The sequence below is a fragment of the Lichenicoccus roseus genome (assembly GCF_005844085.1).
Classification (GTDB): Bacteria; Pseudomonadota; Alphaproteobacteria; order Acetobacterales; family Acetobacteraceae; genus Lichenicoccus; species Lichenicoccus roseus.
The window spans coordinates 229,089-685,044 of record NZ_VCDI01000001.1; the positions used below are offsets into that span (position 1 = coordinate 229,089).

The 455,956-nt window shown below is 69.0% G+C and carries 415 protein-coding genes, 1 tRNA gene and 2 pseudogenes (2 of these 418 only partly in view); 159 read left to right on the forward strand and 259 right to left on the reverse strand.

All coding sequences use genetic code 11. The features are described 5' to 3' along the window. The 3 genes in view from FE263_RS00980 to dapD are tightly spaced (each overlapping or abutting the next) and all read right to left on the reverse strand, a layout consistent with a single transcriptional unit that may run on beyond the window. Window positions 1–321, reverse strand: partial view of a hypothetical protein gene (locus FE263_RS00980; RefSeq protein ID WP_138324095.1) — the 5' portion only. 339 nt of this gene lie to the left of the window's left edge; only the first 321 of its 660 coding nucleotides appear in the window; it begins with the start codon at window positions 319–321; its stop codon lies off the left edge, out of view. Then, window positions 318–1,496: a succinyl-diaminopimelate desuccinylase gene (dapE, locus tag FE263_RS00985; protein ID WP_138324096.1), complete on the reverse strand. Its 1,179-nt coding sequence runs from the start codon at window positions 1,494–1,496 to the stop codon at window positions 318–320. Before dapE ends, FE263_RS00980 begins: the two co-directional genes overlap by 4 nt. Continuing rightward, a complete protein-coding gene (dapD, locus tag FE263_RS00990; protein WP_138324097.1) occupies window positions 1,493–2,389 on the reverse strand; it encodes a 2,3,4,5-tetrahydropyridine-2,6-dicarboxylate N-succinyltransferase in 897 nt (298 codons plus the stop codon). The genes dapE and dapD overlap by 4 nt, the downstream gene beginning before the upstream one ends. 179 nt (window positions 2,390–2,568) lie before the next feature. Here dapD and FE263_RS00995 point away from each other — a divergent pair, with 179 nt between their 5' ends. Beyond that, window positions 2,569–4,131 (forward strand): sensor domain-containing diguanylate cyclase, encoded by a 1,563-nt coding sequence (locus FE263_RS00995; protein WP_171033872.1) that lies wholly within the window; start codon window positions 2,569–2,571, stop codon window positions 4,129–4,131. Continuing rightward, complete coding sequence (locus FE263_RS01000; RefSeq protein WP_138324099.1) at window positions 4,128–4,874, forward strand: hypothetical protein; 747 nt, start codon at window positions 4,128–4,130, stop codon at window positions 4,872–4,874. The genes FE263_RS00995 and FE263_RS01000 overlap by 4 nt, the downstream gene beginning before the upstream one ends. A gap of 24 nt (window positions 4,875–4,898) precedes the next feature. Here FE263_RS01000 and argB read toward each other — a convergent pair whose 3' ends face one another. From argB to rpmH, 6 genes are read right to left on the reverse strand one after another with little or no spacing between them, the layout of a single operon-like run. Then, complete coding sequence (gene argB, locus FE263_RS01005; protein ID WP_138324100.1) at window positions 4,899–5,804, reverse strand: acetylglutamate kinase; 906 nt, start codon at window positions 5,802–5,804, stop codon at window positions 4,899–4,901. A gap of 30 nt (window positions 5,805–5,834) precedes the next feature. Continuing rightward, window positions 5,835–6,572 carry a ribosome biogenesis GTP-binding protein YihA/YsxC gene (yihA, locus tag FE263_RS01010; RefSeq protein ID WP_138324101.1) on the reverse strand — a complete coding sequence of 246 codons (738 nt, stop codon included), beginning with the start codon at window positions 6,570–6,572 and terminating at the stop codon, window positions 5,835–5,837. Continuing rightward, window positions 6,500–8,308 (reverse strand): membrane protein insertase YidC, encoded by a 1,809-nt coding sequence (gene yidC / locus FE263_RS01015; protein WP_138324102.1) that lies wholly within the window; start codon window positions 8,306–8,308, stop codon window positions 6,500–6,502. Before yidC ends, yihA begins: the two co-directional genes overlap by 73 nt. Further along, entirely contained in the window at window positions 8,308–8,565 is a 258-nt protein-coding gene (yidD, locus tag FE263_RS01020) for a membrane protein insertion efficiency factor YidD (protein ID WP_240758925.1), read from the reverse strand. Before yidD ends, yidC begins: the two co-directional genes overlap by 1 nt. Then, window positions 8,562–8,900 carry a ribonuclease P protein component gene (rnpA, locus tag FE263_RS01025; protein WP_138324103.1) on the reverse strand — a complete coding sequence of 113 codons (339 nt, stop codon included), beginning with the start codon at window positions 8,898–8,900 and terminating at the stop codon, window positions 8,562–8,564. Before rnpA ends, yidD begins: the two co-directional genes overlap by 4 nt. 32 nt (window positions 8,901–8,932) lie before the next feature. Continuing rightward, on the reverse strand, window positions 8,933–9,067 hold the full coding sequence (gene rpmH / locus FE263_RS01030; protein WP_138324104.1) for a 50S ribosomal protein L34: 135 nt from the start codon (window positions 9,065–9,067) through the stop codon (window positions 8,933–8,935). Between the two features lie 231 nt (window positions 9,068–9,298). Here rpmH and FE263_RS01035 point away from each other — a divergent pair, with 231 nt between their 5' ends. Next, window positions 9,299–9,562 carry an ATP-binding protein gene (locus tag FE263_RS01035; protein WP_138324105.1) on the forward strand — a complete coding sequence of 88 codons (264 nt, stop codon included), beginning with the start codon at window positions 9,299–9,301 and terminating at the stop codon, window positions 9,560–9,562. Window positions 9,563–9,591: 29 nt separating this feature from the next. On the opposite strand, the gene FE263_RS01040 is transcribed toward FE263_RS01035, so the two are convergent. Together FE263_RS01040 and FE263_RS01045 are read right to left on the reverse strand one after the other, a co-directional pair. Then, window positions 9,592–9,861 (reverse strand): hypothetical protein, encoded by a 270-nt coding sequence (locus FE263_RS01040; RefSeq protein WP_138324106.1) that lies wholly within the window; start codon window positions 9,859–9,861, stop codon window positions 9,592–9,594. After that, entirely contained in the window at window positions 9,858–10,079 is a 222-nt protein-coding gene (locus FE263_RS01045; RefSeq protein WP_138324107.1) for a hypothetical protein, read from the reverse strand. The genes FE263_RS01040 and FE263_RS01045 overlap by 4 nt, the downstream gene beginning before the upstream one ends. A 314-nt stretch (window positions 10,080–10,393) precedes the next feature. Between FE263_RS01045 and FE263_RS01050 the strand changes: the two genes are divergently transcribed. From FE263_RS01050 to FE263_RS01060, 3 genes are read left to right on the forward strand one after another with little or no spacing between them, the layout of a single operon-like run. Further along, window positions 10,394–12,892 carry a glycosyltransferase family 2 protein gene (locus FE263_RS01050; protein WP_171033873.1) on the forward strand — a complete coding sequence of 833 codons (2,499 nt, stop codon included), beginning with the start codon at window positions 10,394–10,396 and terminating at the stop codon, window positions 12,890–12,892. A gap of 7 nt (window positions 12,893–12,899) precedes the next feature. Further along, on the forward strand, window positions 12,900–13,832 hold the full coding sequence (locus FE263_RS01055; RefSeq protein WP_138324109.1) for a glycosyltransferase family 2 protein: 933 nt from the start codon (window positions 12,900–12,902) through the stop codon (window positions 13,830–13,832). Window positions 13,833–13,840: 8 nt separating this feature from the next. Then, entirely contained in the window at window positions 13,841–15,052 is a 1,212-nt protein-coding gene (locus tag FE263_RS01060) for a hypothetical protein (protein WP_138324110.1), read from the forward strand. Between the two features lie 4 nt (window positions 15,053–15,056). On the opposite strand, the gene gloA is transcribed toward FE263_RS01060, so the two are convergent. From gloA to folK, 21 genes are all read right to left on the reverse strand, one after another. After that, the gene (gene gloA, locus FE263_RS01065; RefSeq protein WP_171033874.1) at window positions 15,057–15,446 is read right to left on the reverse strand and encodes a lactoylglutathione lyase; all 390 of its coding nucleotides are present in this window, start codon (window positions 15,444–15,446) and stop codon (window positions 15,057–15,059) included. Beyond that, window positions 15,443–16,303, reverse strand: coding sequence for an LpxI family protein (locus tag FE263_RS01070; protein WP_138324111.1), 861 nt, complete (start codon window positions 16,301–16,303; stop codon window positions 15,443–15,445). Before FE263_RS01070 ends, gloA begins: the two co-directional genes overlap by 4 nt. A 5-nt stretch (window positions 16,304–16,308) precedes the next feature. Then, on the reverse strand, window positions 16,309–17,148 hold the full coding sequence (gene lpxA / locus FE263_RS01075; protein WP_240758926.1) for an acyl-ACP--UDP-N-acetylglucosamine O-acyltransferase: 840 nt from the start codon (window positions 17,146–17,148) through the stop codon (window positions 16,309–16,311). A gap of 213 nt (window positions 17,149–17,361) precedes the next feature. Next, a complete protein-coding gene (gene fabZ, locus FE263_RS01080) occupies window positions 17,362–17,934 on the reverse strand; it encodes a 3-hydroxyacyl-ACP dehydratase FabZ (RefSeq protein ID WP_138324113.1) in 573 nt (190 codons plus the stop codon). 53 nt (window positions 17,935–17,987) lie between these two features. Beyond that, window positions 17,988–19,082: a UDP-3-O-(3-hydroxymyristoyl)glucosamine N-acyltransferase gene (lpxD, locus tag FE263_RS01085; RefSeq protein WP_138324114.1), complete on the reverse strand. Its 1,095-nt coding sequence runs from the start codon at window positions 19,080–19,082 to the stop codon at window positions 17,988–17,990. A 6-nt stretch (window positions 19,083–19,088) separates the two neighbouring features. Further along, window positions 19,089–20,027, reverse strand: a complete 939-nt coding sequence (locus FE263_RS01090) for an OmpH family outer membrane protein (RefSeq protein WP_240758927.1) — start codon at window positions 20,025–20,027, stop codon at window positions 19,089–19,091. 79 nt (window positions 20,028–20,106) lie between these two features. After that, the gene (gene bamA / locus FE263_RS01095) at window positions 20,107–22,641 is read right to left on the reverse strand and encodes an outer membrane protein assembly factor BamA (RefSeq protein ID WP_408886144.1); all 2,535 of its coding nucleotides are present in this window, start codon (window positions 22,639–22,641) and stop codon (window positions 20,107–20,109) included. 148 nt (window positions 22,642–22,789) lie between these two features. Further along, complete coding sequence (gene rseP / locus FE263_RS01100) at window positions 22,790–23,899, reverse strand: RIP metalloprotease RseP (RefSeq protein ID WP_138324860.1); 1,110 nt, start codon at window positions 23,897–23,899, stop codon at window positions 22,790–22,792. A gap of 81 nt (window positions 23,900–23,980) precedes the next feature. Further along, a complete protein-coding gene (gene dxr, locus FE263_RS01105; RefSeq protein WP_138324115.1) occupies window positions 23,981–25,153 on the reverse strand; it encodes a 1-deoxy-D-xylulose-5-phosphate reductoisomerase in 1,173 nt (390 codons plus the stop codon). After that, on the reverse strand, window positions 25,150–26,184 hold the full coding sequence (locus tag FE263_RS01110) for a phosphatidate cytidylyltransferase (RefSeq protein WP_138324116.1): 1,035 nt from the start codon (window positions 26,182–26,184) through the stop codon (window positions 25,150–25,152). The genes dxr and FE263_RS01110 overlap by 4 nt, the downstream gene beginning before the upstream one ends. Further along, window positions 26,144–26,905, reverse strand: a complete 762-nt coding sequence (locus tag FE263_RS01115; RefSeq protein WP_138324117.1) for an isoprenyl transferase — start codon at window positions 26,903–26,905, stop codon at window positions 26,144–26,146. Before FE263_RS01115 ends, FE263_RS01110 begins: the two co-directional genes overlap by 41 nt. 23 nt (window positions 26,906–26,928) lie before the next feature. Beyond that, window positions 26,929–27,495 (reverse strand): ribosome recycling factor, encoded by a 567-nt coding sequence (frr, locus tag FE263_RS01120; RefSeq protein ID WP_138324118.1) that lies wholly within the window; start codon window positions 27,493–27,495, stop codon window positions 26,929–26,931. A gap of 178 nt (window positions 27,496–27,673) precedes the next feature. Next, window positions 27,674–28,408: a UMP kinase gene (gene pyrH, locus FE263_RS01125; protein WP_138324119.1), complete on the reverse strand. Its 735-nt coding sequence runs from the start codon at window positions 28,406–28,408 to the stop codon at window positions 27,674–27,676. A gap of 147 nt (window positions 28,409–28,555) precedes the next feature. Beyond that, window positions 28,556–31,915, reverse strand: coding sequence for a S41 family peptidase (locus FE263_RS01130; RefSeq protein ID WP_138324120.1), 3,360 nt, complete (start codon window positions 31,913–31,915; stop codon window positions 28,556–28,558). A gap of 39 nt (window positions 31,916–31,954) precedes the next feature. Beyond that, on the reverse strand, window positions 31,955–32,908 hold the full coding sequence (gene era, locus FE263_RS01135; RefSeq protein WP_138324121.1) for a GTPase Era: 954 nt from the start codon (window positions 32,906–32,908) through the stop codon (window positions 31,955–31,957). Next, window positions 32,905–33,654 carry a ribonuclease III gene (rnc, locus tag FE263_RS01140; RefSeq protein ID WP_138324861.1) on the reverse strand — a complete coding sequence of 250 codons (750 nt, stop codon included), beginning with the start codon at window positions 33,652–33,654 and terminating at the stop codon, window positions 32,905–32,907. The genes era and rnc overlap by 4 nt, the downstream gene beginning before the upstream one ends. A gap of 71 nt (window positions 33,655–33,725) precedes the next feature. Beyond that, complete coding sequence (gene lepB, locus FE263_RS01145) at window positions 33,726–34,535, reverse strand: signal peptidase I (RefSeq protein ID WP_138324122.1); 810 nt, start codon at window positions 34,533–34,535, stop codon at window positions 33,726–33,728. Between the two features lie 108 nt (window positions 34,536–34,643). Then, complete coding sequence (acpS, locus tag FE263_RS01150; protein WP_138324862.1) at window positions 34,644–35,048, reverse strand: holo-ACP synthase; 405 nt, start codon at window positions 35,046–35,048, stop codon at window positions 34,644–34,646. Window positions 35,049–35,095: 47 nt separating this feature from the next. Further along, complete coding sequence (locus tag FE263_RS01155) at window positions 35,096–37,324, reverse strand: RelA/SpoT family protein (RefSeq protein WP_138324863.1); 2,229 nt, start codon at window positions 37,322–37,324, stop codon at window positions 35,096–35,098. Window positions 37,325–37,587: 263 nt separating this feature from the next. Continuing rightward, a complete protein-coding gene (rpoZ, locus tag FE263_RS01160; protein WP_138324123.1) occupies window positions 37,588–37,986 on the reverse strand; it encodes a DNA-directed RNA polymerase subunit omega in 399 nt (132 codons plus the stop codon). Window positions 37,987–38,001: 15 nt separating this feature from the next. Further along, complete coding sequence (gene folK, locus FE263_RS01165) at window positions 38,002–38,616, reverse strand: 2-amino-4-hydroxy-6-hydroxymethyldihydropteridine diphosphokinase (protein WP_240758929.1); 615 nt, start codon at window positions 38,614–38,616, stop codon at window positions 38,002–38,004. 96 nt (window positions 38,617–38,712) lie between these two features. Between folK and FE263_RS01170 the strand changes: the two genes are divergently transcribed. The 5 genes from FE263_RS01170 (at window position 38,713) to FE263_RS01190 (ending at window position 43,464) form a co-directional block, all read left to right on the forward strand. Beyond that, on the forward strand, window positions 38,713–39,315 hold the full coding sequence (locus FE263_RS01170) for a LabA-like NYN domain-containing protein (RefSeq protein ID WP_138324124.1): 603 nt from the start codon (window positions 38,713–38,715) through the stop codon (window positions 39,313–39,315). Next, complete coding sequence (locus FE263_RS01175; protein ID WP_138324125.1) at window positions 39,312–40,052, forward strand: uracil-DNA glycosylase; 741 nt, start codon at window positions 39,312–39,314, stop codon at window positions 40,050–40,052. The genes FE263_RS01170 and FE263_RS01175 overlap by 4 nt, the downstream gene beginning before the upstream one ends. Window positions 40,053–40,162: 110 nt before the next feature. Beyond that, window positions 40,163–42,334 carry a glycogen debranching protein GlgX gene (gene glgX, locus FE263_RS01180; protein ID WP_138324126.1) on the forward strand — a complete coding sequence of 724 codons (2,172 nt, stop codon included), beginning with the start codon at window positions 40,163–40,165 and terminating at the stop codon, window positions 42,332–42,334. Next, window positions 42,331–42,771: a CBS domain-containing protein gene (locus FE263_RS01185; protein ID WP_240758930.1), complete on the forward strand. Its 441-nt coding sequence runs from the start codon at window positions 42,331–42,333 to the stop codon at window positions 42,769–42,771. Before glgX (FE263_RS01180) ends, FE263_RS01185 begins: the two co-directional genes overlap by 4 nt. Before the next feature lie 54 nt (window positions 42,772–42,825). Beyond that, window positions 42,826–43,464, forward strand: coding sequence for a hypothetical protein (locus FE263_RS01190; protein WP_138324127.1), 639 nt, complete (start codon window positions 42,826–42,828; stop codon window positions 43,462–43,464). Between the two features lie 83 nt (window positions 43,465–43,547). On the opposite strand, the gene FE263_RS01195 is transcribed toward FE263_RS01190, so the two are convergent. From FE263_RS01195 to FE263_RS01205, 3 genes are read right to left on the reverse strand one after another with little or no spacing between them, the layout of a single operon-like run. Next, on the reverse strand, window positions 43,548–44,168 hold the full coding sequence (locus FE263_RS01195; RefSeq protein WP_138324128.1) for a DUF533 domain-containing protein: 621 nt from the start codon (window positions 44,166–44,168) through the stop codon (window positions 43,548–43,550). After that, complete coding sequence (locus tag FE263_RS01200) at window positions 44,165–44,536, reverse strand: response regulator (RefSeq protein ID WP_138324129.1); 372 nt, start codon at window positions 44,534–44,536, stop codon at window positions 44,165–44,167. The genes FE263_RS01195 and FE263_RS01200 overlap by 4 nt, the downstream gene beginning before the upstream one ends. Before the next feature lie 12 nt (window positions 44,537–44,548). Beyond that, window positions 44,549–46,903, reverse strand: a complete 2,355-nt coding sequence (locus FE263_RS01205; RefSeq protein WP_171033876.1) for a response regulator — start codon at window positions 46,901–46,903, stop codon at window positions 44,549–44,551. Window positions 46,904–47,051: 148 nt separating this feature from the next. Between FE263_RS01205 and FE263_RS01210 the strand changes: the two genes are divergently transcribed. Next, the gene (locus FE263_RS01210; protein WP_138324131.1) at window positions 47,052–48,833 is read left to right on the forward strand and encodes an SLC13 family permease; all 1,782 of its coding nucleotides are present in this window, start codon (window positions 47,052–47,054) and stop codon (window positions 48,831–48,833) included. Between the two features lie 3 nt (window positions 48,834–48,836). Here the strand turns inward: FE263_RS01210 and FE263_RS01215 are convergent, their stop codons facing one another. The 5 genes from FE263_RS01215 to dapA form a co-directional block, all read right to left on the reverse strand. Beyond that, window positions 48,837–49,568, reverse strand: coding sequence for a molybdopterin-dependent oxidoreductase (locus tag FE263_RS01215; protein ID WP_138324132.1), 732 nt, complete (start codon window positions 49,566–49,568; stop codon window positions 48,837–48,839). After that, window positions 49,565–50,212 carry a cytochrome b/b6 domain-containing protein gene (locus tag FE263_RS01220; protein WP_138324133.1) on the reverse strand — a complete coding sequence of 216 codons (648 nt, stop codon included), beginning with the start codon at window positions 50,210–50,212 and terminating at the stop codon, window positions 49,565–49,567. The genes FE263_RS01215 and FE263_RS01220 overlap by 4 nt, the downstream gene beginning before the upstream one ends. Before the next feature lie 18 nt (window positions 50,213–50,230). Further along, window positions 50,231–50,854, reverse strand: a complete 624-nt coding sequence (locus FE263_RS01225; protein WP_138324134.1) for a DUF5666 domain-containing protein — start codon at window positions 50,852–50,854, stop codon at window positions 50,231–50,233. Window positions 50,855–50,939: 85 nt separating this feature from the next. Beyond that, a complete protein-coding gene (smpB, locus tag FE263_RS01230; RefSeq protein WP_138324135.1) occupies window positions 50,940–51,422 on the reverse strand; it encodes an SsrA-binding protein SmpB in 483 nt (160 codons plus the stop codon). 8 nt (window positions 51,423–51,430) lie between these two features. Then, a complete protein-coding gene (gene dapA, locus FE263_RS01235; RefSeq protein WP_138324866.1) occupies window positions 51,431–52,321 on the reverse strand; it encodes a 4-hydroxy-tetrahydrodipicolinate synthase in 891 nt (296 codons plus the stop codon). A gap of 191 nt (window positions 52,322–52,512) precedes the next feature. Here dapA and FE263_RS22440 point away from each other — a divergent pair, with 191 nt between their 5' ends. From FE263_RS22440 to FE263_RS01250, 3 genes are read left to right on the forward strand one after another with little or no spacing between them, the layout of a single operon-like run. After that, the gene (locus tag FE263_RS22440; protein WP_138324136.1) at window positions 52,513–54,594 is read left to right on the forward strand and encodes a lytic transglycosylase domain-containing protein; all 2,082 of its coding nucleotides are present in this window, start codon (window positions 52,513–52,515) and stop codon (window positions 54,592–54,594) included. Beyond that, window positions 54,591–55,091, forward strand: a complete 501-nt coding sequence (locus tag FE263_RS01245) for a phosphatidylglycerophosphatase A family protein (RefSeq protein WP_240758931.1) — start codon at window positions 54,591–54,593, stop codon at window positions 55,089–55,091. The genes FE263_RS22440 and FE263_RS01245 overlap by 4 nt, the downstream gene beginning before the upstream one ends. Before the next feature lie 22 nt (window positions 55,092–55,113). After that, window positions 55,114–55,617, forward strand: a complete 504-nt coding sequence (locus tag FE263_RS01250) for a CinA family protein (RefSeq protein WP_138324138.1) — start codon at window positions 55,114–55,116, stop codon at window positions 55,615–55,617. An 88-nt stretch (window positions 55,618–55,705) separates the two neighbouring features. On the opposite strand, the gene FE263_RS01255 is transcribed toward FE263_RS01250, so the two are convergent. The 13 genes from FE263_RS01255 to FE263_RS01315 form a co-directional block, all read right to left on the reverse strand. Then, window positions 55,706–56,143 (reverse strand): hypothetical protein, encoded by a 438-nt coding sequence (locus FE263_RS01255; RefSeq protein WP_138324139.1) that lies wholly within the window; start codon window positions 56,141–56,143, stop codon window positions 55,706–55,708. Window positions 56,144–56,270: 127 nt separating this feature from the next. Continuing rightward, window positions 56,271–56,753, reverse strand: coding sequence for a type II toxin-antitoxin system RatA family toxin (locus tag FE263_RS01260; protein WP_138324140.1), 483 nt, complete (start codon window positions 56,751–56,753; stop codon window positions 56,271–56,273). After that, on the reverse strand, window positions 56,753–57,727 hold the full coding sequence (gene lipA / locus FE263_RS01265) for a lipoyl synthase (protein ID WP_138324141.1): 975 nt from the start codon (window positions 57,725–57,727) through the stop codon (window positions 56,753–56,755). Before lipA ends, FE263_RS01260 begins: the two co-directional genes overlap by 1 nt. Window positions 57,728–57,756: 29 nt before the next feature. Next, window positions 57,757–59,166, reverse strand: coding sequence for a dihydrolipoyl dehydrogenase (gene lpdA / locus FE263_RS01270; protein WP_138324142.1), 1,410 nt, complete (start codon window positions 59,164–59,166; stop codon window positions 57,757–57,759). 4 nt (window positions 59,167–59,170) lie between these two features. After that, window positions 59,171–60,502 carry a pyruvate dehydrogenase complex dihydrolipoamide acetyltransferase gene (locus tag FE263_RS01275; RefSeq protein WP_138324143.1) on the reverse strand — a complete coding sequence of 444 codons (1,332 nt, stop codon included), beginning with the start codon at window positions 60,500–60,502 and terminating at the stop codon, window positions 59,171–59,173. Window positions 60,503–60,515: 13 nt separating this feature from the next. Further along, entirely contained in the window at window positions 60,516–61,901 is a 1,386-nt protein-coding gene (locus tag FE263_RS01280) for a pyruvate dehydrogenase complex E1 component subunit beta (RefSeq protein WP_138324144.1), read from the reverse strand. A gap of 3 nt (window positions 61,902–61,904) precedes the next feature. Continuing rightward, window positions 61,905–62,864 (reverse strand): pyruvate dehydrogenase (acetyl-transferring) E1 component subunit alpha, encoded by a 960-nt coding sequence (gene pdhA, locus FE263_RS01285; RefSeq protein ID WP_138324867.1) that lies wholly within the window; start codon window positions 62,862–62,864, stop codon window positions 61,905–61,907. A gap of 98 nt (window positions 62,865–62,962) precedes the next feature. Next, window positions 62,963–63,490 (reverse strand): cyclic pyranopterin monophosphate synthase MoaC, encoded by a 528-nt coding sequence (moaC, locus tag FE263_RS01290; protein WP_138324145.1) that lies wholly within the window; start codon window positions 63,488–63,490, stop codon window positions 62,963–62,965. A 3-nt stretch (window positions 63,491–63,493) separates the two neighbouring features. Beyond that, the gene (trpC, locus tag FE263_RS01295; RefSeq protein WP_138324146.1) at window positions 63,494–64,333 is read right to left on the reverse strand and encodes an indole-3-glycerol phosphate synthase TrpC; all 840 of its coding nucleotides are present in this window, start codon (window positions 64,331–64,333) and stop codon (window positions 63,494–63,496) included. After that, the gene (gene trpD, locus FE263_RS01300) at window positions 64,300–65,415 is read right to left on the reverse strand and encodes an anthranilate phosphoribosyltransferase (RefSeq protein WP_138324868.1); all 1,116 of its coding nucleotides are present in this window, start codon (window positions 65,413–65,415) and stop codon (window positions 64,300–64,302) included. The genes trpC and trpD overlap by 34 nt, the downstream gene beginning before the upstream one ends. Before the next feature lie 49 nt (window positions 65,416–65,464). Beyond that, entirely contained in the window at window positions 65,465–66,076 is a 612-nt protein-coding gene (locus FE263_RS01305; protein WP_138324147.1) for an anthranilate synthase component II, read from the reverse strand. After that, a complete protein-coding gene (gene trpE / locus FE263_RS01310) occupies window positions 66,073–67,548 on the reverse strand; it encodes an anthranilate synthase component I (protein ID WP_138324148.1) in 1,476 nt (491 codons plus the stop codon). The genes FE263_RS01305 and trpE overlap by 4 nt, the downstream gene beginning before the upstream one ends. After that, window positions 67,548–69,467 carry a peptidylprolyl isomerase gene (locus tag FE263_RS01315; RefSeq protein WP_138324149.1) on the reverse strand — a complete coding sequence of 640 codons (1,920 nt, stop codon included), beginning with the start codon at window positions 69,465–69,467 and terminating at the stop codon, window positions 67,548–67,550. Before FE263_RS01315 ends, trpE begins: the two co-directional genes overlap by 1 nt. A 187-nt stretch (window positions 69,468–69,654) precedes the next feature. Between FE263_RS01315 and tpiA the strand changes: the two genes are divergently transcribed. From tpiA to FE263_RS01360, 9 genes are all read left to right on the forward strand, one after another. After that, window positions 69,655–70,428: a triose-phosphate isomerase gene (tpiA, locus tag FE263_RS01320; RefSeq protein WP_138324869.1), complete on the forward strand. Its 774-nt coding sequence runs from the start codon at window positions 69,655–69,657 to the stop codon at window positions 70,426–70,428. 16 nt (window positions 70,429–70,444) lie between these two features. Further along, window positions 70,445–70,792, forward strand: coding sequence for a preprotein translocase subunit SecG (gene secG, locus FE263_RS01325; RefSeq protein ID WP_138324150.1), 348 nt, complete (start codon window positions 70,445–70,447; stop codon window positions 70,790–70,792). Between the two features lie 4 nt (window positions 70,793–70,796). Further along, window positions 70,797–72,110 (forward strand): flavin monoamine oxidase family protein, encoded by a 1,314-nt coding sequence (locus tag FE263_RS01330; RefSeq protein WP_171033877.1) that lies wholly within the window; start codon window positions 70,797–70,799, stop codon window positions 72,108–72,110. A gap of 45 nt (window positions 72,111–72,155) precedes the next feature. Continuing rightward, window positions 72,156–73,784, forward strand: coding sequence for a CTP synthase (locus FE263_RS01335; protein ID WP_138324152.1), 1,629 nt, complete (start codon window positions 72,156–72,158; stop codon window positions 73,782–73,784). 10 nt (window positions 73,785–73,794) lie between these two features. Then, entirely contained in the window at window positions 73,795–74,613 is an 819-nt protein-coding gene (kdsA, locus tag FE263_RS01340) for a 3-deoxy-8-phosphooctulonate synthase (protein WP_138324153.1), read from the forward strand. A gap of 29 nt (window positions 74,614–74,642) precedes the next feature. Then, entirely contained in the window at window positions 74,643–75,089 is a 447-nt protein-coding gene (locus FE263_RS01345) for a YidB family protein (RefSeq protein WP_138324154.1), read from the forward strand. A gap of 108 nt (window positions 75,090–75,197) precedes the next feature. Continuing rightward, window positions 75,198–75,671 carry a hypothetical protein gene (locus FE263_RS01350; RefSeq protein ID WP_408886125.1) on the forward strand — a complete coding sequence of 158 codons (474 nt, stop codon included), beginning with the start codon at window positions 75,198–75,200 and terminating at the stop codon, window positions 75,669–75,671. Window positions 75,672–75,864: 193 nt separating this feature from the next. Beyond that, entirely contained in the window at window positions 75,865–76,560 is a 696-nt protein-coding gene (gene gntA, locus FE263_RS01355; protein ID WP_138324155.1) for a guanitoxin biosynthesis heme-dependent pre-guanitoxin N-hydroxylase GntA, read from the forward strand. After that, window positions 76,550–77,155 (forward strand): DUF1989 domain-containing protein, encoded by a 606-nt coding sequence (locus FE263_RS01360; RefSeq protein WP_138324156.1) that lies wholly within the window; start codon window positions 76,550–76,552, stop codon window positions 77,153–77,155. Before gntA ends, FE263_RS01360 begins: the two co-directional genes overlap by 11 nt. 2 nt (window positions 77,156–77,157) lie before the next feature. Here the strand turns inward: FE263_RS01360 and FE263_RS01365 are convergent, their stop codons facing one another. Then, window positions 77,158–77,637 (reverse strand): DUF3429 domain-containing protein, encoded by a 480-nt coding sequence (locus FE263_RS01365; RefSeq protein WP_171033878.1) that lies wholly within the window; start codon window positions 77,635–77,637, stop codon window positions 77,158–77,160. 146 nt (window positions 77,638–77,783) lie between these two features. On the opposite strand from FE263_RS01365, the gene eno reads away from it, so the two are divergent. Further along, on the forward strand, window positions 77,784–79,061 hold the full coding sequence (gene eno / locus FE263_RS01370; protein WP_138324158.1) for a phosphopyruvate hydratase: 1,278 nt from the start codon (window positions 77,784–77,786) through the stop codon (window positions 79,059–79,061). A gap of 17 nt (window positions 79,062–79,078) precedes the next feature. Here the strand turns inward: eno and FE263_RS01375 are convergent, their stop codons facing one another. After that, the gene (locus FE263_RS01375; protein ID WP_138324159.1) at window positions 79,079–79,966 is read right to left on the reverse strand and encodes a dimethylarginine dimethylaminohydrolase family protein; all 888 of its coding nucleotides are present in this window, start codon (window positions 79,964–79,966) and stop codon (window positions 79,079–79,081) included. A gap of 171 nt (window positions 79,967–80,137) precedes the next feature. Between FE263_RS01375 and FE263_RS01380 the strand changes: the two genes are divergently transcribed. Further along, the gene (locus FE263_RS01380) at window positions 80,138–80,467 is read left to right on the forward strand and encodes an FtsB family cell division protein (protein WP_138324160.1); all 330 of its coding nucleotides are present in this window, start codon (window positions 80,138–80,140) and stop codon (window positions 80,465–80,467) included. 42 nt (window positions 80,468–80,509) lie between these two features. Here FE263_RS01380 and rpmG read toward each other — a convergent pair whose 3' ends face one another. Next, the gene (gene rpmG / locus FE263_RS01385; protein ID WP_138324871.1) at window positions 80,510–80,677 is read right to left on the reverse strand and encodes a 50S ribosomal protein L33; all 168 of its coding nucleotides are present in this window, start codon (window positions 80,675–80,677) and stop codon (window positions 80,510–80,512) included. A 141-nt stretch (window positions 80,678–80,818) separates the two neighbouring features. Between rpmG and FE263_RS01390 the strand changes: the two genes are divergently transcribed. Beyond that, window positions 80,819–82,021 (forward strand): molybdopterin molybdotransferase MoeA, encoded by a 1,203-nt coding sequence (locus FE263_RS01390; RefSeq protein ID WP_138324161.1) that lies wholly within the window; start codon window positions 80,819–80,821, stop codon window positions 82,019–82,021. 165 nt (window positions 82,022–82,186) lie between these two features. Continuing rightward, window positions 82,187–82,966, forward strand: coding sequence for a transcriptional repressor LexA (gene lexA / locus FE263_RS01395; protein WP_138324162.1), 780 nt, complete (start codon window positions 82,187–82,189; stop codon window positions 82,964–82,966). On the opposite strand, the gene bioD is transcribed toward lexA, so the two are convergent. The 12 genes from bioD to FE263_RS01455 all read right to left on the reverse strand — a co-directional run bounded on the left by bioD (window position 82,960) and on the right by FE263_RS01455 (window position 95,345). After that, window positions 82,960–84,405 (reverse strand): dethiobiotin synthase, encoded by a 1,446-nt coding sequence (gene bioD, locus FE263_RS01400; RefSeq protein WP_138324163.1) that lies wholly within the window; start codon window positions 84,403–84,405, stop codon window positions 82,960–82,962. The genes lexA and bioD overlap by 7 nt on opposite strands. Further along, a complete protein-coding gene (locus tag FE263_RS01405) occupies window positions 84,402–85,025 on the reverse strand; it encodes an alpha/beta fold hydrolase (RefSeq protein ID WP_205880227.1) in 624 nt (207 codons plus the stop codon). The genes bioD and FE263_RS01405 overlap by 4 nt, the downstream gene beginning before the upstream one ends. After that, window positions 85,022–86,224 (reverse strand): aminotransferase class I/II-fold pyridoxal phosphate-dependent enzyme, encoded by a 1,203-nt coding sequence (locus tag FE263_RS01410; RefSeq protein WP_205880228.1) that lies wholly within the window; start codon window positions 86,222–86,224, stop codon window positions 85,022–85,024. Before FE263_RS01410 ends, FE263_RS01405 begins: the two co-directional genes overlap by 4 nt. Before the next feature lie 121 nt (window positions 86,225–86,345). Continuing rightward, window positions 86,346–86,810, reverse strand: a complete 465-nt coding sequence (locus FE263_RS01415) for a molybdenum cofactor biosynthesis protein MoaE (RefSeq protein WP_240759006.1) — start codon at window positions 86,808–86,810, stop codon at window positions 86,346–86,348. Next, window positions 86,807–87,079, reverse strand: a complete 273-nt coding sequence (gene moaD, locus FE263_RS01420; RefSeq protein WP_138324165.1) for a molybdopterin converting factor subunit 1 — start codon at window positions 87,077–87,079, stop codon at window positions 86,807–86,809. Before moaD ends, FE263_RS01415 begins: the two co-directional genes overlap by 4 nt. Window positions 87,080–87,106: 27 nt before the next feature. Further along, complete coding sequence (locus FE263_RS01425) at window positions 87,107–87,694, reverse strand: hypothetical protein (protein ID WP_240758933.1); 588 nt, start codon at window positions 87,692–87,694, stop codon at window positions 87,107–87,109. A 121-nt stretch (window positions 87,695–87,815) separates the two neighbouring features. Continuing rightward, complete coding sequence (mobB, locus tag FE263_RS01430) at window positions 87,816–88,382, reverse strand: molybdopterin-guanine dinucleotide biosynthesis protein B (RefSeq protein ID WP_240758934.1); 567 nt, start codon at window positions 88,380–88,382, stop codon at window positions 87,816–87,818. Between the two features lie 32 nt (window positions 88,383–88,414). Further along, window positions 88,415–89,005 (reverse strand): CDP-diacylglycerol--glycerol-3-phosphate 3-phosphatidyltransferase, encoded by a 591-nt coding sequence (pgsA, locus tag FE263_RS01435; RefSeq protein WP_138324167.1) that lies wholly within the window; start codon window positions 89,003–89,005, stop codon window positions 88,415–88,417. 82 nt (window positions 89,006–89,087) lie between these two features. Further along, window positions 89,088–91,031 (reverse strand): excinuclease ABC subunit UvrC, encoded by a 1,944-nt coding sequence (uvrC, locus tag FE263_RS01440; RefSeq protein ID WP_138324168.1) that lies wholly within the window; start codon window positions 91,029–91,031, stop codon window positions 89,088–89,090. A gap of 678 nt (window positions 91,032–91,709) precedes the next feature. After that, a complete protein-coding gene (locus FE263_RS01445) occupies window positions 91,710–93,029 on the reverse strand; it encodes a glycosyltransferase family 4 protein (RefSeq protein ID WP_138324169.1) in 1,320 nt (439 codons plus the stop codon). 64 nt (window positions 93,030–93,093) lie between these two features. Then, window positions 93,094–94,041, reverse strand: a complete 948-nt coding sequence (locus FE263_RS01450) for a 2OG-Fe(II) oxygenase (RefSeq protein WP_138324170.1) — start codon at window positions 94,039–94,041, stop codon at window positions 93,094–93,096. A 275-nt stretch (window positions 94,042–94,316) separates the two neighbouring features. Further along, entirely contained in the window at window positions 94,317–95,345 is a 1,029-nt protein-coding gene (locus FE263_RS01455) for a dipeptidase (protein WP_138324171.1), read from the reverse strand. 118 nt (window positions 95,346–95,463) lie between these two features. Between FE263_RS01455 and FE263_RS01460 the strand changes: the two genes are divergently transcribed. Both FE263_RS01460 and FE263_RS01465 read left to right on the forward strand, forming a co-directional pair. Further along, entirely contained in the window at window positions 95,464–96,258 is a 795-nt protein-coding gene (locus tag FE263_RS01460; RefSeq protein WP_138324875.1) for an exodeoxyribonuclease III, read from the forward strand. A 16-nt stretch (window positions 96,259–96,274) separates the two neighbouring features. After that, the gene (locus FE263_RS01465) at window positions 96,275–97,072 is read left to right on the forward strand and encodes an MOSC domain-containing protein (RefSeq protein ID WP_138324172.1); all 798 of its coding nucleotides are present in this window, start codon (window positions 96,275–96,277) and stop codon (window positions 97,070–97,072) included. An 86-nt stretch (window positions 97,073–97,158) separates the two neighbouring features. On the opposite strand, the gene FE263_RS01470 is transcribed toward FE263_RS01465, so the two are convergent. Next, a complete protein-coding gene (locus FE263_RS01470) occupies window positions 97,159–97,887 on the reverse strand; it encodes an MgtC/SapB family protein (protein ID WP_138324173.1) in 729 nt (242 codons plus the stop codon). A 16-nt stretch (window positions 97,888–97,903) separates the two neighbouring features. Next, window positions 97,904–99,130, reverse strand: a complete 1,227-nt coding sequence (locus FE263_RS01475) for a phospholipase D-like domain-containing protein (RefSeq protein WP_138324174.1) — start codon at window positions 99,128–99,130, stop codon at window positions 97,904–97,906. A 111-nt stretch (window positions 99,131–99,241) separates the two neighbouring features. Between FE263_RS01475 and lptF the strand changes: the two genes are divergently transcribed. The 7 genes from lptF to FE263_RS01510 all read left to right on the forward strand — a co-directional run bounded on the left by lptF (window position 99,242) and on the right by FE263_RS01510 (window position 108,620). After that, window positions 99,242–100,405 (forward strand): LPS export ABC transporter permease LptF, encoded by a 1,164-nt coding sequence (gene lptF / locus FE263_RS01480; RefSeq protein ID WP_138324175.1) that lies wholly within the window; start codon window positions 99,242–99,244, stop codon window positions 100,403–100,405. 3 nt (window positions 100,406–100,408) lie between these two features. Beyond that, window positions 100,409–101,527, forward strand: a complete 1,119-nt coding sequence (gene lptG, locus FE263_RS01485; RefSeq protein WP_138324176.1) for an LPS export ABC transporter permease LptG — start codon at window positions 100,409–100,411, stop codon at window positions 101,525–101,527. Continuing rightward, on the forward strand, window positions 101,527–103,830 hold the full coding sequence (locus tag FE263_RS01490) for an LPS-assembly protein LptD (RefSeq protein WP_138324177.1): 2,304 nt from the start codon (window positions 101,527–101,529) through the stop codon (window positions 103,828–103,830). Before lptG ends, FE263_RS01490 begins: the two co-directional genes overlap by 1 nt. A gap of 47 nt (window positions 103,831–103,877) precedes the next feature. Then, window positions 103,878–105,248: a peptidylprolyl isomerase gene (locus FE263_RS01495; protein ID WP_171033880.1), complete on the forward strand. Its 1,371-nt coding sequence runs from the start codon at window positions 103,878–103,880 to the stop codon at window positions 105,246–105,248. Window positions 105,249–105,284: 36 nt separating this feature from the next. Further along, window positions 105,285–106,091, forward strand: coding sequence for a 16S rRNA (adenine(1518)-N(6)/adenine(1519)-N(6))-dimethyltransferase RsmA (gene rsmA, locus FE263_RS01500; protein WP_138324179.1), 807 nt, complete (start codon window positions 105,285–105,287; stop codon window positions 106,089–106,091). Window positions 106,092–106,168: 77 nt separating this feature from the next. After that, window positions 106,169–108,199 (forward strand): methyl-accepting chemotaxis protein, encoded by a 2,031-nt coding sequence (locus FE263_RS01505; RefSeq protein WP_138324180.1) that lies wholly within the window; start codon window positions 106,169–106,171, stop codon window positions 108,197–108,199. Window positions 108,200–108,257: 58 nt separating this feature from the next. Then, complete coding sequence (locus tag FE263_RS01510; RefSeq protein ID WP_138324181.1) at window positions 108,258–108,620, forward strand: hypothetical protein; 363 nt, start codon at window positions 108,258–108,260, stop codon at window positions 108,618–108,620. A 33-nt stretch (window positions 108,621–108,653) separates the two neighbouring features. On the opposite strand, the gene FE263_RS01515 is transcribed toward FE263_RS01510, so the two are convergent. Genes FE263_RS01515 through FE263_RS01525 form a run of 3 tightly spaced genes read right to left on the reverse strand, consistent with a single transcriptional unit; the run spans window position 108,654 to window position 112,245 of the window. After that, window positions 108,654–109,946 carry an MFS transporter gene (locus tag FE263_RS01515; RefSeq protein WP_138324182.1) on the reverse strand — a complete coding sequence of 431 codons (1,293 nt, stop codon included), beginning with the start codon at window positions 109,944–109,946 and terminating at the stop codon, window positions 108,654–108,656. 11 nt (window positions 109,947–109,957) lie between these two features. Beyond that, window positions 109,958–111,004, reverse strand: a complete 1,047-nt coding sequence (locus tag FE263_RS01520; RefSeq protein WP_138324183.1) for an NAD(P)H-dependent flavin oxidoreductase — start codon at window positions 111,002–111,004, stop codon at window positions 109,958–109,960. Beyond that, window positions 111,004–112,245: an aspartate kinase gene (locus tag FE263_RS01525; protein WP_138324184.1), complete on the reverse strand. Its 1,242-nt coding sequence runs from the start codon at window positions 112,243–112,245 to the stop codon at window positions 111,004–111,006. The genes FE263_RS01520 and FE263_RS01525 overlap by 1 nt, the downstream gene beginning before the upstream one ends. A gap of 159 nt (window positions 112,246–112,404) precedes the next feature. Here FE263_RS01525 and ubiG point away from each other — a divergent pair, with 159 nt between their 5' ends. Continuing rightward, window positions 112,405–113,172 (forward strand): bifunctional 2-polyprenyl-6-hydroxyphenol methylase/3-demethylubiquinol 3-O-methyltransferase UbiG, encoded by a 768-nt coding sequence (ubiG, locus tag FE263_RS01530; protein WP_408886128.1) that lies wholly within the window; start codon window positions 112,405–112,407, stop codon window positions 113,170–113,172. 19 nt (window positions 113,173–113,191) lie between these two features. On the opposite strand, the gene FE263_RS01535 is transcribed toward ubiG, so the two are convergent. The 4 genes from FE263_RS01535 to FE263_RS01550 all read right to left on the reverse strand — a co-directional run bounded on the left by FE263_RS01535 (window position 113,192) and on the right by FE263_RS01550 (window position 115,410). Further along, on the reverse strand, window positions 113,192–113,674 hold the full coding sequence (locus FE263_RS01535; protein ID WP_240758935.1) for a DUF2147 domain-containing protein: 483 nt from the start codon (window positions 113,672–113,674) through the stop codon (window positions 113,192–113,194). Beyond that, window positions 113,661–114,185: a DUF1178 family protein gene (locus FE263_RS01540; RefSeq protein ID WP_138324186.1), complete on the reverse strand. Its 525-nt coding sequence runs from the start codon at window positions 114,183–114,185 to the stop codon at window positions 113,661–113,663. The genes FE263_RS01535 and FE263_RS01540 overlap by 14 nt, the downstream gene beginning before the upstream one ends. Window positions 114,186–114,196: 11 nt before the next feature. Next, on the reverse strand, window positions 114,197–114,457 hold the full coding sequence (gene grxC / locus FE263_RS01545; protein WP_138324877.1) for a glutaredoxin 3: 261 nt from the start codon (window positions 114,455–114,457) through the stop codon (window positions 114,197–114,199). A 158-nt stretch (window positions 114,458–114,615) separates the two neighbouring features. Further along, complete coding sequence (locus tag FE263_RS01550; RefSeq protein ID WP_138324187.1) at window positions 114,616–115,410, reverse strand: ComF family protein; 795 nt, start codon at window positions 115,408–115,410, stop codon at window positions 114,616–114,618. Between the two features lie 111 nt (window positions 115,411–115,521). Here FE263_RS01550 and FE263_RS01555 point away from each other — a divergent pair, with 111 nt between their 5' ends. Both FE263_RS01555 and FE263_RS21965 read left to right on the forward strand, forming a co-directional pair. Further along, window positions 115,522–116,403 (forward strand): methyltransferase domain-containing protein, encoded by an 882-nt coding sequence (locus FE263_RS01555; RefSeq protein ID WP_138324188.1) that lies wholly within the window; start codon window positions 115,522–115,524, stop codon window positions 116,401–116,403. A 51-nt stretch (window positions 116,404–116,454) separates the two neighbouring features. Next, on the forward strand, window positions 116,455–116,592 hold the full coding sequence (locus tag FE263_RS21965) for a hypothetical protein (protein ID WP_171033881.1): 138 nt from the start codon (window positions 116,455–116,457) through the stop codon (window positions 116,590–116,592). A 50-nt stretch (window positions 116,593–116,642) separates the two neighbouring features. Here the strand turns inward: FE263_RS21965 and moaA are convergent, their stop codons facing one another. Together moaA and FE263_RS01565 are read right to left on the reverse strand one after the other, a co-directional pair. Next, complete coding sequence (gene moaA / locus FE263_RS01560; RefSeq protein WP_138324189.1) at window positions 116,643–117,698, reverse strand: GTP 3',8-cyclase MoaA; 1,056 nt, start codon at window positions 117,696–117,698, stop codon at window positions 116,643–116,645. Continuing rightward, on the reverse strand, window positions 117,695–117,919 hold the full coding sequence (locus FE263_RS01565) for a DUF3553 domain-containing protein (RefSeq protein ID WP_240758936.1): 225 nt from the start codon (window positions 117,917–117,919) through the stop codon (window positions 117,695–117,697). The genes moaA and FE263_RS01565 overlap by 4 nt, the downstream gene beginning before the upstream one ends. A 98-nt stretch (window positions 117,920–118,017) precedes the next feature. Here FE263_RS01565 and FE263_RS01570 point away from each other — a divergent pair, with 98 nt between their 5' ends. Genes FE263_RS01570 through FE263_RS01590 form a run of 5 tightly spaced genes read left to right on the forward strand, consistent with a single transcriptional unit; the run spans window position 118,018 to window position 123,504 of the window. After that, window positions 118,018–120,627, forward strand: a complete 2,610-nt coding sequence (locus FE263_RS01570; protein WP_138324190.1) for a hybrid sensor histidine kinase/response regulator — start codon at window positions 118,018–118,020, stop codon at window positions 120,625–120,627. 15 nt (window positions 120,628–120,642) lie between these two features. Then, the gene (locus tag FE263_RS01575; protein ID WP_138324191.1) at window positions 120,643–121,152 is read left to right on the forward strand and encodes a chemotaxis protein CheW; all 510 of its coding nucleotides are present in this window, start codon (window positions 120,643–120,645) and stop codon (window positions 121,150–121,152) included. Continuing rightward, the gene (locus tag FE263_RS01580; RefSeq protein WP_240759007.1) at window positions 121,152–121,565 is read left to right on the forward strand and encodes a response regulator; all 414 of its coding nucleotides are present in this window, start codon (window positions 121,152–121,154) and stop codon (window positions 121,563–121,565) included. Before FE263_RS01575 ends, FE263_RS01580 begins: the two co-directional genes overlap by 1 nt. Next, entirely contained in the window at window positions 121,562–122,689 is a 1,128-nt protein-coding gene (locus FE263_RS01585; protein WP_240758937.1) for a protein-glutamate methylesterase/protein-glutamine glutaminase, read from the forward strand. The genes FE263_RS01580 and FE263_RS01585 overlap by 4 nt, the downstream gene beginning before the upstream one ends. Next, window positions 122,686–123,504 (forward strand): CheR family methyltransferase, encoded by an 819-nt coding sequence (locus tag FE263_RS01590; protein WP_138324192.1) that lies wholly within the window; start codon window positions 122,686–122,688, stop codon window positions 123,502–123,504. The genes FE263_RS01585 and FE263_RS01590 overlap by 4 nt, the downstream gene beginning before the upstream one ends. Before the next feature lie 26 nt (window positions 123,505–123,530). Here FE263_RS01590 and pgmG read toward each other — a convergent pair whose 3' ends face one another. The 4 genes from pgmG to FE263_RS01610 all read right to left on the reverse strand — a co-directional run bounded on the left by pgmG (window position 123,531) and on the right by FE263_RS01610 (window position 128,411). Then, a complete protein-coding gene (gene pgmG, locus FE263_RS01595; protein WP_138324193.1) occupies window positions 123,531–124,940 on the reverse strand; it encodes a phosphoglucomutase/phosphomannomutase PgmG in 1,410 nt (469 codons plus the stop codon). Then, on the reverse strand, window positions 124,940–125,818 hold the full coding sequence (gene galU / locus FE263_RS01600) for a UTP--glucose-1-phosphate uridylyltransferase GalU (protein ID WP_138324194.1): 879 nt from the start codon (window positions 125,816–125,818) through the stop codon (window positions 124,940–124,942). Before galU ends, pgmG begins: the two co-directional genes overlap by 1 nt. Window positions 125,819–125,957: 139 nt before the next feature. Then, entirely contained in the window at window positions 125,958–128,234 is a 2,277-nt protein-coding gene (locus FE263_RS01605) for an NADP-dependent malic enzyme (protein WP_138324195.1), read from the reverse strand. 91 nt (window positions 128,235–128,325) lie between these two features. Next, a tRNA-Leu gene (locus tag FE263_RS01610) sits at window positions 128,326–128,411 on the reverse strand. Between the two features lie 56 nt (window positions 128,412–128,467). Between FE263_RS01610 and lipB the strand changes: the two genes are divergently transcribed. Beyond that, a complete protein-coding gene (gene lipB, locus FE263_RS01615; RefSeq protein WP_408886130.1) occupies window positions 128,468–129,154 on the forward strand; it encodes a lipoyl(octanoyl) transferase LipB in 687 nt (228 codons plus the stop codon). 61 nt (window positions 129,155–129,215) lie between these two features. Here lipB and FE263_RS01620 read toward each other — a convergent pair whose 3' ends face one another. Beyond that, on the reverse strand, window positions 129,216–129,797 hold the full coding sequence (locus FE263_RS01620; RefSeq protein WP_138324196.1) for a LolA family protein: 582 nt from the start codon (window positions 129,795–129,797) through the stop codon (window positions 129,216–129,218). A gap of 26 nt (window positions 129,798–129,823) precedes the next feature. Continuing rightward, window positions 129,824–132,397, reverse strand: coding sequence for a glycosyltransferase family 2 protein (locus FE263_RS01625; RefSeq protein ID WP_171033882.1), 2,574 nt, complete (start codon window positions 132,395–132,397; stop codon window positions 129,824–129,826). 515 nt (window positions 132,398–132,912) lie between these two features. On the opposite strand from FE263_RS01625, the gene FE263_RS01630 reads away from it, so the two are divergent. Beyond that, entirely contained in the window at window positions 132,913–144,303 is an 11,391-nt protein-coding gene (locus tag FE263_RS01630) for an Ig-like domain-containing protein (RefSeq protein ID WP_138324198.1), read from the forward strand. Between the two features lie 7 nt (window positions 144,304–144,310). After that, window positions 144,311–144,739 (forward strand): response regulator, encoded by a 429-nt coding sequence (locus FE263_RS01635; protein ID WP_138324199.1) that lies wholly within the window; start codon window positions 144,311–144,313, stop codon window positions 144,737–144,739. A 50-nt stretch (window positions 144,740–144,789) separates the two neighbouring features. Here FE263_RS01635 and FE263_RS21970 read toward each other — a convergent pair whose 3' ends face one another. Next, entirely contained in the window at window positions 144,790–144,957 is a 168-nt protein-coding gene (locus FE263_RS21970; RefSeq protein WP_171033883.1) for a hypothetical protein, read from the reverse strand. Window positions 144,958–145,142: 185 nt separating this feature from the next. Between FE263_RS21970 and FE263_RS01640 the strand changes: the two genes are divergently transcribed. From FE263_RS01640 to FE263_RS01650, 3 genes are all read left to right on the forward strand, one after another. Continuing rightward, the gene (locus tag FE263_RS01640; protein WP_138324200.1) at window positions 145,143–145,421 is read left to right on the forward strand and encodes a hypothetical protein; all 279 of its coding nucleotides are present in this window, start codon (window positions 145,143–145,145) and stop codon (window positions 145,419–145,421) included. Window positions 145,422–145,477: 56 nt separating this feature from the next. Next, window positions 145,478–146,047 (forward strand): pyridoxamine 5'-phosphate oxidase family protein, encoded by a 570-nt coding sequence (locus FE263_RS01645; RefSeq protein ID WP_138324201.1) that lies wholly within the window; start codon window positions 145,478–145,480, stop codon window positions 146,045–146,047. A gap of 130 nt (window positions 146,048–146,177) precedes the next feature. Then, complete coding sequence (locus FE263_RS01650) at window positions 146,178–146,648, forward strand: DUF892 family protein (protein ID WP_171033885.1); 471 nt, start codon at window positions 146,178–146,180, stop codon at window positions 146,646–146,648. A 225-nt stretch (window positions 146,649–146,873) separates the two neighbouring features. Here FE263_RS01650 and gyrB read toward each other — a convergent pair whose 3' ends face one another. The 6 genes from gyrB to mutM form a co-directional block, all read right to left on the reverse strand. Next, window positions 146,874–149,306, reverse strand: coding sequence for a DNA topoisomerase (ATP-hydrolyzing) subunit B (gene gyrB, locus FE263_RS01655; RefSeq protein ID WP_138324203.1), 2,433 nt, complete (start codon window positions 149,304–149,306; stop codon window positions 146,874–146,876). 148 nt (window positions 149,307–149,454) lie between these two features. After that, window positions 149,455–150,666, reverse strand: a complete 1,212-nt coding sequence (recF, locus tag FE263_RS01660; protein WP_138324204.1) for a DNA replication/repair protein RecF — start codon at window positions 150,664–150,666, stop codon at window positions 149,455–149,457. Between the two features lie 51 nt (window positions 150,667–150,717). Beyond that, entirely contained in the window at window positions 150,718–151,851 is a 1,134-nt protein-coding gene (gene dnaN / locus FE263_RS01665) for a DNA polymerase III subunit beta (RefSeq protein WP_138324205.1), read from the reverse strand. Window positions 151,852–151,959: 108 nt separating this feature from the next. Then, window positions 151,960–153,330, reverse strand: a complete 1,371-nt coding sequence (dnaA, locus tag FE263_RS01670; protein WP_408886146.1) for a chromosomal replication initiator protein DnaA — start codon at window positions 153,328–153,330, stop codon at window positions 151,960–151,962. A 735-nt stretch (window positions 153,331–154,065) separates the two neighbouring features. Then, entirely contained in the window at window positions 154,066–154,335 is a 270-nt protein-coding gene (gene rpsT, locus FE263_RS01675; RefSeq protein ID WP_138324207.1) for a 30S ribosomal protein S20, read from the reverse strand. 118 nt (window positions 154,336–154,453) lie between these two features. Beyond that, on the reverse strand, window positions 154,454–155,302 hold the full coding sequence (gene mutM, locus FE263_RS01680; RefSeq protein ID WP_138324208.1) for a bifunctional DNA-formamidopyrimidine glycosylase/DNA-(apurinic or apyrimidinic site) lyase: 849 nt from the start codon (window positions 155,300–155,302) through the stop codon (window positions 154,454–154,456). Between the two features lie 29 nt (window positions 155,303–155,331). Between mutM and FE263_RS01685 the strand changes: the two genes are divergently transcribed. From FE263_RS01685 to FE263_RS01705, 5 genes are all read left to right on the forward strand, one after another. Beyond that, on the forward strand, window positions 155,332–156,132 hold the full coding sequence (locus FE263_RS01685; RefSeq protein ID WP_138324209.1) for a class I SAM-dependent methyltransferase: 801 nt from the start codon (window positions 155,332–155,334) through the stop codon (window positions 156,130–156,132). Between the two features lie 2 nt (window positions 156,133–156,134). Next, entirely contained in the window at window positions 156,135–157,406 is a 1,272-nt protein-coding gene (coaBC, locus tag FE263_RS01690) for a bifunctional phosphopantothenoylcysteine decarboxylase/phosphopantothenate--cysteine ligase CoaBC (protein WP_138324210.1), read from the forward strand. After that, on the forward strand, window positions 157,403–157,861 hold the full coding sequence (gene dut / locus FE263_RS01695) for a dUTP diphosphatase (protein WP_138324211.1): 459 nt from the start codon (window positions 157,403–157,405) through the stop codon (window positions 157,859–157,861). The genes coaBC and dut overlap by 4 nt, the downstream gene beginning before the upstream one ends. A 157-nt stretch (window positions 157,862–158,018) precedes the next feature. Then, window positions 158,019–159,743: an ABC transporter permease gene (locus tag FE263_RS01700; RefSeq protein WP_138324212.1), complete on the forward strand. Its 1,725-nt coding sequence runs from the start codon at window positions 158,019–158,021 to the stop codon at window positions 159,741–159,743. A 54-nt stretch (window positions 159,744–159,797) separates the two neighbouring features. After that, entirely contained in the window at window positions 159,798–161,156 is a 1,359-nt protein-coding gene (locus FE263_RS01705) for an ABC transporter ATP-binding protein (RefSeq protein ID WP_138324213.1), read from the forward strand. A gap of 8 nt (window positions 161,157–161,164) precedes the next feature. Here the strand turns inward: FE263_RS01705 and FE263_RS01710 are convergent, their stop codons facing one another. Then, complete coding sequence (locus tag FE263_RS01710) at window positions 161,165–162,205, reverse strand: glycosyltransferase family 2 protein (RefSeq protein WP_138324214.1); 1,041 nt, start codon at window positions 162,203–162,205, stop codon at window positions 161,165–161,167. Window positions 162,206–162,532: 327 nt separating this feature from the next. Here FE263_RS01710 and FE263_RS01715 point away from each other — a divergent pair, with 327 nt between their 5' ends. Beyond that, complete coding sequence (locus FE263_RS01715; protein WP_138324215.1) at window positions 162,533–163,402, forward strand: oxidoreductase; 870 nt, start codon at window positions 162,533–162,535, stop codon at window positions 163,400–163,402. A 6-nt stretch (window positions 163,403–163,408) separates the two neighbouring features. Here the strand turns inward: FE263_RS01715 and FE263_RS01720 are convergent, their stop codons facing one another. The 21 genes from FE263_RS01720 to FE263_RS01820 form a co-directional block, all read right to left on the reverse strand. Then, entirely contained in the window at window positions 163,409–164,128 is a 720-nt protein-coding gene (locus FE263_RS01720; RefSeq protein ID WP_138324216.1) for a response regulator, read from the reverse strand. Next, window positions 164,125–166,866 carry a sensor histidine kinase gene (locus tag FE263_RS01725; RefSeq protein ID WP_138324217.1) on the reverse strand — a complete coding sequence of 914 codons (2,742 nt, stop codon included), beginning with the start codon at window positions 166,864–166,866 and terminating at the stop codon, window positions 164,125–164,127. Before FE263_RS01725 ends, FE263_RS01720 begins: the two co-directional genes overlap by 4 nt. A 27-nt stretch (window positions 166,867–166,893) precedes the next feature. Then, complete coding sequence (gene kdpC / locus FE263_RS01730) at window positions 166,894–167,550, reverse strand: potassium-transporting ATPase subunit KdpC (RefSeq protein WP_138324218.1); 657 nt, start codon at window positions 167,548–167,550, stop codon at window positions 166,894–166,896. A 70-nt stretch (window positions 167,551–167,620) separates the two neighbouring features. Beyond that, the gene (gene kdpB / locus FE263_RS01735) at window positions 167,621–169,696 is read right to left on the reverse strand and encodes a potassium-transporting ATPase subunit KdpB (RefSeq protein ID WP_138324219.1); all 2,076 of its coding nucleotides are present in this window, start codon (window positions 169,694–169,696) and stop codon (window positions 167,621–167,623) included. A gap of 11 nt (window positions 169,697–169,707) precedes the next feature. Beyond that, a complete protein-coding gene (gene kdpA, locus FE263_RS01740; RefSeq protein WP_138324220.1) occupies window positions 169,708–171,417 on the reverse strand; it encodes a potassium-transporting ATPase subunit KdpA in 1,710 nt (569 codons plus the stop codon). 12 nt (window positions 171,418–171,429) lie between these two features. Further along, window positions 171,430–171,519: a K(+)-transporting ATPase subunit F gene (gene kdpF, locus FE263_RS01745; protein ID WP_138324221.1), complete on the reverse strand. Its 90-nt coding sequence runs from the start codon at window positions 171,517–171,519 to the stop codon at window positions 171,430–171,432. A gap of 206 nt (window positions 171,520–171,725) precedes the next feature. Further along, complete coding sequence (locus tag FE263_RS01750) at window positions 171,726–172,970, reverse strand: SAM-dependent methyltransferase (RefSeq protein ID WP_138324222.1); 1,245 nt, start codon at window positions 172,968–172,970, stop codon at window positions 171,726–171,728. A 165-nt stretch (window positions 172,971–173,135) separates the two neighbouring features. Beyond that, complete coding sequence (rplI, locus tag FE263_RS01755; protein ID WP_138324223.1) at window positions 173,136–173,702, reverse strand: 50S ribosomal protein L9; 567 nt, start codon at window positions 173,700–173,702, stop codon at window positions 173,136–173,138. Window positions 173,703–173,714: 12 nt separating this feature from the next. Then, window positions 173,715–173,990 carry a 30S ribosomal protein S18 gene (gene rpsR, locus FE263_RS01760; protein ID WP_138324224.1) on the reverse strand — a complete coding sequence of 92 codons (276 nt, stop codon included), beginning with the start codon at window positions 173,988–173,990 and terminating at the stop codon, window positions 173,715–173,717. Between the two features lie 6 nt (window positions 173,991–173,996). Next, a complete protein-coding gene (rpsF, locus tag FE263_RS01765) occupies window positions 173,997–174,464 on the reverse strand; it encodes a 30S ribosomal protein S6 (protein ID WP_138324225.1) in 468 nt (155 codons plus the stop codon). 116 nt (window positions 174,465–174,580) lie between these two features. Next, window positions 174,581–177,202 (reverse strand): CPBP family intramembrane glutamic endopeptidase, encoded by a 2,622-nt coding sequence (locus tag FE263_RS01770; protein WP_138324226.1) that lies wholly within the window; start codon window positions 177,200–177,202, stop codon window positions 174,581–174,583. Then, window positions 177,199–177,990: an ABC transporter ATP-binding protein gene (locus FE263_RS01775; protein WP_138324227.1), complete on the reverse strand. Its 792-nt coding sequence runs from the start codon at window positions 177,988–177,990 to the stop codon at window positions 177,199–177,201. The genes FE263_RS01770 and FE263_RS01775 overlap by 4 nt, the downstream gene beginning before the upstream one ends. Before the next feature lie 23 nt (window positions 177,991–178,013). After that, window positions 178,014–178,847, reverse strand: coding sequence for a sugar phosphate isomerase/epimerase family protein (locus FE263_RS01780; RefSeq protein WP_138324228.1), 834 nt, complete (start codon window positions 178,845–178,847; stop codon window positions 178,014–178,016). Continuing rightward, window positions 178,838–179,617, reverse strand: coding sequence for an NAD-dependent epimerase/dehydratase family protein (locus tag FE263_RS01785; RefSeq protein ID WP_138324229.1), 780 nt, complete (start codon window positions 179,615–179,617; stop codon window positions 178,838–178,840). The genes FE263_RS01780 and FE263_RS01785 overlap by 10 nt, the downstream gene beginning before the upstream one ends. Then, the gene (locus FE263_RS01790; RefSeq protein ID WP_138324230.1) at window positions 179,607–180,710 is read right to left on the reverse strand and encodes an FAD-dependent oxidoreductase; all 1,104 of its coding nucleotides are present in this window, start codon (window positions 180,708–180,710) and stop codon (window positions 179,607–179,609) included. The genes FE263_RS01785 and FE263_RS01790 overlap by 11 nt, the downstream gene beginning before the upstream one ends. Before the next feature lie 35 nt (window positions 180,711–180,745). Further along, a complete protein-coding gene (locus FE263_RS01795) occupies window positions 180,746–182,701 on the reverse strand; it encodes a hypothetical protein (protein WP_138324231.1) in 1,956 nt (651 codons plus the stop codon). Window positions 182,702–182,782: 81 nt separating this feature from the next. Continuing rightward, a complete protein-coding gene (locus tag FE263_RS01800; protein WP_171033886.1) occupies window positions 182,783–183,601 on the reverse strand; it encodes an energy transducer TonB in 819 nt (272 codons plus the stop codon). A gap of 115 nt (window positions 183,602–183,716) precedes the next feature. Beyond that, a complete protein-coding gene (locus FE263_RS01805; RefSeq protein WP_138324233.1) occupies window positions 183,717–184,328 on the reverse strand; it encodes a GNAT family N-acetyltransferase in 612 nt (203 codons plus the stop codon). Between the two features lie 84 nt (window positions 184,329–184,412). Then, on the reverse strand, window positions 184,413–186,353 hold the full coding sequence (gene rpoD, locus FE263_RS01810; RefSeq protein WP_138324234.1) for an RNA polymerase sigma factor RpoD: 1,941 nt from the start codon (window positions 186,351–186,353) through the stop codon (window positions 184,413–184,415). Window positions 186,354–186,461: 108 nt separating this feature from the next. Further along, complete coding sequence (dnaG, locus tag FE263_RS01815; protein ID WP_138324235.1) at window positions 186,462–188,408, reverse strand: DNA primase; 1,947 nt, start codon at window positions 188,406–188,408, stop codon at window positions 186,462–186,464. Window positions 188,409–188,433: 25 nt separating this feature from the next. Next, complete coding sequence (locus FE263_RS01820) at window positions 188,434–188,889, reverse strand: GatB/YqeY domain-containing protein (RefSeq protein ID WP_138324236.1); 456 nt, start codon at window positions 188,887–188,889, stop codon at window positions 188,434–188,436. 157 nt (window positions 188,890–189,046) lie between these two features. On the opposite strand from FE263_RS01820, the gene carA reads away from it, so the two are divergent. The 4 genes from carA to FE263_RS01840 all read left to right on the forward strand — a co-directional run bounded on the left by carA (window position 189,047) and on the right by FE263_RS01840 (window position 195,459). Beyond that, on the forward strand, window positions 189,047–190,423 hold the full coding sequence (carA, locus tag FE263_RS01825) for a glutamine-hydrolyzing carbamoyl-phosphate synthase small subunit (protein WP_138324237.1): 1,377 nt from the start codon (window positions 189,047–189,049) through the stop codon (window positions 190,421–190,423). Window positions 190,424–190,433: 10 nt separating this feature from the next. Beyond that, window positions 190,434–193,691 carry a carbamoyl-phosphate synthase large subunit gene (gene carB / locus FE263_RS01830; protein ID WP_138324238.1) on the forward strand — a complete coding sequence of 1,086 codons (3,258 nt, stop codon included), beginning with the start codon at window positions 190,434–190,436 and terminating at the stop codon, window positions 193,689–193,691. A gap of 98 nt (window positions 193,692–193,789) precedes the next feature. Then, a complete protein-coding gene (gene greA, locus FE263_RS01835) occupies window positions 193,790–194,263 on the forward strand; it encodes a transcription elongation factor GreA (RefSeq protein ID WP_138324239.1) in 474 nt (157 codons plus the stop codon). Beyond that, window positions 194,263–195,459, forward strand: coding sequence for a threonine ammonia-lyase (locus FE263_RS01840; protein ID WP_138324240.1), 1,197 nt, complete (start codon window positions 194,263–194,265; stop codon window positions 195,457–195,459). Before greA ends, FE263_RS01840 begins: the two co-directional genes overlap by 1 nt. An 18-nt stretch (window positions 195,460–195,477) precedes the next feature. On the opposite strand, the gene FE263_RS01845 is transcribed toward FE263_RS01840, so the two are convergent. From FE263_RS01845 to msrB, 4 genes are all read right to left on the reverse strand, one after another. Beyond that, entirely contained in the window at window positions 195,478–195,708 is a 231-nt protein-coding gene (locus FE263_RS01845) for a dodecin (RefSeq protein WP_138324241.1), read from the reverse strand. Between the two features lie 73 nt (window positions 195,709–195,781). Further along, window positions 195,782–196,018, reverse strand: a complete 237-nt coding sequence (locus tag FE263_RS01850) for a hypothetical protein (protein WP_138324242.1) — start codon at window positions 196,016–196,018, stop codon at window positions 195,782–195,784. A gap of 104 nt (window positions 196,019–196,122) precedes the next feature. Next, window positions 196,123–196,773, reverse strand: a complete 651-nt coding sequence (gene upp / locus FE263_RS01855) for a uracil phosphoribosyltransferase (RefSeq protein WP_138324243.1) — start codon at window positions 196,771–196,773, stop codon at window positions 196,123–196,125. 9 nt (window positions 196,774–196,782) lie between these two features. After that, window positions 196,783–197,196: a peptide-methionine (R)-S-oxide reductase MsrB gene (gene msrB, locus FE263_RS01860; protein ID WP_138324244.1), complete on the reverse strand. Its 414-nt coding sequence runs from the start codon at window positions 197,194–197,196 to the stop codon at window positions 196,783–196,785. Between the two features lie 107 nt (window positions 197,197–197,303). Here msrB and FE263_RS21975 point away from each other — a divergent pair, with 107 nt between their 5' ends. The 7 genes from FE263_RS21975 to FE263_RS01890 all read left to right on the forward strand — a co-directional run bounded on the left by FE263_RS21975 (window position 197,304) and on the right by FE263_RS01890 (window position 204,728). Next, window positions 197,304–197,453, forward strand: a complete 150-nt coding sequence (locus FE263_RS21975) for a hypothetical protein (protein ID WP_171033887.1) — start codon at window positions 197,304–197,306, stop codon at window positions 197,451–197,453. A 165-nt stretch (window positions 197,454–197,618) separates the two neighbouring features. Continuing rightward, entirely contained in the window at window positions 197,619–199,166 is a 1,548-nt protein-coding gene (gpmI, locus tag FE263_RS01865; RefSeq protein ID WP_138324245.1) for a 2,3-bisphosphoglycerate-independent phosphoglycerate mutase, read from the forward strand. Between the two features lie 140 nt (window positions 199,167–199,306). Beyond that, the gene (locus FE263_RS01870) at window positions 199,307–200,539 is read left to right on the forward strand and encodes a murein hydrolase activator EnvC family protein (protein WP_138324246.1); all 1,233 of its coding nucleotides are present in this window, start codon (window positions 199,307–199,309) and stop codon (window positions 200,537–200,539) included. Between the two features lie 116 nt (window positions 200,540–200,655). Continuing rightward, window positions 200,656–202,068: a S41 family peptidase gene (locus tag FE263_RS01875; protein WP_138324247.1), complete on the forward strand. Its 1,413-nt coding sequence runs from the start codon at window positions 200,656–200,658 to the stop codon at window positions 202,066–202,068. A 24-nt stretch (window positions 202,069–202,092) separates the two neighbouring features. Further along, complete coding sequence (locus FE263_RS01880) at window positions 202,093–203,199, forward strand: divergent polysaccharide deacetylase family protein (RefSeq protein WP_138324248.1); 1,107 nt, start codon at window positions 202,093–202,095, stop codon at window positions 203,197–203,199. Between the two features lie 45 nt (window positions 203,200–203,244). Then, the gene (locus FE263_RS01885; RefSeq protein WP_138324249.1) at window positions 203,245–203,754 is read left to right on the forward strand and encodes an RNA pyrophosphohydrolase; all 510 of its coding nucleotides are present in this window, start codon (window positions 203,245–203,247) and stop codon (window positions 203,752–203,754) included. A gap of 35 nt (window positions 203,755–203,789) precedes the next feature. Next, window positions 203,790–204,728: an EamA family transporter gene (locus tag FE263_RS01890; RefSeq protein ID WP_240758939.1), complete on the forward strand. Its 939-nt coding sequence runs from the start codon at window positions 203,790–203,792 to the stop codon at window positions 204,726–204,728. A 10-nt stretch (window positions 204,729–204,738) separates the two neighbouring features. Here the strand turns inward: FE263_RS01890 and mntR are convergent, their stop codons facing one another. After that, window positions 204,739–205,155, reverse strand: a complete 417-nt coding sequence (gene mntR / locus FE263_RS01895) for a manganese-binding transcriptional regulator MntR (protein WP_138324883.1) — start codon at window positions 205,153–205,155, stop codon at window positions 204,739–204,741. A 277-nt stretch (window positions 205,156–205,432) separates the two neighbouring features. On the opposite strand from mntR, the gene FE263_RS01900 reads away from it, so the two are divergent. Next, window positions 205,433–206,743, forward strand: coding sequence for an Nramp family divalent metal transporter (locus FE263_RS01900; RefSeq protein WP_138324250.1), 1,311 nt, complete (start codon window positions 205,433–205,435; stop codon window positions 206,741–206,743). A gap of 91 nt (window positions 206,744–206,834) precedes the next feature. Then, entirely contained in the window at window positions 206,835–207,155 is a 321-nt protein-coding gene (locus tag FE263_RS01905; RefSeq protein ID WP_138324251.1) for a DoxX family protein, read from the forward strand. A 17-nt stretch (window positions 207,156–207,172) separates the two neighbouring features. On the opposite strand, the gene FE263_RS01910 is transcribed toward FE263_RS01905, so the two are convergent. Continuing rightward, window positions 207,173–208,978 carry an ABC transporter ATP-binding protein gene (locus FE263_RS01910; protein WP_240758940.1) on the reverse strand — a complete coding sequence of 602 codons (1,806 nt, stop codon included), beginning with the start codon at window positions 208,976–208,978 and terminating at the stop codon, window positions 207,173–207,175. Between the two features lie 299 nt (window positions 208,979–209,277). Between FE263_RS01910 and FE263_RS01915 the strand changes: the two genes are divergently transcribed. Beyond that, window positions 209,278–209,652, forward strand: a complete 375-nt coding sequence (locus tag FE263_RS01915; protein WP_138324252.1) for a tautomerase family protein — start codon at window positions 209,278–209,280, stop codon at window positions 209,650–209,652. Between the two features lie 73 nt (window positions 209,653–209,725). Continuing rightward, the gene (locus FE263_RS01920) at window positions 209,726–210,097 is read left to right on the forward strand and encodes a nuclear transport factor 2 family protein (RefSeq protein ID WP_138324253.1); all 372 of its coding nucleotides are present in this window, start codon (window positions 209,726–209,728) and stop codon (window positions 210,095–210,097) included. A 107-nt stretch (window positions 210,098–210,204) separates the two neighbouring features. Here FE263_RS01920 and FE263_RS01925 read toward each other — a convergent pair whose 3' ends face one another. Together FE263_RS01925 and FE263_RS01930 are read right to left on the reverse strand one after the other, a co-directional pair. After that, window positions 210,205–211,260 carry an HD-GYP domain-containing protein gene (locus FE263_RS01925; RefSeq protein WP_138324254.1) on the reverse strand — a complete coding sequence of 352 codons (1,056 nt, stop codon included), beginning with the start codon at window positions 211,258–211,260 and terminating at the stop codon, window positions 210,205–210,207. Between the two features lie 104 nt (window positions 211,261–211,364). Next, window positions 211,365–211,877: a DUF2244 domain-containing protein gene (locus tag FE263_RS01930; protein ID WP_171033888.1), complete on the reverse strand. Its 513-nt coding sequence runs from the start codon at window positions 211,875–211,877 to the stop codon at window positions 211,365–211,367. A gap of 176 nt (window positions 211,878–212,053) precedes the next feature. On the opposite strand from FE263_RS01930, the gene nth reads away from it, so the two are divergent. Continuing rightward, window positions 212,054–212,734, forward strand: a complete 681-nt coding sequence (nth, locus tag FE263_RS01935) for an endonuclease III (RefSeq protein ID WP_138324885.1) — start codon at window positions 212,054–212,056, stop codon at window positions 212,732–212,734. Window positions 212,735–212,738: 4 nt separating this feature from the next. Here the strand turns inward: nth and FE263_RS01940 are convergent, their stop codons facing one another. Continuing rightward, the gene (locus FE263_RS01940) at window positions 212,739–215,000 is read right to left on the reverse strand and encodes a ComEC/Rec2 family competence protein (RefSeq protein ID WP_171033889.1); all 2,262 of its coding nucleotides are present in this window, start codon (window positions 214,998–215,000) and stop codon (window positions 212,739–212,741) included. A 106-nt stretch (window positions 215,001–215,106) separates the two neighbouring features. Between FE263_RS01940 and gltX the strand changes: the two genes are divergently transcribed. The 9 genes from gltX to FE263_RS01985 all read left to right on the forward strand — a co-directional run bounded on the left by gltX (window position 215,107) and on the right by FE263_RS01985 (window position 227,732). Beyond that, a complete protein-coding gene (gltX, locus tag FE263_RS01945) occupies window positions 215,107–216,528 on the forward strand; it encodes a glutamate--tRNA ligase (RefSeq protein WP_138324257.1) in 1,422 nt (473 codons plus the stop codon). Between the two features lie 8 nt (window positions 216,529–216,536). After that, window positions 216,537–217,502 (forward strand): aspartate carbamoyltransferase catalytic subunit, encoded by a 966-nt coding sequence (locus FE263_RS01950; protein WP_138324258.1) that lies wholly within the window; start codon window positions 216,537–216,539, stop codon window positions 217,500–217,502. After that, on the forward strand, window positions 217,502–218,803 hold the full coding sequence (locus tag FE263_RS01955) for a dihydroorotase (RefSeq protein WP_138324259.1): 1,302 nt from the start codon (window positions 217,502–217,504) through the stop codon (window positions 218,801–218,803). Before FE263_RS01950 ends, FE263_RS01955 begins: the two co-directional genes overlap by 1 nt. Continuing rightward, the gene (gene plsY, locus FE263_RS01960; protein WP_138324260.1) at window positions 218,800–219,429 is read left to right on the forward strand and encodes a glycerol-3-phosphate 1-O-acyltransferase PlsY; all 630 of its coding nucleotides are present in this window, start codon (window positions 218,800–218,802) and stop codon (window positions 219,427–219,429) included. The genes FE263_RS01955 and plsY overlap by 4 nt, the downstream gene beginning before the upstream one ends. After that, complete coding sequence (dprA, locus tag FE263_RS01965) at window positions 219,426–220,571, forward strand: DNA-processing protein DprA (RefSeq protein ID WP_338086636.1); 1,146 nt, start codon at window positions 219,426–219,428, stop codon at window positions 220,569–220,571. The genes plsY and dprA overlap by 4 nt, the downstream gene beginning before the upstream one ends. Before the next feature lie 115 nt (window positions 220,572–220,686). After that, the gene (gene topA, locus FE263_RS01970) at window positions 220,687–223,398 is read left to right on the forward strand and encodes a type I DNA topoisomerase (RefSeq protein ID WP_138324261.1); all 2,712 of its coding nucleotides are present in this window, start codon (window positions 220,687–220,689) and stop codon (window positions 223,396–223,398) included. A gap of 46 nt (window positions 223,399–223,444) precedes the next feature. Further along, entirely contained in the window at window positions 223,445–225,712 is a 2,268-nt protein-coding gene (rnr, locus tag FE263_RS01975; RefSeq protein WP_171033951.1) for a ribonuclease R, read from the forward strand. Further along, complete coding sequence (locus FE263_RS01980; RefSeq protein WP_240758941.1) at window positions 225,709–227,382, forward strand: S41 family peptidase; 1,674 nt, start codon at window positions 225,709–225,711, stop codon at window positions 227,380–227,382. Before rnr ends, FE263_RS01980 begins: the two co-directional genes overlap by 4 nt. Before the next feature lie 11 nt (window positions 227,383–227,393). Continuing rightward, window positions 227,394–227,732: a DUF1491 family protein gene (locus tag FE263_RS01985; RefSeq protein WP_138324263.1), complete on the forward strand. Its 339-nt coding sequence runs from the start codon at window positions 227,394–227,396 to the stop codon at window positions 227,730–227,732. Window positions 227,733–227,739: 7 nt separating this feature from the next. On the opposite strand, the gene FE263_RS01990 is transcribed toward FE263_RS01985, so the two are convergent. After that, window positions 227,740–228,678, reverse strand: coding sequence for a DMT family transporter (locus tag FE263_RS01990; protein ID WP_240758942.1), 939 nt, complete (start codon window positions 228,676–228,678; stop codon window positions 227,740–227,742). 11 nt (window positions 228,679–228,689) lie between these two features. Continuing rightward, a complete protein-coding gene (locus FE263_RS01995) occupies window positions 228,690–228,902 on the reverse strand; it encodes a hypothetical protein (protein WP_138324264.1) in 213 nt (70 codons plus the stop codon). 56 nt (window positions 228,903–228,958) lie between these two features. Between FE263_RS01995 and FE263_RS02000 the strand changes: the two genes are divergently transcribed. Next, window positions 228,959–230,935, forward strand: a complete 1,977-nt coding sequence (locus FE263_RS02000) for a tetratricopeptide repeat-containing sulfotransferase family protein (protein WP_138324265.1) — start codon at window positions 228,959–228,961, stop codon at window positions 230,933–230,935. Window positions 230,936–231,013: 78 nt separating this feature from the next. Here FE263_RS02000 and FE263_RS02005 read toward each other — a convergent pair whose 3' ends face one another. Continuing rightward, window positions 231,014–233,839: a TonB-dependent receptor domain-containing protein gene (locus FE263_RS02005; protein WP_171033890.1), complete on the reverse strand. Its 2,826-nt coding sequence runs from the start codon at window positions 233,837–233,839 to the stop codon at window positions 231,014–231,016. A gap of 622 nt (window positions 233,840–234,461) precedes the next feature. Here FE263_RS02005 and FE263_RS02010 point away from each other — a divergent pair. Then, window positions 234,462–235,619 (forward strand): OmpA family protein, encoded by a 1,158-nt coding sequence (locus tag FE263_RS02010; protein ID WP_138324267.1) that lies wholly within the window; start codon window positions 234,462–234,464, stop codon window positions 235,617–235,619. A gap of 53 nt (window positions 235,620–235,672) precedes the next feature. Here FE263_RS02010 and cysK read toward each other — a convergent pair whose 3' ends face one another. Then, complete coding sequence (cysK, locus tag FE263_RS02015) at window positions 235,673–236,635, reverse strand: cysteine synthase A (protein ID WP_138324889.1); 963 nt, start codon at window positions 236,633–236,635, stop codon at window positions 235,673–235,675. A 322-nt stretch (window positions 236,636–236,957) separates the two neighbouring features. On the opposite strand from cysK, the gene FE263_RS02020 reads away from it, so the two are divergent. From FE263_RS02020 to FE263_RS02045, 6 genes are all read left to right on the forward strand, one after another. Then, window positions 236,958–237,407, forward strand: a complete 450-nt coding sequence (locus FE263_RS02020; protein WP_138324268.1) for an RrF2 family transcriptional regulator — start codon at window positions 236,958–236,960, stop codon at window positions 237,405–237,407. A gap of 121 nt (window positions 237,408–237,528) precedes the next feature. Beyond that, complete coding sequence (locus FE263_RS02025; RefSeq protein ID WP_138324269.1) at window positions 237,529–238,164, forward strand: peroxiredoxin; 636 nt, start codon at window positions 237,529–237,531, stop codon at window positions 238,162–238,164. A 39-nt stretch (window positions 238,165–238,203) separates the two neighbouring features. After that, complete coding sequence (locus FE263_RS02030; RefSeq protein ID WP_240758943.1) at window positions 238,204–239,916, forward strand: NADPH-dependent assimilatory sulfite reductase hemoprotein subunit; 1,713 nt, start codon at window positions 238,204–238,206, stop codon at window positions 239,914–239,916. Window positions 239,917–240,007: 91 nt separating this feature from the next. Then, window positions 240,008–243,940 (forward strand): PAS domain S-box protein, encoded by a 3,933-nt coding sequence (locus FE263_RS02035; protein ID WP_138324270.1) that lies wholly within the window; start codon window positions 240,008–240,010, stop codon window positions 243,938–243,940. A gap of 103 nt (window positions 243,941–244,043) precedes the next feature. After that, complete coding sequence (locus tag FE263_RS02040; protein WP_138324271.1) at window positions 244,044–244,904, forward strand: class I SAM-dependent methyltransferase; 861 nt, start codon at window positions 244,044–244,046, stop codon at window positions 244,902–244,904. Next, window positions 244,901–245,059, forward strand: a complete 159-nt coding sequence (locus FE263_RS02045) for a DUF1674 domain-containing protein (protein WP_138324272.1) — start codon at window positions 244,901–244,903, stop codon at window positions 245,057–245,059. Before FE263_RS02040 ends, FE263_RS02045 begins: the two co-directional genes overlap by 4 nt. A gap of 16 nt (window positions 245,060–245,075) precedes the next feature. On the opposite strand, the gene FE263_RS02050 is transcribed toward FE263_RS02045, so the two are convergent. The 3 genes from FE263_RS02050 to cmk form a co-directional block, all read right to left on the reverse strand. Then, on the reverse strand, window positions 245,076–245,591 hold the full coding sequence (locus FE263_RS02050; RefSeq protein ID WP_138324273.1) for a hypothetical protein: 516 nt from the start codon (window positions 245,589–245,591) through the stop codon (window positions 245,076–245,078). Window positions 245,592–245,686: 95 nt separating this feature from the next. Next, entirely contained in the window at window positions 245,687–247,408 is a 1,722-nt protein-coding gene (rpsA, locus tag FE263_RS02055) for a 30S ribosomal protein S1 (protein ID WP_138324274.1), read from the reverse strand. A 187-nt stretch (window positions 247,409–247,595) separates the two neighbouring features. Then, complete coding sequence (gene cmk / locus FE263_RS02060) at window positions 247,596–248,288, reverse strand: (d)CMP kinase (protein WP_138324275.1); 693 nt, start codon at window positions 248,286–248,288, stop codon at window positions 247,596–247,598. 169 nt (window positions 248,289–248,457) lie between these two features. Here cmk and FE263_RS02065 point away from each other — a divergent pair, with 169 nt between their 5' ends. Both FE263_RS02065 and FE263_RS02070 read left to right on the forward strand, forming a co-directional pair. Further along, window positions 248,458–248,793 carry a TIGR02300 family protein gene (locus FE263_RS02065; protein WP_138324276.1) on the forward strand — a complete coding sequence of 112 codons (336 nt, stop codon included), beginning with the start codon at window positions 248,458–248,460 and terminating at the stop codon, window positions 248,791–248,793. Between the two features lie 138 nt (window positions 248,794–248,931). Next, on the forward strand, window positions 248,932–249,429 hold the full coding sequence (locus FE263_RS02070; RefSeq protein WP_138324277.1) for a GFA family protein: 498 nt from the start codon (window positions 248,932–248,934) through the stop codon (window positions 249,427–249,429). 25 nt (window positions 249,430–249,454) lie between these two features. Here the strand turns inward: FE263_RS02070 and glgX (FE263_RS02075) are convergent, their stop codons facing one another. Together glgX (FE263_RS02075) and FE263_RS02080 are read right to left on the reverse strand one after the other, a co-directional pair. Further along, window positions 249,455–251,605, reverse strand: coding sequence for a glycogen debranching protein GlgX (gene glgX, locus FE263_RS02075; RefSeq protein ID WP_138324278.1), 2,151 nt, complete (start codon window positions 251,603–251,605; stop codon window positions 249,455–249,457). Window positions 251,606–251,686: 81 nt separating this feature from the next. Beyond that, entirely contained in the window at window positions 251,687–254,935 is a 3,249-nt protein-coding gene (locus FE263_RS02080; protein WP_138324279.1) for an AsmA-like C-terminal region-containing protein, read from the reverse strand. Between the two features lie 50 nt (window positions 254,936–254,985). Between FE263_RS02080 and FE263_RS02085 the strand changes: the two genes are divergently transcribed. Together FE263_RS02085 and FE263_RS02090 are read left to right on the forward strand one after the other, a co-directional pair. Beyond that, a complete protein-coding gene (locus tag FE263_RS02085; RefSeq protein ID WP_171033891.1) occupies window positions 254,986–257,985 on the forward strand; it encodes a bifunctional [glutamine synthetase] adenylyltransferase/[glutamine synthetase]-adenylyl-L-tyrosine phosphorylase in 3,000 nt (999 codons plus the stop codon). A gap of 165 nt (window positions 257,986–258,150) precedes the next feature. Further along, on the forward strand, window positions 258,151–258,654 hold the full coding sequence (locus tag FE263_RS02090) for a peroxiredoxin (RefSeq protein WP_138324281.1): 504 nt from the start codon (window positions 258,151–258,153) through the stop codon (window positions 258,652–258,654). Window positions 258,655–258,681: 27 nt separating this feature from the next. On the opposite strand, the gene FE263_RS02095 is transcribed toward FE263_RS02090, so the two are convergent. From FE263_RS02095 to aat, 4 genes are all read right to left on the reverse strand, one after another. Next, window positions 258,682–259,008, reverse strand: coding sequence for a hypothetical protein (locus FE263_RS02095; RefSeq protein WP_138324282.1), 327 nt, complete (start codon window positions 259,006–259,008; stop codon window positions 258,682–258,684). 189 nt (window positions 259,009–259,197) lie between these two features. Then, window positions 259,198–259,833 carry a hypothetical protein gene (locus tag FE263_RS02100; protein WP_138324283.1) on the reverse strand — a complete coding sequence of 212 codons (636 nt, stop codon included), beginning with the start codon at window positions 259,831–259,833 and terminating at the stop codon, window positions 259,198–259,200. A 5-nt stretch (window positions 259,834–259,838) separates the two neighbouring features. Continuing rightward, window positions 259,839–260,558 (reverse strand): DUF4412 domain-containing protein, encoded by a 720-nt coding sequence (locus tag FE263_RS02105; protein WP_138324284.1) that lies wholly within the window; start codon window positions 260,556–260,558, stop codon window positions 259,839–259,841. A 91-nt stretch (window positions 260,559–260,649) separates the two neighbouring features. Then, window positions 260,650–261,333: a leucyl/phenylalanyl-tRNA--protein transferase gene (aat, locus tag FE263_RS02110; RefSeq protein ID WP_138324285.1), complete on the reverse strand. Its 684-nt coding sequence runs from the start codon at window positions 261,331–261,333 to the stop codon at window positions 260,650–260,652. A gap of 85 nt (window positions 261,334–261,418) precedes the next feature. Between aat and FE263_RS02115 the strand changes: the two genes are divergently transcribed. Then, window positions 261,419–261,766 carry a hypothetical protein gene (locus FE263_RS02115; RefSeq protein ID WP_138324286.1) on the forward strand — a complete coding sequence of 116 codons (348 nt, stop codon included), beginning with the start codon at window positions 261,419–261,421 and terminating at the stop codon, window positions 261,764–261,766. Continuing rightward, entirely contained in the window at window positions 261,766–261,942 is a 177-nt protein-coding gene (locus FE263_RS21980; RefSeq protein ID WP_171033892.1) for a hypothetical protein, read from the forward strand. Before FE263_RS02115 ends, FE263_RS21980 begins: the two co-directional genes overlap by 1 nt. A 91-nt stretch (window positions 261,943–262,033) precedes the next feature. On the opposite strand, the gene FE263_RS02120 is transcribed toward FE263_RS21980, so the two are convergent. Together FE263_RS02120 and FE263_RS02125 are read right to left on the reverse strand one after the other, a co-directional pair. Then, the gene (locus FE263_RS02120; RefSeq protein ID WP_138324287.1) at window positions 262,034–262,891 is read right to left on the reverse strand and encodes an EcsC family protein; all 858 of its coding nucleotides are present in this window, start codon (window positions 262,889–262,891) and stop codon (window positions 262,034–262,036) included. 87 nt (window positions 262,892–262,978) lie between these two features. Continuing rightward, entirely contained in the window at window positions 262,979–263,398 is a 420-nt protein-coding gene (locus tag FE263_RS02125; protein WP_138324288.1) for a helix-turn-helix domain-containing protein, read from the reverse strand. Window positions 263,399–263,686: 288 nt separating this feature from the next. Here FE263_RS02125 and FE263_RS02130 point away from each other — a divergent pair, with 288 nt between their 5' ends. Then, a complete protein-coding gene (locus tag FE263_RS02130) occupies window positions 263,687–264,091 on the forward strand; it encodes a hypothetical protein (RefSeq protein WP_138324289.1) in 405 nt (134 codons plus the stop codon). 7 nt (window positions 264,092–264,098) lie between these two features. Here the strand turns inward: FE263_RS02130 and FE263_RS02135 are convergent, their stop codons facing one another. Together FE263_RS02135 and FE263_RS02140 are read right to left on the reverse strand one after the other, a co-directional pair. Continuing rightward, window positions 264,099–264,512 (reverse strand): EVE domain-containing protein, encoded by a 414-nt coding sequence (locus tag FE263_RS02135; protein WP_138324290.1) that lies wholly within the window; start codon window positions 264,510–264,512, stop codon window positions 264,099–264,101. Window positions 264,513–264,522: 10 nt separating this feature from the next. Further along, a complete protein-coding gene (locus FE263_RS02140) occupies window positions 264,523–264,816 on the reverse strand; it encodes a YciI family protein (protein WP_138324291.1) in 294 nt (97 codons plus the stop codon). A 196-nt stretch (window positions 264,817–265,012) separates the two neighbouring features. On the opposite strand from FE263_RS02140, the gene FE263_RS02145 reads away from it, so the two are divergent. The 7 genes from FE263_RS02145 to ccmI all read left to right on the forward strand — a co-directional run bounded on the left by FE263_RS02145 (window position 265,013) and on the right by ccmI (window position 270,270). Continuing rightward, window positions 265,013–265,759, forward strand: coding sequence for a heme ABC transporter permease (locus FE263_RS02145; RefSeq protein ID WP_138324292.1), 747 nt, complete (start codon window positions 265,013–265,015; stop codon window positions 265,757–265,759). Next, window positions 265,756–265,911 (forward strand): heme exporter protein CcmD, encoded by a 156-nt coding sequence (gene ccmD, locus FE263_RS02150; protein WP_138324293.1) that lies wholly within the window; start codon window positions 265,756–265,758, stop codon window positions 265,909–265,911. The genes FE263_RS02145 and ccmD overlap by 4 nt, the downstream gene beginning before the upstream one ends. Then, complete coding sequence (gene ccmE, locus FE263_RS02155; protein ID WP_138324294.1) at window positions 265,908–266,417, forward strand: cytochrome c maturation protein CcmE; 510 nt, start codon at window positions 265,908–265,910, stop codon at window positions 266,415–266,417. The genes ccmD and ccmE overlap by 4 nt, the downstream gene beginning before the upstream one ends. Window positions 266,418–266,439: 22 nt before the next feature. Next, window positions 266,440–268,434, forward strand: coding sequence for a heme lyase CcmF/NrfE family subunit (locus FE263_RS02160; RefSeq protein ID WP_138324295.1), 1,995 nt, complete (start codon window positions 266,440–266,442; stop codon window positions 268,432–268,434). A gap of 43 nt (window positions 268,435–268,477) precedes the next feature. After that, the gene (locus FE263_RS02165) at window positions 268,478–269,008 is read left to right on the forward strand and encodes a redoxin domain-containing protein (RefSeq protein ID WP_171033952.1); all 531 of its coding nucleotides are present in this window, start codon (window positions 268,478–268,480) and stop codon (window positions 269,006–269,008) included. After that, a complete protein-coding gene (locus tag FE263_RS02170; protein WP_138324297.1) occupies window positions 269,005–269,481 on the forward strand; it encodes a cytochrome c-type biogenesis protein in 477 nt (158 codons plus the stop codon). The genes FE263_RS02165 and FE263_RS02170 overlap by 4 nt, the downstream gene beginning before the upstream one ends. Window positions 269,482–269,550: 69 nt before the next feature. Next, complete coding sequence (gene ccmI, locus FE263_RS02175; RefSeq protein ID WP_138324298.1) at window positions 269,551–270,270, forward strand: c-type cytochrome biogenesis protein CcmI; 720 nt, start codon at window positions 269,551–269,553, stop codon at window positions 270,268–270,270. On the opposite strand, the pseudogene FE263_RS02180 reads toward ccmI, so the two are convergent. From FE263_RS02180 to FE263_RS02250, 15 genes and pseudogenes are all read right to left on the reverse strand, one after another. Further along, a pseudogene (locus FE263_RS02180) lies at window positions 270,220–270,916 on the reverse strand (nitronate monooxygenase). The gene ccmI and the pseudogene FE263_RS02180 overlap by 51 nt on opposite strands. A 21-nt stretch (window positions 270,917–270,937) precedes the next feature. Further along, window positions 270,938–271,885: an alpha/beta fold hydrolase gene (locus FE263_RS02185; protein WP_138324299.1), complete on the reverse strand. Its 948-nt coding sequence runs from the start codon at window positions 271,883–271,885 to the stop codon at window positions 270,938–270,940. Between the two features lie 14 nt (window positions 271,886–271,899). After that, window positions 271,900–272,103: a hypothetical protein gene (locus FE263_RS02190; RefSeq protein WP_138324300.1), complete on the reverse strand. Its 204-nt coding sequence runs from the start codon at window positions 272,101–272,103 to the stop codon at window positions 271,900–271,902. A 23-nt stretch (window positions 272,104–272,126) separates the two neighbouring features. Next, entirely contained in the window at window positions 272,127–273,701 is a 1,575-nt protein-coding gene (locus FE263_RS02195) for a c-type cytochrome (RefSeq protein ID WP_138324301.1), read from the reverse strand. Then, window positions 273,698–274,792 carry a photosynthetic reaction center cytochrome PufC gene (gene pufC / locus FE263_RS02200; protein WP_138324302.1) on the reverse strand — a complete coding sequence of 365 codons (1,095 nt, stop codon included), beginning with the start codon at window positions 274,790–274,792 and terminating at the stop codon, window positions 273,698–273,700. Before pufC ends, FE263_RS02195 begins: the two co-directional genes overlap by 4 nt. Next, complete coding sequence (gene pufM / locus FE263_RS02205) at window positions 274,792–275,793, reverse strand: photosynthetic reaction center subunit M (protein WP_138324303.1); 1,002 nt, start codon at window positions 275,791–275,793, stop codon at window positions 274,792–274,794. The genes pufC and pufM overlap by 1 nt, the downstream gene beginning before the upstream one ends. 5 nt (window positions 275,794–275,798) lie before the next feature. Then, a complete protein-coding gene (pufL, locus tag FE263_RS02210) occupies window positions 275,799–276,623 on the reverse strand; it encodes a photosynthetic reaction center subunit L (RefSeq protein WP_138324304.1) in 825 nt (274 codons plus the stop codon). A gap of 46 nt (window positions 276,624–276,669) precedes the next feature. Then, window positions 276,670–276,867: a light-harvesting antenna LH1, alpha subunit gene (gene pufA / locus FE263_RS02215; protein WP_138324305.1), complete on the reverse strand. Its 198-nt coding sequence runs from the start codon at window positions 276,865–276,867 to the stop codon at window positions 276,670–276,672. A 12-nt stretch (window positions 276,868–276,879) separates the two neighbouring features. After that, the gene (gene pufB, locus FE263_RS02220) at window positions 276,880–277,143 is read right to left on the reverse strand and encodes a light-harvesting antenna LH1, beta subunit (RefSeq protein WP_138324306.1); all 264 of its coding nucleotides are present in this window, start codon (window positions 277,141–277,143) and stop codon (window positions 276,880–276,882) included. A 33-nt stretch (window positions 277,144–277,176) separates the two neighbouring features. Beyond that, on the reverse strand, window positions 277,177–278,682 hold the full coding sequence (gene bchZ, locus FE263_RS02225) for a chlorophyllide a reductase subunit Z (protein ID WP_138324307.1): 1,506 nt from the start codon (window positions 278,680–278,682) through the stop codon (window positions 277,177–277,179). 3 nt (window positions 278,683–278,685) lie between these two features. Next, complete coding sequence (bchY, locus tag FE263_RS02230; RefSeq protein WP_138324308.1) at window positions 278,686–280,122, reverse strand: chlorophyllide a reductase subunit Y; 1,437 nt, start codon at window positions 280,120–280,122, stop codon at window positions 278,686–278,688. A 2-nt stretch (window positions 280,123–280,124) separates the two neighbouring features. Next, window positions 280,125–281,087: a chlorophyllide a reductase iron protein subunit X gene (locus FE263_RS02235; RefSeq protein WP_138324309.1), complete on the reverse strand. Its 963-nt coding sequence runs from the start codon at window positions 281,085–281,087 to the stop codon at window positions 280,125–280,127. After that, entirely contained in the window at window positions 281,084–282,016 is a 933-nt protein-coding gene (gene bchC, locus FE263_RS02240; protein ID WP_138324310.1) for a chlorophyll synthesis pathway protein BchC, read from the reverse strand. The genes FE263_RS02235 and bchC overlap by 4 nt, the downstream gene beginning before the upstream one ends. Before the next feature lie 88 nt (window positions 282,017–282,104). Continuing rightward, window positions 282,105–283,196, reverse strand: a complete 1,092-nt coding sequence (locus FE263_RS02245) for a methyltransferase (RefSeq protein ID WP_138324311.1) — start codon at window positions 283,194–283,196, stop codon at window positions 282,105–282,107. Between the two features lie 38 nt (window positions 283,197–283,234). Continuing rightward, a complete protein-coding gene (locus FE263_RS02250; RefSeq protein ID WP_138324312.1) occupies window positions 283,235–284,110 on the reverse strand; it encodes a polyprenyl synthetase family protein in 876 nt (291 codons plus the stop codon). A gap of 97 nt (window positions 284,111–284,207) precedes the next feature. On the opposite strand from FE263_RS02250, the gene crtD reads away from it, so the two are divergent. Both crtD and FE263_RS02260 read left to right on the forward strand, forming a co-directional pair. Then, on the forward strand, window positions 284,208–285,785 hold the full coding sequence (gene crtD, locus FE263_RS02255) for a 1-hydroxycarotenoid 3,4-desaturase CrtD (protein ID WP_276611156.1): 1,578 nt from the start codon (window positions 284,208–284,210) through the stop codon (window positions 285,783–285,785). A gap of 98 nt (window positions 285,786–285,883) precedes the next feature. After that, window positions 285,884–286,633 (forward strand): carotenoid 1,2-hydratase, encoded by a 750-nt coding sequence (locus FE263_RS02260; RefSeq protein ID WP_240758945.1) that lies wholly within the window; start codon window positions 285,884–285,886, stop codon window positions 286,631–286,633. On the opposite strand, the gene FE263_RS02265 is transcribed toward FE263_RS02260, so the two are convergent. From FE263_RS02265 to bchF, 18 genes are read right to left on the reverse strand one after another with little or no spacing between them, the layout of a single operon-like run. Then, the gene (locus FE263_RS02265) at window positions 286,608–286,904 is read right to left on the reverse strand and encodes a hypothetical protein (protein ID WP_205880231.1); all 297 of its coding nucleotides are present in this window, start codon (window positions 286,902–286,904) and stop codon (window positions 286,608–286,610) included. The genes FE263_RS02260 and FE263_RS02265 overlap by 26 nt on opposite strands. Then, window positions 286,898–287,806: an alpha/beta fold hydrolase BchO gene (gene bchO, locus FE263_RS02270; protein ID WP_138324313.1), complete on the reverse strand. Its 909-nt coding sequence runs from the start codon at window positions 287,804–287,806 to the stop codon at window positions 286,898–286,900. Before bchO ends, FE263_RS02265 begins: the two co-directional genes overlap by 7 nt. Before the next feature lie 13 nt (window positions 287,807–287,819). Continuing rightward, window positions 287,820–289,595, reverse strand: a complete 1,776-nt coding sequence (locus FE263_RS02275) for a magnesium chelatase subunit D (protein WP_240758946.1) — start codon at window positions 289,593–289,595, stop codon at window positions 287,820–287,822. After that, on the reverse strand, window positions 289,592–290,677 hold the full coding sequence (gene bchI, locus FE263_RS02280; protein WP_138324314.1) for a magnesium chelatase ATPase subunit I: 1,086 nt from the start codon (window positions 290,675–290,677) through the stop codon (window positions 289,592–289,594). Before bchI ends, FE263_RS02275 begins: the two co-directional genes overlap by 4 nt. Window positions 290,678–290,684: 7 nt before the next feature. After that, entirely contained in the window at window positions 290,685–291,920 is a 1,236-nt protein-coding gene (gene hemA / locus FE263_RS02285) for a 5-aminolevulinate synthase (protein WP_138324315.1), read from the reverse strand. Between the two features lie 12 nt (window positions 291,921–291,932). Further along, window positions 291,933–293,771 carry a putative photosynthetic complex assembly protein PuhE gene (gene puhE, locus FE263_RS02290; RefSeq protein ID WP_138324316.1) on the reverse strand — a complete coding sequence of 613 codons (1,839 nt, stop codon included), beginning with the start codon at window positions 293,769–293,771 and terminating at the stop codon, window positions 291,933–291,935. 10 nt (window positions 293,772–293,781) lie between these two features. Then, window positions 293,782–294,894 (reverse strand): magnesium-protoporphyrin IX monomethyl ester (oxidative) cyclase, encoded by a 1,113-nt coding sequence (gene acsF, locus FE263_RS02295; RefSeq protein WP_138324317.1) that lies wholly within the window; start codon window positions 294,892–294,894, stop codon window positions 293,782–293,784. Further along, complete coding sequence (locus FE263_RS02300; RefSeq protein ID WP_138324318.1) at window positions 294,891–295,196, reverse strand: hypothetical protein; 306 nt, start codon at window positions 295,194–295,196, stop codon at window positions 294,891–294,893. The genes acsF and FE263_RS02300 overlap by 4 nt, the downstream gene beginning before the upstream one ends. After that, a complete protein-coding gene (gene puhC / locus FE263_RS02305) occupies window positions 295,193–295,600 on the reverse strand; it encodes a photosynthetic complex assembly protein PuhC (RefSeq protein WP_138324319.1) in 408 nt (135 codons plus the stop codon). Before puhC ends, FE263_RS02300 begins: the two co-directional genes overlap by 4 nt. A 44-nt stretch (window positions 295,601–295,644) precedes the next feature. Further along, the gene (puhB, locus tag FE263_RS02310) at window positions 295,645–296,352 is read right to left on the reverse strand and encodes a photosynthetic complex putative assembly protein PuhB (RefSeq protein ID WP_138324320.1); all 708 of its coding nucleotides are present in this window, start codon (window positions 296,350–296,352) and stop codon (window positions 295,645–295,647) included. Further along, the gene (gene puhA / locus FE263_RS02315) at window positions 296,349–297,158 is read right to left on the reverse strand and encodes a photosynthetic reaction center subunit H (RefSeq protein ID WP_138324321.1); all 810 of its coding nucleotides are present in this window, start codon (window positions 297,156–297,158) and stop codon (window positions 296,349–296,351) included. The genes puhB and puhA overlap by 4 nt, the downstream gene beginning before the upstream one ends. Then, window positions 297,152–298,570: a BCD family MFS transporter gene (locus FE263_RS02320; RefSeq protein ID WP_138324322.1), complete on the reverse strand. Its 1,419-nt coding sequence runs from the start codon at window positions 298,568–298,570 to the stop codon at window positions 297,152–297,154. The genes puhA and FE263_RS02320 overlap by 7 nt, the downstream gene beginning before the upstream one ends. Beyond that, window positions 298,567–299,265 carry a magnesium protoporphyrin IX methyltransferase gene (bchM, locus tag FE263_RS02325; protein WP_138324323.1) on the reverse strand — a complete coding sequence of 233 codons (699 nt, stop codon included), beginning with the start codon at window positions 299,263–299,265 and terminating at the stop codon, window positions 298,567–298,569. The genes FE263_RS02320 and bchM overlap by 4 nt, the downstream gene beginning before the upstream one ends. Continuing rightward, entirely contained in the window at window positions 299,265–300,224 is a 960-nt protein-coding gene (gene bchL, locus FE263_RS02330) for a ferredoxin:protochlorophyllide reductase (ATP-dependent) iron-sulfur ATP-binding protein (RefSeq protein WP_138324324.1), read from the reverse strand. Before bchL ends, bchM begins: the two co-directional genes overlap by 1 nt. A 2-nt stretch (window positions 300,225–300,226) precedes the next feature. Next, entirely contained in the window at window positions 300,227–303,826 is a 3,600-nt protein-coding gene (locus FE263_RS02335; RefSeq protein WP_456306560.1) for a magnesium chelatase subunit H, read from the reverse strand. 10 nt (window positions 303,827–303,836) lie between these two features. Next, complete coding sequence (bchB, locus tag FE263_RS02340) at window positions 303,837–305,384, reverse strand: ferredoxin:protochlorophyllide reductase (ATP-dependent) subunit B (RefSeq protein WP_138324326.1); 1,548 nt, start codon at window positions 305,382–305,384, stop codon at window positions 303,837–303,839. A 3-nt stretch (window positions 305,385–305,387) separates the two neighbouring features. Next, a complete protein-coding gene (locus FE263_RS02345) occupies window positions 305,388–306,656 on the reverse strand; it encodes a ferredoxin:protochlorophyllide reductase (ATP-dependent) subunit N (protein ID WP_138324327.1) in 1,269 nt (422 codons plus the stop codon). After that, window positions 306,653–307,198 carry a 2-vinyl bacteriochlorophyllide hydratase gene (bchF, locus tag FE263_RS02350; protein WP_408886133.1) on the reverse strand — a complete coding sequence of 182 codons (546 nt, stop codon included), beginning with the start codon at window positions 307,196–307,198 and terminating at the stop codon, window positions 306,653–306,655. Before bchF ends, FE263_RS02345 begins: the two co-directional genes overlap by 4 nt. A gap of 198 nt (window positions 307,199–307,396) precedes the next feature. On the opposite strand from bchF, the gene FE263_RS02355 reads away from it, so the two are divergent. Genes FE263_RS02355 through hemC form a run of 6 tightly spaced genes read left to right on the forward strand, consistent with a single transcriptional unit; the run spans window position 307,397 to window position 313,462 of the window. Continuing rightward, the gene (locus tag FE263_RS02355) at window positions 307,397–308,311 is read left to right on the forward strand and encodes a cobalamin B12-binding domain-containing protein (protein WP_138324328.1); all 915 of its coding nucleotides are present in this window, start codon (window positions 307,397–307,399) and stop codon (window positions 308,309–308,311) included. Beyond that, the gene (gene ppsR / locus FE263_RS02360; protein ID WP_240758947.1) at window positions 308,308–309,735 is read left to right on the forward strand and encodes a transcriptional regulator PpsR; all 1,428 of its coding nucleotides are present in this window, start codon (window positions 308,308–308,310) and stop codon (window positions 309,733–309,735) included. The genes FE263_RS02355 and ppsR overlap by 4 nt, the downstream gene beginning before the upstream one ends. Continuing rightward, window positions 309,732–310,631 (forward strand): chlorophyll synthase ChlG, encoded by a 900-nt coding sequence (chlG, locus tag FE263_RS02365; protein ID WP_138324330.1) that lies wholly within the window; start codon window positions 309,732–309,734, stop codon window positions 310,629–310,631. Before ppsR ends, chlG begins: the two co-directional genes overlap by 4 nt. A 31-nt stretch (window positions 310,632–310,662) precedes the next feature. Continuing rightward, a complete protein-coding gene (locus tag FE263_RS02370) occupies window positions 310,663–311,871 on the forward strand; it encodes a geranylgeranyl diphosphate reductase (RefSeq protein ID WP_138324331.1) in 1,209 nt (402 codons plus the stop codon). A gap of 23 nt (window positions 311,872–311,894) precedes the next feature. After that, the gene (locus tag FE263_RS02375; RefSeq protein WP_240758948.1) at window positions 311,895–312,425 is read left to right on the forward strand and encodes a TspO/MBR family protein; all 531 of its coding nucleotides are present in this window, start codon (window positions 311,895–311,897) and stop codon (window positions 312,423–312,425) included. After that, window positions 312,422–313,462: a hydroxymethylbilane synthase gene (gene hemC / locus FE263_RS02380; RefSeq protein ID WP_138324333.1), complete on the forward strand. Its 1,041-nt coding sequence runs from the start codon at window positions 312,422–312,424 to the stop codon at window positions 313,460–313,462. The genes FE263_RS02375 and hemC overlap by 4 nt, the downstream gene beginning before the upstream one ends. Before the next feature lie 28 nt (window positions 313,463–313,490). On the opposite strand, the gene FE263_RS02385 is transcribed toward hemC, so the two are convergent. From FE263_RS02385 to FE263_RS02395, 3 genes are all read right to left on the reverse strand, one after another. Next, window positions 313,491–313,805 carry a hypothetical protein gene (locus FE263_RS02385; protein ID WP_138324334.1) on the reverse strand — a complete coding sequence of 105 codons (315 nt, stop codon included), beginning with the start codon at window positions 313,803–313,805 and terminating at the stop codon, window positions 313,491–313,493. Between the two features lie 313 nt (window positions 313,806–314,118). Next, window positions 314,119–316,548, reverse strand: coding sequence for a phytoene desaturase family protein (crtI, locus tag FE263_RS02390; protein WP_138324335.1), 2,430 nt, complete (start codon window positions 316,546–316,548; stop codon window positions 314,119–314,121). Window positions 316,549–316,693: 145 nt separating this feature from the next. Further along, complete coding sequence (locus FE263_RS02395; RefSeq protein ID WP_171033893.1) at window positions 316,694–317,476, reverse strand: formate/nitrite transporter family protein; 783 nt, start codon at window positions 317,474–317,476, stop codon at window positions 316,694–316,696. A 159-nt stretch (window positions 317,477–317,635) separates the two neighbouring features. On the opposite strand from FE263_RS02395, the gene FE263_RS02400 reads away from it, so the two are divergent. Next, window positions 317,636–318,619: an aldo/keto reductase gene (locus FE263_RS02400; protein ID WP_138324337.1), complete on the forward strand. Its 984-nt coding sequence runs from the start codon at window positions 317,636–317,638 to the stop codon at window positions 318,617–318,619. Window positions 318,620–318,727: 108 nt separating this feature from the next. Then, window positions 318,728–319,375 (forward strand): TetR/AcrR family transcriptional regulator, encoded by a 648-nt coding sequence (locus FE263_RS02405; RefSeq protein WP_138324338.1) that lies wholly within the window; start codon window positions 318,728–318,730, stop codon window positions 319,373–319,375. Here the strand turns inward: FE263_RS02405 and FE263_RS02410 are convergent. Next, a complete protein-coding gene (locus tag FE263_RS02410; RefSeq protein ID WP_138324339.1) occupies window positions 319,343–320,665 on the reverse strand; it encodes an LLM class flavin-dependent oxidoreductase in 1,323 nt (440 codons plus the stop codon). The genes FE263_RS02405 and FE263_RS02410 overlap by 33 nt on opposite strands. Window positions 320,666–320,777: 112 nt before the next feature. Here FE263_RS02410 and FE263_RS02415 point away from each other — a divergent pair, with 112 nt between their 5' ends. The 3 genes from FE263_RS02415 to FE263_RS02425 are packed head-to-tail and all read left to right on the forward strand — an operon-like array spanning window position 320,778 to window position 322,650. After that, complete coding sequence (locus tag FE263_RS02415) at window positions 320,778–321,482, forward strand: glutathione binding-like protein (RefSeq protein ID WP_138324340.1); 705 nt, start codon at window positions 320,778–320,780, stop codon at window positions 321,480–321,482. Then, window positions 321,479–322,177, forward strand: a complete 699-nt coding sequence (locus FE263_RS02420) for an SDR family NAD(P)-dependent oxidoreductase (protein WP_138324341.1) — start codon at window positions 321,479–321,481, stop codon at window positions 322,175–322,177. The genes FE263_RS02415 and FE263_RS02420 overlap by 4 nt, the downstream gene beginning before the upstream one ends. Next, window positions 322,177–322,650 carry a nuclear transport factor 2 family protein gene (locus FE263_RS02425; protein ID WP_138324342.1) on the forward strand — a complete coding sequence of 158 codons (474 nt, stop codon included), beginning with the start codon at window positions 322,177–322,179 and terminating at the stop codon, window positions 322,648–322,650. The genes FE263_RS02420 and FE263_RS02425 overlap by 1 nt, the downstream gene beginning before the upstream one ends. Here the strand turns inward: FE263_RS02425 and FE263_RS02430 are convergent. The 8 genes from FE263_RS02430 to FE263_RS02465 all read right to left on the reverse strand — a co-directional run bounded on the left by FE263_RS02430 (window position 322,620) and on the right by FE263_RS02465 (window position 334,597). Next, on the reverse strand, window positions 322,620–323,708 hold the full coding sequence (locus FE263_RS02430; protein WP_138324343.1) for a CgeB family protein: 1,089 nt from the start codon (window positions 323,706–323,708) through the stop codon (window positions 322,620–322,622). The two genes, FE263_RS02425 and FE263_RS02430, sit on opposite strands and share 31 nt — an antisense overlap. Further along, window positions 323,705–324,799 carry a CgeB family protein gene (locus tag FE263_RS02435; protein ID WP_138324344.1) on the reverse strand — a complete coding sequence of 365 codons (1,095 nt, stop codon included), beginning with the start codon at window positions 324,797–324,799 and terminating at the stop codon, window positions 323,705–323,707. The genes FE263_RS02430 and FE263_RS02435 overlap by 4 nt, the downstream gene beginning before the upstream one ends. Continuing rightward, window positions 324,796–325,926: a CgeB family protein gene (locus tag FE263_RS02440; protein WP_138324345.1), complete on the reverse strand. Its 1,131-nt coding sequence runs from the start codon at window positions 325,924–325,926 to the stop codon at window positions 324,796–324,798. The genes FE263_RS02435 and FE263_RS02440 overlap by 4 nt, the downstream gene beginning before the upstream one ends. A gap of 1 nt (window position 325,927) precedes the next feature. Further along, window positions 325,928–327,013, reverse strand: coding sequence for a glycosyltransferase family 4 protein (locus tag FE263_RS02445; protein WP_205880233.1), 1,086 nt, complete (start codon window positions 327,011–327,013; stop codon window positions 325,928–325,930). Window positions 327,014–327,038: 25 nt separating this feature from the next. Continuing rightward, the gene (locus tag FE263_RS02450; protein WP_240758949.1) at window positions 327,039–329,054 is read right to left on the reverse strand and encodes an NAD-dependent epimerase/dehydratase family protein; all 2,016 of its coding nucleotides are present in this window, start codon (window positions 329,052–329,054) and stop codon (window positions 327,039–327,041) included. Continuing rightward, window positions 329,051–330,157, reverse strand: coding sequence for an NAD-dependent epimerase/dehydratase family protein (locus tag FE263_RS02455; protein ID WP_138324347.1), 1,107 nt, complete (start codon window positions 330,155–330,157; stop codon window positions 329,051–329,053). The genes FE263_RS02450 and FE263_RS02455 overlap by 4 nt, the downstream gene beginning before the upstream one ends. 146 nt (window positions 330,158–330,303) lie before the next feature. Continuing rightward, complete coding sequence (gene putA / locus FE263_RS02460; RefSeq protein WP_138324348.1) at window positions 330,304–334,140, reverse strand: trifunctional transcriptional regulator/proline dehydrogenase/L-glutamate gamma-semialdehyde dehydrogenase; 3,837 nt, start codon at window positions 334,138–334,140, stop codon at window positions 330,304–330,306. A gap of 133 nt (window positions 334,141–334,273) precedes the next feature. Further along, entirely contained in the window at window positions 334,274–334,597 is a 324-nt protein-coding gene (locus tag FE263_RS02465) for a SemiSWEET family sugar transporter (RefSeq protein ID WP_171033894.1), read from the reverse strand. 76 nt (window positions 334,598–334,673) lie between these two features. Here FE263_RS02465 and FE263_RS02470 point away from each other — a divergent pair, with 76 nt between their 5' ends. Beyond that, window positions 334,674–335,147, forward strand: a complete 474-nt coding sequence (locus FE263_RS02470; RefSeq protein ID WP_138324350.1) for a DUF4126 family protein — start codon at window positions 334,674–334,676, stop codon at window positions 335,145–335,147. Here the strand turns inward: FE263_RS02470 and FE263_RS02475 are convergent. From FE263_RS02475 to FE263_RS02530, 12 genes are read right to left on the reverse strand one after another with little or no spacing between them, the layout of a single operon-like run. After that, window positions 335,134–337,017, reverse strand: coding sequence for a hypothetical protein (locus tag FE263_RS02475; protein WP_138324351.1), 1,884 nt, complete (start codon window positions 337,015–337,017; stop codon window positions 335,134–335,136). The genes FE263_RS02470 and FE263_RS02475 overlap by 14 nt on opposite strands. Then, window positions 337,014–338,330: an NAD(P)/FAD-dependent oxidoreductase gene (locus FE263_RS02480; protein WP_138324352.1), complete on the reverse strand. Its 1,317-nt coding sequence runs from the start codon at window positions 338,328–338,330 to the stop codon at window positions 337,014–337,016. The genes FE263_RS02475 and FE263_RS02480 overlap by 4 nt, the downstream gene beginning before the upstream one ends. Window position 338,331: 1 nt before the next feature. After that, window positions 338,332–339,054 carry a 3-oxoacyl-ACP reductase FabG gene (gene fabG, locus FE263_RS02485; RefSeq protein ID WP_138324353.1) on the reverse strand — a complete coding sequence of 241 codons (723 nt, stop codon included), beginning with the start codon at window positions 339,052–339,054 and terminating at the stop codon, window positions 338,332–338,334. 10 nt (window positions 339,055–339,064) lie between these two features. Further along, window positions 339,065–339,490, reverse strand: coding sequence for a hotdog family protein (locus tag FE263_RS02490; protein WP_138324354.1), 426 nt, complete (start codon window positions 339,488–339,490; stop codon window positions 339,065–339,067). Further along, window positions 339,487–340,281, reverse strand: coding sequence for a beta-ketoacyl synthase chain length factor (locus FE263_RS02495; RefSeq protein ID WP_138324355.1), 795 nt, complete (start codon window positions 340,279–340,281; stop codon window positions 339,487–339,489). Before FE263_RS02495 ends, FE263_RS02490 begins: the two co-directional genes overlap by 4 nt. Beyond that, entirely contained in the window at window positions 340,278–341,468 is a 1,191-nt protein-coding gene (locus FE263_RS02500; RefSeq protein ID WP_138324356.1) for a beta-ketoacyl-[acyl-carrier-protein] synthase family protein, read from the reverse strand. The genes FE263_RS02495 and FE263_RS02500 overlap by 4 nt, the downstream gene beginning before the upstream one ends. After that, complete coding sequence (locus FE263_RS02505) at window positions 341,465–343,825, reverse strand: MMPL family transporter (RefSeq protein ID WP_138324357.1); 2,361 nt, start codon at window positions 343,823–343,825, stop codon at window positions 341,465–341,467. Before FE263_RS02505 ends, FE263_RS02500 begins: the two co-directional genes overlap by 4 nt. Beyond that, a complete protein-coding gene (locus FE263_RS02510; RefSeq protein ID WP_171033895.1) occupies window positions 343,822–344,391 on the reverse strand; it encodes a LolA family protein in 570 nt (189 codons plus the stop codon). The genes FE263_RS02505 and FE263_RS02510 overlap by 4 nt, the downstream gene beginning before the upstream one ends. Beyond that, on the reverse strand, window positions 344,384–345,292 hold the full coding sequence (locus FE263_RS02515; protein ID WP_138324359.1) for an LpxL/LpxP family acyltransferase: 909 nt from the start codon (window positions 345,290–345,292) through the stop codon (window positions 344,384–344,386). The genes FE263_RS02510 and FE263_RS02515 overlap by 8 nt, the downstream gene beginning before the upstream one ends. A 13-nt stretch (window positions 345,293–345,305) precedes the next feature. Then, window positions 345,306–345,605: a 3-hydroxyacyl-ACP dehydratase FabZ family protein gene (locus FE263_RS02520; RefSeq protein ID WP_138324360.1), complete on the reverse strand. Its 300-nt coding sequence runs from the start codon at window positions 345,603–345,605 to the stop codon at window positions 345,306–345,308. After that, window positions 345,598–346,983 carry an AMP-binding protein gene (locus FE263_RS02525; protein ID WP_138324361.1) on the reverse strand — a complete coding sequence of 462 codons (1,386 nt, stop codon included), beginning with the start codon at window positions 346,981–346,983 and terminating at the stop codon, window positions 345,598–345,600. Before FE263_RS02525 ends, FE263_RS02520 begins: the two co-directional genes overlap by 8 nt. Window positions 346,984–347,031: 48 nt before the next feature. Next, complete coding sequence (locus FE263_RS02530) at window positions 347,032–347,373, reverse strand: phosphopantetheine-binding protein (protein ID WP_138324362.1); 342 nt, start codon at window positions 347,371–347,373, stop codon at window positions 347,032–347,034. Window positions 347,374–347,485: 112 nt separating this feature from the next. On the opposite strand from FE263_RS02530, the gene FE263_RS02535 reads away from it, so the two are divergent. Continuing rightward, a complete protein-coding gene (locus FE263_RS02535; protein ID WP_138324363.1) occupies window positions 347,486–348,097 on the forward strand; it encodes a COG4648 family protein in 612 nt (203 codons plus the stop codon). After that, window positions 348,094–348,963 (forward strand): polysaccharide deacetylase family protein, encoded by an 870-nt coding sequence (locus FE263_RS02540; RefSeq protein WP_205880234.1) that lies wholly within the window; start codon window positions 348,094–348,096, stop codon window positions 348,961–348,963. The genes FE263_RS02535 and FE263_RS02540 overlap by 4 nt, the downstream gene beginning before the upstream one ends. Here the strand turns inward: FE263_RS02540 and FE263_RS02545 are convergent. Beyond that, complete coding sequence (locus FE263_RS02545; protein WP_205880235.1) at window positions 348,845–349,672, reverse strand: glycosyltransferase family 2 protein; 828 nt, start codon at window positions 349,670–349,672, stop codon at window positions 348,845–348,847. The genes FE263_RS02540 and FE263_RS02545 overlap by 119 nt on opposite strands. Further along, window positions 349,669–350,535: a lysophospholipid acyltransferase family protein gene (locus tag FE263_RS02550; protein WP_138324364.1), complete on the reverse strand. Its 867-nt coding sequence runs from the start codon at window positions 350,533–350,535 to the stop codon at window positions 349,669–349,671. The genes FE263_RS02545 and FE263_RS02550 overlap by 4 nt, the downstream gene beginning before the upstream one ends. Window positions 350,536–350,680: 145 nt before the next feature. Between FE263_RS02550 and FE263_RS02555 the strand changes: the two genes are divergently transcribed. The 4 genes from FE263_RS02555 (at window position 350,681) to FE263_RS02570 (ending at window position 353,724) form a co-directional block, all read left to right on the forward strand. Beyond that, window positions 350,681–351,487: a class I SAM-dependent methyltransferase gene (locus tag FE263_RS02555; protein ID WP_138324365.1), complete on the forward strand. Its 807-nt coding sequence runs from the start codon at window positions 350,681–350,683 to the stop codon at window positions 351,485–351,487. Continuing rightward, window positions 351,484–352,161, forward strand: a complete 678-nt coding sequence (locus FE263_RS21985) for an MlaC/ttg2D family ABC transporter substrate-binding protein (RefSeq protein ID WP_171033896.1) — start codon at window positions 351,484–351,486, stop codon at window positions 352,159–352,161. Before FE263_RS02555 ends, FE263_RS21985 begins: the two co-directional genes overlap by 4 nt. Next, a complete protein-coding gene (locus FE263_RS02565; RefSeq protein WP_138324367.1) occupies window positions 352,158–353,147 on the forward strand; it encodes a chorismate transformation enzyme, FkbO/Hyg5 family in 990 nt (329 codons plus the stop codon). Before FE263_RS21985 ends, FE263_RS02565 begins: the two co-directional genes overlap by 4 nt. A gap of 196 nt (window positions 353,148–353,343) precedes the next feature. Beyond that, window positions 353,344–353,724 carry an SWIB/MDM2 domain-containing protein gene (locus FE263_RS02570; protein WP_138324368.1) on the forward strand — a complete coding sequence of 127 codons (381 nt, stop codon included), beginning with the start codon at window positions 353,344–353,346 and terminating at the stop codon, window positions 353,722–353,724. 52 nt (window positions 353,725–353,776) lie between these two features. Here the strand turns inward: FE263_RS02570 and FE263_RS02575 are convergent, their stop codons facing one another. The 3 genes from FE263_RS02575 to FE263_RS02585 all read right to left on the reverse strand — a co-directional run bounded on the left by FE263_RS02575 (window position 353,777) and on the right by FE263_RS02585 (window position 355,937). Continuing rightward, the gene (locus FE263_RS02575; protein WP_138324898.1) at window positions 353,777–354,799 is read right to left on the reverse strand and encodes a site-specific DNA-methyltransferase; all 1,023 of its coding nucleotides are present in this window, start codon (window positions 354,797–354,799) and stop codon (window positions 353,777–353,779) included. A gap of 59 nt (window positions 354,800–354,858) precedes the next feature. Beyond that, complete coding sequence (locus tag FE263_RS02580; protein WP_138324369.1) at window positions 354,859–355,536, reverse strand: ribonuclease HII; 678 nt, start codon at window positions 355,534–355,536, stop codon at window positions 354,859–354,861. A gap of 116 nt (window positions 355,537–355,652) precedes the next feature. Continuing rightward, entirely contained in the window at window positions 355,653–355,937 is a 285-nt protein-coding gene (locus tag FE263_RS02585) for a CsbD family protein (protein ID WP_138324370.1), read from the reverse strand. 156 nt (window positions 355,938–356,093) lie between these two features. Between FE263_RS02585 and FE263_RS02590 the strand changes: the two genes are divergently transcribed. Continuing rightward, window positions 356,094–357,533, forward strand: coding sequence for an MFS transporter (locus FE263_RS02590; protein WP_138324371.1), 1,440 nt, complete (start codon window positions 356,094–356,096; stop codon window positions 357,531–357,533). Window positions 357,534–357,610: 77 nt separating this feature from the next. Here the strand turns inward: FE263_RS02590 and FE263_RS21990 are convergent, their stop codons facing one another. Then, window positions 357,611–357,778, reverse strand: coding sequence for a hypothetical protein (locus FE263_RS21990; RefSeq protein WP_171033897.1), 168 nt, complete (start codon window positions 357,776–357,778; stop codon window positions 357,611–357,613). A gap of 526 nt (window positions 357,779–358,304) precedes the next feature. On the opposite strand from FE263_RS21990, the gene FE263_RS02595 reads away from it, so the two are divergent. The 6 genes from FE263_RS02595 (at window position 358,305) to FE263_RS02620 (ending at window position 372,063) form a co-directional block, all read left to right on the forward strand. Further along, window positions 358,305–359,597, forward strand: coding sequence for an efflux RND transporter periplasmic adaptor subunit (locus FE263_RS02595; protein ID WP_138324899.1), 1,293 nt, complete (start codon window positions 358,305–358,307; stop codon window positions 359,595–359,597). A 61-nt stretch (window positions 359,598–359,658) separates the two neighbouring features. Continuing rightward, window positions 359,659–362,880 carry an efflux RND transporter permease subunit gene (locus FE263_RS02600; protein ID WP_138324372.1) on the forward strand — a complete coding sequence of 1,074 codons (3,222 nt, stop codon included), beginning with the start codon at window positions 359,659–359,661 and terminating at the stop codon, window positions 362,878–362,880. Then, the gene (locus FE263_RS02605; RefSeq protein WP_138324373.1) at window positions 362,877–366,335 is read left to right on the forward strand and encodes an efflux RND transporter permease subunit; all 3,459 of its coding nucleotides are present in this window, start codon (window positions 362,877–362,879) and stop codon (window positions 366,333–366,335) included. The genes FE263_RS02600 and FE263_RS02605 overlap by 4 nt, the downstream gene beginning before the upstream one ends. A gap of 11 nt (window positions 366,336–366,346) precedes the next feature. Then, window positions 366,347–367,852, forward strand: a complete 1,506-nt coding sequence (locus FE263_RS02610) for an efflux transporter outer membrane subunit (RefSeq protein WP_240758951.1) — start codon at window positions 366,347–366,349, stop codon at window positions 367,850–367,852. A 198-nt stretch (window positions 367,853–368,050) separates the two neighbouring features. Further along, window positions 368,051–369,361: a carbohydrate porin gene (locus FE263_RS02615; RefSeq protein ID WP_138324374.1), complete on the forward strand. Its 1,311-nt coding sequence runs from the start codon at window positions 368,051–368,053 to the stop codon at window positions 369,359–369,361. A gap of 389 nt (window positions 369,362–369,750) precedes the next feature. Then, entirely contained in the window at window positions 369,751–372,063 is a 2,313-nt protein-coding gene (locus FE263_RS02620) for a methyl-accepting chemotaxis protein (protein ID WP_138324375.1), read from the forward strand. Window positions 372,064–372,105: 42 nt separating this feature from the next. On the opposite strand, the gene FE263_RS02625 is transcribed toward FE263_RS02620, so the two are convergent. Further along, the gene (locus FE263_RS02625) at window positions 372,106–373,545 is read right to left on the reverse strand and encodes an undecaprenyl-phosphate glucose phosphotransferase (protein ID WP_138324376.1); all 1,440 of its coding nucleotides are present in this window, start codon (window positions 373,543–373,545) and stop codon (window positions 372,106–372,108) included. A gap of 185 nt (window positions 373,546–373,730) precedes the next feature. Between FE263_RS02625 and FE263_RS02630 the strand changes: the two genes are divergently transcribed. After that, window positions 373,731–374,033 carry a phosphopantetheine-binding protein gene (locus FE263_RS02630; protein WP_171033898.1) on the forward strand — a complete coding sequence of 101 codons (303 nt, stop codon included), beginning with the start codon at window positions 373,731–373,733 and terminating at the stop codon, window positions 374,031–374,033. Between the two features lie 8 nt (window positions 374,034–374,041). On the opposite strand, the gene FE263_RS02635 is transcribed toward FE263_RS02630, so the two are convergent. The 3 genes from FE263_RS02635 to FE263_RS02645 are packed head-to-tail and all read right to left on the reverse strand — an operon-like array spanning window position 374,042 to window position 376,411. Then, window positions 374,042–374,689: an SGNH/GDSL hydrolase family protein gene (locus tag FE263_RS02635; RefSeq protein ID WP_138324378.1), complete on the reverse strand. Its 648-nt coding sequence runs from the start codon at window positions 374,687–374,689 to the stop codon at window positions 374,042–374,044. Next, window positions 374,689–375,624, reverse strand: a complete 936-nt coding sequence (locus FE263_RS02640) for a 2-hydroxyacid dehydrogenase (RefSeq protein ID WP_138324379.1) — start codon at window positions 375,622–375,624, stop codon at window positions 374,689–374,691. The genes FE263_RS02635 and FE263_RS02640 overlap by 1 nt, the downstream gene beginning before the upstream one ends. 13 nt (window positions 375,625–375,637) lie before the next feature. Then, entirely contained in the window at window positions 375,638–376,411 is a 774-nt protein-coding gene (locus tag FE263_RS02645; RefSeq protein WP_138324380.1) for an SDR family oxidoreductase, read from the reverse strand. A 303-nt stretch (window positions 376,412–376,714) separates the two neighbouring features. Between FE263_RS02645 and FE263_RS02650 the strand changes: the two genes are divergently transcribed. The 7 genes from FE263_RS02650 to FE263_RS02680 are packed head-to-tail and all read left to right on the forward strand — an operon-like array spanning window position 376,715 to window position 384,391. Then, a complete protein-coding gene (locus FE263_RS02650) occupies window positions 376,715–377,770 on the forward strand; it encodes an L-idonate 5-dehydrogenase (protein ID WP_138324381.1) in 1,056 nt (351 codons plus the stop codon). 24 nt (window positions 377,771–377,794) lie between these two features. After that, the gene (locus tag FE263_RS02655; RefSeq protein ID WP_138324382.1) at window positions 377,795–379,360 is read left to right on the forward strand and encodes a sugar ABC transporter ATP-binding protein; all 1,566 of its coding nucleotides are present in this window, start codon (window positions 377,795–377,797) and stop codon (window positions 379,358–379,360) included. Continuing rightward, on the forward strand, window positions 379,357–380,394 hold the full coding sequence (locus tag FE263_RS02660) for an ABC transporter permease (RefSeq protein ID WP_138324383.1): 1,038 nt from the start codon (window positions 379,357–379,359) through the stop codon (window positions 380,392–380,394). Before FE263_RS02655 ends, FE263_RS02660 begins: the two co-directional genes overlap by 4 nt. A gap of 56 nt (window positions 380,395–380,450) precedes the next feature. Continuing rightward, window positions 380,451–381,590: an ABC transporter substrate-binding protein gene (locus FE263_RS02665; RefSeq protein WP_138324384.1), complete on the forward strand. Its 1,140-nt coding sequence runs from the start codon at window positions 380,451–380,453 to the stop codon at window positions 381,588–381,590. A gap of 3 nt (window positions 381,591–381,593) precedes the next feature. Then, entirely contained in the window at window positions 381,594–382,529 is a 936-nt protein-coding gene (locus tag FE263_RS02670) for an SMP-30/gluconolactonase/LRE family protein (RefSeq protein WP_138324385.1), read from the forward strand. Between the two features lie 4 nt (window positions 382,530–382,533). Then, window positions 382,534–383,625: a LacI family DNA-binding transcriptional regulator gene (locus tag FE263_RS02675; protein WP_240758952.1), complete on the forward strand. Its 1,092-nt coding sequence runs from the start codon at window positions 382,534–382,536 to the stop codon at window positions 383,623–383,625. Next, entirely contained in the window at window positions 383,618–384,391 is a 774-nt protein-coding gene (locus FE263_RS02680) for an SDR family oxidoreductase (protein ID WP_138324386.1), read from the forward strand. The genes FE263_RS02675 and FE263_RS02680 overlap by 8 nt, the downstream gene beginning before the upstream one ends. Before the next feature lie 79 nt (window positions 384,392–384,470). Here FE263_RS02680 and FE263_RS02685 read toward each other — a convergent pair whose 3' ends face one another. Beyond that, window positions 384,471–384,644 (reverse strand): DUF1328 domain-containing protein, encoded by a 174-nt coding sequence (locus tag FE263_RS02685; protein ID WP_138324387.1) that lies wholly within the window; start codon window positions 384,642–384,644, stop codon window positions 384,471–384,473. Window positions 384,645–384,690: 46 nt separating this feature from the next. Continuing rightward, window positions 384,691–384,945, reverse strand: coding sequence for a CsbD family protein (locus FE263_RS02690; RefSeq protein WP_138324388.1), 255 nt, complete (start codon window positions 384,943–384,945; stop codon window positions 384,691–384,693). A gap of 240 nt (window positions 384,946–385,185) precedes the next feature. Between FE263_RS02690 and FE263_RS02695 the strand changes: the two genes are divergently transcribed. Then, window positions 385,186–386,289: a zinc-binding metallopeptidase family protein gene (locus FE263_RS02695; protein WP_138324389.1), complete on the forward strand. Its 1,104-nt coding sequence runs from the start codon at window positions 385,186–385,188 to the stop codon at window positions 386,287–386,289. Between the two features lie 130 nt (window positions 386,290–386,419). After that, window positions 386,420–388,867, forward strand: a complete 2,448-nt coding sequence (locus tag FE263_RS02700; RefSeq protein ID WP_138324390.1) for a TonB-dependent receptor plug domain-containing protein — start codon at window positions 386,420–386,422, stop codon at window positions 388,865–388,867. A gap of 15 nt (window positions 388,868–388,882) precedes the next feature. Here FE263_RS02700 and FE263_RS02705 read toward each other — a convergent pair whose 3' ends face one another. Then, on the reverse strand, window positions 388,883–392,389 hold the full coding sequence (locus FE263_RS02705) for a transglutaminase family protein (protein ID WP_138324391.1): 3,507 nt from the start codon (window positions 392,387–392,389) through the stop codon (window positions 388,883–388,885). Between the two features lie 299 nt (window positions 392,390–392,688). Here FE263_RS02705 and FE263_RS21995 point away from each other — a divergent pair, with 299 nt between their 5' ends. From FE263_RS21995 to FE263_RS02715, 3 genes are all read left to right on the forward strand, one after another. After that, window positions 392,689–392,862 (forward strand): hypothetical protein, encoded by a 174-nt coding sequence (locus tag FE263_RS21995; RefSeq protein WP_171033899.1) that lies wholly within the window; start codon window positions 392,689–392,691, stop codon window positions 392,860–392,862. Window positions 392,863–392,982: 120 nt separating this feature from the next. Then, entirely contained in the window at window positions 392,983–394,278 is a 1,296-nt protein-coding gene (locus tag FE263_RS02710) for an HlyD family secretion protein (protein ID WP_138324392.1), read from the forward strand. Next, window positions 394,275–396,407: a peptidase domain-containing ABC transporter gene (locus FE263_RS02715; RefSeq protein ID WP_138324393.1), complete on the forward strand. Its 2,133-nt coding sequence runs from the start codon at window positions 394,275–394,277 to the stop codon at window positions 396,405–396,407. The genes FE263_RS02710 and FE263_RS02715 overlap by 4 nt, the downstream gene beginning before the upstream one ends. Here FE263_RS02715 and FE263_RS02720 read toward each other — a convergent pair. The 37 genes from FE263_RS02720 to rplK all read right to left on the reverse strand — a co-directional run bounded on the left by FE263_RS02720 (window position 396,404) and on the right by rplK (window position 425,349). Continuing rightward, on the reverse strand, window positions 396,404–396,949 hold the full coding sequence (locus FE263_RS02720) for a cupin domain-containing protein (protein ID WP_138324394.1): 546 nt from the start codon (window positions 396,947–396,949) through the stop codon (window positions 396,404–396,406). The genes FE263_RS02715 and FE263_RS02720 overlap by 4 nt on opposite strands. 107 nt (window positions 396,950–397,056) lie before the next feature. Beyond that, entirely contained in the window at window positions 397,057–397,485 is a 429-nt protein-coding gene (gene rplQ / locus FE263_RS02725) for a 50S ribosomal protein L17 (RefSeq protein ID WP_138324395.1), read from the reverse strand. Between the two features lie 70 nt (window positions 397,486–397,555). Continuing rightward, a complete protein-coding gene (locus FE263_RS02730; protein ID WP_138324396.1) occupies window positions 397,556–398,575 on the reverse strand; it encodes a DNA-directed RNA polymerase subunit alpha in 1,020 nt (339 codons plus the stop codon). A 118-nt stretch (window positions 398,576–398,693) separates the two neighbouring features. Beyond that, window positions 398,694–399,086 carry a 30S ribosomal protein S11 gene (rpsK, locus tag FE263_RS02735; protein WP_138324397.1) on the reverse strand — a complete coding sequence of 131 codons (393 nt, stop codon included), beginning with the start codon at window positions 399,084–399,086 and terminating at the stop codon, window positions 398,694–398,696. A 98-nt stretch (window positions 399,087–399,184) separates the two neighbouring features. Then, on the reverse strand, window positions 399,185–399,562 hold the full coding sequence (gene rpsM / locus FE263_RS02740) for a 30S ribosomal protein S13 (protein ID WP_138324398.1): 378 nt from the start codon (window positions 399,560–399,562) through the stop codon (window positions 399,185–399,187). A gap of 217 nt (window positions 399,563–399,779) precedes the next feature. Next, window positions 399,780–400,442 (reverse strand): adenylate kinase, encoded by a 663-nt coding sequence (locus FE263_RS02745; protein WP_138324399.1) that lies wholly within the window; start codon window positions 400,440–400,442, stop codon window positions 399,780–399,782. Continuing rightward, window positions 400,439–401,788, reverse strand: coding sequence for a preprotein translocase subunit SecY (gene secY / locus FE263_RS02750; protein ID WP_138324400.1), 1,350 nt, complete (start codon window positions 401,786–401,788; stop codon window positions 400,439–400,441). The genes FE263_RS02745 and secY overlap by 4 nt, the downstream gene beginning before the upstream one ends. Window positions 401,789–401,887: 99 nt before the next feature. Continuing rightward, a complete protein-coding gene (gene rplO, locus FE263_RS02755) occupies window positions 401,888–402,376 on the reverse strand; it encodes a 50S ribosomal protein L15 (RefSeq protein ID WP_138324401.1) in 489 nt (162 codons plus the stop codon). A 2-nt stretch (window positions 402,377–402,378) separates the two neighbouring features. After that, window positions 402,379–402,609, reverse strand: a complete 231-nt coding sequence (gene rpmD, locus FE263_RS02760; RefSeq protein WP_138324402.1) for a 50S ribosomal protein L30 — start codon at window positions 402,607–402,609, stop codon at window positions 402,379–402,381. Continuing rightward, window positions 402,602–403,189, reverse strand: coding sequence for a 30S ribosomal protein S5 (rpsE, locus tag FE263_RS02765; protein ID WP_138324403.1), 588 nt, complete (start codon window positions 403,187–403,189; stop codon window positions 402,602–402,604). Before rpsE ends, rpmD begins: the two co-directional genes overlap by 8 nt. Before the next feature lie 14 nt (window positions 403,190–403,203). After that, window positions 403,204–403,566: a 50S ribosomal protein L18 gene (gene rplR / locus FE263_RS02770; RefSeq protein WP_138324404.1), complete on the reverse strand. Its 363-nt coding sequence runs from the start codon at window positions 403,564–403,566 to the stop codon at window positions 403,204–403,206. Next, entirely contained in the window at window positions 403,566–404,099 is a 534-nt protein-coding gene (rplF, locus tag FE263_RS02775) for a 50S ribosomal protein L6 (protein ID WP_138324405.1), read from the reverse strand. Before rplF ends, rplR begins: the two co-directional genes overlap by 1 nt. 10 nt (window positions 404,100–404,109) lie before the next feature. Continuing rightward, a complete protein-coding gene (gene rpsH, locus FE263_RS02780) occupies window positions 404,110–404,508 on the reverse strand; it encodes a 30S ribosomal protein S8 (RefSeq protein ID WP_138324406.1) in 399 nt (132 codons plus the stop codon). A 12-nt stretch (window positions 404,509–404,520) separates the two neighbouring features. Next, complete coding sequence (gene rpsN, locus FE263_RS02785; protein ID WP_138324407.1) at window positions 404,521–404,826, reverse strand: 30S ribosomal protein S14; 306 nt, start codon at window positions 404,824–404,826, stop codon at window positions 404,521–404,523. 91 nt (window positions 404,827–404,917) lie between these two features. After that, window positions 404,918–405,487 carry a 50S ribosomal protein L5 gene (gene rplE / locus FE263_RS02790; RefSeq protein WP_138324408.1) on the reverse strand — a complete coding sequence of 190 codons (570 nt, stop codon included), beginning with the start codon at window positions 405,485–405,487 and terminating at the stop codon, window positions 404,918–404,920. Window positions 405,488–405,497: 10 nt separating this feature from the next. Further along, complete coding sequence (gene rplX, locus FE263_RS02795; protein WP_138324409.1) at window positions 405,498–405,818, reverse strand: 50S ribosomal protein L24; 321 nt, start codon at window positions 405,816–405,818, stop codon at window positions 405,498–405,500. Then, window positions 405,818–406,186 carry a 50S ribosomal protein L14 gene (gene rplN, locus FE263_RS02800; RefSeq protein WP_138324410.1) on the reverse strand — a complete coding sequence of 123 codons (369 nt, stop codon included), beginning with the start codon at window positions 406,184–406,186 and terminating at the stop codon, window positions 405,818–405,820. Before rplN ends, rplX begins: the two co-directional genes overlap by 1 nt. Then, window positions 406,183–406,488: a 30S ribosomal protein S17 gene (gene rpsQ / locus FE263_RS02805; RefSeq protein WP_138324411.1), complete on the reverse strand. Its 306-nt coding sequence runs from the start codon at window positions 406,486–406,488 to the stop codon at window positions 406,183–406,185. Before rpsQ ends, rplN begins: the two co-directional genes overlap by 4 nt. 13 nt (window positions 406,489–406,501) lie before the next feature. Next, on the reverse strand, window positions 406,502–406,732 hold the full coding sequence (rpmC, locus tag FE263_RS02810; protein WP_138324412.1) for a 50S ribosomal protein L29: 231 nt from the start codon (window positions 406,730–406,732) through the stop codon (window positions 406,502–406,504). Window position 406,733: 1 nt separating this feature from the next. Then, the gene (gene rplP, locus FE263_RS02815) at window positions 406,734–407,150 is read right to left on the reverse strand and encodes a 50S ribosomal protein L16 (RefSeq protein ID WP_138324413.1); all 417 of its coding nucleotides are present in this window, start codon (window positions 407,148–407,150) and stop codon (window positions 406,734–406,736) included. Window positions 407,151–407,173: 23 nt separating this feature from the next. Then, on the reverse strand, window positions 407,174–407,851 hold the full coding sequence (gene rpsC / locus FE263_RS02820) for a 30S ribosomal protein S3 (RefSeq protein WP_138324414.1): 678 nt from the start codon (window positions 407,849–407,851) through the stop codon (window positions 407,174–407,176). A gap of 3 nt (window positions 407,852–407,854) precedes the next feature. After that, window positions 407,855–408,289: a 50S ribosomal protein L22 gene (gene rplV / locus FE263_RS02825; RefSeq protein ID WP_138324415.1), complete on the reverse strand. Its 435-nt coding sequence runs from the start codon at window positions 408,287–408,289 to the stop codon at window positions 407,855–407,857. A 1-nt stretch (window position 408,290) separates the two neighbouring features. Then, window positions 408,291–408,569, reverse strand: a complete 279-nt coding sequence (rpsS, locus tag FE263_RS02830; protein WP_138324416.1) for a 30S ribosomal protein S19 — start codon at window positions 408,567–408,569, stop codon at window positions 408,291–408,293. A gap of 14 nt (window positions 408,570–408,583) precedes the next feature. Continuing rightward, window positions 408,584–409,414: a 50S ribosomal protein L2 gene (gene rplB, locus FE263_RS02835; RefSeq protein WP_138324417.1), complete on the reverse strand. Its 831-nt coding sequence runs from the start codon at window positions 409,412–409,414 to the stop codon at window positions 408,584–408,586. 17 nt (window positions 409,415–409,431) lie between these two features. Further along, complete coding sequence (locus FE263_RS02840) at window positions 409,432–409,728, reverse strand: 50S ribosomal protein L23 (protein ID WP_171033955.1); 297 nt, start codon at window positions 409,726–409,728, stop codon at window positions 409,432–409,434. Window positions 409,729–409,763: 35 nt separating this feature from the next. After that, a complete protein-coding gene (gene rplD, locus FE263_RS02845) occupies window positions 409,764–410,426 on the reverse strand; it encodes a 50S ribosomal protein L4 (RefSeq protein WP_138324419.1) in 663 nt (220 codons plus the stop codon). An 11-nt stretch (window positions 410,427–410,437) separates the two neighbouring features. After that, window positions 410,438–411,136 carry a 50S ribosomal protein L3 gene (rplC, locus tag FE263_RS02850; protein WP_138324420.1) on the reverse strand — a complete coding sequence of 233 codons (699 nt, stop codon included), beginning with the start codon at window positions 411,134–411,136 and terminating at the stop codon, window positions 410,438–410,440. A gap of 10 nt (window positions 411,137–411,146) precedes the next feature. Further along, window positions 411,147–411,455 (reverse strand): 30S ribosomal protein S10, encoded by a 309-nt coding sequence (rpsJ, locus tag FE263_RS02855; RefSeq protein WP_138324421.1) that lies wholly within the window; start codon window positions 411,453–411,455, stop codon window positions 411,147–411,149. A gap of 60 nt (window positions 411,456–411,515) precedes the next feature. Then, complete coding sequence (gene tuf, locus FE263_RS02860) at window positions 411,516–412,706, reverse strand: elongation factor Tu (RefSeq protein ID WP_138324422.1); 1,191 nt, start codon at window positions 412,704–412,706, stop codon at window positions 411,516–411,518. A gap of 65 nt (window positions 412,707–412,771) precedes the next feature. After that, window positions 412,772–413,248 carry a 30S ribosomal protein S7 gene (rpsG, locus tag FE263_RS02865; protein ID WP_138324423.1) on the reverse strand — a complete coding sequence of 159 codons (477 nt, stop codon included), beginning with the start codon at window positions 413,246–413,248 and terminating at the stop codon, window positions 412,772–412,774. Window positions 413,249–413,262: 14 nt separating this feature from the next. Further along, complete coding sequence (gene rpsL, locus FE263_RS02870) at window positions 413,263–413,634, reverse strand: 30S ribosomal protein S12 (protein ID WP_003621118.1); 372 nt, start codon at window positions 413,632–413,634, stop codon at window positions 413,263–413,265. Window positions 413,635–414,158: 524 nt separating this feature from the next. After that, window positions 414,159–418,352, reverse strand: a complete 4,194-nt coding sequence (gene rpoC, locus FE263_RS02875) for a DNA-directed RNA polymerase subunit beta' (RefSeq protein ID WP_138324424.1) — start codon at window positions 418,350–418,352, stop codon at window positions 414,159–414,161. Window positions 418,353–418,415: 63 nt separating this feature from the next. Next, window positions 418,416–422,615: a DNA-directed RNA polymerase subunit beta gene (gene rpoB / locus FE263_RS02880; RefSeq protein ID WP_138324425.1), complete on the reverse strand. Its 4,200-nt coding sequence runs from the start codon at window positions 422,613–422,615 to the stop codon at window positions 418,416–418,418. 279 nt (window positions 422,616–422,894) lie between these two features. Beyond that, window positions 422,895–423,272: a 50S ribosomal protein L7/L12 gene (gene rplL / locus FE263_RS02885; RefSeq protein ID WP_138324426.1), complete on the reverse strand. Its 378-nt coding sequence runs from the start codon at window positions 423,270–423,272 to the stop codon at window positions 422,895–422,897. Between the two features lie 78 nt (window positions 423,273–423,350). Beyond that, the gene (gene rplJ / locus FE263_RS02890; protein WP_138324427.1) at window positions 423,351–423,881 is read right to left on the reverse strand and encodes a 50S ribosomal protein L10; all 531 of its coding nucleotides are present in this window, start codon (window positions 423,879–423,881) and stop codon (window positions 423,351–423,353) included. Between the two features lie 337 nt (window positions 423,882–424,218). Then, on the reverse strand, window positions 424,219–424,911 hold the full coding sequence (rplA, locus tag FE263_RS02895; protein WP_138324428.1) for a 50S ribosomal protein L1: 693 nt from the start codon (window positions 424,909–424,911) through the stop codon (window positions 424,219–424,221). 3 nt (window positions 424,912–424,914) lie between these two features. Further along, entirely contained in the window at window positions 424,915–425,349 is a 435-nt protein-coding gene (rplK, locus tag FE263_RS02900; protein WP_138324429.1) for a 50S ribosomal protein L11, read from the reverse strand. A 214-nt stretch (window positions 425,350–425,563) separates the two neighbouring features. Here rplK and FE263_RS02905 point away from each other — a divergent pair, with 214 nt between their 5' ends. After that, a complete protein-coding gene (locus tag FE263_RS02905) occupies window positions 425,564–426,226 on the forward strand; it encodes a PadR family transcriptional regulator (protein ID WP_138324430.1) in 663 nt (220 codons plus the stop codon). Window positions 426,227–426,307: 81 nt separating this feature from the next. Here the strand turns inward: FE263_RS02905 and FE263_RS02910 are convergent, their stop codons facing one another. The 6 genes from FE263_RS02910 to FE263_RS22000 all read right to left on the reverse strand — a co-directional run bounded on the left by FE263_RS02910 (window position 426,308) and on the right by FE263_RS22000 (window position 434,914). Continuing rightward, window positions 426,308–427,822 (reverse strand): efflux transporter outer membrane subunit, encoded by a 1,515-nt coding sequence (locus FE263_RS02910; protein ID WP_138324431.1) that lies wholly within the window; start codon window positions 427,820–427,822, stop codon window positions 426,308–426,310. Beyond that, window positions 427,819–429,138, reverse strand: a complete 1,320-nt coding sequence (locus tag FE263_RS02915) for an efflux RND transporter periplasmic adaptor subunit (protein WP_138324432.1) — start codon at window positions 429,136–429,138, stop codon at window positions 427,819–427,821. Before FE263_RS02915 ends, FE263_RS02910 begins: the two co-directional genes overlap by 4 nt. After that, window positions 429,135–432,362 carry an efflux RND transporter permease subunit gene (locus FE263_RS02920; protein ID WP_138324433.1) on the reverse strand — a complete coding sequence of 1,076 codons (3,228 nt, stop codon included), beginning with the start codon at window positions 432,360–432,362 and terminating at the stop codon, window positions 429,135–429,137. Before FE263_RS02920 ends, FE263_RS02915 begins: the two co-directional genes overlap by 4 nt. A 157-nt stretch (window positions 432,363–432,519) precedes the next feature. After that, a complete protein-coding gene (locus FE263_RS02925; protein ID WP_240758953.1) occupies window positions 432,520–433,968 on the reverse strand; it encodes a sensor histidine kinase in 1,449 nt (482 codons plus the stop codon). A gap of 9 nt (window positions 433,969–433,977) precedes the next feature. Next, window positions 433,978–434,700, reverse strand: coding sequence for a response regulator transcription factor (locus FE263_RS02930; RefSeq protein WP_240758954.1), 723 nt, complete (start codon window positions 434,698–434,700; stop codon window positions 433,978–433,980). A 73-nt stretch (window positions 434,701–434,773) separates the two neighbouring features. Next, window positions 434,774–434,914 carry a hypothetical protein gene (locus tag FE263_RS22000; protein WP_171033900.1) on the reverse strand — a complete coding sequence of 47 codons (141 nt, stop codon included), beginning with the start codon at window positions 434,912–434,914 and terminating at the stop codon, window positions 434,774–434,776. 190 nt (window positions 434,915–435,104) lie between these two features. On the opposite strand from FE263_RS22000, the gene FE263_RS02935 reads away from it, so the two are divergent. The 7 genes and pseudogenes from FE263_RS02935 to FE263_RS02965 all read left to right on the forward strand — a co-directional run bounded on the left by FE263_RS02935 (window position 435,105) and on the right by FE263_RS02965 (window position 441,839). Continuing rightward, window positions 435,105–437,540, forward strand: a complete 2,436-nt coding sequence (locus FE263_RS02935) for a cache domain-containing protein (RefSeq protein WP_138324434.1) — start codon at window positions 435,105–435,107, stop codon at window positions 437,538–437,540. Window positions 437,541–437,641: 101 nt separating this feature from the next. Further along, window positions 437,642–438,514 (forward strand): MlaE family ABC transporter permease, encoded by an 873-nt coding sequence (locus FE263_RS02940; RefSeq protein WP_240758955.1) that lies wholly within the window; start codon window positions 437,642–437,644, stop codon window positions 438,512–438,514. A 61-nt stretch (window positions 438,515–438,575) separates the two neighbouring features. Then, window positions 438,576–439,319, forward strand: coding sequence for a P-loop NTPase family protein (locus tag FE263_RS02945; RefSeq protein ID WP_138324435.1), 744 nt, complete (start codon window positions 438,576–438,578; stop codon window positions 439,317–439,319). Further along, window positions 439,320–440,282: an MlaD family protein gene (locus tag FE263_RS02950; RefSeq protein WP_138324436.1), complete on the forward strand. Its 963-nt coding sequence runs from the start codon at window positions 439,320–439,322 to the stop codon at window positions 440,280–440,282. A gap of 8 nt (window positions 440,283–440,290) precedes the next feature. After that, the gene (locus tag FE263_RS02955; protein WP_138324437.1) at window positions 440,291–441,205 is read left to right on the forward strand and encodes a hypothetical protein; all 915 of its coding nucleotides are present in this window, start codon (window positions 440,291–440,293) and stop codon (window positions 441,203–441,205) included. An 84-nt stretch (window positions 441,206–441,289) separates the two neighbouring features. After that, complete coding sequence (locus FE263_RS02960; RefSeq protein ID WP_138324438.1) at window positions 441,290–441,535, forward strand: type II toxin-antitoxin system CcdA family antitoxin; 246 nt, start codon at window positions 441,290–441,292, stop codon at window positions 441,533–441,535. Further along, window positions 441,535–441,839: pseudogene (locus FE263_RS02965) on the forward strand (CcdB family protein). The gene FE263_RS02960 and the pseudogene FE263_RS02965 overlap by 1 nt, the downstream one beginning before the upstream one ends. Here the strand turns inward: FE263_RS02965 and FE263_RS02970 are convergent. The 4 genes from FE263_RS02970 to FE263_RS02985 form a co-directional block, all read right to left on the reverse strand. Beyond that, window positions 441,840–442,151: a hypothetical protein gene (locus tag FE263_RS02970; protein ID WP_138324439.1), complete on the reverse strand. Its 312-nt coding sequence runs from the start codon at window positions 442,149–442,151 to the stop codon at window positions 441,840–441,842. It lies immediately after the preceding pseudogene. 14 nt (window positions 442,152–442,165) lie between these two features. Further along, on the reverse strand, window positions 442,166–443,593 hold the full coding sequence (locus FE263_RS02975) for a carbohydrate porin (protein ID WP_138324440.1): 1,428 nt from the start codon (window positions 443,591–443,593) through the stop codon (window positions 442,166–442,168). Window positions 443,594–443,781: 188 nt separating this feature from the next. Continuing rightward, entirely contained in the window at window positions 443,782–445,854 is a 2,073-nt protein-coding gene (locus tag FE263_RS02980) for a M3 family metallopeptidase (protein WP_138324441.1), read from the reverse strand. 32 nt (window positions 445,855–445,886) lie between these two features. Further along, entirely contained in the window at window positions 445,887–446,873 is a 987-nt protein-coding gene (locus FE263_RS02985) for a LysR substrate-binding domain-containing protein (protein ID WP_240758956.1), read from the reverse strand. Between the two features lie 134 nt (window positions 446,874–447,007). Here FE263_RS02985 and FE263_RS02990 point away from each other — a divergent pair, with 134 nt between their 5' ends. From FE263_RS02990 to rocD, 7 genes are all read left to right on the forward strand, one after another. Then, window positions 447,008–448,018 (forward strand): substrate-binding domain-containing protein, encoded by a 1,011-nt coding sequence (locus FE263_RS02990; RefSeq protein ID WP_138324442.1) that lies wholly within the window; start codon window positions 447,008–447,010, stop codon window positions 448,016–448,018. Then, window positions 448,015–449,571, forward strand: a complete 1,557-nt coding sequence (gene araG, locus FE263_RS02995) for an L-arabinose ABC transporter ATP-binding protein AraG (protein WP_138324443.1) — start codon at window positions 448,015–448,017, stop codon at window positions 449,569–449,571. Before FE263_RS02990 ends, araG begins: the two co-directional genes overlap by 4 nt. A 29-nt stretch (window positions 449,572–449,600) precedes the next feature. Continuing rightward, window positions 449,601–450,614 carry an L-arabinose ABC transporter permease AraH gene (araH, locus tag FE263_RS03000; RefSeq protein ID WP_138324444.1) on the forward strand — a complete coding sequence of 338 codons (1,014 nt, stop codon included), beginning with the start codon at window positions 449,601–449,603 and terminating at the stop codon, window positions 450,612–450,614. A 121-nt stretch (window positions 450,615–450,735) separates the two neighbouring features. Beyond that, window positions 450,736–452,244, forward strand: coding sequence for a hypothetical protein (locus FE263_RS03005; RefSeq protein WP_138324445.1), 1,509 nt, complete (start codon window positions 450,736–450,738; stop codon window positions 452,242–452,244). Window positions 452,245–452,313: 69 nt separating this feature from the next. Further along, window positions 452,314–452,814 carry an OmpA family protein gene (locus tag FE263_RS03010; protein WP_138324446.1) on the forward strand — a complete coding sequence of 167 codons (501 nt, stop codon included), beginning with the start codon at window positions 452,314–452,316 and terminating at the stop codon, window positions 452,812–452,814. A 20-nt stretch (window positions 452,815–452,834) separates the two neighbouring features. Continuing rightward, entirely contained in the window at window positions 452,835–453,710 is an 876-nt protein-coding gene (locus FE263_RS03015) for a tetratricopeptide repeat protein (protein WP_138324447.1), read from the forward strand. 92 nt (window positions 453,711–453,802) lie between these two features. Then, entirely contained in the window at window positions 453,803–455,038 is a 1,236-nt protein-coding gene (rocD, locus tag FE263_RS03020; RefSeq protein ID WP_138324448.1) for an ornithine--oxo-acid transaminase, read from the forward strand. 97 nt (window positions 455,039–455,135) lie between these two features. Here the strand turns inward: rocD and FE263_RS03025 are convergent, their stop codons facing one another. Both FE263_RS03025 and purB read right to left on the reverse strand, forming a co-directional pair. Beyond that, entirely contained in the window at window positions 455,136–455,483 is a 348-nt protein-coding gene (locus FE263_RS03025) for a DOPA 4,5-dioxygenase family protein (protein ID WP_138324449.1), read from the reverse strand. Then, window positions 455,480–455,956 carry the 3' end of an adenylosuccinate lyase gene (gene purB, locus FE263_RS03030; protein WP_138324450.1) on the reverse strand. The gene runs 924 nt beyond the window's last position, so only the last 477 of its 1,401 coding nucleotides appear in the window; its start codon lies off the right edge, out of view; the stop codon is at window positions 455,480–455,482. The genes FE263_RS03025 and purB overlap by 4 nt, the downstream gene beginning before the upstream one ends.

Below are 455,956 nucleotides of genomic sequence, written 5' to 3' on the forward strand. Positions count from 1 at the left end.
GGTCGCATAGCGCAGCCAGAATGGCCGCCGGGTCCAGGCCGCCGCCAGCGCGTGCGACAGCACCGACGGCAGCAGCAGGGCGCAGAACGACAGCAGGATCAAGGTGATGCCGGATACGGTGGGTTGGCGCAGCAGCATCAGCAGCAGCCCGACCAGCAGGAAGGCGAGCCACGGCGCCAGCGCCGAGAGGAAGCCGTCGGGCGTGGCGGCGAAGCATTGCAGCCCTTCCGGACGGCCGCGTGCGATCAGCAGCAGGCCCTGCAGGACGCTGCTCCGGACCGGGCCGCGCAGCGGCGAACGGTTTCGCAGCGGACGCTTCATGCAGCGCTTCCATCGATGGAGGCCGCGCCGGGACGCACGTCGCGCAGGAAGTCCCGGTATATTTCAACGAGTTGTTCGAGATCAGTCACGCTCACGTTCTCGTCCGCCTTGTGCATGCTGGCGCCGACCAGGCCGAATTCGGCGACCGGGCAGTGGCGGGCAATGAACCGCGCGTCGGACGTGCCGCCGCCGGTGTCGAGGTTAGGCGTGATGCCGGTGCGTGCCCGCACCGTCTCGGCCAGGGTCGCAACATAGGGACCCGGCTGTGTAAGGAAAGCCTCGCCGCTGACCTTAATCTCCAGATCCGCGCCAGGCGCGTGCCGATCGGTGACCTCGCGCAGCCATTGCTGCAGCGAGCGGCCGGAATGCAGGTCGTTGAACCGGATGTTGAGCTGCACGGTGGCGACTGCCGGGATGACGTTGCGCGCCGTATTGCCGACATCGACGCTGGTGATCTGCAGCCCGGACGGCTCGAACCACTCGTTGCCGTCATCCAGCCGGTGCGCCGCCAGCTCCGCCAGCAACGCCGCCAGCCGATGCACCGGGTTGTCGGCGCGATCCGGATAGGCGACGTGGCCCTGCACGCCCTGGATGGTGAGGGTGGCGTTCAGGCTGCCGCGCCGGCCGACCTTGATCGTTTCGCCAAGGCGCTTGGGGTTGGTAGGCTCGCCGACCAGGCAGAAGTCAGGCATCTGGCCGTTCGCCTGCATCCAGTCCAGCACCCGCACGGTACCGTCGGTGGCCGGACCCTCCTCGTCGCCGGTGATCAGCAGGCTGATCGAGCCGGCGCCCCGGCTACCGGGCCGGTCGGCCAGATGGCGAGAGGCGGCGGCGGCGAAGGCGGCGATGGCGCCCTTCATGTCGCAGGCGCCACGGCCGTAGAGCACTCCGTCGCGCAGCGCGCCGTCGAACGGCGGCACGCTCCAGGCGGCCTCCCCGGGCGGCACCACGTCGGTATGGCCGGCGAAGCAGATATGCGGAGCGCCGGAGCCGATGCGCGCGAACAGGTTGGGGGTGACCTGCCCGGGCGCCCCGAATGGCAGGTGGGTGATCTCGAAACCGAGGCCCAGCAGCGCCTCGGCCAGCACCGCCTGGGCACCATCATCCGCCGGCGTGACCGAACGGGCACGGATCAGCCCCTGGGCCAGGGCGACGGCATCGAGGCTGGCGGTCAATCTCGCAGCAGCTCGTTGATCGAGGTCTTGGCGCGGGTGCGCTCGTCCACCCGCTTGACGATCACCGCGCAGGCCAGCGACGGCAGCATCCGATTGTCGCCGGATTGCGGCACCGCCGCCGGCATGGTGCCCGGCACCACCACCGAATAGGCGGGCACCCGTCCCATGAACACCTCGCCCGTGACCCGATCGACGATCTTGGTGGATGCGCCCAGGAACACCCCCATCGAGATCACGCTGCCACGCTCCACCACCACCCCCTCGGCGATCTCCGAGCGGGCACCGATGAAGCAGTCGTCCTCGACGATCACCGGGCCGGCCTGCAGCGGCTCCAGGACGCCACCGATGCCGGTGCCGCCGCTGATGTGGCAGTTGCGGCCGATCTGGGCACAGCTGCCAACGGTGGCCCAGGTGTCGATCATGGATCCGCTCTCGATGCGCGCGCCGACATTGACGAAACACGGCATCAGTACGACACCCGGCGCCACGTAGGCCGAGCGGCGCACCACCGCGCCCGGCACCGCCCGGAATCCCGCCTGCGCAAAACGGCCGGCGTCCCAGCCCTCGAACTTCACCGGCACCTTGTCGAACACCGGCGCACCGCCGGCGCCTGGCATCGGCACGCTGTCGTTCAGCCGGAACGAGAGCAGCACTGCCTGCTTGAGCCAGGCATTGACCACCCATCCGCCTGCGCCATGCTCCGCGGCACCGGGCTCGGCGACACGCAGGCTGCCGTCGTCCAGCCCGGACAGCGCCTGCTCGACATCGTCGCGATCGGCCCCGCGGGTCGCAGCCGAGAGCGTCGCGCGCCGCTCCCAGAGCGCCTCGATGCGGGCCTGCAGGGTATCGTCTCGGAGGCCGGATCGATCCAGGCCTGCCTGCTCTGCTGTCATCGCGGTTCCGCTGCCGGGGGATGGGATCGGAGAACGGCGCGGACCATGCGGTGCGCCCTTCCCGGCTGTCAACGTGCCGGACCGGATCCGGACCGGCGACAGGCGGGCAGTCCCGTCCGTCTTTACCGGGCCTTCACCTGCGCAGGCGCATGATGCGGCACGCACAGTGGATCGGCGCCATGACGGTATCTGAAGCTTGCACCGACCTCGCGCCGACCGGACCGCCGGATCCGGCTTCCGTCCTGCTCGCCGACTGCATGCGCGAGAGCCGCAACCGCTGGCGTGCGCTGGTGGCGCTTGGTGCGGACATCGCCTTCGAGACCGATCGCGACGGCCGCTTCGTCATGCTCTACCCCGAGTTCGTGCTCGGCTGGCGCGCCGCGCGCCTGATCGGTACCTTGGCACGCGATCTGCTGGCGCATCCGTCCGCCCGGCAGCCGGCGCCCGGGCCGCCAGCGGCGCTGTTCGATCCCTTCGCGGTCGACCGCGCCCGCCGGCGCCGCCGCGTGTGGTTCCGCCATGCCGACGGCTCCGCCGCCTGCCTGCTGCTGTCGAGCGAGCCGCTCGCCGATCCGGCCGGAGGGGTGCGCGGGCTCGGCACCGACATCACGGTGCAGGACCGCCACGATGCGAGGCTCGCGTCCGACCTGCTGCAGCAGGAAAACGTGGGGCTCATCCTGGCGCGCATGCGCGACGCGCTGCTACCTGCGCAGTCGCTCGCCATCGCGCTCGAGGAGCTGGTCGGCGTTGCCGGTGGCGAGGGATCTGCACTGTTGCTGCTGGCGCCGCCGCACGCGGGGCTGCCGGGGGCAGCAAGCCCGGATGCCAGATCTGCCAACCCGGTTTCTCCGGGACCGGCGACCAGAGCCGGACCGGGGGCCGAACCAGGGCCCGGCCTTTCCCCGGTGGGCGTGCGCCTGCTGTCGCAGGGTGGTTCACCCTGGCCCGGCACGGCATGGGGCCTCGGCGCGCTGCTGCTGGCAGCCGATGTGCCCGAGAGCGCTCCATGGCAGCGGACGATGCTGCAAGCCGGGCTCACGCTGCTGCTGTGCGCGGCGCCCGGCCGTTTCGGGGGCACCGCCGTGCTGGCTCTGTGGCGCGAGACGCCGGACTGGAGCGGCGCCGAAACCGGCCTGGCCCGGACGGTCCTGCAGGCGATCCAGCCGGCGATCGAGCAGGAGCAGATCCAGCGCGAGATCGCGCGGCAGTCGCGTGCCGACCTGCTCACCGGCCTGCTCAACCGGCAGGGCTTCGAGGGGGAGGTGCGCCGGCGCTTCGACCGGCTCGATCGGGACGGGCTCTACGGCACCCTGCTGGTCATCGGTCTCGACGGCTTGCGCCACCTCAACACCGCGGGTGGGCTTGAGGCGGGCGATGCCGCCCTGGTCGCGGCCAGTGTTGCCTTCAACAGCGGCGTGCGGCCAACCGACCTTACGGCGCGGCTGAACGGCGACCTGTTTGCGCTGTGGCTGGATGGTGCCGACCATTTCGCAGCCGCGGAGCGGGCGGAGGTGCTGGCGCGCAACGGCGTGCCGCTACCCCTTGGAAGTGCACCGGAGGGCGCGCCGGACCAGGCAGTTCAAGGCGGCAGGATCGGGATCTCGATCGGCCTCGCGACCCGGACGGTGCGATCGTTCGAGCCGTTGGACAGCCTGCTGCGCCGCGCAGCCGCCGCGATGCGGGCGGTCAAGCTGGCCGGTGGTGGTCGCTGGCTGGTCTCCGGCGAGGAGCCGATGCCATGACCCGGGCCCCGATCACCGGACGGCTGGACCAGCTCCTCGCAGCGCATCCCGGCCGCGAGGATGTGGCGGCCGCCATCGAGCGACAACTGCTGCAGCTGGTGGCCGAGGGCTGGTCGACGCTGATCGAGGCCTGTGCCGATGGTCTTGCGTCCGGCGCCGCGGACGCCCTGCGGGCCGCGACACCGGCGATGCCCGGCACCGAGCTGCTGCTGCCGAGGCTGGCGGCGGCGCTGAGTCCGGCGACCCTGCTGGGGCTGCGGCCCGGGTGCGATGCCATGCTGGCGCTGCTGCTGGCGCATCCACTGGCGCAGCAGCGTGAGCAGGTGCTCGACGCACTGCGCGACGGACCGGACGAGACCACCCTGGTCGCGATCTGCGCGAGCTGGTCGCGCCGGATGCTCGTCGCCGCCCTGGGCGCCATCGACGGGGTGAGCCAGCGCGACCGCCTAGCGTTGCAGGAGCGGCTGCTGGCGCTACGCGGCGAGCTTGGCGAAATAGCCGAGGCGGAGGTCGAAGGCACCGGTCCGGATGATCTCGGCGAGGCGCTGCATGCCGCGTCGCATCGACGCGCCAGCGAGATCCTGGCCGAGCGGGCCGGGGTTTCGACCGCGGTGGTGGAGACCGCCATCACCCGGCGCGACCGCCGGCGGCTGCTGGCCTTGTGCAAGGCAGCCGGCGCCGGCCCCGACGAGGCGGTGGCGCTGCAGATCCAGCTTGCCCGTATCTGCCCCAGTGAGCTTTGATCGCCGCGGCAAGCAGACCTCTTCCTAGGTGCCGCGGATCAGAGTGCCCGGGCCGGCAGCGGTGAACAGCTCAAGCAGGCACGCATGTGGCACCCGTCCGTCCAGGATGACCGCCGCCTTGGCGCCGGCGGCGACCGCCTCCAGACAAGTCTCCACCTTCGGGATCATGCCGCCGGAGATCATGCCGCTGGCGATGCCGGCGCGGGCCTGCTCCGGCGACAGCTCCTCGATAAGCTGCTTGTTCTCGTCGAGCACGCCCGGCACGTCGGTCAGCATGAGCAGACGTGTCGCTCCGAGCGCACCCGCGATCGCCCCCGCGGCAGTATCGGCGTTGATGTTGAAGGTCTCGCCGTTCGCCCCAGCGCCGACCGGTGCGATCACCGGGATCAGGCCGGAGCCTGACAGGGCGTACAGCAGGCGGGTATCGATGCGGTCCGGCTGGCCGACGAAGCCGAGATCGAGCGCGCGCTCGATATGGCTGTGCGGATCACGCACCGTACGCTGCAGTTTCACCGCCCGGATCAGGCCGCCATCCTTGCCGGAGATGCCGACCGCGAGCGCGCCGGCGCGGTTGATCAGGTCGGCGACCTGCTTATTCACCGAGCCCGACAGGACCATCTCGATGATCTCGACCATCGCGGCGTCGGTGACCCGCAGGCCGTCGACGAAGCTCGACTTGATGGCGAGCCGTTCGAGCATCGTATTGATCTGCGGCCCGCCGCCATGCACCACGACCGGATTGACCCCGACCAGCTTGAGCAGCGCGATGTCGTGTCCGAACGCCTCGGACAGTGTCGCATCGCCCATCGCGTGGCCGCCGTATTTCACCACGATGGTGTCGCCGGCGTAGCGACGCAGAAACGGCAGCGCGCTCGCCAGGGTCGCTGCCTGCTCACGTGCCGCATTCAGCGCCGCTTCGCTCAAACTCATGCGTCCAGCCTCATGTGCCCCTGCTCCCGGTCAAAACCGATTTTGGACCGGCAGGGCAAGTTCGGCCAGGGTCGCGCGCAGTTCGGTTATGCCCAGTCCGGTTTCGCTGCTGGTCAGGATCACCTCCGGATGCGCCGCCGCATGCTTGCGCGCCAGCGCCTCGACGGCCACGCGCTTGGCGGCCAGAACCGGTGGCTTCGGCGCGTCCGACTTGGTGAGCACCAGCTGGAAGCTCACCGCGGCACGGTCCAGCAGCTTCATCGCCTCGAGATCGTTGGCCTTGATCTCGATCCGGCTGTCCAGCAGCAGCAGCACACGGCGCAAGGTCGGACGTCCGCGCAGGAAGTCGAACATCAGCCCCTGCCAGTCCTCCTTCACCGCCTTCGCTGCCTCGGCGTAGCCATAGCCCGGCATGTCCACCAGCGTGAGGCGCTGGCCGAGATCGAAGAAGTTGAGCTGCTTGGTGCGCCCCGGCTGCGAGGAGGCGCGGGCGAGAGCCTTGTGGCCGGTCAATGCATTGATCAGCGTCGACTTGCCGACGTTCGAGCGCCCGGCGAAGGCGATCTCCGGCCGGTCCGGCTCCGGCAGCTGGTCGAGCCGCTGCGCCGCATAGAAGAACCGGCACTCGGCGGCGAACAGCAGGCGTCCCGCCTCGATCGCCGCTTCCCGGTCAGCCTCTGTCGGCGCCGGATCGGTCAGCTCTGCACCGGACGCGCCGCCTCCCGGCCCCTGCCGCCGCCCAGCCGGGTGCTGCGCATGATGAGCCATTGCTGCGCCACCGTGAGGGTGTTGTTCCAGCAGTAGTAGATCACCAGGCCGGCCGGCTGCCGCGCCAGCACGAAGGTGAAGATCAGCGGCATGATCTGGAACAGCTTCGCCTGGGTCGGGTCGGGCGGCGGCGGGTTCATGCGCTGCTGCATGAACATCGTGATGCCGAGGATGATCGGCCAGACGCCCAGATGCAGCATCGGCGAGATCACCGTCGGATCGAACGGGATGAGCCCGAACAGGTTGAACAGGTTGGTCGGATCCGGCGCCGAAAGGTCGCGGATCCAGCCGAAGAACGGCGCATGCCGCATCTCGATGGTGACGTAGAGATCCTTGTAGAGGCACCAGAACACCGGGATCTGCACCAGCATCGGCAGGCAGCCGCTGGCCGGATTGACGCCCTCCTGCTTGTAGAGCGTCATCATCTCCTTGTTCATCTGCATCGGGTCGTCTTTGTGCCGCTCGCGCACCGCCGTCATCTTCGGCGCCAGCAGCTTCATCTTGCTCATCGAGCGGAACGACTTCGTCGCCAGCGGGAAGAACAGGGTCTTGACGATCAGCGTGAATGCCAGCAGCGCCAGGCCGAAATTGCCGAGCACGGTGTTGAGCCAGTCCAGCACGTAGAAGATCGGCTTTGTCAGGAACGCGAACCAGCCGAAATCCACCGCCTTCCAGAAGTCGGCGATATGCAGCGAGGCCTGGTAGCCCTCGAGCACATGCACCTCCTTGGCGCCGGCAAAGACGTGGCTGGTGCTCGATCCGGTAGCGCCGGGCGCGATCACCGTCGGGCTACTGGCGAGGAAGTCGATCTGGTAGGTGCCGGCGCCGGCATTCGGCACATAGCGATAGGTGGCGGTACCGGCGGTGGTGGCGGACGGCACGATGGCCGTCAGCCAGTACTTGTCGGTGATCCCGGCCCAGGCCCCTTCGGGCTGCGCTCCGGCAGCCGGGGCCGCCTGTGGCGCGCTCCAGCCGACGCCATCGGCGCTGGCGCCGTTGCTCTGCACGGTCTTGTAGGACATCTCCTCGAGACGGCCGTCGACCACCGCGATCGGCCCCTCATGCACGAGGTAGCCGCCGGTCACCGCCGGGGTGTAGCCACGGCTCACCCGCGCCCACGGATACAGCGTGACCGGCGCGCCGGTGGCGTTCTGCACCGACTGTTCGACGCCGAACATGAAGTTGCGGTCGACGCTGAACACGACGTGGAAGGTCAGTCCGGCGCCGTTGTTCCAGCTCAGCGTCAGCGGGCTGGCCGGCGACAGGCCATGGCCGTCGGTGGTCCACCGCGTGTCGCTGTCCGGCAGCTTCACCGTGCTGTCGGGTGCCGCACTCCAGCCGACCTGCACCAGGTTGGGCTGCGGCGACGAGCGCGGCTCCAGCACCCGGACCTGCGGCGAGTTCGCCTGGATGGTCTCGCGGTAGTCGCGCAGCACCACGTCGTCGAGCCGTGCGCCGGTCAGGTTGACGCTGCCCTTCAGTCGCGGCGCGTCGATCGGGATGCGCTGGTCGTTGGCCTTCCCGGCGGAGAGCGGCGACGGGATTGCCACCGGCTGGGTGCCGGCCGACGCGGTGTCGATCTGCGGCGCCGGCGCCGCACCTGGCGGCGTGGTCTGCGTGGTGTGGGCTGCCTGCTGGTGCAGCGCCTGCCGGTTCTGCTTCGGCAGCACCAGCTCGAAGCCGACCAGGATCGCGATGGAGAGGGCTACGGCCAGGATCAGGCGGTTGTTGTCCATCAGGGTACGGCCGGGCTCTTCTCGATTGAGGGGACGGATGCGGGCGGCACCGGATCATGGCCGCCGGCGCACCACGGGTTGCAGCGGAGCAGGCGACGCGCGGATAGAGCCGTCCCGGCGAGGGCACCGTGCACCGACACCGCCTCGAGGGCGTAGTCGCTGCAGGATGGCACGAAGCGGCAGTTCGGCCCAAGCACCGGACGCAGCGTGAACTGATAGGCACGGATGCCCGTCCGGATGGCAATGGCCGCGATCACCCGCCGGCCTTGCGCAATGCCCGTGACAGGTCGTCGATCAGGGCGCGGAACGGCCGGCGCCCGGTGCCGTCGCGACCGATCAGCACCAGATCGACGCCACGCAAGTCGCGCTCGCGCAGGAGCAGACGCGCCGCTTCCCGCAACCGGCGCTTGGCACGGTTGCGCACCACGGCGTTCCCGACCTTCTTGGTGACGGTAAATCCGAGCCGGGCCGGCGCATCGTCACCGCGCGCGAGGCATTGCAGAACCAGGCCGGGCATCGGCGCCTTGCGGCCGCGCGAGGCCACCCGCAGGAACTCGGCCCGGCGTTTCAGCCGAACCTCCGGCGAGGCCATCGGCGGCCGCTCCGGTCGTGGCTTGCCCTGGGTCAGGCAGAGAGGCGCTTGCGGCCCTTGGCGCGGCGGTTGGCCAGGACCCGGCGACCGCCGACGGTCTCCATGCGTGCACGGAAGCCGTGACGACGCTTGCGGACCAGCTTGGAGGGTTGATAGGTGCGCTTCACGACGGCACTCTCCTGAGGTGGATGGCCAGGCACCGCTTGCTGATGGCCGAATGGACGACTGAGGCGCGGCGCATGCGGAATGCGCTACGCCTGCAAAGGAGCGGCGGCTTATAGTCGCCGCCGGCATCCCGCGTCAACCGCCAGCCCCCCGCCCAACCGCCAGCCTGGAGCCGCGCGCATGTCCGGTCCGTCTACGCCATCGATACGAACCGACCGGAGGGGAGACCAGCGATGACGCCGGACCGGAGCGCGGAAGACCAGGCCCTGATCGACGCGTTGACCACCCGCGCAACGACGGCCGAGCAGGCCCTTGTGCAACGCGACGCCACCATGTCGAAGCTGCGCCACGACCTGCGCGGCATCCTTTCGCCGGCCATGCTGATGGCGGACCGGCTGTCCGGCAGCGTCGACCCGATCGCCCGTCGCACCGCCGAGACGCTGATCAAGACGATCGAGCGCGCCGACGCCGCCCTGAAGGCGACCCGGCAAACCTGACGTCCACTACAAGTGTGGCCCAGGCGTGGTCAGGAACGCCTGGCCCGCCTCCGGCACATCGGGGCATCGGCGGAGGTCGGGACAAGCATCCGGATCTGCCGCGGACAGACCGACCTGACCCGGTCCTGGCGCGTGGCGACGCCCGGCAGCCCGAGACGCAGGATCTCCGTGTCGGACATCCGTCCCGGGATGGCCGCAAGGCGATCGGCCTCGCGCCGGGTCGCGACCGGGACTGCGGACGGCAGCACCGGAATGAGCCCGAAGCGCTCGTGGCTCCTGGTTGCGCGGCGGCCGATCATGACCATGCCACGCCGCGCAGGAGAGTGGTTCGGCGGGTCCGCGACCAACCGGAATGGCCCGCAGGCATGAAGCAGCGGTCGGGACGCCGGTCGGAGAGGAAAGCGAGCAGGGCGGGATGTTCCGGATCGATGTCGCCGTCGAAGTAGCTGGCCACCTCGCCGGTCCCGGCATACTCGGCCAGCAGGCTGCCGTGCGCGGACATGATCCTGTAGAGCACGGCCCTCATCCACCTCTGGTTCCAGACTGCGGCTTTGCAAATGTAGCTAGGTTTGCACGGTTCAGGCAGGACGGTGACAATATCGACGGAATACAATATCCAGCATAACAGCGGCACGGTATTTACCTTTACCGCTCTATACTGGATGCCTTGCAACATATTAGGCGTTGACCGGCACCCAGACGTCATGGGAAGCAGAAGGTCAACCGCCCAAATAGTTTCCCACGTCGATCCGATGGCCCACCTGCGCGATGCGGGTCTGCGTCCGAAGCGCACCACACGATGATCGGAACTGGACCCTGACGGACGCCGACATGGACATGTTGAACGCAGACGATCGCGCCGTTGCAGCCATGTCGGGCATGGCCGACGCACTCGTGGGCTATGTCGTGACGGGCTGGGCGATCGACGAGACATCTCCCCTCGATGCTGCCAGCGTCGACATCTTCGTCGATGGCGAGAAGGTGGGCGCGGCCAGCTGCGACCAGGTGCGCCAGGATCTCGCCACCCTGGGATATCCACGGCACGGGGGCGGGTTCAGCTTCCCGATCCCCGGACGCTTCATGGATGGCGATGGCCACGTCCTGCGCATCGCATTCCATGACGGCACGCCGATGATGTTCCACTCCCGGTCCGGCGAGCAGTTGCCCGAGGTGCGCTTCCGCTCCGAGCGCGCGGTGGAGATCGACGGATTCGTCGACGGTATCGTGGGCAGCGGGATATGTGGCTGGGTGGTCCGCCGCAACAACGAGACCGGACACTCCACCGGCGGCGTTCAGATCCAGGTGCGCTGCAACGGCGCCGCCATCGGCCAGTTCATCGCCGACCACGTGCGGCAGGATGTCGGGCAGGCCAAGAAATGCTCGCCTCGCGTCGGCTTCGACTTCCAGATCCCGGCTGAGTTCCGGACCGGCAGGACATTCAGTTTCTCGCTATGGGCCTTGCCGGAAGATGTCGAGCTCCGGCAAAGCCCGATCCGCATCAACTACCCGTCGACCGATGCGACCAGCAAGCTCTATGCGCTCAAGGACGTTGTCGACGAGCTCTGCTCCCGTGCCTGGTCGGTACAGCGCGAGATCATGCGCATGCTGCCGACCGGCGGCACCGTCACCGGCGGTTATGACGCATGGGCGCGACGCTATTATGCCGATCTGACGCGGCGTACCGCCACGCTGCCGCCTGCGCACGGCACACCACTGGTGTCGATCGTCATGCCAACCTACAAGCCGGACCTGCGCGACTTCATCGCCGCCATCGCCTCGGTCAGCAAACAGACCTACGCGAACTGGGAATTGCTCATCGTCGACGATGCCAGCCGCAGCCGCACCCTCACCTCCTGCATACAGGACCATGCCAGGCAGGATCGCCGGATACGCCTGATCCGCCAGACCAGAAACTCCGGCATCAGCACGGCGACCAATGCCGCCCTGCAGGCAGCCCAGGGCGAGTTCGTGGCATTCTTCGACCATGACGACCTTCTGGTGGATGTTGCCATCGAGACTATGGTGCGCGCAGCCCTGTCGACGGGTGCGCGGATCCTGTACTCCGACGAGGACAAGATCGACGAGACCGGCGTCTATAGCGAGCCGAACCTCAAGCCGGACTGGAACTATCGTTTCCTGCTCTGCCAGAACTACATCTGCCATCTGCTGATGGTCGAGCGTGCGTTGCTGCAGCAGGTCGGGCCGCTGCGCACCGCCCACGACGGCGCCCAGGACCATGACCTGCTGCTGCGCCTGTCCGAGACGTGTCCGGCCGATCGCATCCTGCACGTATCCGAGCTGCTCTACCATTGGCGCAAGAGCGCGACATCGACGGCGTCGTCGGGCGACGCGAAGCCGTACGCCATCAAGGCCGGGCTGACCGCGGTCACCGATCACCTGCGTCGCCGCGGCTTCGAAACAGCGGAGGTGACATCGATCGGCGCCAGGACGATGTACTCGATCGAGTGGAACGGCCGCCAGACGCCGAGCGTCTGCATCATCATTCCGTTCAAGGACCAGGCAGGGATCACCCGCCGCTGCCTCGAGGAAGTCCTGGCCCATACCGACTACCCGAACTGGCGCATCGTCCTGGTCGATAACGGGTCGGAGAGCGTGGAGGCCAAGCGGCTCTGCCGGGATTACCACGCCCATCCACTTGTCACGATCCGCCACGTGCATGAGAAATTCAACTACTCGCGGCTCAACAACATCGCAGCCAAGGAAAATCCCGCGGACTTTTTCGTATTTCTCAACAACGACGTTTTCCTGCGGCAGGGGAACTGGCTACGCATCCTGCTGGACGAGGCCCTGGCGGATCCGCGGGTCGCCATCGTCGGCGCCAAGCTGCTCTATCCCGACCGGATGGTCCAGCATGCCGGGATCGTGCTGGGCGTGGGCGGGATCGCGGACCATACCTTCCGCGGCATCCCGGATGGCGACCCCGGCTATGTCGCGCGTGCCTGGTGCGCCCAGCAATACTCCGCCGTCACCGCGGCATGCATGCTCTGCCGGGCGCAGGCGTTCCGCGAAGTCGGCGGCTTCGACGAGGTCGAGCTCGCGGTCGCGTTCAACGATGTCGATCTGTGCCTGAGGGTGGGTGCAAGCGGCTGGCGCGTCATCTGGACGCCCGACCTGGTTGCCGAGCACCACGAATCCCTGAGCCGCGGCACCGACATGGCGCCCGAGAAGGCGGGACGGTTCTTCCACGAGAACCAGCTCATGCAACAGAGACACGGCGAGGTGCTGCGCCGCGATCCCTTCTACAACCCGATCTTCTCCCGTCTCGACGGCATCTTCAGGGATCTCGGCGAGATCGGCTCCGGGAGCTGACGGAGCGATGGCGAAGCACAAGTTCTCGCTGGTCGCCTGCGCCCGCTGGGAAGAGGCCGCGATCCTCGAGTGGCTCGACTACCACAAGTCGATCGGCTTCGATCACGTCTATCTCTGGTCGAACGACGATGACCCGGCGACATTGCGCGAGGCGGTCGCTCCGCATCTCTGCGGCGTCGATCCGTTCCTGACCTTCAACCACTGGCCTGCGCGAGGCAAGCAGGGCGAGATATACGAGCGGTTCGTGGCCGAATTCGCCATCGAGACCGAATGGTTCTGCTTCCTGGATATCGACGAATTCCTGGTGCTGAAGGGCATCGACAACATCCACCGGTTCATGCAGCCGCTGGAGAACGAGTTCGGCTGCATCTATTTCAACTGGCTCAATTATGGCCCGAACGGCCGCCCCAGGCGCGAGCCCGGCAGTGTCCTGCTCGGACATACCCGCCGTTCCCGCTCGCTTGATTTCCATACCAAGAACATTATCAGGTCGTCCCTGGTGACCATTGCCGAGATCCGGGCCGGCAACCTCGCCGGCGCGCTCGCCTACTTCCATTTCTGGCACGACTACAAGCTTGCCGGCCTGCGCATCGGAGACGCCGCCGGCGAGGAGATCATCGACTACACGGTCGATTTCCCGCGCGCGGCGCATGCCTTCTGTCATCGTCCGGGCTACCAGGAACGCATGCTGCAGGTCGCCTATTGCGCCCACTTCCAGTTCAAGTCCGAGGAGGACTTCCTGCGGCGCGTGCGGAGGGGCAGCAACTCCGGGGAGGAACATTGGGAGCGCATGTTCCTGGAGGGACGCCACCTGGCGTTGCTCGCGGCGCATGACGAGGTCGAGGATACCTACCTCGCCGACTACTGGGCACCACGCCACCGCATGCTCGAGGTTGTGCGGCACGCGCAGCTTGTCGCAAAGCAGGCGGGCGAGCTTTGAGAAAACGAGTGTTGGCCTGCATCCTCGGCGTCGCCGTGGCGTGTGCGACCGGTCACGCGCGGGCGCAGGAGGTCTATGTCGGGACCGCCGACCAGTGGCCCGACCTCGTCGCCCATCCGGGCCAGTGGCAGTTCGTGCGTGACCATGCCGACGGGCTCTACGTCAATTTCATCATGATGAAGCAGCAGCCGGCACTGCGTCTGCGGCAGACGGGCAAGCTGATGCGCCACCGGAACGCCTTCCTCGAGTCTGATCTCCGTACCCCAAGACCGGGAGATATCGCATCCGGAGCATCGCCGCAGGACGACCGGGACGCGATAGCAGGACTGCAATCGGCCGGCTTCCGGGTGGCCTATACCAGCCTCAACTACGGCTGGGACGCGTCGCGGGCGGCGCTGCTGGGCAGCTACGGCCGGCAGCGGTCCGACATCCGCCCCGACCTGGTCCAGATCGGACCCTGGACGCTTGGCGGTGATCTCGCGACCGACCCGCCGGGAGCGCACAACGCGGCCTACCGGGACTGGATCCGCAACGCCGATGGCGTCTCCACGGATGGCCCGATGGGATTCTGGCTGGATGACCGGGGCCACATGCGGCAGGCCAGCATCTCGATGGTGCGGTTCGCCCATCGCAACCGCAAGCGGGCCTCGGTGATGCTCTGCCCCTACGGTGCCGGCAACAGCCATTACGGTCCGCAGCAGTTCCTCGCCGTCGCACAGGATGCCGTGCGGGAGCACGAGGATGCCGACGCCGTCCCCGACATCTGGAGCGTCTTCGAATATGCGACCGCTATCCCGGCAGTGCCCGAGCAGGAGAACGGACGGGCGACCAGCACGACAACCGGTGTCGCCTACTGGCTGCTAAAGCACCTGCGCGACCCGGACCACTCCCTGTCGGTGTCGGTGGCGGGAGGTTGGCGGCACACCTCGCGCGGGGTCCGGACCCTGGATGTCGAGCTCGCGAACAACAGCCGATGGATCGATTTCGCACCGCGCCTCATGGTTCATGCCGGGCGCGGCGCCGGCTTGCTGATCCGGCCCGGGGCGGACAGTCCGACGGTCAGCGGGATCGTCTTCACCGGGACTTTGCGGCTGCTGCCCGGGCAATCGCGCGGCATTCGCGTCGTGATGCGTGAGCGCGCGCGGAATGCATGGCTCGACTTGTTCCCGGCCGCGGGCGGCAATGGCACCCCGCGCAGGGTGCCATTGCCGCCTGGCTGACCGGCTAGCGCTGGATCAGTTCGATCTTGTAGCCATCGGGATCCTGCACGAAGGCGATGACCGTGGTGCCGTGCTGTACCGGACCGGCCTCGCGGGTGACCTTGCCGCCGCCGGCACGGACCTTCTCGCACGCCGCCGCGACATCCGGCACGCCCACCGCGAAGTGCCCGAAGCCGCTGCCGACCTCGTAGCCGTCATCCTCGCCATAGTTGTAGGTCAGCTCGATCTCCGCCTGCCCGTGCGCATTGTCGTCGAAGCCGACGAAGGCCAGCGTGTACTTCCCGGCCGGCACGTCGTTGCGGCGCAGCTCGCGCATGCCGAGCAGCTTGTAGAAGGCGATGCTGTCGTCGAGGTTCTTCACCCGGACCATGGTGTGCAGGTAGTTCATGCTCATGTCGTCGCGTCCTTCGCGTTGATGCCTGTCAGGAACAGGCCAAGGCGGTCTGCGGTTGCAATGCAGCCGGGTCGATCGGTGAGAAGCGTGTAGCCCGCCTCGACCGCAATACCGCGCAGCCCCGCGGCAGCAGCATGCTCCACCGTGCGCGGCCCGATCGTCGGCAGGTCGGCGCGACGCTCCTGTCCCGGCTTGACCAGCTTGACCAGCACGCCGCCCGGCCCCGGCTGGCGCAGGCTCGCCGCCCGTTCGAGCATGCGGTCGGTGCCCTCCAGGGCCTCCACCGCCAGCACCAGGTTGTCCTGCACGACGCAGCCCTGCCCGATATCCAGGGCGCCAAGCGCACGCACCACTCGGGCGCCGCGCGCGATGTCGGCCAGTGCCTGCGCATCGGGCGCCACACCGCCCATCACGCCCTCGCCTGCAACGCCCCCCGCCGTGGCGCCATCGGACAGGAACTCGTGCGCGCCCCTGACGACGAAGCCCTCCTCGCCGAGCACGCGCACCAGCGCACCGAGCAATCCGTCATCGCCGCCGAACAGCGAGCGGCCGATCCGCGCCAGGATGCGGGTGCCCTCCGCATCCGGGCGCAGGTCCCGCAGGGACGGCCGTCGCACCGGCCCGATCAGCACCAGCTCACGGCAGTGGTGCCGGCGCAGCGCCGACAGGATCTGCCCGGCCGCCGCCAGGCGGATGATCTCGTGCGGCCAGGGCGCGATCACCGCCGGCTCGGCGAAATCCGCGAATCCGACGATGAAGACGTCGTAGCCTGCGCGCCCCGCAGCCTCGGCCACCTGCGCCGGCAGCGGCCCGCCCCCTGCAAGGATGCCCAGGGCGGGCGCACGCGGTTCCGGCATGAGGGTCAGGCGCCCTCGGTCTCCTCGGCACCGCCGGCGTCCCGCCTCGCCACCCGCACCAGACCGCGGCGGCTCGGGGCGGCGATGAAGGCGAGGATCTCGTCCACCCGCGGGTCGCCGGCGAACTCCGCCCGCACCCGGGCGAGGCGTTCCTCAAACACGCCGGCGCCGGCCTCGTCATGCGGATACAGGGTCCGGAAGGCGCGTCGCAGATGCTGCAGCTCGGGTGCCGCAACCCCGCTGCGCCGCAGCCAGACCCAATGCAGCCCGACCAGCCTGGCACGATTGCCGAGCACGCTGCCATACGGGATCACGTCCGCCTCGACGCCGCAGACACCCCCCACCATGGCGGCGCGCCCGATGCGCACGAACTGGTGCAGCGCCGCGGCGCCCATGATGCGGGCGTGGTCGCCGATCACCACATGTCCGCCCATCACCACGTTGTTGACGATGATGACGTGGTCACCCAGTTCGCAATCGTGCGCGACATGGGCATTGGCCATGAGCAGGCAGTCGTGGCCGACCCGGGTCAGGCCGCTGCCGGTGACGGTGCCACGATGCACGGTGACGTTCTCGCGTATCACGGTGCGGGCGCCGATCTCGCACCGGGTCGGCTCGCCGCGGTACTTGAGGTCCTGCGGCGCCAGCCCGACGGTGCAGAACGGATAGAGCAGCGCGCCCTCGCCGATATGGGTGCGGCCGTCGACGACCACGTGCGAGACCAGTTGTACGCCGTCCCCGAGCGTCACCTCGGGGCCGATGCTGCACCAGGGACCGACGCGGACCCCCTGCCCGATACGGGCGCCGGGTGCAACGATGGCCGAGGGGTGGATTTCGCTCGTCATCGTGCTCGTCATCGCTCGCGGCATCGTTGCATGCCTTGCCTCATCCTGGTGGCTCACCCGGAGGCCCGGCTTCCGGCCTCGATCGTCACGATCGATCCCGGGACCGGCCCTGCGGATCGTGATGATGGCGAAAACGCCTACCCTGGCGATCCTGCCAAGACACCGAATGTTTCCGCCGGTGACGGAGGCGGCCGCAGCGCAGCCGCGCCCTGCTCAGCGCATGATCATCGCGCTGTAGGTGGCCTCGGCGACCGACACGCCGTCGACCCGGGCGACGCCACGGAATTTCCAGACATTGCCCCGGTTGCGCTCTTTCTCGACGTGTATGCGCAGCTGGTCGCCGGGTACCACCGGCCGCCGGAACTTCGCATTCTCGATGGTCATGAAATAGACCAGCTTGCCCTCGAAGGCGTCGCCCAGGGTCAGCACCACCAGTGCCGCCGCGGTCTGCGCCATCGCCTCGATGATCAGCACACCGGGCATCACCGGGCGCTGCGGGAAGTGGCCGAGGAAGTGCGGCTCGTTGAAGGTCACGTTCTTGATGCCTATGGCGGACTGGTTGAGCACCACGTCCACCATCCGGTCGATCATCAGGAACGGATAGCGATGCGGGATCGCCGCCATGATCTGGTGCACGTCGATCTGGGCGATCCGGTCGCCGACATGCGCGGCCAGGATGCCGCCACCGGTCCCCTGCGCTCCCGCCCCGAGTCCACCCGCGGCGTCGCTGTGCGCGTCACCCGCGTCAGCAGGCCCGGTTTTCTCGTTCTGTGCCGTTCCGTCCATCGAGGCTCAATCCATCCCGCGCAGCAGGGCTGCGACCCACATCCACCAACGCCCTATCCGGACGAACCGGGTTCCCGGTCATCCTGCGCGGACTTCGCGCCGGCGATCGACTGCCGCGCCAGTCGTTTCAAGGCCGCCACGTTACGGAAGAACTCCCGGAACGGCATCGCCGGGCTGCCGATCACGTCGGCTCCCGCATCCACATCGGACATCACGCCCGCCTGGGCTCCGATGCGCGCCTTGCGGCCGATCCGGATATGGCCGATCAGGCCGGCCTGGGCCGCAATGGTCACGAAGTCCTCGAGTTCCGTCGAGCCCGAAATTCCCGCCTGTGCGACGACGATGCAGCACCGTCCAAGGCGCACGTTGTGCCCGATCTGCACCAGGTTGTCGAGCCGGGACCCCGCGCCGATCACGGTGTCCTGCGCCGAGCCGCGGTCGATGGTGGAGTTGGCGCCGACCTCGACATCGTCGTGCAGCACCACCCGCCCGAGCTGCGGCACGCTCACGAAGCCGGCGTCCGAGAGCGCAAAGCCGAACCCGTCCTGTCCGATCCGGACGCCGGGGAACAGGGTCACGCGGTCACCGATCAAAGCATGGCTGACACTGGCATGGGCGCCGATCCGGCATCCAACGCCAATCGTGACACCTGGCCCGATGACGGCGTGCGCCATGACCACGCTGCCGGCACCGATCCGTGCTCCTCGGCCGATGACCACGAAAGGACCGATTTCCGCGGCAGGGTCGATGATGGCACCGCTCTCGACCAGGGCGGTCGAATGGATGCCCGGGGTCGCCACGGGAGACGGGTGGAACGCCGCCGCCACCCGGGCCCAGGCGAGATAGGGCTGCGGCGTCACCAGCGCGGCGCAATGTGGCGGCACCTGGTCTACGAACGCGGGTGCCACGATCACAGCCCCGGCACCGGTGCCGGCAAGCAGCGGCAGGTAGCGGCGGTTATCGAGAAAGCTGACCTCGCCGGCCCCGGCAGCCTGCAGCGGCGCCACGCCGGCCAGCGGCGCCGGCGGGCGTCCATCCGCCGGCAGCCTGATCTCGGCGCCGGCAAGGGCGGCCAGGCTCTCGAGCGCGAGCGGCCCGCTCTGCGCAAAGAACCGCTCGTCGCCGGTGCCGCGCCCCGGGGCCTGCACCGGTCGCTACTTCTTCACCGCCGGGCCTGGAGCCGCTCCGGACGCTGTTCCAGCATGGGCGGCGCCGGCGGGCACGGGGGTGGTTGCGACGGTCGAGACCGGCGGCGGTGCCGGCTGCGGACCCGGGTTGGCGGTGGTCGGGAAGCTGCCCGAACGCGCCAGCTCCTCGGGATCGACGCCATCGGCTGGGATGAACACCGAGGACAGCGTCGAATTCAGCTGGTTCGACACCTGCAGGGTGATGTCGAAGTCGTTGATGTTGAGCGCCACCTGCTCGCGATGCAGCACCAGGTTCATGCCGCGGGCGCCGGCGACCTGCCGGATCACCTGCACCAGTTCGCGCTCGATCTGGCCAAGCGACACCTGGGCGGCTTCCTGGATGATGCGGTTGCGGTTGCGGAAGTCGCGTTGCGCCGCCGTCACCCGCTGCTGCAGCGCGCGCTCGCGCGACGCCAGCTGCTCCGGGCTGAGCTTGGAGTTCTGGATCTGCTGCTGCAGGTCGCGCCAGCTCGCCTGCTCCTTCTGGGCATCCTGGTTGAGCTTGTCGCGCCGGGCGCCGAGCGTGCGCTCGACCTGCTGCGCCGCAACCGACTGGCGCATCACATCGGGCACGCTGAGCACGCCGATCACCGCGGCCGGCGGCGCGGCGCCCTTGGGGATCTCGGACAGCGCCGGAATCGGCGGCAGCGGCAGCACCGGCGGCGTCTGCGCGGCACCCTGCGCCTGCGGATCGGGCTCGCCCATGGCGTTGGGGCCCGGCCCCGCGACCGGTCCTGCGGAGGGATGGCGGCGCACCACGCTGCCAGGGGGACCACCGGCGGCGGCCTGCTGGCTCTTCGGCACGAACCAGCCGGGTCCGGAGCCGCTGCTCTGGGCCTGGGCCGCGACCGTCACCGACAGCAGCGGCACCGCGAGGGTAGCGGCCAGCGCGAGGCGCGTCCCCATGCGCGCGCGGTTGCGTACGGCCGGAAGCGAAGCAGGAAGCATGCGCGCGGGCACGCCGTTGTCTCGGAGCATCATCACCTCAGAAGTTCGAGCCGAAGCCGAAGCGGAAGACCTGCGTCTGGTCGTATTTCTGCTTCACCACGGGTATGCCGATATCGACGTTGATCAGACCGAACGGGCTCTTCCACGACACGCCGACGCCAGCCGACACGCGCGGCGTCAGGTTGTCGCCGGCGAAAGGCTGGTTCTCGGCGGCCGTGTAGGTGCGGATGGTGCGCAGCCCGGCCAGGCCGCCCATGTCGACGAAGGTGCGGCCGGACAGGCCGAGATCCGGGCCGAGCGGCAGCGGGAAGTTCAGGGTCGTGGACTGCGTGTAGATGAAGCGGCCGCCGAGCGCGTCGCTTGCGGGATACTGGTTGGTCGGCACCGAATGCGGACCGACGCCGCCATCAAGGAAGCCGCGCAGGTTGTCGCCGCCGAGATAAAAGTTGTCGACGATGTCCTGACGGCCGCCCGAATAGTCGGCGATGTAGCCGGTGCCGGCAACCAGCGCGATGGTCCAGTCATGGTTGCCGGTGAGGATATCGAGCGGGATATAGTAGGAGGCGTCGAGCTTGCCGCGTATGTATTTCTCGTTGCCGCCGAGGCCTGCGACATCGCCGCCGATCCGCACGATATAGCCCTTGTGCGGCTGCAGCCGGCTGTCACGACGGTCGTAGGCGAGCGTGGTGCCGACCTGCGACAGCAGCGAATGTCCAGACTCGTCCTGGATGTACAGGCTGGCTGCGGTGTTGATGTTGCTGACGTGTCGATCGATCAGCGAGTAGTTCCAGGACTGCGACAGGTAGCGGTTGTAGGCGTAGCCGACGCGCGCGGTGCCACCGAGCCGGGTCTCGTAGTAGTCCGAGATGTTCAGGTTGTCGGTCTGGATGCTGAACAGGTCGATGCCGGCGACCAGGTTGCGGCCGAGGAAGTACGGGTCGGTCAGCGAGAAATCGACCTGGTTCTCGTACTGCGCGATGGTGCCCTGCAGACTGGCGTCGATGCCGCTGCCGACCAGGTTCTTCTGGCGCAGGCCGGCGTTGCCGAGGATGCCGGCGTCGGTCGAGTAGCCGCCGCCCAGGGTCAGCTCGCCGGTCGGCTTCTCGGCCAGTGCCGCATTCACGTTCACCTTGTCGGGCGCCGAGCCGGGAGAGGTTTCGACGTTGACGGTGCTGAAGTAGCCGAGGTCCTCGAGCGACTGCTTGGAGCGGCGCTGCTGGGTCGGCGTGAAGGGATCACCCTCGGCGAAGTCGAACTGGCGCCGGACGACATGGTCCTGGGTGATGGTGTTGCCGGTGATGTCGAGGCGCTCGACATAGACCCGTGGGCCTTCGCTGACATCGAACAGCAGGTCGACCGTGTGGTTGTCGGTGTTGCGGGCGATTTCCGGCCGTACCACCGCGAACGGCGAGCCATGCGCCTGCAACTCGTCCTGGATGCCGTCGGCGATGCGCTGCACCTCGTCGCCATCGTACCAGTGGTGCTTCAGGCTCTGCACGGACGGCCGCAGGCTGTCGCCCGGAACATGCCGCAGCGTCGACTTCACCTCGAGCTTGCCGATCCGGTAGCGCGGACCCTCGGTGATGGTGAAGGTGATGTAGAACCCCTTGCGGTCCGGGGAGAGCTCGGCGGTGGCGTCCGAGACATCGAAATCGACATAGCCGTTGCGCAGGTAGAAGCGTCGCAGCAGCTCGCGGTCATACTGGATGCGGTCGGGGTTGTACTCGTCCGACGAGGAGAAGAAGCGATACCAGGCGGTCTCCTTCGAGGTCACCACCTGCGACAGCCGTGCCTCGCTGAACGCCTTGTTGCCGACGAAGCTGATCTTCTGGATCAGGGTGAGCGTGCCCTCGCTAATCTGGAACACCACCTCGACGCGGTTGTGCGACAGCCGGATGATCTGCGGCGTCACGGTGACCGCATAGCGACCCTTGCCGGCATAGAGGTCGAGGATCTTCTGGCGGTCGCGCGCCGCGAGCTCCGGCGTATAGACCGCGCGCGGCCGCAGGGTGATGACCTTGCGGATGTCGTCGTCCTTCGCCGCATGGTTGCCCTCGAAGGCGATGCGGTTGACGATCGGGTTCTCGCGGACCTTCACGATCAGGGTCGAGCCGTTGCGCGTCAGCGAGACGTCGCGGAACAGGCCGGTGGCGTAGAGCGTCTTCAGCGAACGGTCGAGCTCGTCCTGGTTGAACGCATCGCCCTGCTGCACCAGCAGGTAGGACAGGATCGTGCTGGTCTCGATGCGCTCGTTGCCACGCACGTCGATCGCCGAGATGGTGCCCCCGGATACCGGCACGGCGCTGCCGCGACGCACGCGCGCCGGCTGCACATGGCGACGGTGCGCCAAGGCCGGGCGGGGGGCCCTCGTCCTGGGAGGCGGCGCCTGGTCGGAGGGCGGCGTCTGGTCGGGCGGCAGCTGGCCCTGCGTCGGGCTGGCCGGCGCAGCCGACTGGCCATAGGCGGCGCCGTCGACCATGAACGGGATCAGGCAGGCTGAAGTCAGCAGTGCGGAGCGTCTAGCGGACAAGGATAGGCATCCCCTCAGGTCAGTCTGGGTGCTGGTCCCGATCTCCGCCGGAAATCGGGGCGCCGCCATGCACCGCCCGCGGGGAACTAGCCGCAATGCTCACGAGAACGCAAGCGGCCCGCCTGTAACCGGACCTTCCGGCTTTCCTCGCTCGCCCCCGGCGAGACTGCCCGGGAACGGTCCAGGACGATCAACCGACCCGGTGGGACACCCACGAGAAGAGACCGAGATGGGAGAGGTCGTTGAAGGTGACGAACAGGAACAGGCAGGCGATCAGCGCGAAGCCGGCCCGGAAACTGTATTCCTGCACCGGCCGCGGCACCGGGCGGCCCATGACCGCCTCGATCCCGTAGAACACCAGCCGGCCGCCATCGAGCACCGGGATCGGGAACAGGTTGATCAGGCCGAGATTGATCGACAGCAGGGCGATGAAGCTGACCAGGCTGGCGAAGCCGAGCCCGGCGACCTGGCCGGAGAGTTGGGCGATTCGCAACGGACCGCCGAGGCCGGCGGCGCTCTGCCTGCCGGTGAGCATCTGCCAGATGCCGTCCAGGGTCTGCACCGCGACGCTCCAGGTCTCGGTGACCCCGGCGACGATGGCCTGGCCGACCGGCATCGCCCTGGTCGGCGGGGCAATGAACATCACGCCGATGACGCCGGCACCCGGCTTGTCGCCACCGACGGTGAGCGGCACCGATAGCGTGTGGCCGGCCCGCAGCACCTGCATCTCCACGCGCTGCCCGGCGGCGGCGGAGACCGTGCGCTGCACGTCGAGGATGCTGCCGGTCGGCGTCACGCCGACCCGCTCGATGCGATCGCCCGGCAGCAGGCCGGCCGCACGGGCGGCGCCGCCCGCGACCGATTCACCGATCACCGGCGGCATGCCGGCCAGCGGCGCCGCGCTGGGCCGGCCGACGGTGGCGAACAGGGCGGCGAACAGCACGATGGCGAGCAGGAAGTTGAACACCGGCCCGGCGAGGATGACGATCGCCCGCGAGCCGACCGGCTTGTCGTGGAAGGTGCGGCCGGGGATCCACTTCGCCTGCGTCTCCGCCGACGCCTCCGCCGGCCCCTCGAAGCCGTGCGGCTTCACGTAGCCGCCGAGCGGCAGGATGCACAGCCGCCACTCGGTGCCGACGCGGTCGTGCCAGCGCAGCAGCGGACGTCCGAAGCCGATCGAGAAGATCTCGACATGCACGCCACGCCAGCGTGCGGCGAGGTAGTGACCCAGCTCGTGGATGAACACCAGCACGCCCAGCACCAGTGCGAAGGCGAGCGGGGTGCGCAGCACCTGCGGCAGCATCACGAGCGGCCTCGCCCACAGGCCAGGGATTGGCGCTTCAACATGCTTGGCTTCATGACCGGGGGCCTTCCTGAGCAGTCACGCCGCACGCGAACCGGATCCCGGCGTCGGCAGATGGGCCCGGGCAACGCGCCTGGCCTCCATATCCCAATGTAGGACGCTCTCGAGCGTTTCCGCATCCTGGACGCCGATTTCACGAATCACCCGCTCGACCAGCCGGGCGATGTCGAGGAACCCGATGCGCCGCTCCAGGAAGGCGGCGACAGCGATCTCGTTCGCTGCCGACAGCACCGCCGGCGCCGCACCGCCGCTGCGCAATGCCTCGCGGGCAAGCCGGAGCGCCGGAAAGCGCACCGGATCGGGTGCCTCGAACTCCAGCCGCGCCACCTGCGCGAGGTCGAGGCGCGGCGCGTTGGTGCGCATCCGGCGCGGCCAGGCCAGGGCGTGGGCGATCGGCACCCGCATGTCCGGCGCGCCGAGCTGCGCCAGCACGCTGCCGTCGCTGTACTGCACCATGCCGTGCACCACCGACTGCGGATGCACCAGCACCTGGATGCGGTCCTCCGCCAGGCCGAACAGACGCGCCGCCTCGATGATCTCGAGACCCTTGTTGAACATGCTGGCGGAGTCGATGGTGATCTTGGCGCCCATCGACCACACCGGGTGGCGCAGCGCCGCCTCCGGGCTCGCCTGCTCCATCTCCTCGAGGGTCGAGCGCCGGAACGGGCCGCCGGACGCTGTCAGCACGATGCTGTCCACCTCCTCGTGCTGGCGGTCGGCCATCGCCTGGAACACCGCGTTGTGCTCGCTGTCGACCGGCAGCAGGGTGGCGCCGGCGTCGCGCACCGCGCGCAGCATGACGTCGCCGGCGCAGACCAGCGCCTCCTTGTTGGCCAGCGCCACCGCGCCGCCGTTGCGTATCGCCGCCAGCGTGGGTGCGAGGCCGACCGCGCCGGTGATCGCCGACATGGTCCAGTCGACCGGGCGCGCGGCCGCCTCGGTCACCGCCGCCATGCCGGCCGCCGCCGTGACCCCGGTGCCGGCGAGGCGGTCGCGCAGCTCGTCGAGCATGCCGTCCTCGGCGATCACCGCGTGGCGCGCGCGCAGTGCCACCGCCTGGCTGGCCAGCCGCTCGACATTGCGCCCGCCGACCAGCGCGTCGACCTGGTAGCGGTCGGCGGCCTGGCCGAGCAGGTCGATGGTGCTGCAGCCGATGCTGCCGGTGCTGCCGAGGATCGAGACGGTCTTCATTCGGACGTGTTCCTGAGGGAGCGCCCACTCCGGGCACCGTTATCCAAGGCTGCCGTTGCGGGCGTGAGGTTCAGCCAGCTTTCCAGGCGTCCGGCCGGCGGCGCCTCGGCGGACCCGGTATCGACCAGTCCGAATTGCGACAGCCGGACTTGCCAGAAGCCCTGCCCCGGCGCGCAGCCCAGTGACAGCAGGGCCGCCACCGGCACGGCGCCGATCAGGCCGTCGAGGCGGTCGAGCAGGCCACCATGCCCGGGGATCAGGCGGCCGGAATCCTTCACCCCGCAGCGCCGCTTCAGGGCGCTCTCGGCGAGGTCGCCGGCCTGCGCCGCGATGCCGAGCAGGCCGCCGAACAGCAGGCCGCGCAGGATGCCGGAGCCAGGCGACGCGCCGTGGCTGGCAAGGCCGGCCACCAGCGCGCCGGCCAGCATCGCACCGAGCAGGCCGCCGGCGGCGCCCGAGCGGGTCTTGCCAGGCGAGATGCGCGGCGCGAGCTTCGCACCGCCGATCGCGCGCCCGACCAGATAGGCCAGGCTGTCGCTCGACCAGACCACCAGCACCACGAACAGCAGCGAGGCCGCGCCGGCGCCGGGGAAGTCGCTGAGGCGGATCAGCGACAGGCCGGCGGCGCCGATCACCAGGATGCCGCCGCCGCGCATCGGCCCGAGCAGGCAGCCGGCGGCGAGCAGGCGCAGGCCGGCCATCCAGTCGTAGGTCACCGCCAGCAGCAGCGACGCCCCAGGCCAGACCAGCAGCGCGATCCCGGCCGGCGAGACCGGTCGCACGCGTGCCAGCCCCGCCCATTCCCAGGCCAGCCCGACCATCATTAGCAGGGTGACGGCGACCAGGATCCAGCCGCCATCGATCAGGCACAACAGCCCGAGGGGCGCCAGCACGGCCGCCGATATGAGGCGCAGGCGCAGGTCGCGCCAGGAGCCGGCGGTGGTGGCGGGTGCCGCGTCTGGGATGACCGCCCGCCTGATCGCAGGGTTCTCAGCCAGGGCGCGCCCCGAAGCGGCGTTCGCGGCGGGCATAGGTGTCCAGCGCCTCGGCGAAATGCGTGGGGCCGAAATCGGGCCACAGCACGTCGAGGAACACCAGCTCGGCATAGGCCGCCTGCCAGAGCAGGAAGTTGGACAGCCGGAACTCGCCGCTGGTGCGCACCATCAGGTCGGGATCGGGAATGCCGTCGGTGTAGAGGAAGCGGCCGAACTGCTGCTCGTCGAGCTGCGCCGGATCGAGCCTGCCGTCGCGCACCGCCTCGGCGATGGCGACCGTCGCGCGGAGGATGTCGGAGCGCCCGCCATAGGAGAGTGCCACCATGAGGTTGAGCCTGGTGTTGCCGGCGGTGATCCGCTCGGCGCGCTCGAACTCGCGGCACATGTCGCGATCGAAACGCTCGCGCTCGCCGATTACCCTCAGCCGCACCCCCTCTCGATGCAGCTCCGCCAGCTCGTGGCGCAGATAGTGCCGCAGCAGGCCGGTGAGGTCGGTGACCTCCTCGGCGGGTCGCCGCCAGTTCTCCGACGAGAAGGCGTACAGCGTCAGCCAGCCGACCTTGTTCTGGATCGCCGCCTGGATGCAGCGGCGCACCGCCTGTGCGCCGGCGCGATGGCCGGCCAAGCGCGGCAGCCGTCGCGCCGCCGCCCAGCGCCCGTTGCCGTCCATGATGACGGCGACGTGGCGTGGCACGGCACGCTGCGCAGTCTCGGGAACCGCCTTTCCGGCTGGCTCCTCCAGACGCTCGACCTGCATGGGTACACCCTGTGACAAGTGCGTCAGACCTGCTTGATCTCGCGTTCCTTGTCGGTAAGCGAGTCATCGATGCGTTTCACGTAGCTGTCGGTCAGCTTCTGCACGTCCGCCGCCCAGTCGACGCTGTCATCCTCGCTGATCTCGCTCTTCTTCTCGAAGCCCTTGATCTGGTCCATGCCGTCCCGCCGCACCCCGCGCACGCTGATCTTGGCGTTCTCGGCGTAGCGGCCGGCCGCCTTGGCGAGTTCCAGGCGACGCTCGGTGGTAAGCTGCGGGATCGGCACCCGCACCACCTGGCCGTCCGCCATCGGGTTCAATCCAAGACCGGCGTCGCGGATCGCCCGCTCGACCGCGGTGACCAGGGTGCGGTCCCAGACCTGCACGGTGATCATCCGGCTCTCCGGCACCGCGATGGTGCCGACCTGGGTGATCGGCATCTCGCCGCCATAGGCCTCCACGCGCACCGGCTCGAGCAGCGCCGGACTGGCGCGGCCGGAGCGCAGGCCGCCGAAATCACGTCGCAGAGTCTCCAACGCGCCGTCCATGCGGCGGGTGAGATCTTCCAAAAGGGCACTCAGGTCAGCGGCCAACGCGGCTCTCCTCCAATCTTCCGGCGCGCGAGTCCATGGACAAGACGACGCACTATCCCCGGCCTGCCGTATACACTCGGCATCTCTCAGTTACTGGAACCTTTGCTCGCCGCCGTAAACATGCCGCCTGCAGACGTGCCGCCTGCCGAGCCGCCAGCGCGGTTGCGTGCCCTGGCGCCTACTGGGCTTCGACGATGCGTGTGAACGGCCCCTCGCCACGCATGACCTTCGCGAATGCCCCCGGCGCGTGGATGTTGAAGACCAGGATCGGAAGCTTGTTCTCACGCGCCAGGCTGATCGCCGAGGCGTCCATCACGTTGAGATCGTTGGCCAGCACGTCCAGGTAGGTCAGCTCCTCGTAGCGCTTCGCGTTCGGGTCCTTCCGCGGATCGGCCGAATACACGCCGTCCACCTGGGTGCCCTTGAGCAGCGCGTCGCAGTCGGTCTCGGCGGCTCGCAGCGCCGCCGCGGTGTCGGTGGTGAAGAACGGGTTGCCGGTGCCGGCGGCGAAGATCACCAGCCGGCCCTTCTCCATGTGCCGCAGCGCACGCCTGCGGATGTACGGCTCGGCCACGCTCGACATCTGGATCGCCGACATCACCCGCGTCGGCACACCGGCATGCTCCAGCGCGTTCTGCATGGTGAGCGCATTGATGACGGTCGCCAGCATGCCGGCATAGTCGCCCTGCGCCCGGTCCATGCCGCGGGCCGCCGCCGCGATGCCGCGGAAGATGTTGCCGCCGCCGATCACCAGGCACACCTGCACGCCGGTCGCGAACACGTCGCGCACATCCGCCGCGATGGCGTTCACCGTCTTGGGGTCCGTGCCATACTCGCCGTCGCCCATCAGCGCCTCGCCGGACACCTTGAGCAACACGCGCTTGTACAGGTTGCCGCCTGAAGGTTCAGTCATGCGCCGGGTCGCCCTTCATGCAGTGCGGCGCTTCTCATATCCTCCGGACCCCGCCGTCACAAGCAGATCGAGGCCTGGACGGCGGTTTACCGCAGGCCCGCGCCCCGACTCCATGGCCTGCAGCGAGCGCCGGATCAGCCCGGTGGCTCAGCCGGGCTCGGGCAGGACCGGATGCTTGTCCGGCGCCGCCGGCCGCACGAAGCCCTCAGGCGGATGCTCCCGCAGCAGGGTCATCGCCTCGGCCACCGCCCGCTCGAGCTGCGGATCGTGCCCCTGGCGTATCTGCTCCGGATCGGCGGCCACCTCGATGTCCGGCGCAATGCCGGTATTCTCGACCTCCCACTGGCCGTGGATGCCGTAGATCGCCCAGCGCGGCGCGGTGACGGTGCCGCCGTCGATCAGCTTCGGGTAGCCGCCGATGCCGACCAGGCCACCCCAGGTGCGCTCGCCGACCAGGGGTCCCACGTGGTTCTTCTGGAACAGCCAGGGCAGCGCATCGCCGCCGGAGCCGGACATCTCGTTGATGACCATCACCTTCGGCCCGAAGATCGCCTGCGCCGGCTCCGTGATCGGCTCGCCCTCGCGGGTCTCGTTGACCATCTGCGGCGTCCGCCGGAGCTGGTCGATGATGGTGTCGGCGATGTCGCCGCCATGGTTGAAGCGCTCGTCGATCACCGCCGCCTGGTGCCCGACCTGGGCGTAGTAGTAGCGATTGAAGTTGGCGAACCCGCCGCTCGCGGTATCGGGCAGGTAGACATAGGCGACCTTGCCGCCGGACAGCCGGTCGACGGTGCGGCGGTTCTGCTCCATCCAGCCGCGCAGGCGCAGCGCTGCCTCGCTCGCCACCGGCAGCACCGTCACCTGCCGCGCGCCGTGGCCGTCCGCGTTGGGTCCTACCGTCAGCACGGTGCGGGTGTCGGCGAGGCCATCGAACGCCGCATAGACCTCGCGGTCGACCGGAACCGGCTGGCCGTTGACGGCGAGCAGGTACTCGCCCTCCCTCACCTCGATCCCGGGCTGGCTCAACGGCGCCACCAGCTTGGGATTCCAGTTCTCGCCGCGCAGGATGCGGACGATCTTCCAGTGGCCGTCGGACACCACGTAGTCCGCGCCGAGCAGGCCGACCTTCGCCTTCGGCTGCCCGGGCAGCTCGCCACCGCGGATGAAGGTGTGGCCGACCGCGATATGACCGGTCATCTGGGTCAGCAGGACGTTGAGATCCTGGCGGGCGCCGAGCCCGGCGAGGAACGGCGCATAGGTGCGGATCGCCGCCTGCTCGTCCAGGCCATGCAGGCGCGGGTCGTAGAAGAAGTCGCGCTCGATCCGCCAGGTCTCGTTGAACATCTGCCGCCACTCGGCGCGCGGATCGACCATGACCGAGACCTGGTCGAGCTTGAGGGTGTGCTGGGCGTCGCTGCCACCAGGGGGGCTCCCCGCTTTCAGCGGCGCATCCGACGGCGCGACGATCCAGTCGTGCTTGCGCTCGAGCAGCATGTGCTTGCCGTCGGCCGATACCGAGAAGCTGCCGGGCTGCACGTCGGACGCGAGCGCCTTGTTCTCACGCTTCTTGAAGTCGAACCGGGACAGGGTCTGCGCCGGCTCGTCCTCGTGGTCCTGGAGGTCCTCGTCGGTCTGCGCGGCGGGCTTGGTGAGGGTGTAGACGACGCCCTCGGCGCCGACCTCGAGGCCGGCGAAGTTGGCGCGCCCTATCGGCAGCGCAACGATGCGCTGGTCCAGCCCGTCGAAATCGATCGCCACCCGCGCCGGCGGGGCCGGGTGGTCATGCGGCTTGCCGGCAACCGTATCGCCCGCCTCGGGGTCTGCGGCCTTGGCATCGGCCGCCTTGTCGCCCGCCGAGCCGGGATCCTCCTCGTCGCTCTCGGGTGCCACCGGCGACGGGATGTCCTTGCGCAGCACCACCACGTAGGCGGCGCCGTCGGTGGCGCGTCCCAGGGAAGACATGTCGAGCCACCCGGCGCCGAGGCCGATGCTGGTGCTGGCGGTGAAGTAGAGATACTTGCCGCTGCGGTCGAAGCGCGGGAACGCCACGTCGCTGAGCCCGTCGGTGAGCTGCGTGGCGCGGCCGGTGTCGAGCGAATACGCGAATGCCGCGTGCAGGTGGTTGGCGAGCTGCTTGGTGTAGGTGATCCAGCGGCTGTCGAACGACCAGGCCGGGTCGTAGTGGAAGAACGGCGTGTCGAAGCGGTCGGTATCGACGCGCACCGGCTTCGCGGCAGCGGACAGGTCGACCATCCACAGGATCAGCCGCTTGTCGTGGAACAGGAGCTTCTTCGAATCCGGCGACCAGTGGATGTCGTAGAAGAACGAGGCGGGCTGGCCAAGGGATATCGTCCGGCCGGCGCCGATGCCATCGGCCGGCTCGATGCGCAGGGCGTACTCGCCGCTCCCGTCGGTGAAATACGCGACGCTCCTGCCGTCCGGCGACGGTGCCGGGTCACGGTTGGCAACCCCCGGCGACTGCGTGAGGTTGCGGACAGTCCCCTTGTCGGCAGGCACCGACAGGATCTGGCCGCGCGCCTCTATCACCACCCGCTTGCCGGTCGCGGTGATCCTTGCGTGCTGGATCTGGTCGGGCATGACCGTCTCGAGATGCGGCCGGACCTGCGGCAGGTCGGCATCCACGCTGACCGGGACGGTCTCCAGGCGGCCGGTATCGGGATGGAACAGTTCCAGCCGGCCGAAATGATCGATGACGATACCGTCCGGGCCGGCCGACGCCGAGGCCATCGCGAAGCCGCGTGCGTTGTCGACCAGCCGGGTGATCGCGCCGCCGTTCGGGTCGTAGGAGTAGAGCGTGGTGGGTCCGTCGCGGTCCGACAGGAAATAGACCTTGCCGCCGACCCACATCGGGTTGCGGTCGTTGCTGTTCGGGCGCGGGATCGGGGTGACGTGGCTGTCGCTCAGCCGGGCAATCCAGATGCGAGCCGTCTGGCCGCCGCGGTAGTTCTGCCAGGCCGGCTGCCACTGCTTGATCGGCGAATAGGCGATCTGGCCGGCATCCGGCGAGAAGCTGCCATCCTCCCCCGAGGGCAGCGGCAACGCAGCCGGCACGCCGCCATCGGCCGGCACGACGAACAGCTGGTCGAGATCGCGCGGCACCGCGCGCGGGGTGTGGAACAGCACCGAGCGGCCGTCGGGCGTCCAGCCGACCGCCTCGTCGATGCCGGGATGCCAGGTCAGCCGCCTCGGCTCGCCACCGGCGGCCGGCACCACGTAGACATCGGTGTTGCCGTCATAGCGGCCGGTGAAGGCGATCCTGCTGCCGTCCGGCGAGAAGATCGGATGGCTCGACTGGCCCTCGCCGGTCACCAGCCGCCCGGCGCGGCCACCGCCCCGGGGCACCGTCCAGATCTCGCCGGCATACTCGAAGGCGATGCTGGTGCGTGACAGGGTCGGATGCTGCAGCAGCAACGGCGGCGCCGTCTGCGAGAGGGCGGGCGCCGCGACGAGGAAGGCCAGGCCGGACAGGGCAACACTGATACGCAACTGGGATCCTCGCCACGCTCGATCGGGGAGCCGACCTTCTCAGCGCGTGTCCTGGTCGTCCAGCCCCAGGGCGCGCAGCCGGGCGCGCTCCTCGTCCCAGCCGGCGCGCTCCTTGACGTTGAGGAACAGATGCACCGGGCGCTCCAGCAGCGACGCCAGCCCGTGCCGCGCCTTCTCGCCGATGGAGCGGATCCTGCTGCCCTTGTCGCCGATCAGGATGCCCTTGTGGCCGGCCCGCGAGACATAGATCGTGGCCTCGATCCGCACCGAGCCGTCCGGCTGCTCCTTGAAATTCTCGGTCTCCACGGTGGCGGCGTACGGCACCTCCTCGTGGGTCTGCAGGAAGATCTGCTCGCGCACCATCTCGGCGGCCAGCAGCCGGTCCGGCAGGTCGGTGAGGTCGTCCTCCGGATACAGGAACGGCCCCTCCGGCAGCGCCTGCGCCATGTCGTCGAGCAGGTCGTCGAGCCCCTCGCCGGAACGGGCGCTGACCATCAGCGTGCGCTCGACATCGAACAGGGCGACCAGTTCCGCGGTGAGCGGCAGCAGCCGCGGCCGTGGCACCAGGTCGGTCTTGTTGAGCACCAGCCACAGCCGCCGTCCGCTGCCGTGCAGCCTGTGCGCGATGTCGCGCACGCCCTCGGTGACGCCGCTGCGGGCATCGACCAGCACCAGGGTGATGTCGGCATCGTCCGAGCCGGTCCAGGCGGCGGCCACCATGGCGCGGTCGAGCTTGCGCTTCGGCTTGAAGATGCCCGGCGTGTCGACCAGCAGCAGCTGCGCCCGCCCCTGCCGCGCCCGGTCCGGCGACCGCAGGTCGTGCATCAGGATGCCGATCACCCGGAAGCGCGTGGTCTGTGCCTTCGGGCTCACGATCGACAGCTTGGAGCCGGCGAGCTTGTTCAGCAGGGTCGACTTGCCGGCGTTCGGCGCCCCCACGATGGCCACGAAGCCGCACCGGGTCGGGGCGGCAACTGTCTCGGCGGAGGTCATGACGGTTTCCCTGAGGGGCGCGAGAGCTGGGCCAGCAGATCGGCGGCTGCCGCACTTTCCGCCGCGCGCTTGGTGCTGGCGGTGCCGACCCCCGACAGGGCGCCGGCCACCGCCCGGATGACGAAGACCGGCGCGTGCGACGGACCCTCGGCGGACTCCACCACATAGAGTGGCAGGTTGCGGCCGCGGCCGAGCAGCCATTCCTGCAGCGCCGTCTTGGCATCCTTCGGCGGCAGCGTCTGCGCCTCGATCATCCCGGCCCAGGCGGTACGGATGAACGTCCGCGCGGGCTCCAGGCCGCCATCCAGGAAGGCGGCGCCCAGCACCGCCTCGACGGCGTCCGCGAGCACGGTGGCGACCTGCCGCACACCCGCCCTGGTCTCGTGATCCGAGACCGCAAGCGCCTCCGACAGGCCGATCGCCGCCGCGATCTCGGCAAGCACCGGGCGAGAGACCAGGCGCGCATGGCGCAGGCCGATCTGCCCCTCCGGCTCGTCGGGATAGCGCTCGATCAGCCACTCCGCCATCAGCAGGCCAAGCACGCGATCGCCGATGAATTCGAGCCGCTCGTTGGAGCGCAGCGGTTTCTCGGCGGCCACTTCATGATCATCGAGGCGCGGGCGGCGGGCGCGCGGCCCGGTGCGGCGCTCACCCGGGCGTCTAGCATACAGACTCTGGGCGTTCGCCGCCGAGCGATGCGTCAGCGCCTCGCTCAGCAGCTCCGGCCGGCGGAACCGCCACTGCATCAGCGTCTCGATGCGGTCGCGGGCGTCGCTCAACACGCCCCCGGAGGATGACGAACCTCGCTCACGGTGCCTCAGCGCACCCAGTTCAGCAGGCGGGACCAGCGGATCTCCGCCGGCCACTGCCAGACCTGCCAGAGCGGGTGGCGCTCATCGACCGAGAAGAAGATGAACTTGGCGTGGCCGATCAGGTTGGTCATCGGCACGAAGCCGAGATCCTCCGGCTCGGTGCCCATGAAGCGGCTGTCAGCGCTGTCGTCGCGGTTGTCGCCCATGGCGAAGAAATAGCCGGGCGGCACCACGTAGTCCGGCGTGTTGTTGTACTGCCCGTCGCTGGTCAGCTTGAGGATCTGGTGCGCCACCGGGCCACGACCGGCGCTGCCCGGCAGGAACTCCTGGTAGCGGCGGCCCTCCATCCGGGTGCCGTTCTCGTCGGACGCGACGGCGTCTCCCTCGTCGGTGCGCGGCACCAGCTTGCCGTTGAGATACAGCTCGCCGCCGCGCATCTGGATATGATCGCCGGGCAGCCCGACGATGCGCTTGATGTAGTCGATCGAGGTATCCTGGGTGAAGCGGAACACCGCCACGTCGCCGCGATGCGGCACCTGCGCCATGATGCGGCCCTCGAACAGGTCGGGCGAGAACGGCAGCGAGAAATGCGAGTAGCCGTATTCATACTTGGCGACGAACAGGTAGTCGCCGACCAGCAGGGTCGGGATCATCGAGCCGGACGGGATATTGAAGCTCTCGAACAGGAAGGTGCGCACGAACACCGCGATCAGCCCGGCATAGAGCAGCGTACGGATCATGTCCCAGGTGCCGGAGCTGGCACCCTTCTTGTTGTGGGCGCTGTCCTTGCGCGACGATAGCTTGGTGAACGCCATGCTCTGTGTGTTCCGCCTGTTCCGACGAGAACCTCCCGCGGCGGGCGGATCAAGCCGACCCGGCCAGGGCCTGTCAAGCAATCGACCCTGCCCCCGGGAGGCGACGGTTCAGCGCGGGTGGACCGCCGAGATGATCACCTGGGCGAAGGCGTAGGGGTATTCGTCGGTCATCGTCACCAGCAGGTGCGGCGTCGTGCCAGCCGGCAGCAGCGCCTGCAGGCGAACCAGCGCGCCTCCGGTCAATGCCAGCGTCGGCTGGCCGCCCGGCAGGTTCACCACGCCCATGTCGGAATGGAACACCCCGTGCGCGAACCCGGTCCCGAGCGCCTTGGCGCAGGCCTCCTTGGCGGCCCAGCGCTTGGCATAGGTGCCGGGACGGATCGCCGGCGTGCGACGCTCGGCGCGGGCGCGCTCGGTTTCGGTGAACACGCGCTCGAGGAAGCGGTCGCCATGCCGCGCCATCACCCGCTCGACCCGCCGGATGTCGCACAGGTCCGACCCAATCCCGACCATGAAGCTGGCGCTTCCGGGGGGCAGGCCCGCGGTGCCGGCGGTGAGGCTCACGCCTTGGCGCGCTCCACCTGGGTGATCCCGCTGGCGCCGCGCAGGCCGGCGATCACGGTGGAAAGGTGCCGCAGATCGCGCACCTCGACATCGACCAGGATCTCCATGAAGTCGAGCTGGCGGTTGACGATCTTGAGGTTGACCACGGTGCCGTCATGCTTGGAGACCGCATTGGTCAGCGTCGCCAGCATCGAGGGTTCGTTGGCGGCAATCACGCTGACCCGGCCGACATGCGGCTCCGCATGGCTGCCGCGGGTGATCGCGTCGTAGTCCCAGTCGACATCCATGAACCGCTCGGGCGTGGCGGCGAAGCTGTCCAGCGTCTGGCAGCCGACGGTGTGCACGGTGATGCCCTTGCCCTGGGCCACGATGCCGAGGATGCGGTCGCCCGGCAGCGGATGGCAGCAGCCGGCGAAATGCACCGCGATGCCGGCGCCCAGCCCGCGCAGCGACATGTTGCCCGGGACGGCGGCAGTGCCGGTACGTCCCGCGCCGGGCCGCGGCAGGCCAGGGATCATGCGCGGCGCGCGTGCGGTCTGGCGCAGCTCCGGATAGGCCGCGTGCACCACGTCCTTCGGACCGAGCGTTCCGGTGCCGACGGCGACATAGAGATCGTCGCGGCTGGCACATTTCAGCTGCTTCAAGGCCGCGTCGAGGATCTTTTCCGAACCGTCGACGCCCTCCTGCCGGAACGCCTTGGCGAGCGCCGCGCGCCCCGCATCGAGATGCGTCTCGCGCTGCTGCTGGGTGACGTAGCGGCGTATGCGCGCGCGCGCCTTGCCGGTGACGACGAAGCGCTCCCACGACGGCGACGGGGTGCCGCCGCGCGCGGTCATGATCTCGACCTGGTCGCCGTTCTGCAGCTCGTGGCGCAGCGGCATCAGCCGGCCGTTGACCTTGGCGCCGACGCAGCCGTCGCCGACCTGGCTGTGCACCGCGTAGGCGAAGTCGACCGGCGTCGCTCCGCGCGGGAGCTGGATCAGCTGCCCTTTCGGCGTGAAGCAGAACACCTGGTCCTGGTAGAGCTCGAGCTTGGTGTTCTCGAGGAACTCGTCGGGGGCGGCGGAATTCTCGATGATCTCGAGCAGGTCCTGCACCCAGCGCAGCCGGCGCAGGCTGGTGACCGCGCGGCTGACCTCGTCCTCGGCGGAGCCCGGCACCTGCTTGTAGACCCAGTGCGAGGCGACGCCGTTCTCGGCAACATCGTGCATCTCCGGAGTGCGGATCTGCACCTCGATCTTCTGGTTGCGCGGATGGCGCAGCGTCACCCCGGTATGCAGGCTCTGGTAGCCGTTCGCCTTCGGGGTGGAGATGTAGTCCTTGAAACGCCCGGCGATGACCGGATAGGCCGCATGAACCGCGCCGAGCGACACGTAGCAGGCCTCGCGGGACGGTACCATCACCCGGAACGCCATGATGTCGGAAAGCTGCTCGAAGGCGACGTTGCGCTTCTGCATCTTCTCCCAGATCGAGAAGGAGGATTTCTCGCGTCCCTTCACCTCCAGCACCGGCACGCCGGCATCGCCGCAGATCCGGGTCAGTTCGCGCCGGACTTCCTCGATGACGTCGGCACCCTGGCCGCGCAGGTAGTTCAGCCGCGCCTGGATGGTCGAGTTGGCTTCCGGCTCGAGCTCGGCGAACGACAGGTTCTGCAGCTCGGTCTTGACCTTGTCCATGCCGATGCGCCCGGCGAGCGGCGCATAGATGTCCATGGTCTCGCGCGCGATGCGCTCCCGCCGATCCTGCCGGCGCACGTAGTGCAGGGTGCGCATGTTGTGCAGCCGGTCGGCGAGCTTGACGATCAGCACGCGTATGTCGCGGCTCATAGCCAGCACCAGCTTGCGGAAGTTCTCGGCCTGCTTGGTGCGGTCGGACTGCAGTTCCAGCCGGGTCAGCTTGGTCACGCCGTCGACCAGGTCGGCGATCGCACTGCCGAACCGGTCCGAGATCACCTTGTAGGTGACACCGGTATCCTCGATGGTGTCGTGCAGCAGGGCGGTGACGATCGAGGGAACGTCCAGCCGGAAACCGGCGAGGATCTCGGCGACCGCCAGCGGATGGGTGATGTAGGGCTCGCCATTGTCGCGCTTCTGGCTGGCATGCGCCTCTCGCGCGATCGCGTAGGCCTGTTCGATCAGTCCGGTATCGGCGTCGGGATCGTACGACAGCACCCGCCTGATCAGTGCCTCGCCTCCCGCCGGGCCACCGGCGGGATTGTGCGGCATCGCCTCGATCGGACCGACGATCGGGATCGGAGAGCCAGCCGGCGCATTCACGGCCAATTCTGCCGCCCCGATCTCGGGAGGCAGCCTCGCGCCGTCGGGCGCGTAGAGCGGATGGGCGGGCTGGCCCGGCGCGCGGCCGGACGACGAACTCTCGTCCCCGGGGCCGCGCGCCGCCCAACCGTTACGATGCGGCTCGCGCGGCCCCATCATCTACCGGCAGCAGGCCATGCGAGGGAGGCGGGCCATCGACCGGGACAGGACATCTACCGGCGCGTGCGCCCGCCGAGTTCGGCCTCGATCGCGGCCTCCAGTTCTTCCGGCGACAGCTCGGTGCCCATCGCACCCGCCTCTTCCTCGGCCGAGACATCCTGCAGGCCGAAGATGTTCTGGTCGGTCGGGATCAGGTCGAGCACCTCCTCGTCCGCAGGCTCCGGCTCTGGAGCACGCGCCAGCGACTTCACCAGGTCCTGGTGCAGGCGGGACAGCGAGATGGTCTCCTCCGCAATCTCACGCAGCGCCACGACCGGGTTCTTGTCGTTGTCGCGGTCGATCGTCATCTCCTCGCCGCGACTCAGGTTGCGCGCGCGCTGGGCGGCGAGCAGCACAAGCTCGAAGCGGTTCGGGATCTTCTCAACGCAGTCTTCGACGGTGACGCGCGCCATGCGGCCAACCTCCGCTCATCTTTGTGGAATATTCCATAGTAGGGGTTGCGACGCCGCGCCGCAACCATGCGGGCCGGGGGCGGCCTCCACGGCCGCGATCAGGGCCTCCACGGTCCGTCCGTCACGCGGATCGACCCAGTCCGGGCAGACGTCGCGCAGCGGCTGCAGCACGAACGACCGCTCGGCCAGCCGCGGATGCGGCAGGACCGGTCCCGAACCAGGCTCGACGCCGGCCGGCCTGATCACGTCGCCGACGGCGAGAAGGTCAAGGTCGAGGCTGCGCGCGGCATTGGCCACGCTGCGCACCCGGCCGGCCGCCGCCTCGATCCGGTGCAGCGCCGACAGCAGCCAGGCAGGCTCAACCTGGGCCGTCCCCTGCAGGCGGATCACCCCGTTGACGTAGTCCGGCTGTCCGGATGGCGGCATCGCGGCACTTCCGTACCAGGCCGAGACCGCCTGCAGCCGCAGGCCCGGCAGCGACGCCACCTCCTGTACCGCCCGGAGGCAGGTGGTGATCGGACGGTCGCCCCAGGGGCCCGGCAGGTTGGCGCCGACGGCGACCAGGATCAGCATCGTATCACCGCGCTCGTTCATCGCGTCGTAACGCGCCCCTTCCGTGAATTCGGCCATCCCTGCTATGGGCGCAGCGGGCAGACCGAGGCTCGGGCCGGGATCAACCCATTCTTCATCCAGCCGGTGCACTATCCCGGGGGAGACAGGGATCAAATGGATTTTCGCCAGGACGAACGCACCTGCCTGTTCATCGACGGCGCCAACCTCTATTCGGCGTCGCGGAACCTCGGCTTCGATGTCGACTACCGGAACATGCTCGCGTATTTCAAGTCGAGGTGCAACCTGGTTCGAGCCTATTACTACGCAGCGGTCGTCGATACCGATGAATACTCCCCGCTGAAGCCGTTGACTGACTGGCTCGCCTACAATGGCTATAGCCTGGTCACCAAGGCTGCACGCGAGTTCACCGACCCCAGCGGTCGCCGGCGCGTCAGGGGCAACATGGAAGTCGACATTGCCGTGGACATGCTCGAATCGGCGCCCCGGATCGATCACGCCATCTTGTTCAGCGGCGATGCGGACTTCCGGCGACTGGTCGAGAGCGTGCAGCGCCAGGGCGTGCGTGTCAGCGTGGTGTCCAGCCTGCGCTGCAACCCCCCGATGATCGGCGACGAGCTGCGCCGGCAGGCGGACCAGTTCCTCGAGCTCGCCGAGATCGCCACCGAGTTCACCCGGCGCCAGACGGAACCGCGGCCACGCTCCGGCGCCCGCGCACCGACCAGCGAAAGCGTCGCCGACGCCGCCGTGCCGTCATGACCTCGGCTTCGGGCGCGATACCAACCCGGCCGGCTCCGGTCACCAGCCGGGCGGCAGCCCCGGATGTGCCGACGGACGCACCGGGGGCACCGGAGCACCCGGCGCATGACTGCCCGCTCTGCCCGCGCCTGGTCGCCTACCGGGAGGCGAACCGCCAGGAGCATCCCGAATGGTGGAACGGCCCGGTACCGTCTTGGGGCTCGCTCGACGCCGAGCTGCTGGTCGTCGGCATGGCGCCGGGCGTGCGCGGCGCCAACCGGACCGGGCGGCCGTTCACCGGCGATTTCGCCGGCACGCTGCTCTACGAGACGCTGCTTAAATTCGGTTTCGCGACCGGCGCGTATGGAGCCGATCCATCGGATGGCATGGCGCTGTCGAACTGCCGCATCGTCAATGCGGTGCGCTGCGTGCCACCGGCCAATTTGCCGCAGCCGGTCGAGGTGCGCACATGCAACCGATTCCTGCGTAGCGAGCTGGAGGCGATCCGTCCGCTGCGCGTCGTGCTGGCCCTCGGCGTGCTCGCGCACAGCGCGGTGCTGGCGGCATGCGGCATCCCGGTCTCGCGGCTGCGCTTCCGCCACGGGCAGATCCTGACCCTGCCGGACGGCCTGCTGCTGGCCGACAGCTACCATGTCTCGCGCTACAACACGAACACCGGCAGGCTGACCACGGCGATGTTCGAAAGCGTCGTCGCCGAACTGCGCGCCTGCCTGCAGCAACCCGGCCGCGATACCTGAGCGCCGGGCACCCGGGCTCCGGCCGGAGCCCTCGCCGGGACGCGATCCGGGCGGCAACTCGACGAGTGCCGCGGCGCTAGTGCACCGCCAATTCAGCAGCGGGCTCTTCAGTGCGATCCAATCCAGCCATTCGTATCACCGAGGGCCTTCCCTACCCGAGAGGCGCCACCTGGAATGGCAGGGGGGTCAACTTCGCTCTCTTCTCGGCCCACGCCACGCGGGTCGAGCTCTGCCTGTTCGACGACAGCGGCGAGACCGAGATCGGCCGCATCGACCTGCCGGAGTATACCAACGAGGTGTTCCACGGCTTCCTGCCGGACGCCCGCCCCGGCACCGTCTATGGCTACCGCGTGCACGGCCCCTACGAGCCGGCCCAAGGCCACCGGTTCAACCCGAACAAGCTGGTGCTCGACCCCTATGCCAAGGCGGTGGTCGGCCAGTTGCAATGGGCGCCGGAGCTGTTCGGCTACACCATCGGTTCGCCGCAGAAGGATCTGAGCTTCGACACCAGGGACAGTGCGCGGTTCATGCCCAAGTCCCGGGTGATCGACCCGGCCTTCACCTGGGGCGACGACCGCGCGCCACGCGTGCCATGGGCGATGACGGTGCTCTACGAGACCCACGTGAAGGGCTTCACCAAGCGCATGCATGCCTTGCCGGAGCACATACGCGGCACCTTCCGCGGCCTCGCCTCGCCCGAGGCCATCCGCCACATGAAGACCATCGGCGTGACCTCGGTCGAGCTGTTGCCCACGCACATGTTCGTCGACGACAGCTACCTGATGGAACAGGGGCTGGTGAACTACTGGGGCTACAACACGCTCAGCTTCTTCGCGCCGAGCCGGCGCTACGCCGCAGTTCCCGACTTCGCCTTCTCCGAGTTCAAGGAGATGGTCAGCCGGCTGCACGATGCCGGCCTCGAGGTGATCCTGGACGTCGTCTACAACCACACGGCCGAAGGCAACGAACTCGGCCCGACGCTGTCGTTCAAGGGCATCGACAACGCCTCGTACTACCGGCTCATGCCCGGCGAGAAACGCTACTACATCAACGACACCGGGACCGGGAACACCGTCAACCTCAGCCATCCGCGCGTCATCCAGATGGTTACCGACAGCCTGCGGTATTGGGTGACCGAGATGCATGTCGACGGCTTCCGTTTCGACCTCGGCACCATCCTGGCACGCGAGCCATACGGCTTCGACCAGCAGAGCGGCTTCCTGCGCGCGGTCTCGCAGGATCCGGTGCTGAACGAGGTCAAGCTGATCGCGGAGCCCTGGGATTGCGGGCCGGGTGGCTACCAGGTGGGCGGTTTCCCCCCCGGCTGGGCGGAATGGAACGACGGCTTCCGCGACCAGGTGCGCAGCTTCTGGAAGGGCGATGCCGGGCAGGTCCCGGCGCTCGCGAACCGCGTCACCGGCAGCGCACCCGAGTTCAATCATCGCGGCCGCCAGGCGTGGTCCAGCGTCAACTTCCTGACCGCGCATGACGGCTTCACGCTCAACGACTGGGCCTCGTACAGCGAGAAGCACAACGAGGCCAACGGCGAGGGCAACCGCGACGGCAACTCGAACAACATGTCCTGGAACTGCGGCGCGGAAGGCCCGACGGACGATCCCGACATCATGGCGCTGCGCGACCGCCAGATCCGCAACATGCTGGCGACGTTGTTGCTGGCGCGCGGCACGCCGATGCTGCTGGCCGGCGACGAGATGGCACGCACCCAGGACGGCAACAACAATGCCTACTGCCAGGATAACGAGATCAGCTGGCTCGACTGGGAGCATGGCGAGCGCCAGCGCCAGCTGATCGACTTCGTGGCGCGTCTGACGGCGCTGCGCCGCAAGCTGCCGGTCCTGAACCGCACCCGCTACCTCACCGCCGAATGGAACGAGGAACTGGAGGTGCGCGACATCACCTGGCTGGCGCCGGATGGCCGCGTCATGCAGCAGCACGACTGGGACCGGCACGACGCCCGCGCGCTCGGTTTCGTGCTCGACGGGCGCGCCCAGGTAACCGGCATCCGCCGGCGCGGCGCCGACGGCACCGTGCTGATCGTGATGAACAGCTACCATGGCAGCGTGCCCTTCACGCTTCCGGAGGTGACCGGCGGCGCCGGCTGGCGCTGCCTGATCGACACCACCACGGCGGCCGAGCCGGAACAGCGGCCGCACGCCGTCGGGGCACGCTACCCGGTGGAGGGGCGCTCGCTGGTGCTGTTCGAGCTGCTCGGCGATGCCGCGTACCTCGAGGCCCGCAACGCGCACGTGAGCCCGCGATGAGCAGCCTGCGCGTCCGCGACGTGATGACGCGCTACGTCGAGTTCCTGGAGCCCACCGCCACGGTTCAGGACGCCGCCGCCCTGATGGGCGAACTCGATGTCGGCGGCCTGCCGATCGGTGACGCCTCCAGCCTGGAGGGCGTCATCACCGACCGCGACATCCTCTACCGCGTGGTGGCGCGAGGCCTGAGCACCACGACGGACGTACGCAGCGTGATGTCGCAGCCGGTGGTCACCTGCCGTGACGACGATGCCCTGCAGATGGTGATCGACGCCATGGCGGCACACCACATCCGCCGCATGGCGGTGCTGTCGACCGAGGGCAATGTCGCCGGCTGGATCACGCTCGCCGACATCTCCCGCCGCCTGCTGGTCGAGAGCCACCGGTTGCAGGAAACCTTGCGCGATCTGACCGAAGCGGAGGCCGTGGAGGCGTAGTTAACGCGATGCTCACGAACCGGTGCCATGATCAGGGGATCGGGAGTGAAGCGGATGGACATTGCCACGCGAGACTTCGTCGTCTCGGAGCTGCGGGAGGCCATGCGGTCCGAACTGGGCGGCATGTTCGACGACCTGCACCGCTTCGTCGACCGGCGCATTGCAGAGCTGAGCGCCGAAGTGCATGGCGCGGTGACGTTGATCGACTACAGCGAGACGAACCTGAGCGGCCAGCTCGGACGCATGCGTGACCAGATCTCCAGCCTGATCGCGGCCCCTGCGGCAGCCACGCGCAACAGCGGGCTGGAACTGGAAGTGGTGGTCCAGGACACCGAGCGGGCTGCCAACCAGATCATGGAGGCGGCCGAGGCGATCGGCGAATGGATCGCGTCCGGCGACCGCGACCCTGCTTCGGTGCAGGACATGGTCGAGCGGATCAACATGATCTTCCAGGCATGCAGCTTCCAGGATCTGACCGGCCAGCGCATCCGCAGGGCGATCGAGCACCTGCAGAAGGTCGAGACCATGCTCGGCGGCCTGATGCAGGATGGCGATGCAACCGGCGAGCCCGGCACGACGGCCGCCGAGGCAAGACCGCCAGCCGAGATCCTCCACACCATCATGTGCTCCCACGAGAGTGCGTGCACGCCGGATCTTGCGCAGGCCGAAATCGACCGCCTGCTCGACTTCTGACGCCGGCTCGACTGCTGACGATCGGGCGTCCGGCCGGCAAGGTCCGCTACGGCGACGCTGTCCCCTATGGGTCGGGTACTGCCCTAGTTCTGGTAGCGTCGCGCGATGCTGTGCAGCATGTCGGGGGGCAGCGACAGGCGGCTCGACAGGTAGCGGGTGAAGTCGCGGTTGACCGGGTCGGACTGGTCGTTGACCCGCATCGTCACGGCGACGGCGTGGCCGGTCAGATGAGCCTTGCGTACCGCCTCGACGAGTTCATGGAACGGCATCGGCAGTTCCATCAGGGCGGGCAACGCCGCCAGCAGCCGATCGTCCGCATGCACCAGGGCGAGCGCGGTCTCGGCACGCTGCAGCCGCGCCGCGTCGACCGGGCCTGCGGCCAGCATGGAGGCGACTGCGACCTGCAGCAGCAGGACCGACTGCTCGCGCGACAACGTCGCGAAATTGAGCGTCAGCGGATGCAGGGTCTGGTTACGGTTCTGCGACCAGCCGTGCAGCACCTTCTCCGACAGCACTCCCGCGATGATGTCGTTGCTGGTCGGCCGCGCAGGTCCGGCCGCATCCCCGGCCGGCATCGCGACCTTCGGCAGCACCTCGGCGATCTGGCTCGCCGATAGCGCGTCGCGCTCCAGGGACGGGGCCGTGCCGTCCCGGTTCTGCGCCCGCCGCATCAGGAACGACGTCAGGCGGGCCTGCAGGCTCATCCGGCCGAGACCTGCGGCACCAGCGCGTCGATCTGCTCCAGCAGCCGTGAGAAATCGACCGGCTTCGGATGGTAGTCGTCGCATCCGGCGGCCAGCGCCTTCTCCCGGTCGCCCGACATCGCGTGCGCGGTCAGGGCGATGATCGGCATGGTGCCGCCGCCATCCTTGATCGAACGCGCCGCCGTCCAGCCGTCCAGCACCGGCAGGTTCATGTCCAGCAGAACGATGTCCGGCCGCTCGCCGAGCGCCCTGTCCATGCCCTGCTGTCCATCGTGCGCGAGCAGCACGTCGAAGCCGCGGCGCTTCAGGCGACGCGACAGGAAGTCCCAGATCTCCTCGTGGTCCTCGACCAGCAGGATCGTTGTCATCCGCGCGCCTTCCTATACCTGTGTCGTGTGGCGATCTGGCGCCTCGGTGGCCTGGCGATCGCCCTCCGCAGGCTGTCTGCGCACATAACCCCGCAACTGCTGCGCAAGTTCGTCGAGACCGGTGCTGCCCTTGCTCATCACCCGGTCGACCTTGCCACGCAGCGTCGCCTGCTCGCTCGGGGTGATGTCCTTCGCCGTCAGCACGATCACGCCGACCGCGTCCCAGCGTTCGTCCGCCCGCAGCCGGCGGAGGAACTCGAAGCCGTCCATCTGCGGCATCATCAGGTCGAGCAGGATGACCGACGGCGTCTGCAGCTCCAGGGCCGCCAGAGCCTCGGCGCCGTTCTCGGCGGTGCGGGCCGGCAATCCCTCGCGGGCCAGCATGCCGGCGAGGCGGCGGCGGTTGCCCTCGTCGTCATCCACCACCAGCACGTCGCCGGGAGCCGCGCCACGGAACGGCGCCATCGCGGCGGCGAGCTCCTTCCACTCGATCGGCTTGACCAGGTAGTCGGTGGCGCCCAGCGACACCGCGAGGCCTTCCTCGTGCACGAAGGAGATCATCACCACCGGGGTCGCGGCCAGGGCCTCGTCGGCGCGGATCGCGCTCAGCACCGACCAGCCATCCATGCGCGGCATCATCACGTCGAGCAGAACCACCCGAGGCTGCAGCGCCCGCGCCAGCGCCAGGCCGCTCTGGCCGTCGGCGGCACTACGCACCCGGAAGCCCTCGCGCTCCAGGAACCGGCCGACCAAGTCACGGGTGGCGGGATCGTCGTCGATGATGAGCACCGTGTCCGGATCGTGCGCCGCGACCACCGCTTCATCCGCCGCCGCACCCGTCTGCTCGTCGGCGTCCGGCAGGAATGCCGGGATGCGCAGGATGAAGGTCGAGCCACTTCCCTCGACGCTGCGTACGTCGATGCTGCCCCCCATCAGCACCGCGAAACCGCGGGTAATCGCGAGGCCGAGCCCGGTGCCGCCGAACCTGCGCGTGGTGGAGGGATCCGCCTGCACGAAGCGCTCGAACAGGCGCTGCACCTGCTCCTCGTTCATGCCGATGCCGCTGTCCTGCACCGCGAACTCGAGCCACTCGCCACCCTGCTCCGCGTCGCGTCGGACGTGCAGGACGATCTCGCCCTGCTCGGTGAACTTCGCGGCGTTGCCGAGCAGGTTGAACAGGCACTGGCGCAGTTTCACCTGGTCGGTGTTCATGCTGCCGAGTTCGCCCTGCAGCTCGACGCGGAACCGGTTCTCCTTCTTGGCCATCAGGCTCTGCACCGTCGCTTCGACCTGCTGGAGCAGCGTGTCGACCGCGAACTCCTCGGCGAACACCGTCATGCGGTTGGCTTCGATCTTCGACAGGTCGAGCACGTCGCTGATCAGGCTGAGCAGGTGCCGCGCGGCGTCGTTGATCTTGCGCAGGTCCTTCAGCAGATGCGTCTGCCCGGCATCCTCGACCTCCTCCTCCAGCATCTCGCTGTAGCCGATGACGGCGGAGAGCGGCGTGCGCAGCTCGTGGCTCATGTTGGCGATGAACTGGCTCTTGGCGAGGTTGGCCTGTTCCGCCGCCTCCTTCGCCGCTTCCAGCTCGTGCTCGATCAGCTTGCGCTCGGTGATGTCGCCATGGATGCCGATCCACTCGGTGACCCCACCGGCATCGTCGAGCACCGGCGCCGCGCGGGCCTGCATGTAGCGCCACTCGCCGTCATGGCGCCGCACCCGGTGCTCGATCTCGTAGAGGCTGCGCCGGGCAAGCGCCTGCTGCCAGGTCGCCATCGTGACCTCGCGATCGTCGGGATGGATGGCGGACAACCAGCCTTCGCCGACCGACTGCGCCTCGTCCTGGCCGGTGAAGGCGCACCAGGCCGCATTGCCCGCGGGCATCGCTCCGGTGGCTTGGGCGCTCCAGACGATCTGCGCCACGGCATCGACCAGCGAACGATAGCGCCGCTCCTCGTCACGCAGGCGCTGGTCGCGTGCGACCGTCTCGGTGATGTCGGTGTTGGTGCCGATCCAGCGCACGATGCGCCCCTCGGCGTCGCGCGACGGATTGGCGCGCGACAGGAACCAGCGCCAGGCGCCGTCACGGCGGCGTAGCGGATAGGTATCCTCCCAGTCCTCGCCGAGCTCGAAGCTGCGCCTGAAGCCGGTGACGACACGGTCCAGGTGCGCGGGGTCGACCACCGCCTCCCAACCCGAGCCCTGCATGTCGCTCAGGCCGTAGCCGGTATAGTCCGTCCAGCGGCGGTTGTACCAGAACACGTAGGCGTCCGGGCGCGCGAGCCAGCAGAGCTGCGGCAGGTTGTCCGCCAGCGCCGCGAAATCCGCGAAGTCCGGTGCTGCGACTTTATCGATCGGTCCGGGCAAGACATACGCTCCTCGCGGGGAGTGGGGCTCTTCGAGGGGCTCGCGAGCCGGCAAGGAACCCTCACGGCTACGGAAAGTTCTTCCGCCTTCGCCCGATCCCGCGCCAGCAACGCCCCTGGGCCCGCCGCCTCCCGGAGACCGCCTCACCATGACGATCGACGAGGCGCTCGCCTTCGGCATCCTGGCCTGCACGGTGGGCATGTTCGTCTGGGGGCGGCTCGCCTACGACCTGATCGCCCTGCTCGCCCTGATCGCAGGCATCGTCGCCGGCATCATCCCGATGAAGACCGCCTTCGACGGGTTTTCCGACGATGTCGTGGTCATCATCATCGGAGCGCTGGTGGTGAGTGCGGCGATCGCGCGATCCGGTGTCGTCGAGAGCCTGATGAACCCGTTCCTGCCGCGGCTGCGTACCTTGCAGGCGCAGGTCCCGGCAATGGTCGGCGCGGTCGGGCTGCTCTCGATGTTCTGCAAGAACGTCGGTGCGCTCGCGATCTTCATGCCGACCGCGTTGCAGCTCTCGCGGCGTGGCAAGCGCTATCCCGGCCCGCTGCTGATGCCGATGAGCTTTGCCTCGCTGCTCGGCGGACTGGTGACACTGATCGGCACCTCGCCCAACATCCTGATCGCCAAGGTGCGCGCCGATTTCTCCGGCCACCCGTTCGGCATGTTCGACTTCACCCCTGTCGGCCTGCCGGTTGCCATCCTCGGCTGCCTCTTCCTCGCCTTCGGCTATCGGCTGGTACCGCGCAACCGCCGTCCCGCCGGCGGGCTGGACGCGGCCTTCAACCTTGCCGCCTACACCACCGAGGCGCGCCTGCCGGCCGGCAGCCCGATGGTCGGGCGCAGCGTGCGGGAACTCGAACGCGCCAGTGATGGCGAGGTGGTGGTCGGCACCATCCTGCGCGAGCGCTACCGTCGCTTCGTGCCGGCGGCGGAATCGCTGCTGAACGACGGCGACGTGCTGCTGCTGCAGGGCGATCCGGATGCCCTCGAACGGCTGGTTGCCCGCGCCCGCCTCCAGCTCGGCCGCGACGAGGCTCCGGCACATGCGGCGGAGGCGGAGGAGATCAGCGTCGTCGAGGCGGTGGTGACCGCCGACAGTACGCTGGTCGCCCGCACCCAGGACCAGGTCTCGCTCGGCACCACCCACGGCCTCAGCCTGATCGCGCTGAGCCGCACCGGCGAGCAGATCACCCGCCGGCTGCATGCCATCCGCTTCCGCATCGGCGACGTGGTGCTGCTGCGTGGCGCCTCGAAGCAGATCCCGGACGCTCTCGGCGCGCTGCGCGTGCTGCCGCTGGCAGAGCGCCGGCTGACCTTGGGCGCCAGCCATCGCAGCTTCCTGCCGCTCCTGGTACTGCTGGCGGCGATGGCGGCGGCTGCGACGCACACGCTCTCGCCCGGCGTCGCCTTCATCGCGGCAGCCGCCATCATGGTGGTGCTGCGGTTCCTGACGATGGAAGAGGCCTACCACACCGTCGAATGGCACGTGATCGTTCTGCTCGGCGCGCTGATCCCGGTCAGCCATGCCATCCAGACCACCGGCGGCACCGCGCTGATCGCCCACAACCTGCAGGGCGTACTGCACCTGGTGCCACCGGAAGCGGCGCTTGCGATCATCCTGGTGCTGGCGATGGTGCTGACGCCGTTCCTGCACAACGCGCCGACCGTCCTGATGCTGGGTCCGATCGCGGCCAGCATCGCCCAGCAGCTGCACCTCAACCCGGACGCCTTCCTGATGGCGGTGGCCCTCGGCGCCGGCTGCGACTTCCTCACCCCGATCGGGCACCAGTGCAACACGCTGATCTACGGCCCGGGCGGCTACCGCTTCGGCGACTACTGGAGGTTGGGCCTGCCGCTTTCGGTGATCGTCGTTGCCTCGGGCGTGCCGCTGATCACGCTGGTCTGGGGATTGCGGGTGGGGTGAAGCCTAGCTGCCGCTGAACCAGTTGTAGCCCTGGTCTTCCCAGTAGCCGCCTGGATATTTGTTGGTAACGTAGATCGCCGCGATATGCTTGGGGTTCTTGAAGCCGAGCTTGGTCGGCACACGGATCCGCAGCGGATAGCCGTATTGCGGAGGTAGTGGCTCGTTGGCAGGGCCGGTATCGAGCGCCAGGATGGTCTGCGGATGCAGCGCGGTCTGCATGTCCATGCTGGAGAAGTACTTGTCGGCACATTTGAAGCCGACATACTTCGCGGTGGTATCGGCGCCGATATGCTGCAGGAAGGTGCGCATCGGCACACCGCGCCACTGGCCGATCGCACTCCAGCCCTCGACGCAGATCAGCCGGGTGATCTGGCTTTCCTGCGGCAGTGCGCGCAGGCGCGACAGCGTCCAGGCTGTCTTGTCGGATACCAGGCCCGATACCTCGAGCTTCCAGTTGTCGACGTCGATCTCGGGAACGTTATCCATCGGGTAGTAGGCGTTGAACGGGAACGGCGTGGTCAGCTTCGACGCCGCATAGACCGGCGCCAGCGTGGTCCGGCTGAACAGCAGCCCCTGGATGCGGTCGTTGAAACGCGACATCGCCCAGAGCACCCGGTCGACGGCGTCGCCGTCATCGAGATTGCAGCCCGTCAGCATGGTGAGCGCGCCGAGCGACAGTCCGGAGCGCAGCAGCATGCGCCGGGACCGGTTCGAGATCTCGGGTGGCTTCCTCATGATTCGCTCACTGTCACGTCGTGCGGCCGCCCACGCCCGGTGATCATCGAGGGCAACGTACGCGGCACCAGGATGACCAGCGCGATATGAATGACGAAGAATCCGACCAGCCCGGCCATCGCGCCGAAATGGATCCAGCGCACCACCGGATAGCCGCCGACAAGGTCATCCAGCACCTGCAGCTGCACCGGCTTCCAGAGTGCGAGGCCCGACAGGACGGCAAGCACGCCGAGCAGCAGCGACACCAGGTACAGCAGGCGCTGCACCGCGTTGTAGACGCCAAGCTCGTGCTGCAGCTTGAAGCTCAGCGCCAGCCGGAGGTCGCGCCAGACGCCACCCGGCGTGATCGGCAGCAGCGTCCGCCGGAAGTGCCGGCCGAACAGTCCGTATGCGAAATAGATCAGCGCGTTGGCGACCAGCAGCCACATCGCCGCCAGATGCCAGGCGATACCACCGCCGAGCCAGCCGCCCAGCGTCGCCCAGGCCGGGAAGGTGAACGGCAGCAGCGGCGAGGCGTTGTAGATCTGCCAGCCGCTGGCCACCATGCACCCCAACGCGAACGCGTTGATCCAGTGCGTCAGGCGCACCACCAGCGGGTGCACGACGATCGTCTTGCGCGGATCGGCGGGTGAGGAGGAACTCATCACCCGCACTCCACTCGGTTACATGGGAGGAACGGCACCATCCACTCCGACCACGATACGCTTGGCATCGACGCTGCCGTCGGCGCTCTTCGGGCCGAACGCCACCACGTGTGCGCCGGCCTTCAGCAGGCTCTTGTCACCCGCCTCGAGATCGACCACCGGCGCATCCGCCGGCACCGTCATCGAGGTCTTGCCGCCCTTGTAGTCGACCGTCATCGTCCGACCGCTGGAGCCCGACACGGTGCCGATGGTGCCATTGGTCATCGAGCCCTGGCGGCCGAGGTCCCAGCCGTAGTGCCCCTCGCCGGCGCCGCGCATGGCTTCGGGGAAGATGGTGACCTCGCGGGCCACCAGCGTGCCGCCCGGACCGGGGTTGGCGGCGACGCCGATGAAGCGGCCTTGCTTGGCCTCGGCAAGCGAGGCCTTGGTCGCGCCGACATAGCCGGTGTCCGGGGTGATCTTCAGGGTCACCGGGCCACCGAAGCGGGTCTTCAGGGTCACGCTGGTATCCGTCATGGCGGTGATCACGCCACGGGTACGCGGCGGCGGGCCGGAATCGGCGCGCGCCACCGGTGCCAGCGCCAGCATCGATGCGACTGCGGCTGCGCCCAGGCCGGTGACGGTCAGGAAGTCTGTTCTCATGATCGGACGCATCCTCGTGATTGCTCGTTCAATACGTGGCAGCGATGCCGGTGGTTACCATCGGCAGCAACTTAAAACGGTTCGCCTAGCCGCGCGCCCGCATCAGCCGCGCCTTGTCGCGCTGCCAGTCCCGCGCCGCCACCGCCTGCCGCTTGTCTGCCTTCTTGCGCCCCTCGGCGATCCCGAGCAGCACCTTTGCTACGCCGCGCTCGTTGAAATGGATGTCGAGCGGGATCAGCGTCTGGCCATCGCGTGCCACCGCGCCCAGCATCTTGTCGATCTGCTTGTGGTGCAGCAGCAGCTTGCGCGGCTGCCGCGGCTCGAAGCGCGACAGCACTCCCGCCTGGTATTCTGGAATGTAGCAGTTGAACAGCCAGACCTCGCCGTCGCGCTCGCCGGCGAAAGCCTCGGTCAGCGTCGCCCGGCCAAGCCGCAGGCTCTTCACCTCCGGCCCCTTGAGCACGATGCCGGCCTCCACCGTTTCCTTGATGGTGTAGTCGTAGCGTGCCTTGCGGTTCTGCGCCGCCATGCCGTGGGTGATAAGCCCGCTCTTGCGTTTCTCAGCCATCAGGTTGTCTAGGCGGTCAGCCCGACCGCGTCGACGGCGCGCCGCACGCGTTCACGGCTGCTCTGCGCCAGCGGAGCGAGCGGCAGCCGGCAGGTCTCCCCCGCGCGGCCCAGCAGGCTCGCCGCGTATTTGACCGGCGCCGGGTTGCTCTCGACGAACAGTGCGTCGTGCAGTACCAGCAGCCGGTCCTGGATCGCCATCGCGCCCGCAATATCGCCGCGCTTCCAGGCCGCCTGCATGTCGGCACAGGCGCGCGGTGCCACGTTGGCGGTGACGCTGATGCAGCCGACGCCGCCTGACGCCAGGAAGGCGAGTGCGGTGCCGTCCTCGCCCGAAAGCTGGATGAACCCGGGTCCGGCGGCGGCGCGCATCTGCAATGGCCGCAGCAGGTTGGCGGTGGAGTCCTTCACGCCCACGATGTTGGGATGCCGGGCCAGCCGCGCCATGGTCTCGACGCCCATGTCGATCACGCTGCGGCCGGGAATGTTGTAGATCACGATCGGCAGGTCGACGGCGTCCGCGATTGCCAGGAAGTGCAGGTACAGCCCCTCCTGGGTCGGCTTGTTGTAATAGGGCGTTACCACCAGCGCGCCGGCGGCGCCGGCCGCCTTGGCATGTCGCGTGGTCTCGATCGCCTCGGCCGTGCTGTTCGACCCGGTCCCGGCCAGCACCGGCACCCGTCCGCCCGCCGCCGACACCGCGGCATCGATCAGGCGTCGATGCTCGGCGTGGGTGAGCGTCGGGCTCTCGCCGGTGGTGCCACACGGCACCACGCCGCTGGTGCCCTGCGCGATCTGCCAGTCGATGAGCGCCTCGAAGGCGGGCTCGTCGATGCCGGTATCGGGCTTCATGGGCGTGATCAGGGCGGTGATCGACCCCTCGAACATGGTATTCTCCAGGCGACCGGAAGAGACTCGCAAGTTGCGGGCGGGCGCGGCGGCGGACACTAGAGCAGCCTCCCGCTGTTGGGAATGCCGCGCTGGATCGCAGCGAGCTTAGCCGGATTGCAGTTGAACGGGGCCGGCGCAATCTTGAAACTTGCAACGCCGGCGTCTCCCGGACCACCCTTTTATCGGGCCTGGTGAACTCGATGCCGACCGTTGCGCGCAATCTTCTCAAGGCCGGCAGCACGGCCGCCCTCGCCTGCCTGCTGGCGGCGTGCTCGGTCCATGGTGCGCAGTCGCAGGCCCAGTTGCCAGCCACCGCCCATGCCGGACCGGTGCAGGCCGCCACCCTGCAGCTTGCGCAGGCGCAGGCTACCGGGTCCGCCGATCCGGTCGCGACGGAGGTGGCGACCTGGCTGCGGCTGCAGATCGAGGGCGGCGGCACCGCCTCCGAGATCGACGGCTTCCTGCGCGCGCATCCCGACTGGCCCGGCCGCGCGCAGCTCGGCCAGCGCCTGCAGGAGGCGCTCGGCGCCGAGCCCGACGACGGCGTCGCCCGCGACCTCTGCACGACGCATCGCCCGACGATCCCGGCCAGCCTGCTGCGCTGCGCCAACGCGCTGGGCGGCCCGGCCACGACATTGCCTCCCGCAGCCGTCGTCCGCGGACAGGCGGTGCCGCTCAGCCTGGCCAACCTGCCGGCCCCGGTCGCCGATGCGGCACGCGCCGACTGGGTCGATGGCCTCGATGATCCGGTGCAGGAAGCCGAGTTCCAGCGCCTGTTCGGCGCGGTACCGACGCCGTCCGACCAGTGGCGCCGCTTCGACCGGCAGGAATGGTCCGGTTCCCTGGCAGCGGCCGGCAGGCAGCTTCCGCGGCTGCCGGCAGCGCTGCGTCCTCTCGCGATGGCGCGGCTATCGCTGCATCGCGGCGACGCCTCCGGTCCCGGGCTCGCCGCCGCCCTGCATGGCGATCCCGCGCAGGACCCGGCGCTGGCGCTCGACCTCGCACGCTGGCTGCGCCGGCACGACCAGGACGACGCCGCGCTCGCGCTCTGGCGCGGCTCCGCCCTGGCAGCGGAACAGGCAGCGCCGGACGCGCATCGGCCAGCCTACTGGAACGAGCGCGAGGCCCTGGTGCGCGACCTGCTGGCGACGCACCGCGACGCCGAGGCGCTGGCCGTCGCCGACGACAGCCTGCAGGACGCCGCCACAGCCCGGCTCGACCGTGACTTCCTGGTCGGCTGGATTTCGTTGCGCCGCCTGCACGATCCGGCAACGGCGGCTGCACGCTTCGCGACGCTTCCCGCCGGCTCGCACTCGGTCATCACCACCAGCCGGGGCTTCTACTGGCTCGGACAGGCGCTGGACGCGTCCGGCCGCGCCGCCGATGCCACGACCGCATACCAGGCCGCCGCCCGGTATCCGACCAGCTTCTATGGCCAGGCCGCGATCAGCCGCCTCGCCGCCGGTGGCAACGCCCAGGCAACCTTGAACTCCGCTCTGGCCGCCCTGCACGATCCGGCCTGGAGCAGCGGCGACGCGCTCGCCTATGCCGGCCAGGAACTGGCGCGCGCGGCCGCCTTCCTGGTGGCCTGCCGCGATCTGCACCATGCGCGGCTGTTCCTGCTCAGGCTCGACCAGCTGACTACCACCGACACCGGCCACGCCCTCGGCGCCAGCTTTGCCGACGGTCTCGGCCTGCCGGATGTCGCGGTGGCGATCGCGCGCAACGCCGGCAGGCACGGGCTGGTGCTGGTCCGCTCGGGCTGGCCGGCCCCGTACGCGCCGCCGCCCTCGCCCGCGCTGCCGCCCGGGCTGGCGCTCGCGGTGATGCGCCAGGAAAGCAGTTTCGATGCCGCGATCGTAAGCCCGGTGGGCGCGCGCGGCCTGATGCAGCTGATGCCTGCGACCGCGCGCCAGGTCTCCGGCGGCCTCGTCGATGCGGCGGCACTCGGCGATCCGGCGATCAACATGCAGACCGGCACCACCTACCTCGCAAGCCTGCTGCAACGCTTCGGTGGCACCGAGCCATACGCGATCGCCGCCTACAACGCCGGACCTGCCCGCGCGCAGCAATGGAGCGTCGCCAACACGCCCGCCGCCGATGCCTCACCCGGCTCTCCGGCGACGATCGACTGGATCGAGCAGATCCCGTTCGCCGAGACCCGCAACTACGTGCAGCGGGTTCTGGAAAGCCAGGCGATCTACCGCGACCGCGACCCGGCCCCCCGCGCCCGCATCGCACTGGCGTCGCAATCCGGGTCCCGCCAGGGCGGCCAGCCTTGAACCACCGGCCCTGGCCTGCTCCCGCCGCCAGCCGCCTGCCGGTCCTGGTCGCGAGCTTCCTCGGCAGCGGGTTCAGCCGCGTCGCACCGGGCACCTTCGGCACCCTGGCCGCCATGCTGCCCGGCATCGTGCTGTGCCGGCAGCCCTGGATGCTGTGCGCAGCCATCCTGCTCGCCTCCGCTGCCGGCCTGTGGGCGATCCCGCGCGCCTCGGGAGGCGCCGATCATGGCTGGATCGTCATCGACGAGGTCGCCGGGATCTGGATCACCCTGCTCGGCATTCCCAGGCTGCACAGCCTCGCCTGGCCGCCCACCCTTCCCTCGGTGCTCTGGTTCGTCGCCGCCTTCGCGATGTTCCGGCTGCTCGACATCACCAAGCCGGGGCCGGTCGGCTATATGGACCGACGGCACGATGCCGTCGGTGTGATGGGGGATGACATCGTGGCCGGGCTGATCGGCTGCCTGCTGCTTCGGCTGGCCGGCTGGGTTATCCTCTGACATCCATTACGCGGGACGTCCCATGATCGACAACGGCTGTCTGGCGCGGGCGGCGGAGGTGCTGCAGCGCTACCGCACGCGGGGGTTGACGATCGCCACCGCAGAGAGCTGCACCGGTGGGCTGGTCTCGGCCTCGCTGACCCACCATGCCGGGTCCAGCGACGTCGTGCTCGGCGGGTTCGTAACCTACTCCAACGCCCTCAAGCATAGTGCCCTGGCGGTCTCGACCGAGCTGCTCGAGACCCACGGCGCCGTCAGCGGACCGGTCGCGGCCGCGATGGCGGAGGGAGCGCTGTCGGCATCCGGAGCCTCGCGAACCGTTGCGGTCACCGGCATCGCCGGTCCGGGGGGCGGCAGCACGGGCAAGCCGGTCGGTCTGGTGTGGTTCGCGGTGGCCGGCATCGGCAGGCCGACCGTGACCGACTGGAAGGTCTTCGACGGCGATCGTGCCGCCGTCCGGGCGCAGGCGACGGAACAGGCACTCGCGTTGCTGCACCACCACGCAGGAAAGGCGGCGGGAGCATGACCGGATAGATCATGCTCCGCCGCCCGACCGGGATCGCGAGCGAGCCTGCAGCCCGGGCGGGGTGACCGCCGGGCTGCCCGTTGGCAGTTTAGTTCTTTGCCGGAGCGCCGGTGTCCGGGGTCGCGGCCGGCGCGTTGGCAGGGGCCATGGCAGGCGCGTTGCCCGGGGCCATCGTTCCCATCGAACCCGACGACGTGGCCGGAGCCGACATGCCGGTGCCCGGAGCCGCCATCGCGCCACCGGGGGTGCCCGGAGCCGCCATCGCGCCGGAGCCGGCCGGTGCGGCCATTGCGCCACCGGTCGAGGCCGGCACCGCGCCAGCCTTGGCGTTCTGCAGGCTCTGCTCGTTCAACTTCTCGACCTCGGCGTCGCCGGTGCCCTTGCCCATCGCGCCATGATGCTTGCCATGGTGCATGTAGGCGTGGTGGTGGTGGTGCGTCATGCCGGTGCCACCGGTCGACTGAGCCAGAGCCGGAGCGGCGGCCAGGAGAGCCGCGGCGGCCGTTGCGCAGAGAGTGAATTTCATCGAAAGATTCCTTGCTGCCTGATGACCCGACCGCGTTGACCGGGCCACCGGGTTGTAAACGCATCCTTGTCGTGAAGGACGGCACGGGCAGGCAACGAAAACAGGCTGTGGTAGTTGCGCAACAGCGTCAGTATCCGGACCCGGTGCGAACGGGTGATGCGGTCGGGCTCCTCGGAGCCGCCGGCCCGTAGACGTCGCGGGCGCGCTTGAGGAAGGCCCTGACCATCAGCTTGACCGCCTCGTTGAACACCGCACCGATGGCAGCCTGCAGCAGCCGCGAGCGGAACTCGAACTCGACGAAGAAATCCACCAGGCAGCCCTGCGGGTGTTCGGTGAAGGTCCACTTGTTGTTGAGGTAGCGAAACGGGCCGTGCTCGTAGCGGACATGCGCGGTGTGCGGCCGGTCCAAAGCAACCCGGCTGGTGAAGGTCTCGCGGAACGGACCGAAACCGATGGTGAGGTCGGCGAGCAGCTCGTTCTCGACGTGGCTGCGTACCTTCGCCCCCACGCACCAGGGCAGGAACTCCGGATAGCGTTCGACATCTGCGACCAGGTCGAACAGCTGCTCGGGTCGGTAGGAGATCAGGCGGCGTTCGGCATGGGTCGGCATCAGGCGTGCAACGCCAGCCGGCGCGCCCGTTCCGTGCGCAGGGCCACGAAATCCTCGTCCGCGTGATAAGACGAGCGGGTCAGCGGCGTGGCGCTCACCTGCAGGAAGCCCTTGGCGCGCGCCATGCCGGCATAGTCGGCGAACTCGTCCGGGGTCACGAAGCGGTCCACCGCGGCATGCTTCACCGATGGCTGCAGGTACTGGCCGAGGGTCAGGAAATCGACATCGGCGACACGCAGGTCGTCCATCACCTGCAGGATCTCGAGGCGCTGCTCGCCGAGGCCGACCATCAGGCCGGACTTGGTGAAGATGGTGGGATCGAGCTGCTTCACGTCGTCGAGCAGGCGCAGCGACTGGAAATAGCGCGCACCCGGGCGAATGGTCGGATACAGCCGCGGCACCGTCTCGAGGTTATGGTTGAAGACGTCCGGACGCGCCGCGACCACCACCTCGAGCGCGCCTGGCTTGCGCAGGAAGTCCGGCGTCAGGATCTCGATGGTGGTGCCGGGCGCCGCCGTGCGGATCGCGCCGATCACCGCCGCGAAATGCGCAGCCCCGCCATCACGCAGGTCGTCGCGGTCCACCGAGGTGATCACCACATGGCGCAGGCCGAGCTTGGCCACCGCCTCTGCGACGCGACCGGGCTCGCCGGCATCGAGCGCCTCGGGCTGGCCGGTGCGCACGTTGCAGAAGGCGCAAGCCCGCGTGCAGATCTCGCCCATGATCATCATGGTGGCGTGGCGCTGCGACCAGCACTCTCCGATGTTCGGGCAGGCCGCCTCCTCGCACACGGTCACCAGCTTGTGCTCGCGCATCAGCGCGCGGGTCTCGTGGTAGACAGGATGGTTCGGCGCGCGAACCCGGATCCAGTCCGGCTTGCGCTGGATCGGGTTGTCCGGCCGGTTCGCCTTCTCGGGGTGACGCAAGGAAGCCGCCGGCGCGCGGTGGTCGATCAGCAGCCGGGTGGAGGACATGGGCAACCTTTGCTTCGGGAGAGCCAGGCCTAGAAGTGGATAACCTGGTCGTAAGCGTCCAGTACCGCCTCGTGCATGGTCTCGCTCACTGTCGGATGCGGGAACACGCTGTGCATCAGCTCCTGCTCCGTAGTCTCCAGGGTGCGTGCGATCACGTAGCCCTGGATCATCTCGGTGACTTCGGCCCCAACCAGGTGCGCGCCGAGCAGTTCCCCGGACGCGCGGTCGAACACCACCTTGACCATGCCCTCCGGCTCGCCCATCGCGATCGCCTTGCCGTTGCCGACGAACGGGAAGCGACCGACCCGGATCTCGTGCCCGGCCGCCTTGGCACGCGCCTCGGTGAGCCCGACGCTGGCGATCTGCGGCCGCGAATAGGTGCAGCCGGGGATGTTGCTCCAGTCGATCGGGTGGACGTCCTTGCCGGCAAGCTTCTCGACGCACACTACGCCCTCGTGGCTCGCCTTGTGCGCCAGCCACGGCGCACCGGCGAGGTCGCCGATGGCATACACGTTGGGCTCGCCGGTGGCGCAGAACGGGTCGATCGTCACATGGGTCTTCTCGACCACCACCCTGGTGCCCTCGAGCCCGAGCCCCTCGACATTGCCGACGATGCCGACCGCCGAGATCACCCGGTCGACGATGAAGGTCTCGCTCTTGCCGCCTGCCTCCACGGGTACCGTCACGGTGCCGTTCTCCTTGACCAGCGTGCCGAGCTTCGCACCGGTCAGGATGCGCATGCCCTGCTTCTCGAACGCCTTGCGGGCGAAGGCGCCGATCTCCTCGTCCTCCACCGGCAGGATGCGGTCGGCAACCTCGATCACCGTCACCTCGGCGCCCATGTTGCGGTAGAACGAGGCGAACTCGATGCCGATCGCGCCGGAGCCCACCACCAGCAGCCGCTTCGGCATGCTCTTCGGCACCATCGCTTCGCGGTACGACCAGATGAACTCGCCATCCGGCTCCAGGCCGGGGATCGTGCGGGCGCGCGCGCCGGTCGCCAGGATGACGTTCTTTGCGGTCAACGCGGTATCGGGGGAGCCGTCCTTGCTCACCTTGACCCGGCGCAGGCTGCCCTCGACGCCGTCCAGCGCGGCGTTGCCGTCGAACACCGCGACCTTGTTCTTCTTCAGCAGGTGGCCGACGCCGGACGCCAGCTGCTTGGCCACCGCACGCGAGCGCTTCACCACCTTGTCGAGGTCGAAGCGGATGTTGTCGGCGGAGAAGCCGAACTCGCCGAGATTGTGCAGCAGGTGGTTGATCTCGGACGAGCGCAGCAGCGCCTTGGTCGGAATGCAGCCCCAGTTCAGGCAGATGCCGCCGAGATGCTCGCGCTCCACCACGGCGGTCTTCATGCCGAGCTGCGACGCGCGGATGGCGGCGACGTAGCCGCCCGGTCCGCCGCCGATGACGATCAGGTCGAAGGAGGTATCGGCCATCCGCTCAGACTACCAGGCTCATCGGGGATTCCACGACGGACTTGAACACCGACATCCACTCTGCGGCGAGCGCGCCGTCGATGACACGATGGTCGACCGACAGCGTGCAGGTCATCACGTTGGCGACCTCGATCCTGTCGCCCGACCGCACCACGGCGCGCTTCTCGCCGGCAGCCACCGCCAGGATCGCGCCCTGCGGCGGATTGAGGATCGCCGAGAACGACTTCACCCCGAACATGCCCATGTTGGAGATCGAGAACGAGCCGCCCTGGAACTCCTCCGGCTTCAGCTTGCCGTCGCGGGCGCGCTTGATCAGGGCCTTCGCCTCGTTGCTGATCATCGACAGGCTCTTCACGTCGGCCCTGGTGACGATCGGCGTGATCAGCCCATCCGGGATCGAGACCGCGACCGCGATGTCCACGTCGTCGTACTGGATGATCGCCTCGTCGGTGTAGGAGGCGTTCACCCGCGGCACCCGGCGCAGCGTCACCGCGGCCGCCTTGATCAGCATGTCGTTGACCGACAGCTTGAAGGTGCCGGGGCCCTCCTTCGGCGAGGAGGCATTCAGCTCGGTGCGGAGTGCCAGCAGCCGGTCCAGCTCGACGTCGATTGAAACGTAGAAGTGCGGGATGAATTGCTTGGCTTCCGACAGCCGGCGCGCGATCACCCGGCGCACGTTGCTGTTCGGGATCTTGGTGTGCGGCGCGGTGATCGGCACCGGGGCCGGTCTCGCAGGCGTAGGGGCTGCGGCCAGCGCCGCGGAGGCGGGCGCTGCAGCCGGCGCCTTAGCCTCGGGAGCCTTCGTTGCAGGTCCTGCCTTCTGCGCCGCTTCGACGTCGGCGCGGATGATGCGTCCGTTCGGGCCGCTGCCCGGGATCGATGCCGGATCGAGCCCGGCCTCTTTGGCGAGGCGCTTCGCCAGCGGCGAGATGAACACCCTGCCGCCGGCAGCCGGGGCCGCGGCGGCAGCCGGCGCGGCGGGGGCTGCCTCGTGTGTGACCGGGGCCGGCGGCTGCGTCGGATTGCTCGCCTCGGCAGCGGGCACCGGCGGCTTGGACTTGGCAGCAGGTGCCGCCGCATCCGGCACCGCCTCGCCGTCGTCCACGATGATGCCGATCGGCTGGTTGACCTGCACGCCCTCGGTTCCGTCGGCGACCAGGATGCGGCCGAGGATGCCCTCGTCCACTGCCTCGACCTCCATCGTCGCCTTGTCGGTCTCGATCTCGGCGATGACGTCACCGGAGGCGATGGCGTCGCCTTCCTTCTTCAGCCAGCGCGCCAGCGTGCCCTCGGTCATGGTGGGCGACAGCGCCGGCATCAGGATGTTCACGGACATCGTCAGGCGTTCCTCAGACCAGCTTCTTCACGGCATCGACCACCCAGTCGGGCTGCGGCAGGGCCAGCTTCTCGAGGTTGGCGGCATACGGCAGCGGCACGTCCAGCCCGTGCACACGCACCGGCGGCGCGTCCAGCCAGTCGAACGCGTGCTCGATCACCTGCATGGAGATCTCCGCGCCGATGCCGGCATAGGGCCAGCCCTCCTCGACCGTCACCAGCCGGGAGGTCTTCTTCACGCTCTCGATGATGGTCGCGGTGTCCAGCGGACGCAGGGTGCGCAGGTTGATCACCTCCGCGTCGATCCCCTGCTCGGCCAGCAACTCGGCCGCCTTCAGCGCCACGCCGACCATGATCGAGAAGGCGACGATGGTGACCTGGGTGCCGGTGCGCTCGATCTTAGCCTTGCCGATCGGCAGCACGAAGTCCGGGTCGGTCGGGCATTCGAAGCTCTGCCCGTACAGGATCTCGTTCTCGAGGAAGATGATCGGGTTGGGGTCGCGGATCGAGGCGCGCAGCAGGCCGAGCGCGTCCGCCGACGAGTACGGCGCCACCACCTTCAGCCCCGGCACATGCGCGTACCAGCTCGCATAGCACTGGCTGTGCTGGGCGGCGACGCGCGACGCGGCACCGTTCGGGCCGCGGAACACGATCGGGCAGCCCATCTGGCCACCGGACATGTACAGCGTCTTGGCCGCCGAATTGATGATCTGGTCGATCGCCTGCATGGCGAAGTTGAAGGTCATGAACTCGACGATCGGCTTCAGGCCGGTCAGCGCCGCACCCACCGCCATGCCGGTGAAGCCGTGCTCGGTGATCGGGGTGTCGATGATCCGCCGCGCGCCGAACTCGGCGAGCAGGCCCTGGCTGATCTTGTAGGCGCCCTGGTACTCGGCGACCTCCTCGCCCATCAGGAACACGTCGTCGTCGGCGCGCATCTCGATCGCCATCGCGTCGCGCAGTGCCTCGCGCACGCTGAGGCTCCTGGTCTCGCCCCAGTCCTTCTCGGGCTCGACACGCGCAAGCGCCGGCGTGCGCTCCTCGGAGGCGCGGTCGGCGATCTCCTTGGGGCCGGCGCCCTCGGCGGCGACCTTGGGCAGCGCCGGGCTCTCGGCCTTCGGCGGCTCCGCCTTGCTTTCGGCGGCGGAAGCATCCTCGCCCTCGCCGAGCAGCACCGCGATCGGCGCATTCACCGCCACGTTCTCGGTGCCTTCCTCGACCAGCAGGCGGCCGATGGTGCCCTCGTCGACGGCCTCTACTTCCATCGTCGCCTTGTCTGTCTCGATCTCGGCGATCACGTCACCGGCGGACACGGTGTCGCCGACCTTCTTCAGCCAGCGCGCCAGCTTGCCTTCCGTCATGGTCGGCGACAGCGCCGGCATCAGGACCTGGGTCGACATCGCTCAGGCCTCCACCAGGATGTCGGTCCAGAGCTCGGAGGCATCCGGTTCCGGGCTCGACTGCGCGAACTCGGCCGCGTCGGTCACGATGGTCTTGATCTCGTCGTCGATCTTCTTCAACGCCTGCTCCTCGACGCCCTGGCCGAGCAGGGCATGGCGCACCCGCTCGATGGCGTCATGCGTGCGACGCATCTCGTCGACCTCGTCGCGGGTGCGATACTTGGCAGGGTCGGACATCGAGTGGCCCCGGTAGCGGTAGGTGGTCATCTCCAGCAGGAAGGGTCCGTTGCCGGCGCGGCAATGCGCCACCGCCTGCTGGGCGGCGTCATGCACCGCCTCGACATCCATGCCGTCGACCTGCAGGCCGGGGATGCCCCACGGCTCGCCGTTCTTGTACAGCGCACGCGACGCCGACGAGCGCTCGACGCTGGTGCCCATGCCGTAGCGGTTGTTCTCGATCACGAAGATGCAGGGCAGCTTCTGCAGGGCGGCGATGTTGAAGCTCTCGAACACCTGGCCCTGGTTCGAGGCGCCCTCGCCGAAATACGCTACCGAGACCTCGTCGGAGCCGCGGTAGCGGTTGGCGAAGGCGAGCCCGATGCCGATCGAGACCTGCGCGCCGACGATGCCGTGGCCGCCGTAGAAGTTCTCCTTGCGGGAGAACATGTGCATCGAGCCGCCCTTGCCGCGCGAATAGCCGGTGGCGCGGCCGGTCAGCTCGGCCATCACGCCGCGCGCCTCCATGCCGGTCGCCAGCATGTGGCCGTGGTCGCGATACGAGGTCACCACCTTGTCGCCCGGCTTGAGCGCCATCTGCACGCCGGTCACCACCGCTTCCTGGCCGATATAGAGATGGCAGAAGCCGCCGATCAGCCCCATGCCGTAGAGCTGGCCGGTGCGCTCCTCGAAGCGCCGGATCAGCACCATGGTGCGATAGGCCTTCGTCAGCTGCTCCGGCGTCATGGCGGGGCTGTTGCGCCCGTGGTCGCCCGGCTTTGCGGACACCCCGAGTTCAGCCGAGGCATTGGCGGGTGCCGGGCCCTGTATCTTGGAAGACTTGTTCACGGGCACGTCCCTTCCTGCCTCGGATCGATCTGGTCTCTGATATCGGTGCGGCCACCGGACTTCTGCACCACCCGCATCGCCTCGATGCGCATGCCGCGATCCACCGCCTTGCACATGTCGTAAAGCGTCAGCGCCGCGACGCAAGCCGCCGTCAGCGCCTCCATCTCGACGCCGGTCGGGCCGGTGGTCCGCGCCCGCGCCACGATCTCTATCGCAGCACCGTCCTCCGACGCCACCAGATCGACCGCGACCGACGACAGGCTGAGCGGATGGCAGAGCGGGATCAGCTCCGAAGTGCGCTTGGCCGCCATGATGCCGGCGATGCGGGCGGTCGCCAGCACGTCTCCCTTCGGCATCCGGCCGGCCAGGATCAGCTCGAGCGTTGCCGGCTGCATCGACACCCGGCCACGCGCGGTGGCGTCGCGCCTGGTGTCGGGCTTGTCCGAGACATCCACCATCACCGCGCGACCGGCTTCATCCAGATGGGTGAGCCGCGGCTCCCCGTCGCCTGTCGGAATGGCCATCCCTCAGATCGGTCCGAGCAGGGCGCGGGCGGCGGCGCCGGCGTCGGGCTGCCGCAGCAGGCTCTCGCCGACCAGGAAGCAGCTGGCCCCGGCTTCGGCCAGGCGCAGCACGTCGGCACGCGAGGTGATGCCGCTCTCGGCCACCACGATGCGGTCCGGCGGCACCTGCGGGGCCAGTTCCAGGGTGGTGGCGATGTCGGTGCGCAGCGTCCGCAGGTTGCGGTTGTTGATGCCGATCAGGGTGGTCTCGAGCGCCAGCGCCCGGTGCAGCTCGGTCTCGTCATGCACTTCCACCAGCACGTCGAGATCCACCAGCCGCGCTAGGCCGAGCAGGTCGGCGGCACGGTCGTCGTCGATCGCCGCCATGATCAGCAGGATGCAGTCGGCGCCGATCAGCCGGCTCTCGTAGATCTGCCAGGGCTCCAGCATGAAATCCTTGCGCAGCGCCGGCAGCGAGGTCGCAGCCCGCGCCGCCTGCAGGTCGGCGACATGACCCTGGAAATTCGGCCCCTCGGTCAGCACCGACAGGCAGGCGGCGCCGGCCTGCTCGTATTCGCGGGCGATGGCGGCGGCATCGAACTGCGGCCGGATCAGGCCGGCGGACGGCGACGCCTTCTTGACCTCGGCGATCAGCCCGACCTCGCGCTCGGCGGTCTTGAGCTTCAGGGCGTTCCCGAAGCCGCGCGGGCGCTCCTCGATGTCACGCAGCCGCGCCTTCAGCTCGCGCAGCGGCAGGCCGGCCATGCGGCGGGCGACCTCGTCGCGCGTCTGCACGCAGATGCGGGCCAGGATGTCGGACGCAGCATCGGTCAAGTTCGGTCGTTCCTGTCCCTCAACCTGCATCGCATCCGGTCCAGCACGGCCATCGCGCTGCCATCGTCCAGGGCGGCGGCCGCCTCGGCGACGGCGTCGCGCAGATCCTGTTCGAACCGCGTGGGCACGGCGGGCGGGGCGGCGACCGCTCCGGTCAACCGCCTCCCGCCTGCACCCTGTCCCGCCGGGAACATGTTGCCTCCGCGAGCGACACGCAAGGCTGCGGCGGCATTCAGCAGCACGGTATCGCGGTAGGCCCCGGGGGCACCGCCGAGCAGCGCCTCCAGCGCACGCGCGTTATGGGCCGCGTCACCGCCGGCGATGGCGGAAACCGGCGCCGGTCGAAGGCCGGCCATGGCCGGTGTGATCGCCAGTTCGTGGATCACGCCGTCCTCCAGCGCCACCACCCGGCTCGGACCGGCCAGGGTCAGCTCGTCCAGGCCGCTCGCCGTCCCCCGGTCGATCGTTCCATGCACCGCCCAGACGCGCTCGGAGCCGAGCCGGTGCAGCGTCTCCACCACCGGCAGCAGCCAGCGCGCATCGTAGACGCCGACCAGTTGCCGCTTCACCGAAGCCGGGTTGCAGAGCGGGCCCAGCAGGTTGAACAGCGTCCGGGTGCCGAGTTCGGCGCGCACCCCCGCCGCATGGCGCAGCGCCGGGTGATGCGCCGGCGCCGACAGGAAGGCGAGCCGGTGCCGGGCAAGGTCGCCCTCCAGCCCTGCCACGTCGGCGGTCTGCGCCACGCCGAGCGCCGCCAGCACGTCCGACGCCCCGGAGCGCGACGACAACGCCCGGTTGCCGTGCTTGGCCACCGGCACGCCGAGGGCCGCGAGCACGAAGGCCACCGCGGTCGAGATGTTCAGGGTGCCCTGGTTGTCGCCGCCGGTGCCGCAGACGTCGATCGCCCCGGTCGGCGCTGCGATGTGCAGCATGCGCCGGCGCATCGCCCGCACCGCGCCGGTCAGCTCGGCCACGGTCTCGCCGCGGACGCGCAACGCCATCAGCAGGCCGGCGACCTGGGCCGGGGTCGCCTCGCCCGCCATCACCAGCTCGAAGGCAGCCTCGGCCTGCTCCTCGTCCATCGCCTGCCCGGTGGCGACATGCGCCAGCATCGGCTTCAGGCCGGTCGCACTGGCGGAGAAGCTAGTGTCGGGCACGCAATCAGGCGGCCTGCACGCGGAGATCGTTCCGCCCGCCGGCAATCGCCAGGAAGTTCGCCAGGATGGCGTGGCCGTGCTGCGAGGCAATGCTCTCGGGATGGAACTGCACCCCGAACAGCGGCAGGTCGCGATGGCGCAGGCCCATGATCACGCCGTCCCCGCCTTCCCCCGTGGTCCAGGCGGTCGGCACCAGGGCGTCCGGCAACGTTTCGGGCCGTACCGTAAGGCTGTGGTAGCGGGTCGCCTCGAACGGGCTCGGCAGGCCGGCGAACACGTCGGTGCCCTCGTGGCGCACCGGGCTGAGCTTGCCGTGCATCGGCGTCGCCGCGCGGACCACCTCGCCGCCGAACACCTGGCCGAGCGCCTGGTGGCCGAGGCAGACCCCGAGCAGCGGCACCCGTCCGGCGGCGGCCCGGATCAGGTCGCAGCAGATGCCTGCCTGGTCCGGCGCGCAGGGGCCGGGCGACAGCACGATGGCATCCGGCCGCAGCGCCATCGCCGCCTCGACGGTGAGCGCATCGTTGCGGCGGACGTCGCATTCCGCCCCCAGGTCACCGAGGAAGTGCACCAGGTTGAAGGTGAAGCTGTCGTAGTTGTCGATCAGCAGGATCATGACGTCACAGTGGGATTGGCGTTGTGCCCGGTCAATGTCGTCGCAGCTTCCGCCGCCCGCAGCAGCGCGCGCGCCTTCTGGCGGGTCTCCTCGTATTCCGCTGCCGGCACGCTGTCGGCCACCACGCCGCAGCCGGCCTGGACATGCATGACACCGCCCTGCAGCACCGCCATGCGCAGCCCGATGCAGGTATCCATGGTGCCGTCGGCGCCGAAATAGCCGATGCAGCCGGCGTACGGCCCGCGCCGGGTCGGCTCCATCTCGTCGATGATCTCCATGGCGCGGATCTTCGGCGCTCCGGTGAGCGTCCCGGCAGGAAAGCCCGCCACCAGGGCGTCGAGCGCGGTCAGCCCCGGCTTCAGCCTGCCCTGCACCGTCGAGGAGATGTGCATGACGTGGCTGAAGCGCTCGATTGCGAAGCTCTCCGTAACCCGCACGCTGCCGATCTCGGCGACCCGGCCCACATCGTTACGCCCGAGATCGATCAGCATCAGGTGCTCGGCGCGCTCCTTCGGATCGGCCAGCAGCTCGGCGGCAAGGCGCCGGTCCTCCGCCGGATCGGCGCCTCGCGGACGGGTGCCGGCGAGCGGGCGCACGGTGACGGTGCCGTCGCGCAGCCGGACCAGCACCTCGGGCGAGCTGCCGACCAGGCTGAAGCCCTCGAAATCGAGCAGGAACAGGAACGGCGACGGGTTGATGCGACGCAACGCGCGATAGAGCGCGATCGCCGGCGGCGCGAACGGCGTGGAGAAGCGCTGGCTGGGCACCGCCTGGAACACGTCGCCGGCGGCGATGTACTCCTGGATCCGCCGCACGACGTCCTCGAAGGCGTCGCGGGTGAAGTTCGAGGTCGGCTCGGCGGCCGCCGCCCCGCCCGGCGCCACGGGGGGGTGCGGCACCGGCAACGCCAGCGCAATCCTGGCGCGCTCCAGCAGCGCCTCGCCCTGCTCCACGGTGGCGCCGTCGCGCAGCGGCGCCGCCAGGGTCAGCTCGTCGCGCACGTTGTCGAAGATCGCGAACAGCGAGGGCCGCAGCAGCACCGCTTCCGGCAGGCCGAGATCGTCGTGCGGCGCATCCGGCAGGTGCTCCATCTGGCGCACCATGTCGTAGCCGACATAGCCGAACAGGCCGGCGGTCATCGGCGGCATGCCGTCCGGCAACTGCATCCGGTTGGCATCGATCAGGGCGCGCAGGCTGGCAAGCGGCGCCTCGCCGGTCTCGACGAACCCGGCGCCGGTACCGGCTGCCACCGCCACCCGGCCATGGTCGCAGCGCCACACCACGTCCGGCAGCAGCCCGATCACCGAATAGCGCCCACGCGCGGCGCCGCCCTCGATGCTTTCCAGCAGGAACGCGTTGCGTGCGGCACCCGGCAGCCGGCCGGTCAGCTTCAGGAACGCCGCCACCGGCGTCAGCAGGTCGGCCGGCTCGATGCTGGACGCGATGCGTCCCGGCGGCAGGGCCTCGCCCATCAGGGACCGACGACGCTGCGGATCGCCTGGGCGTTCAGCGTCGGCTGCTTGCGGCCGCGCAGCAGCGTCGCGTAGGCGACCTCGATATCGTTGGCGACCGAGCCGTCCAGGTTGGCCTGCAGCCGGTCATAGGCCATGCGGTTGGACGCCGGGTCGGGATGCTGCACGCCGGTGACGGTGGCGACCACGAAGCCGTCCGCGCCCGGCACCATCGTCGACTGGCCCACCTTCAGGCTGAAGGCGATCTGCCGCAGCTGGGGCGGGACACCTGCCGGCGGACCGCTGCGACCGAACGGCGGCTGGTGCACCAGCCCGGCGAGACCGGGTGTGCCTGCGGGCAGCTTCGCCAGCCCGCCGGCCTTGCGTGCCGCCGCGAACAAGGTCGCCGCCTGCTGCTCCGCCTGGCGCCTGCGCGCATCCGCCACCACCGCGTCTCGCACCCTGTCCTGCACGGCGGCGAACGGCAGGGCCGCCGCCGGGGTCACCTGCTCCACCGACAGGGCATATTCGGCATCGTCCGGTCCCTGCTTCAGCTCGGGCGGCGCACCTTGCTTCTGTGCGAACGCGGTGGCGATGATCGCCTGGCGCTGCGCATCGGTGCCGGGCAGCGGCGCCGGCTCGCCGGCCTGGGTCATGCCCTGGGCGTCCAGGGTGCCTTCCGCCGCCACCGCGCCGAGATCGGCCGGGACCTGGTCCAGGCCGGACCCGCTGGCGCCTCCACCCGCGATGACGTCCTGCAGCTTCTGCACGCGGTCGGCCAGCAGGTCGCGCACCCGGGCAGCGGCGATCTGGTCGTGCAGCGCCTGCCGGCTGTCCGCGAAGCTGTGCGTCACCGCCGGGTCGACTTTGGTGACCTTCAGCAGCACCCAGCCGGTCTCGGTCTTCAGCGGCCCGGCCACCTCGCCCGCCTTCGCGCCGAAGGCGAGGCTGCCCATCTCCGGCGACGGGAAGGTGGCCCGGGCCGCATCGTCCAGCGCCACCGGCACGCTGTCGGTGGCCGCCGCCTGCATCTGCGGCCAGCCGGCGCCGCCGCGCCACAGCGTCGCCAGCGCCTGCGCGCGGGCCTCGCTGGGCGCGGTGATCACCTGCACCGAGCGCTTCTCCGGCACCGAGCCGTTGTTGTTCTGCGCGCGGAACAGCGCCCGCTCGTCGGCCTCGGGAACGTCGATCGATCGCGCGATGGTCTGCGGCGACAGCAGCACCAGCTTGACACGGCGGTATTCCGGCGCCTGGAACTGCTGTGGGTGGTTGTCATAGTAACGCTGCAGCGTGCCCTGGTCGGGTGGAGCGGGCGCCGGTCCCGCCGCGAACGGGAACGACACCAGGTCGACCGTGCGGGTCTGGGCGGCGAAATCGTAGGCGTGGCGGACCAGCACCGCGGGCGCCTTGGCTCCGACCCGCAACGGTTCGACCAGCGCATTCGCGGTCAGGTCGTCGCGGAAGATCGACAGCACGCGCGCCTCGGTGAGGCGGTTCTGCTGCAGCCACGCATCGAAGCGGCTGCGCTGGAACTGCCCGTCGGGGCCCTTGAACAGCGGCAGGTCGAAGATGGTCTGGCGCAGGACGTCGTCCGGAACCACCAGCCCGAGCCGGGTCGCCTCGCGCAGCGCCTCCGCGCGCGACACCAGGCCCTGCAGCACCTGCATGGCGACCTGCGCCCGCTCCTGCTGCGGCAGGCTCGACGCATCGCCCCCGCTCTGCCGCGCCACCTGGTCGAGCTGCGCGTGGAAGGCGTTGTTGAAATCGTCGATGCCGATCTTGCGGTCGCCCACCGCGGCCACCGTGGAGGCGTCGGGCGCGCCGCCGAGCTTGGTGAAGAAGTCGCCGACGCCCCAGAGCACGAAGGCTGCGAAGATCAGCACGGCGAACGCCCGGCCGGCCCAGGAATCCACGAACAGGTGTCTGAAGTAGGTGATCATGTGGGATCCGGCGGCCGGCGAGCCGTGCTTGGCCCTGGGGTTCGAATGGGGGTCATGAGGCGGCGCACCATAGGGAGGGAGCCCGAGATTGACCAGCGGCAGCCCCTCATGGTCTATGCCCGCTTCCTTGGGAGTTGCGGCGCGGATGAGCGATGCGTCAGGCTCCCGATCGGAGCGGGAACTGCTGATGCGCCAGGTCATCGCCGGCAACTGGAAGATGAACGGGCTGACCGCGGATGCGGAGGCCCTGACGCAGGCCCTGCGCGACGGTCTCGTCAAGGCGCCGACCGGGGCCGTAGTCGTGGTGTTCCCGCCATTTACCCAGGTCGCGACCGTGGGACGCATCCTGGCCGGCAGCGGGATCGCCTGGGGCGGGCAGGATTGCCATATCGCCGAGCGCGGCGCGCATACCGGGGACATCGCGCCCGAAATGCTGCGCGACCTCGGCGCCACCCACGTCATCCTCGGCCACTCCGAACGGCGGCGTGACCATGGCGAACTCGACGAGACGGTGCGCGAGAAGACCGTGGCCGCCCTGAAGGCCGGGCTGATCCCGATCGTCTGCGTCGGCGAGAGCGAGGACCAGCGCGCCGGCGGCCAGCAGCAGGACACGGTCGGCTGGCAGATCAAGGGCAGCCTGCCGGACGGCTTCGGCGGCGCCGACGGCAGCGGCGGCATCGTCGCCTACGAGCCGGTCTGGGCGATCGGCACCGGGCGCACCGCCACGGTGGAGGACATCGCCGCGATGCACGGCTTCGTCCGTGCCGAGCTGGTCCGCCAGATGGGCGAGACCGCCGGACGCGGCATACGCATCCTGTACGGTGGCTCGGTGAATGCCGGCAACGCCGCCAGCATCCTGGCAGTACCCGAGGTGTCCGGCGCCCTGGTCGGGGGTGCGAGCCTGAAGCCGGCCGACTTCCTCACCATCGTGTCGGCCGCCACCGGCCACCCCGCCGCCTGATGCCGACCGGACACCCATGACCACCTTCCTGCTCATCCTGCACCTGCTCGTGACCCTCGCCCTGATCGGCACCGTGCTGATCCAGCGCAGCGAGGGCGGCGGACTGGGCATCGGCTCGACCCAGGGCATGGGGTCGTTCATGACCGGGCGCAGCACCGCCAACCTGCTGACCCGCACCACCGCGGTCCTCGCCGCGATCTTCATGGTGCTGTCGCTGGCGCTGGCCGTGCTGAACCGCGGCACCGCCGGTGTCGGCCGCGATATCCTGGCCCAGCCTGCGACGAGCACGAATGCGCCGACGGCAGCTCCGAAGGCGCCGGTCGCAGCGCCGAAGCCGACCGGTCCGACGGTTCCCACCCACTAGCCCGATGCGCTCGGACCACACAGGTCCGGAGTTCGATGTCGCCATCGTGGGCGCCGGCGCCGCCGGCCTCGCCGCCAGTGCGGTGCTACGCGCCGCCGGACGCCGCTGTATCCTGATCGAGGCCGGTGACCGGATCGGCGGACGCGCCCACACCCTGCATCCGGCGCTGCTGGGCGGCGCCTGCTTCGATACCGGCGCCACCTGGCTGCACGCGGCCGAACGCAACCCGCTGGTCGCCCTCGCCCGACGCCGCGGCATCGCACTGGAGCCGGCCTTCCGGGGCGGCCGGCGGCTGCTGGTTGCTGGCCGGACCGCTTCCGACGCCGAGCAGGCCGCCTACGAGAGCTCGCGCGCAGCCTGGGAGGCGCTGGTGACGGCGCGGGCCGGCGGGCCGGATTGCACGCTCTCCGAGGCCGGATCGGCGCGCGCCGGCGATCCCTGGACCGCCAGCATCGAGAACTGGGACGGCGCCATCATCGCCGCCGCCGACGCCGGCGAGCTCAGCCTGCATGACTGGCATCGAAACGTCCTGGACGACGACAATCTCAGCCCGCCGGATGGCGTCGGCACGCTGCTCGAAACCCTGCTCGGGCCGCTGGCGGGGCCGGCCCGGCTTGCCACGCCCGTCCGCGGCATCGCCTGGGGTGGCACCGGCTGCGTCCTGCGGTGCGACGGCGCTTGCCTGACCGCGCGCGCGGTCATCGTCACGGTTTCGACCGGCGTGCTGCGCTCCGGGCACATCGCCTTCGAGCCGGAGCTGCCGCCCGACATCCTCGACGCCATCGACGGCCTGCCGATGGGCCTGCTGAGCAAGCTTGCCCTGCCGGCGGCGGCACCGGTCGGCGCCATCGAGGACGACACCCTGGTCGAGCGGCAGGTTCCGGAGAGAGGCGACCCCGGCATGCTGGTCTCGGTGCGGCCGCACGGCCTGGGGTATGTGGCCGGCTTCTTCGGCGGCCGCCACGCCTGGTCGCTGGCCGACCGGCCCGAGGCGGCGCTGGCCGAGGCGCGCGCCATCCTGCGCGAGGCCGACTCCGACGCTGAGCCGGGTGCAGGCGGCCTGGTGACCGGATGGGGCACCGATCCGTTGTTTGGCGGTGCCTACGCCTACTGCCGCCCCGGCCGGGCCGGATCGCGCGCAGCCCTGTCGAGGCCGCTCTGCGACGGGCGGCTCTCGTTCGCCGGAGAGGCCTGCCGCGCCGACGGCCTTGCCGGCACCGTCGGCGGCGCCATGCTCGACGGCGAGCGCGCGGCGCAAGCGGTGCTGCGGTGCATCATTGGGTTGCATTCCGTGCCTTCCCTTGCGGCCCTTGGCTAGACCGAGGGTTCACGGCCCGACCTGCGCAGTGTAGGACGAACGCCCATGACGCGGTTCGTATTCATCACCGGCGGCGTGGTCTCCTCCCTCGGCAAGGGTATCGCGTCTGCGGCACTCGCGGCCCTGATGCAGGCGCGCGGCTACAAGGTCCGGCTGCGCAAGCTGGATCCGTATCTCAACGTCGATCCCGGGACGATGAGCCCGTACCAGCACGGCGAGGTGTTCGTCACCGACGACGGCGCCGAGACCGACCTCGATCTCGGGCATTACGAGCGCTTCACCGGCGTGCACGCGACGCGCGCCGACAACGCCACCACCGGGCGGATCTATTCCGACGTGATCGCGCGCGAGCGCCGTGGCGACTATCTCGGCGCCACCGTGCAGGTGATCCCGCACATCACCGACGCCATCAAGGAAGCCATCGTCGCCGACACCGCCGACCTCGATTTCGCGCTGATCGAGATCGGCGGCACCGTCGGCGACATCGAGAGCCTGCCGTTCCTGGAAGCGATCCGGCAGATGCGAAACGACCTCGGCGCCGAGCGCACCATGTTCATCCACCTCACCCTGGTGCCATGGATCGCATCCGCCGGCGAACTCAAGACCAAGCCGACGCAGCACTCCGTCAAGGAGCTGCAGAATGTCGGCATACAGCCGCAGATGCTGTTGTGCCGCTCGGACCGGCCGATCCCCGAGGGCGAGCGACGCAAGATCGCCAATTTCTGCAACGTGCGTCCGGAGGCCGTGGTGCCGGCGCTCGACGTGGATACGATCTACGCCTGCCCGATCTCGTATCACGAGGAGGGCATGGATACCGAGGTGCTGCGCCATTTCGGCCTGCCGCACGACGGCGAGCCCGACCTGTCGGGCTGGCACCGGGTGCTGGACGCCATGCGCAACCCGGAGGGCGAGGTGCGCATCGCGGTGGTCGGCAAGTACACCTCCCTGCTCGACAGCTACAAGTCGCTCAACGAGGCGCTGATCCATGGCGGCATCGCCAGTCGCGTGCGCGTGCATCTCGATTGGGTGGACAGCCAGATCTTCGAGCAGGACGGCGCCCTGGAGCGGCTGCAGGACGTGCACGGCATCCTGGTGCCGGGCGGCTTCGGCGAGCGCGGCTCGGAGGGCAAGATCGAGGCGGTACGGTTCGCCCGCGAGCGCGGCATCCCGTTCCTGGGCATCTGCTTCGGCATGCAGATGGCGGTGATCGAATGTGCCCGCAACCTCGCCGGCCTGCCGCAGGCCTCCTCCACCGAGTTCGGTCCGACCGACGAGCCGGTGGTCGGGCTGATGACCGAGTGGGCGCGCGGCGACGAACTCGAGTTGCGGCGCGATGGCGGCGATCTCGGCGGCACCATGCGGCTCGGCGCCTATCCGGCGGTGCTGAAGGAGGGCTCGCGGGTGGCGGCGACGTATGGCGCGACCACCGTTTCGGAGCGCCACCGTCATCGCTGGGAGGTCAACATCCACTATCGCGAGCGTCTCGAGGCGGCCGGGCTGGTGTTCTCCGGGCTGAGTCCGGACGGGGTGCTGCCGGAGATCGTCGAGTACCCGCGCCATCCTTTCTTCATCGGCGTGCAGTATCATCCGGAACTCACGTCCAAGCCGTTCGCTCCGCATCCGTTGTTCCGCGGCTTCATCGAGGCCTCCGTCAGGAAAGCCCGGCTGGTATGAGGCATTCGCCGTGACGGCCTTACGGATTGGCGCCCTGGAGGTCGGCAACGACCGGCCGTTCACGCTGATTTCGGGGCCGTGCCAGATCGAGAGTGCTTCGCATGCCGACGAGATGGCCGGAGCCCTGCACGAGCTCTGCAGCCGGCTCGGCATCGGGCTGATCTACAAGAGCAGCTTCGACAAGGCGAACCGCACCAGCCTGGGGGCGGCGCGCGGCATTGGCATGCAGGCCGGGCTGCAGATCCTGTCCGACGTCCGCCGGAAGTTTGGCATACCCGTGCTGACCGACGTGCACGCGGCCGAGCAGTGCCGGATTGCCGCCGAGGCGGTCGACGTGCTGCAGATCCCGGCCTTCCTGTGCCGGCAGACCGACCTGCTGCTGGCGGCCGGTGAGAGCGGCGCCGCCGTCAACGTCAAGAAGGGGCAGTTCCTGGCGCCGTGGGACATGGCCAACGTCGCCGCCAAGATCGCCTCCACCGGCAACACACGCATCCTGCTGACCGAACGCGGCACCTCGTTCGGCTACAACACCCTGGTCAACGACATGCGTGCGCTCCCGATCATGGCGCAGACGGGCTACCCGGTAGTGTTCGACGCCACCCATTCGGTGCAGCAGCCAGGCGCCCTCGGCGGTGCTTCCGGCGGACAGCGTGAATTTGCCCCGGTGCTGGCCCGGGCGGCGGTCGCGGTCGGCGTGGCGGCGGTCTTCATCGAGACCCACCAGGATCCCGACCACGCCCCCAGCGACGGGCCGACGATGATCCCGTTCCGGGACATGCAGGCGGTACTCGAGCGGCTTCTGGCCTTCGACCGCATTGCCAAGGGCTGACGTGTCAACGATGGCAACAGGAGACGGCGATGAGTGGTGTTTTCGGTAATCTGCTTGGACAGCTTGGCGGCATGCTGGGCGGCAGCTCGAACGCGCAGGCAGGCGCGGGCGGACTGCTCTCGACGGTGATCAACGATGCCGGCGGCCCGGCTGGCATCCTGGCGAAATTCCAGCAGTCCGGCCTCGGCGCCCAGGCGGAGAGCTGGGTCGGCAACGGCCACAACCTGCCGGTATCGCCGGAGCAGATCTCCCAGGTGTTCCCGCCTGAGCAGCTCGATGCCTGGGCGCAGCAGCACGGCCTGCCCGCCGGGATGGCGTCGCAGGTGCTGGCGCATTTCCTGCCGCATGCGGTGGACGCCACCACGCCACAGGGCACCGTACCGCCCCAGGGCGACGTGCAGGGTCCGGGCGGCAGCGGTGCCGGCGGCTTCGATTTCGCCGGCCTGATCGGCAGGCTCGGCGGTCTCGGAAAGTAATCCGGCCGGCCGGCCCGGCCAGGGCCGGCAACCCGTCTTGAAATCGACACAACCGGGATGGACCATGGGCTGCTCCGGCGAGACCGGGGCAGCCCCCGCAGAAGGATCATGACCATGCGCGCCTATGGCACTTCCGGCCTGTTCCTCGGAGCCGCCCTCGCCGTTGCCGGCCTCGCTGCCGCCCCGGCGCACGCGCTGAGCACCAAGGAGTGCAGCGTCAAGTATCAGGCGGCAAAATCCGCCGGCAGCCTCAACGGCGAGACCTGGAAGACCTTCCGCGCCAAGGAGTGCGCCACCGGCGCGCCGTCTGGTGCCACGTCCAATGCGACCCCGGCGGCCAGCGACACGGTGGCGCCGGCGCTCAGGTCCAGCAGCGCCGCGCCGGCGGCAGCTTCCGGTGCGGCGGTCTTTCCGAACGTGGTCGACCCGAAATACGCCAAGGAGAGCGCGGGCAAGGCGCGTATGCACACCTGCCTCGACCAGTATCACGCCAACAAGGCCGGCACCGGCAACGGCGGCATGAAGTGGATCCAGAAAGGCGGGGGCTACTACAGCCAATGCACCAGGAAGCTTAAGGGCTGAGCCGCAGCACACGCCTGCAAGGCAGCCATGCGACTGCGAAGGTCGCATGGCAAACCGCTGAGTCTATGCCTGATTGCCCGTAACCCTCGCGTGGCTTCGCCAAGCCACACGGTCAGGTGACGGATCCCTGGTTGAACGTCAGCGCCCAGATACGAGTTAGCCAGGCCGACGTTGATGGCTGGGCACGATTTGAATGGCAGACTTGGTTCCCGATCAGGAGCATCCACTGGCGCGGCAGTTCCGCGGCTTCATCGAGGATAGCGGTTTCCCGTGCGTCGGCGCCAAATCGGCCCTGGCGCGTGGACAGATGAACATCATGGTTGCCCGAGACCTGCGCTCGGCCTGGGATGACCTGCGTATCTATCCCGAGCTGCTGCAGTTCATCGACGAATACCGCCGCGACAATACCCTGTTCCGCAGTTTCGCGGTGCTGTTCGAGGAGCCGGGCGGGCTCGGCGAGGACGAATTCGAACGCCATCTCTGGGATCGCGTGCAGTCGCTTTCCGACAAGGACCAGTGGTTCGGCGAGACCTACGACAACAGGGTCAGCAGCAGTCCCGACGATCCGCATTTCTCGCTCAGCTTCGGTGGCGAGGCCTTCTTCGTGGTCGGGCTGCATCCGGGCGCCAGCCGGGCGGCGCGCCGCTTCGACCGGCCGGTCCTGGTGTTCAACATGCACGACCAGTTCGAGCGGCTGCGGGCGGAGGGACGGTACGAGCGCCTGCGCCGCACCATCCTAGACCGCGACGTGGCGCTGGACGGCTCGATCAACCCGATGCTGGCGCAGCACGGCGAGGTATCGGAGGCGCGTCAATATAGCGGACGCGCGGTCGGCAACGACTGGGCCTGTCCGTTCCGCAGGCCCGGGGAGCGCGACGATGCCGCATGACGGCCTGCCGGCCGGGATACATGAGATCCCGCCGCGCTCCGGGGTCGCCTTCACTCTCGAGGCCGGCCAGGTGCTGACGGTGATCGACCCCAGGGGCGAGCAGGTCGCGGACCTCCTGGCCTTCAACCGGCATGACCTCGACGAGGTGATCTCCTCGGGTCGGACCCTCGACTATGCGAGCCGGCTGTTCCTGACCACCGGGGATCCGCTCTATTCGAACCGCAGCAACGTCATGCTGCGCATCGTCGAGGACCAGGTAGGGCGGCACGACTTCCTGCTCACGCCCTGCTCGGCCGACACCTTCCGGATCATCTATGGCGACACCCATCCGCATCGCGGCTGCTTCGGCAACCTGGCGGATGCGCTAGGGCCCTACGGTATCGGACCCGACCGCATCCCGATTGCCTTCAACGTCTTCATGAATGTCCGTGTCGACGGCGACACCGGCGCGCTCACCGTGGCGCCGCCGCTCAGCCGCGCAGGCGACTACGTGAGGTTCCGGGCCGAGCAGGACCTGGTGGTCGGCCTGACCGCCTGCTCCGCTCTGCAGTCCAACAACCACAGCTTCAAGCCGATCCACTACCGGATCGACTGACTTCAGAAGATCCGGTCGAGCAGCACCGTCATCAGGCAGATCAGCACCACCGCGGTAAGCACCCAGCGCAGCGCCATGTAAGCCGCCGGCACCGCGCCGCGTCGTTGCGCCTGCTGCTCGACCATGGTGGTCACCGCGAAGCCCACCACCAGCAGCGCCACCGCCACGAGCGGGGACGACACCAGCGGGATCAGCAGTGCCGCCCAGCCTATCAGAGACGGGATGACCCCCAGCGCCAGACGCTTGCGGTCGGTCGACGGGCGCGTCGGCTCGACCAGACCAGGCGCCGGCTCCAGTGCGAAACCCCAGTGCACGCCGCCAAGAAATGCCAGGATGACGGCGCCGTAGTCGATCAGCGCCATCACCAGGCGTGGCACCGGCACCTCGCCGGGGAACAGCAGGATGCCGATCGTGCAGCCGAGGAACGGCAGCAGCCCGGCGACGCCGAGCACCACAGCCACGATGGGAAGTCGCCTGATCACCTTGTTCTCCTGCCTGGCATGGGCTGCCAACGCCCGCCGGTGCCCCGGGGATGCCGGACGCGCCGGTGTTGCGATCGTCGCCGGACGGTCTTGCGATCCTCGCGGTAAGATGCAAGTTGGCCGGCAACAGAACGGATGACCGGACCATGAGCGCGATCACCGATATCACCGCCCGCCAGATCCTCGACAGCCGCGGCAACCCGACCGTCGAGGTCGATATCGAGCTGTCCTCCGGCGCAACCGGCCGGGCCGCGGTGCCCTCCGGCGCCTCCACCGGCGCGCACGAGGCCGCCGAGCTGCGCGACGGCGATGCGTCGCGCTATGGCGGCAAGGGCGTGCTGAAGGCGGTCGAGTTCGCCGAGGGCGAGATCCTGGACGCCCTGCAGGGTGCGGAATCCACCGACCAGGTCGCCATCGACAACGCGATGATCGACCTCGACGGCACGCCCAACAAGTCGCGCCTGGGCGCCAATGCGATCCTCGCGGTCTCGCTCGCGGTGGCCAAGGCGAGCGCCAACGAACTCGGCGTGCCACTGTACCGCTATGTCGGCGGCGTGTTCGCCCGCACCCTGCCGGTGCCGATGATGAACATCGTCAATGGTGGCCAGCACGCCGACAACCCGATCGACATCCAGGAATTCATGGTGCAGCCGGTCGGTGCGCCGACGCTGGCGGACGCCGTGCGCATGGGTTCGGAGATCTTCGCCCAGCTCAAGAAGGGCCTGAAGGCGGCCGGCCACAATACCAATGTCGGCGACGAGGGCGGCTTCGCGCCGGGCCTGAAATCCGCCGACGAGGCGCTGGCCTTCATCAGCACCGCGGTCGAGAAGGCCGGCTACCGCCCGGGCGACGACGTCACCTTCGCGCTCGATTGCGCCGCCACCGAGTTCTACCGCGATGGCCGCTACGAGATGACCGGCGAAGGCAAGTCGTTCGACAGCGCCGGCATGGTGGCCTACCTCGCGGACCTCGCCGCGCGCTATCCGATCGTCTCGATCGAGGACGGCCTCGCCGAGGATGACTGGGAAGGCTGGGCGCACCTCACCAGCGTGCTGGGCGGCAAGCTGCAGCTGGTCGGCGACGACCTGTTCGTGACCAACCCGGAGCGCCTGCGCCGCGGCATCGCGGCGCACACCGCGAACTCGATCCTGGTCAAGGTGAACCAGATCGGCACGCTGTCGGAGACGCTGGAAGCGGTCGAGCTGGCGCACAAGGCGGGCTATACCGCGGTGATGAGCCACCGTTCCGGCGAGACCGAGGACGCCACCATCGCCGACCTCGCGGTCGCCACCAATTGCGGCCAGATCAAGACCGGTTCGCTGTCACGGTCGGACCGCACGGCCAAGTACAACCAGCTCATCCGCATCGAGCAGGAGCTCGGTTCGGCTGCCCGCTACGCCGGCCGCACCATCCTCAGGCACTGAGACGCGACCCGCGGGCGCTAGCGCGTCCGCAGGTCGAGGCGGAGCGTCATGCAGTAGGCGCCGCCGCCGGACAGGATGAACGGGTCGAGCGCCACCGGGCTCACGGTGTAGCCGCGCTCGCGCAGCACGCCGACCAGCCGCTCCGCCGGCGTCGCCATGACGACGCTGCGGTCGAGTGCCACCGCGTTGACGCAGAAGCGGGCTGCGTCGTCGTCGCTGGCCTCGATCAGCAGGTCGGCGGACACGGTATCGCGGATGAGCGCGTTGCCCTCCCGCGAGAACGCCCGTGGGTAGTACAGCACCTCGCCACCTGGCAACACGCAGAAGCAGGTGTCGAGGTGGTAGAAGCGGTCGGTCGCCAGCTCCAGCCGCCGCACCTCGATGTCGAAGGTCTCGGCGATGAAGGCCGGTGCTCCGGGGGAGGAGCGCGGGCCGTAGCCGGTCCAGGCGAGCTTGCGGGTACGGTCCCAGATGCAGTCGCCGGCGCCCTCCTGGGTCATGCCGGCCGGAAGCGTGATGACCTCGTCGATCAGGCCGCGGGCGACGAAGCCTTCGAAGGCCGCGCGGAATGCCGGCGCCTCGCCCTGTCGCTGCGGATGGCGGAACCGCGCCAGCAGCGCCCGGCGGTCCAGCACGATGCCGCCGTTGGCGGGAAACACCATGTCAGGCAGCCCGGCCACCCCGTCCACGATCTCGACCTGCGCCCCGGCGGCCCGCAACGCCTCGCCCAGTGAAGCGAAAGCGGATTGCGCCTCCCGCCGGTGGCCATCCGGATCCTCCGCCCAGACCCCGGGCTGCATCCAGGGGTTGATGGTGTAGGACACGTCGTAGTGCGACGGCTCGACCAGGAGGAAGGTGGGAGCCAGGAAGGTGGCAGGCCGAGAGGCGGGTATGGCTGTGGTCATGCGTGAAGACGGCTCCGATCGAGGTGGGGCGCTCTGCCGGCTCCCGTAGCAGGATTTTCTCACGCCGGCGTGAAATTGCGCTTGCGGAGCTGCTCGGGGTTCGTGAAAAGTCGCAATCGCGTCGGGCCTGCTGGGCCAGGCAGGAAGTCCCTGCAATCAAGGGTGTGCGGCATGAGCTTCAAACGATCGATGAAGCGCAGGCTGAAAGCCGGTTGCGCGCCGGCGTTTTTCCTGGGTCTGGTGGCATACTTCTCGTGGAATGCCACCCAGGGCGCCCATGGGCTGCGGAGCTATTCCGACCAGCTGCACCTGCTGGCCCGGGCGGAGGATGGCAAGGCGGCGGCGATCGCCGAGCAGGCCGCCTGGACGCAGCGGGTGTCTGGCCTGCGCGATCGCGCCCTCGATGCCGACACGCTCGACGAACGCTCGCGCGCGATGCTTAACCTCGCGGACCCGAACGACATCGTGGTGCCGTACGGCGCGAACAACCGCCTGTATTGATCGACGCGGGCCGGAAGTCCGGCCCGCCAAGGCCGCCGGTGCCTACTTGATCTTGGCTTCCTTGAACGCGACGTGCTTGCGCGCGACGGGATCGTACTTGCGCAGTTCCATCTTGCCGGTCTGCGCCCGGGCGTTCTTCTTGGTGACGTAAAAATAGCCGGTGTCCGCGGTGGACACGAGCCGGATCTGGATGGTGTTGGACTTGGCCATGGAAAACCCCGCAACTGCGGCCCCGCTGCACCATGCCGGCGCCAGAGGCTCAAGGAGCGCGAAATGGCGCGTAGTGGCTTGCGAGGTCAAGAGCAAACCTGACATGCGATGCTGCTTCCCGCCCTGCGGATCTGCGCATCCATGCTGAGCGTAGCCGAAGCGCGTAGCCGCATCATCGACGGCCTGCGTCCGACCGGCCTCGAGCAGGTCATGCTCGATGCCGCCCTCGGCCGGGTCGCGGCGCGTCCGCTGGAGGCCCGGCTGTCTAATCCGCCGGCGGACATCTCGGCGATGGACGGCTACGCGGTGCGCGCCGGCGACACCGTGCCCGGCAGCGTCCTCGCCGTCGTCGGCACCGCGCCGGCCGGGCACCCGTTCACCGGGCGGGTCGATCCGGGAAGCTGCGTGCGGCTGTTCACCGGCAGCCTGCTGCCCGACGGGGCCGACACGGTGCTGATCCAGGAGAACGCGACCCGCGACGGCGATCGGGTGACGGTGAACGAGGCCGTCGCCGTGGGCCGCCACATCCGGCGCATGGGGCAGGATTTCCTTGTTGGCGACACGGTGGTCCCGGCCGGCCGCAAGCTCGGCGCCCGCGATATCGGGGTTTCCGCGGCGGCGAACCGGCCCTGGATCACCTGCCACCGCCGCCCGGTGATCGCCGTGCTGGCGACCGGTGACGAAATCGCCCTGCCGGGCGAGCCGATCCCGCCGGGCGGCATCGCCAACTCCAATACCCCGATGCTCGCCGCCGCCATCCGGGCCGCTGGCGCCGAACCCCTGGTGCTGCCGCCGGCGCGCGACAGCATCGCCGCGATCGCGGGCAGCCTCGACGGCCTGCGCTGCGACATGCTGGTGACCATCGGCGGCGCCAGCGTCGGCGACTACGACCTGGTGCAGGCGGGCCTCGCCGAGCGCGGCTTCGCCATCGACTTCTGGAAGATCGCGATGCGCCCGGGCAAGCCGCTGATGCATGGCACCGTCGGCGGCACGCCGGTGCTCGGACTGCCCGGCAACCCGGTCTCCGCCCTGGTCTGCGCCGTGCTGTTCCTGTTGCCGGCGATCGGCCGCCTGTCGGGCGACAGCGCGGCACAGCCGGAGATCGAGACCGCCCGGCTCGGCGCGGCACTTCCGGCCAACGACCAGCGCGCCGACCATCTGCGAGCCTCCATCTCACGCGATGACGCCGGCGACCTGCTGGTGGTGCCGTTCCCGCGCCAGGACTCGGGCATGCTGCGCCGGCTCGCGCTCTCCGAGGCGCTGGTCCTGCGCGCGCCGCACGCCGCCGCCGCCGCCGCCGGCGACCGGGTCGACATCATCAGGCTCGACCGGCTGGGGTTGTAGGCCCGGCTGGAACCGTAGGCATCACAGCGGGCGGCTTGACGCGATAACCGGAACCTATATAGAACATTCAGGCCGGTTTCCTGTTTTGTTCAGGGGCCCGGCAAGGCGTGGCTGGCCCCGCGGGGGGTCGGCTCGCCGATGGCGATCGACCGATGGGATGTCTCGATGCTCACGCGCAAGCAGCACGAATTGCTCGGCTTTATCGATCGTCACCTCAAGGAGACCGGCTTCTCGCCCAGCTTCGACGAGATGAAGGACGCGCTGAACCTGCGGTCGAAGTCCGGCATCCACCGCCTGATCTCCGCGCTCGAGGAGCGCGGCTTCCTGAGCCGCAGGCATCATCGCGCCCGCGCGCTGGAGGTGTTGCGCCTACCGGAGCAGCCCGGCACGGCGGCCGAGGCCGTTGGCCTGACGGTTCCGGAGCCGGTTGCAGCCGGGCCGGTCGGAGTGGGGCCGGTTGCTGCGGAGACCGGCGCGACCGAGGCCGGCGCCTTTTCGCCGAATGTCATACGCGGCGATTTCAGCCAGCGGCTTCCCGGCGTACGCGCGGCCGCCGATGCCGGCGCGGTGCAGCTGCCGCTGTATGGCAGGATCGCCGCCGGCCTGCCGATCGAGGCCCTGCGCGACACCGGCAACCACGTCCAGGTGCCGATGTCGCTCCTCGGCGGCGGCGAGCACTATGCCCTCGAGGTTGCCGGCGACTCCATGATCGAGGCGGGCATCTTCGACGGCGACACGGTCATCATCCGCAAGGAGGAGACCGCGGAGAACGGCCAGATCATCGTCGCCCTGATCGACGACCAGGAGGTTACGCTCAAGCGCCTGCGCCGCCGCGGCAATGCCATCGCACTGGAGCCAGCCAACGCGCGCTACGAGACCCGCATCGTGCCGGTCGATCGGGTGCGCGTGCAGGGACGTCTCGTGGGTCTGATGCGCCGCTACTGAACGCCCAGGGCCAGGAGCGATTCCAGGGTCGGCATCAACGCCGCTGCGGCCTCGACAGATGCGGCGTCCACCCGGTCGAGCATCGGCACCTCCGCCAGCACCCGTACCTTCCCGTGCCGTTCGATCGCCTCCCGGTTGCCCGGTGTCGGCGGCCCGCTGAGGATCACCCCCAGGACCGGCAGGTCGCGCGCCCGCAACGCCTCGAGGCTGAGCAACGTGTGGTTGATGGTGCCGAGCGTGCTCGATGCCACCAGCACCACCGGCAGCCGCAGCCGCGCGATCAGGTCGATCATCAGCTCGCCGTCGGCGATCGGCACCATCAGACCGCCGGCACCCTCGACCACCAGCGGCCCATCCATTGTGGCGGGTAGCCGGATCGAGGCGGCGTCGATGGCGACACCCTCCAGGCGTGCGGCGGCCTCCGGAGACAGCGGCGCACGCAGGACATGGGTTGGCGGCAACAGACGCCCAGGCGGCAGGCCGGCGAGCTGCACGACCGTGACGCTGTCGGCCACGTCGTCATCGATCCCGGTCTGCAGCGGCTTCCAGTAGGACGCCTGCCACGCCCGCACCAGGCAGGCCGCCACCAGGGTCTTGCCGATGCCGGTGCCGGTGCCGGTGACGAACACCCCGCGCCGGCTGGAGCGGCGGAACAGCCCGATGCCGATGCAATAACTGGCAGTGGCGCCGTGCTCGCGCTCGAAACGGCGCAATGACCGACGCAGCGCCAGCGGATCGGCCGGGCGCAGACCCTCCCGGCCAAGATCGGCCCCGATGCCGCGCAGGCCGCGCAGGAAATCCATGCCGCTCGCATGCGCCTGCAGCACCGTCTCGACCGACCATGCTCCATGACCACCGCCGGGCCATTCGGTCTGCAGCTGCCCGGCGGTCGGCAAGTCCAAGCCGGCCGGCTGCAGCCTCTCCGCTCGTAGCGCGGCATGCCAGGACGCCAGGCTTCCCGCGCACAACGTCGAGACGGCGAGGACACCGTCCGGGGCCAGCAACGCCGCCAGGCGGCCGAGCGTGAGCTCGCGATCAAGGAACCACTGCATCGCGAGGCTGCCGCAGATGAGGTCGTAGCCACCGCGCACCGCCGGCTGCTCCGCATCCATCACCAGATACCGCGGCCGATGGACCGGACGGGCTCGTGCCAGTGCGTCGCGAGCGCGGTCCAGCATCGCCGGCGACAGGTCGGTCACCGTCCACTCCGCTTCGATGCCCGACCCGGCAAGGCGACGCTGCAGCGCCTCCGTCAGCAGGCCGGTGCCGGCCCCGATCTCGAGGACGCGCAGCTTCCGCCCCGGCGCCGCCGGCCCACAGCCGGTGACGACGATGCGGTCGGCAAGCCGCGCCGCCGCCCACCGCTGCACCACCGCATGGCGCGCGTAGCGATCCGAGGCGTTGCCGAACCGCTCGCCGATCGCTTGCTTGCGGCTCATCGAAGCACGCCCAGCAGGTCGCGTATGGCGTCCGCACAGGCGCCCGGATGCGTCAGCGGCAGCAGATGGCCGCCACCCTCCACCCAGCGCAGCGATTGCAGGCCGGCGAAGCTGTCCCGGGTCATCGCCGACGTCACGATCGGATCGTCCGAACCGGCAAGAGCCAGAACCGGGCAACGCAGGGCGGCAAGGGCCGCACGTCCATCGCCCTCCCGCAACAGGCGCAAGCCAGCCGCGAGCGACGATACCTCCGGCGCCTCCACCCCGCCCCGGGGTGAAAGCCAGCCGCAGCGCTCGCGGAACGCCGCGACCGTCGCCCCGGGCTCCTGCGACAGCCGCTGCGCCATGCGCCGCAAAACGCGCGGGTCGATGCCCGCCGGAAAATCCGGGCCCGCCGTCATCCGGGTGAAGCCGTTGATCGCCACCAGCCCGACCATGCCGGGCGGCGGCTCCAGCAACAGCCGCAGCACCCCGAGCGAATGGCCGACCGCCAGCACCGGCGTGGCGCCCGCCCCGCCACCAGAGGGCGGCAGGCCGGCCCGGGCAAGCTCCGCCCGCACCCCGTCCCACACCCCGGCCGGCATTGCCCAGCCGTTCTCGAAGCGCAGCCGCGGTGTCACGCCGCCTCGCGCAGGCAGCCCGGCAACAGCTCGATCAGCCGCCCGATCGCCGCCTCGTCGTGCAGCGCGCTGAGCGCGAAGCGGAGCCGCGAGGTGTTCGCGGGCACCGTCGGCGGCCGGATGGCGGTCGTCAGCACGCCTTCGCGTTCCAGCGCGGCACTGGCCGCCAGCGCGCGCTCCGGAGGCCCCAGCAGCGCCGGCACGATCTGTGTCGTCGACCCGGCGGTGCCGATGCCGAGATCGAGCAGGACGGCACGCAGCCGGGCAGACTGGGTGGCCAGATGCGCGCGCTCGTCCTCCATCCCCGGCAGCAGGTCGAGGGCTGCGTCGATGGCGCCCAGCACCGGCGGCGGCAGGGCGGTACTGTGGATGAAGCCGGAGCAGCTGTTGACCAGCAGGTCGCAGAGCGGACGCGAGCCGGCGACATAGGCGCCGAAGCTGCCGAACGCCTTGCTCAGGGTGCCCATGACGCAATCGATGCCCTCGATCCCCGCCGCCAGCCCGCGCCCGCCCGGGCCCAGTACGCCGGTGGCATGGGCCTCGTCGACGAACAGGAAGGCTTCGTGCGCCTGCGCCAGGGTGGCCAGCCGGGTCAGGTCTGCGCGGTCGCCATCCATGCTGAACACGCTCTCGGTGATGATGAAGCGTGTGCCGCTCGCCTGCCGCCGGCTGGCCAGCAGGCGCTCGAGATGGTCGAGATCGTTATGCCGATAGCGGATCTGGCGCACGCCGGCGGCGGCACAGCCCTGGTGCAGGCTGGCGTGGTTGAGCCGGTCGGTGAACACCAGCGGCTCACCCCGCCCCTCCCCTTGGCCCGCGCCCGATGCGGCCCGCAGCAGCGCCGGCAGCACCGCGGCATTGGCCTGCCAGCCGGACGCGAACAGCAGCGCCGCATCACACTTCTTGAAGGCGGCGAGCCTCGCCTCGACCTGGACGTGCGCCTGCAGGGTGCCGCTGACCAGGCGCGACGCCCCGGCGCCGGTGCCGTAGAGCCGGGTCCACTCGACCGCGCGCGCGATCACCGCGGGGTGCTGCGACAGCCCGAGATAGTCGTTGCCGGAGAGATTGAGCAGCGTTCGCCCGTCCAGGCGCAGCCGGCCGGCGCCGTCCGGGTGCACGGCGCGCGGGCTACGGCGCAGCGAGCGGTCGGACAACGCCTGCAGTGCGTCCTCGAACAGCCTGTCGAACCTCGATCCCACGACCGCGACGATGCCGGCGCTAGGGCAGCATCCGATCAACTGGGATCGCCCTGCGATACCAGGTGTCGGACAAAGCTGCTCGACCAGGCGAGGAGCAGATCATGAGCGATCGGATCATGCTCTAGCCTGCACGGGCCCAGCGGGCGGTGGCCTCGTCGTCGGCCGGGCGTGCCTCGACCCAGGCCGTGCGGCCATCGGCGAAGATCTCCTGCTTCCAGAACGGCGCAGCCGTCTTCAGCCAGTCGATCATGAAGCCGGTGGCATCCAGCGCCGCCTGGCGGTGGCGCGACGCCGCCAGCACCAGCACGATCGGGGCGCCGACCGGCAGCCGGCCGATGCGGTGGATCACAGTGCAGCCGAGCAGCGCGAATCGCTGCAGGGCGGTCTCCGCCACGCCGGCGATCGCGCGCTCGGTCATGCCGGGATAATGCTCCAGCACCAGGGCCCGCAGCGCGTCGCCGGCCTCGCCGCCGCCGCGCACGATGCCGATGAAGCTGGCGAGCCCACCCGCTCCCATCCCGGCCAGCGCCGCGATCTCCGCACCGGTATCGAACGGCGCCTCCTGGACGGCGATCCGGATCATCAGCCGCCGGTCACCGGTGGGAAGAATGCGACCTCGTCGCCACCGCGCACCGGCGTGCCATCACCGGCGAACTTCTGATTCACCGCGGCGCGCACCCGGCCGCCGGCGTTGAAGATGCCCTCGAACGCCGGGTCGCTCGCCCGAAGCCACGCCCGCAGCCCGGCCACGTCGACGACCCCGGCGGGAAGGTCGAGGTTGTCCTCGCCGCGGCCGAGCCGGTCCTTTAGCCAGGCGAAATAGAGTATGTGCAGGGAGGTGGCGGAGGCAGGCATGCGGACGGGACCGGACAGTGACGGTCTCTATTTAGGCGTCCCGTTGACGGTCTGCACGCTGCCATCCGGACCGATGACGGTGCTGGTGCCGTCGCCGTTCGGGATCACGATCGGACGCGCCACCCCATCGCTACCGGTCGGCTTTGCGGACGGGTGCGGCGGCTTGCCGGCTGCACTGACGGTCGGGTCGGCAAGGCTGCCGCCGGCGCCACCGAAGCCGTCATAGGCATTCGAACTGCCGGACGGGCCGCCCTCCGACGTCACACCGTGCTCGATGGCGTCGTTCTCACCCATCCCCATGCTACCGCCGTCGCGCAGCCCCGGGGCACCGCCGGACAGTGGCGAGCGCGACCCGCCGCCGCTGCCGCCGCCGAGGCCATCGCCCTGCTCCTTCGAGACATCCGACAGGGTGGGCAGCGGCTGCGGCGGCCCGGGCCAGACGTTGCCGCGCTCCGGCAGCAGCGGCGCCTCGTCGAACCGGTGACCCTCCGAGCGGATCTTGTTCTCGCTCAGGCCGGACGGCAGGTTCGGATTCATGCCCGGCAGCGTGACGGTATCGTGGAAGAACTTGCCGAGGCCCGAGCAGCCTCCGAGCAGCAGAACCGACGGAAGCACCAACCTGCAAAGCAATGCAGAACGCCGCATTTCATAATCCCCTCGCGGCGTCGCCACCGCTCCCGGCGGCAAAGTGCCCGTCCGGCCTGCAATCCTCAAGAGATGTTGTCCGAACAGCCGGTCAGTGCGGCAATTCGTTGCTGTCCCGCATCGCGCATGGCCGGCCGATGTCCAGACCGAAGCGTTGCACGATCCAGCCGGCGATTGCGCCGGGATCGTCCAACGGCAGCCAGGACCGGCCGAAACCGGCGGGCCTGACGTCGGAGGCGACGGCCTCCACCCCCGGATCGTCCGGCCAGAGCGGCGTCTTGCCGGCACCGGAGGCGATCGCCTCGCGCACCACCTCGATACGCGGTCCCAAGGTGCGGGCGAACCCCTCGACCAGCACCAGGTCGACCGGCGCCAGCCGCCGCAGCACCTCCGCCAGCTCATCCTGCCCGGGTCCCCCGGCGGCCGGACGGGATCGACGCTCGTGCAGCAGGGCCCAGCGCGCATCGCCGACCAGCATCACTTCATGGGCACCGGCCTCGCGATGCCGGAAGCTGTCCTTGCCGGGCTGGTCGAGATCGACGGCGTGGTGGGTGTGCTTCACCGTCGAAACCAGCAGCCCCTGGCCGGTGAAGCGCTCGAGCAGGGCCGTGATCAGCGTGGTCTTGCCGCTGCCGGACCGTCCGACGATCCCGAGCACCGGACCTCCGGGGCCGGCCGCATCCGGTCCGGTCAGGGCACGACCTTCGAGGCGGGCGGGCGGACATGGCGGAACCCGGTGGAGAGGTAGTCCCAGCCGGTCACCAGGGTGAGCAGCGCCGCGAGCCAGAGCAGCACCGCGCCGATCAGGCCGACCGGCAGCCAGCCGATCTGCAGCAGCCGGGCAGTGCTGTCGCCGGCCAGCAGGGTGCCGATCGCCACCATCTGCACCGTGGTCTTCCACTTGGCGAGCCGGGTGACCGGCAGGCTGACCCGCGAGGCGGCGAGATGCTCGCGCAGGCCGCTGACCATGATCTCGCGCAGCAGGATCACGATTGCAGGATACAGGCCGCCGAACGGCAGCCGGCCGAGCCCGGCCATCACCATCAGGGAGGCGCCGACCAGCAGCTTGTCGGCGATCGGGTCGAGCATCCGGCCGAGATCGGAGAACTGCTTGCGGGAGCGGGCGATGTGGCCGTCGAGATAGTCCGTGACACCGGCTGCGATGAAGACCAGGCAGGCGAACAGATCGGTGGCCGAGCCGTGTGCCGCGACCAGCCCGACCAGAAGCGGGATCGCCGCGATGCGCGACAAGGTCAACACGTTGGGCAGGTCGGTCAGCATGGGTTTCGAGCCTAGAGCAGTGAACGGCCAATTGGTATCGCCGCGCCTGGGCTAATTCCCGGAGCCGCCGCTATCGGTGTCCTCAGCTCCGGTGGAAGTGCCCATACACGGTGCGCGCCATCTCGCGGCTGATCCCGGGCGCGGCTTCCAGGTCCACCAGCCCGGCCTGCTTGACGCCGCGCGCCGAACCGAAATGGTTCAGCAACGCGCGCTTGCGGGCACTGCCGATGCCGGGAATGTCGTCCAGCTCCGACTTCGAGATCGCCTTCGAGCGGCCGGCGCGGTGGGTGGTGATGGCGAACCGGTGCGCCTCGTCGCGCAGCCGCTGCAGGTAGTAGAGCACGGCGTCGCGCGGCGGCAGCTGGAACGGCGGCGCGTCGCCGGTATGGAACCACTCGCGGCCGGCGTCGCGGTCCGGACCCTTGGCGATGGCGACCAGCTTCACGTCGGTGACGCCGAGATCGTCCAGCACCGAGCGCACCGCCGAATACTGTCCGGCGCCGCCATCGATCAGCAGCAGGTCCGGCCAGTCGGTGCGGGCGCCACTGCCCCCCTCCAGCCTGGCCTCCTCCTGCTCCTTGAGCGCGCGGCCGAAGCGGCGCTCAAGCACCTCGCGCATCATCGCGAAATCGTCGCCCGGGGCGATCGGGCCGCGTATGGAGTATTTCCGGTAGGCGTTCTTGGTGAACCCCTCGGGACCGGCCACCACCATCACGCCATAGGCGTTGGTGCCCATGATGTGGCTGTTGTCGTAGGTTTCGATACGCTCGGGCGAGGTCTCGAGGCCGAACAGGGTCGCCACACCCTCGAGCAGCTTGGCCTGGCCGGCGCCTTCCGCCAGACGGCGCTCCAGCGCCTCGCGGGCATTGGTGATCGCATGTTCCAGCACCTGGCGCTTCTCGCCGCGCTGGGGCACCGCGAGCTCGACGCGGCGTGGGCCGCGCCCTCCCATCCCCGCCCCGGCCAGGCGCAGGCTGAGCGCCTCGCCGATCAGCTCGGCCTCCGCCAGCTCGTGGCTCAGCAGCAGCAAGGGCGGCGGCGGCTTGTCGTCGTAGAACTGGGCGATGAAGGCGCCGAGGATGTCGGCCGCCTCGGCGTCGCGCGCATTGGCGGGGAAGAATGCCCGGTTGCCGTTGTTGCGTCCGCCGCGGATGAAGAACACCTGCACGCAGCACTGCCCGGCTGCCTGCCACAGCGCGATGACGTCGGCATCCTCGATCGAGGCCGGGTTCATGATGCCGCTGCCCTGCACATGGGTCAGGCCGCGTATGCGGTCGCGCAGGGCGGCCGCGCGCTCGAACTCCAGCGCCTCCGCCGCCTGTTCCATCTCGATGGCGAGGTCGCGCTGCACGGTTCCCGCCTTGCCCGACAGGAAGGCGCGCGCCTGCCCCACCAGCCGGTCGTAGCCTTCCTTGTCGATGCGATCCACGCACGGCGCCGAGCAGCGCTTGATCTGGTGCAGCAGGCAGGGCCGCGTGCGCGACGCGAACACGGTGTCGGCGCAGGAGCGCAGCAGGAACACACGCTGCATCGCGGTGACGGTCTGGTTGACCGCCCAGGCGGAGGCGAACGGACCCCAGTAGCTGGCGCCCTTGGTCGGCTTGCCGCGATGCTTGGCGATCTGCGGAAAGGCGTGGTTCTCCGACAGCATGAGCCACGGGTAGCTCTTGTCGTCGCGCAGCATGATGTTGAAGCGCGGCTTCAGGCGCTTGATCAGGTTGGCCTCGAGCAGCAGCGCCTCGGCCTCGGTGTGGGTGGTGACGATCTCCATCGACACCGTCTCGGACACCATGCGGCGCAGCCGCTCGGGCAGCCTCGCCACCTGGGTGTAGGAATAGACCCGCTTCTTCAGCGAGCGCGCCTTGCCGACATAGAGCGCCCCGCCGCGTGCATCGAGCATGCGATAGACGCCAGGCGCCAACGGCATGGTCAGCAGCGCGCGCTCGATGGCGGCGACGCCGGGCGGCAAGGGATCGAGTGCGGGAAGCGGGGCCGCCTGGTCCGGCGGCGGCTGGGTTTCTGGCATGCGGCACATCTAGTGCGATCCGCCGGTGTCTGGGAGCGCTTCATCCACCGTTTCTGTGGAGAACCCTGTGGAGCGGCGGCGGAAACTCCGCTCCGGATGCCGGAGGAACACGGCTTCTTCATCATTGCCTAGATTCGAGGCAAACGAAGCTGCCATCCGGGGGCCATTGGCGACGATCCGGCTGTTCCGCCTTCCACACGTGTCGCGTGTGGCAGCTATCGGATACCAACCGCAAAGCATCCACTGATCTTGTGGATAAGTCTGTGGGAGGATGGCAGACAGAATCGTCTAGACGGCGATTTTCCTGGCCTTGCGCGGTTTGCCTACGAACGAGGCACTCGTCGATAAACTATTGTTATTGCTGATTTGTTCGGTCTGAGCCTCGTCATAACAATGACTTAAAAGCGAGGAGAGGAGTTTCAGCCCGGTGTCAACGCGCGTGGTGGACAATTCTTCGGCCGGCGCGATCAGGGTTAGCCGCCAAGAGTCATGTTTCGTTCTCGGCGGGAGACGTCTCACGCTTCTGTGAGCATCTGTCTGGATAATGAGACCGGCCGAAAAACTTGAGCACACCTTGTGTGCCCCCGGCGACACACTCAGGACGTAGGTAAACAACCGCAGTCATATCCCCTGCCGGCTCCCGGGTCCCCGGAGCCGGCGCTCGGGCCGCGGTGCCTGCTAGATCATCGTGTCGATGACGTCCGCCATCGCCGCAGCGCAGGGGGCGGCGCCGAAACGCTGGGCCTTGGCGCGGATCGTCTCGCGGTCGAAGGCGTGGCGGCGTGCATGGAACGTCCGCAGCGACTCCGCGATCCCGCCGGCCGTCACGTCCCGCAGCAGCATCCCGGTCACGCCATCCTCGATCACTTCCGGGATGCCGCCCATGGTGGTGGCGATCGAGGGCAGTCCGGTGGCGGCGGCCTCCGCATACACCATACCGAAGCCTTCGACATCGACCCCGCTCGGCTTCACCGCCATGATGAAGGCGTCGCTACGTCCGAACTCCTCGATCACCCGCTCGGTGCTGACCGAGCCGAGGAAGCGGACCATGCCGGTGAGGCCAAGCCGGTCGGACATGCAGATCAGGCGCGCCAGGTCGTCGCCGTCGCCGATCACCGTGTAGCTGCAGTCGATCTCGCCCTTCAGCAGCGCGATCGCCTCCAGCACGCCCTCGATGTTCTTGCGCCGCGCGCTCGAGTCGATCCGCGCCACCGTGACCAGCCGCAGCCGGCTGCTCGGGCCCGGGTTGGTCTGGCGGAAGAAATCGGGGCGCATGCCCGGATGCACCACCGTGAAGTTCGCGGCCGGGATCCCGTACAGGTCGGCGCACAGGTCGCGCGAGAAGGCGCTGTTCGCGAACACCCAGCGGGCGCCGCGCAGGCCGAGGCCGATCTGCCGACTGCGCCAGCGCTGCACGATGGAGTCGCCGCAGACGCGGCCGGTGTTGCGCATCACGCGGCCGGGCATCGGATACCACGGGCGGGTGAAGTCGTTGCCGTGCACGTAGGCGAACAGCGGCGCCTTCAGGACGCGGCTGTAGGGGCTCAGGCCGGCATTGAGGGTGATCCAAGCATCGACCGGCTCCTGCTGCAGCAGCGCCGCGTCATCGGCCACGTGCCAGCGCATCACCGGGCGCAAGGTCACGTTGCGGCCGGGGATCTCGGTCGCCATCGCCTGGCTGGTGTAGACGACAAGCTCGTGGTCCAGCGACAGATTCTCCACCAGGCCACGGGCATGCTCTTGCATCCCGCCATGGCCGGGCGGGAATTCGGACGCGATGATGCCGAGGCGCAGCGCCCGACGGGTCTGCCTGGTATATTGCCAGCACAGGTCGGGACGCGGACTGCTCGCGCCGTGCTGGATCACGAGGTCAGCCAGCATGGCCTCCTGCCCACCGGGCACGGGGGCAAGCATGCCTGGCCACGCCGTCGCGCTGGCGGGGCCCGGCCCGTCGGCCGTCTGGTGATCCTGGAAGCGGTCGAAGTCGAGCAAGACCATGTTCGGCGATCCTGGGCATTCTGGCGGACGCGCGCCTGGCGCGGCCGATGCGTCTCTGGGTCAGCTAGCGGCCACGACGGAGCAGCGGCTTCGCCAGCCGCAATCCGTCCATCACCATCGGCGGCAGCACGTAGCGGACCGCCTTCGAGGCCCGCTCGCGCAGCGGCACCACCGGGATCTCCGGGTTGAGGAACTGGGTGGTGATGCGCTCGGCCGGGGTCGGGTCGGGGCGGCCGTTGGTGTAGAAATAGGCTGCCACCGAGCGGCGGGTGCGTCCGTCCGGCGTCGCCACCGGGGCCGGATGGCCGTGCAGGCTGTGCGCGGTATGGGCGAACACGATCGAGCGCCCGAACACCGGCACTACCTCACGGGTGCAGGCCTCCCGGGTCCACAGCTCCAGCGCTCCGCCCCACTCCGGCTGCCAGCCCTTGTTGAGGTAGGTGATGAAGACCAGCCGGTTGTCGAGCTTGGTGTCGACATGGCGGGTGAAGTCGACATGCACCTTGAACTTGCCGCCGACCGGGATCTCGTGCAGCCCGCCGCCGCGCAGCATCGGGTCGGGCACAAGCGCCTGGATGCCGGTGATGCCGCTCAGGAAGCCGGTGAACTTGGCGCGGTGGATGGTGTCGAAGTAGGCCTGGCTGCCCGGCCCGAGACGGACATTCGGACGGGTGCCGAACTTCACCTCGTTGGCGGTCTCGTACTTGATCCAGTCCTCGCGGTTCAGCTTGTCGTAGTCGGCCGCGACGCGCTCCAGCATGGCGGGATCGAACAGCCCGTCGATGACCAGATGGGGAAACGGCGACGCGGCGTCGAAAAGCTGGCGCAGCGACAGGACCGTGGCCTCGTCGAGCAGGGCCTCGTTGAGCCCGTCGGAGGAATAGGTCGGCTGCAGCTGCACCGGAGCCGCGGCCTGACCCGAAGCTGCGGCCTGCCCGGGAACCGCACCCGGCGAGGAAGCCTGGCGCGCGGTGGCGGATCCGGACGCAGCAAGAGTAGCCGAAGCAGACATGGAAAACCTCCGTTCGTGTCGAGAGGCGGGTCGCGCTCGATGGCGACCTCCTCAGGCGGCGAGACAAGCAGACAAAAAATTCGGTAGCGGTTGGTTATCGTGAAAATCGCAGGTCAGACAATGCCAAACCAGGAACCGGTCGTTACGACAGCGTTGCGGCCTGACAAAATGTTCTGATGAGGATGTGCGCTTTCAGCCTTGCGGATTGCAAGTGAAGCGTAACCTTTTACGCGTTAATACTTCGTTTCGACTACGCCGCCGTCAGAGAAGCGTGGTCAGCCCTGCTCTGCGACCGCGTCTGCTTGTCGCAACAAGCGCAGGAAGTTGCCACCCCAGAAAGCGGATATCTCCGTATGTCCATAGCTGCGCGACACCAGCTCCGCCGTCACCGCCTCGCTCTCCGCCGCGTTGGACCAGCCGGCAATCGCGCCGCCGCCGTCGAAGTCGGAGCTGATGCCGACATGCGCCACGCCGATGCGCTGCACGACGTAGTCCAGGTGATCAACGAAATCCTTCACCGACGCCGATGCCGCGTCCGGCTTCCGGCGCAGGAAGGACGGCATCGCGGTGATCTGGATCAGGCCCTCCGTATCACGCAGCGCGTCAAGCTGGGTATCGTCGAGATTGCGCGGATGGTCGCACAGCGCGCGGACGCACGAATGCGTCGCAACCACCGGCGTCCTGGAGTGCATCGCCGCCTGCAGCATTGACTGGCGCGACAGGTGCGACACGTCGACCAGCATGCCGAGCCGGTTCATCTCGGCGATCGCCTCGCGACCAAGCGGGCTCAGGCCACCGTGCAGGGTCTCGGCATCGGCCAGGTCGCGACGCGGGATGGCGGAGTCCGCCAGCGCGTTGTGCCCGTTGTGCGTCATCGTCATGTAGCGCGCGCCGCGGGCACGAAGCTGCGCCAGCACACCGAGATCCTCGCCGATCGCGTGGCCGTTCTCGACCGCCGGCACGATCGCGATGGCGCCGTCCGCGAACGCCGCCTCGATCGCGTCGCTGTCGGTGCACAGCCTCGATGCGATGCCGTCGCGGGAGCTGCCCATCGCCGCTATCGCATCCAGCATCGCCAGGGCGCGCGCCGATGCCGCCTCGTAGCCGGCCGGATCGCGCGGCCCCTGCGGGATGTAGGCGGCGAAACAGCCTGCCCGCAGGCTGCCACGCAGCATCTTCGGCAGGTCGACGCGTCGCTTCGCGGTGTCGGTGAAGGGGTCGTCGGCCGCGCTGCCGGGCCAGGGGATGTCGATATGGCTGTCCAGGGTGAGGATCGAGCGGTGCAGCGCGTGGATGTCGGTCATGCTGCTGCAACCCAACGACAACCTCGCCGGTTGCGCAAGGCTTGCGCCGCGCCCACGCCAGGACAGCCGGCGCAGGCCTGCTTGCGTAAGCCGGCGGGATGCGCGACCTCCAGGCCGCATGCGCATCGTCACCTGGAACATCAACTCGTTGCGGCTGCGGCTGCCCCTGCTCGAACGCCTGGTGCTGGAGCTGTCGCCGGACATCGTCTGCCTGCAGGAGACCAAGGTCCCGGACGAGCTGTTCCCGCATGCGGCGGGCCCGGCGCTGGGATACCCGCACGTGGTCCATCGCGGCATGAAGTCCTATAATGGAGTTGCCATCTTCTCCCGGCTGCCGATCGCCCCGGTCGACACGGCACCGGACTGGTGCCTGAGGAACGACCGCCGCCATCTGGCGGTAACGGTCCAGGCGCGCTCCGGACCGATCGAGCTGCATGACTTCTATGTGCCGGCCGGCGGCGACATCCCGGACGCATCGGTCAACCCGAAGTTCGCGCACAAGCTGGCCTTCGTCGAGGAGGTCACCCGCCACTTCGCCGCCGCCCCGCCGCATCCGCGCATCCTGGTCGGCGACCTCAATATCGCACCGCTGGAGCACGACGTCTGGAGCCACCGGCAGCTCCTGGGCATCGTCAGCCATACCCCGGGCGAGGTGGAGCGCCTGCTGGCCTGGCAACAGAGCGGCTTCGTCGATGCGATGCGGCACTTCGTCCCGGCCGGGCAGAAGCTCTACACCTGGTGGTCGTACCGCAACCGCGACTGGCGGCTGTCCGACCGGGGCCGCCGGCTGGATCATGTCTGGGTCACCCCGGACCTGGTACCCGCCTTGCAGGGCATCACCGTCCACAAGGAGGCACGAGACTGGCCTGCGCCGTCCGACCACGTCCCGGTCATGCTCGAACTCGACGCCTGAACGGCGGGACGTGGCCATGCTGCTGACCGCGCTGCACCGCTATCCGGTGAAGGGCCTGCAGGGCGAAGGCCTGCAACGCATGGACGTCGAGCGCTGCGGTCCCTGGGGTGACCGGCGCTGGATGGTGGTGGAGCCGAACGGCAGCTTCCTGACCCAGCGCAAGTTGCCCCGCATGGCCCGCCTGTCGGCCGCGGTGCAGCCGGATGGCAGCCTGCGCCTCAGTTGCGGCACTGCCGCGATCGAGGTCGCGCTGCCGGTGGCGGCGGAGCGGCTGGAGGTGGCGGTCTGGCGCAGCCGGCTGGAAGCCGCCCTCGCCGGTGAGCGGGCCGACGCCTGGCTCAGCGAGCAGCTCGGCTGGCGCTGCCGGCTGGTGCATCTCGACAACCCGTCGGCGCGTCCGGTCGAGCGCACGACAGGCGTCGAGCAGGACGACGTGGTGTCGTTCGCCGACGGCTATCCGCTGCTGCTGACCAGCAGTGCCTCGCTGGATGCGCTGAACATGGCCTTGAAGGCACCGGTGCCGATGGACCGGTTCCGGCCCAACCTGGTCGTCGATGGCGGGATCCCGTGGCAGGAGGATGGCTGGCGACGCCTGCGCATCGGCGACATGCTGTTCCGCGCCCCGAAGGCATGCACGCGGTGCGTGGTGATTACCCTCGACCAGCGGACCGGGCAGGCGCCGCAGCCCGGTGAGCCGCTGCGCACCCTCGGCCGCCTCAACCGCACCGAGGCGGGGATCGTGTTTGGCCGCAACCTGATCCCGGAGGCGCCAGGGCGGATCGCGGTCGGCGATCCGGTCGAGATCCTGGGCTAGCCCCCCCGGTCTCCGCCGGATCGAGCCTCCAGGATGGCAAGCCCGCTGCCCGGCCGATGGTGCAGGAGAGCCCGACGGTGCGGGCGTCAGTCCACGATCGCATTCACATCCGTCGAGCGCACCGAGACGACGCCGTCGATTTCCGACAGCGTGGCGCTCAGGTGGGTCACCGGGCGGCCGCCGCGCACCTCCAGCGACAACGTGACGATCCGCGTAGAGGCATCCCCGGCTTCCTGGTCGTGCTCGATCTGCACCCGGTCGATGACGAAGCGCTCGACCCCGCAGGCGACCAGCACGTGACGCAGGATGCCACGCCCATCCCGGTAGGCGACGGTCAGGTGCGACGGCGCCCAGCGCGACCGCGGCAGCCGGCGCACCAGCAGCGGGAAGATGAACATGATGACGAGGTGGCCGCAGGTGGCGGCCAGCGCCAGGATCGGCAGCCCGGCGCCGCACGCCATGCCGAGGGCGGCGGTGAGCCAGACCGAAGCCGCGGTGGTGAGGCCACGCACGCTGTCGCGACGCAGGAAGATCACGCCGGCGCCGATGAAGCCGATCCCCGAGACCACCTGGGCCGCCACCCGCGACGGGTCCAGCACCACCCGGTTGTTCGCCAGCACGTCCGAGAAGCCGTACTTGGAGATCAGCATGATCAGCGCGGAGGCCAGCCCGACCAGCGTGTAGGTGCGCAGGCCGGCGCTCTTCTGCCGGAACTCGCGCTCCAGACCGACCACGGCGGACAGCACGAAGGCGAGGCCGAGCTCGATGAGTTGCAGGCCACCCTGCCCGGCGGGATCGAGCAGTCCGCCCCTCATCGCAGGCCGTCAGCCATCACATCAACTGCTTCCATACCCGGGCGGTTTGCTCGGCTATACGCTCCTTCACCGAGCGCGTCTCCCAGTCGCGCATGCGGATCGGCACCGAGCGGGCGATCTCGGCGCGCAGCATGGCCTCGACCGCGTCCGCCGTTCGCCGGCCCAGCACGATGGCATCGATCTCGTTGTTGAAGTAGACGCTGCGGCGGTCGAGGTTGGACGAGCCGATCGCCGTCCAGACGCCATCGATGGTGCCGACCTTCGCATGCAGCATGCCGCGGCGGACCTCGTGGATGCGCACCCCCGCCTCCAGCAACCGCCCATACAACGCGCGCGCGGCGTGCACTGCCGGCTGCACGTCGCTGTAGCCCGGCAGGAGCAGGTCCACCGTGACGCCGCGACGCGCCGCTGCCGCTATCAGGCGCCATTCCCTGGGGGTCGGCACGAAGTAGCCGGTCGCCAGCACGACCCGGTTCCTGGCGCCGCGGAGGGCCGCGCGCAACGAGTGGTTGTAGAGCGGCCGGCGCTCCGCCGGAGCGCTCCCGTCTACGCGCACCGTCTCCGCCTCGGCAGGGTCGATGCCCCGGCCTGTCGGCGCGGCCGGCACGACGGCCTCGCCGCGCAGCGGGGCCCGCTCGCCCTTCTGGCCGTGCCAGGTATGGAAGAACAGCTTCTGGATCTCGGCCACCGCCGGCCCGTCGATACGCACCGCATTGTCGATCCAGAACGCATGGTCCGCATCGGTGCCGCGCCCGACGCTTTCCGGCGTCTCGTAGACCTTCGACATGTTGGTGCCGCCGAGGAAGCCGACCGCGCCGTCGATCACGGTCAGCTTGCGGTGGTCGCGGTCGTTCAGGTGCAGGTTGAAGCGCTTCCGCAGCGGATTGATCGAGTGGTACTCCAGCACCTGCACGCCGGCCCGGCGCAGCCGCTCGAATTGCGCATCCGGGGTCTTGCCGGAGCCGACCGCGTCCCAGAGCACCGCCACCTCGACCCCGGCGCGGGCGCGCTCCTCGAGTTGTCCGAACAGCGACCTGCCATCCAGCTGCACGTCGTCGAGCGTGTAGTATTCCATGTGGACGTGATCACGGGCGGCCCCGATGGCATCCATGATCGCGCGCACCGCATCGGCGCCGCTGGACAGCAGGGTGATCCGGTTGCCCTCGATCAGCGGGCAGTCGGAGACCGGGTCGTGCAGCCGGACATGGTGCTCGAGATCATCGGTCGGCGACCAGGTCGTCACGCGAGCCTCCGCGGCCACAGGCGGGAACCGTTACGCTGCAGACACATGCCCGAGAGGGGTGGCGGTGGCTTGCTCCCTTTTGCGCGACGCGCCGGGCAGGTAGAGAGGGGCATGATCGCGCTGCAAGCCACCCGGCTCGACCGATACGTCCTGCGACAGCTGCTCGGCGCCCTGCTGGCCAGCACCGGCGGGCTGGCGGCGCTGATCTGGCTCACGCAGTCGCTCCGCTTCGTCGCCATGGTGGTGGATCGCGGCCTGTCGCTGCGCGTGTTCCTGCAGCTCACCGGGCTGCTGATCCCATCCTTTGTCGCCGTCATCTTGCCCATCACCACCTTCGTGGTCATCCAGTTCATCTACCAGCGCCTGGCCGGCGACCGCGAGTTGACCGTGATGCGCGCCGCCGGGCTGTCCTCCTCGGCGATCGCACGTCCGGCGCTGGCCTGCGCCGGCATCTCGGTTGTGCTCTCCTACGTGCTGAACCTGTGGATCGTTCCTACGAGCTACCACGACTTCCGTGAATACGAGTTCGAGATCCGCAACAAGATGGCCGCCTTCCTGCTCCAGGAGGGCGTGTTCACCCGGGTCTCGGATACCATGACGGTGTACATCCGGACCCGCGACCATGACGGCACGCTGCACGGCATCATGGTCGAGGACGACCGCACCAAGAACAGCCGCGCCACCATCCTGGCGGAGCACGGCACGCTGGTTGCCGGCGACGGCCCGCCACGGGTGGTGCTGTTCAACGGCTCGCGCGAAGAGATCGACCGTACCACCGGCCGGCTCAACGTGCTGACATTCGCGCGCAACACCATCGACCTCGCGGGCAACAACAAGGACGAGACGCGCTACCGCGACAGCACCGAGATGTCGCTCGGCGAGCTGCTCGACCCCGATCCGCATGTCGTCGCCGCCCGCGACCGCGGCAAGTTCGCAGTCGAGGCGCACCGCCGGCTGACCGCGCCGCTGACCGCGTTCTCGTTCGCCATGGTGGCGCTGGTGGCGGTCCTGATGGGCGCCTTCAGCCGGCACGGCGGCATGATCCGGCCGATGGTGGCGATCCTGGTGGTGGTGGGGCTGCTCGCCATCGGTCTGGTGGTGCAGAACATCGCCGCCCGCGACCCGGTGCTGATCCCGCTGATCTGGATGGTCGCGATCCTCCCCGGCATCATGGGGGCGGCGATGCTGTTCGGGCCGGAATGGCGCTTCCGTCACGAGACCGACCGGCGCGACGGCGTCGCCCGGCTCTCGTCCGCCCGAGTCGGCTCGGCCTGAGCGATGTTCTCCCGCCTCGCCGTCACCCTCTCCTTCTACATCGCGCGGCAGTTCACCTACGCGGTGCTGGCGATGATCGCCGCGCTGACCGGCCTGGTCTCGCTGTTCGACTTCATCGACCTGCTGCGCCGCGCCGCCACCCGGCCCGATGTCGGCGCCTCCATCCCGGTGCAGATCGCGGCGCTCAGGCTGCCGTACTACTGCATCGAGATCCTGCCGTTCGCGGTGCTGCTCGGCGGCATCGTGTGCTTCTGGCGGCTGACCCGCTCGTCCGAGCTGATCGTGGCGCGGGCATCCGGCATCTCGGCCTGGCAGTTCCTGGCGGCGCCGCTGACCTGCGCGCTGCTCATCGGCGGCTTCGCAACCGCGGTGCTGAGCCCGCTCTCCTCGGTGATGTACAGCGAGGCCGAGACGCTCGACGGCCTCTATCTGCAGAACAGCGGTGGCGCGCTCGACCTGGAAGGCGGCCAGCTCTGGCTGCGCCAGGCCGATCGCCAGCTCACCCCGCAGGGGGTGGCGATGTTGCACGCGCTCACGGTGCACATGCAGCACGGCAGCCTGGACCTCGCGGGCGTCAGCGTGTTCCGGCTCGACGGCGCCGATCATCTGCTGGTGCGGATCGAGGCGCCGACCGCCCGGCTCGGCAGGGACCGCTGGGTGCTGGACAACGCGCACAGCATCAAGCCCGATCAGATGCCTGTCCCGGTCGGCACCCTATCACTGCCCACCGACCTCACGGTGACCAGGGTGCAGGAAAGCTTCGCCTCGCCCGACACGCTGTCGGTCTGGACCCTGCCCGGCTTCATCGCCCTGCTGGAGCGCTCCGGCTTCTCGGCGATCCGGCACCGGCTGCACTTCCAGTCGCTGCTGGCGCTGCCGCTGCTGGCGGGCACCATGGCGCTGGTCTCGGCCGGCTTCTCGATGCGCCCGGCGCGGCGCGGCGGCGTCGCGCGCATGATCGGCAGCGGGGTCGCCGCCGGCTTCGCGCTGTTCACGGTTTCCAAGATCGCCGAGCAATTCGGCGAATCCGGAGCGCTGCCGCCGGTGATGGCGGCCTGGGCGCCGACCGGGGCCGGGCTGCTGCTCGCCATCACGCTGCTGCTTCACCTGGAGGATGGCTGATGCCCCGCACCCGATCGGCTGCCGCGCGGACGGGGCGCAGGCTCTCGCATCGCGCCGCCCTGGCCGCCTCGCTCTGCCCGCCGGCCCTGGTCGTGACGCTCTGCCTGCCGGCGAGCGCGCAGATCGCGATGCATGCCGGCAACGCCGCCCCGGTGACGCGCGACGAGCCGGTCACCTTCCAGGCCGACAGCGTCTCGTACGACACCCACCATGCGCTGGTGACGTGGTCCGGGCACGTCACGATCTGGCAGAACGGGCACATCCTGCTGGCCGACCAGGTGACGTACGACCGCAATACCGGCGTCGCCGCAGCCCGCGGCCATGTCGCCATCATCGAGCCGGACGGGCAGGTGCTGTTCGCCACGTACATGGAGCTGACCCAGGGCATGCGGCAGGCGGTGATGACCGACATGCGCGGCATCCTGGCGATGAACGGCAAGCTGGCGGCCAACGGGTCCCGTCGCACCGACGGCAAGGTCAACGTCATGTCGCGCGCGGTCTACACCGCCTGCAAGATCTGCGCGCAGCATCCCGACCGGCCACCGTTCTGGCAGTTGCGCTCCTACTCGGCCACGCAGGATCTCGAGCACAAGCGGATCGAGTACGAGGACACCTACCTCGACATGTTCGGCATCCCGGTCGGCTACCTGCCGTATTTCTCGACGCCGGACCCGTCGGTGAAGCGGCAGAGCGGCTTCCTGCTCAGCAGCCTGTCGCCGAACGACAAGAACCTCGGAACCTACGTGACGCTGCCGTACTACTGGGTGATCGACGGCCAGTCCGACGCCACCCTGGTGCCGCTGATCTCGTCCAGCACCGGGCCGCAGCTCGGCGGCCAGTATCGCAACCTGATGAACTTCGGCCGCTTCACCCTCACCGGCGCGGTCGCCTACGACACCCACACGCCGAGCCTGATCGCCGGCCAGGTGCCGGACTACAAGGAGATCGGGCTGTCCGGCTACGGCTACGCCAAGGCCGATTTCGACTGGAACCAGAACTGGCACTACGGCGCCAACATCAACCTCGCCAGCTCGTCCGACTACATGCGCGACTACCGGGTCAGCGGCTACGGCAACGACGTGCTGACCAGCAACGCCTACCTGGAGGGCTTCGGCATCGGTGCCTATTCCCGCCTGGAGACGATCGCCTATCAGGGGCTGAACACCGGCGTCATCAACCAGAGCGAGCTGCCCTACGTGCTGCCGCGCTACAAGTACAGCTTCTTCGGCGAGCCGGACGCGCTCGGCGGCAGGCTCTCGGTGGACAGCAACGACTTCAATATCTACCGGCCGAACGGCGTCTCCGACGAGCGCGCCAGCCTCAGCCTGAACTGGGACCGCCCGTTCCGCGGCGCGCTCGGAACCATGTGGCTGTTCACCATCCATGTCGATTCCGAGGTGTACAACGCGCACAAGCTCGACCTCACGCCGGCCTACAGCAACGTCAACGCCGCAACCACCAGCCAGGCGCTGCCGACCGCGGCGCTCAAGCTGAACTGGCCGTTCCTGCGCACCCTGAAGAGCGGCGGCACGCAGATCGTCGAGCCGATCGTGCAGGTGATCGCGGCCCCCAATTCGGGCAACAGCATCAACGACCATATCCCGAACGAGGACAGCCTCGACACCGAGTTCACCGACACCTCGCTGTTCGCGCTGAACCGGCACGAGGGCATCGACCGGCTCGATGGCGGACTGCGCGCCAATGTCGGGCTGCACATGAACTGGTCCTGGGGCGCCAAATCGATCGATGCGCTGGTCGGCGAGAGCTACCAGGAGCATGTCGACCAGAACCAGATCATCAATTCCGGACTGACCTCGCACGCGTCCGACATCGTGAGCCGGATCAGCTTCGTGCCGGCCAACTGGCTCGACCTTACGGCACGCGGCCGCTTCGACCATTTTACCGGGCAGGTGCATTTCGCCGACGGGCTGATCAGCGTCGGCACCAACCTGTTCCGCGTCACCGGCGGCTACATCTACAACCAACACGACCTGTACTATTACTATGACAGCTCGATCCGCACCGCCGACCCGCAGCTCGCCTACTTCGAGCCGCAGAACGAGGCAACGCTCGGCATCTCCAGCCGCTGGAGGCAGTACCGCGCCTCGGTGTTCGGCCGGCGCGACCTTGCCACCAACCAGAACGTGGCGATCGGCGCCGATGCGGCCTACGAGAACGACTGCTTCATCTTCGACCTCTCGTACGTCAAGCGCTACACCACCATCAGCGGCGAAAGCGGCGATAGCTCGATCCTGTTCAGCCTGACCTTCAAGACGATCGGCACCTTCCCGGTGAACGGATGAAGCCGATCCCTGCAACTGCGCGACCAAAGCTGCGAAAGAAGAGCCTCATGACCAGAACCGGCCCTCTTGCGATCCCGGCCCTGGCCCTGCTGGCATCGATGATGCCGGCGGCCGCGACCCTGCCGTGCGCGGCGCAGACGGTGCATCACCATGCGCATCAGCCGCCCGCCGCCACGACAGCCGCCAATCCGACCACGGCGCCCGACGATGGCGGTCAGGCCCAGGATGCCATCGTGGCGGTCGTCAACGGCAACATCATCACCCGTCGCGATGTCGACAATCGCGGCCGGCTGTTCGCGCTGTCCACCGGATTGCCGATGAACGACGAGGTGCTGGCGCGGCTGCGACCGCAGATCACGCGGCAGCTGATCGACGAGAAGCTGCGCATGCAGGAAATCCAGTCGCGGCACATCGTGATCGCGCCCGAGCAGATCGCCGCCGCGATCGGCGACATCGAGAAGCGCAACAACATGAAGCAGAATGCGCTGCGCGATCATCTCGAGCAGGACGGGGTTTCCCTGAACACCCTGATCGACCAGATACGCGTGCAGCTCGGCTGGACCCACGTGCTGCGCGAGCAGCTCGGCGAGCGGGCCCGGATCGGCAACGCCGACATCAAGCAGCGCGAGGCGGCGCTGAAGCGCGAGGTCGGCCAGCCCGAGTACAACATCAGCGAGATCTTCATCCCGGTGGACGACCCCACGCACAACCAGGACGCGCTGAACTTCGCGCAGACGGTGATCAAGCAGCTGCACGACGGCGCGCCGTTCGCCATCGTGGCGGCGCAGTTCAGCCAGGCGCAGACCGCGCTGGAGGGCGGCTCGCTCGGCTGGGTGCAGGCCGACGAACTCGATCCTCAGGTCCTCGACATCGTGCGGCAGATGCCGACCGGCGCGGTCAGCAATCCGATCCGGGTCGCCGGCGGCTACGACGTCGTGACCTTGCTGGGCAAGCGCGAGATCGGCCGCGAGATCGCCACCATGATGGGCCTGCGCCAGGCGTTCTTCCCGTTCACCAGCACGCTCAACCCGCAGGCGCCGACGCCGCAGCAGCAGCAGGCCCTGGCGCGTGCCGAGGCGCTGTCGAAGAACGCGCATGACTGCGGGGCGGTCGAGGCCGCCAACCAGTCGGCGGGCAGCCCGCGCCCGGCCAATCCCGGCGACGTGCAGCTCGACCATCTCAATCCGCAGATGCGCGCCGTGCTCGACCCGCTCAAGCCCGGCCAGGCAACCAGGCCGCTGGTGTCGACCGACGGCATCGCGGTGATCATGGTCTGCTCGCGCGATACCAGGAACCTGTCCGACCAGTCGCCCGACGAGATCGCCGACCAGCTGCTGAACGAGCGTGTCGAGCAGGTGTCCAGGCAGGTCAACCGCGACCTGCACCGGCGCGCCTCGATCGAGATGCGATCGTCGTGATGCGACGGGCTCCGGCCGGTCCGGGGTCCCCTCCGGTTGGCTGACGAGACCCTGCGCGACGTGATCGCGCGGCACGGCCTGCAGGCGCGCAAGTCGCTCGGGCAGCATTTCCTGCTCGACCTCAACCTGACGGCGCGGATCGCCGCACTCGCCGGCGACCTCAGCGGGCGGCACGTCGTGGAAGTCGGACCGGGCCCCGGCGGCCTGACCCGCGCCCTGCTGCGCGGACCGGCTACCGGGGTCACCGCGGTCGAGGTGGATCCGCGTGCCATCGCGGCCATCGAGGAGCTGGCGGCGTCCCACCCGGGGCGGCTCGCGGTGATCGCCGCCGATGCGCTGGCGCTCGATCTCGCCACGCTGTGCCCGGCGCCGCGCCAGATCGTCGCCAACCTGCCGTACAACGTCGGCACCCCGCTGCTGGTCGGCTGGCTGCGCCAGGCGGCGCAGTGGGAGCGGCTGACACTGATGTTCCAGCTCGAGGTGGCCGAGCGCATCTGCGCTGCCCCCGATACCGGGGCGTATGGGCGGTTGTCGGTGCTGGCGCAGTGGTGCTGCAGCGCCGACGTGCTGATGCATGTGCCCCCGGGTGCCTTCACGCCGCCACCGCAGGTCACCTCCGCCGTCATCGGCCTGGTGCCGCATGCGGTGCAGCCGGAACCGGGCTTGTTCGCCTCGATGGAGCGGCTGACCGCGGCGGCGTTCGGCCAGCGGCGCAAGATGCTGCGTGGGTCGCTGCGCGGTCTCGGCGGCGAGGCTCTGCTGGTGCGCGCCGGCATCGAGCCGAGCCGGCGCGCCGAGACGCTGAGCGTCGCCGAGTTCGACCGGCTCGCTCGACTGCTTTGAGCAGGCGCCGATGCCCCCTGCTGACACTTCCTTAACCAAGATGGCGTCTCTGAAGGGCTGTTCACGGGGCCTGCCGGATGTCGATACGGATCAAGTTGCTGCTCATCATGGGCATGCTTGCCGCCACCCTGCTGGGTGTCTGCTGGCTGACGTCCACCATCAGCCGGCAGCAGCGCCAGCTCACGCAGGAGGCCATGCGCCGGTCGCATACCCTGACCGCCGACCTCATCCCGCTCGAGCAGGCCATCAACCTGATGCAGGTCGATGTCATACAGGTGCAGCAGTTCCTGACCGATGCATCCGCCACCCACCACACCGACGGCTTCGACGACGCGGAACGCTACAGCAGGGACTTCGCCCGTCAGGTCGTGGTGATCGACCGGCTGCTCTCCAACCTTGCCGCCGGCGGCGGTCACGACACCGCGGAGGTCCGCTCCGGGATCGACAGGATCGCCGCCGGCTTCGCGCCCTATCGCGACCTCGGCGTGCACATGGCGCACTCCTACATCGACAGCGGCATCGCGGCCGGCAACGTGTACATGGAGCGCTTCGACCCGGTCTCGGACGAGTTGTTCAAGAAGCTCGATGTGCAGCTCAAGGCCGTCGGCGACGCGGTGGCGTCCGGCAGTGCGGCGGCCGGCGCGTCGCTCGACCGGGTCGGCCTGCTCACCGAGCGGCTGCACCGGCTGATGGCGCTGTTCGCCGCCATCGGCGTCGTTGCGACATTGGCATCGCTGTTCCTGACGACGTTGCTGATTACCCGTCCGCTGGCGCTGCTGACCCGCTTGATGCACCGGCTCGCGGGAGGCGACGAGCAGATCGTGCTTCCGGCGCGGCACGCCCGCGACGAGATCGGCAGGATGATCGCCGCCCTCTCCGTATTCAGGGCCAGCGCCATCGAGGTGAAGCGGCTGGCGAGCCAGCAGGAGATCGAACGCGGTCGCGGCGATGCGGAGCGCGTCGCCGCACTGCGCGGCATGGCTGATGCGATCGAGGCGGAGACGGTCCGGGCGCTCACGATGGTGGACGAGCGCTCCGGGGTCATGGCGTTGGCGGCGGATCGCATGACCGCATCGGCCGCCCGCACCGGGGTCTCGGCGGAGAGCGCCGCCACAGCCGCCTTGGACGCGAGATCGAGTTCCGGGATCATGGCCGCGGCTGCGGAGGACCTTTCGGGGTCGATCCGGGAGATCAGTGTGCAGGTGGACCGCTCGACCGAGGTCGTGCGGCGCGCGGTGCTCGCGGGCGAGGAGACCAGGGAGACGATCGCCAGGCTGGACCGCAAGGTGGCCGAGATCGGCATAGTCGCCGACATGATCCGCGAGATTGCCAGGAAGACCAATCTGCTTGCCTTGAACGCGACCATCGAGGCGGCGCGTGCCGGCGCGGCTGGCAAGGGTTTCGCGGTGGTGGCAAGCGAGGTGAAGGCTCTCGCCATGCAGACGGCGACGTCGACGGAGGAGATCGGTCGCCATCTCGGCGAGGTCAGGCTGGCGACGACCGCCTCGGTTTCGGCCGTGGCCCGCATCGGCTCCAGCATCACCGAGATCGACGGCATCGCCCACATGATCGCCGGTGCCGTGGAAAAGCAGGGCGTGATCACCGTGGCGATCGCGCACAAGGTCGCGCAGACCGGCATCGCGACCGGAGAGATGACCAGCCGGGTCGGCGAATTGCGCCAGGAATCCGAGCAGAACGGATTGCTCGCGAACGAGGTGCAGCATGGCACCGCGGCACTCACGGCTGCGGTGGCGGAACTGCGGCAGGCGGTCGTCCGGGTGGTCCGGACATCGGCAAACGAGGTCGATCGCCGCCTAGTGCCGCGTTATGATGTCGACCTGCCGTGCCGGCTCTCCCTGCCGGGGCAGTCGCCGTTCACGGCCCGCCTGGTCGACCTCTCTATCCATGGCGCCCGGGTGGGCAGCGAGCACCGGCTCAAGAAGTTTACGTCCGGCACCCTGGCGATCGACGGCATCCCCGGCAGCCTACCGTTCCAGGTCCATAATCTGTATGCTGAAGCCTTCGGTATAGACTTCGATCGCACGCCGGCTCTGCAGGCCTCGGTCCAGGCGACCCTCGACCGGATCAAGCCGCGCCAGATCGCCTGACCTTGTGTCGGTTGGTGCCGGCCTGGAGCCGCCATCCAACTGACCGGAGCCGCCTGCCATGCCCACGCCGCTTGCACTGGACGCTGTCCTTTCCGATGCCGTGCCGCTGCTCAGGCAGCCCGAGGAGGATGTCCGGCGGATCCTGGAGATGCTGGGCAAGCTCCGCGAGGGGAGCCGCGATGTCGTCGTGCGCATCGGCGTCGCCGAGACCGGCAAGCCGCCGAACTACCGGATCGACCTCGAGGACACTCCGCTGGCAGCCTTCGACGGCGCCACCCACCGCGCCTTTCCCGGCATGAAGCGGATCGAGACAGAGGCCTGGAGCACGGCGAGCATGACGTACCTGGAGGTCAGGACGATGCTCGGCAAGCTGCGCGGCTTCGTGAAGAAGGGTCCGGCGGCGCGCGGCAAACACGCTTAGGAGCGGAGGCAGAGGCGACGCTTCCGGCCTGCCTCAGTCCAGCGGCTTCCCCGCCGTCTCCCGGAACAGCAGCACCGCCGGCAACGAGACGATGGCGCCGAGGATGACGTAGTAGGTGACCGAGATGGCGGCCCCGGTCGCCGCGATCAACCAAGTTGCGATGAACGGCGCGAAGCCGCCGAACACCATCGAGGCCAGGTTGTAGGACGTGCTGAGGCCGGTGAGCCGGCTACGGGTCGGGAACATCTCGACCAGGGCCGCGGTCATGCTGCCGATGAACAGGCCGCAATTCGCGCTCAGCACGCACTGGATCAGCACCGAGACCGCGTGCGTGGCGCCGTGCAGGATCAGCCAGACCAGCGGGTAGGACAGCAGCAGGAACACCAGGCAACTGAACAGCAGCACCGGCTTGCGTCCGATCCGGTCGGACAGCGCGCCGGAGCAGACCACGGCACATCCGGTGGCGATGGTGGCAAGCACCGTCGAGCTCAGCGCCTGGTGCGCGGTCCAGCCGGCATAATGCTGCAGGAAGGTCGGGAAGAACGACAGGTAGAGATAGATCCCGACCGACTGCACCGAAACGAAGCAGAAGGCGAAGACCAGCTTGCCGGCGCTGAGCCGGGTGACGGGAGCATCTGTCGCCGCGGTGGCCTGGGCGGCGACGAATACCGGGGTCTCGCCGATCCTGCGTCGCGCCAGCAGGCCGAGCGGCCCGATCAGGGCGCCGAGCAGGAACGGTACTCGCCAGCCCCAGGCCTGCATGTCGGCGCTGCCGAGCGTGACCACGAGCAGGTCGGCTACCGCGGTGCCGACCAGCTGGCCGAGGAAGATGCTGCCGGGATGGAAGCTGCCATAGAGCCCGCGTCGGCTGGCGGGCGCCCACTCGACCAGGAACGAGGCGGAGCTGCCCCACTCGCCGCCCGCCGAGAAGCCTTGCAGGGCGCGGGCCAGCACCAGCAGCACCGGCGCCCAGACGCCGATGCTGGCATAGCCGGGGAGGATGCCGATCAGCCCGGTTCCCGCCGCCATCAGCCCCACGGTCAGCAGCAGCGCTGGCTTGCGTCCCAGCCGGTCGCCGAACAGGCCGATCGAGACACCGCCGAGCGGTCGCGCCACGAAGCCCACGCCGAACACCGCGAAGGTCTGCAGCAGGGCCACGGTCGGGCTCGAATGCGGAAAGAAGTGGTGGCCGATAATGGTGGCGAGGAAGGCGTAGACGGTGAAGTCGTACCATTCCAGCGAATTGCCGATCACCGAGGCGACGATGACGCGAAGGTTCATTCCTGCGCCCGGCCCGCGTGCGACCTGCGGCTGCAGCGTCGCCACGCCGGGCTCCCTCAGGCAGCGCGGCGCAGCAGGGCCTGCACCGCCTGGTCGACCAGCTCCGCGATGATCACGGCGGTCGGCTGGATCTGCGTCACCATGCCGACCGACTGCCCCGCCATCACCGAGCCGCCCTCGATATCGCCGTCGATCACCGCGCGGCGCAGGGCGCCGGCCCAGAAATGCTCGATCTCGAGCTGGGCGGCCTCCTTGGTGAGCTCGCCGGACTGGAACCGGCGCAGCGTCTCCGCCTGGTGCACCAGGAAGCGCTTGGTGCCCTCGTTGACCAGGCCGCGCACCGGGATCACCGGGAAGCGGTCGTCGAGCTGCACCGAGGGCAGCGCGTCGCGTGCGGAGGCGCGCACGAAGGCCGCCTTGTAGCGATCGTGCGCGATGCTCTCGCTCGACGCCGCGAAACGGGTGCCGAGCTGCGCGCCCGCCGCCCCCATCTCCAGCATGCCGAGGATGGCGTCGCCGCGACCGAGGCCGCCGGCCACGAACACCGGGATGTCGCGGATCTGCGGCAGGATCTCCTGCGCCAGCACGGTCAGCGACACCGGGCCGATGTGGCCGCCGGCTTCCGAACCCTCGATCACCAGCGCATCGGCGCCGGTGCGGGCAAGGCGCTTGGCCAGCACCAGGGCGGGGGCGAAGGCAATCAGCTTTGCGCCGCCATCCTTGACCGCGCGCACCGCGGCACCGGACGGGATGCCGCCCGCCAGCACCACGTGGCCCACGCGCGCCTCGATGCAGACCCGGATCAGGTCGTCGAGCTGCGGGTGCATGGTGATCAGGTTGACGCCGAATGGCTTGCCGGTCAGCGCCTTGGTGGCCTCGATCTCGCGCGCCAGCAGGTCAGGGCCCATCGAGCCGCAGGCGATCACCCCGAAGCCGCCGGCGTTGGAGATCGCCGAGACTAGGTGGCGCTCGGACACCCAGCTCATGGCGCCGCCGAGGATGGCGAACTCGGTGCCGAGAAACTCGCGGCCGCGGGCCCACAGCCGGTCGAGCTGTGCGCGGGCGGTGACCTCATGGTCGGCAAGCAGCGCGTCGGGCGGCATCAGGCGACATCCAGGCGGTAGGCGCTGTGCAGGGCGCGCACGGCGAGCTCGGTATATTCGGCGGCGATCAGCACGCTCACCTTGATCTCGCTGGTGGAGATCACCTGGATGTTGATCGAGCGGTCGGACAGGGTACGGAACATGGTGTTGGCAACCCCTGTATGGCTGCGCATGCCTACGCCGACCACGCTGATCTTGGCGACGTCCGCATCGGTCAGCATCTCGCCATACTGGATCACGCCGCGCGCCGCCTCCAGGACCTGGATCGCGCGCGCGAGATCGCTCTTGCCGGTGGTGAAGGTCATGTCGGTGGTGCCGTCCGCGCCGGTGCTCTGCACGATCATGTCGACATTGACATGGGCATCGGCAAGCGGCCCGAACACCGCGGCGGCAACCCCGGGACGGTCCGGCACCCGCCGCACGGTGATCTTCGCCTCGTCGCGCGAATAGGCGATGCCGGCGACAATTTCCTGTTCCACGATCTCGTCCTCGTCAACCACCAGCGTGCCGGGGAGCCGGCCCTCCTCGGGAGGCGCGTCGTCGCCGAAGCTCGACAGCACCTGCACCCGCACCCGTTCCTTCATGGCAAGCTCGACGCTGCGGGTCTGCAGCACCTTGGCGCCGACCGAGGCCAGTTCCAGCATTTCCTCGTAGGCGATGCGGTCCAGCTTGCGCGCCCGCGACACGATACGCGGATCGGTGGTGTAGACGCCGTCCACATCTGTGTAGATGTCGCACCGATCCGCCCTCACCGCCGCCGCCAGCGCCACCGCCGAGGTATCCGAGCCGCCGCGACCCAGCGTAGTCACCCGGTGATCCGGTCCCAGGCCCTGGAACCCCGCCACCACCGGCACCTGGCCGGCCTGCATGCGCGCCACCAGGGTCGCGCCTTCGATGCTGCGGATGCGCGCCTTGCCATGCGCGTCATCGGTCAGCAGCGGGATCTGCCATCCCTGCCACGAGCGCGCCTCGACGCCGATCGCCTGCAGCGCCAGCGCGACAAGGCCGCTGGTGACCTGTTCGCCGGTCGAAACGACGGTATCATATTCGCGGGCATCGTGCAGCGCCGACAGCGACTGGCAGTAGCCGACCAGCTGGTTGGTCACCCCGGACATCGCAGACACCACCACCGCAACCTCGTCGCCGAGCGCCACCTGGCGCTTCACCCGTGCGGCGACGCTGCGGATACGGTCGAGGTCGGCGACCGAGGTGCCCCCGAATTTCATCACGATGCGGGCCATGGGCAGCGAGAGCCTTCCAGTTCACCGGGCGCCACCCCTGATGCGCGAGACCCTGAGCGCGAGACGGGGTCGCCGGCTGCTCCGGGCGGCGAGCCGCGCCGGCAAACGCGGCGACACGATTGCAGGCGGCCGACAGGCGGCTCACATAGCTTCGTCTTGATGGCACGGCAACATCGGCGGGACGGCACCATGCAGGCGACTTCAACTACACCGGCCGGCAGCTCGATCTCGACGCAGGAGATCGCGCGATTCGATGCGCTGGCGTCGCGATGGTGGGACCCGGATGGACCGATGCGGCCGCTGCACCGGATGAACCCGCTGCGGGTCGGCTGGATCGACCGCAGGCTGCGGCGTCGTGCGGGGACGCGGCTGCGCGTGCTGGATCTCGGCTGTGGCGCCGGCCTGGCAAGCGAGGCGCTGGCGGCGCTCGGCCACGATGTGCTGGGTGTCGATGCGGCGCCGGAAGCGATCACCGCGGCCCGTGCCCACCAGGCGACGCACCCGGCCGCCGCGCATGCCGGAACGCTGTCCTATCGCTGCTCGAGCGCCGAAGCACTGCTGCAGGAGGGCGAGCGGTTCGATGCCGTCATCGCGCTCGAGGTGATCGAGCACGTCGCCGAACCGGACGGCTTCCTCGACCTGCTGCGCGGACTGCTGCGGCCCGACGGGGTGATCGTGATCTCCACCCTGAACCGCACCTTGCGGTCGCTCGCCACCGCCAAGATCGGCGCGGAGTACGTGCTGCGCCTGCTACCGGCCGGCACCCATGACTGGCGCCGCTTCGTCACCCCCGCCGAGCTCGGCCGATCTGCGCACGCGGCCGGGCTGCGGGTCGCCGATCTCGCCGGCATGGTCCCCGGCCCGCAGGGCTGGCGCGAAAGCCGCGACACCGCGGTGAACTACATCGCGCTGCTGGAGAGCCAGTAGCCGGCGCTTGTCGCTGGAACTAGCGCATATGGCAGGCTGGACCGATCGAGCCGGCATAGCGGCTCCAGCGCTGCGTCTCGCCGAAGATCGGCAGAAGCAGGTAGCCGCGCAGGTTCAGCATCCCTGGGCTCGGCGACCAGATCGCGGCGTGATAGCGGCGCCCGGTCTCAGGATCGAGGATGATGCCGGCCCAGCGCCCGGGATCGTCCGCCTGCGGCCGGAAATCGGTCAGCATCATCAGGTCGCATTGCGGCCGGCCGTGGTTGTCGGTCGGCATCTTGCCGTCGTAGCGGATACCGACCAGCCGCCCACACAGCACCGGTCCACAGGACTCGATGTCGAACACGCCGTCATGGTCCTGGCTGAGCCAGAGGCCGATCGGCGCCGGCGGGGGCGGTGCAACAGCCTGCGCCCGGATGGCAGGGGCCGGCATGGCGAGGCAGGTGGCCAGGATCGCCACCCGGATCGCGGTGGCGACCCGCCCGCGCCTAGCCGTCGGCACGCGGCAGCCAGGGGATGCGGTTGACCTCGATCCCCTCGTCGGCGAGCGCCTCATACTCCTCGGAGGTCGCCTCTCCGTAGATGCCACGCGGCGGCACGGCTTCTTTTCCGGCCCTGGCTACGGCCCCGGGCTCGCCATCGCCACTCGAACGGCGGTGCATCTCGCGCGCAACCTCGGCGAAGCGATCGCCGACATCCTCGCAATGCTGCTCGATCTCCGACCTCATGCGCTGCAGGACCGCGCGCATGCGGTCGGGCAGGATGGCGGCTGTCCTCTCGGGCGAGTTGTCCGGAGGTGAAACCGGCGCAGCCTCGGGTGAAGGCGGGGCGGCGACGCGCCTGCGTCCCGAGGACCGCACCGCCGGCGCCATCAGGGCACGCGTCACCGAGCCGGACCCGCATTCCGGACAGGCCAGCAGGCCGCCCGCCGCCTGTTCCTCGAAGCCGACGGCGTCGCGGAACCAGCCCTCGAAGCCGTGCCCTGCCGGGCAGCGCAACTGGTAGTGGATCATGCGGGCAGTTTTCAGGCAGCCTTGAGCAGCGGGTCGAGACCACCTTTGCCGTCGAGCGCCACCAGGTCGTCGCAGCCGCCGATATGACGCCCACCGATGAAGACCTGGGGAACGCTGCTGCGCCCTCCGGACCGCTCGATCGACAGCTTGCGCTCCGGGGTGCCGTGCGGCGCGTTGATCTCCCGGAACTCCGCACCCTTCGAGCGCAGCAGCGCCAGGGCGCGTGCGCAGTAGGGGCAGCCAGGCTGGGTGTAGATCTCGATCTGCGGCATCGTCACGTCCGTTCCGGTTGCTCGGGGCCCGGCACCTGGCGTCGAGGCCCGCGAGCCCGCACCGTGAACCAGTCCATTCCCTCGTCTAATGGTCGTATCGCGGGCACCACCTGACAAGATGCACCCGGCTGGATGACGCGGATGCCGTTCGAGTGCCTCTACCGCGTATCCGACGCGACGCGGGGCAGATGCGGCGCGGCGCGGGCGGCTACCAGCAGATCGACCGCAGCCACGCCCGCCTGCAGCAATGCCAGTGCGCAGGCCGCAGCGGTCGATCCGGTGGTCAGCACATCGTCCACCAGCAGCACGCGCCGTCCGCGCAACGCCTCCAGCCGGTCCGGACGGCATTCGATGGCGCCGCTGATCGCCGCCGCCCGCTCCGCCGCCGGGCAGGATGCGAGGCTCCTGGTGGCCCGGGTCCGAACCAGCCCGTCGACCAGCAGCGTGCGGCCGGCGATCCGGCCGACGTGCCGGGCCAGCAGCGCCGCCTGGTTGTAGCGGCGGCTGAACAGACGTTTGCGATGCAGCGGGACGGGAAGAAGCAGATCGCACTCCTCCAGCAGGACCGCGCCGGCCCGCGCCATGTGCAACGCCAGGAAGCGGGCGTTCTCGGTGCGGTCGGCATATTTGAGCGGCAGGATGAGCTGCCGCGAGAAATCGTCGTAGCTGAAGGCGGCGCGGGCGCGCTGCCAGCTCGGCGGCCGTTCCAGGCAGGCGCCGCAGGTGCGCCCCAGGCCCGCCTCGCCGATGCTGCCGAATGCGACGCCGCAGCGTCGGCAACACGGCTCGATGATGAAATCCGCCCTCCGGAAACAGGCGGCGCAGAACTGTCCGGGCTGCGCCACCACCCGGTCGCAGGTCGGGCACTGCGGCGGCAACACCAGGTCGAGCGCGAAACGGCCGGCATGGCCGCCCCATGCGGCAGCGCCCGCGAAAGCGGAAGAGCGCAGCATCGCGACGCCTCCTCCGACGCTCGTTCTTGTTACGGAATGAAATCATGACGTGCGGACGCCAGCGGTGCAAGGTTATTGCGCCCGGCCCCGATCGTCCGCACATGCCAGGACGTGCAGGACCCCATCATCTTCGACCGCCGGGCAGTCCGGCTGCATCGCGATCGCGCCGCCGCCACGGTCGGCTCCGTCCACGACATCCTCGACGAGGCTGCCGAGCGCCTGCTCGACCGGCTGGACGACGTCAACCGGAGCTTCGGACGGGCGCTGGACATCGGAGGCCGCGGCGTAGTTGCGGCACGCCTGCGCGCGCGCGGCATCGAGACTGTCAGCATTGACCTCTCGCACTCGATGGTGTCTCGCTCGGACGCCATGCGGGTCGTCGCCGATGAGGAATGGCTGCCGTTCGGTCCCGGCAGCTTCGACCTGGTGGTGGCCAGCCTGTCGCTGCACTGGGTCAACGACCTGCCCGGCGCCCTGGTGCAGATCCGGCATGCCATGCGTCCGGACGGCCTGTTCCTCGCCAGCATGCCGGTGCTGCCGACGCTCGGCGTCTTGCGCGGCGCCCTGCTGGAGGCGGAGGTAGACCTCTGTGGCGGGGTCTCGCCTCGCATATCGCCTTTCCCGGAACTGCGCGACTGCGCCAGCCTGCTGCAACGTGCCGGGTTTGCCCTGCCGGTCGCCGACGCCGACACCGTCATGCTGGCCTATCGGGAGCCGCTGGCGCTGCTGCGGGACCTGCGCGCCGCCGGCGAGACCAATGCCGTCGCGCTGCGCCGCCGGACCACGCCGCCGCGCGATCTCGTTCCGCAGGCGTTGCACCGGCTCGGTGATCGGCGTCCCCATCAGACGGTGCTGCGCATGGCGATGATGACCGGCTGGTCGCCGTCGCCGGACCAGCCCAAGCCACTGAAGCCGGGACAGTTCACCGTGCCGCTCGCGGAGGCCATCGGGGACCGTTCGGAAGCCTTGCTGCGCGACGGGCAACCCGACTGACGCCTTGCGCGCTGGATCAGGACAATACCGAAGCAGCCTCCGGAGACATCGTTGCGAATCTTGATCCTGGCTACCCTTGCCGCCCTCGCCGGTTGCGCCACCGCATCCCCGCCGTCAGCCGACCTCTCGCCGGCAAAACCGGCGCTTGCCAGCCCGCCCGCCTCGGTGATGACGCCGCAGGGTTACTAGAAGCCGGCCAGTCGCACCACCAGCCGGGCATGATCGACCAAGCTTCCGGGCTAGCCCCCGGTGGCGCTCATGTGGCGGGCGACCCCGACCGTGTCCTGGCGCCGCCCGATGATGAAATCGTGTCCCTTCGGCTTGCGTGCGATCGCGAGACGGATCTCGTGCATCAGATCGTCGTCGCTGGCACCGCGCCGCAGTGGTTCGCGCAAGTCGGCGGCATCGTCCTGGCCGAGGCACATGTAGAGCGTGCCGGTGCAGTTCAGCCGGACGCGGTTGCAGCTCTCGCAGAAATTGTGGGTCATCGGCGTGATGAAACCCAGCCGGCGCCCGGTCTCGCCGATCCTGACGTAGCGCGCCGGTCCACCGGTGCGGTAGCCGATCTCCTGCAGGGTCCAGCGTGCCGCCAGCCGGCTGCGCACCAGCGAAAGCGGAAGGTAGCGGTCGGTACGGTCCTCGCCGGTGTCGCCCATCGGCATCGTCTCGATCAGACACAGATCGGCGCCGATCCGGCCGCACCAGGAGATGAGCTCGTCGAACTCGTCCTCGTTGACGCCGCGCATCGCCACCGTGTTGATGCGGACCGCAAGCCCCGCCGCCCGTGCGTGAGCGATGCCGTCGAGCGTCCGGTCCAGGCTGCCGACCCGCGTCACCGCCTTGAAACGCTGCGCATCGAGGGTGTCGAGGCTCACGTTGATACGCCGCACCCCGGCCTCGTACAGACCCTCGGCGAATTCGGTCAGGCGGCTGCCGTTGGTGGTGAGCGTCAGCTCGTCAAGGCCGCACTCGCCCTCGCCCCGCCCAAGCCAGAGCCCCAGTTCGCTCATGAACTCGACGACCCCGCGCCGTACCAGCGGCTCGCCACCGGTGATGCGCATGCGACGGACGCCGGAGCGGATGAAGGCACCGCACAGGCGCTGCATCTCCTCGAAGCTCAGCACCTCGGCGCGCGGCAGGAATACCATGTCCTCCGCCATGCAATAGACGCAGCGCATATCGCAGCGATCGGTGACCGATACCCGCAGATAGCTGATGGAGCGGCCGAACGGATCGGTGACGGGGGCGGAGGAGACGGGAACGGGCGTTGCCGTCCTGGGTAGCGTGATGGTCATCGAGACGTAATTTGGTACTGGATCTGCAGGTCCACCAGGGCGGCGTTGATCAGCACCTTGCCGCGATGCTCGAAATTGACGGTGACCCGCGTCCCCACCGCGGATTGCACCTGGCCCATGCCCCAGTCGCGATGCTCCGGATGCATCACCCACTGGCCCGGTTCGATCGACGTCCGGAACGTCGGCAGCCCTGCCGGCTGCCCCATCATCGGCTCGCCCATAACACCCTCCATGTTTACCGGATCTTCAGCTTGCCCGGGCATCCTCGGCTCAAGCACCGCACCCTTAAGCCCGACGCGCAACGTAGTGGAGTCTTCGGTTGGACGATCTGCTCGCCGACTTCGTGACCGAGACCCTGGAGAGCCTCTCCGAACTCGATCTCGCCCTTGTCCGCCTCGAAAAGGCCCCTGACGACCAGCCGACGATTTCCCTGATCTTCCGCCTGATCCATACGATCAAGGGCACCTGCGGTTTTCTCGGCCTGCCCCGGCTGGAGAAGGTCGCCCATGCCGGCGAAACCGTGCTCGACAAGCTTCGCACCAAGGCGCTGCGGGTCGACAGCCATTGCATCGGTCTCGTCCTTACCGCCGCCGACCGTATGCGCATGATCATCGACACGTTGTCGCGCGGGCTGGACGAGCCGGCCGGCGACGACGGCGAGCTGATCCACGCCCTGAACGAGCTGGCAGAGGGCCGCGTGGTCGCAACGGTGGTCCCGGTGGCGACGGCCGCCGCGCCCGCACCGGCAGCACCCGAACCGGCCCGCAGCGCCGCTCCCGCCACTGCCGCGATCGTCCCGCCGGAGGCCGTCGCCAAGCTCGTCGTGCCCGATCAGGTTGATGCCCACGGCGAACAGCAGAGCCGCGGCCAGACCACCATCCGCGTCGGCGTCGAGGTGCTCGAGAACCTCATGGGACTGGTCAGCGAGCTGGTGCTCACGCGCAACCAGCTGCTGCAGATCCTGCGTACCACCGGCCGCCCGGACCAGTCCGCAGGCGACGCCGCCGAGGGCAGCCTCGCGACACCGATGCAGCGCCTGTCGCAGCTCACCACCGACCTGCAGGAAGGCGTCATGAAGACGCGCATGCAGCCGATCGGCAACGCCTGGAACACGGTGCCGCGGCTGGTCCGCGACCTTGCGCACGATCTCGGCAAGAAGATCGAGCTGGTCACCATCGGCGCCGACACCGAACTCGATCGCCAGGTGCTGGAACTGATCAAGGACCCGCTCACCCACATGATCCGCAACAGCGCGGATCATGGGCTGGAGACGCCGGTCGAGCGGCGGCGGGCCGGCAAGCCGGAAACCGGGCAGATCACCCTGGCGGCTCGCCACGAAGGCGGCCACGTGGTGATCGAGATCCGCGACGACGGGCGGGGACTCGATCCGGTCAAGCTCGGCGCGCGCGCGATGACCCAGGGCCTGGTCACCGAGGAGCGGCTGCGCCGGATGAGCGAGGACGAGATCCGCCGCTTCATCTTCCATGCCGGCTTCTCGACCGCGGCAGCCATCACCTCGGTATCCGGCCGCGGAGTCGGCATGGATGTCGTACGCAGCAACATCGAGCAGATCAACGGCACCGTCGACATCGAGAGCAAGGTCGGCCAGGGCTCGCAGTTCCTGATCAAGATCCCGCTGACCCTCGCGATCGTCTCGGCCCTGGTGATCGGCTCGGCAGGCGAGCGCTTCGCCATTCCGCAGATCAGCGTGGTCGAGATCGTGCTGCCCGGCGCGCAGCCGGACATGGTGCTCGACACCATCGACGGCGCTCCCGTGCTGCGGCTGCGCAACCGCCTGCTGCCGCTGGTCTCGCTGACGCGTACGCTGCGCCTGCATACCGAAGCCGACCCCTCCGGCGACGCAGCCTGCCTCGCCGAGAAGGTCGTCGTGGTGCTGACGGTCGGCAGCCAGCGGCTCGGTCTCATCGTCGAGCATGTGTTCGATACCGAGGAGATCGTGGTCAAGCCGGTCGCTCCCGTCATCCGCAACATCCCGCTGTTCTGCGGCAACACCATCCTCGGCGACGGTGCGGTCATCATGATCCTCGATCCGCTCGGCATCGCCCGGGCGAGCGGTCTCGGCATGGCGACGGAGATACGCAGCCGTTCGGCCGATACCGGCATCGCCGCCAGCGACGGCCGCAGCGACCTGCTGCTGGTACGCGCCGGACCCGGTGCGCAGAAGGCGCTGCCTCTGGCGCTGATCGCGCGCCTGGAAATGGTGCCACGCGCCCGCATCGAGGCGACCGGATCCCGGCTGGTGACGCAATATCGCGGCGCCCTGATGCCGCTGGTCGCACTCGACCCTGCGGTCGGCTTGTCAGGCGAGCATCAGCCGGTGCTGGTGCTCAGCGACGGCGACCAGCATATCGGCCTGATGGTCGACGACATCCTGGACGTGGTCCGGGACCGGCTGGACGTCGAGATCAGCAGCGACGAGCCAGGCCTGTTCGGAACCGCCATCATCGATGGCCATGCCACCGACGTGGTCGATGCCGGCCACTTCCTGACCCGCGCCTCGCAGAACTGGTTCCGGCAGGTGGCAGCCGCCGGGCCCGTCCGCCGCCGCGTGCTGGTGGTCGAGGACAGCGACTTCTTCCGCCACCTGCTGGTGCCGAGCCTTTCGGCGGCCGGCTACGACGTCACCACGGCGAACGATGCGGAGAACGCGCTGGCGCTGCGCGACTCCGGCGAGCTCTTCGATGCCATCATCTCCGACATCGAGATGCCCGGCATGGACGGCAACAGCTTCGCTCGCAAGGTGCGCGAAGGCGGGCCCTGGTCGAAGCTGCCGATGGTGGCGCTGAGCGGCAAGGACGATGCCAAGGCCGGCCGGGAAGCCGGGTTCACCGACTACATACGCAAATTCGAGCGTGAAACCCTGCTGGCGAGCCTGGAGCAATGCCTTGCCCAGCATGTCGCCGCCTGATCCGGACGCAGCATCATGAACGCATCAGCCAGCACCGTCGCGGCCAGACCGCCGGCCAGGAACGCCACGCCCGCCGCCCTCAAGGAACGCGAGCAGGGCTTCCTCACCCTGCTCGTCGACGGCCAGCTCTGCGGCGTGCCGGTACTGTCGGTCCGCGACGTCATCGCCGAGACCGTGGTGACCCGCATTCCACTGGCGCCGCCGGAGATCGCCGGCAACATCAACCTGCGCGGCAAGATCGTCACCGCCATCGATCTCCGGCGGCGCCTCTCGCTGCGGCCCGCGCCAGCCGGCCGGCATCCTGTCGCGGTTGTCGCCGAGTTCGGCGCCGGCAGCTATGCGCTGCTGGTCGATCAGGCGCTCGAGGTGCTGACCCTGGATCCCGCCGACATCGAGCCACCGCCGCCGACGCTCGGGGCGGTCTGGATCGAGTTCAGTGCCGGGATCTTCCGGCTTCCCGACCGGCTCATGGTGGTGCTCGACATCGGCCGCCTGCTCTTCGCCGACCAGGAGGCGAAAGCGTGATGGAGGCCGTGATGACCCCGACCAACCAGTCCGTCGCAACCCGCATCCTGGTGGTGGATGACAGCCGGGTGGTGCGCAAGGTCGCACGCCGCATCCTGGAGGAAGCAGGCTACGACGTGGCAGAGGCCGGCGACGGCGCCCAGGCGCTCGCGCAATGCCATGTCACCCTGCCGGATGTCGTACTGCTCGACTGGAACATGCCGGTCATGAACGGGATCGATTGCCTGCGTGGGCTGCGGCGCGATTTCGGGCCCGACGAGCCCAGCGTCATCCTGTGCACCACCGAGAACGGCGCCGACTTCATCGTCAGCGCGATCGAGGCGGGGGCCCAGGAATACATCATGAAGCCGTTCGACGACGCCATCCTGATCGGCAAGCTGGAGCAGCTCGGCCTCACCGGTCGCCGCCAGTGAGCCGGCTGCCGCCCGTCCCCGTCGAGGCAGCCCCCACTACGCCCATCACCTCCCAGCGTGCTGCCGCGCCGATCCGCGTGCTGATCTGCGACGACAGCTTCACCGTCCGGTCCATCATCGCGCGTATCCTGCGCGCCGAGCCGGACATCGAGATCGCCGGCCTTGCCGCCGACGGCGAGAAGGCTGCCGAGGCGCTGCGCCGCGGCGGCATCGACGTGGTGGTGCTCGATGTCGAGATGCCGGTGATGGACGGCCTGACCGCCTTGCCGAAGTTGCTGAAGATCGACCCGAGCGTGCGGGTGATCATGGCGTCGTCCCTGACCACCGCGGGTGGCGCGATCGCCATGCAGGCCCTGCAGGCCGGCGCCGCCGACTATGTTCCCAAGCCGGCCGCAAACCAGACCGACGAGTTCGTCCGCGAGATCCTCGCCAAGATCCGTGGCCAGGCCCGCCTGCGTCGCCAGCGGGCCGCGCCGGCGACGCCACGCCCGCCGGCCACCGTCCGCGCCACGCCGGTCGCCGCTGGCGCGACCCGTCCGGCGAAGGCGCCGCGCCTGCTGGCCATCGGCAGCTCGACCGGCGGCCCCCAGGCCCTGTTCGGCTTCTTCCGGGCCCTCACCCAGCCGCTGCGGGTGCCGATCGTCGTGACCCAGCACATGCCGCCGGTGTTCACGCGCAGCCTCGCCGAGCATATCGCGCGCCTCGGCGCGCGTGGCTGCACCGAGGCGGTCGACGACGAGCTGCTGGCCCCGGACCGCATCTACGTCGCGCCCGGCGACCGGCATCTCGCCATCCTTGCGCGGGGGCCCGACCTGTACGTCCAGCTCACCAGCGAGCCGCCGGAAAACTCCTGCCGGCCGGCGGTCGATGCGATGCTGCGCTCGGCCACCGCCGCCTGCGCCGGCCGCGTGCTGGCCGTGATCCTGACCGGGATGGGCCAGGACGGGCTGCGCGGGGCGCAGGGACTGGTCGAGGCGGGAGGCTGCGTGCTCGCCCAGGACGAAGCCAGCAGCGTCGTCTGGGGTATGCCAGGCGCGGTGGCGAAGGCCGGCATCTGCCACGCCGTGCTCGGGATCGATGAACTTGCCGCCAAGGTCACGCAAATCATGAATTCGACCCCATGACCAGCTTCGAAGAGATCGCCACCCTGGTGAAGAGCCGCTCCGGCCTCACCCTGGGCCCGGACAAGACATACCTGCTGGAGACTAGGCTCGAGGCGATCGCCCGCCGCCTCGGGGTCGCGGGCTACGAGGCGCTGGCACCCCTGCTGCGTCACGACCGCCTCCTGCAAGCCGAGGTCGTCGAAGCCCTGACCACCAACGAGACCCTGTTCTTTCGCGACACCCGCCCCTTCGACCACGTTCGCACCGTGGGGGTGCCGCGCCTGCTGGCCGGGCGGCCGGGCAACGCGCCGCTGCGCGTATGGTCGGCCGCCGCGTCGACCGGCCAGGAAGCCTATTCGCTGGCAATGCTGTTCAGCGAGATGGGCGCGGCACTCTGCGGACGTGCCGTCCAGATCCTCGGTACCGACATCGCCCGCATCCCGCTCGCGCGCGCCAGGGAGGGCCTCTACAGCCAGTTCGAGGTGCAGCGTGGTCTGCCCGCCCGGATGCTGGTGAAGTATTTCCGCAAGGAGGACGAGAGCTGGCGGCTCATCAAGCCGATCCGCGACATGGTCGAGTTCCGCGAGTGGAATCTGCTGTCGGACGCCGGCTCGCTGGGCCGTTTCGACATCATCTTCTGCCGCAACGTGCTGATCTATTTCGATCCGCCTACGAAATCGCGGGTGCTGGAGATGCTGACCGCCCGGCTTGTCCCGGGCGGGCTGCTGTTCCTCGGCGCGGCGGAGTCGGTCACCGGCCTGACCAGCTCGCTGCGGCCGGTCGGAGGCGAGCATTTCGTGTTCGAGGTGCCCCGGGTGGCCGCTACCGTCGGCTAGGCGGCCAGGGCATGTCGCCTGATCGCTCAGTGGCCGGCGTTTTCTCCGGAGAAATCCGGGGCTTTCAGGCCGGACTGCTCGAGCTGTTCGGTCAGCGCCGACTTCAGGCGGTCCAGCGCGGCCTCGCTCGCGCCCTCGGCACGGGCGACCAGCACCGCCTGGGTGTTGGAGGCACGCAGCAGCCACCAGCCATCGTCGGTGCGCACGCGCACGCCATCGATGGCCGACACCCTTGCACCGGACGTCTTGAGCCTGGCCGCGACCTCCTCGATCACCTGGAACTTGCGGGTATCCTCGCAGTCGAAGCGCAGTTCCGGCGTGCTGACCGAATGCGGCAACGCCTCCTTCACGTCCGACAACGGGCCACTCATGCGCGCAACGATGCCGAGCATGCGCACCGCGGCATAGAGCGCGTCGTCGAAGCCGTACCACTTGTCGGCGAAGAACACATGGCCCGACATCTCCCCGGCCAGCGGCGAGCCGGTCTCGGCCATCTTCGCCTTGATCAGCGAGTGCCCGGTCTTCCACATCAGCGGATTACCGCCGGCGCGGGTGACCTCGTCGAACAGCACCTGGCTCGCCTTGACGTCGGCGATGATCGTCGCACCCGGATGGTCGCGCAGCACGTCGCGAGCCAGGACGATCAGGATCTGGTCGCCCCACAGGATCTGGCCCTTGTTGTCGACCACGCCGATGCGGTCGGCATCGCCGTCGAACGCGATGCCGATGTCGGCCTGCTTCTCATGCACCGCCGCGATCAGCTGCTCGAGGTTCTTGGCGACCGTCGGGTCCGGATGGTGCGCCGGGAAGCGGCCGTCGATCTCGCCGTTCAGCACCGTGTGCTCGCCGGGCAGCGACCGCACCAGCCGCTGCAGGACCTCGCCGGCCGAGCTGTTGCCGTTGTCCCAGATCACCTTGAGCAGCCGGTCGCCGCCATCCCAGTCCGAGATCAGGCGCGCCACGTAGTCGTGCGCGATGTCGATGCGACGGTCGCTGCCCTCGGCCTCGGGGGCCACATCCGGCGCCGACGCCATCCGCCCGAGCTCCTTGATCTGGGCGCCGAAGAACGGCTTGCGGCCCAGCATCATCTTGAAGCCGTTGTAGTCCGGCGGGTTATGGCTGCCGGTCACCATGATCGCGCCGTCGGTCGCCAGCGTGGTGGCGGCGTAGTACAGCATCGGCGTCGGGCAGCGGCCGACCCGCAGCACCTCGATGCCGCTCGCCTTCAGCCCGCTGACCAGTGACTCCTCCAGCTCCGGCGACGACAGCCGACCATCGTAGCCGACCGCCACCACATGGCCGCCGGTGCGGACGACGATGCTGCCGAAGGTCCGCCCGATCGCGAAGGCATCCGCCGGATGCAGCGACTTCCCGACGATGCCGCGTATGTCGTACTCGCGGAGACTGGTAGGATCGAAGTCGTGACGGAACGTCATCAGAGGCGCTCGCAGTAATACTTGAGGAATTCCCGTACCTGTGGCCCCAGGTCCGCACGCTCCAGCGCGAAAGCGATCTGCGCCTCCAGGAAGCCGACCTTGTCACCGCAGTCGAACCGCTTGCCTTCGTAGCGCAGGCCATGGAACGGCACCGTTCCGATCATCTTGGCCATCGCATCGGTCAACTGCACCTCGTTGCCGGCACCGCGCTCCAGCCTGGACAGGTGCGTCATCACGTCGGCGGTCAGCACGTAGCGGCCGATGATCGAGAGGTTCGACGGAGCGTCGGCCGGCTTCGGCTTCTCGACCAGCCCGGTCACCTCGACCATCCTGCCGTCATCCGCACCGACCTTCAGGATGCCGTAGCGGTTGGTGTGCTCGTGCGGCACCTCGGTCACCGCGACCACGTTGCCGCCGGTCTCGTGATAGGCATCGGCCAGCTGCTTCAGGCACGGCGTCTTGCTGAGGATGATGTCGTCCGGCAGCAGGATCGCGAACGGGTCGTCGCCGATGAACGAGCGCGCGCACCAGATCGCATGACCGAGCCCGAGCGGCTCCTGCTGGCGCACCGAAACGATCGAGCCGGGCTCCATCTCGGAAGCCCGCAACGCCTCCAGGGCTTCCGGCTTGTTGCGCTGCTTGAGGGTGGATTCGAGCTCGTATGCTTTGTCGAAATACTCGACCAGCGCGGTCTTGCCACGTCCGGTGATCATGCAGAACTGCTCGATCCCGGCCGCCCGGGCCTCGTCGATCGAATACTGGATCAGCGGCCGGTCCACGACCGGAAGCATCTCCTTGGCCATCGCCTTGGTGGCGGGCAGGAAGCGCGTTCCGAGGCCGGCTACCGGCAGGACCGCCTTACGCAGTGGCTTGATCACGTCATACAACCCTTATCAGCTCGGACCCGCTGGCCCAGATCGACGCGCGACCGTAGCAGAACACGGCGCAGGCCTGGGTAGCCCTTCGGTAACACTCTGCCAAGAACCGGTGCCTCTTGCGGGCCGACCGGTCGCAGGCTCAGCCGGTATGCTGCTCGGCCTGCAGCGCCGCCAGCGCGGTGAGGTTGACGATCGCCCGCGCGGTGGCACTGCCGGCCAGGGTGTGGATCGGCTTGCAGGCGCCGAGCGTGATCGGCCCGATCTGCAGGCCCTCGCCGGCTGCCTTGAGCAGGTTGAAGCTGATATTGGCCGCATCCAGCGTCGGCATGATCAGCAGGTTGGCGGTGCCGCTCAGCCGGCCCGACGTCATCACCCGGTCGCGCAGGGTCTCGCTCAGCGCCGCGTCGCCCTGCATCTCGCCATCCACCTCGAGGTCGGGCGCGTGCTCATGCAGCAGCGCCAGCGCAGTCCGCATCTTGCGCGCGGACTCCGAGTTGCTGGCGCCGAACGAGGAGTGCGACAGCAGCGCCGCCCGAGGCGTGATGCCGAACATGCGGACCGCGTCGGCCGCCAGCATGGTCATCTCCATGATCTGCTCGGCGGTCGGATCGAGGTTGAAATGGGTGTCGCAGAAGAACAGCACGCCGTTCGACTGGATCAGCCCGGACAACGCATACAGCCTCGTCACCGACGGGCGGCGCGGTATCACCGGATGCCAGTAGTGCATGTGCCGCCACCAGTCGCCATGGCCGCCGACCAGCGCCGCATCGACCAGCCCCGCATGCAGCAGCATGGCGGCCGCCACCGTCGGACGACGCTGCAACTGGCGTTCGGCCATCACCGGCGGCACGCCCTTGCGCTCCACCATCTTGAGATAAGGCTCGATCAGCGGACCGAACACCGCGGTGTCCTCCTCCGGATCCAGCACCTCGACATCCTGTCCCGGCGTCATGCGCAGCCCCAGGCTCTGGATGCGGCCGGCGATGACCCGGTGACGGCCGACCAGTACCGGCCGTGCCAGCCTGTCGTCGATCACCGTCTGCACCGCGCGCAGCACGCGGTCGTCCTCGCCCTCGGCATACACGATGCGCTTGTTGGCCCTGCGCGCCACCTCGAAGATCGGCCGCATGACCTGGCCGGAGCGGAACACGAAGACCTCGAGGTCGTCCTTGTATTCGTCGAAGTCGGTGATCGGGCGCGTCGCCACCCCGGTGCGCATCGCAGCCCTGGCCACCGCCGGCGCCACGTGCAGGATCAGGCGCGGGTCGAACGGCTTCGGGATGATGTATTCCGGGCCGAACGCCGGCGCCTCGCCGCCATAGGCGGCTGTCACCACCTCGCTCGCCTCGACCCGGGCCAGGGCGGCGATCGCCTCGACGGCGGCCACCTTCATTTCCTCGTTGATCTCGGTGGCGCCGACATCGAGCGCACCGCGGAAGATGAACGGGAAGCACAGCACGTTGTTGACCTGGTTCGGATAATCCGACCGGCCGGTGGCGATGATGGCGTCCGGGCGCACCGCGCGCGCAAGGTCGGGCAGGATCTCCGGCTCCGGATTGGCGAGGGCCAGGATGAATGGCTTGGCCGCCATCTGCGCCAGCCATTCCGGCTTCAGCACGCGCGGCGCGGACAGGCCGAGGAACACGTCGGCGTCGACCAGCACCTCGGACAGGGCGCGCGCGTCGGTGCGCCGGGCATAGCGCGCCATGTTCGGCTGCATCTCGTCGCCGCGGCCTTCGTACACCACGCCCTTGATGTCGGTGAGCGTCACGTTCTCGATGTGCAGGCCCATCTGCACCAGCAGGTCGACGCAGGCGAGCGCCGCCGCCCCTGCCCCGGACGTCACCAGCTTCACGTCGGACAGCGTCTTGCCCTGCACCTCGAGCCCGTTGCGGACCGCGGCGGCGGCGACGATCGCGGTGCCGTGCTGGTCGTCATGGAATACCGGGATGCCCATGCGGGCACGCAGCTCGGCCTCGATGCGGAAGCACTCGGGGGCCTTGATGTCCTCGAGGTTGATGGCGCCGAAGGTCGGCTCCAGCGCCGCCACAACCTCGATGAAGCGGTCGGGATCGGCGGCGTCGACCTCGATGTCGAACACGTCGATGCCGGCGAACTTCTTGAACAGGACCGCCTTGCCCTCCATCACCGGCTTGCCGGCGAGCGGGCCGATATTGCCCAGCCCAAGCACCGCGGTGCCATTGGAGATCACGCCGACCAGGTTGCCTCGGGCCGTGTAGTCGCGGGCCTTGGAGGGATCGGCCTGGATCTCCTCGCAGGCGGCGGCGACCCCTGGCGAGTAGGCAAGGGCCAGGTCGCGCTGCGTCGCCATGCGCTTGGTGGGTGTGACGGAGAGCTTACCGGGGGTCGGCAACCGGTGGTAGTCGAGTGCCGCCTTCCTGAAATCGTCGTCCATCCGCCTGTTTCCCCTTCAGCCTCGGGGGCAGACAGGACCACTCCCGGCGTGACCGGGCAAGGGGTCCGGGACACCAGGTAACGGGATGAACTGGTGCGGTCGAGAAGACTCGAACTTCCACGGGGTTTCCCCCACAAGCACCTCAAGCTTGCGCGTCTACCATTCCGCCACGACCGCACCGTGACTTCCTGCACCGCCTGCGCGATACGGGTCGACGGGGGGGCGTATAACCGATGGCCGATCAGACGGCAATGACCGCGGCAGTGTCCGACGCGACAGGCGTCGAATGGCGGCACCATGCCGACCCGGTCGGCTATCCGGAGGCGGTGCTGGCGATGCAGGACCGGGTCGCGGCGATCCGCGCCGGCGGCGCCCCCGAAGCGATCTGGCTGCTGGAGCACCCGCCATTGTTCACCTCGGGCACCTCGGCACGCCCGGAGGATCTGTTCAACCCGCTCGGTCTTGCGACCTACGCCGCCGGGCGCGGTGGGCAGTGGACCTATCACGGTCCGGGACAGCGCGTGGCCTATGTCATGCTGGACCTGCAGCGGCCGCACGGCGCGGTGCCGCCACGCGACATACGGGCCTACGTGCAGGCGCTGGAGCAGTGGCTGATCCGGACCCTGGCGGCCTTCGGCGTGCAGGCCGGCACCCGCGACGGCCGGGTCGGCGTCTGGGTGCGCGATCCCGAGACCGGGGGCGACAGCAAGATCGCGGCCCTCGGGGTGCGCGTCAGCCGCTGGGTCAGCTGGCACGGCGTGTCGTTGAACGTCGATCCCGACCTCGCGCATTTCGACGGCATCGTGCCATGCGGCCTGCGCGAACATGGCGTGACCAGCCTGCACGCACTGGGCGTACGGGCCACGCTGGACGAGGTCGACGCGCAACTGCGGGCAAACTGGGCCGCCTGCTTCGGCTGAAGCCGCCGCGCGGTGGGCTTCGGGCCGACCTGCGCCGCAGGAAAGCGGACGAGCGGCGCGATCAGGCTGCCTGCGGCCGGAACAGGCCAGGGTCCAGGGCAAGTCCGGCCTGCGGGTCGATCAGGTGGAAGCTGGTGCGCTGCCGCCTTGCATCCACCGCCTCCAGGCCGACAAGCTGCAATGCGCCGGTGTCGTTGAAGACCAGCGTCAGCAGGCCCTGCGCCGGGTTGCTGGTGCGTGCGAGGGAGGCCTGCAGCACGCCCGCGCGCCGCTGGATGTCGGTCACCGTGATGTCGCCCGACAGGCGCAGCCCGGGCACCAGCAGCAGCCCGAGCGGGTTGCTCGACAGCGCGATGCGGGTGGTGCTGTCGTCAGACTCGCGGTGCGCCACCAGATGGGTGCCGGTCGCCACCACCTCCATGCGCGCCGGCTGCTCGTAGTCGATCCGCAGCTTGCCGGGCTCGTACCAGACGATGCCGCTGCTGGTCGCGCCGTCGGCGCCGATCTGCAGGAAGCGGGCGCGCAGCCCGTGCAGCCCGTCGAGATAGGCCTGGATGCGGTCGACGTCCGCCTGCTCCTGCGGCGACAGCACCGGCCGTACGGCGCAGGCGCCGCTCAGCAAGGTCAGGGCGAGGGCGGCCATCCTGCGACGGCTCAGCACTATCGGTCTCAGATCGGCGCCCTCCCGGCTGGGTCGGCGAGCGTGTAGAACAGCCGGCCGGTGCTGGAAAGGCTCGGGTTGTAGAACGGGTCCTGCCGGAAGAAGGCGCGGTCGCCCCAGCGCTCGAGCATCACCTGGCGCTCGCGGAAGAAGCGCGCCTCCTGCTCGGGCCGCAGGTCGCTGCCGCGCGACAGGCTCTCCAGATGCTCGGCCAGCACCTCGGCGCACCACACCACCCGCCAGCCGCGCTCGTGCGCCTTCAGGCAGAGATCGACATCGTTGTAGGCGACCGGCAGGCCGACCTCGTCGAAGCCGCCGATTTCGCGGAACAGGGCGGCGCGCACCATCATGCAGGCGCCGGTCACCGCCATCAGCTCCTGGCTCAGCCGGGCGCGGCCGACATAGCCGTACTCGCTCCCCGGCAGTCCGAGATGCGGATGCGCCGCGACGCCATGCATCCCGACCAGCACGCCGGCGTGCTGCACCGTGCGGTCGGGATAGAGCAGCTTGGCGCCGACGATGCCGACGTCGGAGCCGGCGGTGATCTCGCCGAGCATGCGGTGCAGCCAGCGCGGATCGCTGATGCGAACGTCGTTGTTGAGGAACACGAAATACCTGGCGTCGCTGCCGGCGACGGCGAGATTGTTCAGCCGGGCATAGTTGAAGCCCTCCTCGATGCGCAGCACGCGAACCCGCGGCTCGCTCCGCATCTCGGCCAGGAACTCCTGCAGCTCGGGCGCGGTCGACCAGTTGTCGACCAGCACGAGTTCGTAGGTCTCATATTCGGTATGCCGCAGCAGCGAGAGCACGCAGGCGCGGGTGATCGCGATCTGGTCGCGGAACGGGACGATCACGCTGATGGCCGGCAGCGGTCCCGTGCTGTCCGGCGCCCACTCCACCCGGTAGATGCTGAGGCGGTCGATGGCGTCTACCTGCGCCGGATGGCCGGTGCGGAGGAGGTGGTCGGCGACGCAGCGAACGCCGGCCTCGACCGCATACTGCTTGTTGGACACGCTGGCGGCGGTGGAGTTCGGCGTGATGCGCCAGTGGTAGAGCAGCTCGGGCACGTGGTGGATGCGGCCGGGCGGCAGGATCTCGCTGCAGCGCAGGACGAAGTCGTGATCCTGGGCGCCGTCGTATTCGCGCCGCAGCGGACCGACGCGCAGCATCGTCGCGGTATCGACCATCGTCAGGTGACAGACATAGTTGCAGCCGAGCAGGTAGCGGTAGTTCCAGTCGGGCTTGAAGTTGGGCTCGCGGTAGGTGCCGCCGCGGTCGATCTTGTCTTCGTCGGAATAGAGCAGGAGGGCGCCGGTCGTCGCCGCCGCGCGCACCATGACTTCCAGGGCAACATCGACGAGCAGGTCGTCATGATCGAAGAACGCGGTCCATTGTCCGCGCGCCGACTGCATCGCGAGCGACGTGGCGCGCGCGATGCCCACGTTGCGGCTGCGCCTGATGCAGCGGATGCGCGGATCCTGCCGGCAGAACGCCTCGATGCACGCGGTCAGCTCGTCCGACTTGCTGCCGTCGTCGACGATGACCAGCTCCCATCGGTCATAGGTCTGCGCGATGACGCTTTCGACGGCAGCGACGAAGTCCGGCACATACGGCCGCCAGGTCGGCAGCAGCACGCTGACCAGGGGCGTCGCGCAGGCCTCGCCGCCGGCGCTTGCCGCCAGCGCGCGCCCGGCCACGACGCGGGCCCGCAGGGTGTCGTAATAGCTCCGCGCCCAGCGATCGAAATCCTCCAGGTGGTAGCCTTCCGACGGCAGCAGCAGGTCGAGCTCGCTGCGCATGCGGGCAAGCTCGGATTGCAGACGGCCCATGCCGGCCGCCAGCGTGCGCAGCCGCACCTCGTGCAGATCGGAGACGGTGGTGGTGAGCAGCGGGCTGCCGGCCAGTTCAAGCATCCCGGGTAGCGCGAACGCGCGATAGCGGCGCGGCCCGCCGCCGCGCAGATCCGGCGGCACCACGAACTCGAAACCGCAGCACGGATCGCTGTCGTTGGCGGCACCGACGTCGCCGCGCATCCGGTCGGCGCGCGCCAGCCCGATGCGCACGTCGTCGCAGGTGATGAGCACGGTTCCGGCGGCAGTCGTCGCGCCGTCGGGGCCGAGCGGACGCAGCGTCCAGCCGCGCAGGATGTTGTGCGCCATGCCGTCGAGATGGCCGCGCAGATCGGCCCGCTGCGGCTCGGTGAATGCAAGCGATGGCGCCAGGCTGCCGACGCCACCGGCGCCCATGTACGACAGCACGCCGCCATCGGGCAGCCGGAAGCTCAGCACGTGCGGCGTGGCGGTGAAATACCGCGCCGGAATGTCGTAGGAGAAGCCGACCCGTGCGGAGGTAAGGCCGAGTGCCGCACGCACATCCTCGCGCACGCCGTCGCACAATACCTGGTCGACCACCTCGCCATCGACCAGGACGGACAGCACGACGATGCGCTGTGCCGCCTGCAGGTCGGTAGCCCAGCCGGAAGCCTGGGCCGCCTCGTAGCGGTCGAAATAGCCGCCGAATCCGCCGCGGGCTCTGCCGGGGCCGCCATCAGCCTTGCCGGTCGCACGCGCCGTGTCCGCCACCATGGTCTCCTGCAGAGTTCAGCCTACACCGCATCGGCCGAGAAGTGCGAAACGGCGCTGTAACAATCGAGCTTCGATTTGTTGCTACAGCCGCCGAACCCTACCGACGGGTTCAAGTATCGAAGTCAACGACATATTACCTGCCTATCTTGTTCAAGTCTGAAACGGCCGGGCATTCAGGGATTTTTGTTTACATCTTCGATACGAATTCATTACGGTGAGCTAAGGGGATAACGCTGCATTAACTTTCCCAAGTCGGAGGCCGAGATGCCTTGCTGGCTCATGAAGTTCGCGCCTTGCCGGCGAGCCGTTCCTGCCTGTCACCACCGTCCGGGCCGCCGACGCGGTCAGGCTCCTTGTCTCGTTGTGCCGACGGGTATGCGCAGCCTCAGGTGAGACGCAGCACCTGAGCGGTCCGCGATCGCCAGGCCCGCCGGACGCCACGGCAACCGGCTTCGAACACAGAATGTGTGACCCAATCGGGCGCCGCATGCGCGACACCGCAAGGACATCCCATGGCCACTTCCAAGCTGCCGCAGCCAGGTGACTCCGTTCCGGGCGGCTATGTCTACACGCTGCAACTCGACGTCACCGTTGTCGGCATCGGTGTGGTCGACGAGGTCAATCCGGTCGCCAGCAACAGGCAGGCGATCTTCGGCACCGACGCCAACGGTAACGAAACGATCTCCTACCTTGCCAACAACGGCACCATGGTCTCGCAGGCGATCGCGAATGTGGGCGCCTACCAGGACAGCAGCGCCTTCTCCTACGTCTCCGGTGGCACGCTCTACTTGTTCTCCAATACCGCGCTTACCGGCCTGGCTACCGTCACCGTAAACGGCACCCAGGTCAGCGTGCTGCCGGCCACGGCCCTCAGCACCACCCAGGGCCAGTACATCTATCCTGCTGGCGGAACGGTAGTGGCGCCCGCCGGACTCACGCTGGCCCCCGCTAGCGATACCGGCGTGCGGGGCGATGATACCACCAGCGTCACCACGCCCGTCATCACCGGCACCGGCGAGGCCGGCGCGACCGTGACCCTGCAGGACGGCTCGACGACGATCGGGACCGCCATCGTCGCCAGCAACGGCACCTGGAGCATTACAACCACAACGCTCGGCGCCGGGCAGCACACGATCACCGCCTACGACACCGACGGCTCGGGCAACGTCTCGGCACGATCCGCCGCACTCACCCTGAACATCGATACCGCCACGCCCGCGACGCCTACCCTGTTGCTCGCCAGCGCCAGCGACAGCGGCGTCAAGGGCGACGGCATCACCAACGTCAGCAATCCGATCGTGACCGGGACCGGGACGGCCGGTGACACCGTTACCCTCTATGCGACGTCGGGAAGCGGCGGCAGCACCGCCATCGGTACCGCCACCGTCGGCTCCGGCGGCACCTGGTCGATCACCAGCCCCACCCTCGCGGCGGGCGCGCACAGCCTGACCGCGATCCAGAGCGATGTCGCCGGCAACGTGTCTGCCACCTCCACGCCGCTCAACCTGACCATCGATACCGCCACCCCGGCGACCCCCACGACGCTGGCCCTCGCCATCGCCAGCGATAGCGGCGTGCCGGGCGACGGCATCACCAACGTCACCACGCCGACCATCACCGGCACCGGCACCGCCGGGGATACCGTCACCCTCTACGACGGCACGACCATCGTCGGTACCGGCACGGTGGCTGCGGGCGGCACCTGGTCGGTCGTCAGCAGCGCGCTCGCTGCCGGCAGCCACAGCCTCACCGCGACCCAAGCCGATGTCGCCGGCAACGTCTCGGCGCCGTCCGCCACGGTCGGCCTGACCATCGACACCGCGAAGCCGGCGACACCGGGCACGCCGGCGCTCGCCGCCTCCAGCGATACCGGCGTTCAGGGTGACGACATCACCAGCGTCACCACTCCCACCATCACCGGCACCGGCACCGCCGGCGACACCGTCACGCTCCGCGACGGCGGAACCGTCGTCGGCAGCGGCACCGTCGCCAGCAATGGCAGCTGGTCGATCGTGACCACCACGCTGGCAAGCGGGTCGCACACCCTTGCCGCGACGCAGACCGATGTCGCCGGCAACGTCTCGACCGCGTCGGCCGCCCTCCGCCTCACCATCGACACCGCCACCCCCTCGACGCCCGCGAGCCTGATGCTGGCCACCGCCAGCGACAGCGGCGCGATAGGCGACGACACTACCAACGTCGCCACGCCGACCATCACCGGCACCGGCACCGCGGGCGACACCGTCAGGCTCTATGACGGCGCGACGCTGATCGGCAGCGCCACGGTCGGCTCGAACGGCGGCTGGTCGGTCGCGACCACCACGCTGGCCGCCGGCCTGCACAGCCTCACCGCGACCCAGACCGACGTTGCCGGCAACGTCTCCGCCGCGTCCACCGCGCTCGGCCTGACCATCGACACCGCCGCCCCCTCGGCTCCCATCGCCCTCGCCCTGGCCGGCGGCAGCGACAGCGGCGTGCAGGGCGACGGCATCACCAACGTCGTGACGCCGACGATAACCGGAACCGGCGCCGCCGGCGACACCGTCACGCTGCTGGACGGCAGCACCGCCATCGGCACCGCCACCGTCACGGGGGGTGGTACCTGGTCGATCACCACCGGCACGCTGGCCGCGGGACCGCACAGCCTGACCGCGACGCAGACCGACATCGCCGGCAACGTCTCCGCAGCCTCCGCCACCCTCGGCCTGACCATCGACACCACCACGCCCTCGGCGCCGTCCGCGCCGATGCTGGCCGTCTCCAGCGACAGCGGCATTCAAGGCGACGGCATCACCAATGTCGCCACCCCGGTGGTGACAGGGACCGGCACCGCCGGTGACACCGTGACCCTGCTGGACGGAAGCACCGTCATCGGCAGCGCGACCGTTGCCACCGATGACACCTGGTCGATCACCAGCAGCACGCTGGCGCCGGGCGCGCACAGCCTCACCGCGATGCAGACCGACGTCGCCGGCAATGCCTCCGGCGCGTCCGCCGCGATCGGCCTGAACATCGACACCGCCACCCCCTCGACCCAATCCGCGCCGGTGCTCGCCGCCGTCAGCGACAGCGGCGTGCAGGGCGACGGCGTCACCAACGTCACCACGCCGCTGATCGCCGGCACCGGCACCCCCGGCGACACCGTGACGTTGCTGGACTCGACCGCGGGCGGCGGCACGACCATCGTCGGCACCGCCACCGTTGCCGCCAACGGCATCTGGTCGATCACCAGCAGCACGCTTGCCGCCGGCACGCACAGCCTGACCACCACCCAGGCCGATGTCGCGGGCAACGTCTCCGGAGCCTCGGCACCGCTCAACCTGACCATCGACATTGCCACCCCGGCGACACCCACGACCCTGGCGCTCGGCGCTGCCAGCGACAGCGGCGTGATGGGCGACGGCATCACCAACGTGACCACGCCCACCATCACCGGCACCGGCACCGCGGGCGATACCGTCACGCTGTATGACGGCAACGCCGTCGTCGGCACCGGGACTGTCGCCGGCAACGGCACCTGGGCGATCACCAGCTCCACGCTGCCCGCCGGCACCGACAGCCTGACCGCGACGCAGACCGACATCGCCGGCAACCTCTCGGCGGTCTCCACTGCGCTGACGCTGCAGATCGACACCGTGACGCCGTCGGCGCCCAGCAACCTGGCGCTCGCCTCCACCAGCGACAGCGGCGTGGCAGGCGACGACATCACCAACGTGACCTCGCCCACCCTCACCGGCATCGGCGTCGCCGGGGATACCGTGACGGTGATCGATGGGGGTACTGCGGTCGGCAACGCCACCGTTGCCAGCAACGGCACCTGGCAGGTCACCACTTCCGCGCTGGCCGACGGCAGCCACAGCCTGGTGGCGATGCAGACCGACGTAGCCGGCAACGTCTCCGCCAATTCCGCCGCCCTGGCGCTGGACATCGACAGCACTCCCGCGGCGGCGCCCTCCGCACCTGTGCTGGCAGCCGGGAGCGACAGCGGCACGCAGGGCGACGACATCACCAATATCACCACGCCCACCCTGACCGGCACCGGCACTGCCGGCGACACCGTCACCCTCTATGATACCGCTCCAGGAGGCGGGAGCGTTTCCGTCGGCAGCGCCAGCGTTGCCGCGAACGGCAGCTGGTCGATCGCCACCGGCACGCTGGTTGGCGGCAGCAACAGCCTGACCGCCGTGCAGACCGATACCGCCGGCAACCGGTCGGCGGCCTCGGCGCCGGTCACGCTCACCATCGACACGGCGGCCCCCACCGCACCGCTGAACCTTACGCTTGCCCCCGCCAGCGATACCGGCGTGCCGGGCGACGACATCACCAGCGCCACTACACCCACCATCACCGGCACCGGCACCGCCGGCGACACCGTCACCCTCTACGACGCCAACCCGGGCGGCAGCGGCACCGCGATCGGCACCGGGGCGGTCGGCATCGACGGCAGGTGGTCAATCGTCACCGCACCCCTCGCGGGTGTCGTGCACAGCCTCATCGCAACGCAGGCGGACGTCGCAGGCAACGTCTCCGCAGCCTCCAACGCACTCGGCCTGACCATCGACACCGCGACCCCGGCCGCGCCGGGCACACCGGTGCTGGCAGACGCAAGCGACAGCGGCGTCAAGGGGGACGGCATCACCGGCGTCACCACGCCGACCATCACCGGCTCCGGCGTCGCCGGGGATACCATCACGCTTCTGGACACCAGCGAAAGTGGTACGACCACCGCAGTCGGCACCGCCACCGTGGCCGCCGACAACACCTGGTCGGTGGTCAGCAGCGCGCTGGCGGCCGGAACCAACAGCCTGACCGCCGTGCAGACCGACGTGGCTGGCAACAGCTCCACCGCGTCCCCCGCCCTGGTCCTTGCGATCGATACCGCAGCCCCCGGCGCGCCGGGTGCGCCGGTGCTCTCGGCGGCGAGCGACAGCGGCGTCAAGGGCGACAACGTCACCAACGTCACCAACCCGGTGCTCACCGGCACCGGCGTCGCCGGCGACACCGTCACCCTGCTGGACGGCAGCACCGTCGTGGGCACCGCCACCGTCGCCGGAAACGGCACCTGGTCGATCACAAGCACCACGCTGGCGGCGGGCCCGCACATCCTGACCGCGACGCAGACCGATGCCGCCGGGAATGTCTCCGCCGCCTCGACGCCGCTCACCCTGAGCATCGACACCGGCAATCCGGCCACCCCCTCGGCGCCGGTGCTCTCGAGCGCCTCGGATAGCGGCACGCAGGGCGACGACATCACCAACGTCACCACGCCGGTCTTGAACGGCAGCGGCCCGGTCGGTGACACCATCACGCTCTACGACGTCGATCCGAGCGGGACCAGCACCATACTCGGCACCGCCCTGGTGGGCAGCAACAATGTCTGGTCGATCACCAGCCCAGCGCTGACCCCGGGCCTGCACCGGCTGACCGCGACCTACACGGATGCCAACGGCAACATCTCGGCGCCGTCCGCGGCGCTCGGCCTCACCGTCGACAACGCCACACCCGCCCCACCGTCGGCGCCGGCGCTCGCTGCCGGAAGCGACAGCGGCACCCAGGGCGACGGCATCACCAATGTCACCACCCCGACCCTCACCGGCAACGGCATCGCCGGCGACACCGTGACCCTGTCGGACACCAACGCCGCCGGCGTCAGCACGATCATCGGCACCGCCACGGTCGCGTCAAGCGGCACATGGTCGGTCGCCAGCAACACGCTCGCCGCCGGCGCGCACAGCCTGACCGCGACGCAGACCGACAGTGCCGGCAACGTCTCGGCATCGTCGGCGGCGCTTGCGATCGACATCGACACCACGCCGCCGGCAGCGCCCTCGGCACCGCTCCTCGACACCGGCAGCGACAGCGGCGCCCAGGGCGATCACATCACCAACGTCACCACCCCGACCCTTACCGGCAACGGCATCGCCGGCGACACCGTCACGCTGTTCGACGGCAGCACGGCCATCGGCAGCGGCATCGTCGGCAGCGGTGGTACCTGGTCGATCGCGACCACCACCCTTGCCAACGGCGCCCACGGCATCACCGCGGTCCAGACCGATGCGGCCGGCAACGCCTCGTTGCCGTCTGCAGCCCTCGGCCTGACCATCGACACCGCGGCTCCCCATGCGCCTTCGACACCGGTGCTCGCTGCCGCCAGCGACAGCGGTGTGCAAGGCGACGACACCACCAACGTCACCACCCCCAGCCTGACCGGCACCGGGGCCGCCGGCGACACCATGACCCTCTACGCGACGACCGCAAGCGGCGGCACCACGGTGGTCGGCACCGCGACGGTGGCCGGCGACGGCACCTGGTTGATCACCAGCAGCGCGCTGGGCGCCGGCAGCCACAGCTTCACCGTCGCCGAGACCGATTCCGCCGGCAACATCTCGGCGGCGTCGCAGCCACTCGTCCTCGACATCGATACGGCAGCCCCGTCGGCGCCATCGACGCCGCTGCTGAATCCCTCCAGCGACAGCGGCTTGCAGGGCGACGACATCACCAACGTCGCCGCCCCAACGGTAACCGGAACCGGCACCGCCGGCGACACGGTGACGCTCTACGACACCAATGCAAGCGGCGTCAGCACCGTGGTCGGCAGTGCCACCGTCGCGGGCGGCGGCACCTGGTCGATCACCACCAGCACGCTGGCCGCCGGCAGCCATAACCTGAGTGCCACGCAGACCGACTTCGCCGGCAACGTCTCGACGCCGTCGACGGCGCTCGGACTGACCATCGACATCGCGACGCCCGGGGCGCCAGGGACACCAATGCTGGCTACCACCAGCGACAGCGGGGTGCAGGGGGACGACATCACCAACGTCAGCGCGCCGACCATCACCGGAACCGGCGCCGTCGGCGACACCGTCACGCTCAGTGCGGTTGCTTCAGGCGGGGGCAGCACGATAGTCGGAACCGCTACGGTCGGCGCCGACGGCAACTGGTCGATCGCAACCGGTCCACTTGCCGCGGGCATGCATGACCTGACGGCCACGCAGACCGACGTCGCCGGCAACATCTCGGCGGCATCGCTTCCACTCGGCCTGGATATCGATACCGCGACGCCCGCCACTCCCGGCTCGCTGGCGCTGGCTGCAGCAAGCGACAGCGGCAACAAGGGCGACGCCGTCACCAACGTCACCACGCCGACCATCACCGGCACCGGCACCGGCGGCGACACCGTTACCTTGTACGACGGCACCACCGTTCTCGGTACCGCGACGGTGGCCTCCGACGGCACCTGGTCGGTGAACAGCAGCACGCTTGCCGCCGGCGCGCACAGCCTGACCGCCACCGAGAAAGACGTCGCCGGCAACGTCTCCGGGGTTTCCAACCCGCTCACGGTTACGATCGCCACAACGGCCCCCATGCCGCCCGCGAGCCTTGCCTTGGCTACAGGCAGCGACAGCGGCGTACAGGGTGACGACATCACCAACATCACCAATCCGGTCATCACCGGCACCGGCGCGGTCGGCGACACCGTGACCCTGCTGGACGGCAGCACCGTGGTCGGCAGCGGCGTGGTCGGCGCGGCGGGCACCTGGTCGATCACCAGCAGCACGCTCGCCGACGGCGTGCACAGCCTCGGTACGGTGCAGACCGACTATGCCGGCAACCAGTCGGTCCCTTCGGCGGCTCTGCGCCTCGACATCGACACCACGGCGCCCGCGGCCCCCACCGCGCCGGTGCTGGCCGCCGCCAGCGACAGCGGCACGCCGGGCGACGACATCACCAACGTCGCCACCCCCGTCCTGACCGGCACCGGCACCGCCGGCAACATCGTCACCCTGCTGGATTCCGCTCCGAGCGGGGGCACCACGATCATCGGCACCGGAACGGTCTCCGGCAACGGCACATGGGCGATCACGAGCAGCCTGCTTGGCGACGGCACGCACGTCCTTACCGCGACGCAGACGGATGCGGCCGGCAACTTGTCAGGCGCCTCGGCGGCGCTGGCGCTCGTCATCGACACCAACCCGCCTGCTGCTCCGTCCGCGCCGGCCCTGGCGGCAGCCAGCGACGGGGGAGTGGTTGGCGACAACATCACCAATGTCACCACCCCGACCCTCACCGGCACCGGCACCGCCGGCGACACCATCGACCTGCTTGAGGCCAATGCGGGCGGGGGCACCACCATCGTCGGAATCACGACGGTCGCGGCCGACGGCACCTGGTCGGTCTCCAGCAGCACGCTTGCCGCTGGCACGCACAGCCTCATCGCCACCGACACCGACGAGGCCGGCAATGTCTCCGCTGCTTCTCCGGCGCTGGACCTGGTCATCGACACCGCGGCACCCGCGGCACCTATGACCCTGGTGCTCGGCGCTGCCAGCGACAGCGGCGTGATGGGCGACGGCATCACCAACGTGACCACGCCCACCATCACCGGCACCGGCACCGCGGGCGATACCGTCACGCTGTATGACGGCAACGCCGTCGTCGGCACCGGGACTGTCGCCGGCAACGGCACCTGGGCGATCACCAGCTCCACGCTGCCCGCCGGCACCGACAGCCTGACCGCGACGCAGACCGACATCGCCGGCAACCTCTCGGCGGTCTCCACTGCGCTGACGCTGCAGATCGACACCGTGACGCCGTCGGCGCCCAGCAACCTGGCGCTCGCCTCCACCAGCGACAGCGGCGTGGCAGGCGACGACATCACCAACGTGACCTCGCCCACCCTCACCGGCATCGGCGTCGCCGGGGATACCGTGACCCTGCTCGACGTCGGTGCGGGTGGCGCCACCACCACCGTCGGCACCGGAACGGTCGCCCGCAACGGCACCTGGTCGATCGCCACCTCCACGTTGGCAGCCGGCGCGAACAACCTCACCGCGACGCAAGCCGATATCGCCGGCAATGTCTCGGTGGCGTCCGGCCCACTCCGCGTGACGATCGACACCGCGCCCCCCGCGGCTCCCACCACTTTGGAGTTGGCCGCCATCAGCGACAGCGGCGTGCAAGGCGACGACATCACCAACGTTGCCACTCCGACCATCACCGGCTCCGGCACCGCCGGGGACACCGTCATCCTGTCGGACACCAGCGCCAGCGGGGTCACCACCGAGGTCGGGACCGCGAAGGTGGCCGCCGGCGGCACCTGGTCGATCGTCACCGCAAGGTTGGCAGCCGGCGCGAACAACCTCACCGCGACGCAGACCGATATCGCCGGCAACGTCTCGGCCGCCTCCAGCCCGCTCGCCCTGACCATCGAGACCGCGACGCCGGGAGCACCGGCGAACCTGGCGCTTGCATCGGCAAGCGACAGCGGCACGCACGGCGACGACATCACCAACGTGACCACACCGACCATCACCGGCACCGGCACCGCGGGCGACACCGTGACCTTGCAAGCTGGTGGCACCGCCCTCGGCACCGCCACCGTTGCCGCGGATGGAACCTGGTCGGTCACCACCACGGCACTCGCTGCCGGCCGCTACAACCTGACCGCTACCGAGACCGACGTCGCCGGCAACGGGTCGGCGGCCTCCACGCCGCTCGGCCTGACCATCGAAACCGCGACGCCCGCCGCCCCCTCCGGCCTCACCATCTCCAACATGAGCATCGACGGCACCGCGCCCGCTGGCGACACCGTGACGATCTCGGAGGATGGCCAGACCCTTGGCGCCACCCGGGCGGCGAACGACGGCAGCTTCGCCTACATGCTCACCCCCGCCGAGGCGACCGGGCTGCATGACGTATCGGCAACGGCGACCGATGTCGCCGGCAACAGTTCGGCCGCCGCCAGCCTGATCATCGGCGCCTACCACTGGGCGTCGCCGGTCAGTGGCGTCTTCAGCCAGAGCGGCGAGTGGCTGGTCAACGGGGCGCCTACCACCGGCGTACCGAGCGCCAGCACCGACCTGGCCTATTTCGATACCGGAAGCGCCGGCGCCTACACCGTCAGCGGGGACGGCAACGCCGGCGAGGTCCGCGTCGACGGCGACCACGTCACCTACTCCGGCACCCTGGTGCTGGCCGGGCTGCAGGACAGCGCGGCTGGTGGGGATCGCTCGTTGGTGGTCGATGATGGCGGCGGCCTGATGCTCGGAAGCAGCGCCTCGATCGTGGCCGGCGCCGGATTGCTGGTCGGTGGCTCCTCGGCAGGCACCCTCACGCTCGACGGCAGCCTCGCTGTCGCCAATGGTGCGGTGACCCTCGGCGACGGCGGCGACCTGCTGCTCGACGATACCGCCGTTCTCAGCGGAACCGTGACGCTCGATGGCGGCGTGCTGACCGCCGAGACGGATGGGCAGGGCGGCAACAACGTCGTGCTGTCCGATACGCTGCAGGGCGTTGCCGGCACCACCAGCTATGTCGGCAGCACCGGCACAGCCACGCTCACCTTGACCGGGTCGCAAAGCCTTGCCGCAGGCGAGCTGGTCTACCGTGGCGGCACCATCATTCTTGACGGTGCACTGCCGACCGCGGCGGTACCCGCAATGATCGACGGCGCAACCTTCGAACTCGGCGGCGCCGCCCAATCCGGCACCGCCACCATCACCACCGAGGCCGGCAGCACCAACACCCTGGCGCTTGGGGCCGACAACGCCTCCATCGCCAGCAACGGCAGCGACACCATCGAGATGGGCTCCGGTACCCTGGCGGTCACGGTAACCGGCGCTGCCTCGATCATCGGCGGCAGCGGCAATGCCACCATCGATGCCACCGGCCGCGCGATCTCCGTCACCGGCGGCACCGGCAACATCTTGATCTCCGGCAGTGCCGATGCGGTCATCGACGCCGGCACCAGCAAGAACGTCACCTATTCCGGCACCGGCCGGGTCAGCTTCACCAGCTCGGCACCGGGCGCCCAGCTCACGCTGGACGTCACCACCGGGGGCACCATCACGACGGCCGCCGGCGGCGATACCACGGTCAACCTCGGGGCCGGAACCGCCGCGGTGAACGCACAGGGCGCCGACACCATCAACGCTGCTTCCGGCGCTTCCACGATCACCGGGAGTGGCACCAGCCTGACGGTGCATGGCTCGTCGGGCAGCTTGGTGGTAGGCGATAGCGGTGGCCCGCTGACCTTCCTGGGTGGCTCGGGCAGCACGACCGTGACGGGCGGGTCCGCCTCGGCCGTCATCCTCGGGGGGGCGGCAGGCGGCATACTGCTGGGCGGCACCGCCGGCGACAACGTGCTGGTGGCTAACAACAATGCCGGAACATCAACGACGGTCCAGGGCGCCGGTGGCGGCGACCGGATCTTCGGCTCGGATGCAGGCACGGACGTGCTCGTGGTCGGCTCCGGCCGCTCCTCGGTGCTGGGCGGCGGCGGCGCCACCACCATCAACGGCGGCGCCACCGGCGGCGTGATCTTCACCGGCGCCGGCCCCACCCTGGTGAATGCCGGGTCCGGCGGCCAGGACACCATCGTCGGTGGCGCGGGGGCGCTCAACCTCATGGCCCAGCACGGCGAAGCGGTGTTCGGCGGCAGCGGCGGCCTCAACGTCTTCGGCAGCACCGTCGGGGCAGACTCGATCATCGGCGGCAGCGGCGCGCTCGACGTGACAGGCCGGGGCGGCAACATGCTGGTGGTAGCCGGAACCGGAAACTCGGGGATCCAGACCGGCAACGGGGCCAGCCTGATCTTCGCGGAGTCCGGCAACGTGTCCCTCACCGGCGGTACCGGCTCGATGCAGGTGGTCGTGGGCAGCGGCACCGCCACCATCGGCGAAGGTAGCGGTCCGACAAGCTACGACGTGGTCAACGGCTCGGCTGGCGGCACCGCGATCATTTCGGGCTTCAAGGTAGGGACCGACACCATCAGCCTGTTCAACTACCAGTCCTCGCAGGTGAACATCGCATCAAGCGGCGGCAACAGCATCGTGCAGCTTGGCGACGGCACCAGGATCGAGCTGCTCGGGGTCACCAACCCCAACGGCAGCATAATCGGGTAGCGGTGGCATGGCCGTGTTCCAGCGCCGGACTGCATCGGGCCGGCCTGCCCGGAATGTCCGCAATCCGGTCATCCTCATCGTGGAGGATGAGGACATGATCCGCGCGGTGGCGGTAGCAATCTTCCGCTCGGCCGATTTCGAAGTGCTGGAAGCCGGTTCCGGGATGGCGGCGCTGATGATCCTGCAGCACCGGGTCGATGTGGATGCCGCCTTCCTCGATGTGGTGATGCCAAGCGTGCCAGACGGCTTCACGCTCGCAAGGTTCATCGAGGCGACGACACCGGCCTGCGCGATCCTGCTGACTTCGGGCACCGCCTGCCCGATGGCGTCCACGCTGAGCACACGAACTCGGTTCATCGGCAAGCCATACGATGCACGCCAGGTCGTCGCCCTGGTCAACGACATGATCCGCAGCGCGACACTCCTGTCGAACTAGGCAGGACAGGCGCGGGTCAAATTGCGTGCATCACGGCGGCATCGATGCGATCAGGCGGCGGCCGATGCCGGGGCGTCGCGCTGCAGCGGCAGGGCCTTACCCCAGCGGGACGGGTTCGCCCTGTCCGGATCGGGCTTGTTGTCGATCGGACCGCGATAGGCGCTGCAGCCGGCGAGACACAGACCAAGAACGACGATCACGCCGCAGCGGACGATCACGCAATCTCCTCTCATCGTCGGCATCGAACTCCCCCCGGAGCTGTTGCGGCGGCTTGCCATATCTGACGAGGTCGACATCCTGTGTATCCCATGGGGCCGCGTCATGCGCTGTCCTGGTGCTGGAGGAGAATGGTATGGAGCGTGCGAGACGGTCGGCCACGGCGAGTGATGGCCGCCAACCATCGATGCGGCCGCGTGCCATCGTCGGCCTTCTGCTTCCCCTTGCGGCCTGCTCCGCCCCGCCGCCCACGACACACACCGATCCCTTCTATGTCGCGCCGGCCATGTCCCCCGGCGCTTCGGCCCCTGCACCCAGCCCAGGCCCGCGCGGCGGCGGCGGCGGCGCACATGGCGGCGGCGCATCCGGTGCGGGCATCGGCCAGCTACCGGGGCCGGATCAGCCCGGAAGCAACCTGCCGAACGGGTCCGGCTCGATGTCGATCGGCGGCGGCCAGGGCCTGTAGGCCGCAGCCGCTACGTTGCAAGGCAACCTTGCGGCCGGCTCGGCCCTTACGGGGCTATGCGAGAAACCGCCACGGACTTTATCGAAGACGCGCTTTCCCGCCTCGGCCGGGCTGTACGCGAGCACGGCTCGGACCTGCGCAACGTGCAACTCGCGACCGTTTCGGCATCGGGATCGCCGGAGATCAGGACGCTGGTGCTGCGCGGCTTCGAATGGCCGCCGGCACAGGCGGAGATGCATACCGACGTGCGTGCCGCCAAGGCACATGCGATCGCCGCTACGGACCGTGTCGCGCTGCTGGCCTGGTCGGCCACCGAGCGGTTGCAGTTGCGGCTCGGCGGAGTAGCGACCCTGCACGTCGACGATACGGTGGCCCGCGGCCGCTGGAAAGATCTGTCGGACAACGCCCGATCCGCCTATGGCAGCGTCGCGAACCCTGGGGATGCCATTGCAGATCCGGAGGATCGAAGCTTGCTGCCGCCCGACATCCAGTTCCGGCAGTTCGGCGTGCTGTTCATCGCGGTCGATACGATCGATGTGCTGCGCCTTGGCGCGGAGGGCCGCCAGACCCGGGCTGCCGGCCGCATCGATCGGGATCGGCTGCAAGCCGGATGGGTTGCTGCCTGAGCCGGTTAAAGACGGGAACACAAAACCGTCGAGCCTCCGGTCGTGAGGATCTTTCGTGCAACGCCACGTTCCAGTCGTAGCGTCAATGGAGTGCATCATGAGTGGATCTACGGATTACAAGGATATCTACGTGACCGGGCTGAAGAACCAGCACGCCGTCGAAACCCAGGCGATCGGCACCATCCAGAACGAACTGCCCCGGATGGAGCCCTATCCGGAACTGCATGCGCGCATGCAGATGGAACATCAGCGCTCGACCATCCAGGCCGCCCGGCTCGATGACCTGCTGGCGAGACAGGGCACCAGCAAGTCGATCGCCAAGGAAGCGGTTTCCGGCGCTGTCGCCACCGTTGCAGGCTTTGTCCACGCTGCTTCAGGTGACGAAGTGCTCAAGAACGTGCTCGCAGCCGTCGGTTTCAAGTCGTACGAGGCGGCTTCCTACAAGGTGCTGATTGCCCTGGCCGACGCGGCCGGCGCCACCGCGGACAGGACGGTGCTCGAGATGTCGCTGCATGAGGAAGAGGAAATGGGTACCTGGTTGCACGACCACCTGGCTGGCTTCGTGCAGGCCTACCTGGAGCGGTCGGCGACGAAGGGCTGAAGCTTCCGCGGACGATGCGCGGCCGAGGTTGAAGCAAGTACCGCCGCGAGGGGATCTTCCTTAGAGGGATTGGTCCTTTCGCGGCGGGAACGGTGCATCCTGCCCGGCAATCCAAGATCGTGACGTACCCAGTTGCGATCGTGCAGCGGTGCGTCCGGTGTGCGCGAGCCGGGATTGCCTGAAGCAGCCGCCGGCAATTCCCGCCGAGTTGCAGACACGAACCCGCTAGACGTCCAGGTTCGCTACCTTCAGTGCATTGCCCACTATGAAATCGCGGCGTGGCTCGACGACATCGCCCATCAGCGTCGAGAACACCTGTCCGGCATTCTCGATATCGCCGACCTTCACCTGCAGCAGGGTCCGGACCGACGGATCCAGCGTAGTGCGCCAGAGTTGCTCGGCATTCATCTCGCCGAGCCCCTTGAAGCGCTGGATCGCCAAGCCCTTGCGGCCCTGCGCCAGGATGCGATCGTACGCGCTCGACGGACCGGCCAGCGGCGCCTCGTTGCTGTCCAGCGCGAGCGTCGCAGCATGCTCGCCGGAGAAGTCACGCCCCAGCAGCTCTGCCCGCTCGGCCAGCCACAACACGTCGGCTGAACGCAGCGCTGCCGCATCGACGTGATAGCGCTCGCCGACACCTCGCACCTCGCGCGCCATGGTCAGGCCGTTCTCGTCGACCAGAACCTTCCAGCTGCGCTCGTTCGGCAGCGACGCCCCGTTCAGCCGCGCCACCAGCGCCTGCGAGTTGAGCTGTCCGCGGTTCATGTCGGGCGTCAGCGCGCCGGCAATCGCCGCCTGTTCCAGCAGCCAAGTCGGCGCCGCTACCGCCAGCCGGCGCAGCGCCCGCGTCGCCTCGCGCAGCCAGCCCATCTCGACGCCGAGCTCTTCGCCTTCCAGCACCCGCCCGTCGGCATAGGTCAGCCTTGCATGCGACAGCGCCTTGTCGAGCAGGTATTGCTCGAGTGCCGCGTCGTCCTTGAGGTAGCGCTCCTCGTTGCCGCGCTTGGCGCGGTACAGCGGCGGCTGCGCGATATAGAGATGCCCGCGATCGATCAGCTCCGGCATCTGCCGGAAGAAGAAGGTCAGCAGCAGCGTGCGAATATGCGAGCCGTCCACGTCGGCGTCCGTCATGATGACGATGCGGTGGTAGCGCAGCTTGTTGATCGCGAACCCGCCCTGCTCCGGCTCGGCATGGCCGATGCCGGTGCCGAGTGCGGTGATCAGCGTGCCGATTTCGGCCGAACCCAGCATGCGGTCGAAGCGCGCACGCTCGACATTCAGGATCTTGCCCTTCAGCGGCAGGATCGCCTGGAACTTGCGGTCACGACCCTGCTTGGCGGTGCCGCCGGCGCTGTCACCCTCGACCAGGAAGATCTCCGCCTTCGACGCATCGCGTTCCTGGCAGTCGGCAAGCTTGCCGGGCAGCGTGGAGATGTCGAGCACGCCCTTGCGGCGGGTCAGCTCACGCGCCTTGCGGGCCGCCTCGCGCGCGGACGCCGCATCGATCACCTTGCCGATGATCGAGCGCGCCTCCTTGGGATGCGTCTCGAACCAGTGCGCGATGGCGTCCGCCGCCGCCGCCTGCACCACCGGCTGCACTTCCGAGCTGACCAGCTTATCCTTGGTCTGCGAGGAGAACTTGGGATCCGGCACCTTCACCGACAGCACCGCGGTCAGGCCCTCGCGCATGTCCTCGCCGGACAGCGCAAGCGCCTCCTTCTTGCCCATTCCCTCGGCATACTTGCCGACCACGCGTGTCAGCGCCTGGCGGAAGCCGGCCAGATGCGAGCCGCCGTCGCGCTGCGGGATGTTGTTGGTGAAGCAGAGCATGGTCTCGTGGAAGCTGTCGTTCCACGACAGTGCGAACTCGACCTTGATGCCCTGCGCGGGATCCTGTCCGAGCGCCGTGATCGGCGGCGCCATCACCGGGATCTTGCCGCGATCCAGCCATTCGACGAATGCGATCAGGCCGCCCTCGTAGCAGAAACGCTGCTCCTGAGCCGGTGCATGGCGCTCGTCGCGCAGGATGATTTCCATGCCGGAGTTCAGGAAGGCAAGCTCGCGCAGGCGGCGCTCGAGGATCGGAAACTCGAAGTCGGTGCGCCCGAAGGTTGCGGAGCTGGGCTTGAAGCTCACTTCGGTGCCGCGCGCCTCCGGGCTCGGCCCGACCACCCGCAGCGGCGCATCCGCCTCCCCATGCTTGAAGCTGATCTGGTGCTCCTGGCCCTCGCGCCAGATGCGCACACGCATCCACTCGGACAGCGCGTTGACCACGGCCGCTCCGACGCCGTGCAACCCGCCCGAGACCTTGTAAGAGTTCTGGTTGAACTTGCCGCCGGCGTGCAGGCGCGTCAGCACCACCTCGGCGGCGCTGATGCCCTCCTCGACATGCATGTCGGTGGGAATGCCGCGCCCGTTGTCACGCACCGTCACCGATCCGTCGCCGTTGAGCACCAGCGAGCAGCTGGTCGCGTAGCCGGCCTGCGCCTCGTCCACCGCGTTGTCGATGATCTCGAACGCCATGTGGTGCAGGCCGGACCCGTCATCGGTATCGCCGATATACATGCCCGGACGCTTGCGCACCGCGTCCAGTCCCTTCAGGACCGAGATCGATGCGGCGTCGTAGATGCCCTCGGCACCGGCAGCTCCTTCCGGCATGGTTTCCGCGGCCGTCCCGGTGGTCGGCCCGCTGTCTTGCCCCGCAGGATGCTGCCTGGGATCCTGTCGAGCAGACGAGCCCGTGGGTTCGGCGGAATCGGACATGCCGGCTGGTCGCTCCGTAAGTCTGGGTTTTTGAGTCTATAGACTATACGCGCTCTGCAGCGGGCGGGCCAGGATACTCGCTGCCGAAAGCCGAGTCGGGGCGCAGTTTCCCCTCCCCGGCACGCCAGAATCCGGCCTGCCCGCGCAGTGGCGCGAACGGCTCCGGATCGGTGCCGGTCAGCAGCGCTGGCGCCGGCAGCCGCAGCAGCGCCGCGAACAGCGCCTCCCGCCGGGTGGTGTCCAGATGCACCAGCGGCTCGTCGAGCAGCAGCAGCGGCGCCTCGCCGCGCACCTCGGCGATCAGCGCCGCATGCGCCAGCAGGATGCCGATCAGCAGCGCCTTCTGCTGGCCGGTGCTGCCCAGGGAGGCCGGCCTGGCGGTGGCACGGTCGCTCAGCAGCAGGTCGGCACGATGGCCACCCAGGGACGCGCCCCCGGCCGCAGCATCGGATGCGCGGCGGCGCCCGAGCTGGTCGCGCAGCCAGTCCTCCACCACCAGCGCCGGATGGGCCATCAGCTGGGTGGTGATCTCGCAGGCCAGCTCGAGGGTGGCGGCGGGAAAGCCGGTCTCCGGTGCGTCCTGCGGAGCGCCGTTCAGCCGGCCCACCAGGCTACGCCGGGCAGCGCAGACCGCCACCGCGTGGCGGGCCATCGAACTCTCCTGCGCGGCCAGCCAGGCCGGATCGGTGCGCGGGTTCTGCAGCAGCCGGTTGCGGCCCTGCATGGCCTCGTCGTGTGCCGCCACTTCGCGCGCGTGCTCCGGCTCCAGCGCCAGCACCAGCCGGTCCAGGAAACGCCGCCGCCCGGAAGGTCCCTCGATGAACAGCCGGTCCATCTGCGGCGTCAGCCAGACCGCGCACAGACGCTCGGCGACCGCGGCCCGGTTGCGCGCCGGCTCGCCATCCAGCCGGAACACCCGCCGCCCTCCCGAAGACGCACCAACGGTTGCACCACCCGCCACGCCGGCTTCGGTGGTCAGGCCGGTGCCGATCTCGAACGCCTCGCCATCCTGCGCCAGACGAGCCGCCACCGCCCAGCCCGCAGCCCCCAGACGCTGCACGTCGGCGAGCCGGGCGCCGCGCAGCCCCCGCCCCGGCACCAGCATCGACAGAGCCTCCAGCAGGTTGGTCTTGCCGCTGCCGTTGGCGCCGGTCAGCACGCTGACGCGCCCGTCGGTGCCGGCCTGATCGGGACGCCAGACCAGCTGCTGGTAGTTCCGGTAGTCGGTGAGCGTCAGCCGCGACAGGCTGAGCATGCTGCCGCCGTCAGGATGATTGCAGGACGGCCGGACTTCGGTAGCGTCGCCTCAGACGCGCATCGGCATGAGCACATACAACGCCGACGGGCTGTCCACGTCGCGCACCACCGTCGGCGCCGCGCTGTCCGAGAAAGCGAACTCGACATCCTTCTCGATCTGGTCGGTGATGTCGTTCAGGTAGCGCGCCTGGAAGCCGATCTCGAGTGGCGTGGAATCGTAGCTGACGCGGCCCTCGTCGAGTTCCTCCTTGGCGGTGCCCTGGTCCGGGCTTGCAGCCGACAGGATCAGCAGGTTGCGGTCGATCGACAGCTTGACCGGACGCGAACGCTCCTGGCTGATCGCGGCCACGCGCGCCACCGCATCGGAGAAATCCTTCTTGCCGACACGCAGGATCTTGTCGTTGTCGCGCGGAATGACGCGCTCGTATTCCGGGAACGTGCCGTCGATCAGCTTGCTGGTTAGCATCACCGAACCGACGGTGAACTGGATGCGGGTTTCCGACAGCGCCACCTCGACATCGTCCGCCGCCTCGTCGAGCAGCTTGCGCAATTCGTTGATGGTCTTGCGCGGCACGATCACACCCGGCATCCCGGCCGCCCCCGGGGGCAACTCGGTCTGCACGCGCGCCAGGCGATGCCCGTCGGTCGCCACCGCGCGCAGCATCGGCCCCGCCTCGCCGGCGGCCGCCTCGGCGACATGCAGGTAGATGCCGTTCAGATAGTAGCGGGTCTCCTCCGTGGAGATCGCAAACCGGGTGCGGTCGATCAGTCCACGCAGCACCGGCGCCGGGATGCGGAAGGAATGCGGCAGGCTGCCGGTGGTCATGGAGGGAAAATCATCGACGGCGAGCACGTTCAGGCTGGTCGCATAACGCCCGGCCCGCAACGCCAGCGGCGCGTCGCCACCGGAATGGTCCAGCTCCACCTCGGCACCATCCGGCAGCTTGCGGACGATCTCGTAGAGGACCGCCGCCGGCGCCGTGGTCGCGCCGTCACGCACCGCGCCGGACGCGATCTGCTCGACGACGGCGATCTCCATGTCGGTAGCGGTCAGGCTGAGCCGCCCCTCCTTCACCACGATCAGCACGTTGGCCAGGATGGGGATCGTGTTGCGCTTCTCGGCCACGCTCTGGATGTGGGCGAGCGCCTTCAGCAGCGTCGCGCGATCGGCCTTCAGCTTCATCTCAGTCGGGTCCTCATGCGCCGGAATACCGATCCGGGGCGATAGCCTAGCAGCAGCGTCGAGGCTCGCAAATGGGTGAGCCCGTCCGGGGATGCGCTGCGCGGAAAATCAGCTTTCCAGCATGCGGCGGAGCAGTTCCACGTCCTCGGCGAAGGCGGTGTCGCGCTCCATCAGCTCGGCGACGCGGCTGACCGCATGCATCACCGTGGTGTGGTCGCGGTTGCCGAACTTGCGGCCGATCTCGGGCAGCGAGCGGCTGGTCAGCTGCTTGGCGAGGAACATCGCCACCTGCCGCGGCCGCGCGACCGCACGGGCGCGCCGGGCGGACGACATGTCGGTCAGGCGGATATTCCAGTGCTCGGCGACCTTGCGCTGGATCTCCTCGATGGTGACACGCCGGTCGTGCGCCTTGAGGATGTCGTGCAGGACCTCCTGGGTCGCCTCCAGCGTGACCGGGCGGCCGAACAGGTTGGCATGCGCGATCAGCCGGTTCAGCGCGCCCTCGAGCTCGCGCACGTTGGTGGTGATCTTGTGCGCCAGGAACTCCAGCACCTTGGGCGGCACCGCCACTCCGGAGGCGGCGGCCTTGGCCTCGAGGATGGAGATGCGAAGCTCGAACGTGGTGGCATGCAGATCGGCCACCATGCCGCAGCCCAGGCGGGTGCGCAGGCGATCCTCGAGGCCGGACAGGTCCGACGGCGACTTGTCGGCGCTCACCACGATCTGCTTGCCGGCATCCACCAGCGCATTGAAGGTGTGGAAGAATTCCTCCTGCGTGTTGTCCTTGCCGATCAGGAACTGCAGGTCGTCGATCATCAGCACGTCAACGGAACGCAGCTGCTCCTTGAACTCCATCGTCGATTGCGAGCGGATCGCCGCGATGAAGCGGTACATGAATTTCTCGGCCGACATGTATGCAACCGTGGTGGTGCGCTCGCCGCGCGCCAGCTCGAGACCGATCGCATGCATCAGATGCGTCTTGCCGAGACCCACGCCGCCATACAGGAACAGCGGATTGAAGCCCGGGCTCGACGGCCGCTCGGCAACCCTCCTGGCGCAGGCATGCGCGAACTCGTTCGGCTTGCCAACCACGAAGCTGTCGAAACTGAAGCGCGGATCGAGTGGCGCGGCGAGTTCGCCCCGTGCGATGCCGGGCTCTGCCGGTGGGGCAGCATGGCCTGGCTTGACGCCACCGGCGGATGCCACCACGACAACGGGCGCGCTGCCCGCCGGCACCGCATGATCCGCTGCGGCCGGACGCTCGCGCGCCTCCTCGGCCGCCAGCTGCAGTTCCACCCGGCGGATGTGCGGGACCTCGGCATGCCAGAGCGTGCTCAGACGGTCGCCATACTGGCTTCGAACCCAGTCACGCAGGAAGCGCGTCGGCAACAGCAGGGTGATCTCGTCTGCCTCGACCTCGCCGAGCCGGATCTGGCGCAGCCAGGTGCGGTACTCGACCTCGCCCACCTCGACCTGCATGCGCGCACGGATGCGTCCCCAATGCCGCTCGAATGGATGTCCGCTCTCGCCCCCGGTCAGGCCGGAGCCGTCGTCCGGCTTGGATCTGTCGCTGTGGTGACCGTGGCTGTCGGCGATGTCGTCAACGACGAGCTCGGAGGCTGCTCCGACCCCCTGATTGCCCTGGTCCACTCTCACCAAACCTGCTCCCGCATCACTGTGACCGTCTCGCCCGGCAGGGACGCCTGTTCCAGCGGCCGGCAAGCCGCTGGTCCAACACCCACTGCCCGCCAGCCCCCTGCTCCCCGATGAAGGGTCATGGGTCATGGCCAGCCAGACGGCGCAACGATCGCTCCCGGCGGCAGGCGTCGAAACAGCCCCCGCAGATGCAGGGCGTTCAGCGAATACCGATGTGGGAACTTCGTCTGTTACATTTTGCGGTCAACGTCGCGACCGTGCCGGACAGTAAATCAGCCGCCGCCGGGGTCGCAATGGGAATCTAGCCCATCGGGCAACAAGACAAAAATGAGCGCCTGTCAAGTAACGAGGCGGATATTGGGACCGGACAAAACGGGAACTAATTGTCTCGTGAACTGTGCGTTGGGTCAAGATTGCGTCGACAAGCCGATCCGAGGCGCAAAAAGTAAACGGCCCGCCTTGCAGCGGGCCGTCACTATAGTATTACGGGAACCATGCAATAACGTGGGCTGGCTTACCCGGAGACCGAACTCCGTCGTCCACCGGCCAACGGCAGGCTCACTTGCCGGCGATCGCCTTGATGCGTGCAGACAGGCGCGAGATCTTGCGCGACACCGTGTTGGCGTGGGCGATACCCTTGCCGACCGCGCGCTGCATTTCCGGCTGCGCCGCGCGCAGGGCGCTCACCGCCAGTTCCTTGTCCCCGGCCGCGATCGCCGTCTCGACCTTCTTCACGAAGGTGCGGACACGCGAGCGGCGCGCGACATTGCGCGCGGTGCGGACTTCGGTCTGCCGGATGCGCTTGCGCGCCGATGCGGTGTTCGCCATGGGCCTCTGTTCAACCAGTCTTCGACATGCATAAAGGGCGCGGTCGCAAGGACGCAGCCGGACCCGACAAGGGAGCGGGTTCTAGATCACCGTGGGCGGAGGAGTCAAGGCGACCGGCCTAGCGCTGCAGGCGCGCGCAGAAGAAGCTGCTGCGCCCGGACTGCACGATGCGGCCGATGCCGTGGCAGATGGGTTTCCCCGGACACTCCGGACAGGGCTCGCCCTCGCGGCCGTAGACCCGCCAGGCATGCTGGAAGTAGCCGAGTTCGCCATCCGGCTGGACATAATCACGCAGGCTGGAACCACCGGCCGCGATCGCCTCGCCAAGCACTGCCCGGATCGCCTCGACCAGCCGCCGGATCGCGGCCCGGGAGAGGCTGCCACTCTCGCGCCGTGGCGACAGCCGGGCGCGATACAGCGCTTCGCACACATAGATATTGCCGAGGCCCGCCACCACGCCCTGGTCGAGCAGGGACGCCTTGATCGAGGTGCGACGACCGTGCAGTCCGCTGGCCAGCACGCCAGCATCGAAGCCGGCCTCCAGGGGTTCCGGACCGAGCGGCGCGAGCAACCGGTGGCTCTCCTCGGCATCGGTGGGCACCAGATCGACGAAACCGAAACGTCGCGGGTCCACCAGGCCGAAGCGGCAGCCCTCCTCGCTCTCGATCACCAGATGCTCGTGCAGGGTGACCCCGACCGGCACGGACGGATCGAGGCGGGTGAGGTTGACGCGGCCGGACATGCCGAGATGCAGCAGCATGCTCACCCCGCCCGCCAGTCGCATCAGGATGTACTTGCCGCGCCGCCGGAAGCCCTCCACCCGCGCGCCGCGCAGGCGCTCGGCGAGATTGGGCGGCATGGCCCAGCGCAGATCCGCGCGGCGCATCTCGGCGTGCACGATCGTATGACCCTCAAGATGCGCGCGCATGCCGCGCATCACGGTCTCGACTTCAGGCAGTTCCGGCATGCAGGGTCGGCACGCTATACCTGCCCGCCATGAGCGACAACATCGACAGCCGGCCCTCCACCCCCCAGCAGACCGCCGGATCCGGCTACCGGCCCGGCGCGAGCGCCGACTTCGGTTACCGCAGCGTGCCGCGAGAGGCCAAGAAGCCGATGGTGCGCGCGGTCTTCGACAGCGTGGCGCCGAAATACGACCTGATGAACGACCTGATGTCGCTCGGCATCCACCGTGCCTGGAAGCGCATCTTCGTCTCCGCCCTCGGCCCGCGCCCGCACCTCTCGCTGCTCGACCTCGCCGGCGGCACCGGCGATATCAGCTTCGGCTGGCTGCGCGGCGGCGGCGGTCCTGCCATCCTGTCCGACATCAACGAGAGCATGCTCGGCGTCGGCCGCGAGCGCGCGCTCGGCAACGCGATGGTTGCGAAGCTCGGCTTCGTGGTGGCCGATGCCGAGCGCCTCCCGGTGCCGGACCGCAGCGTCGACCGGGTGTCGATCGCCTTCGGGCTGCGCAACTGCACCGACAAGGACGCGGTGCTGGCCGAGGCCCGTCGCGTATTGCGCCCGGGCGGCCGGTTCCTGTGCCTGGAGTTCTCCCGCGTGCAGGTCGCCGCCCTCACCCCGCTCTACGACGCCTGGTCGTTCAGGGTGCTGCCGCGGCTGGGCAGCATGATCGCCGGCGATGCCGCCAGCTACCAGTATCTTGCCGAGAGCATACGCACCTTTCCCGACCAGGAACGGCTCGCCGGCATGCTGCGCGACGCCGGCTTCGCGCGCGTCGGCGTGCGCAACCTCTCCGGCGGGATCGCCGCGATCCATTCCGGCTGGCGCCTCTGAGCATGGATGCCGCGACCGGCTGCAGCCCGGCCGACCTCGCCGGCAGGCGGGTGCTGCTCGTCGTCAGCGGCGGTATCGCGGCCTACAAGTCGCTCGAGCTGATCCGCCTGCTGGCTGCGCGTGACTGTGCGGTCTCCTGCATCCTGACGGCGGGCGGCGCGGAGTTCGTGACCGCGCTCAGCCTGCAGGCGCTGACCGGCAAGCCGGTGCATGCCGGGCTGTTCTCGCTGACCGAGGAGAGCGAGATGGGCCATATCGCCCTGTCGCGCTCCGCCGACCTGATCGTGGTGTGTCCGGCCTCCGCCAACATCCTCGCGGCGATGGCAGCCGGGCTGTCGCACGACCTCGCCACCACCCTGCTGCTCGCCACCGATGCGCCGGTGCTGGTGGCACCGGCGATGAACGTGCGCATGTGGGACCACCCCGCGACCCGCGCCAACCTCTCCCTGCTGCGCTCGCGCGGCATCCATGTGGTGGGGCCGGAGGAAGGGGTGATGGCCTGCAACGAGTTCGGCTACGGCCGCCTCGCCGAACCGCCGGCGATCCTGGCCGCCATCGCCGGCCTGCTGTCGCCGCCCGATGAAGCGCATCCCGGCCTGCTCGCCGGCCGGCACGCCTTGGTCACCGCCGGGCCGACGCACGAGCCGATCGATGCGGTGCGCTACATCGCCAACGTCTCGAGCGGCAAGCAGGGCTACGCCATCGCCGGCGCGCTGGCAGCCCTCGGCGCACGCGTCACCCTCGTCAGTGGACCGGTGGCGCTGCCCGCACCGGCAGGCTGCCAGCGGATCATGGTCGACACCGCGGAGGCCATGCGGGCAGCCTGCGAGGCGGCGCTCCCTGCCGACATCGCGGTCCTGGCCGCCGCCGTCGGCGACTGGCGCGTGGAGAGCGTGGCGGCATCCAAGTTGAAGAAGCGACCGGGCGAGCCGCCGCCGACCCTGAAGCTGGTCGCCAACCCGGATATACTGGCCCTGCTGTCGCAACCCGGCCCGCGCCGGCCACGGCTGGTGGTGGGCTTCGCCGCCGAGACCACCGACGTGGTGGCCGAGGCGATCGCCAAGCGGCAGCGCAAGGGCTGCGACTGGATACTCGCCAACGACGTCTCGGAAGCGACCGGCATCATGGGTGGCGACGAGAACGAGATCCACCTGATCACCGGTGCGGATATCGAGGCATGGCCACTCCTGCCCAAGAAGGCGGTGGCGGAACGCCTGGCGCTGCGGATCGCCACCGAGATCGAGCATCACCAGCGCACGGAGCCGAAGCCATGACCGCCCCCATCGCACGCATCGCGGTCCGGCGCCTGCCGCACGGCGCCGACCTGCCGCTGCCCGCCTACGCGACCTCCGGGGCCGCCGGGATGGACCTGCTCGCGGCCGTCGATGCGCCGGTCACCATCGAGCCCGGCGGCCGTGCGCTGATCCCGACCGGCCTCGCCGTCGCCCTGCCGCCCGGCCACGAGCTGCAGATCCGGCCGCGCTCCGGGCTCGCCCTGCGCCACGGCATCGTGCTGCCGAACAGTCCCGGCACCATCGACGAGGATTATCGCGGCGAGATCGGCGTCATCGTGCTCAATGCCGGCAGCGAAGCCTTCGTGGTCGAGCGCGGCATGCGCATCGCCCAGGCCATACTGTCGCCTGTATTGCGCGCCGAGTGGGACGAGACGGCCACGCTGGACGAAACGGCCCGCGCCTCAGGCGGCTTCGGCAGCACCGGCAGGCACTGATCGGGGCGCCAAACCGCCACTTCTGCGCCGCCGGAACAGGCTGGCGGCGCAAGGCCGCCTGGGCTAAAGCAGCAACGCCGTCGGCCCGTCCGCGGAATGTTGCACATTTGTGAGCATCGTCATTGCGTTAGCGTAGAGGTCGAGACGGGATGCCCCCATGCTGAAGGACCGCCTCCCGGTCAATATCGCGGCGCGCACGGCGCCCAACCTGTTCGACATCGCCGCCATCGTCTGCATGCTCGGCCTGGCTGTCGCGGTCGGCACCATCGCACGGCACACGTTCGGGCCGCTGACCGCGCCCAACGCGACCACCATTCATCTCGACCCGAGCTACCTGCCCGGCTACGCGATGCGCACCACGCTGCGCATGTTCGCGGCCCTGGTGTTCTCGCTGCTGTTCACCTTCACCTATCCGGTATGGGCGGCGAAATCGCGGCGGGCCGGCGTCATCCTGGTGCCGGTGCTGGACATCCTGCAGTCGATCCCGATCCTGGGGTTCCTGACCTTCACGGTCACCTTCTTCATGAACCTGTTCCCCGGCCGCGTGCTGGGCGCGGAGCTTGCCGCGATCTTCGTGATCTTCACCAGCCAGGCCTGGAACATGGCGTTCAGCATGTACCAGTCGCTGAAGACGGTGCCGACCGACCTCGAGGAGGTCACCCGCTCCTTCGGATTGTCCTCGTGGCAGAAGTTCTGGCGCCTGGAGGTGCCGTTCGCGATGCCCGGCCTGGTCTGGAACACCATGATGTCGATGTCGGGCGGCTGGTTCATGGTGGTCGCCTCGGAGACCGTCTCCGTCGGCTCCACCAATGTCGTGCTGCCGGGCATCGGCTCCTATGTCGGCGTCGCGGTGGCGCATCGCGACATCGTCGCGGTGCTGTATGCGATCCTGACCATGCTGGTGGTGATCCTGCTGTACGACCAGCTGCTGTTTCGCCCGCTGGTGGCGTGGTCGGCGCGCTTCCGCTTCGAGACCACGCAAGGTGCCGTAGCCAAGGATCCCTGGATGCTGTCGCTGCTGCGGCGCACGCATCTGCTCAACCAGACCAGCCGCACCTTCGGCGACTTCCTGACCCGCATCGGTGGCCTGCAGATCGGGCGAAGGCCGGACGCGCCGCGCCGCCCGGTGCTGCCGCCACGTATCATGGACGGGGTCTGGATCGGGATCCTGGTCGCCGTGGTGGGCCTGGCGCTCTGGCAGGTCGTTCTCTATGCGGCCGGTAGCTTGTCGCTGCGCGAGGTCGGCCATGTCGCGCTGCTGGGCTGCTACACCATGATACGCGTGGTGGTGATGATCACTCTGGCATCGATGGTCTGGGTTCCGGTCGGCGTCTGGCTTGGCCTGCGTCCGGCCTGGGCACGCCGGGCGCAGCCGGTGGCGCAGTTCCTGGCGGCGTTCCCGGCGAACCTGTTCTTTCCGATCTTCGTCGTCGTGATCGTGCACTACTCGCTGAACGTGAATGTCTGGCTGACGCCGCTGATGATCCTCGGCACGCAGTGGTACATCCTGTTCAACGTCATCGCCGGTGCCGCGGCGTTTCCCGCCGACCTCCTGGAGGTCGCGGACAATTTCCGTCTCGGCGGCTGGCGCTGGTGGGTACGGGTGATCTTGCCCGGCATCTTCCCGTACTACGTGACCGGCGGCCTGACCGCATCGGGAGGCGCCTGGAATGCCTCGATCCTGTCCGAGGTCGCCTCCTGGGGCAGCACCACGCTCACCGCCCAGGGCCTCGGCAGCTATATCGCCCAGGCCACCGCGGCCGGGGCGACCGCACGCGTGGCGCTCGGAATTACGATGATGGCGGCGTTCGTGATCGCCTTCAACCGCATCCTCTGGCGCCCGCTCTACAGCTTTGCGCAGAGACGCCTCACCTTCGCCTAGGGCGCAGCGTCGCCTGGCCTTCGCCTGATATCGCCCCCCCTGGAGGATCGACGCATGGACACCTTGCAGGACGCCCCGGCTCGCCCGGCCGACGGACGCGCCGAAGAGCTGGTCCGCATCCGCAACTGCCGCCAGGCGTACCACAAGGACAGCTCCGTCGACCTGGTGGTGCTGGATAACGTCGAGCTCACCTTGCATTCCGGCGAGATCGTCGGCCTGCTCGGGCGTTCCGGCTCGGGCAAGTCGACGCTGCTGCGCATCGTGTCCGGCCTGCTGGCGCCGACCTCGGGCGAGGTGTCGTGGCGCGGCAAGCCGCTGCGCGGTCCGGCGCCGGGGGTCGCGATGGTGTTCCAGTCCTTCGCGCTGTTCCCGTGGCTGACGGTGCAGGCCAACGTGGAACTCGGGCTGGAGGCCAAGGGGGTCGGTCGTGCCGAGCGCGAGCGGCTCGCCGAGGAGGCGATCGAGCTGATCGGCCTCGGCGGCTACGAGAACGCCTATCCGAAGGAGCTGTCCGGCGGCATGCGCCAGCGTGTCGGCCTGGCACGCGGGCTGGTGGTGCATCCCGACCTGCTGCTGATGGACGAGCCGTTCTCGGCACTCGATGTGCTGACGGCGGAGAACCTGCGCACCGATTTGATCGAGCTGTGGGCCGAGAAGCGGCTGCCGGTGAAGTCGCTGCTGATCGTGACGCACAACATCGAGGAGGCGGTGCTGATGTGCGACCGCATCCTGGTGTTCTCGTCGAATCCGGGCCGCGTCGCGCACGAACTCAAGGTACCGTTCGCGCATCCGCGCAACCGTCACGACTTCGCTTTCCGGCAGTTCGTCGACCGCATCTACGGGCTGATGACCAAGCGCGTGCAGGAGCCGACCCAGCCCGATCTCGCACCGGACAGCGCGGCCCAGCTCGCCAAGAAGTTCCAGGCGCTGCCGATGCTGCCGACAAACCTGATGGCTGGCCTGATGGAGACGATCCTGGCCGAGCCATACCGGGGCCGCGCCGACCTGCCGCTGCTGGCGACATCGCTGCAGCTTGAACTCGACGAGCTGCTGCCGCTCGGCGAGACCATGCAGCTGCTGCGCTTTGCCGAGCTGGAGGAAGGCGACATCCGGCTGACCGAGGCCGGCACCGCCTTCGTGCTGGCCGATCTCGACCAGCGCAAGCTGATCCTGCGCGACACGCTGCGCGTGAACATCCCGCTGGTCGCCGACATCCGCGCCGTGCTGGACGATCGGTGGAACCATCGTGCCCGTGCCGAGCGCTTCCGCGACGAGCTCGAGGACCACATGTCGCCTGACTATGCGCGCGAGACGCTGCAGACGATCATCGGCTGGGGTCGCTACGCCGAGCTGTTCGACTACGACGAGGAAGCCGACCAGTTCTTCCTCGACGAGGACGACACGCCAGCCTGATCGCCGGCCTACTCCGGACCGGTGCCGACGGTGGCGAGGCGGGCCTCCTCGAAATGCCGGGGGAGTTCGCGCTTCGGCGCTGGCGGCTCCGATGCAACGCCAGGGGCGCCCAGCTTGCGCGACTCCGCCGCGCGCTTCGGGCCGCGTTCCCACCAGCCGCCGCGGCGGACGATGCTGAAGGCGCGCCACAGCCGGCGGGGCAGCCAGACGGAGCTTGCCAGCGCCATCAGCGCGTAGCGCCTGGCTTCCTCGTGCGAGGGGTCGTCCTTGCTCAGGAACTCGAGCTTGATCAGGTCCTCGGTCCTGGCGTCGATCGCCATCTCGCGCGCGTAGTGGTTGACCAGGCTGCGAACCCGGTAGCGCCGCAGGAACCGCTGCTCGCTGGTCCTGGAATGCCACCAATGGTTGGTGGCATGGATCCGGTAGTGCACCATGCCGGTCGGAAGGTAGCGCTTGTGGGCACCCTGCAGGCTGCTGCCGTAGACCAGGCAGGTATCGGCGGACAGTCTCCAGGTCTCCTGCAGGTTGGCTGGCAGGTTCAACGCCCGCTCCGCCCACTCGCGCCGCATCGTCAAGGCGCTTGTCGCTTCCCCGTACCACCAGCCGGTCATCCAGGCGCTCAGGGCGGTATAGCCCAGATCGACGGCGCGATCGGCATACGCCTCGCGGCCATGCTCCTTGCCGGTCAGGATGCAGTCGCTGAACACGAAGTCGGTGCCGGCATGCTCTTCGTAGACCGCGACCATCGCCTCCAGGTAGCCGAGGTCCCAGAAATCATCCGCATCGAGGAAAGCCACGACCTGTCCGGTGGCGTGGTCCAGGGCGTGACGGAAAGCTCCAAGCTGACCCCGGTTCGATCCGGTCAGCAGGGTGACGCGGGCGTCCCCGCCATAGCGGGAGCGCAGGCGCTCCGCGGAACCGTCGGTCGAGCCGTCATCCACCACGATGACCTGGGCCGCCGCCCGGGTCTGCGACAACGCGCTCTCCACGGCGTCGATGACGAACGCGCCGTAGTTGTAGTTGGTGACGATGACGCTGACTGAGGTCATCCGTATCCCTTCCGCACCGGTTCCGAATCCGTCGATTAACCACGTGGACCGGATAAAACAGTTATCGTCCGCGTTCCAGGAAGGATGCAGGATCCCCGAAAAGTCAAAGCGGGCATGCCGGACAGTAGCCAACCCGGCGGACGACGCCACTACAGGCGTGTGAACTTTTGTTCAATCTAAAAAAATATGGAGGCAGGCGACGATACAGTGGATCGCGCGGCTTTGTAGTCCCGCGCGCTCGAGGTTGTCCGCCTTGAGCGATGCCTCGTCGCGAACCCGTCACCCGGCGTCGCGTTGGGGCGCGCGTATCAACCACAGGAGGGCCGCATGGTCCAGGACGCTCCAGAGACCGGAACCCCCGTCTGGCTGATCACCGGATGCTCCACCGGCTTCGGCCGGGAACTGGCGAAGCTGGTGCTGGCGCGTGGCTGGCGCGCCGTGGTCACCGCGCGTGACGCCGCCAAGGTCGCCGACCTGGTCCAGGGCCACGAGGACCGCGCGCTGGCGCTGGCGCTCGATGTCGACCAGCCGGCCCAGGTGCGAAGCGTCGTGCAGCAGGCAGAGGACCGCTTCGGCGCCATCGACGTGCTGGTGAACAACGCCGGCTACGGCTACCTCGCGGCGATCGAGGAGGGCGAGGATGCGGAGGTCCGGGCGATGTTCGAGACCAACGTGTTCGGCCTGATCACGGCGACCCAGGCGGTACTGCCCGGCATGCGCGCCCGCCGTCGTGGCCACATCGTCAACATCTCCTCGATCGGCGGCATCACCGCGTTCGCCGCGACCGGCTACTACCACGCGACCAAGTTCGCGGTGGAAGGCCTGTCCGAGAGCCTGGCCATCGAGGTGGCGCCGCTCGGCATCAAGGTGACCATCGTCGAGCCGGGGCCGTTCCGCACCGACTGGGCCGGCCGCTCGATCAAGCAGTCCGCGACCCGCATCGGCGACTACGAGCAGACCGCCGGCGAGCGTCGCCGGCAGACCGGGGAGCGCAGCGGCAACCAGCCGGGCGATCCGGTGCGCGCGGCGGAGGCGATCATCACCGCCTACGAGGCCGCCGAGCCGCCGCTGCACCTGGTGCTGGGCAAGCCGGCGCTCGGCCTCGCCCGCAAGAAGATCGAGAGCCTGTCGGCCGAACTGGACAAGTGGGAAAAGACGACGCTCGGCGCCGACTATCCCGAGTTCCAGGATCGCTGAAGCAGCTCAGCCCGGCTCGGCGACCAGCCGGTAGCCGATACCGGGCTCGGTGGTTATCATTCGCGCGGCAGCGCCCAGCTTCTGCCGCAGGTGCCCGATATAGACGCGCAGATACTGCACGTCGTCGGCATGCGCCGGCCCCCAGACGGTGGTCAGCAGTTGCCGGTGCGTCACCAGCCGGCCGGCATGGCGCATCAGCATCGCCAGCAGCTGGAACTCGCGCGGGCTGAGCGTCACCGGTTCCCCCGCGAGCAGCAGCCGGTGCGCCGGGATGTCGAGCGCGAGGGGACCGGCTTCCAGCATGCCGTCGGCACCCGGCGGCGGCGCCAGCCCATCCCGCCGGCGCAGGGCGGTGCGTATGCGGGCCAGCAGCTCGCCGAGCGAGAACGGTTTCTCCACGTAGTCGTCGGCGCCGCCGTCGAGCGCCGCGATCTTCTCGGTCTCGCGGTCACGTGCCGACAGGATGATCACCGGCACCTGCGAGAAGGCGCGCAGCCGCCCAAGCGCCTGCTTGCCGTCCATGTCCGGCAGGCCAAGGTCGAGCAGCACCATGTCGGGCGGATGCTGCACCGCCTCGCGCAGACCCTCGGCGGCGGTGGCGGCGCTGGCGACCGCATAGCCGGCGGCTTCCAGCGCCGGCCGCAGGAAGCGGTGGATCTGCGCCTCGTCGTCGATCACCAGCACATGGCGCCTGCCATCCGGCCGCCCGGTATCGATCCCGCTCATCGCGTTGCCGTCAGGGTCATCGCCATCCGCGTGCCGGGGTGTCCGGGCCTCGCGCCCGGCCGTGGGCTGATCGCCTCCAGGCGGCCCCCCATGACCTCGACCAGACCGCGCGCGATGGCGAGGCCAAGGCCGGTGCCGACGCCGCCGGCGGCACGGTCGCCGGACGACGCGGCAGTGCTCGACCTGTAGAAGCTTTCGAACACGTGCGGCAGGTCGATCGCCGCGATGCCCGGCCCGTCATCGTCGACCTGCAGCGCGACATCCTGGCCGCGCATCAGGATCGACACCTGCACCGGCGATCCCGGTGCATATTTCAGCGCGTTGTCGAGCAGGTTGAAGATCACCTGCTCGAGCAGCAGCGGATCGGCCAGCACCATCGGCAGCCGGTCCTGCGCCGTCACGGTGATGCGGCCATCATGCGGCAGTCGGGCCAGCACCGCCTCCGTCAGGTCGGAAGGGTGCACGCGGGCCATGCGCGGCGCGACCGCGCCGCTTTCCAGCCGGGTGATCTCGGTGATGTTTGCGAGAAACCGCGTCATGCGGCCGGTATCCTCCTCGATCGATGCCAGCAGGTCGGCGCGCACCGCCGGTGACAGGCTGTCCCAGGCCGAGCGCAACGTCTCGGCGCTGCCGCGTATGCCGGTCAGCGGGGTGCGCAGGTCGTGCGACAGCGAGTTCAGCAGCGCCGCCAGCAGCTTCTGGGTCTCGTCGCGTGCCGCCTCGCGCGCCATGCTGCCGGTCAGGATGATGCGTTCCAGCGCCACGGCGGCCTGATCGGCCAGCGTCTCCAGCGTCTGCAGGGTCGGCGGGTCGAGCGGCGCCGCCGGCTGCACTCCCAGCAGCCCGAGCACGCGCGCCTCCGTCCGGACCCGGTCCTCGCCCGCCACGCCGTCGCCCACCGCATCGTCGCGCCGGGCGATGCGCAGCGGCAGGAACCGCCAGGCCGCGAACGGCAGGGTGGTCGTGCCGCGCCCGGTCGGCTCGCCGCGGCTGAACGCCCGGTTCGCTGCCGCCCAGCTGCCCTCGTCCATGGTATCGGCCGGCGGATAGGCGCTGCGTATGTCGAGCAGGTCCTGCGCATCGCCCTGGCCGCGCGTCCCCTCGGTCCGGGAAATCGTGGCGCTGGTGGACAGGAAGATCGCAGCCCCGGCGATCACCGCGCCCTGGCGCACGATCTCCTCGCTCAGGTCGGCCTCGGTGCGCGCCATGCCGAACGCCCTGCTGAACGCACCGATCCGGCGCAGCCCCTCGATCCGGCTCTGCGCCGCATGCGCCGCGGCTCGCAGCCGGCTCGCCAGGATGCCGGTGATGGAGGCAACGCCGGCGAACACCACGATCGCGATGGCATCGCGCGGCTCGTAGACAGTGAGCTTGTAGATCGGCGGGATGAACAGGAAATTCCACGACAGGAACGAGATCGTCGCGGTGAACAGCGCGATGCGCAGGCCGTACAGGCTGGCGGCGCCGACCACGGCTGCGAGGAACAGCATGCCGAGCGCCTCGTGCTCCAGCCAGGCGCTGAACACCTCGCCGAGCGCGATGACGGCGCCGGCCAGCCCGGTCGAGACCGCCCAGGGCAGCCAGCCAAGCGCCCGCGCCGGCAGGCGACGGAGGCGGGCCGGCGCCGTCGGCACCACATGCAGGGTATAGTCCGGCGCCAGCCGCAGCAGCGCGGTCGCGAGGTCGCGGTGCAGCAGGCGCGCCAGCGCCGCCTTCGGTGCCGGGGAGCGGCCGGTGACGATCTGGCTGACGTTGCGCGACCGGCTCAGCTCCAGGGCGGCGCGCGCGATCCCCTCGCCGCCCCGGCTCTCGATCTCGGCACCCAGCTCGGCGGCCAGCACCAGCGCCTGCTGCTCCTCGCCCGACACCCCGGCGCCTTCGACATGCAGCGCGATCCACGGCGCGCGCAGGGCGTCGGCGAGGCGCTTGGCATGGCGCACCACCGCCTTGCCGCCGTTCGGACCGACCAGGGCGAGGATGCGCTCGCCCGCCGGCCACGGTCCGCTGATGGAGTTCAGGCGCATGTAGTCGAGCAGCCCGGCATCGACATGCTGGGCGGCGCGACGCAGCGCGATCTCGCGCAACGCCTGCAGGTTGCCCTCGCGGAAGAAGCCGTCGAGCGCGCGCTTCGCCATGTCCGGGCGATAGACCTGGCCGCCCGCGAGCCTTGCGCGCAGGTCGCCCGGGGAGAGATCCACCAGCTCGATCTCGTCGGCGAGGTCGAGCACGTGGTCGGGCAGCGTCTCGCTCACCCGCACCCCGGTGATGCGCGCGACGCTGTCGTTGAGGCTTTCCAGGTGCTGGATGTTGAGCGTGGTCCAGACCGGGATGCCGGCGGCGAGCAGTTCGGCGACATCCTCCCAGCGCCGGGCATGCCGGCTGCCGGGCGCATTGCGGTGCGCCAGTTCGTCGACCAGCAGCAGCGCCGGTCGCCGCGCCAGCGCGGCATCGAGGTCGAACTCCTCCAGCGTCTGGCCGCGATACGGCACGACCCGGCGGGGCAGCACGGTGAGCGTGCCGATCTGCGACTCCGTCTCGACGCGCCCGTGCGTCTCGATATAGCCGGCGACGACGTCCAGCCCCTCGCCCTGCCGGCGCCGTGCCTGCACCAGCATCTCGTAGGTCTTGCCGACGCCGGGAGCGGCGCCGAGGAAGATCTTCAGCCGTGCACGGGCTTCGCGCAGCGAAGCCCGTGCCAGAGCATCCGGGTCAGGCCGGTCGTCGGTTGCGAGAGGCATGGGCCAAGCATAACCCGCGGTGGGGCGTCAGCGCACCACGCCGGCGACCTGGCCGGGGGTGCCGCGATGCGCGCCGGGCGGCAGCCGGTCGAGCGCAAGGTTGACCCGCAGCACGTTGACATGCGGCTCGCCGAACAGGCCGAAGGTGCGCGGCTGCGTCTCGGTGGCGATGATGTCGCGCACGCTGGCCTCGGCGATGCCGCGGGCGGACGCCACCGGGCGCGCCTGCATCAACGCGTAGTCCGGCGAGATGTCGGCATCGAGGCCCGACCCCGACGCGGTGATCGCGTCCACCGGCACCGCGCCGCCCGCCGTTTCCCCTGCCCCGAGGCCGCGCTTGCCGAGGGCGGCGAGATCGGTGGCGATGCGGTCGTGCAGCGCCTTGGAGGTCGGCGCCAGGTTGGACGCGAGCGAGGTGCTGGCGTCGTACGGCGCCGGGATGGTCGCACCCTTGGCGTCGGTGCCGGTGATCGCCGACGGCCTGCCATGGATGTAGCGCGGGCTGGCGAAGTTCTGGCCGATCAGCGCGGAGCCGACCGCATGGCCGTCACGCATCACCAGGCTGCCTTCCGCGCGGTTCGGCGCCACGTGGCCGGCGGCGACGAAGGCGAGCGGACAGGCGAGGCCGAGGACGACGGTGGACAGCGCCACCAGGGAAACGGCCGGACGCAGATGCTCGAGCATGTCGAACTCCTCGGAGCCTGATCTGATCGATCAGGCTCCCCTTGTTGTTGTGGGGAGCAGCGCTGGCTGCTCAGGCGAAGATATGCAGGGCGGTGAGCAGCAGGTCGATCGCCTTGATGCCCACGAAAGGCACCACCAGGCCGCCGAGCCCATAGACCAGCAGGTTGCGGCGCAGCAGTTGCGTCGCACTCACCGGGCGGAACTTCACGCCACGCAGGGCGAGTGGCACCAGGGCGACGATCACGACCGCATTGAAGATGACCGCCGACATGATGGCGCTCTGCGGCGTCGACAGGTGCATGATGTTGAGCACGCCGAGCCCGGGATAGGTCGCCACGAAGATTGCCGGCAGGATCGCGAAGTATTTCGAGATGTCGTTGGCGATGGAAAACGTGGTCAGCGAGCCGCGCGTGATCAGCAGCTGCTTGCCGATTTCCACCACCTCGATGAGCTTGGTCGGATCGCTGTCCAGGTCTACCATGTTGGCCGCCTCGCGCGCCGCCTGGGTGCCGGTCTGCATCGCGACGCCGACATCCGCCTGCGCCAGCGCCGGCGCGTCGTTGGTGCCGTCGCCGCACATCGCCACCATGCGGCCCTCGGCCTGCGCGCTGCGTATGTAGCCGAGCTTGTCCTGCGGGGTGGCTTCCGCGATGAAGTCGTCCACCCCCGCCTCGCCGGCGATGGCGGCCGCGGTGACGCGGTTGTCGCCGGTCACCATCACGGTGCGGATACCCATCTGGCGCAGCTGCGCGAAGCGCTCGCGTATGCCCGGCTTGACCACGTCCTTCAGCTCAACCACGCCGAGCAGGCTGCCATCCTCGGTCACCGCCAGCGGCGTTCCGCCGGCACGCGCGATGCGGTCCACCGCGGCGTTGAAGGCGGCCGGCGGATTGGTCTCGCCGATCATGCGCAGCACGCTCTCCACCGCGCCCTTGCGCCAGGCACGGCCGTCCGCATCCAGTCCGGACAGGCGGGTGTTGGCGCTGAACGGCACCGTCACCGCATCGTTGGGGGTGAACGGACGGATACCGTGGCGGTCGGCGACGAAGGCATGGATCGAGCGGCCCTCCGGGGTGTCGTCGCCCAGGGACGCCATCACCGCAGCCTCCGCCAGCCGGCGCTCGTCGATGCCGGGCACCGGATACAGGCCGGCCGCCATGCGGTTGCCGAAGGTTATGGTGCCGGTCTTGTCGAGCAGCAGCGTGTCGACGTCGCCCGCGGCCTCGACCGCGCGGCCGGAGGTCGCGATCACGTTGAAGCGGATCAGGCGGTCCATGCCGGCGATGCCGATCGCCGACAGCAGCCCGCCGATGGTGGTCGGGATCAGCGTCACCAGCAGCGCCGCCAGGATCGGCACCGGCAGCAGCGTGTTGGAATAGTGCCCGAAGCCGACCAGCGTGGTGACCGCGAACAGGAACACGATGGTGAGGCCGGCGAGCAGGATGTCGAGCGCGATCTCGTTCGGCGTCTTGCGACGTTCGGCGCCTTCCACCAGGCGGATCATGCGGTCGATGAAGGTCTGGCCCGGATCGGCGGTGACGCGCACCACCAGGAAGTCCGACACCACCTGGGTGCCGCCGGTCACCGCCGACCGGTCGCCGCCGGCCTCGCGTATCACCGGCGCGCTCTCGCCGGTGATCGCGCTCTCGTTCACCGAGGCGATGCCCTGGATGATCTCGCCGTCGAGCGGGATCAGATCGTTGGTCTCCACCAGCACCACGTCGCCGCGACGCAGGTCCGACGCCGGACGCTGCCGCCAGATCGCCGGATCCTCCGGGTTCGGCAGGTGCTTTGCGGTCATCTCGGTACGCGAGCGGCGCAGGCTCTCGGCGCGCGCCCGTCCCCGGCCTTCGGCGACCGCTTCCGCGAAGGTCGCGAACAGCACCGTCAGCCACAGCCAGGCGGCGATCGCCAGTGCGAACGAGGCCGGGTTGCCCGGGATGTGCACGAACAGGTCGCGCACGCCGAGGATGGTGGTGAGGATCGCGACCATCTCGGTCACGAAGATCACCGGGTTGCGCATCAGCTGGCGCGGGTTGAGCTTGCCGAAGGCGTCGCGGGCTGCCCGGGTGATGATGGCGCCGTCGAACAGCTTGATGGCGTCGTTGGAGTTGCCGCCGAGAGGATTGCTCGTGGTTGTGGACATTTTCTATGACCTCAATAGGTCGCGCCGGCGCGCATTGCGAAATGTTCCGCAAGCGGCCCGAGCGCATCGGCCGGCATGAACTGCAGGCCGCCCAGGATGATGATGACGCCGATCAGCAGCCCGATGAACAGCGGGCCGGTGGTCGGGAAGGTGCCCGACGTGGCCTGGAGCTTCGGCTTCAGGGCGATCGAGCCGGCGATCGCCAGCACCGGCACCAGCACGGCGAAGCGGCCGAACAGCATCGCGAAGGCCATGCCGTAGGCGAGCAGCGGACCAGACGAAGTGATGCCCGCCATCGCCGAGCCGTTGTTCTGCGTGGCCGAGGTCCAGGCGTACAGCATCTCGCTCAGGCCATGCGGTCCGGCGTTGGCCAGTGCCCCGAGGCCGGCCGGCAGCAGCAGCGACACCGCAGCACCCGACAGGATCCAGGCGGTCAGGATCAGCAGCGCCAGCATGGCGAGCTTCACCTCCTTCGCCTGCACCTTCTTGCCGAGATATTCCGGCGTGCGTCCCGCCATCAGCCCGGCGACGAACACCGCGAGCAGCGCGAACACGATCATGGTGTAGAGGCCCGAGCCGATACCGCCGGGAGTGACTTCGCCAAGCTGCATCAGGAACAGCGGGATCAGGCCGCCGAGCGGTGTGAAGCTGTCGGTGAAGCCGGCGACGGCGCCGGTCGAGGTGCCGGTCGCGCCGACGTTGAACAGCGTGGTGAGCGCGTTGCCGAAGCGCAGTTCGCGGCCTTCCATGTTGCCGAGCGCCTGGTTGACGCCGAGGGCGTGCAGCATCGGCGTGCCGGCCATTTCGGCGGCGTAGCAGCCCAGCGCGCCAAGACCGAGGATCAGCCCCATCGCCCACAGCAGCGCGCGGCCCTGTGCCGGATGGCCGACCATGCGGCCGAAGGTCGCGGTCAGCGAGAACGGGATCAGCAGGAACATGATGGTCTCGATCGCGCAGGTCAGCGCGGTCGGGTTCTCGAACGGATGCGCGCTGTTGGCATTGAAGAAGCCGCCGCCATTGGTGCCGAGCAGCTTGATCGCCTCCTGGAAGGCGACCGGTCCGCGCGCGATGGTCTGGGTGGCCCCTTCCAGGGTGGTGACCTGGGCGTTGGCGAGCAGCGTCTGCGGGACGCCGCTTGCCATCAGGATGATCGTGAACAGCACCGTCAGCGGCAGCAGCACGTAGAGCATCGCGCGGGTGATGTCGGCCCAGGCATTGCCGAGCGTCTGCACCCCGCCGGCGGCGAAGGCGCGGATCACGGCGGCAGCGACCGCGACGCCGGTGGCGGCGGAGACGAACATGTGCACCGTCAGGCCCAGCATCTGCGCACCGTTGGAGATGCCGCCTTCCGGGGTGTAGGCCTGCCAGTTCGTGTTGGTGACGAACGAGACCGCGGTGTTGAACGCAAGGGCCGACGGCATGCCGGCGACACCACCCGGGTTGAACGGCAGGTAGAACTGCAGCCGCAGGATCGCGTAGAGCAGCGCGAAGTGCACCGCGTTCAGCAGCAGCAGCGCGGAGACGTAGCTGCGCCAGCCCATGCCCTTCGCGGGGTCGATGCCGAGGATGGCATAGGTGCCGCGTTCGACCGGGGCGAGGACGGGGGTGAGAAAGGTTCGCTCGCCACTCAGGATGGCGGCGATATACCGGCCGACCGGGCCCGCGAGTGCGAGCACGATCGCCAGCACAAGCGCGATCTGCGCCAGGCCGATGATCGTCATGTGCATAATTTCCTAGAAATCTTCGGGACGGATCAGCGCCCAGACCAGGTAGCCGAGCAGGCCCAGCGAGGTGACGGCGCCGAGCAGCAGATCGAGTGTCATGGGCTCAGATCCGCGCGCAGAGGGACGCGTAGCCGTCCATCAGTAGGATGCAGCCGGCTCCGAGGAGCAGCAGCAGGATGTCGAACATGGGTGCTGTCTTTCCAGCAGGGATAAGCTGGAAAGTGGTAGGCCCGCGCCGCGTAAAGGCGCCATGCGGGCCAGCCACCGGGAGCATAAAGGTGGTATAAAGACCCCGGCTGCCTGGGTCAGTCTCCGGCCGCCTCCGTCATGCGTTCCGCCGCGACACCGTGCAGGCGTTCCGCATCGAACATGTAGTCGCGTGTCAGCGGTACTGCGGTCGGGTCGCGCGTGAGCTGGATCTGGAAGTTGATCTGCCCCTGCCGGCGGAAGGCGAGTTCCGCCGAGACCAGGTAGAGCTCGAACATGCGGCAGAAGCGCTCGTCGTAGAGCGACGCGATGATGGTGCGGTTGGCGGCGAAGCGGCGGCTCCAGTGCGCCAGCGTCTTTGCATAATGCAGGCGCAGGATCTCGATGTCGGTGATCCACAGCCCCGACTGCTCGATGGCGGCGGTGGTCTCGCTCAGGGCCGGCGAGTAGCCCCCCGGGAAGATGTATTTCGCGATCCACGCATTGGTGGCGCCGGGCCCGTCGGCGCGTCCGATCGAGTGTATCAGCGCCACCCCGTCCTCGGCGAGGCAGTCACGCAGCCGCGCGAAGAACTCGCCGTAGTGCGAAATGCCGACATGCTCGAACATGCCGACCGAGACGATGCGGTCGTAGCGCTGGTTCAGGTCGCGATAATCGACAAGTTCGAAGCTCACGCGGTCATCCAGTCCCTCGGCCACCGCCCGCGCCCGCGCCGCCTCGAGCTGCTCCGTCGACAGCGTGATGCCGGTGACGCGGGCGCCATAGTCGCGTGCCAGGGTCAGCGCCATGCCACCCCAGCCGCAACCGATGTCCAGGACGCGCAGCCCGGGCCGGTCCAGCTTCAGCTTGGCGGCGATATGGTGCTTCTTGGCTTCCTGCGCCTCGTCCAGGCTTTCGTCGCCCTGGGCGAAGTAGGCGCAGGAATATTGCCGGTCGCGGTCCAGGAACAGCGAATACAAGCGTCCGCTGAGGTCGTAGTGATGTGCCACGTTGCGACGCGACCGTGGCGCCGGATTGGACTGCGACCACGCCCGCCGCAGGCGCCGCATCCTCGCGACGACCTGCATCGCCGGATGCGCCGGGTTCTGCACGTTCATCATCAGCACTTCCATGAGGGCATACAGGCTGCACCCCATCGGACGCAGGCCGCCCTCCATGTAGGCTTCGGGCATCAGCAGGCCCGGGTTGACGATCAACCCAAGCTCCGCACGACGGGTCTCGAGCCACAGCCCCGCCTGCGGGCCGTGCGTCCCGTAGCGGCGCGTCCTGCCATCGGGGTAGCGGACATCGAGGATGCCACGCCGGATGAAGCGCCTCATGATGACGTCGAGCATGACCGACATTGCGTGAAGGCCTCCCCAGTGCGTTCCCGAAGCTATCGCCCAGCAGAATGAAAGCCCTACAACCCGTTGTCCTATAACGATCAGCTGATCGCATGCGTCTGCACACGAAAAAGGCCCCGGAGCAGCGCCCCGGGGCCTTGGTCGGCGGTGTCGGTTTAGCCCTGATCAGGCGGTCGGATCGAACCCGCCAGCCTCGGGGGACTCGATCTCCTCGACCTCGTCCTCGTCGTCCTGGTCACGGCCGACCCGCTCGCCACGAGCCTGTCGCTCGGCCTCCTCGGGGGAGCGGGCAACATTGACGTTGATGCGGATCACCACCTCGGGATGCAGCACCACCCGGACCTCGGACAGGCCGAGGGTCTTGATCGGGTTGTCGAGCTGCACCTGCTGGCGGTCGACCGACAGGCCACCCTCGGTGGTGGCGACCGCGATGTCGCGCGGCGTCACCGAGCCGTACAGGCTGCCGCTGTCACCGGCCTGGCGGATGATGACGACCGTCATGCCGCCCACCCGCTCGGCGAGCCTCTCGGCCTCCTCGCGGCGCTTGATGTTCTGTGCCTCGAGCTGCACCCGCTCGCGCTCGAAGCGCTCGCGGTTATGGGTGTTGGCGCGGATCGCCTTGCCCTCGGGCAGCAGATAGTTGCGGGCGAAGCCGGGCTTCACCTTCACGATCTCGCCCATCTGGCCCAGCTTCTCGACGCGCTGGAGCAGGATGACTTCGGTTGCGGCCATGGGCCTTCTCCCTCAGCTCAGGATGTACGGCAGCAGGGCCAGGAAGCGGGCGCGCTTGATCGCCTGCGCCAGCTCGCGCTGCTTCTTGGCCGAGACGGCGGTGATGCGGCTCGGCACGATCTTGCCACGCTCCGAGAGGAAGCGGGACAGCAGGCGCACGTCCTTGTAGTCGATCTTCGGCGCGTTCGGGCCGGAGAACGGGCAGGACTTGCGACGGCGGTAGAACGGCCGGCGGGCGCCGACGGCGGTGCGCCGCTGCGACGGGTTGACGTCTGTGGTATCCGACATCGGTGCTTACTCCCCTTCCGCCATCTCGGGGCGTCCACGCGGACCTTCGTCCCGTGCGCGGAATTCCTCGCGGTCGTCGTAGCCGCGCTTGCGGCCGCTATCGAAGCGCCCGGCCGGCTTGGGCCCGCGGAAGCCACGTTCGCGGTCGTCGCTCTTGCGGCTCAGGATCGCCGACGGCGCCTCCTCGATCTCCTCGATGCGGATGGTCATGAAGCGCAGCACGTCCTCGTTGAGGTTGAGCTGGCGCTCCATCTCGTTGATCGAGGCGGGCTTCGCATCGAGGCCGAGGAGCATGTAGTGCCCCTTGCGGTTCTTCTTGATGCGGTAGGCCAGGCTGCGCAGGCCCCAGTATTCGCGCTTCTGGATGCTGCCGCCGTCGCCTTCGAGCTGGGTGGCGACGATATCGGCGATACCCTCGACCTGCTGCTGCGTGACGTCGTTGCGTGCGATCAGCACGCACTCGTAAAATGGCATGGTTGCTCCCTTCGGATGTGTTCAACCCGAGCCGGGAGCGGACCTCCGCTTCCTGCCGTCCAATCGGACATGGGTATAGCCGGAGCGATGCCACGCTCCGGCAGGGAAGGCGGGGCTTAGAGCACAGGCGGCGATGCGGTGCAACCGGTGCGCCTGCGCTGCCGGCTCAGGCCAGCACCACCGCGTTGTAGAACCATGTGCAGCAGCACCGCCGGCGCAAGGCGCCCGGTACGCTTGAACAGCAGGGCGTTGACGGCGCCGAGCGTGGCGACCGGCAGCCAGGACAGCACCGGATGGTAGATGGCAAAGAAGACCGCACTGCCGGCGATCGCCCGCCATCCGCCCCACTCCCGGTCGAGCGCCCGGAACAGCAGGCCCCTGAACAGGTATTCCTCCGCGGGCGGAGCGATCAGCACGGCAAGGACGAGATAGGCGTCGTGCAGATGCGGCACGGAGGCGATGCGGTCGCGCTCGTGCTGCAGCAGGTCGTGCACCCAGGGGATCCGCTGCAGGCCGTCGAGATAGAGCCGTGCGAGCAGGCCCAGCGCCACCCCCAGCAGGGCCGCCACCGCCAGGGCCGCAATCCATGCGCGCAAGCTGGCGGTCCCAGGATTGGCGGGCGTGCGGTTGTCAGGCGTGGAGCCGCGGGTCCAGCACCAGACTGCGCGCGCCGGCACGTCGCGGCGGGCCAGGAACCGCGCCACGCCCAGGGCAACGCCTGTCGCAGCCAGTCCGTAGCCGAGGGTCCAGGCGATGGCGGCGAAGCCGGTGCCGGCGAGCGCCAGGGCGATGCCGCCCAGCACTGCGCCGATCTCGACCAGCAGCGTGATGGCGATCATGGCGTGCATCAGGGTCGGCGGCGTCGGCGGACGGGCCGACCAGGGATCATGGAGATAGGGCAGCCGCGCCCGGAAATTCTGCCACATCGCCGCCGCCGACAGCGTGGAGAACACGATGCCGGTGAACGCCACCTGCCATTGCTGCGTCTGCACGCCGGTGGCGAAGGTCAGGGTGCCAAGGTACACGGCATAGCGACGCCCGGCCGGAATGCGTTCCGCCTCGCCGGACGGGCCTTGCACGGAGGCCAGGGTAACCGCCTTGCGCGCCATGCTGCGGGCAAATGGCAACCAGCCGGCGGCGACCAGCAGGATCGCGCCGCGGTCGTCCGGGAAACGCCAGGCGGCGTAGGCGAGAACCGCCGCCACCATGATCGAGGACAGCACCGTCCATAGCCGCGCCTTGGTCTTCAGAAGGCTCTCCAGGCCGCGTGGCCAGGTCAGCGCGATCCAGAGCGCCGTCCCCTCGGAGGCAAGCGAGCGCGGGCCGAGCACGGCCAGGAAGTAGGTTCCGAACAGGATGGCGGCGCAGCAGCAGGTGTTCCAGCCATCACCCGCCCCGGCCGCCAGCCCCCTGAGGTTGAACATTTGCAGCCCGGCCATGCTGCCGGGGATCAGCACCGCCTGTACCAGCGCGCCACGGTCTCGCGCGAACCACAGCAGCTCCTTGCGTATGAGCGGATCGCGGCCGAACCGGATCGGACGTGCCAGCAGGCGGGACGAGACCAGCGCATGCGGCTCCGGCGGCGCCGACAGGCCCCTGCGGGCGCTCCAGGTCGCAAATCCGAGCGAGGCTACGATCAACAGGCCGGAAAGACCGTCGCATGCCAGTACGCCGGCGCCGAAGGAGAAGCCGCCGTCGCCGCGATAGCCCAGCATCAGGCCGAGGGCCGGCCATGGCAGAGCCGCCAGTCCGCGCAGCGGGCCGGCCAGCGCGGTCGCGATCGGCACGGTGGCACCCCAGCCCACGAAGACCACGGTGAACGCCAGGGTCCCGAGCCAGCCCAGCAGCCCGGCGACGCCACCGCGTGTCCGCATCCTCAGCCGCAGCACGACGCCGATTTCCAGCGCCTTGCCGAGGCAGGCGGCGGCGACGGTAAGCGGCACGCCCACTACCAGCCCGGCCAGCACCGCCAGCATCGGATCGTAGACCATGCCGTACAGCACCGCAGGCAGCAGGGGCGCCGCCCAGAACATCGGGTTGGCGGCGATCGGAGCCAGCATCTCGGCGGCGAACACGGAGCCGGGTGCGACCGGATGGCTCAGCAGCCATTCCCACATCGGGTGGCGGCGCTGCTGTGCATCCAGCTCCAGCCCCTCGCCCTGCAGCACCAGCGCCAGCAGCCAGACCAGCAGGACGATTGTCGCAAGCAGCGCCGGGTAGCCGGCATAGGCGCGCGAGGATGCCAGTCCGGGCATCGCCCTGCTGCGGGCGACGAGGCGCCCGTTGAAGGCCGCGTGTCGCAGCCGTCGCTCGATGGCGGCGGCATCGCCGTGTGTCTCCCCGGCGATGCTGCTGGCCTCGGACCGGTATGGCAGCGGAGGCGGGCCATCGACGCGGGACCAGCTGCTGGACTCGCCGAGCACCCTGAGATGGATATCGATCGCCTGGCGAAGAAAATCGTCGTCGACCACCATCCGGCCGTGCCGCTCGGCCTCGACACGCTGCCCGGCGAGCACGACGTCGCGCACCGCCAGGGCGGCGACGAGGTTGAACGCCATCATCAACGCCATGACGAACAGGATCGCGAAGCCGCCCAGGCCGCTCGATCGGCCGGATGTCGTCACCCGGGCAATCTGTCTCGCGCGTGCCCTGCGGCCCTGGCCACGCCGCCAAGCATTGGCCAGCAGCAGGCGCACGACGGCGACCGCGCCGGGCCCCGCTCGCGAGCCCGGTCTCATGCTTCCTGCGGCGGCCGCTGCGTCAGGCGCAGGAACATGTCCTCCAGGGTGGCATCGCCGTGCCCCGCCTGCAGCGCCTGCAGCGACCCGGCGGCCACCACCCGCCCCTCGTTGATGATCACCGCGTGCGAGCAAAGGCGGGCGACGTGGTCCATCAGGTGGGTCGAGAACAGGATGGTGGTGCCCGACGCGGCCTGCTCGCGGATCAACGCATAGAACAGGTGGGTGGATTCGACGTCCAGGCCGTTGGTCGGCTCGTCGAGCACCAGCAGCCGGGGCTGGTGCAGCAGCGCCAGCAAAAGCCCGAGCTTCTTCTTGGTGCCGCGTGAATACTCCTCGGCATAGGCATCGAGCTGGTCGGCCATGCGCAGGCGCGCCACCGTCGGTGCCAGCCGCGCCATGGTGGCGGCGACGTCGAGGCCATGCATGGCTGCGCTGAGCTGCAGCAGCTCGCGTCCTGACAGGTAGGCGTAGAACACCGGCTCGTCGGGCAGGAAGCCGAGCTGGCGCATCACGGAGACACGGTCCTCGAAGGCATCCAGCCCGGCAACCCGCACCCGGCCCGAGGTCACCTTCAGCACGCCCATCAGGAGACGGAACAGCGTGGTCTTGCCGGCGCCGTTCGGACCGAGCAGGCCGCAGACCTGCCCGGCGGGGACCGTGAACGAGATCCCGGCCAGCGCCTGCCTCGCACCGAAGCTCTTGGTGACGTCGGCGAGCTGCACGAGCGGGGTGTCGCCGCCGGCGGGAGCCAGGTCGTCCGGCGCTGCTGCAGGTAGGTCCGTCACGCGAAAAGCCTAGATCGGTTGCGTTACGACCGGCAAGCGCTCCGGCGGCCACCCACCGCCGCGGCGAAGGCAAGTGCGGTGGCGACGTCATCCTCGCAGGCGGCGCCGGCGGCCAGCATCTCGATGACCACCCATCCGGTGTAGCCCGCTTCGTCCAGCGCCCGCGCCACCGCCGCATGATCGAGTACCGGCGCCGCGAAACCGCCGAGCCGGGGCTCCGACATGTGGTAGTGCGCGAGCAACGGTCCGGCCGCCGCTATGGCTGCGACGGGATCGTCGCCGGCGAGCGCCACGCAGGCGGTGTCGAGATGCACCCTCAGGCCGGGATGGCCGACGCGGCTGACCATCCCGATCACCTCGCCGGCGCGCTCGAGAAAGTCGGCGCCGTAGACGGCGGGAACCGGTTCGAGGCCCAGCACCACACCGCCGGCGCCAGCCAGCTCCGCCAGTTGCCACAGCCGGTCGGATGCAAGATCGGTCGCGGCCGAGAGCGTCAGCGCGCCCCGGCTGCGATAGGCCGGCGCGCCGAACACCGCGACCGGCGCCCCGAGGCCCGTGGCGATACCAGCCAGGCGCCGCACCTGCTCCCGCATGGACGCGAATTCGGCGTCGCCCGCGAGCAACGCCATCCCCGTGCAGCCGTAGAAGATCGCCTGCAGCGAGCTGACCGACAGCCCCTCGCCCCGGCAGGCGTCGCGAAAGCCCTGCAGCCGCGACGGGGTGATCTCGTTCCAGGGCGCAAGGCGGGTTGGCGCGACCTCGACCCCCGACGCGCCGCCGCGTGCAAGCATCGCCAGCATCCGTGCGTCCGGGACGAGCGCGGGGTCCCAGGCGAGGTTGGAGACCGCTAGGCGCATGCCACGAAGCGCGCGAGCGCCGCCAGCACGGCGTCCGCGTCCATGAGCACACCACCGGCGCCTCCGAAGGCGTCGTCGTGCCTGGTGCGCATGTCGTAGATCGCGGGCGTTCCCGAAACTCCGGCGCCGATCACGGCGTCGGGGAACAGCCGGCCGCACAATGTCGCCATCGCGATCGGCGCGGTTGCCAGGTTGAGCCGGGACAGGCCGAGCCGGCGTGCGCGGGCGAGATCGTCGGCCAGCCGGTCCAGCGGGTACCACTGCAACCTCGATGCCGGGTCGATGCCGCCCAGCCGTTCCCCATGCATGAGATCATGGATGGCGTTCTTCTTCAGCCCGGGTCCGAACAGGCCCGGCAGCCGCACGACGAGATGGTCGGCGAAGCGGTCCACGACATGGCGTTCGAGCATGAGCCGGTTGCGGCCATACGGGTGCAGACGGTCCGGCGAAGGTTCGTCATCCTCGTCGACGCCGACGGGCGTGTCGTAGACATCGACCGTCGAGACAAGGGTGAAGTGGCTGGCCTCGATGGTGTCGAGATGGCGCATCAGCCCCTCGATCCGGACGCGATCCTCGCCTGGGTTCTGGTTCGCCCACCATTTCACCCCGGCGGCGCCGGCGCACACCACCGCGTCGAAGCGCCGGCCATCGATGTCGCCGATGCTGCTCGAATTGTAGGTCGCGTCGAAGTCGCGCCGGCGCAGCAGGTTCGAGCCGACGAAGCCGGTATGGCCGATCAGGGCGTCGCCGGTGCCATCGTCAGACCGCATGCGTGACCAGGCCGCGATCGAGGATGTCCTGTCGCAGCGGGCTCTGCAACGGCGCCACCGCGGGCGATTGCGACGCCTCCAGGAACGAGAGGATGCGTTCCATCGCAAAGAAGATGGTGTCTATCTTGCCGGACATGACATGGAACACGCGCCCGCGCCGGATCACCGAGCAGGACCGGTCGTCGAAACTGCCGACCGGCTTTGTCTTGATCGAGAGCTGCGGCCCGACGAACCGGAAACTCTCCTCGAAGTCCGGCAGGTAGCGTGCGATCTGCGCCTCCATCGCGCACCGCCGCGCGTCGACGGTCTCCGCCGTGACACTGTCGCGCAGATGCCGCGCGCGCGCCGGATCGGTGGCGTGCCCGAGCGGCGTGTGCGGCACCGAGGAGAGCGTGTAGATGCTCGGATCCTCGGTCGGATAGACCGAGCAGAGCGGGCCGTCGACCAGGGTCACCGCCGGAAACGGCCGGTCGGTCTCGTAGTACAGCAGCATGGTCGGCTCGTAGAAGAAGCCGGGCGGCAGCCCGTCCTGCTGGCCCCAGCTTGCATTCACCAGCAGGTCGAACGGCTGGCCCTCGACACGCACGCAGCCCGGCTCGTGCTCGATGCTGCCGACATGATGGCCGAGCACCAGGCTGCCTGCGAGCTGTGCGATGAAGTAGCGCCGCGCCTGCTCGATCAGCAGCACCCGTTCGCCGGTGCGGATCAGTCCCGCCACCCCCGCGATCGGCACGCTGCAGCCGCCGACCTCGCGATACTCGATTCCGGACGACGTCATGATCAGCCGGTAGGTCGCGAAATCGATCAGGCTCTCCAGGCTCGGCACCGCATAGATGTTCTCCGTCACCTCGCGGCTGAGATACGGGTAGCGCTCCATGAATCGCATGAAGCCGTCGCGCGACTGCACCCGCGTCTGGTGATGCCGCGGATAATGAAAGCCGAGATGCAGGCGGAACTGGTTGTTGCCGGACGCCTCGTGCAGCGGCCGCGCATGCTGCTCGAACACGGTAACGTCGAACCCGAGCAGCTTGAGCGACGTGCCGATATGACAGCCGTACCAGCCCGCGCCGATGATCGCGATACGCGAAACCATGGAACGCTTGCACCCGGCATTGCCTGGACGCGAAGCTAGCTGGTTACGCGGCCGGACGCATTGTTTGTCGTGTTCATCAAGGCTTCGACGAGAACCCCGAACTGCGCGAGTACCCTCGGGTGATCCACACGGAAGTTGGCGAAATGCGGATCGTTCTCTGCCGAGGACACCGCCACCAGCCGCGGCGCCCCGGCATCGTCCTCGACGGCGTCTGGATCGATGAACAGCAGCCTGCTCGGACGCTCGATGGTGCGCGGCGCGTCGTAGATGTGCAGGTCGTCGCGCCCGAGCAGGTTGGCCCGGCTGGTCAACACCAGCCCCGGCTTGTTGCAGGCCCAGCGATACTTGGCGAGGCTGGCGCCCCAGATCGACAGGAAGCCATCGCACAGCTGCGTCCAGGCAAGGCTGTGCTGCAGCGTCGCCCCCAGCGTGTCGACGATGGCGATATCGAGGCCGGCGGCGGCTTCGCGCAGCCCTGCCGCGATGCCGCGCTCGACCAGCAGCGGCGGCGTTGCGGCGAGCCACTCGCCATGGCTCTGGATGGTGCCGGCGGCGCTGTTCGCATCCCAGCTGTTGTGACCGTCGATCACCACCGTCGCCCCCGGCCAGCGCTGCGCGATCATGGCGATGGCCTCGGCCATGAAGTCGCCGAGATCCACCAGCGTGCGGTTCTCCACCCGCAGCCCGAGCACGATCACCGGTGCGCCCCGGCGGCGGCTTTCGGCGGCCATCGCGCGGGCAGCGGGATAGCCGGCATCGTTGCGGGCGAGGCGCTGCAGCCTCCGGCGCAGCTTCTCCGAGACACACTCGCCGGTCAGCCGTACCGCGCAGACGCCCTCGCGGTAGAGATAGGGCCGCACCTCGCGCCCGTGTGTGAAATCGCGCCGGACATGGTGGCGCAGTTCGGGAAACACCCGGTCGGTGGCGCCCCAGAGTTCGATCGCCCGGCACGGTCCGGGCACGATCCACTCCGGCAGCAACGGCCCGGGATGGCGGTCGAGCAGATGCTCGATCCCGGACAGCTCGTTCCAGAGCTGGTGGCCGAGATGCGTACCGGGCGTGCCGCGCAGCACGCTGGCGACGCGCTGTGCGCCGCGGGCGAGATACGGCACCAGATCCGCCGCCTCGTTCGCCGCATGGACCAGCAGAAGCTGCTGCACGCCGGGCGCGAAATAGGTCCCCAGCAGGTGTCTCGTCCAGGCATCCGGCACCACCAGCAGGTCGAGCGCCGGCAGATAGACCGCGATAGCCCGGAAACGATGGTCCGAGGCAACGACGTAGAAGGCGAGGCCGGCGGAGATGTCGGCATAGCGGTAGGCGATGCGAAAATCGTCCAGGTAGAGGCTGCCCTGGCAGCGCAACGGTCGTCCGTCGATCGGGCTGGGATACCGCAGCATGCCATCCGTGGTCGCAGCCAGGACGCGATCCTCGAACGGCACCGACAGCCCGGCCTCGAGATGGGCGCGCGAGAGCGGCTCCCCGGCGGGAGGTGCGGCTTCATCCGGCCACATCGTCTCCGCCATGTCGGCTACCGACACGATCCCGGGGGCGAGCAGCGCGTCCGCCGCCGCCAGGTCGACGAGCTGCCGCCGCAGCGCCTGGTTGATCGAGGCGAAGGCCTGCGCCTCGCGCGACAGCAGCGGGATCGCCAGCATCAGCACGTCGCGCGCGATCCGCCGCAGCACCGGCACGACCGCCTCGCTCAGCGCATCCACCTGATCGGCGTCGAGATCCTCGATGCAGTCGCCGAGCCTGCGCAAACGCGCGTCGAGCAGCCAGGCAACCCGCAAGCCGTCGAGATTACGGAACTCGAGGACCAGGAAAGGTGGCAGGCCCGCGTAGAGCAGGCTCGGTGTCCAGCCCTGGACGAACCGTTCGAACTGCAATCCCGCCCCGTCCAGCAGCGGATGCAAGCCGCCGTCGGAAGCACGCAGATACTGACGGCCATCCTGCTCGACGACCGGATCCGCCAGCAGGAGCGGAAATGCCATGCCCATCGCCGACACAAGCGGCGCGGCGCGGTGAAGAGTCAAACTTCGCCGGCCCTCGAAACAGCCTCGCCGGGCAGGGTGCTAGTGGTTGCGGTCTATGCTGAAGTGGTAGGCCTCGCGCATCTCGGAGGCGACCGGAACGCCACCCTGGATCGCCGGCTGGAAATGCCACGAGGCAACCGCATTGCGTGCCGCCCGGTCGAGATCGGCGTAGCCCGAGCTCTGCACGATGGTGACGCTGGACGCATGACCATCCGGCGCCACCTCGGTCACCAGATAGACGGTGCCTTCCTCGCCACGCAGGCCGGCGGCACGCGGATAGGCGGCCGGCTTGTTGATGTAGTGGTCGTCTGGCTTGGCCGGAATGGTGCGCTGGTCCACCAGTCCCCATCCGGGCTGGCCGTCGATGTCGAGATTGACCTGCGCCATCTGCGCGGGCGGGGCCGGCGGCGGCGTCACTTGGCTCGCGGTGCCGGCCTTGTCGGCACCCTGCTGCATATCGGGAGATGGCGCGGGTGGCGGCACCGCCGGCCCGTCGGGAGCATTCATCGCCTGCATGCCGCCGCCCGCCTTCGGCTGCTCCGGGGCCGCCTTCGGGGATGGCGGGGGCGCCTTCTGCGGCGGCGGCGTGCCGCCCACCGTGGGCGTGTCCTGCTTCACCATCACGATGTCGGCTTCGGGCGGCGGGGGTGGTGGCGGCGGCGGTGCCCCTCGCAGGGCACGCGGGATCAGCGCCGGCGCCTCCACGATCGCGCCGACCATCATGACGTGGAACAGCACCGCGATGGCGCCGGCGCCGGCCAGCATCTCGCGCCGGCGACGTCCCCCCCAGGCCGCCGACGGCACGAACAGGCGCACCCGCTGGCGTCCTGGCCCGACACCGGCGGCGGGCGCGGCCATCGAAGGCTCGATACGGGCGCTCCTGGCCTTGGGTGAGGACACCGCGGCCGGCCCGGTCAGGGGTCGGCCCGGCACAGGGACGACGCGCCCAGGACGACACGCAGGAGGAGCACCGCTACACGCGCAGGCGGGCGGGGATCGGCAATCCCAGCCGATCCGGGATGTCCCAGACCTCGTGCACCGTGCGAACCGGGACGAAGCCGGCCCGGACATACGTCCCGAGCGCACGCGGATGGTCAGCCGTGCAGGTATTGACGCGTATGGCGGCACCGGGACGCAGGCCGGTCCGGCGCCATGCCTCGGCGATCGCCGCATGCAGGAAGGCGGACCCGACGCCCTGCCCGACCAGATGCGGCATCAGGCCGAAATAGCCGATATTCACCTCGTTGCCCTGCCGTGCGTCGAGCTCGAAGAAGCCGCCGGGCTCACCCTGGTGATACAGCACGTGCAGCGAGATGCGCGGGTGCGACAGCAGCGCAGCCAGTTCGGCGTCCGGAGCCATCCGCCGCAGCCACCAGCAGTAGTCCTGGCCCACCGACGCATACAGGTAGCGATAGAAACCCACCGTCGGGGACGGGACGGTCACCACCTGGAAGCCGTCCGGGAGGGCGGGCGGCGGCTCGGTCGGGGGACGCATCATGCGCAGGAACGTCACGTCGACGCCGATGCGGGTGCTGGATGGCGGTGGCGATCTCAAGGATGGAGCGGCGTGGATCTGCTGGGCCATGACAGGCGGGTTCCCAAGGACGACGGCGGGCACGGCTAGGCCGGCTGGCAGGATCGTATGCCAGCCGGTTGAGCCGCCAGTTCCTCAATCGTCCAGGAACGACCGGAGTTTGCGGCTGCGGCTCGGATGCTTGAGCTTGCGCAACGCCTTGGCCTCGATCTGGCGGATGCGCTCGCGGGTCACGTTGAACTGCTGGCCCACCTCCTCGAGGGTGTGGTCGGTGTTCATCCCGATGCCGAAGCGCATGCGCAGCACCCGCTCCTCGCGCGGCGTGAGGGACGACAGCACCCGCGTGGTGGCCTCGCGCAGGTTGGTCTGGATCGCGGCATCGAGCGGAATGACCGCGGTCTTGTCCTCGATGAAGTCGCCGAGATGGCTGTCCTCCTCGTCGCCGATCGGGGTCTCGAGCGAGATCGGCTCCTTGGCGATCTTGAGCACCTTGCGCACCTTCTCGAGCGGCATGCCGAGCTTCTCGGCCAGCTCCTCGGGCGCCGGCTCGCGCCCGATCTCGTGCAGCATCTGCCGGCTGGTGCGGACCAGCTTGTTGATGGTCTCGATCATGTGCACCGGGATGCGGATGGTGCGCGCCTGGTCCGCGATGGAGCGGGTGATCGCCTGCCTGATCCACCACGTCGCGTAGGTGCTGAACTTGTAGCCGCGGCGATACTCGAACTTGTCGACCGCCTTCATCAGGCCGATGTTGCCCTCCTGGATCAGGTCCAGGAACTGCAACCCACGGTTGGTGTATTTCTTGGCGATCGAGATGACGAGCCGCAGGTTGGCCTCGATCATCTCCTTCTTGGCACGCGCGCTATCGCGCTCGCCACGCGAGACGGTGGCATACACGCGGCGGAACTCGATGATCGGCAGCCCGGCTTCCTGCGCCACCGCAGACACCTTGGAGCGGAGCTCGATGATCTCGACGCTGTGCCGCGCCACGAAGTTCTTCCAGGCCTTGCCGGGCAGTGTCGCCGCCATCTCCATCCAGTTCGGATCGAGCTCATGGTTGCGGTACTTCACCAGGAAGTCGTCGCGCGACACCTTGGTGCTCTCGGCAAAACGCAGCATGCGGCCCTCGAGGCCATTCAGTCGCTGGCTGATCTGCTTGAGCTGCAGCACCAGCTCCTCGATACGGTTGTTGTGCAGCCGGACCTGCTCGACCTTGCCGACCAGCTCCTCACGCAGCTTCTCGTAGCTCTTCTCGCTCTTCTCGTTGACTTCCTCGCCGGAAGTGATGCTGTCCAGACGCTTGGTCTGCATCTTGTGCAGCTTCTTGTAGAGCGCCTCGATCTCCTCGAACTGCGCCAGCACCTCCGGCTTGAGCTTCTCCTCGAGCGCCGATAGCGACAGGTTCGCGCCCTCGGCCTCGCCCTCGTCATCCATCTCGGGCGCCGCGTCGAACGCCTCCGGAACGGCGGGTTCGCCCGGCACACCGGCGGCGCCGGCCTCCTCGGCGACGTTGCCGGACTGCGTGGCCTCGAGATCGATGATGTCGCGAAGCAGCATCTGGCCGACCTTGAGGCGGTCGTGCCAGGAGATGATGGCGCGGAAGGTCAACGGGCTCTCGCACAGGCCGCCGATCATCTCGTCGCGGCCGGCCTCGATGCGCTTTGCGATGGCGATCTCGCCCTCGCGCGACAGCAGCTCGACCGAGCCCATCTCGCGCAGGTACATGCGGACCGGATCGTCGGTACGGCCGAGGCTCTCCTCGTCGACGTTGCCGGTCGGCTCCTCCTCGGCGTCCTCCTTCTTCTCCTCGCGCGGGGCGTCGGTCTCCTCGGTGTCCTCGTTCTCGACCACCTGGATGCCCATCTCGCTGAGCACCGCCATGACGTCCTCGATCTGCTCGGAGGACATCTGGTCGGGCGGCAAGACCGCGTTCAGCTCGTCGAAGGTGATGTAGCCGCGCTCGCGGCCACGTGCGATCAGCCGCTTGACGGCAGCCGACTGGGTGTCGAGCAGGGTGGCGTCGGCATCCTGATCTCCGGTGGTGGCTTCCGTGCTCGCGGCTGTCTTTGTCGCCATCGCCTAACCAACTCCACAGTCTGACGCACTGCCCCGGAGATCCGGGGGGCAGGCCGTTAACGCTTCAATGCCGTGGGATCGCGGTCAGCGGCGACCGATCCCCCTACTCTAGCTGTCTTCATCCGCCTGCTCGCCAACCCGCAAGGCCGAACAGGCTTCCGAGAGTGCGCGCAGGCGGCGATGGGACGGCTCGTCGTTGCGCTCGACCCACTGGCGCAACGCGGCCTGCATCTCCTGCTCCAGCCGCTCGAAGTTGAGCAGACCGAAATAGTGCCACCAACGTGCCTCGACCTCGGCCGGCATATCGCCTGCATCGACCTGCTCCGCGAGAGGCAAGGGTTGCCGGCCAAGAACCGCGTCGAGCTGTGTCGACAATCCGGCTAGCGTCAGGTGGTCGATCAGAGCTTGCGAGTCAAGAGCCGGTGCGCCCACCCCGGGGCCCGGCGCGTCGTCATCGCCGCCGATGGTGCTGGCCCAGGCGATCACGTGTTCCCGCACCTGACGCAACCCGTCCGGCAGTTCCAGCCCGCAATACGCCTCCTCGACGTCGTGCAGCAACTCCGGATGGCGCAGCAGGATGGCGGTCAGGATGCGGCTGCGTTCGGCGCGCACCCCCGAACCGTCGACCGGCCGGCGGATCGCCACCATGCCCGCGGCACCCGCGCCCGGACCGGGGCGGCCGCCGGACATCCTGCCCAGGCCGGCCGGCGACGCCCCGCCCTGTCCCGAACCGCGGCCGCCGGCGCTGCCGTTCTGGTCCGTCCGGCGTCGGCGGAAGGTCTCGAAGAACCGGTCCAGCAGCGTGCGCCGGTACTCGGCGGCCAGCGTCTTGTTGCCGATCCGGCCGGCGGCATCGACCAGCCGCGCGTGCAGGGCGGCGCGCTGCTCCGGGCCGGGATCGTGCACGCCCTCGGAGAGCAGCTCGAACAGCACGTCGCCGATCGGACGCGCGGCTGCGAGCACGGCGCGCATCGTGCCCGCGCCCTGCGCCCGCATCAGGCTATCCGGATCCTCGCCGTCGGGCAGGCGGCAGAAGCGCAGGGTGCGTTCCATGTCGAGCAGCGGCAGCGCGGTCTCGGCGGCCTTGATGGCGGCGCGACGGCCCGCCGCATCGCCGTCGAAGCACAGCACCGGCTGCGGCGAGGCACGCCACAGCGCCTCGAGCTGCTCGATGGTCAGCGCCGTTCCGAGCGGCGCCACGGCGCCCCGGATGCCGGCCTGGTGCAGCGCGATCACGTCCATGTAGCCCTCGACCACCACCAGCGGCTCCGGCGCCGCGGCCTTGCCGGACGGGGACACCGCCCGCAGCGCCTCCTGGGCGCGGTCGAGGGCGAACAGGGTGCGTCGCTTCGAGAACAGCGCGGTTTCCGGGCCGTTCAGGTATTTCGGCTGGCCGTCGCCGAGGATGCGGCCGCCGAAGCTCACCAGGCTGCCGCGCCGGTCGCGGATCGGGAAGGTGATGCGGTTGAAGAACAGCTCGCCTTTCGGACGCCCGGCCTCGTCGAGGCGCATCAGCCCTGCCTCCGCCATCAGGGAGGCTTCGATGCCCTGCTCGTGCAGCTGCGCGGCCAGGTTGCCGCGCCCATCCCCCGACCAGCCCAGGCCGAATGCCGCAATGGTCGCCTCGCCCAGGCCGCGTTTCCGCAGGTAGGCAAGGCCCTCCCGCCCCTCGGGGGTGGACAGCCGACGCACGAAGCTGCGCTGCGCCGCCTCCAGCGCCTCTGCCAGCGTCCTGGCACGGGCCGCGGCACCGCGCGCGGCCTCGGTCTGCCGCGGCACCTCGAGACCCGCCTCGGCGGCCAGAGCGTTCACGGTTTCCAGGAAGGACTGCCCGCCGCTCTGCATGGCGAACGAGATCACGTCGCCATGGGCGCCGCAGCCGAAGCAGTGGAAATGGTCGTCATAGACATAGAAGGACGGCGTCTTCTCGCCGTGGAAGGGGCAGCACGCCTTCCAGTTGCGCCCCGACCGGGTCAGCCGGGCACGCCGTCCGATCACCGCCGCGATCGGGGTGCGCGCCCTGAGCTCGTCCAGGAAGGCGGGATCGAACGCCATCGCTACGCCGGGCCGCGCGGCGGGATCAGGACAGCCTTGCCTTCACCAGCGCGTTGGCGCGCGCCATGTCGAGGCCGGCGCCGTGCGCTGCCTTCAGCACCGCCATGACGCGGCCCATGTCCCGCATCCCCGTGGCGCCGGTCCCGGCCACTGCCGCATCCACCGCGGCTTCGAGGGCGGCGCTGTCCATCGGCGCCGGCAGGTAGGCCTCCAGGATGACGATCTCCGCATCCTCCTTGGCGGCCAGCTCGCCGCGGCCACCCTGCAGGTAGAGCGACGCCGCCTCGGAGCGCTGCTTGACCATGTTGCGGAGCGCCGAGACGATCTCGTCGTCGCCGATGCCCTCGACACCCTTCGGCCGCGCCGCGATGTCGAGATCCTTCACCCGGGCCAGCACCATGCGCAGCGTCGAGAGCTTGGCGGCATCGCCCGCCTTCATCGCCAGCTTCATGTCGTCGGTGAAGCGTGCTCGCAGCGTCATGGATGGAACCTCCGGACAATCAGGGAAGTTTTCTCCCAGCTAAGTCAGGCCCCCGCAAGGTTGAGAAAATAATTCCCAGCCATGCTGCCGGGTCGCTTCAATCGAAGCGGCGACCTTGGTAGGACATAGCCTCCGTCACCAGCGCCGGGGAAGCATCATGGCGATCAGCGTCGAGACCATCATCGAGAAGCTGGGCGGACCGCAGGGTGCTGCGAGCCTGACCGGCGTCGGTCTCGAGGCGATACGCAAGTGGCGGCAGGCGCGTGCCATTCCGCCGAAGCACTGGAGCGCGGTCAGCAAGGCGACCGGACTCGGGCTGGCCGACCTGCAGCTGCAGGCGGAGGACGCACCGTCCGGGTTGAACGCCGCTCCGGATGGCGCCACCGCCGTCCTGGTGCTCGCCGACGGCAGCGTGCTGTGGGGACGCGGCTTCGGCGCGCAGACCGGTCCGGGGGGTTCCGGGATCGGCGAGATCTGCTTCTCGACCGGCATGACCGGCTACCAGGAGACCCTGACCGATCCGTCGTTCGCCGGCCAGATCATCACCTTCACCTTCCCGCATGTCGGCAATGTCGGCACCACCGCCGAGGACGAGGAGGCGATCAACGTCGCCGCCCGGGGGCTGGTGGTGAAGCAGGACCTGACCGAGCCGTCGAACTGGCGGGCGAGCCAGACCCTGGACGCCTGGCTCCGGCAGCGCGGCATTCCCGGCATCAGCGGCGTCGACACGCGGGCGCTCACGCTGCGCATCAGAGAGCATGGTCCGCAGACCGGCGTGCTGTCCTATCCGCAGGACGGGCAGTTCGACATCGCCGGCCTGCTCGGGCAGGCACGCGCCTGGCCGGGACTGGAGGGCATGGACCTCGCCCGCGAGGTGTCCTGCACGCAGAGCTACGAGTGGACCCAGGGCGTCTGGAACTGGGGTGGCGGCGACGTCGCCGCCGCGACCGGGCCGCGCCGCGTCGTGGCGGTCGACTACGGCGCCAAGCGCAACATATTGCGTTGCCTGGTGACCGCGGGTTGCCAGGTCACCGTGGTGCCGGCGACCGCCACCGCCGCGGAGATCCTGGCGCATCGGCCGGACGGCGTGTTCCTGTCCAATGGCCCGGGCGACCCCGCGGCCACGGCGGAGTATGCGGTGCCGGCGATCAAGGGGGTGCTCGATGCCGGCACCCCGGTGTTCGGCATCTGCCTGGGACACCAGTTGCTGGCGCTGGCCCTCGGCGCCTCGACCTTCAAGCTGGAGCAGGGCCATCGCGGCGCCAACCAGCCGGTGCGCGACCTGGCCACCGGACGCGTCGAGATCACCAGCCAGAACCATGGCTTCGCGGTCGACGACAAGAGCCTGCCAGCCGACGTGCGGGTGACGCATCTGAGCCTGTTCGACGGCAGCAACGAGGGCATCGCCAGCGACCGGCTGCCGGCCTTCTCGGTGCAGTACCATCCGGAGGCGAGCCCTGGCCCATCCGACAGCTTCTACCTGTTCGAGCGCTTCGTGGCGCTGATGGACACCCACCGCCGCGACCCGGTCTGAGGAGATTTCCATGCCGAAGCGCACAGACATCAGCTCCATCCTGATCATCGGCGCCGGTCCGATCGTGATCGGTCAGGCCTGCGAGTTCGATTATTCCGGCGCCCAGGCCTGCAAGGCGCTGCGCGAGGAGGGCTACCGGGTGATCCTGGTGAACTCCAACCCGGCCACCATCATGACCGATCCGGGGCTGGCGGATGCGACCTACGTGGAGCCGATCACGCCGGAGTTCGTCGAGCGCATCATCCTGCGCGAGAAGCCCGACGCGATCCTGCCGACGATGGGCGGCCAGACCGCGCTGAACACCGCGATGGCGCTGGATGCCAGCGGGTTTCTGAAGGCTCACGATGTCGAGCTGATCGGCGCCAAGGCCGAGGTCATCGACCGCGCCGAGGACCGGCTGAAGTTCCGTGACGCGATGACGGCAATCGGCATCGAGAGCCCGCGCAGCATGATCGCGCATTCGCTTGCCGAGGCGCGCGCGGCGTTGGCGGAAGTTGGCCTGCCGGCGGTGATCCGGCCCTCCTTCACCCTCGGCGGCACCGGCGGCGGCATCGCCTACAACCGCGAGGAATTCGAGCACATCGTCGGCACCGGCCTGGAGGCGTCGCCGACCACCGAGGTGCTGATCGAGGAGAGCGTGCTCGGCTGGAAGGAGTACGAGATGGAGGTCGTGCGCGACAGCGCCGACAACTGCATCATCGTGTGCTCCATCGAGAACATCGACGCCATGGGCGTGCATACCGGCGACAGCGTGACGGTGGCCCCCGCGCTGACGCTGACCGACAAGGAGTTCCAGCGCATGCGGGACGCCTCGATCGCCTGCCTGCGCGCGATCGGCGTCGATACCGGCGGCTCCAACGTGCAGTTCGGCATCAATCCCGCCGACGGCCGCATGGTGGTGATCGAGATGAACCCGCGCGTGTCGCGCTCCTCCGCCTTGGCATCGAAGGCGACCGGGTTCCCGATCGCCAAGATCGCCGCCAAGCTTGCGGTCGGCTACACGCTGGACGAGCTCGCCAACGACATCACCGGCACCACGCCCGCCGCGTTCGAGCCGACCATCGACTACGTGGTGGTGAAGATCCCGCGCTTCACCTTCGAGAAGTTCCCGGGCAGCCCTGCCTTGCTCTCCACCAGCATGAAGTCGGTCGGCGAGGCGATGTCGATCGGGCGCTCGTTCGCGGAAGCCCTGCAGAAGGGCCTGCGCTCGATGGAGACCGGCTACACCGGTCTTGATCCGGTCGAGCCGCCGGGCGATGGCGGACCGGACGCATTCCGCGCGGCACTCTCCTCGCCGCGGCCGGACCGGCTGCTGATGGCCGGCCAGGCGCTGCGGGCCGGGCTTTCCGTGGAGGACATCCACGACGCCTGCCGCTTCGATCCGTGGTTCCTGCGCGAGCTCGCCCGCATCGTGGACGCCGAGCGCGCCGTGACGGCGGCGGGCGGCCTGCCGCAGGACGCCACCGGGATGCGCCGGCTGAAGGCGCTCGGCTTCTCCGACCAGCGGCTCGCGGTGCTGGCGGGCACAACGCCCGAGGCGGTGCACGAGCTTCGCCAGCGGCTCGGCGTGCACGCGGTGTACAAGCGCATCGACACCTGCGCGGGCGAGTTCGCCTCAACCACGCCTTACATGTACTCGACCTACGAGGGCGGGTACGGCACGCCCGAGTGCGAAGCGGATCCTTCCTCCCGCCAGAAGATCATCATCCTCGGCGGCGGCCCGAACCGCATCGGCCAGGGCATCGAGTTCGACTATTGCTGCGTGCACGCCGCCTACGCGCTGCGCGAGGCGGGCTTCGAGACCATCATGGTCAACTGCAACCCGGAGACCGTCAGCACCGACTACGACACCTCCGACCGACTGTATTTCGAGCCGCTCACCGCCGAGGACGTGATCGCGCTGATCCGTCGCGAACAGGAAGCGGGCACCGTACTCGGCTGCATCGTGCAGTATGGCGGCCAGACCCCGCTCAAGCTGTCGCAGGCGCTGGAGCGCGCAGGCATCCCGATCCTGGGCACGCCGGCGGACGCCATCGATCGCGCCGAGGATCGCGAGCGGTTCCAGGCGATGCTGCACTCACTGGGTCTGCGCCAGCCGGAGAACGGCATCGCGCGCTCGCCCGCCGAAGCCGAGGCGGTGGCGGACCGCATCGGCTACCCGGTGGTGATCCGGCCCTCCTACGTGCTCGGCGGGCGGGCGATGGAGATCGTGCACGACCGCAGCGGCCTTGCCCGCTACATGCGCGTCGCGCTGCAGCTTGCCGGCACCGACATCGCCAGCGGCCCGGTGCTGATCGACCGCTACCTCAACGACGCCATCGAAACCGACGTCGACTGCATCTGCGACGGGCACCAGGTCTATGTCGCCGGCGTCATGGAGCATATCGAGGAGGCCGGCATCCACTCGGGCGACAGCGCCTGCTCGCTGCCGCCGTACACGCTGTCGCCGGCCACCGTCGGCGAGCTACGCGCGCAGACCGAGGCGATGGCGCGCGAGCTCGGCATCGTCGGACTGATGAACGTGCAGTTCGCCATCAAGGGCGACGACATCTACGTGCTCGAGGTCAACCCGCGCGCCTCGCGCACCGTGCCGTTCGTTGCCAAGGCGACCGGTGTTCCGGTCGCCAAGATCGGTGCGCGGGTGATGGCCGGCGCGAAACTCTCGGAGTTCCGGCTCGACGACCGCGCCATCAGCCCGCATGTCGCAGTCAAGGAGGCGGTGTTCCCGTTCGCCCGCTTCCCCGACGTCGACACCATCCTCGGCCCGGAGATGCGCTCCACCGGCGAGGTGATGGGGTTGGACGCCAGTTTCGAGCGGGCGTTCGCCAAGTCCCAGCTCGGCGCCGGGGTGAAGCTGCCGCAATCCGGCGCGGTGTTCCTCTCGGTGCGCGAGGGCGACAAGCAGACCGCCCTGCCGCTCGCGCGCCGGCTGTCCGAGATGGGCTTCTCGATCCTGGCCACCCGCGGTACCGCGAACCGGCTGCGGGCGGCGGGGATCAAGGTGGAAGTGGTCAACAAGGTGCTGGAGGGGCGTCCGCATTGCGTGGACGCGATCCGCAACGGCGCGGTGCAGATGGTGATCAACACTGCCTCCGGAGCGCAGTCGGTGGCCGACAGCTACGACATAAGGCGCTCCGCGCTGACCCACGGCGTGCCGCACTACACCACCACCGCCGGCGCCCGGGCGGCCGTATACGCCATCGCCGCGCTGCGGGCCGGTCCGCTTGATGTCGCGCCGCTTCAGTCCTACTTTCGCGGATCGTTCTAGGCAGCACCGCCGGGATCGGACCCCTGCTTCCTGGAGGCGTGGGATCCGGTGCCGGCGGGCGAAGCTGTCGGTGGTCAGCTTTCCTTTGGGGATCGGCTTTGCAGAAATTTCCGATGACGGGCCGCGGCCTGCAGCGGCTTGAAGATGAGTTGCGGCGCCTGAAGGGGGAGGAACGCCCGGCGATCATCCGCGCCATCGCCGAGGCGCGCAGCCATGGCGATCTGTCCGAGAACGCCGAATACCACGCGGCGCGGGAGCGGCAGTCGTTCGTCGAGGGCCGGATCCAGGAGCTCGAGGAGATCGTGTCGTCGGTCGAGGTGATCGAGCCGCACACGCTGTCCGGCGACCACGTGAAGTTCGGCGCCCATGTCAGCCTGGTCGACGAGGAGACCGAAAAGGAGGCGACCTACCAGATCGTCGGCGTCTACGAGGCCGACATCAAGTCGGGCCTGCTGTCGGTGTCGTCGCCGCTGGCGAAGTCGCTGATCGGCAAGAAGAAGGGCGACAGCATCTCGGTCCCGGCTCCCGGCGGCGACCGCAGCTACGAGATCCTGAGCATCAGCTACGGTTGATGATCGAGTTCGACGACGTCGTCGCGGCCGCCGGGCGGATCGGCGGCAACATCCTTCGCACGCCGACCATCGTGTCGGAGGCGCTGTCGCGGGCGACCGGCGCGCACGTCACCCTCAAGCTCGACAACCTGCAGGCGATCGGCTCCTTCAAGGAGCGTGGGGCAGCCAACAAGCTCGCCCTGCTGACGGATGACGAACGCCGTCGCGGGGTGATCGCGGTCTCCGCCGGCAACCACGCCCAGGGCGTCGCCCGCCATGCCAGCCTGCTCGGCATCGACGCGGTGATCGTGATGCCGCGCTTCACGCCGGCAGCCAAGGTCACCCGCACCGCCCAGTGGGGCGCCCGCGTGGTGCTGCACGGCAACGACTTCACCGAGGCGATGGCGCATGCGGACGCGCTGTGCGCGACCGAAGGACGGGTGTTCGTCCACCCCTACGACGACCCCGCGGTGATGGCTGGCCAGGGAACGCTGGGTCTCGAATTGCTCGAGGATGCCGGGCCGCTCGACTGCCTGGTCATACCGGTCGGCGGCGGCGGGCTGATCGCCGGCTGCGCCACGGTGGCCGCCGCGATGCGCCCGGGCCTCGAGGTGGTCGGCGTGCAGGTCGAGAGCCATGCCTCTCTGAGCCTGCATCCGGCCGACGAGATCGCCGCGACGGGTGGTTCGACTATCGCCGAGGGCATCGCGGTCATGCGGGTCGGACGGCATCCGCTGGAGGTGATCCGGGCACGCGTCGACGGCATGCTGGTGGTGCCCGAGCGTGCCGTGGAGGATGCCATCACGCTGCTGGCGGAAACCGCCAAGCTGGTCGCGGAAGGGGCTGGTGCGGCGGCGGTCGCGGCCTTGCTGACCGAGCCGGAGCGCTTCCGGGGCCGGCGCGTCGCGATCCCGATCTGCGGCGGCAACATCGACAGCCGCATCCTGGCCAACACCCTGCTGCGTTCGCTGCTGCGCGACGGCCGGCTGCTTAGGCTGCTGATGGAAATCCCGGACCGGCCCGGGGTGCTCGCCGACATCGCCACCCGGATCGGCGAGATCGGCGGCAACATCATCGAGGTCTCGCATCAGCGGCTGTTCGCCGCCCCGAGCGTGCAGGCGGCAGAGCTCGAGGTGATGGTCGAGGCCCGCGATCCCGCGCATGCCGAGCAGATCGCCGCCGCCCTGCGCACCACCTATACCGTGCGCAGGGTCTGAGACGTCAGGCCACTCGTATCAGGGCTGCAGGTGGACGTTCTCGTCCTCGACCGAGAAGCCGACCTTGAGGGTCACCTGGTAGTGGCTGAGCTTGTTGTTCTCGATATGGCCGCGGGTCTCGATCACCTCGAACCAGCGCATGTGGCGCACCGTGTTGGACGCCTTGCTGATCGCGGCCTGGATCGCCGCCTCGATGCTGGTTTCGGAAGAGCCGACCAGTTCGGTCACTCGGTAGACATGGTCCGCCATGACATTCGCCTCACGTTGCTGTCGGCGCACAACGGAGCCGGCGCGGGCCGGTTGCGACCGGATCAGGCACTCGTCAGTTCAGGATCCTGCCGCAGGGCGGCTCGCGGCCAAGGTCGGCAATCGACTTCGCCCGTGCCAGCCTGAGCCGCAGCCATTTCAGGTCCGGCTCCACGCCGAGCGCCGCAGCCTGCCGCTTCGTCGCGGTGATCGCCGCCAGCCAGAAATAGATCGCACCGGTGACGTCGCCCTCGGCTTCGCTCCGGTACGCCTTTTCCCGCCAGTAGGCAGGGTCGTCGAGAGGTTCTGCCATTCCGCGACATAGGCGGCCGGCGCGTTGTGGAACAATACTGCTCGGTTCACGAACACAAACCGAACGAAGGTTTAACGCGGAAACCTTGCAATGCTGCTTGGTTGTTACTTCGTTCCAAACAATCTGTCACCCGCATCGCCTAATCCGGGCCGGATGTAGCCGTTGGAGTCCAGCTCGCGGTCGATCGCCGCGGTGATCAGCTTGACGTCCGGGTGCCTCGCATGGAAGCGCTCGACACCCTCGGGCGCCGCGAGCAGGCAGACGAAACTGATCTGCCGGGCGCCGGCGGCCTTGAGCCGGTCGACGGCGGCGATCGCGCTATGGCCGGTCGCCAGCATCGGGTCGACGACGATGCACAGCCGCTCACCCATGTCGTCCGGCAGCTTGAGGTAGTACTGCACCGGCTCCAGCGTGACGTGGTCGCGGTAGAGCCCGACATGACCCACCCGCGCCGCCGGAACCAGGTCGAGCATGCCGTCGAGGATGCCGTTGCCGGCGCGCAGGATCGAGACGAAGCAGAGCTTCTTGCCGGACAGCAGCCGGCCGGTGGTGCGCTCCAGCGGCGTCTCGATCTCGACCTCCTCGAGCGGCAGGTCCCGCGTCGCCTCGTAGGCCATCAGCAGGCTGATCTCGCGCGCCAGCCGCCGGAACCCGGCGGTGGAGGTGGTGGACTGGCGCAGGCGGGTGAGCTTGTGCTGGACCAGGGGATGATCCAGCACCACGAGCCTTCCCGGGAGCTTCTCTGATGGCGTCATGCCGGCAGGCTATTTGGCCGCGGGCTCGAAATCCAGCGCCAGGCCGTTCATGCAGTAGCGCTCGCCGGTCGGCTGCGGTCCATCCGGGAAGACATGGCCAAGATGGCTCTTGCACTGCGCGCACTGCACCTCGATGCGGCGCATGAACAGGCTGTTGTCGGCCCGCGTCTCCACCGCGCCCTCGACCGGGGCATAGAAGGACGGCCAGCCACTGCCGCTCTCGTACTTGGTGTCCGACCTGAACAGCGCGTTGCCACAGGCGGCGCAGTGATACTGACCGTCGCGCTTCTCGTAGTTGAGCGGGCTGGTGCCGGCGCGCTCGGTGCCGTGTTCGCGCAGGATGCGGAACTGCTCCGGCGTCAGCTTGTCGCGGAACGACTGCTCGCCGGCCCCGACACCGTCCTGCTTCGAATGGCTGCTCATGGTTAATCTCCTGTCCGGTTCGTGCTTCCTGTGACATGGGATCGACCACACCGAAACCCACCCCACCCCGGCCGGCTTGAACCGGTCGAACCTGGGAGAACAGCAACATGTCCGACACCACCAGCACGCCGGAACCAGCGACACCCGGGCCTGACCCGATCGACGAGGACGAGAAGGTCGACGTCGGCGTGGACGATACCTTTCCGGCAAGCGACCCGCCCTCGATCGGCGGCAGCACCGGGCCGAACGATCCCTGACGGCGGAGCCGGACCGGACGATCCCTGACGGCGGAGCCGGACCGGACGATCCCTGACGGCGGAGCCGGGTTGGACGATCCCTGACGGCGGAGCCGGGCGGCTGCCTGACAAGCCGCCTGGTTGATGGCATGCTCCGCCCTCCCCGAGGCCAACCAGGAGCAAGCCATGTCCGCGCAGCAACGACGTCCGGTCATGCTGGTGATCCTGGACGGCTTCGGCTGGCGCGAGGACGCCAGCAACAACGCGGTGCAGCTGGCCGATACGCCGACCTTCGACCGGCTCGCTGCCTCCGGCCCGATGTCCTTCCTGCGGACCTGCGGCCGCGATGTCGGCCTGCCGGACGGGCAGATGGGCAACTCCGAGGTCGGGCACCTGAATATCGGTGCCGGCCGGGTGGTCATGCAGGAGCTGCCGCGCGTGTTCGCCGCCATCGAGGATGGCAGCCTCGCCACCAACCAGGCCATGCGCACGCTGATCGACGCCCTGAAGCGAACCGGGGGTGCCTGCCACCTGCTCGGGCTGGTCTCGCCGGGGGGCGTGCACGCACACCAGGACCACGCCGCCGCGATGGCGCGCATCCTCACCGGTGCCGGGGTGCCGGTGGTGGTGCACGCCTTCACCGATGGCCGCGATACCCCGCCTCGCTCCGGCCGCGACGATCTCGTCCGGCTTCGTGCGGCATTGCCGCCGTCGGTGCCGATCGTCACCGTTTCGGGCCGCTACTACGCGATGGACCGCGATCATCGCTGGGAGCGCGTGCAGAAGGCCTACGACGCAATCGTCTCCGGCACCGGGCCCCGCGCCCACGATCCCGACGCGGTGCTGGTGCGGGCCTACGAAGCCGACATCACCGACGAGTTCGTCGAGCCGACGGTGATCGGCGCCTATGGCGGCATGCGCGACGGCGATGCGGTGCTGTCGTTCAATTTCCGCGCCGACCGCATCCGGCAGCTCTACGACGCCCTGCTCGACCCGGACTTCCAGGGCTTCGTCCGCAGCCGGCGCCCGGCGCTCGCCCTGGCGGTCGGCACCACCCGCTACAGCGACCACCTTGCCGACCGGATCGAGGTGCTGTTCCCGCCGCAGAGCCTGGACGACCTGCTCGGCGACGTGGTGGCGGCCGCCGGGCGGCGCCAGCTGCGCATGGCCGAGACGGAGAAATATCCGCACGTCACCTACTTCCTCAACGGCGGCCGCGAGGCGGTGCTGGAGGGCGAGGACCGCATCATGGTGCCGTCGCCGAAGGTTGCGACCTACGACCTGCAACCGGAGATGTCGGCACCGGAACTCACCGACCGCGCAGTCGAGGCGATCGCATCGGGGCAGTACGACCTCATCGTGCTGAACTTCGCCAATCCGGACATGGTCGGCCATACCGGCGATCTCGCCGCCGCCATCCGCGCGGTCGAGACCGTCGATGCCGGCCTCGGCCGCATCGCGCAGGCAATCGGGCAGGCCGGCGGCGTGCTGCTGGCGACCGCCGACCATGGCAACTGCGAGATGATGCGCGATCCCGAGACCGGCGGCCCGCATACCGCACATACCCTGAACAAGGTGCCGCTGGTGGGGTTCGGGATGCCGGCCGGCCAGCGTCTGGCAGACGGCAGGCTTGCCGATCTCGCGCCCACGCTGCTGGCGCTGATGGGCCTCGGGCAGCCGGCGCTGATGACCGGGCGCTCGCTGCTCGCACCGGCGGAGACCAGGGCAGCCTGATCCGCCCGCGCCTGACCGGGAGCGCCCCGGTCGCCCGCCTTGTCCGCTGCCTGATCGCCGCCGGCTTCCTGCTGACGGCCGTGTCTGCCCAGGCCGCCGGTGCAACGCGCCATGTGCGCCACCCGGCACGACACCGGGATATGCCCGGGCCGGCGATCCGGAGCGCGTCGACACGGGCGCGCCTCGCGGCCCAGGCTGCCCGCGCGGCAGCGGCTGCGACGCAGGCGGCGGCCCGGCTCAGGGCGGCGGAGGCGGCGCACCGTGCGTCCGCCGCCGGGCAGCAGGCGGCGGCCAGGCAGGCACAGGCGGACCAGGAGCGGGCGATCGCGCTATCGGCGCAGTCCCGCCAGGTGGCGTCGCGGCTTCGGCAGACCGAGCAGCAGGTGGTGGAGACGCAGGCGCGCATCGACGCGCTCGGCGAGCAGCGCCGGCTGCTGGAAGCGTCGTTGCGGCAGCAGGCGGCCGCCCTGGCGCCGATGCTGCCGCTGATCGAGCGGCTGTCGCTGTATCCGGCCGAAACCCTGCTCGCCTCGCCGGCCCGGCCGGAGGATGCGCTCGCCGGCCTGCTGGTGCTGCGCGGCCTGGGCGCCCAGCTGGAGCGCCGGGCGGAGCAGATCCGGGCCGGCCAGGCACAGCTCGATCAGCTCGGTGCGGCGCTCGGCAGCCAGAACGAGAACCTGGCCGGCCTGCGTCGCGAGCAGCTGGCGCGCGACGCGGAGGTCTCGGCGCAGGCAGCGCAGGCGCTCGCCACCCAGCGCGCTTCCGCCCAGGCCGCAGACATCGCGGCACGCCAGGCCGCCGCCGCCGCGTCGCACGCCGCTGGTCTGCAGGATGCGGTTGCCGCTCTCGAGACTGCCCAGGCAGCCGCGGTGCAGCGCTACCGCCGCGAGGCCGAGGCCGACGAACGCCAGCGCCGGTCCGACGATGCCCGCGCCGCCCGCGCCCGCGCCGCCTCGGTGGCGGTGGAGGCCGGGCCGGGCCTTGCACCCGACGCGGGGGCGGCCCCGGTGGCCGGTCGCATCGTGCAGGGCTGGGGAGCTGCCACCGACGCCGGACCGGCCACCGGCGTCAGCTACGCGCCGCCGTCGCTGGCTTCGGTCAGCGCGCCGTGCGACGGACGCGTCGATTTCGCCGGGCCGTTCCGGTCGTACGGCCAGATGCTGATCGTGGATTGCGGCCATGGCTACCGCTTCGTGCTCGCCGGCCTGCAGCAGCTCGATGTCGCGGTCGGGCAGCGCCTGGCGCACGGCGTGGCGCTCGGCAGCATGCCCGCCGTCGCTGGGGCAGGCCACGCCCGGCCGCTGCTCTACGTGCAGCTCCGGCACGGCACCCAGGCGGTCGATCCGGCCGGCTTCCTGCGTGGGCACGACTGAGAAGCGTTCACAGCGCTTCTCATGCGTGTAATCTCGTGGCGATACGCCGGCGCGGTGCCTTGTGGCATGCTGGCGCCTTGCTGCCGGTCCAGGCGGCGATCAGGAGTGTCTACGGTATGAAGTTGCGCACTGGCCTGCTGCTCGGCTCCGCGTTCGCCGCGGGCGTCGTGGCCGGTCCCGATCTCGGAAGGCTGGTCACGCATCATGGCCTCGGCATGACCATGGCCGCCCTTGCGCCGACCGCGCTGGCGGACGAGGCGCCGACGCAGAACCACGCCGAGACCTACCGGCTGCTGACGCTGTTCGGCGACGTGTTCGAGCGGGTCCGCGCCGACTATGTCGAACCGGTCACCGATCGCGACCTGATCACCAACGCGCTGAACGGCATGCTGTCGGGCCTCGATCCGCACAGCGCCTACATGACCGAGAAGCAGTTCGCCGACATGCAGGTGCAGACCAAGGGCGAGTTCGGCGGCCTGGGCCTCGAGGTCACCGGCGAGGACGGTCTGGTCAAGGTGATCTCGCCGATGGACGGCACCCCGGCCGCGCGTGCCGGCATGAAATCCGGCGACCTGATCCTGACGATCAACTCCAAGAGCATGGACGGCATCTCGCTCAACGATGCGGTCGAGCGCATGCGTGGCGAGCCGGGCTCGAAGATCACGCTGGGCATCAAGCGTCCCGGCGTCGACAAGCCGTACGACGTGACGATGACGCGCGAGGTCATCCACATCCAGGTCATCAAGTCGGCGCTGTATGGCAAGGTCGGCTACATCCGGGTCTCGCAGTTCAACGAGGAGACCGATCCCGGCCTGCGCGCGGCCTACGACAAGCTGACCAAGCAGGCAGGCGGCCATCTGTCGGGCCTGATCCTCGACCTACGCAACAACCCGGGCGGCCTGCTGGAGCAGGCGGTCGATGTCTGCGACGACTTCATCTCGTCCGGGGAAGTGGTGTCGACGCGGGCGCGGCATCCCGAGGACAGCCAGCGCATGAATGCGCACGGCACCGACATCACCAACGGCGAGCCGCTGCTGGTGCTGATCAACCAGGGTTCGGCATCCGCCAGCGAGATCGTCGCAGGCGCGCTGCAGGACCACCAGCGCTCGGTCACGCTGGGCGAGCGCTCGTTCGGCAAGGGCTCGGTGCAGACCGTGATCCCGATCCCCGGCAACGGCGCCATCCGGCTCACCACGGCGCGCTACTACACGCCGTCCGGCCGCTCGATCCAGGGTCTCGGCATAACGCCCGACATCCCCGTGCAGGAGGATCGCGAGGACCTGTCGCGTTTCATGCCGCGCGAGGCCGATCTCGACCACATCATCAAGAACCAGGGCGGCAGCCAGGTGAAGCCGCCGCCGCGCAACGACCTGCCGGCGGTCGCCAAGACCATCCCCGACAAGCCGCCGGCGAACTGGCCGAAGTTCGACCTCACCAAGCCCTCGACCGACTTCCAGCTGCAGCAGGGCCTGAAGGTGATCCAGGCGATGATCGCCGACCAGCCGACCCAGCACGCCAGCGCACCCTAGGGGATCGGCCGGCAGGGATGCGGGATGCGGCTCACCCCCAGGCTCATCGCGTCCCGGTTGCTCACCTTGCGCCTGGCAACCTCGCGCAGGGTGACCGCGCGCCTTCCTGGCTCCCGCACCGGCCGGGCCCTGGTGGTGTTCTGGACGGCACTGCTGCTCGCCGGCGGCATCGCCGCGCTGACCCTGCAATGGCTCGGCCCGATCAGGCCGCCGCCCGCCGTGCGGCAGGTGGCCGCCCTGACGCCCCGCCCCGCCATCCGCATCCGGCCGGTGCCACCGGCGCCTGAGCCGGCACGGCCGATCGCGACTCCGGATGACGCGCTGCTGGAGGCGGCACCCGACTATGACGGGTTCGAGCTGCCGCGCATCGCGGCCGACGGACGGCAGGCGCGCCTCGTCTATGCCGGCCGGCCACCCAGGCCCTCTGTCCCGCCGCACCCGGTCATCGGCATCCTGCTCGAGGGGCTCGGCCTGTCCGCCGCCGACAGCGCCGATGCGATCGGCAGCCTGCCCGCACCGGTCAGCCTGGCCGTGTCGCCCTACGCGCCCGACCTCGAGCCGCTGCTGGCGGAGGCCCGCCGGCAGGGCCACGAGCTGCTGGTGTCGCTGCCGATGGAGCCGCTGCACGCACCGAACGACGACGAGGGTCCGCAACAGCTGACCGACGACCTCGATACCGACCAGAACCAGCGCCGCCTGGAATGGGCGCTGTCGCGGCTGCAGGGGTATGCGGGGGTCACCAATGCCCTGTCCGGCCTGGCCGGCGAGGGCTTCGCCAGGCTGCCGGCGTTCGCGCCGATCGCACGCGGAATGGGCGCGCGCGGGCTGTTCTACCTCAATGCCACCCCGGGCGCGGACCGCCCTCTTGGCGTCTGGAGCGCCACCGCCGACGTGCGGCTCGACGAGACCCAGGACGCCGCCGCGATCGATGCGAGGCTGCTGCTGCTCGAGCAGACGGCATCGCGCAACGGCCATGCCATCGGGGTTGCGGGACCGCTCTATCCTGTCACGGTGGCGCGGATCGCCGAATGGAGTCGCGGACTGGCGGCGCGCGGGATGATCCTGGTGCCGGTAAGCAGCCTTGCCACCGCGCCGGAGGATGCCGGCCCGGCCCCACGCGGCGGCCGCTGACCAGTGCGCGACGCGAGCGAACGCAACCATGAACCGGAGCGACCCTTGACCAACCCCGATCATGCCGCCCTCCCCTATCGGCCGAATGTCGGTGCCGTGCTGTTCAACCGCGACGGGCTGGTGCTGGTGGCGCGTCGGGCCGACCTGCCCAATGCCGAGGGACGAGCCGGCGTGTGGCAGCTGCCGCAGGGCGGTATCGACGAGGGCGAGGACCCGCGCGTGGCCGTGTTGCGCGAGTTGCGCGAGGAGATCGGCACCGACCGCGCCGAGATCATCGCCGAGCATCCCGACTGGCTGTCGTACGACCTGCCGCCCGAACTGATCGGTCGCGCGCTGGGCGGCCGGTATCGTGGCCAGCGGCAGCGCTGGTTCGCGCTGCGGTTTCTCGGCGAGGAAAGCGACATCCGCCTCGACCTCGATCCGCACCCCGAATTCGACGCCTGGAAATGGCTGCCGATCGACGAGCTGCCGCTGCAGGAGGTCGGCTTCAAGCGCGCGACCTACGCCATCCTTGCGGTCGCCTTCGCGCCGTATGCGCGTCCGGCCGGTTCCTGAGCCGGAACGGGCCAGGCTCCGCCCGGCAGCATCCGGTGTCGACCCTGGAGACACGCGCCCGCCCGGCCGCGGCGACCGGCACCCGGGCCGCCGGGACGGCGCCGCCCCGGTCGCTGGCCGCGGTGCCGATGCTGGTCGGCGGCATCGCGTCGTTCCAGCTCGGCGCCTCGATCGCCAAGTCGCTGTTCCCGGTGTTCGGCGCCACCGGCATGGTGGGGCTGCGCATCGGCCTGTCCTGCCTGCTGCTGCTGGTGCTCTGGCGTCCGTGGCGAGAGCCGGTCTCACGCCGGCTGCTGACGGCGATCGTGCCGTACGGGCTGTCGCTCGGCCTGATGAACCTGCTGTTCTATCTCAGCCTGGCGCGGCTTCCGCTGGGTGCCGCGGTGGCGATCGAGTTCACCGGCCCGCTGGCGCTGGCCTTCCTGGGATCGCGCAGGCTCACCGACCTGGTCTGGGCGGCCCTGGTCGTCGCCGGGCTGCTGCTGCTGCTCGATCCCCGCAGGGCACTGCACGCGGTCGATCCCCTGGGCGTGCTGTTCGCGTTCGGAGCGGGCGTGTTCTGGGCGCTCTACATCGTGTTCGGCCAACGCGTGAGCCGGATTTCGAGCGGTCCGCGCTCGACCGCGCTCGGCCTGCTGGTGGCGGCGGTCGCCATCGTCCCGCTCTGCCTGCCGGCGATGACCCCGGCGCTGCACGATCCCGGCCACCTGGCGCAGGCCGCCGCCGTCGCAGTGCTGTCGAGCGCGCTACCCTATTCGTTGGAGATGGCGGCGATGCGCCACCTCACCACGCGCTCGTTCGGCATCCTGATGAGCCTCGATCCGGCGCTGGCGGCGCTGGCCGGGCTGGCCCTGCTGCACGAGCATCTGGCGGCACTGCGCTGGCTCGGGATCCTGTGCATCGTGGCGGCCTCGGCCGGAAGTGCGCTGTCGAGCCGGAAGGACGAGCCGGCCGCGCTGATCACCGACGCCTGAGGCGCCCCGACTACGCGCGTCTGGCGAGGAAGCGGGCAAATGCCTCCAGCGACGCCGCCGAGGCGTAGTGCTCCATTCCCTCGGCATCGGCCTCGGCGACATCGGCCGGCACCCCCACCGCCATCAGCAGCTCGACCATGAGCCGGTGCCGGGCCCGCACCCGGGTCGCGAGCGCCAGGCCCGCCTCGGTCAGGAACACGCCGCGATACGGGCGCGCCATCGCCAGGCCCTCGCGCTTCAGCCGGTCGATGCTCTTGAGCGCGGTCGGGTGCGTCACCCCGAGCCGCTTGGCGATCTCGCTGGCGCGCGCCTCGCCGTGGGCGGCATGCAGGTCGGCGATCAGCTCGACGTAATCCTCCAGCAGCGCCGCCGAGCGGGCCGCACGGGTCTTGCCGAAGCGAAGTGCCTGGGTCGGCTCCTCGGGCATTTCCACGCCGGGGGCTGCGGGCTGAGCTGCGACCGGAGCGGTCACGCCCGCTCCCCGTCGCGGCCTTCTGGCCGATCCGTCAGCCCGGCTTCGTTCGTCTCCTCGAGCATTCACCGCCCTTGTTCCACGTCGATGGCGGCCGAACCTGTAGCACAGGATGGCGTTGTCGCATTCTTGTGACGGCTTGGCACACACTCTCAGCCAATGCCAGAACGTTTTGCTTGGCGCCAACTCTGTAGCATAGGCTACATCCGGGGCTCTGGCGCGGGATGGGATGATGACGGACGCCTTGGCGCGACAGGGGCTTACCGAGCGCACCAATGCCGCCATCGGCGAGGTCCTGGCCGGCCGGCGCAGCGGTGGGCGTTCCGCCCTGCTGTTCGCAGGACCCGCCGTCGTCGCCTCGATCGCCTATATCGACCCGGGCAATTTCGCCACCAACATCCAGGCCGGGGCCGCCTACGGCTACACGCTGCTCTGGGTGGTGCTGGTCGCGAACCTGATCGCGATGCTGTTCCAGGCGCTCTCCGCCAAGGTCGGCATCGTCACCGGCCGCAACCTCGCCGAACTCTGCCGCGAGCGGTTCTCGCCGCCTGTGGTGTATGCGATGTGGGCTGCCAGCGAGGTCGCCGCGATGGCCACCGACCTCGCCGAGTTCCTCGGCGGCGCGATCGGGCTGTCGCTGTTGTTCCACCTGCCGCTGCTGGCCGGCATGGTGGCGACCGCAATCATCACCTACGGCCTGCTGATGATCCAGGGACGCGGCTTCCGGCCGATGGAGATGGTGATCGGCGCTTTGGTTGCGCTGATCGGCATCTGCTACCTGGTCGAGATGTTCCTGGCGCCGGTCGCCTGGGGCCAGGCCGGGCTGCACGCCATCCTGCCGCAGATGCCCGATGCGGCGGCGCTGACCATCTCGGTCGGCATCATCGGCGCGACCGTGATGCCGCATGCGCTCTACCTGCATTCCGGCCTGACGCAGGACCGCGCGCCGGGCGCCGACCTGCAGGGGCGGCGGATGCTGCTGCGCTACTCCAACCGCGAATGCATCGCAGCCCTCGCCGCGGCCGGGGCGATCAACATGGCAATGGTGATCATGGCGTCGGCCGCCTTCCATGCCGGCCACAGGGACGTCTCCGAGATCCAGACCGCCTACCACACGCTGACGCCGCTGCTCGGCTACGGCGCCGCCGGCGTGTTCCTGGTGTCGCTGATGGCGTCCGGGATCTCGAGCTCGACCGTCGGCACCATGGCCGGCCAGATGATCATGCAGGGCTTCGTCGGCTTCCGCATACCGGTCTGGCTGCGCCGGCTGGTCACCATGGCGCCGGCCTTCGTGGTGATCGGCATGGGGGTGAATGCGACCTATGCGCTGGTGCTCAGCCAGGTCGTGCTGTCGTTCGCGCTGCCGATCCCGATGATCGCGCTGGTGCTGTTCACCCGCTCGCGCGCCGTGATGGGTCCGTTCGCCAACAACCGGCTGACCGATATCGCCGCGATCGGCGGCTCCGTCATCATCCTGTTCCTCAACGCGGTGCTGCTGCTGCAGACCTTCGGGGTGCCGATCCCGGGGCTGCCGGCGTCCTGATCCGGGATCTCCCAGTGTCAGGGGTGCAGGCACGATGGCGTTCCGCTGCACGAGATGCGAGGTAGGACGGACAACCGGGAGGCAGAAGCTCGTGCTTCACGCAGTCTCAATCTGGATCCTCGCCGTCGCCTTGCTCGGCGCCGGCCTGTTCAACGCGATCGGCACCCGGGCGACGCAAGCCGACTTCGTACGCTGGGGCTATCCCGCATGGTGGTGCCGCCTGACCGGCGGCCTCGAGATGCTGAGCGCCGTGCTGGTCGCGCTGCCCGCCAGCCGCACTGCTGGCCTGCTGCTTGGCGCACTGGTCATGGCGGCGGCGGCCCTGACCGTGTTGCGCCGCCGCGAGTTCAAGCACCTCGCACCGATCGCGGTCTTCGTCGTCCTGATCGCGCTGGCTGCTTTCTCGTCCTGAGCCGCCGACCGACCGGGCTATTCCGCCGCCAGCCCCAGCGCCTGGCGCTCGAACAGCCTGCGGTAAAGCCCGTCCGGGTGCGTCAGCAGGCGGGCATGGGGTCCATCCTCGAGGATGCGGCCACTCGAGAACACCAGGATGCGGTCGAGCGATACCACCGTCGAGAGCCGGTGCGCGATCACGATCACCGTGCGGCCCTGCATCAGGCGCTGCATGGCGTCCTGCACCAGCGCCTCGCTTTCGCTGTCCAGGCTGGAGGTCGCCTCGTCCAGGATCAGCACCCGGCAGTCGGCGAGGAAGGCACGCGCGATCGCGATGCGCTGGCGCTCGCCGCCGGAGAGCTTGACGCCGCGCTCGCCCACCAGCGTCGCGTAGCCGTCCGGCAACCTGGCGATGAAGCCGTCGGCATTGGCGAGCTGTGCTGCACGCGCGATCTCGGCCTCGCTGGCACCCGGACGGCCGTACGAGATGTTCTCGGCCAGCGACCGATGGAACAGCACCGGCTCCTGCGGCACGATGGCGATCTGCCCCCGCAGGCTCTCCTGCCGCACGCCGGCGATGTCCTGGCCGTCGATCAGGATGCGTCCCTGCTGCACGTCGTACAGCCGCTGCAGCAGCTTGGTGAGCGTGGTCTTGCCCGACCCCGAGGGACCGACCAGGCCGAGGCGGGTGCCGGCCGGGATGTCGAGCGACAGGTCCTCGAAGAGCGGGTTGGCGTGGCTGCCGTAGTGGAACCCGACATGCTCGAAGCGGATCGCGCCGCGCTCGATGCGGATCGGCGGTGCGCCGGGACGGTCCTGCACCGACCCCGGCTGCGCGAACAGCGCGACCAGCTCCTCCATCTCGTTGACCGAACGCTGCATCTGGCTGACCTGCTGGCCGATGTCGCGCAGGTAGCCCTGCACCAGGAACACCAGCGTCAGCACGTAGGCGATGTCGCCCGGGCCGGCATCGCCGCGCTGCCATAGCAGCAGGGCGGCGCCGACCATGACCACGCGCAGCGCCAGCAGGCAGAGCGCCTGGATGTTGCCGCTGTTGGTGCCGCGTATCCAGGTGCGCGCGGTGCGGCCGGACCAGCGGCGCAGCACGCGAGCAAGCCGCGCATCCTCGCGGCTCTCGGCACCGAACGCCTTGACCACCGGGTTGCAGGTTATGGCGTCGGCCAGCGCCGCCCCCATGCGGGTGTCCCAGCGGTTCGAGACGCTGGCGGTGGGCGCCACGTAGCGCAGCGTCATCGCGACAGAGACCAGCGCGAACAGCACGGAACAGATGCCGAGCAGCAGGCCCATCAGCGGCCAGCGCAACGCCAGCACCAGGGTGGTGCCGGCCAGCACCACCAGTTCCGGCAGCAGCAGCAGCAGCAGCGTATCGTCCAGTGTGTCGATCGCCCACATGCCGCGTGTCAGGCGGCGCACGGTCGAGCCGGCGAAGGTGTTGGCGTGCCAGTCGGTGGAGAAGCGCTGCACCCGGTGGAAGGCCTCCGAGGCGACCTCGGACATCACCCTCAGGGTCAGGCGGGTGATGCCGACATAGCCCATCCGGCGCCCGACCACGGCGAGGCAGCCGAGCCCGGTCAGCCCGCCGAGCAGCAGCAGCGCCGGGCGCAGGTCGCCGCCACGCGACGCGCCCAGCCCGCGGGTGACCACGTCGACCAGCCGGCCGGCCAGGACGGGCGTCACCACGTCGGTGCCGGTCGCCAGCGTCATGCCGCAGACGACGGTCGCCAGCATGCGGGGATGCCGGCGCCAGCGCGCGAACAGGAAGCCGAGCACCGCGCCGAAGCTGCTGCTCCGCGCAAGGCGTGAGGAAGTCTCTGTGGTCACGATTATCCATCCAGGACCGCGTATGAGCCGCCGATCCTGGCCTGAGATGGGGCGCAGGCTTCTACCGGAAAAGCGCCGCGCCGGCCAAGCCTCCCGCCATCCGGGCTACCACCTCGCCGGCCCGGACCGGCTTTACAACATCCCACCCCGCGTGAAGTATCCTCCCGGCCAGGCACGGAAGGCCATCCCGGTGCCGTCGTCGCCCGGTGCGTTGCCTGGGCCCGGAGGGACGATCCGCGCAGCGCGCCGTGCCTGACGCCGCGTCATCTGATTGCCAGCAGAACACCCGGAGGATCTCGATGCCATTCGCACGCATTGACCTGGCCCGCGGGAAGCCCGCGGAGTACCGCACCACGGTCGCGGACATCGTATACCGGGGCATCGTCGATGTCCTGAAGGCGCCCGATGGCGACCGCTTCATCGTCGTCAGCGAGCATTCGCCGGAGAACCTCATCTACGACCGGCATTTCCTGGGCATGGAACGATCGCCGGATTTCCTGCTGATCCAGGTGACCAGCACCGTCGGGAACAACAAGGAGGCGAAGCTGGCCTTCTTCCGCTTTGTCGCCGGCGAGCTCGCCAGCAAGCTCGGCGTCCGGCCTGACGACGTGATGATCAACCTGGTCTTCGTGCAGCGCGAGGACTGGTCGTTCGGGAACGGCGATCCCTGGTGATCCGGTCCATGTGCTTCGAGACGCCATCGCGACAGCCCATGGATGTCGACCGGATCATACAGGGGAGAACATCATGACCACGGACGATGCACCGCGCGGCCATGCCGATCTCGCGGCGAGAACCGCCGCCGAGGTCCTCGATCACCATCTCGGCGCCTTTGCCGAGGGCGTGGACGCGGTCCTCTCCGACTACACCCCGGACGCGGTGCTGATCACCCCGGAGGCGACTTATCACGGCGCGACCGCAATATGGCGCTTCTTCGATCAGTTCATCGCCCGAGGGACACCGGCCTTCTGGTCGGCCTTCACCATCGAGCGACGGGAAGTCGTCGGCGACGTGGCCTACATCACCTGGTCCGCGCACCCGGCCGTCACCTTGGCCACCGACACCTTCGTCGTCGTGGCAGGGAAGATCGTCGTGCAGACCTATACCCCGCTCGCCTGATACCGGGGGCTCTGCGATCTGCCGCTCCATCATCGGGCGCTGGCCAGCCGGTCCCCGGCGTACGGTGCGAGGTGCGCCGCCGCGTGCGGTTCAGGTCGGCAGATGTGTCAGGCCAGGTGCCCCCCCTCCGCCAGCGGACGGGTCTTGCCGGCGCTGCCCCAGGCGAACAGCGGTATCGTCTCCGGCAGCCTGCCGTCCTGCATCGGGTCCGCAAGTATCGGCTCGAGCACGCGGTCCAGGTCCGGGAAAGGCTCGGGAACACGCTCGCCCGGCGCGGTCGCGCCGTCGCGGGCCGCGACCATGCCCGAAAGGTCGGCCAGGAACAGCTCCATGAGCGTAGGATCGAAATGCGTGCCGGCGCCTCGGGCGAGATACCGGCTTACCTCATCCAGTTCCCAAGCGGCCTTGTAGCAGCGCTCGCTGAGCAGCATGTCGAACGCCTCGGCGATGGCGACGACGCGGCTGGTCAGCGGGATGGCGTCGCCCGCGATCCCCTGCGGGTAGCCGGTTCCGTCCCAGCGCTCGTGATGATGCAGCGCAATGCTGGCGGCGAGATCCAGCATCGGCTCGCCGCTGCGGGCCAGCATGCGATGGCCGATGCGGGTGTGGCCCTGAACCAGCCGGCGCTCGTCCGCATCGAGTTCGCCGGGCTTGGCGAGAAGCGCCGAGGGCAATCCGATCTTGCCGACATCGTGCAGGGTCGCCGCAACCAGCAGGTCGGAGGATTGCGCCGGATCGAAGCCGGCGGCCAGGGCGAGACGCACCGCGATGCGGGCCGTGGCATCCTCGTGGGTGTCCCCGGCGACGCAGAGCCGGCGCACCAGCTCCGCCTGGTCGAGGGGCGCGCGGATCCGGCGCGGCCGCGCGCTCCAGGCACCGACGCAGGCACCGGCCAGGGTCACCGCCAGCAGCACCGAGGTCACGATGGACCCCTCCGGCGCCTGCTGCGGCACGTCGCCGAGCCGCAACACGAGCAGGGTCAATCCGAGCAGCATGCCGCCGGCGATCGGCTTGACGAGGTCGCCGAGCCCGACCGTGGGGCGCAGCATATCCTCGGCCAGGCGGCGGATCGAGGCGAACGCGAACAGGTAGCCAGCGAGGCTGAGGACACCGCTGAGCGAGACGGCAACGACCAGGACGAGATTGGGCTGAAAACCGGACATGGCTGGGTGGCCTTGGAGTTCCCGCGAAGGTGCTGGGAATGTCACGAGGTTTTACAGTTACGATCCGGCTTCGTAAAGATAATTTGATGGCTAAGATATTGTTATTATAATGGTTTCTGGTCCAGCCATCCATAGTCCGGGTTGCGACAGGAATGCAGCGCAAGCCTCAGATCATGCGCTAAAATCCTCCTTTCTGACTCGCCGAGCAGCCGGCCAACCTCCTCCTGAACGCCATGTCCCGCGAGGCGCACGCGGACGATGGCGCCAGGTCTGTCGAGCAGGTCCACCCGCAGCCAGTATGGCGACAGACGCCGCTCGATCGTGCGGCCGTTCGTATCGGTCCGGGAGAGCAGCAGGCTCCACTGGCGCAGCTCGATCGACTCGATCCGGCGCAGGTCGCGGGCATTGCGGCGGAGCAGCACGCAGGCGGCCGCCACCTCCAGGCCGCAGAAGCCGGGCACCGGCCAGGCCCCGAGGATCCAGAACAGCGTGCCGATCGCCAGGCTGGCGCCGGTCAGCAGCAGGATGACGATGTTGCGTCCGTGCGCGGTCAGGCTGCGGTTCGGCGTCATGCGTCGCGCGAGCAGCACCGGACCCCATTTCTCGAGGTCCTGCACATCCCGATCCGTCGCCGGCCTGTCACTGCTGTCCGCCATGCGCCGAACATGGAATCGCGGTGGCATGGCGGCCATACAGCAGGCGACGGACGGTGGGACAAAGCATGGCGAAGGCGGTCACGAAGACGAAAGCGGCGAAGGCGGGCAAGCCGGCCAAGGCACGGCCATCCCGCCCGATGCCGCTAGCCGATGCGCGGCACTTCATCGAGGCGTTGGCGCTGGCCAATCCGGATGCCGACAGCGAGCTGACCTTCACCGACCCCTACACCCTGCTGGTCGCGGTGGTGCTGTCGGCGCAGGCGACCGACGCCTCGGTCAACAAGGCATCGGTCGGGCTGTTCGCCGACGCCCCTGATCCGGCGGCGATGGTGGCGCTCGGGGAGGCGGGCATCGCCGCGCATATCCGCACCATCGGGCTGTGGCGGGCCAAGGCGCGCAACGTGCTGGCGCTGAGCCGCACCCTGATCGAGACGCATGGCGGCGCGGTGCCGGACAATCGAGAGGCGCTGGAGGCGCTGCCCGGGGTCGGACGCAAGACCGCCAACGTGGTGCTGAACGTCGCCTTCGGGCACAGCACGATGGCGGTGGACACCCACATCTTCCGGATCGGCAACCGCACCGGGCTGGCGCCGGGCGCCACGCCGCGCGCGGTCGAGGACAAGCTGGTCGCCCGCATCCCGCCGACCATCCTGCGGCCGGCGCATCACTGGCTGATCCTGCACGGCCGCTACGTGTGCAAGGCGCGTGCTCCGGAATGCTGGCGCTGCGCGGCGCGCGAGTGGTGCCGGTACAAGGACAAGCGCGTCTCGCCTGGCAGCCCGGCCGACGCCGACCCGCTGCCGCCGCCGGCGGACTGAGCCGCTACTCCGTGAGCGCCATCGGCAGCCTCGGCAGCCGGCGCCGGCCAGGCACCGGGATCCATGGCCTCAGTCCCCGGCTGTCGCGGTCGGAGACGATTTTCAGGCCTCCGGGCCGGACTCCGCCCGGCTCGAACCAGATCGCCTGCGCGCCCTCGCGCCATACCGTGAAGCGGTCGATGGCGCGCACCGATCCGCAACCGCCCCGATCCTGCTGGCCCGGATGCGGATGCGGCAGCGGGATCGGCGCAGGCGACAGCAGCAGCGCGATCCCGTCGCACGATGCCGGCACCGGTGCCTTGCGACGATGGCCGGGATCGCGCAGCAGCAGGATCGTGGTGCCGCCGCGCCCGATGCGGCAGATGGCGGCGTCGCAGGAGACCGGACCGGACGTGCCCGATGCCGGCATGGGCAGCGCCGGGGTCTCGATCGCCCAGGCCTGTCGCCAGTCCGACAGCACCATCGGGCTACCCCCGGAGGCCTGCTCCAGCAGGATGCGGGAACCGTGCTCCCGGTCCGACGGCAGGCGCAGGGCGATCAGCCGGGCATCGCCGGACACCAGCAGGTCGGGGGGACGGTTCAGCGCCGGGCTCACCGCCCCGGCCAGCAGCGGCAGCAGGCCGAGCAGGCGCCAGCGTCCGCGCCGCAGGCAGAGCCAGAGCAGGCCGAGGGAGATCAGCCCGAGGCCGCCGAGGGGCATCGCCGGCACCGCGATGCTGGCCGCCGGCATACGCGCCACCGTGCGGGCCAGCCACAGGATGATTTCCACGCCCCAGCCCATCGGCACCAGCACCAGCGCCTCGAGATGCAGCGGCATCAGCGCCAGCGACAGCAGCCCGGCCGGCAGCACCCACAGCGCGGTCAGCGGCACCGCGAGCAGGTTGGCGAGCACGAAGTAGAACTGCACGTGGCCGAAATGGAAGGCGGCGTATGGCAGCGACGCCGCCCCGGCAAGCAGGCTGGTCATGAACAGGGCCGCCACGTGCAGGCCGAAGCGCCGGCGCCAGTTGCCGTCGCCATACATGCTGTGCATCACCGGGCGGAGTGTCTCGTAGCCGGCGATCAGCGCCAGCACCGCCGAGAAGCTCATCTGGAACGAGACCTCGAGCAGGCTGTCCGGGGCCGCCAGCAGCATCAGCAGGGCGGCGATCGCCAGACCGCGCAGCGAGACCGCGCGTCGTCCGAGCATCAGCGCCAGCACGCCGAGTGCCGCCATCGTCAGGCTGCGCAGGGTCGGCAAATGCATGCCGGTCAGCGCCATGTAGAAGGCGCCCGCGAGCAGGGCGGCGCAGGCGGCGATCTGGCGGGTCGGCCAGCGCAGCGCGGCATACTCCCAGGCCGCCAGCGCCATCCGCACGGTTCCCATCGCCAGGCCCATGACGATGCCCAGGTGCAGGCCGGCCACCGCCAGCAGATGCGCTAGGCCGGAGACGGCGAAGGCGTTGCGGTCGGCGGCGCTGATGCCGGTGCTGATCCCGGTCACCAGGGTGGCGGCGATGGCGCCGCGCGCATCGGGCAGCGCCTGCATGATCCGGCCGGCGATGGTCTCGCGCAGCGCCTGCCAGCGCATCGCGAGGCCGGTCGCCGGGCGGTGCGCCTGCAGCTCCGCCGCCTCCAGGGCGAAGCCGTTGCCACCGAGCCCGTCGAAGAACGCCTCGCGCTGCATGTCGCGGCCGCCGGGCAGCGAGGGCGGTGCCGGGGCGCGCAGCATGCCGCGCAGCACGATGTCGTCGCCGACACCGAGGACCTGCCGGTCGTCGGCGCGCAGCTTCATGTGCAGGCGGCGGTCGAGCGGCGGGTCCAGATCGAGCGCCGGATGGGCGAAGGTGACGCGCCGGCTGCCGTCCGCGAACACGTCGATGGCGGCGATGCGTCCCGAGACCACGACGGCGGATTTCGGCAGGTCCGGCATCGGCGACATCCGGCCGGTCGCGAGATGGGCGGCGATGAAGCCCGCCGCCAGCGCAAGCAGGGCGGCGGCGGCGAAACGCAGCCCGTCGATGCTGCGGGCCGCCAGCATGACCGCCAGGCCGATCGCCGCCGCCAGCAGGGCCGGCCAGACCGGCGGTTCGACGCGGAGCATGAAATACAGTGCATCGCCGCAGCCGACACAGGCCGGCAGCCACAACGCCAGCCGATCGCGCTCCGGGACCAGAGCCTGGTGCAGCAGCCCGGGCAGCGCGCGCGCCAGCGGGCGCAAGGCGGCGCGGACGGACATCCATGCCGGGGGCCGTGCGGCGGGCAACGGTCCCAGGGACAGGTCCATGGCGCTTCCTATACGATAACGCAACGAATAGCACCCTGTCCGCGTGCGGGGCCGCCGCGACGACGTGTCCTCGTCTTTGAAACGACGACATGCTAGCACCCGGGCGATGAGTGTCCGGACCCGCTTCGCGCCCAGCCCGACCGGCTTGCTGCACATCGGCAACGCCCGCGCCGCGCTCTTCAACTTCCTGTTCGCCCGCCATCACGGCGGCGCCTTCCTGCTCCGCATCGAGGACACCGACCGCGAGCGCTCGACGCAGCATGCGGTCGACGTGATCCTGGACGGGCTTGCCTGGATGGGCCTCGAGCCGGACGAACCCCCGGTATACCAGTCGAGCCGGCAGGCGCGGCACGCCGAGGTCGCGCGCGAGCTGCTGGAGGCGGGGCACGCCTATCGCTGCTACTGCACCGCAGACGAGCTGCGGCAGATGCGCGAGCAGGCGCAGGCCGAGGGCCGGGCGCCGCGCTACAACGGCATGTGGCGCGACCGCGACCCGTCCGAGGCGCCGCCGGGTGCGCCGTACACCATTCGCATCCGTGCACCGCAGACCGGCGAGACCGTGGTCGACGACCTGGTGCAGGGCGAGGTGCGGGTCGCCAATGTCGAACTCGACGACATGATCATCCTGCGCGCCGACGGCACGCCCACCTATCAGCATGCGGTGGTGGTGGACGACCACGACATGGCGATCACCCACGTGATCCGCGGCGACGACCACCTTACCAACAGCTTCCGGCAGTCGCAGATCTACGCCCTGATGGGCTGGGAGCGGCCGCTCTTCGCCCACCTGCCGCTGATCCACGGACCGGACGGCGGCAAGCTGTCCAAGCGGCACGGCGCACAGAGCGTGGTCGAGTTCCGCGAGCAGGGCTACCTGCCGGAGGCGCTCAACAACTACCTGCTGCGGCTCGGCTGGGGGCATGGCGATGCCGAGGTGCTGTCGCGCGACGAGCAGATCAGGCTGTTCGACCTCGACGGCGTCGGGCGCTCGGCGAGCCGGATGGACTACGTCAAGCTGACCCATCTCAACGGCGTCTGGATGCGGGTCGCCGACGACGACCGGCTGACCCGGGAGGTGCTGGAGCGGCTGGCGGCACATGAGGGTCTTGCGCTGGACGATACCGCCGCCGCGCGCATCCGGCTGCTGATGCCGGGCCTCAAGGAGCGCGCCAAGACGCTGGTCGAGCTGGCCGCCAGCGCCGCCTTCCTGGCCCGCGGCGTGCCGTTGCCGTTCGAGCCCAAGGCGAAGGCGCTGCTGACCGATGCCGCGCGCACGATGCTGCGCGACCTGGCACGCGAGCTTTCGCCGCTGGAGCCGTTCGGGGCTCCCGAGATCGACGCCGCGCTGCGCCGATTCGCCGAGCGGGAGGGGCTCAAGCTCGGCCAGGTGGCGCAGCCGCTGCGTGCCGCGCTGACCGGCAGCACGTCCAGCCCCGGCATCGACGCCACGGCGGAGGCGCTGGGCCGCGACGAGACCCTGGCGCGGATCGGGGCGGTGGCCCTTGGCGGCGTCACCGGCAATGGCTGAAGCGTATCATGGCTGAAGGCGGGCGCTTCTTCGCGGGCCAGGAGGGCAGCGCCAGCCAGCGCCACCTGCTCGGGCTGCAGGGCATGCATCCGACCCGCATCGAGCCGTTCCTGGACCTCGCCGAGAGCTACGTGCTGCTCAACCGCAGCCGCAAGACCCAGCGCGACCTGCTGCGTGGCCGCACCCTGATCAACCTGTTCTTCGAGGACAGCACCCGCACCCGCACCAGCTTCGAGATCGCCGGCAAGCGGCTCGGCGCCGACGTCATCAACATGTCTGTCTCTACCTCGTCTGTGAACAAGGGCGAGACCCTGCTGGATACCGCCTCCACCCTGAACGCCATGCGCACCGACCTGCTGGTTGTGCGGCACGCGCAGTCCGGGGCGCCTGCCCTGCTCGCCAGGAAGGTCGATGCCAGCGTGATCAATGCCGGCGACGGCACCCACGAGCATCCGACCCAGGCGCTGCTCGATGCGCTCACCATCCGCCGCCACTATGGCCGCCTGCAGGGGCTGACGGTGGCGATCTGCGGCGACGTCGCGCACAGCCGGGTAGCGCGTTCGAACATCCACCTGCTGACCGCGATGGGCAGCCGGGTGCGCGTGATCGGGCCGCCGACTCTGATCCCGTCGGAGGTCGAGGCGCTCGGCGTCGAGGTGTTCCACGACATGGAGACCGGGCTGCGCGACGTGGATGCGGTGATGATGCTGCGGCTGCAGCGCGAGCGGATGTCGGGCGGACTGGTGCCCAGCGAGCGCGAGTATTTCCGCTTCTTCGGCCTCGACAGCGCCCGCCTCGCCCTGGCCAGGCCGGGCGCGCTGGTGATGCATCCCGGGCCGATGAACCGCGGCGTCGAGATCGACAGCGCGGTCGCCGACCATGCCACCCAGAGCGTGATCCAGGAGCAGGTCGAGATGGGCGTCGCGGTGCGCATGGCGGTGCTCGACAGGCTCTCGCGCCGGGCGAATTCCTGATGCCCGGCACGCGGCTGCTCGATCCGCCGCTGCTGATCGACAACGTGCGCCTGCTCGATCCCGCCACCGGGCTGGACCGGCCCGGGCGGCTGCTGGTCGCCCGCGGGATGATCGAGGATCTCGACCTGCCGTCCGACGCCGCCCCGCCCGAGGGCGCCGAGACCTTCGACGGCGGTGGCGCGGTGCTGTGTCCCGGCCTGGTGGACATGCGCGCCAGCGTCGGCGAGCCCGGCCACGAATATCGCGAGACCATCGCCTCCGCTGCCGAGGCGGCAAGTTTCGGCGGCATCACGACCCTCGCCGTGCTGCCCAACACCACGCCCGCGATCGACGATCCCGCCCTGGTGCGGCTGCTGCGCGCACGCGGCGAGGAGACCGGGCGGGTCACCATCCTGCCGTACGGCGCGATAACCAAGGGCTGCCGGGGCGAGGAACTGGCCGAGCTCGGCCTGCTGCGCGAGGCCGGGGCTGCGGCGTTCACCGACGGTACTCGGGCGGTTGCCGATACCCGGCTGATGCGCCTCGCCCTGTCCTATGCGCGCGGCTTCGGCGCCACCGTGATCCAGCATCCCGAGGATCCTTCGCTGGCGCGCGGCGGCAGCGCCACCGAGGGGGAGCTCGCGACCCGGCTCGGCCTGCCCGGCATCCCGGCCGCCGCCGAGCCGATCCTGGTGGCGCGTGACCTGATGCTGGCGAAGCTGACCGGGGGGACGCTGCATCTTGGCCACGTCTCGACCGCGGCGGCGCTCGAGCTGATCCGGCGCGCCAAGGCGGACGGGCTTTCGGTCACCTGCGATACCGCGCCGCCCTATTTCGACCTCAACGAAACGGCGATCGGCGACTTCCGCACCTTTTCCAAGCTGTCGCCGCCGCTGCGGCCGGAGGCGGACCGGCTCGCTGTCTGCGCCGCACTGGCCGACGGCACCATCGACGCCATCGGCTCCGACCACATGCCGCGCGACGCTGACGACAAGCGGCTGCCGTTCGCGCAGGCGGCGGCCGGCGGCGTCGGGCTGACCACCCTGCTCGGCGTGACGATGGCGCGGGTGCATGACGGCACCCTCACCCTGCTCGCCGCCATCGACCTGCTGACCACGCGCCCCGCCCGCATCCTCGGCCTCCAGGCCGGGCGGCTGGCCCGTGGACTGGCCGCCGATCTGTGCCTGTTCGACCCGGAGCGCAGCTGGCGGGTGCAGTCCGGCGCCATGCCCGGCCGCGCGCAGAACAGCCCGTTCGACGGCCGGGCGCTGGACGGACGGGTGCTGGCGACCTGGAAGGCCGGCCGCCGGGTGTTCGGATGAGCGGCTTGCCCCCGGTGGCGCTGGCGGTCGCGATCGGCGCCTACCTGCTCGGCAGCGTGCCGTTCGGCCTGCTGCTGACCCGCGCGGCGGGGCTGGGCGACATACGCCGCGTCGGCTCGGGCAACATCGGTGCCACCAACGTGCTGCGCACCGGCCGTCGCGGCCTCGCCGCCGCCACCCTGCTGCTCGACGGCCTTAAGGGCGCGGTGGCGATCTGGCTGGCGGTGGCGGCATGGCCGGTGTCCCTGTCGGCGTCGGTTGCGGCTGTCTGCGTGATCCTCGGCCATTGCTTCCCGGTCTGGCTGCGCTTCGCCGGCGGCAAGGGCGTCGCCACCCTGCTCGGCGTGGCACTGGCGCTGGACTGGCGCGCGGGGGTGGTCTGCTGCCTGCTCTGGCTGCTGGTCGCCCGGCTGACCCGCATCTCCTCGGCAGGCGGCATTGCGGCCGCGGTCGCCCTGCCGGTCATGCTGTTCGGCCTGGCGCACGGCAACACCGGCAACCCGGTGCCCTACGCCGGCCTGCTCTCCGCCCTGCTGGTGCTGGCCCGCCACCACGCCAATATCGGCCGACTGATCGCCGGCACAGAGCCCAGGATCGGCCGCCCGCGGCCTGGTCCCACCGCTTGACCGATCCCCAGCTCGCGGCACGGCTTCGGCTCATACGCAGCGAGAATGTGGGGCCGGTCACCTATCGCACCCTGATGACGCGCTACGGCGACGCCGAGGCGGCGCTTGCGGCGCTGCCGGCGCTGGCCCGCAACGGCGGCGGCGCGCGGGCGCCGGTGGTGCCCTCGGTGCAGGCCATCGCCGACGAGATCGGAGCGCTGCAGGCGCTCGGCGCCCGGCTGCTGGTGCTTGGCGAACCCGACTACCCGCCGCTGCTGGCCCAGCTGGCGGACGCGCCGCCGGTGCTCGCGGTGCTGGGCGACATCGCGGTGCTGCATCGCCGGCTGGTCGCCATCGTGGGCTCGCGCAACGCCTCGTCGAACGGCCTGCGCATCGCCGAGGCGCTGGCCGCCGAGCTGGGCGATCACGGCCTGGTGGTGGTGTCCGGCCTTGCACGCGGCATCGACACCGCGGCCCATCGCGGCGCGATGTTCGTGGGTCCCACCATCGCCTGCGTCGCCGGAGGCCTCGATCAGCCGTATCCGCCGGAGAATGCCCTGCTGCAGGCGCAGATCGCCCAGCGTGGCGCGGTGGTGGCCGAGGCGCCGCTCGGCACCGCGCCACAGAGCCGGCACTTCCCGAGGCGCAACCGCATCATTGCCGGCCTGTCGCTCGGCTGCGTGGTGGTCGAGGCGGCGCCGCGCTCGGGCAGCCTGATCACCGCCGACCTCGCCCACACCTACGGCCGCGAGCTGTTCGCGGTGCCGGGCTCGCCGCTTGATCCGCGCTGCCGTGGCGCCAACAACCTGATACGCCAGGGTCACGCCCATCTGACGGAAAGCGCCATCGACGTGCTGTCGCAGCTGCCGGCGCTGTCGCCCCAGCAGATGCGGGGGCTGGGGCCGGACGGCTTCGCGGAGCGGCCGCAGCTGGCTTTTTCCGGCTGGGACGGCATGGGTGGCGACCCCTGGCCGGAGCTCGACCGGGTGCGGCCCGAGCTGCTCGGGCTGCTCGGCCCGGACCCGGTGGCGGTTGACGATCTGATACGTCGCTGCCAGTTCTCCGTCGGCGCCGTGCTGGCGGTCCTGACGGAACTGGAGCTTGGCGGCCGGGTCGAAAGCCTGCCGGGCAACCGGGTCAGCCTGCTCGGCTCGCCGCCCTGACGGGGCACAAGAGGCTTGCGGTGCTGGTGGAACGCGTCCAACAGATTGCACTTGGCAAAGCACTGACCAGGTTTGCGCCAGGAACAATCGGGCGCTGTAGGGTTCGGGGATCGAAATGACCGACGTCGTCGTGGTCGAATCGCCTGCAAAGGCGAAAACGATCAACAAGTATCTGGGCGACGGCTACACGGTGCTGGCCTCGTTCGGCCATGTCCGCGATCTGCCGCCCAAGGATGGCAGCGTCCGGCCGGACGAGAACTTCGCCATGGACTGGCAGAGCGACGATCGCGGCAACCGCCAGGTCGCGGCCATCATCAAGGCGCTCAAGGGGGCCAAGCGCCTCTACCTCGCCACCGACCCGGACCGCGAGGGCGAGGCGATCTCCTGGCATGTCCGAGCCATGCTGGAGGAAAAGAAGGCGCTGCGCGGCATCGACGTGCAGCGGGTCACCTTCAACGAGATCACCAAGAGCGCCATCAAGACCGCGATGGGGCGGCCGCGCGAGCTCGACCAGCCGCTGATCGAGGCGTACCTCGCCCGCCGCGCACTGGACTACCTGGTCGGCTTCACGCTCTCGCCGGTGCTGTGGCGCAAGCTGCCCGGCAGCCGGTCGGCCGGACGCGTGCAGTCGGTGGCGCTGCGTCTGATCTGCGAGCGCGAGGCCGAGATCGAGGTGTTCAAGCCGCGCGAGTACTGGACCGTGCTGGCGCACCTGATGACACCGGCCGGCGCCCCGTTCGTGGCCCGGCTCACCCATCTCGATGGCCGCAAGCTCGACCAGTTCGACATCAACGACGGCACCAAGGCCGCTGCGGCCAAGGCGGCGGTCGAGGCCGGCGCGTTCAACGTCGCCTCGGTCGAGCGCCGCAAGGTCAAGCGGCATCCGCCGGCGCCGTTCACCACCTCGACCCTGCAGCAGGAGGCCAGCCGCAAGCTCGGCATGGGGGCGCAGGCGACCATGCGGGCGGCCCAGCAGCTGTATGAGGGCATCGAGCTCGGTGGCGAGACGGTCGGCCTGATCACCTACATGCGGACCGACGGCGTGCAGATGGCGCGCGAGGCGATCGATGCCATACGCGGCCACATCGGCAGCGCCTTCGGCCGCGACTACCTGCCGGCGACGGCGCGCGAGTATTCCACCAAGGCGAAGAACGCCCAGGAGGCGCACGAGGCGGTGCGACCCACCGACGTCGCGCGCCGGCCGGAGGATGTCGGCCGCTACCTGTCGGACGAGCAGCGGCGCCTGTACGAGCTGGTCTGGAAGCGCGCGGTGGCCAGCCAGATGCAGTCCGCCGAGCTCGACCAGGTGATCGTCGAGATCGACGAGCCCACGGCACGCGCCAGGTTGCGTGCCAATGGCTCGATCATCGCCTTCGACGGCTTCCTCAAGCTGTATTCGGAAAGCCGCGACGATGCCCGCGCCGAGGCGGAGGCGGCCGAGGACGACAGCCGGATGCTGCCGCCGATGCGCGAGCACGATCCGCTCAAGACCGGCTCGGTGGATGCCGACCAGCATTTCACCCAGCCGCCGCCGCGCTTCTCCGAGGCCTCGCTGGTCAAGAAGATGGAGGAGATCGGCATCGGCCGGCCCTCGACCTATGCCTCGATCCTGTCGGTGCTGCGCGACCGCGACTACGTCCGGCTGGAGAACAAGCGCTTCATCCCGGAGGACCGTGGGCGTCTGGTGACAGCGTTCCTGACCAGTTTCTTCGAGCGCTATGTCGACACCCAGTTCACCGCCGGGCTGGAGGAGCAGCTCGACGACATCTCGGACGGCCGGCGCGACTGGCACGACGTCATGGCCAAGTTCTGGGAGGCATTCTCGCACTCGGTCGCCCAGACCAAGGACCTCAAGATCTCGGACGTGATCGACGCGCTCGACGCCGATCTGGGGGCGCATTTCTTCCCGCAGCCGGCCGACGGGTCGGATCCGCGGCGCTGCACCGCCTGCGGCACCGGGCGGCTGGGCCTGAAGCTCGGCCGCTACGGCTCCTTCATCGGCTGCTCGAACTATCCGGCCTGCCAGTTCACCCGGCGCCTGGTGGTCGACGCCAAGGACGGCGAAGGCGGCGGCGACACGCTCACCGACGGCATGCGCCTGCTCGGCCTGCATCCGGAGACCGGCGAGGAGATCAAGGTCAAGCGCGGGCCGTATGGGCTCTATGTCCAGCAGGGCGAGCCGGACCCGGACGACAAGAAGAGCAAGGTGCGCCGCTCCACGCTGCCCAAGGGGGTCGAGGGCGACACCATCACGCTGGAGCAGGCGGTAGGCCTCCTGTCGCTCCCGCGCATCGTCGGCATCCATCCCGAGCTCGGCGAGGCGATGGAAGCCGGCATCGGGCGTTTCGGGCCGTATGTGAAGATGGGCGGAATCTTTGCCTCGCTCGACAAGGACGACGACGTGCTGGCGATCGGCGTCAACCGGGCGGTCGACGTCATCGGCAAGAAGCTCGCCTCGGTGCGCAGCCTGGGCGAGCATCCGAAGGACCGCGTGCCGGTGACCGTGCGCAAGGGCCGGTTCGGGCCATATTTCCAGCACGGGCTGACGATCGCCAACATCCCGCGCGACAAGACCATGGAAGACGTCACCCTGGCGGAGGCGGTCGCCCTGCTTGCCGAGAAGGGCAAGGTGATGAAGCCCCGTGGCGGCAAGAAGGGCGGCAAGGCCAAGCCGGCACCGAAACCGCGCGCGGCGCGTCCGGCGGCGGCGGCTCCGAGACCGGCGCCATCCAAGAGCGCCGCGAAGAAGCCGGCTGCAAAGACGGCCCGGCCGAAGGCGGCGGCCAAGGCCACCCGGCCGGATCGCAAGACGGCCGCCAAAACCTGACGTGACGGAGCAGCCACCGGGTCCGCCGGCAGACGCGCCGCACGAGATCGATGCGGGGGAGAGCGGCCCCGATGCACCGGCTGCCGCGGATGCCGGCGGCGCGCTGCCGAGCATCGAGGCGCTGCGCCGGTTCGTGGCGGGATCCGCCGGGCGCGTCGGCAAGCGGGAGATCGCGCGCGCGTTCCGGATCGGTCCAGAGCAACGACCGGCACTGCGCGACCTGCTGCGGCAACTCGGCCATGACGGAACCCTCGCCCCGGCCGGTGCCAAGCGCTACCTGACCCCGGGCCGGCTTGCCGAGGAGATGCTGGTGGTGGTCACCGGCACCGATCCGGACGGCGATGCGATCGCGCGCCCGGTCGCCTGGCAGGGCGAGGGTCCGCCGCCGCAGGTCTGGATGCACCGCGAGCCGCGCGGCCAGCCGGCGCTGGCGCCCGGCGAGCGGGTGATCGCGCGGCTGAAGCGCATCTCGTCCGGCAGATCCGCGGGAAAATACGAGGGCCGGACCGTCAGGCGCATCTCGCAGGCGCCGGGACGGGTGCTCGGCGTGTTCCGTCCGAGCCCGGAGGAGCCGCCGCGCGGCGGCTTGCGCCAGCCCGAGGCGGGACGGCTGGTGCCGACCGACCGGCGGCAGAAGGCGGAATGGAGCATCCCGCACGGCGAGAGCCTGGACGCGGAACCCGACGAGGTGGTGCTCGCCGAGCCGCTGCCGCAAGCGGGCTACGGGCTGAAGCCGGCGCGCATCGTCGAGCGGCTCGGGCGGATGGGAGAAGCACGCTCCATCAGCCTGATCAGCATCCACACCCACGGCATCCCGGACGAGTTCCCGTCCGATGTGCTGGCGCAGGCGGAAGCGGCGCAGGAGGTCGGTCTTCACGATCGCACCGATCTGCGCGACCTGCCGCTCGTCACCATCGACGGCGAGGACGCGCGGGATTTCGACGATGCGGTGTTTGCCGAGGCAGGCCCGGATGGCGGCTGGCGACTGGTGGTGGCGATCGCCGATGTCGCCCACTACGTCCCCGCCGGCTCCGAACTCGACCGCGAGGCGACGCGGCGCGGCAACTCGGTCTATTTCCCCGACCGGGTGGTGCCGATGCTGCCGGAGGCGCTGTCGAACGGCTGGTGCTCGCTGCGGCCGCGCGAGAATCGCGGCTGCCTGTTCGTCGAGATGAGCGTGGGTGCCGACGGCGCAAGGCATTCGCACCGCTTCGGACGCGGCCTGATGCGCTCGGCCGCCCGCCTCACCTACGAGCAGGTGCAGGACGCGCACGATGCGGGATCGACGCCGGATGGGGTGCCGGAGGCGCTGTTGCCGGCGCTCTACGGTGCGTTCCGGGCGCTGCAGGCGGCCCGCTCGCGTCGTGGCACGCTCGATCTGGACCTGCCCGAGCGTCGCATCCGGCTCGACGAACAGGGCCGCATCGCCTCGATCACCCCGCGCACCCGGCTCGACAGCCACCGGCTGATCGAGGAGTTCATGGTGCTGGCGAATGTCGCCGCCGCCGAGGAGCTGCAGCGGCGGCGAACGCCCTGCATGTTCCGCATCCACGCGCCGCCCTCGCCCGAGAAGCTGGACGCGCTGCGCGACTTCCTTGCAACCCTCGATATCAGGCTCAAGCCCGCCGGCGAGCTGCGGCCGGCCGATCTCGACGCGATGCTGCGGCAGGTCGCGGATACCCCGATGGCGCCGCAGGTCAACGAGATGGTGCTGCGCAGCCAGAGCCAGGCGGAGTACAGCCCGGAGAATATCGGCCATTTCGGTCTGGCGCTGGCCGAGTACGCGCACTTCACCTCGCCGATCCGGCGCTATGCCGACCTGCTGGTGCATCGCGGCCTGATCGCCGGCCTCGGCCTCGGCAAGGACGGGCTGAAGCCGGACGCCGGCACGCTTTTCGAAAGCCTCGGCGAGCAGGTGACGCAGACCGAGCGACGCGCGGCGCTGGCGGAGCGGGACGCCCAGGAGCGTTACATTGCTGCACACATGGCCGACAAAATTGGCGCGATTTTCACTGCCCGCATTTCCGGCGTGACCCGTTTCGGGCTTTTCGTCACACTGCCGGAAACAGGTGCCACCGGTCTGGTGCCTGTCTCGACCTTGCCTCGCGACCAATGGACGCATGATGAAACGGCAAACGCCCTCACCGGCCGGCATTCGCGCATGTCCTACCGCCTGACCCAGCCGGTCGAGGTGCGCCTGCTCGAGGCCGTTCCGGTTACCGGCGGATTGCTGTTCGCGCCTGCCGGGCATGATGCCGGGCCGGCCGATGCCGCCGGACCGTCGCGGGGGGCGCACAGCCAGCGTCGTCCGTGACTGCTCCCGGCTGCCGGTGGCACCTGAACCGCCTGCGCATCGCCATGCTGGCGCTCGCCTTGCTGTTCGCGCCGGCGCCGGGTCTGACCGATACCCCGCTCTCCGGCCCACCGGTCCCGGTTGCGTTCGACCCCGCCCTGCTGGGCAGCGTCATCGGCACCGCGCTCAATTTCCTGCGCCCGCGCACGCTGGAGGCCTACAGCGTCCGGCAATTCACCCTCTGGGGCCTGAACGGCCTCACCGCCATCGACCCGGCCCTGACCCCGGAGAGCACCGAGACCTCGCTGCGGCTGGTGACGCCGAACGGCGTGCTGTACGCGCAACGTCCGCCCGCGGAGACCGATCTCGCCGGCTGGACCCAGGCGGCGGTGGGCATGGCCGGCGCCGCCTGGCTGAACTCGCAGCCGTTGCGCGCGGCTGGCCAGCAGGCCCTGGTGCAGAGCTTCTTCGACGAGCTGTTCAACCACCTCGACCCGTATTCGCGCTACATCGCCCCTGCCCCGGCCGCCACCGATCGCAATGCCCGCAACGGCGTCCAGGCCAGCGCCGGGCTGACCGTGGTGCGGGAGGGCCGCGGCATCGCCATCGCCTCGGTGAACGCCAACGGCCCGGCCTGGAGCGCCGGCATCTCGCCCGGGATGCGGCTGCTCTCGGTCGACGGCCAGCCGGTGCGCGGGATGGACGAGGCGGCGGTGACCACCCTGCTGAATGGCGATCCCGGCAGCAGCGTCAGCCTCACCCTCGGCGCCAGCCCGCGCTCCGCCCGCCGCCGCCATGCGCCCGAGCAGGCCGCCGAGCGGACCATCGTACTGACGCGGGCGGCGGTGCCGCCGGAGACCGTGTTCGCCTTCTCCAGCGGCGACATCGTGGTGCTGCGGGTGACCGGCTTCTCCGCCGACACCGCCCAGGAGATGAGCCTGTTCCTCGACCAGGCGATGCAGCCGGACGCGCTGGGCGAGGATCCCGCGAGCGGCGCCGGTCCGGTCAAGGGGCTGGTGTTCGACCTGCGCGGCAATCGCGGCGGCGTGCTGCAGCAGGCGGTCACCTCGGTGGCGCTGGTGCTCGATCATGGCGTGGCCGTGGTGACGCGCGGACGCATTCCACAGGCCACCCATATATGGAGCGTGCAGGGCGGCGACCTCACCGGAGGACTGCCGATCGTGGTCATGGTGGACGGCCGCACCGCAAGCGCTGCCGAGATCATGGCGGCGGCCCTGGCGGACCATCGTCGCGCGGTGGTGATCGGCAGCACCACGCTGGGCAAGGGCCTGGTGCAGACGATCGCGCAGTTGCCGGACGGTGGTGAGCTGTTCGTGACCTGGAGCCGGGTGCTGGCGCCGCTCGGCTGGCCGCTGCAGGGCCTGGGCGTGATGCCGGAGGTCTGCACCAGCCTGGGCCGCGCGGCGCTGGACCAGGCGATGCAGGACCTGTCCAGCGGCGTGCTCGACCTGCGGGAGGCGGTGCGGCAGTCGCGGCTGGCGCGGCCGCCGCTGCCGGTGGCGCGCATCCTGGAGATCCGCAGCGCCTGCCCGGCAGCGATCGGGACCGATATCGATCTCGACACCGCACGCGCGCTGATCGACGACCCGGTGCGCTATCATGCCGCGTTGGTGCCGGAGGATCTTGGCGGCGCTCCAGGTCCCGGCTCGGTCCATGTGAGCGCCGATTAGGAGTTTCCGGCATGAGCGAGCCGCGGCTGAAGACCGGGTTCTGGGTCAGCATGGCGATCCGCCGCGCCGACCAGGAAGGTCGCTCCGGAATGGTGCTGCGGCGCGGCGATGCCGATGCCGGCGGTGTCCTCGCGATACTGCGCGACCGCTCCGGCGGGGTGCTGGTGCTGAGCCAGGTGCGCGGCATGGATGGCGAGGCTGCCTGGATGCGCGGCACCGGACCTGCTCCGGTCGATGACGCGACGGCCGACGCCTACGTGCAGCGCCAGGTCGGGCGCGATCCCGACCTCTGGGTGCTGGAGTTCGACGCCCCGGACCTGAAGCCGCCGTTCGAGGCGAAGCTGATGTGAGCCGCCGCTACTGCGGATGCACCGGCGGGGTGGTGCGCCACCAGCGGGTCTTCTTCTTTTCGCGCGAGAAGGTGAACAGGCCGGACGCCACGATGATCCCGGCGCCAAGATACATCCAGCCGTCGGGCCGGTCATGGAACACCAGGAAGCCGAGCAGGATCGCCCACAGCATCTGGCTGTACTGGATCGGCGCCACCCGGCTGGCCGGGGCGTTGCGCGAGGCGAGCTGGATCATGACATTGCCGCAGGTGCCCATCAGGCCGCAGCTCGCCAGCCAGAGCCATTGCCTCCGGTCCGGCACGGTGAAGTGCGGCAGCATCATCGCGAAGCTGACCAGCAGCGGTCCGGCGAGCCCGGCGCCGTAGAGCGAGATGCGTTTCTCGCCGCCCCCCAGCGCCCGCAGGATGACGATGGTCACCGCCCCCGACATGCCGCTCAGGAACGCTGCCAGGTGCCCGATCCCCAGCTCGCGGAACCCCGGCCGCAGCACCACCAGCACGCCGGCGAAGCCCATCGCCACCGCGCTCCAGCGCCGCCAGCCGATCTTCTCGCCGAGGAAGATCACCGACAGCACGGTGACCAGCGCCGGGAGGAGGAAGATGATGGCGAAGGCCTCGGCCATCGACAGGCGGGTGAAGGCGACGATGCTGCCGAGCGAACCGGTGGCCGCCGCCGCCGCACGCATCAGCCACAGCATGCGGCGCCGGCTGCGGAACAGGTCGCGCCAGCCATCGGTCTCCTGCATCAGCGCCGGGATCGCCAGCGTGCCCAGGGCGGCCGAGATGAACATGATCTCGAACGGGTCCAGCGTGCCATGCAGCAGCTTGATCGAGGCATCGCTCAGCGCGTAGGTCGCGTAGGCGAGAAACGCCATCAGCACGCCGATGCCGGCCTGCCGCGCCGGCGCGCTGTCCAGGGCCGTGGCTGCGGCCGGGCTGTCGGCCACGCCGGAGGCGGTCAGTGGCCGGTGTTCTGGCTGCCGAAGTTCGACCTGAGCGACGGATCGTTCATCGAGCCGTTCGGATTGACGCCGGTATCAGTCCCGGAGAGCAGGCTGCCGGTCGACGCATCGTCATGATGGTGAGCGGACGGCGTATAGGTGGAGTCGCACGCCGCAAGACCGGCGAGGCAGCCGATGCCCAGCGCCCCGGCAAGGATCATCCTGATCATCTGCGCGATTTCCTGACTTTGCCTGATCACCGCCGTCATGCGACCTCTGCATTCCGATGACAAGTGAAACGTTACCGTCCGGTCCGCATGCGGCGGCGATCGATGCCTTCCAGACCGGGAACTACCCGCTTGCGGCCGGGCTGCTCGCGCCGCTGCTGGCGCAATCGCCCGACGACGCCGTACTGCTCCGGCTGTACGGCATGGCGCTGGTGCGGACCGGCGCGGCGACGGACGCCCTGGCTCCCCTGGCCAGGTCGGTGGCGGTGGCGCCGGGCGATGCGGTGTCGGCGACCTGGCACGGGATCGCCCTGCACGCCGCTGGCCGCCATGCGGAGGCGGCCGGGGCTTTGGGAAAAGCAGTCGCACTGACCCCGCGCGATCCGGCGCCGCTGATCCATCTGTCGCGCGCGCTTCTCAAACAGGGCCGGCCGCGACCGGCCCTGGCGGCGGCGCAGCGGGCGGTCGCGCTGGCGCCTTCTCTGCTCGAAGCCGCCCATGCGGAACGGATCGCCACCCTGGCGCTGCTGCAGGCGTCCCCCGGCAGCGCCCCGGCCAGGCTTGCGGGGGCCTGGCTGGCGCTTGGCAGGATCTGCATGCGCATGGACAAGGTGGGCGAGGCGCGCATGGCGTTCCGCGAGGCGCTCGGCCTGCAGCCGCTGCAGGCGGATGCGGAGTGCGAACTGGCGCTGGTGGAGCATCTCTGTGGCCAGCCGGTAACGGCGACCGCCCGCCTCGCAGCCGTACTGGGGCGCGAGCCCGGCTGCCACCTCGCGCGCATCGCGCTTGCCAGCCGTCACCTGCTCGACGACGACGCGGCTGCGGCGCTCGCGGTGCTGGATGCCGGGGGGAGGCCGCCGGCAGGCCCGCTGCGGTCGCGCTGGCATGCGGAACGGGCGCAGGCCCTTATAGCGCTCGGGCGGGACGATGCCGCCGGCCGCGAGCTTGCGCAGGCCGAGCAGGATCCGGCCAGCGGGCTGGACCTGCTGCTGTCCTGGCAGCGCCTGGTGCTGGCGCGCAGGGCTTCGCGCCCGGAGGTGACGGCACTGGCGGATCGGGTGGCACGCCTGGCCACGATCCGCGACGCGGGCACGCTGGAACACCGGATCGACGCGCATTTCGACCTCGCGGACCTGCGCCGCACGGAAGGCGATCCGGCGGCGGCGTTCGCGCACTGGCATCGCGGCCACGCCCTGCTGCGGCTCGCGCAGCCGTTCTCCCGGCCGCAGCACGAGGAGTATCTGCAGGCCATCATGGCAGAGTTCGGCAAGCGACGGCTGGTGACCGGCCCGCGCTCGGAACTCCGCGACCCGGCGCCGGTCTTCATCGTGGGGCTGCCACGCACCGGCACCACCCTGCTCGAGCAGATCCTGAGCGCGCATCCCATGGTCCATGGGGCGGGGGAGAGGCTGGCCGTGCGCGAGACCCTGGCGCGGCTGACCGGCACGCTCTCGGGAGCCACCGCGATGAAACGGGCGGCCGCACTCGATGCACCGACGCTGACGACTTCATCGGCGGGCTATCTCGCCGATCTGCATGCGCTCGCGCCGGAGGCGGCGTGCGTGCTGGACAAGATGCCGGACAACATCTTCCAGCTCGGCTTCCTTGCCACCCTGCTGCCCGGGGCGCGGGTGATCTGCTGCACGCGCGACCTGCGCGATGTCGGCGCCTCGATCTTCCAGCACCGCTTCATCGGCTACCATCCGTATGCGCACGATCTTGCGGATCTCGGCTGGTACATGGCGCAGCACCAGCGGCTGCTGGAGCATTGGCGCGCAGTCCTGCCGTTGCCGGTGCTGATGCTCGATCACGCCGGATGGATCGACGATTTCGACGTCACGCTGCGGCGCGTGCTGGCGTTCCTCGACCTGCCGTACGACCCGGCCTGCGAACGTTTCTACGAGCAGGACCGGCGCATCGGCACTGCAAGCCGCGCCCAGGTGCGCCAGCCGATCAATGCAGCCGGCGTCGGACGCTGGCGAGCCTATGCCGCGCAGCTCGCCCCGCTACTGCGCGAACTGCCGCCGGCCCGCTGAACCCTCGGGTGAAAAAGATAGGGGCCGTGCGACTTGATGTCGCACAGCCCCGCAAGTCGATCCGGACTGCCCTTGCGGTCAGAACTTGACCTGCAGCCTCGCATAGAAGGTCCGGCCGAACACGTCGTAGATGTTGGCGGCGGTGTTCTCGGTGCCATCGAGAGCGAACGGCGGCGTGCGGTCGAACAGGTTGTCGATACCGGCGATCACCTGGATCCGCTTGAAGTTATAGGCCGCCACGATGTCGTGGTAGAACACCTCGTTGGTCTTGTAGAACCGGTCGGCGGCGGTGAAGTTGGCGCCGCCCTCGTTGTAGGTCATGCCGTCGATGTAGCGGACGGTCCAGCTGAAGCTGAAGGGCCCGTGCAGGTAGGTGCCGGTGAAGTTGTCGCGGATCACCGGGACGCCGACCGGATACAGGCCGCCGCCAAGGATGGTGTTCAGCGTGCCCTTCAGGTTGACGAACGCGCCGCCGCTGACGAGCTGCGTGGTATAGCCGATGGTGTCGACCAGCTCGTTGCTGAAGCTGAAAGCGTTGTTGCCACGAAGCTTCAGCAGGTAGTTCATGTCGAAGTCGATGCCGCTGGTCCGCACCACGCCTTCGTTCTGGTAGGGAGCATTGGCCAGCGCGATGTTGCCCGAGCCGTTGCGGACGCCGGCATCGGCGCAGAACGGGCTGGAGAAGTTGGGGCTGGTGTAGCACTGGTCCTCGACATACTGCACCGGCACCTCGCCGATCGAGTTGTTGATCGAGGTGTGGTAGTAATCGATGGTTGCCGAGAAGGTCTTGAGCCAGCGCGGCGTCAGCACCGAGCCGATCGTGTAGGTTCGCGACGTCTCCGGACGCAGCTGCGGATTGCCGCCGACCAGGGTGGCGATCTGGTCGCCGGTCTGCTGGAAGCCGACCGGCACTCCCTGCCGCGCGCAGTTGGCGCCGACATTGCCGGCGAGCGCTCCGTAGGTTGCAACCTGCGCGCACGGATCGTTGCCCTGCTCGAAGCTGAGCGTGTCGCCACCGAAGGCCTCGGCGATCGCCGGCTGGCGGGTCGAGGTGCCGATGTTGGCGCGGAAGCGGATATCCTGTGTCGGCGACCAGTTCAGCCCGGCCTTGAAGTTCTGCACGCCGCCGAAGGTGTTGTAGTCGGACCAGCGGCCGGACACGTCGGCGGACAGGTCCTTGGCAGCGACGAGGTTCTTCAGCAGCGGGATGTTCAGCTCGCCGAACACCTCGCCCACGTCGAAGCCGCCGCCGGTGGGGAATTCCTCGGCCGCGGTGGCGTTGCCGGATTCGATGGTCGGATCGGGATGATACGCGCCGTTCTCCTGCCGGTATTCGAAGCCGACGGCCAGCGCCAGCGGACCATAGGGAAGCTGCAGCAGGTGGTTGTTGGTTACCGTCGCGCCGTAGTCGCGGAACTGGTAATACGCGTTGGCATTGGCGGTGAACGATACATACTTCGCGGCTGCCGGGCTGATGTTGCCGGCGCCGAACGGGTTCAGCAGTGCGCAGCCTGCGGCCGCGTTGCAGAGCGCCGCGTTGTACGGATCGCCCACGACGCCGTCGGAGCCCAGCGCATTCTCGAAGTTGGTGGCGTTGATCTGGTTGGTCAGCGTGATCGTCGTGTCGGAGTAGCCATACGTGAAGTAGGCGTCGTAGTCCCAGTTGCCGGTGATGTTGCCCTTGGCGCCGACGGTCGCCTGCCATGTGTCGGTGCCGGTCTTGGTCTGGCGCGGCCCGATGTCGGTGGTGCGGCGCAGCCCGGTCAGCGGCTCATCGACGCCGAGGCCCTCGGCGAACGGGTTGCCCTGCGGAATGACGAGCGAGGAGGCGGTGTTCGGATTGCCGGTAACCGGCTGGCCGGACAGCTGCTCCTCGGTGTTCTTGTGGGTGTAGAAGGCCGAGGCGTAGGCGGTGAAGTGGTCGTTGACGTCGAAATGGGTCTGCGCCGCGACGTTGCCCTGTGTCTCGCGATCGGACAGGTAGGAATCGTAGCCGTAGTCGTAGCGGCCGTTGATGTTCGGCTGGCCCCCGTTGGCACCGTTGTAGGTGTTCTGGAACGGAACGATCTTGTTGTTGATGGTGGTGATGTCGTCGCCCGAGTTGGCGCCGAAGTAGCGGCCCGCCACGGGAATGCTCGAACCGATCGTGTAGGGATTGCCGGGCCCGTTATCACCGCTCACCACCGGATCGGCCCAGTCGCGATCGCGCTGCAGGACCGGACCGCGGTCGAGGTAATGGCCGGTGATGGTGAAGTTGCCGCGGCCCTGGTCGAAGTCGAAGCCGGTGATGGCGGAGATGTCGCCCTGCAGGTTGTCGCCGGATGCGGTGATGTTGCCGTTGGTGTTGATCTGCGTGCCCGAGTAGTTCTTCTTGGTGATGATGTTCACCACGCCCGCGACAGCGTCGGCGCCGTAGATGGTGGACGCGCCGTCCTTCAGGATCTCGATGCGGTCGATCATCTGGATCGGGATTGTGTCGAGATCGACGCAGTCGTTGCCGGTGCCATAGGCGGAGTGCACGAAGCGGCGTCCGTCCACCAGCACCAGCGTGCGGGTGATGCCGAGGTTGAGCAGGTCGATGCAGGACGACCCGTTGGCGCCGTTGTTGGTGGTCGAGAAGTTGCCCGAGTTGCCGACCGACGGGATCTTGCGAAGCACGTCCTCGACGGTCTGGGCGCTCGACTGCTCGATCTGCTTGGCGGTCACCACGGTGATCGGCGCTTCGCTGGTGAGATTGCTGGTGCGCAGGCGCGAACCGGTGACGAGCACGTCCTCGGAGCCACCGCCGGCCGTGGGCGTGCCGGCGGCGAGATTGCCGGCTCCCGCCGTCGGCGAGGCAACGGAGTTCGCGCCGCTGATCTGCGCCATGGCGGGATAGGAGGCCAGCAGCGCGGCGACGGCCACCGATCCCGCAAGGCTGCGTCGGAAGTCTAACAACGAGGCGCCATTCATTGGCCAAAGCACTCCGGTTCCAGGCACGTCCCGGCCTCCGCCGGGTCATGGCAGCTCGGGGGCGAGCCGCTTCTTGTTGTCCCGATATTCAAACGGAGTGTGACGAAGCGATACCGGCTTTATGAGGCCGGTCGAAGTTCCACATGTTGATGTGGCCGATTTGCAACTCAGACAAGCTTCAAATGCATAGCTTAATGTTGTCGCTTTCAGGATCATTTCTTACCGTAAGTTGCTCTCAGAGCGACCTCCGAGCAACCTCCAGCAATTTATGACGACTTTCTTGCGATCCTGATCACTGAGTTTTGTGCTGGTCTTCATGATGCCAAAAGCTTGATCGCACTCGTCCCGCCTCGCGCGCTCGGCCCGGCCGGGGTGCGAGGTGAGTGGCAGCGGTTACAGGAGTTCAAGGCAGCACCGGAACGATCGGTGTGCCGGTGGCGCCACAGCAACGCTCCGTTGCAACCGTAGGCTTGGCCTCTTCTACCGGCGGTCGAAACCCGGTAGGACCGGATCGGTTGGTGAAGACGCGCGGAGGTCCGCATAGCGGGCATGTCGCCGAGGCGGGGGTACGAGGATGGGGCGCCTATCGAGATTGCTGGCTGGCAGCGCACTTGCGGCACCGGTCACGCTGGGCGCTCAACTGCTCGGTCTGCCGGTCATCGGCCATGCCGTCGCGCAGCCGGTGAGCGGCCTTTATGTCGGCCTCGCGGGTGGCGCCAACTTCCTGCAGGACGAGACGGTGCGGCTGAGCCCCGAGTTTCCGTCCGGCAAGGATCGCTGGGGCGTCGGTTACACCGGCATCGGCAGCGTCGGCTGGGGCTTTGGCAACGGCGTCCGGGTCGAACTCGAAGGCAACTACCGCGACAACACGCTGCAGCATTTCCTCGGTACCGGCTTCCCGACCGAAGCCGGCGGGCACCAGCAGAACTACGGCGGCATGGCGAACGTGCTGTTCGACATGGATATCGGCAAGAGCTGGATCTATCCGTATCTGGGCGTCGGCGCCGGCTACAGCTGGACCCACATGGACACCCAGTATTCCGGCACCAACTATCCCTATGCCGAGCATATCGGCGGCACCTCCGACAACTTCGCCTACCAGGCGATGTTCGGCGTGTCGGTGCCGGTGCCCTGGGTCGTCGGCCTGTCGATGACCGCGGAGTATCGTTTCTTCTCGGTGCTCGGGCCAGAGAACTTCAGTGGCGGCAGCATCGGCACCGCCGGCGCATTCGGGCCCAAGGCCTACGGTGAGGCCCGCGGCAACGAGGATATCACCACCGACTACAATCATTCGGTGCTGCTCGGTCTGCGCTACGAGTTCAATCCCGCGCCGCCACCGCCGCCGGCCGGACCGCCGGCGGAGCCTGCTCCCGCGCCGGCGCCGTCACGCACCTACCTGGTATTCTTCGACTGGGACCAGTCGACGCTTGGCGACCGTGCTCGCCAGATCATCGCCGAAGCGGCGCAGTCCTCGACCCGCGTGCAGACCACCCGACTGGAGGTGAACGGCTATACCGACACGTCCGCAGCACACCCCGGCGAGCGTGGCGAAGCCTACAATCAGGCCCTGTCGGTGCGTCGGGCCACCGCCGTGCGCAGCGAACTGGTGCGCGACGGCGTGCCGCAGAATGCGATCGAGATCCATGGCTACGGCGAGACGCACCCGCTGGTGCAGACCGGTCCGAACACCCGCGAGCCGCAGAACCGGCGCGTCGAAATCATCATGCAGTAGGCACCCGGGAGGGTCCCTGCCCTCCCGGATACGCCCGCCCGGACTGGCCGGTCTCAGCCCAGGCCGGCGAACAACGACGTCGACAGGTAACGCTCGGCGAAGGACGGCACGATCGCCACGATCTGCTTGCCTTCGTTCGAGGGGTTGCGCGCCAGCCCGAGAGCGGCATGCAGCGCCGCTCCCGACGAGATCCCGATCGGCAGGCCTTCCATGCGCGCGCAGCGACGGGCAGCGGCAATCGCCTCGCGCTCCGACACCGTCAGCACCCCGTCCAGCATCGAGAGATCGAGCACGCCTGGGCAGAATCCCGGGCCGATGCCCTGGATCCCGTGCGGGCCGGGTTCGTCGCCGTTCAGCACCGCGCTCTCCGAAGGCTCGATGCCATAGACGCGCAGGCCCGGGCGACGCGGCTTGAGCGCACGCGCGATCCCGGTGGCGGTGCCGCCGGTGCCGATGCCGGCGACCACGATATCGACCCGCCCCCCGGTGTCGGCCCAGATCTCCTCGGCGGTGGTCTCGGCATGGATATCCGGGTTGGCGGGATTGTCGAACTGGCGCGGCATCCAGGAATTCGGCGTCGCGTCCAGGATCTCGCGTGCGCGGCCGATTGCGCCCGCCATGCCAAGGCGCGACGGCGTGAGTTCGAGCTGCACATCCATCAGACGCAGCATCTTGCGTCGCTCGATGGAGGCACCCTCCGGCATGGTGACGATCAGCCGGTAGCCGCGCGAGGCGGCAACGAAGGCGAGTGCGATGCCGGTATTTCCCGAGGTCGGCTCGACCAGGACGGTGCGGCCCGGCGTGATCAGACCCTCCCGCTCGGCACGCAGCACCATCGCGGCGCCGATGCGGTCCTTCACCGAGCCGAGCGGATTGAAGAATTCGAGCTTCAGCGCGACATCCGCGAGCAGTCCGTCCTCACGCGACAACCGCGGCAGCGCCACCAGAGGGGTGCCTCCCACGGTCTCGACGATGCTGCCATAGATCCGGCCGCGCGGGGCCGCGAATGCCGGCATCTCCGCGCCGGCGGCGACACCGCGCTGCGCCGCCGCCGGGACCCGGTCCGCGCCGTGCCGTCCCGGCGCCGGCCGCTCGTCGAGCGCGGTGTCGCCGTCGACCGGGAGATCGTCAGGCGACAGGGCCTGCGCGGTCCGTTGCTTCTTCATGGCAAGGCATTTCCTGCTGGTGGTGGCTTGGTGGTGGCCCGGCGGCTACCTGCTGGTGGACCGGGTTGGCAAAAGCACCAATCTGGAGCGTGGATCATGGAGCGTTAGACTGATATAGGAGTGGCATGCGCCTGGCGGAAGCGTTCCCCGGCCGGATCAGGGACAACGAACGATGCTGCTGAGGCGTGACAGGGCGATGATCGCGGTCCTCATCATGCTGGATGTGGCGTTCCATGCCGGGCGCGCCGGCACCGTCAGCGCGGCCGACATCGCCGAGCGGGCCGGCCTCGCCCGTCGCGGGATCGAGCCGCTGCTGCAGACCCTGTCGCGCTCCGCCCTGCTGGAGAGCGTGCGGGGCCCGCGCGGCGGCTATCGGCTGGGCCGGCCGCGCCGCGACATCCGGCTGTCGGACATCGTCGAGACCGCGGTGTCCGACGATGGCGGCAGCGAGGATGGTCCGATCGGCGATCTGTTCGGGCGGGTGGTCGAGCCGGCCTGGAAGGAGCTCGACGATGCCCTGCGCGCGCGCCTGCAGGAGCTGACCCTGGACGACATGGTCCGGCGGGCGGAGAACGCCGGCTTGCGCCGCCCCCTGGCGGAGCCGATCAGCTTCTCCATATAGAGCGGATCGCGTCGATACCCCTGATGGTGGGGCGAGACAAAGCACGTTCGGCGAATGTGGTCCGATTGACCCGCGATAGGTCTTCGCGCTTTATCCGGCTGCTGCATTTGAGGACCGACACATGACTATCCAGCTCGGCCAGATCGCGCCGGACTTCGAACAGGACAGCACCCAGGGCAGGATCCGCTTCCACGAGTGGCTTGGCGACTCCTGGGGCGTACTGTTCAGCCATCCGAGGGATTTCACCCCGGTCTGCACCACCGAGCTGGGCGCGGTAGCCAAGCTTGCGCCGGAGTGGGAGCGACGCCACGTGAAGGTGATCGGGCTGTCGGTCGATCCGGTGGACAGTCACCACCGCTGGGAGGGCGACATCGCCGAGACCCAGGGTGCGGCGGTGAACTTTCCGATGATCGCCGATCCGGACCGCAAGGTTGCCGATCTCTATGGCATGGTGCACCCGCAGGCCGATCCGTCGATCACGGTGCGGTCTGTGTTCGTGATCGACCCGAACAAGAAGGTCCGGCTCAGCCTCACCTACCCGCCTTCCGCCGGGCGAAACTTCCAGGAAGTGTTGCGCGTCATCGACAGCCTCCAGCTCACCGACGGCTACAAGGTCACCACTCCCGCCGACTGGCAGCAGGGCGACGATGTCATCATCGCTCCCTCGGTGAATGACGAGGCCGCCCGGACCCTGTTTCCGGATGGCTGGAAGACCCTGAAGCCCTACCTGCGCATGGTCGCACAGCCCCGCGGCTGAACGGCTCGGCATCTCCAACACGATACGGAATTAGCGAACGTGGCTGACGATATTCGGGCCGAAAAGAAGCTCTCCGGCGTGGAGACCCTCAAGAGGGAAAGCCGTGGCCTGCGCGGCCGGCTGGCCGAGGAACTGGCCGAAGGTGGCATCCAGGTCAGCGAGGATGCGTACAACCTGCTGAAGTTCCACGGCAGCTATGAGCAGTTCGACCGTGACAGCGCAACCAGGCGCAAGCAGGCGAAGCTGGAGAAGGAGTACCAGTTCATGGTCCGCTGCCGCATGCCCGGCGGCGTCACCACGGCGGCCCAGTATCTCGCCCTGGACAGTGTCGCCGACCGCTTCGCCAACGGCAGTCTGCGCATCACCACCCGCCAGGGTATCCAGTTCCACGGCATCCTGAAGGGCGACCTGAAGGGTTCGATCGCGGCGATCAACCACGGCATGCTGACCACCATCTCCGCGTGCGGCGACGTGGTGCGCAACCTGATGACGACACCGGCACCGCGTCGCGACGCCCGCCACGAGCGGGTGCTGGCCGACGTCCAGCGTCTCGCTCAGGCGCTGCTGCCGAAGAGCCGTGCCTACTACCAGATCTTTCTCGACGAGGAGCCGGTCGCCGGCCACTCCGAGGAGGAGACGCTGTACGGACCGACCTATCTGCCGCGCAAGTTCAAGATCGGCGTGGCGCTTCCGGACGACAACAGCGCCGATGCGCTCGCCAACGATCTCGCGGTGATCGCCCACTTCGATGCGGCGGAACAGCTCGAGGGCTACACCATCGCCGTCGGCGGCGGCCTCGGCATGACGCACAACAACGCCCGCACCTTCCCGCGGCTCGCGACCCCGGTCTGCTTCGTGGGTCCCGACCGGCTGATCGCGATCTCGGAGGCGGTGATCCGGTTGCAGCGCGACCACGGCGATCGTGGCGACCGCAGGCGGGCCCGGCTGAAATACGTCGTCGAGGATCATGGCATCGCCTGGATCGCCGAGACGCTGGCCCAGTACTACGGCGAGCCCCTGACCCCGCCGCGTCCGCTGCCGGAGCTGACGGTGCCCGAGTTGCTGGGCTGGCACGAGCAGGGCGACGGGCTGCGCTGGCTTGGCGTGCCGGTCCCGTCCGGCCGTATCGTGGACAGCGGAAGCGTCCGCCTGCGCAGCGCGATCCGCGAGGTGGTGGAGCGCTTCGGCGTGGATCCGGTGTTCACCGCGCAGCAGGACGTGCTGCTCTCCAACATCCGCCCCGAGGATGCCGGCGCCATCGACGGAATCCTGGCCGGACACGGCGTGGTGCCGGCGAGCGCGATGACGCCCTTCGCACGCTTCGCCCTGGCCTGTCCGGCGCTGCCGACCTGCGGCCTCGCACTTACCGAGGCGGAACGTATCCAGCCGCAGTTCATCGCCATGTTCGAGCGCCTGCTGGAGGCCAACGGCCTGTCCGGGGAGCGTATCAGCCTGCGCACCACCGGCTGCCCGAACGGCTGCGCGCGGTCCTATGCCGGCGACATCGGCCTGGTCGGCCGCATGCCCGGCTTCTATGCGATCTATGTGGGCGGCGACTTCAACGGCACCCGGCTGTCGTTCCGTTTGCTCGACCGCGTTGCCGAGGGTGCCCTGGAGAGCAAGTTCGCGGCGCTGTTCGCCGCATTCGCGCGCGATCGCCGGGGCAGCGAGGGCTTTGGCGACTTCTGCGACCGGCTCGGCCGCGAAACGCTGCTCGAGCTCACCGGCGACGGCGACAGCAAGGCCGCGTAGGAAACGCCCCATCTGGCGAAGGTCAGGTAATTACGAGCTATTAACGGTCTAAGGGTCTACTGTCCGGGTTCGGATTGAGCTGGACCCTGTCATGCGCCTGCCGGCGGCGACGACTTCCACAACGCCCGCCAACGCCGGCGGCGCCTCCGCTCCAGTCCGGCGTCCGATTGCCGCCCGCTCCCTGATCATCCTCGGACTGATGCTGGCGATGACGGCCGCTGCGGCGATGATGTTCGCACTGCTGCTGCAGACCCGCGCCAGCCGGCAGGTCGCGGTCGGCTGGGTCGAGCACACCCAGGTGGTTGTCAACGCGATCGACGATCTCCTGCTGAGCGCCGACGACATGGAGGTCAGCCAGCGCGCCTTCCTGCTGACGTCGGATGCGTCCCTGCTGCCGGCACTTGATCATGAGACCCGGGATCTCTGGCACCGCTACGCGCGGATCAAGGACCTCACCGCAGACAATCCACGGCAGCAGGCGACATTGCTGACCCTGACGGACCAGCTGAGCGAACGCATCGCGCACCTGAACCGCACCCTGGCCCTGGTTATGGACGGGAAGGTCGCGGATGCCGTCGCGCTGGTCAGGACCGGCGTTGGCCGGCGGCAGATGGAGGCCATCCGGCTGACGACGACCTCCATGCTCTCGGAGGAACGACGGCTGCAAATGCAGCGCAACAGGGCGGCCGACCGTTCCGGAGACAGGACGATCGTGATCGAGACCCTGCTCGGGATGCTGATGGCGGCCGCCCTGCTTCTTGGCCTGGTGATTGCGGTGCGTTCGCTGGTGGCCGACGCGGCCTACCGTCAGATGAGCAAGAGCGCCATGGAGCGACAGCGGCTCCTTGATATGGTTCGGCTCGCCGCGGTCATGCTCACCGATCTCGACGGCACCATCCTGTTCTGGTCGGATGGCTGCCACCGCCTGTTCGGCTGGACGGCGGAGCAGGCGATCGGCCAGCGGTCGGACCAACTGCTCAGGAGCGACGCTGCGACCGACAGCGGGCTCGCACTGCTGCGCGATGGCGCCTGGAGTGGTGAACTGCGCCGCCACCACCGGGACGGCGCATCGCTGCTTGTCTCGGTGAACCGGGTGCTGCAGACCGATGCGAATGTACGCGACCGCCTGGTGGTCGAGACGATGACCGACGTGACGGCGCTGCGCGTGGTGGAACGCCGTCTGGCACGCAGCGAGGCGCAGTTCCACTCCCTGGTGGATACCGCCGCCGATGGCTTCGTGATCGCCCGGGCCGATGGCCGCATCCAGTCTGTCAACCGGGCCGGGCTCGCCCTGTTCGGCTATGACAGCGAGGCGGAGCTGTTCGATCGCAACCTCCGGGTGCTGATGACGGCGCACGACGGCGACCGGCTTGACGAGCATATCCTGGCGCACCGCGCCGGCGCAGCGCCGAGGGTGATCGGGGTGCCGGGGCGGGAACTGCTCGCGGTGCGGCGCGACGGCAGCGAGTTTCCGATCGACATGTCCGTCAGTTCCTTCGGCGGCGAAGGCGACCGCTACCTGACCGGGATCATACGGGACGCCACCGGCCGCAAGCAGGCCGAGGCCGCGTTGCGCGACAGCGAGGCCCGCCTGCGGCTGTTCATCGACACCGCCCCAGCCTCGATCGCCATGTTCGACACCGGGATGCGCTACCTTGCGGTCAGTCGTCGTTTCCTGGCGGATCTTGGAATTGCCTGTGGGTCGCCGGGATCCCTGATCGGACTGTGCCACTACGACATCATCCAGGAGCTGCCGGAGCGACTGCACGTCCTGCACCGGCGGGTATTCGCAGGCGAGTCGCTGTCGGTCGACGAGGATCCCTTCGTCCGCGCCGATGGCAGCATCGACTGCCTGCGGCGCGAGATGGTGCCCTGGCATCTTGCCGACGGCAGCGTCGGCGGCCTGCTGCTGTTCACCGAGGACATGCATGACCGTCGCCGGGCGGAAGCCGAGCTGCGCGAGACCGCCTCCCGGCTGCGGCTGGTGCAGCGTGTCGGCGGCATCGCCTCCTCCGCCCGCGTGCTGGCCGAGACGCTGGCGTCGATCTCCGAGGAGTTCACGGAGCTGTATGGCCTGCCGGCCGGGCAATCCGAACTCTCCCCCGAGGCCTGGGGACAATTGTTGCACCCCGACGACCGGGCGCGCGTGGAGCAGGCGGTGGAGACGGCTCTGGCCGACGGGACGGTGCTCGGCATCGAGTTCCGCATACGCCGGCCCGGCGGCGACACGCGCTGGATCGCGATGCGGCTGCAGAGCTTCCTCGATCCCGAGGGGCGCCCGCACCTTATCAGCGCGCACCAGGACATCAGCCTGCTCACCGCCAGCCGGGAGGCACTGGAGATGCGCCGCCAGGAGCTCGAACAGCGGGTGGCCGAGCGTACCGCCGACCTGGCCGAGGCGGAGGCACGCTTCCGCGGCATCTTCGACGCACAGTTCCACTTCATCAGCCTGTTGTCGCCGGACGGCACCACCCTGGAGATGAACCGAACCGGCCTCGACGCCATGCTGCTGTCCCGCGAGCAGATCATCGGCCGCAAGCTTTCGGAGACGGACAGCTGGCCGGTTGCGGCGCGTGCGCAGCTTCGCCTGGATCTCGAAATGGCCGCCGACGGCTGCCATGTCCGCCGCGAGGTCGAGCTCAGGGGCGTCGAAGGGCGCCCGATGTGGATCGACTTCTCGCTCAACCCGGTGCGCGACCCGCTGACCGGCGCGGTGATGTGGCTGATCGCGGAGTGCCGTGACCTGACCGAGACGCGCTCGCTGGCGGCGCAGCTAGCGCAGGCCCAGAAGGTGCAGGCGCTGGGGCAGCTCGCGGGTGGCATCGCGCACGACTTCAACAACATCCTGCAGGCGGTCAGCGGCGCCGCCGCGCTGATCGAGCGCACGCCCGAAGACCATGCCCGCACCCGGCGCTACGCGAGGACGGCGCTGAACGCGGCGACCCGGGGCCTGTCGATCACCCAGCGCCTGCTGAGCTTCGCGCGGAGCGGCGAGTTGCGCAGCAGGCCGATCCCGACGGCGGCGTTCCTGCACGACGTGCAGGACATGCTTTCCCATACGCTCGGGACCACCATCACCGTGACCCTCGACGTCGATGCGGCGATGCCGTCGCTGCTTGCCGACGCGGCGCAGCTCGAGACCGCGCTGATCAACCTCGGCACCAACGCGCGCGATGCGATGCCGGACGGTGGCACGCTCGCGCTGTCGGCTCGGGCCGAGCATGTCGGCGACGACAGCCATCCGGCCGGACTTGCACCGGGAGACTACGTGCGGCTCCAAATCGTCGACGATGGCATCGGCATGGACGCGCGGACCCTGGAGCGGGTCAGCGAGCCGTTCTTCACCACCAAGCCGCCTGGCAAGGGGACCGGCCTGGGTGTCGCCATGGCGCGTGGCTTCGCGGAGCAGTCCGGCGGCGGGCTGGTTATCGCCAGCACCCGGGGGCGTGGCACCGACGTGACGCTCTGGCTGCGCCAGGCCGAGGAGCACGCTCCTGCCGGGAGCCCCCCGGTGACCGGAATCAGGGCGTCCGGGAGCAGGCTGGCCGGGGAAAGGTCCGTCGGGAGTGCGGACTTCATCGGCGATCCGCCCGGGCCGGACACCGGGCGGAGACCTTCCAGCATCGGCCCGGCGGCACAGCCGGACCGGCCGGATGGCAGGGCCCCGCGTATCCTGGTGGTCGACGATGACGAGCTGGTGCGCGAGGTGGTGGCGGCGCAGCTCGAAGCCGAGGGCTTCAGCACCGTGGTGGCCGGCAGCGGTACCGAAGCGCTGGAGCTGCTGCGCGTCGGCGAGATCGTGGATGCGATGATCAGCGACTTCTCGATGCCGGTGATGAACGGCGCCGCGACCATACGGGAGGCCATGCTGCTGCGCCCGCTGCTGCCCTGCATCCTGCTGACCGGCTATGCCGGCGGGGTGACCGGCCTTCACCCGGGCGGCAACTTCGCGCTGCTGCGCAAGCCGGCTACCGGCTCCGAACTGGGCGCGCAGATAGACGCCATGCTGGAAGGCGTCCGCTAGAGGGCGCAAACCGCCAGTGTCGCAACAAGGCTTTCCTTTGAGGGTGCTGCGCGCTTGCGTTAGCAGCTTCAACCCTACCACCCAGCGGCGGGATGAATTGACGATGACACAGGTCAAGCGCGCGGTACGGTTCGCCCTGGCCCGCGCGGCCAGGATGCCGGGGATGCAGCGGCCGGCCTTCGCGGCTTTCGCGCGACTGTTTCCCGACCAGCCGTGGCAGGCGACGCATCCTTTCGATCGCGGGCTTGGCACCGACACCGGCGGCTTCGTGCCGCAATGGCTGCTGCAGCCGGGTGTCACGGAGGCCGACCAGGGTAGCCCCTACGCCGGCTGCCAGCCGGAATGCGTGCGCGCCGCACTGGCCAGCCTGCCGGACACGCGGAACTACAGCTTCATCGACCTTGGCTGCGGCAAGGGCCGGGCGATGATCGTGGCGTCGGAATACAGCTTCCACGCCATCCTCGGCGTCGAGCTCTCCGGCGGGCTGGTGGCCGTTGCCGCCCGCAACGCGGCCCTGGTCGCCAGGGCGCACCCCGAACGCACCCGGCTGCAGCCGATGCAGGGGGACGCCGCCGGAGTGGCGCTCCCGGACGGCCCCCTGGTGATCTTCAACTACCACGCCTTCCCGCGCGCCCTGGTCGGGCGCATCGCCGAGCGGCTGGCGGCGGCGGCCAGCCCTGGCCGCGAGATCTTCTACGTCTACGAGAACCCGGTCTGCCACTACGTGCTGGACGCCCTGCCCGGCTTCACCCGCTGGTTCGCCGCCAAGGTCGCCTGCACGGACGAGGAGCGCGGCCGCTCGCCCGGGGACGAGGATACCGTCGTGGTCTGGCGGGCCGGTGGCCCGCCCCGCACCGCCCATGACGGCGCCGATGCCGGACTGCGCGAGACGGTGCCGGGCTGGGGCGTCGAACTTCACCCCGGCTTGGCGTCGGGCGCCGGCATCCCCACCTCGATCGGATGAGCGACATCCAGGCTGCCACCGACGTACCGGTCTCCGACACCGACAACAAGTCCGAAGCCGCCAAGCCGGCGCCCAAGGAGGTCGGCGGCCCGAAGGAGAAGGACCCGACGCGCTACGGCGACTGGACCGTGAAAGGCCGCTGCATCGACTTCTGACCGCTGCGCCGGCGGATCAGGGCGCGCCTTCCGCCTGCCGGCGGCCCGACCAGACGGTCTGGCGCTGGCGGGGCGGCTTGGGCTGCGTCGAGACCAGGTAGATCCCGACCACGAAGACCAGGTTGGCCAGGCCGTTGAAGCCCATCGCCAGCACGAACGGCGGTCTTGCCGCGATCGACTGGTACAGGCTGTACAGCATGAACGGGACCGAGAGCGGCCGGAAGCCCTGCAGCATCATGCGCAGCGGATTGGCATGCCCGGGCTTCATCAACGGCCGCATGCGATTGATCGACAGGTAGAAGGCGAACCCGAGCGCCCAGGTCAGCCCGTTCCACAGCGCGCTGTCGACGCTCAGGCCGCCGACCATGAAGATCGCGACCACCGCGGCGGCGTCCAGCACGATGGCGCCAAGCTGCATGCTCATGCCGATATCGAAGGCGGTGGGTTTCTCGCCGAGCCGGTCCGCGAACGGCTGGAAGACCTTGTCCAGCAGCCAGACATCGACCTTGGTCACTGCATCGCCGACGTTCATGGCCTGCCTCTCGCCCGCCCATGGGCTGCCGTCAATGCGGAAAGGGCGGCGCCATCGCTGGCGCCGCCCCTGTCGTGTCGAGCTCCGGCTTCGGACTACTCCGAGGTCTGGTTCCGACGACGGATCGCCGCACCCAGGATGTCCCCGAGCGACGCGCCGCTGTCGGACGAGCCGTATTCGTTGATCGCCGCCTTGTCCTCCTCGACCTCGCGACCCTTGATGGTCAGCGAGAGCTTGCGGGACGCACGGTCCACCGAGATCACCTTGGCGTCGACGCGCTCGCCGACCGCGAAGCGCTCCGGACGCTGCTCGGCCTTGTCGCGGGCCAGCTCGGCGCGACGGATGAAGCCGCTCAGCACCTCGTCGACCTTCACCTCGATGCCGTTCGCCTGCACCGCGGTGACCACGCAGGTCACGACCGCGCCCTTGTTGACGCGCGACAGCGTGTCGGCAGCCGGGTCGTCATGCAGCTGCTTGATGCCGAGCGAGATGCGCTCCTTCTCGACGTCGACATCGAGCACCTTGGCCTGCACGACCTGGCCCTTCTCGTAGGCGCCCATCGCCGCCTCGCCGGCTTCCTCCCAGGAGATGTCCGACATGTGGACCATGCCGTCGATGTCCGCGGACAGGCCGACGAACAGGCCGAACTCGGTGATGTTGCGGATCTCGCCCTCGACCGTCGAACCGACGCGGTGGTCCTCGGCGAACTGCTCCCACGGATTGCGCTGCACCTGCTTGAGGCCGAGCGAGATCCGGCGCTTGGAGCTGTCCACGTCGAGCACCATGACGTCGACTTCCTGCGAAGTGGCGACGATCTTGCCCGGATGGACGTTCTTCTTGGTCCACGACATCTCGCTGACGTGCACCAGGCCCTCGACGCCGGGCTCCAGTTCCACGAACGCGCCGTAGTCGGTGATGTTGGTGACGCGGCCGCTGTAGCGGGCGCCGGGCGGATACTTGATCGCGACACCTTCCCAAGGATCGGCCTCGAGCTGCTTCATGCCCAGGCTGATGCGCTGCGTATCCGGGTTGAAGCGGATCACCTGCACGCGGACCTGCTGGCCGATCTGCAGCGCCTCGGACGGATGGTTGATGCGCTTCCAGGCGATGTCGGTGACATGCAGCAGGCCGTCGACGCCGCCGAGGTCCACGAAGGCGCCGTAGTCGGTGATGTTCTTCACCACGCCATCGAGGATCATGCCCTCCTTGAGGCCCTGGATCAGCTCGCTGCGCTGCTCGGCGCGCGTCTCCTCCAGCACCGCACGGCGCGAGACCACGATGTTGCCGCGGGCCCGATCCATTTTCAGGATCTGGAACGGCTGCGGGGTGCCCATCAGCGGGCCGACGTCGCGCACCGGCCGGATATCGACCTGGCTGCCCGGCAGGAACGCCATGGCGCCGCCGAGGTCGACGGTGAAGCCGCCCTTGACGCGTCCGTAGATGGTGCCGTTGACGCGCTGGTTGCCCTCGAAGGCGCGCTCCAGGTTGGTCCAGGCCTCCTCGCGGCGGGCCTTCTCGCGCGACAGCACGATGGAGCCGTCGCGGTCCTCGTAGCGCTCGACGTAGAGTTCGATGACGTCGCCGGGCTTGACGTCGACCGGCGAGCCGGGGACGCCGAATTCCTTCAGTGCGACGCGGCCCTCGCTCTTGAGGCCGACATCGACGATGGCGAACTCCTCGGTGAGGCGGACGACGCGGCCGGTGACGACGGAGCCGTCGAACCCGGTGTCGCGGCCCAGCGTCTCGTCGAGCAGGGTCGCAAAATCTTCGCCACCGAAATGATCATCGGGAGCGCGTGCAAGGGCGGCTGATGCCATGTGTGTATGGTGTTCCTGTGTCGAGGGCCGGCAGGACGCCGGCTCGCGGTCATGCGCCCTGCCGGTCCGGCAGCACGGCTTGCTCTCGTCGCAGGACCCGGACCCGTGCCCGGCGCGAAGGAGGCCTGTTTCGCGCGCACTGACACTTTTCCGCGCCCGATGTCAAGAGGTTGCGCGTTGCAACGGGCTATCCGGACGCCTGCAGCCGCTCCCGCACCAGCGCCAGGGCGCGCGCCAGCACGGCGTCGGCATCAAGGTCGTCGGTATCGATCAGGATGGCGTCCGCGGCGGGTCGCAACGGCGCCGTGGCGCGGGTGGCGTCGGCGGCATCCCGCGCCGCCAGCTCCGCCTCGATGCGTGCGATCGCCTGCCGGCGTTGCCCGGCGTCGAGGTCCGGAGCACCGCCCGACTGCAGCCAGCGTCGCTCGGCTCGCCGCCAGGCCGACGCGGTCACGAACAGCTTCACCGGTGCGTCCGGGAAGATCACCGTGCCGATGTCGCGGCCATCGAGCACCGCGCCGTTGGCGTGGCCGAACTGGCGCTGGAATGCGAGCAGGGCGGCACGCACCCCGGGTTGCGCGGCCACCCGGCTGGCGCCGCGATCGACCTCGGGGGTGCGCAGGTCGCGCCGGAGAAGGTCGTCCGCCGTCAGGCCGGCGGCGGCTTCGGTGGCATCGTCAGCCGGATCAAGCCCGGCGTCGAGCATGCGGCGGGCGACGGCCCTGTAGAGCAGCCCTGTATCGAGATAGGGCAGGCCCAGCGAGGCGGCCAGGGCGGCGGCCAGGGTCCCCTTGCCGGCAGCCGCCGGCCCGTCGACGGCGATCACCACCCGGCGCAGGGCTTGCTGTTGGCCGGAAGCGGACGGGGACGTGGTCTGCATGGAAGTCCCGTTCCCGCAGGCAGCGAAGCTTGTCAATCGGATCGGGCCGGCTGCCGGGTTTCAGCCTACCAGGCCGACCGGCTGTGGAGGCCGTCGGTTTGACAGCGGGGCGTGGGGGTGGCATGGGGCGCGCCCTGCGCTGCAATCCAACACAAATACAGGGTCACTGATGGCCAAGCCAGAACTCGGCATGAAGCGCGTCTGCGTCTCATGCAGTGCGCGCTTCTACGATCTGACCAAGGTACCGGCCGTCTGCCCGAAATGTGGCACCGAGCAGCCGCTGGACCAGCCGCGTGCGCGCCGCGCGGCCGGCAACGTGACCGAGGACCGGCGTCCGAAGAAGGTGGTGCCGGAACTCGACGAGGCTGATCCCGAGGCCGAGACCCCCGACGAGGAGTCCGAGGACGACGACGTCATCGAGGACACCGCCGACCTGGACGACGATGCCGACGCCATTGGCAGCGATATCGAGGTTGAAACCGACCGCGACGAGCACGAAACCTGATAGACTGAAGGCAGACCACCGCCGCGGGCGATCCGGCGCGCCGCTGCAGCACTCCGGCGCTCACGCCGGACGGGCGCGCCCCTGCGGGTCGCGCTCATCCAGCAGCAGGCGCCTTCAGAAAGACTTCGGGGGTCCACGATGCCGCTTAAGCTCGAAGGATCGTGCCGCTGCGGAGCTGTTCACTTCAGCATGCGAAGCCATACCCCGCAGCCGTATCAGCGCTGCTATTGCACGATCTGCCGAAAGACCGCCGGGGGTGGCGGGTATGCCATCAATCTCGGTGCGCTGACCGAGGGAATGCGGGTCGAGGATCCGCACAAGGCGATCCGGATCTTCCATGCCGAGATCCTGCAGGAAGACGGCTCCTGCGAGCGCTCCACGGCCGAGCGCAACTTCTGTTCGCGTTGCGGCACGCCGCTCTGGCTGTTCTCGCCGGAATGGCCGGATCTGGTGCACCCGTTCGCCTCCGCGATCGATAGCGAACTTCCGGTGCCGCCCTCGTCCGTCCACCTGATGCTGAAGTTCAAGCCCGGATGGGTCGTCGCGGAGGTCGGTCCCGACGACCTGACGTTCGACATCTTCCCGGAGCAATCCATCGACGACTGGCACCGCAGCCGCGGGCTCTGGGTGAGCTAGCGCCGGCGTCGATGTCCCTCGGCGCCTACGCCGTGAGCCGGAACAGCATCAGCGAACGCCCCGTCACCGCGCAGGCGCCGCCGATGGTGTAGGACCGCCCCGACAGCATGGTCGGGCGGTTGGTGTCGAGCAGCAGTTGCCACTGGGCGCCGCCGGCACACGGCGGCATCACGAACTCCAGCAGGTCGTGATAGCCGTTCAGGATCATCAGCAGCGTCGCATCGGTGCCCGGGCGCCTGATCCCGCTGACCTTGGCGCGGCCATCCATCAACATCCCCAGGCAACGCACAGGGCCGGACTGCCAGTCGGACTGGCGCATCTCGTGGCCGGTGGCGTTCACCCAGGTGACGTCGCGCACCTGCAGGTCCTCGTCCCACTCGCCGGTCATGAAGCGCTGCCGGCGCAGGATGGGATATTCGTTGCGTAGCTGGATCAGCCGCCGGGTGAACTGGAACATCGCCTGGTGGTGGTCGAGGCGGCCCCAGTCGACCCACGAGATGTCGTTGTCCTGGCAGTAGGCGTTGTTGTTGCCGGCCTGGGTGCGGGCGAACTCGTCGCCGGCCAGGATCATCGGCGTGCCCTGGCTCATCAGCAGGGTGGCCATCATGTTGCGCATCTGGCGCTCGCGCAGGCCGATCACCGTGCCGTCCTCGGTCTCGCCCTCGACGCCGCAGTTCCACGAGCCGTTGTTGTCGGTACCGTCGCGATTGCCCTCGCCGTTCGCCTCGTTGTGCTTGCTGTTGTACGAGACGATGTCGTGCAGCGTGAAACCGTCGTGCGCGGTCACGAAGTTGACGCTCGACCAGGTGCGCCGGCCACGCCGGTTGAACTTGTCGGCCGAGGCACAGAGCCGGCGCGCCAGTTCGGCGCCGGACGTGTCGCCCTTCCAGAACGCGCGCACGGTATCGCGGTAGCGGTCGTTCCACTCTGCCCAGCCGGGCGGGAAGCCGCCCACCTGGTAGCCGCCGGGCCCGCAATCCCACGGCTCGGCGATCAGCTTCACGTCGGACAGCACAGGGTCCTGCCGGCAGCTGTCGAGGAAGCCGCCGCCCTCGTCGAAGCCGTAGCTCTCGCGCCCGAGGATGGTGGCGAGGTCGAAGCGGAAGCCATCGACGTGCATCTCGGTCACCCAGTAGCGCAGGCTGTCGGTGACCATCTGCAGCACACGCGGATGGCTCAGGTTGAGCGTGTTCCCGGTGCCGGTGTCGTTGATGTAGTAGCGCTCCTGGCCCGGGATCAGCCGGTAGTAGGAGGCGTTGTCGATGCCCTTGAACGACAGCGTCGAGCCGAGCTCGTTGCCTTCGGCAGTGTGGTTGTAGACCACGTCGAGGATGACCTCGAGGCCGGCATCGTGCAGCCGGGCCACCATGGTCTTGAACTCGGACACCACCGAGGAATTGCCGGTGGCGTAGCGCTGGTCGGGGGCAAAGAAGCCGACCGTGTTGTAGCCCCAGTAGTTGGTCAGGTCGTGCTTGAGGAGGTGGTCCTCATCGGCAAAATAATGGATCGGCAGCAGCTCGACCGAGGTGACGCCAAGGGTTTTTATGTGCGCCACGATCTCGTCGGCGGCGAGGCCGGCGAAGGTGCCGCCGAGGCCGAACGGCAGTGCCGGGTGGCGGATGGTGTAGCCGCGCACGTGGGTCTCGTAGAAGATCGTGCGGTCCCACGGGATGCGCGGGCGCTGGTCGCGGCCCCAGGTGAAGGCGGGGTCGATGACCCGGCATTTCGGCATGAAGGAAGCACTGTCGCGCACATCGAAAGACAGGTCGGCGTCGGGATGGCCGATCGTGTAGCTGAAGATCTCGGGGGCGTGCTTCACCTGGCCGACATGCGCGCGCGCATACGGGTCGAGCAGCAGCTTGTTCGGGTTGAACCGGTGGCCGGCCTCCGGCGCGTGCGGTCCGTGCACCCGGTAGCCGTAGACGGTGCCGGGGCGGGCGTCCGGCAGATAGCCGTGCCAGACCTCATCGGTATATTCGGGCAGCTCTATGCGATCGAGCTCGGTCCCGCCGGACGGGTCGAACAGGCAGAGCTCGACCTTGGTGGCATTGGCCGAGAACAGGGCGAAATTCACCCCCAGTCCGTCCCAGGTGGCCCCGAGCGGGTGGGGCAGGCCCTCGGTCAGTCTCGAGGCCCGGTGGCGGCGTATCACGAAGGCGTCTCCTGGAAAGCTCATGGAAGGCGGCTGCAGGACGCATCGGTCCAGGTTGACTAGCCCCGCAGGCGGGGTTCGGTTCCCGGCGCGACGGACCCGGCCCTAGTTGAACAGCAACCGGCGGAGGATGCCGGGCGCCAGCAGCGCCAGCGGGTTGACCCGCAGGAGCGGGTGGTCGATCGGACCCTTGATGGTCAGGGTCGCCGCCAGCAGGCCGCCGCCCTTCTCGGGGCTGAACACGGCGCCGACACCGGGCAGCCTACCCGGAAGCGCGTTGAACAGATAGGAGGGCACGATGGTGCCCTTGAGATCGAGGGTCTCGCGGGCGAGGTGGACCGGGCCGCGCAGGGTGGCGCCGAGAGCATCGTTGGAGGCGTGCGCGTCGGTCAGCAGCAGCGTGTCGCCGGTCAAGACGAACGGCGCCTCGAACCGCGTGACCACCAGCTGCCTGCTCGGCGCACCCAGCAGGAAGCCGTAGACGGACAGGTCGCGCGCCATCCGGGCCGCCAGCGGCGCATCGTGCACCGTGAAGGGGCCGATCGACGCCGTCGCCCGGAGCCGGAGGCCCTCGCCTGCCGATCCCAGCGCACCGTCGAGCTGCAGCACCCCACCTTCGACGGTGTCGACCACGCCGATGGCCCGCAGCAGGGCCCCGGTGTCGTCGGCGTGCACCCGTAGCCGGCGCATGTCGCTGCGCCCGCCCTGCCCGGGCGAGAGGGTTGCGGCGATCGGGGTGGGTCCGGCAACGCGCAGCCGGGCCGCCGACACCACGCTGCCGTGGGCCTCGGCGTGCAGGGTCACGCTGTCGAAGCCGCGGGTCGGGCTGAACAGCACCTTGCGGAAGGCGAGGTCGGCCTGCCAGGCGGCGTCGGGCACCGGAGCCCTGGCGGGTGCTGCCGTGACGGCACCCTTCCCGTCGCGCACCGCGGCGGGCTCCTCGGCCGGCGCCGCCTGCGACAGGTAGGGCAGCACGTCCAGCACCGGCCCGTGCAGGCTGAGCCGGAGCGGGGTGACGGGCTGGCCTGGCGGCGACGGCAGCACGATGCGTCCGCTGCCGCGGCTGCGGCCCAGCCTGAAGCGGTCGATCACGATGGTCCTGGCATGGCCCTGCTGCACCTCGGCGCGGCCGTCGAGGGCAAGCTGGTCGCCGTCGGCGTGCAGGCTCTCGATCGAGACCAGGTGCTGGTCCTGCAGGCCGAACACCCCCGAGGCCGTCGCCGGAGTGCCCGGCTGCTTGCGCCAGAGCGGGGTCTCGAGCCCGGCCTGGGTGAGGTCGAGCGACAGCGCGATGCGGGCGGCGCCGGAGCGGTCGTGCACGTAGCGGACATCGAGCAGCGCCTCGCCGGAGAAGCGGTGGGCATCGTCCAGCCCCTCCTGCTGCATCGCCGCGTCGCTGACGTGCGACGTCACGTGGGCGGTCTCGGTGTGCTGACCCGGTGGCCCGGCGCGGAAGTCGGTGCCGTATGACATGCCGGACGGCATTCCGCCGATCAGCCCGTCGCCCTGCGCGGACAGTCCCTCCTGGGTGGCGGTCAGCGTGACGTCGGCCTGATCTAGGTCACGCCCGACCGCGACGTCGCCGAGATGCAGGCTGGTCAGCCGGGCGTCGGCCTGCACCTTCAGCGCATCGGCCGAGACATTCTCCAGCAACGGCAGGGCCAGGCGCAGATGGCCGGTGAAGTGGCCGGACGGAGCGGTGAAGGGCACCGGATGCCGGGACAGCAGGCGCAGGCGCGGATTGGCCAGCAGCACCATCAGGTCGGCAACCCCGCCCGACAGGCTGGCCTCGATCTGCGCGTCCTGGCGTGGCGCCGACAGCCCGGTGATGCGCATGCTGGCGGCCCCGAGCGCGATGGCGCCCCCGTTCCGCGCCCCCGACCCCGGCACGTCCTCGATGCCGTGCTGGGTCACGATGTGCAGCGCATCGATGCCGTCGAACACCAGCCGGCCGTCGAGGTCGTGCAGCGGCGGCACCGGGCGCAGCCAGTGCACCACCATGCCCTCCGCCTCGACCCCACCGCGCAGGCGGTCGAGCCTGAGGGCGTCGGGCCCGGCCTCGGAGGCCATGCCGAGATCGAGATGGAAGCGGCGCGCGGTGCCGGCGGTGATGTTTGCGGTGACCCATCCCTGCGCTCCGCCGGCGACGGCATGCGGCCAGTAGGCCTGCAGGCCCGCGAAGCTCAGGAGCGGTGCATCGACCACCAGGCCGAAGCGCATCGACGACCCATGCAGGGTGCCCCGGCCGGACAGGGTGAGATCGGGCGCATCGGGGCCGGCGAGTTGCAGTTGCGAGGGTGAGAGCCCGGCACGGAGGGGGCCGGATGGATCATCCGGCAGCGCCACGTCGAGCACGAGACGGCCGGACGCAATCGGCACGGTGTCGCTTTGCGCCTTGTCCGGCAGCAGTACGGTGCCGGCCCCCAGTGTTGCGGTGAGGTGCACGGCGCGCGGTATCATGTAGGCGCCGAAGCCGCCGGAGAGCGTGCTGTCCAGGGCCAGCGCAACCGGCAGGCGCACGTTGCCGAGCTCCCCCAGGACCGGGAAGGCGCCCACCAGCGCCGGCGATGCGAGCGCGGCCGGGACCACGGGATCGGTCCGGACGCGCCACGCGATGCCGCCATCGGGCGCCTCGCGGCCACTTCCGTGCACGCGCAGGGTCGGCCCGGGCGCGGCGGAGGTCCCGCAGGAGAGGCTGGCCTCCAGCCGGCCCGCGGCGCCGGTTGCCGCCGGGCGACGCAGCGGCGTGAGGGCGAGATCGTCGATCGCGGCGCGGCAGCCGGTGCCGCTGGCCTCGTCCGTCAGCATGACGTCCGACTGCCGCACCCGCAGCGTGCGCAGCGCATGGAGATCGATCGCGGTGCGGTCGGGTGCACCACCCGGCTGGGCCCGGGACAGTCCGATCCGCCCGTCGCGGTCGCGCCAGAGCAGGAGGGTCGCCCCGGTGACGGTGGCCTGCAGCAGCACGACGTGGCGGCGCAGCAGCGGCCACGGCCTGAGCGCCAGCTCGACATGATCGGCGTGGCTGCCGCTGGCGAGGGCGATCCCGTCCACGAGGATTCCGACTTCGCGGTCACGCCAGGCGAGCCTCACATGCTGCAGCGCAAGGCCGTGCAGCGGGCCCGGGCCGGAGGCCGCGGATGCGGTGATCCGCCGCGCCGGATCGGTGACGTCGATCGCACCGAAGCAGAGCCGCAGCGCCAGGGCGCCGATCAGCAGCAGCGGCAGGATGCACAGGCCTAGCGCCAACACCGCGAGCCGGTGCCCGATACGCCACGCTGGCCGCGACTTGCGTGCGCTGCCCTGCGGACCTGCACCGGCCGCCGCCTCGCCCGCTTGACGGGGCGCACTCATGCTCCGCACCGTGCCTGCCATGATCCGACATCTCCGCTGACCTCGGCGCCGTGCCCAGATTCCGCCTGCCGGCAGCCTGGCCGGCACCGGCCGACCGGTCGCAGGCGTCGCAGCTCGCCGGATTCCTGTTCGGGCCGGATGGTTCGACCGGACCGGCAGACAGCGCGAAGGCGGCGCTGGTGGCCTGCCTGGGCGGCAACAGCCCCTATCTCGCAGACCTCGTGCGGCGCGAACCGGCCTGCTTCGACCTGCTGTGCCGGCGGGGTCCGGACGCAGCGCTCGCGGGGATCCTGGCCAGCCTGGACGCGCTGCCGGCCGGGCAGCCAGGAGCCGCGATCGCCCGTGCGCTCCGGCAGGCGAAGCGGCAGGTGGCACTGGTCAGCGCAGTGGCGGACATCGGCGGCCTGTGGAGCCTGGAGCAGGTCACTGGCAGCCTCAGCCGGCTGGCCGAGACAGCGCTGTCGCTGGCGGTGCGGCACCTGCTGATGGATGCGGCGCGGCGTGGCGAGCTGCGGCAGGCCGGCCACCAGGACGCCGGCAGCGGCTTCGTCGTGCTCGGGATGGGCAAGCTCGGCGCCCGCGAGCTGAACTACTCCTCCGACATCGACCTGGTGCTGTTGTACGACCCGGACGCGCATCCCGGCCATGACGAGCTGCAGCGCGTGTTCACACGGCTGAGCGCCGAGCTGGTGCGGTTGATGGAGACGCGCGACGCCGATGGCTACGTGTTCCGGATGGATCTGCGGCTGCGCCCGGACCCCGGCTCCACCCCGCCGGCGGTCTCGCTGCCGACGGCCGTCACCTACTACGAGAGCCTGGGACAGACCTGGGAGCGCGCGGCCCTGACCAAGGCGCGGCCGGTGGCCGGCGATCTTGCGCTGGGCTGGAGCTTCCTCTCGACGATCGGACCGTTCATCTGGCGGCGGCATCTCGATTTCGCAGCGATCGAGGACATCGTGGCGATGAAGCGGCGCATCGACCGGCACCGCGGCGCCGCAGGACGGCCGCCGCTCGGGACGCCGGGAGCGACACAGGCGGATGAGGTGGCGGTGCTGCTCGGGCATGACCTCAAGCTCGGCCACGGCGGCATTCGCGAGATCGAGTTCCTGGCGCAGACCATGCTGCTGGTCTGGGGCGGCCGCGCGCCGGAGCTGCGCGACGCCACCACGCTGGGGGCGCTGGAGCGGCTGGCCGAGGGCAGCTACCTGCCGGCCGGGCTGGCGTCCGACCTCGCCGCCACCTACCGCCTGCTGCGCACCGCCGAGCACCGGCTGCAGATGCGCGACGATCGGCAGACGCACAGCCTGCCCGGGGATCGTGGCGAGTTCGACCGCTTCGCACTGTTCATGGATTGCGAAGGCGGAGGCGAGGCGCTGGCCCGGCGGCTGCTGGAACCGATGCGGCGCGTTCACGCGGCCTTCGGGGACATGTTCGCGACCGGGCCTGCCGGCCGGGAGCCGGAGCCGTTCTGTCATCTCGACGCCCCGGACCTGGCCTCGCTGCTTGGCCGCGCCGGCTTTGCGCAACCGGCCCGGGCCGCCGCCATCCTCGGCGGCTGGCGCGACCGCCACCTGCGCGCGCTGCGCTCCGACCGCGCGCAGCGCCTGCTGCGCGACATCCTGCCCGGCCTGCTTGCGGCACTGCTCGAGCAGCAGGACCCGATGCTGGCACTGATACGCTTCGACAGCCTGCTCGCGCGCCAGAGCACCGGGGTGCAGTTGCTGTCGCTGCTTGCCCACAATGCGCCGCTGCTCGGACGCATCGCCGGCGTCCTCGGCGCGGCGCCGTTTCTTGCCGACCACCTGGCGGCGGTGCCCTCCGCCCTCGAGGGCCTGCTGGTGCCGGAAGAGGACGGAGAAAACAGCAGGCGGCGAAGGGCGCGCCTTGCCGAGACCGGGATCCGCTCCGCCTCCGGCGTGGAGGAGGCGATCGCCCGGGCGCGCACCCTGGTGCGTGGCGAGGAGTTCAGGTTTTCGCTGGCGCAGCTCGATGGCAGGCTGGATACCGACCGCGCCGGGATCGCGCGCAGCGATCTCGCAGACCATGTCATCGGCGCCCTGCTGGAGGTGGTGCTGCGCGCGCACCGGTCGCGCTACGGCGAGGTTCGCGGCGGCGGCATGGTGGTGGTGGCGCTCGGCAAGGCCGGCTCGCGCGAGATGATGGCGGGGTCCGACCTCGACCTCATGCTGGTCTACGACCACCCGCCGGGGATCGCGGAAAGCATGCTGCCGAAACGCGATGCTCCCGGGGTGCACAGGCGCGCGCTGCCGGTCAGCCAGTACTATATCCGGCTCGCCCATGCGGTGATCGCGGCCCTCTCGGCGCCGGGCCTGGAGGGGCCGCTCTACGCCCTCGACATGCGGCTGCGGCCCTCGGGCAGCAAGGGGCCGGTCGCGGTGTCGCTGGCGGCGTTCCGGCGCTACCACGCCGAGCAGGCCTGGACCTGGGAGCGCATGGCTCTCACCAGGGCAAGGGTGGTCGCCGGTCCGGCGGCGCTGCGCCGGGCGATGCGGCGGGAGATCGCCCAGGCGGTGACGGGTCCGGGTGCCGGAGGCGAGGCGCCCGGTGTTGCGGGCCGGCGGCGGACCCTGCAGGCGGCGGCGGCGATGCGGGCCAGGGTCGCAGACGAGCGGCCGGCACGCGGCAGCTGGGACATCAAGCTGCTGGAGGGCGGCCTGCTGGAAGTGGAGTTCATCGCCCAGGTCCTGCAACTGGTCCGCCCCGAGGCATCGCCACACCAGGCCACCCGCCTTGCGCTGCGGTCGCTGGCAAGATCCGGCACCATCGGGCGGGCGCAGGCCATGACGCTGGTCGGGGCAGACCGGTTCTGGCGCGACCTGCAGAGCATGCTCCGGATCCTGTTCGGAACGCAGGTTCCGGAAGCCGGCGAGGCCTGGACGCCGCCGGTGCGCGAAGCCCTGCTGCAGGGGCTGCGACCGCTCCGGATCGCGGATCTCGATGCCCTGCGGGCCCATATGCGAACCGTCGCCAGCTCGGTCAGAGCCGCCTTCGTCGAACTGGTTGTCGATGCCGGCGCGCAAGAACCATGATGCCCGCGCAGGCTGCCGGATCTGCACCGCAAGTCCCCCGCCCTTCCTGATGCACCGGCCTGGTTTCCTGCCGTAAGGAGTTCTGGCCGTCCGGAGCTGTGGCCGGCTGGAGTTCTGGGCGAGGGACCGGCAAACGACAAGCCGGGAAACGAAAGGATGTGAGACATGACGCCTACACCCACCAGCGAGAAACCAGCGGATGGCGCCGTTGCCGTGGGCAGCCCTGCGCCGGCCTTCGACCTGCCTGCGAGTTTCGGGCGCCGGGTTTCGTCCGCCAGCCTGCACGGCAGACCCTGGGTGCTGTACTTCTACCCGAAGGCCGATACCAGCGGCTGCACCAAGGAAGCCTGCGAGTTCCAGGGATCGCTTGCAGCACTCGGTGCCGCCAGCGTTCCGGTGGTCGGGATCTCCCGGGATCCGATGAACGCGATCGAAGCCTTCGCCAGGAAGTTCGGCCTGGAGTTTCCCCTTGCTACCGACGAGGCCGGAGAGACCCTCGACGCCTACGGGGTCTGGGTCGAGAAATCGATGTATGGCCGGAAGTACATGGGCATCGAGCGGACCACCCTGCTGGTCGATGCGCAGGGACGGGTCACTCGCATCTGGAACAAGGTCAAGGTGCCTGGACACGCCGCCGAGGTGATCAAGGCGGCTGGCAGCCTCGCGTGAAGCGAGGCTGCCGTCGGTCTCAGCCGATCAATAGCCGTAGCCGTATGGCTGGGCATAGTAGCCCGGGGCCGGGGCCGCGTAGACCACCGGCGGCGGCGCGTAGACGACCGGCGGCGGAGCATAGTAGCGCGGAGCGGCCAGAGCGCCGATCACTGCACCGGCGGCCAGGCCGCCGATGAGAGCGCCGCCGTAGCCGTAGCCGCGATGGTAGCCATAGCCGCCGTGATAGCCATAGCCACCATGCCAGCCGCCGTATCCATGGCGCCACTGCGCCTGGGCGGCGGGGGCGGCGCTCACGGCGAGGCCAGCGGCCAGCAGCGGCGCGGTGAGGAAGATACGCGTTGAAGGACGCATGGTGATGATGCCTCTCTCTGTTCGGGCCAGGCACACTCGTGCTCCGGTCCGTCCCTGGCAGCGATATGGGGATCGTTGCCTTCCATGCATAGAACGCAGCAAGCGTGGTTATTTGCAGGCGGGATTGAGGCGCCTCGTTCTCAAAGCGTAAAACCGGGCCGTTCCCGCATCACGACCGTGCGATGGCGGTCATTGCGATGGCGCAGGCTCGATCCGGCTGCCTGAGGGCGCGGAGAACAGGGACGGATCCTGCGGCCCATAGCGGACGCTGGAGGCCAGCAGCAGGATCTGCTGGCCGTGCCGTGCCCGCAGCAGGACACCGTCGTCGGTAAGGCAGATCGTGCTCTCGGCCCCGCCATCGTCCAGCGTCCGCCACTCCGTGCATGGGGTGCCGGCGACGGTGTCGCCGCCGAGCCGCTGGTAATGGCCGGTCGCGCGCAACCCTGGCGCCTGCACGCCGCCGGCCCCCTGTGCGCCACCACCCGGCAGCGGCAGCATGGTGGCGCTGCGCCGGCGCGGATCGACCACCAGCATGCGGCGGGCGCGGTAGTCGGTGATCATGTAGGCGTTGCCGGCCGGATCGAGACGCTGGCTCCAGAGGGCGACCGACCACCGCATCCGTTGCGTCATCGCGCCCGGTAGCCCGCCGGGCGCGGCAGGGGGCCCGGCGAGCAGATAGGTCACGTCGACGTCGCGCTGCGGCGTCACGAATGGGGTCGGAGGCGATCCGGCTGCAGGCATCTGGGCGTCGGCCGGTCCCGGGGGGGAGAGCAGCGCGACGATCACCGCAGCCAGGGCGATGCGCGCCGGGCTGTGGGCAGCCACCGGCGTCAGGGCTGGTTCGATCCCGGGGCGCCCATCGGTGGCGCACCGAGTTGCGGGCCGCCCGGCTGGGCATCGCCCTGCGCACCGGCACCGCCGCGCTCGAAAGCCGCCGGACCCTCCGGATGCGCTACCCTGGTGTATCCGGCCGGAGGCTCGAAGGCGGCGGGCTGGATCGGCCCGTAGGTCACGGTGCGGGCGACGAGGTGGCCACGCGCGCCCTGGCTGTCGACGCCGTCCTCGCTTAGCACCACGCCGTCCGCGGTGACGCAGGCATGGGCGGTGCCGGGCGAGGTGATGATCGACCAGGTCGTGCAGGGCAGCCCGGCGACGGTGGCGGTCCCGGTGGCGGTGTACTGCATCGACGGGTCGAGCAGGAACGGGCTGCGCTGCTGCTGGCTCTCCGGCACGTCCATGTAGACCTTGGCCGGACCGATCACGATCTGCATGACCTGCCGGTCGCGGTTCATGATGGTGCTGCCCTGCCCGTCCGGCGCATCGATGCGCATCAGCCGGCCGTTGCCGGCGAACAGGACCTTGACGCGTTGCGGCGACGGGGCGCCTTCCGGCTCGACATCGTAGGTCACGGTGACATCGCGCGACGGCATGTAGAGCGGATGGTCGCCGGCTCCCCCGCTGGCGGAAACCTGACCATGAGCGGCGGCGGCCGGGACGGCCAGGGCCAGTCCGCCCATGAGCAGTACTGAATTCAACAGCCGCAGGCGCATCGGATTGGTTCCCGGACAGAGCATGGCGCGCCGTAGCGCCCCGGGGCGGAATTGGTGACGAGCCCGGCCCGCTGTCAACCGGGCGCCGCCTTCATCCGTGCGTTGCATCCGGGGACCGTTCCGGACCCGGCGCGAGCTTGCGCACTGCGTCCAGCAAGGCATCAGGCTCCTGCTGCCAGCGCGCGACGGTCGCGACAGCGTCCGCCAGCATCGCCCGGTAGCGTACCCGCGGCACCTCGATGGCGCCGAACTGGGCCAGGTGGCCGGTGATGAACTGGGTGTCGAGCAGCCGGTAGCCGCCCAGGCGGAGGCGGGCGAGCAGGAACACCAGGGCGACCTTGGAGGCATCGCGCCTCCGGCTGAACATGCTTTCGCCGAAGAATGCGCCACCGATCGAGATGCCATACAGCCCGCCGCACAGCTCGCCATCCTGCCAGCATTCGATGCTGTGCGCCGAGCCGAGCCGGTGCACGGCGAGGAACAGCGCACGGATCTGCGGGTTGATCCAGCTTTCCTCGCGGCCGGGGGCCGGCGCCGCACAGCCATCGATCACCGCCTCGAAGGCACGATCGGCAGTCACCTCGAAGCTGCCGGACAGCGCAGTACGACGCAGGCGGCGCGGCAGATGGAAACCGTCGAGCGGCAGGATGCCGCGCGGCTCGGGATCGAGCCAGAACAGCTCGGTGGCGTCCCGCGTCTCGGCCATCGGAAACAGCCCGTCGCGGTAGCGTCGCAGCAGCAGGTCCGGTGTCACCTCGACGCGGCGTCTGAACATGGGCAGATAGTGGGGTTGCCGCGACCGCCGAGGCAATGCGCGTCTGGCGAGCCGGGGCGGCTACGGGACGGACAGGGATCGGCAGGTGCAGATGCAGGCAGGCGAGAAGACGCATCGGGCTTCCCGCCGCGTGGTGGCAGAGGTGTGGCTGGGTGCGGAGTTCCTCCGGGTGGCGCCGCCCGGCCTGCCGCCTGGTGGCATGGTCGACACCGGAAGCCCGGGCGGCCACGCTAGCTCGCATCGGGCCGAGGCGATCGTGCTGTCGAGGAACCCGCGCATCGTTACCAACCTCCGCAACCTGCTGCCGCGCTCGGAGAGCAAGGCCATGCACGCGCCCGTTGGCGTCGGCGCAGGACGGCTGACCGCGGCGTCGCAGGACGACCGGCGGGCGGGCTCCAGCCTCGTCGCCGGCGCTAAGGCGAGGCCAGCCTGATGCGGATGATGCTGGTGTTCCTGGCCTTCGCAGCAATCTCGGCGGTGCTGTGGGCGCTGATGCCGCACATCGCCGGCGGCGTGGCGCTGGACATGATGCTGATCTACCTGCTGCTCGCGGTCGTCTCGGCGTTGCTCGGGCTGCTGCCGCAGGGAAGCGGCAGCGGCGATGGCTAGAGCGTCACCCGATCACCCGGTATCGCCTTGCGATGCCAGGTGCCGGATGACGTTGCCCCATCGAACGACAGGCAGAGCATGATCGAGCGGATCAGGCGGCCGCCGGGCGATTCGCGAGGTTGGCGCGGATGCCCACCACCGCCTCGTGGACATTCATCGCGCCGTAGGTGCGCTCCAGCCGGCGGATGGTGAAGTGCGCCCGGGCCAGGGCACGGTAGTGCTGCAGGAACGCCGCGTTCAGCGATGCCCCGCACAGCGCGCCGGCCACCGGCATCATCTGCAGCGCCACCTTGCGCGACAGCGCCAGGCCATAATGCGACGACACCTCGGACAGCAGCATCACCACTGGCCGGCCACGCAACACCATGCGTGCCGAGAAGAAGCCTAGCTCGCTCTGCTCCTCGGTCCCCTCGTGTGCCTGCAGGGCGAACACCTCGAGACAGGCGCGCTGGCCTTCCGGGGTGCTCAGGTCCTCGCCCTCCTCGCGGGCAATGCGGGCGATCTCCCGCATGATCGCGAGCGTGGTGAAGCCGATGTCGGGGATCAGGCCGCTGAGGCCGGCAAAGCCGCCGAGGGCGCCGGACACCGCGACCGCCGCCTGGGTCGCATGGTCGCGCCAGCCGCGGTCCGGCGGCGTCAGGTCGCCGGTCGAGACCAGCGGCGCCGGATGCTTCATCCCGATGATGGCGATGCCAAAGGCGCGCACCACCGAAGCTTCGCCCAGCCCGCGCAGCTTGGCCTGCAGGTTGGGGGCGAGCCCGATGCCGCGCATGCCGAGCCGGGTGGCCTGGCCGACGGCGCCGCCCATCAGGTCAGCCAGCCTGACCAGCAGGCCGCGCCCAGACTCGACCTGGTGCAGCACCTGCTCGAGAGCGCCGAGCGACGCTGCGCTCAGGGCGTATGGATCAGTTGCGAGATGGGTCAGTTCGCTGCCCTGGGTCGCGCTCATGGCCGTCTCCATCGATGAGGACGACACAACGCACGGAAGGCCGCCCGGGCTTCACCGCCCAAACCCTTAAAGCGGATGAAGCCGCGATCAGGCGGAGCGACGTGCCTCGGACTCGTGTTCCAGCCCCGGGCCGGTGGACAGCTTCTGGGCGACGTGCATCAGAACGCCGCGATCCTCGGTGCTGCAGGCCCGGAACAGGCGCAGCAGGGTCATCTCCTCGGAGGACAGTACGCTATCGGTGGCAAGGCCCTCCCAGCCCTCCTTCAGCATGCTGACCGACACGCCGAGCGCCTCGGCGATGCGGCGAAGCTTGCTGCCCATCTGACCGGCGCGGCCAGTCTCCCACTGCGCCACCGCGCTGCGCGACACCCCGGTCGACATCGCAAGCGTGTCCTGGGTGAGACCGCGCGCACGGCGCAGGATGCGGATCCGGCTGCCGATCGCCAGCCCGCTCTGCACCGCCGGCGCCGGTTCGGGCGGCAGGTCGGGCGGAGACAGCGGAGGCATGGCCACGTCCGGCTCGGACGGGCCCATCGCAGCCTCATGCGCAACAAAGCCTCGAGATTGCATCAGAACCGCCAGTCGTATTGAATCCGGACCCGCCATCACCTCTGTCTCACACTCTAGTCGACGTCATCACTTTCTCGACCAAGGAGCAATTGGACGGACAAGTCCAAGTTTGCACCGCCAGGCCTGTCCTTGGCAAAGCAGAACAGATTATTAACGAATTGTTCTCGCGCGAGATTGATATTCCGATCCAATCCTCGACACGGCCCGGCGCGTTGCACGATCATCATGACATTCACCCTGGAGCTCAAGCCGATGTCCTGCTTCCGCGGCCACGCGATCCGTCTCGGCTTCGGCGCCGCTCTCGGGCTGCTGCTCGCCTGCCACACGCCTGCGGCACAGGCCCAGGCCCTGCGTTCAAGCTCGGCCAGTTCGGTTGCTGCCGGACCCACGTCGAACCGCAACTCGCAGGCCACTCCGGCGACCACCGGCCTGCCGGGCGTCTCCGCGCAGCAGAGCACGTCGACCGGCTCCGGCTCGCCGCCGGACTTCTCGGTCCTTGGCCTGCCCGTCCGCGTGGCTGCCCCGGTGGTTCCCGCCTATGGCGGCGCCGAGAGCTATGGCACCTTTGCCGGGCAGCCGACCCGCGGTCAGGATCTGGTGGCGCAGCAGAGCATCGACGGTTCGCCCTGAGGGCCACCTAGCGCTTCCAGCCGCCCAGGGCGCAGATCCTGCGCCAATGCTCTGCGCCGACCGGCACAACCGATAGGCGTGACTGCCGGACCAGGGCGAGGTCCGCGAATGAGGCGTCGGCCTTGATCTCGGCCAGGGACACGGGCGTGGGAAACGCCGAGACGGCTTTCATGTCGACGCAGACCCAACCGCCATCCTCGCCGGTCGGGTCCGGGTAGGCTTCGCGCACCACCTCGACCACGCCGACGATCTCCCTCCCGGTGTTCGAGTGATAGAAGAATGCCTCGTCGCCGACGCGCATGGCTTCGAGGTTGCGCTTGGCCTGGTGGCTGCGCACGCCGGTCCAGGGCTCGATTCCACGCTCGACCTGCTGCGCCCATGAGAATGCGTCGGGTTCGGATTTCACCAGCCACCTGTTCATCCGCCGTTCCCTACTCGATCAGCGAGCCATCGCGGAATACGCTCCGGTAGCCGCGTATCACCGTGCTCTCGAACAGGCCTGCCTCGGCGTAGGGATCGCCGGCCGCCAGCGCTTCCGCCTCGGATCGACCGGGCACGTTGACGAGCAGCAGGCTGCCGGTCGACCTGCCGTCGGGATCGAGCAGCGGGCCGGCCTGGATCAGCGTGGCCGCGTGCCGTTGCAGGTAGGCCAGGTGGGCGCTGCGGGTCGCGGCACGAAGATCAAACGATCCGGGCTTGTCGGTACAGTTGATCATGAACAACATGCGGGCTCCGGTGTGGTCGGAATGGCGGATGGCGCCGAGCATAGGATGGCGCTATTTGCTGTGACAGGGCGGCTGTTCCGCGACGGCGTCCACATCATCGCTTGAACAGGGTCCAGCAGCCTTGGATGCCATCAGGACACTCGACGCGACAGACCCCGCCGGATCTTCCGGGCCGGACCGCTCGCAACGACGTCGGGTGGGCCTGCTGCACAGGTTTGCCAATCCTGGCCGCTTCCTGCGGTTGGCCGCCCGGCTGCAACCCTGGACCAATGCGCTTGCCCTCGTGCTCACCGGCTGGGGCCTGATCTGGGGCCTGTTCTTCGCGCCGGCCGACTGGCAGCAGGGCGACGCCGTACGAATCATGTATGTGCATGTCCCGGCGGCCTGGCTCGCCTCGGCCGGCTACGTGGCGCTCGCCGTCTGCTCGGTGCTGTCTCTGGTATGGCGGCATCCGCTCGCCGACCTTGCAGCCGCCGAGATCGGCCCGGTCGGTGCTGCCGTGACCGCGGTCTGCCTCGCCTCCGGCTCGCTCTGGGGCAAGCCGATGTGGGGCGCATGGTGGGTGTGGGATGCCCGCCTTACCTCGGTCCTGGTGCTGTTCTTCCTCTATGTCGGCCACATCGCCCTGCTGCGCGCCTTCGACGAGCCGCAACGGGGCTATCGTGCCGGCGCCATCCTCGCCCTGGTCGGCGCCATCGACCTGCCGATCATCAAGTTCAGCGTGCAGTGGTGGAACACCCTGCACCAGCCTGACAGCATTACCCTGACCGGCGCGCCAACCATGTCCACCTCGATGCTGTGGCCGCTGCTGATCAGCGCGCTCGGCTTCAGCTTCGGCTTCGCAGCCATCGTCCTGGCCCGGCTACGCGCCGCAGTCATGGAGCAGCGGTTGCGCGTGCTGCTGCTCTCGCGCGGCAATGCGGCTGCGGGAGCTCCGTCATGACCCACCTGCCCTATATCGCCGGCGCCTACGGCCTCACGCTCGGGCTGGCGGCCTGGCTGAGCATGGCGGCCATGCTGCGGCTGTCGCGGGCGCGCTCGCGGCTGCGCGCCGTCGAGCAGCGCGGTGGTCGCATGGGAGGCCGTCGTCCATGACCCGCAAGTCGCGCCGGCTCTGGCTGCTGGTGGCCTGCGGCATCGGGCTGGGCTCGGCTAGCGCGCTGGCCCTGGACGCATTCAGCGCCAACATCGTGTTCTTCGTGGCGCCTTCGCAGCTGCTGGCGACGCCGGCCAACGGGCGCACCGTGCGGCTCGGCGGCATGGTGGTGGCGGGGTCGCTGCACGAGGCGCATCGCAGTGGCGAGCCGGTGGCGCAGTTCCAGGTGACCGATGGGCAGAAGGCGGTGCAGGTACGCTACGCCGGCATCCTCCCCGACCTGTTCCGCGAGGGACAGAGCGTGGTGGCCCTCGGCGAACTCGCATCGGACGGCACCTTCGCCGCCTCCGAGGTGCTGGCCAAGCACGACGAGACCTACATGCCCAAGGAGGTCGCCGAGGCGCTGCGCAAGTCCGGCAAGTGGAACCCGAAATTCGGTCCCGCGCCGTCGGCCGCGAGCTGGAACCGCATGAGCGTCAAGACCGACACCACTAGGGGTAGCTGAAGCTGTGCCGAACGGCCCGTCCTTGAATATCCCCGAACTGGGCCATTTCGCGCTGGCGCTGGCCTGCTGCCTGGCGCTGGCGCAGACAGTCCTGCCACTGATCGGGGCGCACCGACGCGAGATCCGGCTGATGGCGACCGCCCCTGCCCTCGCGCTCGGCCAGCTGGGGGCGCTCGCGGTCAGCTTCCTGTGCCTGGCGCAGGCGGCGATCACCGACGATTTCTCGGTGCAGAACATCGCCGAGAACAGCGCCGTCGCGAAGCCGCTGCTCTACAAGATCACCGGGATCTGGGGCAACCACGAGGGCTCGATCCTGCTCTGGTGCCTGATCCTCGCGCTGTGCGGGGGCGCCGTCGCGGCGTTCGGCCGCAACCTGCCGGCCGGGCTGCGCGCGCGCGTGATTGCCGTGCTCGGTGGCACCGCAGCCGGCTTCGAGCTGTTCTGCCTGACCACCTCGAACCCCTTCGACCGCATCTGGCCGGCGCCAATGGACGGCCAGGGAATGAACCCGCTGCTGCAGGATCCCGGCCTCGCGTTCCATCCGCCGATTCTCTACACCGGCTATGTCGGCTTCGCGGTGCCGTTCGCCTTCGCGGTCGCCGCCCTGCTGGAAGGCCGTGTCGATGCAGCCTGGGGGCGCTGGGTGCGGCCCTGGGCGGTCGGCGCCTGGTGCTTCCTGACATGCGGCATCGCGCTTGGCTCCTGGTGGTCGTACTACGTGCTGGGCTGGGGTGGCTACTGGTTCTGGGACCCGGTCGAGAACGCCTCCCTGCTGCCCTGGCTGACCGGCACCGCGCTGGTGCACTCCGCCATCGTGGTCGAGAAGCGCGAGGCGCTGAAGATCTGGACCGTGCTGCTGGCGATCGGCACCTTCTCGCTCTCCCTGTCCGGCACCTTCCTGGTGCGTTCGGGCATCCTCAACTCGGTGCACGCCTTCGCCAACGACCCGGCACGCGGGGTGTTCATCCTCGGCCTGCTTGGCCTGGTGATCGGCGGCTCGCTGCTGCTGTTCGCGTTGCGGGCGCCGCGGCTTGCGGCCGGCGGCATCTTCGCGCCGCTGTCCCGCGAGGGCGCGCTGGTGCTGAACAACATCCTGCTCTGCTCGATCTGCGCAGTAGTATTGACCGGCACGATGTATCCGCCGTTCGCCAGCCTGCTGTTCGGCGCCACCATCTCGGTCGGCAAGCCGTTCTTCGACGCCACCGCGGCGCCGATGGCGATCCCGCTGTTCGCGGTCATGGCGATCGGACCGATGATGCCCTGGAAGCGAGCGCACCTGGCGCCGGTGCTGACACGGCTCTGGTGGGCAGCACTCGGCGGCCTCTTTGCCGGCCTGTGGGCTGCGATCGGCCTGCGCGGCCTGTTGCCGGCCCTCGCGTTCGGCTTCGCGGTCTGGGTGATCCTGGCAGCCGGTGCCGACATCGCCCAGCGCATCCAGATGTTCCGGCTGCCGCCGTCGCAGAGCTGGCGGCGGGCGCGGACGCTGCCGCGTGCGGCGCTGGGTGCCGCGATCGCGCATGCCGGCGTGGGCGTCACGGTGATCGGCCTCGCCGGCATGTCCCAGGCGGCGCACCGGATCGTCGAGGTGCATGCCGGCGACACGGTGGACATGGCCGGCTACCAGTGGCGGCTGGTCGACGTCGCCGATGCGCCCGGGCCGAACTACACCGCGCGGGTGGCGACGCTGGTGATCAGCCGGCACGGCCACACGGTCGCGGTGCTGCATCCCTCGAAGCGGACCTTCGCCAGCCAGAGCACCACCACCACCGAGGTCGCAATCCACACCAACCTGATCACCGATCTCTACGCGGTGCTCGGCGACGAGCATCGTGGCGTGGCGGGGCAGCCGGATACCGCGGTGCTGCGCCTGCACGACAACTGGCTGGCGCCCTGGATGTGGCTCGGCGCCCTGGTGATGGCGATCGGCGGTGCGCTGTCGCTGTCCGACCGGCGGATCCGGGTCGGTGCGCCGCGCCGTGCCACGGCGGGACTGTCTGTCGGTGGCAGGCTTGCCTGAGCCCGCCGGGATGAGCAGGAGCGTGTCGCGCCGCCAGGTGCTCATGCTGGCGCCGCTCGGTGCCGCGGCGGCGGCGGGGGTCGGGTTCTGGTCGATGCTGTCCGGCATGGGCAGCGGGCGGTTCGACCCGCACGACATCCACGCACCGGCGGTGAACCGGCGCGTGCCGGATTTCATGCTGCCGTCGCAGGCGCCCGGCACCGGCTTCTCGTCGCAGCAGCTCGCAGCGCAGCAGGCTCCGGTGCTGGTGAATTTCTTCGCCTCCTGGTGCATTCCCTGCGTCCTGGAGGCGCAGACCCTGGTCGGCCTCGCCCACACCCTCCCGATCTGGGGCATCGCCTACAAGGACCATGCCGACAACGCCGCCGGCTTCGTGAAGCGCACCGGCACGCCGTACGCGCGGCTGGCCGCCGACGGCGACGGCTTGTCGGCGATCGACTGGGGGGTGTCCGGCGTGCCGGAGAGCTTCCTGGTGTTGCCGGGCGGGCTGATACGCTGGCATGTCGCCGGTCCGCTGACCCAGGACAACATCTCTGGCGGCCTGATGCCGGCGCTGCGCGGGGCCGGCCGATGAGGACGCTGCGGCGCGCGATGGCCGGGCTGGTGCTGGCGCTGTCGCTGCTGGCGGTCCCGCTCGCCGGCCTCGCGGTGGACGATCCGGCGGAGATGATGACCAACCCGGCGCAGGAGGCGCGCGCCGAGGCGATTGGGGCGCAACTGCGTTGCCTGGTGTGCCAGAACGAAAGCATCGAGGACAGTGGTGCCGATCTGGCGCGTGACCTGCGCCACGTGGTGCGCGTGCATGTCGCCGCCGGCGAGAGCAACCGGCAGATCATTGCCTGGATGGTGCAGCGCTACGGCAACTTCATCCGCCTGCGGCCGCCGCTGAATGCCGTGACGCTGCTGCTCTGGGCGATGCCGGTACTGGCGCTGCTGGTCGGGGCGTTCGCCGCGACCTCGAACTGGCGGTCGCGTCGCGTCGCCGCGGCGCCATTGTCGGACGCGGAGCAAAGGCGCCTGGCCGACCTGATGGAGCCAACGCGCTGATGCAGGCGCTCGCTGCAGGGGATCCCGGCCGCCCCGCCCCGGCGTCCCTGGGCTGACCACCGGCACACCATGATCTGGCTACCCATCCTCCTGCTCACCGTCGCGGTGCTGCTGCCGTGTGTCCTGGCGCTGAGGAAGCGCCCGGGACTGCGGGATCGCCACGAGGCAGCGCTGGAGCTGCATCGTTCGCAGCTGCAGGAGCTGGACCGTGACCGGGCCAGTGGCCTGATCGCGGAGAGCGAGCATGCGTCGGCACGCCTGGAGATCCAGCGACGGCTGCTGGCCGAGGCCGATCGCGGCAGCGAGACGGCGCGCGCCGGCGGCCGTGCGCCGGTGATCGTCATGCTGGCGCTGGTTCCGGTCGCTGCGGTGGCGCTGTACCTGAGCGAGGGCCATCCCGGCATGCCGGCGCAACCCGAGGCGGTCCGCATGAGCCAGGCGGATGCAAGGTTGCAGGAGGATGCGCAGCTGATCGGCATGCTGAAGGCGCAGCTCGCCAAGCTGCCGGCGGGATCGCCGCAGGCGCGCCAGGGCTACATCCTGCTCGGGCAGGCCGAGGCGACGCAGGGCGACTGGGCGGGTGCCGCGGTGGCCTGGCGGCAGGCACTGGACGACGGCCCGTTCGAGGCGACCCTGGCGGCGCAGGTCGCGGAAGCACAGGCGCGCGGTGACGGCGTGGTCAGTCCCCAGACGGCGGCGTTGTTCCGCCGCGCGCTGGATGCGGCGCCGAAGGATGCGTCATGGCGGCTGCTGGCCGAGCAGCGGATCGCGCAGTCGGAGCATCATTAGGCGCTCGGCTTCGTCTGCGCCGTCAGGTCTGGCGAGCGGGACACCGCCTGTGATCCGGACCAGGCGACCCCACTGGTGGCCTGTAGTTCCGCAGCGAGTATCACCATCAGTTCCGCAGCCGGGAGCGGCCGGGACAGGGACGCCGCCTGGCCGGCCCAATTGGGCGCCGTGGCCGCTCTCGCCGGCGGCCCGGGCGGCGGCATCGAGCGCCTTTCCGGCATGATAGGCGACGGGATAGCGATGGCCGCCCGCCTCGTAGCCTTGCGCCACCGGCACTTCGATGCCGGCCCGCCGCGCCGCCTCCGCCTCCGCCTCCGCCTCCGCCTCCGCAAGGCCGGTGGCGGTCGAGAGCAGGATGCAGCCGGCCTGCTTCAGGGAGCGGATGCGCGCGGTCTCCGGCAGCCCGCAATGGAAGTCGACGACGGGCGGCGGCGTAAACGAAGAGGTTGACGTTGAAGGCCCGTCCGGTGCGGTCCCGCAGCGCGCCGATCGTCGCCCGTGCGGCACTGGCGTCGGCGGAACCGAGGCCGAGCGATTCAAGGCCGCCTGCATTGGAGACGGCGCGTGCGAATTGCGGCGTCGAAATGCCCGTCATCGGCGCCTGCACGATCGGCGAGGTCAGCGCGAGACGATCGAGAATGGACATCGAGACATGCCTGGGCCGGCGTCAGGCCGGATGGGGCGCGAGGAACTCCAGCACCGGCGCCAGCGACCGGTCGGGAGCCTCCTCGAACGGAACGTGGCCGAGGCCGGGCAACGTGACCAGCGTGGCGTCGGGCATCGCCCGCAGATAGTCGCGTGCGTTGGCAATCGGGATCATGCCGTCGCGGTCGCCCCAGAGCAGCAGGGTCGGTGCATGGATACGCGCGAGCAGCGGCGCCGGATCGGCGAGCATCACCTGCTGCATCCTGGCGAGCATTGCCCTGCGCACACCGGGGGCCAGCATCAGGTCGCGGTAGCGCGTCAGGGTAGCGTCAGTCAGGCGGGTCGGATCGCCATAGGCCGGCAGCAGGCTCTGGCGCAGCATCGAGCGCGGCATGACGTAGGGCAGCAGCCGCATCACCAGCGACAGTTCGGCCTTCTTGCCGTATTCGAAGCCGGGACTCGCGAAACCGTCCGGCGAGATCAGCACGAGACGATCGACGCGGTCGGGATGGTCGAGGGCGAAGTTCCAGGCGATCTTGCCGCCGAGCGAGTTGCCGATCAGCGTTGCACGCCCGATCCGCATCTGGTCCATCAACGCCAGCAACACCCGCACGCCGCGGGCGTCGGTATAGTCGCCAGTCGGATCCGTCCCGGTCAGGCCGAATCCCGGCAGGTCGTAACGGATCACACGGTAGTGCGCTTCAAGGCGGCCGGCCCAGGCATCCCAGGTCTGCAGGCTGGCGCCGAAGCCGTGCAGCAGAATCAGCGCCGGGGCGTCGCGTGGGCCGGTATCGCGGACATGCAGGTGCAGGCCGTCGATCAGCCGCATGTCGGTCGGCGCTCGAAGATAGAGAGTGTCCAGGTCGGCGGCCGGCTTGTCGGGCGTGTAGAGCCACCCGGCGGTGGCGATCAGCGCGAGAGCGGGAAGAACGGCGGCGGCCTGCAGCCACCGCCGGGTCCGGGGTCGCATGGTGGCGGTATCGGCTAGCCGGGCTGCAGCAGCACCCAGTAGATTACCTGCCAGTACGGCCCCACGAACAGCAGCACCCCGGCGGCGATGCCGGTGAAGGCCAGGATCGACAGGCTCGACAGCCAGCCGCCGATGGTGCCGCGGCGCCAACCGAGGAAACTACCGCCAGCCAGCCAGAGCCAGACAACGACCACTGCCGCGAACAGCCAGAAATACATCGCCGCTTCCTCTGCTCCGGCACTCAGTAGGCGCCGTTGGTGGTCAACTGGACGTAGACGCGATCGGCGAAGTGGGTGAGCTGCCAGATCCGCTGGCTCTCCTGCAGGCCCGGCTCCTTCTCGACGATCGGGCAGTAGGCAATGGCCAGGCCGTTCACCAGATCCTCGCGCTTGATCTGCGGCGCGACCGCCCGGACCTTGCTGATGATGGTGTTGGCGTTCTGCAGCAGGTTGGCCTCCGTGGTCTGCTGCAGCAGCGCGCCGATGCCGTTCGAGCTGTCATCCAGCACCTTCGCCAGGTCGTTCTCCGCCAGCGCCGGACAGCCATCCGGGCGGCTGCCGTTCAGCAGGGTGTGGGTGTCCTTGCGCAGCAGCGAGACGAGCAGGGTGGTCGTGTTGGCCGGCGCACGATTCGACCAGGCCTGGCGGACATAGTTGCTGACGGAGGCGATCTCCTTGTCGCTCATCGCGGCGCCGACTCCGGGCATCAGCCCGTACGGTCCGCGTGCCTCGAGACCGCCCAGCACGACGCGCACCACATCCTGCGAGCCTGCCGCCTGCACCATGCCGTTGCCGTCGAGCGCAGGGATACGTTCGCTGACGCCCTGGCCGTTATCCTGGTGGCAGGAGGCGCAATGGCTCAGATAGACCTGCCGTCCCGCCGCCATCGCATCCGGCCGGTAGCGGCCATCCGTCGGCGTATAGGCCGCAACCACCGGCAGCGACTTGAGATACACCGAGATCGCATGCAGGTCGCTGTCGGTGAGCTTCATCGTGCTCTCGTCGATGGTCTCCGACATCGGTCCGGCGACGGTGCCCATCGACTTCGAGTGGCCATACTTGAAGAAGGAAACCAGGTCGTCGACGCTGAAGCGGCCGATGCCGGTCAGGTCGTCGTTGCGCAGGTTCGGCGCATACCAGCGGGTGATCGCGCCGCCTTCCACGTTGCCCGCGATGGCGGTGTTGCCGAGCAGGTTCCAGTGGTTGTGGCAGGTGCCGCAATGCTCGAGACCCTCGACGATGTAGGCGCCGCGGTTGATCTCGTCGGACTTCGAGGGGTCCGGCTTGAACTCCTCGCCGGGCACGAAGAACGCGTCCCACAGCGCGATCGCCGGGCGGATGGTGAACGGGAACCAGATCTTGTTCGGCAGCCGCGCCGCATGGACCGGCTTGAGCGTGAACAGGTAAGCCTTGATGGCCAACAGGTCGGCCTTCGGAACCTTGGCGTACCAGGGATACGGCATTGCCGGGTAGATGCGGCTGCCGTCCGGCATGATGCCGCGCTGCATCAGACGGATGAACTGGGCATCGGTATAGTTGCCGATGCCGGTTTCCTTGTCGGGCGTGATGTTCGGTGTCGAGATGTCGCCGAACGGCATCTGCATGTATTGGCCGCCGGCGAACTTCGGATAGCCCGGGGCGGCGTGGCAGGCGACGCAGTCGCCCATGTCGGTAAGGTATTTGCCGCGTGCGATCAGGTCCGCGGAAGGCTGCACCTGGGCCGGTTGGTCCTGGGCCAGGCTTCGCGTTGGCAGGCAGGCGAGCAGCGCGATGGCTGCCAACCCGACGACGCTTGCTACCCGATCGCTGCGAGTCACGGCGTGTTCCTCTGAGCAAGGAGTGGATAGGCCGCCAGGTCACTGGCGCCATAGAAAGGCTTGTAGGCACCCTGGTGGCAGGTCGCGCAGTTGATCTTCGCCACGTCGCCCATGGGACCCTTGCGGCCAGCCGGGAAGACGTTCGTCAACGGCAGCATGTAGTTCCGGTTCAGGTCGCGAACCATTCTGATGCCATACCATGCTGGAACACGGTTCGGTGTGCCCTGGTCCCATGACGCGAAGTTGTTGGTGTTGTGGCAGTAGGTGCAGGCGACACCGAGCGAGGTGGCGAAGTGCATCATCAGCCCGTAGGTCCACTCGGCCTGCTTGGTCGAGGCGTTGTTGCCGATATTGAGGTCGCTGACGCCGGTGACGCGGATCGGCATCGCGTTCAGCAGGAAGGGCGTGAACGGGTCGCTCGCCAGCGTGGTCAGGCCGGATGCCTTGTCCGGGCTGCCCTGACCGGTTCCGGTCTCCGCGAGGCCGTGCCCGGCGCCCGGCGGCGGTTCGGTGAACCAGACGTTCTGCGGGATCGAGTTGCCGCGATGGCAGGTGTAGCAGGTGACGCCCACGCCGCCGACATGCGCCTTCCAGTTGGTGTTGATCTCGCGCGTCATCTGGATCATGCGGCGCGTGACGGTCTTGGTGTAGAGGCTGTCGCTGGCCATGTTGTTCAGCGAGTGGCAGTAGGCGCAGCCGGCGGCCGGGTTGATCCAGTTTGCGAAGGCGCCCATCTGGCGCAGGAACTGGTTGGCATCCGCCGTCTGCAGCACCTTGATGTTCTTGTAGGCCTTCGACGACGGGATGCCGGCATCCGGCACCGCGGGCAGCGCCGGTAGCAGCCGGTTGGCCTCGATCTCGGGCTTCAGCAGGCGAGGATTATACTCGGCCTCCATTGCGGTGCCGCGATAGCCGAGCTGCACCGAGGTGACCGGCAGCCGCTCCAGCGTGGAGCCGAAGGCGAACACCAGGGCGATCGCGATAAGCCCGACGACCCAGGCCCGGGTGCGCCAGGGGTGGGCAACGATGCCGGCGAGGCTGTAGCGCAGGGCCAGCGCGACCAGTTCCAGCGGAGCCGTCAGGGCGCGCATCACTGCAACACTCCACGCAGGTGGCCAGGATCGGCGATGTAGGGATAGACGTGGGGATACATCGGCGCGATGCCGTGCTTCACGCCCCAGAGATACCAGTTATCGACCACCGTGCCGGTGAGCAGGATGCCGATACCGCCGGTCAGGGTGCAGAGGACCGCGAACCACCAGGCCCAGCGATGGATGGACTCGTACGAGGCGTTGAAGCCCATGATCCAGCGCCAGAACAGTCCGGCGCGCTCGGCGGCGGTGCCGCGGTCGGTGGTGAGCTCGATCTCGCGCTCGCCCCAGTAGCGGCTGACGGCGAGGATGGTGCCGCCATGCATGGCGAACAGCAGCGTCGAGCCATACAGGAACACGATCGAGAGCATGTGGAACGGGTCGTAGTAGAGGTTGCCGTAGCGGACCGACAGCGCCGCGGTCCAGTCCAGGTGCGGGAAGATGCCGAACGGCACGCCCTCGCCCCAGGAGCCCATCAGCAGCGGCCGGATGAAACCGTCGACCAGGTAGAGGAAGATCGCCGAGGCGAAGGCCCAGGCGACATGGGTGCCCATGCCGAGCGCCCGCGCCCGCTGGTAGACACGCACCCACCAGAGGAAGATCGCGGCGGTCAGGAAGAAGCCGGCCATCAGCCACCAGCCGCCTTCCGCGAGTGGCGGGATGTGCAGCCCGTAGGCCGGCGCCGGCGGCTCGAGGGCCAGCCAGGGGAGTTGCCGGATGAACTGCACCGGATCCCAGTTCACCGAGGCCAGCATGTTCAGCCCGATGATCTCGAAGGCGATGAACCCGCAGACGATCGAGGCCAAGCCGACGGCGCCAAGATAGAAGGGACCGACCTGGGCGGAGCCGATGAAGCCGAGCAGCACCGAGGTCCAGGGACGGCCGCGGCGGAACTCGTTGCCGGACTTCAGGACCGGGCCGATATCAAGCGGGCCTTCGACGTGGGTGCGGTTGAAGAGGTTCTGGTATTCGATGCCGAATGCGGCGCGATAATCGAACATTGACCTTACCTCCAGAACGGCAGGTTGAGCCACCAGTTCCACCATTCCGGCCAGCCGCGGGTCCAGAGGGGTCCACTGATGACGATGCAGATCGCGCTCCACACGCCGGCATTGATGGCGCAGAACCAGCCGAGGCGATGGATGCCGAGCGGGCCGATCGAATAGACGATCAGGTCGCGAAAGAAGCTGTCCTCGTGCGCCGATGTCTTGACCGGCTCGTCGCCGGGCGGATTGAGCGACGAGAGCACCGCGCCACCATGCATCGCCAGGATGAAGGTGGTGGTGAAGAAGAACGTCACCGCGATCATATGCGCGGGATTATAGTGGAACTGCAGGTGCTGGTAGCCGACGTTCGAGACCCAGTCGAGATGACTGAGGATCCCGTACGGGAAGCCATGGCCCCAGCCGCCCATCAGCACCGGCCGGATCACCTCGAGGGTGAAGTAGGCAAGGATGGCCCCGCTGAAGGCGATCGGCACGTGCAGGCCCATGCCGAGCTTGCGCGCGATCTCCACCATGCGAAGCGCCCAGGAGCAGAACGCCCCCAGCGCGCAGAAGGTGATCCATTGCCACAACCCGCCCTCGCGCAGCGGCGCGAAGCCAAGTCCGTAGCTGAGGTCAGGTGGTGCTATGTTGATGCGCCACACATTCCAGGTCGGGCCGATGGCCGCGCCCCAGATGATCAGCAGCGTTCCCACCAGTGAAAAGAAGGCGGTGGTGACGCCGAAGAAGCCGACATAGAACGGCCCGACCCAGAAATCGAAAAGGTCGCCGCCCACCAGCGTTCCACCGCGAACGCGATATTTGTACTCGAAATTAAGCATCGCCATGATCGCGGTCTCCTGCCGGGGGCGGTCCTCTATGCCTGGTGTGGAACTATTTCGGGGGTTCCGGCAGCGGGGTCATCTGCTGCACCTGCGAGCCGCCGAAGCGGTCATGGCTCGGGCCATCGAGCCAGTTGAAACGGTCGGTGCTGAGCAGGATGAAATGGATGATCAGGGCCAGCGTCAGCAGAAAAACGAACAGCCCGACCAGCGCGCGGCGCGGGTCGAACAGGATCCAGATACGCCACATGGTGTGTCCTCCCTATCCAAGCATGGCGAGCAGGGACCCGGCGGCATGCAGGGCGACCGGGTGCAGATGCACGGTGACGGCGGCCAGGTGCGTGCTGCCCGCCATTGCGGTGTGGTAGCTGCCGCCCCACGGGCGCCACATCCAGGCCAGGAGATGCGCCACTACGGCGACCGCCACGAAGACGACGAAGCTGAGTACGAAGAGCCGGTTGAACTCCTTCGCCTCCGGCTCCGTCAGGCCGGACAGGGTTGTCCGACGGTCCGGTTCAAGTGCCATAAGAATATACCTCCTTGAGTGGATGCTGTTGCCTCATGACACGGCGACCGTCTCGGCACGCCGAGCGAGCGTTTCGGCAACGCCGAGCGTGCGCTGCGCGCGCTCCAGCGTCACCCGTGTCTCCTGCGCCTCGCGGGCATCGTGCTCGATGCGCTCACGCAGCTTCTTTGCCGCCGAGATGCGAACCAGGAAGGGTTCGCGCTCGAGATGCCGGTCGAGCAGGTGCGCCGCGGGCGCGTCCCAGATCAGCTCGGCGTCACCGCGCGCGTGCGTTGCCTCGATCGCGTCGAGGTCGCCGGCGAGCGGCAGCATGTTGAACAACGCGTCGAACAGCGCGTTGCAGTATTCCTGCACCAGGTAGGTGGCGCCCGCGTAGCCCATGAACGGCGTGCCGGTGCTGCGCCTGATGATCGCGCCGGGGAACGAAGCCGGCACGAAGATGCAGCGCGCCTTCTGCTCGACGGCGTAGATGCGCTCGTTGCTGGAACCGAACAGCACCAGCGGTGGCGTGGTCTTTAGCGAGGCGCGCACCGCCTGGTTGTCGGGCTTGGTGCCGGGCCGGCGGGCCACCGAGAAGCTGCACGGAATGCCGAGCTCCTCCTCGAGGAAATGCCGCACGCCGCGCTCGTACGTTTCGGTGGCGACGATAGCGAAGCTGCCGGTGGCGAAGAAATCCTGTGTCACCGAGCGCCAGAGATCCCAGATCGCCTTGATGGTAGTCCGCTTCTCGCGCTCGATGAACGGTTCCGGATCGACACCGGCGAGCTCGCCGAGCTGGCGCAGGAAGGCGGTGGTGGCGAATACCCCGATCGGCGCCTGCAGGTAGGGCTTGCCGAGTTCCTCGCACAGCTTGCGGCCGAATTCGCGATAGAGGCAGACATTGACCACCGCATCGGCAAGACGCGGGGTGTCGTCGATATGCGCCTCGATCGGATACACCAGGTTGACGTCGCAGCCGATACCTTCGACCAGGCGGCGGATCTCGTGCACGTCCGACGGCATGTTGAAGGTGCCGTGGATGGCACCGATGATGTTCACCTTCGGGCGTGTGGGCGCTGCCGCCGGCGCGGTATCGACGCCACCCTTGCGTATGGCCGGACGCGGACCCTTCGACTTCTTCTGGCCGAACTGCGTCCACAACCAGAACAGCGCGCGGTCGGCGCATTGCCACTGGTCGTCGTCGATGGTGCGCGGAATGAAGCGCAGCAGGTTGGAGCCTTCCGGCGTCACTCCGCCGCCGATCATCTCGGCGATGCTGCCGGTCACCACCACGCCAGGGATCTTCTGGTCGCCGACGCTGTTGGCGCGGCTGAGCGCGCCCTCGGTGCCGTGCATCGACAGCGCGTCTTCCGACAACCCGGTGACGCTGACCGGCAACTCGTGCGGCGGCAGCGCGTCGGTGTAGTGCAGCACTGCGGTGACCGGCAGGTTCTCGCAGCCGACCGGGCCGTCGATGATGACGCGCAGGCCGCTGATGGCGGAAAACACGTAGACCGCGCCCCAGTAGCCGCCGGCGCGATCATGGTCGATCACCAGCATCGCTCAGGCCCCCTTGGCTGCGGAAGCAGGAATCGCGGCGGTGGGAGGGGCGCCGAAGAACGACACCATACGCGCGAAGCGTTCGCGGCCGTTGGTCTGCGCGTGGACGATCTGCGCCATCGCGCCGATGCCCGGCACGCCGAGCAGCGGACGGCCGGACACCATGTTGGTGTAGTAGATCGCGGGAATGCCCTGCTCCTTGGCCTTCTGCACGACCGGCGTGGTGCCGATGGCGAGATCCGGCCGCACCACCCGCATTGCCTGCAGGTCCTGCTCCAGCGAGGCGCGGAACTGCACGTGCACGCCGCGCGCCTCGAGCCAGATGCGGTCGGCCTCGGTCCAGTCGGTGGCGGGGCACGCGGTGCCGACATAGGGCAGCTCGGCGCCGGCCTCGACCAGCAGGCGCGCCACCAGCAGCTCGGAGCCCTCGTAGCCGGACAGCGTCATGCGCGCGCGGATCGGGTTGGCCGCGAGCACCGCGCGCAGGGCGGGCAGCGACGCGTCGAGCGCTGCGTCGAGGCGTGACTGCGGCACGCCGGCGGCGGCGGCGATCGAGGTGAGCCACGTCTCGGTGGCGGCGGCACCGACCGGTCCGGAGGCGACGATCGGCCGGCCGGCGGTGGTGAATTCGCGGAACGCGGCAGTGTAGAACGGATGGATCGCGGCGACCACGGCGCAGTCGAGGGCGCCATACAGGTCGCGCCATTCGCGCGCGGGGGTCGGCGGTGCGACCCCGAGGCCGAGTGGCGCCAGCAGGCCACCGGCGACCATCGGATCGGCGGGGAACATCTCGCCGACCATTGCCACCGTCGGCTGATCGCTCTGCGCACCGCGGGGACGCTGCACCGGCCCCGCCTCGATCTCGGCGCGGGCGGCGCGCAGCATGGCGCCGGCGAGCACGTCCTTCGCTTCGGCATGGGTCGGCACGCCGAAGCCGGGCACGTCGATGCCGATCACCCGCACGCCGTTGATCTGCTTCGGCAGCAGGTCGAGCGGCACGCCGGACGCGGTCGGCACGCAGAGATTGATCACCACCACCGCATCGTAGTTGGCAGGATCGGCGGTCTCGCTGACGGCGTCGCGGATGTCCTCGAACAGCTGGCCGCGCACCAGACTTTCCGAATTGAACGGCACGTAGCCGACGCTGCGACGCGCACCGTAGAAGCGCGAGGTGAAGCTGAGGCCGTAGACGCAGCAGGCCGAGCCGCTGAGGATGGTGGCGACGCGGCGCATGCGCAGGCCGACGCGCAGCGAGCCGAAGGCCGGGCACATCGATTGCGGCTGGTCATGCGGGCCGCGCGGATAATCGGTCAGCAGACGGTCCATCGACGCACCGCTGCCGGCCGCGCGGGCTGCGGCCACCAGCGTCTCGCGGCCACCGTGGCAACCGGCATCCTTGGCAGCCGGCGGCAGGGAGAGGCCGGGATCGTAATCGTCCATCGCTACACGCCCTCGTAGAGGACTTCGAGCGACGGCCGCTCGGCGACCGCGATGCCCGCGCACATGTCGGTCATGCTGGCCGGCTCGAGCACCACCCCGCGCCCGACCGCATCGCCCTTGAACAGGTCGAGCAGGTTGTCGTGGCTGAGAGGGTTCGGACGCAGCGGCGGCGCTTCCGCCACCTGGGTCGCGAGCGACATGAACAGCGGCTCCCAGGGGCTGCCGGGACGGCCGATGATCTCGTAGTTGGCACTCTTGCGACGGATATCGTCGTCGGCGGGAATGGCGGCGAGCACCGGGATGCCGACCGCGTTCGCGAAGGCCTGCGCCTCGCCGGTGCCGTCATCCTTGTTGATCACCAGGCCGGCAACGCCGACATGGCCGCCAAGCTTGTTGAAATACTCGACCGCCGAGCAGACGTTGTTGGCGACATAGAGCGACTGCAGGTCGTTCGAGCCGACCACGATCACCTTCTGGCACATGTCGCGGGCGATCGGCAGGCCGAAGCCGCCGCACACCACGTCGCCGAGGAAATCCAGCAGCACGTAGTCGAAGCCCCAGTCGTGGAAACCCAGCTTCTCCAGCAGCTCGAAGCCGTGGATGATGCCGCGCCCGCCGCAGCCGCGGCCGACTTCCGGGCCACCGAGCTCCATCGCGAACACGCCGTCGCGCTTGAAGCAGACATCGCCGATCTCGACCTTCTCGCCTGCGAGTTTCTTGCGCGACGAGGTCTCGATGATGGTGGGGCACGAACGGCCGCCGAACAGCAGCGAGGTGGTGTCGCTCTTCGGATCGCAGCCGATCAGAAGCACCCGCTTGCCGTGCTGCGCCATCGTGTAGGAGAGGTTGGCCAGGGTGAAGCTCTTGCCGATGCCACCCTTGCCGTAGATCGCGATGATCTGGGTCTCGGGCTTGGCGCCTTCCAGCTTGGACGGCTCCGGCACGATCTGGGTGTGTGCGTTCATGCCGAAGCTCTCCAATCGAGAATCATCTTGAGGCAGCCGGTATCGTTGAAGGCGGTGCGGTAGGCGTCCTGCGCCGCGGCGGCCGGGCTGCGATGGGTGATGAGATGGTCCAGGGACAGGCGGTGGCCGGCAAGCAGGCGCTGCACCACCGCGAGATCCTCCGGCTTCCACTCGGCGGCACAGCGCAGACGCGCCTCGCGCATGAAGGCCGGCGGGAAACTGAACGACAGCGTGCCGGCATAGAACCCGGCCAGCACGATCTCGCCGCCGGGTGCCAGCCTGGCGATCAGGCTGTCCAGCAGGCCGGTATCGCCGCTCGCGTCGACGATGCAGCGATAGGCGCGGTTGGTGTCCTGCTCGGCGGTGGTGACCCGGTAGCCGTCGGCACCATCTGCGCGACCGGGCAGCGCTTCCCATACGGTCGGCGCGGGATGGCCCAGTGCGAGGGTGATGCGCGCGATCAGCCGGCCCAGCACGCCGTGGCCGATGACCAGGTCGGGTGCCTGCATCGCCACGGCATGATGCGCGGTGGCGGCGAGTGCCAGCAGGATGCCGCGCTCGCCGAGATCGTCCGCGATCGGCACCACGCGCGCGCCGCCGGTCACCAGACGGGACGCCGCGCCGCCGAACAGGCCGCGCACCGGACCGAAGCAGCGGGCACCCGGAACGAACACCGTTTCGCCAGCGCTGCGACCGGATGCGGCACCGGCCTCGACGATACGGCCTACGGATTCATAGCCGGGCACCAGCGGATATCCCATGCCGGGGAAGTCGGGCATGCGGCCGGACCAGAGCAGGCGCTCGGTCCCGGCGCTGATGCCGCTCCAGGCGATATCGACGACCACGTCCTCGTCGCCGGGGGCGGTCAGGTCGAGAGACTCGAGGGCGGCATGCCCGGGGGCGCTCATCACGACGGCAACTGCCTGCATGCGATCCCCTCCCTTGAATGTCAGGCTAGCGCGACCGCTGAAGGTGTCAACCTGATTTGACATTACGGATGACAATTCAGGCTGACAGTCAGCTTGCTGCAATGAGTTGGGTGACCAGCGGCAGGTTGGTCGGGAGCAGCTCCGAGCGCTGGAAACCGGCGTCTCGCAGCATGGTGCGAAGCCGGGATGCGCTTCTCGGCGTGCCGCTTCCCATCGCCAGCAGGTAGAAGCCGAAATAGGCGTCAGCCATCGCCTCGGCGCCCGGGGTCTCCGCCATCGGCTCGATCACCAGCAGGGTGCCGCCGGGTGCCAGCGCCTCGCGCGCACGGTGCAGCAGGAGACGGACAGTGTCATCGTCGTGGTCGTGCAGCACGCGCACGAACGACACCAGGTCGGCGCCCCGGGGCAGCGGATCCTTGCGGAAGTCGCCGGGATGGACCGTTGCCCGGGAGGCCAGGCCGTCGCGTTCGAATCGGGATGAAGCGAGAGCCGCCACGGCAGGCAGATCGAACAGCATGAGCCGCAGTCCGGAGCTCCGCTTCGCGGCGGCGGCGAGGAAGCTGCCGTCGCCACCGCCGACATCGAGCAGCACGCGATGCTTCCGCAGATCGCAGGCGGTCATCGCCTGTTCGGCGATCATCGCCTGCGAGGCTGCCATCAGGGCGGTATACGACGCGACCTCGCTGGCGCCGGGAAGTGCGGCCTGCGTCGCGTACGGCCAGTAGCCGGCGAGCCGGGTCGGTCCCGCCTTGCCACGCAGCAGCGCCACCGGATCGCGCAGGTCGTCGTACAGCAGGCGGTGATGCGCGACCATGGCATTCACGCCGGGATTGTCGATCAGCGCCGCACCGGCGCGACCTAATCCGTAGCGACCGCCGCGACGCCTGCGGGCAATATTCAGCGAGGTTGCCGCATTCAGCAGCCGCAGCGTCGCGGCCGGGGTCATGTCGAGAGTCTTCGCAAGGTTTTCGGCGGTCGCCGGCCCGCGCAGCAGCAGGCGCGGCAGATCGAGCTCCACGCAGGCAAGCAGCACCTGCGAGTAGACGAAGCCGGCGGTGAGGTCGAACACCGCCCTCGCCCGCCTGCGCGCCAGCGGCCGTGACAGCACGAAGGCGCCCGCCGCGGAGCGGAAACGCGGACTGCTCTGCAGCCGGTCGGCCAGCGTTGCGAACGAGATCAAGCGTGGATGCCGACTGCTACCGGTCGGGCGGCCCGGTTCTAGGCGGCCCGGGAGGCGGCGATGGCGGGCAGCAGCAGGCGTTGCAGCTCGCGCCGGATCAGCACGGTCAGCATGGCGGCACCATGACAATCCGGGATGGCGTCGACCGAGGCCGCGATCAGGCGATCGAGATGGTCGTGCGCGCCGGACAGCCCGTGCTGCGCCACCGCACTCGGCCGCCCGAGGGCGAGATCCTGGCCGCATGGCTTGCCGAGGGTGGCGGCGTCGCCGACGCTGTCGTTGATGTCGTCGGCAACCTGGTAGGCCTCGCCCAGACAGTCGCCGAGCGCACGCCAGCGTGCCGGATCGGCGCCGGCGGCGAGCGCGCCGGCCTGGGTGGCGCAGGCGAACAGCGACGCGGTCTTGGCACGCTGGTAGGTCGCCAGCACCACTTCGGTCTCGCACTCCCAGGCCTGGCCGGCCACCAGGCCGAGCGGGGTCCCGGCGGCGCGGGCCACCAGGACGGTGAGCGGCGCCAGCAGGGCGGCGCGCCTGACGCCGAGCGCCAGGCTCTCGAACGCGAGCACGATCAACGCGTCGCCGGCCAGCACCGCGAGCGGCTCGCCGAATGCCCTGTGCACCGAAGCGACTCCGCGTCGCGTCGCCGCGTTGTCGAAGCAGGGCAGGTCGTCATGCACCAGGGAGGCGCAGTGCAGCAGCTCGATAGCGGCTCCGGTGACGGCGGCGGTCTCCAGCGCCCGCCCGTCCGCCCCGCAGGCCAGCGCCACGGAGAGGCAAAGCCGCGGACGGATGCGCGCGCCGCCCGGGAACACAGAATGGCGTATCGCCTCGGCCAGGCGCGGCGGACCGGCCGGGTCGCCGCTGCGAGAGAGCGCCACTTCCAGCGCATGCTCGATCCGGATCAGGATGTCCATCGGACGCCACCCCTATACCGCAGGCAGATGTCAGCTTTGCCTGTCGCTCGCTACTGTCAATCATGTTAGACACTCTCGTCAATAACTGGATGGGCTGGTGACGACAGTTCTGCAGCCACTGGGCCGGCGACACCGCGTGGCGATCATCGGCGCCGGCATGGGCGGACTCGCCGCGGCGATCGACCTGGCGCATCGCGGGGTCGCCGTCACGGTGCTGGAACGCGGGCTGCAGCCTGGCGGCAAGATGCGCACGGTCGCGGTCGGCAATGCGGTGCTGGATGCCGGGCCGAGCGTGCTCACCATGCGCGACGTGTTCGAGTCGCTGTTCGAGTCGACCGGCAGCGCGCTCGAGAACCATGTCACCCTGCGCCCGGCGGAGCGGCTGGCGCGTCACGACTGGCTGCAGGGCCCGGGCCTCGACCTGTTCGCCGATCCGGCGCGGTCGCGCGAGGCCATCGGCGAGTTCGCCGGCGCCGGGGAGGCACGGCGCTTCGACCGGTTCCGTGCCGAGATCGCGGCGATGTACCGCACCCTGGATGCGACCTTCATGCGGGCGGCGCGGCCCAGCGTACTGGAGCTCACCCGTCGTGCCGGCCCTGCCGCCCTGCTCGGCATCAGCCCGTTCACCCGTATGGCGACGGCACTCGCCCGGCATTTCCACGATCCTCGATTGCGCCAGCTGTTCGGCCGCTATGCGACCTATTGCGGCTCCTCGCCCTACGAGGCGCCGGCGACGCTGATGCTGATCGCGCATGTCGAGCAGAACGGCGTGTGGCTGGTCGAGGGCGGCATGCACCGGCTGGCGATGGCGATGGCGCAGCGCGCAACCGAACTCGGCGCACGGATACGCTATGGCGAGGAGGTGCGGACGGTTGCCGTGCGCGGCGGCCGGGCCAGCGGAGTCGTGCTGGCGGGCGGCGAGACGATCACGGCGGATGCCGTGCTGTGCAATGCCGATACCGCCGCCATCGCGGGTGGCCTACTCGGGCCGGACTGCGCGGACGCTGCTGCGCCCACGCCGCTTCCGGCACGTTCGTTGTCGGCAGTGACATGGACCATGGTGGCCGAGACGACGGGGTTTCCGCTCATCCGGCACAATGTCTTTTTCGGTCGCGACGCGCGCTGCGAGTTCGACGACCTGTTCGCGCGCCATCGGCTGCCGGTTTCGCCGACAGTGTATGTCTGCGCGCAGGATCGCGAGACCGCCGACCATAGACCGGGTCGGCCGGAACGGCTGCTGTGCCTGGTGAACGCGCCGGCCGCCGCCGATACCGCCCGACTCGACAGCACGGAGCTCGACGAATGCCAGCAACGGATGATCACGCGACTTGGCCGGGCGGGACTGCATCTGCGGATCCAGGCGTCGGAGCGGACCAGCCCGGCGGAATTCGCGGCGCTCTTTCCGGGGACGGCGGGAGCGCTGTACGGCCCGGCGTCGCACGGCTGGGCAGCGTCGTTCCGCAGGCCGGGGAGTCGCTCGGCGCTTCCGGGCCTGTATCTGGCGGGAGGCAGCGTGCATCCGGGACCGGGCGTGCCGATGGCGACATTGTCCGGACGACTGGCAGCGGCGCGGATGCTGGCGGACCTCGCTTCGATGCGCTCGTCGCACCCGGCGGCTATGTCTGGTGGTATGTCGATGCGCTCGCGCCGGACGGGCAGACCGGCCTCACCCTGATCGCCTTCATCGGCAGCGTGTTCTCGCCGTATTATTCTTGGATGCGCAGGCGGGCTTCCCGGCAGGGGATATCGCAGCCGGCCGAGCAGCATTGCGCGTTGAACGTCTCGCTTTATGGCCGGACCAGACGCTGGGCGATGACCGAGCGCGGACCAGGCAGCCTGCAGCGCGATGCGCAGCATCTGGCGATCGGGCCGAGCAGCCTGCGCTGGCACGACGGCGTCCTGGACATCGAGATCCGCGAGCGCTGCTGTCCACTGCCTCGGGGCGTGCGTGGTCGTGTGCGGATACGGCCGCAGGCTCTGACCGGGCAACGCATTCCGCTCGATGCGGCAGGGCTGCATCGCTGGTCGCCGATGGCACCGCGTGCAACCGTCGAGGTCGCGCTGGACCAGCCGGAACTGCGCTGGACCGGTGACGGCTATCTAGACAGCAACGACGGCGATGGTCCGCTGGAAGCCAGTTTCCGGCGCTGGGACTGGTGCCGTGCGCCGTTGTCGCAGGACCGCACGGCAATCCTCTACGACGTGACCGACCGCCGTGGTGACGCGCGCGAAGTGGCGCTGCAGGTCGACCGTGCCGGCCGGACAACGGCGCTGGAGGCTGCGGCGAAAGTCCGGCTGCCACGGACGCGGTGGCGACTGCCGCGCCATACCCGCGCCGATGCGACCGGCGCGCATGTCGTGCGCACGCTGCAGGACAGCCCGTTCTATGCCCGCTCCGTATTGCACACCAATCTGCTCGGGGAGCCGGCGGAGGCTATGCACGAGAGCCTGGATCTCGATCGTTTCGCAGCACCGCTTACACAGGCGATGCTCCCGTTCAGGATCCCGCGCGCCTTGTCCTGATGTCCGGCGACAGGCGGATCCGGAGATCGGCCAGGTGCGCGCACAGCGATCCCAGCAGGCACAGCGCCAGCCAGACAGGTGCCGCGCCACCGAGGGCCAGGCGCAGCGCCAGCATCAGCAGGAAACCGGCGGCGAGCGTTGCCGCCCATTTCCCGACGCCGCCACTCCAGCCCAGCCGCCGATGCAGCAGCGTCAGCAGAACGCCCTCGCAGAGCACCAGGACAAGAATGACGTCGAGGATGCGGCCGCCCGCGAACAGCCAGTTCAGCACGCCGGCTGCAGCGTCGCCTCCGTGTGCCGCGCCAGACCCGGCTGCAGGTGCCGGAAGCGGTCGATCACGAGATCGGCGACCAGGGCGGGCTGCTCCTCGTGGGCGAGATGCCCGAGCTTCGGCAGGCTGACGATCTCGGCATCCGCCAGGCTGTCGCGCAGCCGCGTGGCATCCTGCGGCGGGATCATGCGGTCGGATGCGCCGACCACCAGCAGCACCCGGCACGCAAGTCCGGGCAACGCATCCGAGAGCGGCTGCAGGTTCCAATGCGCCATCATGCGCAGCCCGCTCGCAACATGGCCGGGGTCGCGTAGCAGCGCCTGGTAGGTGCGCAGTCCGGTCGCGTCGATCTGCGAGCCGGTGTTATCCAGGAAGCGCGACAGCCAGGCGCGGTTGGTCGCGTGCAGCGAGAACAATCTCGGCACCAGGGTCGTCGCCGAAAGCAGCTTCGCCGCCGCAGGGAAGATCTGCGAAGCGTGGCCCTGCAGCGGCAGCAACGCACCATTCAGGCTGACCAGCAGCATCGGTGCGATATCCGCGTCCAACGCCATGCGGGCCAGGATGGCGGCTCCCGCCGAATGTCCGACGCCGGCTGCCGGCGACAGTCCGAGCCGCTGCAGCAGTTTCGACAGCAGTCGCGCCTGGCTCGGCAGCGACATGAACTCCGGCAGGGGTGCCTGCGTGAAGCCATGCCCGGGGAGGTCGGGGGCGACGACGGTGAAATGCCGGGCGAGCAGCGGCGCCAGGTCGCGCCAGGAATGGGTCGCCGCCCCGGTGCCGTGCAGCAGCAGCAGCACCGGACCGGTCCCCATGATCTGCACATGCCACACCAGGCCGCCGGCACGCACGAAGCGGCTGGAATTCCGGTTCGGCCAGTACCGGCCTTCCTGGTCCCAGTTCATGCGAGGGTCTTGCTCATGCCGCGAGGGCGCGAACGGCGCTCGAAAGACGTTCCGGCTCGCCCTGCAGCAGGCGCAGATAGCGCGCGCCCATCGAGGTCGCCAGCGCCTGGGCATGCGGCTGCACGCGCGGCGAGATATCAACCAGCAGGGCCGGCAGGCCGGCAGCCCGCAACCGCATCGCACTTGCCTGCGCGTCCTGTTCGGCGCGGGCGCGGCCGGGGGTACCGTCGCGGGCAACGTTGGCGCGTCCATCGGTCAGCATCACGATCAGCGTGGTCTCGCCGAGCCGGCGCAACTGGCAGGCCAGTTCCACCGCCGCATCGAGGCCGCTGGCCACCGGCGTGCCGCCGCCACCGGGCAGCGCCGCCAGGCTGCGCCGTGCCCGCGCCAGGGCGCCGGTCGGTGGCAGCAGCAACTCGGTCCCGGTCCCGCGGAACGCCAGCAGGGCGACGCGATCGCGGCGCACATAGCATTCGCCGAGCAGCAACTCGATGGCGCCCTTGGCTTCGGCAAGCCGATGCATCGCGGCCGAGCCCGACGCATCGACGAGAAATATTGCAGTGCTGCGCGGGCGCCGGCTGTAGCGGGTGACATGCAGGTCGGACACCTGCACCAGCAGACGTCCGGACGCGGCCTCGCCGGTGCGTCGCGCGACCGCCTCGCGACGCGGCTTCTGCCAGGGTGCGGCGTGGCGCAGGGTCTCGACCAGAGCCAGCCGGCTGCCCTGCCCCGGACGGCCAGGCCGCGGCGTCAGCGGCCGTCCACGCGTGCCGAGCACGGCGCCCGCACCGGCACGCCCCTGCGCCGCCGAGGCGCTGCCACGCGCAGGCGCCGCCGCGCCATCCAGCAGGTGCGGCGGCAACATCGCGGCGGCAGCGTCGAGCACGGTCTGGCGCAGATCGTCCGGCGGCGCCTCCTGGTCCTCGTCCCTCCCCGCTTGATGACCGTTGTTCGCCTCTGGATCTCGCATGTGGGTGCGGTCCGGCGGCCCGGCTTCATTCTGCTCGCCTTGTTCCGGACCCGCCTCCGGCGGCGGGGGTGGCGCCGGAGCCTCGGCGGGGAGCGGAACGGTGGTCGCGCGTGGCGACAACACCAGCGCCGCCGCGAGGGCCGCATCGTCCGCATCGACCTCCGCATGACCGGCCAGCGCCGCCGCCATGCGTGCGATCCGCCCCGCCAGCATGGTCGCGCGCATCGGCATCACGCCGAGGGAAAGTGCCGCGCTGCACAGCGCGTCGGCGATTGGCGCCGGCGTTCGAACCGACGGCAAGCGGCCTCGTGCGAGCGACAGTTGGTCGCGGCCGGTGTCGCATCGACCTGGCCGCAGCGCGTCCAGATCCACGCGCAGGGCAATGCGATCGAGCAGCACCGCCGGCAGGTCCTCATCGGCTTCGCCCTCGTCGAGCGCCACCAGCCCGGGGGGTGTCTCGGAATCAAGCTTTCCGCACAGCAACGAAGCGGTATCGCCCGGCAGTCGATCGGCGGAGGCAAGCAGCAACACGCCGCCGGCGGCCCGCGCGATCAGGCCCTGTCGCTGCACCGGCCGTCCGGCGGCGAGTGTCGCCGGCAGGTCGAGGCCACCAAGCAGCGCCTCGTCGGTGGGATGCGCCGGGCAGCGCAGCACCGGCATCCCCGGCGGCAGCATGTCGTGCAGCGCCGCGAGGAACGCATCGCGCGCCGGACCGACCCCGGCGCGGATACGCAGCACCAGTCCCGCCGGCTGCAGCGCGAACAGGCGGGCGACCAGCATGGCCCGGTCCCAGTCCTGCACCGCGCCGGGCTGGCTCACGCCTCGGCCAGTTCCGCCAGCGCACGCTCGACACGCGGGGTGGCGCTGCCCTCGTCGAGCGGATTGCGGCGCAGGCGGTGGCGCAGCGCCGGCACCGCGATGGCGCGCATGTGACGCGGCAGCACGACGTGCTCGCCCTCCAGGCAGGCCAGCGCCCGCGCCGCGCGCAGCAACGACAACTCACCGCGCAGGCCGTCGGTGCCAAGAGCGAGGCAGAGCCGCGCCACGGTCTGCAGCAGCGAGTCCGGGGTCACCACGCGACGCATCAGGGCACGCGCTTCCTCGATCTGCCGGCGCAGCGCCGTCTCCGGCTCGGACCAGGCCTGCGTGAAGCCCTCTGGGTCGGCCTCGAATGCCTCGCGCCGGCGCAGCACCTCGATGCGCTCCTGCAGGTCGGTCGTCGTCGTCACCTCGACGGCAAGTCCGAAGCGATCCAGCAGCTGCGGGCGCAGGTCGCCCTCCTCCGGATTGCCGCTGCCGACCAGCACGAAGCGGGCCGGATGGCGGATGCTCAGGCCCTCGCGCTCGACGAGATTTTCCCCGGACGCTGCCACGTCCAGCAACAGATCGACGAGATGGTCCTCGAGCAGGTTGACCTCGTCGATGTAGAGGAAGCCGCGATGCGCGCGCGCGAGCAGGCCCGGCTCGAAGTGCTTGCTGCCGTCCGCCAGGGCGCGCTCGAGGTCGAGCGAACCGACCACACGGTCCTCTGTGGCGCCGAGCGGCAGGTCGATGGCGGGTACCGTGATGCTGCGCGTGCGCGGCGATGCGGTCGCACCGGGTGCGTTGCAGTGCGGACAGTTCGGCGAGATGGCCGCGGGATCGCAATTATACGGGCAGTCCGCAATCACGCGTATGGTCGGCAGCAACGCCGCCAGGGCGCGGATGGCAGTCGACTTGCCGGTACCGCGATCGCCCAGGACCAGTACGCCGCCGATGCGCGGATCCACCGCAGCCAGCAGCAGCGCCTGCGTCATGTCCCGCTGGCCGACCATGGCGGTAAACGGGAATACCCGGCGCACCGCAGTCGCGCGCCGACGCCGGGTGACCGGAAGCGGCTTGCCGAGCAGCGCGACGTTCATGACCGCGTCACGCACTCTCTGCCAGATTCAGCTCGGCCCATTCTGCGCCCAGCGCCGTGGCAAGCTGCGCGATGTCTTGGTCGGAATGCAGCGGCGACGGGGTCAGGCGCAGGCGCTCGGTGCCGCGCGGCACGGTCGGGTAGTTGATCGGCTGGACATAGATGCCGTGCCGCGTCAGCAGCCGGTCCGTCAGCAGGCGGGTCTTGATCGGATCACCGACGATCACCGGCACGATATGCGACGGATTGAGCTGGTGCGGCACACCCGCCTGATCGAGTGCCGCGCGCACGGCTCGCACGCGATCGGCATGGCGGGCACGCAACCCGTCGGCGGCGCGGACGGCACGGATGCTGGCGCACGCCCCCGCGGCAATGGCAGGCGGCAGCGCGGTGGAGAAGATATAGCCCGACGCGAACGAGCGCACGAAATCGCACAGCGCATCGGAGGCGGCGATGTAGCCGCCGACGACGCCGAACCCCTTGCCCAGGGTGCCCTCGACGATGGTGAGCCGGTCGGCGACGCCGTCCCGTGCCGCGATGCCGGCGCCTTGCGGTCCGTACAGTCCGACCGCGTGCACCTCGTCGAGATAGGTCATCGCGCCGTGCTTGTCGGCGACGTCGCAGATCGCCGCGATCGGCGCGATATCGCCATCCATGGAATAGACGCTCTCGAAGGCGACGATCTTCGGCGCGTCGGCCGGCAGGGTGGCAAGGATGCGATCGAGGTCGGCGGGATCGTTGTGGGCGAATATATGACGCTCGGCCCGGCTGTGCCGGATGCCCTCGATCATCGAGGCGTGGTTGCCGGCGTCCGACAGCACGATGCAGCCCGGCAGGCGCGCGGCGATGGTGCCGAGAGTTGCCCAGTTCGACATGTAGCCCGACGCGAACAGCAGCGCGCTTTCCTTGCCGTGCAGCGAAGCAAGTTCACGCTCCAGTTCGACATGGGCGATACTGGTACCGGAAATGTTGCGCGTGCCACCGGCGCCGGCACCGAGCCGGTCGATGGCGTCGTGCATGGCGGCCAGCACGTCCGGATGCTGGCCCATGCCGAGATAGTCGTTCGAGCACCAGATGGTGATCTCGCGCGGCGCGCCGTTCTCACCGGGGTGGCCGGTGGGCGGGTTGTGCAGCACGGCGCGGGGGAAGTTGCCGGCCTGGCGTTCGATCTCGGCGAACACCCGGTAATTGCCGTCCGCCCGGAGGCGGTCGATCTGGCGACGGAAGAAAGCCTCGTACTCCATCGGTTCGCTCCTTCAGGCGGCGTCGGAGAGGACGGCAGCGCAGTCTTCGAACGCGGCGCGCAGTCGCGCCTCGTCGAGATTCCGGCCGATGGCGATCACCCGGGCGGCCTCTGTCTCGGGAGCGGCGAACGCCATCATGCTGACCCGGCCACCCGCGATGTCGAAGCGCATCCAGCCGCCACCGGCGCGGGCCAGACCCTTGACCCGCTCGACCTCGCCGAACTGGCCGGCGGCGACGCGCACCAGCAGGTCGTGCAGGCGCTGCGGGTTGCAGGGCAGCGACAGCATGCCGCTCCAGGACTGGAACTCCATCACGTGCCCATGCGCGTGGGCATGGTGGTCGTGGTCGTGATCGTGATCGTGATCGTGGTGATCATGGCCGGCATGGTCGTGCCCATGTCCGTGATCATGATCGTGGTCATGCTCATGAACGTGATTCGCGTGCGGCTCCAGGACCGGGCCGGCGACAATGGCGTCGGTACCGGCGACCAGCCGTGGCAGCGGAGCGATCTCCTGCACCACGCCATAGCTCGCCGGCAGGATCCTTGCTTGCCGGTTCTGCATCCGCAGCGTGGTCTCGATCAGCGCCCGCTCGGCGTTCGAAGCGAGATCGATCTTGTTCAGGATCAGCTCGTCGGCAAGCTTCGCCTGTGCCTCGATATGAGCAGGCATGCGGCCGAAATCGCGCAGGAAGCTGCCGGCATCCAGCACCGTCATCACGTGCAGCCGGTGCACCAGCGCCTTGATGTCCGGCGCCGAGAGCACGGCGATCAGCGAGGCGAGATCGGCAACGCCGGACGGCTCGATAAGCACGCGTTCCGGCGCATGATCGGCAATCACCGTGCGCAATTGCTTCGCGAGATCCTGCTTGAGCGAGCAGCAGATGCAGCCATTCGGCAGTTCCACCACATCGGCGCCCTGGCCACTCAGCAGGCTGCCGTCGATACCGGCAGCGGCGAAATCATTCACCAGCACCACCGTGCGCGGGCCTCCGCCGCCAGCTTTCTGCTGGGCCATGCGCTCGCGCAGCACGGTGGTCTTGCCGGCGCCGAGGAAGCCCGCGACCACCTCGATCTCGACGGTGCTGACCGGCTTGCGCGATGTCAGACTCCAGCCCCATAGGGCCGCCGCCGGCAGCGGCAGCATAAGCAGCCAGTGCTCGAGGATGGCCAGGAACATCAGCGTCGAAAGGAAGCAGTAGCCTGCGGCGTCGAAGGCGGATGCGTGCGGCGCGAAAGCTGCCTGCACCAGCTTGACCTGGATCACCATCGAGACCGTGATCGAGATCGGAAACAGCAGGTTCATCGATTTCTTGGTCAGGAAGCTGCGCAGGAACTGCAGGTGGTCCGGCAGGAACTCCTCGTTGAGGTTGCGCACGCCGAGAAACACGTTGAGCTTGGCGCTCTGGTGCATCCACCACAGCACCATGAAGGTCCACATGCCGATCTGGTTGGGCTGGTGCCAGGTCAGCGCCACCACGATGACGCCGGATGCGATGATCGCGAGTTCATGCCACAGGCTGGTCTGGATCGCGTGGCCGAAATGCTTCCAGCCGCTGCAGCCTTCCGGACAGGGCGCCCGACGCGGCCCGGTGACGTAGCCCATGTAGAACGAGATCTCTTGCCAGCCCCAGGCCAGCAGCCCGCACGAGAAGGCGCAGTAGGCGGCCTTCAGCGTGGTGTCGTGCGCACTCGCCTGCAGGCCCCAGAAGGAGGCGAACAAGAGTATCGTCGCGCCGATCATGCTGTAGCGGAAGGTGCGCCGCGGCAGGCCGTCGAGATACATGATCGCCCCGGTGCTGAACCACCAGACGAACAGCGCGAACAAGGCCGGCAGGACGTAGAGATGCATGGCGGGCTTCCTACCAGGTCGGCTGCAGGCGGACGGCGGCAGGCAGCGCATGGCGCCTGGCGGGCAGCACGTAGAGCCGGGCGAAATTCGCGGCAGCGGCGGCAGTCAGGCCGAGACGCTTGGCCTTGCCGACCACGCCACCCTGTGCGCGGGCCTTGTCGATGCCTACTGACACGCGGCGCAGGCGCTCCAGGCCGGCCAGGAATTTCGGATTGTCGAGATCCAGCGTGACCGGGAACACCTGCTGGCAGATCGCCTGGGTGATGCGGAATACCTGCATGTCGTATTCGGTCGGATCCAGCCCAAGAGCGGCGTGGAACACCGGGCGCGCATGGTCGCGCACATACATCGTCGCGAACACGGCGAGCAGGAAGAAGCGGATCCACAGCAGGTTGCGGCCGCGCAGCAGCGCCGGGTCGGAGCGCATCAGCAACGCGAACGCCTCGCCATGCCGGAACTCGTCGCCGCACCATTTCTCGAACCAGGCGAAGATCGGGTGGATGCGCAGCTCCGGATGCCGCTCGAGCTGGCGGAAGATGCTGATATAGCGAGCGTAGCCGATCTTCTCGGAGAGGTAGGTCGCGTAGAAGACGAATTTCGGTTTGAAATAGGTGTATTTCTTCGCCTTGGCGAGGAAGCCGAGATCAACCCCTACGCTGAAATCCTGCAGCGTGTCGTTGATGAAGCCGGCATGACGGGCCTCGTCACGCGCCATGCAGCTGAACAGGGCGTGGATGTCCGGGTTGGTGATGCGCTTGCGGATCTCGGCATACAGCACGCATCCGGAAAATTCGGCGGTCACCGAGCTCACCAGGAAGTCCAGCAGCTCCCGCTTCAGCTCCGGAGGCATCTTGGAGAAATCGGCGTCCATGCGCTCGTCGCGTACGAAATGGCCGCGGTTGGGATCGGCCTTCATCTCGGCGATCAGCGCATCCCACTCGCCGCGCACCAGGCCGACATCGAGCTTGTCCATGTAGGCGAAGTCGGTGGTGTAGAAGCGCGGGCTGAGTACGGTGTCCTGCTGCGCCGACCGGGTTGCCTCGTTCGGCTGCGCCGGTCGCTTGGCCGCGCGCTTCGGCTCGACCAGGTCGCGAAGATCGCCGTCGAGTACGGAGGCGCTCATGGGATGTCCTTTGCCTCGAAGCCAACCTCGTAGAGGCTGGTGAGAAAGAAGATCGACACTGCCCGGGTCCAGGCCTGCGCGATCGGGCCGGCTCGCCGCACGGTGATCCGGCCCTCGCCGGTCATGTGGCCGCCCGGTGCGACCGGAGCCGGCGGATCCTGCAGCAGGACCACGTCGCCGGGATTGATCTCGACATCGACCGGGACGGCATAGGCGTGGAAGCTGTCGAAGCTGCGCTCGATATCGAGCTCGCACCTGGCTTCGACGCGGCGCGGCGCCAGCCAGCTTCCGAAGATGCTCATGATGCGGGCCTCTCCCCGAGATAGCCGGAGAATATCGCCTCGTTGCTGGTTCCGAAACTCTCGAGATCGAGATGCATCGGAGAAAGTGGATCGTTCAGCACCAGCCGCCCGTCATCGAGGCGCTGCAGCTGGTATGGTGTGTCGAGCGGCTGCCGGTAGCGCCGGCGCATCACCTCGAGGGCGTGGATCAGCGCGCGGCCGAAGCCTTCGTCGGTGGCGGGGATGACGATGATGGTCCGGCGGCTGCCAGCGTCTCGCACCTGGATGCTGCCGTTTGCCTGGTCGAGGAACTGCACGGTGCGCTGTCGCACGATGCTGGGCGGCGGCGTCGGCTTGACCGGCAGCAGGCCGACGATCCCGATCACCGAGATCAGGCCCAGCGCGATCAGCGGCGGGATCGGCACGCGCCTTGTCTGGCCTCGCCGGCCAGACGCTGACGATGCACCGCTCATGCCGCCACCTGGGTGCCGGAGAACGGACGCGACTGTATGGCGTCCTGCGATGCCGCGACCGGCTGCACCGCCTGGCTGGCGCTCGCCGCCAGCGCACCGGAGAGTAGCTGCGCCACCCGCCGCGCATCCGGAATGGCGCGCAGCATCGGCTGCACCCGGTTCATCCGCCACGGCCGCACATGCGGCCAGAGCTGGGTGAAGCCGATGCGGGTCAGGCCCTCCAGCAGCACCGGGATGTCGCCGCTGCCGTCCGGATAAAGCCGCAGGTTGGCAGACTCGATCGCCTTGAACGGCAGGTTGATGCTCATCGAGAGCGCCACGCCCAGCTTGAGCACGATGCGCTTGTCGGTGACAGTGTAGACCGTCGTGCGGGCGACCAGATAGGCAAACAGCGCCTGCACGCCGATGACGATGGGCGCCAGCAGCGCCAGCGTGCCGAGCGAGAACCACATCACGTAGGTGCCGTGGCTAATCGCCTCGACCAGGCAGATCGCCATCAGCACGGCGAAATATCCGATCACCAGGCGTACGTGCAGCGCGCGGCGCAGCAGCACGCGCCAGTCCGGACTGCCCTGCCAGAGCAGAGTCTCGCCGGCCGGCAGCGGTCCGGGCAGACCGCCGACCTGGCGTGCGTCGCCGGCCTTGGCATATTTCCGGGAGCAGGTCGCAGGATCGTCGCGAACGACGCGGATGCGGGCGTTCATAGCGGCGCTCCCGGAAGCGGGCCAAGTGCCGGCCCAGGCCGCCGCGGCATGCCGTAGAACGCGCCGCCGCCGAAGTATCCAAGGATCTTGTCCTCCTCGAGGCGCGTCACCCGGCCCTCGATACGGGTGCCAGGGATCCCGGGGAACCGCTCGGCGGCCAGTGCGCGGACCGACGCGGTGTTTGTGCGCGGACGGTAGCGCACGAACGGCGCAGGCACGAGCACGCGACGAGACACCGGCTCAGGCAGCGCAACCTCGAGAAAGACCACCTCGTTCTCGATCACGTCGATCCATACATCGATGCAGGTACCGGCGCGGACGCCGTCCACGCCCACGACGTTCATGCCGATCGGATTCGGCAGCCTGGTGTCGACATGATATTCGGGCTTGCTGCGTAGCGGGATGTAGCGGAGTTCGCCCTCGGTATCGAGGTCGGGTTCGTCGGCGCGGAAAGCGTACGAAGCCGGGCCGAGGCCGTCGACCAGCGCATCGCCAAGCGGGTCGAGCGGCGCACCGGGGAACCAGGCGGCCGGAATGGCATTCTCCGGCTTGCGCGGCGGCGAGGTGTCCGGCGTGTAGGTGAACCCGCCGTGGAACAGCTTGAAGCGCTTCACCGGCGCCGAGGTGGGCACCAGGTCGTTGACCGATTCCTGATCGGTCTGACCGGGAATGTCCGTCAGTAGCGGGTAGCCTTCCCGGTGGCTCTCGCGCTGCAGGTAGAAAATCAGACCGGCGAAGAAGGCCCAGAACACGTACAGCGTGACCTGCGCGATATCGACATATCCGGTCAGCGAGCCTCTCAGCATCGGCTGATCTCCTGTTTCGAGGGATAGAGGGTCGCGGCCGCGGGCAGCCGGAACCGGACCAGCGGCCCGAGTGCCGCCAGGGTGAGGAACAGCAGCGCGATCTCGAAGACATAGACCGCGTCATAGCCGGCAGTGTCCGGCGCAAGACCGCTGCCGAACATGCCGGTCCGGGCCAGCGACCCCACGAAGTCGCGCAGTCCGGCGCCAAGCGCGATCGCGGCGCCGGCGGCAAAGGATTGCACCGCACCCCAGGTGCCCAGCGCAAGGCCGTGGCTGCCGTCGCGCGCCGCATCCATCGCTCCGGACAGCGTGCCGGCCAGGAAGAGTGCGGCGCCGAGGCCAACCAGGGTGGTGCCGGCTGCGAACAAGGCGGCCGACTGCAGCGGTGCCGACAGGATGACCGCGGCGAAGGCGGGCAATCCGGCCAGCGCACCGAAGGCGGCGACCCGGTAGCGATCCATGCCGCGCAACAGCAGCCGAGCCGCCATCGCGAAGCCGCACAGGCCACCGACCGCGAGCAGCGCGGTCAGCGCGGTGGTGGCGCCGACACGCAGATGCAGCACCTGGCCGCCATAGGGTTCGAGCAGCACGTCCTGCAGGCTGAAGGCCACGGTGCCGAGGCCCACCGCGACCAGGCGGCGGCGCAGATCCGGCTCGCGACGCATCGCCCGCCAGGCATCCCGCATCCTGGGGGCGACCTTGCCGGGGGTGATTTGCGACGTCGAGCGCGGCTCCTGCTTCCAGAGCGCAACGGCATTCAGCCCGACGGTGACCGTGGCGGCGCCCTGCACCACCTGGATCAGCCTCTCCTCGCTGAAATGCGCCAGCAGCGCGCCGAACACCAGTGCACTGACCAGGACACCGACCAGCAGCATGACGCAGAGCAGCGCCACCACCAGCGGGCGCGATCGGGCAGGAACGATATCCGTTGCCAGTGCCAGTCCGACCGTCTGCGTGGTGTGCATTCCGGCGCCGACCAGCAGGAAGGCGAAGGCGGCGCCAATCTCGCCGACCAACGCAGTACTCGGCGTGCCTTGCGAGAGCAGCAGCAGCGCGAATGGCATGATCGCGAGGCCTCCGAATTGCAGCATGGTGCCGATCCACAGATACGGCACCCGGCGCCAGCCGAGCACCGAGACATGGTTGTCGGAGCGGAACCCGATGACGGCGCGGAACGGCGCCAGCAGCAGCGGCAACGCCACCATCAAGCCGACCAGCCGGGCCGGAACGCCGAGTTCCACGATCATCACCCGGTTCAGCGTGCCGATCACCAGGGCCAGCACCATGCCGACCGAAACCTGGAACATCGAGAGCCGCAGCAGGCGACGCAGCGTGATGCCGACATGCGCCTCCGCGATCGGCAGGTTGCGCAGCCCGACCCAGTTCCAGCTCCGGGCGACGCGGCTGTTCATCGCACGACGAGTTCCATCGCCTCGGAGATGTAGAAGCTGCTCTTGACGCGCAGGCTGCGTCCGATCCGCCAGCGCCCGGCCTCGGCAGTGTTGTGCAGCAGGTGGGTGATGCGGCGCGGCGAGACCGGCTCGATCGCAGGCGCCCGGTCGCTGCGCGGGAACAGCCGTCCGGCGGCATGCATCGCACTGAGCATCGGCGTCCGCGGCGCGAAGGTGAAGGCGAAGGAGCGGCCGGTACGGGCGACCAGCTCCGATACCGCGCGCGCCATGTCCTGCGCCGGATAATGGATCAGGCTGTCCATGGCGACCACGAAATCGAATTTGCCGAGGGAGGCATCGAGCATGTCGCCCGGGCGGAAATCGATGCGCTGCTCAAGACCGGCCGGCAGGCGTGACCGGGCGAGTTCGAGCAGTTTCGGCGATAGGTCGACACCGATTACATCGGCGCCGCGCCGGGCCGCCTCGACAGAGAGGCTGCCGGTACCGCACCCGGCATCAAGCAGGCGAGCCCCGGCGAGGTCGCGCGGCAGCCAGTCCAGCAGGGTCGCGCGCATGCGGTCGCGGCCCGCGCGAACCGTGGCGCGTATGCTGCCGACCGGTGCATCCGAAGTCAGCTTCGCCCAGGCCTCGAGCGCGGTGCGGTCGAAATAGGTCTCGAGCTCGCCACGTCGCTGCTGATAGGCGACTGCGGCCATTATTCGAACCCCAGCAGCTCGAATATGTCGCGGTCCTTCATCGGCTGCGCCACCAGCGGCGTCACCCCGTCCCAGAGCGATTTGGCCAGCCGGAGATATTCATCCTGCACCGCCACCACCTCGGGCGTCGGATCCATCTCGAACAAGGTCGCCTTCTTCAGGCGCGACCGGCGGATGACATCGAGATCCGGGAAATGGCCGAGCGTGCGCATGCCGACCGCCTTGTTGTACAGATCGATCTGGTCGCTCGCGGCGCTGCGGTTGACGATCACGCCGCCGAGCCGGACGTCGTAGTTGCGCGCCTTGGCGGCGATCGCGGCGACGATGCGGTTCATCGCGAAGATCGAGTCGAAATCGTTGGCGGCGACCACCAGCGCCTGGTCGGAATGCTGTAGCGGGGCCGCAAAGCCGCCGCATACCACGTCGCCCAGCACGTCGAAGATCACCACGTCGGTGTCCTCGAGCAGGTGATGCTCCTTCAGCAGCTTGACCGTCTGGCCAACCACGTAGCCGCCGCAGCCGGTGCCGGCCGGCGGTCCGCCCGCCTCGACGCACATCACGCCGCCGGTGCCCTCGAACACGAAATCCTCCGGCCGCAGTTCCTCCGGATGGAAATCCACCGACTCCAGCACATCGATCACCGTCGGGATCAGCCGCTTGGTCAGCGTGAAGGTGGAATCGTGCTTCGGATCGCAGCCGATCTGCAGCACACGCTGGCCGAGCTTCGCGAAGGCGAGGGACAGGTTCGACGAGGTCGTGCTCTTGCCGATACCGCCCTTGCCGTAGATCGCGAAGGTCCGCGCCGCCCGCGCCCCCCGTCCGGCATCGAGCTTGACCTGTACGCTGCCCTCGCCGTCGTCCCCGGCCCTCGCGCCGAGGGGCAGGCTCTCGCAGGAGGAGCAGCCCCCGCTTGAAGTTCCGGTGACTGCATCCCGCAGCGATGTCCGAACGTCATCCATGTCTATGCTGCCACTTCCGTGATGCCTTCAAGGCGATCTTCCAGCTCCTCGCTGGCCTGGTGCAGGTCGTCCAGCATGGCCGCATCCGGCGACCAGTAGTTGCGCTCGCTCGCCTCGATCAGGCGATTGATGATCTGCGCCGACGCTGTCGGGTTGAGTGCGGACAACCGGTCGCGCATCTCTTTTTCCTGGACGAAGGTCTCGGTCATCTGACGATAGACCCAGGGTGCGACTTGTCCAGTGGTTGCCGACCAGCCGAGCGTATTGGTGACCTGCGCCTCGAGGTTACGAACGCCCTCGCTGCCGTGCGCAAGCAGTGCCTCGTACCAGGCCGGGTTGAGGGTGCGGGTGCGCGTCTCCAGAGAGATCTGTTCACCCAGCGTGCGCACGCTGCCGGCGCCGCGGGTCTGGTCACCGATATAGATCTGTGCCTGGGTGCCGCGTGCCCGCTGCACCGCGCGGCCGATGCCGCCGAGGGTGTCGAAATAATGGTCGATGGTGGTGACGCCGACCTCGACCGATTCCAGGTTCTGGTAGGCGACATCGACCTTGCCGAGGATATGCGACAGCAGCGCATCCTGCCGGCGGCTGCGGCCATCGATCCCGTAGGCATGTCCCTTGCGCTTGACGAACACGTCGGCAAGCTCGTTCTCGTCGCTCCAGCCGCCCTGCCCAATCAGCAGGTTGACGTTGGAGCCATAGGCGTCCTCGGAATTGCCGAACACCCGCAGCGCGGCATCCTCGATGCTTCCGCCCTTCTCGGCGATGAAGGCCAGGACGTGCTTGCGAATGAAATTCTGCTCGGGCGCCTCTTCGGCCGACGCGGCCAGGAACGCCGCCTCGGCGAGCAGACGCATCTGCATCGGCAGCAGGTCGCGGAAGATACCCGACAGCGTCAGCACGACGTCGATACGTGCCCGGCCGAGGCGATCAAGCGGCACCAGCTGCGCGCCGGTCAGGCGGCCGTAGCTGTCGTGACGCGGCTCGGCGCCCATCAGCCACAGAGCCTGGGACAGCGGACCGCCTTCGGTCTTCAGGTTATCGGTACCCCACAGCACCATCGCGACGGTCTCGGGCAGATCATGGCCTTCGGCGCGATGGCGATCCAGCAGACGCTCGGCCTGCAGCGCGCCGTCCTGCACCGCAAAGGCGCTCGGGATACGGAACGGGTCGAGGCCATGGATATTGCGACCGGTCGGCAGCATGTCCGGGCTTCGGACGAAATCGCCGCCGACGACGGGACGCAGGTAGCGGGCATCGAGCGCGTGCAGGATCGCCCCGGTCTCGTGGTCCTGTCCGAGCAGCGCATCGATGGACGCGCGCCGCTCCGGATCGGTCAGGCCAGCCGCATCCAGCATGGAGGCGCGGGCATCGGCATCCATCGGCCGGCCGACCACATGCAGTCCATGCGGGATCAGCGTCTGCTCGAGTTCATGCAGATCCGAGCGCAGCGCGTCGATGCGAGGCGCCGCATCCTGCATGGTCCAGGCCGGCTCGGCGACGGCGAGATCGACCGCTGCGGACTGAGCCTGCAGCAGCGACAACAGCGAGGCACGCTGGTCCGCGTCGGCATCCGGCTCGAGGCCGCGCCAGCGATCAATGCTGGATTTGAGGTCCAGCAGGCCGCGATACAGGCCGGCGGTGCCAAGCGGCGGCGTCATGTAGCTGATCATGGTGGCGCCGGTGCGGCGCTTGGCAAGCGCCCCCTCGGACGGGTTGTTCGCGGCATAGAGATAGTAGTTCGGCATGTCGCCGATCAGCCGGTCCGGCCAGCAGGCGCCCGACATGCCGGCATGCTTGCCGGGCAGGAATTCGAGCGCGCCGTGGGTGCCGAAATGCAGCACCGCGTCTGCCGCGAAATCCTCGCGCAGGTAGCGATAGAAGGCCGACATCGCGTGGGTCGGCGACGATCCATGCTCGAACAGCATGCGCATCGGATCTCCCTCGTAGCCAAAGGAGGGCTGGATGCCGATGAAGACGTTGCCGAGCTGTGCGCCGAGGATCTGGATCGAGCTGCCGTCACTCAGCTGCCGTCCGGGCGCCGGGCCCCACTGGCGCTCGATATCGGCGAGCCAGCGCTCGCGGCGGACATGCTCGGAAGCCGGGATGCGATGCGCGACGTTGGCGTCGGTGCCGAGCAGCTTCGAATTGCCCTCCAGCACGCGGGCGCGGAGGGCGTCGACATCACCCGGAACATCGATCGTGTAACCGCCGGCCGCGAGCGACTGCAGCGTGTTCTGCAGGCTCTCGAACACCGACAGGTAGGCGGCGGTCCCGGTGGCGCCGGCATTGGGCGGGAAATTGAACAGCACGATGGCAAGGCGGCGGTCGGCGCGCTCGCTGCGACGGAGGGCAGCGAGCCTGGCGACGCGCGAAGCGAGCATCGAGGCGCGCTCGGGATGCACCTCCATCTGGCGCTGCTGGCCCTCCTCGGCTTCCGACGAGCGGCCGCCATAGGTCATCGGCCAGATCGCGCCGTCGAGCTCCGGGATCGCCACCATCATCGCCGCCTCGACCGGCAGCAGTCCACGCGGATCCTGTTGCCACTGCTGCAAGGTCTGGAACTCGGCAGGGTGGGCGGCGATATACGGCACGTCTAGCCTGGCCAGGATCTCCTCGGCCGCCTTGGCATCGTTGTAGGCAGGGCCGCCGACGAGAGAGAACCCGGTAAGCGACAGCAGCGTGTCGATGGTGGTGACGCCGTTGCGAAGGAAGTACGCCTCGATTGCCGGGCGGCTGTCGAGACCGGAAGAGAATGCCGGAATGACTTTCAGGCCGCGCGCCTCCAGCGAGGCGATGACGCCGTCATAGTGGGCGGCATTGCCGGCCAGGACGTACGACCGCATCAGCAGCAGGCCGACCGTACCGTTCTCGCCGCCGCGCGCGGGGAGCTGCTCCAGCCGTTCGACGATCTGGCCCCTGGCGGCGGGGTGATACAGCCCGACATCGGGGTATTCGACCGGCGGCGCCGCGGCAAGCGTGCCACGCAGCACCTGGCGCGGGCCGGCGGCGTAGCGATCGACCAGCAGGCGCATCATGCCGACCAGGTTGATCTCGGATCCCGCGAGCCAGTATTGCAGGCAGAGGAAGTAGGCGCGTGCGTCCTGCGCCGGACCGGGAATGAAGCGCAGCAGTTTCGGCAGGCGCTTCAGCATCGCCATCTGGTCGCGGCCGCTGGAGGCGTTGCTCTTGCCGCGCGAGCCGCGGAGCTTCTTCAGCATTGCCATCATGCCGGTGGCCTCGGCCGACATGTTGAAGCGGCCAAGCCGCGTCAGGCGGACGATCTCGCCGGCGCTGAGGCAGCAGACGATGGCGTCGCACTGCTCGCGCCGCGCCTGCAGGGCCGGCAACACCGCCTGGATATGGTCGTCCATGAACAGCATGGTGGCGATGACGATATCGCCGCGGGCGATGTCGGCATGGCAGGCGTCGAGCAGCGCCGGATCGTGGCTCCACTCGTCGGCGGCGTGCACCACCAGTTCCAGACCGGGAAGATCGCGTCGCAGGATCTGTCCCGCGGCCTGGGCGGCCTGCGCCAGATGGCTGTCCATGGTAACGATGACGATGCGGACCGGGACGTTGCGCGCGGAGACGACACGCACGGGGGCCGCCTCAGCGCGAGAAATGGGCTTTTGCATCATACAGCGTCTCGACTGTGATCAGGGAAAGCCCGCGCTCACGGGCAAACGATTCGGTGTTGCGGCGGGCCTTGCCGCGCACGAAGATCGGGATGCGGCGCAGCTCGCGCTCGGCCTCGATCGCCCAGCCGGTCTCGGCGGCCGCGACAGGCTCGGGCTCGGCGGCAGGAGCGGGCGCCAGGACAGGCGCCGCCGCCCCGAGATGTGACGGCTGCGCATCGGGATGGAATTCGAAATCCTCGCGGAACATCGCCAGCAGATGCTCCTCGAGACCCATCATCAGCGGATGCACCCAGGTGTCGAACAGCACGTTCGCACCTTCGAAACCCATCTGCGGCGAATAGCGCGCCGGAAAGTCCTGCACGTGCACCGGCGCGGAGATCACCGCGCATCCGATACCCTGGCGTTTTGCGATATGCCGCTCCATCTGGGTGCCGAGCACCAGCTCCGGCTGCAGCGCCTCGATGGCAGACTCGACATCCAGGTGGTCGTCGGTGATCAGCGCGGTCAGGCCGTAGAGCGCCGCCGCCTCGCGCACGTCGCGGGCCTGCTCGCGGGAATAGGATCCAAGCCCGACTACGGTAAATCCGAACTCGCGGCTGGCAACCCGTGCGGCGGCGATGGCGTGCGTGGCGTCGCCGAACACGAACACGCGCTTGCCGGTCAGGTAGGTGCTGTCTACGGAACGCGAATACCAGGGCAGGCGCAAGCCGCAGGCACGGCCAAGCGACTCCGCGTCGATAGCGGGCAGCCCGGCTACCTGAAGCACCTCGTCGATAAAGGCGCGCGTGCCGGTCACGCCGATCGGGATGCTGCGAACCGTCTTCTGGCCGAACCGCTTCTCGAGATAGCGCACGGCAGGATCGGCGATCTCCGGATACAGGGAGATATTGAAATCCGCGTCGCCAAGGCGGGCGAGGTCGGCGGGAGAGGCGCCGAGGGGCGCGGTCACATTGACGCGGACGCCGAGGCGCGCCAGCAGATCGGTGACTTCGCGCACGTCGTCGCGATGCCGGAAGCCGAGGCTGGCCGGGCCGAGCAGGTTGCAGCTCGGGCGTGCATCGGTCGCGGAGCGGTTCGACTGCACCGCGAAGGTGCGTACCAGCTGGTAGAAGGTCTCCGCCGCGCCCCAGTTCTCCTTGCGCTGGTACGAGGGCAGCTCGAGTTCGATCACCGGCACGTCGAGGCCGAGCGCGCGGGCCAGGCCGCCGGGATCGTCCTGGATCAGCTCCGCGGTGCAGCTTGCACCGACCAGCAGCGCCTGCGGGCGGAAGCGCTCGCAGGCCTCGCGCGCGGCGTCCTTGAACAGCGTTGCGGTATCGCCGCCGAGGTCGCGTGCCTGGAAGGTGGTGTAGGTGACCGGCGGCCGCGTGTTGCGGCGCTCGATCATGGTGAACAGCAGGTCGGCGTAGGTGTCGCCCTGCGGTGAATGCAGCACGTAATGCACGTCCCGCATCGCGGAGGCGATTCGCATCGCACCTACATGCGGCGGGCCTTCGTAGGTCCAGAGCGACAGCTCCATCGCCTAGACCTCCAGCATGGCGCGACGCGCCAGGGGACGGACGAACAGGTTGGCGAGATCGGCCGCCTGCTCGTAGCCGTGGATCGGGCTGAACAGCAGCTCGATCGACCATTTCGTGGCGATGCCCGCGGCTTCGAGAGGATTTGCAAGACCCAGTCCGCAGACCACCAGGTCGGGGCGGGCTGCGTGGCAGCGATCGAGCTGCAGGTCGACATCCTGCCCTTCGCTGATCTGCACCGGCGGCAGCATCGCGAGTTCCTCGGCGAGATGCTGCCGATGCAGGTACGGCGTGCCGACCTCGACCAGCCGCATCGACATCTCGCGCGCCAGGAAGCGCGCCAGCGGGATTTCGAGCTGGCTGTCGGGAAAGAAGAATACGCTGCGTCCGGCGAGCGCGCTCCGTGCCCGTTCCAGGGCCGCCGCCGCACGGGCTTTCGGCGCCTCGGCGAGTTTCGAGACGATGGCGGGATCGATCCCGAACGCGCGGCAGGCGGCTTCGAGCCAGAGCGTGGTGCCTTCGATGCCGATCGGGAACGGGGCCGGAATGCGTCGCGCACCACGCTCCTCCAGCGCCTTCGCGGTGGCGGCGAGGAACGGTTGCGCCAGCAGGATGCGGGTCCGAGGACCGACCGAGGCCAGCTCTGCCAGCCGGCGCTGCGGCAGGAAGTCGATCCGATCGATGCCTGCCTGGCTCAGCAGGCTGCGGAACTGCGCCTCGACGGTGTCCGGCAGCGCACCGACCACCAGCAGGCTGGCGGGAGCGCCCGGCGCGGTGTCCGGCATTTCCGGCACCAGGGCGGCGAGGCAGGCATCCTCGCCCTCCGTGAAGGTGGTCTCGATGCCGCTGCCGGAGTAGGCCAGCACGCGTACGCCGGCCTCGTTCACCCGCGACAGCCGAGCGGCGGCGCGCCCGAGGTCGAGCTTGATGACTTCGGACGGGCAGGAGCCGACCAGGAAGAGCAACTTGATCTCGGGGCGGCGCGCCAGCAGCCGGCCGACCACGCGATCGAGCTCGTCATCGAGGTCGGCCCGGCCGGCCAGGTCGCGCTCGCCGATGATGGCGGTGGCGAAGCGCGGCTCGGCGAAGATCATCACCCCGGCGGCCGATTGCAGCAGATGGGCGCAGGTGCGCGAGCCGACTACCAGGAAGAAGGCATCCTGCATGCGGCGATGCAGCCAGATGATGCCGGTCAGGCCGCAGAAGACCTCGCGCTGGCCCCTTTCCTTGAGGACCGGAGCGGCGCAGGCGCCGGGGCTGACGCTGATATTCATGAAGCGGCTCCAAGCCGCCCGGCCTCGAGACGGGCAGACCGCAGCTTGAGCAGGAACTGCAAGGCGTTGCCGAGATAGGCGGCGTAGGCGGCCAGCGCGAGCAGCAGCATGCCGGTCTCGCTCAACAGCGATCCGAACAGCGCCACCACGTAGGCCGCGTGCAGCGCGATCACGCCGAAGCTCGCGACATCCTCCCAGAAGAAGGCCGGCGCCAGCAGGTAGCGGCCGAACACCTGCTTCTCCCAGATGGCGCCGGTGACCATGATCGCGCACAGGGCAGCCGCCTTGATCAGCACCGAGAGGTTGGCGACCTGGGCGCCGTGGCCGGTCGCCAGCGCATGCAGCACGAGGCCGAGGCTGACCAGGAACACCAGGAACTGCAGCGGGGCCAGGATGCCCTGGACCAGCGTCCAGACCGAGGCGTCGCGTCGGCGGCGTTGCTCGGCGGTGTAGAGCGGGCGGCGCGATTTGGTTGCCGCCCGGGGCGCATGCGGCAGGTTGACACTTGTGGACTTCAGACCTGTCGATATCGTGCCGCTCACGATCCGCTCCCTGCACCACTGGAGACGACGCTAGAAGCCGGCGGGAGAAAGTGTCAAGTGGATTAGACACAAATCTAGGTTGACACTTCCCGGTGGCGAAGGCTTCAGTGTGGCAGGTCGGAAGGAAACGGACCGGTGCGGGACAGCTTGCGTTGGCAACGAGGCAGGCTGGGCGGCATCGGCGGTCGGAGCAACAGCATGGTCCAGCCAGCGTTCGCCACCCGGGAGGCCGTTCTCAGGCTCATCCAGGGGGATATCGTTCCCCGGCTTGCCGAGGTCTATCGCGACCGTCAGCAGCGGAGCGGCGGCAGGCGCAAGGCCGCCGGCGCAACTGCCCCGGTCGCGGCAAAGTCTCCCTCCCCTGTCTCGCCACATCTGGACGCACCCGGTCCCGAAGCCATCGTGACGCTCGCACTGGATGCCATGCGGCAGGACGAGGCGGCGGTCGACCAGCATGTCAGGACCGCCCTGGCGTCGGGTCTCGACGCCGAGAATATCCTGCTCGACCTGCTGGCTCCGGCGGCCCGCTACCTCGGCGAACTCTGGCTGGAGGATCGCGCCACGATCCTGGACGTGACCCTCGGGGTCATGCGGCTGCAGGCCAGGATGCAGATCCTGCTCTCGACGGTGACCGCACAGCCGGTGCGCGCCAGCCACGAGCACAGTATCGCGCTGTGGGCGGTGCCAGGCAGCAAGCACCGCTTCGGCGTCGCCATGCTGGCCGAGGTCTTCCGGCTGCGCGGCTGGAACGTGACGCTCGGGCAGATCGAGGACCCGTTCGAGATCGCGACCGTGCTGCGCTCCGACAACTACGATATTGCCGGATTCTCACTCGGTTCGGTCGAGCATGCCTACCGGCTCGAAGCCTGCATCCAGGCGGCCCGCCTTACCTCGCGCAACCGCGACGTGATCGTCATGGCCGGCGGCCCGGCATTCCAGTCGGACACGACGCTCGCCACGTCCCTGGATGTCGATGCCATCGCGGAGAATGCCGAGGACGCGCTGTTGCGTGCGGATATGCTGCTGCGGCGCCGTGCCGCCCAGGCTGCCGCCGCCATGCCACGTCTTGGCACGCTCGCCGCGTCGCCCGGGGTCGTTGGATGGTCTGGTTGAACTCGTTCTCCTACGGGGGAGCCCTGCTCGGCGACGGGTCCGAGGGCGGGGTTTCCGAGATCGGCCGCCTCGTCGGGGCGGCGGCGGATCTCGCCTTGCTGATCGACGACCAGGGGCTGATCCGCGACATCTCGTTTCGCAGCGAACGGCTGCAGAAGGACCTGCGCGGCGCCTCGGACTGGCTCGGGCGCAGCTGGGCGGAGACCGTCACCAGCGAGAGCCGCGGCAAGGTCGCAGCCCTGTTGGAGGCCTCGCAGCGCGACGAGGAAGTGCGCCTTCGCCATATCAACCATCCAGCCACCAGCGGCGCCGACGTCGCGGTGCAATATTCCACCATCCGGCTGCGCGACGGCAAGGTGACCGCCGCCTTCGGCCAGGATCTGCGCCTGTTCTCCGAACTGCAGCAGAAGCTGATCGACGCGCAGGAAGCGCTCGACCGCGACTATGCGGCGCTGCGGGAGGCCCAGGCGCGTTCGCGGCTGCTGTTCGACGGCACCGGCGAGGCGCTGGTCGCGGTCAACGTGGCGACGCTGAAGATCGTCGAATTCAATCCGGCGGCAAGCCGGCTGTTCCGCACCGAGATCCGCAAGGGCCGTGCATTTCTCGACCTGTTTCGCGAGAGCAGCCACACCAAGGTGCAGCGCTTCGTCACCACGCTGCAGAACAAGGGCGCCGCGGACATGGCCACCGTGGCGCTTGTCGAGACCGGCGCGCCGGTGGCGATGTCCGGCGGAATGCTGCAGAGCGGCGGCACCCTTCTGATGCTGGCCCGCATCACCGGACTGGCAGCGCGCGACGGCACCTCGCTGGAGGCGCTCAACGGTCGTCTGCTGGACGCTCTCGAGCAGTCGCCCGACGCCTTCGTGTTCACCGACGGCGACGGCTTGATCCTGGCCGCGAATGCCGCCTTCCTGGACATGGTCCAGCTCGGCAACATCGACCAGGTGCGCGGGCGCTCGCTCGGCGACTGGCTCGGCCAGTCGGCGGCCAGCGTCGAGATCGACGTGCTGCTCGCCAATCTCCGCCAGCGCGGCACCGTGCGACTGTTCAGCACGCGGCTGCGCGGCCAGCACGGCGCCGAGCGCCAGGTCGAGATCTCGGCGGTGATCGTCGATGGCGGCGAACACGCACGGCTGGGCTTCTCGATCCGCGACGTGGCGCGCCGGCTCACCCCGCCTGCACCGGAACCTGCCGCCGATGCACCGGTCGGCAACGAGCATCTCGTGGACCTGATCGGGCGGGTGCCGTTGCGCGACCTGGTGCGCGATGCCACCGACGTAATCGAACGGCTCTGCATCGAGGCAGCGCTGAAGCTGACCGGCAACAACCGCGCCTCCGCCTCGGAGATGCTCGGGCTGAGCCGGCAGAGCCTCTATGTGAAGATGCGCCGCTTCGGCATTGGCAACCTGGACGACAGCGAATGAGCGAGGTGCGCGCGCTGCCGTCTTCGGGCTTTGCCACGCCGCAACCTCGCGCCGTCCTGACACTGCTCAAGCCGATCACCTGGTTCGCGCCGATCTGGGCATTCGGCTGCGGCATCGCCTCGTCCGGCCAGCCGCTCGGCCCGCGCTGGCCGCTGGTGCTGGGCGGCCTGCTGCTGGCCGGCCCGATGATCTGCGGCACCAGCCAGGCGGTGAACGACTGGTTCGACCGCCATGTCGATGCCATCAACGAGCCCGACCGGCCGATCCCGTCGGGGCGCATCCCCGGCCGCTGGGGCCTCGCGATCGCCATCGTCTGGACCGCGGTGTCGCTGGTACTGGCCGCTTCGCTTGGACCCTGGGTGTCGGTTGCCGCCGCCATCGGCATGGTGCTGGCCTGGGCGTACAGCGCGCCGCCCGCGCGGCTCAAGCGCAATGGCTGGATCGGCAACCTTGCAGTTGGCGTCAGCTATGAAGGCCTGCCATGGTTCGCCGGGGCGGCGGTAATGCGCGGTGCGTTCCCTGATGCGCACGTGCTGATCTCGCTGGCGCTGTACAGCCTTGGCGCGCACGGCATCATGACGCTGAACGACTTCAAATCGATCGAGGGCGACCGCAGGATGGGCATCGCCTCCCTGCCCGCCCGCCTCGGCGCCGACCGCGCCTGCCGGGTCGCCTGCCTGATCATGCTGGTGCCGCAGATGGTGATGGTGGCGTTGCTCGCCGCCTGGGGGCAGCAGGTGCAGGCCGGGATCGTCCTGTCCCTGATCGGCGCCCAGTTCGTGCTGATGCTGCGCCTGCTGGAGGCGCCGCAGGCCCAGGCCCCCTGGTACAACGCCACCGGCACCACGCTCTACGTGATCGGCATGCTGGTCACCGCCTTCGCGATACGGCCATGACATCCCTCATTCCGCGATCGGACATCCGACAATGACCGGCGAGACGATATACGATTGCGTGGTGGTCGGCGGCGGGCCAGCCGGCGCGACTGCCGCCGCCGATCTGGCACGGCGTGGCCGCAGCGTCGTGCTGCTCGACCGCGACGGCCGCATCAAGCCCTGCGGCGGCGCCATTCCGCCCCGGTTGATGAGCGAGTTCGAGATCCCCGAGGATCTGCTGGTGGCGCGCGCCACCGGCGCCCGGGTGTTCTCGCCGTCGTCGCGCATCGCCGACATGCCGATCGCCGACGGCTATGTCGGCATGGTCGATCGCGACGCCTTCGACGAGTGGCTGCGGGTGCGCGCCGGGGAGGCCGGCGCGGTCCGGCGGCACGGCGCCTTCGAGCGGATCGAGCGCGAGGCGGACGGGGTGGTGCAGGTGCATTGCTCCGCCGCCGCGGGACGAGATGCGGAGGCGCATCCGGCGGCCGGCGCCTTCGTGCTGCGCACGCGCTGCGTGATCGGGGCGGACGGCGCGCGCTCAGTGGTCGCGAAGCAGGCGATCCGTGGCGCCGATCGCATGCGCTACGTGTTTGCCTACCACGAGATCATCGCCTCGCCGCCGCCCGAGGAGTTCGACGGTTCCAGCTGCGAAGTCCATTATCGCGGCTCGCTGTCGCCGGATTTCTACGGCTGGGTGTTCCCGCACGGCAAGACCACCAGCGTCGGGCTCGGGAGCGCCCAGAAGGGCTTCAGGCTGCGGCCCGCGGTGGAAGCGCTGCGGCGCAGCAGCGGACTCGAGAACGCGCGCACCATCCGTCGCGAGGGCGCGCCGATCCCGCTGCGTCCGTTGCGCCGCTGGGACAACGGGCGCGATGTCGTGCTCGCCGGCGATGCCGCCGGTGTGGTGGCGCCGGCCTCCGGCGAGGGCATCTACTACGCCATGACCGGCGGCCGGCTCGCCGCCGAGGCGGTCGACAGGTTCTGTGCCACCGGCGAGGCGCGCGCCTTGAGAAGCGCGCGGCGGCGGTTCATGCGCTCGCACGGCCAGGTGTTCTGGATTCTCGGCATCATGCAGCGCTTCTGGTACGCCTCCGACCAGCGTCGAGAACGCTTCGTCGCCATCTGCCGCGACACCGACGTGCAGGAACTCACCTGGGCCGCCTACATGACCAAGGAGCTGGTGCGGGCGAAACCGCTGGTGCATCTGCGCATCTTCGCCAAGAACATGGCGCACCTCACCGGCCTCGCCTCGACCTGATGAAACGCGTCGGGCGAGATGTCGTGACCACCGCGATATGCGTCACCGCCGTGCTCGGGGTGGGTGGCGCGCTGACCAGCATCGGTCCGTGGTACCAGAGCCTGCGCACGCCGCGCTGGCAGCCACCCGGGTGGGCCTTCGGGCCGGCCTGGACGACGATCGGAACGCTTACCGGGATTGCCGCAGTATGGTCGTGGCGGCGTGCCGAGACCCGCCCGCAACGACGCCGCCTCATGACGCTGTTCGCCCTGAACGGCTCGCTGAACATCCTCTGGAGCGCGCTGTTCTTCAAATTCCGCCGGCCGGATCTCGCGCTGGTCGAGACGGTTCCGCTCTGGCTCTCGATCCTTGCCCTGATGCTCGGCCTGCCGCGCGGCCGCAACAGCACGCTGCTGTCGGCGCTCACCACCTGGCTGCTGCTGCCCTATCTCGTCTGGGTCACGATCGCCTCGCAACTCAACCGCGCGGTGGTCCGCCTCAATCCGCCCTTCTCCGGGCAATCCATTTCCGGAGCTTCGGCATCCGGAACCGCACTGCGGGGTCCAGTGTCATGAGTCTCGAGAACATCCTTGCGACGAGCCCGCAGTTGCTGCGACACCCGGCGCCGGCACATCGCCAGCACCGGCAAGCACCCCGGCACGCGCCGACCCTGCCACTTCGCGTCGGCACGCGTGCCTCGCCCCTGGCGCTCACCCAGACACGGGGCTTCCTGTCGATGCTGAGCGATGCCTGCCCGGCCCTGGGCGGCATGGACGTGTTTCGCGAGCAGGTGATGGGCACCACCGGTGATGCGGTGCAGCATTGCCGTCTTGCCGAAATCGGCGGCAAGGGCCTGTTCGCCAAGGAGATCCATGAGGCGCTGCTGGACGGCCGCATCGATCTGGCCGTGCACAGCATGAAGGACCTGGAAACCGCGCTGCCACCGGGGATCGTGCTGGCCTGCGTACTGACGCGCGAGGATCCGCGCGACGTGCTGATCCTGGCCGACGATGTCGAAGTGCCGGATGCGGCGGATCCGCTCTCGGTGCTTCCGCATGGCGCGCTGATCGGCACCTCGTCCGTGCGGCGCCAGGCGCAGCTGCTGCATGCGCGGCCGGATCTCCGGATCACCCTGATGCGCGGCAACGTGCAGTCGCGACTCGACAAGGTTGCAGCCGGACGCTGCGATGCCAGCCTGCTGGCTCTCGCGGGCCTCAAGCGGCTCGGCCTTGAGAGCGAAGCAAGCGTGGTGCTGCAGACCGAGGTAATGCTTCCCTCCGCCGCGCAGGGAATCGTCGCCGTCACCGCGCGCGAGGACGACGTCGTGCTGCGCGAGCTGATGCTGGCCTGCGAGGACCGGGAAAGCCGGATCGCCGCCGATGCCGAGCGCGCGCTGCTGCGTGTCCTGGATGGGTCCTGCCGGTCGCCGATCGCCGCCGTGACCACGCGGCTGCAGCCGGGGCAGATCCGGCTGACGGGGCTGGTGGCGCGGGAGGATGGCTCGTTCCTGCTGCGGGACAGCATCGACGCCCCGGATGGCGAAGCCGAGCTGGCCGGCGAGGCACTAGGACACCGGCTCAAGCAGGCGGCGCCCGCCGATATCTTTCTCTAAGGTTCCGCCCGGGGCGGTAGCCCCGGGTTCAATCCAGTACCGAACGGATCAGGTCGACCATGGAGTAGGTCAGCGAGACCGTCTCGGACGACACCCGCGTCTTGTCGGCGATGAGTTTGCGCTTGCCCCACAGATCATCCATCGCGCTCACCGCCGGCGCATGGAGATCGCTCAACGGCAGTGCCGGAGCCGAGGACATCAGCACCAGGAGGAGAATGGAAGGCAGGTTGGAACCGTCGCGATCGATGACTTCCGCAAAGCCCGTCACGTCGTCCTGCCGCGCGACAGGTGCGCGGCTTTTCTGAGCTGCCGCCCTGCGTCTTGGAGCGTCATTGACTTGCATGGCTCAATCTCCTCGCATCGGCGCTGGAGCTGGTCGAGTTCGTCGAGATCAATACCCTGCAAGGCACTTCGCCCAGTAGAGTTTCCGCAAGACATACGCCGCAGCGGTCCGGCGACGTCGCCTTCATGACGACCTCGGCATACTCTCTGGTCTGTCATTTGAGACTAGATTAAATAGAAGTAACGGCTCAGGGCATTTATGGCCCCAGCCGTCGCTGAGGTGTATCACAACTTCGTGAGCCGGTGCGTGCTACGCAACCCATGTTAGCATCTGCGCCAGTGCAACCACCCGATCGGGCGGTAATCGCCCGGTGTCAGACCACTTCGTGCAGCGCAGCATGAGGCTCCATCGCCCCGGGTGCCATGCCGCCCGCGCGTGTCGAACAGAGGGTGGCGCCCAGCAGCCAGATCCGGCGCCCGGTTGATACCCGCGTGCGGGGTTGATTGAGATAGCCCACGCCTGAGTTCATTATCATCCGGCCGATCTCTTCGTAGAGACGCGCCGCCACCCGGATGGCCGCCCGCGGTCGCGGGGGGAGATAGCGCATACCGGATTCCGCATTGCGGTAGTGCCGGTCGGCAAGGGCGAGCAGCCGGCATACCGCGTCGAACACGGGTCCGGCATGTTCCGGAAGTGCCACGCTCTCGGCACGCAGATGCACCGGCAGCCAGGTCGCCGGCAGGTAGAGTCGGCCGCGTGATGCATCCTCGATGACGTCGCGTGCGATGTTGGTGAGTTGCATGGCGATGCCGAGATCGATGGCATAGGACCGTCCCGACGGGTCGCGCACCCCGAGCAGGTCGTACATCATCAGGCCGACGGTGCCGGCCGCGCCGTATGCGTAGCGCAGCAGGGCCGCTTCGTCCTCGACCGCGATCGGTGCGAGATCCAGCACCATGGTGTCGATCAGCGCCAGCGCGGGGTCGAGATCGACGCGTCGTCGCGCCGCCATGTCCAGCAGCGGGGCCGCCTGCGGGTGCGTCGGGTCGGCGACGGCGATTGCCGCACGCAGCCGCAGCAGCTCGATCCGCGCCGTCTCCGCATCCACGGCAAGATCGGCAAGATCGTCGACCTGGCGACAGAAGCTGTAGAGTGTCGCGGCATCCTGCAGATCGACGCGATGCAGCAGGGTGCCGGCCAGACGGAAACTACGTCCATGCCGCGCCAGCGTATTGAGTGCCGAACTGGCCTTGCCCCGCCCCGGGTCGGATTTCGTCTGGCTGGCCTGGAGCAACTCCTGCACCACCTTCGCTGAACTCAGCACACCCGGCACGCCTGCGCCCGGATGCGTTCCGGCGCCGACAAGATAAAGGCCTTCGGCGCCGCTGACACGATTATGGAACCTGAACCCGGCTGATTGCAGCAAGGTCGGCGCCACCGAGAATCCGGCGCCGTGCGTGCTCAGGTAATCGCGGGCGAAATCGTGCGGCGTGACGCTGCGCTGGGTGACGATGTGGCGGCGCAGGCCGGGAAGTTCACGCGCCTCCAACATTGCGAGAATGCGCTCGCGGAACGCAGGTTCGACACGCTCCCAGTCGATCCTGGACTGCAGGTTAGGCACCGGCGCCAGCACGTAGAACCCATCGCACCCGGGCGGCGCCAGGGAAGGATCGGTAGCGCCCGGCCGATGCAGATAGAGGCTGGGATCCTGCGGTAGCACGGGGCAGCCATCGAAGATCTCGTCGAGCAGGGTCTTGTAGTCGTCACCCAGGATGATGGTGTGGTGCGCGGTAGCAGGCCAGCTCCGGTCGGTGCCGAAATACAGCACATAAAGTCCCATCGAATAGCGCCAGCGCCGCAACCCCGGTTTGCGGCCGAGCAGCTGCCGGTGCACGTACGGCGCGTCGGCATTGGCGACGATGGTCCCGGCGGCGAGCATGCTGCCATTCTCGAGCACCACGCCGCGCACCGTGCCATGCTCGACCACGATCCGGGAGACGGTGTCCCCGAACCGGACAGCGACGCCATGCCGGGCCGCCAGGGCCATCAGTGCCGTGACCATGGCGCCGGTGCCGCCGCGCACGAACCACACGCCCCAGCGCTGCTCGAGATGCTGGATCAGGGCGTAGATGGCGCTTGTGCGGTAGGGATGGCCGCCGATCAGCAGGGTCTGCAGTGTGAAGGCGCGCTGCAGGCCGGGGTCCTTGAGATGGCGCCGGACCAGGGCGTGCAGCGAGCGCAGGCCTCCCAGCCGGATGATCGCCGGAAACGCGCGCAGCATGGTCTGCCAGCGGTGGAAGGGTGCGGCGCCATGGCGCTCGTAGCCGATCTCGAACAGCTGCCGGGCGCGACGCGCGAGACGACGATAGCCGGCGCCGTCTCCCGGCGAGAAGGCCTCGACCTCCTCCTCCATGCTGCGCCCGGTACCGCCATAATCGAAATGGCGCCGGTCCGGAAAGGTGATGCGATACCAGGGATGCACCGGCAGCAGCTCGACGTGGTCGTCGAGCCGCTCACCGAACAGGCCGAACAATTCCTCGAACAGGTACGGTGCGGTGATGACCGTCGGACCGCAATCGAAAGTGAAGCCGTCCTGCGTGAAGGCGCGGGCGCGGCCGCCGGGCTGTTCGCAGCGTTCCAGGATGGTGACGCGATAACCGAGCGCCCGGAGCCGCAGCGCCGCCGCGATGCCGCCCAGGCCTGCACCGATCACCAGGGCATCGCGGCGACCGGGCGCGGGCTCGTCGATGTCGGGCGCACCAGGCTTCGGGGCGCCAGGCATCAGGTCACCGAGGTGGGTCATGTCAGGCATGGACCGACCATAAGCCGGCCGGATGGGGGTGCCACCTCATGCCCGATCGAACCTCCCGCATCGCAACGAACATCGTGCCCCAGGGTACGGCTTGCGTCCAGCCGGCAAAACTTCCGGACACCGATGGCCGGACGCGTCAAACCTCCTCGTCGGACCGCAGTGGCGCGTGGTTCAGGATCGCGACCAGCGAGACACCACCGATGGTGTTGCCGATCAGGGTCGGCACGGCGAATTTGAAAACATAATCGAGGGCGCTCGCATGACCGGTCAGGACGGCGAAGGCGGCTTCGACGGAGCCCGCAACCATGTGGGAAAATTGCCCGATCGCTACGACATAGGTCAGGATCATGATGATCAGCACCTGCGCCGGACCGGCGCCGGGCAGCATCCAGACCATCAGGGCGATCAGCCAGCCGGACAGCACCGACTTGATCAGCATCGGCCAGAAGCTGCTCTGCAGCGACTCCGTGCTGATCTCGTTCAGGGCGGTCCAGGTCTGCGGCTTGAACAGGCCCTCGTGGGAGATCAGCCAGGCGAAGATGATGGTGCCGATCAGGTTGGCCGCAAGAACGATGACCCATAGCCGCAGCAGCTTCGCGATGGTGCCGTGCGAGCTGCGGCTCAGCACCGGCAGCACCGCCGTCAGGGTGCTTTCGGTGAAAAGCTGCTGCCGCCCGAGCACCGCGATCAGGAAGCCTACCGTGTAGCCGGTGCCGTCGATCAGGATGGCCCATGGCCGATCCGGCAGCGCGCCTCGCATGATGCTCATGACCAGGAACGAGAAGCCCATCGAGAGGCCGGCTGCGAGACCCGACCAGGCCAGCGATCCGAAACCGCGCTCGATCTCGTCCTCGCCCTCCTCGAGCACGAGGTCGTGGATTTCCTTGGCGCGCGGCAACGCCGGGTCGCTCTTTTTCACCGATGCCGCGTCGTCCTGGGCTTCGTCTTTCCGGGCTTCGTCGCTCCGGTCTGCCTTGGCGGACAAGGAGGCCTCCCCTCAAGTCAAAGATGCCACCGAGGATGGCACGCGAGGGGTATTCCGGCCATGATCGACACGAGAAATATCCGGAGGTCCGCCATGACTCGCTATCGGCCGCCTGGCCCACTCGGCTGCGGCGGCGCGCCACTCGGCAACCTGTTCGGCCGGGTGGAGGACACGGAAGCACGCGCGGTATTGGACACCGCCTGGGATGCAGGCGTGCGCCATTTCGACACCGCGCCGTTCTATGGCTTCGGCCTGTCCGAGCATCGTTTCGGCGAGGCGCTGCGCCACCGGCCGCGCGACGCGTTCATGCTGTCGACCAAGGTGGGTCGCATGCTGGTGCCGGCGCCGGGCGCCGAGCTTCCGGAGGAGCGTTCGTCCTTCGTCGGCGGCCTGCCGTTCGGCATACGCTACGATTACTCCGCCGACGCCGCCTGGCGCTCGGTCGAGGACAGTCTGCAGCGGCTGGGCCTGGCACGCATCGACGTGGTCTATATCCACGATGTCGGCGAGGACACGCACGGCGCGGATTGGCGGGAACGCTTCGACGAGGCCATGCAGGGCGCGGCGCCGGCGCTGACGCGCATGCGCGAGGAGGGCATGATCCAGGCCTGGGGCCTTGGCGTGAATCGCGTCGAACCCTGCCTGCTTGCCCTGCAGCAGGCCGATCCGGACGTGCTGCTGGCCGCCGGGCGCTACACCCTGCTCGACACCGCCTCCCTCGAGACGCTGTTGCCGCGCTGCGCCGCCCAGGGTGTCAGCGTGGTGATGGGGGGGCCGTACAACTCCGGCCTCCTGACCGGCGGCGATACCTACGATTATGTCCGGGCACCCGTCGAGCTGGTGGCGCGCCGGGATGCCATCGCAGCGGTGTGCCGCCGCCACGATGTCGATCTGCGCGCCGCCGCGTTGCAGTTCTGCACCGCCCATCCGGTGGTCGCCGCCGCCATCCCCGGCGCTCGCAGCGTCATCGAGATGCGCGAGAACGCCGCGCTGATGACCGCCTCGATTCCGGCAGCGCTCTGGGCCGATCTCCGGCAGGCCGGACTGATCCCGCAGCAGGCACCGATCCCGGCATGATCTGTGTCGGTTTGGTGACTGGACCCGGACGGTCGGCGTCCTTATCTAGATATGGTATGTTGGTCACAGTGTCGCGGCCGAGACTGCTGGATTGAACTGGACGAGGCGATGGGACGTCCACGGGAATTCGATGTCGACGTCGCGCTTGCGGCGGCCCTGGACGTGTTCTGGCGCAACGGGTTCGAGGGCGCTTCGATGACCGACCTCACCGAAGCCATGGGGATCACCCGGCCCAGCCTGTATGCCACCTACGGCAACAAGGAGGCGCTGTTCCGCCGCGCGCTCGACAGCTACCAATCGACCTGCATGACCTTCTTCGCCGATGCGCTGAGCCGTCCGACTGCGAGGATGGTGGCGGAACGCATCCTGTTCGGCTGGGCCGACGCGCAGACCGATCCGGCGCATCCGGCCGGTTGTCTCGGCACCAACGGAGCGCTGGCGTGCTCGAACGCCGCCGAGCCGATCCGGCTTGAACTGGTGGCCCGTCGCGAGGCTGCCGAGGCAGCGTTGCGCCGTCGCCTGGAGCAGGCGGTTGCGGAGGGCGACCTGCCTCCGGACGCCGATCCGGCCGCGCTGGCCAGTTACGTGATGACGGTTGGCCAGGGCATGGCAGTACAGGCCGCTTCCGGCTCGACCCGAGCGTTGCTGTATCGGGTGGTGGATACTGCGCTGAGGGCCTGGCCTGCCGGGACTGAAGCGGCGGATCGTCGCGTCGATGCCGGCTCAGGCGAAGAAGCGGTTCGCCGGGCGGGGTAGGCCGAGGTGGTCACGTAGCGTGGTTCCCTCGTAGGCGCGCCTGAACAGGCCACGACGCTGCAGTTCCGGCACCACCTGTTCCACGAACTCGACCAGGCCGCCGGGCACCCACGGGAACATGATGTTGAAGCCGTCCGACGCCTCGCCCAGCAGCCAGGCCTCCATCTCGTCCGCGATGCTCCGCGCGGTGCCGACGAAGGCGAGCCCGGAGTAGCTGCCCGCGCGCGCCGCCAGCGTGCGGATGCTGAGCCTGTCGCGCGCCGCCATCTCGACGATGCGGGCGCGGGCGCTTTTGCTGGCGTTGGTCTCCGGGATCTCCGGCAGCGGGCCGTCCGGATCGTAGCCCGACACGTCGTGGCCGAGCATGCCGTTCAACGAGGCGATGCCGCTGTCATAGTGCACCAGGCTGTCCAGATGCGCCCGCTTGGCTTGCGCCTCCGCCAGGGTCTCGCCGACCAGGACGAAGGCGGCCGGCAGGATCTTCAGGTGCGACGGGTCGCGACCGATCTGGCGCATGCGGCCCTTGATGTCGGCATACAGGCGCTGCCCGGCGGCGAGGTCGGGCTCGGCGGCGAACACGACCTCCGCGGTCTCGGCGGCAAGCTGTCGGCCAGGCTCCGAGGAACCTGCCTGCACCACCACCGGCCAACCCTGTATCGGTCGCGCGATGTTGAGCGGTCCGCGAACGTCGAGCGCCGGGCCGTGATGGTCGAGCACGTGCATACGTGCCGGGTCGAAGTAGATCCCGCTCTCGACGTCGCGCAGGAAGGCGTCGTCGGCGAAGCTGTCCCACAAGCCTGTGACGACATCGAAGAACTCGCGTGCCCGCACATATCGTGCATCGTGGTCGATCTGCTCGGTGTAGCCGAAGTTCAGCGCGGCATCGGGGTTCGCGGTGGTCACGATGTTCCAGCCGGCGCGGCCGTTGCTGAGATGGTCGAGCGACGCGAAGCGGCGGGCCACATGATAGGGCTCGTCGAACGTGGTGGACGCGGTGGCGACAAGCCCGATACGTTCGGTCACCGCGGCCAACGCCGAGAGCAGCGTGAAGGGCTCGAACGAGGTGACGGTATGGCTGCGTTGCAAGGCGCGCACCGGCATGTTCAGCACGGCGAGGTGATCCGCCATGAAGAATGCATCGAAGCACGCGTGCTCCAATGTCTGCGCCAGATGTTTCAGCTGGGGAAAATTGAAGTTGGCATCGGGCTGCGCGCCCGGGTAGCGCCAGGCCCCGGTATGGATGCTGACCGGACGCATGAAGGCGCCCAGATGCAATGTCTTCGACGCCATGCGTGCCTTGCCTCCGCCCGCGTTGGATGCTCCGATCGGGAGCCCACCCGTGCGACATCGCGCGTGCGCCGCCTCACTTCAATGGCCGGGCGGGCCTGACCAGGAGACGACAATGATCGACCTGTACTACTGGACGACGCCGAACGGTCACAAGGTGACGCTGTATCTCGAGGAAACCGGCCTCGAGTACAACATCATTCCGATCAATATCGGCAAGGGCGAGCAGTTCCAGCCGGAATTCCTCGCCATTGCCCCGAACAACCGCATCCCGGCCATGGTCGACCACGCGCCGGCTGGCGGCGGCGCCGCGGTCTCCCTGTTCGAGAGCGGGGCGATGCTGCTCTACCTCGCCGAAAAGACCGGACGTTTCATTCCGGCCGATCTCCGTGGCCGCGCCGAGGTGCTGCAATGGCTGTTCTGGCAGGTCGGCGGTCTCGGACCGATGGCGGGGCAGAACCACCATTTCCGCAACTACGCGCCGGAGAAGATCGCCTACGCGGTGGATCGCTATGTCAACGAGACCCACCGCCTGTACGGCGTGCTGAACCACCGGCTGGCCGACCGCCCCTACGTGGCCGGCGACGACTACACGATCGCGGACATGGCGTCCTATCCCTGGATCCTGCCGGATGCCCAGGGCCAGTCGCTGGACGAGTTTCCGCATCTCGCCCGCTGGCACGCCGAGATCAAGGCGCGACCGGCGACGACGCGCGCCTACGCGCTGGTGCAGCGGATCAATCCGGGAGCCGGCGGCGTGCGCACCGAAGAGGAACGCAAGATCCTGTTCGGCCAGCGGGCTCCGACAGGCAAGTCGTGACCCTGCCCTACCGCACCGCGCTGATCGTCGGCGCCGGTCCGGGGATCAGCGCGTCCGTAGCCCGCCGGTTGGCCGGGGCCGGTCTCAAGGTCGGCCTGGCATCGCGCGACATCGACAAGCTGGCGGCGCTGGCGGAGGAAACCGGTGCCGCCCGATACGCCGTCGACGCCACCGATGCCGCTGCCGTGGCGGACCTGTTCGCGCGCGCGGACGCCGAGATCGGCGCGCCGGACGTGGTGCTCTACAACGCCAGCGGGCGGATACGCGGGCCGATCGCCGACATCGATCCCGAAGCTGTCCGGCAGGCCATCGCGGTCTCGGCGTTTGGCGGCTTCCTGGTGATGCAGCAGGCGGTCCGTCGCATGCTGCCGCACCGCCTCGGCGCCATCCTGCTGACCGGCGCCTCTGCCAGCGTCAAGGGCTATGCGAACTCTTCCGCCTTCGCGATGGGCAAGTTCGCCTTGCGCGGCCTGGCGCAGAGTGCCGCGCGCGAACTGGCGCCACAGGGTATCCACGTCGCGCATTTCGTCATCGACGGGGGCGTGCGCAGCGAACATCGCGCCGACCCTGACGACAGGCCCGACAGCTCGCTCGATCCGGATGCGATTGCGCAGAGCTATCTCGATGTGCTGCGCCAGCCGCGCAGCGCGTGGAGCTGGGAGATCGAGTTGCGCCCCTGGCTGGAGCATTTCTGATGTCCGGGGCAAGACCGCCGCTGCCGCCCTTCACGCCGGAGACCGCGCGGCTCAAGGTGCGTGCGGCGGAGGATGGCTGGAACAGCCGCGATCCGCAGAAGGTGGCGCTTGCCTACAGCCTCGATAGCCGCTGGCGGAACCGGGACGCGTTCTTCAGCGGACGCCCGGCAATCGTCGATTTCCTGACGCGGAAGTGGCAGGCGGAGCACGAGTATCGCCTGATCAAGGAACTCTGGGCGTTCACCGGCGACCGCATCGCGGTGCGCTTCGCCTACGAATTTCACGATGCCCGCGGCTACTGGTTTCGCGCCTACGGCAACGAGAACTGGGAGTTCGACGAGCACGGACTGATGCGGGCCCGACATGCCAGCATCAACGACCTGCCGATCACGGCGTCCGAGCGCAAGTTCCACTGGGACCGGACGGCGGCGCGTCCGTCCGATCATCCCGGTCTTTCCGACCTCGGGCTGTAGCGGCACAAGGCTGCGGCGAGGGTCTCGGCTCTTGCGGTCCCGGTATGCGACGCCAGCACGATTTCTCGCGCCGTGTCGGCGATGCGCATCCGCCGGGTCTCCGACAGCTCCTGGAGAACGCGCACGACATTCTCGGTGCTGTCCGCGATCAACAGCGCCTCGCCGTCCGGAAGCAACTCATCGAGGCCGTTCCAGCGGTCGCTGATGATCGGGGTGCCGCAGGAAGCTGCCTCGAACAGCCTTACGCTGGGCGAATGGCCGGCCGCGATCATGTCGGCGCGGGTTACGTTCAGGGTATATCGCTGCGCGCCGTAGAAGCCGGGATGGTCGGATGGCGGCAGATGCTCGATGCGCTCGACATTGTCGGGCCAGACGATGCCGGCCGGATATTGCGGCCCGGCGACCACGAAACGCATCAGCGGCAGTTGCCGGGCCGGCTCCAGCAGCAGCCGCTCGAGCGCCGGCTGGCGATCGACGCTGTAGGTGCCGAGGTAGCCTAGATCCCAGCGCGCCGTATCGCTCGCGGTGGGCCTGTAGCGGAACTCGTCCACGGCGCAGTAGAAGGCGAGCGGATGGCGGGCGTGGTAGGTATTGGCGAGGCGCTCCAGCGTCCCGCCCCCGGAAAACGAAAGATACAGATCGAGCAGGGGGATCTGCCGTTTCGCCAGGTAGGCGCAGTCGCCGCGCGCGAGGCCGGCCAGCGTGACCGGCGTGTCGATGTCGTAGAAGGCGCGCGTGCCGCGAGCCTCCCGGAGCACCATGTCGAGCACTTCGATGCCGTCCGGAACATACGACCCGACGATCACCGCATCCGCCAGGGCGATGGCGTCGGCATGCTCACGGCGGAGTCCGGCGACGTCGTCGTAGAAGGCAAGCCGGCAGAAATCGGGCTCCGGCATATCCCGGTTCGACGCATACCAGGGCACGTCGCGTTCCAGGAACAGGATATCGTGGCCGAGCCGGTCGAGGCCGCGCAGCAGGGCGCGGAAGGTGGTCGCGTGGCCGTTGCCCCAGGACGAGCTCAGCGACAGGCCGAGCACGACGATGCGCAGGCTCATGCCGCGCGACCCGCGCGCCGGCTGGCGAGGGCGTCGACAAGGATGCGGTCGAGTTGCGCTCCACGGCGGTCATAGGTGTGCTCGCGCAGGACGCGCGCGAGGCCGGCACTGCCGATCGCCTTCGCCCGCCCCGGATCGAGACCGCGCATCGCCTCGACGACGTCGCGGTCATCGCGCACCACCAGGACCTCGCTGCCCGGCTCGAGAAACAATTCGAGGCCGGTCCAGGCATCGGTCATCAGGCAGGCGCCGGAACCCGCGACCTCGAACACCCGCGTCGCCGGGGAAAACCCCATCTCCGCCATGCTGTCGCGGCTGATATTCAGCACCACGCCGGCACTGGCGTTCAGCGCGTTATGCGCACCGGTCGGGACATGCCCCAGTTTGACCACGTTCTCCGGACAGGCCTTGTCGGCCCAGCCCGACCCGCCGAGCAGGATGGTCCGCTCCGGCAGTTCGGCAGCGGGGCGCAGCAGGAACGACTCCACGCGCGCCTCCCGATCCGGCAGCCGGTTGCCGAGAAAGGTGAGATCGGCGGCATAGCGCGCCTCGGGGGGTACCGGATGATGCGTCGATGGGTCCAGCGCATTGTAGATCGGGATGCAATCGCGGGCACCGAGCGTGCGATAGGCCTCGGTGACAGGCGCGCCGCCGCCATAGGTCAGCACGAGATCGAGCGACGGCAGCGCGGCGCGCAGCGGATGCGCGGGATCGTGCCGGATCTCGGACAAGGTCGCCGGTGCATCCACGTCCCAGAATACGCAGAGCGCGCCGGGATCGCGTTCGGCCAGCACGCCCGCCAGCAGCGCGTCGTCGGCGTATCCGACGCCGCTCGCCTTCACCACCAGATCGGCATCGCCGGCGCCGTTCAGCGCATGCCGCACACCCTGTGGCGAAGCCTCGTAGACCACCACCCGGCACCAGGGCGGCGGGTCGATATCGCGATGCAACTGCCGCTCGTAGGCATCCGGCTCGTAGAAGCAGATATCGTGGCCATGGGCGGCCAGTGCCCGCAATATGCCGCGGTAATAGGTGGCAGCGCCGTTCCAGTAGGAGGAGAGCAGGCTCGAGCCGTAGAACGCGATCTTCACGAGACGGTCTCGTTCGCCTGCAGGCTCCGCATGACCCGGGCCGTACCGCGCTCTGCAAGGATATGGAACAACTCGTCGACACGATGCGCACAGGTATGCTTCGCCGCAATCGTCGCGACACCGTTGCGGGACAGCTCCGCGCAAAGCTCCGCGTCGTTGTCGAGTGCGCGCAGGTGGGCGGTCATTTCGTCGCCCTCGATCGCGCGCAGGTAGTCGTGACCGGCTTTGAACAGTTGCTCGCTGTCGTTCCACGGCGCGCTCACCAGCGGGATGCCGCAGGCCAGCACCTCGAACATCCGGATCGTCGGAATGCCCGGCAGCGCTTCGACATACGGTCGGCGCGGCACATGCACGGTCATCCGGTGTCGGGCGAAGGCGGCGGGCGCGTCGGCATTGGCAATCCAGCCGGCATAGGTCAGGGACGTCGACCGTAGCGCCTGCAGCGCATGCTCCGGATAGCGCACGCCATGCACCGTGCCGGACAGATGCAGGCGGCGCGCGGGCTCGATCAGGAAGTGCTGCAATTCCTGCTCGCGTTCACCGTCCCCCCAGTTGCCGATCCAGATCAGCCCGTGCCGTGGTGCCTCGACCGCAGGGGGCCGGAACAGCCGCGTATCCGCCGCCTCGTGCCAGGTGAACACGTGCCGTCCCCAACCCTGGCGTACATAGCGCTCGCGCAGGCTTTCACCGAAGGCCAGCACCCCGTCGTAGCCGTCGAGCGCCATATCGCCGATCGCCTGCTGGTCGGAGACGCCGCGATGATGGGTATCATGGAACAGCAGGGTGAAATCGGCGCCGCCGCGGCGCAACGCACCAAGCATTGCGACGACATCCGGAGCGGTCCACTCGTGCACGATCACCACGTCCGCGCCATCGAGTGCCGCCAGGTGATCGAAGCCGTCGCCGTAGCACCGGCTGGCGAGTTCCGGAAAGTCGGTCTCGAAGCGCTCGACGGCGGCGACCCCCTGGGTGCCCTCCAGGTTGCTCCTGCTCCAGCCATCCTCCGGCTCCAGAGCCAGCGTCGAATGGCCGCGCGCCTGCAACTCGCGCAGCACGCCGCGCAGGAAATGTGCGTTGCCGTGGTTCCAGTCCGACACCAGCGAGTGGGTATAGAGCACGAAGCGCATGTCACTGGATCCTGTTCGCAAGCCGCGTACCGCGTTCCATGGTTGCCTGGTAGATCGCGAGCAGGCCATCGCGTTGTCGTGCCGGGGTGAAACCGGCGGCGCGTTGCCGGGCCGCTTCGCGCAGCTGGAGGCGTTGATCCGGGTCGGCGGCCAGTTCCGCGATGGCGTCCGACCACAACTCCGGCCGCACCGGGGATACGAATCTGGCAGCTCCCTGCCAGAGTTCGCGATAGGTCGGGATATCGGCGAGCAGCAACGCGCAACCGCGCGACGCCGCTTCCAGCGCAACCAGGCCGAACGGCTCGTAGAGCGACGGGGATGCGAAGATCTCGGCCTCCCGCATGCGTGCACGCAGCATTTCCGCCGGAAGCGTGCCCAACGTGGCGGCATGAGCAGTTGCGATGCGCGATCCGTCCGGACCGGACAGTGCACCGGCAAGTTCTATCGTCCAGGGCGAGGTCGCCGCCGCCCGGTCCAGCACATCGACATTCTTCGCAGCATCCCACCACCGTGCCGCAGCCAGCACCACCGGCCGACGCCGCGCGCCGTGTCCGTCCGCCTGCGGGCTGGTAGCATTGTGCAGCACCGCAAGCCGATCGACCGGACCGTAGACTTGCGTGATGGCGTCGGCATGGCTGCGGCTTGGCGCCACCACCGCATCTGCCCGTCGCATGCCGATCCTGTTGGCCTCGAGATGCCAGCGATACTGGTCCGGCAGCGCCCCGCCGCGTACTTCCGCCCACCAGGTGGGCAGGCAGGAATGCGACATCACCACCACCGGGACACCCTCGGGAATGCCAACCGCCTGCGAAGGCAGGTTCAGATGCAGCAGTTCGATGCCGGCGTTATATGCGATTTCCGCCAGGTGCCGGCCCACATCGGCGACCGCCTCGTGGCCATCCTGCATCCAGTCGAGATCGAGTTCGGTCCAGACAAGCTGCGTCGATGGTGCAAGCGCATCGGCCTCGGAGCGATCCGCGGGCGATGGCCCCAGCCCGACCAGCAGGCAATGGATTCCTGTCTCGTTCAACGACCGGGCAAGATCGAGCGCATGCCGCCACACCCCGCCGACCGCATCGGTGGTCATCAGGACCCGGCCGGGAAGCATCCGCTCAGGCGATCGCGAAGTGTGCCGGCCGGTCGGCGGCGTCGCCCTGCAGCCACTCCGCAAGATCGCGCAGGCCGTCCCGCCAGCCTACCCTCGCCTGCCAACCGGTCGCAGCCAGGAGCGTCCGCGTGTCGGCGACGAACCAGGGCTGGTCACCGGTGCGCCAGGCCTCGCGCTGCAGTGCGCTGCGCCGGCCGGTGAGCAGCGCGATCTCGTCGAGCACTTCCACCAGGCTGACCGCATTCGACGGGCCGCCGCCGAGATTGAAGGCGCGGCCACGAAGCGTGTCGATCGACCCCATCACGGCGCGATAGGCGGAGACCGCGTCGGAGACGTGCAGCACGTCGCGCACCTGCATGCCGTCGCCATAGAGGGTAACCGGCTCGCCGGCGAGCGCGCGCAGCAGGAAATGTGCGACCCACCCCTGATCCTCGGTGCCGAACTGGCGCGGCCCGTAGATGCAGCTCATGCGCAGGACCGCGGTACGCAAACCAAAGCTGTGCGCGTAATCCAGCACATACTGGTCGGCAACGCCCTTGGAACAGCCATACGGCGTGCAGAAATCGAGCGCCCGGTCTTCCGCGATCCCAAGCGCCCGAAGCGCCGTGTCATACGGCAGATGCTGTCGCCCGACCTGCCGCATCTCGAGGTCGGCGAGCTGGCCATAGACCTTGTTGGTGCTGGCGAACACCAGCGGTGCCTCCGGTGCGTGCCTGCGCAGCGCCTCCAGCACATTCAGCGTGCCTTCCGCGTTCACCGCGAAATCGTGCCGCGGGTCGATCAGGCTCGACGTGACAGCGACCTGCGCCGCGAGATGATACACCGCCTTGGCGCCGGTCACCGCCTCGTTCACCGCGCCGACGTCGCGCAGGTCCGCCAGCATCGGGCGCAGGTCGGCATGACGATCCTGCAGCCATGCGAGGTTTCGCTCCACGCCCGGACGCGCGAGGTTATCGAACACCACCACGTGCTCGCCATCGTTCAGCAGGGCATCAGCGAGATTGCTGCCGATGAACCCGGCGCCGCCGATGATGGCGACGTGGTCGCGTGGCGTCTGCAGGCTCGGCGCCGGCAGCGAGGTCGCAGGCTGCGGCGGCTTGACCATGCCCGCCTCGAGCAACCGGCGCAGCAGCTTGGGACGGCCCTGCGCGTCGTTGATGCCGAGATGGTAGTGGCGCGGATCGAAATAGAGACCTTCCTGCACCGGAACGTCGCGCGGAATATCCTGCCATCCGTACCAGTACAGCCGCTCGGCCGGCGCCGCGAGCGCCTGGCGAAACCGCTCGACCTGCTCGGCCTCGTCGCCGCGCCAGGTCGAGTAGCCGGTCTCGGTCAGCCAGATCTGCAGGTCGGGCTTGAAGCGATCAAGGATGGCGCGCATCGCCTGCAGATGCACCTCGAAGCCGCGCCACGTGCTGGCCTCGCTGTCCCAGGTTCCGGGGAAACCGTGGAAGCCGACCGCCGAGACCTTCCCGAGCACACCGCGCTCCCCCATCAGGGTCAGCCAGTTCGGGTCGAACGGGCACGGACCGCCGAGCACCGCCTTGTATCCACGATGCTCGACCCAGTGCGCGGCGTCGCCGATCATTTCGCAGAACAGCAGCCAGTCGTGGTCTTCGCGCCAGTCCCAGTCGAGCAGGTTGTTGGGCTCGTTCCACAGCTCGACATGCCGGAAATGCTCGCCGTAGCGGCTCAGCACGCTGTCCACGAAATCGGCGTAGTCGCGCAACCGGCGCGGTGCTCCGGTGCACATGCCGGTACGCGACAGCGAGGGCGGCGTGTAGTGCAGGCAAGGCAGCAGGTCGAAAGCCTGTCCAAGTGTCGGGATCAGCCAGTCATGCCATTCCGTGCCGCCGGGCGCCTGGTGGTCGGCCCAGGAAAGATGCGTGCGCAGGCTGGTCGCGCCGACTGCGCGCATGCCGTCGATGGCGGCCATTACACGATCATGCTCGCCGGGGCGGAACCACTCGACAAAGCCAAACGGACGCTGCACAGCAGACCCGGCCGGCAGGCTGTTCATGCCATCAATCCGCGCGCCTCGAGCTGCCTGCGCGCATCCTCGCCACGGTCGGTCGCCTGCGAGCCGCGTATCCAGGCCGCAGCCTCGTCGATGGTCTGCTCCAGCGGATGGCGCGGCTCGTAGCCGAGCAGCGTGCGCGCTCGTCCGATATCGGCGAAATTATGCCGGATGTCGCCGGCGCGCGCCTTGCCGAGCAGATGCGGCACGAGATGGGGAACATCCATGGCGTCGGCCAGCATGGTGGCGATCTGCGCGATCTCGTACGACCGCCCGCTGCCGATATTGATCACCTCGCCCGCCGCCGCCGGCACCTCCATGGCGAGCCGGAACGCACGCGCAACATCGCGGACATGCACGAAGTCGCGTCGCTGCCGGCCATCCTCGAATACCAGCGGCTGTTGTCCGTGCAGCAATCGCGCGCCGAAATTCGCCAGCACGCCGGTATAGGGATTGGAAAGCGCCTGCCCGGGGCCGAAGACGTTGAACAGGCGCAACGCCACCGCCTCGATGCCGTAGGCACGGCCCACGATCAGGCAGTTGCGCTCCTGCACGAACTTGGTGACCGCATAGACGGAAGCGAGATCGACCGGCTTGCTCTCGTCGGTCGCTACCGGATGCAGCGTGCCACCGTCCGGACCTACCGGGTCCCACTGGCTGGAACCCTCACGCATGATGCGCTTGACGTTGTCGTGGCGGCGCCCCGCGTCATCGACATACAGGCCCTCGCCGTAGACGCTCATGGAAGATGCCACCACCAGCCGGCGCACCGGCGTCGAGGCGAGGCGCTCGAGCAGCACCGCCGTGCCGAGATCATTGGCCCCGACATAGCGGGCGATCTCGTACATGCTTTGCCCGACGCCGACTTCGGCTGCCAGATGGAACACGCCGTCGACACCGGAGAGCGCGCGGTCGATCAACCCGATGTCGCGCACATCGCCCCGCAGCAGATCGACATCGCCGGGCAGCTGCGGCGCGGCATCGCCATGCACCTGGTCGATCAGGCTGTCCAGAACACGAACCTTGTGGCCCTGTGCAAGCAATTCGGCACAGAGATGGCGGCCGATGAACCCGGCACCTCCGGTCACAAGATAGTGTGCTGTCATACCGTCGGGATCTCTCTCTGCACCAGCCGCTGGCTAAAACTATCCACCAACCGGCGTACACGATCGCGGTTGCAACAGCGATAGAAGAAGATCCAGCACCTTGCAGTCAAGCGGGTGTTGGGCCAGCCGCTCCATGACAGGCCGGATCAGCCGATCGACATCAGGCTGGCATTGCCCCCCGCGGCGGCGGTATTCACGCTGACCGACTGCTCGTTGAGCAGGAACTCGAGCGGATAGATCCGCCCGTTGCCGATCTCCTCCGACGAGAACGCGAAGATCGTGAGCAGCGGCCCGTCCCTTCCGGCCATCCTGATCGAATATTCCGATAGCGCATCGCCGTGCCCCTCGAACAAGGCGACGCTCGCCGTCGCCGCGTCCGGTCCGTCCATCAGCAGGTTGGCGGGCAAACGGTCCAGCAGGGCGGCGAACTTATCAGCCGCCTCGATCACCGGCCGGTTGCCGGTCGCCAGCACGCAGGCGAGCTGGATCGCCAGCCCCTGCAGCGTCTCGGCAACGCAAAGCACCGCGCCTCGTGGCCGCAGCAGATAGACGTTTCGCTCGCCGACCGGTCCGGGCAGCGCCAGCTCGGCGCCGAGTGGACTACGGGCGGCAATGGTCCGCACCGTTGCGACGGTGCCCGCTTCCAGTCCCACGCCCGCCAGCTCGTCGCTCAGCATCTGCAGCTGCGCGGCGTATCGCACCACCGCGTCCGGCGGGTCCGACGGTGCCAGCGGGGTTGCGGCGGGCGCATGCGCCAGCAGCCGGCGCAACAGCAACGGTCCGCCGGCCTTCGGCCCGGTCCCGGACAGTCCGTGGCCGCCGAACGGCTGCACGCCCACCACTGCACCGACGATGTTGCGGTTGACATAGATGTTGCCTGCCGGCGCCCGCGCCGTGACATGCGCGATGGTCTCGTCGAGACGGGTATGAACCCCGAAGGTGAGCGCGTAGCCGGTGGCGGCGATATCCTCCAGCACCGCATCCAGCTTCTCGCGGGCATAGCGCAGCACATGCAGCACCGGTCCGAACACCTCGCCGCCGATATCCGCCACCTCGTCGATCTCGATCAGGGTGGGCGCCACGAAACTGCCTCGCGCGCACGCCTCGTCGAGCGGCAGTTCATGCACGGGATGCCCGGCGGCGCGCATGCGCTCGACATGGTCCAGCAGGGTGCGGCGCGCGCCTTCGCCGATCACCGGGCCTATATCGGTCTGCAACCGGTCCGGCGAGCCGACGCACAATTCCGCCATGGCACCGCGCAGCATGCGCAGCGTGCGTTCGGCGACGTCCTCCTGCAGGCACAGCAGGCGAAGGGCGGAGCAGCGCTGCCCGGCGGAATTGAACGCCGACATCAGCACGTCGGCCACCACCTGCTCGGTCAGTGCAGAACTATCGACGATCATCGCATTCTGGCCACCGGTCTCGGCGATCAGCGGCACCAGCTGGCCTTCCGGGCTCAGTCGACCGGCCAGGCTGCGCGCGATCCCGCGGGCGACATCGGTGGAGCCGGTGAACATCACCCCGCGCACCGAATCGTGCGCCACCAGCGCCGCGCCGATCCGGCCGTCGCCCGGAACCAGTTGCAGCGCGGCATCCGGAACACCCGCCCCGTGCAGCAGGCGCACCGCCACCGCCGCAACCAGCGGTGTCTCCTCTGCCGGCTTGGCCAGCACCGCGTTGCCGGCCGCCAGCGCCGCCGCGACCTGGCCCATGAAGATGGCGAGCGGGAAATTCCACGGGCTGATGCAGACCACCACGCCAAGCGGGCGATGCGTCTCGTTGTCGAACTCGCGCTCCAGTTGCGCCGCGTAGTAGCGCAGGAAATCCACCGCCTCGCGGATCTCGCCGATGGCGTCGGGCAGGATCTTGCCGGCCTCGCGCACCACCAGCCCGGCGAGGTTCTGCATCGCGCCTTCCAGCAGGCCGGCCGCCCGTCGCAGGATGGCGGCGCGGTCCTCCGGCGGCGTGGTGCGCCAGAGCTGCGCGCCTGCCTCCGCCCGCTCCATCAGCATCGGCAACGCCACGACCGGGGTAAGACTCGCGAACCCGATCCGGTCCATGCGCTGCGCCGGGTTGGCAATCTCCACGTTCTCGCACCGGGACGCCTCGAGGCCGGGTGCGATCGCGCTCCAGGCGTCGCCGGCGGAGGCGAGCATCGACGCCGCCAGCGATGCCAGGCGCTGCTCGCTGCTGAGGTCGATACCCTCGGAATTCAGTCGCTCGGTGCCGAACAGCGCCCGCGGCAGGGCGATACGTGGCTCGGGGCTGCCGACCGGATCGGCGGCCGCCACCCGCAGCGCCGGATCGGCGACCAGCTCCTCGACCGGCACCGAGGTATCGCCGATGCGGTTGACGAAGGAGGTGTTGGCGCCGTTCTCCAGCAGGCGGCGGACCAGGTAGGCGAGCAGCGTCTCGTGGGTGCCGACCGGGGCGTAGATGCGGCACGGCCGGTTGAGCTTGTTGTGGCCGACCACCTCCTCGTAGAGCGGCTCGCCCATGCCGTGCAGGCACTGGAACTCGTACTGGCCGACATAGAAGTTCGGGCCGGCCATCGCGTTGATGCTGGCCAGCGTGCGCGCGTTGTGGGTGGCGAACTGCGGGAACACCGCGTCGGGTGCGGCCAGCAGCCGGCGCGCGCAGGCGACGTAGCTGATGTCGGTGTGCGCCTTGCGAGTAAATACCGGATAGCCCTCGAGCCCGTCCTGCTGCGCCCGCTTGATCTCGCTGTCCCAGTAGGCGCCCTTCACCAGCCGCAGCATGATGCGCCGTTCGGCGCGCCGGGCGAGCGCTATGATCCAGTCGATCACGAACGGCGCCCGCTTCTGGTACGCCTGCACGACGAAGCCGATGCCGTTCCAGCCGGACAGCTCCGGGTCGATGCAAAGGGCCTCGAGCAGGTCGAGCGACAGCTCCAGCCGGTCGGCCTCCTCGGCATCGATGTTCAAGCCGATATCGTAGCTGCGGGACAGCAGCGCCAGCGACTTCAGACGCGGCAGCAGCTCACTCATCACCCGGTCGCGTTGCGAGCGGCTGTAGCGCGGATGCAGCGCCGACAGCTTGATCGAGATGCCGGCACCCTCGTAGATGCCGCGCCGCGCCGAGGCGCGCCCGATGGCATGGATCGCGCGCTCGTAGTCGGCATAGTAGCGCTGCGCGTCCTCCGCGGTCATCGCCGCCTCGCCGAGCATGTCGTAGGAGTGCCGGAAGCCCTGCTTCTCCAGCCGGCGGCTGTTGGCAAGCGCCTCGGCGATGGTCTGGCCGGTGACGAACTGCTCGCCCATCATCCGCATCGCCATGTCGACGCCGCGCCGGATCACCGGCTCGCCGCCGCGGCCGATCAATCGGGTCAGCGCCGCGGAAAGCCCGAGCTCGCTGTTGGTCGAGGTCAGCCGGCCGGTCACCACCAGCCCCCAGGTGGCGGCGTTGACGAACAGCGACGGCGAGCGCCCTAGATGAGCCTCCCAGTTGCCGGAGCTGATCTTGTCGCGGATCAGCGCGTCGCGGGTGGCGCGGTCGGGGATACGCAGCAGCGCCTCGGCCAGGCACATCAGCGCGATGCCCTCCTGGCTGGAGAGGTCGTATTCCTTGATCAGCCCCTCGACGCCGCCACGACCGCCCTTCCCGCGCAGGGCCGTCACCAGCGATTGGGCCAACGCATCCGCCGCTTCGGCCTGCGCCGTCGGCAGGGTGGCGCCTGCCAGCAGCATCGGCACCGCCTCCTCCTCCGGAATGCGGCAGGCGGCGGTGATGCGCGCGCGCTGCACGCTCTGCGGCTGCACGGCCTGCGCGAACTCCAGGAACGGCTGCACCGGGCGCGCCGAGGGCAATGGGCCGGGGGGCTCGGATCCTTCGGCTTCCTCGACCGCCGAGACGATCGCCTGCTTCGCGAACCAGTGCGGGGTGCGCCCCTGCGCCTCCGCCACATCGCGCAGACGCCCACGCAGCAGGTCGTCGATCTTCACCCCGATGGTGGTGGTCGGCATGGTGCACTCCTGAGCCGCCGGCACGGTTGCACCACATTTCCACGCCTGCCGAGGCTGGTGCAACCGGGATCGCGCCCTGTCCCGGCAGGGTGCAACCGGCTGCGGCCGTGCGAAGCGGCCCGCACTTGCCAGATCAGCCGCCTTCGCCGGACAGGAAGTCGGGCGTAAGGGCGTCGGCGACCACCTCCTTCTTTCTCTGTGGCAGCATCTTCATCATCAGGATGAAGGCGGACAGGCACAGGCAGATGATGTTCTGCACGATGATGGCCCACTGCATCAGCAGGAAGCCATACAGCAGCCAGGTGACGAACCCGATGACGGTGATCAGGTAGGTCTTGAGCGAGATCCCGTCGGTATTGCGCGACCGGATGATCCCCCAGGCCTGCGGCACGAAGCTGACCATGGACAGCGTCGCTGCGAACAGGCTGACGATGGTCACGACTTGAGAGGATTGCATCGACGGCCTCCGGCACGCGTTCGCAACCGGCGACCCAGCCCGGGAGTTGCATGCCGGAACAACCTGGACGAATGCCATGCTTGCCGCCTTCCTGATCGGCCTGGCGGGTGGCCAGCGAGCCATGACGCCGCTCGCCGCGGTATCCGTGGCATCGGCACGGGGCAATCTGCCGGACGATGCCTTGACGCGCGTGCTGGGGCATCCGCTGTTCGTCGCCTCCGCGCTGGTCCTGGCCGCTGCCGAACTGGTCGGCGACAAGCTGCCGAATGCCCCCGACCGGATCGTGGCGATCGGCCTGTTCGGCCGCTGCACCACCTCCGCCATTGCCGGCGCGGCGCTGACCCCCGGACCGTCCCGCGGGCGAGGTGCCATGATCGGCGGAGCGACGGCGGTGCTGGCGGCCTTCGTCGGCTGGCGTGCCCGGATGGCGATGCTGCCACGCCATGGCCAGATCCGCACGGGACTGGTCGAGGACGCCCTGGTCATCGCCTGCGCCGCCGCAGTCGCGCGCTGGCCAACCGGCGCCCGGCGGGCCGTCACCCTCGCTTAGGTGCAGACCTGTCCTGCGACGGCGCGTGTGACCGGATCATCATATCCAACTCCTGGATCAGACAGGCCCGGTCCACGCTGAAATTGCTGTAGGTCGGTATCGGGCTGGTTGGAGCGAACAGCAGCGTTGCGCTCGCGTCGTCGTCGATGCAGCCTGGATCCATGAAGCGCAGTTCGCTGCCGCCCTCCTGGTAGCGCGGGAGATGATAGATGCCGAGATCGCCACGATGCCGCAGGTTCCAGCTGTTGCTGAGCGCCAGGCCCGGGCGGTTGCATACCCAGCGATACTTGGCGAACCCGGCGCCCCAGAAGCCCACGAAGAAGGCGCAGCGTTCCGCCCAGAACAGGCTGCGCGGCACGGAAGCGCCGAACAGGTTGACGACCAGCACGGCCGAATCGCTGAAATGCTGTTGCAGCGCCCACGCCAGGCGCAGTTCGGTAAACACCGGATGCTCGTGCCCCGGCATCTGGCCGAAACTGCCGAAGCTGCTCAAGGGATCATGTCCGATGCGGGCGTTATGGCCGTCCAGGATTATGGCGACCCGGCCAAGCCGGTCGCGCAGGTGCGCGATGATGTCGATCAGCAGCGCCTGCAGGTCGACCGCTGTACGGTTCTCGACGCGCACGCCGAGCAGGATGACCGGTCGCCGCTCGTCCTCGAGCCTCGCCGCCAGAGACAGGTCGTAGGCGGTCGGGCCGGATACGGCGGCGGCGCGCCGTATCCGCGCGGCGAGCGCCAGCCCGACATGGTCGTCCAGCGCCCTCACCACGCACAGGCGGTTGCGATAGACGAAGTCTGCCAGCGTCCGTGGCCGCGCCAGCGTGCGGTCGATGCGGCCGGCCAGCTCGGGGAAGATGCAGTCCAGCGGCGCGAACACCTCGGAGCCCTCGTTGGCGTCCGGCACGATCACCAGCGGCAGATCGCGCGGTGGAACCCTGGCGACGATGCGGTCCAGCCCGGTCAGCTCGTTCCACAGGTGATGGCCGATATGCAGGCTGCCGACACCGCGGCAGACGGCGGCGAAACGGCGTCCCGTGCTCAGGAGATAGGGCAGCAGGGCGTCTGCCTCGTGCACGACATGGCCCACGAACGAACGCAGCATGCGACGCAGCCCGGCACCGTCACCGGCATGCGAGGTGAACGCGATATTCGCCGCCGGAATGAACAGGTCGGACTTCGCATCATGGAAATGCGTGGTCCCGACGTAGAACATCAGGTCGTGACGCTCGTCGAAGAACCGGTAGGCGTTGCGATGCTCGCCGATCACCAGGCTGTCGCGGCAGAACAGCATGTGCCCGTCCACCGGCGAGGCGCAGGCGATGGCGCCGGACGACATCGCCGCGATGAAATCCTCCTGCACGTTGCCGGAGAGCGTTCTGTCGATAGCCTGCAGCCGCAGGTCGCTGCCGTCCGACGCGACTATGACGAAATCCCCGCCGGGCTGCTCGACGCAGCGGGTCGGTGCGACCGCCAGGTCGAGCAGCGCGTCGATCATGCCCGCATTCAGTCCGCGCAGGCGATCCAGTGCCGCCGGCCTGCACGGCTGCGCGTCGCACAGGATCGTGCGGCACAGCGCCCACACCACCGGCTGCATCTCCGCCTTGAGCGCCAATGCTGTCGCGGACTGCAGGTCCGCCAGTCTGCTGGCGCGGTGCTCGCAGCCGGCATCGAGGATCCAGGTCGCCTCGCTTCCATCGCGATGGCGGAGATCGAGAAAGATCGTTGGCAGGAAGCCAAGGTTGGCCTGGAGCGGCGTCCAGCCAGGCTGGAATACGGCCGGCGCGCCGGCAAACTTTACGAGATCCGGTGCCCCGCCGCGGCCGGCAAGGCGCCATTCGCCATCACGATGGACGACGTCGCATGCGGTCAAGCAACCTCTTCCCGCATGGCCTGCGACGAAATTCGCGTAGCCTTCAGCAGTCGGGAAGCGCGTCGTACTCGTTCGGCTGCCTGGGCCACCCGGTATACGCACTTGAACGCCAGCACCGGCAGGGCTCCACGCAGGTCGCGATCGAGATTGCCGGCCAGCAGCGAGACCAGTCCGTCGCGCATGCGCAGCGTGTTGCGCGGCGACAGGAACAGCCCGCGCATCACCGGATCGTTGATGCGGTAGATCAGCCAGCTGATGCGGTCGATGGCACCGGCCAGCCGGCGCTCCGCCTGCCTGGCCATGACGCGGCCGCGCGCCGGATCGTCGAGCCACGCATCCGCGGTCCCGGCACCGAGTTCGCCCGCCGTCATCGCCATCAGCACGCCGGACGAGAACATCGGATCGACGAAGGCGAAGGCGTCGCCGATCAGGCAGATGTTCTCGTCCCAGGACCGCGCCGCCCGGTAGGAATAGTTGCCGGTCGCGGTTACCTCGGAACAGCGCGTGGCGCCGGCCAGCCGCGCGCTCAGCGTCGGGCTCGACGCGATGCGCGCCTCCAGGAAGTCCGCATTATCGCCGCTACGGTCACGGAACGCCGCCTGGGTGCCGACGAAGCCGACGCTGGTGACGCCGTCCGGCAACGGGATCACCCAGAACCAGCCATCCTCCGCGAGGTGGATCGAGATGTAGCCTGCCATCCCGGCTTCGCGCGGCGTCACGTCGCGATAATGCGCATACACGGAGGCGGTGTTGTTGCGCTTGTCGATGCGCCGCTCGCCGAGCCTGGGTGCGAGAAAGCTGTCGCGTCCAGATGCGTCCAGTACGTAGCGCGCGGTGATCCGGCGCGTCGCCCCGGAGCCGGACCGGATCGTCACGACACTGTGTCGCGGGTGACGCTCGATGTCGGTGGCGCGCGTACGCTGCAGGCTACGCGCGCCCGCCCTGGTCGCGTTGTCGAACAGGATCTTGTCGAACTCCGACCGCCGCACCTGATACGAATGGGTGGCGCCGCCAGCCAGCGCCAGGCGGAACGGAAACGCCACGCTGCGGCCGCAGCTGTCGGAGACGAACTCGGCGCCCGGCTTGTGCACGCCGATCGCGCGTATCTCGTCGGCAACGCCGAGGCGCTCAAGCACGGCAAGATTACGCGGCAGCAGGCTCTCGCCGATATGGAAGCGCGGATGCTCCGACTTCTCGATCAGCACCACGTCGCGGCCGCGCCGGGCCAGCAGCGCGGCGGCGGTGCTGCCGGCCGGTCCGCCGCCGATCACCAGCACGTCGCAGGCGAGATCGGGATACTCCGCGTCGTGCATGTCAGGCCATTCCGCCGTTGATGTGGATCACCTGTCCGGTGATGTAGGACGCCGCGTCCGAGGCAAGGAAGCCGACCAGTTCGGCGACCTCCGTCGGCGTGCCGGCCCGCTTCATCGGCACCATGGCTGCGATCGTCTTCGCGTCCATCGCCGCCTCGACCGCGGGCGACGCGATGATGCCGGGGGCCACCGCATTCGCGGTGACGCCACGGCTGGCGAGTTCGCGCGACAGCGAGCGGATCGCACCCTCGAGCCCGGCCTTAGCGGCACCGTAGTTGGCCTGGCCCCGGTTGCCGAGCGTCGCGGTGATCGAGGACAGCGCGATCACGCGCCCCCAGCGCGTTGCCATCATCGGCAGCAGCAGCGGCTGGGTGATGGAGAAGAAACCGTCCAGCGACACCGCCAGCACGTCGCGCCATTGCGACGCCGACATGCCGGCCAGCGGCACGTCGTCATGGGTGCCGGCATTGTGCACCAGCACCTGCGGCACGCCATGTGCGATCAGCGGCTCCAGCGCGCGCGCGGTCGCCTCGAAGTCGGTCAGGTCGCAGACCAGGGTGCTGGCCGGGTGCCCCTCGCCCCAGAGCTCGCGCGCCAGCTTCTCGGCGGCCGGCGCGTTGCGGTGCGCGTGGATGGTGACGTGCAGCCCGTCGCGCGCCAGCCTGCGGCAGATCGCGGCGCCGATCGGCGAGGCGCCGCCGGTCACCAGGGCACCCCGGCTCATGGCAGCGCCCTCAAGCGGGAAACGCGATGGTGCCGCGACCCTGCAGCAGCGCCGTGCCGTCTTCGGCCTGCAGGGCGAAGCCGTAGATCAGCCCGCCAGGATCGTTCAGTTCCAGCATCGAACTGATCTTGAGCAGTCCGAAGCGGGTATCGTCAAGGCGATCCGCACCGACCAGGGTGAGCCGCATCGCAGCGACATAGCCGGCACGCTGCGGCACCCCGCCCGCCAGCAGCGCGCCGTGCAGCGCCGCCGCCTGGAACGCGAACTCGGCGCCGCAGACGATGCCGAGCCGGCCCTCGCGGCGCAGCGGATTGGCATCCGACAGGTGCGCGGCGCTCTCGCAGGTGATGCGGTCGGCGTTCCAGTCGAGCACCCGGTCCAGCATGCACATCGCGCCCTGGTGCGGGATCAACGCCAGGATGCCGTCGCGGGTCACGGCTGAACGACGATGGCGATTTGGCCGCGGCCGTAGGGGAAGGCGAGCGAAACGGGCTGTTTTCGGGTGACCGCCTCCAGCAGGACCAGCCCGCGCCCGACCGGGTTCTGCCGCCAGAGCGAACGCAACCCTGGCGCGATCGGCTCCGGCTCCGGTGGTGCGGCATCGGGGGTAAAGGCGATGTCGAGATCGGCCAGCGCGGCACCGGGCCTGGCCGGCGCCAGCACGAACGCCGCCGACAGGCCGATGGTGGTGGTACGCAGGGCGCCGAGCGGCAGCTTCATCGGCGCGTCGTAGAGGCATAGCAGTATCGGCATGGCCTCGGCGACGCACTCCGAGGCGGCCTTCAGCAGGGATGCGGCGAAGGTGGCGTCGTGGCAGCCCAGCACGGTGATTGGCGCCGAGGAGCCGGTGGCGATCGACCAGTAGCCGGCGACCGCGTTGTGAACCGAGTTGTGGAATCGGGTCGGCGAGAGTTGCGGGTCGGCGCTGGCGAGAGTCTCGAGCAGGTCGTGCACCACCGCGCCATCGCCGTTCGAGCTGCCGAAGATGCCGGGCAGCGCGCCGGGTTCATGGCCGGCCATGCGCGAGGCCTCCTCGCACACGGCGAGCGCGAGGCGGACCGGCAGGCCGGCACGACGCCGCTCGTTCGGCGACAGCAGCGCCGGCGGCGGCAGGTCGAGCAAGGCGTCGGGATCGAGTGGCAGTTCGCCCGCCAGCACCGCCCGTGCCTGCTCCCAGGAGCCGAGCCCCGGCGCGCGCACGGCGGCGCCGATCAGGGAGACCCTCATCGCGCCGGCCGTCCGATCACCAGGCTGACGTTGACCCCGCCGAAGCCGAACGAGTTGCTCATCACCCGGTCGATGCGCGCCGTCCGGTTATGCCGCTCCAGGTCGAGCGCGATCTCCGGGTCCCGCGTCTCGAGCCCGTGGCAGGCCGGCAGCAGGTCGTTCTCGATGCAGAGGGACGCGATCAGCGCCTCGACGATCCCGGAAGAGCCCATGCAGTGACCGGTCCAGCCCTTGGTGGAGGCGCACGGCACGTCGCTGCCGAACAGCCGGTTCACCGCGCGCGCTTCCATCAGGTCGTTGGCGCGGGTGCCGGTGCCGTGCAGGTTGACGTGGTGGATGTCGGCGGCGTCGAGCGTGGCACTGGCCAGTGCGCGTCGCATCGCCTGCTCGGCGCCGATCCCGTCCGGCTGCGGCGAGGACATGTGGTAGCCGTCGGTCGACGCCCCGATGCCGAGCAGCGCCACGCCTCCCTCCCGGAGCGGCTCGCGCTCGAGCAGGGCGAACCCGGCGGCCTCGCCGATCGAGATCCCGCGCCGAGCGGCGTCGAATGGGCGGCATCGCTCCGGCGAGATCAGGTCGAGCGAGTCGAAGCCGCGCAGGGTCAGGCCGCACAGGCTGTCGGCGCCCCCCACCACGGCGGCATCGACGACGCCGCTGGCGATCAGGTGGGAGGCGTCGAGGCAGGCGCGCGCGCTGGACGCGCAGGCGGTGGAGACCGTCATCGCCGGGCCGGTCACGCCCAGCCTGTCGGCCACGAAGCGGGACAGCGAGAACAGGTCGTAGCTGCCGTCGTAGCGAAACCAGTCGGGCAGCAGGCCGGTTGCGGGATCGCGTGCCCGGTAGGCGGTCTCCGCCGACAGGATGCCCGAGGTGCTGGTGCCGAGCACCACCGCGATGCGGCCGGCGCCGTGCCGTCCGATGGCGCCCCGCACCGCCTCGATGAAGCCGTCCTGCTGCAGGGCGAGCCAGGCCAGCCGGTTGTTGCGGCAATCGTACTCGCCGAAGCCCGCGGGCAGCTCGACCTGCTCCAGGCCCCTGACGCGGCCGATCTGCCCGCCGATCGCGATCTCCTCGAAATCGCACGGCGCGAGGCTGGAACGCTCCTGGCGCAGCGCATCGAGGGTGGCGGCGGATCCGGCTCCGACGGCGCTCGCCAGCGCCGTCGCGGTGAGATGCAACGGGGTCATGCAGGACTATCCGTGTCGCGGAGACGCCCAGCATAGGGCGGCCGCTCGCCGGCGAACAGGAAACCGAACGCCATCGCCAGCACCACGCCGATGCAGACGGTGCCGCCGATCTCGCGCAGCAGCGGCGTGCGGCACAGGCAGAGCAGCGAGAAGGTAAGCAGCGCCATCACGTTGCAGGTCAGCAGGGTGCGCAGGGTGCGGGCACGCTCCTCGGCGTCGAGCTGCGGACGCGCGAAGAACAGCGCGTAGTCGAGCCCGATGCCGGCGACGAACTGCAGCGACACCAGGTGGATCAGCGTCAGCCTGGTGCCGGACAGCACCAGCGCCGCCAGCGTCACCAGCAGGGTGGCGGCGATGGCGGCCAGCACCCGCAGCGTGCGCCCCGGGTCGCGCTGGCCGGCGGACAGCGCCAGCACAGCCAGAACTGCACCGGCCGCGATGTACGGCCAGGCCTGCCGCGTATAGCCGCGCACCACCGCCTCGGTGGTGCGGCGGATGTCGATGAAGCTCCAGCCCGGCCTGCCCGCGAACAGCCTCTCAAGCGCCGCCGCGTCGGTGACGCCTTGCGGGATCGCCGGCCCGAACCAGGCGCCGTCGCGCTCGAACAGCAGGGCGTCGAGCCGGGTCCGCAGCAGTCCGGCCGGGAGATCGCGCGCCGACAGGGCTGGCTGAGTGCGGGCGCGCGCCACGTCGGCGGTGAACTGGTCGAAGGCGTGCGGCGTGAAGCCGAGGCCGGCGGCGGCCCGGTCGATGGCCGCCCGCAGCGCGGCGTCGTCGGGCAGCGCGTGCTGGCGGGCGTGCTGTATCGCCTGGCTGGGCAGCAGGGTCGCCGCGTCGTCGAACCCGGTGATGGCGCGGTGTTGCACCAGCGCCTGCAGGCCGGCCGCGATCGCCTCCTGCGCCTGCAGCACGCCGTCCGGGGTCGCGGCACGCACCAGCCCGAGCTGGCCGATATCCGGGCCACCGAGCTGCGTCCGCAATTCGCCATCGAGCGCGATCAACGCGGGTGGCACCGGCGTCAGCGCGGCGAGATCGCTCTGCAGGCGCGGGCCACCGGCGAGCCCGATGCCGAGCAGCGCCAGCAGCGGCACCACGGCGGCGTACATGCGCCAGCGCCGCAGCGACTCGATACCCTCCAGCCGCCCCGGATCGCCGGCATAGGAGGGTGCCAGGCCGGCGCGTCCGATCAGGCCCGGCAGCAGCCACCGCGTCACCGCCGCCGAGGCCAGGATGCCGGTGACCGCGAACAGGCCGAGCTGAGCCACGCCGGGGAAGCCCGAGCCCGCCATTCCGGACAGGCCGAGGCTGGCGGTCAGCACCGACAGGGTGAACGGCCGGGCGATGCGCCTTATGGTGGCGGCGGGCGGCTCGCCCTGCTTGCGATGGCCGATCAGCAGCACCGGGTAGTCGACGGTGATGCCGAGCATGGTCATGCCGAAGCCGAGCGTGATGCCGTGCACGAACCCGAACGCCAGCTGCACCGCGAGAGCCGCCACGGCGAGACCGGGCGCCACGCTGGTCGCGATGGCCGCCAGCACCCATGGCGAGCGGAAGCGCCAGGTCAGCCACCCCGCCACAAGCAGCGCGGAGACGATCGACAGCAGGCGCACGTCGCGACGCACCGCCGCCTCGGCCGCCACCGCGAACACCGGCGCCCCGGTCACCAGCAGGCGCGCGCCGTGGCGGTCGGGGATCGCGTCGAAGAGCGCCCGCAGCCGGTGCAGCGACGCGGCCTGCGCCGGCAGGTCGGTGCCGGATGCTGCGAGCCGCGCCAGCAGCAGGGCGCGCGACCGGTGCGGCCCCGGGGTGTCCGGCGCGAACCAGACGCCGTCGCGCAGCACCGCATGGCCGCCGCCGCCGCCCCAGGACGCGAGCACCGCCGGCAACGCGCCGGTCGGGTCGGGCAGGCCATATTGCTGCACCAGCGGCGAGGCGGAGGATTGCAGCCCGTCGCGCAGCCGCAGGAAGTCGGCATGCAGGGCGGCGGCGGTGAATGCGTCGGCAGCCATCGGAGCCAGCAGGTAGCGGTCGGCGAACAGCGCCTGCAGGGCACCCTCGCTGATCAGCCGGTGTCCGTTCTGCACGAACAGCAGGTCCGGATCATGGGCCAGCCGGTCGGCGAACAGCGTGCTGACAGAGGCGAGCGTGCCGGCCGGGGCGCCCTCGATACCGATCAGCAGCAGGCTGGCGGCGGTGCCGGTGCGCAGTTCCTGGTCGACCAGCCGCGTCGTCGGATCGCGCCCGTGCGGCAGCAGCTCGCTGAGGTCGCCACGCAGGGTGACGTGCGTGAACACCAGCGCCGCCAGGGCAATCGCGATCACCGCCGCCAGCGCCAGCGGAAGGCGCGATATTCTCAAGGCGTGATGGTCATGCGCTGCTCGTCGCCGTTCGCCTGCACGATGTCGATCTGGCGGACATCGCCGCCTCCGCCATCGACATAGGCGATCCTGACCACCTGGGCGGCCACGTTGCCGGCGGGACGCAGCACGATGCGCCAGCGATCGACCCCGCCGTTTTCCTCGACGCTGAAGTGCCGGCGCAGCGTGGCGAGGTCGCCCGCCATGGTGCCGCGCAGGGTGTCGGCGAGGATCTGCAGCGCCGGGCTGTCGTCGAGCGAAAGCGTGCGGGACGGCTGTCCTGGTGTCGCGATTGAGACCGTGCCGCCGTCGATCACCAGCCGCTCCGGCCGCGGCGCGGTGGTGTCCTGCTCGAGATGGTCCGGCTTGCGATAGGACAGCGTACCCTGGCTCAGCACCGGCGCGGCCAGGCTGGAGACGTGTTTCTCCATGCCGAAATGCGCCTGCCTGGATGGCTGTCCGGCAAGCCCCTGCATGATCTGCCCGAGTATGGCGTCGGACGCATGCGAGGCTCGGCTGCCGAGACAGAGCAGGATCGCGGCGAGGAGGATGCGGCGCTCAGTCATCGACGGTCCCGGCACTCCCGGCGGGGTTCCAGAACAGGTAGAAGTTGAACCAGTTGTAGGGCGTCTCCCGGCAGCGCCGCTCGAGGCTGGCGGCATACCGCTCGATCCAGTGCCGCAGATCGGCCTGGCGTTCGCGACGTCGCAGCACGATGCGCTCGGCGAACGGCTCGAACCGCACGGTGTAGCGCCGCGGCCCGGTGCGGACGCCAAAGAACAGCATCACCGGCGCCTCGATCACCGAGGCGATGATCAGCGGCCCGCAGGCGAACTCGGCGGCCTCGCCGAGGAAATCCACCGGCATGGTGCGGCCACCATCCGGGTCGCGGTCGGCGAGGAAGCCGACCATCTCGCCGGCGGCAACGCTCTCCTGCACCCGCAGCATCGCATCGGTGCGGCCGATCTCGATGATGGACGCTGCCATCTCCGGATCGAGCGCCTCCAGCAAGGCGGTGAGCGGCCCCTGCTTGCGACGGAACATCACCGGCTTGACCTTGACCGGCGCTCCCCGCCCGAAGGCGCGCAGCACGTCGAAGCTGCCCATGTGCGAGCCGAGCAGGATGCAGCCGCGGCCGCTGTCCAGGATCGCGTCCAGCTCGGCCAGGCCCTCCACCTCGACCCGGTAGTCCTGGCTGCTGCCGGTCAGGAAGAACACCCGGTCCAGGATGACGCAGGCGAAGGTGAAGATGTGACGCAGCACGTCGGCCTTGCGCGCCCGGCGGCCGAGGGCGCGGCCAAGATAGTCGCGCGACGCCGCCCGGGTGCCGGGCGAGCGCAGGTAGAAGTACAGCGTGATCGGGTAGAGCAGCGCGGTGCACACCCGACGGCCGAGCCGGAGCGCAAGCCACAGCATGATGCGCAGCATGAAGGCGCTGCCGAGTTCGCGATCGACCGCCCAGCTCATCGACGGGCGCGGATCATGCCAGGATCACCGAGGCGGTCAGCACCGTCTCGTCGTCGTGCCGGCAGGCCAGTTGCACGGCGGCACCTTCACCCGACCGCTGCCGCACCTCGACGCGTTGTCCGGGCAGCACCGGCAGGCGGAAGCGCACCGATCGCAGCGAGCCAAGCCTGGCCCCGGGTCGGGTTGCGAACAACAGGGCGAGGGCCTCGTCGAGCAGTACGACCCCGGGGACCACCGGCCGGCCGGGAAAATGGCCGGGCAGGCACGGATGGTCGGCCGCGATCAGGAAGCTGCCGCAGGAGGCGTCATCCATCGGTCTGCGCTTCGGCACCCACCGGCCCGTCCTGCGCGCGGTCGAGCAGGCCGAGCAGGGTGGCGCGCGTCAGCTTGCCGGTGGCGTTGCGCGGCAGGCTGTCGCACAGCACCAGCCGGCGCGGCAGGAACACCGGATCGACCATGGAGCGGAGATCCTCCAGCACTCCGGCCGCATCGCGCGCGGGCGCGACGGCAAAGGCGAACAGCCTGGCGCCTGGCCGTCGCTCGAGGTCGTCCGGCGCCAGGAACACGCCATCCTCGACGCCAGGCAATCCGGCCAGTACGCGGCTCAGTCCGGCCAGCGAGGCACGCCGTCCGCCCAGCTTCACCAGGTCGCCGATGCGGCCGAGCAGGCGGAAGCGGCGCCCGTCCGGCGCCAGCTCGACGATATCGGAGAGCCGGGTGAGGGATGCGAACGGCGCCTGCACGCTGGCGATCTGCCCCTCGGCGACCGCCTCTCCCCCTGCCAGAGGCTCCGGGACCATCGACACGCCGGGGTAGAGCTCCCAGTCCGGCCCAGCCATCGTTCGCCGGCTGGCGATCGAGCCGACCTCGGTGGCGCCGAAGATCTCCAGCACCCGGGTGGTCCACTCGGCCTCGACGCCGTCGGCCAGCCCGGGATCGAGCGGCGCAGTGGCGGAGATCACCTGCTGCGGCGACCGCGCAGGCGCCGGCTCGCGCAGGCTGCGCAGATGCACCGGCGTGGTGACCAGGGTGCATCGCCCGGGGACCTGCTCCAGGGCAAGCCGCAGGTCGGCCGGATAGAAGAACGGGCCGCACCAGCTCACGACCGGCGCGTGCAGCGGCAGCAGCACGGTGGTCTCGAAGCCATACATGTGATGCGGCGGCACCGTGCCGATCAGCTCGTACGGCGCCTCCTCCGGCATGCTGCTCACGAAGCCGAAGCGGCTTGCCGCAGAACGGCTGCGGGCAACCAGTTCGCCCCAGCGCTTGACGGTGGCGGAGGGCTCGCCGGTGCTGCCCGAGGTCAGCACGATTGCGACGATGCGGTCGCAGGCGATCGAGGGGATGGTCTGGTGCTGCGGGCCGATCGCCTCGGCATCGAGCCAGTCGTCGCCGAGCGGAAGCGCCCCCGCATAGCGGGCGCAAAGTTCCGCGACGGCGCGGGAGCCCTGGGCGCCGCTCAGCAGCGAGATCCGCTCGGCCAGCACGCAGGCGGCGAACAGCACCGCGAAGCGGTAGCGGTCCTGGCACAGGTTGACGACATGGGTCGCGTCCGGATGCCGCTCTGCCAGTCGGGCCGACGCGCGCGCCGCCTCGGCGAGGAACCGGCTCGCGGTCACCGCCCGTTGCCGGTCGCGGAACAGGATCGCATCGGGAGCGCGCTCGAGCAGTGGCTCCCGCGAGGCAGTCACCGATTCAGGCTCCGGCCATCCGCGCGGGACACTGCGCCCTTGGCAGGCTCAACGGGTGCGATTCTGGTCCACGTGGCGGGCCAGGCTGCGCAGGTTGGCAAAGATCTCGCCGTTGCGGTCATCGTCGGACTTGAGTTCAATGCCGTAACGTTTCGACAGGGCAAGGGACAGTTCCAGCGCGTCGATCGAGTCCAGCCCGAGCCCCTGGTTGAACAGCGGCCGCTGCGGGTCGATCGACGCCGGGGTATCCTCGAGCTGTAACGTGTCGACGATCAGGGTTGCAACCTCGGCCTCGATCGGCGATTGCGGCCCGGTATCCTGGAGCGGATGCGCATCCAGGAGCTGATGAGACGTGCGGGCCGTCTTGAGCGGGTCGGTCGAGGCGTTCATGAAACCTTCTAACTCAGCGCGGTCCCGGTCGCACGGCTTTAACGCACCGCCCGGCGGACGGCAACCGTTACGCGAAACCCTGCGCGGCCTTGCCACGGGAGCGCGCGTCGGGTTGATCGCGACAACCGCGACGCTGCTGCATCTCGCCCTCGCGCCGCATCGGCAGCCAATGCCGGCGATGGCGGCGCTGGCCATCCTGCAGGTCGGCTGCGCGCTGCTACTCGCAGGCACAACCCGGCGAGGTGGCGGCACGCGGTTGCCCTGGGTGTTGCTCCCGCTGTTGCCGTGCCTTGCCTGGCCGGCGTGCGCGGTGGTGCCGCATGCGGGCATCGTCGCCACGCTGCTGGCCACCCACGTCATTCTGTATGGCGGCCTCACCGCCCTGTTCGGCCAGTCGCTGCTGCCTGGCCGCGAGCCGCTGGTCAGCGCCATGGCACGCGAGGTGGAGCCGCAGTTCACTCCCCGGATGCGCCTCTATACCCGCCAGGTGACCTGGTTCTGGACCCTCTATGGGCCGGCGCAGATCACCGTCTCGCTGCTGCTGCTGATGCTGGCGCCGCTGCGCGCGTGGTCGGTGTTCGTCAACCTGCTCGACCTGCCCTTGCTGGTAGGCGCGCTGCTCGCCGAGTTCGCGTTCCGGCGCTGGTGGCTGCGTGGCGAGACGCATGCGCGGTTCGCCGACGGCTGGCGGGCGGCGCGCCGGCGCTGGAGCACCGCCGGGTGAACCGCGTGCTCGCGGCTTCCGTCGGCCTGCATGCGGCTTGCCTCGCCACCGTCCTCGCCGCCCCCAGGCGGTGGCGCCCGGCGCTGGCCGCAGTGGCGGTCAACCAGGCGGTGCTGACCGGCGCCGGGCTCTGGCCGCGCAGCCGGCTGCTCGGACCGAACCTGACCCGGCTTCCGGCCGCGACTCCCGGGATCGTGCTCAGCTTCGATGACGGTCCCGATCCCGAAGTCACCCCCCGGGTGCTGGACCTGCTCGACGACGCGGGCGCGACCGCCAGCTTCTTCTGCATCGGCCAGCGCGCCCGCGCCTTCCCGGCCCTTGTGCGCGACATCGCGAGGCGGGGGCACTCGGTGGAGAACCATACCGATCACCATTACCGCCATTTCGCCGCCCTCGGCTTGCCCGGCCTGCGGCGCGAGGTCCGGCAGGCGCAGGCGGTACTCGCCGACCTCGCGGGCCGGCCGCCGCGCTGGTTCCGGGCACCGATGGGCCTGCGCAACCCGCTGTTGCAGACGGTGCTCGACGAGGCCGGGCTGGGGCTGGCGAGCTGGACCCGGCGCGCCCTCGATGGTGCGCGTAGTTGCCACGCGGAGGCCGCGCTGCGCCGACTTGCGACCGGCCTCGCCGCCGGCGACGTGCTGCTGCTGCATGACGGCAATTGCGCGCATGATGCCGACGGCGTGCCGGCAGTTCTGGAGATCCTGCCGCCCTTGCTGCAGCGGATGCGCGCCCTCGGTCTCTCCGGGGTCAGCCTCGAGATGGCGCTGCCGGTGCACCCGGCGACGGGCAGCAGGAGCGCAGCCGCAGCAGCACCGGCAGATGCAGCAGCAGGCCGGTCGAGGCGAGGCGCAGGTGCATCCAGGTAAGCAGCACGTTGTCGCGCCCGTAGCGGAAGTGCGAGACGCCGCCCTCTGAGGGCGCAAGGTAGCGTACCGCGGCCGCGAGCCGTACCGGGCGGATGCCGGCCCAGCATAGCCGCACCGCCGCCTCGGCATCGAAATCGTAGCGGCGCATCCAGCTGGTGCTCCGCATCACCCGCCGCAGCGGCGCCAGCGGATAGACCCGGAAGCCGAAGAGAGTATCGCCGATCCCGGCGCCGCCGGTCTCCAGGTCGGCGACGAAATTCGATACCCGGCGCCCCTGCACGCGTACCGCCGGCGCCTCGGCCCCGAACACCGGCTGGCCGAGGATCATCGCGTCCGGGGCCAGCATCGAGGCGTGCATGAAGCGCCCGATATCGCCGGCGGGATGCTGGCCGTCCGCATCCATCGTCAGCACGTGGGTGAAGCCCGCTTCGGCGGCGCGGTCGAGGCCGGCCAGGATCGCGGCGCCCTTGCCCCGGTTGCGCTCCAGGAGGATCACCCGCAACTCCGGATCACGTTCGGCGAGTGCCTGCACCGCAGCCCCGGTGCCATCGGTGCTGCCGTCGATGACCACCCACACCGGTGCCCAGGCGGCGCGGGCGGCGCGTACCGTCTCGAACAGCGCGGCCCCGGTATTGTAGCTCGGGATCAGCAGCAGATGCGTCGTCGAGACGGCCTGCGGGTCCTCGGGTGTCTCCCGGGGTGGCATCATCGGTCGCCTCCGGGGCAGGTCTGCGCCATCGCCGCCTCGCAAGCCCCGGCACCGGCACCGGCACCGAGTTCGCGCTCGAAATACCGGTGCAAGGCAGTCACGAACAGCCTGACGTCGCCCTCCACCATGAACTGCTGCCCGACGCGCACCCGGATCGCGATCGGCAGCTTCGGCACACGCACGAGCGGCCAGCCCTTGCGCAGGTAGGGGCTGTCGCACTCGATCAGGACCGTCTGCACCGGCACGCCGGCCGCCCGGGCCATCAGCGCGAAGCCGGCACGGAAGCCGTCCACCGTCGCATCCGGCGCGGTCCGGGTGCCTTCCGGAAACACCAGCAGGCGCCGGCCGCGCGACAGCGATGCGACCCCGGCCCGCACCAGCGCCATCGGCTGGTCATTGCGTATGTATCCGGCCAGGCGGATGCCGCCGCCGAGGAACCAGTTGTCCCACAGGGATGCCTTGGTGATGCAGACGACACCGCGCAGCCGGCTTATCACCAGCACGGCGTCGAGCAGTCCCGGATGGTTGCAGGCGAGCACCATCGGACGGTCCGGCAGCGCGTCCAGGGCCGCGAGATCCAGACGCGCCAGGCCGGTCCATTCCATCAGCGCGAGCATGTTGCAGAAGCCGCGCCGGATCCCCCACTCACCGGCCGCCTCACGCCGGGTTGGCGGCAACAGCCGGCGCAGCATCGGCGCGGCGAGGCTCCAGCCGAGACAGCCGATGCCCCAGAGCGCCAGCACGAAGACGAAGCAGGCGCGATCGAGCCAGGGTGCACGACGGCGGTCGATGCGCCGGGCCAGCGGGGCTGGGAACGGCCGGGCCTGGGTAGGCGACGAGGCCTGTGCCGGATGGAACACCATGCGCTCCTCGTTCCGTGGTCCCGGAAGCGACCAGTCCGGCTTTGCACGGCTGGTTACCAGACGTTTATATAACGTGAACGCTAGCACTTGTTGCGCTTCGGTTGTAGGGCGAACGAGGAGCACGTCGGACTAACAGGCGGATTTCATGCCATCGCAGCAACCGGGAAACAGGGCGGATCCCGCGACCCCGCATCCGGATGCGCCGCATCCGGTCCTTGCCGGGTGGTATGGGCAGGAAAACGACCGGGCCGGCTTCGTGCAGGCGCTGTTCGACGATGGCGCGCCCACCTACGACCGCCTCAACCGGTTGCTTTCGTTCAATACCGGCGCCGGGTATCGGGCCCGCCTGCTGCGCCAGGCCGGCCTGCGGGTCGGCGACCGGGTGCTCGACGTCGCCACCGGCACCGGCATGGTCGCGCGCGAGGCGCTGCGCATCGTGCAGTCACAGGGGCTGGTGGTGGGACTCGACCTCAGCGGGGGCATGCTGGCGATCGCCGCCCGCGACCCCGGCCTGGCGCTGGTGATGGCCGATGCCGGGAGCCTGCCGATTTGCGATGCGGCCTTCGACATGGTCACGATGGGCTATGCTCTGCGCCATGTCGCCGATCTCCGGGTCGCCTTCGCCGGCTTCCGTCGTGTCCTGCGGCCGGGAGGAACCCTCGTGCTGATGGAGATTGCCTATCCGACCGGCCGGTTGCGGCGGCTGTTCGCCAAGCTCTACCTCAGCCGGATGGCGCCGTTGCTGGGCCGGCTGACCGGGGGCGGCGACGCCGCCGACCGCATGATGCGCTACTACTGGGACACCATCGAGCATTGCGTCCCGGAAAGCACGATCCTTGCCGCGCTGACCGCGGGCGGCTTCGCGAATGCCCGCTGCGACACCCAGTTCGGGCTGCTCAAGACCTATGTCGCGCGCCGGGCGATGCCGGTGCACGCCGGGAGATCTGCGTGACGCGTGCCGGACTGCTTGCCGCCCCTCTGCTGGCTGCCACCCTGCTAGGCGCCAACCTCCTCGCTGCGGTCGCATGGCATGCTCCGGCGGCCGCGACCACCCTGGCTCCGCCGCCGCCGCCGAACGTCGTGATCCGGACACAGGACCCGGTCGCGCTGTTCATTCGCGATGTCGGCCGGCAGTTCCCACAGGTGCTGGCCGGCGCCGACACCGTCGCGGAGAAGCGGCGCCGCCTGTCCCCGTTCATCGAACGGGTGGTCGATGTCGAGGCGGTGGCGCGGTTCGCGCTCGGGCGGCACTGGTCGGCGGCGACGCCGGCGCAGCGCGAGCGCTATGTCGGGCTGTTCCTGAAGTCGCTGGTGAACAACATCGCCAGCCGCATGGCGAGCTACCAGGGCGGCCTCGGCCACATCGTGATCCTGCCGCCGGTGGTGCATCCGGACGGCACCGACTGGGTGCCGACGCTGGTCAAGGGCGCCAATACGCCCGAGGCGCACGTGTCCTGGGTGGTCGAGACCGGTCCCGGGCCGATGCGCATCGTCGACGTGGTGGCGGAGGGCATGAGCCTTCGCCTCGCCAAGCGCAGCGACTTCGAGGCCTACCTGTCGCGTCATGGCGGCGACATCGCGGGCTTCCTGGACGCCCTGCAGCGGCAGACCGATCGCCAGGCATGACGACGGTCTCGATCGCCTATGCCGGAGATCGCGAGCGGATCGGCGACCCGCTTCATGTGCTGGGCACCATCGCCCTGGCCGGGACGGCGCCGGCCGATCTCGCGCTGGGCCTGCCCGGGCTCGATGGTCGGGGCGTCCGGGAAGTCTGGCGCAGCACGGCACCGGTGCGACGTGTCGGGGTGGCGGGGCTCGACCTGGCGGTTGCCGGGACCGGGGCGGATACGGTCTGCTTCGGCATGATCCGGCAGCCCTTGGCCGAAGCCGGCGCCTCGGGCCCGGCGCCTGGCGGTCCCGCGCTCGCGACCGCGGCGTACGCCGCCTACGCCGGGATGCTTGCCGCCAGCCGGGAGGCGGGTTGTCCGAACCTGTTGCGGATCGCCAATTTCATCCCGGACATCACCCGGATCGAGCACGGCGAGGAGCGCTACCGCAGCTTCAATGCCGGCCGGCGGCTCGCCCTCGTAGAACTCGGCTACGATCCTGCGCAGGCGCCCGCCGCCTGTGGCCTGGGCTGCCGGGGGGATGCGCTGCTGGTCTGGTTCCTGGCCGGCGCCGCCCCCGGCTGCAACATCGACAACCCCAGGCAGGTCAGCCCGCTCCTGTATCCCGATCGCTACGGCGTGCACCGGCCGGTATTCGCCCGCGCTACCGTCGCCGCCGGGCTGCTGATGGTATCCGGCACCGCAAGTATCGTGGGCCATGCCAGCCTGCATGAAGGCGACGTATCGCTGCAGGCGGACGAGACGATCCGCAACCTCGACGCGCTGCTGGCGCAAGCGGGCGGCCTGCCGCGCGACGCCCTCACCCTCAAGCTCTATCTGCGCCACGCGCGGGATCGCGACGTGGTGGTGCGACGTCTGCGCGAGGCGGGTTTCACGCCACCGGTGGCGATCCTGCAGTCCGAGATATGCCGTCCGGAGCTGGATCTGGAGATCGAGGCGCAGGCTGTGCTGGCCGAAGTGCCGGTTTTGGATACTTTGACGTGACTTCGCGCACACAGGGTGGCCACAGATCGCCCGGATCGTGATACCGGGGTTCAGAAACCTATGGTTGCGGCAGCGAATATCAGGCGAGAGTCACCCAGCCGAACCCGATTCGCCACATCGCAACAGTTCCTCCCCGGCCATCGCGCACCTCGCGACAGACGCTACGCCACACCATACCCCGATACTGGAGATGAGAATGACCGAAGCCACCAAGAAGACTGCGCCAAAGAGCGCCGCCGCCAAGAGCCCTGCCGCGAGCGCTCCCGCCGCCAAGCCGGCCGAGAAGAAGGCTGCCGTGAAGAGCGACAGCGTCGAGAAGCCGAAGGCGGGCAACAAGCCCAATGCCCTGCAGCAGCCGCTGCAGCCTTCTCCCGAATTGTCGGCGGTGGTCGGCGAAGGCAAGCTTGCGCGCGGCGAGGTGGTGAAGCGGGTCTGGGACTACATCAAGTCGAACAAGCTGCAGAACCCCAGCGACGGCCGTGAGATCCTGGCCGACGACAAGCTGAAGAAGGTGTTCGGCAAGGACAAGGTCACGATGTTCGAAATGAACAAGCTCCTCGCCCAGAACCTGAAGTAATCTCGCGCCCGCATAGCGACCCGACACCGCCTGGGAATACGTAACGGTATTGTCAGGCGGTCTCCAGGGAGCGGGTCCTCAGCACGTCGAGAGGCTGGAGCACTCCCGCCTCCTCGAAATGCCAGAAGGTCCAGCCGTTGCAGGACGGCGCGTTGGTCAGCGCCGCGCCGACCTTGTGGATCGAGCCCCGCACGCTGCCCGATACCAGGCTGCCGTCCGGCGCCACCGTCGCCGCCACCCGCCGCTGGCGGTCGGTGAGGATGGTGCCCGCCGAGAGCAGGCCGCGCTCGACCAGGCTGCCGAACGGCACACGCGCCACTTCCCGCCGGTTGGTGGTGGTCATCACGCTGTCCATCGGCAGTGGCCGCTCGCGACGTACCCGGCCGATCGCCGCTTCCGCATAGTCCGGATGCCGCTCGATGCCGATGAAATGGCGCCGCAGCCGGCGTGCCACCGCCGGCGTGGTTCCGGTGCCCGCGAACGGGTCCAGCACGATATCGTCCACGCCGGTGCTGGCAAGCAGCACGCGGTGCAGCAGGCTCTCCGGCTTCTGGGTCGGATGCAGCTTCAACCCGTGTTCGTTGCGCAGGCGCTCCGGGCCGGTGCAGAGCGGCAGCAGCCAGTCGCTGCGCATCTGCACGTCGTCGTTCAGCGCCTTCATCGCCTGGTAGTTGAAGCGGTAGCGGCTGTCGCGGCCGCGTGCCGCCCAGATCATGGTCTCGTGCGCATTGGTGAAACGCCGGCCACGGAAATTCGGCATCGGGTTGGATTTGCGCCAGATCACGTCGTTCAGGATCCAGTAGCCGAGATCCTGCAGCATGCTGCCGATGCGGAAGATGTTGTGGTACGAGCCGATGACCCAGAGGGTGCCGTCCTTGCGCAGCAGGCGGCGCACCTCGACCAGCCAGGCGCGGGTGAAGCGGTCGTACTCGGCGAAATCTCCGAAGCGGTCCCAATCGTCATCGACGCCGTCGACGATGCTGTCGTCGGGCCGCCGCAGTTCGCCGCGAAGCTGCAGGTTGTAGGGCGGGTCGGCGAACACGCAATCGATCGAGCCGGCCGGCAACAGTCGCATCAACTCGACGCAGTCGCCTACCAGGATCTGGTCGAGCGGCAGTTCCAAGGCGGGGGCCCTCAGGGCCCGGCCGGCACGAGGGCCGCTCCGGCCAGCACCTGCCGCCCGCTGTCCGGCATGTCGCGCCCTGCCAGCAAGGCCAGCTCGCGGACCAGTCCGAAACCCTCCCGGTGATGGCGGCTCGGGCCCCGATCGAGCAGGGCTGCACGGTGCAGGCTGGTGCCGTAGCCGGCGTTCCGCTCCCAGCCATAATGCGGCAGCCGGGCTGCCAGCCGGGACATCAGCCGGTCGCGTACCACCTTCGCCACGATCGAGGCGGCGGCGATGGAAAGGCACAGCGCGTCACCGCCGATCACGCATTCTGCCGGGCAGTCGAGGGATGGGATCCGGTTGCCGTCGACCAGAGCGAGATCCGGCGGTGCCGGGAGGCGCAGGACGGCACGTCGCATGGCGAGCATGCTGGCGTGCAGGATATTGAGCCGGCCGATCTCGGCCACCGAGGCCGCTCCGATGCCGATCTCGATACCGCCGCAGCGCCTCAACGCGGCAAGGGCAGTCTCGCGATCGTCGGCCGAGAGCTTCTTGGAGTCGTCGATCAGGCGAGACAGCCGTCGTGGGACGCCGTTGCCGAACACCACGGCGGCTGCGAGCACCGGGCCGGCCAACGGTCCACGACCGACCTCGTCGACGCCGGCTACCCGACCGCCATGCCGCCGCTCGCGCGTGTAGTCAGGCATCCACACTCCACCCTGTCAGCTGCCTGCGAATCGAGGCAACCCATCATGGCGTCATGGAAACCATCATCCTGCCCCCGGGCGCAAGCAATGTGCCCCCGGGGGAGGTATCGTAAGAGCTACCGCTTGCGGGAAGGGATCAGCAGATAGCCAAGCAGGAAGCCGATGCCGGTGGCGATGCCGAGGGCCGCGAGCGGCTGGTCGGCGACGTAGCCGGCGAAGCCCTCGATCTGGTCCTGGGCATCGTCAAGCGTCTCGCCGAACTGGCGCTGCACCTTGCCCGTAACCTGGTCGAACTTGCCTTCGGCCTGCAGGCCGGTATCGCCGGTCAGACCGCCAGCGGCGTCCTTGAGCTTGCCGGTCCCCTGAGTGACCAGGCCCTCGACGCTGTTCTCGTCAGCCATGGTAATCCATCCTCTCGCCGGTGAGTGCTGTTTGACCCGGAACGGACACCCGCAGCGCAAGTTCCCGATCAGCCCGGCCTGGGGAACGGCAGTCCAGGACCGGGAAGGCGGGCCGGGATCGAAGGCAGGGACGGGAGCCGGGATGCGGAAGCAACGATGAGATGGCTCCCGACCGTGCGGTCACGAGCGGTGGATGGTCCGGCGCGACTCGGTGGCCGCGCCCGCACCACGGCTCTCATCGTCGCCAGCGCGCTGCTGATGGAGCAGCTCGACTCGACGGTGCTGACGACCGCCCTGCCCGCCATGTCGCGCAGCTTCGCGGTAGATCCGCTGCACATGAGCGTGGCGCTGACCTCCTATCTGGTCGGGCTCGCGGTGTTCATACCGGCCAGCGGACGCTTCGCCGACCGGCTCGGCAGCCGGACGGTGTTCCGTGCCGCGATCGCGCTGTTCGTGCTGGGCTCGCTGCTCTGCGCGCAGGCACCGAACCTGCCGCTGCTGGCGGCTGCCAGGCTGTTGCAGGGCCTCGGCGGGGCGATGATGGTGCCGGTCGGCAGGCTGGTGCTGCTCCGGACCGTGCCCAAGGCGCAGATCGTCTCCGCCATGTCGTGGATGCTGGTGCCTGCGTCCCTCGGCCCGATGCTGGGACCGCCGCTCGGCGGCATTCTGACCACCTACCTGTCCTGGCGCTGGATCTTCTACATCAACCTGCCGATCGGGCTGCTCGGCATGGTGCTCACCACCCGCTATATCCCGCAGCTGCGCGACCCGGAGGATGGCGGCTTCGATCCGATCGGCATGGCGCAGTCGGGGATCTCGCTGGCATGCCTGATCTTCGGCCTCGAGTCGGCGAGCCGGGGTGCCGGCAGCATGGGCGCGACCGTCGCCATACTGGCCGTCGGACTGGCCGCCGGACTGCTTTATGCCCGGCACGCACGGCGCACGACCAACCCGATCCTGGACTTCCGGCTCATGCGGGAGCCAACCTTCCGGCTCTCTGTATTGGGTGGATCAGCGACCCGGATCGCCACCGGGGGGTCGGCGTTCCTGATCCCGTCGATGCTGCAGCTGGGATTCGGGCTGAGCGCCGCACAGAGCGGCCTGGTGACGTTCTGCGGCCCGCTCGGCGCCGTCTGCATGCGCATCTTCACGCGGCGGCTGCTGCGGCGATACGGGTTCCGCACCCTGATGACCATGAACGGATTGTCCGCCGGCGTGCTGCTGTTCGCCTGCGCGCTGTTCCGGCCCGGTTGGCCGTTCTGGATCCTGTCGCTGGTGCTGTTCCTGAACGGCCTGGCGCAGTCGCTGCAATACATGTCCTACAACACGATCGCCTATGCCGACATCAAGGGCGAGCGGATGAGTGCCGCGACCAGCTTCTACACCACCTTCCAGCAGATGACGCTGACGCTTGGCATCTGCATTGCGGCGGGCAGCATGGCGGTCTCGCGTGCGCTTGCCGGGCGACAGGCGATCGGGTTGGCCGATTTCAGCGTGGCACTGGGAGTGGTCGGGGCGCTGGCCCTGCTGGCGGCTCCGGTCTCGTCCCGGCTGGACCCACTGGCCGGCCGCGAGATCAGCGGACATGGCGCCTGAGGAAGGGCGCCGGAATCAAAAAAGCCCGTGGCTTGAGGCCACGGGCGATCGTAATCCTTGGGGTGGAGTGTGCCGCCTTAGTTGAAGGAGCGGGCGTTCCACATGCTGCCGTAGCTGCCGGTCCGGGAAGATACGACTTCGCGAATGCTCGCCGGTCGCTCGCTCTCGCTACGCTCGGCGCGGCCGGCGAACTCGTCGTTGGACATCAGGGCTGCGGTCTCGAGAGCGAAGAGCTTGCGGAACATTGGCATTGTCCTGAGCTGATTTCGATGGACGACATCCCGGTCGTCCGGTGGGAACTATTTAGCACCGCCGCACCGCTGCCACAATCTTGCCGTGATGCCTTCACGCAGCCGTGTTGCGTTCGTTGTATGTTCTCGCGATACAAGCGCCAGGCGTGCTGGCAACCAAGACTTTGGTGGCAGGCAAGCCGGGAAATAAGGCAGCGAGCCGGAGCGATGCACGATCCGGGCATACGCCGATCCCCGATATGGTCACAATTCGGAACGCCCCTGCCGCGACAGAAGCCTCGCCGCCGGGGACGTTTCTGATAGTGTCCGGCGGCGGAGGGTTGGTGCCGGCGATGGCACCGCGCCGGCCAGCCGGACGAGGCCGGAGGCCCCATACGCTGGAGATCAGATGAGCGAAGCGCCTACCCGGGCACGACCCACCCAGCCGGGTCCGCCGGGATCGCCGGGGACCGGCACCCCCGGTATCGGAACACCGGGAACCGGATTGCCGGGAGCCCCGCCCGATGACCCCACCAGCGGGATGCCCCGGCGCAGACGCACGATCCTGCCCTGGATCGTCCTGGTCCTGGTCGTCGCTGCGATCGCATTCGCCTTGCTGCGCCCGCACGCCAAGACCGGCGCCGGTCATCCGGCGCATGGTCACGCCGCCGCCGGCGACACGCCGCAGCCGGTGACCGAGCAGGCGGCACGGACCGGCGACATGCCGGTCACACTGACCGAGCTCGGCACCGTCACGCCGCTCGCCACCGTGACGGTGCAGTCGCAGATCTCCGGCTACCTGATGGAGGTGAACTTCCAGGAGGGCCAGGAGGTGCATCGCGGCGACCAGCTCGCGCTGATCGACCCGCGCCCGTACATCGCCACCCGCGACCAGTACGCCGGCCAGATGGCGCGCGACAACGCGCTGCTCGGCCAGGCGCGCATCGACCTCGTCCGCTACCAGACGCTGCTGCGCCAGCACAGCATCGCCTCGCAGCAGGTCGACGACCAGAAATACCTGGTTGGCCAGTACGAGGGCACCGTGCGCTCCGACCAGGCGCAGATCGACAGCGCCAACCTCAACATCGCCTATTGCCACATCACCGCCCCGGTCGATGGCCGCGTCGGGCTGCGCCAGGTCGATGCCGGCAACTACGTGACGCCTGGCCTCACCAACGGCCTGGTCGTGCTGACCGAGCTGCATCCGATCTCGGTGATCTTCTCGGTGCCGGAGGATAACCTCGAGACCCTGATGGCCAGGCTGCGCGCCGGCGCGGTGCTGCCGGTGGAGGCCTATGACCGCACCGACACCACGCATCTCTCCAGCGGCAAGGTGGCGGTGGTCGACAACCAGGTCGACGTGAATACCGGCACCGTGAAGCTGCGGGCGGTGTTCGACAACAAGGACGAGCGGCTGTTCCCGAGCCAGTTCGTGAATGCGCGCCTGTTGCTCGACACCATCCACGATGCCGTGCTGGTGCCGACCAATGCGGTGCAGAACGGGCCGCAGGGACAGTTCGTCTACGTGGTCAGGAAGAGTGCGGCGCAACCCGAAGCGGCAGGTGCGACACCTGCACCCGGCGATGAGAAGTCCGATGCAGCCAAACCCGCTCGCACGCCGGCCGACACCGTCACCATACGGAACGTGACCACCGGGGTCAGTTCGGGGACCGACATCGTGATCAGCAAGGGCCTGCAGGCAGGCGAAGTGGTCGTGACCGACGGTACCGAGCATCTCCGCGAAGGCTCGAAGGTGACGGTGCCGCCGCCGCCCGGCACAGCCGCCGCCACGCCCGGCCAGCACCGCCACCACCACCGGCAGGCTGCCGAATAGCGATGCCGCCTTCCCTGCCGTGCCTGCCCGCACGCCCGGTGCGTGCCCGGACCGCCGGGCGATGAACCCATCCCGCCTGTTCATCGAGCGCCCGGTGGCGACCACGCTGCTGATGCTCGCCCTGCTGATGGGCGGCCTGCTCGGCTATCATTTCCTGCCGATCTCGGCGTTGCCGCAGGTCGAGTATCCGACCATCGAGGTGCAGACCTTCTACCCGGGCGCCGGGCCGGACGTGATGGCGACCTCGGTGACCGGGCCGCTCGAGACGCAGCTCGGCCAGATGCCCGGCCTCGACCAGATGTCGTCGCGCTCCTCGGGGGGCGCCTCTGTGATCACGCTGCGCTTCGGGCTGACCCAGAGCATGGATGTCGCCGAGCAGGAAGTGCAGGCGGCGCTCAACCAGGCCAACTCGCTGCTGCCGTCCGACCTGCCGGCGCCGCCGATCTACGCCAAGGTGAACCCGGCCGACAGTCCGATCCTGACGCTCGGCATCACCTCGCGCACGCTGCCGCTCACCGAGGTCGAGGACTATGTCGACAGCAGGCTGGCGCAGAAGCTCAGCCAGGTGAACGGCGTCGGGCTGGTCACGCTCACCGGCGGCAACCGCAAGGCGATCCGCGTCAAGGTGAATACCCGCGCCCTTACCGCGCGCGGCCTGGCCATCGACGACCTGCGCACCACGATTGCCAACGTCAACGTCAACTCGCCGACCGGCACCTTCGACGGGCCGCTGCGCTCGTCCCAGCTCAAGATCGATGGCCAGATCGACGCACCGGAGACGCTCGCAAACCAGGTCATCGCCTACCAGGATGGCGCGCCGATCCGGCTGCGCGACGTCGCGACCGTGGTCGAGGGGCCGGAGAACAGCCAGCTCGCAGCGTGGTCGAACACCACGCCGGCGATCATCCTGAACGTGCAGCGCCAGCCTGGCGCCAACGTCATCTCGGTGGTGGACGACATCAAGGCGGTGTTGCCGTCGCTGGAAAGCACCATGCCGGCCGGCATCAGCATCACGCCGCTGACCGACCGCACCACCACCATCCGCGCCTCGATCGCCGACGTCGAGTTCGAGCTGATGCTGTCGGTGGCGCTGGTGGTGCTGGTGATCTTCGTCTTCCTGCGCAACCTGCCGGCGACCATCATCCCGAGCCTGTCGGTGCCGCTGTCGCTGGTCGGCACGCTGGCGGCGATGTATCTGCTGGGGTTCTCGCTCGACAACCTGTCACTGATGTCGCTGACCATCGCCACCGGCTTCGTGGTCGACGACGCCATCGTCATGATCGAGAACATCGCGCGCTACATCGAGATGGGCGAGAGCCGCATGCAGGCGGCGCTGAAAGGCGCCGGCCAGATCGGCTTCACCATCGTGTCGCTGACGGTCTCTCTGATCGCGGTGCTGATCCCGCTGCTGTTCATGGGCGACGTGGTGGGAAGGCTGTTCCACGAGTTCGCCATCACGCTCGCGGTCACCATCGTGATCTCGGCGATCGTCTCGCTCACCCTGGTGCCGATGATGTGCGCGCGCATGCTGCGCGAGGAGCCGCACGGCTCCGGCAACGCGATGTCGCGGTGGCTGGAGGGCATGCTCGACCGGCTGATCGCGGGCTACGGGCGGGCGCTGGCGGTGGTGCTCCGCAACCAGCCGATCACCCTGGTGGTGGCGCTGCTGACGGTGGCGCTGACCCTGGCGCTGGCGGTGGTGATCCCGAAGGGGTTCTTTCCGGTGCAGGATACCGGCGTCATCCAGGGCATCTCGGTGTCCGACCAGACCACCTCGCTGGCCGCCATGTCCGAGCACCAGCAGGCGCTCGGCCGCGCCATCCTGTCCGATCCCGACGTCGTCAGCCTGTCGTCATTCATCGGCGTCGATGGCCAGAACATGACGCTGAACTCCGGACGCTTCCTGATCAACCTGAAGCCGCACGACGACCGCGACCTGAGTGCCACCGGGATGATCGCGCAGCTGCAGCGCGAGGTGGCCGGCGTCCCCGGGGTGCGGCTCTACATGCAGCCGGTGCAGGACCTGTCGCTCGACACCGCAACCTCGGCGACGCAGTACCAGTTCGCGCTGGAGAATCCCGATGCGGCGACGTTCCGCGAGTGGGTGCCGAAGATGATGGACCGGCTGCGCGCCGAGCCGGCGCTGGCGGATGTCGCATCCGACATGCAGGCAAGCGGACTGACGGCCTACATCGACCTCGACCGCGCCACCGGCGCGCGCTTCTCGATCACCCCGCAGACCATCGACAACGCGCTCTACGACAGCTTCGGCCAGCGCCAGGTGTCCACCATCTATACGCAGTCGAACCAGTACCGGGTGATCCTGGAAGCCGATCCGCGCTTCCAGTCCAACCTCGCCAACCTCAACCAGATCTACCTGCCGGGCACCAACGCGACCGGCACCACCGCCGCCGGCAGCAGCATCATCGGCACCACCGGCACCACCATCGCGCGCTCGCCGACCGGCGGCCTGGTACCGCTGCCGGCGGTGGCGTCGGTCCGGCTCGCGACAGCGCCGCTGCTGATCAGCCATCTCGGCCAGTTCCCGGCCACCACCATCTCGTTCAACCTCGCACCCGGGGCGTCGCTCGGCGAGGCGGTCAATGCCATCGAGCGCATCGAGGGTGAAATCGGCCTGCCGGCGAGCTTCCAGACCTCGTTCCAGGGCACCGCGGCGGCATTCCAGACCAGCCTGGGCAACGAGGCGTTCCTGGTGATCGCGGCACTGGCCGCGGTCTACATCGTGCTCGGCGTGCTGTACGAGAGCTTCATCCACCCGGTCACCATCCTGTCCACCCTGCCCTCGGCCGGCATCGGTGCGCTGCTGTCGCTGATGCTGTTCGGCATGGATCTCGACGTGATGGGTATCATCGGCATCGTGCTGCTGATCGGCATCGTGAAGAAGAACGCGATCATGATGATCGACTTCGCGCTGTCCGCCGAGCGCGAGTCCGGGTTGTCGCCACGCGATGCCATCGCGCAGGCGGCGGTGCTGCGGTTCCGGCCGATCCTGATGACCACGCTCGCCGCCATGCTCGGCGCGCTGCCGCTCATGCTGGGCACCGGCACCGGCTCGGAACTGCGCCGTCCGCTCGGGGTGGCCATCGTCGGCGGCCTGGCGCTGAGCCAGCTGCTTACCCTGTTCACCACGCCGGTGATCTATCTGTACATGGACCGGCTCGGCCGACGCGGACGGCGCTGGTTCGCGCGCCATGACGCAGTACGCCCGGATGTGCATGGGACCAGGCCCGACGCGCCTGCCCGGGGCCATCCGGCGGAATGAACATCTCGCGCCCGTTCGTGCTGCGCCCGGTAGCGACCACGCTGCTGACGCTCGCCCTGCTGCTGGCCGGCGTGTTCGCCTACGTCAAGCTGCCGGTGGCGCCGCTGCCGCAGGTGGATTTCCCGACCATCCTGGTGCGCGCGCAGCAGCCCGGCGGCTCGCCGGACGAGGTGGCGACCTCGGTGGCGGCGCCGCTGGAACGCCATCTCGGCCAGATCGCCGGGGTCACCGAGATGACCTCGCAGAGCGTGCAGGGCCAGGTGCAGATCGTCGTGCAGTTCGACTTCTCGCGCGACGTGAATGGCGCGGCCGGCGACGTGCAGGCGGCGATCCAGGCGGCGCGCGCCGACCTGCCGACGTCGCTGCGGACCAATCCGAGCTACTTCAAGTTCAATCCGGCGAATTCGCCGATCATGATCCTGACGCTGACCTCGGCGACGCGGACCATGCCGGAGCTGTTCGACTACGCCACCAACGTGCTGCAGCAGAGCCTGTCTTCCATCCGCGGCGTCGGGCGCACCGAGCCAGGCGGCTCCTCGCTGCCGGCGGTGCGCGTCGAGATGAACCCGCTGCCGCTGTTCAAGTACGGCATCGGCTTCGAGGACGTGCGCGCGGCTCTGGCATCAGCCAATGCCGACAGTCCGAAGGGCTTCATCGATCAGGGCCCGCGCCGATACCAGCTCGACACCAACGACCAGGCGCGCCGTGCCGCCGACTATCGCGACCTCATCATCGCCTATCGCAACAACTCGCCGGTGCGGCTGAAGGACGTCTCGGAGATCACCGACAGCGTGGAGGATCTGCGCAACCTGGGCATGTACAACGGCATCCCGGCGGTGATCGTGCTGATCTACCCGCAGGCGGACGCCAACGTCGTCAAGACCACCGACCAGATCAAGGCGATGCTGCCGACCCTGCGTGCCGCGATGCCGGGCGGCGTCGAGCTGCACCTCGCGATCGACCGCTCCTCCACCATACGCGCATCCCTCAGGGACACCCAGTTCACACTGGCCATCTCGGTGGTGCTGGTGATCCTGGTGGTGCTGGTGTTCCTGCGCACCTGGCGCTCGACGCTGATCCCGGCGGTGGCGGTGCCGACCTCGATCATCTCGACCTTCGCCGCGATGTACCTGCTCGGCTTCTCGCTCGACAACCTCTCGCTGATGGCGCTCACGGTCGCCACCGGCTTCGTGGTCGACGACGCCATCGTCGTGCTGGAGAACATCGCGCGGCACATGGAGGCGGGCATGCCGCGCCGGGAAGCGGCGCTTCTGGGCGCCCGCGAGGTCGGCTTCACGGTGCTGTCGATCACCGTCTCGCTGGTGGCGGTGTTCAGCCCGATCCTGCTGCTCGGCGGCATCGCAGGACGGCTGTTCTTCGAGTTCGCGATGACGCTGACGCTGACCATCCTGGTCTCGTTCGTGCTCGCGCTCACCACCGTGCCGATGCTGTGCGCCCTGGTGCTGCAGGTGCGGCCGCATGGCGCGCTGCCGGCGCCGCGATCGGTCGGGCCAATCCGCCGCTTCACGGCCAGCCTGTCGTCGCGTCTGGAGATCGCCCTGGCCGGCCTGCAGGAGGGCTATGAGCGCAGCCTGTCCTGGGCGCTGAAGCATAGCCTGCTGGTGGTGCTGACGCTGCCGCTGACCATCGGGCTCACCGTGCTGCTGTTCAACCGGATGCCGAAGGGGTTCTTCCCGAACGAGGATGTCGGGCTGCTGATCGGCACCATCAGAGGCGAGCAGTCGATCTCGTTCCAGAACATCAGCGGCAAGCTCAAGCAGGTCGAGCAGGTCATCCTGGCCGACCCGGATATCGATAGCGTGTCCGGCTATACCGGCGGCGGCGACCACGGCGCCAATACCGGCATGGTGTTCGTGCAGCTCAAGGATATCGGTCTGCGCCACGACAGCACCGACGAGACCATCGCACGGCTCGACCGCAAGCTGTCGCACATGACCGGAGCCGACTTCTTCTTGCGCTCGGCAGCCGACGTGCGCGCCGGCGGCCGGCAGAGCAACGCCAACTACCAGTACACGCTGGAGACCGACGATTCCAACCTGCTGTACAAGTGGATGCCGAAGCTCGAGCGGGCGCTGCAGCACAGGCCGGAACTGACCGATGTCAGCTCGGACGTGCAGCAGGGCGGCCCTGCCACCGAGGTGCAGATCGATCGGGACACCGCGGCCAAGCTGCAGGTCACGCCGCAGCTGATCAGCAACACGCTGTACGACGCCTTCGGGCAGCGCAGCGCGTCGGTGATCTACAACGCGCTCAACCAGTACCACGTCGTCATGGAGGTGGCGCCACGCTACTGGCAGTCACCCGACATCCTGTCGCAGATCTGGGTGAGCACGGCGGGCGGCACCGCCAACGGCAGCACGTCGAGCAACACCATCCGGGTGGCTTCGGGCAGCAAGACCAACGGCGCCGGCGGGGCAGCCGGCAGCAGCAGCACCACCTCGACCGGAAGCAGCGCCGGTGCCAGCAGCAGCAGCACGACAAGCACCGGCACGTCGAGCGCCGGCTCGACGACCTCCGGTGCTGCCTCGGGAGCGACCGCCACCACCGGCACGCAGTCGACCAGCGCCCAGTCGCTCGCCAACAGCATCAGCAACAGCCTCGCCAACGGCCGCGGCACATCGAACGGTTCGGCGGTGTCGTCGTCGGCGGAGACCATGGTGCCGCTCTCGGCAGTGACCAGGATCGTGCAGTCCACCACGCCGTTGCAGATCAGCCACCAGGGCAACTTCGTCGCCGCCACCGTCTCGTTCAATCTCGCGGCGGGAAAGTCGCTGTCGGATGCCGCTACCATCATCGCCGACACCATGGTGGCGATCCGCATGCCGGCCTCCATCCATGGCAGCTTCGCCGGCACCGCGGCGCAGTTCCAGAAGACCGTGAGCAACGAGCCGCTGCTCATCCTGGCGGCGCTGGCGGCGGTGTACGTCACGCTGGGCGTGCTGTACGAGAGCTACATCCACCCGATCACCATCCTCTCGACGCTGCCGTCGGCGGGCGTGGGAGCGATCCTCGCCTTGCAGCTGTTCGGCGAGGAGTTCTCGCTGATCGCGATGATCGGCGTGATCCTGCTGATCGGCATCGTCAAGAAGAACGCCATCCTGCTGGTGGATTTCGCGCTCAGCGCCGAACGCAACGAAGGCCTGTCGCCATTCGACGCCATCCACAAGGCGTGCCTGCTGCGCTTCCGCCCGATCATGATGACCACCTTCGCCGCCGCCCTCGGCGCGCTGCCGCTGGTATTCGGCCATGGCTACGGCAACGAACTGCGCCGGCCGCTCGGCCTGTCGGTGGTCGGCGGCCTCGTGGTCAGCCAGGCCCTCACCCTCTACACAACGCCGGTCGTGTACCTCTATCTCGACCGGATGCGACACTGGTGGGCGCGGCGCTGGCAGCGCCGCCGCCGCCGGCCACTGCAGGACGCGCCCGCCGAATGATCTCCCGACTGATGACGAGCCGCTATACCAGCGCGCGGCTGATGCCCGGCCGCACGCTGGGCCTGTCTTCCTCCCTGCGCCTGGGCCCGGTCCTGTGCCTTGCCCTGGGTGGCTGCATGGTCGGTCCCGACTACGACCGGCCGCCGGCGATCGTCTCGCTGCGTTTCAAGGAATTGCAGCCACCGCCGGGCTGGGTGCGCGCCGCGCCGCAACTGCCTCCCAGGGGCGATTGGTGGCGCATCTACAACGATCCGGTGCTCGACGCTCTGGAGGCGCAGGTCGCCATCTCCAACCAGAACGTCAAGGTCTCGGAGGCGGACTACCGCCAGGCGCAGGCGATCGTCGACGAGGCGCGCGCCAACCTGTTCCCGACCGTGACCGGCTCGCCCGGAGTGACCCGGCAGTCGACCGGGCCCAGCACGGTCACCAACTACTCGCTGCAGGGTAGCGTGAGCTGGACCCTCGATGTGTGGGGCCAGATCCGGCGCCAGATCGAGAGCGACGTGTCCAGCGCGCAGGCCTCCGCCGCCAACCTTGCCTACGCGCAGCTCTCCTACCAGGCGACGCTCGCCGAGGATTATTTCGACCTGCGCGCCGAGGACAGCCTGCAGAAACTGCTCGACGCGACCGTCGCGAGCTACCAGGAATCGCTGCGGGTCACCCAGAACCAGTACAATGCCGGCCTGACCGCGGCGACCCCGGTGGCGCTGCTGCAGGCGGCGACCTTGCTGGAGCAGACCCGTGCGGAGGCGATCAGCGTCGGCGTTCTGCGCGCGCAGTACGAGCATGCGATCGCCGTGCTGGTGGGCAGGCCGCCGGCGGAGGTGAGCCTCGCGCCGGCGCCGCTCACCAACGACATCCCGGCGATCCCGGTGTCGCTGCCGGCCACCCTGCTGCAGCGCAATCCGGACATCGCTTCGGCCGAGCGCAGCATGGAAGCCGAGAACGCGCTGATCGGCGTCCAGGTCGCGGCATTCTATCCGGAGATCAGCCTGTCGGCGCTGTATGGCTGGAGCGGCAACCCGATCGGCTCGCTGATCCAGGCCTCGAACCGGGTCTGGTCGCTTGGCGCCAGCGCCAGCCAGATCCTGTTCGAGGGCGGCGCGCGGACCGCCGCCGTGCGGGCGGCGGAGGCGGCCTACGATGCCCAGGTCGCCACCTACCGGCAGACCGTGCTCACCACACTGCAGACCACCGAGGACGATCTGGCGGCGCTGCGGATCTACGCTCAGGAGGCGGCGGCGCAGGCCCGGGCGGTCGCCGATGCCAGGCAGGCGGTGACGGTATCGTTCAATGAGTACAACGCCGGCACCGTCGACTACACCACCGTGGTGACCGCGGAAGCGACCGCGCTCTCCGACGAGCAGACCCTGATCACCATCCAGCAGAGCCGCATGCTCGACACCGTCAGCCTGATCGAGCAGATGGGCGGCGGCTGGGACATTCGCGATCTGCCGAGCAAGGGCTCGCTGCAGACCGACAACCCGCTGGTGCCGGCCTTCCTGGAGAAGAAGTAGGGCAGCATCCGGATCGGGCAGAGCTGCCCGGTCGGAGAAGCTGCGCCTGAACGATCGGACCAGGCTCCGGAACACGCCGGACCGGGCCGCGCGGGCATCGCGATCCGGACGGGCCATCGGGTGCCGCCCGACGCTGCTTAACCCGATCTTTACGGCAACGGAATAACCTTGGCGCTTCAGTCTGGTGAAGGTGTCCCGGTGGGTAATTCCAAGTCGATCCTGCTCGCCCTGGCCGTAGCCATCGTCGCAGGCGCCGTCGCGATGCCGGCCCGGGCCGATGATCCTTCGCTCTCGGCATCCTCGCCAGCCACGTCCCCGCCTGGCGCACCTCCGCTCGGGGCGCAGCAACTCGGGCCGCAGCTTCACGCGCAAAGCCAGGTCGCCCTCGCCAGCACCTCGCCGGTCACCATCCGGCTCGAATACACCGGCGAGGAAGCCTACAACGCCGCCGGCGGCCTGAAGGAGGGCAACGCCTACATGAACCAGGCGCTGGTCCAGGTCGCGGTCGATGCCGGCAGCGCCTTCGGCTGGTCGGGCGGCCGGTTCGACTTCGAGGGCTTCTACGAGAACGCGACCTCGCTGGACACGCAGTACGTCGGCGCGATCCAGGATCCGAGCGTCATCGACACGTCGGGTTCCGCGGTGTTCCGGCTCTACCAGGCGTTCTACGCCCAGCAGATCGGCCGCACCAACGTCCTGCTCGGCGTCTACGACGTCGCCACCGAATTCGACGAGACCAAGGCGAGCGACCTGTTCTTCAATGGCGCCTATGGATGGACCACCACCTTTGACCAGTCCGGACTGAACGGGCCGTCGACCTATCCCTCCACCTCGCTCGCGCTCCGCATCCAGCAGAAGGTCGGGCGGCGCTGGCGGCTCAAGCTGGCGGTCGTGGACGGCGAGCCGGACAGCGCCAGGAACCAGCACGCCACCTCGGTCAACATCAACAAGACCAACGGCGCCCTGGTCATCGGCGAGGTCGACTACATCGCCAGCCGCACCACCAAGCTGATGGCCGGTGGCTGGGGCTATACCGGCAGGTTCCCGCTGATCGAGGCCAGTGCCGCCGCCAACCCGCGCCAGGTGTATGGCAGCGATGGCGGCTTCGTCGGCGGCACTACCAGGCTGTGGTCTCTGTCGGCGCATCGCGGCCTGGACGCGTTCGCCAATCTCGGCATCGCCAACGGCCGCGTGCAGATCGTCGACGGATCGGTCGATGCCGGGCTGAACTTCAGCGGTCCGTTCGCCGGCCGGCCATTCGACAAGCTCGGCGCGGCCGTCGGCGTCGCGCGCGCCGGGGATCCGTACCGGAGCCTGCAGGTCGCCGACGGCAATGGTGTCGAGCGCTACGAGACCAATTTCGAGCTGACCTACCGGGCGCCGATCAACGACTGGCTGACGGTGCAGCCCGACATCCAGTACTGGATCAATCCCAGCGTCGACCCGGGGCTGAAGAACGACCTGCTGTTCATGGTGCATTTCGAGGTCAGCCACCTGTTCGACCTCTGATCCCGATGCGCCCGGTCATTCCTATCACGTGACGATTTGATTCCCGCGCCGGCGCTGCCATCCGCATGCCCCGATGCCCTGCGCTTCCTGGAGACACCGCCTTGAGAAAGCTCCCTGCGCTACTGGTTCTCTCGATCCTGGTCCTGACCGCGACAGCCGGCGCGGCGGACGCCAAGGGAGGACGTACATCGGCCGCGGACTGCAAGGCAGGCAGTTCGGATCCGGATTGTCCCGACGAACCCGACACGGACGCCAAGGGCAAGCCAGGCGGCCAGGCCTCACTCGGCACGGCACTGCCGTTCCGTGTCGCGGGAGCCGATCGTGCCGCGCACGCGGCCGACGCAAGACCGCACCCCACGAGCGCGCAGTCCTGAAGATCGAGAAGTAGCATGATCAACCGACTCCCGCTGAGCGCACGGATCTTCCTCGGCTTCGGCCTGCTGATCGTGCTGCTGCTCGGCATCGCCGGCTACGGCAGCTACGGCCTGTCGAACGTCGCCGAGGAGATCGACAAGATGGACGGGATCGCCGGCAATGCGAACCGCATGCAGGAGCTCTCGCTGCGCATGGAAACGATCCGGCGTGGCCTCGCCGAGTACCGGATCGACGCCAATGCCGGCACGCTGCACGAAGTCACGGCGTCCGAGGCCCGGGCCACGGAGCTGCTGACCAAGTCGGCGCGGTTCACCTTGTCCGAGAAACGGCGTGCGTTGTTCAACGGCATGATAGGCCAGCTGCAGGCGATGGCGGCCCGGCAGGACCGGTTCGCCGCCTCCCTCGCGGCCGCCACGGTTGCCCGCCGGGCTGCGGTCAGCGACGACCTGTCCGCGCGGGGGGCGCTGGGACGCCTTGCCGCCGCCGGCATGGTTCCGCCAGCCACGGTTCCGGTCGCCGAGGCGCGACTTGCCCTCCTCGGGGTGGAATCCGGCGGAATGCGTGTCCTGGCGGAGGCGGCCCGCGTACCGGCTTCGGCGTTCGACCGGCAGGCGGCCGATACGGCCAGGATGCTGGCAGGCCTCACCGCCGGCACGTCCGCGGACGGCAACGCGGCGCTGCGGGCTCTGGCATTGTCGCTTGCGGCCTATGCACGTGATGTCGACGCGGCCAACGCGGCGATGTCCGATGCCTCGACGATCTTCACGACCGGCCTGCAGCCGACGATGCGCGTCATGCAGACGACATCCGAGAAGGCACTGGGCAAGCTGCTGCTCGGCTTCAACGAGGTGAACCAGCGGGCTTCCGCAACCGCGTCGAGGACCCTGGTCGATCAGCTCGGGTTGTCCGCGGCGGCCACCGTCATCGGCATCATCCTCGCTCTGGTGATCGCGCGCACCATCATCCGTCCGGTACGGGGCATGACCGCGGCGATGGCCCGGCTCGCGGGCGGCGACACCACGGGGGAGATCCCGGGACGCAACTTCACCGACGTGATCGGCGAGATGGCGCGTGCCGTCGGCGTGTTCCAGCGCCAGGCGATCGAGAACGCGAACTTCGCGCGGCTCCGGGCGGAGGAGCAGAAGGGCAAGGAACGCCGGCAGCAGGCCATGGACATGCACACGCAGGATTTCGGCACATCGGTGTCCGGCGTGATGGATCATTTCATGGCCGCCGCGTCCGCGATGCGCCAGGCGGCGTCAGAGGTGGCGGGCGGCGCTCAGAAGACGCGCGACAGTACGTCCAGCACGGCACTGGGCGCACGCGCATCGTCGCAGGACCTGAACTCGGTTGCGGCGGCGACCGAGCAGATGTCCGCCAACATCGACCAGATGAGCGGCCAGGTCGCGACGGTCATGCGGTCGGTGCGATCGGCGGTCGAACGCGCCGGCGAGACGGACGCCAAGGTGGCGAGCCTGTCCGATGCGGGCGAGCGGATCGGCGACGTCGTCAAGCTCATCCGCGGCATCGCGGCACAGACCAACCTGCTGGCCCTGAACGCGACGATAGAGGCGGCTCGCGCCGGCGAAGCCGGCAGGGGGTTTGCTGTGGTCGCCAGCGAGGTCAAGGCACTGGCGGCGCAGACCGCACAGGCGACGGACCAGATCTCGGCGCAGGTCGGCGCCATACGCATGGCCACCGGGGATGCGGTGGCCGCCGTCCAGCAGGTCGGCGCGGCGATCGGCGAGGTCGATATCGCGGCCACTGCGATCGCGGCCGCGGTGCAGGAGCAGGCAGCCGCAACCCGCGAGATCACGCGCAACGTGCAGATGGTGACGGTGACCACCGCCGCCGCGGCCGGCGCGATGGAAGGCGTGCTCGGCGTCGTCGAGGTGACGGAGGCGAGCAGCCGCAACGCCCTGCAGGCGTCCGAGGAGGTCGGCCGGACCGCCGAGACCCTGCGCACGGAGGTCAGCGACTTCCTGACGGCTATCTCGAAGGGGGGCGAGGACGAGCGGCGGCTCTACGAGCGGATCGACGGGCGTGGTGTGACCGGCAGCCTGCAGGTGACGGGCCGGCCGGGTATCTCGGCCACTATCGTCGACATCTCCCGGGGCGGATTGCAGCTCCGCGTCACGTCGGATTGCCCGCTGGGCAGCGACGGACACGTCACGCTCCCCGATGGTACCCGGATCGCCTGCCGGATCGCGCGCAGCGGCCGGGACCTGCTCGGGCTTGCCTTCCGGCAGGACGCCGCGTCCCTCGCCGTGATCGACAGGATGCTGGCAGGCTTCGGCAGCATGGCGCCGGGCCGCCTCGCCGCCTGACGCTTGCCGGCCGCCGATGACCGGTCGCCGGCCGTCGGTCTGTCAGAACGCCGTCTTGCTGCGTACTTCGCCCAGCAGGGTGCGTATCATGATCTCGATGTCGAAGCGGACCGACCAGTTCTCGATGTAGAACAGGTCGCACGCCACGCGCTGCTCGATCTGGTCGATGGTCTTGGTCTCGCCGCGCCAGCCGTTGACCTGCGCCCACCCAGTGATGCCCGGCTTGACCCGGTGGCGCAGGGCGTATTGCTGCACCACCTCGGTGAACAGACGGTCGGCCGCCTTGGTGTTGGGCGCGTGCGGACGCGGGCCGACCAGGGACATGGTGCCGTTCAACACGTTGAAGATCTGCGGCAGCTCATCGATGGAGAGCTTGCGTATGACGCGGCCGACGCGGGTGATGCGCGGATCGTCGCGGGTGGTCTGCCGGTCGGCGAGCAGGTCGGTCATCGCCGAGTGCATAGAGCGGAACTTGTAGCAGATGAACGGCCGGTTGTTGAAGCCCATGCGCGGCTGGCGGAACAGCACCGGTCCGGGGCTGTCGAGCTTGATGGCGATCACCGTGGCCAGCAGCAGGGGCGACAGCAGCACCAGCGCCAGCAGCCCGATGCTTCGATCCAGCACCGCCTTCTCGATCGCCTGCCAGTCCTTCAACGGCGCCTCGCGGACGGCGACCACCGGGTTGCGGCCGACCACCTCGAACTGGGTATAGTCGAAACCCAGGCGCGGCAGGTCGGTGGTCAGCACGATGTCAGCGACGGTAGAGCTGAGCTGCTCCATGATCGACTTGATGCGCTCGGCAGCATTCAGCGGCAGCGCCACCACGATGACGTCCACCGGCTCCTCGCGCGACTGCTGCACCAGGTCGGCCACGGTGCCGCGCAACGGCACGTCGAGCGGGACGTCGGGCAGGCGCGACATGCGGTCGTCATAGAGGCCGACCACCTGGTAGGCGCCGGGCTCCTCGCGCAACCGCTCCATGAACACCCGGCTATGCTCGCCGGCGCCGACGATGGCGACCTTGCGCGCCAGCCTGCCGTCCCGGCTCCAGCGGCCCAGCAGGCGGATCAGCGGCAGCCGGGAGAGGCCCAGGGCACAGGCGGCGACCAGCCCCCAGACGAACGGCCAGCTCCGGAACGGCAGGTTGCCGTGATACAGCACGAACAGGCAGGCAATCTGGCAGAAGGCGCCGAACGCCAGCGGGCGCACCAGGCGGCGCAGCTGCACCGGCCCGGACATCAGCACCGACTGGCTGTAGGCGCTGGCGCGCGCCAGGCTGAAGCTCGCCGCAAGCGCTCCAGCCCAGGCGGCCGGCTCGATCGCGCCCTTCGGATAACTGCCGTAGAGGTCGGTCTCGATCCGGATCGACAGATAGCCGGCAACGATCAGCAGGATCAGGTCGGTGATCCGGACCAGCCCCGCCATGACCGGGAACGAGATGGTGTGGGCGCGGGGCGGGGCGGGCTCTGGAATGGCCAACATATGATGGTCTACCGGCGGCTTGTTGTGGCTGTCGTTTCGATATAGCTACAACAACGTCCGCCGGGCATTAAATTTTAAGTTCGCAACCCGCATGAAAAAATTTGTTGCGGACCCGGTGTCGAACGCTTGCACACGGTTTCGTGATCTGGCAATATAACGATGTTGTGATGATAAGGCGTTCTGCCATGACCGAACTTCTCGAAAGCTCGATCCTCACCAAGGTCATCTCCGCCATCGATCGAACGTGCTTCCTGCGCGACGTCCGGATTACCGCGACGTCCCGCTTCGAGGAGGACCTCGACATGGACAGCATCGAATTGATGGAAGTGCTGCTGCACCTCGAGGAGGTGTTCGGCACGGTGATAAGGCCGGAGGCGATCGCCGGATTCTTCGGCGTACAGGACGTCGTCCGCCACCTCAGCGGCCGTTTCTTCGCCGACGCCGAAGTGGCGGATGGGGACGTGCTGGCGCTGCCGTTCGCCGCCTGAGCCTGACCCTATCCGGGAAACATGGCGGCGATCTTCGCCGCCATCGCGCGGGCCAGCGCCGCATGCTGGTCCGCCTCGAAATGCACCCCATCGACCGCGCTTACGCGAGCGACCGCGCCGGCATCCAGGAAATCGGCGCCGTTCCGCTCTGCGATCGCCTCGTAGAGCGGCGCCAGGTGGCGGGATTTCTCGGCGCCGCCTCTGAACATCGCGCCGAGGAAGCCGGCTTCGTCGATCGGCACCGGCGCGATCACCAGCAGGCGCGGCGCGAAGTCCTGCGCGGCGGTCGCGATCCGCGCCTCCGCCAGCAACGTGCCAACCGAGGCGGCGATGTCGGCCGGCTCGACCGAGAAGCGAGCCTTGAGATCGTTGGTGCCGAGCATGATCGCCACCAGGTCGAGCGGGAGGTGGCTTTCCAGGCAGGCCCGAAGCGTGCGCAGGCCGTTGCGATGCCGCCCCTCCACCGCATCGTCATGCACCGTGGTGCGGCCGGGCAGCCCCTCCTCGATCACCCGCCAGCTTTCGCCGAGGCTCGCGCGCAGCAGCCCCGGCCAGCGCTCGTCCTCCGCGTAGCGGTCGAGGGCACCCGGGACACGTAGCGGACGAGTGCCGTTGGTGTTGGAATCCCCGTAGCAGAGAATGGTGCGGACCTGCATCAGACCACCGGCGTCGGCAGCGGACGGCCGGCGAAGAAGGCGTCCAGGTTGTCCAGCATGAGGTTGCCCATCGCCTCGCGGGTCTCGCGGGTGGCGCTGCCGACATGCGGCGCCAGAACGACGTTCTCCAGCCCGAGCAGCGTCTCGGGCACATGCGGCTCGTCCACGAACACGTCGAGGCCGGCGCCGCCGAGACGGCCCTCGGCCAGGGCGGCGACCAGGGCGTCCTCGTCGATCACCGAGCCCCGGGCGACATTGATCAGCACGCCTTCCGGACCGAGCGCGTCGAGCACCGCGCGGTCGATCAGCGCGCGGGTCGCGGCCGAGGCCGCGGTGGCGACGAACAGCACGTCGGATTTGGCCGCCAGCGCAGCGACGTCGGCGTGGTAGTCGTGGTCGACCGGCTTGCGGTTGGGTCCGCTGTACGCGATCCGGCCGCCGAAGCCCGCCAGCCGTTCCGCGATCGCGTGGCCGATCCGGCCCAGCCCGACGATGCCGTAGCGCCGGCCGGAGGCGCGTCGGGTGAGCGCCTGCGGGCCGTGCGGCCACAGCCCGTCGCGCACATGCCGGTCCGCAGCCGGCAGCCGGCGCATCACGTTCAGCATCAGCGCGACGGCGAGGTCGGCGACATCGTCGGTCAGCACGTCGGGCGTGTTGGTCAGGCGCACGCCGGCCGCCTTGGCATGGTCGAGGTCGACGCGGTCGTAGCCGACGCCGTTGATGGCGACGATGCCGAGATCGGGCAGCCGGTCGATCATTTCGTTGGTGATGCCGAGATGGCCACCGGTCACCACCGCGCGCACGCCAGACGCGTTGTCGCGCAGCCACTCCTCCCGCGCCGCCTCGGCGGGCCACTGGTGCACCTCGTAATGCGCGGCCAGCTTGTCGTGGGTGGATGGCAGCAGGGTGCAGAGCTGCAGCAGCTTCGGTCCCATCTTGGTTTCCTCCTTACAGAACGGACAGCACGCCGCCGTCCACGTAGATTACCTGGCCGTTGACGAAGTCGGACGCGCGCGAGGCCAGAAACACCGCGGCGCCGCACAGTTCCTCGACGCGTCCCCAGCGGCCCGCCGGCGTGCGTCCGCGCAGCCAGGCATCGAAAACCGGGTTCTCGCGCAGCGGCCGGTTCAGTTCGGTATCGAAATATCCAGGGCCGATCGCGTTGATCTGCAGGCCATGCTTCGCCCAGTCGGCGCACATGCCGCGGGTCAGCATCTTCACCGCGCCCTTCGATGCGGTGTACGGCGCGATCGTCGGGCGTGCCGCCTCGCTCTGCAGGCTGGCGATGTTGATGATCTTGCCGCGCCCGCGCGGGATCATCCGCCGCGCCACCGCCTGTCCCACGAAGAACACGCTGTCGAGATTGGTGCGCATCACCTCGCGCCAGGTCTCGACCGGGAACTCCTCCAGCGTGGTGCGGCGCTGGATGCCGGCATTGTTGACCAGGATCTCGATGGCGCCGCATTTGGCCTCGATCCGGGCGATGGCCGCCTCGACGGCATCCGGATCGGTGACGTCGAACGCGCCGATGCCGTCGGCGGGGCTCACCACGCCGTCCCCCAATCCGGCCGCCGCCGCCGCCAGCCGGGCCGGATCGCGACCGTTCAGCACCACCCGCGCCCCGGCCTCGATCAGGCCCCGCGCCAGTGCTAGGCCGATGCCCTGGCTCGATCCGGTCACCAGGGCAAGCTTGCCGGTCAGGTCGAAGAGATTGGAGGTCATGCCGGCCGTGTCCCGCGAAACGGCCCGCATCATTGCCGCTTTCGGGTCGCGGGCAAGTCCCTGTCGTCCGGGATGCGTCTCGCGCCCTTCGGCAAGACCGGGCGCCAACTACCCGGCGCGCGCTGCATCGACAGCCACCGGCCGACCTCCGATAGCGGCCACCGCGGCACCCGGTCTCGAGAAGCGGAGCATTCCGGGACAGGCGGGTCTTTCGCAAGGCCCCGAACGGTGGCATAGCGATGTGCACGGTCACATCAACCCGCAACATAGTCGGGACGACCGCGCCGGACGGGAGGAATACGTATGCTTGCAGCGAGGCTGCACGCCGCGCACGACCTGCGCCTCGAGGAGGTTGCCGAGCGCCCGCTCGCGCCGGGCGAGGCCCGCGTGCGCGTCGCCATGGGCGGCATCTGCGGATCCGACCTCTCATACTACAACAAGGGCGGCGTCGGTGATTTCAGCGTCCGCGAGCCGCTGACCCTGGGCCATGAGGTGTCCGGCGTCGTCGCCGAGCTTGCCGGGGATCCGCTGCAACTGGCTGTCCCGGGACTTGCCGTCGGCGCGCGCGTCGCGATCAATCCAAGCCGGCCCTGCTTGCATTGCCAGGCCTGCCGCGCCGGCCGCTCCAACCTCTGCCGCAACATGCGCTTCCTCGGCAGCGCCGCGCTGATGCCGCACGTGCAGGGCGCGTTCAGCGAGACCGTGGTGGTGCGCGCCGACCAGTGCGTGCCGGTGCCGGACAGCATGTCGCTCACGCTGGCCGCCTGCGCCGAGCCGCTCGCCGTCGCCCTGCACGCGGTGCATCGAGCCGGTGAGTTGACCGGACGCCACGTTCTGGTCGCCGGCGCCGGACCGATCGGGCTGCTGTGCGTCGTCTCGGCGCTGTTCGCCGGGGCAGCCAGCGTCACCGTCACCGACCTGTTCGAGCGGCCACTCGAGATCGCGCGCGAAATGGGCGCGGCCCGCACCATCGACGTCCGCGCTGATCCGGCGGCGCTCGAGCAGGCCGCCACCGACCTCGGCGGCTTCGATGTCGCCCTCGAGGCTACCGGCGCCAGCGCCTCGCTGATCGGCATGCCGTCGCTGATGCGTCCGGGCGGCCGCATCGTGCAGCTCGGCATGCTGCCCAAGGGCGGCGTGCCGCTGCCGGCCAACCTGCTGATGGCGCGCGAGATCGACCTGGTCGGCTCGTTCCGCTTCCACGAGGAGTTCGGCATGGCGGTGGCCGCCCTCGCCGGCGGCCGCATCGAGATCGGGCCGATCCTGTCCGGCACGGTTCCGCTGGCCCGCGCCGACGAGGCGTTCCAACTGGCGGGTGACCGGCAGCGCGCCATCAAGGTCCATCTGGAAATCGGCTAGGCGCGGCGGCATGAGGAGACAGCGATGAGCGCCCAGGCCGCCGCACCCGTGCTGCTGTCCTTCGAAGGGATCAGCAAGCGCTTCGGCGGCACGCTCGCCGTCGACGACGTCTCGATCGATCTCCGGCAAGGCCAGATCCTGGCGCTGCTGGGCGAGAACGGCGCCGGCAAGTCGACCCTGATCAAGACGCTGGCCGGCATCCACACGCCGGACCAGGGCCGCATCCTGTTCCGCGGCGAGCCGTACCGGCATCTCGGCAAGAGCCGTGGCAGTCAGCAGCAGGTCGCCTTCATCCACCAGGATCTCGGCCTGATCGACTGGATGACGGCGGCCGAGAACGTGGCACTCGGCGTTGGCTACAAGCGCCGGCTTGGCCTGATCGACTGGGGCGCCAGCCGCACCCAGGCGCTGGCCGCGCTGCGCACGATGAGCGCCGACATCGATCCGGACGCCCGCATCATGCATCTGAGCCGCACCGAGCGCTCGCTGGTGGCGATCGGGCGCGCGCTCGCTGCCCGGGCGCAGGTGCTGGTGCTGGACGAGCCGACCGCCAGCCTGCCCGCCGACGAGGTCGAGCGCCTGCTCGCGGTGCTGCGCGAACTCGCCGCCACCGGCATCGGCATGATCTACGTCTCGCACCGGCTCGACGAGGTGTTCCAGGTCGCCGACGACGTCGCGGTGCTGCGCGACGGCAGGCTGGTCGGCTGCCGCAGGATCGCCGACACCAGCCCGTCCGACCTGGTGACGATGATCGTCGGGCGGCCGCCCGAGCAGGTGTTCGCCAGGCCCGGCACCGCAGGCACCGAGACCTGCCTGACGCTGGACGGGCTGGTCGCCGGTGATGCCGGACCGATCTCGCTCACGTTGCGCCGCGGCGAGATCGTGGGCCTGGTCGGCCTGCGTGGCGCCGGCCAGGATCATATCGGCCGCGCCCTGTTCGGCTGCCGCCCCATCGAGGCCGGCACCGCGACGCTGGCCGGTCGGCCCTACCATCCGGACACCCCGGCTGCGGCCATGCGGGCGGGGGTCGGGCTGGTTGCCGGCGACCGCGTCGGCGAGAGCCTCGGGATGAAGCTGAGCGTTCGCGAGAACCTGTTCCTGAACCCTGGTGCCAGCGGCCATTCGCTGCTCGGACTGCTGTCGCCGGCGCGCGAGCGTGACGAGACCGTCCATGCCGGCGCGCGCATGAGCCTGCGGCCGAACGACCCGCAGCGTCCGGTGGAGAACCTGTCCGGCGGCAACCAGCAGAAGGTGGTGCTGGCGCGCTGGCTGGGTCTGGCCACCAACCTGCTGGTCCTGGAGGAGCCGACCGCAGGTGTCGATGTCGGCGCCAAGGCCGAGATCTACGCCCTGTTGCAGACCGCCCTCGAAGGCGGTCTCGCGATCCTGGTCGTGGCGACCGATTTCGAGGAGGTCGCCAACATCTGCCACCGCGCCCTGGTGTTCAGCCAGGGTCGCGTCTGCGCCGAGATCGCGCGCGCCGACCTCTCCGTCGCCAGCATCCTGCAGGCCGCATCCGCCGGTGGACCTGCGCCCTTCCCTGCCCTTCCCCGGGATCCGCACGCCGCTCCGCAGGAACTCAGCCAATGAACTCGCTCCGATCCACCGCGCTGGAACCGCAGCCCGGGGCCCTGCGCGGCGCCAGCCTCGGCCGTCGCATCGCTGTCCTGCTGCCGGTCTACGGCCTGGTGGTGCTCGCGGTGCTGCTCGCGATCGCCTTCTCGCTGATCCTGCCGGATTCGTTTCCCACCTGGCTCAACCTGCGCTCGATGCTGAGCGACAAGTCGGTGGTGGCGATGCTGTCGCTGGCCGCGACCGTGCCGATGATGACCGGCAAGATCGACCTCACCGTCGGCTATGGCGTGGTGCTCTGGCACATCCTGGTGATCTCGCTGCAGATCAGCGGCGTGCCCTGGCCTCTCGCGGTGCTGATCGTGCTGGCGATGGGCGTGGTGTTCGGCCTGCTCAACGGCCTGCTGGTCGAGGTGGCGCAGATCGACAGCTTCATCGCAACCCTCGGCACCGGCACCGTCACCTACGCGGTGGCGCTGTGGTGGACCGGCGGCCGCCAGATCATCGGCCGGCTGTCGCCCGACTTCTTCCTGATCGACACCGCCAGTATCGGCGGCATCCCGCTGCCGGCCTTCTACGTGATCGGCCTCGCCTTCGTGCTCTGGCTGGTCTCGGCCTACACCCCGCTCGGCCGCTACCTGTATGCGATCGGCGCCAACCCGCGCGCCGCCGAGCTGAACGGCATCCCGACCCGGCGCTACACCATGCTGGCCTTCATGGTGTCCGGCCTGGTCACCGCCATCGCCGGCGTGGTGCTGGCCTCGCGGCTGCGCGTCGGCCAGGCCAGCGTCGGACTGGATTTCCTGCTGCCGGCCCTGGTCGGCGCGTTCCTGGGCTCGACGACGATCAATCCGGGCCGGGTCAACATCTGGGGCACCATCGTCGGCGTGGTGATCCTGGCGATCGGCATCTCCGGCATCGAGCAGCTCGGCGGCGCGTTCTGGGTGGAACCGGCCTTCAACGGCGCCACCCTGCTGTTCGCCATCGGGCTGGCCGGCTGGACCGGCCGCCGGCGCCTGCAGGTGCGGGCCAGGGCCGGCAAACCTTCATGAACACGGCGCATTCAATCGGGCACCGCGTCATCGCGGGCCACACGGGAGACGACACAATGACCATCCGCATCACACGCAGGGGCCGTGATCTGGCCGGCGGCACTGCGGCCATCGCGGTCGCCGTGGCGGCAGCCGGGCTCGCGATGCCGCAGGCGGCGCACGCGCAGGACGTGGTGGCGCAGGCCCGTGCCACCGTCGCGGCGGCAACCGCGCCGGCCACCACGTGGGACGGCCCCACCAGCGGTCCGAAGGCGGCTGCCGGCAAGACCGTGGTCTACATCGCCGGCGACATGCGTAACGGCGGCATCCAGGAGACCGCCGACGGCGTCAAGGAAGCAGGCGGCCGCATCGGCTGGACCGTGCGCATCCTGGATGGCCAGGGGAGCGTGTCGGGCGTGCATTCGGTGTTCGGCCAGGCGATCGCACTCAAGCCCGACGGCATCATCATCGGCGGCTTCGACATCGTGCAGAACGCCGAGAGCATTCGCCAGGCCGAGGCGCAGGGCATCAAGGTGGTGGCCTGGCACGGCGCCGCGCACCCAGGCCCGGTCGAGGCGCAGCACGTGTTCAGCAATATCGGCAGCGACAGCGCGCGTGTCGCCGAGGTCGCCGCCGACTATGCCATCGCGCAGAGCGACGGCCATGCCGGCGTCGTCATCTTCACCGATAGCGCCTACGCGATCGCGCTGTCGAAGGCGCGCATGATGGAGACGGCGATCAAGCGCTGCCCGGGCTGCACGGTGCTGTCGTTCGAGGACACGCCGCTGGCCGAGACCTCGACGCGCATGTCGCAGCTCACGACGTCGCTGCTGCAGCGCTACGGCAAGAAATGGACGTACTCGCTGGCGATCAACGATCTCTATTACGACTTCATCGGGCCTCCCCTGATCTCGGCCGGTGCCGACGCCGCCGGTCCGCCGGTCAACATCAGCGCGGGCGACGGCAGCAATTCCGCCTACGAGCGCATACGGAGCGTGCAGTACCAGGCCGCCACCGTACCGGAACCGCTGCTGCTGCAAGGCTGGCAGACGATCGACGAGCTGAACCGGGCGTTTGCCGGCCAGCCTCCGTCCGGCTACGTGGCGCCGGTGCATCTGGTGGTGGCCAAGAATGTCGATGACGACGGCGGCAAGCACGATCTGTACGACCCGGCGAACGGCTACCGCGACGCCTACGCCAAAATCTGGGGAAAATGATCCATGGCTGAACCACCGGTCCGCACGGGCTCCGACTACGAGATCCTCGACGCGCGCTTCAAGCGCTACCTGGTGCACAGCGTGCGCATGCAGAAACTCGGCGAGGGTTTTCGCTGGACCGAGGGGCCGGTGTGGATCGCCGATGCCGACTGCCTGCTGTTCAGCGACATTCCGAACAATTGCATCATGCGCTGGATCGAGGGTGTCGGCATGTCGGTCTACCGGCAGCCGAGCCGCTACTCGAACGGCCACACACGCGACCGCGACGGCAGGCTGATCTCCTGCCTGCACGGCCAGCGCGCCGTGGTCCGCACCGAACATGACGGCAGCATCACGGTGCTTGCCGACCGGTTCGAGGGCAAGCGGCTGAATTCGCCGAACGACGTGGTGGTGAAGTCGGACGGCTCGATCTGGTTCACCGATCCGCACTACGGCATCATCATGGACTACGAGGGCGAGGGCCGCGCCGACGAGGAGCTGCCCACCAGCGTCTACCGTATCGATCCGCACACCGGCGCGCTACGCCTGGTCAGCGACGCATTCGGCGGCCCCAACGGACTGTGCTTCTCGCCGGACGAGAGCAGGCTGTACATCGCCGATACCGGCCGCATGCACGAGGATCACTGGGCACGCGAGATACGCGTCTTCGACGTGCTGGACAGCGATGCCGGCCGGCTGTCGGAGCCACGCTTCTTCTACAAGCCGGATGTCGGGGTGGCGGACGGCTTCCGGGCCGACGAGCAAGGCAACATCTGGACCAGCGCCGGCGACGGTGTGCATTGCGTCACCCCCGAGGGCGAGCCGATCGGCAAGCTCCGCGTTCCTCAGACGGTTTCGAACGTCACGTTCGGCGGCCGTGCGCGCTCGCGCCTGTTCATCTGCGCGACCCACGAGGTGTACGCGATCTACCTCAACATCCGCGGCGCCGTCCCCCTCTGACAAGGTGAGGGAAGACAAGGCGACGCTGCGCGACGTCTCCCGGCTGGCGGGAGTGTCGCGCATGACCGTCGCACGCGTGCTGCATCGATCGGGCGGCGTCCTGCCGACAACGCAGGCCCGTGTCGAGCAGGCGGTTTCCGCACTCGGCTACGTGCCGGATCGCGCCGCCGGCAGCCTCTCGACGCGGCGCAGCGGCTTTGTCGGCCTGGTGCTGCCGACCTTGAACAACGCCAACTTCGCCTCGCTCGCGGAGGGTCTGACCGAGGCACTGCGCCCGGCCAACTACGAAGTGCTGATCGGCTATACCGGCTACAGCGTGGCCGAGGAGGAACGCCAGATCCGCACCATGCTGGCGCGACGGCCGGAGGCGCTGGTGCTCGCCGCCACCGGCCATAGCCCGGCGACACGCCGGCTGCTGGAGCCGGGACGGCCGCCAGTGATCGAGATCGCCGAGCTGCCCGACCAGCCGCTGGCGCACGCCATCGGCCTCTCCAACGAGGCGGCCGGTCGAGCCGCCGCGGACACCCTGCTCGGCCTCGGACATCGCAAGCTGGGGGCCATCGGACCCGGGCGGGACGGCGACCGGATCGACACCCGTGGCGAGGCAAGACTGCGTGGCTTCGTGGCGGCGGTGGCGGCAGCCGGACTGCCGACGTCACTGGCACTCGCGGAGGGCGGCCTGCCGAACTCGTATCGCCACGGTGCCGAGGCGATGGCGGCACTGCTGGCGCAGGCGCCGGATGTCGAGGCGGTGTTCGCGATCTCGGACCTGTCGGCGGTCGGCGCGTTGTCCGAATGCCAGCGCCGCGGCATCGCCGTGCCCGGACGGATCTCGCTGCTCGGTTTCGGGGATTTCGATATCGGCCAGCAGCTGGTCCCGCCGCTGAGCACGATCGCCACCGACTTCCCCGGCATGGGGCGCGCGGCCGGACGGATGATCATCGAGCTGGTGGCGCCTCCCTCCACCGGCGCCGGCGGCTTGCAGCAGCCGGCCCTCGACCGGCGCCTGGACATCGGCTTCAACCTGCTCGAACGCGGAACCACCCGGGCCGCCGGCCCGGCGGGTATCAACCACAGGAAGGCGAGCCATGCCTGAGACAGCTTCAAATCCAGCAGCAACCAAGGTCGCCCTGGTGACCGGAGCCGGCAGCGGCATCGGGCAGGCGGTGGCGCTCGCGCTGCTGGCTGATGGCTGGTCGGTCGCTCTCTCCGGACGCACCGAGACGACCCTGCGCGAAACCGCCGATATTGCGGGGGCATCGACCGACCGCGTCCTCGTGCATCCGACCGACGTTGCCGACCCGGCTTCGGTCGACAACCTCTATGCGGCACTGCGCGCGCGCTTCGGCCGGCTCGACCTGCTGTTCAACAATGCCGGCGTCAGCCTGGCCGCTTCACCCGACGAGCTGTCCTTCGATGACTGGTCGCGGGTGGTCTCGATCAACCTGACCGGGTCATTCCTGTGCGCACAGGGCGCGTTCCGGCTGATGCGAGATCAGGCTCCGCAAGGTGGCCGGATCATCAACAACGGATCGATTTCGGCGCATGCGCCGCGTCCCAACTCGATTGCCTATACCGCCACCAAGCACGCGGTGACCGGCATGACCAAGTCGCTGTCGCTGGACGGTCGCCGCTACAACATCGCCTGCGGCCAGATTGACATCGGTAATGCGCTCACGCCGATGGCGGCGCGCATGAAGGGCGGTGTGCCCCAGGCCAACGGCGAGATGATGCCGGAACCGGTGATGGATGTCAGCGAGGTGGCGCGCTCGGTGCTGTTCATGGCGTCGCTTCCGCTGGAGGCCAACGTGCAGACCATGATGGTGATGGCCACAAATATGCCCTTCGTGGGCCGGGGATAGCGCGCCAGGGGCCAGGGGCACTCCCCTGGCCCCGGGCAACGGCTCGCTCCTGCGCTCAGGCCAGGAGACAGGCGAACGGCTAGAAGATTGCCTTGCCTGCCATCACACCCAGGACGAGGAAGATTACGAACACCACGATGCAGATGAAGAAAAGGATCTTCGCGATGCCGGCGCTTGCGGCGGACACGCCGCCGAAGCCGAAGATACCCGCAACGATCGAGATGACCAGGAAGAGCAGGGCGAGCTTGAGCATTTGGTGATCTCCAGGGCAGCGGGACTGGGGTCGGGATCAGGCGGGATCAGCGACGCGCGAAGATCGCACCGATGATGAAGCCGAGCACGGTCGCGACACCGAGGGCGAGCAGCGGCTGGTCGGCAGCGAGATCGCGCACGGTGTCGAGCGCCTCGCCATAGGCACCCTGCGCCTGGCCGGCGGCGGCGCGCGCCTTGCCCTTCGCCTGGGAGGCGGTGTCACCCAGCAATCCGCCCGCGCCATCCTGCACGCGGCCGATCACTTCCTCGGCGGCGCCCTGAATCCGGTTGGTATCGACCATCCTGCTTGCTCCATGTCTGTCTACGTTGCTGCCTGCGCTCCCACACGGGGCGCCGCACGGCTCTGACAACGCGCGATCCCCGCGGCGGATGCGCCGCGACCGTTGCCAAATCATCCCTCGCTGGCAGGCGTGCGGCGTCCTCGACGTGCCACCCCCGGCGGGCAACCCCTGCCCGGCCCGCGCATTGCTGCGACACAAAAGGCCGTGGCATAGCCGCCAGACAGGTCCGGGACCCGCGCCATGAAGCTGTTCAACTGCCAGCACTGCAGCGCGCTGCTGTTCTTCGAGAACCACAGCTGCGAGAGTTGCGCCTCCCCGCTTGGCTACATGCCCGACCGCGGCGGCCTCGAGGCACTGGTCCCCGATCGCGAGGGCGACCGCGGCGGCGACACCTTCACGCTGGTCTCCGACCCCATGGTGCGGGTGCGGCGTTGCCGCAACGCCCGGCACGATGTCTGCAACTGGCTGATGCAGGCCGATGGCGATGAGGCGTTCTGCATCGCCTGCCGCCACAACCGCACCATCCCGAACCTGGCCGACCCGGCCGACATGCTGCTCTGGCGCAAGCTCGAGGCCGCCAAGCATCGGCTGTTCTACTCGCTGGTACGGCTCGGCGTCCGGCTCGCCAACCGCATCGACGATCCTGCCGAAGGCCTGGTGTTCGACTTCCTCGACGACCGCTCCGGCAAGCCGAGGGTACTCACCGGCCACAAGGGCGGCGTCATCACCATCGCCATCCAGGAAGCCGACGACGCGCATCGCGAGGAGATGCGCAACCAGATGCACGAGACCTACCGCACCCTGCTTGGGCACTTCCGGCACGAGGTCGGCCACTGGATCTGGGACCGGCTGATACGCGACGGCGACCGGCTGGCCGCATGCCGGGAGGTGTTTGGCGACGATACCGTCGACTATGGGGCGGCACTCGACCGGCACTACCGGGAGGGGCCGCCGCCCGACTGGCAGAACGCCTACATCAGCTCCTATGCGACCAGCCACCCCTGGGAGGACTTTGCCGAGACCTGGGCGCACTACCTGCACATCATGGACACGCTCGAGACCGCCAACGCCTTCGGCATGGGCGTGCATCCCAAGGTGGAACAGTCCTCGTCGCTGACCGTCGAGGTGGCGATCGATCCATACCGTTCGGTGACGATGAAGCCGATCGTTGACCAATGGCTGCCGCTGACGTTTGCGATGAACAACCTGAACCGCTCGATGGGCCTGGCCGACCTGTATCCGTTCATCATCACCGATCCGGTGCGGACCAAGCTCGGCTTCATCCACCAGATGCTGCAGGAGACCCGGCGAGACCTGCCGGGCGCCGCGACGCTCGAAGGCTGACCGTGGCACGCCCGCAACAAACCGCAACCTAGCCGTCGCGACCAGTCCTGAACCACGACGCGCCATCTTGCTTTGCCAGATGCACCCCCATAAGCCGTAGTTCTGATCGCGACGATGGGAACTTCGTGCCTTGACCTACAAATCCCGCCGGCTGCCGCTGCTGGCCTCCGCCATCCTGGTGGCCTCGCCGCTGCTGGCCCGGGCAGCCCAGCCCGGCCAGGCGGCACCGGATGCCGCTACCCCCGCACCGCGCGCGCCGCAGCCCGCGTCATCGCGCGCCGCGCCGGCGGCACCGGCCGAGAGCCTCATCGTCACCGGCTCGCGGTCCGGCCGCAAGAAGGCCCGCGACAGCGTGAGCCCGATCGACGTGGTCAGCGCCGTCCAGCTGCGTCGCACCGACCAGGTGAACCTGCGCGATGCGCTGGTGCGGCTGCTGCCCTCGATCACGCGCCAGACCTATGGCGGCGATACCGGGTCGCTGACCGATGCGATCCGCCTGCGCGGGCTCAACCCGAACGAGGTGCTGGTGCTGATCAATGGCAAGCGCCGCCACACCACCGCGAACATCTACGCGGACTCCGGACCGCAGCAGGGCGCGACGCCGGTCGACCTGGACATGATCCCGGCCTCGATGATCGACCATATCGAGGTGCTGCGCGACGGTGCCGCCGCCCAGTACGGCTCGGATGCCATCGCCGGCGTCGTCAACGTCATCCTCAAGGGCGGAGCCACCGGTGGCTCGGCGCAGGCGCTGTTCGGCCAGACCTATGCCGGCGACGGCTTCTCCACCAGCGTCAGTGGCGACAAGGGCGCCGCGCTCGGCGATGACGGCTTCATACGGATCGGCGCCGAGTTCGTGCATAGCGACCATACCGACCGCACCGGTACCGACCTGCGCACCGGCACCGGCGTCAACCAGATCCTCGGCAACCCCGAGCAGACGCGCGAGACCTTCGGCATCAACGCCGAGAAGGATGTCGGTCCGGACGTCACGCTGTACGGCAACCTCACCTATGGGCACCGTCATGCCGAGGCCCTCGAGCAGTATCGCCTGCCGTCCAGCTATCCGGTGGTCTATCCGGATGGCTACGAGCCCGCCGAGACCATCGAGGAGAACGACTACGGCGTGACGATCGGCGCGCGTGGCGACGACCTGCTGTCATTCGCCTGGGACCTGTCGACCACCTGGGGCGCCGACCAGGACAATATCGGGGTGAAGAACTCGGCCAATACCAGCATCGCCGACACCCTGCTGGCGCCGACGAACTTCGCCGTCGCCAGCTATGCAGACGCGCAATGGACCAACAACCTCGACCTGAAGCGCCCGCTCGCCATCCCGTTCATGGCGCTGCCGGCCAACCTCGCCCTCGGCGCCGAGCATCGCTACGAGGAATACTCCCTCGGGGCAGGCGAGCCGGACTCCTATTCCGGGACCGGTGCGCAGGGACTGCCCGGCCTGCTGCCGGCGCTGGCCGGCACCTGGTCGCGCGACGTGTATGCCGCATACGCCGAACTCGACCTGCATCCGCTGCGGCATCTGGAGATCGATGTGGCCGGGCGCTACGAATACTATACCGATGCCAAGGACGTGGAGACCGGCAAGCTCTCCGCCCGCTACGACATCACGCCGCACTACGCGCTGCGCGCCACCGTCTCGAACGGCTTCCAGGCGCCCACCCTGGCCGAGCAGCATTTCTCCAACCTGAATGTCTCGCCGACCGCCGCCAGCGGCATCCTCGGGGTAGCCACGCCGGGTGCCAGGGCGCTCGGTTCGCAGCCGCTGAAACCCGAACGATCCACCAACGTCAGCGCCGGCCTGGTCGCCGAGCCGGTGCACAACCTGCACATCGCCGCCGACGTGTACCAGATCAACATACGCGACCGCATCGTGGCGGGCGGCGTCTACAACGGCGCCACCGCGATCAACGCGATCCAGAGCACCGGCATCACCCTGCCCGGCGGGATCAACCCGACCAGCGTCAGCGCCTATTATTTCTCCAACGGCGCCAGCACGCGAACCCAGGGGCTCGACATCTCGGCGGACTATCTGAGCCGGCTCGGCGACTGGAACGGGATCGACTGGGGCCGCATCGACTGGACCCTCGGGCTCGATCTCAACCGCAGCGTCCTGCATCACGTGGCGGACGACCTGAACGGCCGCAGCCTGCTGAACGCGCAGACCGCGACCTCGCTGACACGCGGCTCGCCGCGCTCGAAGATCATCCTCGGCGCGACCTGGACGGAGGGCCGCTTCGACACCACGCTGCGCGTCACCCGCTACGGCCAGACCACCGACGACCTCACGATCTACACTGGCGCGACACGCAGTTCGGCTCTGTCCAACACGATCTTCTACGAGTTCAACAACTCGCCGCGCTGGATCAGCGATCTGGAACTCGGCTACCGGCTGACCCACGCTTGGCATCTGGCGGTCGGCGCGAACAACCTGTTCGACATCTATCCGCGCATGAAGCCGGCCGCGACCAACTATCTCGGCACGCTGCCGTACGACATCAACGCGGCGCAGATCGGCATCGACGGCGGCTTCTACTATGCGAGGCTCAACTACACGTTCTGAGCAACGGCACCGCGATCACCCGGCACCCAGCGCCACCCGTCGCAGATCGAGCGTGCGCGGCAGTTCCGGCGCGCGTTCGGCCTTCGGGGGCGCCATCGGGCCTGGCGTGTGGCCGAACGGCAGGAACCGCGCGCGGCGCCTGGCCTCGGCCTCGGCCGCATTGACCGGACGGGTCTCGTAGTTGCGGCCGCCGGGATGTGCGGTGTGGTGCGTCAGGCCGCCGACCGAACGGCCGGACCAGCGGTCGTACAGGTCGAACACCAGCGGCGTCTGCGCCGGCAGCACCGGATGCATGCCGAACACCGGCTGCCACGCCTTGAAGCGCACGCCGGCGACATAGGTGCCGGCCTCCGACGTCGCCGAGAGCGGCACCTCGCTGCCGTTGCAGGCGAGCACGTAGCGCTCCGGCGAGAAGCCCGTCACCGTCACCTGCACGCGCTCGACCGAGTTGTCGACATGCCGCACCGTGCCGCCGATGCCGGGCGTCTCGCCAAGCACCGGCCACGGCTCGAGCGCCTGGTGCAGGGCGAGCGTCATGCCGCCGACCTGTACCTCGCCGATCAGCGGATAACGGAAGGCGTGGTGCGGCGCGAAGAATGCCGGGTCCAGGCGCAGGCCGAAGCTGGCGAGATCCTCCAGCGCGTCGCGCAGGTCCTCGGCGACGAAGTGCGGCAGCATGAAATCGTCATGCAGGCGGGTACCCCAGCGGATCAGCCGGCGCTCGTACGGGTGCTGCCAGAACGCGGCGATGGCGGCACGCAGCAGCAGCGACTGCGCCGCCGCCATGCGCGGATGCGGCGGCATCTCGAGGGCGCGCAGCTCGACCAGGCCAAGCCGTCCGGAGCTGCTCTCCGGCGCATACAGCTTGTCGATGCAGAACTCGGTGCGGTGGGTGTTGCCGGTCATGTCGGCCAGCAGGTTGCGCAGCAGCCGGTCGACCAGCCACGGCGGCACATGCGCCCCGGGGCGTATCTGCGCGAACGCGATCTCGAGTTCGGGAATGCTGTCCTGGCGTGCCTCGTCGATGCGCGGATGCTGGCTGGTCGGGCCGATGAACAGGCCGGAGAACAGGTACGACAGGCTCGGATGGTTGTGCCAGAAGCCGAGCAGCGACTTCAGCAGGTCGGGCCGGCGCAGGAACGGCGAGTCTGCGGCCTGCGCCCCGCCCATCACCACATGGTTGCCGCCCCCGGTGCCGACATGGCGGCCGTCGAGCAGGAACTTCTCGGTGCCGAGACCGACCGCCCTCGCCTCGTCGTAGAGCTGCTGGTTGCGCTCGACATACTCCGGCCAGCTTGCCGCCGGATGCACGTTGACCTCGATCACGCCGGGATCGGGGGTGACCGAGAAGCTCTGCAGGCGCGGATCGTGCGGTGGTGCGTAGCCCTCGATGACGATCCTGCGGTCCATCTCCACCGCCGTTGCCTCCAGCGCCGCGACCAGGTCGAGCCAATCCTCGGCTGCGTAGAGCGGCGGCAGGAAGACATGCAGGATTCCGTCACGGCTCTGCACCGTCAGCGCGGTGCGGACCATGCGCACGGCATCGTCCGGCGCGTCCTCCTCCTCCGGATAGTCCGCCTCGGCAGCCGGCTGCGGACGCATGGCGTCGAGCGACTGGCCGGCGAAGTCGGCACTCGCGAGCGGCGCCGGCGGGCGCTGCGGCAACGGGCGGCCGACCTGATCGGGACTGGTGAGGGCATCCGGCGGCAGCCCGTCCGGCGCATCGATACCGTTCGTCAGCGGCGGCACGAGTTCATCCGGGCGTACGATCCGGGCAGCCGGCGGGCCGGGTGAGCGCACGGTCCGGGGGGGCGCGAGCGGAGGGCGCGGGGCGAACGGGTCGGCCTCGACATCCTGCTCGGTGGCGGCGGGATCGGCCCAGGGCAGGCTCTGCAGCGGCAGGCGGAAGCCGATCGAGCTGTCCCCCGGCACCAGGAACAGCAGGTCGGAGCGCAGCAGCCAGCGCCCGGTCTGCCAGATGCGGCTATTCGCCCCGCGCCTAACACGTCGTAGCGGCAGCACGCTTCCGGTCGGCGACAAGAGGCCGGCGCCATACACGCGCGCCAGCCTGGCCCGCTCCAGCGGATCGGCAAGGTTGGCCGCCTCGGCGATGACGTTGGCCGGCAGGCGATATTCCCGCCACAGGTAATAGTGGATGTCCTCGTATGCCTGCAGCACCCGCTCGGGGTCGACCTGCAGCCGGCTGGCGAGCGCGCGGGCGAAGTCGTGCGCGTCGTCGGCGTCGGCCCCGCCTTCGCCCGGCATGTGGTCGTCGTCGGAGGCGAGCAGCGACGGGTCCCGCCAGACCGGCACGCCGTCGCGCCGCCAATGCGCCTGCAGCGCCCAGCGCGGCAGCTGCTCCCCCGGATAGTGCTTGCCGACGGTGTACTGCAGCGCAGCGCCTGGCGCCCAGAGCGGCACCAGCCGTCGCAGCAGGCGCCCGGCCAGCGGGCGCTTGGTCGGCCCGAGGGCGCTGCTGTTCCACTCCTCGGCATCCATGTCACCCTCGGCGATGAAGGTCGGCTCGCCGCCCATCGTCAGCCGCACGTCGCTCGACGCCAGCGCCCGGTCGACCGACTGGCCGGCGCTCAGGATCGCCTGCCACGTCGCCTCGTCGTACGGCGCGGTGGTGCGCGGCGTCTCGACGATGCGGCGGACGCCCATCTCGAAGCTGAACCCGGTCTCCGCAGGCTCGGCCAAGCCGCTGATCGGTGCGGCCGAGGCAGGCTCGGGGCTGGCGGCGAGCGGGATATGTCCCTCGCCGGTCAACAGCCCGGAGGTGACGTCGAAGCCGATCCAGCCGGCACCCGGCAGATACACCTCCGCCCAGGCATGCAGGTCGGTGAAGTCCGCCGAAGCCCCCTGCGGCCCGCTGCCCTGGGTGTCGGGGTCGGGCTTGAGCTGGATCAGGTAGCCGGAGACGAACCGGGCGGCGAGGCCGAGATGGCGCGCCACCTGCACGAACAGCCAGGCGGAGTCCCGGCAGGAGCCGCGTCCCTCGGACAGCGTCTCCTCCGGCGTCCAGACACCCGCCTCCATGCGCACGATGTAGTCGACGCGGTCGCGCAGCATCGAATTGAGCGCGATCAGCATCGGCACGGTGCGCTGGCTCTCCCGCGGAAAACCGGCGAGCAGGGCATTCAGCTTCGGGCCGGCCGGCAGCGGCGTGCGGAACGGCAGCAGCTCGGCGTCCAGCACATGGTCGTAGGCGAACGGCCAGGTCTCCGCCTCGGGCTCGAGGAAGAAGTCGAACGGATTGATCGTCGCCATGTCGGCGAGCAGATCCACCGTGACGTCGAAATGCGTGACCTTTTCGGGGAACACCACCCGGGCCAGGAAATTGCCCTGCGGGTCCTGCAGCCAGTTGAGGAAATGCCCCGTGGGCTCGATCCGCAGCGAGTAGGCCAGGATCGGGGTGCGGGAGTGCGGTGCCGGGCGCAGGCGGATCGTCTGCGGGCCGAGGCTGATCGCGCGATCATATCGATAGCTGGTGCGATGGGTCAGACTAACATGCAGCGTCACGTGGCGGCATCTCCCGGGAAAGGCGGCGCTTCAGGTACTGATCCCACGCTCCCGCGATGCCGCCAATGCCCCACGTGCGGGCGGGGCCCTCGGACGGCCCTGTGTCGATTATGTTAATCTACGCGAAAATGGTTCCACACGCCTCCGAAACGGTCTGTCTTTAAGCGCTAGACTTGTGTTATCCGGATCCCCGGGTGCTTGACCGCCGCTTTTCCGAAGGCCCCCTCATGGGCTTCGCGGACTGCGCCGGGCATGCTCTCGATCAAACTGAACGCCATGGAAGTCAAAAGGACCTCATGATGTCTGACACCAAGACCACGACCATCGCCCAGATCCGCACCCTCGAGCTGAACGAGATCGACCACGTGGTCGGTGGCATCCATCATCCGGACGGCTATGTCGCCACCCCGGCGATCCACCACCCGGATGGCTATGTCGCCACCCCGGCGATCCACCACCCCGACGGGTACTAAGACCACCGAAGCTTCCGTGGTGCTGCCGGACGCCTGTTCCGGCAGCCTGCGGACCCTTGCCTACGCGGGCCACCGGTGGAACAACCGGCTGGTCCGCCACGTTCTCGACCAGTCATAGCGATGCAGAGCCTGTTCCGGAGCGAGGCACTCGAAGCCAGGCGTGATGCGTGGCTGGGCCGCGTGCAGGTCGCCCAGCCGATCCCCGTCCGCGTCGCGACCGTCATGACGGCTGTCTTCCTCGCCGCCACGGTGCTGTTCGTCTGCACCGGGACCTATACCCGCCGGGTGCATGCCGGCGGACGAATGCTGCCGCCAACCGGCCTGATCACCATCCAGTCGCCTGCTGCCGGCATCCTGGCCCGGCAATATGCCGTGGAGGGGCGGCATGTCAGTCGTGGACAGCCGCTGTTCGTGCTGGACATGGAAGCCAATTCGGCCAGCGGACCGACCCAGCTGCACATCCTGGCCGATCTCGCCAGCCAGCGCCGGCTGCTGCAGCAGCAGCGCAGCCTGCGCGAGACCGCCGCCGTCATCGACAAGCAGTCGCTCGCCCTGGCCCTGCAGAACCTCGCCGAGCAGCGCCGGCAGCTGACCCTGCAGATCGATCTCGACAACCAGACCATGCCGGCGGTGCAGCGCTCGCTCGCCCGCCTGCAGGACGCGGCCCAGCAGCACATTGCCACCGACGCCCAGCTGCAGAGCCAGATCTACACCTATACCGAGCTGCTTTCGACCCACGCCCAGTTCCTGCAATCCAGCCTAGAGGTCGACGGCCGGCTGGCGGAGACCGCCGCGCGCTACCGCCGCTTCGACAGCGACCTCGCCCGCGAGCTGGCCGACCTCGACCGGCAGATCGCCGGCCTCGACCAGCAGGTCGCCGAGAACGAGGCGAAGCGGACCATCAGCATCCTGGCGCCGGACGACGGCACGCTGACCGCCATACGCGCCCATGTCGGCCAGCATGTCGAAGCCGGCAGCACCCTGCTGACGCTGCTGCCGCGGTCGCAGACGCTGGAGGCGGATCTGTACGTCACCAGCGCCGCCATCGGCTTCATCCGCGAAGGCGCACCGGTGCTGCTGCGCTACGCCGCGTTTCCCTACCAGCGCTTCGGCCTGTATCGCGGCCGGGTCACCCAGATCACCCGCGCCCCGATGACCATCGAAGGTGGCGCAACGGTAGGCGGGGCAGTCGAAGGCGGACAGGCCGGCGATGGTGGCGAATACTACCGCATCGTGGTGATGCCCGACCTGCCCTACGTGCTGACCTATGGCCAGCATCGGCCGCTCGAGGCGGGCATGCAGGTGGAGGCCAACATCGCGCTCGACCGCCGCCGGCTCTACCAGTGGCTGTTCGACCCGCTGATCTCGCTGGAACGCAGCGTAGGCGCGGTGGCTGGCCGCGGACCCGCCCCGTGAGCACCGGCCCGCTGCGCTTCGGCTTCGGCCGCCGGCTGCCGATCGTGCTGCAGGCCGAGGCGGCGGAATGCGGCATCGCCTGCCTTGCCATGGTGCTCGGCTATCATGGCAGGCCGATCGACCTCGCCACCTTCCGGCAGCGCCACGCGGTCTCGCTCAAGGGCACCACCCTGCGCACGCTGATCCAGATCGCCGAGACGGTGGGACTGACCGCACGCCCGCTGCGCCTCGACATCGATGCCATCGGCCAGCTACAGCGCCCCTGCATCCTGCACTGGGGGATGAACCATTTCGTCGTGCTGGCCGAGGTCGGCGCCCGCAGCGTGGTGATCCACGACCCCGCCCGCGGCCGCCGCACCGTGCCGCTCGACGAGGTGTCGCGCGAGTTCACCGGGGTTGCCCTCGAGACCATCCCGACGCGTGACTTCACCCGGCGCGACGAACGCAGCGGGCTGCGGCTGCGCGACCTGTTCCGGCATGTCGCCGGGCTGCGCCCTGCCCTGCTGCGCATCGCCATGCTGTCGCTCGGCGTCGAGGTGGCGGCGCTGCTGCTGCCGGTCGGCTCCCAGGTGATCATCGACGAGGCCATCGTCTCGGCCGACCACGACCTGCTGCTCACCATCACCATGGGGCTCGGCCTGCTGCTGCTGCTGCAGCTGCTGATCAACACCGCGCGCAGTTGGGCGATCATGCTGATCGGCAGCACCGTCAGCCTGCAATGGTACAGCAGCCTGTTCGACCATCTCAGCCGGCTGTCGCTGGAGTATTTCGAGAAGCGCAACGTCGGCGACATCCTGTCGCGCTTCGGCTCGCTGGCCGCCATCCAGAAGACGCTGACCACCGGCTTCGTGCAGGCGCTGCTCGACGGCGTGATGTCGATCGGAATGGCCGGCATGCTGTTCCTGTACGGTGGCTGGCTCGGCTGGATCGCACTGATCGCGACCTTCCTCGACCTCGGCCTGCGGCTGGTGATGCTGCGCGCCTACCGGGAGAGCAGCGAGGAGGCGATCATCCATGACGCCCGCCAGCAGACCCACCTGATCGAGACCATACGGGGTGCGGCCAGCGTCCGCCTGCTCGGCTTGCGCGAACGACGGCGCGCAGCCTGGATCAACCACCTGGTCGACAGCCTGAACGCCCGTCTGCGTCTGCAGCGCCTCGACATCGTGTTCACCCGCGCCGGCGAGCTGATCTTCGGCCTGGACCGCATCGTCATGCTGGCACTCGGCGCGCGCGCGGTGATGCACGACCAGATGAGCGTCGGCATGCTGGTCGCCTTCCTGACCTACAAGGACCAGCTCTCGATGCGCGCCGGCAGCCTGGTCAAGGGCTGGTTCGAGCTGCGCATGCTCGACGTGCAGACCAGCCGGCTGTCCGACATCACCCAGGCCGAGCCGGAAGCCCGCACCACCCTGGTGCCCGCCGTGGCACGCGAGCCGCGGTCGGAGCGGCACGTCGCCGACGGGCTGCGCGGCGAGGACCTGGCGCTTCGCTACGGAGCCCAGGACCCCTGGATCTGGCGCAATCTCAGCCTGCATGTCCAGGCCGGCCAGAGCGTCGCCATCGTCGGCCCCTCCGGCTGCGGCAAGACCACGCTGCTCAAGGTGCTGATGGGCCTGATCCCGCCGCAGGAGGGCAGCATCCGGTTGGACGGCGCCGACATACGCAGCCTCGGCCTGGACGCCTACCGCAGCCGGATCTCCGGGGTGCTGCAGGATGACGGACTGTTCGCCGGATCGATCGCCGAGAACATCGCCGGTTTCGACGAGCATCCCGATCAGGCCTGGATCGAGGATTGCGCCTTCCGCGCCGCCATCGTCGACGACATCGCGCGCATGCCGATGCGCTTCGAGACGCTGGTCGGCGACATGGGAAGCTCGCTGTCCGGCGGGCAGAAGCAGCGCATCGTGCTGGCGCGCGCCCTCTACCGCCGGCCGGAGATCCTTTTCCTCGACGAGGCGACCAGCCATCTCGACGACGCCAACGAGGCACTGGTCGCCAGCGCACTGCAGGATCTCGACATCACCCGCATCATCGTGGCGCATCGCCCGGCCACCATCGCACGCGCCGACCTGGTGCTGCGGCTGGAGCCGACGGCGCAGGTGCCGTTGCGCAGCATCGCCGACTAGGGTCTGGAGGCGTCGCCACCGCGCGCCAGGAGCGGCGTCGGCTCCGGCTGCCCTTCGTAGTATCCGGCTTCGCGCAGGAAGCCGTGCCGGCCGAGGCCATCGACGACCAGCGCGCCGCTGTCGGGATAGGTGCAGACATCCCCTGGTGGCTCGGCCCCGATCGCCAGATACACGAGGTCGCCGGTGCCGTCCGGCGTCACCGGGTTGGCGATCTGGTGGGCAATCCCGGTATCGGCAGGACAGGAGATGCAGTCTCCGGGACCGATCGCATGCACCTGATCGCCGTAGCGGAACACGCCACTTCCCTCGAGCACGACGAAGATCTCGTCGGCCATGAGGTGCGTGTGCGCCGGGCACGCGCTGTGGCCCGGAGGCACCCGCCGGGCGTTCATGCCGAGACGGCCCATGCCAAAACGCCCTGGCCCCGCCTCGTCCATCGCCGGCGTCAGCGCACGCCGGGAATGCGTCCAGGCCGATGGCACGTCGGCGGCGACTTCCGGTGCGGTGTACATGTTGACGATGGTCGTCGCGTTGCCGGTCATGTCCGCGCTCTCCCTTCTGCCCTGACCATAACGAAAAAACCCGGCGGGTGATCCCGCCGGGCTCTCAGGATCCGCTTCGGGCGTGATCGCTCACGCCACCAGGGGTGTCAGTTGGGGAAGCCTTCCTCGGCATCCACCGTCTCGGGGCGCGGGCCGCTATCCAGGCCCTTCGCCGCAACGTCGCGGTCGATCAGCTCGATCACCGCCATGTCGGCGGCGTCGCCGTGGCGCATGCCGGCCTTCAGGACGCGCGTGTAGCCGCCCGACCGGGTCTTGTATCGCTCGGCGATGGTGCTGAAGAGCTTCGAGACGATGACGTCGTCACGCAGCTGCGCATAGGCCTGGCGGCGCGCATGCAGGCCGCCGCGCTTGCCCAGCGTGATCAGCTTCTCGGCGACGGGACGCAGCTCCTTCGCCTTCGGCAACGTGGTGGTGATCTGCTCGTGCTTGATCAGGGCCACCGCCATGTTGCGGAACATGGCGAGCCGGTGGGACGAGGTGACGCCGAGCTTCCGGCCGGCAACTCCGTGACGCATGGTACTTCTTCCTGGTTGTCGACCAGAAGCGGACCCCGAAGGGTCCCGCCTCCCTAGCTAAAGAATAGGCTCAGAACGGCTCGTCGAGGCGCTTGGCAAGGTCCTCGATGTTCTCGGGCGGCCAGGTCGGCACGTTCATTCCGAGCGCCAAGCCCATCGAGGTGAGGACTTCCTTGATCTCGTTCAGCGACTTGCGCCCGAAATTCGGGGTGCGCAGCATCTCCTGCTCGGTCTTCTGCACGAGATCGCCGATATAGACGATGTTGTCGTTCTTGAGGCAGTTCGCCGAACGCACCGACAGCTCGAGCTCGTCGACCTTGCGCAGCAGGTTGCGGTTGAACGGCAGGTCGTCCTGCGGCTCTTCCGCACGCACCGGACGAGGCTCGTCGAAGTTGATGAACAGCTGCAGCTGGTCCTGCAGGATGCGGGCGGCCAACGCCACCGCATCCTCGGGACCGACCGCGCCGTTGGTCTCCACCGTCAGCAGCAGCTTGTCGTAGTCGGTCACCTGCCCAACGCGGGTGGGCTCGACCTTGTACGAGACGCGGCGCACCGGCGAGTAGATCGCATCGATCGGGATCAGGCCGATCGGCGCATCCTCGGGACGGTTCGCCGCGGCCGGCACGTAGCCCTTGCCGAGGTTGACGGTGAACTCCATGCCGAGCTTCACGCCGTCGTCCAGCGTGCAGATGACCAGGTCGGGGTTCATCACCTCGATATCGTGGCCGACCTGGATCTGGCCGGCACGCACTTCGCCAGGGCCGGTCGCCGTCAGCGTCATCCGCTTCGGCCCCTCGCCGTGCATGCGGAGCGCAAGCTGCTTGATGTTCAGCACGATGTCGGTGACGTCCTCGCGGACGCCTGCAATCGAGGAGAATTCGTGCAGCACGCCGTCGATCTGCACGGCGGTGACGGCAGCGCCCTGCAGCGAGGACAGCAGGATTCGACGGATCGCATTACCGAGCGTCATGCCGAAGCCGCGCTCAAGCGGCTCGGCGACCACGGTCGCCGTACGCAACGGCTCGGCGCCGGGCTCGACTTCCAGCTTTTCCGGCTTGATCAGGGACTGCCAGTTCTTCTGGAGGACCAAGGGGGTGCCTTTCGTAACGGAAGGTCGCGACCAAAAGGTAACACGACCGGGGCTCCTGCCCGGTGGCAGGAGCGGCATCGGGACACGCGCGCCGCCGGCTCGAGGCCGGCGGCGGGGATCAGACGCGGCGGCGCTTGCGCGGACGGCAGCCGTTATGCGGGATCGGCGTCATGTCACGGATCGCGGTAATCGAGAAGCCGACTGCCTGAAGCGCACGCAGGGCACTCTCACGACCCGAACCCGGACCGGAAACCTCGATCTCAAGCGTCTCCATGCCGTGCTCGCGGGCCTTCTTGCCGGCATCCTCGGCGGCGACCTGTGCGGCGTACGGGGTCGACTTGCGCGAACCCTTGAAGCCCTGGCTGCCGGAGGACGACCAGGCAATCGCGTTGCCCTGTGCATCCGAGATGGTGATCATGGTGTTGTTGAACGTGGACAGCACGTGCGCCACGCCGGAGATGATGTTCTTGCGTTCTTTCTTGCGTACGCGTGGTGCGGCGGCTTTCGCCATGTGTGTTCGTCCTGCTCATGCTGAGGCGCCTGATGCGCCAGACGGCGCCATCCCGGTGGATGACGCCGCCAAGTCTCGGATGCGGAAGGCGGCGGAGCCTACTTGGTCGCCTTCTTCTTGCCGGCGATCGCGACCGCCTTGCCCTTGCGGGTGCGTGCATTGGTGTGGGTGCGCTGGCCACGGACCGGCAGGCCACGACGGTGACGCAGGCCGCGATAGCAGCCCAGGTCCATCAGCCGCTTCACGTTCATCGCCACTTCGCGTCGCAGGTCGCCCTCGACGCGAAAATCACGATCGATCAGCTCGCGGATGCGCAGCACCTCGTCGTCGGACAGCTCGTTCACCCTGCGCTCTGCCGGGATGCCGAGCGAGGAGACGATCTTGTCCGCCTTCGCCGGGCCGATCCCGTAGATGTAACGCAGGCCGATAACGACCCGCTTGTTGGTCGGGATGTTCACACCGGCAATACGCGCCACGCCAATCACTCCTCGTGCGCCCAGCCGAAGCCGGGCATTGAAAACTCGCCCAATTGGGCGGCTCGTATGTCCCGCGAATGTCCTTTACAAGGACCGCTCGCGTATGATCGGATTTGTCCGGCTACCCCGCGACCCGGTCGCCACCAGGGGCCACGGTATGTCCCGGTCTGAGGGCGCGCACTATACTTGCCATGACTGGCAAGTCAACTCGCGCCGATCAACTTACCGTGACAGCCTGGCGCAGGGCGGTATCGATCTCCTGGCTGACCTCGCTGATCTCGGCCATACCATCGATATGACGCACCAGACCCTGCCTCTCGTAGTGCGGCAGGATCGGCGCAGTCTCGTTGCGATAGGCCTCAAGTCGAGCCGTGACGGTCTCCCGCTTGTCGTCCGCCCGGTGGATGAAGTCGTGGCTGCCGCAGACATCGCAGGTGTTGTCGACCGCCGGACGCCTGAAGCTCTCATGGTAGCCGGCGCCACACTTGGCGCAGGTGTAGCGGCCGGCGATGCGGTCCGCGAGCAGCGCCTCGTCGACATCGAGTGCCAGCACCGCGTCGATCCGCAGGCCGAGATCGTGCAGCAGCGTGTCGAGCGCCGCCGCCTGGCCAACGGTTCGCGGGAAACCGTCCAGGATGAAGCCGTTGGCGCAGTCGGCCTGGCGCACCCGGCTGCCGAGCATGGCGACCAGTATCTCGTCCGGCACCAGCTGGCCGCTGGCCATCAGCGCCTTCGCCCGCTGGCCGATCTCGCTACCCGCAGCAACCTCGGCGCGCAGCATGTCGCCGGTCGAGACCTGGACGATGCCGTGCAGCTTCTCCAGTCGCTTCGCCTGCGTACCCTTGCCCGCGCCCGGAGGCCCCAGAAAGATCAGGTTCACCGCGTTCTCACCCTGCCGCGCGATTTGCGAATCAGCCCCTCGTACTGGTGCGCCAGCAGATGCGAGGTGATCTGGGCCCGCGTGTCCATGGCGACCGACACGATGATGATCAGACTGGTTCCGCCAAAGTAGAACGGCACGTTGTAGCGGCTGATCAGGATCTCCGGAAGCAGGCACACCACCACCAGGTAGAGTGCCCCGATCGTGGTCAACCGGGTCAGGATGCGATCGAGATAGGTGGCGGTATTGGCACCCGGACGGATGCCCGGCAGGAAGCCGCCCTGCTTGCGCAGGTTGTCGGCCGTCTCCTGCGGATTGAAGGTCACCGCGGCGTAGAAATACGAGAAGAAGATGATCATCGCGGCATACAGCAGCATGTAGACCGGCTGCCCGTGCGCGATCAGCCGGCCGATGGTGGCGAGCCAGCCGGTGCTGTTGCCGTTCGCCGCGAACCCCGAGAGGGTCGCCGGGATCAGCAACACCGAGGAGGCGAAGATCGGCGGGATCACGCCCGAGGTGTTGACCTTCAGCGGCATGTGGGTGCTGTCGCCGCCATACATGCGGCTGCCGACCTGGCGCTTCGGATACTGGATCACCACCCGCCGCTGGGCGGACTCCATGAAGGTGATGAAGCCGATGACACCGACCGCGATCAGCAGGAAGATCGCAACGAACACGGGTGACAGCGCGCCCGTGTAGCCGAGCTGCAGCATGGTCGCGAGCGCGTGCGGCAGGTTGGCGACGATGCCGGCGAAGATGATCAGGCTGATGCCGTTGCCGACGCCGCGCGCGGTGATCTGCTCGCCGAGCCACATCAGGAACATCGTGCCGCCGACCAGCGTCACCACGCAGGAGAGCCGGAAGAACATGCCGGGGTCGATCACCGCCGGCATGCCGTTGCGGCCATGCATGGCCTCGAGACCGACCGAGAAGCCGTAGGCCTGGAACAGCGCGATGAACAGCGTCAGGTAGCGGGTATACTGGTTGAGCTTCTTGCGGCCCTGCTCACCCTCCTTCTTGAGGGACTCGAGCGACGGGATCGCCGACGACATCAGCTGCACGATGATGGACGCGCTGATGTACGGCATGATGTTGAGCGCGAACACCGTGGCGCGGCCAAGCGCACCGCCGGTGAACATGTCGAACATGCCGAGGATGCCGCCCTGGTGCTGCGCCAGCAGCTGGCCCATCACGGTGGCGTCGATGCCGGGCACCGGGATGTAGGTGCCGATCCGGTACACCACGAGCGCACCCAGGGTGAACCAGATACGCTTCCACAACTCGGTCGCCTTGGACAGCGAGCCGAAATTCAGGTTTGCTGCAAGCTGCTCGGCCCCGGCGGCCATGCGCCCCCCCATCTCTGTCGGACCAACAGCCCGATCTTAAACAAACAGCGCCTCCTCGCGGAGACGCTGCTCTGTTCTAGCCCAGCCGTGACGAGACGACTACGCCTCGGCCGCAGCCGCCTGCTTCGGCGCCGCCACCTTGACGCTGCCGCCGGCCGCCTCGACCGCCGCGATCGCCGCCGCGGACGCGCCGGCGACATCGACGGTTACCGCGCGGGTGATCTCGCCACCTGCCAGCAGACGCACACCGGACCACTTGCCGCTGCCGATCAGGCCGGCTGCACGCAGGCTCGCCTCGGTGACGGTCGCGCCGGCCTCGAGCTTGCCGTCGGCGATCGCCTTGTCCAGCGTGCCAAGGTTGATGGGCGCATACACCTTGCGGAAGATGTTGCGGAAGCCGCGCTTCGGCAGACGCCGGTAGATCGGCAGCTGGCCACCCTCGAAGCCGTTCAGCGACACGCCCTCGCGCGCCTTCTGGCCCTTCACGCCCTTGCCCGACGTCTTGCCCTTGCCGGACCCGATGCCACGCCCGAGGCGCTTCTTGCGATAACGGGAACCTTCGTTATCACGCAGCTGATTGAGGTCCATGTTCAACCCTCCACCTTCACGAGGTGGGATACCTTGCGGATCATGCCGCGCACCGACGCGGTATTCTCCAGCTCGCGGGTCTTGCCGACCTTGTTGAGACCGAGGCCGATCAGCGTGGCCTGCTGACCAGGCTTCTGGCCGTTGCCGGACCCGACCTGGGTGATGCGGATCCGCTCACCGGTGGAGACGACCAGCGCCTCCAGGGTGGTCGTGGAGATCGGGATGTCAGACATCGGCCGTCTCCAGCGCCGGGGCGCCATCGCGCTTGCCCAGGATGTCCGAAACCTTCTTGCCGCGGCGCGCCGCGACCGAACGCGGGCTGGCGCAGCGCTCGAGGGCGTCGAACGTCGCCTTGACCATGTTGTGCGGGTTGCGGCTGCCGAGCGACTTCGCCACCACGTCGCCGATGCCGAGGCTCTCGAACACCGCGCGCATCGGGCCGCCGGCGATGATGCCGGTGCCGGCTTCCGCTGAACGCAGCACCACGTTGCCGGCGCCGTAATGGCCGGTGACGTCGTGATGGAGGGTGCGGCCCTCCTTCATCGGCACGCGGATCATGGTGCGCTTGGCCCGCTCGGTCGCCTTGCGGATCGCCTCGGGAACCTCGCGCGCCTTGCCGGCGCCGAAGCCGACCCGGCCCTTCTGGTCGCCGACCACCACCAGGGCGGCAAAGGCGAAGCGACGTCCACCCTTCACCACCTTGGCCACGCGGTTGATGGTGACCAGCTTGTCGATCAGGTCGTCGCCGTCGCGATCGCGCTCGCGGCCACCACGGTTGCCGTCGCGGCCGCCTTCTCTCGGTTGATGTGCCATTCGAGAGACCTCCCTTAGAACGCGAGGCCGCCCTCGCGGGCCGCCTCCGCCAGTGCCTTGACGCGGCCGTGGTAGAGATAGGCGCCGCGGTCGAACACCACGTTGCTGACGCCGGCGGCAATCGCCCGTTCGGCGACCAACTTGCCGACAGCGCTCGCCGCATCGGAGTCCGCACCGGTCTTGAGCTGCTCGCGCAGCGTCTTGTCCAGCGAGGAGGCGGCGGCCAGGGTGCGGCCGGCGACGTCGTCGATCACCTGGGCGTAGATGTTCTTGCCCGAGCGGAACACCGACAGGCGCGGGCGCCCGCCGGCCTTGCGGCGAAGCTGGAAGCGCAGGCGAACCCGCCGACGCTCCCGCAGATCCTGTTGCGTGCTCATTACTTCTTCTTGCCTTCCTTGCGGCGGATGACTTCCGTGCTGTACCGCACGCCCTTGCCCTTGTAGGGCTCAGGCGCCCGGAAATTCCGGATGTCCAGCGCCACCTGCCCGACGCGCTGCTTGTCCACACCCTCGACGGTCACCGCCGTCGGACGCGGCGTGGTGATCTTGATGCCGGCCGGGATCGCATAGACGATGTCATGCGAGTAGCCGAGGTTCATCACCAGGTTGGAGCCTTGCACCGACGCGCGATAGCCGGTGCCCTGGATCTCGAGCGTCTTGCTGTAGCCAGCCGAGACGCCCTTCACCATGGCAGCGACCAGCGCACGGGTGGTGCCCCACATCATGCGGGACGGTGCCGCCTTGCTGCGCGGCACCACGGTGACGCGGTTGTCGGCGACGGTCGTCTCGACGTGCTCCGACAACGGCAGCTTCAGCTCGCCGAGCTTGCCCTTGGCAGTAAGGATTCCGTCCACGATCGCGACCTGCACGCCCTGCGGGATCTCGACGGGGTATTTGCCTACACGTGACATGATGCCCCCCTCAGAACACGCGGCACAGGACCTCGCCGCCAACATTGGCGGCGCGAGCCTCTGCATCGCTCAGGACGCCACGCGGCGTCGACAGAATGGAAACGCCCAGGCCGGCATAGACCCGTGGCAGTTCCTTGATCTTCGAATAGACGCGACGGCCCGGCTTGGAGACCCGGTGGATCTCCTTGATGACCGGCTCGCCGTCCGTGTACTTCAGCTCGATGCGCAGCTGGGCGATGCCCGGCCGCAGCTCCTCGGCCTTGAAGCCACGGATATAGCCTTCGCGGCGAAGCGCCTCGAGCACGTTGGCGCGCAGCTTCGACGCCGGCGCGATGCAGGCGGCATGGCGCGCACGCTGCGCGTTGCGGATACGGGTGAGCATGTCACCCAGGGGATCGGACATCGACATCGGTCTTCCCCCTTACCAGCTCGACTTGACCATGCCGGGGATCTGGCCGCTGCTGGCCAGGTCCCGCAGTGCGATGCGGCACAGCTCGAACTTGCGGTAGTTCGCACGCGACCGGCCAGTCAGCTTGCAGCGCAGCTTGACGCGAACGCGCGCACCGTTGCGCGGCAGCTCGGCAAGCTTCATCGACGCCTCGAAGCGATCCTCGACCGGCAGGGTGCGGTCCATGATGATGCTCTTCAGCGCCAGCCGCTTCGGCTTGTCGCGCACCGACATTGCAGTCCGCTTCAGGTTGCGGTTGATGGCGGATGTCTTGGCCATGCCTTGTTCTATCCTCCGGAACCTGCCGGGACCGTCCCGGTGGTCTTCCCAAACAAATTAACTATTTGAGCGACGATGCAGCCGACGACGTTCAGGACGCCAGGAACGGCAGGTCGAAGCCCTTCAGCAGCGCCTTCGCCTCGGCATCGGTCTTCGCGCTGGTAACGAAGATGATGTCCATGCCGCGCACCTGGTCGACCTTGTCGTAGTTGATCTCCGGGAACACGATCTGCTCCTTCATGCCCATGGCGAAGTTGCCACGGCCATCGAAGCCCTTGTTCGGCGGCAGGCCACGGAAGTCGCGCACGCGAGGCATCGCGATCGTCACCAGGCGATCGAGGAACTCATACATGCGGTTGCGGCGCAGGGTCACCTTGCAGCCGATCGGCAGGCCCTCGCGGATCTTGAAGCCGGCGATCGCCTTCTTGGCAACCGTCTTGACCGGCTTCTGGCCGGCGATCAGCATCATCTCCGCAACCGCGGCATCGAGCTTCTTCTGGTCGCCGGCGGCTTCGCCGACGCCCATGTTGATGACGATCTTCTCGAGATGCGGGACCTGCATCACGTTCTTGTAGCCAAACTGCTCGCGCAGAGCCGCACGGAGTTCGCTCTCGTAGCGCTGCTGCATGCGCGGCTTGGCGCGGGTGGTCGCTTCTGACATGTCCGCCTCCTCAGCCTTCGATGATCTGGCCGGTCGCCTTGGCGACACGGACCTTGCGGCCATCGTCCAGCACGCGGAAGCCGACCTTGGTGGGCTTGCCGCTCTTGGGATCGACCAGTTTCAGGTTCGACAGATCCACCGACGCCTCGCGCTCGATGATGCCGCCCTGGTCACCCGCGCCGCGCGGCTTGGTGTGACGCTTGGCGATGGCTACGCCGCGAACGAGCGCCCGCTTCTCGGTCGTCAGCACGCTGAGCACCTCGCCCTGCTTGCCGCGATCGGAACCGGTGATGACGACCACCTGGTCGCCCTTGCGAATACGGGCCGCCATCAGATCACCTCCGGCGCCAGCGAGATGATCTTCATGAACTTGCGCGCACGCAGCTCACGCACGACCGGGCCGAAGATGCGGGTGCCGATCGGCTCCGACTGCTTGTTGATCAGCACCGCTGCATTGCGGTCGAAGCGGATCGCGCTGCCATCGGCACGACGCACAGGGAACGAGGTACGCACGATCACCGCCTGGTGGACGTCGCCCTTCTTCACCTTGCCGCGCGGGATCGCCTCCTTGATGGAAACGACGATCACGTCGCCGACCGAGGCCGACCTACGCTTCGAACCGCCAAGCACCTTGATGCACTGAACCCGCTTCGCACCGGAGTTGTCGGCGACGTCCAGGTTGGTCTCTACGATGATCATGCCGGCCCCAGGTGCTGCGCGTTTTCGACCACGGCAACCGCGTCAGGCGGCGCCTCGCCCAGCGTCTCGCCGTTGCGCATGACCACCGTCCAGGTCTTCCGCTTGGAGATCGGCGGGCACTCGACGATGCGGACCGTATCACCGGTCTTGCACAGGTTCTCTTCGTCGTGCGCCGCGTACTTCTTCGAGCGGCGAATGAACTTCTTGTACAGCGGGTGCATGATGCGACGATCGACCAGGACCGTAATGGTCTTGTCCATCTTGTCGCTGGTCACACGGCCCGTCAGGACGCGCCTCGGCATCGCCCTACTCCTCTCAGCTGCGCGCCGAAGGGGCAGTGGCCCCCGCGACTTTCTTCGCATGTTGAACTGTCTTGATGCGCGCGATCGCGCGACGCACCTCGCGGGTACGGCCCGCGCCCTCGTTCTGTCCGGTCGCACGCTGGAAACGCAGGTTGAACTGCTCACGCTTCAGGTCGAGGAGCTGCGTCTGCAACTCGTCCGGAGTCTTCGCCCGCAGATCGGCGGGCTTGATTGCCTTTGCCATCTCAGGCCTCCCCGAGCCGGGTGACGAACTTGGTCTTGATCGGCAGCTTCGCGGCGCCGAGCGCCAGCGCCTGCTTGGCGATCTCCGGGGAGACGCCATCGATCTCGAACACGATGCGGCCCGGCTTCACGCGCGCCACCCAGAACTCGGGCGAACCCTTGCCGGAGCCCATGCGGACCTCGGCCGGCTTCGTCGAGACCGGAACATCCGGAAAGATCCGGATCCAGACGCGGCCGGCACGCTTCATGGCGCGCGTGATGGCACGACGCGAGGCCTCGATCTGGCGCGCCGTGACGCGCTCCGGCTCGAGCGCCTTCAGGCCGAATGCGCCGAAATTCAGTGCCGTGCCGCCCTTGGCAAGGCCATGGATGCGGCCCTTGTGGGCCTTGCGGTACTTGGTCCGCTTCGGAGAGAGCATGTTCTAGATTCCTCGAAACGGACTTAGCGCTGCGGCGCCTGCTCGGCGGCACGACGGTCCTGGGCCAGCGGGTCATGCGCCAGGATCTCGCCCTTGAAGATCCACACCTTCACGCCGCACGTGCCGTATGTCGTCTTGGCGGTGGCAACCCCGTAATCGATGTCGGCGCGCAGCGTGTGCAGCGGCACGCGGCCCTCGCGATACCACTCGACACGTGCAATCTCGGCACCGCCGAGACGGCCGCCACAATTGATCCGGATGCCCTGGGCGCCGAGGCGCATCGCGGACTGCACGGCACGCTTCATGGCGCGACGGAACGCGACGCGGCGCTCCAGCTGCTGCGCGATGTTCTCGGCAACCAGCTGTGCCTCGATCTCCGGCTTGCGGATCTCGACGATGTTCAGCGACACGTCGGACTTCGCCATCTTGGCAAGATCCTTGCGCAGGACGTCGATGTCCTGGCCCTTCTTGCCGATGACCACGCCTGGACGCGCAGCATAGATCGTCACACGCGGCTTCTTGGCCGGACGCTCGATCACCACGCGCGAGATGCCCGCACCCGACAGCCGGCGCTTCAGGTGCGCCCGCAGCTTCAGGTCTTCGTGCAGCAGCTTCGAGTAGTCGGTGCCGGCGTACCAGCGGCTGTCCCAGGTGCGGTTGATGCCGAGCCGCAGACCGATTGGATTGACCTTGTGACCCATGGTTCAGGCCGCCTTTGCTTCTGATGCGTCAGGTGCGGGCTTGCGGGTGCGCGGCACCACCGGCTCCGGCGCACGCTCCGCCACCACGATCTTCAGGTGGCTGAAGAACTTCTCGATCTGGGCCGAACGGCCACGGCCACGAGCATGGAAGCGACGCATGACGATCGACTTGCCGACCTCCGCCGTGGTGACGACCAGCTGGTCGACATCGAGCTGATGGTTGTTCTCGGCATTGGCGATCGCGCTCTGCAGCGTCTTCTTCACCTGCAGCGCGATGCGGCGCTTGCTGAAGGTCAGCGTGGCGACCGCCTGCGAGGCCGGCTTGTTGCGGATCAGGCCGGCGACAAGGTTGAGCTTGCGCGGGCTGATGCGGATATTGCGCGTGACCGCCTGGGCCTCGGTGTCGCCCAGGGTGCGCGGATGCTTCGGCTTGCTCATCTTAGCCCCGCTTCGCCTTCTTGTCGGAGGAGTGCCCCGTGAAGGTCCGGGTCGGCGAGAACTCGCCGAACTTGTGCCCGACCATGTTCTCGTTGACCTGCACCGGCAGGAACTTGTGGCCGTTGTAGACACCGAAGGTCAGCCCAACGAAGTTCGGCAGGATCGTCGAACGACGCGACCAGATCTTGATCACCTCGTTGCGGCCCGAAGCGCGCGATGTCTCGGCCTTGTTCAGCAGATACCCGTCCACGAACGGGCCCTTCCAGACGGAACGTGCCATCTCTCTGTTGCCCCTTACTTGCCGGTCTTGCGGCGACGGATGATCAGGCTGTCGGTGCGCTTGTTGACGCGCGTCTTGTAGCCCTTGGTCGGCTTGCCCCACGGCGTCACCGGATGACGGCCACCCGACGTGCGGCCCTCGCCACCACCGTGCGGATGGTCGACCGGGTTCATCACCACGCCGCGCTGATGCGGACGACGGCCGAGCCAGCGGTTGCGACCGGCCTTGCCGATCGACTGGTTCATGTTGTCCGGGTTGGACACCGCACCGACGGTCGCCATGCACTCCGAGCGCACCAGGCGAAGCTCGCCGGATTGCAGCTTGATCTGCGCGTAGCCGGAATCCTTGCCGACCAGCTGGGCGTAGGTGCCGGCAGAGCGTGCCATCTTGCCGCCGGCGCCGGGCTTCAGCTCGACGTTGTGCACGATGGTGCCGACCGGGATCGCCGAGAGCGGCATCGCATTGCCTGGCTTGATATCGACGCGCGCGCCAGCAACGACCGGGTCACCGGCCTTCACCCGCTGCGGCGCGATGATGTAGGCCAGTTCGCCGTCCGAATACTTCACCAGCGCGATGAACGCGGTGCGGTTCGGATCGTACTCCAGCCGCTCGATGACGCCCTGCACGTCGAACTTGCGACGCTTGAAGTCGACATGGCGATAGGTCTGCTTGTGCCCACCGCCCCGGAAGCGCGAGGTCGTGCGGCCGTGGTTGTTGCGGCCGCCCGACTTGTTCTTGCCTTCGGTGAGCAGCTTGACCGGCTTGCCCTTCCACAGCTCGCTGCGGTCGATGAGGACCGTCCCGCGGAGGCTGGGAGTGACCGGGTTGAAATGCCTGAGTGCCATCTGATGCTACCTCGCGTTCAGGCCAGCTTCGCGGACAGGTCGATCGACTGTCCCTCGGCAAGCTGCACGAACGCCTTCTTCACGTCGGACCGGACGCCCGGACGACCACGGAACCGCTTGGTCTTGCCCTTCTGGATGAGCGTGTTCACGCCCATCACCTTGACGCCGAAGAGCCCTTCGACCGCCGCCTTGATCTGCGGCTTGCTGGCGGACAGCGCGACGCTGAACACCACCTGGTTCTTCTCGGATAGCGCCGTCGCCTTCTCGGTGATCACCGGGGCGCGGACGATGTCGAACATCGCCTCGCGGGACAGACGCTCCGCCTTGCGGCGGATGGCCAGGATGTTGGTCATGCCGCGTGCTCCTCGTGCACTTCGCCCGCGGGGGCGGTGTGCTCATGCGACAGCCGCGACTTCAGGGCGTCGACGCCGGCACGGGTGATCACCAGCACGTCGTGGTTCAGGATGTCGTAGACGTTGGCACCGACACCCGGCAGCACGTCGATGCGCGGCAGGTTTCGGGCAGCGCGCAGGAAGGTCTCGTTCACCACGCTGTCCACGATCAGCACCGAATGCCAGCCAAGCACCTTGAGCTTCTTCGCAAGCTCGGCGGTCTTGCCACCGGCGCCGGTCTCGTCGAGCACCACCAGACGGCCTTCCGAGGCCTTCTGCGAGAGCGCCGAGATCAGGCCCAGGCGACGCACCTTCTTGGGCAGCGAATAGCCATGGTCGCGCACGACCGGCCCATGCACCGCACCACCGGTGCGGAACTGCGGCGCACGCAGGCTGCCCTGGCGAGCGTTGCCGGTGCCCTTCTGCTTGTACGGCTTGCGCGTGGTGCCGGACACCTCACCCATGCCCTTGACCTTGTGGTTGCCGCTGCGCCGACGCGCCAGCTGCCAATGCACCACACGCGCCATGATGTCGGTGCGCGGGGTGGTGGCGAAGATCTCGTCGGGCAGGCCGATGGTGCCGGCGCTGCCGTTGTCGAGGGTCTTGATGTCGAAATCCATGGCCCTCTTCCTCACTCGGCCGCGGCCGGAGCTTCAGCTCCGTGCAGGCCGGCCGGATACGGCGCATCCTTGTGCCGGGTCTTCTTGATCGCGTCGCGGACCAGCACGAAGTCGTTCTTCGCGCCGGGGATCGCACCGCGAACCATCAGCAGGTTGCGCTCGACATCGACCAGCGCGATCTCGAGATTGAGCGTGGTGATCCGCTCGTGTCCGAGATGTCCGGCCATCTTCTTGTTCTTGAAGGTCTTGCCCGGATCCTGGCGATTACCGGTCGAGCCGAGCGAACGATGGCTTACCGACACACCATGGCTCGCCTCGAGACCGGCGAAGTTCCAGCGCTTCATGCCGCCGGCGAACCCCTTGCCCTTGCTGGTGCCGGTGACGTCCACCTTCTGGCCGACCACGAAGTGCGCGGCGGACAGGGTAGCACCAGGCTCGAGCACCGCGTCGGCGGCGACCCGGAACTCGACCAGCTTCTTCTTGGGTTCGACCTTGGTGCGGGCGAAATGGCCGCGGTTCGGCTTGGTGACGTTCTTCACCTTGGCATTGCCGCTGCCGAGCTGCACGGCGGTGTAGCCGTCACGCTCCTCGGTACGGGTATCCACCACCTGAAGGTTGTCCAGGTGCAGGACGGTGACCGGCACGTGGGTGCCGTCCTCCTTGAACAGCCGGGACATGCCCAGCTTCTTTGCAATCAATCCGGTGCGCATCGTCTGGACCTTAGAGTTTGATCTCGACGTCCACGCCAGAGGCGAGGTCGAGCTTCATGAGTGCGTCCACGGTCTGCGGGGTCGGCTCGACGATGTCGAGCAGCCGGCGATGAGTCCTGATCTCGAACTGCTCGCGGCTCTTCTTGTCCACGTGGGGGGAACGGTTCACGGTGAACCGCTCGATATGCGTCGGCAGCGGGATCGGACCCCGCACCCGCGCACCCGTACGCTTCGCCGTGTTCACGATCTCCTTCGTGCTGTTGTCCAGCACGCGGTGATCGTACGCCTTCAGGCGAATGCGGATGTTCTGGTTGTCCATCTTGCGGTCAGTCCAACTTCATCAATACGGGTGCGGGGTCCGGCGTCGATCGATACCGGCCTAGGCCTGGATCGAAGCCACCACGCCGGCGCCGACGGTCCGGCCACCTTCGCGGATGGCGAAACGCAAGCCCTCGTCCATGGCGATCGGCGCGATCAGCTCGACGTCCATCGACACGTTGTCGCCCGGCATCACCATCTCGGTGCCTTCCGGCAGCTGCACCACACCCGTTACGTCAGTTGTGCGGAAGTAGAACTGCGGACGGTAGTTGGTGAAGAACGGAGTATGACGACCGCCCTCCTCCTTGGTGAGGATGTACGCCTCGGCCTTGAACTTGGTGTGCGGGGTGATCGAGCCGGGCTTCGCCAGCACCTGGCCACGCTCGACATCCTCGCGCTTGGTGCCACGCAGCAGGGCGCCGATGTTGTCGCCGGCCTGGCCACGATCCAGCAGCTTGCGGAACATCTCGACGCCGGTGACGATGGTCTTCACCGTGTTCTTCAGGCCGACGATCTCGATCTCGTCACCCACGTTCACGATGCCACGCTCGACGCGGCCGGTTACGACGGTACCGCGGCCGGAGATCGAGAACACGTCCTCGATGGGCATCAGGAACGGACGGTCGATCGGACGCTCGGGCTGCGGAATGTAGGTGTCGACCGCGTTCATCAGCTCCATGACGGCCTGCTCACCGAGCACCGGGTCGCCATCCTCGAGAGTGACCAGGGCCGAGCCCTTGATCACCGGAATGTCGTCACCGGGGAACTGGTAGGAGGAGAGCAGCTCGCGCACCTCCATCTCGACCAGCTCGAGCAGCTCGGGGTCGTCGACCATGTCGACCTTGTTGAGGAACACTACCAGCGCCGGCACGCCAACCTGGCGAGCGAGGAGGATGTGCTCGCGGGTCTGCGGCATCGGGCCATCGGCGGCGGACACGACCAGGATTGCGCCATCCATCTGGGCGGCGCCGGTGATCATGTTCTTCACGTAGTCGGCGTGGCCGGGGCAATCGACGTGGGCGTAGTGGCGCGCCTTGGTCTCGTACTCGACATGCGCGGTCGAGATGGTGATGCCGCGGGCGCGCTCTTCCGGCGCCTTGTCGATCTGGTCATACGCCGTGTAGGTGGCGCCACCGACCTTCGCCAGGGTCTTGGTGATCGCCGCCGTCAGCGACGTCTTGCCGTGATCCACATGGCCGATGGTGCCGATGTTGCAGTGCGGCTTGTTCCGCTCGAATTTCGCCTTAGCCATTATCGTCTCTCCGTTACCGCAGCCTGTGACCGGGCGCAGGGTTGAATTGTATCAGGGGGTCGCCGTTACCAGCGGTAATGGCTGAAGGCCTTGTTCGCCTCGGCCATCCGGTGCGTGTCCTCGCGCTTCTTCACGGCGGTGCCGCGATTGTTCACCGCGTCGAGCAACTCGTTGGAGAGACGCTCCTGCATGGTGTGCTCACCGCGCTTGCGCGAGCTGTCGATCAGCCAGCGGATCGCCAGCGCCTGGCGACGCTCGGTCCGAACCTCGACCGGCACCTGGTACGTTGCACCACCGACGCGGCGCGAACGCACCTCGACGGCCGGCTTCACGTTCTCAAGCGCCTCGTGGAACATCCGCACCGGGTCGGCGGCGGCACCACCACGGCGACGCATCGACTCGAACGCACCATAGACGATGCCTTCGGCGGTGGACTTCTTGCCGTCGTACATGAGCGCATTCATGAAGCGCGTCACGACGACGTCTCCGAACTTCGGGTCCGGCAGGATCTCGCGCTTGACGGCGCGGCGGCGGCGACTCATCCCTCGATATCCTCTTACTTCGGGCGCTTGGCGCCGTAGAGCGAGCGACGCTGGCGACGCTTCGCAATGCCCTGCGTGTCGAGCACGCCGCGCAGGATGTGGTAGCGCACGCCGGGAAGATCCTTCACGCGGCCGCCACGGATCAGGACCACGCTGTGCTCCTGCAGGTTGTGGCCTTCGCCCGGAATGTAGCTCACCACCTCATAGCCGTTCGTCAGGCGCACCTTGGCGACCTTACGCAAAGCCGAGTTCGGCTTCTTCGGGGTCGTGGTGTAGACGCGCGTGCAGACGCCACGCTTCTGCGGGCAGCCCTGGAGGGCCGGCACCTTGTTGCGCTTGGCTGCGGGCTCGCGCCCCTTGGCGATCAGCTGGTTGATGGTGGGCATACGCCTCTGTCCCGATCCTCTTTGTGCCGTCCCCGGCTTGTTCTGGCCGCCATCGACCGCAACACAAAAACCGCAACGGACGGGCTGGCCCTCCGCGCGGCGTCCTGATCACGTTCGGCCTGAGCACCCTGGTAGCCAGAGGAGCGGCGCCGCACGCTAATCGGTGCTGCATTCGACGGCTTGAAAACGACCTCTCGTGAAGGTCAGCCGAGGGCGCGGAACCTACGAAGCGGAAGGGTCTGAGTCAACCCGCCTAGGCGGCGGAGTCGAAGCCCAGTCATGCGGCCGTTGCAACGCACCTCGGGAAAGCCCGCGCGCCGCCCTGAACCCTCCGGGACCAAAGGCCACGAACGCTCTCACTATAACAGGTGTCTAGCCGAAGAACCCGCTCGCGAATGCCCTACGATGGATGAGAGGCGCTCCCGGTGCCGGACCGCCAGCGCAGGACATTATCGAGGGGGCGAACAGAAATGGGCCGCCCAGGGGATCCCCTGAGCGGCCCAGTCTTGGAGCAGGTCTGCGGCTTATTCTGCCGCGCGACCCGTCACCGCCGGCGTCGCCTGTCCCAGCTTGTGCTGGGCATCGCGACCGGCGGCTACAGCGCGGAGCTTGTTCATCACGCTGCCGGTTCCGGCAGGGATGAGACGGCCCACAATCACGTTCTCCTTGAGACCATTCAACGTATCGACCTTGCCGGCTGTGGCCGCCTCCGTCAATACCCTTGTGGTCTCCTGGAAGGAGGCCGCCGAGATGAACGAGTGCGTCTGCAGGCTGGCCTTGGTGATGCCCTGGAGCACAGGCATCGCATGCGCCGGACGCTCGTTGGCCTGCAGTCGCTTGGCGTTCTCGCCCTCGTATTCGATGCGATCCACCGTCTCGCCGATCAGGTAGGTCGTATCGCCGGGCTCGAGGATCTCCACCTTCTGCAGCATCTGGCGAACGATGACCTCGATGTGCTTGTCGTTGATCTTCACGCCCTGCAGTCGATACACATCCTGGATCTCGTTCACGAGATAGTCAGACAGCGCTTCCACGCCGAGGACCTTCAGGATGTCATGCGGCACGCGCGGCCCGTCGACCAGCGGATCGCCACGGCGCACGAAGTCGCCTTCCTGCACCGAGACGTGCTTGCCCTTCGGGATCAGGTAGTCGGTCTCTTCGCTGGTCTCGTCGTTCTTGACGATCACCCGGCGCTTCGCCTTGTAGTCCTTGCCGAACTCGATGCGGCCATCTGTCTCGGCGATGATCGCATGGTCCTTCGGCCGCCTCGCCTCGAACAACTCGGCCACCCGCGGCAGACCGCCGGTGATGTCGCGCGTCTTGCTGCCCTCGCGCGGGATGCGGGCCAGCACGTCGCCGGCATGCACCGTGGCCCCGTTCTCAACCGAGAGGATCGAATCCGAGGTCAGGAAGTAGCGGGCTTCGCCGCCGTTGGACATCTTGAGCACTTCGCCCTTGGCGTCCTTCAGCTGCAGCCTGGGCCGCAGGTCGATGCCCTTGGCCGCCTGCTTGTAGTCGACCACCACCTTGGAGGTCAGGCCGGTGACCTCGTCCATGCGCTCGACCAGCGTGATGCTGTCGATCAGGTCGAGATACTCCACCCGCCCGGCCTGCTCGGTGATGATCGGCAGGGTGTACGGGTCCCACTCGGCCAGCTTCTGCTGCCGCGTGACCGTGGCGCCCTCGTCCACCAGCAACCGTGCGCCATACGGCACCCGGAAGCGGGCGCGCTCGGTGCCCTTCTCGTCGGTCAGCACGATCTCGCAGTTGCGTGCCATCACCACCGGCACGTTCATGCTGTTCTGCACGACGTTGCGGTTCTTGATGTTGACCACGCCGTCATGCGACGCCTCCACCATCGACTGCTCGGCGCCACGCTGCGCCGCACCGCCGATATGGAAGGTGCGCATGGTCAGCTGCGTGCCCGGCTCGCCGATCGACTGCGCCGCGATGACACCCACCGCCTCGCCGATATTGACCGGCGTGCCGCGGGCAAGGTCGCGCCCGTAGCAGCAGCCGCAGACACCGACCCGGCTGTCGCAGGTCAGCACCGAGCGGATCAGCATGCTCTCGACGCCTGCCGTCTCGACGCGCTCGGCCTCCGCCTCGCCGATCAGCGTGTTGCGCGGCAGCACCACGTCGCCGGTCGCCGGCTCGATCACGTCCACCGCCGTCGAACGGCCCAGGATGCGCTCGGCCAGCGAGGAGACCACCTCGCCGCCATCCATCACCGCACGCACGGTCAGGCCGCGCTCGGTGCCGCAATCGTTCTCGACGATGATGCAGTCCTGCGCCACGTCGACCAGGCGGCGGGTCAGGTAGCCGGAGTTCGCGGTCTTCAACGCCGTGTCCGCGAGGCCCTTGCGGGCGCCGTGGGTGGAGGTGAAGTAGTCGAGGACCGACAGGCCTTCCTTGAAGTTGGCGATGATCGGCTGCTCGATGATCTCGCCCGACGGCTTGGCCATCAGGCCGCGCATGCCGGCGAGCTGCTTCATCTGCGCCGGCGACCCGCGCGCGCCGGAATGGCTCATCATCCAGACCGAGTTGGTCTGCTTGCCCGGCTCCTGCTTGGAGATCTCCTTCATCATCGCGGCCTGCACCTCGTCGGTGCAGCGCGACCATGCATCGACGACCTTGTTGTAGCGCTCGCCGGCGGTGATCAGCCCGTCCTGGTACTGCTGCTCGAACTCCTTGACCTCGGCCTGGGTCTTCTCGACCAGCGGCTTCTTCTCGGCCGGGATGATCATGTCGTCCTTGCCGAACGAGATGCCGGCCTTCGCCGCCTGGCCGAAACCAAGCCCCATCAGCCGGTCGGCGAAGATCACGCACTCCTTCTGGCCGCAATGGCGGTAGACGGCGTCGATCACGTCCGAGACGTTCTTCTTGGTGAGCTGCTTGTTGATCAGCTCGAACGGCACCATCGGGTGCTTGGGCAGGATCTGCGCGATCAGCATGCGGCCCGGTGTGGTCACCACGGTGCGGCGCACCGGCTTGCCGTCGGCGTCCACCGTGTCGTAGCGCGCCCGGATCTTGTCGTGCAGCTTGACCGCCTTGGCCGTCAGCGCGAACTCGATCTCGCCGATCGAGCCGAACGCCGACGCCCCGGTCTCCGTCACGTGGCCCTTGTCGTCGTACTTGTTCTGGTCGGGCGTGGTGCGGAAGTCGGCGGTCTCGAGCGACAGGTAGTACAGCCCGAGCACGATGTCCTGGCTTGGCACGATGATCGGCTTGCCGTTCGCCGGGCTGAGGATGTTGTTGGTCGACATCATCAGCACGCGGGCTTCTAGCTGCGCCTCGAGCGACAACGGCACGTGCACCGCCATCTGGTCACCGTCGAAGTCTGCATTGAAGGCCGTGCAGACCAGCGGATGCAGCTGGATCGCCTTGCCCTCGATCAGCACTGGCTCGAACGCCTGGATGCCGAGGCGGTGCAGGGTCGGCGCCCGGTTCAGCATCACCGGATGCTCGCGGATCACCTCCTCGAGGATGTCCCAGACCTCGGGACGCTCCTTCTCCACCATGCGCTTGGCCGCCTTGATGGTGGTGGCGTGGCCGTACTTCTCCAGCTTGGAGTAGATGAACGGCTTGAACAGCTCGAGCGCCATCTTCTTGGGCAGGCCGCACTGGTGCAGCTTGAGCTCGGGACCCACCACGATCACCGAACGGCCAGAATAGTCGACGCGCTTGCCGAGCAGGTTCTGCCGGAACCGGCCCTGCTTGCCCTTCAGCATGTCGGACAGCGACTTCAGCGGACGCTTGTTGGCGCCGGTGATGGCGCGACCGCGACGGCCGTTGTCGAACAGCGCGTCGACGCTCTCCTGCAGCATGCGCTTCTCGTTGCGCACGATGATGTCCGGCGCGCGCAGCTCGATCAGCCGCTTCAAACGATTGTTGCGGTTGATGACGCGGCGATACAGGTCGTTCAGGTCCGACGTCGCGAACCGGCCGCCGTCGAGCGGCACCAGCGGGCGCAGCTCGGGCGGGATCACCGGCACCACGTCCAGGATCATCCAGTCCGGGTGCGAGCCGCTCTCGGCGAACGCCTCCACCAGCTTCAGGCGCTTGACCAGCTTCTTGCGCTTGGCCTCCGACGTGGTGTCCTTGAGGTCGGCGCGCAGCTTCACCTTCTCGGCGTCGCAGTCGATCTCCTTGAGGATCGACTTCACCGCCTCGGCACCGATGCCGTAGCGGAAATCGTCGCCGAACTCGTCCTGCTTGTTGAGGAGCTGGTCCTCGGTCAGCAGCTGGTGCAGCTTGAGGTCGGTCGAGCCCGGCTCGAGAACCACGTAGTTCTCGAAATACAGGATCTTCTCAAGCTCCTTGAGCGTGAGGTCGACCATCAGGCCGATGCGGCTTGGCAGCGACTTCAGGAACCAGATGTGCGCGACCGGCGAGGCCAGCTCGATATGGCCCATGCGCTCGCGGCGCACCTTTGCCAGCGTCACCTCGACACCGCACTTCTCGCAGATGATGCCGCGGAACTTCATGCGCTTGTACTTGCCGCACAGGCACTCGTAGTCCTTGATCGGCCCGAAGATGCGCGCGCAGAACAGTCCGTCCCGCTCCGGCTTGAACGTCCGGTAGTTGATGGTCTCGGGCTTCTTGATCTCGCCATAGGACCAGGAGCGGATCTGCTCCGACGAGGCGAGCTGGATCTTGATCTGGTCGAACGTCTGCGCCTGGCCGGTCTGGCCAAGGATCTTCATCAGTTCATTCATGCGTCGTGACCCCTGAGAGGGTGAAATTCAGGACCTGGAAGGCGGTGGATCGAGGTGCCGACCTCAATCTCCGCTCTGCTCCAGCTCCACATTGAGGCCGAGGGACTTCAGTTCCTTGACGAGCACGTTGAAGCTCTCCGGGATGCCGGCCTCGAAATCGTCCTGCTCGCGCACGATCGCCTCGTAGACCTTGGTGCGGCCGGACACGTCGTCCGACTTCACCGTCAGCATCTCCTGCAGCGTGTAGGCGGCGCCGTACGCCTCGAGCGCCCACACCTCCATCTCGCCGAAGCGCTGGCCGCCGAACTGCGCCTTGCCGCCCAGCGGCTGCTGGGTGACCAGGCTGTACGGCCCGATCGAACGCGCATGGATCTTGTCGTCGACCAGATGATGCAGCTTCAGCATGTAGATGTAGCCCACCGTCACCTTGCGCTCGAACGGCTCGCCGCTGCGCCCATCGGTCAGCTGCACCTGGCCCGACGTATCCAGCCCGGCCCGGGTCAGCATGTCCTCGATGTCCGACATGCGGGCGCCGTCGAACACCGGGGTCGCGATCGGCACGCCCTTGCGCAGGTTGTGCGCGAGCTCCATCAGCTGCTCGTTCGGCAGCGTCGCGATATCCTCGGCATAGACCTGCTCGCCGTAGACCTCGCGCAACGTGTCCAGCAGCTCCTGCTTGGCGTTGCCGGTGCGCTGGTACTCGTCGACCAGTTCGCCGATGCCCTTGCCGATGTTGGCGCAGGCCCAGCCCAGATGCGTCTCCAGGATCTGCCCCACGTTCATCCGCGACGGCACGCCGAGCGGATTGAGCACGATGTCGACCGAGCTGCCATCCTCCAGGAACGGCATGTCCTCCACCGGCACCACGCGCGAGACCACGCCCTTGTTGCCATGCCGTCCGGCCATCTTGTCGCCCGGCTGCAGCTTGCGCTTCACCGCCACGAACACCTTGACCATCTTCATGACGCCGGGCGGCAGCTCGTCGCCACGCTGCAGCTTCTCGACCTTGCTCTCGAAGCGCGCCTGGATGCGGCCGACGGCGGCATCGAACTCGCGCTTCAGCACCTCGATCTCGGCCACCGCGCTATCTGCCGACAGCACGATGTTGCGCCATGCGCCGCGCGGATGCTCGGCCAGCACTTCCTCGGTGATCTCGCTGCCGGACTTGATGCCCTTGAAGCCGGCACCCGCCTTCTGTCCGAGCAGGCGCTCGCGCAGGCGGTTGTAGAAGCTGCGCTCCTGGATCGCGCGCTCGTCGTCGCGGTCCTTGGCAAGGCGCTCGATCTCGGCGCGCTCGATCGCCATCGCACGCTCGTCCTTGTCCACGCCACGACGCGAGAACACCCGCACGTCGACGATCGTCCCGGTGGTGCCGGGCGGCAGCTTGAGCGAGGTGTCGCGCACGTCCGACGCCTTCTCGCCGAAGATGGCGCGGAGCAGCTTCTCCTCCGGCGTCATCGGGCTCTCGCCCTTCGGCGTGACCTTGCCGACCAGGATGTCACCCGGGTTCACCTCGGCGCCGACATAGACGATGCCGGCCTCGTCGAGGTTGCGCAGCGCTTCCTCGCCGACGTTGGGGATGTCGCGGGTGATCTCCTCCTGGCCGAGCTTGGTGTCGCGCGCCATGACCTCGAACTCCTCGATATGGATCGAGGTGAAGACATCGTCGCGCGCGATGCGCTCGGAGATGAGGATGCTGTCCTCGAAGTTGTAGCCGTTCCAGGGCATGAACGCGACCAGCACGTTGCGGCCGAGGGCAAGCTCGCCGAGATCCGTCGACGGACCGTCGGCGATGATGTCGCCGGCATGCACCTTGTCGCCGACACGCACCAGCGGACGCTGGTTGATGCAGGTCGACTGGTTCGAGCGCATGTACTTGCGCAGCCGATAGATATCGACGCCCTGGGTCGAGCCGGTCTCGTCGGTGGCACGTACCACGATGCGGGCGCCGTCGATCTGGTCGATGGTGCCGGGACGGCGGGCGACGATGGTGGCACCCGAATCCCGGGCGACCGCAGCCTCCATGCCGGTGCCGACCAGCGGCGCGTCCGAGCGGATCAGCGGCACCGCCTGGCGCTGCATGTTCGAGCCCATCAGCGCCCGGTTGGCGTCGTCGTTCTCGAGGAACGGGATCAGCGCCGCGGCCACCGACACCAGCTGGCGCGGCGAGACGTCGCAGGCGGTCACGTCCTCGGGCTTCACCAGCCGGAAGTCGCCACCACGGCGCACCGAGACCAGCTCGTCGGTCAGGTTGCCGTCGGCGTCCTGGGCGCAGTCGGCCTGCGCCACCACCAGTCGCTCCTCCTCCATGGCGGAGAGGTACTTCCAGCCGCTCTGCAGCGCGCCTTCCTTCACCAGGCGATACGGCGTCTCGATGAAGCCGTACTTGTTCACCTTGGCGTAGGTCGCGAGGCTGTTGATCAGGCCGATATTCGGGCCCTCGGGCGTCTCGATTGGGCAGATACGGCCGTAATGCGTCGGATGCACGTCGCGCACCTCGAAGCCGGCGCGCTCGCGGGTCAGACCGCCCGGGCCAAGCGCCGAGAGACGACGCTTGTGGGTGACTTCAGACAGCGGGTTGGTCTGGTCCATGAACTGGCTGAGCTGCGACGAGCCGAAGAACTCGCGCACCGCAGCTGCCGCCGGCTTCGCATTGATCAGGTCGTGCGGCATGACGGTGTCGATGTCGACCGAACCCATGCGCTCGCGGATCGCCCGCTCCATGCGCAGCAGGCCGACGCGATACTGGTTCTCCATCAGCTCGCCGACCGAGCGCACCCGGCGGTTGCCGAGGTTGTCGATGTCGTCGATGGTGCCGCGGCCGTCCTTCAGCTCGCACAGGATCTTCACCGTGCGCAGGATGTCGACCTTGCGCAGCACGCGCATGGTGTCCTCGGCATCGACGCCCAGACGCATGTTCATCTTCACGCGGCCGACCGCCGAAAGGTCGTAGCGGTCCGCATCGAAGAACAGGCCGCGGAACAAGGCTTCCGCGGTGTCCGGGGTCGGCGGCTCGCCCGGGCGCATGACCCGGTAGATGTCGATCAGCGCATCGTCGCGCGACGTGTTCTTGTCGATCGCGAGCGTGTTGCGGATCCACGGGCCGGTGCCGGTGTCGACGGCAAGCGTCGGCAGGCTGTCGATGCCGAGCTCCTCGATCGCTGCCAGCCTCGGCTCGGTCAGCTCCTCGCCGGCCTCTGCGTACAGTTCGCCGGTCTCCTCGTTGACCAGGTCGTAGGCCACGTAGCGGCCCAGCAGGTCGGCGCGGCCGACCAGCACTTCCTTGGTCTTCTCGGCGATCTTCTTCACCGCGCGGGCGGTCAGCTTGGCGTCGGCCTCGGCGACCACCTCGCCGGTGTCGGCATCGACCAGCGGCTCCAGCAGCTTCATGCCGCGGAAGGCGTCGGGATCGAACGGACGCGCCCAGCCCTTGGCACCGCGCACGAAGATCACCTGGCCGTAGAAGGTGCCGAGGATCTCGTCGGCATCCATGCCGCGCACGTCGAGCGTGTCGACATCGCCACCCTCGGCGATCTTGGCGGCGCGGGCCGCCTCGGAGGATGCACCCTCGAGAGCATACAGCAGCGTGGTGACCGGCAGCTTCCGCTTCCGGTCGATGCGGACATAGACCATGTCCTTGCTGTCGAACTCGAAATCGAGCCACGAGCCGCGATACGGGATGACGCGGGCCGCGAACAGGAACTTGCCGGACGAGTGCGTCTTGCCCTTGTCGTGGTCGAAGAACACGCCGGGCGAGCGATGCATCTGGCTGACGATGACGCGCTCGGTGCCGTTGATGATGAAGGTGCCGTTCTCCGTCATCAGGGGCATGTCGCCCATGTAGACAGGCTGTTCCTTGATATCGCGGATCGAGCGGCTGCCGGTATCCTCGTCCACGTCCCACACGATGAGACGCAGGATCACCTTCAGCGGGGCGGCGAACGTCATGCCGCGCTGGATGCATTCCTCGACGTCGTACTTGGGCTCCTCGAGCTCGTAGTGCACGAACTCCAGGCGGCCGCGACCGGCGAAATCGTTGATCGGGAAGACCGAGCGGAAGACTTCCTGCAACCCGGTCTGGGTGCGGCTGTCAGGCGCCACGTTCATCTGCAGGAAGCCCTCGTAGCTGGACCTCTGCACGTCGATCAGGTTCGGCATCGGCGCGACTTCGGGGATACGCCCGAAGCTCTTGCGGATGCGCTTGCGTCCCGTGAACGACTTTGCCCCAGAAAACGCTCCGGCATTCCCGATCACTGCGTTCATCGCCACCCCTGTCTGCCCTGCTTGGCCCCGGGATATCTGGCTGCGCGACCTGGGACACGCCATGATCAGGCGTGCCGGCGCTGCAGCCCGTTCCCGGACCCACTGAAATCACACTCACTTCGAACCGGGCCGCCGCTGTACGGCACGATTCCGAACTCTGCACGGCCAAGAGGGCGGGCACCGAAGCTCGGCACCCACCCTCAATGGCTTTAGCGGAAGCCCGTCTGCCTCGGAGAGGCTGGCTGCTTCGAACTGGAAGCAGCAGGCACGTCAGGCTGCTTACTTGATTTCGACAGTGGCGCCCTGCTCTTCCAGCTGCTTCTTGAACTTCGCGGCGTCTTCCTTGTTGACGCCTTCCTTGACCGGCTTCGGAGCCGCCTCGACCAGATCCTTCGCCTCCTTCAGGCCCAGGCCGGTGATGGTCCGGATCTCCTTGATGACGTTGATCTTCTTGTCACCGACGGTCGCGAGGATGACCGTGAATTCGGTCTGCTCCTCGACCGGAGCGGCGACAGCGCCACCGCCCGCCGGAGCGGCAGCCGCAACCGGCGCCGCGGCGGACACGCCCCACTTCTCCTCGAGGAGCTTCGACAGCTCGGCAGCCTCGAGAACCGTCAGGGTGGACAGCTCGTCAACGAGTTTCGACAGATCGGCCATGATTGATGTTCCTAATCTAGATACTGGTGGGTGCAAAGCAAGCCCGGTTCCCAGGCTCACTAAATCGTGTGCAACGGTCTATGCCGCTTCGGCTTCCGCCTCGTCCTTCTTGGCGTAGGCGCCAAAGACCCGCGCAAGCTGTGCCGCCGGTGCCTGGAGCACGCCCGCGATACGCGTGGCCGGGGTGGCGATGAGGCCAACCAGCTGCGCGCGCAGGGTATCCAGGGATGGCAGCTCGGCCAGCGCCTTGATCCCGTCCGCATTCAGCGTCTGGGCTCCGAGCGCTCCACCGAGCACGACAAGCTTTTCGTTGGTCTTGGCGAACTCGACGGCCACCTTGGCCACCGCTACCGGGTCGTGCGCCCAGGCGAGCGCGATCGGTCCCTTCAGCAGCGGCGAAATGCCGTCGAACTTGGTCCCATCCAGGGCGAGGATGGCCAGCCGGTTCTTCGCGACCTTGAAGGTCGCACCCGCCTCGCGCATCCGCTGGCGCAGCTTCGTCACCTCGGCCACCGTCAACCCGTCATTGCGGGTGACGACGACCATCGACGTCTCTGCGAAAACGGCGCCGAGAAGGGATACGAACTCCCGCTTCTCCGTACGGTCCAAATCCCGTCTCCGTCGTGGCCCACCGATACGAGACCGGCGGGCCGGGTTGCCCAAGGACCGTCACACGAACCCGTTCGGGGACGCGCACGGTCCGGTTCGCCTGTCCTGTTGCAGCCGGAACCACCAGTGCGGGACCATGAAGCAGGCACCCTCTCTCGAGGGTCAGCCCGCATGACCGACCGCATCCGGATCTCCCGTCTTGCGCGCGCAGTGCCCGGTTGCCCGGGTGCACCATTAAGGCCGAAGCCACGTGCGGTCTTGGACAGGTTCGGAAACGCCGACCGGAAGATCGGCGCTCCTACTCAGGCCCGCCCCGGAGGACGGGCTCGCATTCGAATCAGCCGGTAAACGACGCCACGTCCACCTTCACGCCAGGGCCCATCGTCGAGGACAGTGCCACCCGCTGTAGATACACACCCTTGGCGCCGGTCGGCTTGGCCTTCTGGATCGCGTCCACCAGGGCGCGGATGTTCTCGGCAAGCTTGGCTTCGTCGAACGACGCCTTGCCGATGCCGGCATGGATGATACCGGCCTTCTCGGCGCGGAACTCGACCTGGCCCGACTTGGCGGCGGTGACCGCGCCCTTCACGTCCATCGTCACGGTACCGAGCTTGGGGTTCGGCATCAGGCCGCGCGGGCCGAGGATCTTACCCAGGCGGCCGACAAGGGCCATCATGTCCGGCGTCGCGATGCAGCGGTCGAAGCCGATCTCGCCGGCCTGCACCTTCTCGGCGAGGTCCTCGGCGCCGACCACGTCGGCCCCGGCGGCGAGTGCCTCCTCGGCCTTCGGCCCGCGTGCGAACACGCCGACACGAAGCGTCTTGCCGGTGCCGTTCGGCAGGCTGAGCAGGCCTCGCACCATCTGGTCGGCGTGACGAGGATCGATACCGAGGCCGAGCGAGATCTCGACGGTCTCGTCGAACCTGGCGGTGGCGTTGCCCTTCACCAGGCGGATCGCATCATCCAGACCATAGGCCTTGTTGGCGGTGATCTTGGCGCGGGCAGCTTCGAGACGCTTGTCCTTGGCCATGGGTCAGCCCTCCACCACGGTGAGACCCATCGACCGGGCCGAGCCTGCCAGCATGCGAATGGCGCCATCCACGTCGTTGGCGTTCATGTCCTTCATCTTCTCCAGCGCGATCTCGCGCAGCTGCGCGGTCGTGACCCGCCCCGCAGCCGCACCCTTGCCGACAGTCGGGCTTCCCTTGCTGACCTTGGCAGCCTTGAGCAGGAAGTAGGTGTTCGGCGGCGTCTTGGTGATGAAGGTGAAGGTACGGTCTGCGAATGCGGTGATCACGACCGGGATCGGCATGCCGACCTCCAGGCCCTGCGTCGCCGCGTTGAACTCCTTGCAGAACGCCATGATGTTCAGGCCACGCTGGCCGAGCGCAGGTCCCACCGGCGGCGACGGATTGGCCTTGCCCGCCGGGATCTGCAACTTGATGTAGCCGACGATCTTCTTCGCCATATCCTTGGCTCCTGTTCAGCCAGGACCGCGGTTCGTGCGACCGGTCGCCGCAGCACCGGAGCAATCCGGGCCGGCAGGACGGGTCTCCCGCGTTCCATGAGAGGCGCGCTCCTAGCCCCCGCCCGGCATCCTTGTCAAGGTGCCGGCGTGATCGGCGACCCTGCGAACCGATTACCCGATTGACGGATCTGTCTCGAAAGACATATCGTAAGACATGTCATACAGAACAGAAAATTTCTCTCATCACATCCACCACTGGTTGCACACCATCGGCCCGCATCGCGGTCGCGGCGGTTTCGGCCATGGTCGCGGCGGCGGCTTCGGCCGGGGCGGCGGCTTCATGGGCGGCGACGGGATGCCAGGCGGCCGCAAGCTGGGCTCCGCGGAGCTGCAGCTGGTCCTGCTTGCCCTGCTCGGCGAGCAGCCGGCGCACGGCTATGAGCTGATCCGCATGCTCGAGGAGCGCTCCGGCGGTTTCTATGCGCCGAGCCCCGGCATGATCTACCCGGCACTGACCTATCTCGAGGAGATCGGGCACGCCCAGGTGACCCAGGATGGCAACCGCAAGCTCTACACCCTGACCGCAGCCGGCCTCTCGCAACTCGATGAGAACCGCGAGCAGGCGACGATGATCCTGGAGACCCTGGCCCGCATCGGCGGCCGGATGGCAGGGGTCCGCGAGGCCTTCGCCGGCGTGGACGATGCCGACCCGCACGCGGCGGACGAGCTGCATGAGGCGCGGCATGCCATCAGGCATGCCCTGATGCGCAAGCGCGGCTGCGCACCGGAGGAGGCACGTCGCATCGCCGCGATCCTCATGCGGGCTGCCACGGAGATCCTGGGAAAGGATCCTGCAAGGGAAACCGGTGCGGCCTGACGAGCCGCTCGGCCCGCACGCCATGCCCGCGATGCATCACCCTCGGCGGATGGAATTCGACGCAGCACTCGGCGGTCGAGGTCAGCCCGGCGTGTGGACATCACCCGGCGACCGGGCCGGGCTCAGCGGGTTGAACGGCAGCGTCTGGTCGGGCGTCGGCAACTCGCCGGTGGACCATCCGCCACCGAGGGCTCCGATCAGGTTCACCGCCGCCTGCAGCCGCGTCGTCTCCACCTGCACGGCGGCGATCTGCGCCGTCAGCGCGTAGACCTGGCTCACGGTGACATCGAGATAGTTGTCGAGGCCGCCCGTATAGAGCGCAAGCGTCATGTCCTGCGCCTTGTCCGCCGAGCGCACGGCGGCGACCTGCTGCGACAGCTCGGTCGCCAGGATGCCGGTCAGCGACAGACCGTCCTCGACCTGCTGGAACGCGGTCAGCACGGTGGCGCGGTAGTTGTCGGCGGTCTGCGAATAGGACGACCAGCTGCGCTGCAGCTCCGCCTTGCGCAGCCCGCCCTCGAACAGCGGCAGCAGTGCCGACGCGCCGACCGCCCACATGCTGTTCGTCAGGCTGGCCAGCGACCAGCCATAGTCCTGGAAGCCGCTCTGCAGGCTGATGGTGACATCCGGGTAGAACGCCGCGCGCGAGACGCCGATCGCGGCGCTGGCCGCCGCCATGTCGCGCTCGGCGGCGGCGATGTCCGGCCGGCGCTGCAGCAGCGTCGACGGCACCCCGGCCGGGATCACCGGCACCGTGAGATGCGCCTCCGCAACCGGCGCGATGCTGAAGCTGCTCGGGTTGGTGCCGGTAAGCACGGCGATCGCGTGCTGCAGGGTGGCGCGGCTCGCCAGTGTCGCGCTGTCCTCGGCCTCGGCGGCCGCGAGCTGGTTCTGCGCCCGCGCCACATCAAGGCCGGAGGCGATCTTGCCGGCGAGGCGCATCGAGGTGATGCCGACCGCCTTGCGGTACAGGGCAATCGATTGCTGGTAGACGTAGTGCTGGGTGTCGAGGCCGCGCAGCGCGATGTAGTCGGACGCCAGCTGCACCTCGAGGCTGAGCCTGGCGTTCGCCACGTCCGCTGCCGTCGCCTGCGCCTGCTCCTTGTACAGCTTGGTCTCGTTGCGGATGCGGCTCCACAAATCCGGGTCCCAGGCCACCGTCGCGCCGATGGTGTTGGAGGATTGCTCGTTGGTGCCGGTCGGGCTGCCGCGGAACAGCCGGTGCTGCGACTGCTTGTTGTCGGTGGTGCCGGCATCGGCATTCATCTGCGGGAACAGGCCGGAACGCGCCTCGCCGGCCAGGTCGCGCGACTGCGTGTAGGCCTCGTAGGCCGCGAGCAGGTTCGGATTGTCGAGTTCGAGCCGGGCTTCCAGCGTGTCGAGCACCGGGTCGCCGAAGCTCTGCCACCACGGCCCACGCGGCAGCCGGTCGAGCGGGTGCGCCACCCTGAACGGTGCGGAGCCCTGGTAGCTCGCCGGCAGCAGCGGGTGCGGCGGCCGATACGACGGCGCCAGGTCGCACCCCGCGAGTTCGCAGCAGGTCAGCACCGCCAGCCCCGCGAGGCCGGCGGCACGCGCCAGTCCACCTCTTCTCATTGATCGGGCGCGCCCCCGCGGGCCGCCTCGATGCGTTCGCGCTGCGCCGTGCTCATGTGCGGGTTGCGCGCCGTCGCCGGATCCGCAGCCGGCGGCGCAGGCTTCACCGCCACCCCGGGGACCCCGGTCACCACATGCACGTGCTGGCCTTCCAGCAGGCCGGCGGAGGGCGCATCGATGAAGCGGTCGGTCGGCTTCAACCCGGCCACCACCTGCACGGTCTGCCCGAGATTGAGGCCGAGCTTCACGTCCTGCAGATGTATGGTTCCATCCGGTCCAGTACTATCCGGTCGCACCATGGCCACCTGCAGGCCATGGTCGCGGAACAGCAGCGCCTGCTCCGGAACGATCAGGATGTCCGGGTCGGACGGGATCACGAAACGGACGTCTGTGTAGGTGCCCGGCCAGATCAGGTGGTCGGCATTGTCCACCGTAAGCTCGGTGACGACGGTGCGGGTCTGCGGGTTGAAGGCGTTCGCGGTGGTCAGGAACTCGGCCTTGAAGCTGCGGCCGGGAAACTGCGAGAAGGTCAGCGTCGCGGTGAGGCCGGGCTTCAGCACCGCGGAATAATCCTGCGGCACCGAAACATAGATGCGCAGCTTGTGGATGTCCGACACGCTGAACAGCTCGGACGATCCGCCGCTGGAATGCAGGTCGCCGCCGGCTGCACTCACGTAGCTGCCGACATCGGTGTTGCGCGCCGTGACCACGCCATCGAACGGCGCCACCACGTTCTTGAAGGCTTCCATCGCCTGGTAGCGCGCGACCTCGTGCTGCGCCGCCTGCACCTGCGCCTTCTGCGCGGTGGCGTTGGCGACCTGCACGTCGACTTCCTGCTGCGAGACCGCCTGGGTGCCGGCGAGCGCGCTCCAGCGATGCGCGGTGACAACGGCGAGGTCGTAGCGCGCCTGCGCCACCGCGAGATTGGCTTTCGCGGTCTCGAACTGCTCGTCCAGGCCTGGTGCGTCGATGGTCGCCAGCAGCGCGTGCCTCTGCACGGCGGCGCCGTAGTCCTTGAACCACATCTGCACGTAGCCGGAGACCTGCGCGTAGATCGGCGCCGCATACCAGGCATTGACGGTGCCCGGCAGGTCGAGGGTGCGCGACGGCGGCCCATGGGTCGCGGAGATCAGCTGCACGTCGTCCACCGCAGTGTCGTCGGCCGCGGTGCGCAGGTCGGCAAGGTGGCTGTGCCGGTCCCACAACCCCCAGGCGGCGAGCAGGATCGCCAGCACCAGTATGACCAGGGAAACCAGGCCGACGCGGCTGCGCGGGGCGCGCACCGGGCCATGGCGGAGCTGTTGCCGGGTGGTCATGCCTGCAGTGCTCCTTCCGGACGACGTGGCGTTCGCGCCGGCCCGGCGGTCCGGTCGATCAGGCCGGGCCCGTGCTGGCGCGGCGCCGCCTCGCGCCGGTGCAGCAGCGCGAACACGCAGGGTACGAACAGCAGCGTGGCGCAGGTCGCAACCATCAAGCCGCCGATCACCGCGCGGCCGAGCGGCGCATTCTGGGTGTTGCTGAACGACATCGGCAGCATGCCGATCATCATCGCCAGCGCCGTCATCAGCACCGGACGGATACGGCCATAGCCCGCCTCGATCGCGGCGCGCACCGCGTCGCCATGCTCGGCAAGGCGCTCGCGGGCGAACGAGACCACCAGGATCGAGTTCGCGGTGGCGGTGCCCATGCACATGATCGCGCCGGTCAGCGCTGGCACCGACAGCGTGGTGCGGGTCAGGAACAGGCTCCAGACGATACCGGCGAGTGCGGCCGGCAGCGCCGAGATGATGATGAACGGATCCAGCCAGGACTGGAAGTTCACCACGATCACCAGGTAGACCAGCAGGATCGACAGCGCGAGGCCCTCGATCAGCTGCACGTAGGCGACGCCCATCGTGGTGGCCTGGCCGCGCAGATGCACGCTGGCGCCGTGCGGAACGCTGCCGCTCATCTGGTTCACCACATCGGCCACCGCGTCGTTGACGGCGCCGAGGTCGCGCGCCTGGCTGGTGGCGAAGATGTCGATCACCGGCAGGATGCTGTAGTGCGAGTTCAGCAGCGCACTGCCGGTCTGGCTGATGTGGCTGAGGCCGCCGAGCAACTGCAGGTTGCCGCCCTTCGGGTTGCCGTCGCCCTTGTCGACCGGGATGGTCTCCAGGTCGTTCATGCTGGTGAGCTGGTTCTGCGGGGTCTGCGTGTTGACCAGGTGCGAGATGCCGTTGCTCGGATCGAGCCAGTACGTCGGCGCGGTCTGGCCACTGCCCGAGAGGGTGGCGAGCGCGTTGTTGGCGACGTCGGCCTCGGTGAGCCCGGTGCCGAGCGCGAACGAACGCGACGATGCGACGCGCAGGGTGGGCTCGTTGAAGGCCTGCTGGATGTGCACGTCGGCGATGCCCGGGATCCGGCGCAGCCGCGCCACCATCTGGTTCGCATAGGCGAGGTTGGCTTCTAGGCCGCGTCCGGAGACCTGCACGTCGATCGGCGCCGGCAGGCCGAAATTCAGGATCTTGGCGGTGATGTCGCCGGGCAGGAAGGTGAACGCGGTGCCCGGGAAACGCTTCGGCAGCTCGCGTCGCAGCAGCGCCCGGTAATCATCCACCGGCGCCTCGTCGTTCTTCAGGCTGATGGTGATGTCGCAATCCTGCGGCCCGATGGTGCCGGTTGAATTGTAGGCCTCGTTGATGCCACTCGCCGGCAGGCCGCAATTATTGACCATGTTGCTGACGCGGCCAGGCAGCAGGTCGCGCACCGACTTGTTCACCAGAACCGAGATCATCGAGGCATCCTCGAGCCTTGTCCCGATCGGGGCACGCATGTGCATATCGATCTCGCCCGACTTGATGCTCGGGAAGAAGTCGCGGCCCAGCGACGGGATCAGCAGCAGCGAGGCGAACGCGGCGCCCAGGAAGCCCAGGATGAAGCGCCCGCGGATGGCAACGATGCCGGCGAGCACGCGCTGGTAGCCCTCGCGGAAGCTGGTGAAGCGTGCCTCGAAGCCGCGCTGGAAGCGGCCGAACGGTCCGGGATTGGGGTTCGGCCCTTTGGCGTGCTGCGCCACCTGGGCGCGCAACAGCCACGCCGCCATCGTCGGCACCAGGGTACGCGACAGGATGAAGGAGGCGATCATCGCGAAGATGATGGCTTCCGCCAGCGGCATGAACAGCCAGCCGCCGATGCCGGAGAGCTGGAACAGCGGCAGCCAGACGATGCAGATGCACAGGGTCGCGACGAAGGTCGGCACCACGATCTGGTTGGCGGCCTCGATGATGCCCGGCTCGAGTTCGGCGCCGTGTTCGAGATGGCTGTCGATGTTCTCGATCATCACGGTGGCGTCGTCGACCAGGATGCCGACCGCCAGCGCCAGGCCGCCGAGGGTCATGACGTTGATGGTCTGGCCGAGCCAGGACAGGGCGAGCACCGAGCACAGGATGGAGAGCGGGATCGAGGTCGCCACGATCAGCGTCGAGCGCCACGAGCCGAGGAACAGCAGCACCGTCATGCCGGTCAGGAACGCGGCGGTGACCATCTCCTGCACCACCTCGAACACGCTGTCGCGCACGAAGCCGGAGGTGTCGTTCAGCGGCGTGATGGTGGTGCCCTTCGGCAGCGTCCTGATGATGCCGGGCAGCATCGCCTTGATGCCGCTGACCACCGCCAGCGTGGAGGCATCGCCGCTCTTCAGGACCTCGATCAGCACCGATTGCTGTCCGTGCACCAGCACCGCGTTCTGCTGCGGCGGCGAGCCGCGATAGACGTGCGCGACGTCGCGCAGGTAGACGATGGCGTTGCCGACCTGCTTGATCGGCAGGTCGTTGAACTGCTCCACCTTGAGCGGCGTCGAGTTGGTCTCGACCATGTAGTCGATGGCGCCGATCTTCTGGTCACCGGCCGGCAGCACGACGTTCTGGGTGGCGAGCGCCCGCCCGACATCGTCGGCCGACAGACCGTGCGCCAGCAGCTTGCGCTGGTCGAGATCGATCTCGACGTTGAGCGCGGCGCCGCCGTAGGGGCTCGGGATCGCCGCCCCCGGCACCGAGATCAGCTCCGGCCGGATCAGGTTGGAGGCCATGTCGTAGACCTGCGAGGACGTCATGCCGGGGGCCGAGACCTGCAGGTCCAGCACCGGGACCGAGGATGCGTTGTAGGACAGCACCTGCGGCGGCGTGATGCCGGCCGGCATCTGCTTCAGCACGGTCTGCGAGATCGAGGTGATCTGCGCCTGCGCGGCTGCGATGTCGGTGCCCGGCTGGAAGAAGATCTTGACGATGCCGCGGCCGTATAGCGACTGGCTCTCGATGTGCTCGATATTCTCGACCGTCGCGGTCAGCGAGCGCTCGTAGTAGTACACTACCCGGCCGGACATGTCGGCGGGCAGCAGGCCGGTATAGGTCCAGACCACCGCCACCACCGGGATCTTGATGTTGGGAAAGATGTCGGTCGGTGTCTTGAGCACCGCCATGATCCCGAACAGCACGATCAGGATGCTCATCACCACGAAGGTGAGCGGGCGGCGAAGCGCCACCAGGACGATGGCGTTCACGTACGGTGTCGCCGCGGCTGGATGATCATGGTCGTCTCACGACGCTGGCAGGCGCCGGCTCCGATTGCCCTGATCCGGACCTAGCGTCGGTCGCGCCGGCCGCCAATGAAAATCCATTTTAGGACAGTGCCCCGGGGCTTGTCCCGGCTCGTGCCTGTCAGGGGACGGCGATGGCGTGGTGGCGGATCGGCAGCGCCACCTCGATGAGACAGCCGGGGCCAGGGGCCGATCCGGCGTCGGCGATGGTGATGCGGGCATCGTGCAGGCGGCCGATGGCGCCGACCAGGCTGAGGCCGAGGCCGCTACCCGGGACATGGCGGCTCTTGTCGGAGCGGTAGAACCGTCCGAGCACCGCCTCCCGCTCGGCAGCCGCGATGCCCGGCCCGCTGTCGGCCACGTGCAGCACCGCGGCGCCGTCCCGGGCCCGTGCGCCGATCTCGACCCGGCCGCCCTCCGGGGTGAACTTGATGGCGTTGTCGATCAGGTTGGCGACCAGCTCGATCAGCAGGTCGCGGTCGCCATGCACCCGCACCGGCTCGCAGCGTCCGGCCAGCAGCGCGATCTGGCGCGCCTCTGCGATCGGCTCGTAGAGGTCGACGATGTCGTCGACGATCTCGGTGAGCTCCACCGTGGCGAAGGCGGCGCGGCGGCGGCCATTCTCGATCTCGCCGATACGCAGCAGCGCGGTGATCACCGAGAAGCACTGGTCGAGGTCCGCGATCGCACGGTCGAGCATCTCGCCTACCCGGTCCCGCTCGGGCGGCAGGTTGCGCGCCCGCTCCAGCCGGGTGCGGACCCGCGCCAGCGGCGTGCGCAGGTCGTGCGCGATGTCGTCGCCGACGCCCTTGATCTCGTCCAGCAGGTGTTCGAGCCGGTCCAGCATGCGGTTCACGCTGCCGGCAAGCCGGTCGAGATCGTCGCGCTCGCGCCCCGCCGGCAGACGCTCGTGCAGGTCGCCCGCCATGATCCGGTCGACGGCGCGGTGCATGATGCCGACCCGCAGCAGCGCGCGGTGGCTGAGCCAGGCGCCCCCGGCCACTGCCAGCAGGGTCGAGGGCACCGCGCAGAGCAGCAGCGCCCGCAGCACCACGAAGCGGACCTCCTCGAGATCGCGCAGCCCACGCGCCAGCACCAGGATGTCGCCGTTGCGCAGCCTCAGCGCCTGTGCGCGCACGATGCGCGGCCCCTGCCCGGTCGGATGCACAACCAGCTGCTGCACCGGCCCGTCCGGCTGCAGTCCCTCCGGATAGTCCGGCAGGTTGCCGTTCAGGACGTGGTGCCGCGCGTCGAACAGCCCGGCGCCGGCGATCAGCAGATGCAGGTCGTCCGAGGCCCGCATGCGCAGTTGCTGGTCGAGCAGCGGCCTCGACTGCGCGGTGATCAGCGCCGCCTCGCGGGCCAGCAGCAGGTCGGTGCGCATGATCTGGTAGCTGGTGGTCTGCCAGAAGATCAGCGCCGACTGCAGCAGCAAGGCGGCGAGCAGGAAGCCGGCCGAGCCGAGCGACAGCCGGAAGGTACTGGTGCCGAAGATGCCCGTGCCCAGGATACGGGTGCCGAGGATGCCTGTGCCGAAGATCCTGCCACCGATAGGAGCGGGCCGCCGCATCGGGCGGACCTAGCCGGTGGTGCGCAGCATGAAGCCGGCGCCGCGTATGCTGTGGATCAGCGGCGTCTCGCCCGGGGCATCCACCTTGCGGCGCAGCTTGCCGATATGGACGTCCACCAGGTTGGTCTGCGGAATGAAGCGGTAGTGCCAGACATCCTCGAGCAGCATGTCGCGGGTCAGCACCCGATCCGGCCGCCGCACCAGGTATTCCAGCAGCCGGAACTCGCGCGGCAACAGCTCGATGGCCCGCTCGTCGCGGCGCACGCTGCGTTCGATCAGGTCCAGGACCAGTGGCCCGGCGCGGAGCACACTTTCCCGTGTCTCGATCGGACGACGCAGCAAGGCCTCCAGGCGCGCCGCCAGTTCTTCCATCGCGAACGGCTTGGTGAGGTAGTCGTCGCCACCAGCCTTCAGCCCGCCGACCCGGTCGTCGACCGCGGACAGCGCGCTCAGGACCAGCACCGGCGTGCGATCGCCCTGCCGTCGCAGCTGTTCGATCAGCGCCAGCCCATCGAGCCCGGGCAGCAGGCGGTCCACCACCATCACGTCGAACGCCGCAATGGTGGCGCTTTCCAGGCCCTGCGTCCCGGTCTCGGCGACGGTCACCGCGAAGCCGCGGAGCGAAAGTTCCTCGGCCACGTCTGCCGCGATCTTGGCGTCATCCTCGATCAGCAGCACGCGAGGGAGGGCGGCGGGTGGCATGTCTGGAATGATCTTGGTCGAGGCGATCATGCACGGTAGCTGGCCGCTGCGAGCAGCCGCCGGCGATTAAAAAGCCCTTCAGGTCCTTGAAGATTCAGCTCCGCTAGAAACGGTCGCGATGTTCCTGGTGGGGCGGCATACGCCTCGACCGTACGCGTACCGGCACCATCTTCGCCGCCATGGTGCGCCGGAGCGTGACCCAGAGAGAGATCACCAGCAGCGGCAGCAGCGACAACTCGATCATCGGGACAACCATGGCATTCCGCACCTGAGAGCTTCTTCTAAGTGAGGCCCTCCGCGGCCTCGTTTCAAGTCCCGTCTTGCGGCCAGGAATAGTAACAGCCGGTCACATTGGTAAATCGGAAGCTCTGTGGCAGCTTGCCGTTCCCAGTCTCAATTGCGGGATTCCGGGTGGTCACTGGGAGGCTCTAACGGTGCCGATCGACGAGATCGTCGACATCAGCCAGACGCGGATGCGGCGCCGGCGGCAGCTGCTGGCGCGTGTCGGCGTGCCGCTGCTGGGCGTCGTGCTGGTGATCCTCTCGATCCTCGGGGTGACCTTCTACACCTATCAGGCGAACCGGCAGACCGCGCTCGACCTCACCCATGACGTGCTGAACACCCTGCAGGCGCGCATCGCGCACGAGGTCGACAACTACCTCGCGCCGGCGACCCGTGCCGCCTTCATCGCCCGCGACATGGTCGCCCGCAACGCCATTCCCGACGGCCGCACCGCCATGGAGGCCTACGCGTCGAGCATGCTACGGCAGGTGCCCAACCTGTCGGGCTTCTTCATCGGCAACTCCAACGGCGACTTCATGATGGTGCGCCGCGACCCGCAGGGCGGCACCGACACCAAGTACATCCTGAACAGCGCGGCAGGGCGGCGCGTCGCCTCCGTGCACCTGGACGATGCCGGGCATGTCATCGACGACAAGGTGATGCCGGGCGACAATTTCGATCCCCGCCTGCGCGACTGGTACCAGGGCGCGCTGCACACCAGCAGCGTCTACTGGTCGCAGCCGTACATCTTCTACACCACCCGGACGCCCGGCATCACGGCGGCGATCCACTACGGCGAGAGCAGCGCACCCGGCTCGCTGCAGCGCGTGTTCGGCGTCGACATCACCCTGGCCGAACTCTCCAGGTTCCTGACCTCGCTGCACATCGGCCAGAGCGGCCGGGCGGCGATCGTCGGGCGCGACGGCCAGATCATCGCCGCGCCCGAGATGCTGCAGCCCGCCCACGCGACGGCCAAGGTCGCCGCCGCGAAGGCCGGCGACAGCGCCACCATCGGCGCACTCGACGACCCGGCGCTGCAGGCCGCCTACGACCGCTTCCGGGTGCAGAGCTACGGCAACCGCACGCTCACCATCCATGGCCGCCGCTACGTCACCATCGCGGCACGCCTGCCCGCCGCCGGCGAGGACTGGGTTCTGTTGATCGCGGCCCCCGAGCGCGACTTCACCCGCTTCGCCGAGACCAACGGCCGCCGGCACCTGCTGCTGTCGCTGATCACCATCGCGCTTGCCAGCCTGCTGGGGGTGATGCTGATCCGGCAGAACCGGCGCGGTGACCGGCTGGCACGCCGGCTGCGCCGCCAGCAGGAGATCGGCGACAACGAGGGTCGCGCGCTGTCGGCGCTGGCGGTGCAGCCGGGGCTGTTCGATCCCGGCCAGTCGTTGCCGGCCCTGAGCGAGACCCTGGCCGAGATGAACGCCGCCCAGCGGGTCAGCGTCTGGCGGCTCGCCGGCGATGGGCTGATCCTGCATTGCGAGGATCTGTTCGACCGCAACCAGGCCTCGCACAGCGGCGGCCTCGAATTGTCGCGATCGGAGGCGCCGGGGTTCTTCGACAGCCTGGCCGGCGGCGAGCCGATCGCCGTTGCGGATGCGCGGCGCGACCCGCGCACCGCCGACGTGCACCGCCTGCTGATGCGCAGCTTCGGCAGCCGCGCGCTCGCGGTATTGCCGGTGCGCGGGGCAACCGGCGCGCGGGGCGGCGAGGCGGCGAGTGGCGCAGGCGCGGTCGCCGGGGCCTTGCTGCTGGAGGATCCCGAGGCCGGTGATCAGGCGCGCAACTTCAACGCCGCGGTGACCGGCATCGCCGCGATCCGGATGCGCAGGCCGGAGCAGGACGCGCCGCGGCGGGCCGCCGACCTGACCGGCGAGCAGGAGGACACCATCGAGGCGGCGGACACGCAGGACGTCGACCACCGGAATGGCACCCCGGATGCCGCCTCCAGGACGCCTGAACACGCGCCGGGACGGTTCAGCCCGGTGCTGGCGCTCGATGACGACGGCCGGCGCGACCTCGCCGCCAACGTCTATCCGCAGGTTGCGGCGATGGTGCTGCGCTTCGACGATGCGGTGGTGATCAATACACGCGATGCCGAGGCCATGAGCAGCATCGCCGACGAGATCGCGCGCGCCATGCAGGAGCTGGCGACGAAATTCGACCTGCCCTACATGAAGCTCACCGGTCATCATCTGGTCGCCGCCGCCGGCTGCACCGACACGCCGGACCCGACCGCCGCGATCCGCCTTGCCGATGCGGCACTGGCGGCGCGGGAAACCTGCCTCACCCTGCTCGCCCGCAGCGACCTCGATCCGGTGTTCCGCATCGGCATGGATTTCGGACAGGCGCTTGGCAGCGCGCTGGGACAGGAGCCAAGGCTGTTCAACCTGTGGGGCGACGTGATCCACACCGCCGAGCTGATGGCCCAGAGCGCTGTGGAGAGCGGCAGCATCCAGGTCAGCGAGGGCGCATACGAGGCGCTGAACCGGCAGTTCCTGTTCCGGCCGCGCGGCATGTTCTACGTCCCCCGCGTCGGCACCGCGCGCACCTTCATCCTGGCCGGCCGAAGGTGAGCGGGCACTTTGCCGAAAGAAGAGGCCGCCGGTGAGCGGGCCCTTTGCCAAAAGAAGAGGCCGGCGGTGAGCGGGCCCTTTGCCAAAAGAAGAGGCCGCCGGTGAGCGGCCTCGCCACCGCCGGCCAGCCGCACGGCACGCCGACGCCGCAACCCCCGCCGGCTGCACCTCGCCGCGGCGACGCGCCGGCCTGGCAGCGCTGGCTGGCCGCGACAGGCCATTTCACGAAGCAGCGCATCAGCTTCCTGTGCATGCTGGCCGCCGCCAGCTGGGGCGTGCTGCGCGAGGCGGTGCGACCGATCTCCTGGCGCCGCACCGTCCGGCACGAGTTCCGCATCACCATGCGGCAGGCCACCATCGGCGGCCTCGCCACCGCCTTCGTCACCGCCTCCCTCACCGGCTTCGCCATGGTCAGCCAGGCGCTCTACTGGCTTGGCGTCGCCGGTCAGGCGGAACTGGCCGGCTCGCTGCTGGTCACCGTGCTGGTGCGCGAACTCACGCCGCTGCTGGTCGGGCTGATCCTGCTCGGGCGCAGCGGCATGCTTACCGTCACGGAGTTCGGCATGCTGAAGGCCGGCGGCCAGGTGCGCACCATGATCTCGCAGGGCATCGACCCGTTCCTGCTGCTGGTGATGCCCCGTACCCTGGCGATGTCGCTCAGCGGCTTCACGCTCGGCATGCTGTTCGCGGCCGTGGCGCTGGTCATGGGCTACATCGTCAGCGCGGCGCTCGGCACCACCCAGGACAGCCTGTGGCTGTTCCTCGACAAGGTGGTCTCGGCGATGACCGTGCGCGACTACATGGTGATCCCGGCCAAGCTGTTCGCCATCGGCTATCTGGTCGGGCTCAGCTCCTGCCTGACCGGCCTGACCGCGTCGACCGACGACGACCTCGCCTCGCTGATGCCCCGGGGCTTCGTGCGCGGCATCCTGGTGATCATGGTCACCAGCATCCTGCTCACGCTGACCGTCTGATGAAGACAGGGGAGCGTCTGATGAAGGCAGGGGACCGTCTGATGAAGCGGGGCACCGTCCGATGAAGGCGACCGATCCGGTGCTGGAGCTGGCGGCGGCGCGGCCGTTCTTCGACCAGAGCGCGCTGCCGAACACCCGCTTCGACCTGCGCCTGATGGCCGGCGAGTGCGCACTGGTGGTGACGCACGACGCCGACCGCGCCACCGCCTTGTCCGACCTGTGCAGCGGCATGCTCGATCTGCGCGATGGCGCGGTCCGCTTCATGGGCTACAACTGGAGCGAGCTCGGCCACGAGCAGACCTACGCGCTGCGTGGACGTATCGGCCGGCTGCCGCAGCGCGGAGCATGGATCGGCATGCTGCGCACCCATATCAACATCCTGCTGCCGCTGCTGCACCACACACGCGAGCCGCTCGACAGCCTGGTCGACCAGGCGGTGGAGCTGGCACGCCAGGTGGGGCTGCCGGGCCTGCCGATCGGACGCCCGGAGGCAATGCCGGAGGCGGACCTGATGCGGGCGGCCTGCGTGCGCGCCTTCCTGGGCGAGCCGCGCCTGCTGCTGCTCGAACACAGCATCAGCGCCGACAGCGACGAGCTGATCACGCCGCTGCTCAACCTGCTGACCCGCGCCCTCGACCGGGGTGCGGCTGCGATCTGCTTCACCCGCGACAGCCGGCTGTGGCGGACCCAGGCCTTCCCGCTCGCGCACCACCTGCACCTGCTCGAGGACGGGCTGAACCCGGTGCGCAGCGTGCGCGAGAAAAGCCGGCAACGCGATGCGACGGAACGAGAGCGGACCGACTGAATGCTGCAGACACGACGACCCGACCGACGCAGTCGCATCCTCGATCTTCGCCACACCGACGAATGGGTCGGCGCGCTGGTGCTGCTGGCGGCCGCGCTGTTCTTCGGCGCGGTGTTCGAGGCCGGCATCCTGAAGAAGTGGCTGCGGCCGGACTCCACGCTGCGCATCGTGCTGCCGCAGGGGGGCGTCGCCGGGCTGGTGGTGGGCGACGATGTCGACGTGCTCGGCACCCATGCCGGGACCATACGCCGGCTGGTGCTGAACCCGGACGGCCAGGGCGAGATGTATGCGATCGCCGCCATCAACTACGACGCCGACCCGTATATCCGGCGCGACAGCAAGGCGGTGATCAAGCGCCAGTACGGCGTCGCCGGCGCGTCGTTCGTGGATATCTCGCGCGGCACCGGCACCAGGCTGGACTGGGACTTCGCGGTGATCGACGCCACCGCGGAGCCGAACCCGGTCGACACCCTGATCGCCACCCTGGCGCAGGTGCGCGCCTCGCTGTTGCCGACGCTCGCCAACGCCAACGCCGCGATGGCGACGCTGAACACCATCATCGTCGGCATCCACGAGGGCAAAGGGTCCGCCGGCCGGCTGCTCGCCGACGACACCCTGATCCGGCAGGCCGAGGCGACGGTCGGCAACCTCAAGGAGATGGTGGCGAAACTCGATCCGATCGTGGGCCGCGTGCCCGGGCTGGAGGATCGCACCGGCCAGATCCTCGCCAACGTGCGGGCCGCGACCGGTGACCTGAAGCAGGCGACGCCGCAGCTGCCGGTGATCGCACGCAACGTGGCCGACACCACCGCCAACCTGCCGGCGCTGCTGACCCAGGCGCAGGCCTCCACCGAGCAGCTGGAGAAACTGCTGGCGCAGCTGCGGGGCAACTGGCTGCTCGGTGGCAGCGGCACTCCGGCTCCGGATCCGCTGCGACTGCCGCCGGGCGCGGTGAAGCCATGAAGTGCCGCATGATTACGCCAGCACCTGGCCTGCCGGCGCTCGGCCTGCTGGCGCTGGCGCTGGCTCTCGCCGGCTGCGGTGGCCACGCGCCTGCCCTGCCGCCCGAGGACACCGCCCTGCACCAGGCGGCACATTCCGGCCGGCAGGCGCTGGAGTTCGATCATCCGCAGCAGGCGGTGCAGCAGTACCGGCACGGCTTCGACCTCGCGCTGGCACGCAACGATGCCGGCGCCATCGGCGATCTCGGCTACGACCTGGCCACCGCTCAACTCGCCGCGGCCGATCCCGGCGGCGCGCTGGCAACGGTGCAGCGGACCCGCATCGAGCTGGCGGCACGCGACCGGCCCGGCTTCGCGGAACTCGACCTGGTACAGGCGGCGACGCTGCACCGGCTTGGCGACGAGGGCCTGGCGGATGGCTGGGCGCGGCATGCGCAGGCGACCGCATCCGATCCGGCAACCGTCGCCCGCGCCAGCTATGTGCGGGGCATCGTGGCCGATGCGCGCGGCGATACGCCCGGGCTGGCGGCGGCGCTGTCGATGTTCCAATTACCGACAGGCGGCAAGCATCAGCCGGCGCCCGAATGGCGTGCGGACCGCGCCGAACTCGCCGCAAGGCTCGCGCTGCGCCGCAACGATGCGACCGATGCCGCCGCGAGCGCCCTCGCCGCCGCCGACCTGCGCCGCGAGACCCTGGACTATGCCGGAATGGCGCAGGCCCTGGTGCTTGCCGCCCGCGCCCGGCAGCTGCAGGGCAATGCCAGCCAGGCCGCCGACCTCTACCTGCAGGCCGGCGAAAGTGCCGCGGCGCGTGGCGACAAAGCCAATGGCCGGGCGTGGCTGAAGCAGGCGACGATGCCCGGGGCCAGCCTGGCCACCGCCGGGGCGGCCCGGCAAAGGCTCGCCCACGTCGCAGGCACCTGAACCTGCACCATCAGCTGGCGAGATAGGCATTCACATGCGCATGGTCGATATGCCTTACACCTTGTCACCCAGGGGACCTCATCGATGCCAAGAACTGCTTCGGCGCAAACGAGGCGTTGGCCCACCAACGTCACTCTGCCGGCAGACCTGCTGGCGGAGGCCCGTGCGCTTGGCCTGAACCTCTCCGAGGCGTGCGCACAGGGGCTCAAAGCGGAGATCGCCCGTCATCAAGCGGCTGCATGGCTGCGCGAGAATGGCGCGGCGCTTGCCTCCGCGAACGACTACGTCGAGCGCAACGGTGTGCCGCTGGGCGAATTCCGCCAGTTCTGATGAGCCGCTTCGACGTCTATCCGACGTCGGGAACGGGCAGGACCGAATACGTGCTGGACGTACAGACCGGCTTCCTGGAAGCCCTCGGCACGCGCGTCGTCGTGCCGCTGCGGACAGCAAAGCAGGCACCGATGCCGGCGTGCGGCCTCGATCCGATCTTCGACATCGATGGGCGGCCACTCTGATGCTGACGCAATTCATCGCCGCCGTGCCCGCCAGGGACCTCAGGCGTTCTGTGCTGTCTCTCGCGACGAGGCGGGACGAGATCACCCGCGCGCTCGACCTGCTTCTGGCAGGCTTCTGACTATCCCTTGAAGCCCGCGAACACCTGCCGGTCGCGGTTGTCGCGCATCAGCATCGAGAAGCTCGGGATGCGCTCGAAGCCCAGGCCCTGCGGCTGGCCGTCCTCGTCGGGGACGACCTTGCCGTAGGCCTCGCCGGAGATCTTCTCCCACTTGCCGGCGGGCTTCTTGACCTCGAGATTGACCACCGTAGCCTTGAACACCATCCGCACGATGGCCTCCTTCGGCGACGATGGCTTGGTCAGGCTCGGGCACCCCGCCAGGATCTGCCAGCCGTTCGACAACGCCCAGGCTGTCAGTTCCTCGCGGTCCATGCCGATGGATATCCTCAGAACAGTTCGATGTGGCTCTTGAAGCCGAGCAGTGCCGCGTCGTGCAGGTTGCTCTGCGCGTTCGGGCGGATGAAATACTGGAAGTCCGGCGCGAAGGTGACGCCGCGCATGACGTGGATCTGGTAGTTGGCCTCGATGTTCATCGTATGGCTCTGGATGCCGGGCGTGCTGGCATCGTAGAAAGTCGAGCCGGTGCCGGTGATCGGCAGGCCGAGTTCCTGCTGCAGTTCCTCGGTGCGGGTCAGCGCACTGCTCACGCCGATATAGCTGAAGGCGACGCCGATGGTGTCGAACGGCCGCGCGTGCCAGAAATCGCGATCGAGGGCTGCGATCTCGTACTGGTCCGCGCGTGTCGCCGAGGCCGGGTCGTTATGGTAGTAGCCGCCGAACACGATGACGCCGTCGGTGGCGCCGGCACCGTTGCGCATCACCATCTGGTCGAACTCGGCCCACTCCGCCGTGCTGCCATGCAGTTGCCTTGCGCCCAGGCCGGACTGCGCGATCGCGCTGCCATTGACCGCGAAGTAATCGTCCGCGTGATTGGTGTTGTCGAAGGCGAAACCCAGCTTGTAGTGCCCGGGCATCTTGTCGGCGCCGAAGCTCGGCTCCCAGCCTGCCTCGACCGGGAAGGTCTCGCCGTCGATCTGCGCACTGTCGAAGCGGAAGCCGGTGCGCTGGAAGGCGTTGGTGTAGATCCCGGCCTCGTCGAAGAAGATGCCGGTCTGCAGGTAGGTGTCCACCGTCGGCCGGCCACGTGCGCGGATCGCCCAGCCCGCATCGGGATAGGAGGAGTGCGCGATGTTGTCCGAGGACGCCTTCGGGTTTCCGCAGAAGGCGTTGTTCTGGAAGTTGCAGTAGAGCGGCGAGGACGAGAAGTCGTTCAGGAACGGAATGCGCCCGAACGCCACGTCGAAGCGACCGCGTGCGACCGTCTCCTCGCCATAGGCATAGACCAGATGCACCACGACATTGCCGCCGGAGCCGTAGATTTCCTGGCTCGGATCGAGGTTGTCGCCGAAGATGCGGCTGGCCGGAATGCCGTAGCGCCCGACGACCACCGTGTGCGTCGAGAAGCCGCGCAGGCCGGCCAGCTTCTCCCAGTCGATATCGGTCTCCAGCGCATACTGGCCGGAATTGGTGGTGCCCTTCTGCGGCCCGCTGATGACGCCGTCGAACTCGTTGGTGTTGTCCAGCAGCACCGCGATGCCGTGGTCGCGCAGCGTCGGCCCGAGACCGAAGAGGTCGGGAAACAGCGCCTCCGGCTGCGGCAACGCCGGCACCGAGCTGGCACCGTTCAGCTGGCCGAGCGGGGTGGCCACGCGGGTGCTCGGGGCGAGCGAAGTCTGCGCCAGCGCCGGCATTGCAAGACAGCCGAGGGAGAGAGTGGCCGCCGTCAGCCGGAGCGAAGGGATCCTGATAGCCATGCGCCTGTCTTCCTGCTTCCTCGCGCCGCTGGAACATGGCTGGTAGCCACGCCCCGTTTCCTGCAAGCAGCAGCGCGGCACCCCGGGGCAACTTAGGCAGGCCGAGCCGGACCCGTCAGCAGCCGCAGGGCGCACCGATCGGTAACAGCCGCCTGCTGTTGCCGGAATGTCGCGATCCCGACAGCGAGTTACACCGGGTGCGTAACCATCTTGCCCGGATCGGCCTCGACGAGGTCGCGCGAGCGCAGCAGCGCCGTGGTGCTCGGCGGCCGGCCGCGGAATCCGACATACAGCGTCATCGGATCCTCGGTGTCGCCGGCGCTCAGCACCCTGTGCAGCCGGGCCGCGATCGCCGGATCGAATGGGTCGCCGGCCTCCTTGAAAGCCTCGAAACCGTCCGCGTCGAGCACCTCGGACCACATGTACGAGTAGTAGCCCGCTGCGTAGCCGCCGCCCGCGAACAGATGCTGGAAATGCGCCGGGCGGTGCCGGATGCCGATCTCCGCCGGCATGCCGATGCGGGCACAGAACTCGCGCTCGAACGCCTCGATGTCGATCGTCTCCGGGGCCGGGTGGGCGTGCAACTCCATGTCGATCAGCGCGGCGGCGGTATACTCGATGGTGCCGAAGCCCTGGTTGAAGCCACGTGCCGCCAGCAGCCGCGTGACGAGCGCCTCCGGGATCGGCTCGCCAGTGGCGTGGTGCCGGGCATAGGTCTGCAGCGTCTCGGGCAGCGAGAACCAGTGCTCGTAGACCTGCGACGGAAACTCCACGAAATCGCGGCGCACCGAGGTGCCCGACTGGCCGGGATAGCGCACCTGGCTCAGCAGTCCGTGCAGCGCATGGCCGAATTCGTGGAACAGCGTGCGGCCGTCATCGAAGCTGAGCAGCGTCGGGTCCGACTTCGCGAAGTTGTTGTTGTTGACGATGATCGGCGAGACTGCGCCGTCGAGCCGTTCCTGGTCGCGGTAGCTGCTCATCCAGGCGCCGGAGCGCTTGTCGGCGCGCGCATGGTGATCGGCCAGGAACAGCGCGACATGCTCGCCGTTGCGCGTCACCTCGTAGGCCCGCACGTCAGGATGATAGACCGGCACCTCGGGACGGTGCTCGAAGGCGAGGCCGAACAGCCGGCCCGCGGTATCGAAGGCGGCCTGCTGCATGTTCTCCAGCAGGAAGTACGGCTTCATTTCGGCCTCGTCGAGCGCGTAGTCCGCGCGGCGAACGCGCTCGGCGTAGTGGCGCCAGTCCCAGGCGGCGAGGGTGTCGTTGAAGCCCTCCTCGCGGGCCACCGCCAGCAGCCGGTCGCGCTCGGCGGCCGCCTTGCGCCGGGCCGGCTCCCATACTTCGGCGAGCAGGCCTGCCACCGCGTCAGGCGTGCCGGCCATGGTGTCGGCAAGGCCGTATTCGGCATAGCTCGCATATCCCAGCAGTTGCGCGCGTTCGCGACGCAGGCCAAGGATTTCCGGGATCAGCGGACGGTTGTCGTGCGGGCCGTCATGCATGCCGCGCGCGATCCAGGCCTGGTAGGCCACCTGCCGCAGGTCGCGCCGGGCCGAGAAGGTCAGGAACGGCTCGATCAGCGAGCGGGACAGCGTGACCACATGACCCATCACGCCACGCTCGGCAGCGGTGCGCGCGGCGCTCTGAACGAGGAACTCCGGCAGGCCGTCGAGGTCCGCCTCGCCCAGTTCGAGCTGCCAGCTCTTCTCGTCATGCAGCACGTTCTGGCCGAACTGCGTGTGCAGCACCGCGAGACGCTCCGAGATCGCCGTCATCCGGGCGCGGCCGGCCTCGTCGAGGGCCGCGCCGCTGCGCACGAAGCCGAGATGCACACGGTCGAGCAGCCGGCGCTGGTCGATGTCGAGACCGAGATCGTCCCGCGCGGCATGCAGCGCGGAGACACGGGCGAACAGCGCCGGGTCGAGCGAAACCTTCATGCCGTGCTGCGCAAGGCGCGGCGACATCACCACGTCGACCGCCTCCAGCGCGGCTCCGCCCAGGCTGACCACCAGGTTCGAGAACACCATGCCGATGCGATCGAGGTCGCGGCCGCTGCGCTGCATCGCCTCGATGGTGTTGGCGAAGCCCGGCGCCTCCGGGTTGGCGCCGATGGCGGCGATCTCGGCGAGATGCGTCCGCATCGCCTGCGCGAAGGCCGGTTCGAAATGTTCCGGACGGATGCGGTCGAACGGCGGGGAGCCGAACGGCGTGGTCCAGGTCTCAAGGAGAGGATTGGCGTCGATCGGGGAGCTGTCGGTCATGGCGGAAATCGGCGCAGATGCGGGGGCCCCGGTCAAGATCGCCCACGTGCGGCGACCGGACGCAGCTCGGCCTCCACCGCCTCGTAGAGTGCCTCCGCAGCCGGCGAGAGCGGCCGTTCCGCCAGCCGGATCAGCCCGAAGGTGTCGATCGCGATGCGCCCGGCACCGGGGACCGCCGGCAGCATCCGGAACCGGCCGCCCGGCCTGGTGAACACTTCGGCGGCCGCCCGGCTGAGCGCGGTCACGGCGTCGATGCGGTCGATCAGCGAAAGGCTCATCATGACACCCTCGGTATTCAGCACCTCACGGGGCGGTGCCAGATGGGCGGCGCGGAACAGGCCCTCGATGCGCCGGCGCAGCAGGGTGCCGGGCGGCTGCAGCACCCAGGGCTGCAGGGCGAGCGCCGCCAGGTCGGGTGGCGGCCCGCTCAGCATCGGGTGCGACGCGCGAACGAACAGACCGATCTCCTCGTCGGCCATTTCGCGATATTCCAGCGCGCTGGCATCGATGCCGGGCGGGATCCGGGCAACCGCGAAGTCCAGCCGCCCTTCCAGCAGCCGCGCCACCAGCGGTCCGCTGGTCTCGACCTGGACGCTGATCGACATGCCGGGCCTGGTCCGCCGGACCCGCTCGATGGCGCGCACCACCGGACCGGACGCGGGACCGCTGACCGCACCGACCGAGACCTGCCCGGCGGCGCCGGCACGCGTCGCGGCCAGCTCGCGGGCGGCGCCCTCCAATTCGATCAGCACCGAGCGGGCGCGACGGATCAGGATCTCGCCGAACAGGTTCGGCTCCATGCCGCGGGGCAGCCGTTCGAACAGAGGCGTCGAGACCATGCTCTCGATCTCGGCGATCAGCTTGGAGGCGGCCGGCTGGGTCATCGCCAGGGCCGCGGCGGCGCGGGCCAGATTGCGATGATCGTCCAGCGCGGCCAGCAGCTGCAGATGACGCAGCTTCAACCGGGCCCGGATGAACCAGTCCATCGGCAACGGGCCGTGGTCGCCCGAACCCGGCATCAATTCGGCATATCCATGTAGATATCATTTGTCGCACAAATCGGATTGGACGTATATCGGCGCCACGCCTACGGTTCGCCGCGTTCATTCTGGCATCAGACCAGAGCCCAGCCCGTGAGGGCACAGGAGGAAACATGCAGATCACCAAGCGTCAGCTCGCGAAGCTGGGCCTCGCCGGCGCCGCCGCGTCTCTCGTCGGCAAGGCCGGGCTCGGCAGCGCGTACGCCGCCGATGCGCCGCTCAAGATCGGCTTCATCGTCAAGATGCCGGAGCAGGCCTGGTTCATCAACGAGCAGACGGCCTCGGCCGCCTGGGGTGGCCAGCATGACGTGACCGTCGTCAAGCTCGCAGGCTCCGACGGCGAGATGGTGATGACCGCCATCGACAACCTGTCCGCGCAGGGTGCCAAAGGCTTCGTGATCTGCCCGCCGGACGTGAAGCTCGGGCCGGCGATCTATGCCCGTGCCACCGCGCAGAACATGAAGGTGGTCACCGTCGACGACCGCTTCCTCGGCCCGGATGGCCAGCCGATGGCCGACGTGCCGCATCTCGGCATGTCCGGCTACAAGATCGGCCAGCAGGTCGGCGAGGCGCTTGCCGCCGAGATGAAGCATCGCGGCTGGAGCCCGGCCGACGTCGCCGCCTGCCGCATCACCGATGCCGAGCTGCCGACCGCGCGCGAGCGCGTGCAGGGCGCGACCGACGCGCTGCTGAAGGCCGGCTTCATGCAGGCCAACATCTTCGACGCGCCGCAGCGCACCACCGATACCGAAGGCGGCTCGACCGCCGCCTCGCCGGTCTTCGCGCGGCACGGCAACTTCAAGAAGTGGCTGATCTACGCGTTGAACGAGGAGACCGTGCTCGGCGGCGTGCGCGCCAGCGAGGCGTTCCACCTGCCGGCCGAGAACGTCATCGGCATCGGCATCAACGGCACCGGCGCCGCGTTCGCCGAGTTCAGCAAGCCGCAGCAGACCGGCTTCTTCGGCACCGTGGGCGTGTCGAGCTTCCTGCACGGGCGCCAGAGCACCATCAACCTGGTGAACTGGATCCGCACCGGCACCCGGCCGCCGGCCAACACCGAGACCACCGGCGTGCTGATGACGCACGACAACTGGCAGGCGGTGAAGGCCAAGCTGGAGGCATGAGCGCTTCGCTCCCGGCGAGCGCGGGCGAGCACGCGGCAGGTCCGCAGAAGGGACTGGCGCACGAGGCGGAAGCCTTCCTGCGGTTCCGCGGCATCACCGTCGAGTTCCCGGGCGTCAAGGCGCTCAAGGGTGTCGACCTCTCGGTGCATCGCGGCTCCGTGCATGCGCTGATGGGCGAGAACGGCGCCGGCAAGTCCACCCTGCTCAAGGTTCTGAGCGGGGTGAACACGCCATCGTCGGGCACCGTGGAGGTCGGCGGCCAGCAGCTGCAGTTCCGCAACACCGCCTCGGCGATCGAGGCCGGCATCGCGGTGATCTACCAGGAACTGCACCTGGTGCCCGAGCTGTCGGTCGCCGAGAACCTGATGCTCGGCCAGCTGCCGCGTCGCGCCGGCTTCGTCGACCGCGCCCGGCTGCGCGAGCGAGCGATGGGCGTGCTGCGTGACCTCGGCGAGGATATCGGCCCGGACACGCTGGTCTCGCGGCTCTCCATCGGCCAGCGGCAGATGGTCGAGATCGGCAAGGCGCTGCTGCGCGACGCACGGGTGATCGCCTTCGACGAGCCGACCAGCTCGCTGTCGGTTCGCGAGACCGTCAACCTCAAGCGCATCGTGCACCGGCTGCGCGACGACGGCCGCGCCATCATCTACGTGACCCACCGCATGGCCGAGGTGTTCGAGCTGTGCGACGCGGTAACCGTCTTCCGGGACGGCGCCTGCATCGCTTCGCATGCCGACATGGCGGGCGTCACCAACGACCAGATCGTGGCCGAGATGGTCGGCCGCTCGATCGAGGACATCTACGGCTACCGCACCCGCGAGCCGGGCGCGGTGCTGATGCAGGCACAGGGCCTGGTCGGTCCCGGCGTGGTCGAGCCCGTAAGCTTCGAGGTGCGCCGGGGCGAGATCCTCGGCTTCTTCGGCCTGGTCGGCGCCGGACGCACCGAGCTGATGCGCCTGCTGTGCGGCAGCGTGATGCCGACCGGCGGCACGGTCACCATCGACGGCAAGCGCCTGCCCCCGGGCTCCACCCGCGAGGCGATCCGCCAGGGCGTGGCGCTGTGCCCGGAGGACCGCAAGGCTGAAGGCATCTTCCCGATCGCGGGCGTCGGCGAGAACGTCAACGTCAGCCTGCGCCGGCGGATCGCGCGCGGCGGCATCTTCGTCAACCGCGCCGTCGAGGCGCGCAACACCGCCGACATCATCCAGCGCCTTAACGTGCGCACGCGGGACGGCAACACGCCGATCGCGACGCTGTCCGGCGGCAACCAGCAGAAGGTGATCCTGGGCCGCTGGCTGTCGGAGAACATCGAGCTGCTGGTGCTGGACGAGCCCACCCGCGGCATCGATGTCGGCGCGCGCGCGCAGATCTATGGGATCCTCTACGACCTCGCCGACACCGGCAAGGGCGTCATCGTGGTGTCGTCCGACCTGGCCGAGGTGATGTCGGTCTGCGACCGCGTCATCGTCATGCGCGAGGGCCGCATGGTGGGGTCGGTGCCGCGCCGCGAGATCACCGCCGAGCGGCTGCTGCAGATGGCGCTTCCACAATAACAACGCCGACTTCCGAGAGAAACACTGCCATGTCCCAGGCGACCTTGAACGCCAGCCCGCCCCCGGCGGGGAGTACGGCACAGCCCAACCGGGGCGCCGGCATGGTGCGCCGCGCGATGAGCCAGTCGGGCATCGTGCTGGTGTTCCTGATCCTGTTCGCGGTGCTCGCCGCCTCGGTGCCGGACTTCCTCACCCCGGGCAACATCACCGGCCTGCTGCTGTCGGTGACGCTGACCGGCACGCTCGCGTCCACCATGATGATGGTGCTGGCGCTCGGCGAGGTGGATCTGTCGATCGCCTCCACCGTCGCCTTCTCGGGCGTGGTGGCGTCGGTGGCCACCGACGCGCTCGGCCTGCCTCTCGGCATCCTGGCCGGGATCCTGGCAGGCGGCGCGGTGGGGCTGTGCAACGGCATCGTCGTCGCCAAGGCCGGGGTGAACTCGCTGATCGCGACGCTGGCGGCGATGGAGATCGTCCGCGGGTTGGCATACATCACCTCGCACGGCGACGCGGTGATGATCGCCTCGCCCGGCTTCTTCCGGCTGGCCAGCGCCGCGATGTTCGGCCTGACCGCGCCGATCTGGATCATGGCGGCGATGTTCGTGATCTTCGGGGTGATCCTGAACCGTACCGTGTTCGGACGCGACGTGCTCGCCACCGGCGGCAACACCGAGGCCGCCCGCCTCGCCGGCCTGAACGTGGACCGCATCAAGATCACCGTGTTCACCCTGCAGGGCCTGGTCGCCGGCTTCTGCGGCGTGCTGCTGTCGTCCCGCATGGGCCTCGGCGATCCCAAGACCTCGATCGGCCTGGAACTCGCGGTGATCTCGGCCTGCGTGCTGGGCGGGGTGTCGCTCACCGGCGGCATCGCCAGCATCTCGGGCGTCATCGTCGGCGTGCTGATCATGGGCTGCGTGCAGGACGCGATGGGCCTGCTCAACGTGCCGACCTTCTACCAGTACCTGGTACGCGGCGGCATCCTGCTGCTGGCGGTGCTGTTCGACCGCTGGAAGAACGGCCGGCGCCCCGGCCTGAAGCGATAGTCCGGAGCGGCGGGGCAAGCCATCGGACGTGGCAGATTCGTTACAATATTCGAACTTTTGACGGGCAATTGACATAGGCTCCCTTGCAACCGCGGGGGTCGCTGGTCAGTAGTTCTTCCCGATGACGAGCGACCTACAAGAACGCGGCGTATCAGGCGCCTGGTGGCGCAAGCCCGAGGCCGGTGGCGACGTCCCCGCGCGTATCCTGGGCTCGATCCAGGCCGGCAACGCGTTCACCGTGGTCACCGGCACCGCGGGCGTCGCATCCGACCTGGTCCTCGCCACGGTCGATCGCCTGCACGCCGCCCACATCGAGACCACCACCATCGAGGCGCCGCTCCCCAGCCTCGCCACGCTGACCCGCGCCATCAGCACCGCCTTGTCGGTGGTGGTGGATGTCGAGCGGCCTCTGGTGGTCATCGTGCGCGGCGCAGATGCTCTCGAGCCGGACGCAATGCTCCGGCTGCCTGCCCTGGCGGGACTGCGGCGCAGCGGCAGTCAGGTGCTCTGCTTCCTGCTGATCGGCAGGCCCTCGATCTGGAACGGCCTCGGCAGCATCGGCCTTGCCGCCCTGGAGCAGGACGAGGTCGCGCATATCCGCGTCGCGGCTCCCGCGATGTTTGCCGAACGCGACGAGGAACCGGCCGATGTTCCGGGCTTCCGCGAGGGGCCGCAGCCCGTCATCCGGGTGCGGCCCGATGATCCGGACGAAGACGCCGCCACGCCTTTCGCCATCGCGGCGGATACCCGGCGACGGCGGCCGCGCCTGCGCCTGCTGGCAATCGGCGGTGGCGTCGTGGGCCTCGCGCTTGCCGTGATGGTCTGGGCGAGCTTGAGGGACAGGCCGACGTCCCTGCCGCCTGCCAGGACGCCCCCTCCGGTGGTAGCCAGCCTGCGCCCGTTGCCCGATCTGTCGCCGATCGCCACGACGCCACCGACCGGGCCGATGCCGCCGGCCCTCGCCCTTCCGGACGAGCCGACGCCCGCCGCCACACCGGCCCCGCTGCCAGCGCCGGCTTCCCCGGTGGCGGCCACGCCGCAGCCAGCCGCTCCCTTCGTTGCGGCGCCTCCGGCCGCCCCGATACTCCCCGCCGTGCCGCCGCCTCCCGCACCCTCACCGCCTGCTCCCCAGGCGTCGTCGGCTCCCCCGGCCACGCCCACCGCCCGGGTTGGAACGCCACCTCCCGCGGCGCCTGCCGCAGTGACCACGACCCCGCCGCAACCCACGGCATCTCTGGAAGCCGTTCGTCCGGCCCCGCCGATGCCGCAGCGACTGGCCCTGCCGGATGCCGGCGCGCTGCACGTCATCCTGCGCTACGGCCAGGCCAGCGAGGCATCGCGCCTGCGGGCAATGCAGATGGCGGACCTCCTGCGCAACGCCGGCGCCGCCGTCGATGGACCGTCGGCTATCGCGTCGGGTCCGGCCCATACCACCATCGGCTACTTCTTCAATGCGGACCGCGCCGCCGCCGACCGCCTGGCGCATCGTCTGCCGGCGCACTTCATCCATGTCCGTACGCCGGTGGATCCTGCGGCGGGGACGATGATGCGTCCGGGCGAACTGATCATAACGGTCGGTCCGGACGATCCGGCAGCGCACCCCCGTCCCGATCCGGGTTCCCCGGATTGACCCTCTGCCGTCCACGAAGCGCCCCCGGCAAGCGGGCGGCAGGACAAGCTTGACCCACAGGAGAACACGATGAGCCGGCGTATGATTTCTCTCTCGATGCGGCAGGCCATGCCGATCCTGGTGCTCGCTGGCCTGGGCGCCTGCGCGCAGACCCAGCCGCCCGCCCCGGTCGCGACCAGCGCGCCGCCGCCGCCGTCGCCGCCAGCCGTGGTAGCGGACACCGCCGCCAAGCCGAAGGCGCCGGACTCGCTGGATTTCTACTTCGCGCCCGGCAGCACCAAGCTGCGCGCAGAGGACGTCGCGCTGCTGGACAAGGCATCGCGCCTGTATCGCGACGGCAATCCCATCGTCATGGTCGTCGCCGGATCCAGCGACACCGTCGGTTCGCCGGAATCCAACCTGAAGCTGTCGCAGGCCCGCGCCGATGCCGTGCTGCAGGGGCTGGTCGCCCGCGGTATCCCGGTCGGCCGGTTCCAGGTGCTGGCGAAGGGGGTCACCGACCTTCCGGTGCAGACCGGCGAAGGTGTCGCCAACCAGGAGAACCGCCGGGTCGACCTGACCTGGCGCTGATCGGCACCAGGAAGAAGGCGATGTCGATCGCGGGGCGGCTCCCGGCAGGAGCCGCAATCGCGGGGCTTGGCCTGGCCTTCGCCCTTGCCGGCACCGGCCTTGTCGGCACGGCGCACGCCGGTCGCCGCTCTGATGCGATCGCAGCCTACGACCATGGCGACTACGGGAGCGCGAGGACGCGCTTCCTGTCGCTCGCCCGCACCGGCGATGCCGACGCCGCCTACCGGCTGGGCATCATGTCGGATCTCGGACAAGGGGTGCCGGAGGACGCGACGGAGGCATTTCGCTGGTATCGGCGCGCGGCGGTGACAGGCTACGCACCGGCGGAGTTCAACGTCGCCGTGATGCTCGACAGCCATCGCGGGGTGCCGCACGACGCTGCCCAGGCGGCGGAATGGTATGCCCGCGCGGCAACGCACGGCAATCATCGCGCGCAATACAACCTCGGCCTGCTCTACAGCAGCGGCGAGGGCGTGCCCAGGAACAGGCCGGTGGCGCAGGCCTGGTTCCGGCTCGCCGAGAGCGGCGGGATCCCGGCGGCGGCCGAGCATATCGAGGCGGCCGGCACGCGACCGGAGACCAGGGGCGTCGCAAGCGGCAGGCTGCATGCGGTGACGCCGGTGGCGCCCAAGGCGGACACGGCGCTGTCACGCCGCGAGGTGGAGATCGTCTGGACAGCGCCGGCGCAGACGGTGCCGGTGCGCTTCTTCCTGCAAGTGGCGCATGGCGGCAGTGACCACGGCGAGATCTACGCCGACTACGTCGACAGCACCGCCGCCCTGGTCCGCCTGCCGGCCGGAGGCGGCGCCTATGCGTGGCGGGTCTATACCGTGTCGCCAACTACAGCCGACTACAGCATCGGCGCCTGGATCCCGTTCACGGTGCGGCCGCGCTGACATAGCGTCGGGTCGTCTTATGCCGGTCAACGGGAAACACTCTATCATGGGTCCCCCGCAAGCCTCGCCTGGCCGCAACGGATCTGTCCGCCATGAGCTCTGCCGACCTCCTGCCCCCCCGCCACGACCTGGCGAGTGCGCTGCTCGCCACCGAGGCACGGCTCGGCGCGCACAACTACAAGCCGCTGGACGTGGTACTGACGCGCGGCCTCGGCGTGTGGGTGTGGGATGTCGACGGCACCCGCTACCTCGACTGCCTGTCGGCCTATTCGGCGGTCAACCAGGGGCATTGCCACCCGCGCATCCTGGCCGCGCTGACCGAGCAGGCCGGCCGTCTGACGCTGACCTCCCGCGCCTTCCATAACGACCAGCTGGCGCCGTTCTACGAGGAGCTCTGCGCGCTTACCGGCTCGCACAAGGTGCTGCCGATGAACTCCGGCGCCGAGGCGGTGGAGAGCGCACTCAAGGTGGCGCGCAAATGGGCCTACCAGGTGAAGGGCGTTGCCGCCGACGAGGCGGAGATCATCGTCTGCGACGGCAACTTCCACGGCCGCACGCTGTCGGTGATCTCGTTCAGCACCGACGATGCCTCGCGGCATGGCTTCGGGCCATTCACGCCGGGCTTCAAGGTGATCCCCTACGGCGACGCCGGGGCGCTGGAGCGGGCGATCACGCCGAACACCGCGGCCTTCCTGGTCGAGCCGATCCAGGGCGAGGCCGGGGTGGTGATCCCGCCCGCCGGCTTCCTGCGCCGGGCGCGCGACCTGTGCACCCAGCACGACGTGCTGCTGATCCTCGACGAGATCCAGACCGGGCTGGGGCGCACCGGTGCGCTGCTGGCCGAGGAGCACGAGGGCATCGAGGCGGACCTGACGCTGATCGGCAAGGCGCTGTCGGGTGGCTTCTATCCGGTCTCGGCGGTGCTGTCGCACGAGGCGGCGCTGGGGGTACTGAAACCCGGCGAGCACGGCTCGACGTTCGGCGGCAACCCGCTCGCCTGCGCGGTGGCGCGGATGGCGCTGCGCGTGCTGGTCGAGGAGGACATGATCGGCAACTCGGCGCGCATGGGCGATCGCCTGCTGCGCGGACTGCGCGAGAGCTGCGGCGATGTCGCGCGCGAGGTACGCGGGCGCGGGCTGATGATCGCGCTCGAGCTGGAGCCGGATCGCGGCGGCGCACGGCGCTTCTGCGAGGCGCTGCGCCGTAGGGGCGTGCTGTGCAAGGAGACGCATACGCACACCATCCGGATCGCGCCGCCGCTGGTGATCGAGGCGGACCAGGTGGACTGGCTGGTCGAGCAGTTCGCGGCGGCACTTCGGATGGGATGAGGTAGAGGATCAAACCTCGGATGCCCGCCTGCTCATCGGCGAGTTTGATCTCGCCACATGAGGTTCCCGAGGAAATTCTCCAGCCCTGGGCCGTCGGCTAGCGGAATGCGTCCATGCGCAACGGGAGCTTCTCGCCAAGCCAGGCCGCGTGCGTCGTATGGTCCGCCGGGTCGTCGCCGGTTTCCGGGTGCAGCAGGATGTCCAGCCCGTCGCGGTTGAGCAGCAGCCAGGGCACCAGGGTGGCGAACAGCGTGACCGGGAACGCGATCTGGAACATCGCCTTCGTATGCGGCCCGACCGGCACCGCGTGCCAGCGGCCGAGCCGGGCAACCGGAAACGCCTCCGCAACGTGCTCGCGGAGTTGGGCGGCGGCAGGCTCGGTCACGCCGGGTTCGTAGTAGATGTGGGCGTGGTAGTCCCTGATCGTCTCGACCGAGGCGGTCATCCCGCGCGATCCACCAGCGAGGAGGCGCGGCCGATATAGTCGGATGGCGTCACCGCCGACAGGCGCTGCTTCTCGCTCTCGTCGAGGTCGGAGCCGGCGATGAAGGCGAGATAGCTCTCGCGCGTCAACGTCGTGCCACGGGTGAGCTGCTTCATCTGGTCGTACGGGTCGTCGCCGCCGGCCTTGCGCATCACCGTCTGCACGCCCTCGCCGAGGACCTCCCAGGCGCTGTCGAGAACTTTCGCGATCAGCGCGGCGTCCAGCTCCAGCTTGCCGAGGCCACGCAGCAGCGCCGCCAGCGCCACCGAGCCATAGCCGATGGCGGTGCCGATGGTGCGCAGCGTCGAGCTGTCGCTGAGGTCGCGCTGCAGGCGGGACACCGGCAACTTGGTCGAGAGATGCTGCAGCGATGCGTTGGCGAGACCGAAGTTCGCCTCCGCGTTCTCGAAGTCGATCGGGTTCACCTTGTGCGG

Excerpts from the sequence above, each read along its gene's own strand:
- moaD (WP_138324165.1), bottom strand. The coding sequence starts at position 87,079 with ATGCCTGCCTCCGCCACCTCCCTGCACATACTCTATTTCGCCTGGCTA.
- FE263_RS02655 (WP_138324382.1), top strand. The coding sequence starts at position 377,795 with ATGAGCGCCCAGGCCGCCGCACCCGTGCTGCTGTCCTTCGAAGGGATC.
- rpsA (WP_138324274.1), bottom strand. The coding sequence starts at position 247,408 with ATGGCATCAGCCGCCCTTGCACGCGCTCCCGATGATCATTTCGGTGGC.
- FE263_RS02955 (WP_138324437.1), top strand. The coding sequence starts at position 440,291 with ATGATTACGCCAGCACCTGGCCTGCCGGCGCTCGGCCTGCTGGCGCTG.
- FE263_RS21990 (WP_171033897.1), bottom strand. The coding sequence starts at position 357,778 with ATGTTCCGCAAGCTCTTCGCTCTCGAGACCGCAGCCCTGATGTCCAAC.
- FE263_RS03015 (WP_138324447.1), top strand. The coding sequence starts at position 452,835 with ATGTCGATCGCGGGGCGGCTCCCGGCAGGAGCCGCAATCGCGGGGCTT.
- rplI (WP_138324223.1), bottom strand. The coding sequence starts at position 173,702 with ATGGCCGCAACCGAAGTCATCCTGCTCCAGCGCGTCGAGAAGCTGGGC.
- FE263_RS01725 (WP_138324217.1), bottom strand. The coding sequence starts at position 166,866 with ATGCCTCTCGCAACCGACGACCGGCCTGACCCGGATGCTCTGGCACGG.
- FE263_RS01805 (WP_138324233.1), bottom strand. The coding sequence starts at position 184,328 with ATGGCCCAGCAGATCCACGCCGCTCCATCCTTGAGATCGCCACCGCCA.
- acsF (WP_138324317.1), bottom strand. The coding sequence starts at position 294,894 with ATGAGCGCCTCCGTACTCGACGGCGATCTTCGCGACCTGGTCGAGCCG.
- FE263_RS02445 (WP_205880233.1), bottom strand. The coding sequence starts at position 327,013 with ATGACCACCGATGCGGTCGGCGGGGTGTGGCGGCATGCGCTCGATCTT.
- era (WP_138324121.1), bottom strand. The coding sequence starts at position 32,908 with ATGACCTCCGCCGAGACAGTTGCCGCCCCGACCCGGTGCGGCTTCGTG.
- FE263_RS01550 (WP_138324187.1), bottom strand. The coding sequence starts at position 115,410 with ATGCTGCGCTCTTCCGCTTTCGCGGGCGCTGCCGCATGGGGCGGCCAT.
- FE263_RS01175 (WP_138324125.1), top strand. The coding sequence starts at position 39,312 with ATGACCTCGGCTTCGGGCGCGATACCAACCCGGCCGGCTCCGGTCACC.
- rpoZ (WP_138324123.1), bottom strand. The coding sequence starts at position 37,986 with ATGGCGCGCGTCACCGTCGAAGACTGCGTTGAGAAGATCCCGAACCGC.
- FE263_RS02930 (WP_240758954.1), bottom strand. The coding sequence starts at position 434,700 with ATGATCGCCTCGACCAAGATCATTCCAGACATGCCACCCGCCGCCCTC.
- fabZ (WP_138324113.1), bottom strand. The coding sequence starts at position 17,934 with ATGGACGGAACGGCACAGAACGAGAAAACCGGGCCTGCTGACGCGGGT.
- FE263_RS01785 (WP_138324229.1), bottom strand. The coding sequence starts at position 179,617 with ATGCGGTCTGACGATGGCACCGGCGACGCCCTGATCGGCCATACCGGC.
- rplO (WP_138324401.1), bottom strand. The coding sequence starts at position 402,376 with ATGGACCTCAATCAGCTGCGTGATAACGAAGGTTCCCGTTATCGCAAG.
- FE263_RS02530 (WP_138324362.1), bottom strand. The coding sequence starts at position 347,373 with ATGAACGCCTCGACCGACCCGCTCAAGACGGCCCGCACGTCTCATCAG.
- FE263_RS01470 (WP_138324173.1), bottom strand. The coding sequence starts at position 97,887 with ATGAGGGGCGGACTGCTCGATCCCGCCGGGCAGGGTGGCCTGCAACTC.
- rpsG (WP_138324423.1), bottom strand. The coding sequence starts at position 413,248 with ATGAGTCGCCGCCGCCGCGCCGTCAAGCGCGAGATCCTGCCGGACCCG.
- rplD (WP_138324419.1), bottom strand. The coding sequence starts at position 410,426 with ATGGATTTCGACATCAAGACCCTCGACAACGGCAGCGCCGGCACCATC.
- FE263_RS01250 (WP_138324138.1), top strand. The coding sequence starts at position 55,114 with ATGATCGACAACGGCTGTCTGGCGCGGGCGGCGGAGGTGCTGCAGCGC.
- FE263_RS01915 (WP_138324252.1), top strand. The coding sequence starts at position 209,278 with ATGCCATTCGCACGCATTGACCTGGCCCGCGGGAAGCCCGCGGAGTAC.
- plsY (WP_138324260.1), top strand. The coding sequence starts at position 218,800 with ATGAGCGGCTTGCCCCCGGTGGCGCTGGCGGTCGCGATCGGCGCCTAC.
- FE263_RS01110 (WP_138324116.1), bottom strand. The coding sequence starts at position 26,184 with ATGCCCGCCGCGAACGCCGCTTCGGGGCGCGCCCTGGCTGAGAACCCT.
- FE263_RS01360 (WP_138324156.1), top strand. The coding sequence starts at position 76,550 with ATGCCGCATGACGGCCTGCCGGCCGGGATACATGAGATCCCGCCGCGC.
- FE263_RS02410 (WP_138324339.1), bottom strand. The coding sequence starts at position 320,665 with ATGGCGTCGAAGACATTGCATCTGGGCGCCTTCATGCGTCCGGTCAGC.
- FE263_RS01215 (WP_138324132.1), bottom strand. The coding sequence starts at position 49,568 with ATGAGGAAGCCACCCGAGATCTCGAACCGGTCCCGGCGCATGCTGCTG.
- FE263_RS01630 (WP_138324198.1), top strand. The coding sequence starts at position 132,913 with ATGGCCACTTCCAAGCTGCCGCAGCCAGGTGACTCCGTTCCGGGCGGC.
- lipB (WP_408886130.1), top strand. The coding sequence starts at position 128,468 with ATGGCCGATCAGACGGCAATGACCGCGGCAGTGTCCGACGCGACAGGC.
- FE263_RS02985 (WP_240758956.1), bottom strand. The coding sequence starts at position 446,873 with ATGCCGGGTTCGGGCGACCACGGCCCGTTGCCGATGGACTGGTTCATC.
- rpsC (WP_138324414.1), bottom strand. The coding sequence starts at position 407,851 with ATGGGTCACAAGGTCAATCCAATCGGTCTGCGGCTCGGCATCAACCGC.
- FE263_RS02990 (WP_138324442.1), top strand. The coding sequence starts at position 447,008 with ATGCAGATCACCAAGCGTCAGCTCGCGAAGCTGGGCCTCGCCGGCGCC.
- FE263_RS02925 (WP_240758953.1), bottom strand. The coding sequence starts at position 433,968 with ATGCGGCGGCCCGCTCCTATCGGTGGCAGGATCTTCGGCACAGGCATC.
- FE263_RS02070 (WP_138324277.1), top strand. The coding sequence starts at position 248,932 with ATGCCGCTTAAGCTCGAAGGATCGTGCCGCTGCGGAGCTGTTCACTTC.
- FE263_RS02565 (WP_138324367.1), top strand. The coding sequence starts at position 352,158 with ATGACGACGGTCTCGATCGCCTATGCCGGAGATCGCGAGCGGATCGGC.
- FE263_RS02580 (WP_138324369.1), bottom strand. The coding sequence starts at position 355,536 with ATGCCTGACTACACGCGCGAGCGGCGGCATGGCGGTCGGGTAGCCGGC.
- FE263_RS21980 (WP_171033892.1), top strand. The coding sequence starts at position 261,766 with ATGCGGATGATGCTGGTGTTCCTGGCCTTCGCAGCAATCTCGGCGGTG.
- FE263_RS02450 (WP_240758949.1), bottom strand. The coding sequence starts at position 329,054 with ATGAACAGCCTGCCGGCCGGGTCTGCTGTGCAGCGTCCGTTTGGCTTT.
- FE263_RS21995 (WP_171033899.1), top strand. The coding sequence starts at position 392,689 with ATGTCTGACACCAAGACCACGACCATCGCCCAGATCCGCACCCTCGAG.
- rplK (WP_138324429.1), bottom strand. The coding sequence starts at position 425,349 with ATGGCGAAGAAGATCGTCGGCTACATCAAGTTGCAGATCCCGGCGGGC.
- upp (WP_138324243.1), bottom strand. The coding sequence starts at position 196,773 with ATGACGCCATCAGAGAAGCTCCCGGGAAGGCTCGTGGTGCTGGATCAT.
- FE263_RS01000 (WP_138324099.1), top strand. The coding sequence starts at position 4,128 with ATGACCCGGGCCCCGATCACCGGACGGCTGGACCAGCTCCTCGCAGCG.
- FE263_RS01495 (WP_171033880.1), top strand. The coding sequence starts at position 103,878 with ATGACCAGAACCGGCCCTCTTGCGATCCCGGCCCTGGCCCTGCTGGCA.
- FE263_RS02345 (WP_138324327.1), bottom strand. The coding sequence starts at position 306,656 with ATGAATATCAGCGTCAGCCCCGGCGCCTGCGCCGCTCCGGTCCTCAAG.
- secG (WP_138324150.1), top strand. The coding sequence starts at position 70,445 with ATGACCACCTTCCTGCTCATCCTGCACCTGCTCGTGACCCTCGCCCTG.
- gntA (WP_138324155.1), top strand. The coding sequence starts at position 75,865 with ATGGCAGACTTGGTTCCCGATCAGGAGCATCCACTGGCGCGGCAGTTC.
- FE263_RS01715 (WP_138324215.1), top strand. The coding sequence starts at position 162,533 with ATGGTCCAGGACGCTCCAGAGACCGGAACCCCCGTCTGGCTGATCACC.
- FE263_RS01565 (WP_240758936.1), bottom strand. The coding sequence starts at position 117,919 with ATGGGCGAGCCGATGATGGGGCAGCCGGCAGGGCTGCCGACGTTCCGG.
- FE263_RS02080 (WP_138324279.1), bottom strand. The coding sequence starts at position 254,935 with ATGAGTGCGCCCCGTCAAGCGGGCGAGGCGGCGGCCGGTGCAGGTCCG.
- bchB (WP_138324326.1), bottom strand. The coding sequence starts at position 305,384 with ATGGAGCTGTCGCTCTGGACCTACGAAGGCCCGCCGCATGTAGGTGCG.
- FE263_RS01445 (WP_138324169.1), bottom strand. The coding sequence starts at position 93,029 with ATGGTCTTGCTCGACTTCGACCGCTTCCAGGATCACCAGACGGCCGAC.
- FE263_RS02550 (WP_138324364.1), bottom strand. The coding sequence starts at position 350,535 with ATGGTGTTCCATCCGGCACAGGCCTCGTCGCCTACCCAGGCCCGGCCG.
- bchZ (WP_138324307.1), bottom strand. The coding sequence starts at position 278,682 with ATGCTGGTGATCGACCATGATCGCGCCGGCGGCTACTGGGGCGCGGTC.
- FE263_RS02010 (WP_138324267.1), top strand. The coding sequence starts at position 234,462 with ATGGGGCGCCTATCGAGATTGCTGGCTGGCAGCGCACTTGCGGCACCG.
- FE263_RS02660 (WP_138324383.1), top strand. The coding sequence starts at position 379,357 with ATGAACTCGCTCCGATCCACCGCGCTGGAACCGCAGCCCGGGGCCCTG.
- trpD (WP_138324868.1), bottom strand. The coding sequence starts at position 65,415 with ATGCTGGCGCATGTCGCCACCGGGCAGGCGATGGACGAGGAGCAGGCC.
- FE263_RS02520 (WP_138324360.1), bottom strand. The coding sequence starts at position 345,605 with ATGGATGACGCCTCCTGCGGCAGCTTCCTGATCGCGGCCGACCATCCG.
- FE263_RS02355 (WP_138324328.1), top strand. The coding sequence starts at position 307,397 with ATGGTCCAGCCAGCGTTCGCCACCCGGGAGGCCGTTCTCAGGCTCATC.
- FE263_RS01700 (WP_138324212.1), top strand. The coding sequence starts at position 158,019 with ATGCTGAAGGACCGCCTCCCGGTCAATATCGCGGCGCGCACGGCGCCC.
- FE263_RS02680 (WP_138324386.1), top strand. The coding sequence starts at position 383,618 with ATGCCTGAGACAGCTTCAAATCCAGCAGCAACCAAGGTCGCCCTGGTG.
- FE263_RS01040 (WP_138324106.1), bottom strand. The coding sequence starts at position 9,861 with ATGATCGGCCGCCGCGCAACCAGGAGCCACGAGCGCTTCGGGCTCATT.
- carB (WP_138324238.1), top strand. The coding sequence starts at position 190,434 with ATGCCGAAGCGCACAGACATCAGCTCCATCCTGATCATCGGCGCCGGT.
- FE263_RS01750 (WP_138324222.1), bottom strand. The coding sequence starts at position 172,970 with ATGTCGGTCATGCTCGACGTCATCATGAGGCGCTTCATCCGGCGTGGC.
- chlG (WP_138324330.1), top strand. The coding sequence starts at position 309,732 with ATGAGCGAGGTGCGCGCGCTGCCGTCTTCGGGCTTTGCCACGCCGCAA.
- yihA (WP_138324101.1), bottom strand. The coding sequence starts at position 6,572 with ATGGCTCATCATGCGCAGCACCCGGCTGGGCGGCGGCAGGGGCCGGGA.
- FE263_RS01090 (WP_240758927.1), bottom strand. The coding sequence starts at position 20,027 with ATGGGGACGCGCCTCGCGCTGGCCGCTACCCTCGCGGTGCCGCTGCTG.
- FE263_RS01275 (WP_138324143.1), bottom strand. The coding sequence starts at position 60,502 with ATGTCCGTGAACATCCTGATGCCGGCGCTGTCGCCCACCATGACCGAG.
- FE263_RS01520 (WP_138324183.1), bottom strand. The coding sequence starts at position 111,004 with ATGCCGCCCGACGCGCTGCTTGCCGACCATGAGGTCACCGCCCGCGCA.
- FE263_RS02635 (WP_138324378.1), bottom strand. The coding sequence starts at position 374,689 with ATGCAGGTCCGCACCATTCTCTGCTACGGGGATTCCAACACCAACGGC.
- FE263_RS01770 (WP_138324226.1), bottom strand. The coding sequence starts at position 177,202 with ATGAGACCGGGCTCGCGAGCGGGGCCCGGCGCGGTCGCCGTCGTGCGC.
- FE263_RS01055 (WP_138324109.1), top strand. The coding sequence starts at position 12,900 with ATGGCGAAGCACAAGTTCTCGCTGGTCGCCTGCGCCCGCTGGGAAGAG.
- topA (WP_138324261.1), top strand. The coding sequence starts at position 220,687 with ATGACCGACGTCGTCGTGGTCGAATCGCCTGCAAAGGCGAAAACGATC.
- rplA (WP_138324428.1), bottom strand. The coding sequence starts at position 424,911 with ATGGCCAAGGACAAGCGTCTCGAAGCTGCCCGCGCCAAGATCACCGCC.
- FE263_RS01620 (WP_138324196.1), bottom strand. The coding sequence starts at position 129,797 with ATGGCCGCCCTCGCCCTGACCTTGCTGAGCGGCGCCTGCGCCGTACGG.
- gyrB (WP_138324203.1), bottom strand. The coding sequence starts at position 149,306 with ATGCCGGAAGGAGCTGCCGGTGCCGAGGGCATCTACGACGCCGCATCG.
- pufA (WP_138324305.1), bottom strand. The coding sequence starts at position 276,867 with ATGTGGCGTATCTGGATCCTGTTCGACCCGCGCCGCGCGCTGGTCGGG.
- FE263_RS03010 (WP_138324446.1), top strand. The coding sequence starts at position 452,314 with ATGAGCCGGCGTATGATTTCTCTCTCGATGCGGCAGGCCATGCCGATC.
- FE263_RS02555 (WP_138324365.1), top strand. The coding sequence starts at position 350,681 with ATGCCATCGCAGCAACCGGGAAACAGGGCGGATCCCGCGACCCCGCAT.
- FE263_RS01035 (WP_138324105.1), top strand. The coding sequence starts at position 9,299 with ATGACGCCGGACCGGAGCGCGGAAGACCAGGCCCTGATCGACGCGTTG.
- FE263_RS02040 (WP_138324271.1), top strand. The coding sequence starts at position 244,044 with ATGACACAGGTCAAGCGCGCGGTACGGTTCGCCCTGGCCCGCGCGGCC.
- FE263_RS01605 (WP_138324195.1), bottom strand. The coding sequence starts at position 128,234 with ATGGACGACGATTTCAGGAAGGCGGCACTCGACTACCACCGGTTGCCG.
- FE263_RS01840 (WP_138324240.1), top strand. The coding sequence starts at position 194,263 with ATGATCGAGTTCGACGACGTCGTCGCGGCCGCCGGGCGGATCGGCGGC.
- FE263_RS01900 (WP_138324250.1), top strand. The coding sequence starts at position 205,433 with ATGACGGACGCCTTGGCGCGACAGGGGCTTACCGAGCGCACCAATGCC.
- FE263_RS01850 (WP_138324242.1), bottom strand. The coding sequence starts at position 196,018 with ATGGCAGAACCTCTCGACGACCCTGCCTACTGGCGGGAAAAGGCGTAC.
- moaA (WP_138324189.1), bottom strand. The coding sequence starts at position 117,698 with ATGACCATCACGCTACCCAGGACGGCAACGCCCGTTCCCGTCTCCTCC.
- FE263_RS01195 (WP_138324128.1), bottom strand. The coding sequence starts at position 44,168 with ATGAGCCTGCAGGCCCGCCTGACGTCGTTCCTGATGCGGCGGGCGCAG.
- hemA (WP_138324315.1), bottom strand. The coding sequence starts at position 291,920 with ATGGAGTACGAGGCTTTCTTCCGTCGCCAGATCGACCGCCTCCGGGCG.
- FE263_RS02600 (WP_138324372.1), top strand. The coding sequence starts at position 359,659 with ATGAACCCATCCCGCCTGTTCATCGAGCGCCCGGTGGCGACCACGCTG.
- FE263_RS02020 (WP_138324268.1), top strand. The coding sequence starts at position 236,958 with ATGCTGCTGAGGCGTGACAGGGCGATGATCGCGGTCCTCATCATGCTG.
- hemC (WP_138324333.1), top strand. The coding sequence starts at position 312,422 with ATGAGTCTCGAGAACATCCTTGCGACGAGCCCGCAGTTGCTGCGACAC.
- FE263_RS02980 (WP_138324441.1), bottom strand. The coding sequence starts at position 445,854 with ATGACCGACAGCTCCCCGATCGACGCCAATCCTCTCCTTGAGACCTGG.
- FE263_RS01635 (WP_138324199.1), top strand. The coding sequence starts at position 144,311 with ATGGCCGTGTTCCAGCGCCGGACTGCATCGGGCCGGCCTGCCCGGAAT.
- rpsL (WP_003621118.1), bottom strand. The coding sequence starts at position 413,634 with ATGCCCACCATCAACCAGCTGATCGCCAAGGGGCGCGAGCCCGCAGCC.
- FE263_RS01710 (WP_138324214.1), bottom strand. The coding sequence starts at position 162,205 with ATGACCTCAGTCAGCGTCATCGTCACCAACTACAACTACGGCGCGTTC.
- FE263_RS01210 (WP_138324131.1), top strand. The coding sequence starts at position 47,052 with ATGACGATCGACGAGGCGCTCGCCTTCGGCATCCTGGCCTGCACGGTG.
- lipA (WP_138324141.1), bottom strand. The coding sequence starts at position 57,727 with ATGTCCTCCACCCGGCTGCTGATCGACCACCGCGCGCCGGCGGCTTCC.
- FE263_RS02455 (WP_138324347.1), bottom strand. The coding sequence starts at position 330,157 with ATGACAGCACACTATCTTGTGACCGGAGGTGCCGGGTTCATCGGCCGC.
- grxC (WP_138324877.1), bottom strand. The coding sequence starts at position 114,457 with ATGCCGCAGATCGAGATCTACACCCAGCCTGGCTGCCCCTACTGCGCA.
- pufL (WP_138324304.1), bottom strand. The coding sequence starts at position 276,623 with ATGGCGATGCTTAATTTCGAGTACAAATATCGCGTTCGCGGTGGAACG.
- puhA (WP_138324321.1), bottom strand. The coding sequence starts at position 297,158 with ATGCTGAGAGGCTCGCTGACCGGATATGTCGATATCGCGCAGGTCACG.
- rpmG (WP_138324871.1), bottom strand. The coding sequence starts at position 80,677 with ATGGCCAAGTCCAACACCATCCAGATCCGGCTCGTGTCCACCGCGGAC.
- FE263_RS02650 (WP_138324381.1), top strand. The coding sequence starts at position 376,715 with ATGCTTGCAGCGAGGCTGCACGCCGCGCACGACCTGCGCCTCGAGGAG.
- lexA (WP_138324162.1), top strand. The coding sequence starts at position 82,187 with ATGCTCACGCGCAAGCAGCACGAATTGCTCGGCTTTATCGATCGTCAC.
- FE263_RS02605 (WP_138324373.1), top strand. The coding sequence starts at position 362,877 with ATGAACATCTCGCGCCCGTTCGTGCTGCGCCCGGTAGCGACCACGCTG.
- FE263_RS02235 (WP_138324309.1), bottom strand. The coding sequence starts at position 281,087 with ATGAACGCACACACCCAGATCGTGCCGGAGCCGTCCAAGCTGGAAGGC.
- lpdA (WP_138324142.1), bottom strand. The coding sequence starts at position 59,166 with ATGGCCGATACCTCCTTCGACCTGATCGTCATCGGCGGCGGACCGGGC.
- FE263_RS02575 (WP_138324898.1), bottom strand. The coding sequence starts at position 354,799 with ATGCGACTGTTGCCGGCCGGCTCGATCGATTGCGTGTTCGCCGACCCG.
- FE263_RS02465 (WP_171033894.1), bottom strand. The coding sequence starts at position 334,597 with ATGCAATCCTCTCAAGTCGTGACCATCGTCAGCCTGTTCGCAGCGACG.
- FE263_RS01685 (WP_138324209.1), top strand. The coding sequence starts at position 155,332 with ATGAGCGACAACATCGACAGCCGGCCCTCCACCCCCCAGCAGACCGCC.
- rplF (WP_138324405.1), bottom strand. The coding sequence starts at position 404,099 with ATGTCACGTGTAGGCAAATACCCCGTCGAGATCCCGCAGGGCGTGCAG.
- FE263_RS02910 (WP_138324431.1), bottom strand. The coding sequence starts at position 427,822 with ATGAGAAGAGGTGGACTGGCGCGTGCCGCCGGCCTCGCGGGGCTGGCG.
- pdhA (WP_138324867.1), bottom strand. The coding sequence starts at position 62,864 with ATGACGCCGGAGCAGCTGACGAAGGCCTATCGCACCATGGTGCTGATC.
- FE263_RS02905 (WP_138324430.1), top strand. The coding sequence starts at position 425,564 with ATGTCATACAGAACAGAAAATTTCTCTCATCACATCCACCACTGGTTG.
- rocD (WP_138324448.1), top strand. The coding sequence starts at position 453,803 with ATGAGCTCTGCCGACCTCCTGCCCCCCCGCCACGACCTGGCGAGTGCG.
- FE263_RS01510 (WP_138324181.1), top strand. The coding sequence starts at position 108,258 with ATGCCCACGCCGCTTGCACTGGACGCTGTCCTTTCCGATGCCGTGCCG.
- FE263_RS01185 (WP_240758930.1), top strand. The coding sequence starts at position 42,331 with ATGAGCAGCCTGCGCGTCCGCGACGTGATGACGCGCTACGTCGAGTTC.
- FE263_RS02400 (WP_138324337.1), top strand. The coding sequence starts at position 317,636 with ATGACTCGCTATCGGCCGCCTGGCCCACTCGGCTGCGGCGGCGCGCCA.
- FE263_RS02495 (WP_138324355.1), bottom strand. The coding sequence starts at position 340,281 with ATGAGGGTCTCCCTGATCGGCGCCGCCGTGCGCGCGCCGGGGCTCGGC.
- FE263_RS01780 (WP_138324228.1), bottom strand. The coding sequence starts at position 178,847 with ATGCGCCTAGCGGTCTCCAACCTCGCCTGGGACCCCGCGCTCGTCCCG.
- FE263_RS01305 (WP_138324147.1), bottom strand. The coding sequence starts at position 66,076 with ATGATCCTGCTGATCGACAACTACGACAGCTTCACCTTCAACCTGGTG.
- rpsF (WP_138324225.1), bottom strand. The coding sequence starts at position 174,464 with ATGCCATTTTACGAGTGCGTGCTGATCGCACGCAACGACGTCACGCAG.
- FE263_RS02970 (WP_138324439.1), bottom strand. The coding sequence starts at position 442,151 with ATGGACCGCGAGGAACTGACAGCCTGGGCGTTGTCGAACGGCTGGCAG.
- FE263_RS03025 (WP_138324449.1), bottom strand. The coding sequence starts at position 455,483 with ATGACCGCCTCGGTCGAGACGATCAGGGACTACCACGCCCACATCTAC.
- moaC (WP_138324145.1), bottom strand. The coding sequence starts at position 63,490 with ATGGCCATTCCGACAGGCGACGGGGAGCCGCGGCTCACCCATCTGGAT.
- rplQ (WP_138324395.1), bottom strand. The coding sequence starts at position 397,485 with ATGCGTCACGGAGTTGCCGGCCGGAAGCTCGGCGTCACCTCGTCCCAC.
- ccmD (WP_138324293.1), top strand. The coding sequence starts at position 265,756 with ATGACCCACCTGCCCTATATCGCCGGCGCCTACGGCCTCACGCTCGGG.
- FE263_RS01845 (WP_138324241.1), bottom strand. The coding sequence starts at position 195,708 with ATGGCGGACCATGTCTACCGAGTGACCGAACTGGTCGGCTCTTCCGAA.
- pufM (WP_138324303.1), bottom strand. The coding sequence starts at position 275,793 with ATGTTCGATTATCGCGCCGCATTCGGCATCGAATACCAGAACCTCTTC.
- kdpB (WP_138324219.1), bottom strand. The coding sequence starts at position 169,696 with ATGTCCACAACCACGAGCAATCCTCTCGGCGGCAACTCCAACGACGCC.
- FE263_RS02585 (WP_138324370.1), bottom strand. The coding sequence starts at position 355,937 with ATGGCTGACGAGAACAGCGTCGAGGGCCTGGTCACTCAGGGGACCGGC.
- FE263_RS00995 (WP_171033872.1), top strand. The coding sequence starts at position 2,569 with ATGACGGTATCTGAAGCTTGCACCGACCTCGCGCCGACCGGACCGCCG.
- FE263_RS02120 (WP_138324287.1), bottom strand. The coding sequence starts at position 262,891 with ATGAGCGCGACCCAGGGCAGCGAACTGACCCATCTCGCAACTGATCCA.
- FE263_RS01525 (WP_138324184.1), bottom strand. The coding sequence starts at position 112,245 with ATGGCCCGCATCGTGATGAAATTCGGGGGCACCTCGGTCGCCGACCTC.
- rnpA (WP_138324103.1), bottom strand. The coding sequence starts at position 8,900 with ATGGCCTCGCCGGAGGTTCGGCTGAAACGCCGGGCCGAGTTCCTGCGG.
- FE263_RS02000 (WP_138324265.1), top strand. The coding sequence starts at position 228,959 with ATGACAAGTGAAACGTTACCGTCCGGTCCGCATGCGGCGGCGATCGAT.
- FE263_RS02545 (WP_205880235.1), bottom strand. The coding sequence starts at position 349,672 with ATGATGCCACCCCGGGAGACACCCGAGGACCCGCAGGCCGTCTCGACG.
- FE263_RS01590 (WP_138324192.1), top strand. The coding sequence starts at position 122,686 with ATGACCAGCTTCGAAGAGATCGCCACCCTGGTGAAGAGCCGCTCCGGC.
- rpsS (WP_138324416.1), bottom strand. The coding sequence starts at position 408,569 with ATGGCACGTTCCGTCTGGAAGGGCCCGTTCGTGGACGGGTATCTGCTG.
- FE263_RS01490 (WP_138324177.1), top strand. The coding sequence starts at position 101,527 with ATGCCCCGCACCCGATCGGCTGCCGCGCGGACGGGGCGCAGGCTCTCG.
- rpsE (WP_138324403.1), bottom strand. The coding sequence starts at position 403,189 with ATGGCACATCAACCGAGAGAAGGCGGCCGCGACGGCAACCGTGGTGGC.
- uvrC (WP_138324168.1), bottom strand. The coding sequence starts at position 91,031 with ATGCCAGAAACCCAGCCGCCGCCGGACCAGGCGGCCCCGCTTCCCGCA.
- FE263_RS02695 (WP_138324389.1), top strand. The coding sequence starts at position 385,186 with ATGAAGCTGTTCAACTGCCAGCACTGCAGCGCGCTGCTGTTCTTCGAG.
- FE263_RS01115 (WP_138324117.1), bottom strand. The coding sequence starts at position 26,905 with ATGCAGGTCGAGCGTCTGGAGGAGCCAGCCGGAAAGGCGGTTCCCGAG.
- FE263_RS01985 (WP_138324263.1), top strand. The coding sequence starts at position 227,394 with ATGAGCGAGCCGCGGCTGAAGACCGGGTTCTGGGTCAGCATGGCGATC.
- rnc (WP_138324861.1), bottom strand. The coding sequence starts at position 33,654 with ATGCAGTGGCGGTTCCGCCGGCCGGAGCTGCTGAGCGAGGCGCTGACG.
- rplV (WP_138324415.1), bottom strand. The coding sequence starts at position 408,289 with ATGAGCAAGCCGAAGCATCCGCGCACCCTGGGCGACACCGAGGCCCAG.
- dnaN (WP_138324205.1), bottom strand. The coding sequence starts at position 151,851 with ATGAAGCTGAAGGCCGATCGCGCGACGCTGCTGAAGGCGCTCGCCCAC.
- FE263_RS01790 (WP_138324230.1), bottom strand. The coding sequence starts at position 180,710 with ATGGTTTCGCGTATCGCGATCATCGGCGCGGGCTGGTACGGCTGTCAT.
- FE263_RS02370 (WP_138324331.1), top strand. The coding sequence starts at position 310,663 with ATGACCGGCGAGACGATATACGATTGCGTGGTGGTCGGCGGCGGGCCA.
- rpsT (WP_138324207.1), bottom strand. The coding sequence starts at position 154,335 with ATGGCGAACACCGCATCGGCGCGCAAGCGCATCCGGCAGACCGAAGTC.
- rplE (WP_138324408.1), bottom strand. The coding sequence starts at position 405,487 with ATGTCAGAAGCGACCACCCGCGCCAAGCCGCGCATGCAGCAGCGCTAC.
- FE263_RS02170 (WP_138324297.1), top strand. The coding sequence starts at position 269,005 with ATGAGGACGCTGCGGCGCGCGATGGCCGGGCTGGTGCTGGCGCTGTCG.
- puhE (WP_138324316.1), bottom strand. The coding sequence starts at position 293,771 with ATGCATCTCTACGTCCTGCCGGCCTTGTTCGCGCTGTTCGTCTGGTGG.
- crtI (WP_138324335.1), bottom strand. The coding sequence starts at position 316,548 with ATGACCCACCTCGGTGACCTGATGCCTGGCGCCCCGAAGCCTGGTGCG.
- puhB (WP_138324320.1), bottom strand. The coding sequence starts at position 296,352 with ATGAACGCCCGCATCCGCGTCGTTCGCGACGATCCTGCGACCTGCTCC.
- FE263_RS01330 (WP_171033877.1), top strand. The coding sequence starts at position 70,797 with ATGCGCTCGGACCACACAGGTCCGGAGTTCGATGTCGCCATCGTGGGC.
- FE263_RS02135 (WP_138324290.1), bottom strand. The coding sequence starts at position 264,512 with ATGAACAGGTGGCTGGTGAAATCCGAACCCGACGCATTCTCATGGGCG.
- FE263_RS22000 (WP_171033900.1), bottom strand. The coding sequence starts at position 434,914 with ATGATCGAGTTGTCGCTGCTGCCGCTGCTGGTGATCTCTCTCTGGGTC.
- FE263_RS02945 (WP_138324435.1), top strand. The coding sequence starts at position 438,576 with ATGAAGGCGACCGATCCGGTGCTGGAGCTGGCGGCGGCGCGGCCGTTC.
- FE263_RS02250 (WP_138324312.1), bottom strand. The coding sequence starts at position 284,110 with ATGGACATCCTGATCCGGATCGAGCATGCGCTGGAAGTGGCGCTCTCT.
- FE263_RS01050 (WP_171033873.1), top strand. The coding sequence starts at position 10,394 with ATGGACATGTTGAACGCAGACGATCGCGCCGTTGCAGCCATGTCGGGC.
- dapD (WP_138324097.1), bottom strand. The coding sequence starts at position 2,389 with ATGACAGCAGAGCAGGCAGGCCTGGATCGATCCGGCCTCCGAGACGAT.
- FE263_RS01925 (WP_138324254.1), bottom strand. The coding sequence starts at position 211,260 with ATGTCCGGTTTTCAGCCCAATCTCGTCCTGGTCGTTGCCGTCTCGCTC.
- FE263_RS01540 (WP_138324186.1), bottom strand. The coding sequence starts at position 114,185 with ATGATCCACTACCAGTTGCGCTGCCCGGCAGGGCACGGCTTCGAGGGC.
- rpsJ (WP_138324421.1), bottom strand. The coding sequence starts at position 411,455 with ATGGACAACCAGAACATCCGCATTCGCCTGAAGGCGTACGATCACCGC.
- FE263_RS02385 (WP_138324334.1), bottom strand. The coding sequence starts at position 313,805 with ATGCAAGTCAATGACGCTCCAAGACGCAGGGCGGCAGCTCAGAAAAGC.
- FE263_RS01880 (WP_138324248.1), top strand. The coding sequence starts at position 202,093 with ATGCGGCTCACCCCCAGGCTCATCGCGTCCCGGTTGCTCACCTTGCGC.
- smpB (WP_138324135.1), bottom strand. The coding sequence starts at position 51,422 with ATGGCTGAGAAACGCAAGAGCGGGCTTATCACCCACGGCATGGCGGCG.
- trpC (WP_138324146.1), bottom strand. The coding sequence starts at position 64,333 with ATGCAGGTTGAGGGACAGGAACGACCGAACTTGACCGATGCTGCGTCC.
- FE263_RS01460 (WP_138324875.1), top strand. The coding sequence starts at position 95,464 with ATGCGCATCGTCACCTGGAACATCAACTCGTTGCGGCTGCGGCTGCCC.
- FE263_RS02625 (WP_138324376.1), bottom strand. The coding sequence starts at position 373,545 with ATGTTGGCCATTCCAGAGCCCGCCCCGCCCCGCGCCCACACCATCTCG.
- bchY (WP_138324308.1), bottom strand. The coding sequence starts at position 280,122 with ATGGACGATTACGATCCCGGCCTCTCCCTGCCGCCGGCTGCCAAGGAT.
- FE263_RS01225 (WP_138324134.1), bottom strand. The coding sequence starts at position 50,854 with ATGAGAACAGACTTCCTGACCGTCACCGGCCTGGGCGCAGCCGCAGTC.
- FE263_RS02140 (WP_138324291.1), bottom strand. The coding sequence starts at position 264,816 with ATGTTGTTCATGATCAACTGTACCGACAAGCCCGGATCGTTTGATCTT.
- FE263_RS02035 (WP_138324270.1), top strand. The coding sequence starts at position 240,008 with ATGCGCCTGCCGGCGGCGACGACTTCCACAACGCCCGCCAACGCCGGC.
- FE263_RS01940 (WP_171033889.1), bottom strand. The coding sequence starts at position 215,000 with ATGGACCTGTCCCTGGGACCGTTGCCCGCCGCACGGCCCCCGGCATGG.
- FE263_RS01720 (WP_138324216.1), bottom strand. The coding sequence starts at position 164,128 with ATGAGCGGGATCGATACCGGGCGGCCGGATGGCAGGCGCCATGTGCTG.
- FE263_RS01580 (WP_240759007.1), top strand. The coding sequence starts at position 121,152 with ATGGAGGCCGTGATGACCCCGACCAACCAGTCCGTCGCAACCCGCATC.
- FE263_RS02470 (WP_138324350.1), top strand. The coding sequence starts at position 334,674 with ATGCTTGCCGCCTTCCTGATCGGCCTGGCGGGTGGCCAGCGAGCCATG.
- kdpC (WP_138324218.1), bottom strand. The coding sequence starts at position 167,550 with ATGCTCGAGCATCTGCGTCCGGCCGTTTCCCTGGTGGCGCTGTCCACC.
- rpsH (WP_138324406.1), bottom strand. The coding sequence starts at position 404,508 with ATGTCGATGTCCGATCCCCTGGGTGACATGCTCACCCGTATCCGCAAC.
- pgmG (WP_138324193.1), bottom strand. The coding sequence starts at position 124,940 with ATGACGTTCCGTCACGACTTCGATCCTACCAGTCTCCGCGAGTACGAC.
- lptG (WP_138324176.1), top strand. The coding sequence starts at position 100,409 with ATGTTCTCCCGCCTCGCCGTCACCCTCTCCTTCTACATCGCGCGGCAG.
- bchL (WP_138324324.1), bottom strand. The coding sequence starts at position 300,224 with ATGGATGACGTTCGGACATCGCTGCGGGATGCAGTCACCGGAACTTCA.
- rplR (WP_138324404.1), bottom strand. The coding sequence starts at position 403,566 with ATGAGCACGCAACAGGATCTGCGGGAGCGTCGGCGGGTTCGCCTGCGC.
- rplP (WP_138324413.1), bottom strand. The coding sequence starts at position 407,150 with ATGCTCTCTCCGAAGCGGACCAAGTACCGCAAGGCCCACAAGGGCCGC.
- rpsK (WP_138324397.1), bottom strand. The coding sequence starts at position 399,086 with ATGGCGAAAGCCGCCGCACCACGCGTACGCAAGAAAGAACGCAAGAAC.
- FE263_RS01875 (WP_138324247.1), top strand. The coding sequence starts at position 200,656 with ATGAAGTTGCGCACTGGCCTGCTGCTCGGCTCCGCGTTCGCCGCGGGC.
- FE263_RS21975 (WP_171033887.1), top strand. The coding sequence starts at position 197,304 with ATGTCCGACACCACCAGCACGCCGGAACCAGCGACACCCGGGCCTGAC.
- FE263_RS02190 (WP_138324300.1), bottom strand. The coding sequence starts at position 272,103 with ATGTATTTCTGGCTGTTCGCGGCAGTGGTCGTTGTCTGGCTCTGGCTG.
- FE263_RS02630 (WP_171033898.1), top strand. The coding sequence starts at position 373,731 with ATGACCGAACTTCTCGAAAGCTCGATCCTCACCAAGGTCATCTCCGCC.
- pyrH (WP_138324119.1), bottom strand. The coding sequence starts at position 28,408 with ATGACTGAACCTTCAGGCGGCAACCTGTACAAGCGCGTGTTGCTCAAG.
- kdpF (WP_138324221.1), bottom strand. The coding sequence starts at position 171,519 with ATGACACTCGATCTGCTGCTCGGCGCCGTCACCTCGCTGGGCCTGCTC.
- FE263_RS02405 (WP_138324338.1), top strand. The coding sequence starts at position 318,728 with ATGGGACGTCCACGGGAATTCGATGTCGACGTCGCGCTTGCGGCGGCC.
- glgX (WP_138324278.1), bottom strand. The coding sequence starts at position 251,605 with ATGAGCTTTCCAGGAGACGCCTTCGTGATACGCCGCCACCGGGCCTCG.
- FE263_RS02950 (WP_138324436.1), top strand. The coding sequence starts at position 439,320 with ATGCTGCAGACACGACGACCCGACCGACGCAGTCGCATCCTCGATCTT.
- FE263_RS02640 (WP_138324379.1), bottom strand. The coding sequence starts at position 375,624 with ATGGGACCGAAGCTGCTGCAGCTCTGCACCCTGCTGCCATCCACCCAC.
- FE263_RS02710 (WP_138324392.1), top strand. The coding sequence starts at position 392,983 with ATGCAGAGCCTGTTCCGGAGCGAGGCACTCGAAGCCAGGCGTGATGCG.
- bchO (WP_138324313.1), bottom strand. The coding sequence starts at position 287,806 with ATGAACTGGGACCAGGAAGGCCGGTACTGGCCGAACCGGAATTCCAGC.
- rpoC (WP_138324424.1), bottom strand. The coding sequence starts at position 418,352 with ATGAATGAACTGATGAAGATCCTTGGCCAGACCGGCCAGGCGCAGACG.
- FE263_RS01070 (WP_138324111.1), bottom strand. The coding sequence starts at position 16,303 with ATGCCGGAACCGCGTGCGCCCGCCCTGGGCATCCTTGCAGGGGGCGGG.
- gloA (WP_171033874.1), bottom strand. The coding sequence starts at position 15,446 with ATGAGCATGAACTACCTGCACACCATGGTCCGGGTGAAGAACCTCGAC.
- FE263_RS01645 (WP_138324201.1), top strand. The coding sequence starts at position 145,478 with ATGCGAGAAACCGCCACGGACTTTATCGAAGACGCGCTTTCCCGCCTC.
- FE263_RS02685 (WP_138324387.1), bottom strand. The coding sequence starts at position 384,644 with ATGCTCAAGCTCGCCCTGCTCTTCCTGGTCATCTCGATCGTTGCGGGT.
- FE263_RS02105 (WP_138324284.1), bottom strand. The coding sequence starts at position 260,558 with ATGCGCCTGCGGCTGTTGAATTCAGTACTGCTCATGGGCGGACTGGCC.
- FE263_RS02300 (WP_138324318.1), bottom strand. The coding sequence starts at position 295,196 with ATGAGCATCTTCGGAAGCTGGCTGGCGCCGCGCCGCGTCGAAGCCAGG.
- dut (WP_138324211.1), top strand. The coding sequence starts at position 157,403 with ATGACCGCCCCCATCGCACGCATCGCGGTCCGGCGCCTGCCGCACGGC.
- mntR (WP_138324883.1), bottom strand. The coding sequence starts at position 205,155 with ATGCCCGAGGAGCCGACCCAGGCACTTCGCTTCGGCAAGACCCGTGCG.
- dnaA (WP_408886146.1), bottom strand. The coding sequence starts at position 153,330 with ATGCAGGTCGAGGTGGGCGAGGTCGAGTACCGCACCTGGCTGCGCCAG.
- mutM (WP_138324208.1), bottom strand. The coding sequence starts at position 155,302 with ATGCCGGAACTGCCTGAAGTCGAGACCGTGATGCGCGGCATGCGCGCG.
- FE263_RS02665 (WP_138324384.1), top strand. The coding sequence starts at position 380,451 with ATGACCATCCGCATCACACGCAGGGGCCGTGATCTGGCCGGCGGCACT.
- FE263_RS02610 (WP_240758951.1), top strand. The coding sequence starts at position 366,347 with ATGACGAGCCGCTATACCAGCGCGCGGCTGATGCCCGGCCGCACGCTG.
- FE263_RS01155 (WP_138324863.1), bottom strand. The coding sequence starts at position 37,324 with ATGCCGCACAATCCCGCCGGTGGCCCGGCGGGAGGCGAGGCACTGATC.
- FE263_RS02590 (WP_138324371.1), top strand. The coding sequence starts at position 356,094 with ATGAGATGGCTCCCGACCGTGCGGTCACGAGCGGTGGATGGTCCGGCG.
- acpS (WP_138324862.1), bottom strand. The coding sequence starts at position 35,048 with ATGGTCGGGATTGGGTCGGACCTGTGCGACATCCGGCGGGTCGAGCGG.
- FE263_RS02130 (WP_138324289.1), top strand. The coding sequence starts at position 263,687 with ATGACATTCACCCTGGAGCTCAAGCCGATGTCCTGCTTCCGCGGCCAC.
- FE263_RS02690 (WP_138324388.1), bottom strand. The coding sequence starts at position 384,945 with ATGGTCGATACCAACCGGATTCAGGGCGCCGCCGAGGAAGTGATCGGC.
- bchC (WP_138324310.1), bottom strand. The coding sequence starts at position 282,016 with ATGCAGGCAGTTGCCGTCGTGATGAGCGCCCCCGGGCATGCCGCCCTC.
- msrB (WP_138324244.1), bottom strand. The coding sequence starts at position 197,196 with ATGAGCAGCCATTCGAAGCAGGACGGTGTCGGGGCCGGCGAGCAGTCG.
- FE263_RS01950 (WP_138324258.1), top strand. The coding sequence starts at position 216,537 with ATGGCTGAAGGCGGGCGCTTCTTCGCGGGCCAGGAGGGCAGCGCCAGC.
- FE263_RS01345 (WP_138324154.1), top strand. The coding sequence starts at position 74,643 with ATGAGTGGTGTTTTCGGTAATCTGCTTGGACAGCTTGGCGGCATGCTG.
- FE263_RS02425 (WP_138324342.1), top strand. The coding sequence starts at position 322,177 with ATGTCCGGGGCAAGACCGCCGCTGCCGCCCTTCACGCCGGAGACCGCG.
- araG (WP_138324443.1), top strand. The coding sequence starts at position 448,015 with ATGAGCGCTTCGCTCCCGGCGAGCGCGGGCGAGCACGCGGCAGGTCCG.
- rplN (WP_138324410.1), bottom strand. The coding sequence starts at position 406,186 with ATGATCATCGTAGAGACCAACCTGGACGTCGCCGACAACTCCGGTGCG.
- rpsR (WP_138324224.1), bottom strand. The coding sequence starts at position 173,990 with ATGTCGGATACCACAGACGTCAACCCGTCGCAGCGGCGCACCGCCGTC.
- FE263_RS02165 (WP_171033952.1), top strand. The coding sequence starts at position 268,478 with ATGCTGGCGCCGCTCGGTGCCGCGGCGGCGGCGGGGGTCGGGTTCTGG.
- kdpA (WP_138324220.1), bottom strand. The coding sequence starts at position 171,417 with ATGACGATCATCGGCCTGGCGCAGATCGCGCTTGTGCTGGCGATCGTG.
- tuf (WP_138324422.1), bottom strand. The coding sequence starts at position 412,706 with ATGGCTAAGGCGAAATTCGAGCGGAACAAGCCGCACTGCAACATCGGC.
- recF (WP_138324204.1), bottom strand. The coding sequence starts at position 150,666 with ATGCTCAGCCTGTCGCGGCTGACGCTCACCGACTACCGGAACTACCAG.
- FE263_RS01800 (WP_171033886.1), bottom strand. The coding sequence starts at position 183,601 with ATGGCCGCGCCCGCCGCCGGTGTCGGGCCAGGACGCCAGCGGGTGCGC.
- FE263_RS01575 (WP_138324191.1), top strand. The coding sequence starts at position 120,643 with ATGAACGCATCAGCCAGCACCGTCGCGGCCAGACCGCCGGCCAGGAAC.
- FE263_RS02975 (WP_138324440.1), bottom strand. The coding sequence starts at position 443,593 with ATGGCTATCAGGATCCCTTCGCTCCGGCTGACGGCGGCCACTCTCTCC.
- FE263_RS02670 (WP_138324385.1), top strand. The coding sequence starts at position 381,594 with ATGGCTGAACCACCGGTCCGCACGGGCTCCGACTACGAGATCCTCGAC.
- rpsN (WP_138324407.1), bottom strand. The coding sequence starts at position 404,826 with ATGGCCAAGACATCCGCCATCAACCGCAACCTGAAGCGGACTGCAATG.
- FE263_RS02595 (WP_138324899.1), top strand. The coding sequence starts at position 358,305 with ATGCCCCGGCGCAGACGCACGATCCTGCCCTGGATCGTCCTGGTCCTG.
- FE263_RS01335 (WP_138324152.1), top strand. The coding sequence starts at position 72,156 with ATGACGCGGTTCGTATTCATCACCGGCGGCGTGGTCTCCTCCCTCGGC.
- fabG (WP_138324353.1), bottom strand. The coding sequence starts at position 339,054 with ATGAGCCGGGGTGCCCTGGTGACCGGCGGCGCCTCGCCGATCGGCGCC.
- FE263_RS01820 (WP_138324236.1), bottom strand. The coding sequence starts at position 188,889 with ATGACGCTGCGAGCACGCTTCACCGACGACATGAAGCTGGCGATGAAG.
- cysK (WP_138324889.1), bottom strand. The coding sequence starts at position 236,635 with ATGCCGGCATTCGCGGCCCCGCGCGGCCGGATCTATGGCAGCATCGTC.
- FE263_RS22440 (WP_138324136.1), top strand. The coding sequence starts at position 52,513 with ATGCCGACCGTTGCGCGCAATCTTCTCAAGGCCGGCAGCACGGCCGCC.
- FE263_RS02645 (WP_138324380.1), bottom strand. The coding sequence starts at position 376,411 with ATGACCTCCAATCTCTTCGACCTGACCGGCAAGCTTGCCCTGGTGACC.
- FE263_RS02090 (WP_138324281.1), top strand. The coding sequence starts at position 258,151 with ATGACGCCTACACCCACCAGCGAGAAACCAGCGGATGGCGCCGTTGCC.
- FE263_RS01450 (WP_138324170.1), bottom strand. The coding sequence starts at position 94,041 with ATGTCTGCTTCGGCTACTCTTGCTGCGTCCGGATCCGCCACCGCGCGC.
- FE263_RS02720 (WP_138324394.1), bottom strand. The coding sequence starts at position 396,949 with ATGACCGGCAACGCGACGACCATCGTCAACATGTACACCGCACCGGAA.
- pufC (WP_138324302.1), bottom strand. The coding sequence starts at position 274,792 with ATGCGCGCCCTGACGGCTCCGCTGGAACTGGTCGCGCTGGCCCTGCGC.
- FE263_RS02480 (WP_138324352.1), bottom strand. The coding sequence starts at position 338,330 with ATGCACGACGCGGAGTATCCCGATCTCGCCTGCGACGTGCTGGTGATC.
- argB (WP_138324100.1), bottom strand. The coding sequence starts at position 5,804 with ATGAGTTTGAGCGAAGCGGCGCTGAATGCGGCACGTGAGCAGGCAGCG.
- pgsA (WP_138324167.1), bottom strand. The coding sequence starts at position 89,005 with ATGCTGACCGACCTGCCCAACGTGTTGACCTTGTCGCGCATCGCGGCG.
- rplL (WP_138324426.1), bottom strand. The coding sequence starts at position 423,272 with ATGGCCGATCTGTCGAAACTCGTTGACGAGCTGTCCACCCTGACGGTT.
- FE263_RS02440 (WP_138324345.1), bottom strand. The coding sequence starts at position 325,926 with ATGCGCTTCGTGCTCTATACCCACTCGCTGGTGTCGGACTGGAACCAC.
- cmk (WP_138324275.1), bottom strand. The coding sequence starts at position 248,288 with ATGCAGACCACGTCCCCGTCCGCTTCCGGCCAACAGCAAGCCCTGCGC.
- FE263_RS01280 (WP_138324144.1), bottom strand. The coding sequence starts at position 61,901 with ATGTCGACCCAGGTCCTGATGCCGGCGCTGTCGCCGACCATGACGGAA.
- FE263_RS01955 (WP_138324259.1), top strand. The coding sequence starts at position 217,502 with ATGCCCGGCACGCGGCTGCTCGATCCGCCGCTGCTGATCGACAACGTG.
- trpE (WP_138324148.1), bottom strand. The coding sequence starts at position 67,548 with ATGGGCGAGGCCCTGCCGCCGGGACGCATCGCGTCCAGCATCGAGCCG.
- rpoB (WP_138324425.1), bottom strand. The coding sequence starts at position 422,615 with ATGAACGCAGTGATCGGGAATGCCGGAGCGTTTTCTGGGGCAAAGTCG.
- yidC (WP_138324102.1), bottom strand. The coding sequence starts at position 8,308 with ATGGACAACAACCGCCTGATCCTGGCCGTAGCCCTCTCCATCGCGATC.
- rpmC (WP_138324412.1), bottom strand. The coding sequence starts at position 406,732 with ATGGCAAAGGCAATCAAGCCCGCCGATCTGCGGGCGAAGACTCCGGAC.
- FE263_RS02515 (WP_138324359.1), bottom strand. The coding sequence starts at position 345,292 with ATGAGCTGGGCGGTCGATCGCGAACTCGGCAGCGCCTTCATGCTGCGC.
- folK (WP_240758929.1), bottom strand. The coding sequence starts at position 38,616 with ATGGCCGAATTCACGGAAGGGGCGCGTTACGACGCGATGAACGAGCGC.
- ccmI (WP_138324298.1), top strand. The coding sequence starts at position 269,551 with ATGATCTGGCTACCCATCCTCCTGCTCACCGTCGCGGTGCTGCTGCCG.
- FE263_RS01390 (WP_138324161.1), top strand. The coding sequence starts at position 80,819 with ATGCTGAGCGTAGCCGAAGCGCGTAGCCGCATCATCGACGGCCTGCGT.
- rplX (WP_138324409.1), bottom strand. The coding sequence starts at position 405,818 with ATGGCGGCCCGTATTCGCAAGGGCGACCAGGTGGTCGTCATCACCGGT.
- dnaG (WP_138324235.1), bottom strand. The coding sequence starts at position 188,408 with ATGGCGTTCGATCCCGCCTTCCTGGACGAGCTCAGGGCGCGCACCCCG.
- FE263_RS01455 (WP_138324171.1), bottom strand. The coding sequence starts at position 95,345 with ATGACCGACATCCACGCGCTGCACCGCTCGATCCTCACCCTGGACAGC.
- rpmD (WP_138324402.1), bottom strand. The coding sequence starts at position 402,609 with ATGTCTGACATCCCGATCTCCACGACCACCCTGGAGGCGCTGGTCGTC.
- gltX (WP_138324257.1), top strand. The coding sequence starts at position 215,107 with ATGAGTGTCCGGACCCGCTTCGCGCCCAGCCCGACCGGCTTGCTGCAC.
- coaBC (WP_138324210.1), top strand. The coding sequence starts at position 156,135 with ATGGATGCCGCGACCGGCTGCAGCCCGGCCGACCTCGCCGGCAGGCGG.
- lpxA (WP_240758926.1), bottom strand. The coding sequence starts at position 17,148 with ATGACGAGCGAAATCCACCCCTCGGCCATCGTTGCACCCGGCGCCCGT.
- FE263_RS02510 (WP_171033895.1), bottom strand. The coding sequence starts at position 344,391 with ATGACTGAGCGCCGCATCCTCCTCGCCGCGATCCTGCTCTGTCTCGGC.
- rplB (WP_138324417.1), bottom strand. The coding sequence starts at position 409,414 with ATGGCACTCAGGCATTTCAACCCGGTCACTCCCAGCCTCCGCGGGACG.
- FE263_RS01380 (WP_138324160.1), top strand. The coding sequence starts at position 80,138 with ATGAGCTTCAAACGATCGATGAAGCGCAGGCTGAAAGCCGGTTGCGCG.
- bchM (WP_138324323.1), bottom strand. The coding sequence starts at position 299,265 with ATGGCCGCAGTCGCCTATCAGCAGCGACGTGGCGAGCTCGAGACCTAT.
- FE263_RS02025 (WP_138324269.1), top strand. The coding sequence starts at position 237,529 with ATGACTATCCAGCTCGGCCAGATCGCGCCGGACTTCGAACAGGACAGC.
- rplC (WP_138324420.1), bottom strand. The coding sequence starts at position 411,136 with ATGCGCACCGGATTGATTGCAAAGAAGCTGGGCATGTCCCGGCTGTTC.
- FE263_RS01220 (WP_138324133.1), bottom strand. The coding sequence starts at position 50,212 with ATGAGTTCCTCCTCACCCGCCGATCCGCGCAAGACGATCGTCGTGCAC.
- FE263_RS02570 (WP_138324368.1), top strand. The coding sequence starts at position 353,344 with ATGACCGAAGCCACCAAGAAGACTGCGCCAAAGAGCGCCGCCGCCAAG.
- FE263_RS01920 (WP_138324253.1), top strand. The coding sequence starts at position 209,726 with ATGACCACGGACGATGCACCGCGCGGCCATGCCGATCTCGCGGCGAGA.
- FE263_RS01640 (WP_138324200.1), top strand. The coding sequence starts at position 145,143 with ATGCGGCCGCGTGCCATCGTCGGCCTTCTGCTTCCCCTTGCGGCCTGC.
- ubiG (WP_408886128.1), top strand. The coding sequence starts at position 112,405 with ATGGCACGGCAACATCGGCGGGACGGCACCATGCAGGCGACTTCAACT.
- FE263_RS02620 (WP_138324375.1), top strand. The coding sequence starts at position 369,751 with ATGATCAACCGACTCCCGCTGAGCGCACGGATCTTCCTCGGCTTCGGC.
- FE263_RS01375 (WP_138324159.1), bottom strand. The coding sequence starts at position 79,966 with ATGACCACAGCCATACCCGCCTCTCGGCCTGCCACCTTCCTGGCTCCC.
- pufB (WP_138324306.1), bottom strand. The coding sequence starts at position 277,143 with ATGGCACTTGAACCGGACCGTCGGACAACCCTGTCCGGCCTGACGGAG.
- FE263_RS02915 (WP_138324432.1), bottom strand. The coding sequence starts at position 429,138 with ATGACCACCCGGCAACAGCTCCGCCATGGCCCGGTGCGCGCCCCGCGC.
- FE263_RS01170 (WP_138324124.1), top strand. The coding sequence starts at position 38,713 with ATGGATTTTCGCCAGGACGAACGCACCTGCCTGTTCATCGACGGCGCC.
- FE263_RS01260 (WP_138324140.1), bottom strand. The coding sequence starts at position 56,753 with ATGCCGACCCATGCCGAACGCCGCCTGATCTCCTACCGACCCGAGCAG.
- bchI (WP_138324314.1), bottom strand. The coding sequence starts at position 290,677 with ATGAACGTCGCGCTGCTCGGCAAGCCGCTTCCGGTCACCCGGCGTCGG.
- araH (WP_138324444.1), top strand. The coding sequence starts at position 449,601 with ATGTCCCAGGCGACCTTGAACGCCAGCCCGCCCCCGGCGGGGAGTACG.
- FE263_RS01705 (WP_138324213.1), top strand. The coding sequence starts at position 159,798 with ATGGACACCTTGCAGGACGCCCCGGCTCGCCCGGCCGACGGACGCGCC.
- FE263_RS02430 (WP_138324343.1), bottom strand. The coding sequence starts at position 323,708 with ATGAGCCTGCGCATCGTCGTGCTCGGCCTGTCGCTGAGCTCGTCCTGG.
- FE263_RS01795 (WP_138324231.1), bottom strand. The coding sequence starts at position 182,701 with ATGGCATTTCCGCTCCTGCTGGCGGATCCGGTCGTCGAGCAGGATGGC.
- tpiA (WP_138324869.1), top strand. The coding sequence starts at position 69,655 with ATGCGCCAGGTCATCGCCGGCAACTGGAAGATGAACGGGCTGACCGCG.
- dxr (WP_138324115.1), bottom strand. The coding sequence starts at position 25,153 with ATGAAGACCGTCTCGATCCTCGGCAGCACCGGCAGCATCGGCTGCAGC.
- FE263_RS02185 (WP_138324299.1), bottom strand. The coding sequence starts at position 271,885 with ATGCGACCCCGGACCCGGCGGTGGCTGCAGGCCGCCGCCGTTCTTCCC.
- FE263_RS03005 (WP_138324445.1), top strand. The coding sequence starts at position 450,736 with ATGACGAGCGACCTACAAGAACGCGGCGTATCAGGCGCCTGGTGGCGC.
- FE263_RS01315 (WP_138324149.1), bottom strand. The coding sequence starts at position 69,467 with ATGATCACCTACTTCAGACACCTGTTCGTGGATTCCTGGGCCGGCCGG.
- gpmI (WP_138324245.1), top strand. The coding sequence starts at position 197,619 with ATGTCCGCGCAGCAACGACGTCCGGTCATGCTGGTGATCCTGGACGGC.
- FE263_RS01190 (WP_138324127.1), top strand. The coding sequence starts at position 42,826 with ATGGACATTGCCACGCGAGACTTCGTCGTCTCGGAGCTGCGGGAGGCC.
- putA (WP_138324348.1), bottom strand. The coding sequence starts at position 334,140 with ATGCCGACCACCACCATCGGGGTGAAGATCGACGACCTGCTGCGTGGG.
- FE263_RS01465 (WP_138324172.1), top strand. The coding sequence starts at position 96,275 with ATGCTGCTGACCGCGCTGCACCGCTATCCGGTGAAGGGCCTGCAGGGC.
- bioD (WP_138324163.1), bottom strand. The coding sequence starts at position 84,405 with ATGAGCCGCAAGCAAGCGATCGGCGAGCGGTTCGGCAACGCCTCGGAT.
- carA (WP_138324237.1), top strand. The coding sequence starts at position 189,047 with ATGGCGATCAGCGTCGAGACCATCATCGAGAAGCTGGGCGGACCGCAG.
- rpoD (WP_138324234.1), bottom strand. The coding sequence starts at position 186,353 with ATGGCGACAAAGACAGCCGCGAGCACGGAAGCCACCACCGGAGATCAG.
- nth (WP_138324885.1), top strand. The coding sequence starts at position 212,054 with ATGCCGCTAGCCGATGCGCGGCACTTCATCGAGGCGTTGGCGCTGGCC.
- FE263_RS01255 (WP_138324139.1), bottom strand. The coding sequence starts at position 56,143 with ATGAAATTCACTCTCTGCGCAACGGCCGCCGCGGCTCTCCTGGCCGCC.
- lepB (WP_138324122.1), bottom strand. The coding sequence starts at position 34,535 with ATGGCGTTCACCAAGCTATCGTCGCGCAAGGACAGCGCCCACAACAAG.
- eno (WP_138324158.1), top strand. The coding sequence starts at position 77,784 with ATGAGCGCGATCACCGATATCACCGCCCGCCAGATCCTCGACAGCCGC.
- FE263_RS02050 (WP_138324273.1), bottom strand. The coding sequence starts at position 245,591 with ATGAACGTCGGCGATGCAGTGACCAAGGTCGATGTCTGGCTGCTGGAC.
- aat (WP_138324285.1), bottom strand. The coding sequence starts at position 261,333 with ATGTTCAGACGCCGCGTCGAGGTGACACCGGACCTGCTGCTGCGACGC.
- FE263_RS02045 (WP_138324272.1), top strand. The coding sequence starts at position 244,901 with ATGAGCGACATCCAGGCTGCCACCGACGTACCGGTCTCCGACACCGAC.
- FE263_RS01505 (WP_138324180.1), top strand. The coding sequence starts at position 106,169 with ATGTCGATACGGATCAAGTTGCTGCTCATCATGGGCATGCTTGCCGCC.
- rpsQ (WP_138324411.1), bottom strand. The coding sequence starts at position 406,488 with ATGCCGAGGCGCGTCCTGACGGGCCGTGTGACCAGCGACAAGATGGAC.
- FE263_RS02500 (WP_138324356.1), bottom strand. The coding sequence starts at position 341,468 with ATGACCCCGTTGCATCTCACCGCGACGGCGCTGGCGAGCGCCGTCGGA.
- lptF (WP_138324175.1), top strand. The coding sequence starts at position 99,242 with ATGATCGCGCTGCAAGCCACCCGGCTCGACCGATACGTCCTGCGACAG.
- FE263_RS01200 (WP_138324129.1), bottom strand. The coding sequence starts at position 44,536 with ATGACAACGATCCTGCTGGTCGAGGACCACGAGGAGATCTGGGACTTC.
- FE263_RS02125 (WP_138324288.1), bottom strand. The coding sequence starts at position 263,398 with ATGCCTCCGCTGTCTCCGCCCGACCTGCCGCCCGAACCGGCGCCGGCG.
- FE263_RS02065 (WP_138324276.1), top strand. The coding sequence starts at position 248,458 with ATGGCCAAGCCAGAACTCGGCATGAAGCGCGTCTGCGTCTCATGCAGT.
- FE263_RS02320 (WP_138324322.1), bottom strand. The coding sequence starts at position 298,570 with ATGAACAGCCGCGTCGCCCGGAGCTGGAACTGGGTCGGGCTGCGCAAC.
- secY (WP_138324400.1), bottom strand. The coding sequence starts at position 401,788 with ATGGCCGCCGGGGCCGAGCAGCTTGCAGCAAACCTGAATTTCGGCTCG.
- FE263_RS01350 (WP_408886125.1), top strand. The coding sequence starts at position 75,198 with ATGACCATGCGCGCCTATGGCACTTCCGGCCTGTTCCTCGGAGCCGCC.
- FE263_RS01995 (WP_138324264.1), bottom strand. The coding sequence starts at position 228,902 with ATGATCAGGATGATCCTTGCCGGGGCGCTGGGCATCGGCTGCCTCGCC.
- ccmE (WP_138324294.1), top strand. The coding sequence starts at position 265,908 with ATGACCCGCAAGTCGCGCCGGCTCTGGCTGCTGGTGGCCTGCGGCATC.
- FE263_RS02415 (WP_138324340.1), top strand. The coding sequence starts at position 320,778 with ATGATCGACCTGTACTACTGGACGACGCCGAACGGTCACAAGGTGACG.
- FE263_RS01870 (WP_138324246.1), top strand. The coding sequence starts at position 199,307 with ATGCCCGGGCCGGCGATCCGGAGCGCGTCGACACGGGCGCGCCTCGCG.
- FE263_RS02095 (WP_138324282.1), bottom strand. The coding sequence starts at position 259,008 with ATGCGTCCTTCAACGCGTATCTTCCTCACCGCGCCGCTGCTGGCCGCT.
- FE263_RS02960 (WP_138324438.1), top strand. The coding sequence starts at position 441,290 with ATGCCAAGAACTGCTTCGGCGCAAACGAGGCGTTGGCCCACCAACGTC.